This is a genomic window from Shewanella spartinae (assembly GCF_019457555.1).
Taxonomy (GTDB): Bacteria; Pseudomonadota; Gammaproteobacteria; order Enterobacterales; family Shewanellaceae; genus Shewanella; species Shewanella loihica.
In genome coordinates, this window is sequence record NZ_CP080418.1 from 3,455,051 (window position 1) to 3,916,423 (window position 461,373).

Here is a 461,373-nt window from a genome sequence, read left to right on the forward strand (position 1 = left end):
CATGCGTGCGTGCAAGAAGTACTGGTTGATGGCCGTCAATTCGAAGGTCAGTATCTTGTTTAACTGACGAATGACGTTCGGATGACCCTTCATTTGATCTCCTTAGTAAGATTTGATCTAAATCAATATTTAAGCCTAGAGCAATTTTCATCCAATTACAAATAAACATTAAGTTTCAATCAGTTATCAAAGAAAATCGTTCTCATTCGCGCTTTGATTACCAAGGCGATTAAAGATAATAAATCCAGCGTGTTAAGGCCGAGAATAAGCGCAAGGCGCTAAGGAGCAGAGGAGTCTCGGAGAAGAGTAATGAAAAACAGGGGTAACAAAAAAAGGCCCCGAATGGGACCTTTAATAATGACGCCTCACAGGCGTGGGCTAGATGATACGATCTTTGGCCAGCTTCTCGCGACGGGCCTCTTCTTCGGCCATCTTCGCTTTACGCTTATCGCATGGGTCGTCACAGTCACAGGCCTTCTCGATACCCAGAGCCCCCAGACCACCGCAGCTGCCGGCAACCGCCTTCTGCTTCACCAGGTAGCCGATAGACATAAGAACGAAAAACAGTAGTAATACCACAAAAGCCGCTAAAAAAGTGCTCATCACTGACTCCAGATACACATAAGTGGCTGTTTCGCTTATGTGTCTAACCATTCGCTAACTAGTCGACTAGCTCGTTGACAAGCTAATCAACCGACATGCAAGACTGCATTTAAGAGTGCGCCTAGCCACTATATTGAGCGGGCCGGCGCACCGATGGACGCTATTCTATCACAAACCCACGTAGGGCTTAAAGGCATCGCTATAGTAGACCTTGAAACCTTGCGCTTGCTTCTCGATCAACATGATGGCCAGATGCTCACGTTCGGCCAGCGCCAGCGAGGCCTCTGTGCCCAGCACCATCATGGCGGTGGCGTAACCGTCGGCGATCATGCTCTCCTTGGCTAGTACGGTCACCGAGGCAAGCTTATGGTCGATCGGGTAGCCGTTGCGCGGGTCGATAATATGAGTGAAGCGTTGCCCCTCCTCCTCATAGTAGTTGCGATAGTCGCCCGAAGTCGCCATGGCGATATTGCCAGGCTCCAGCAGCTGCTGCACCACGCGCTCATCCTCATCGGGCTGCTCTATGGCGATCACCCAAGGGCTGTCGTCGGCCTTGACACCGAAGAGGCTGATCTCGCCGCCTATCTCCACCAGATAACCTTTGGGCTGATACTTGCTCAGCAGCTTGGCCACCTTATCGACCCCAAAGCCTTTGGCGATGGAAGAAAGGTCGACATACAGAGCAGGATTGGTCTTGCTCAGCTTAAGGCCATCGACCTTAAGATACTCGATACCCGTCTTGGCCTTGGTCTCGGCAATCAGCTCGGCGCTTGGCACGCGAGTCGGACGCTTGTCGGGACCGAAGCCCCAGAGGTTTACCAGCGGGCCCAGGGTGATGTCCAGCGCACCATCTGTCTTGCGATAGAGGTCGATACCGGTCTGCACTACCTTGGCCGTGTCTGGCGATACCGTCAGGCTAGATTCGAGCGTCATCTGATTGAAAAGCGATAGCTCTGAGTCTTTGCGATAGGTGGACATCTGATCGTTCACCTGCTCAAGCGCGAGGTCGATCTCCGCCTGCAGCAGCTGCTCGTCGGGCATCTGCTTGTCGCCGACAAATTTGATGTGGTAGGTGGTGCCCATGGTCTGCCCAGACATGGAGATCATCTTGACAGGTTGACTACAGGCCGAAATAAAAAAGGCTAGTCCCGCCAGGACTAACCCCTTGATAAAGGTCTTATACATATTGACCATTGTCCTTAATGATAACCCGGTAACACACTCCCTAAGGGCCTTTGGGCGCCTTAGGGAGCACGATAATCACGGCAATAATATCACAAGAATGATTGCTTAGCCGCCAAAGTCATCCAGCAGGATGTTTTCATCTTCAACGCCAAGATCTTTAAGCATACCGATAACCGCCGCGTTCATCATTGGAGGTCCACACATGTAGAACTCACAATCTTCTGGCGCGTCGTGGTCACGTAGGTAGTTTTCATACAATACGTTGTGGATGAAGCCTGTGTAACCATCCCAGTTATCTTCGGGTTGTGGATCAGACAGAGCCACGTGCCATACGAAGTTATCATTCTCAGCCGCCAGGCCGTCGAAGTCTTCAACGTAGAACATCTCACGCTTAGAACGCGCACCGTACCAGAAGCTCATCTTACGCTTAGACTTAAGACGCTTGAGCTGGTCGAAGATGTGTGAACGCATAGGCGCCATACCTGCACCACCACCGATGAATACCATCTCGGCATCGGTATCCTTCGCGAAGAATTCACCGAATGGACCAGAGATAGTCACCTTGTCGCCAGCCTTCAGGCTCCAGATGTATGAAGACATCTTACCGCAAGGCAGTGACAGGTTACGTGGAGGCGGTGTCGCGATACGTACGTTCAGCATGATGATACCTTCCTCTTCAGGATAGTTCGCCATTGAATACGCACGGATTGTCTCTTCGTCAACCTTAGACTCTAGCTTGAAGAAGCCAAAGTGCTCCCAGTCACCACGGTATTCTGCAGGTACGTCGAAATCGGCGTACTTAACATGGTGCGCAGGCGCTTCGATCTGGATGTAACCACCGGCACGGAAAGGCACAGACTCGCCATCAGGGATAGCCAGCTTAAGCTCTTTAATGAAGGTTGCCTTGTTATCGTTAGAGATAACGCTGCATTCCCACTTCTTGATACCGAAGATCTCTTCTTCCAGTTCGATCTCCATATCTGATTTAACGTTGACCTGACAAGACAGACGACAACCGTTACGGGCATCGCCCTTAGAGATATGGTCGAGTTCTGTTGGCAGAATATCACCGCCGCCAGACTTAACGATCACCTTACACTGGCCACAAGAACCACCGCCACCACAGGCTGACGATACGAAGATACCGTTACTAGCCAGAGCGCCCAGTAGTTTGCCGCCCGCAGGTGTTTTAATTGCTTTATCCGCATCATGGTTGATGCCGATAGTAATATCACCACTCGGAACCAGTTTTGATTTGGCGAACAGAATCACCAACACCAAGACCAGTACGATGGCTGTAAACATACTCACACCGAGGTATACATCGATTGGAGTAGATTCAATAATACCCATTAACTTATCCTTAAAGGTTCAAAATCAGAAGCCGTTAAGGTGTCTCTATTACAGAGACACACCTGAGAACGACATGAAACCTAGCGCCATCAAACCCGCAGTCACGAAGGTAATACCTAGACCACGCAGACCATTAGGGACATCAGCATATTTTAACTTCTCACGGATACCGGCCAGCAGCACAATCGCAAGTGCCCAACCGATACCTGAACCTATGCCGAACACTAAACTTTCACCCAGGTTGTAGTCACGCTCAACCATGAAAGAAACCGCACCGAAAATCGCACAGTTTACTGTGATCAGCGGTAGGAAGATCCCCAGCGCGTTGTATAGCGGTGGGAAATACTTATCCAATGCCATCTCAAGGATTTGAACCAGCGCCGCGATCACACCGATAAAGGTGATGAACTTAAGGAAGCTCAGGTCTGCATCGGGTACGCCAGCCCAGGCCAAGGCGCCCGGAGCCAAAATACCCTGATAGATGATTTGGTTAACAGGTACTGAAATCGCCAATACCACGATTACGGCAACACCTAAGCCCATGGCCGTGGTGACTTTCTTAGACACAGCCAAGAAGGTACACATACCAAGGAAGAAGGATAACGCCATGTTTTCAATGAAAACAGAACGGATTAATAGACTAATATAATGTTCCATTACGCTTATCCTTTTGCTTCAACTTGCTCTGGCTTGATGGTACGGATAATCCAGATCAACGATGCAATCAGGAAGAACGCACTTGGTGGCAGCAGAAGCAGACCGTTTGGCTGATACCAACCACCCTCAGAGATCTTGCTTAGGATCTCGACACCAAATAGCGAACCGTTACCAAACAATTCACGCACGAAGCCAACTGACAACAAGATGGCACCATAACCCAGACCGTTACCGATACCGTCCATGAAGCTCATCATAGGCGGCGTCTTCATCGCGTAAGCTTCGGCGCGGCCCATTACGATACAGTTGGTGATGATCAGACCCACGAATACCGACAGCTGCTTAGCCACGTCATAGGCATAAGCTTGCAGTACCTGGTCAACCACGATCACCAGTGAAGCGATAATGGTCATCTGAACGATAATACGCACACTGCTTGGAATGTGGTTACGTATCATAGAGATGAACAAGTTAGACAAGGCCGTTACGGCAGTCAGAGCTATGGTCATTACCAAAGCAGTTTCCATCTTACTGGTTACCGCCAGGGCACTACATACACCCAGGATCTGCAACGCAATCGGGTTGTTACTAATGATAGGTCCAGTCAGAACCTGTTTAAGTTCTTTTGCGTCAGCCATTAGCTCAGTCCTCCGTTGCGCGCCTTCTCAAGAAAACGTGCAAAACCTTCTTTACCCAACCAGAAATCCAGTGAGTGCTGTACACCGTTACTGGTCAGTGTTGCACCCGATAGTGCGTCAACACCGTGAACGCTCTCTGCAACGGCAGGGTTCTTAGTCACTTTGATAGCCAGGTTGCCTTGGTCATCATAAAGCTTCTTACCCTTCCACTTGGCGATCCACTTAGGATTCTGTACTTCACCACCTAGGCCCGGAGTTTCACCCGAACCGGTAAAGTCGTAGTAAACCAAGCTGCGAACTGTGTTCAGGTCAGACTCAACGGCCAGGAAGGCGTACATGGTTGACCATAGGCCGTAACCTTTAACCGGAATGATCACTGTCTGTAGTGTGCCAGCGTCATCACGTACCAGGTAAACCACGCCCTTGTTCGCCACACGCTTAACTGAAGCGATGTCGTGCTCAGGCTTGAAAGAGGTCTCTAGGGTGCGAGCCGCTTTCTCTGTGTCGAATGTGTCGGCGTTGCCTTCAACCCAGTCACCAGACTTAAGGTCAACCAGCTTAGCTTCAACATACTTGTCGTAAGTCTCAAGGATCTTAGCCTTGCTGACTTCACCAGACTTAGTGTCTACCAGGCCAGCGGCTTCAAGAATGTACTTTTGCTTATCAAGCAATTTGTTTTCTTGTTGAGTTGGCTTAAGCAGTACGGCCGCAGTAGAAACGAATACCGAACAGATAAAACATAATCCAACAACAACAAACAGCGTTCTACCGAACGAATCTTTATTACTAGCCACGAGCAATCCTCCGCTTGATATTCGCTTGAACCACGAAGTGGTCGAATAGCGGCGCAAATAGGTTGGCAAACAGAATGGCCAACATCATACCTTCTGGGAAAGCAGGGTTAATGACACGGATGAATACGGCCATAGCACCAATCAAAATACCGTACGCCCACTTCGCTTGGTTGGTGAAAGACGCAGAAACTGGGTCAGTCGCCATGAACATCATACCGAAGGCAAAGCCACCCAGTACCATGTGCCAGTACCAAGGCATCGCAAACATAGGGTTGGTATCGCTACCGATAGCGTTAAGCAGCAGAGAGACGGCAATCATACCGACCATCACACCACCAACGATGCGCCATGACGCGATACGGGTATAGATGATGACCAGACCACCTAGCAGAATCGCCAGCGTAGACACTTCACCAACAGAACCTGGAATGAAACCTAGGAAGGCGTCCCACCAAGCTTGGTTAAAGCCATAGTCCAGAGTGCCCTGTGCCGCTTGGCTCAGCGCCGTCGCACCAGAGAAACCGTCAGCAACCACCCAAGTGGTGTCGCCTGACATGTTTAGCGGGTAAGCGAAGAACAGGAAGGCACGGCCAGCCAGTGCTGGGTTAAGGAAGTTACGTCCGGTACCACCGAAGATCTCTTTCGCCACGACCACACCGAAGGTGATACCCAGCGCCACCATCCATAGCGGAATGGTTGCCGGCAGTGTCAGGGCAAACAGGATAGAGGTAACGAAGAAACCTTCGTTAACTTCGTGGCCACGTACCGTAGCAAATAGGACTTCCCAGATACCACCCACGGCGAAGGTCACCGCGTAGATAGGCAGGAACCAACAGGCGCCGTACCACATCAGAGCAGCAACACCCGAGTCAGCCGTCAGCTCAGTACCGAACAGGCCAAACAATGCAGTTTGCCAGGTATCCGGCGTCGCAAAACCAGCCAGCAAGGCATCTTGTGCCTGAAGACCCACGTTATACATACCCACGAACATCGCAGGGAATGCACAGGCCCAAACCGTAATCATCATACGCTTCAGGTCTAAGTTATCACGCACATGGGTACGACCCTTGTTTACGTGACCTGGGGTATAAAATACCGTGTATGCCGCTTCGAACAGCGCATACCATTTCTCGTATTTCCCGCCCTTTTCGAACTGGGGTTCAATACTTTTGAAAAACTGTTTCAAGCCCATTAGCCTTCCCTCACAATCGTATCTAGGCAGTCGCGTAGGTACGACGCGTAGTCATACTTACCAGGACATACGAAAGTACATAGTGCCAAATCTTCTTCGTCTAACTCTAACGCGCCTAAGGCAGCTGCGCCGTCGGTATCGCCTGACACCAGGTCACGCAATAACATGGTAGGAAGAATGTCGAGAGGCATAACACGCTCATAGTTGCCGATAGGCACCATGGCACGGTCAGAGCCCCCTGTGCTGGTCGTCATGTTAAACAGACGAGACGGTGACAGGTGACCCAGGAAAGCGCGCGTGATAGAGAACTTGTTGGCACCAGGCATGGCCCAGCCGATAAATTCTTGTTCGCGGCCTTCTTCAAGCAGAGAAACCTGGTTGAAGAAACGTCCCAAGTAGGCTTGTGGGCCAGTGGCTGTCTTACCAGAAAGCACAGAACCTGCGATAACGCGTACATCGCCTTGGGCAGTTTCACCGGCAGTTAGCTCGGCAATAGAGGCGCCACTGTGTGTGCGTACGAGTCTAGGCTTAAGGGCTTTAGGACCCGCAATCGCTACCACGCGCTGAGTGTTTAGCTCACCAGTAGTAAATAGTTGACCGATTGCGATCACATCTTGATAGCCAACATGCCAAACGGTGCGTTTAGCCGATGCAGGCAGAACAAAATGGATATGAGTGCCAGCAAGACCCGCAGGGTGCGGACCGGCAAACTCTTCGACTTGTGCGTTGGCCGCAGGAATATCGGCTCCTGGCGCCTTACACAGATACACCTTACCTTCTGTCAATCGTGCAAGGACTCTTAAGCCATTGGCAAAGTCTTCCTTGTGCTCGTTAATGATAACGGCAGGATCGGCAGCAAGCGGTTGGGTGTCGATAGCGGTCACAAAAATACCGGCAGGCGTTGAGTCAACTGCTGGTGCTTTGCTGAAAGGACGCGTGCGCAATGCAGGCCACATACCTGATTCGATCAGGTTGTCGCGTACGAGTTGCGGCTCTAGGGTGTCTAACGCTGCGGCATCGTACTTAGCGAAAGAAACGCTGTCGTCTCCCTCTACTTCGATGACGACAGACTGAAGAACACGCTGGGCGCCCCGGTTAATTTCTGAGATGGTGCCACTGGCTAAAGCAGTATATTTAACGCCAGGATTCTTTTTGTCTTCAAAAATCACCTGACCTTTCTGCACTTTATCACCCACTTTGATCTTCATCGTGGGGCGCAGGCCAATATACTCTTCACCCAAAGTAGCTACGTGTTTAATGGCTGGGCCATTATGGATAACTTGCTCTGGTCCGCCTGTTATAGGCAGGTCCAATCCTTTCTTTATTGTAATCATATCCACAAGCACTACGTTTATGAAGGAAAGATAATGCGTCGCGTTCCTGCTAAATGAGATAGATTTCAAACATCAGCTATCGCATTGAGCTAGCGCAGATTTATTACAGAAATGCGATCGCAATCACGCTGGTCGGGCGCATTTTACCGTAAATAATTGCTTATCGCCATGAAAAATACGGGTGTTTTAAAAGGGATGCGGGGATTTTTAAGGTGAGGAGTAGATCACAGTTCGAGAGATTTTTATGATTTAGGTAAACGGAAATTAATTTAGCCCCCTGTCCTAGCAGGGTTATATGGATTTGCGAAGCAAAATCGCCCCCTAAAACGTGCTTTTTTTCACCTCTTTTTAACGCATAAAAAATCGGCGAAAAGCCGGACTGTTCGACTAAAGTTTAACCACCTCATAAGCCAAACTCAGGCAGAAGTCGGCGTCTATTTGAGCATCACGAGCCAGATGCACACTGCCACCGACCGCTAAAAAGAAGATACAGATAGCCAAAAAGCAGCCTAAGCTGCTTTTTATGACATTTTCCAGTCAGATTAGTACTCAGATTAGTACTCAGATTGCCACTCTGATGACGTCTAATTCCGAGGCGAAGTTACAGACCCTTTAGGATCTCATCGCTGAGTTTCAGGTCGTCGTTGCGATTCACATTCACCCCGGCGGCGATGATGTTCTTGGCGATCTCCTTGGCCTGCTCCAAAGAGTGCATCTCATAGGTGCCACACTGGTATTCGTTCAGCTCAGGGATCTCAGACTGCTGCTTGACCTTGAGCACATCTTCCATGGCGGCCAACCAACACTCGGCCACTTCGGCCTCCTTCGGCGTGCCGATGAGGCTCATGTAGAAACCGGTGCGACAACCCATGGGCGAGATATCGATGATCTCGACACGATCGCTGTTGAGATGGTCACGCATAAAGCCGGCAAAGAGATGCTCCAGGGTATGAATGCCGCGCTCGCTCAGGATCTCCTTGTTGGGCACGCAAAAACGCAGATCGAAGACGGTAATGGTATCGCCCTTGGGGGTGGTCATCGTCTTGGCGACGCGAACGGCAGGGGCGTTCATGCGGGTATGATCTACGGTGAAGCTATCGAGTAACGGCATTATTATTCTCCCAAAATGGTGATGCTCAAACTATCTACTTGCCAACATACTGAGCACCAGTATGGCGTGCGGTGGCAGGGCTTTCCCTCGCTCCGCGATAGACCTACACAATATGCGGTAGGTACCGGGGAAAGTAAAGTGAACTTAGCTCAAGGCCTTAATACCAAAAAACCACAGCGGCGGTTACCCACTGTGGTCTTTGTATGGCGCAATCGTATGGGTCATTAGGGCCGATTGCTAGGGTTGAGCCCTTACACCTTTAGCCGTTACGCTTTTAGCCCTTACATTTGGGCGAGTTAGGCACCTGCACCTCTTGGTCCCACTCTTCGGGCGTAAAGGTGTGCATAGACAGGGCATGCAGCCCGGCGTCGAACTGCGCCTTGAGCGCCTCGTTGACTGCTCGATGACGACCGATGAGACGCTGGCCCTCGAATACGGCGCTGGCGACGATCACCTTAAAATGGGTCTCTGAATTTGGCGGCACATGGTGGTTGTCGCTCTCGTTGATCACCTCAAGATGCACAGGGGCTAAGACTTGGGTGAGCGTATCGATTATCTGCTGTTTTACTGACATGGCTATCGTCTCTATCGAATAGAAAACTTAAGTGGCCGCAGAGTACTGTGAGTGGCAACAAAGATCAACTCTCCATCACCCAGACTCCGCAGGCGATCACTTAACCCACAGCCCTTGCCTCTAGCTTAGGTCAGGCTGACTCTGGCATCTTGGGAGACGTTTTCCAACAGCTCGATAATGCTGTCGCCGCTGATCTCATCGGGCACGGAAACGGCCAACTTGGCAGAGAATACCGTCTGTCCCAGGGTAGAGACATGGACCCGGTTGCACTCCATCTGCTCCACCTCGAGATCCAGGTTAGAGAGGATATCGACGATCTCCCGCGTCAGCCCCGGCCTGTCTGAGCAGTCCACATTAAATCTCAGGCTGCGGGTGTGTTCGCTCAATACCTCGGCCATGTCGCTGAAGCTAAAGACAAGTTCGGGGAACTGCTGCACAAAATCGGCCTGCAGTGAGGCGACCTTATCCCCGGCGATCGCTACCTTCATCAAGGCGGCAAACCAGGCATCCATCTTGATCACCTTGCTGCTTAACCACTCGCCACCCGCCTCGCGGGTCAGATTAGCCATCGCCTTCACCACCCCAGGGGTGACAATACCCGTTACCGTGGTCACGAACATCTTATTCATAAGCAACTCCTTCTGGTGGTGATAGGGTCACACAGACATTGTGCGACACACCTGCTCACGATGAGAATAAAACTTTCATCCCTGCAAAGGTGAGAGCTAGCTTACACTTCCCGCCTCGGCGCGATCACTTTACCCCTGATGAAAGTGTGGAATTAAATGCCGATAGGTCAAGTTTAGCCTAGGCTGGGTTACCTTGGCTCGTTTGGGCAGCGCATGTTGCCAGCTCGACTGCATGGGCCAGTGCATGATCAGCAGATCGCCGCTATTGAGCATCAGCTCGACCTTGGTGTTACTCTGAGTATGACGCAGAAAGAAAGAGCGACTGGCCCCGAGTGTCACTGAGGCGATATCCGAACCCGGGACGATCTCGGCCTCATCATCGCTGTGCCAGCCCATGGTATCGCCGCCGTCACGATAATGGTTGACCAGCACGCCATTGCTTACCAGGCCAAAGTCGCGCTGCAGTTTCTGCCGCAGGCGCAGGGCATACTTGGGCCAGGGCTCGGCGCGAATGAAGAGGCCGGAATAGAGATAATCGCAGCCATCGTCGCCAAACCATACCTGACGTCTGGGGATGGGATGGGTGCGGCCAAAGAGAGTGATCTCTGGTCGGCTGAAGGGATAATGCTCGGCCTCATCAAGCAAGGCGCCTTGCTGGGCCTGATTGAGATACCCAGGGATCAGGGTAATAGTCGGCCTAGGAGTCGGTTGATTGTCAGCCCCTACATCTTTGGCCTCGTCGCCAATATCTTCAAACCCAAACCCTTGCTGTTGCATCTGTCGCTTCCTACTCGCCTAGTCACCTAACTCACACATCGCCAGGCATATACCTCGCGGAGCAAATCTGCGATAATCGCCGCCCCAATTTTCAAAGTAGCAGCCTAGCCATGACAACTCAATTCTCCGTTGCCGATATCGAGCTGAGTCTCTCCCGTTATCCCGCCAATCAGGTCTCTAACCTGCAGGCCTGGGACGCGGCGGACGAGCACCTGATAAAACACCTAAAGGAGATTGAGCAGAAGGCTGATAACACCGCCGTCATCAACGACAGCTTCGGCGCCCTGTGCGCCGCCCTCACGGCCCAGGCGGCCGACTGGCCTATCTGGGTCGAGACAGATGCTAAGACGAGTCAGCTAGGCACACTGCAAAACTTCCACGCTAATCGGCTAAGCGATAGCAAGCTCACCTGGCTCAACAGCCGCGAGCTGCCGCCCCAAGGCATAAACTTGGTGCTGATGAAGCTGCCGAAAAATCTCAACTACTTTATCCACCAGCTGCAGCGCCTGTCTCAGTCGCTAGCGCCCAACACCCCTGTGTATATTGGCGCCAAGGCCAAGTCGATCAATAAGGCGCTGCTGGAGACCATCGCCAAGCATCTGGGGCCTGCCAGCGCCAGCCTGGCTTGGAAGAAGACCCGGGTGATCACCTGTATCGCCGACGGTAAACCAAGGCCCTTGCCGAGCGAGGTGACCTGGCCGGTGAAGGAGTTTAACCTCAGCATCAGCAACCTCAGCAATGTCTTCGCCGCCAACAAGCTGGATATCGGCGCCCGCATCATGCTGGACAATCTGCCTGAAGGCCAGTTCGACACCATAGTGGATCTCGGCTGCGGCAACGGCATCCTGGGGCTGCGGGCCAAGCAGTGTTATCCGAACGCTGAGGTTCATTTCGTGGATGACTCAGAGATGGCCATCACCTCGGCGAGACAAAACTGGCAGGCGAACAAGCTCGATAATCCTGAGCAGCCACAAACTCAAGGCCACTTTCACTGGGACGACTGCCTGACCCACCTGGGTGATGAGGTGAAACCGGATCTGGTGCTCTGTAATCCTCCCTTTCATCAGGGCGAGGCTATTACAGATCATATCGCCTGGCAGATGTTTTTAGACGCCTTCCACCAGCTCAGGCCTGGCGGCATGTTGCAGGTGGTGGGCAATCGTCATCTGGGTTACCACGTCAAGCTCAAGCGGATCTTTAAGAACTGCGAAACAGCCGCCTCTAACGGCAAGTTTGTGATCTTGCGGGCCATCAAGTCAGCGAAAGAGCCGGTAAAACCGGTTAAAGATGTGAACGAGCCAGACCACCAAAGCTGATGGTTCGGCCAGCAGGCCGAATCTGACCAACTAGTCACTTGACCAGCGCGTAACTTAACTTGCGGACACAAAAAACAGGGCCTGGGCCCTGTTTTTTTTATGAGTGAAGCTTAGCGGTTAGTCAGACACTACTTCCCTCTAGATCACCAAGCGATTCTTTTATTAACCTTGCTTTTATTAACCTTGCTTTTATGAGGCAAGCTTACGCTCGGGCTCGGCATCAGCAATCTCATCTTGCGGCTCGGGCGCCGCCGGCGGCGCAAACATCAGGGCAAGGCGCTGCTTAAAGCTTAGCCCAGGCGCGAAGGCCTCGCTAAACATCGCCTTCCACTCGCTAAAGGTAACCACCAGCGGGTTAAAGCTGTTCACCGGCTTAGTGATGCCGTACTCCACCGTCTCCTCTTCCTTTACATAGGTGCCAAACAGGCGATCCCAGATGATCAGCACGCCGGCGTAGTTCTTATCTATATATTGGGGATTGCGTCCATGATGCACCCTATGGTGGGACGGGGTGTTAAACAGCCACTCCAGGGGCCCAAGGGTCTTGATCGCCTGGGTATGGACGAAAAACTGCAGTCCTAAGTTAAGCAGCACGACAAACACCACCCAGTTAGGATCGAAGCCGACCACCACCAGTGGCAGCCAGAAGATCCACATGCCGGCAAAGGGGTACATCAGGCTCTGCCGAAAAGCGGTGCTGAAGTTCATGCGCTCCGAGCTGTGGTGCGCCACGTGGGCCGCCCACATCCAGCGCACCCTGTGGCTGGCGCGGTGGAACCAGTAGTAGCAAAAGTCCTGGGCGATGATAAGCGCGATAAAGCTGCCCAGTCCCATCTGAATATCCAGCAGACGCCAGTCGAACGCCCACAGATAAAGCTTGGCGATCAATAGCCCGGTGAGAATATCCACTCCCTGATGCAGGCCCGCCAGGGTAAAGTTACACAGCACCTCGGGCAGATAATAGCGGGCATTATCGGGCAGGCGACCGCGACGATCTCCCAGATACCACTCGGCCAGGATACAGACAAAAAACAGCGGCGCCAGCACCAGTAACAGCACCTCGGGGTGCGCGATGAGTGAATTAAAATCCATCTAATTATTCCTTTATATTCCCTAAGTTACTTCCTAAGGTATTTCCTAAGTTATTTCCTAAGCACGCCCTACCAGCGGGCAAAGTCCCTACCAGCGTGCAAAGTGATCTTCGGTTAAGCCAAGCAGATTATCTATGTGGTGAGTACGCCCAAGGCCGTCGCGGATCTCGCCGTCGAAATAGCCCAGATACTGCCTGAAGTTGCTCTTCAGCAGCCAGAGATTGAGCTTCTCCTGGCGGCGATTCAGCGGGCGGAAGTTGAGCACCACCCGGCCGTCCTGGGAGCTTATCTGCCAGCTGGCATCGTCATGTTCTTGGGGCGCGCGGCTAAAGGCAAAATGCACCGGTCCCAGCAGATGACGCTCGCCATTGACCCAAAATACATTCTCGTTGCAGCCGGTCTCATTCACCCCCGCCGCCAGGTTTAGGCCGAGCAAATCATCCCCCTGATAGCCATTGATACTGGCCCAGCGCCAGCTGGTCTCACGGCGCATATAACCGGCGGAAAAATCATAGCCCGCCAGGGCACGGTTGAGGGGCTGTGGCTCATGATGAATGGTGAGGCCGCCGCCTACCTTGAGGCCGTTGTGCTTCTGGGTATAGGTCCAGCCGCTATAGCCTGTCGGGTTGCACATGGCCATGGGCAGGCTAAGGGGCATAGGCGTGAGTACCAACTCGGCCTTGATCTGCGCCGTGTCGACATTAAGCTGCCATATTCCGTCGGCTATCTCTATGGTCACCTTCCCTTTGCCGCTGGCAAGCTGCGCCCGGCCATTCCAGGGGGAGTCTGCCAGCTGGCAGCCCATGGCCAGGGGCTTGAGCCAGGTGGTTTCCACCAGCTGATTGGCCTTGATGTCATAAAGGTAACAGAAACCTGTGCCTGCGTAGCGGATATCGGCGATGGCGACCCCAATCACGTACCTTGGTGTCACCACAGAGACAAACTGAAACTGCTTGAAATGAAAATGCCGAGCGAGATGACTGGCGGGCCTGTCCATCACATTGGTATAGCGAAAGTGCTCCAGGCCAAAGGATTTGATCGGGCCATCGAAGTGACCATATTGCACCTGGCCCGAGTTTGAGATCAGGCTATCCGGCGCCCCCAGGGTCTGCACCGCGCCGGATTGAATATCCATCTTCATTGCTTGTTATCTTTCTTATCTTTGTTATCTGGCTGACGGCCACTTGGCCGCGCCTTTTTAGTGGAATTTTTACTCTAACGCTTTCTGGTTTAAGTTAAAACCCCGGCGAGCAACAAAGCCTTAACAAACAGGTCGCCCACTGGCATCCAATGAGGATTCTGGTATGCTGATGCCACCTTTTTTACAGCATGATTTTCCGCTATGAAACGATTTATTCCCATCATCGCCTGTGCTGGCCTGCTGTTTGGCTGCGCCTCTCATACGCCGACCCATATGGCGCTCAATCCGCAGCTGCCTGCGATTGAATCTCAAGGGGTCCCGGCCAAGCCCATCGCCATCGAGATGATAGATACCCGCTCGGCAAACTTTATTGCCCGCTTTAATAATGAAGGGGATGCCGCCAGGCTGGTGAGCCCATCTGAGTCACCCCGTCGTCAGCTGGAGCAGGTGTTTCGCGACGGCTTTACCAAGGCGGGATATCGCATCGACCCAAGCTCGGTGAACCATATGCAGCTGCAACTGGAAAAGCTGCTGACCGACGTCAGCAACACTACCTTCGGCTATCAGGCGACCAACGATATCATCATCAATGTGATCGCCAGCAACGAAAGCAAGACCTTTACCAAGCGCTATACCGCCCGTAACCTGGTGTCGGGTCCCTTTAGCGCAGACTTTGCGACCCTGGAGCTGTCAGTCAACGATCTGCTCGGCGATCTGACGGCAAAGATCATCAACGACCCCGAACTCAATCAGTTCATCCAACAATAACTAAGATAAGGAAGTTCACATGAGAATCTGGCTTGGCGCCCTACTATTACTCGCTTTTTCCGGCCTGGCGCAGGCACTGGACATTCAGAGCGACACCATCTACCCCAAGGTCAAACTGGAAACCACCATGGGTAATATAGTGGTCGAGCTGGATCGTAAGCGTGCCCCGATCACGGTAGATAACTTTCTCACCTATGTGGTCAAGGGCCACTACGACAACACCCTGTTTCACCGCATCATCCCTGGCTTCGTGGTGCAGGGCGGCGGCCTCAATCCCAAGCTGGAAGAGAAGCCCTATGGCAAGCCTATCGTTAACGAGTCGGGCAATGGCCTGAGCAACGGCCTGGGCACGATCGCCATGGCCCGCGAAGACGATCCTCACTCGGCGACCGCCCAGTTCTACTTTAACGTCGGCGACAACAAGCGTCTGGATCCCTCTAAGCGTCGCTGGGGTTACGCCGTCTTCGGTGAAGTCACCGAGGGGATGGAAGTGCTGGAAGCCATGGCCGAAGTAGAGACGCAGATCAATACCAAGCTGGGCTGGCCCGACTTCCCGGTGCAGCCGATCATCCTCAAGAAGGCGACCCTGCTACCTAGGCAATAGATGGTGTCTGCTGGCTTGAAAAACCTATAAGGCTTTGCATTCATTCAAAATTAATGGCACTTTAATTCAAGATTGATGTTTCTTTCATTAAAGTGCCATAAATCAGAACATTAAATTTTTTATCTCAGACAACTGGCGTTCAATCCACTGGCTATACTTAGGCCTGTAGTAGCAAGGAGGCGGACGATGACACCCAATGAGTTCATCGATAATAAAGCGCCCCAGCTGGCTCAATATGGAAAAGCGTTTTTAAATAATCAACTCGATTTCAATGAGATCCAGCTTTACTTATGGGACACCCTTGAAGAGTGGGCACAGTTCAATCATCAGGGTGATGCGCAAACCGATATCGAGCGAGTGTTTTGGCACTTGATACACGCCTTCGACAGGTGGCCCGACTGGACCATACGGGGCAATCAGTTCTTGCGAAAGCAGATAGACGATTGCTGCGATTTTCTCAGTCTCGGTGGCACCTGCCCAAGTTGTTGTGTCGGTACCAGGCCAAGCTCAATGTCATAGCGACTATCTTTATTAAGATAAGTCGAAAAAAAGCCAAGCTCAGTCTTTCGGGACTGGGCTTTTTTCATGACGGATTTTTCACTTTTTATTTGCGGCGCCAGCGTTTAAGCTAACCCCACCTAGCCTGACAACGCCGACTGCTATTTTGATTGCATCCCGAGTTTCCCGATTGCGAGACGCCCTCACCATCTATTTTCACAAGCGGGTATTGATCCTGCTGTTTCTCGGCTTTTCCGCCGGCCTCCCCTTGATGCTGGTGTTCTCCACCCTCTCCTTCTGGCTGCGGGAAGCAGGCATAGATCGCACCGCCATCGGCTACTTCAGCTGGATAGCCCTCGCCTATGGCTTTAAGTGGGCCTGGTCGCCTTTGGTGGATCGCATGTCGCTGCCCCTCTTCACGCAAATATTAGGACGACGCCGCGGCTGGATGCTCTTCGCCCAAATGCTGTTGGTGGTCGCCATCTTAGGCATGAGCCAGAGTGACCCCCTGGCCGACCTGGAGCGCCTGGCGCTATTCGCCCTCATGGTCGCCTTTGCCTCGGCCACCCAAGATATTGTGATCGATGCCTTTCGTATCGAATCAGCGCCGCAGAAGATGCAGGCCGCCCTCGCCGCCGCCTATCAGGTGGGCTATCGTAGCGCCATGATTGTCGCCACCGCCGGCGCCCTGACCATTGCCGCCTGGGTCGACCCCAATAGCGAGAGCTATGATCTTGCCTCCTGGCAAACTGCCTACCTAGTCATGGCGGGCCTGATGTTTATCGGTATTTTCACCACACTATTGAGCCCCGAGCCCAAGGTCGAGGCCAAGGAGGCGGACCAGATAGAATCAGACCTGAAGCATAGCCTATCTGAGCGCTACCCCAGGCCCGTGGCCGCCGCAGCCTCTTGGCTCTATACCGCCAGCATACTGCCCTTCATCGATTTCTTTAAGCGTTACGGCCGCAGCGCCATACTGATCCTGCTACTGATCTCCTGCTACCGGATCTCGGACATCGTCATGGGGATCATGGCCAACGTCTTCTATGTGGACATGGGCTTCTCTAAGACGGAGATAGCCACCCTCAGTAAGGTGTATGGCTTAATCATGACCCTGGTGGGCGCTGGCGCCGGCGGCATGCTGCTGGCCCGCTACGGCACCATGAAGATCCTCTTCTTAGGCGCCTTCATGGTGGCAGTCACCAACCTGCTCTTCGCCTATCAGGCGATGATCGGCTACAACCTAGAGCTATTGACTGTGGTGATCTCCATAGACAACTTCAGCGCCGGCGTCGCCACCGCCGCCTTTATCGCCTATCTCTCCAGCCTGACCAGCAGTGGCTACAGCGCGACTCAGTATGCCCTGCTCTCCTCCATCATGCTGCTGTTTCCCAAGTTTGTGGCGGGCTTCTCGGGCCAATATATCGATGCCTACGGCTATGTGAACTTCTTCGTCGCCGCCAGCGTCATCGGCTTCCCTGTGCTGGGGCTGATTGTCTTGGTGCAGAAATACGCCCCCCATCCCAACGGCGACGAGCAGGCCGAGTCTCTGGACTCACCTAATGGCCAGCAGGCGAGAGACCAGTAGGCAAGAGGCTAGCACCCAAAGCTCACTCGTCTCGATAACAGGCAATAAAAAGCCCCGCTCATCGGCGGGGCTTTTTATTCAAATCTTAACGCTTCTTAAATTGAAGCAGGCGAGATTTAGTCTCTGAAGTTATTGAACTGGAACGGCTGGCCCAGATCCGATTCTCGGGCAATCGCCATCACCGCCTGAAGATCGTCACGCTTCTTGCCAGTCACTCGAATCGAGTCGCCCTGAATGGCGGCCTGCACCTTAAGCTTGCTGTCTTTAATCAGCTTCACCAGCTTCTTGGCCACCAGGCTGTCGATCCCCTCTTTAAAGGTCACCTTGAGCGAGAAGGTCTTGCCACTGTGAATCGCTTTCTCGGCAACATCCATAGAGGCTGGGTCCACGTTACGCTTGCTCAATTGATTGCGCAGCATGTCGACCATCTGCTGGCACTGGAAATCAGACTCAGATGACAGAGTCACCTGATGATCTTTATAGGAGACTTCGCTCTCGACACCGCGAAAATCGAAACGGCTATCCAGTTCGCGGCGCGTATTGTCTACCGCGTTACGCAGTTCAACTTCGTTTACTTCCGATACGATATCCATCGAAGGCATATTTATCATCCTCTATTTAGGGCCTGTTGATCTTTGCTGTTTGTTTTTGCAGCAGTTTGCAGGTGATTTATACAAGGTAGAGCCTGTGTCGTGTAGTATCCTACACAAACTGGCGATAACGCCGTAGAAATGGCCTACAAACGCTTCCCAACGGGTTCATCTAAACGCGTGCTGCAATTCACATAGAGTAACTATGCTTCATAGCTCTCGCCTCGCGCAAAACGCGTTTAGAATGAACAAAAATTAAACTTAGAAGTTCAACAGGCCCTAACCACTTTATCTGCCCGCTAGTTTACCCGCTCGGGCCTGTGAGCGCCAAAAATTCTTAATATTACAACAGGCGTTTCTTAATGACTTTAAGATGACATTTTCCTATGATTGGGCAAAACCACTTAACCTAAACGACCCGTGAATTCTCGAAAAACCTTTTTTAAGATAGCGCTTCTTCTTGCCATCATAGTGATCAGTTACCTGGTATTCTCCCGCCCTAACTACCCACAAGTGATCCCGCACATGGATAAGCTTGGCCATCTGGGCAGCTTCTTCTGTCTGGCGCTATTGACCCATCTCGCCTTCGAGCCTAAGTGGTACAGCCTGGCAGGCATACTGGCCGGCTATGCCCTCTTTATCGAACTGGTGCAGTCGCGCCTGCCCTATCGCAGCGCCTCCAGCGCCGATTTCATCGCCGACATGGTGGGTGTGTTGCTGTTCTACTTCGGCCTCTGGCTCTACCGCCGCTATATTAAGGCCGCCGTGATCGGTAAAACCCGGGCTAAGACCCAGTCATGACGACAAGTGATATGACTCATACGGGTAAGATAGTGATCCTGGGCGCCGGCGCCATAGGTCAGCTGATCTTCCACCAGCTATCAGCCTATGGACTCTCGCCCGCGCTGCTGGGTAGAGACGCAAGCGCGGATAGCCAGACGCTGGAATTCACCAATCTCGAAGGCGAGACAATTAAACGCCAGGCGCAGTTTATCGACAAATCAATGCTGGCCAGCTGCGAGCTGCTTATCGTCTGCGTCAAGGCCTATCAGGTCGAGGCGGCCCTGCTACCATTATTAGATGCCCTCCCGACCGATGCCCACATACTCTTGCTGCACAATGGCCTGGGCCCACACCTTAGCGTGGCGCCCCATCTAGCAGGTCGCGGCCTAAGCCTTGGAACTACCTCCCAAGGCGCCCTGAAACTGGGGAGGTGGCAGATCAAACAAACCGGTGCCGGGCTGACCCAAGTTGGTCACGCTCAGGGACCGAGACTTGCGGACAATTTGCGCCAAGCGCTGCTCGGGGCGATCCACAACAGCGAGTGGTGCGAACCGATTCTGCCCATGCTGTGGCAAAAACTCGCCATCAATATCGCCATCAACCCACTGACCGCCATCAACGACTGCCGTAACGGCAAGCTAGCCGGTGCTGAATTCGAACCATGCATAGCTGCACTTGTCCAGGAGGTGGTTGCCGTGGCAAACGCCGATGGGATAGCACTGGAGCAAGCGCAGCTGACCGAGCGCGTCTATCAGGTGATCCAGCTTACCGCTAGCAACTACTCCTCCATGCATCAGGATATCCACCATGGCCGCCAGACGGAGATAGAGGCGATCACCGGCTACCTGCTGAGCCGCGCCGCCGAGCACGGCATAGCCACACCGGCCAACCAGGCCATCTACCACCAGCTAAAATCTCTCGAGCGGGGCGACTAACTCCGAGCATTAAGCGGTGCAATAACCGACTCTCTAGCCAGCTCTCTAACCAGCTATCTAGTCAGCTCTCTAACCAACTCTCGAGTAAGCTCTCTAACCAAGCATGGGCAGGACAATTTCTGCCCCACCTCGACATAAGCGTCTAGAATTATTCTTAAAAGGCGCGAGGCTCGAGGTGATAGATGAAACGAGAGCAGTGGAACTCTAGGGTAGGTTTTATTTTGGCGGCGGTCGGCTCGGCCATCGGTCTGGGCAACATCTGGCGGTTCCCCTACATGGCCTATGACAACGGCGGCGGCGCCTTCTTCATTCCCTACCTATTCGCCATGATCACCGCCGGCATCCCCTTTATGATCATGGAATTTAGCCTGGGCCATAAGATAAAGAAGACCTCACCACGCATCTTCGCCCAGCTGGGCCACACCCTCGGCTTCAGACTCGAATGGCTCGGCTGGTTTCAGGTGTTTATCGCCGCGGTGATCGCCGTCTATTATGTGGCCATCATAGGCTGGACCCTCTCCTATCTCGGTTTCTCCTTCAGTCAGGCCTGGGGGAATAACCCCAACGACTTCTTCTTCAATCATTATCTTAAACTCGGCAACAACTCCCCCTCTCACCTGGGCGAGTTTCAAATCGGCATAGCGATCGCCATGAGCATCGCCTGGCTGATGACCTTTATGGCTGTCTTTACCGGCGTCAAAGGCGGGATCGAACGCGCCAACAAGATCATGATGCCCATGCTGTTTATCATGGTGCTGGTCCTTATCGGCCGAATAATGTTTCTGCCCGGCGCCCTGTCGGGGCTCAACTATTTGTTCGAGCCCGACTTTAGCCGCCTGCTGGATGCCCAGGTCTGGTCCGCCGCCTACGGCCAGATCTTCTTCACCCTCAGCGTCGGCTTTGCCATCATGCTCGCCTACTCCAGCTACCTGCCCACCAAGGCGGACATCAACAACAACGCCTTCATGACGGTACTGATCAACTGCGGCTTCTCGATTCTGGCGGGGATTCTGATCTTCGGCGTGCTCGGCTATATGGCAGAGGAGCAGATGAAACCGCTGACCGAGGTAGTCAGCTCGGGCATAGGCCTGGCATTTGTCACCATACCCACGGCCATCAACCTGATGCCGGCGCCCTATATTCTCGGCCCCCTCTTCTTCATCGCCCTGGTGATTGCCGGACTGAGCTCTCACATCTCCATCATAGAGGCGGTGACCAGTGCGGTGATCGACAAGTTTCATGTGCGCCGCAAGCCCGCGGCCGTGCTGGTGTGTAGCCTGGGCTATCTGGTCTCCATGGCCTTTGCCACCAATGGTGGCCTGCTGCTGCTGGATCTGGTGGACTACTTTATTAACAACATCGCCCTACTGCTCAGCTGCCTGCTGGAACTGGTAATCATCACCTGGCTGCTCAAGGTGACTGTGATCCACCAGCATGCCAATGAAAATTCGGAGTTTAGGGTCGGCGGCTGGTTCGTGATCTGCCTGCGCTTCATCAGCCCGGCCATTCTGGCCACCATATTGGCGAAGAACCTCTATAACACCTTAGTTAACGGTTATGGCGACTACCCCATTGCCGATCAGCTCTTCTTAGGCTGGGGCCTGGTGGGCACCATGCTCTTCTTTGCCGTGCTGATCAACTTCACCAGCAAGTCGCCCGGCTATCCAGATCAACATCCGGGAGGTAAACCATGAGTCACAGCGCCCTTATCATGATGCTGTTTGCATTGACGCTGACCTGGGGCGGCGCCGCCTTGTGTATCGCCATCGCCATCAAGCGCAAACAAAAAGAGGAGGCCGACGATTAGCCGGCCTCCTCTTACTCATTTCACCAGAGTCAGTTCAAGCAGATCAGCCCAGCTGACCTATCTGCTGCAGGCTGAAGGCGGTCAGAGGGTCTATCTCCTTGACCAGCTCCTCAATCTTGATGATCGCCTCCAGCGACCCGCTGTCTTTGCGGTAGGAGAGATAGATGGGACGATTCCAGGGCTCTACCCCTTCCACCCGATAGAGCTGCTTAGATTGCAGAAACGGCTCGACGATCGACAGCGGCAGATAGGCCGCCCCCGCCTTATCCAGAATAAAGTCCAGCGCGATACGCCCCGTGGAGGTACGCAGATAAGGTGGCGGCATACGATAGTGACGCTCGGCGTGCTCCGAGGCAAAACGTGTGCCCCAATCCACATAGACATACTTGTCGCTCAGGGCTTCTGACTGATCGCAGGGGCGAGTCGAGACCAACACCAGGATAAGATCGGCCACCTGCTTACACACCAGCTCCTCCGACTTAAGCGGATCGAAGGCGAAGGCCATGTCTAGGGTGCGCTCCAGCAGGTTACGGTTGAGCTGCTCGCGACTCAGCGCCTCGGCCAGGAAGCCATAGCCACCGAAGGCATCGGTCACCTTACTCAAACAGTGCTGCAGATAGGCATCCCAAATATTGGGCGTCCCCGCCATGGTCAGCTGCAACGCCTTATGGTTGGTCAGCGCCAACTCGTTCTTCGCCTGCTCAAGGGTACTCACCATCACTTCGGCGTAGGGCACCAGACGCTCACCCGAGGTAGTGAGTTGAATGCTGTTGCGGTTACGCACAAACAGGGCGGAGTCGAAGAAGGACTCCAGCTGCTTAATACGGGCGCTCACGGCCGCCTGAGTGATATAGAGATTCTCCGCCGCGCGGCCGAAATGCCGGGTTCTGGCCACCTCTAAAAAGGTCTTAAATACTTTGACGTCCATTTTATTCTCTCGGTCAATTTCACCGAGAGAATAACAACTAATCCTAATGGTGACGATAAAAAAGTTTTGTTTCTCTTTTAACGACAAAAATCATAATTTCGCGATCGAAAAACCCTGTAGTTACAGCGTTGCTATCACAGTGAGAGGTTGTTATGTCAGAAGATTCATTTCGTTTTGGTCAAAAGCGTTTTTTTGATGACAAAAACTTTCCCCGCGGCTTCAGTAAGTCCGGAGAGTTCACCTTGTCTGAAGCTGAATTGTTGAGCCTATATGGCGACACTATGCAGGCCTTTGAAGCAGGCGATCTCGAGCCTGAAACTGCAGAGGAAAAACACTTTGTTAAGGTACTAAAACACCCCAACAAGGCTAATACCAAGCTTGAGCATGTATGGTTGAAATACACTAAGCTTACCCGCGAACCAAAAAAGTTCCACACCCTAAACAGCACGACTAATAAGCGTGTTGAACAGTATGAATATGTGGAATCTCCCCCAGAAGATGAGGTTGCTTAAAGAATGCACATCTGTTTTTTGATGTACCCGTGGGAGCGTATCGATCCTGAAACCGATACCACCCTGAGATTAGTTCATGAGTGCGCGCAGCGTGGTCATACCGTTGCCATCACCACGACCAGTGGGCTGACCATTCGTGACAGTAGCGTCTACGGGTTTTGTCAAATCATCAAGAAAGGGATGAAGATATCGGACAACATTCCCCGCTTTTACCGCTCCGCCGAATTTCATAAGGCGCGCCTGCCCATGGCCGGCTTCGACTGCATTTTTATGCGCGCCAATCCGCCGCTGGATAACCTGGCGCTTAACTTCCTGGATTCGGTAAAGGGCGACACCCTGATCATCAACGATCTCGAAGGGTTAAGAGTCGCTAACAACAAACTCTACACCGCCAGCATGAGCGGTGCGGCGAGCCAGTATATTCCTGCCACCCACGTGTCGAAGAACCGCGACTACCTGCAACGTGTGCTGGAAGAGAGCGAAAGCGATAAGATGATCCTCAAGCCGCTCAATGGCTTCGGCGGTCATGGCGTTATCGTGATCGAAAAGAGCGCCCGCCAAAACTTCAGCTCGCTGCTGGACTTCTATATCGGTACCGACGAGCAGAGCAACTATGTGATCCTGCAAGATTACATCGAAGGCGCCGAGGAAGGCGACAAGCGCATCCTGATGCTCAACGGCGAGCCTATTGGCGCCATGCGCCGCGTACCCGCCTCTGGCGAGTTCAGATCTAACGTCCATGCCGGCGGCAGCGTGGTTAGACACACAATCACACGTGAAGAGCGCGAGCTGTGCGCCGCCATCGGCCCTAAGCTGGTGCGCGACGGCCTCTACTTCACAGGTCTGGATGTGATCGGCAACAAGCTGGTCGAGGTTAACGTCCTCAGCCCGGGCGGCATCACGCGTATCAACAAGCTTAACCGCGTCCGCCTGCAGAAGCAGGTGATCGATTTCGCCGAAAACATCATCAACTCCAAAGAGCTATTGGTGCAACGTAAGAGTGCATATCGTCAAGCGGTAGAAAATGCAAATCTATAGTCTCGACCAGATGCTCTCCCTGATTAAACGCGGGGAGACATTCTCAGGCCAGCTGGCCTCCTCCGGCTGTGTGATCACCATCCAAGAGTATCTGCCCGTAGTGTGCACCGCGATTCACGCGGGGCACAACCTGCGCCCTGAGCTGATCAAATTATGTCAGCTGAGCGCCGAGGAGCGTTACTTCGAGGAAGATCCCTTCACCGACGAGGTGATCGCTTCCCAGCCTATTACCCTGGCGGGCAGCGACTCGCGCTTCGAGTATGATCTCAATCGTCCTAAGAGCCTGAGTACCTACTACAAGTCCGCCTGGATGAAGCAGGTGTGGCGCAAGCCGCTAAGCGCCAAGCAGCGCGCCATCAGCCATGCCAAACACCAGGATTTCTATCGACTCTACGAGGCCTTGATCGCCAAGTTAGAGAGCATGTTCGGCATGGTGATCGTGTTCGATCTGCACTCCTACAACTACAAGCGTATCGAGAAGACCACGCCCGTGTTTAACATAGGCACCTCGCAGATCGATATGGAGCGCTGGGGCAGCGTGGTCCACAAGTTCCAGCGTGAACTCAAGACCATCACTCTGCCCAACGTAGAGGTGGACGCCGAGTTGGACGTAGCCTTCGAGGGCCGCGGCTACCTGATCGCTCATACCAACGCCCGCTTCGACCGCACCTTAGTGCTGCCGACGGAGATCAAGAAGGTGTTCATGGATGAGTTGACCGGCGAGGTCTACCCCATAGTGCTGGACGATCTCAAGCTGGGACTGAAGAACGCCTTTAGCGCCACCAGCGCCTACTTCCAGCGTAAGCTCAATCGCCAGAGTAAGACCCGTAGCGCCGACATGCTCAGCAGCGCCATCGAGCCCGAGGTGCTGGAGATAGACGCCGCGCTGTTCCGCCTGGCACAGAAGGTCGACACGCTGAAGTATGTCAACCCGACCAACCTGGCGGCCGAGCGTCGACGCTTCATGAAGGCGCCGAGTCGTTTCAAGCCAAATTTTGCCTATCGTCAGCTGCCTATCGATGCCAACGAGTTCAAGTATCGCCTCTATCGTCTACCCATAGACAATATTGCCGACCCTGCGCTCAAGCAGCTCTACAAGGATATCGTTAACAAGCTGGGCGAGCAGATAGATCTCCTGACCAGCGTCGGTCAGGAAGGCTTCGTCTATAACTCGCTGCGTTACCATGGCCGCCCGGATAAGAGCGCCATCGCCAACGCCAAGTTCCTGCTGTACGCCAAGGAGATCCCCGAAGAGAGAGGGGAAAGCCTGGATGCCCATCAGGTGTGCGAGATGATGAAGCAGAGCGCCGAGCAGTGGCAGATGCGCTGTAAGATTGGCCTCAGCGGTGCCATCGTTGCCCGCGCCATGGTCAGCTCAAACCCGGCGCAGCTGGCGATCAGCACCCATGCCCAGTTCCACGAGAGCGAGGTGCAGCGCTTGATCCAGCATGAGCTTGGGGTGCATATGGCCACCACGCTCAATGCCAAGCAGCAGTCGCTCAAGGTGTTGCGTCTGGGGCTGCCCGGCTCGACCTATACCCAGGAAGGCCTGGCGATTTTGGCCGAGCTTAAGGCGGGCTTCATGGCCCACTCACGCCTCAACACCCTGGCGGCGCGCGTGCTGGCGGTAGACTCAATGCTCAAGGAGCAGGACTTCTATCTCACCTACAGCTATCTCATCGATGAGCTGGAGATGGACAAGGATGATGCCTTCATGACCACGGCCCGTGTCTATCGCGGCGGCGGCTTCACTAAGGATCACCTCTACCTGAGCGGCTTCCTGGATATGTTACACCTGTCTAAGACCCGTAGCCTGGACAACCTGCTCGTAGGTAAGACCAGCGTGCAATACCTGGATCTACTCGACGAGCTGGTGCAGCGCGACTGGCTGGTGCCGCCTAAGTACAACGTCATCCCGACCAGTAACTTAGAGGAAAGCCCTAGCCTCAACTACCTGATCGAGAGCCTGCGCAGTTAAGCAAACTCTTTCTCGGTCGCTCGTCATGGCGGCAAGGTTAATGCCTGCCGTCATGACGCTTACCTATCCTCTTCTCTCTTCTCTCTCAATGCTCAGTTTTCACGTCTCCATCTCCCGCTCTCATCCCCTGACAAGCAGTGTGAACAAGTACTACAACAACTGCAGCAAGAACCAGCCCAAAATAAGCAGAGTGTGAAGCAGCAAACTTTGCAAGCACTCGGATTTGACTTAGGCTAGAGCTTTCTCCCAAAGATGCACAATTCCATGCTAAAACATCTATTTCCCAGTAGCGCCAATGGCGCCCTACTCCTCTATGGCCTGCTGCTTACCTTGGTGCTTATCTCGGTTCACCTTATCGATCGCCAGCTGGCGGATCTGATGCACGCCCAGCAGCTGTCACACCCCGCACTAAAGCTTCTGAGTAAGACCCCTCTGTTACTGGAGTTTCTGGCAGGGCTGACTATCTTTGCCTGCATCAGCGAGCGCTTTCGCGCCAGGTTCCAGGCACTCGCCATTGAGCTGGGGCTCACCCTGGCGCTGGCCTTCTCGATTCGCTGGATCGCTAAGTTGCTCTTTGGCCGCACCTGGCCGGAGAGCTGGATAACCTTGGCTGATGGCCATAATCCCTCCTGGGTAGCCGATCGTATCGAGGCGTTTCATCCCTTTGCCCAGGGACTCGCCTATGATTCCTTCCCCTCGGGACATGCGCTGCTGACCTTCGCCCTCGCCTTCACCTTCTGGCGCCACACGCCTAAGCTGATGCCCCTCTGGCTTGGCTGCATGTTTGCCGTCATCACCGGGCAGTTGAGCCTCAACTATCACTATTTCGGGGATCTGCTGGCCGGCGCTAGCTTTGGTCTGCTAGCCAGCCAACTGGCGCTGACGCTACACAACTCCCTCAAGGGACGAATGGCAAGCTTGACCTAGGACAGGTGCGCAGCAACCTATGTAAAAAAAACGTTAAACCATCCTGTATTTATTGGTAAAAAAGGCGTAATTTTAAGGATGTCGCCGCATTTTATTCTACTATTGTCTAAGGCCTCAGCCTTAATTCGAGACGGAAAAAAACTATGAGAGAAGTTAATTTTCGCACCATAGACAAACTCTTCATCAAGATGTCTATTAACGATAAATTTTGGGTCATTGGAGCGCTGTTTTTCATCGCCATCACCTGCATCGGCGTCAGCCGCTATCAAGGCAGCATAGATGCCATAGAGCAAGCCTCGATGACGGCGCTGGAAAGTGAGCTATCGGGCATGGTACGCGCCCTGGAAACCAGCGGCCAGACCGATAAGTTTGCCAGCCTGAATATCCAGTCGAATGGCCAGGCAAGCTCAAGCCGCAACCAAGACAGCGTCACCGCCGTGGTGCGCAGCGCCGCGGGGCAAAACCTATCACTGACGCAGAATGTCGCCAGCCGCGAGCGTGATGCCAAACAATCGGCCCTCTACAGCCTACTGCTCACCTATCTCTGGTTACTGCCATTCGCCGTCCTGCTCTACTGGAACGCCACCTTCATCGGCGGCGCCCTCTGGGTGCTATGGACCACCACCAAGAATATCGCCAAGGGTGACCTCACCTCGCGCCTGGGCTTTCATCCGGGTCGTGACGAATTTGGCACCATAGGCTGCGCCCTGGACAACGCCATGGATACACTCACCGAGCTTGTCGTCACGGTGAAAGATAATGCCGAGACGCTGCATCACACCGCCAGCTCCTTCGCCTCGGAGAATCAGGAGAGCGAGCGCCAGATCGAGCAGCAATACCAATCCCTCGACTCGGTTGCCACCGCCATGGAGGAGATGACGGCCTCCGCCGGTGAGGTATCCAACATCTCCAACAGCTCGGTGGAGAAAGTAGAGCAAAACTCACAGTCTATCCGTCAGAGCTATGAGCGCGTGCAGAAGGCGATCAAGGATATCGAGCAGCTGTCGGGCTTTATCGAGCAGACCTCAGATTCGGTCAGCACCCTCAAGGTCAACGCCACCAAGATCAACGAAGTGATCACCACGATCAACGCCATCTCTGAGCAGACCAACCTGCTGGCCCTTAACGCCGCCATCGAAGCTGCCCGCGCCGGTGAGATGGGCCGTGGCTTCGCCGTGGTTGCCGACGAGGTGAGAACCCTGGCCAGCCGCACTCAGTCGGCCACGGTGGAAATTCAGGCGATGATCGAGAACCTGCAGCAAGAAACCAATAACATAGACAACATCACCCAGCGCACGGTCAAGCAGGCCGAATCCAGCCAGTCGCTGATAACTGAGATAGGCACAGACGTCAGCGCCATCAACGAGTCGTCGCAATCGGTTATCGACATGAGCTTCCAGATCGCCGCCTCCTCGGAGGAGCAGAGCGCCGTGGCCAACGATATCGCCTCCGAGCTGAGTGAGATACGCCAGCAGGCCAACGTGATCAAGGAGCTGGCCAACCAGTCCTCGATAGGCGTCAGCCAGCTGTCACAGGCCTCTGAGAGTCTGGGCAAGATCCTCGCCCGCTACCAGACAGCCTAAAACAGGCCTAAGACAGCATCATCCCCAGATGACCAAGATGACCGCGACTGCGATCAGCAGCAAGGCGGTCATCTCTTTGGGCTTCACCTTCTGCTTGAGATAACTCCCCGCCACGATTAGGGTAAAAAACACCTCAACCTGACCCAGGGTCTTCACGTAGGGCACTGCCTGCAAGGCCATGGCGCTGAACCAGCCGATGGAGCCCAGGCAGCTGGTCACGCTAATGGCCAGAGTCAACTTAGGCCGACGCCACAGGGCCGCCAGGGTCTGACGGTCCTGCAAGTAGAGAAACAGCAGCAAGATGACAGTTTGCACGCTTATCACCCAGAATAGCACCCAGGCGGCGCTGTGGGGAAAAGGCAGAGTCAGCACCAGGCTCGCCTCTCTGACCCAGAGCGAGGTGAGCGCAAAGGCACTGCCGCAGGCGAGTCCCAGCAGCAACACCTGAGGCGAGAGCCTGGCACCCCCAGTGCCCTTGCTCATCAGGAGCACGGCCACCGCGCCTATCACCACGCCGAGCCAACCCAGCAGGCTCAGTTGGGTGCCGAAAAACAGGGCGCCAAACACGGCGGCGACGATCGCCTCACTCTTGGCAAGGCCTGCGCCTATGGCGAAGTCTCTGAGCTGAAACAGCTTCACCATCAAGCCCGTGGCCACAATCTGCATCAGGGCGGCGCCGAGCACGAAACCCCAGAAGGATGTGGGAAACAGCTGCAGGCTCTCTTGCCCCGCTTGTTGCCCCACTTGTTGCAGATCAGGCGGCAGGAAGAGGTAAAGCGCGGCGAGATAACAGGCAGCGATCGGCCCGGCCCAGAGAAAACGCGCCAGCGTCACCCCGGCCACCTTGACATCACGACTCAGCTGACTCTGCAGGGCATTACGCCAGGACTGCATGAAAGCGGCGAGAAAGGTAAAGACAATCCACATAAGCGACTCTCACAAAAAGGGGCTAATAGCCTAACGCCTAACCGCCAGCCGGGCGAGTGAAAATACCTCATGGACAGTGAGCCGTGTGATTAAGCCTTAGGACGATGGCAAGCTAAAGCGCAGATACCAGAGGCAACTTAACGAACAACAAAAAGCCCCGCACAGGCGGGGCTTAAGCATTATGTCGACCTCGATTTACAGCAGTCTGAGTGAAGGCTAGCTTACTTGCTGGTATCGATTGGGTCGAACGATTTCACCAGATCGTCGATCGCCTTCATCTGGGTCAAATAGTTTTCCAGCTGATGCAGTGGCAAGGCACATGGGCCGTCACACTTGGCGTTGTCTGGATCCGGGTGCGCCTCGATAAACAGACCCGCCAGGCCAAGCGCCATGCCGCTACGGGCCAGCTCGGTGGCCTGGGCACGACGACCGCCAGCGCTATCGGCACGTCCGCCTGGACGCTGCAGGGCGTGGGTCGCATCGAAGATCACTGGGTAACCCGACTGCTTCATCTCATCCATGCCCAGCATGTCTACCACCAGGTTGTTGTAACCGAAGCAAGAGCCGCGCTCACACAGGATGATCTCGTCGTTACCCGCCTCATTAAACTTGGTGATGATATGACGCATCTCATGGGGCGCCAGGAACTGCGGCTTCTTCACGTTGATGATGGCGCCAGTCTTAGCCATGGCGACCACTAGATCCGTCTGACGTGCCAGGAAGGCGGGCAGCTGGATGATATCCACCACCTCGGCCACCGGCTGGCACTGGTAGGGCTCATGCACGTCGGTGATCAGCGGCAGGTTAAAGGTATCTTTAATCTCCTGGAAGATTTTCAGTCCCTCTTCCATGCCTGGGCCACGGTAAGAGTTCACCGATGAGCGGTTAGCCTTGTCGAACGATGCCTTAAACACATAAGGGATCCCCAGCTTCTGAGTAACTTCCGCATAGGTCTCTGCGATCTGCATGGCCAGGTCTCGCGACTCGAGCACATTCATGCCGCCAAACAGGACAAAAGGCTTGTCGTTTGCAATTTCAATGCTACCTAACTTTATGGTTTTATTACTCATCGCTACTTCTCTCTTAAGAAGCCGGGGCAAGCCCGGCAGGAATCAAATTCTTTATTGGGCCACGATCTGAAGTATCTGACCACACACCCACGCCATATAGGTGCCTACAGCATAGCCTAATACGGCCAGGAGTACACCGACAGGTGCCAGGGCCGGATGGAAGGCCGCGGCCACCACGGGCGCCGAGGCCGCGCCGCCGACGTTGGCCTGACTGCCCACCGCCATGTAAAACAGTGGCGCGCGTATCAGCTTGGCCACCAGCAACATGAAACCGGCGTGGACTATCATCCAGATGATGCCGATGGCGAAATACCAGAGGTTGGCCGGGTCAAACAGTTTGAACACATCCATATGCAGGCCGATCGTCGCCACCAGGATATAGAGGAACGCCGAGGCGACCTTAGAAGCCCCCGCCGCCTCAAGATGGCGCACAGGAGTGAAGGACATGGCCAGGCCTATGGTGGTTACCGTCACGATCAGCCAGAAGAACTTAGAGGTCAGGCTGTAATCGCGAGTCCAGGGATAGTTGGCCTCGAAGAAGGGGCCAAGGAAATCGGCGATCACATGGGCCAAGCCCGTGATACCAAAGCCCACGGCGACGATCATCATCAGATCTCGCAGGCTGGCGATACGGGCGTTTTCGGCGTGATACTTCTCAACCTTCTTTTTGAGGGTCTCAATGGCGCGGGTATCGGCGCCCGTCTTGGCATCGATCTCCTTGGCCTTAGAGGCCATAAACAGCAGCACCGCCATCCAGATGTTGGCCACGATCACATCGACCGTCACCATGATAGAGAAGATGTTGCCACCGGCCTCATAGATCTCCTTCATCGCCGCCTGGTTGGCGCCGCCGCCAATCCAGCTGCCGGCCAGGGTAGTCATACCGCGCCAGACCGCATCTGGGCCAGTCACTCCGAGGATCTCAGGGTTGAGGGTCGACACGATAAGTAAGGCAATTGGCCCCCCTATCACTATGCCGACGGTACCGGTTAAAAACATCACAATCGCCTTGGGGCCAAGGCTTAGGATCGCCTTAAGGTCGACACTTAAGATCAGCAGCACCAGACAGGCGGGTAACAGGTAACGGGAGGCGACAAAATAGAGGTTTGAGGTATCGCCATCCAGGATATTAAAGGAGTTGAGCAGCGAAGGCAGAAAGTAGCATAGCAGCAGCGCAGGAATAAAACGATAGAACTTCACCCAAAATGGGTGCTGGCTGCTATTGGTATAAAACACGAATCCTAAGATCACCGCCAACAGGCCCAGGCCCGTGGCATCATTGGTGACTAATGCCGTGGCGTCATTGCTGACTATCGCGGTACTGCTCATCTCATCTCCCTTTTATTTTGTATGGGTTATTTATTGTTGTAGTTATAGTGGTGGCCACTAAAGCCGATTGGCAATCGCGGCAATTTTCGCCCGGCGCCAGGCCTTCCTAGCCTCGACGCTAAGGGTTAATGATAGACCTCAACCTCGTCGTTGAGCTCTTTTAACTGTAATTTGACCAGTTCGGTTACCGGGTCGTGGGGACTGTTATCGACAAAGTGTCGCAGATCCGCCGCTGCGACGCTGATACAACCTAGCTGCTGGGCGATAAAGGCCCGCTCCCGGTTAAGATTCAGATCGTCTTGGTGCCACTGCAGCAATAAGTTACAGCACTCCATGGCGCTCTCAAACTTGCTCGCCAGAATGGCGCCGGCTTTGAGTTCATGCAGCATGCGTGACAGCAGGCGCTTGAGGCTCGCGGGCTTCAAATAACGCGGCTTAAAGGGCGCGCCATTGCCTAACTCGCCGCGCACCAACACATGCAGTTGATGACGAGTCAGAGATTGCCCGGTGAGCGGGTCGATATAGCGCACCTTATCGTCGATGCGACAGCTCAGTACTGTGGTGCCCGGCAACAGCAGCGGCTGCAATACCAAGTCCAGCTGCTTACCCAGCAGCATGAGCACGCTTGCCAGCGTGGTACTGTTCCCCTGCCGCGTGGTGATGCAGCTGGCGAGATCCGCCGCCTCGATACTGAAATAGGACTCTCGCGCACAGAAGCCGAGATCCTGATAGAACCATTGCAACAGCGCCTCAAGACGGGCTTCTCTGTCGACCAGATAGTGGCTAAGTACAGCGCCTGCCAGTTCAAACCAGGCCCACTTAGCCGCTTCCTTATCGGAAAATCCCAGGTGCTCGGAAATATCAAAGGCGCTCTCTGGAAGGGAGAGCGCCTCGTTTAAAATCAGGTTTGTCATTAGCTCATTAATATTGCTTGTTTAAACATGGCAATTTTCGCAGCGTACATCACCCAGGCCAACGCGCCCAGGGCGGCGAAGGTCTTGAAGAGTTTGTTACGGTTAGCCTTAAGCGAGATAGCCGCCAGGAAGATGTAAGCGATCACTGCGCCTATCTTCTCGGTCAACCAGGCATCCTGAAACGGATACTGCTTGATGATGAAGCATAAGGTTAGGCCGGAGAGCAGCAGGAAGGTATCGATCACATGGGGCGCAATCTTAACAAACTTCTTGTCCATGATGGCTGATTGTTTAAGATGCAGCACAAATCGTACGATAAAAAACAGCACACTCACGGCAATCAGGGTGAGGTGTATATGCTTAATAGCTGGGTATAAACTGTCCATTATATCTTCTTTCGTGGCTCGCAAAGGCGCTAGTGTACCCGATCAAAGGCCGGGGCACCAATATCATACTCTTGATTCTTAGCGATAATGCCGCCAGATAATTTTCAAACAGGAAACGTCACTTGAATACAGATAACAAAATTAACTTTACCCATGATGACTCCGATGAATTCGCCGACAGGGTGAAACAAAAAATCGCCGAGTTTAATTGGCAGCGTTGGGAGGTGAGCGAGCGCTTACCCCTAGGGCTTAAGCTGGAAAACGAGACGGGCGAGATGAACGCCGGCCTGTCGGCGCGCACCTTCGGTAACTGGCTGATGATAGATAACTTCTGGGTGAGCGAGTCGCTCAGAGGACAACAGATCGGCAGTCGGATGTTAGAAGAGGCCGAACGTATCGCCAGGGAGCGTGGCTGCATCTACGCCACCTTAGATACCCTTAACTTCCAGGCACGTCCCTTCTACGAGGCCAGAGGCTATCGACTGGAGTGGACTCAGGAGCAATACCCTAAGACGGGTTGCAAATACTTCATGACCAAGACGCTCTAAGCAATTAAATCTAAGCGAGCAAATCTAAGCGAGCAAATCTAAGCTAACCAAGCTTAGAGAATCAATTTTGACCGCCAGAGGCTTCTTCAATCAGTAGCGGCCTCTCTTTTCAGCGCTACTGGCCCTCTGCTTCTTTTAACGCCTTGGCCCGCTTTTCGGCCTCCTGCTGCATCAGGGCATTCATCTCCTTATCGAAGGTGGCGATTTCATCCGGGCGGGTCGGCACCTTAGGACCAGTGCCTTGAGTGGCCTCCAGGGCCGCCTCGGTCTGCTCGCTGAGCACGGGTTGCTTGGCGAGTTGCTGATAATACAAGAGGCCTATGATTAACAAGGCCAGTAACATAGCGATCATTTTCATGGTGTTTTCCTAAGACGCCAGGTCAGCCCTAGCCTACGACCTGTTGAGTATGGACTATCCTGGGAGGCATTAAAACAGAACGACAATATTACGAAAAGAAAACGCCACAGGCTCAGGCCCATGGCGTTTTAATGTCACGCTGTGAGGTGCTAACGTAGCACTTAAGCTAGCGAGTCAAACCACCTAGGCTAACTATCTCGGCCAGCGACCTAGGGTGCACCTGTCGTTGCTACCAAAATCGCGTACTGTAGCGACCGCCTCGTAACCCAGCTCGATCATCTTATCGCGCACCGTCAGGGCCTGGCCGAAACCATGCTCAAGCAGCAGATAGCCGCCGGGCGCCAGGTAGTCGCGCGCCGCCTCGGCGATGTAGAAGAGATCCGCATAGCCGTGTTCACCTGCGGTGAGCGCGCTATGGGGTTCGAAACGCACGTCCCCTTGGGACAGGTGCTCATCTTCCTCATCGATATAGGGTGGGTTGGAGACGATTAAGTTGAAGTCATAGCGATTGATGGCATCGAACCAGTCACTCTGCAACACCTCCACCTGAGGCAACTTTAGGTTGTCACGGTTGGCCTTGGCCAGGGCGACGGCCTCGAGCACCTTATCCACCGCTGTGATCTGCCAGTTACTACGCTCGAAGGCCAGCGACAGGGCGATAGCGCCGGTGCCAGTCCCCAGGTCCAGCACCTTAGCATTCTCCGCCAACGGCAGATTAAGGGCAGTCTCTACCAAAATCTCGGTATCCGGGCGCGGGATCAGCGTGGTGGGATTGACCATGAAGGGCAGCGACCAGAACTCCCGTTCGCCGACGATGTGAGCGATGGGGGTGCCTAACTCGCGGCGACCGACCATCTGCTTATACTCGGTCACCTGCTCGCTGGTCAGACGCTCATCTGGCCAGGTATAGAGATAACTGCGCTGCTTATGAATGATATGCAGCAGCATCACCTCGGCATCGAGCTTGGCACTGTCAGACACATCCTGGAGTCGAGTCGAGGCCCATTCGAGGGCCTGTGCTAACGTCTGGAACAAAGCTTATCCTTAATCACCTTGCGGCAATGATAGCAAGATTAACCTTCGGAAAGGGCTGCTAACATGTCGGCTTGGTTTTCCTGCATCAAGGGGCCGAGGATGGCATCGAGGTCGCCTTCCATCACTTCGCTGAGGCGATAGAGGGTCAAGTTGATTCTGTGCTCGCTCACACGTCCCTGGGGGAAGTTATAGGTACGCACACGCTCAGAACGGTCACCACTGGCCACCAGGTTACGACGTGTCGATTCCTCTTCGCTGCGGCGCTTCTCATCTTCCACCGCCTGAATACGGGCGGCCAAGACACTCATCGCCTGGGCGCGGTTTTTATGCTGCGAGCGCTGATCCTGACACTCCACCACGATACCCGAAGGAATATGGGTAATACGGATGGCAGAATCTGTCTTGTTAACGTGCTGACCACCGGCGCCCGAGGCGCGGAAGGTGTCGACCTTAAGGTCGGCAGGATTGATTTCGATCGCTTCGGCTTCTGGGATCTCAGGCATCACCACCACGGTACATGCCGAGGTATGCACACGTCCTTGAGATTCGGTTTCAGGCACGCGCTGTACGCGGTGTCCGCCCGACTCGAACTTGAGCTTGCCGTATACGCCATCGCCAGAGACTTTAACGATGATCTCTTTGAAGCCACCATGTTCGCCTTCGTTGGCGTTCATGATCTCCATCTGCCAGCGGTTTGCCTCGCAATAGCGACTGTACATGCGGAACAGATCACCGGCAAAGATAGCCGCCTCGTCACCACCGGCACCGGCGCGGATCTCGAGGAAGGCGTTGTTGTCATCTTTAGGATCTTTTGGCAGCAGCAGGATCTGCAGCTCGCCTTCCAAGACATCCAGGGTCGCCTTGGCTTCTTTAATCTCTTCTTGCGCCATCTCTTTCAGATCGGCGTCATCTTCGGCGAGCATCTCCTGCGCCGAGGCAAGATCTTCTTCTGCCTGACGGTAAGCCTTGAAGCTCTTTACCACGTCTTCGAGTTGAGAATACTCTTTGGACAGAGCGCGAAAACGCTCCTGATCGGCGATGATTTCCGCATCACTCAGCAGCGCCAAAACCTCTTCATTACGCTCAAGCAAGCCTTCGAGCTTGCGAATAACACTGTCCTTCATTACAACGCTAACCTTAGTCTTTATCTAGTCCGAGCGCTGCTCTTAATTGTCCTAAGCTATTGAGGTCACCGCGGCGACTCGCCTGGGTGAGCGCCTGGGTCGGGGCGTGGATCAACTTATTGGTCAACTTGTTCGCCAGTTCCAGTATTAGCTGCTCGCTATCACCACCCTGGGCCAACTTATTGATCGCTCGCTCGACCAACTCATCTCTTATTGCCATGCTCTGGCTTCGGTATTCACGGATGCTGTCGACCGACTCTAACGATCGAATCCACTCCATGAAATGATGAGATTCCTCTTCAACAATTAATTCAGCTTTCTCGGCCGCCTCACGTCGGGAGGCCATATTCTGTTCAATGATGCTTTGCAGATCGTCAACCGTGTATAAGAAGGCATCGTCCAGATCGGCAACTTCGGCCTCGATATCTCTAGGAACTGCTATATCAACCAATAACATAGGTTGATGACGACGCTGCTTAAGCGCTTTTTCTACCATGCCTTTACCCAGTATAGGTAATGGGCTGGCGGTAGAGGATATCACGATATCGGCCTTAGGGAGAAAATCTGGTATCTGTTCAAGCGTAATTGCCGTCGCACCGAACTCTTCACACATGGCTTCGGCGCGGGAAATGGTACGGTTGGCGACTATCATGGAGTCGACACCATTGTCTTTCAGGTGGCGTGCCACCAGCTCTATGGTCTCGCCGGCACCGATCAGCAGCACCTTAGTGGCGCTCAGCGCCGAGAAAATATGTTTGGCCATGCTCACGGCCGCAAAGGCGACCGATACGGCGGCGGCGCCGATCTCTGTCTCGGTGCGCACCTTCTTGGCCACCGAGAAGGTATTTTGGAACAATCTGTCCATGGTGACGGCAACCGTGCCGGCCTCTTTGGCCTTCACGAAAGATTGCTTCACCTGACCTAAGATCTGTGGTTCGCCCAGGATGAGCGAGTCGAGTCCCGACGAGACTCGCATCAGATGCTGTACCACCTGCTGCCCCTGATACTTGTACAGGCAAGGCAATACGTCATCGTGAGATAACTGATGATAAGACTCCAGCCAGCTGATCACATCCGCCTCATCACCCGTGTTGCAATAGAGCTCGGTGCGGTTACAGGTCGAGACGATCACCGCCTCCCCTGTCTTAGTCCGACTGGCAAGACTCTTCATCGCTTCATGAATTTTATCAGGCGCAAACGCTACCTTTTCTCGTAGGTCTACAGTGGCTGTTTTATGATTAATACCGATTGCTACAAGGCTCATCTGACTCTTTCTGGTCTCTAGGGTCTGTTAATCTTGCGAGTTCATTGACTACCGGCCATAGGCCCGAATCATCTCACTTAATGCCAGTCATTCTACGCAATTGAGTCAACTAAAAACAGAATACGCTTAACAAAACCGAACAATAATCTGGCTTGTCACAACTTTTTTCTATTAAACCTGAGGCTTAAAATCAAGCCCTCAGGCCCTGGCGAAAATTAGCCATTGCTAACCCTAGCCTAGGCTGGCAGGAAATTTGGGATTAGTCGTTGGTATTTAAAGTCAGCCCTCGTATGATATGCGCTAGTGATTTTAGCCATAGATGAATAATTTGAACTACTTCACAAAAATTTCGGCAAGCTGTGCGGCCTTAGCGCTAATGACCCTCGCCGGCTGTGCCTCCCACAAACCGATCGACTACGCCCCCGCACAGGTAGAAAGTGCTAACCAGGCAGAGGCCTGGGAGCTCCAGGGCAAGCTGGCGGTGCGTACCCCGGACGATAAATTCAGCACCAACCTCTACTGGTTCCATACCCAGACCAATGACGACCTGACCCTAACCACTATGCTGGGCACCACTGTCATGACCCTCAACAAGACCCCTAGCCAGGCGAGCCTGGAGATAGAAGACAAGGTGTATCAGGACAGCGATGCCGAGGAGCTGCTCAGGCGCCTCACCGGCTGGTCGATACCGGTCGACACCCTGCCACTGTGGATCACGGGGCAGGTTTCCGCTCAAGATGAGGTGGTCGCGGTCGACGAGCAGGGTCGCCCCAAGGAAGTGCTCAACCACACGGGCAGCAGCCCCTGGCACGTCAGCTTCAACAGCTGGCAAGAGCAGAGCGGCGCCGAACTGCCGAGACTGCTGCAGCTAGAGCGCGACGAAATTCGCTTAAAGCTACAGGTCAGCCAATGGCAGGCACTGACACCCAAGCGCGCATCACAACCGGAATCGACAGATGACAAGCAATAGATCCACCGCCTGGCCGGCACCGGCTAAACTCAACCTGTTTCTCCACGTCAACGGCCGCCGCGCCGATGGCTACCATGAACTACAGACCCTGTTTCAATTTATCGACTACTGCGACTACCTGGATTTTGCCGTCAACGACAGCGGCAGCCTCACCCTGCATTCCGAGATGGAAGCTGTTGTTGCAAATAGCGATAACTTAATTCTAAAAGCTGCAAAATCTTTGCAGGAGTACACGGGTACCCATCAAGGCGCCGAGATCTGGCTGGATAAAAAACTGCCAATGGGCGGCGGCATAGGTGGCGGCTCATCCGATGCGGCCACCACACTGGTCGCCCTGAATCATCTTTGGCAGACCCAATTATCACAGGATGAACTGGCGAAGATAGGCCTGTCTCTCGGCGCTGATGTCCCTGTTTTTATTAATGGTTTAGCGGCATTTGCCGAAGGGGTCGGCGAGAAGTTGATCCCGGTCGAGGCGCCGGAAAATTGGTACCTGATCCTGACCCCGGATGTTCACGTTTCCACCGCCGAGGTGTTTAACGATCCCCTGCTACCACGGGATACGCCTAAGCTCTCCATGGATGATTTAATGAGCAGCGACTGGCACAACGATTGCCAACCCAGAGTCGCCGAGCGATACCCCCAAGTTGCCAAAGCATTGGCGTGGCTGATAGAATATGCGCCGTCCAGAATGACGGGAACCGGAGCATGTGTATTCGGTATCTTCGACACACGCCAGCAGGCAGAGCAGGTTTTTGCAAAATTGCCGGCGGGTTTGTGCGGTTTCATCGCCAAGGGGACAAATAAATCACCATTAGCGTTGCGGTTAACGCAGCGCTAAGTTCATGCGGGATAGCCTAGGTTACCCCGACAATTACAATGAAGCATACGCCTGAGGTCCATACAGTGCCTGACATTAAACTATTTGCTGGTAACGCAACCCCCAGTCTCGCCAAGAAGATAGCAGATCGCCTATTTTGTAAACTCGGAGACGCTGAGGTTGGCGTTTTCAGTGACGGTGAAATCAGTGTCCAGATTAACGAAAATGTACGTGGGGCGGATGTATTTATCATTCAATCTACGTGTGCACCTACTAACGATAACCTGATGGAACTTATCGTTATGGTAGACGCGTTACGTCGCGCATCTGCTGGCCGTATTACTGCGGTTATTCCTTACTTCGGTTACGCTCGTCAAGACCGTCGTGTACGCAGTGCTCGTGTACCTATTACCGCTAAGGTAGTCGCCGACTTCCTATCAAGCGTTGGTGTTGACCGCGTATTGACCTGTGACCTGCACGCCGAGCAGATCCAGGGCTTCTTCGATGTACCTGTAGATAACGTATTCGGTAGCCCAGTGCTGCTGGAAGACATGCTGGCCAAGCAGCTGGACAACCCTGTCGTGGTTTCACCAGACATTGGTGGTGTAGTACGTGCCCGCGCCGTTGCCAAGCTACTGGACGACTCAGACCTGGCTATCATCGACAAGCGTCGCCCACAGGCGAACGTTGCTCAGGTGATGCACATCATTGGTGACGTTCAAGGCCGCGACTGCATCATAGTCGACGACATGATCGACACTGGCGGTACCCTGTGTAAAGCAGCCGAAGCACTTAAAGAGCACGGTGCTAACCGCGTATTCGCTTACGCCACTCACCCAGTATTCTCAGGCAACGCGCCTAAGAACATCGCCGAGTCTGTGATCGACGAAGTGATCGTGACCGACACCATCCCACTAAGTGAAGAGATGGCGGCACTGGATAAAGTGACTCAGCTGACCATGTCTAGCGTGATGGCCGAAGCTATCCGCCGCGTAAGCAACGAAGAGTCTATCTCTGCGATGTTTAAGCACTAATCACCCGCTTTCAAGGGTAACGAAAAAAGCCACTCAATCGAGTGGCTTTTTTGTATCTAGCATGACTTAGTATCAGCTAGCCCCTGTGTTAGCCAGCTCTTATCTGACCGTGCGCCTCAAGGCGTCATCACGCACCGCCAGGGTAAGATCATAGGCGATGGTGCGGCGCAGTTTGACCAGCCAGCCACTGACCTTGTCCATATCGACGTCACACTTCTTGGTGCAGCCTTCGCGCTTGGTATCGATCAGCGTGATGGCGATGCCCTTGTCGCTCTCAACCAGCTCGACGTTTATCTCGTAGGTCTTGTAGCTCAGTCTGGCGAAGCGTTTGTCCCCCTCACGCTCGAAGCGCCAGTGGTTGCGAGACACGGCCTTGTCGAGCATGTCATCGTAATCTGTCACATAGCTTCCCAGTGGAATGGGATCTTGATAGAGGTGCAGCCCCTGTGCCTGCAATGGCGCCACAAGGCTTAGCCCTATGATCATTCCTAGCATAATCTTTTTCATCTTCACGCTTCCTTAACGCATTTGCAGCTGTCTGGCGATGCTGGCTCTGAGGTTCTTGATGTAGTTGAAGTAGCCTCGGCCATTCTTATAACAGATCCCATCGATGAGATTTGCACACTGATAATCGCCCAGGGCATCTTGATACTTGAGCTGCACCAGGGACTCGTCGTATTCGATGCGCATCACATTGGTGTCGCCGCGATAGTCGAAGCGCGCCAGGATATAACCCTCGCCCTCGCCGTCATACACCCAGGCGAAACCCTTGGTATTCAGCATGCCCATCAGGATGGCGTAACGGGTCTTTTCGAGCCCTATGTTGTGGGTCTCTATCTCTTGATGCACCGCGCGAATATAGCGGTCTGAAGACTTAGGCTTGGTGTTTTGCTTTATCGTTAGTGTGCTGGGCTGTGCCAGCACCAGAGGGCTAATCATAAAAGAGCTAAGCGCCAGCAGGCTCAGACCGCAGACTAATGTTTTAATGCTCAAGGTTGTCACTCCCTGTGATAATAAAAAACTCATGCTATCACAGGGGCCTAGCAGCGACCAGCCAGTTAGATCAAAGCTTGAGTCGGCTCGTGACTTGAGGGCTTCTCGCAAGGGTTGAAGCGATGCTTAAATCTCGAATCAGAGGAATCAGAATCAGGCCTGATAGGCAACTGATAGATAAACAAACGACGGATAGGTAAAAGACAGATACAAAAAAGCCTGTCACTTGGACAGGCTCTTTGCAATCTTAATAATGGTACGGGAGGAGAGACTTGAACTCTCACACCTTGCGGCACCAGAACCTAAATCTGGCGTGTCTACCAATTCCACCACTCCCGCATCGCTTTACATCTGATTCGATGGCTTAGTTTAACATCTTAAGCTAGATAAAAATGGCTGGGGTACTAGGATTCGAACCTAGGAATGCCGAGATCAAAACCCGGTGCCTTACCGCTTGGCGATACCCCAACAAGCTCGGCTTAGATTACAGGATACACCTATAACCTCAAATAATGGTACGGGAGGAGAGACTTGAACTCTCACACCTTGCGGCACCAGAACCTAAATCTGGCGTGTCTACCAATTCCACCACTCCCGCTTAGCATCTAGTTTTATATCTTGATGAAGATTCTAGTCATATGTCTGAACCGAGGCTCAACTAACTAGCAGACCTCAAGTTTTACATCTTGAGCAGATGGCGCCGATAACGGCGGATTTACCTGAAATAAGATGGTAGCTATGGCGGGACTTGAACCTGCGACCCCAGCATTATGAGTGCTGTGCTCTAACCAGCTGAGCTACATAGCCACATTTATCTTACTGATAAATGGCTGGGGTACTAGGATTCGAACCTAGGAATGCCGAGATCAAAACCCGGTGCCTTACCGCTTGGCGATACCCCAAGAATCAAGTTAAGCAAGAGGAAAATGGCTGGGGTACTAGGATTCGAACCTAGGAATGCCGAGATCAAAACCCGGTGCCTTACCGCTTGGCGATACCCCAATTTTCTTGCTTAAGACTAAAGGTAGACAACCTCTAGTCAAAAATAAATGGTACGGGAGGAGAGACTTGAACTCTCACACCTTGCGGCACCAGAACCTAAATCTGGCGTGTCTACCAATTCCACCACTCCCGCACTGCTTCTAGTTTTACATCTTGAACAGATGGTGGCGTCTGCCACTATCAATTTTACATCTTGAAAGGATGGTAGCTATGGCGGGACTTGAACCTGCGACCCCAGCATTATGAGTGCTGTGCTCTAACCAGCTGAGCTACATAGCCATCGATATTTCGCGCCCCTCTTGCTGAGGAACGGGGCGTATTATGCTTATTCAGCGTAGGCAGGTCAACAGCTTTTTTTCGCTAATTTAAACTATCTTAGCCGTTCGCCTATAAACTCACCAAAGTGAACAGGCCTTATGCAATTCACCCCTAAAAACCTGCAATTAACGCCTATTTTTCCCCGTGGGAGAAAGCAAAACGGCCCGATATGAGTATCGAGCCGCCTAAGCGTTTATTGGTTTTCGCCGCCAAGAACGGCGTCAACCGCTAAACGTTGAAGAGGAAATGCATCACATCGCCATCTTTAACCACATAGGTCTTACCTTCGACGCGCAGTTTACCCGCTTCTTTGGCACCCGCCTCCCCCTTATAGGCAATGAAATCGTCATAAGACATCACCTGGGCACGAATGAAACCACGTTCGAAGTCGGTGTGGATAACGCCAGCCGCCTGCGGCGCACAGGCGCCAACTGGTACAGTCCAGGCGCGAACCTCTTTCACACCGGCGGTAAAGTAGGTGTGCAGATCCAGCAGTTGGTAACCGGCGCGGATCACGCGATCTAGACCAGGCTCTTCCAGGCCAAGGTCGGCCATGAACTCGTCACGGTCTTCAGGATCCATCTCGGCCAACTCAGATTCGATAGCCGCACACACGGCCACGACTACCGCATTCTCTTTCGCCGCGATCTCGCGTACCGCATCCAGGTGTGGGTTGTTCTCGAAACCATCTTCGGCAACGTTAGCGATATACATGGTTGGCTTGAGGGTCAGGAAGTTAAGGTAGTTAACCGCCGCCAGCTCCTCTTTGCTCAGATCCATAGAGCGCAGCATATGACCTTCGTCCAGCACAGGGCGCATCTTCTCCAGCACGCTCACCTCGAACTTAGCGTCTTTGTCGCCGCCCTTGGCACGCTTTTGCTGACGCAAAATGGCGCGCTCGCAAGAATCTAAATCGGCCAGTGCCAGTTCGGTGTTGATCACTTCGATGTCGCTTGCAGGCGAAACCTTGTTGGCGACGTGTACGATATTCTCATCTTCGAAACAACGCACCACGTGACCGATAGCATCGGTTTCACGAATGTTTGCCAGGAACTTGTTACCCAAGCCTTCGCCTTTCGAGGCGCCCGCTACCAGGCCGGCGATATCGACGAATTCCATGGTAGTCGGCAGAACACGTTCAGGCTTAACGATTTCCGCCAGGGCCTCCAAACGTGGATCCGGCACAGGTACCACACCCGTGTTAGGCTCGATCGTACAAAACGGGAAGTTTGACGCTTCGATACCCGCCTTAGTCAAGGCGTTGAACAGAGTCGATTTACCTACGTTTGGTAGGCCGACGATGCCACATTTAAAACCCATATTATTACCTTTATTTAATTAACCTTATCGCCGAGGCGATAATAAAGCTGTTCATTGCCGACGAATCGACTTAACCGGCCTTGTAAGAGTGCAACCTGTGCATCGCCTTACTCATGTCTTCCTTAAAGAGCACCTCGGTGGCGCGCACCGCCTCGTCAATCACCTCTTCGATGAGGCGTTGCTCAGTCTGCGGCGCCTTGCCCAGCACATAGTTACTGACCATGCTCTTGTCGCCTGGATGGCCAATGCCGATCCGCAGTCGATAGAAACCTTTGTCGTTAGCGAGCTTGGCGATGATGTCTTTGAGGCCGTTATGGCCACCGTGACCGCCGCCCAACTTAAACTTAGCCACACCTGGGGGCATATCCAGCTCATCGTGAGCCACTAAGATCTCATCGGGTGCAATACGAAAGAAGTTTGCCAAGGCCCCCACCGACTTACCACTCAGGTTCATGAAGGTGGTCGGGATCAAAAGGCGCACATCTTTACCGTACAGGGTTGCCCTGGCGGTCAGGCCATAGTATTTGCTGTCGGCCACCAGGCTGACACCGCATACCCGTGCCAGCTCGTTGACATACCATGCACCTGCGTTGTGCCGAGTCTGCTCATATTTGTCGCCTGGATTAGCCAAGCCTACGATAAGCTTTATATTGCTCATTTCACCCTTGTCCATTCGCAAGTGCCAATAAAAAACGCGGCATTTTAGCACTCAATCGAGTCGGCAACAAATTTATCCCAGACAAGGGCAATATGGCCGGAGCTTATAGCCCCATGGCGTATTTGAGTACCTTCTGCTTGATAGGCCCGTCTATGTTCGCCAGCTTGAGGGCGCCGTTTCGCAGCAGTTTCAGCGGCAGGAGATCGTTGCTAAAGCCGGCGTAGAAGAGATCCATGGTGGTCATCATCAGCTGATTGTCGGTGTAACGCTTAGCCTGATAACTCTTGAGCACCTCGTTATCCCACCAGCATTTATGGTTAGCGATGGCATCAGCGAAGGTGTCTATCAGGGCGCTGACATCCTTAAAGCCCAGGTTGACACCCTGGCCGGCCAGCGGGTTGATGGTATGGGCGGCGTCGCCCAGAATCACCAGGTGATCGTCGAAGTAGCGCTGGGCGTGGCGACGGGTCAGCTTGAAGCTTCCCTTAGAGAGCACCTTAAACTCACGCGCCAGACGTTTAGGAAAATGGGCATCTATCTGCTCATACAGCGCCTGATTACTTAGGCTTTGTAGCTGAGCGATACGACTGGCATCGTCGTACCACACCAGGGAGGCGTGCTTACCCGGCAGCGGCAACAGGGAGCGCGGCCCCTTAGGGGTAAACTGCTGCCAGGTGACATCCTGCTCGTCCTGCTCGGTGGCGATATTGATCAGCATGGCCGACTGGGCGTAATCCCAACCCGTCACGCCGATCCCTGCCCACTGGCGTACCTGAGAGTTGGCGCCATCGGCCCCCACCAGCAGCCGCGTCTCTATCTCGCTACCATCCTCCAGGGTGAGGCGAATGCCGCCTTCCATGCGGGCAAACTGGCTGACCTTTGCAGGGCAGAGCAGACTGAGATTGTCATATCGGTCAAATTGTTGCCACAGGGCCAGCTGCACCAGACGGTTCTCGACGATATGACCAAGGTGAGAGGCGCCAATCTGGTCGCTATGAAACTGGGTGATGCAGCCTTCCATCTCCCAGGTCTCCAGACCTTTGTAGGCCACCTGACGCATCTCGCCGAGTGCAGTCAAGGCGTCGAGGCGCTCGAGCAACTGCTCTGAGGCCACGCTGATGGCCGATACCCTAAGATCCAGTTCCTGCTCACTGTCGTAGGCCTTGGGCACATAGGCCTCAACCATCGCCACCGACAGGCCAAGCTGCGCCAACCCGAGGGCCGTCGCCGCCCCCACCATACCGCCGCCTAACACGACAACATCTTTCACTAAGGTCTTGCGCTGGTTCTGACTCACCTTGGGTTCGACTCCCTACTTCTTATTACCAAATATGTCACATCGACGGATTGCGTGTATAAATGTTACCAGGCAGGCAACTACTCACACTCAGTTACAAAGGCGCGGCGCATAAAGCCATTTGCGACTTTACACTCTCAGTTCACAGCTAACTTGCAATACAGCTAACCATTACTGCTGAGTGTCACGGAGTGTCCTATGAAAAAGTTACTGCTAGCCAGCCTAATCACCGCCGCCAGTCTAATCTCGGCCTCGGCCCTTGCCGCGCCCACCTCTGGGATGGAGAGGATTACTGTAACCTATCGCAACTCGCTTGATTATGCCCTATATCAATATACGATTGAATTAATGAGCCATTATAGGGCGGAGATCCAAACAAGCATACAGCGTCAGGCCAAAAACAGCAGCCAGGCGATGGCCGATGCCTTCTTTACTCAGACGCCCGAGGCGCAGGTCGCCCTGGTGGATTTCCCGGTCAAAGGATCCGCGCGCACCGAGTAAATTCACCCTTATGACGTGCAAAAGCTAGCCAGCAGGCGGCGCAGAGGGTAAAATGTTGCGCTATTTTTCCCAGTAGTTGCAACAACGGCGCAAAACTGATGAGTAAGAAACTCCACATTAAAACCTGGGGCTGTCAGATGAATGAGTATGACTCATCAAAGATGGCCGACCTGCTCGACGAATATCAAGGCTACACCTTGACCGAAGAGGCCGAGGAAGCAGATGTACTGCTACTCAATACCTGCTCGATTCGCGAAAAAGCACAGGAAAAAGTATTTCACCAGCTGGGTCGCTGGAAGACGCTAAAAGACAAGAACCCTAACCTTATCATTGGTGTAGGTGGTTGCGTGGCGTCTCAAGAAGGTAAGGCAATCAAAGACAGAGCTCAGTGTGTCGACCTTATCTTCGGCCCACAGACGCTACATCGTCTGCCAGAGATGATCGAACAGATCCAGCAAGGCGGCAAGGCTGTCATCGACGTCAGCTTCCCCGAGATTGAAAAGTTCGACCGCCTACCAGAGCCGCGCGCCGAAGGCCCGAGCGCCTTCGTCTCCATCATGGAAGGCTGTAGCAAATATTGCTCTTTCTGCGTGGTGCCCTACACACGCGGTGAAGAGGTGAGCCGTCCGGTGGACGACGTGATCCTAGAGATCGCTCAGCTCGCCGAGCAAGGGGTGCGTGAGGTTAACCTGCTAGGCCAGAACGTGAACGCCTATCGCGGCGCGACTCACGATGACGATATCTGTACCTTCGCCGAGCTGCTACGTTATGTGGCCGCCATCGACGGTATCGATCGTATTCGTTTCACCACCAGCCACCCGATCGAGTTTACCCAAGACATCATAGACGTGTATGAAGACACGCCTGAGTTGGTGAGCTTCCTGCATCTGCCGGTGCAATCTGGTTCAGATCTGATCCTCACCCAGATGAAGCGTGGCCACATGGCAATCGAATATAAGTCGATCATCCGCCGCCTGCGTAAGGCAAGACCCGACATTCAGATCAGCTCTGACTTCATCGTCGGCTTCCCTGGCGAGTCTAAGCAGGACTTTGCCGATACCATGAAGCTGATTGAAGATGTGCAGTTCGACCACAGCTTCAGCTTTATCTACAGCGCACGCCCGGGTACACCGGCATCGGATCTACCCGATGATGTCTCGCTGGATGAGAAGAAGGAGCGCCTGGCGATACTGCAAGACAGGATCACCCAGCAGGCGATGCGCTACAGCCGTCAGATGCTAGGCACAGTGCAGCGTATCCTGGTAGAAGGCCCATCGGTGAAGAACCCTATGGAGCTGCGTGGCCGCACCGAAAACAACCGAGTAGTGAACTTCGAAGCCGATCCTAAGCACATAGGTAGCTTCGTCGACGTCGAGATCGTCGATGTGTTTACCAACTCGCTGCGTGGCAAATTCATTCGCGGCGAAGATGAGATGGACCTGCGCCGTGACCTGCGTCCATCAGACATCCTGGCCAAGCATAAGAAAGATGACGATCTTGGGGTGACACAGTTTATCCCTTAGGCATCTCTAAAATGCGAATTGAAAGCGACCCCAGGGTCGCTTTTTTATTGCACATTTCTATCGCGCATTTTTACTGCGCCTTGAATCGATAAACCTTTTAAGGGCGGCGAATTTTCAATCAAATGGTGCAATCAAATAGCATTAGCAATTAAACTTAATGCCTCGTAAACTGTCACTATAGTCTGTCGGGCATGACCCCCGATGGCACACGCATTCACGACAAACGCAACTGGAGCTATTTTTGTCAAACAAACTCACCACGCTCAATCTGTATCTCGAGCCGTCTGATACCCGTAGGCTAGCGTCGCTCTGCGGCCCCTTTGATGACAACATCAAACAACTCGAGCGTCGCATCGGCGTCGAGATCAACTATCGCAATAACCATTTTCAAATTGTCGGTCAGGCCCGCAACTGCCTGACGGTCAATAACCTGCTCAAAGAACTCTATATCGAGACGCAGCCAGTACGCGGCAGCACGCCAGACCTGGAGCCCGATAAGGTGCACATGGCGATACAAGAGGCGATCGCCCTGGAGGCCGACGCCCCCCGCGACGACAAAGAGCTCTATATCAAGACCAAGCGCGGTGTGGTCAAGCCCCGCAACCCCAACCAGAGCGATTATGTGGCCAACATAGTGCGCCACGACATCACCTTCGGTATTGGTCCGGCCGGTACGGGTAAGACCTACCTGGCGGTCGCCGCGGCGGTCGATGCCCTGGAGCGTCAGGAAGTGAGACGCATACTGCTGACCCGCCCAGCGGTCGAGGCCGGCGAGAAGCTCGGCTTCCTGCCCGGCGATCTCAGCCAGAAGGTCGACCCTTATCTGCGTCCCCTGTATGACGCCCTGTTTGAGATGATGGGATTCGAGAAGGTCGAGCGCCTGATCGAGCGCAGCGTCATCGAAGTCGCGCCCCTGGCCTACATGCGTGGCCGTACCCTGAATGATGCCTTCATCATCCTGGATGAGAGCCAGAACACCACCGTAGAGCAGATGAAGATGTTCCTCACCCGTATCGGCTTCAACTCCCGCGCCGTGATCACCGGTGACATCACCCAGATCGACCTGCCCAAGCATCAGAAGTCTGGTCTGCGCCATGCAATCGAGGTCCTTAGCGAAGTCGACGAGGTCAGCTTTAACTTCTTCCAGGCCAAGGATGTGGTGCGCCACCCAGTGGTAGCCCGTATCGTCGAGGCCTATGAGGCGCACGATCAAAAAGTCGCCAGCGAAAAGGCCAAGCGCGAAAGCCAGTTTAAGGCAGAGGAGCCTAAGCACCATGATGCCTGATAGCCCAATTGCACTGCACCTGGATCTACAGGTTGCGACCCAGACCGAGCAGCTGCCGACCCAGGAAGAGTTCGAGTCTTGGGTACGTCTGGCCCTTGGCAACGTTATGCCCGAGGCTGAGATGACCATACGCCTGGTGGATGAGGCGGAAAGTCAGCAGTTAAATCATACCTATAGAGGCAAAGACAAGCCGACAAATGTGCTATCATTCCCGTTCGAGTCGCCGCCGGAGGTTGAACTGCCTCTACTGGGCGACCTGGTGATCTGTGTGCCTGTGGTCGAACAGGAGGCTGAGATCCAAGGAAAAAGCCTTACAGCCCACTGGGCCCACATGGTTGTACATGGTTGTCTGCATCTGCTAGGGTATGATCATATTATCGATAGCGAAGCAGAAGAAATGGAGTCTTTAGAGACTCAACTTATTGAAAGTTTGGGATTTCCCAATCCTTACAAGGAGCAATAGCCGGCCAATTCTGGTCAGGAAATTACTATGAGTGACGATAACCCACCGAGTAGCAACGCCCATAAGAAGGGCTGGTTTGAAAAAGTAAGTCAGTTATTCCAGGGCGAACCACAGAGTCGCGACGAGTTAGTGGAGGTGATCCACGACGCTGAACAGAGAGAAGTGATCAGCGAAGACACGCGCGAAATGATTAAAGGTGTTTTAGAAGTCTCCGATCTGCGCGTGCGTGACATCATGATCCCACGGGCACAAATTGTGGCGCTAAAAATAGACAACACGGTAGAGGAGCTGCTGTCGACCGTAATCGGCTCGGCCCATTCCCGCTTCCCCGTGGTCAACGAAGATAAAGATCATATCGAAGGCATACTGCTGGCTAAAGACCTGTTGCAGTATGGCTTTAAAAATAACGACGAGCCCTTTTCCCTCGAGCAGGTGATCCGTCCGGCCGTCGTGGTGCCAGAGAGCAAACGTGTCGACGTGCTCCTGAAGGAATTCCGTTCCCAGCGTTACCATATGGCGATCGTCGTCGATGAATATGGTGGCGTTTCCGGTCTGGTCACCATCGAGGATATTCTCGAAGAGATCGTCGGCGAGATTGAAGATGAGTTCGATCACGACTCCGCCGAAGAGACAGAGATCCGCAAGGTGGGCAAACAGATCTACATGGTCAAGGCACTGACCCCTATCGACGACTTCAACGAGACCTTTGGCACTCAGTTTAGTGACGAAGAGTTCGATACCGTCGGCGGCCTGGTCTCCCACGCCTTTGGCCACCTGCCCGAGCGCAACGAGAAGATCACCATAGATGAGATTGAATTTAAGGTGATTAGCGCCGACACCCGCAGGCTGGTTCAGCTCAGGGTGAAACTTCCCGATCCCCAGACCGAAGAAGAAAACGCGTAAACCTTCGGTCCCCTGATGAGGCTATAATGCTGCTACGACTTAGGGCAATTGCCCATCATCCTGTAATACGGCTGGTACTCGCCTATCTGGCGGGTGCCAGTACCGCACTGGCTTTCGCCCCCTATGCACTTTGGCCCATCTATCCGCTGGCCATGGCGTTCGCCCTCGGGCACAGCCGCCGGCTTACCCCGAAGCAGACATTTCTCTACTGGCTGAGCTTTGGCTTTGGCTGTTTCTCTGTGGGGATCAGCTGGGTGCATGTCAGCATAGACACCTACGGTGGCCTGCCGCTTATCGCCTCACTGGGCCTGATGGCCATCCTGGCCCTCTACCTGGCGCTCTACCCGGCGCTGGCGGCCTACCTCAGCATCAAGCTGGTGCCTAAGTCGCTCACACTGCGCTTTCTCGCCGTCTTCCCCGCCGCCTGGGTGCTGACCGAGTGGGCCAGAGGTTGGGTGCTGACCGGATTCCCCTGGCTCTGGGGCGGCTATAGCCAAACCAATGGACCGCTGGCGCCCCTTGCCAGCAACATAGGCGCCCTGGGGCTCAGCCTGGTACTAGCCATGATCGCCGGCGCCTTAGCCCTTGCCTTTACCCATCGTGCTGATGGGCAAGGCTCAAATGGAGTGAGCTCAAATGGGGTGAGCTCATTTAGCTTGCGAGCAGCACCGCTGCTCCTTATCACCGCCCTTGCCGGCCTGGGGGCATTTGCCAGCGCGCAATTCTCCCCCATTACCCCGACAGGCAAATCGGTCAAGGTGGCGCTGGTGCAGGGCAACATCGCCCAGAGCATGAAATGGCAGCCCGAGGCGCTCTGGCCAACCATGATTAAGTATATGGATCTCTCAAGGCCGTCGCTGGCCGACACAGATCTGTTTATCTGGCCTGAGGCAGCGATCCCCGCCCCCGAGTATATGGTGGAAGAGTTTCTCGACAACGCCAACAAGGTCGCCAACCTGAATAACAGCGCCATCATCACGGGCATCATCAGCAAGCAGCAGAATCGCTTCTATAACTCGCTGATCGTCCTGGGTAACCACCAGCAGCTACAACAAGAGAGCGCCGATTATCGCGGCGATGGCAGCAACGAGTTTCGCAAGCATCACCTGCTGCCCATAGGCGAGTTTGTGCCGCTGGAAGATCTGCTCAGGCCCCTGGCCCCCTTCTTTAATCTGCCCATGTCCTCATTCGCCAGAGGCGACTTCCAGCAGCCTAACCTCGACGCCGTGGGGCATCAGCTGGCGCCGGCCATCTGTTATGAAATCGCCTTCCCGGAGCAGCTCAGGGCTAACGTCAATGCCGGTACAGAGCTGCTGCTTACCGTCTCCAACGATGCCTGGTTCGGCCGCTCAAATGGGCCGTTGCAGCACATGGAGATCGCCCAGATGCGCGCCATCGAGCTGGGCAGGCCGCTACTAAGAGCCACCAACAATGGTGTCACCGCCGTGGTTGACTCACAGGGCAAGATCACCCACAGCCTGCCACAGTTTGAGACTGGGGTGCTCAAGGCCGAGGTGCCGCTGGTGTCCGGCAGCACAGGCTTTGCCCGCTGGGGCCAGACGCCGCTCCTGCTGCTGTGCACCATCATCTTAATCGGTGCCGTGCCCCGTAGACTCAGGCTCTAGCTCTAGCTTCAGCTCTAGCCTGGCCCTCCAAAAAATTTCGAACAGATACAAAAATCCCCGCTATCGCGGGGATTTTTTATGAGCCGGTCATACTCACAACTCTGGTTAGATACTTTTGCGTCGGGCGCTCAAGGGATGAGCCCCTGAAAACATCAGGTAGGCACTCAAGCATCAAGCGCTCAGCAAATTAAGGTGCCAGCGCCTCACGGGTAAACTGATCGCCATCGCACTCGGGGCAGTCGGGGATCACCCCGGGGAATTCGATGCGCATCTCATGGCCGCAGCCGGTGCAGACCATTACTCCCTGACCTACAATCTCACCGCTCTGATAATAGCCGTGATGTTTGAAGTCCTGGGTCACCTCGTGCCACTCCACCTGGCTCCTGTCGGTGATCTCACTCAGCCAATGCCACAGGGTGTTCTCGGCGGCGATGACTGTGGGGCTGTGGCTGAGATCCGTGGCGTTCTTTTCGGCCAGGTAGCTGCCGATATCACGCTTTAAAAATTCTTCTACCAGGGCAAGCTCCTCCTCCTTGGCCTGCTCCTTAAGCAGCAAGAACTCCTTACTCGCCGTGACAGTCTTATATAATTCCTTTGCAGTCATTGAGTTATCTTCAGAGAAATCCGATTTCACCTGCTCGAATAGGGCCTGGTAAAGCGCTAGCAACTCGGTACTTCTTTCACTCATGTTCAATACTCCTTCATGCGAACCTTTTTAATGACTCACTTCTAGTTTATTCTATGCAGATCTAACTCGCGCGCAAGATGCGCAAGATCAAATAAATAGGCGGCATGGCCGGGAATCATCAATGCAAGAGCAATATCTACCTTCAGAGATTGAAGCTAAGGTGCAGCAGCACTGGCAAGACACTAAAACATTTGAAGTAACCGAGGACGAAAGCAAAGAGAAGTTTTACTGTCTCTCTATGTTTCCATACCCTTCTGGCCGACTGCATATGGGCCATGTCCGCAACTACACCATAGGCGATGTCGTTGCCCGTTACCAGCGTCTGCAAGGAAAAAACGTATTACAACCCATAGGTTGGGACTCTTTCGGTCTGCCTGCTGAGAACGCCGCCATCAACAACAAGACGGCGCCGGCCCCTTGGACCTATGAAAACATCGATTACATGAAAAACCAGCTGAAGATGCTGGGTTTCGGCTACGACTGGAGCCGTGAGATCGCCACCTGTACACCTGAATACTACCGCTGGGAGCAGTGGTTCTTCACCAAGCTGTACGAAAAGGGCCTGGTCTACAAGAAGACCGCCTCGGTTAACTGGTGTCCAAACGATGAAACCGTACTGGCCAACGAGCAAGTACAAGACGGCTGCTGCTGGCGCTGTGACACCCAGGTGGTGCAAAAAGAGATCCCGCAGTGGTTCATCAAGATCACCGACTACGCCGAAGAACTGCTGAACGACATCGACCAGCTGGACGAATGGCCAGAGCAGGTGAAGACGATGCAGCGCAACTGGATCGGCCGCAGCGAAGGCATCGAGATGACCTTCCAGGTCGAGGGTAGCGATCAGAGCTTCGACATCTACACCACTCGCCCAGACACAGTAATGGGCGTGACTTATGTGGCGATCGCCGCCGGTCACCCGCTGGCGCAGCAAGCAGCAGAGAACAACCCTGTGCTGGCCGAGTTTATCGAAGAGTGCAAGAACGCCGACACCACAGAAGCCGCCATGGCCGCCATGGAGAAGAAGGGTGTCGACACAGGCCTTAAGGCCATCCACCCGCTGACAGGCAAGCTGGTGCCTATCTGGGCCGCTAACTTCGTGCTGATGAACTATGGTACTGGCGCCGTGATGTCGGTACCGGGTCACGACCAGCGCGACTACGAATTTGCCACTAAGTATGGCCTGCCGATCGAAGGCGTGATCAAGCCTGCAGATGGCGAGCTGGATATCAGCGAAGAAGCCTACACAGAGAAGGGGATCCTGTTTAACTCTGGCGACTCATTCCCAGAGCTTGACGGCCTGGACTTCCAGGCGGCGTTCGATGCCATCGACGCTAAGCTGGCCAGCGAAGGCAAGGGTAAGCGTCAGGTGAACTATCGTCTGCGTGACTGGGGTGTCTCCCGTCAGCGTTACTGGGGCGCGCCAATTCCTATGGTGACTCTGGCCGATGGTACGGTAATGCCAACGCCTGAAGATCAACTGCCGGTGATCCTGCCTGAAGATGTGGTCATGGATGGTATCCAGAGCCCAATCAAGGCCGACAAAGAGTGGGCCAAGACTCAGGTTAACGGTCAGGAAGCCTTCAGAGAAACCGATACCTTCGACACCTTCATGGAGTCTTCTTGGTACTATGCCCGCTACTGTAGCCCTAAGGCCGACCAGATGCTGGATCCTGCCAAGGCCAACTACTGGCTGCCGGTGGACCAATATATCGGCGGCATCGAGCACGCCTGTATGCACCTGCTCTACTTCCGCTTCTTCCACAAGCTGCTGCGTGACATCGGCCTGGTTAACAGCGATGAGCCAGCCAAGCGTCTGCTGACCCAGGGCATGGTGCTGGCCGATGCCTTCTACTACACAGACGACAAGGGTGCCCGTGTCTGGGTATCGCCGAACGACGCCAAGGTTACCGAAACCGACGACAAGGGCCGTATCGTCAAGGCCGTCGACAGCCAAGGTCATGAACTGGTTTACACCGGCATGAGCAAGATGTCTAAGTCGAAGAACAATGGTATCGACCCGCAAGAGATGGTGGACAAGTACGGCGCCGATACCGTGCGTCTGTTCATGATGTTCGCCTCGCCACCAGAGCTGACCCTGGAATGGCAAGAGTCGAGCGTCGAAGGGGCTCACCGCTTCATCAAGCGTCTGTGGAAACTGGCCCACGACCATGTGTCACAAGGCCCAACCGTTGCCCTGGATGTTGCTTCACTAGATAGCGCTCAAAAAGAGCTGCGCCGTGAGCTGCACAAGACCATCGCCAAGGTGGGTGACGATATCGAGCGTCGTCAGATGTTCAACACCGCCATCGCCTCTGTGATGGAGCTGATGAACCGTCTGCAAAAGGCGCCGATGGAAAGCGAGCAAGACAGAGCCCTGATGCAGGAAGCCCTGTGCGCCGTGGTGCGTCTGCTCTACCCTATCATCCCGCACACCAGCTTCGAGCTGTGGCAGGCACTGGGTCACGAAGAGACGATTGAAAACGTGCTTTGGCCGGTCGTCGATGAGTCGGCGCTGGTCGAAGACAGCAAGCTGATCATAGTACAGGTGAACGGTAAGCTACGCGCCAAGGTAACAGTGGCCGCCGACGCCGACAAAGACACGGTAGAAGCCGCCGGTATGGCAGAGGAAGGCGTTATCAAGCACACCGAAGGCAAGACGGTACGTAAAGTGATTTATGTACCTGGTAAGCTACTCAATATCGTAGCCAACTAATTGCCCGCTTTACTCGGCCACCTCTGGTGGCCGAGTCTTATCAAACATGGAAATAGATGGCTTAGCCTATGCTTATTAAACGCTTATGTTTTGCAATCTTAGCCCTCTCGGTGCTGCTTAGCGCCGGATGTGGTTTTAAACTTCAGCGCAGCTACTCGATCCCAGATTCTCTTAAGACGCTCACCCTGAGCAGCCAGGACGAATACAGCGAGCTGACCCGCCTGGTGCGCGAACGCCTGCGTCTCAACAGCATTACAGTGGTGGAAGATGACGCCAGCGTGCCTACCGTGCGGATCCTCAACGACTCGCTGGACAGAAGCACCCTCTCCCTCTACCCCACGGGGAATGTAGCGGAGTATGAGCTCAACTATCATGTGCGTTTCGCGGTGCAGTATCCCGAGCGCGAGGCTAAGGCCTTCGATGTCGACATTCACCGCGACTACCTGGACGATCCCCGCACCGCACTGGCAAAGAGCCGCGAGATGGAACTCTTGGTAAAAGAGATGCGTATCCAGGCCGCCGACCAGATCATCCAGATCTTGGCCTCTATCGAGACCAACTGATGCGCGTCTACCCGGACCAGCTCGCCAAGCAGCTCTCGCCGCTCAAGCCCTGTTACCTGATCTTTGGTGACGATCCCTGGCTGTGTGAAACCAGCAAGCGGGCGATCTTCGTTCAGGCCAAGCGAGAAGGGTTCGAGGAGCGCATAGTGCTCACTCAGGAGACTGGCTTTAACTGGCGTGAATTGCAGGATGAGTGGAACACCATGAGCCTGTTCGCCAGTCGCCGCATCATAGAGCTGCACCTGCCCCAGGCCAAACCCGGCAGCGAGGGCAGTAGCCAGCTACAGAGTCTGATGCAGCAGGTGAATCCAGATATTCTGCTGGTGATCACAGGACCTAAGCTTGCCAGCGAACAGACCAAGTCGAAATGGTTTAAGCAGCTGGATGACAAAGGGGTTTATATCCCCTGCGCCACGCCTGAAGGGCCACAGTTTCAGCGCTGGTTACAGACCCGCATTCGCGAGGCAGGGCTAAACCTGACTCCTGACGCCCAGCAGCTGTTGCTGAATCTGTATGAGGGCAACCTGCTAGCGGCGGATCAGGCGATACAGCTGCTGGTGCTACTTAGCCCCAGCAGCCAGATCACCAGCGAGCAACTGCAAAACTACTTCGAAGATCAATCCCGTTTCAGCGTGTTTCAGCTGGCCGATTGCCTGCTGGCCAATCAACAGGAGAAGGCCCAGCATATCCTGGCCCAGCTCCAGGCCGAGGGCACGGCCCTGCCGATACTGCTATGGGGCCAGTTTAAGGAGCTGACCACACTGTTACAGCTCAAGCAGGCTCAGGAGGCGGGAACGCCGCTGCAGAGTCTGTGGAGTCAGTTCAGGATCTGGGACAAGCGCAAGGGGCTGTATCAGGGCGCGCTGTCGCGCCTAAGCCTAAGTCAGATAGAGACAGCCCTGGCCAGCGCCTCGAAGATCGAGCTAAAGCTCAAGCAGCAGGGGGCTGAGGATTGGACCGCCATGAGTCACCTCTGCCTGCTGTACGATCCCAAGGCTCATAGCCATCTTAGCCATATCGAACTCGGCTAGGAATAAGCTGATGAAGATAGGCATACTGGGCGGCACCTTCGACCCCATTCACTATGGTCATATCAAGCCATTGCTTGAGGTACAGGCCGCCCTGGGACTAGACGAAGTCTGGCTGATGCCCAACCATATTCCGCCCCACAAGGACGGCACCAACACCTCTACCCGGCATCGTCTGGCGATGGCCCAGCTGGTGTGTCAGCAATACCCACAGCTCAAGCTGTGTGATATAGAGGCAAACCGCGACCAGCCCTCCTATTCGGTAGAGACCCTGAAGCACCTGCGTCAGACCCACGGCCAGGATCAGCTGGTGTTCATCATGGGGATGGACTCCTTCGTCGGCCTGCCGACCTGGTATCGCTGGCGGCAGCTGTTCGATCTCTGTCATATCGCCGTCTGTCAACGCCCGGGCTGGACGTTGTGTGATGACAGCGAGATGGCTGCACAGCTTAATACTCGCCGCGCAGACAAGACAGGGCTTGATAGGGCAGCCGAGTCCGATTGCTACGCCGGTCTCATCTTCCCGGTGACCATCACACCTCAGCCCTACTCCTCTACCGAGATTCGCCGGCAGCTGGCCCAAAATCAGCTGGCGACCGATGCCATGCCGCAAGCTATCGCCGACTATATCGCCGCCCATCGGCTCTACCGCTAACAGCCAGATAACAAGGCCTCAACCTTTAGCCAAACTCACGCCCATTAGGGTGCAGACAGGCATTTCGCGCACCGCTATTAGCAATTACTTTAGGGGCATAACCTGTTATACTGCCTCGCTGTTAAAAATGAATGAGGAATTTAGCGTGCAAAGCGCCGAGCTTAAACAGTTTGTAGTCGACAAGGTCGAAGATTTAAAAGCAAAAGATGTTGTAGTACTGGAAGTCACCGACAAGTCGAATGTTACCGACTATATGGTGGTCTGTTCGGGTACTTCTAAGACCCACGTCAGAGCGATCGCCGAGAACGTGGTACTCGAGGCCAAACGTGCCAACCTACATATCCATGGCGTCGAAGGCCGTGACAGCAGCGAATGGGTGCTGGTCGACCTGGGCGACGTGATTGTTCATGTGATGCAAGACAAGACCCGCGACTTCTATCAGCTTGAAAAGCTGTGGTCTGAAAAGCCAGCTTAATGAAGTTACAACTCGTTGCCGTGGGCACTCGCATGCCCGCCTGGGTCACCACAGGTTTCGAAGAATATCAGCGCCGTTTCCCCAGGGACATGGCGTTCGAACTTATTGAGATCCCTGCCGGCAAGCGCGGTAAGAATGCCGACATCGCCCGTATCTTGCACAAAGAGGGCGAACAGATGCTGGCGGCTATCCCTAAGGGAAATCATATCGTCAGCCTGGATCTACCGGGAAAAAACTGGACCACGCCCGAGCTTGCCACCCAGCTCAATCGCTGGCAACTTGACGGTCGCGATGTTAGCCTGCTTATCGGCGGCCCCGAGGGACTGGCCCCCGCCTGTAAACAGGCGGCGAATCAGAGCTGGTGTCTATCGGCCTTGACCCTGCCCCACCCCTTGGTACGCGTCTTGGTGGCCGAGAGCCTATACCGTGCCTGGAGCATCAACAACAACCACCCGTATCATAGAGAGTAGTGCGCCGCGCGATACTCGAGTCAATCGAGGGATAGACGATGATAGTGACAACCAACATACTGCCGGAGAGAGTATAATTGGCGCCACGTAAACGGATGGCCATGCATGATCATGCCGCCGAAGCCTCGCTGTTCAAACGCCGCGCCATCTTTACTCTTGCCTGCGTGGTGGTCTTGCTAAGCGTACTGCTAGGCAACCTCTATCATCTGCAAGTCTTATCCTACAAAGACTACGAGACCCGCTCCAACGACAACCGCATCCGCGTCGTGCCTGTGGCGCCAAGCCGCGGCCTGATCTACGACAGACACGGCCAACTGCTGGCGGAGAACCAGCCCTTCTACTCGCTGGAGCTGATCCCCGAGAAGGTTAAAGACATCCCCGCGACCCTGGATGAACTCGCCAAGGTCGTCGAGCTCAGCAAGGATGACAGAGAAAGCCTGGTCGCCTCCCTCAAATACCATCGCCGCTTCAAGCCGATCACGGTCAAGAACCGCCTGTCGGAGGAGGAAGTGGCGATCTTTAGCGTTAACCAACACAGGTTCCCTGGCTTCTCCATCGACGCAGGCCTGAAACGCCACTACCCCTACGATGGGCTGCTGACCCATGTGCTGGGCTATGTGGGTCGCATCAACAACCGGGATCAGGCCGCATTGCAGCGCAACGGCCAGTGGCAGAACTATGCCGCCACCAAGGATATCGGCAAGCAAGGGATCGAAAAGTTTTATGAGAGCCTGCTGCACGGCATGCCGGGCCATCTGGAAGAAGAGGTCAACAACCGCGGCCGCACCATTCGCACCCTTAAATCTGTGGCGCCAGAGCCGGGCCAGGACATCTACCTGACCCTGGACCTTCAGCTGCAGAAGAAGGCGATGGAGCTGCTGGCAGGTCGCCGCGGCTCGATCGTGGCTATCGATCCCCGCGATGGCGGCATACTGGCCATGGTCTCCAGCCCCAGCTATGACCCAAACCAATTCGTGCACGGCATCAGCTCCAAGGCCTATAGCGATCTGCTCAACGCTCGCTCTCGCCCGCTGATCAACCGCGCCACCCAGGGCCAATACGCCCCGGCATCGACGGTTAAGCCTCACATGGCGCTGCTGGGCCTAGAAGAGAAGGTAGTGACTCCTAAGACCCGGGTGTGGGACCCAGGCTTTTGGCAGATCCCCGGCGTCGAGCGCAAGTATCGCGACTGGAAACGTTGGGGCCACGGCTGGGTCGATGTCAACGGCGCCCTGGTACACTCCTGCGACACCTACTTCTACGATATGGCCTACAAGACGGGCATAGATAAGATCAGCAACTTCATGCAGCAGTTCGGCTTTGGCGAGCGCACCGGCGTGGACATCTTCGAAGAGTCGGCCGGTAATATGCCATCCAAGGACTGGAAGCGCCTCAAATACAATCAGCCCTGGTATATCGGCGATACCATCTCGGTGGGGATCGGCCAGGGTTATTGGACCACCACGCCGCTGCAGCTGGCCAACGCCACCGCCATCATGGCCAACAAGGGCGAACGTTTCGTGCCGCACCTGTTGAAATCGATCAAGAATGACACCGTCAAGGTGGACACGCCGGTAGACAAGATGGCTCCAGTGGTGCTTAAGAGTCCACACAACTGGCAGATCATCAACGAGGCCATGCGAGATACCGCCCATAAGTCACGCTTCGTCGATGCCGGCTATACCGCGGCGATGAAGACGGGTACCGCCCAGGTTTTCAGTGTGGCCGAGGATGAAAAATATGACGCAGAAAATATCGACGAACACCTGAGGGATAACGCCTTGATCGTCGCCTACGCCCCCTATGAGGCGCCGCGCATCGTGCTGGCAGTGGTGCTGGAAAACGCCGGTTGGGGTGGCGCCAATGCAGGCCCTGTGGCCCGCGCCCTGCTGGATGAGTATATGCTACGCGACAACCTGCCCTTAGAAACCGCCGGGAGCCCACACAATGAACGCCCATAGCCATAGGCCCAACATCTGGCAGCGCATGCATATCGACCTGCCACTGCTTCTTGGGCTGCTGGCACTCATGTGCTATGGCCTGTTCGTCATCTATTCCGCCGGTGGCGAAGATATGGCGCTGATGGAGCGTCAGCTGATTCGCATGGGACTGTCGCTGGGGATCATGCTGTTTGTCGCCCAGATCAACCCCGAGGTGCTCAGGCGCTGGGCCTTCCCCATCTATATCGCCGGGGTGATTCTGCTGCTCGGTGTGCATTTCTTCGGTGAGATCAACAAGGGCGCGCAGCGCTGGCTCAACCTGGGTTTCATGGAGTTTCAACCCTCTGAGCTGATCAAGCTGGCCTTCCCCATCACCATGGCTTGGTATATAAGTAAGTTCCCGCTGCCGCCGAAGAAACGTTATCTGGCCGGTGCAGGGGTGATCCTGCTCATTCCGACGCTCTTGATTGCCAAGCAGCCGGATCTGGGTACCTCTATCCTGGTGGCGGCCTCAGGGATCTTCGTGCTGTTTCTCTCCGGCATGAGCTGGGCCATCGTCGGCAGCTTCATCGGCGGCGTGCTAGCCATGCTGCCTGTGCTCTGGTTCTTCCTGATGCACGATTATCAACGTACCCGGGTATTGACCCTGCTGGATCCGGAAAAGGACCCACTGGGCGCCGGCTACCATATTATTCAGTCCAAGATCGCCATCGGCTCCGGTGGGATCTGGGGCAAGGGCTGGCTCGACGGCACTCAGTCTCAGCTGGAGTTCCTGCCCGAGCGCCACACAGATTTCATCTTCGCGGTTATCGGCGAGGAGTTTGGCCTGATCGGCAGCCTTATTCTGCTCTGCCTCTACCTCTATGTGATCGGCCGCGGCCTGGTGATCGCCTCGCGCGCGCAAACCAGTTTTGCCCGTTTACTCGCTGGCAGTATTACTTTAACCTTCTTTGTATATGTCTTTGTGAATATTGGCATGGTATCGGGGCTACTCCCCGTGGTCGGTGTGCCCCTGCCTCTCATCAGTTACGGCGGTACCTCTATGCTGACCCTGATGACAGGCTTCGGCATTCTGATGAGCATACATACCCATAGACGATTCATTGACCGTTAAAGGAAGACGATTTGAAACCAGTTTCACAGCTATTTTTCGCCCTGATGCTGGGCAGCGCCAGCATGCTGGCCCAGGCCGATGACAAGGTGATCCCCCAAGAGGGTGACATCAGTGAGTTGAAGACAGCCTTCACCGAGCAGCAACTCGGCGCCGGCTTCACCCAGGCAGAGATAGACAGCTTTCTCAGTAGCGCCCAATACAACCAGAAGGTGATCGACGCCATCACCACCCCTTGGGAAGCCAAGCCCTGGTTTCAATATCACCCCATCTTCCTCACCGATAAGCGTCTGGAAAAGGGACTAGCCTTCTGGCGCACCCATGATGCGACCATCACCAAGGCGGCAAAGACCTATCAGGTGGACCCCGAGATCATAGTTGCCATTATCGGCATCGAGACCTTCTACGGCGGCTACATGGGCACCTATCCGGTGATCGACGCCCTCTACACCTTGGGCTTTCATTACACGCCGCGGGCCGACTTCTTTCGCAAGGAACTCGCCCAGCTACAGACTCTGGCCAAAGAGGAAAAACTGGACCTGAGCTCGCTAAAAGGCTCCTACGCTGGCGCCATGGGGTATGGCCAGTTTATTCCCTCCAGCTACCGTCATTTCGCGGTGGATTTTAGCGGCGATGGCCGCCGTGACTTAGTTGGCGATCCGGTCGATGCCATCGGCAGTGTCGCCAACTATTTCCATCAGCATGGCTGGCAGAAGGGCGGCCTGGTCACCCTACCGCTGACGACTCACCATCTGCCCGCGCATCTCAAGGCCTGGTCGGGAGAGAAGCTCTCCTACAAGGTTGCCGACATCCTGTCGCCAACCATCTCCCTGGCGCAGAATGTCGATCTCGACGTGCAACAACCTGCACTACTGGTCGAGCTTGAGCAGCAAGCCAGCAAAGATTACTGGCTGGGACTGAACAACTTTTACGTGATCACCCGCTACAATCGCAGCCCGCTGTACGCCATGGCGGTGTATCAATTTAGCCAACAACTCAAAGATGCTTATGCGAAACAGTAACGCCCTGTCACTGCTCTCCTTCATCCTGCTACTGGTTTTGGCGGGCTGCTCGTCGCAGAGCGGCCGCTATAAGATTGCCGACGACTTAGCGCCAACCGACGCGCCCGACGTCTCCAAGGTAGAAGATGCTCACCCCAAGTTTGAGCCCTACAGCCGCGGCGGCAACCGCAAGGAATATACTGTACTGGGCAAGACCTATCGGGTGCTCGACACAGGCAAAGGCTATCAGAAGACAGGCATCGCCTCCTGGTATGGCGCCAAGTTTCATGGTCACCTCACCTCCAATGGCGAGACCTACGACATGTATTCCATGTCGGCGGCCCATAAGACGCTGCCACTGCCAAGCTATGTGAAGGTCACTAACCTGGCCAACGACAAGTCGGTAGTGGTAAGGGTCAACGATCGCGGCCCCTTCCACGATAACCGTATCATAGATCTCTCCTACGCCGCGGCGCATCGCCTCGACATGCTCAAGACGGGCACGGCTAAGGTGCAGCTCGAGGTGATCTACATCGAAAACCCCGAGTCGGTGGCTTTGGCCGCACTGCAGGAAACCAAGCTTCACTATGTGCAGGTGATCGCCTCCTCAGATAAGGGGCGCATCGACCATCTGGCGCAGACCCTGGCCGACCAGTACCAGGTGAAGACTCGTATCCAGCAGAGCGGCAATCTCTATCGCCTGCAACTCGGCCCCATAGGACGCCAGCAAATCGCTGCCCAGCTGCATCAGACACTGCAGCAAAACGGCTACCCGCAGAGCTATCTGGTGACCGAATAAGGTAACGACCCGAAATCGGTGCGCTTTTCCTTAAGATTAAGGAACCTTCACTGATTTCGATGGTCGACTAATGTTATACTCGCCCGACATAGCGCCCAAATTTTTGCATTCAACCAGAAGACGTGCCTTGATAATATGAAATTACTGAATCATAGCTTGAAAACACTCCTCCTTGTCTCCTCTCTCTCTATCACGGCAGCCAACGCGGCACCCGTTGTTACGCCTGATGCACCTAAGGTAGCAGCCAAAGCCTTTATCCTTATGGATTACAACTCGGGCCAGATCATCGCCGAAGAGAATGCCTATGAGAGCCTGAACCCAGCCAGTCTCACCAAGATGATGACCAGCTACGTGATAGGCCACGAGATCAAGGTGGGCAATATCTCGCCACAAGACAAGGTGACCATCAGTAAGAACGCCTGGTCGAAGAATTTCCCTGACTCCTCTAAGATGTTTATCGAAGTGGGTAAGCAAGTCTCTGTCGAAGAGCTCAACCGCGGCATCATCATTCAGTCGGGTAACGATGCCTGTGTCGCCATGGCCGAGCACATTGCCGGTACCGAAGATGGCTTCGTAGATCTGATGAACTCCTGGGCCAAGCAGCTGGGCATGCGTGACAGCTACTTCGAGAACTCCCACGGCCTGGACTCTGAAAATCACAAGACCACAGCCTACGACATGGCGCTACTGGGCGCCGCACTGATCCGCGACGTACCCGAGGAGTACCGCGTCTACTCGGAGAAATCTTTCACCTATAACGGCATCAAGCAGTACAACCGTAACGGTCTGCTATGGGACAAGAGCCTGAACGTCGATGGCATCAAGACGGGCCACACCTCTGGCGCCGGTTACAACCTAGTGACTTCGGCGACCAAAGATGGCATGCGCCTGGTGTCTGTAGTCTTGGGCACCGCCAGCGAGTCGGCCCGTAAGGCCGAGAGCAAGAAACTGCTCAACTATGGTTTCCGCTTCTTCGAGACCATCACCCCCTACAAGGCGGGCGACAGCTTTGTAACCCAGAAGATCTGGTACGGTGACAGAGAGTCAGTGGATCTTGGCGTGTTAACAGATACCCCCATCACCATCAGCCGTGGCCAGGCGAAAAACCTCGAAGCCAACTACGAGCTGAACAAGGAGCTGACCGCCCCTATCGCCAAGGGTGAGACAGTAGGCCGCATCTACTTCCAGCTTAATGGCAAAGACATTGCCCAGTTCCCACTGGTCACCCTGCAAGAGGTGAACGAAGGCAGCTGGTTCAGCAAGCTGATGGACTACTTTAAGCAGATGTTTGCCAGCTGGTTTAACTAATTTCACAGCGACAAATGCATGAGATAGTAAAAAGTCACCTAAGGGTGACTTTTTTGTTTTTAGCCTCTCAGGCTTGAATTAGGTATAATAACCCCCATTTTATAGCCATTAAGTTAGGCAAGAGATAGACACCTATGTTAGACACCAAATTTCATGAACTCCTAGACTTCCCCGCGGCCTTCCCTTTCAAAGTCGTGGGCGACGCCAGAGACACACTCGCCGATGACGTTGTTGCCGTTGTGCAGCGTCATGTACCAGGCGACTATATGCCAACCTCCAGGGCCTCAAGCAAAGGCAGCTACCACTCGATCACCGTCAAGGTAACGGTTCACAGTAAAGAGCAGATCGAACTGCTTTACATCGAGTTAGCGGCCATCGAAGGAGTTAAGCGCGTCCTCTAAGATGCGCCCTCCTGATAGGAAATGTGATCTACCTTACATTTCCTGATTTCGCGCGTATAATAGGCGCACTTAAACGCTGAGGGGAGAGGTTGCCCTTGAAAGATACGGTTTTACATATTCGTCATCTTGGTCGTCAGGATTACGAGTCGGTATGGCACGCCATGCAGGAATATACCGATAATCGCGATGAAACGAGCCGAGATGAACTTTGGATAGTCGAACATCCGCCGGTGTTCACCCAAGGCCAGGCAGGCAAGAGTGAGCATATTCTCAACCCCGGCGATATCCCCGTCATTCAAGTCGACCGTGGTGGCCAAGTGACCTACCATGGCCCAGGGCAGTTAGTCGCCTATCCGCTACTGGACATCAAACGCCTCAAAATAGGCGTTCGCCAACTGGTGACCGACATAGAGCAGAGTATCGTCAAGATGCTCGCCCTCTATGGTATCGAGGCCTATCCCAAGGCCGATGCTCCAGGTGTCTATGTCGAGGAGCGCAAAATCGCCTCTCTGGGTCTGCGGATCCGTAAAGGCTGCTCCTTCCACGGCCTGGCACTAAACGTCGATATGGATATGTCCCCCTTTCAGCGCATCAACCCCTGCGGTTATGCCGGATTAGAGATGGCTCAATGTAAGCCGCTCAAGGGGCCACAAAGCGTCGAAGAAGCCGGCGAGAAACTGATACAAACTTTTAGCCAAGAATTAGGCTATCAACATCTAGAACATCATCAAGGGTTAACAGACTAATATGAGTAGGCCTGAAAGATTACAACCCGGAGTCAAGTTACGCGATGCCGACAAGGTCTCTCGTATTCCGGTCAAGGTCGTGCCTTCCGAGCGCGAAACCATGCTACGCAAACCCGATTGGTTGAGAGTCAAGCTCCCGGCATCGAACCAGCGTATCGTCGACATCAAACAGGCGCTGCGTAAGAACGGTCTGCACTCTGTATGTGAAGAGGCTTCCTGCCCTAACCTTGCCGAATGTTTTAACCATGGTACCGCTACCTTCATGATCTTGGGCGCCATCTGCACCCGTCGCTGCCCCTTCTGCGACGTGGCCCATGGTCGTCCACTCAAGCCTGATGCCGAAGAGCCGGTGAAACTGGCGCAAACCATCAGAGACATGAAGCTGAAATATGTGGTGATCACCTCTGTGGATCGTGACGATCTGCGTGATGGTGGTGCCCAGCACTTTGCCGACTGTATCCGCGAGATCCGTAAGCTCAACCCAGAGATCAAGATTGAGATCTTAGTGCCCGATTTCAGGGGCCGCATCGACGCCGCCTTGGAGATCCTGGCCACCGAGCCACCCGATGTCTTCAACCACAACCTGGAAACGGCGCCTAAGCACTACCGTAAGGCTCGTCCAGGGGCGAACTACCAATGGTCACTGGATCTGTTGAAGAAATTTAAGGAACAACACCCACATATTCCGACTAAGTCGGGCCTGATGATGGGTCTGGGTGAGACCAACGAAGAGATCGCCGAGGTGCTTCGCGACCTGCGTGCGCACAATGTTGAAATGCTGACACTCGGTCAATACCTGCAGCCTTCTAAATTCCACCTGCCGGTAGAGCGTTACGTGCCGCCAGCTGAGTTTGACGAGCTGAAAGACTATGCCGAAGAGATAGGCTTTACCCATGCAGCATGTGGTCCTATGGTGCGTTCTAGCTACCACGCCGACCTGCAGGCCCAAGGTAAAGAGGTTAAATAACCTAAGACCTTGGCAAGCAATTGTCTTTAGCGTTCAACGCTTAGAAACAAAAATAGCGCCCTTGCGGCGCTATTTTTTTATCCCCAAATACAAATCCAAACGGCTAGAACAAACGCTCCATCAAGATAGCGTCTTCTTTGCCCTGTTCCAGCTGATAATAGTTGGCTCGCATTCCTGTCTGCTCGAAGCCCATCTGGCGATATAAGGCGATTGCCCTTTCATTAGAGGCCCTCACCTCTAACATCATACGTTCGGCCCCCTGAGTGGCTGCCAGCTCGATTAACGCCTCGGTGAGGCGCTTACCCAAACCTTGCCCCTGAGCGTCTGGCCTGACGCAGATATCCATCAGGGTGGCATCTTCGAAGAGTTGATGCAGAATGCTGAAGCCCAACAGCGTCTCATCATCATAGAGACCGATAACATGGTAGAAACGCCCGAAACAGGTCTCAAGGTTACTCAGGGACATGGGGAAACTATGGCAGGCCGACTCCAGCTCATGCAACTTAGGAGCGTCTTCTTTGGTCAGCGTCTTAAGCGTTAGCGTCATAGGCATCGCTCTCCCAAATATGCTGCCATAGCTCGCGCTTGGCCTTAGATTCTTGCTCGAGAACGGCTATAGGTGCAGAGCTGATGGCACATGCCACCTTAGGTAACCTGAGACTTCGCATATCCCAAAACACCTCTTTGGTGCTGCTCAGCGAATCGCTGACGACGACCTGCTTATCCTGCTCGGGAAAGAGCGCCAATACCTGGCGGATAAGCGGGTGGTCACCTGAGACGCTCGCGCCTCGATCCACAAGAATATGGTACAGGGGAAGCTCGGCTCCCTTCTCTACCCAGCGGGTTATACCCATCGCATCTAAATATGCACTCGGTTCCAAATCGCCTCCAGACAAATGCTAACCCCTTAAGGATAACCTCTGCCCAGGCGAGTGTCACGACGACCAGAGACTATATGAACTTGAGTGAAATGATAAAACTCAGAAAAGCAAAAAGCCGTTCATTTCTGAACGGCTTCTCTAGAATGTGGCAGGGGTGGCAGGACTCGAACCCGCAACCATCGGTTTTGGAGACCGCTGTTCTACCAATTGGAACTACACCCCTGTTGACGTGGGGAATTATGCTAAAACCCCTCCCAAAGGTAAAGGACTTTTTATGGCTAACTCGCTCAATTGCGGCTTTTTCATGCAAGATAGCGAATATTAAGTCATATCCTCACTTTCCCACTCAAAAAATGGCCATCCACACCATCATTCAACCTGCTTTTAATGACGTTATACGTCACTGATTAATGGCATATCGAGCCTGAAATCCCCCATTACCTTCGTAGGCAAATAACAGCCCAGCCTATAGCATCCAAAATAAAGCCTACATAATTTTGCATCGAGCCTCTTCGAGACTAGCATTAGGGGACAAATACATAGAGACCTGCTACCCGCACCTTCCTCTTCCTATCCTAGACACCACAAGCAAAAAACCTTACTCCCAATCCAACTACATCTATATAGGAGTGTTTTGCGACTCAGCCCCCCATGTGAGAGCCAAATAGGGCCAAGACAGCCCTAGATAACTACAGCGCAAAAACAGATGTTCTTACGAGCCCTCCACCTCACTACAAGGCATTCGCCTTAAATCATCGAAGCGTCGATATAGAACAAAGGCATGAAGATAGAAAGGGAGATATAGGTCCATTTTAACTAGACGGCTGAAGCACAGATTACAGGGTTGAATGCTAGGAAACCGCTATCTAGTCATATCTCGAAAAATGGAATCCGCCAAAGGTTTCTCACATGGAGCAGAGAAGTCCTGCTATGAATGCGCAACATCCAAGGCCTTTTTAGCACGAAGCGCGGACTGAGGAGTCGCTACACATAAAAGAAAGGCATTTGCATTGCCAGCTCCTAGGCAGATACCAGATACCAGATACCAGATACCAGATACCAGATATTAATTCCCCAAATCTCACATGGAAACGTAAGGCACCCTTTTATCAAGCTCAGCTTGATGGGTGACTGGGACGCGAAGCAGCTAGGCTGCGAGCTGAGGGGGCTAATGAATAAAGAGAAAAGGCGCCTGTCATGGCCAAATACTAGCTCATCCAATCTCACATGGGGGCGTAAGACATCCGCTTATCAAGCGCAGCTTGATGGGTGACTGGAGCGCGAAGCAGCTAAGCTGCGAGCCGGAGACCCCGCTTAGCGGTGGGGCGACGTCGGGAGTAGGCATTCATGCCTACATAAGTGAATAAGCCACCTGACTTTAATTAAGGTGGTTTCGAGAGGGTACCCGATAATTTCATAAACCCCAAACGCAAAAAAGCCACCTTATTCAGGTGGCTTCTTCACTTAATTAGGCGCCTGTCATGGCCAGCTCCGCTAAAGCTTCGCGCTGAACTACATGGATGTAGGGAATGCTGAAAGTGTCGGGAATATCTTTCAGCCATAAGCACATCGCTATCGCGATATTCGCCCTACTTCACATGGAAATGCACCTCACTACGTTCGGGCTCTTTATATTCCCCATGTTCCAGTAGATATTTCAAAAGCTGTTAAACGAAAAAATCCCCAGCACAAGGTGCTGGGGATTTCTCGTTTATTAGGCGCCTGGAAATGACCTACTCTCACATGGGGAGACCCCACACTACCATCGGCGCGATTGCGTTTCACTTCTGAGTTCGGGATGGGATCAGGTGGGACCACAATGCTATGGTTTCCAGACAAAATTGGAAATTTAGAAAGCTGTTTGACTTCGCACTTCAATCAAGTACTTTGTATTCTTTTGATTACGTAAAACCATTACTTACTTTGCAGTAAAACCCTTTTGGGTTGTATGGTTAAGCCTCACGAGTCATTAGTACAGGTTAGCTCAACGCCTCACAACGCTTACACACCCTGCCTATCAACGTCCTAGTCTCGGACGGCTCTTTAGAGACCTTAAAGGTCTAGGGATGACTCATCTTAGGGCTCGCTTCCCGCTTAGATGCTTTCAGCGGTTATCGATTCCGAACGTAGCTACCGGGCAATGCCATTGGCATGACAACCCGAACACCAGCGGTTCGTCCACTCCGGTCCTCTCGTACTAGGAGCAGCTCCCTTCAATCATCCAACGCCCACGGCAGATAGGGACCGAACTGTCTCACGACGTTCTGAACCCAGCTCGCGTACCACTTTAAATGGCGAACAGCCATACCCTTGGGACCGACTTCAGCCCCAGGATGTGATGAGCCGACATCGAGGTGCCAAACACCGCCGTCGATATGAACTCTTGGGCGGTATCAGCCTGTTATCCCCGGAGTACCTTTTATCCGTTGAGCGATGGCCCTTCCATTCAGAACCACCGGATCACTATGACCTGCTTTCGCACCTGCTCGACGTGTATGTCTCGCAGTTAAGCTGGCTTATGCCATTGCACTAACCGTACGATGTCCGACCGTACTTAGCCAACCTTCGTGCTCCTCCGTTACTCTTTGGGAGGAGACCGCCCCAGTCAAACTACCCACCAGGCACTGTCCTCAACCCCGATTCAGGGGCCAGAGTTAGAACATCAACACTACAAGGGTGGTATTTCAAGGATGACTCCACGAGAACTGGCGTTCCCGCTTCAAAGTCTCCCACCTATCCTACACATGTAGGGTCAATGTTCAGTGCCAAGCTATAGTAAAGGTTCACGGGGTCTTTCCGTCTAGCCGCGGGTATACGGCATCTTCACCGCAATTTCAACTTCACTGAGTCTCGGCTGGAGACAGCGTGGCCATCATTACGCCATTCGTGCAGGTCGGAACTTACCCGACAAGGAATTTCGCTACCTTAGGACCGTTATAGTTACGGCCGCCGTTTACCGGGGCTTCGATCATGAGCTTCTCCGAAGATAACCCAATCAATTAACCTTCCGGCACCGGGCAGGCGTCACACCGTATACGTCATCTTGCGATTTTGCACAGTGCTGTGTTTTTGATAAACAGTTGCAGCCACCTGGTATCTGCGACTCCCGTCAGCTTAGAGAGCAAGTCTCATCACCAACAGGAGCGTACCTTCTCCCGAAGTTACGGTACCATTTTGCCTAGTTCCTTCAGCCGAGTTCTCTCAAGCGCCTTGGTATTCTCTACCCGACCACCTGTGTCGGTTTGGGGTACGATTCCTGCTAACCTGAAGCTTAGAAGATTTTCCTGGAAGCATGGCATCAACTACTTCATCACCGTAGTGACTCGTCATCAACTCTCAGTATTAGGTACCCGGATTTGCCTAAGTACCCTACCTACAGCCTTAAACGCGGACAACCAACGCCGCGCTAGCCTAGCCTTCTCCGTCTCTCCATCGCAGTTAGCAGAAGTACGGGAATATTAACCCGTTTCCCATCGACTACGCCTTTCGGCCTCGCCTTAGGGGTCGACTCACCCTGCCCCGATTAACGTTGGACAGGAACCCTTGGTCTTTCGGCGAGGAGGTTTTTCACCCCCTTTATCGTTACTCATGTCAGCATTCGCACTTCTGATACCTCCAGCGTGGGTTACCCCTTCACCTTCAACGGCTTACAGAACGCTCCTCTACCGCACTAGCGCAAGCGCTAGTACCCATAGCTTCGGTGTATTGCTTAGCCCCGTTATATCTTCCGCGCAGGCCGACTCGACTAGTGAGCTATTACGCTTTCTTTAAATGATGGCTGCTTCTAAGCCAACATCCTAGCTGTCTAAGCCTTCCCACATCGTTTCCCACTTAGCAATAACTTTGGGACCTTAGCTGATGGTCTGGGTTGTTTCCCTTTTCACGACGGACGTTAGCACCCGCCGTGTGTCTCCCGAGTAGTACTCATTGGTATTCGGAGTTTGCAAAGGGTTGGTAAGTCGGGATGACCCCCTAGCCTTAACAGTGCTCTACCCCCAATGGTATTCGCTCGAGGCGCTACCTAAATAGCTTTCGAGGAGAACCAGATATCTCCCGGTTTGATTGGCCTTTCACCCCCAGCCACAAGTCATCACCGCATTTTTCAACATACGTGTGTTCGGTCCTCCAGTTGATGTTACTCAACCTTCAACCTGCCCATGGCTAGATCACCGGGTTTCGGGTCTACACCTTGCAACTAAACGCGCAGTTAACACTCGGTTTCCCTACGGCTCCGCTATTCGCTTAACCTCGCTACAAAATGTAAGTCGCTGACCCATTATACAAAAGGTACGCAGTCACGGTCTCAAGAACCGCTCCCACTGCTTGTACGTATACGGTTTCAGGTTCTATTTCACTCCCCTCACAGGGGTTCTTTTCGCCTTTCCCTCACGGTACTGGTTCACTATCGGTCAGTCAGGAGTATTTAGCCTTGGAGGATGGTCCCCCCATATTCGAACAAGATATCACGTGTCCCGTCCTACTCGTTTTCACCTAAAGTTAGTTTTCATGTACGGGGCTATCACCCTGTATCGCTGTGCTTTCCAACACATTCCACTAACACCCTCTAGGCTTAAGGGCTAATCCCCGTTCGCTCGCCGCTACTAGGGGAATCTCGGTTGATTTCTTTTCCTAAGGGTACTTAGATGTTTCAGTTCCCCTCGTTCGCCTCACTAAGCTATGTATTCACTTAGTGATGACACCTTATGGTGCCGGGTTTCCCCATTCGGACATCGTTAGCTCAAATGCTTGTTACTAGCTCGCCAACGCTTTTCGCAAGTTACTACGTCCTTCATCGCCTCTGACTGCCAAGGCATCCACCGTATACGCTTAGTCACTTAACCATACAACCCAAATGAGTTTCATCTGAGTCGCATCGCAACTAACGGTTTCTACTTTCGCCAAAAGAATACTCAAGTCACTTGATTAAAGTGTGTTTTGAGAACTCAATTATTTTTCGCAATAATCTTTCGATTATTACTATCAGCTTTCCAAATTTTTAAAGAACAAGCATCGTCGCTCGGACGTGCCACTCGCTCTAACAAGAACAAGTTATCTGTGTGAACACTCAACAAATATCAGTCAATCGTATAGGTAAGGAGGTGATCCAGCCCCAGGTTCCCCTAGGGCTACCTTGTTACGACTTCACCCCAGTCATGAACCACACCGTGGTAAACGCCCTCCCGAAGGTTAAGCTATCTACTTCTGGTGCAGCCCACTCCCATGGTGTGACGGGCGGTGTGTACAAGGCCCGGGAACGTATTCACCGTGGCATTCTGATCCACGATTACTAGCGATTCCGACTTCATGGAGTCGAGTTGCAGACTCCAATCCGGACTACGACCGGCTTTGTGAGATTAGCTCCACCTCGCGGCTTCGCAACCCTCTGTACCGACCATTGTAGCACGTGTGTAGCCCTACTCGTAAGGGCCATGATGACTTGACGTCGTCCCCACCTTCCTCCGGTTTATCACCGGCAGTCTCCCTAAAGTTCCCGGCATTACCCGCTGGCAAGTAAGGATAAGGGTTGCGCTCGTTGCGGGACTTAACCCAACATTTCACAACACGAGCTGACGACAGCCATGCAGCACCTGTCTCAGAGTTCCCGAAGGCACCAATCCATCTCTGGAAAGTTCTCTGGATGTCAAGAGTAGGTAAGGTTCTTCGCGTTGCATCGAATTAAACCACATGCTCCACCGCTTGTGCGGGCCCCCGTCAATTCATTTGAGTTTTAACCTTGCGGCCGTACTCCCCAGGCGGTCTACTTAATGCGTTAGCTTGAGAACCCAGTGTTCAAGACACCAAATTCCGAGTAGACATCGTTTACGGCGTGGACTACCAGGGTATCTAATCCTGTTTGCTCCCCACGCTTTCGTACCTGAGCGTCAGTCTTTGTCCAGGGGGCCGCCTTCGCCACCGGTATTCCTTCAGATCTCTACGCATTTCACCGCTACACCTGAAATTCTACCCCCCTCTACAAGACTCTAGTTGACCAGTTCGAAATGCAGTTCCCAGGTTAAGCCCGGGGCTTTCACATCTCGCTTAATCAACCGCCTGCGTACGCTTTACGCCCAGTAATTCCGATTAACGCTTGCACCCCTCGTATTACCGCGGCTGCTGGCACGAAGTTAGCCGGTGCTTCTTCTGCGAGTAACGTCACAGCTAACGGGTATTAACCGTTAACCTTTCCTCCTCGCTGAAAGTGCTTTACAACCCGAAGGCCTTCTTCACACACGCGGCATGGCTGCATCAGGCTTGCGCCCATTGTGCAATATTCCCCACTGCTGCCTCCCGTAGGAGTCTGGGCCGTGTCTCAGTCCCAGTGTGGCTGATCATCCTCTCAGAACAGCTAGGGATCGTCGCCTAGGTGAGCCATTACCTCACCTACTAGCTAATCCCACCTAGGTACATCCAATCGCAGAAGGTCCGAAGATCCCCTCTTTTCCCCCGTAGGGCGTATGCGGTATTAGCAGTCGTTTCCAACTGTTATCCCCCTCGACTGGGCAGTTCCCTAGGCATTACTCACCCGTCCGCCGCTCGTCAGCAAAGTAGCAAGCTACTTTCTGTTACCGCTCGACTTGCATGTGTTAGGCCTGCCGCCAGCGTTCAATCTGAGCCATGATCAAACTCTTCAATTAAAAGTTTTTGTGTTTGGCTTGCGCCAAACGACTCAATGAATTCTGATTCATCACTTAGACTCGGAAGAATCTAAGGATGTTTGTACATATTGCTATGAACACTCATCGTTGCATTGAGATTTAAATCGTTTTCGATTAACTCAATACCTGTGAGTGTCCACACAGATTTCTTGTTTTATCTTGTTAAAGAACGTTTGCCTCATACTGGACTCCAGCGGGCTAGGGCTGCGTATTCTACGCTTATCCCTGTCGGCGTCAAGCGCTTTTTTCAAAAGATTTTTAAGTGGTTAATTACTGCGCTCTCGCGCTGTAACTACCGGCTTAAAAACTCGAACCGCTTATCGCCTTGACTCGACATTCGTTACCTACTCACTTGGTAAGTAGCGCCGTTTGCCGTGTCAGTGGGAGCGCATTATAGGGAGCCAAATCTTTTGCGCAAGGGCTTTTTTAACGAAAAACATCGATCGAACAAAAAACATGCAGAACGAGATAGATTCAGCGAAAAGCCACACACAAAGGCAACATGCGAGTAACGACAACACCACAAACTACCGATTTGGTGACTCGCTTATTTGAAACCGGAAAATAAGTTTGGCACAAAAAATTCGACTCTGCCAAAAATCTGAGCAGCCTGATTGCAAGGCTGCCCTGCTGGTTTATTTAGCCCTTATAGCATCTGTGCTTTTGCCGCCTTGTCTCAGTATCGTCTTATCTCAGTATCGTCTTATCCCAGTGTCGCCTTCTTTTGGCTCCTTATATGGGCATAGGTTTAGAATATAAGCTTAAGTGCTACTGCTTCTTATCGGCTTCTGAATCATCTTGCTCAGTTTGTTTGGATTCATCTGTCTCTTGAGCAATATCTATATCGGTTTCATTCTCATCACCCACCACATGGCTCACCTTTAACTTCTTCACCGTGCGTATGGTGTAGATGGGACCAGAGAGTGCGTAGAGACTAAAGACGATAAACAGGATAGTTGCCGGTTGAACCGAGACCACCACAAACAAGCCCACCAGCGCCAGGATCACCATAAAGTTAACCCGGCCGCGCCAGTCATAGTCTTTGAAGGAGTAGTAGCGGAAGTTACTCACCATCAAGAGACCGGCACCAGCTGTCATTAACAGCGCCAGTATGCTGACCTGGTGGCCTTCTATCTCATAATAGGTGCCTGTCCAGATGGCGCCGGCAATAATCGCCGCTGCGGCCGGACTCGCCAAGCCTTGAAAGTAGCGCTTATCGGCGACACCTACCTGGGTATTGAAGCGTGCGAGCCTGAGCGCGGCGCCGGCACAATAGATAAATGCCGCCAACCAACCGACCTTGCCCAGATCGGCCAAGGCCCAGTTATAGGCGATCAACGCTGGGGCCACCCCGAAGGAGACCATGTCGGCCATGCTGTCATATTCGGCACCGAAGGCACTCTGGGTATTGGTCATCCTGGCAACCCGCCCATCGAGGCCATCGAAGATCATTGCGACGAAGATGGCAATAGCTGCCGCCTCAAAGTGGCCATTCATGGAGGCGATCACCGCATAAAAGCCGGAAAACAATCCCGCCGTGGTGAACAGGTTGGGTAAAAGGTAGATACCGCGGTTCTTCACCGTCTCTTTGTTTAAATTTTGCATATACTAAGGAGCAAGGTTATCTTGATAAAATAAAAAGATAACACAGATTTAAGCTCACTTTTTATACGGACCTCTAATTGTTGGCAGATGAGGCACTCTTGCACTCTCTCCCGGCCTAGATATGGATACTATGATGACCGGAAAATTCTATCTCAGCGCACTGTTAAGCCTATTCCTTTGCGCCCCAGCATTTGCAACGACCATCTATAAGTGGGTCGATGAAAACGGTGTCACCCACTACAGTCAGGAAAAGCCCCCCGAGGCAAAGACAGAAAAGCTCTATAGCGAAGATATCGAACAGAAGAAGGTTGGCTTCACCGCCCCTAAGGTCGTCGAAAAACAGGGCGAGCAGAAGAGCGAGGCCGCATTAGCCGCCGAGGCAATCAATGAGAAAGATAAGGCGCAGGCCAAGGCCATCTGCGAAAATGCCAAGCATCAGTTAAATGTGCTTGAGACCCATACTCGCCTGACACGTAAGAATGAAGAAAATGGTGAAATGGTGCGTATGACAGAGGAAGACAGGCAGTCAGAGATCGCCGCGCAGAAACAGCGCATCAAACTCTTCTGCGACAAATAGCTCTGCTAATTTAAACAGGCCTTCTTTCCTACTTCGCTCCAGATACAGAGAAGTAGAGAAGAAATAGAGAAGCGACAACCCAAATGACTCTGGCTGTCGCTTCTTGTTTTTAGGTTTACCATCCAAAAAAAAAGCCTTAACCGACCGAATCTAGCCGCTCGCTTTCACCGTATACATAGAACGGCTCACCCCATCCTGACAGGCCTGAGTACCGGCGTCCCAGCCTTTATCAAACTCGCTCAAACCATCCAACACCTTATCCTTCATTCCTTCTAAGGTATCGGCGCCCGGGTTTTGCTTCAGGTAACCGGCACTACGGCAACCCGTGTTGTAGCCATAGTGATAGAGGCTGTCATAGTCAACGCTGCCGACTCCGACAAAGGCCGGGCCACTGCTTTGCATTGGTGCTGAGCTACATGCCGTCATCAACACGGCCAGAGATGCTATAACTGCTAACCTTGCTTTCATCCAGTACTCCTTCACAGTATAAAAACTTAAATTAGGAAGAGATCTCACCCTTTGCAAACTAGTGCAAATAATAGCCAAATGCAATCTGATGCCAGTGATAAAAAAAGCCCAAACCTAGGTTTGGGCTTCTTGCATAAGGCTAAGGCTTATTGATGGAAGGCGAGTTCGCCACCCGCGGCATCGACCTTGATTGGCGCACCTGGTAACAGTTCACCACTCAAGAGTTTCTGAGCCAGCGGATTTTCCACCTCTTGCTGCAGGGCGCGTTTCAGCGGCCTTGCGCCATAGACGGGATCGAATCCGGCCTGAGCGATTAAGGCTAAGGCATCATCACTCACCTCAAGCTCAAAGTCTTTCTCCGCCAGACGCGCCTTCAGATTGTCTATCTGGATCTGCGCAATATGAGCGATATGTTCAGACTCAAGCGGATGGAAGACCACGCTTTCATCGATTCGGTTGAGGAACTCGGGTCTAAAGCTGTGAGTCACCACATTCATCACCTCGCTCTTCATCTCGGCGTAACTGGCGATACCGAAACGCTCCTGAATCACCTCTGAGCCCAGGTTAGAGGTCATGATCACCACGGTATTTCGAAAATCGACCGTGCGTCCCTGACCATCGGTCAGACGACCATCGTCCAGCACCTGCAACAGTATGTTAAACACATCGGGGTGCGCCTTCTCCACCTCGTCGAGCAGGATCACCGAATAAGGCTTACGCCTCACCGCCTCGGTCAGATAACCGCCCTCTTCATAGCCCACATAACCTGGAGGTGCCCCTACCAGACGCGATACCGAATGCTTCTCCATAAACTCGGACATATCGATACGCACCATGGCCGCTTCAGTATCAAACAGGAACTTCGCCAGCGACTTACACAGCTCAGTCTTACCCACACCGGTAGGGCCAAGGAAGAGGAAGGAACCGATAGGACGATTAGGATCCGCAAGACCAGCACGGCTACGGCGGATGGCATTGGCCACCGCATCCACGGCCTCGTTCTGACCAATCACCCGGGTATGCAGCGCCTCTTCCATGTGCAGCAGCTTCTCTTTCTCCCCTTCGAGCATCTTAGACACAGGAATACCGGTCGCCTTGGACAGCACCTCGGCGATCTCCACATCGGAAACCTTGTTACGCAGCAGCGTCATATCCTGCATCTCGGCCTGAGCCGCCAGATCCAGCTGTTTCTCCAGCTCGGGAATACGGCCATATTGCAGCTCGGACATGCGGGTCAGATCCCCTGCACGTCTGGCCACCTCGAGATCCATACGGGCCTGCTCGAGATCCGCCTTGATATGCTGAGTGCCCGCCAGCGCCGCCTTCTCGGTATGCCATACCTCATTAAGCTCGGCGGCCTTGGCCTCGACCTCGGCAAGCTCACTACGCAAGGTGGAGAGTCGACGCAGACTCGCCTCGTCACTCTCCTTGCTTAGGGCCTGCTCCTCCAGCTTCAGCTGAATGGTGCGGCGCTCTAATCTATCCAGCGGCTCTGGCTTAGAGTCTATCTGCATACGAATACTGGACGCTGCCTCATCGATAAGATCGATCGCCTTATCGGGTAGCTTCCTGTCTGAGATGTAACGATGCGACATGCTGGCCGCCGCCACGATAGCGGGATCTGTGATCTCCACATGGTGATGCAGCTCATAACGCTCTTTTAGGCCACGCAGGATGGCGATGGTGTCTTCGACACTCGGCTCATCCACCAGCACCTTCTGAAAACGTCGCTCGAGGGCGGCATCTTTCTCGATATATTGACGATACTCATCCAGGGTAGTCGCACCGACGCAGTGCAGGTCACCCCTGGCCAGAGCTGGCTTAAGCATATTCCCCGCATCCATGGCGCCATCGCTCTTACCGGCGCCCACCATGGTATGCAGCTCGTCGATGAAGAGGATCACCTGGCCCTCTTCCTGAGCCAGCTCGTTGAGCACCGCCTTGAGGCGTTCCTCGAACTCACCGCGATACTTGGCCCCGGCGACCAGGGCGCCCAAGTCGAGTGACAAGACGCGCTTATTCTTGATCCCCTCAGGCACCTCGCCATTGATGATTCGTTGGGCGAGCCCTTCGACGATGGCCGTCTTACCCACACCCGGCTCACCGATGAGCACAGGGTTATTCTTACTGCGGCGTTGCAGCACCTGAATGGTGCGGCGGATCTCATCATCACGACCGATCACTGGATCTAGCTTGCCCTGCTCGGCGCGCTCGGTCAGATCCACGGTAAACTTCTTCAGTGCCTGGCGCTGATCTTCGGCGTTAGGGTCGTCGATATTCTTGCCAAGACGCACCTCTTCTATGGTCTTCTCCAGCAGCTCCTTGGTGGCGCCAGATTTCTTCAGACACTGCGCCAACGCATCGCTCCCCTCGAGTGCCGCCAAGACAAAGAGCTCGCTGGAGATATATTTGTCTTTACGCTTTTGCGCCAGCTTGTCACACAGGTTCAGCAGGCGAATCAGTGCCTGCGAGAGCTGGACATCGCCGCCCGTGCCCTCAATTTGCGGTAATCGTTCAAGCTCCTGGCTCAGGGCGGAACGCAAGGTGCTGACCGAGATCCCGGCCTGGGTCAGCAGTGGATGAATTGAGCCACCATCTTGATTAAGCAGCGCCATCATCAGATGGATCGGCTCAATAAACTGATGGTCACGCCCCAACGCTAATGACTGAGCATCGGAGATTGCTATCTGGAATTTATTCGTCATACGATCGAGTCGCATACAGCCTCCTAAAAATTAACGAATGAAGGAAACCTTCAGTGCTTTGTTACCAGTATAAATGGGGACTTTTTAGGAGGATTCAAGCAACAAGGAAAAAATTGCTGAAAATTTACGCTATTTTTCCAGCCAGATAAATGAGGCCATGCGCCCGGTTTTTGCCTCGCGGCGGTAGGAGAAATAGTCTGCGCTCATGCTATAGGTGCAGTGTGGCAGTTGAAAGACGGAAGCGATGCCGAGACGCTCTGCCCGGTAACGGGCGATCCCTTGCAGGTCGGCTAAAAACTTATCGTCTCTCGAGGTAAAAAAGGCATCTGTTTCGGCATGCTGGGCGATAAACTGCGCCCTGACTTCCGCCCCGACCTCGAAGGCCTTGGGGCCGATACAGGGACCAAGATAGATAAGTAACTCTTTGGCGGGCGCATCAAACTCAGCGATAGCGGCCTCGACAATGCCGTTACACAAGCCGCGCCAACCGGCGTGCACCGCCGCCACCTGAGTCGCCGAGCGATCGCAGATAAGCACAGGCAGGCAGTCGGCGGTCATCACCACACACGTATGCTCGCCACTACGGCTGAAGCTACCATCGGCGACACGGTTAGTGTCCAGATCCAGGTTTACCAACTCAATACCATGTACTTGCTGCAGCCAGGCTGGCTTACCAGACATGCCCAAGGCCTGAGCCGCAAGCAGACGATTTTGGCGAACATGCTCGGGATCGTCCCCGACATGGTCGCCAAGATTGAGACTATCGAAGGGAGCCTGGCTCACACCACCCTGACGCCGGCTAAAAGCCAGCTTCACGCCAGGGGGAATGAACCAGTCTTGAGGCAGCATTAATATTCCACCGGATGAGCCTTAGTGTCGTCACGCAGAGCGCGGGTCAAGGCCACCATATCTTCTGGGATTGGCGCCTGCCAGCTCATGATCTCACAGGTGAAGGGGTGTGCCAGCTCGAGGCGCACCGCATGCAGCGCCTGACGCTTAAAGCCGTTCAGTGCCTCCATCAGCTCAGGTGTCGCCTTCTTCGGTGGACGAGGACGACCACCATAGACGGGATCCCCCACCAAGATGTGACCTATGTGCGCCATGTGTACCCTGATCTGGTGGGTACGACCGGTTTCCAGACGCAGACGCAGACGGGTATGGGCGCGGAACTTCTCTGCCACACGGTAGTGGGTCACAGAGGGACGGCCACTATGATGCACCGCCATATGGGTACGCTTGGTTGGGTGACGGGCGATCGGCTCATCCACCACGCCGCCGGCCGTCATGGTGCCACTCACGATCGCCTCATATTCACGGGTGATCTCGCGGGCCTGCAGGGCTGCAACCAGATGGGTCTGGGCCTCGACCGTCTTGGCGACCACCATCAAGCCAGTGGTGTCCTTATCGAGACGATGGACGATACCCGCCCTAGGGACGAGCTCGATCTCGGGGCAATGGTGCAGCAGCGCGTTCATCAGAGTGCCGTCGCTGTTGCCCGCTCCCGGATGAACCACCAGACCCGCCTGTTTGTTGATCACGATAATATGGTCATCTTCGTAGACGATATCCAGATCGATCGCCTGGGCCTCGGCCTTGATCTCTTCCTTCAGAGTGGCTTCGATCTCAATTTCCTGGCCTTCGAGCACCTTTTCTCTCGGCTTAGTCTGCACCATACCATCGACGTAGACGGCACCAGCCTGAATCCACTCTTTAATACGTGTACGGGAGTAATCAGGGAACAACTCGGCCAAGGTTTGGTCTAATCTCTGCCCGGTTTGTGTTGCTGTGATCTCGCTTTTTAGATTAATCTCTTGTGTCATAGGAACCGTACCCGCGTTTTGGGGTCCAAAATAAAGTGCTATCTGTTACAATCGGATTGTTTCTATTTTATCGTGAAATGGAAAAATTCTTAAACAACAACTTACAAAGAATCGAATTCAAGTATGCATAATTTTGCTAAAGGCGCAGCTATCGCCTTGTTGTCATTGGCCTTAGCGGCGTGTAGTAGTAAACCCGAAGATGATATTGAACTGAGCAAATCTTCCCCCGAAGTCCTCTATTCTCAAGCCAGAACCTCTATGGAACTGGGTAACTATAGTAAAGCGGTGCGATCTTTGGAGGCACTAGACTCTCGTTATCCCTTCGGTCCACACAAGACTCAGGTGCAGTTAGACCTGATCTACGCATACTACAAACTGGACGATTCGGCGTCGGGCATTGCCAATATCGATCGCTTCATTCGCCTTAACCCCACACATAAAGATATCGACTATGTCTACTATATGCGTGGCCTGGTGAACATGCAGTCGGACAACTATATGTTTCACGACATGCTCAACATCGACAGAACCGACCGAGATCCCAAGGCCGCCCAGGACGCCTTCAAAGACTTCGATCGTTTGATCAAGCAATATCCTAACAGCAAGTATGCCGCCGATGCGCAAAAACGCATGCAGTTCCTGAAAAACCGCCTGGCCAAATACGCCGTCACGGTTGCGGAATACTACATCAAGATGAATGCCTGGAGCGCCGCCGCAGTGCGTGCCCAGACAGTGCTGGAAACCTACCCGGGTACTCCTGCTACCGAGCGCGCCCTTGAGATCATGGCAACCGCCTACGAGGAACTCGGCCAGCAGAAGCTGAAAGATCACGTACTCATGGTGATGCAGAGCAACTTCCCTAACAACGATATGCTCAAGTAAACCTGGCAATAATTGAATTAAGAAGCCCCGCAACTGCGGGGCTTTTTTTGATCTGTTTTTATCTCGGGAGCCTTTTACTCGCTATCTAGCCTCTTACCCACCACATGGCCCAACTGTCGGCACAAACTACCATTACACCTTAATGGTTGTCACACCTTGCCCGTTATTACCGAAATAACCATCCATTCCGCCTATAAGCAGTCAGATTTCACCGAGATGAACGACCAAGAACTAACTCCCCAGTCCACGTCCTTTCTCACTCCTCCCTGAGGCCTTACAGCGACATTTGATCTAAAAATCGACGTTTCGGGCAAAAGTTATCCAAACAAGCGAGATAAACAAAGTTTTTGCAAAAATGTGTTGACTCAAATGCGCAAAAGCCTTTTAATGCACCCCGTCGCCCGAATAGCTCAGTCGGTAGAGCAGAGGATTGAAAATCCTCGTGTCCCTGGTTCGATTCCGGGTTCGGGCACCATATTCTGAGGGTGCCTAGCGCACCAAACAAAAAAGCCTCGCACTGCGAGGCTTTTTTGTTTCTATTCATCTTACCCATTTCAATCTTTTGCTATACCTATAGATACGTCATAAGTTTTAGCTTTCTGCTATTTACTCCTTCATTTGGGTATCTATATGAACAATATTCAAATCAAGCACAAGATGGCTTTCGGCATCTTACTCCCCCTCTCGCTCCTCATCTGTATCTGCATCTTAGCAATCAACATGATGAATAATATCGAGAAAGGTGTCGTCACCATCTATAACGACAGAGTCGTTCCGCTAGAAGATCTCAAGGTGATCGCCGACGATTACGCCGTATTCGTCATCGACGCCATCAACAAGGCCAATGCCGGTGAGTTCAGCGCCGAGCAGGCCAATCAAGCCCTGCAGGAAGCAAGCAACAACATAGACAGCAAGTGGCGCCAATACGTGGCCACCGAACTCACCACGGATGAGAAACGCTTGGTCGACGAGGCCGAGCGCCTGTTTGTTCCGGCCAATCAGCGTATCACCCATCTGGAACAGCTGCTCGGGGGTAAGTCTGGTAACATTGCCGGCCAGCTACGGGAGGAGATTATCCCACTCTACCGGGTGATCGATCCCATCAGCGGCACCATTGCCGAGCTGATAAGCCTGCAGCTCAAGGTCGCCGGCGAGGAGAAAGACAGGGTCGCCGAGATCTACGAGTCCTCTATCTCCCTCTTCATGCTCATCACCCTGGTAGCCGCCATTGCCAGTATAGTGCTCGGCATCTGGATAAACCGCAGCGTGATGAAACCCATCAACCACATACGCACTCAGCTACATACCATACAGCAAGACTCAGATCTCACTGTCACCTTCGAGCAACTGAACAAGGACGAGCTGGGGCTGATCTCCACCGGGCTCAACGATGTCTTTCGCCACCTGCGCGGCATCCTCAAAGGGGTCGCCGAGGCGGCCAACAGCGTCAGTGACTCGGCGTTAGCCCTCAACGAGTTCACCCAGATCTCCAATGCCCGCATACAACAGCAGCAGGCGGAGACGGAGCAGACCGCGACGGCCATGAATGAGATGACGGCAACGGTCAACGAGGTAGCGCAAAGCACCACAGCCGCCGCCGACTCGGCCAGAAATGCTGACCGATTCGCCGCCAACGGTAATGATATCGTCCAACTGTCGATTAGCAGCATGCAGGCGTTGTCGATGCAGATCCAGAACACCTCAGAGGTGATCACCCACCTGTCCCACGAGAGCCAACATATCGGCAGCGTACTCAGCGTCATCAAGGGGATTGCCGAGCAGACAAACCTGCTGGCGCTCAATGCGGCCATCGAGGCGGCCCGTGCCGGCGAACAGGGACGGGGTTTTGCCGTGGTCGCCGATGAGGTTCGCTCCCTCGCCCAGCGCACCCAGGAGGCGACTCAAGAGATCGAGACCATGATAGAGACGCTGCAGAGCGGGGTGAACGAGGCGGTCACCGCCATGGATGTGGGCATTAAACAGGTGGATGATGCCAATCAACAAACCAACAAGGCGGGGGAAGCGTTGCAGGAGATAGTCGCCTCGGTCGACAACATCACAGAGATGAACACCCATATCGCCACGGCGGCGGAGGAGCAGAGCAGTGTCGCCGAGAGCATTAACCGCAGCATTATCGCCATCAGCGATATCGCCAGCCAGTCAACGGAATCTGCCTTAGAGCTGGGTCACTCCATCGCCCAGCTCACCTCGCTGGCCGACTCGATGCGGCAACAGGTTACCACCTTCAGGCTCTGACTCAGCCAACCACGAAGAGCGGGCTCACCTTGCGATGCAGTATCTGCAGGTTATTTCGCCCGCTCTCTTTTGCCTGATAGAGCTGCTCGTCGGCCAACTTGACCATATGCTGCCAGTCGTCTTCGGCAAACTCGGGATGATAGCCGTCGTAGAGCACGGCGCCCATGCTGACGGTGATGATCTCGTAGGGCGAGGCTTGATGATAGATGTTGAGATCCCGCACCCTTTGCAGCATGCGCCTGGCCAGCAACTCCATCTGCGCCAGGTTATCGCCGTGGATCACCACACAAAACTCTTCGCCGCCATAACGGGTGACTAGCTCGCCACGGCGACGACACTCCAGCATCAGGGCCTGGGCCACCTTGATCAGGGCTTGGTCGCCACTCTGATGCCCGACCGTGTCGTTATAGGGCTTGAAGAAATCGATATCCAGCATGATGAAGCCAATCGCCCCCTTGCCCTCGCGCCACTGTTTATGAGCGCGCTCGGCGAACACCTCCAGGCTGCGGCGATTGGCGATGCCAGTGAGGGGGTCGTTAAAAGAGAGAGATTCCAGATAGTTTTGATGCCGCTCCAACTTTTCCACCACCAGATTGAAAGACTCGGTCAGCTTAGCCACCTCGGTGATCGCCCAACCCGTAGGCATGGTGAGTAACACACCTCTGTGGGCCATCTTATCCAGTACGGCGTTGGCGACCCGCAGCGGCCGGACCACCAGCGCCGAGAAGGGGACGATGGCGATGTAGGACATCACCAGGACGCTTAAAAACATCAGGATTGACTCTACGGTAAAGATAGAGGGGATAAGGTTCCGGTCGTGGATCACAGTGATCTTGAGGGAAGGCACGTTAAGCGCATCATGCAGATACCAAGAATGCTGGGCAGAGATCTCATCCACATTAGGTGTCTCTCTAAAGCCCAGCGAGGTCTCACCGGAAAGCTCAGGTTTAGCCAGTACCTCGAGGTCAAACTTGATCAGGCTAAACAGCTCTATCTCCTCATGAATCGCCTGACTTACGTTACGTACTGTCAGCAAGCTACCCGCCACCTCTCCCTCGCCGTTACTGGGCAAGACGGTGACATTGCTGAAATAGACCACCCTAGATCCCATGCGCAGCAGACCGCTGCGCACCGAAGGCTTCCCTGTATCCATCTCCACCTTTGAGGGGAGAAGCTTGCCTGCCACACCAACCTTGCCTAAGGGCAACTGCTGCGAGTCAAAATCAGCGCCACTTCGATATTGCCACACTAGCTGATTTTGGCGGTTAAACACATAGAAACCATCGACATTGGCCGCCTCAAAGGCGTTATCAAACAAATTCTTGGTCACAAACTCAGGCGATACATTATCGACAAAGCTCACCATGTCATCCCAGATGGCGTAGTCGTAGCAGAGGGTGTCCAGGTTTTTTTGGGCGTAGGCGATCCCCTTTTGAACCGCCTGCAGATCTCTGTCTTGCCTTGAGATCACTTGCTCTTCAATTCTTGGCAGGTAGATGAGGTAATAGATGCCGCTTGCGGTCAGAAATGACAGCAGCAAGAGCCCTAGGGCTAAAATATTTAGGAAGTGATTTAATCGCATCGACCACTCTCTTTTGTCCTGCACTCTAGACTAGCTTAGTCGACCCGACGACAGAATTTGAGTATAAACCCAGCATTTCACAAATAAATTTCAAAAAAAAAGGGGCCTAAGCCCCCTTTCTAAATCAACCGCCTAAATCTTAAACAGACTCACCGCCTGATAGAGAACCTGGGTGCGCGCCTTCACATCGTCGGAGGCTTTGGCGTTTTCATCCGCCGCCTGGGCCGACTCGGCGGCAATGTCTCGGATCACCACCACATTCTTGTTCACCTCGGAGGCCACCATGCTCTGCTCCTCGATGGCCGCGGCGATTTGCGTGCTCATATCCATGATGTTGGTGACATCGGCATTGATCTGCTCCAGCAGGGCGCCCGCACTCGCTGCCTGATCCGCACTCTCAATGCCTTGCCTTTGGGTCGCTTCCATCAGCTGCACGATAGAGCGGGTACGAGACTGCAGCGTCTGAATGATACCGGCGATCTCCTCGGTCGACTCCTGGGTACGCATCGCCAGACTTCTCACCTCATCGGCGACCACGGCAAAGCCTCTGCCCTGCTCGCCGGCCCTGGCGGCCTCGATGGCGGCATTTAGCGCCAGTAGGTTGGTCTGCTCAGCAATGCCACGGATCACATCCAACACGCTGCCTATGGTCTCGCTGTCTTTCTCAAGCTCGGAGACCACCTGAGCCGAGTCGGTGAGCTGCGCCGCCAACGCCTGGATCTTCTCTATGGTGTGCTCAACGCCGACCTGACCTTGCTGAGCATTGTCATGGGTATTACCAGCCCGCTCTGCCGCCAACTCGGTATTGCTGGCGATCTCATCTATGGTCGCCCCCATCTCGGTGATCGCGGTCGCCACCATGTCGGTCTCATTGAGCTGACGTCCCACCCCTTCCGAGGCACGCATCGAGTTCTCCGACAGCTCCTGACAGGAGTGATTCACCACCTCGACCGAGGTCAGCACCTCTCGGATCAGCGACTGAAACGACTCCACCATGCTATTAAAATGACGGGCTATCTGGCCGATTTCATCATCCACCTTAGTATCGCATCTCAGGGTCAGATCTTTGGTTGCCTCGATGCGTGAAATCGCATCGCTGATCCGCTGCACAGGCTCCATGATGCTGCGAATGATCGCCAGAGTGAAACCGATTAAAACCAGAGTAATTAGGATAAAAACAACGATACTGATGGTAACAGTTGCGCTCTCAGCATCGCTAATCGCGTCCATGGATTGTGCCTTAAGCTGCACCAAGGACTTCTCTGCCGAGGAAATACTGTCTCGCAGGCTCGCCATGCTGCCACTGTCTTTGTCCAAACCCAGCTCCTGCTCTTTGCTGACCAAGGCCTTGAAGTTCTTCTCATAATCGTCGATCAGGGCATTAAGCTCCCCCTTGACCGAATCGCTGAGCATGGAGCCAGAAACTTGCTGTCTCAGCAGCGCCAAGTTGCCATTAAACTTATCCAGATAACTCATGGCGCGCCTGAGCATAAAATCTTTCTCGTTGCGGCGCAGCTGCAACATGGTCACCATCAGCTCGGGCTCGTTCTTTTCCTTCACCAGAGTCTCTACGTTATGCACCGCGCTGCGCAGCGCACCATAGAGGCCATCCTTAGGATGCAGGCCAATCTGCTTTTGCAGCTCGGCAATATCGGCAAAGATAGACTCGTAACGGGTCAGGTTCTGCCTAAAGGCTTGCAGATCGCTCTGGGAGATATCATGCCGATCGAAGATGGCTCCTAGGCTGACCATCTTCTCGTCTAACTCTCTCGCCTGCGTCTTGTGCTTATCTAGATAGGCCAGATCCAAACGGGCAAAAAAGTCTTTTTCATCTCGACGTAAACTCAAAACATCCTTTTCAAGTTCGATAACTTGTTGTGCAGCATGGGACAAATCATCCAGCTTTGCCGCCGAAAAGCGCTGCAAACCAAACATCGCTATCACAGAACAGATAGACACTGCTGCGCTAACGAGTAATTTGTGACGAATGAGCATAGGGGGAGATCCTTTTTGTTGAAGTTATTGCTTTACTTGTCTTCAACGACAATTAACACCTTGGAATGCCAAATTTGATTCCAATATTGAGTATAGTAACTATCGACTTACATACATTCATCTTTAATGAATTATTAATAATTCAGCCGCTTGCCGAGCTCGATTGGCTAAAAAAAAATCCACCATCAGATTTAAGTAAATGACTCAGCTTTCAATTTAATCACAAACTGCATACAATATCCCAAAATAAATAGGAGGTACTATGCAAGTTATCGATGCCGAAGCGGTGCACCAGGCACTGGACTTCCCCAGTCTCACCGCCGCCCTAAGAGACACCTTTTCCCAGCCCGCCGGAATGCCCCAGCGCCAAGTCTTTCCGTTAGACGACAGTAGCCACAGCGATGCCTTTGCCGTATTGCCGGCCTGGAACCAGAAGACCATAGCGGTGAAGGCCTTCACCTATTTTCCCGGCAATCCTAAGAAGTCTCCCGAACTTGAGAGCCTCTACTCCAAGATTTTGATCTTTAACCGCGAAACCGGTGAGCCCCAGGCCCTGGTCGATGGCACCAGCGTCACCTACTGGCGCACGGCCGCAATCTCGGCGCTGGCGAGCCAGTATCTGTCGCGGTCTGATGCCAAGCATCTGCTGCTGTTTGGTACAGGACGGCTGGCGACTTTTATGGCGTTGGCGCATGCCAGCGTGAGGCAGCTGGACACCATAACCGTATGGGGCCGCTCGCCGGATAAGGTTGATAAGACCATCAGCGCTATCCAGGCCGCCGCGCCGCAGATAGAGGTGAAGGCCTGTGAGGATCTGCCAAAGGCCGTCGCCACGGCCGACATCATCAGCTGCGCCACCGGGGCGCCAGCGCCACTCTTCGATTCCGCCTGGGTCGCGCCCGGCACCCATGTGGACTTGGTGGGCAACCACAACCATGACAGACGCGAATGCGACAGCGAGCTGGTCGTCAAGGCCGAGGTTTATGTGGATGCCAAGGTCAATGTCTTCGCCGAGGCGGGCGAGCTGCTGATCCCTGTGTCGGAAGGCCTGTTTGAGCTATCCCAGGTCAAGGGCGAACTCGCGGATCTTTGTCGCGGTGACATACCTAGTCGCCGAGACGAGCAAGGCATTACCCTGTTTAAATCGGTCGGCACCGCCCTTGCGGACCTGGTGGGTGCCCAGCTGGTATACGAAAAACAGGCCTAACGCTTATAAGATGACACCATTGGACGGCTAAGCTAGTACAGCTAATCCAGTACAGCTAAGCCGCCCTGTTTTCTTAGCCCCTTTTAACCGTTGCCTCCTTCGACATTCGCTCCTTCAATGACGGTTTCTTCATAGGCTGCTTCACCATAACCTCGAATGTTTCTACCTCTTTAAATGCGACTTTTCCCACCTGGTTGGCATTCGTTCTTCGCTGATATACCTTAAGCCAACACTTTTTTTCATTTCGCTTTAAACCATTTCAATCGCTGCCTATGTCTAATAGGTATTGTTCACTCACAGGGAAGACAGATTTGAGCGCACTCACGAGTCCAGATGATGCTCACCAGCTCCTCGATGCCGTATTGGTGCAGCGCGCCAAACAGGGAGATAAGACGGCATTTCGACAACTCTACGATCAGCATCACAGACGCGTCTACGCCCTCTGTTTTCGTCTGGCCGGCCAGACCGAGCTGGCAGAAGAAGCCACCCAGGAAACCTTTGTGCGCCTGTGGCAGAAGCTGCCCCTGTTCGATGGCAAGAGCCAATTTACAACCTGGCTCCACAGCCTGACGGTGAATCAGGCCCTGAGCTGTATCAAGAAGCATAAGAGCTTCTGGGCCAGGTTTATGTCGAGCGAAGAGACCCATGCAGCCGCCATCGACTTCGACTATCAGGGGGTGGATAAGTTGCTGCTGCGTCTACCGGAGCGCGCCCGTATCGTCTTCGTCCTCTACGCCCTGGAGGGATATCAGCATGACGAGATCGCCAAGCGCCTCAATATTGCCCCCGGCACCAGCAAGGCGCAGTACCACAGGGCCAAGAAATTACTGCAGGAGATGATCTAATGGTCGACAAGGCAGATACGCTCAAGCGTCTCCTCGAAGAGACGCCGAGGGAAATGACGCCAGAGCGGGATCTCTGGCAAGGGGTCGAACTTCGCCTCGATGCGCCCAAGGATAGCCCCCGTAGCTACTGGCGTCCCATGGCAATCGCCAGCACCCTGTTGCTGGCGCTGCTGGTCGGCAAGTTGAGCCTTGGGCCAACAATGCCTGATGCCGAGAACGAGGCCCTCATTCAGACTCTGGCCGCCATTCAGGCCCAGCATAAGGCAAGCGTCGACGCGCTAAGCCTGACCACGCGAGTCGATTGGCGCAGCAGCCCTTACAGCCAGCCGGTCGAGCAAGGGATAGAACAGCTAAGAACCGCCGCCAAGGAGATCTATGAGGCGCTAAAGCTCAACCCGACTGACAAACAGCTGTGGCAGCTTTGGCTATGGACCCAGCAACGCGAGATTGAATTAATCAAACAGGGGCAGAAACTCCCTGTCGATCGAGATACCACAGGAGAGATGATATGAAAATACAACTAAAAACTACCGCCCTGGCATTGCCTTTGCTTTTATTGAGCCAATCTGTGCTGGCGGCGCAGAGCGTGGATAAACGCATCGAAGTCGAAGGGGATCTGCGTCTGAACCTGGAGGTGCAGCGCGGCGAAGTCGAGATCCTCTCCTGGGATCAGGACGCCATCTCCATCACGGGCACCCTGGATGAGCTGAGCGAAGGCCTCACGGTAGAGCAAAAGTCCGGCACCATCTCTATCGAAGATAAACTGCCCCGCCACTACTCGGGTAGCAACAAGGAGGGCTCACGCCTGACCATCAAGGTGCCGGCAAAGCTCAAGCTCAACGGCGAAGGGGTATCGGCCAACTACAGAGTGAGTAAGCTTGCCGGTGACATCAATGTGCAGACCGTCAGCGGTAACATCAAGGCCGAAGATCTCACCGAGCAGGTGGCCATCAATACTGTCTCGGGCAACATTGTCAGCCAGGGGCTTGAAGGCAAGCTCAAGCTGGAGACAGTATCGGGCAACATCAAAGATAAACAGAGCCTGGGTAAGGTCAGCTACACCCTGGTCAGCGGTAAGCTCGAGGCCGACAGCGGCGCCGACCAGGTCTCTATCGAGCTGGTATCGGGAGATGCCAAGGTGACTTTAGATAAAGTGGACCGACTCAAGGCCCAGAGCGTCAGCGGCGACCTGAACCTATCGGCTTCCGCCCTGGCCACCAAGGCCAGCCTGGACAGTGTCAGCGGCGACATCAGCTTCAGCCTACCGGCAAACCTGGATGCGACCTTCGCCATCGACGGCGGCCCAAGCGGTGACATCGACAATCGCCTGACCCAGGATAAACCGAAACGACCTAAGTATGGTCCTGGCAGCTCGCTACAATTCCAGATGGGCAAAGGCAGCGCCGATATTTTGATCAACACCATCAGCGGCGATATCAATCTCAAGCAGCGCTAGGGCTGAGATTGACAACCCGAATCTTCGCATCAAAAAAGGGCCTGATATCAGGCCCTTTTGTTATTTCTCTTATCGAGTAGCTAAAAACCAACCGCCTTGGCGGAAGAGTGGGTCAGTAAGGAGTCGACAAACTGCTCGGCGCTGTGGCTCAAGCGACGATTCTTCATTGATACCACACTAAAGCTCGCCTTGATATTCGGTACCCCCACCACATCCAGAGCCACCAGTTCTCCCGATGCCAGCTCCTCGCGCACCGAAATATCAGGGGTAATCACCACCATGTCACACTCTTTTATGGCCGACTTGATCGGCTGAAACTGGGCATACTTCACCAAGCCCACGAAGTCATGTCTGTCTTCCTCAAACAGATCCTCAAATCTTTGCCTCAACAGCTGCGGCATGGCGCTGGGCATACCCACAGGGTAATCGCGCAGACTAGGTAGGTAGACGGTTTTCAGACGAGTCAGTGGATGATGGGGGCGGCAGCAGAAAATGGCCTGGGACTGAGGCAGGCACTGCGTGATTACATTGTCTCGCTGATCCAGTAAGGTGGCATTAGTCTCGGCGATGAACATGTCGAGTTCCCCCTTAAGCAACAGCTTGTAGAGTCGGCTCCAACTCTCGACCTTTAGCTCCAGAGAGATATCCGGGTTATCGCGGATAAACCTGCCTACCGCAGGGCCAATAATACTGTTGGACGGAATGGGGCTGGCGCCGATGACCAGCTTGGCCTTCTCCAGCCCCTGTTTGGTTTTGATCTCAGATTCCAAGTATTCGAGTTGGCTAACGATCAACTCCCCCTGAGCCAATACCAGGCGGCCATATTCGGTCAGGGCAAAATGCTTCTCATCTCTGGCCAGCAGGCTGGCCCCCAGACGCTCCTCCATCTTCTGAATACTGCGAGATAATGAAGGCTGAGCTAGGTGCAGCTCATTGGCAGCCTTGCTAAAACTCTTCAACCTTGCCAGAACAATGAAGTGCCTTAAGTGTCGTAATTCCATCTATCTCACTCTTATAGTTATTCTTATGATTGCCACAGATATGAACTTGGCCTAGTGCCGCATTGAATACAGCCTAGGCTTAATTTCTATCACTATCGCGAGACAAGAGAAATAGGGGGTGCGCCTACCAAGCGCAAGACTCGGGCCTTAGGGGATACAGAAGAGAAAAGTCAGCCTCTGGACAAAATTCAACCAAGATCATTTAAAACAAAAACTTAACATCATTAAAGGTTAAGTATTCGCTAATCAAATAGACAAATTGGTCGCATGCAACACAAAATTAACAATTTGTATCAGTTTGCTACCAAATGATACATACGGCAGCCTGTTATACGAGTCGCAAACTTTCCACAAAAGTTTCTCCTCACAAACAGTTAAAATGACAAAATCCATCCATTGCAATACAAAACACTGCTCATTGAAAAGTTAACAGCCTAAAAAACCAATCAACTCTCATCTCACCCTGACGATTTAAGCTTTCTCTTTTCCTCCCCACATACCTGTTATGCATACCCCTATACCTTTTACGCATTGGCCTGCACATCCGTAACTCAATAAAAATCGAATGGTGTACGAGTGCCTTACTTTTGCAACCAAGCCCAAGCTTTGACAATAAAAAGAAAAGGGAACAACCAATGAAATTGAAGAAAATAAGTCTCATGACGATAGCGGCCATCTATGCCGCCGGCGTTGGCGGCGCCGCCGCGTCGAGTAATGCTGATACGCATAACATGCGCAGCATAGAGATCACCGACGCCATCCTGAAATACAATGAGGACCTGCGCGCCGGTAAACAGCGCAACGGTATCCAGAGTAGTGAATCGCTGCAACAACGTGGCAGCAATGGCAAGAACGTACACCGCGCCATTGCCACTCAGCAAAATAGCAAGGTGCCGTTTAAATTTGAGGCCGGCCTAACAGGCGAGCAGACCTATATCGTCGAGCTCAGCGACAAGCCGGTTTCACTCTATCGCGGCGACCTGCCTAACCTGGCGGCCACCTCACCTAAGATGAGCACTGTCCCCGTGATGCTCAATGCACGAGGCCACAACAAGGTCGATATGAGTAGTCGTGCGGTGAAGCAATACACCAACTACCTCGCCGACAAACAGACTCAGGTACTGTCTCAGATCAGTGCCACAGTAGGTGGTAATGTCGAGGTGAAGCAACGATATAACCTGGCCTTTAACGGCATGGCAATGCGCATGACCCAAGATCAAGCCGCTCGTGTGGCTGCACTGCCAGGCATTCGCAATGTCAGCCTGGAAAAAATGTATGAGCTGCACACAGACGTTGGACCTAAACATATCGGCGCCGATGGCATGTGGATGGGCACCGCAGCAGACGATAAGTTTAAGGGCGAAGGCATAGTCGTCGGCGTACTGGATACGGGGATCAACACAGATCATCCATCGTTCGCTGCAGTCGCCGGCGATGGCTATGTGCACCAGATGCCTGCGCGTTACAGCCACTATCTCGGTGACTGTGAAAAGGCCGAATTTGCCAGCATGTGTAACGATAAGCTAATCGGGGTACGCTCATACGAGGCGATCACCGACAGCTATCTCGATCCTATCTTCCAGCCAGATATCCCAAGTTGGCAGGTCGAGGATCCTAAGCGTCCACAAAACGGTGAAGACTACAACGGCCATGGCTCACACACCTCCTCGACCGCGGCGGGTAACGAGCTTTCAGATGTCGACTATGTGGTGGCTTCACTTGGCGAAACCGGCGACGGTATTCCTACTGGACTCAAATTCAGCAAGATCTCAGGCGTCGCGCCTCGTGCCAACGTCATCATGTATCAGGTCTGTTACCCGGGTGATGGCAGCTTTGGCGACAGCTATGCTGGTTGTAAGGGCTCTGCCTTGCTTGCAGCTATCGATGATGCCATCGCCGATGGCGTGGATGTGATCAACTACTCTATCGGGACTACCTTCGGCACATTCCCGTGGGACGATCCTATGGAGCTGGGCTTCTTGGCCGCCCGTGAAGCAGGCATCTCAGTGTCGGCCTCTGCCGGTAACTCCTACATGCCAGAATATGCCTCTCAGGCACGCGGCGCCATCGATCACTTCTCGCCTTGGCTCACCTCGGTAGCGGCCACCACACATGGCCGTGTTATTGCCGTCGAGGGTAAGATGCTGACCAATGCCACGGGCGGCGATCAGCCACTTAGCAATCTGGTTGGCTCGGGGATCACCGAAGCTTACACAGGCCCAGTTGTCGAGGCCAAGGCCTATGGCAGCGAGTATGAGATGTGTAACGAGCCCTTCCCAGCCGGTTTCTTTGATGCCGACCCAGAAGGCAATCCCTATGCCACGGCGCCAATCGTCGTCTGTAAGCGCGGCGATATCGCCCGAGTCAGCAAGGCCGTAAACGTTCAGGCCGGTGGCGCTGGCGGCTTTATCCTGTGGAACCCAGGATATTCAGATCCGACCCATAACGACCCTTACGTCATCCCTGGCATCAACATCGACTATGGCAGCTACTATGGCAACAGCGATAACGGCTATTACGGCCTGCAAAGCTGGCTCGCCGCAGGTAGCGGTCACACCCTGACCATCACCGCATCTGAGGTCAGCACTAAAGAAGGTACCGCCGACTATGTTGCCGACTTCTCGTCTCGCGGCCCCAACCTGGAAGCGCCAGATGTAATGTCGCCTAACCTTGCCGCTCCAGGTGTGAATATTTACGCGGCCTGGGCCGATGAAATGCCATTCACCACCCAAGGCATGCCTGCCGACTACGCTGCGATCAGCGGTACCTCTATGGCAGCCCCACACGTTGCCGGTGCCATGGCGCTGCTGACTCAGGCGCATCCTGACTGGACACCTGCGCAGATCCAATCGGCGCTGATGACCACGGCATCACTGGAAGGCGTCACACGCGCTCGTGACGGTAATCCTTACGACCCAGTCGCGGCGGGCTTCAGCGACGCGGGTAGCGGGGTGATCAACGTATCACGCGCCAACAACGCTCCACTGCTGCTGGATGAAAGCGTCGACAACTATCGCGCCGCTAACCCTAAGAATGGTGGTAACATTCACACCCTGAACCTGCCTTACTTCTATCACGATAGCTGTGCTGGCACCTGTACCTGGATGCGTACGGTAACCGCAACCCAAGACGGTACCTGGACGGTTGAGGCAACGCCTAACGAGATGGAAGGCGCACAGATGCTGGAACTTGAGGTATCGCCTAAGACCTTTACCCTCAAGGCCGGCGAGTCTCAGGCAATCAGCCTCAAGGCTAAGATCCTCGAAGTGGAAGCCATTGGCGCCGACTCTTCGCAGAACCAGCTGACAGGTAGCGTTAAGCTGACGCCGAGCGACAGCAGCAAGCCTATGCAGCACCTGCCTGTTGGAGTCCGCTATAAGGGCGACACCCTGCCTAGCGAGGTCTCTGGCATCATACATCGCCAGCAGGGCCACAACCTGACACCAGAGATCCATACCAAAGAGGTACAGTCGCTAAACTCACGTGTCTATGGCCTCACCAAAGGTGAGCGTCACGACGCCGAGCTTAAGCGCGCCGACGTCAGACTCTACTCAGACGGCTATACACGTCAGGAGATTGAGGATGGCGGCGCCAAGGTTATCTTCTTTGATGTGCCCGAAGGTACCAAGCGCGTCGTATGGGAAGTCTTATCGGCACCAAAACACGCCTATACCTCGATAGACTTAGGTATGGATGTAAACGGCGACGAGGATATCCAATGGTTAGACGAAGCCATCTGTTTCTCACAGACAGATAACGGTGACTTCTGCGCCATCAATAACCCTATGCCGGGTCGTTACTGGGCCATCGCTGCCAACTGGAAGTGGGATTATGAGGACGAGAAGAACCTCGCCGATCCATTCGAGCTAAGCCTTGCCGTGGTAGGTGACGCTGATACTGGCAACCTGACCGTCGAAGGACCTGCTACCAATGACGGCATGACTCCATATCAACTGAAGCTCAACTACAATCTGCCAGGCGCAGAGGAAGGCGATGTCTACTACGGCATGGTCGGTTTGGGAAGCGATGAGTATAACGACACTAACCTAGGTGACTTCGCAGTCAAGCTAATGCACATGGGCAGTGACACCAATATCAGCGCCTCACAAACGGCAGCCAAAGAGGGTGACATCCTAGATTTCGTCGTCGAACTGGCGCCTAACCTGCTTGGTGGTGAGCGTGAGTTTACCTTCAACACAGAATTAAGCGATGGCCTAGTGCTTATTCCAGATTCTGTCTCTGTGGGCGGTATAGGCAACTATAGCGAAGGCATGACGGTCGAAGGCAACAATATCGCAATCGCGGCGGTGCAGCCATCTTCGAGCAAGATGAAACGCCACTATGTCTTTACCACCAACCTCACAGATGAGACCTGTCGAGTGCCCTATGGGGAAGATGGCAGCTTCTTCGATCTGCCTTCTCAAGGATCTCAGCCCATAGGTCTGTCTGGAAGATCGAATCAGACACTATTGATCCCACTCAGTGCCAACGGCTTACCCCATGTGCCACTGTATGGTAACCCTGAAGTGTTTGGACAGGACGTGTTAGCCATCTCGCCATTCGGCTATGTGCAGTTTGACCCAATGCCTGATTTCTGGAACTACAACCTGGAATTTAACGATATCTTCCAGGGCTTCCCAGACACTATGGTGGCACCACTATGGCGCGGCGATGTGAAAATGCCGCAGACCATGTTCAACTGGAATACGGGTCGCTATGAGCATGCTGTTTATGCGGTGATCACCAATAAGCACTATATCTTCCAGTGGGATGGTGGTGAGGAGTGGAACGCCTTCCTCAGCGGTAACGATACGCCTGATCCGGATGCTAAGTTCAACATTCAGACTATCGTCGCAACTGACATCAGCTTCGATGAGGCAAGCCCAGAGATCATCTTCGCCTATGAAACCTTAGACACAAAGAACGATCAGTTCGGTTCTGTCGGTCTACACGGTTACTGGGGTGAGCGCGCCACCTTCGGCCCTGCCGGTGGTTGGCTGAACGACGGCTTCGCCTATAAGGATGTCGACGAGAAGATCAGCTCAGGCACTGTTGTCTGCGCCGACTATCGCGGCCCTGAGCAGTCAAAGGTATCACTCAAGTTCTCGGCGCGTGTGTCGGCAAATGCCGTCGGCGCTAGCAACTATGTGAAAGTCGATACTCAGTATGCAGACTCAGAGTTGGTGACGGTAACCCATGAGGTCTCTAGCCCATCGAATATCAGCGTGGCAGCTATTGCCGACATGATGATGGAAGAAAACACCACGCTGGAAGGCATCACTGTTACCTACAACGATGTTAAAGGCACAGCCAACGGCATCATGGTATCGGGTGAGCACATCACGGCAACTGTGGATGGCGACAGCTTCAGTATCACACCTGATGCCGACTGGTATGGTGAGACCCTGGTGACGGTAACCGTACACGATATGGCCTACCCATCTGACGCCGCCTCCACCAGCTTCATGCTGACGGTGAACTCAGACGGTGTTGAGCCAACGCCTCCGGCGCCAGAAACCCCAGATCAGGGCGGTGACTCTGACTCGGGTGGTAGCCTTGGCTTCCTGGCACTGGGCCTACTGGGTCTAATCGCCGGACGCCGTAAGCTGCACTAAGCAGTATCTGGCACTAAAACATTTAGTTAGACCTTGTCTTTGGGCCCTCTCTGAGGGCCCTTTTTTATGCCATCTTAAATTGGCGCAGTCACTAGTTCATGCCATGGCAATCACTGCACTCTTTAATGGTTAGCTCTGGGGTATGCACCTCAGCATCGGGTGCATGGGCATCCTTCATGGCGTGACAATCATTACAGCTTGCCAGCGTGGCCTCTGACTCAGTATGCATGGTCAGGTCGATAGGCTCATGGCAATCTTTACAATCCATGGCGACGGCGGCGCCAGCAAATAGCAGGCCGACGGCTAGGGTGATCAATGTTTTCATCTCGGGCTCCTGGTTTTGGCAAGTCAAACAACTAAAAAGTTTACATTCAAAGGCTTGCCGCCTGGTATGGCCAAAGGGCGCAAGATCCAGGATGCAAGATCCAAGGAGCAAGTCGCAGCAAGCTATCCGGCGAGCATTACCAGCCAAGATTAAGCCAAACTTAAAAAAGCTATCGCGATGAAAGAAGTGCCGACAGGATCATAGGCTTAAGTAACGCTTTGTGATCCAAAGCAAAATTTCATCTTGCATAAGACACAAAAAAGCCGCCCTGAGGCGGCTTTTTTAAAGCGCAAACAGCTAAGCCAACGAGGTTAGAAAGAGGTGCGCTTATAACGGCGATATTCCGCCGTCCAGAAATTATCTTCGATCGCCTGCATCAGCAGCTCGTCGCTGGCCGGCAGTGCATGGCCCTGCTCGATGGCAACCTTGCCCACCGCGAAGGCGATATGCTTACTGACAGAGTGAATATCTTCCAGTGCCGGCAGCAAGGATCCCTCGCCGTCCTTCGCCAAGGGTGAGCACTCAGCCAGGGCGCGGCTCGAGGCCATCAGCATCTCGTTGCTGACGCGCTTGGCCCCAGAGGCCAGCACGCCCAGGCCAATACCAGGGAAGATATAGCTGTTGTTACACTGGGCGATCTCATAGGTCTGCTCCTCGATCACCACAGGCTCGAACGGGCTGCCGGTTGCCACCAGCGCCTGACCCTTGGTCCAGTGCAGAATATCTTTCGGCGTCGCCTCAACGCGGCTAGTCGGGTTAGACAGCGGGAAGATGATTGGGCGTTCACAGTGAGTGTGCATCGCCTTGATGATCTCTTCGCTGAACAGACCCGGCGCGCCAGATACACCGATCAACACGGTCGGCTTACCATTGTGCATCACATCCAATAGCGAGATGTTCTCACTCTCAGTGTTCCAGCCCTCAACCTTGGCCACCTGCTGCGCCAGATTCTGCTGGAAAGGCAGCAGGTTAGGCATGTTGTCTTGCAGCAGTCCCCAGCGGTCTACCATGAATACCTGCTGGCGTGCCTGCTCGTCGCTGATCCCTTCTGACACCATCTGGGCGATGATCGCCTCGGCAATACCACAACCAGCACTGCCGGCGCCTAAGAAGGCGATGCGCTGCTGACTCAGCTTACTGTCCGCCGCCTGACAGGCCGCCAGCAAGGAGCCGACGGTCACCGCCGCGGTGCCCTGAATGTCGTCGTTAAAGCAGCAGTATCTGTCCTTGTAACGCTCAAGCAGCGGCATGGCGTTCTTCTGGGCGAAGTCTTCAAACTGAATTAATGCATCCGGCCAACGTCTGTGTACCGCCTCCATGAAGGCCTCGACAAATTCGGCATACTCTTCGCCGCCGATGCGCTGATTACGCCAGCCCATATACATAGGATCTTCCAGCAGATGCGGGTTATCTGTGCCCACGTCTAAGGTGATCGGCAGGGTATAGGCCGGGCTGATACCGCCACAGCTGGTGTAGAGCGACAGCTTACCGATAGGGATACCCATGCCGCCGATCCCCTGATCACCCAGACCCAAGATGCGCTCACCATCGGTAACAACGATGATCTTCACCTTCTGACGGGTCGAGTTATTCAGGATGTCGTCGATGCGATCCTTGTTGGGATAGGAGATAAACAGGCCGCGGTTACGACGATAGTTTTTCGAGAAACGCTCACAAGCCAGGCCAACCGTCGGCGTGTAGATGATCGGCATCATCTCGGTAATGTGATTCTGCAGCAGACGGTAGTACAGGGTCTCGTTGGTATCCTGAATGTTACGCAGATAGATATGACGGTCGAGATCGTTGCCGAAGTTCTTGTACTGATCGTAGGCGCGCGATGCCTGTTCTTCGATGGTCTCGATCACGTGAGGCAGCAAGCCCTCTAGGTTAAAGAAGATACGCTCCTCTTCGGTGAAGGCACTTCCCTTGTTGATCAAGGGGGCTTCAAGAATGGCAGGGCCGGCAAAAGGAAGATATAGCGGGCGTTTATTATCGTCCATTGGTAACCTTTTCTCTATCTGTGGGTATGTTGGAATGGCTGTGCGTTCAATTTTGGCAAGATTACCACAAAGTGTGATCTTTGTTGCCTTTCACGCGATCATTTTTTGATTATTTTCACACTCCGGTTGTTTTAAACAGCCATGGCATTGCCCTGACGCAAGGCATAAAAAAACGCGGCCTAAGCCGCGTCTTTAGAGAATGATATTATTTACTTGCCGCGATACTTGATCGACAACCCCATCAAGAAGTTGCGCAGCACCTGGTCGCCACACTCTTTAAAGTGTTTATGGCCGGGTTTTCTAAACAGGGCACCCAGCTCGGAACTCGTCATTCTGAAGTCCGCTAGGGCTAAGGTCTCGATGATATCCTCTTCGCGCATCTCAAGGGCGATCCTCAGCTTCTTGAAGATCAGGTTGTTGTTTAACTGAGACACGGGAGTGGGGATCTCTGCCCCATCGCGCAGGCCGCGTTTTTCGATGATCAAGCCATCCAGAAACAGGCACAAGGTCTTGTCGTTACAGGGCTTATAACCCTCTTCGGCCTCTTTCTTGAGCATGTTGAGCAGGACTTCCTGGCTCATCTCATGTTTGACCTTGGCGAAGATCTTGATCATCTTGGCATTCTTGTAATCGAATACGAATCGTAGACGGCGTAAAATATCGTTATTTATCATGACTTAAATTCTTAAATTACTGGCTCGCGCGGGTGCGCCGGCCATAGCGACGACATTATAACCGACTTTGCATCGGCGCCGAGGCATTATTTTCAAGCTTTCTGCCTGCCATCAGAGTCTCTCGCAGCGCCCGGCGCAGCTTATCGTGCAGGCCAAAGGCTTGATTACTCTGATCGATCGGCCAGGAGGCGTTTTCAAGCACCACCAGATAAGTGTCTGACTCGGGATAACTCAGGCTCAACGATTGATAGCCGGGCAGATAACCTGAGTGGCTGTACTCCTTTATCCCCTGCTTGCTCACCTGCACGCCGAAGCCGTAATAGAGCTGCGACCAGCGGTGCGGCCGCAGTATCTGAGGAGCCATCATCGCCTGGTAGGCATCGTCGCTCAGCAGCTTTCCGCCATGGAGCGCCCTGAGGTAATTCAGTAGCCCCTTAGCAGAGCCCGTCATGCCGCCGCCCGGTAAGAGGTTCATCTGCACCTCATATTCCATCGGCTCTTGGGTAGCGATCTCTATCCCTTCAATCAGCCCCTGCTGCGCCCCAAGCTGGGCCTTGATGCCTTTGACACCATGCTCGCTCAGAAAGGTATTCACTAGGGTGGCAAAGTCCTGCTGATAGGCGATTTCGAGCAGCTGCGCCAGCACCTGATAGCCCAGGTTAGAATATTGAAAATCGCTGCCGGGCGCGAACCGGTTCGCCTTGCCCTGAGGCGCGATGCCTGAGCTGTGGCTAAGCAGCTGAGCGATAGTGATGCGCTCGTCATAGGTCGGCAGATTGTTGGATGCCAGATAGGGATTAATCTTATCCTCCAGAGCCAACTTGCCCTTGCTTACCGCCTGCATCACCAGGGCGGCGGTGATCATCTTGCTCTGCGAGGCCAACATGACCCGGCTATCCAGTGTCGGCGCGGCGGCCTCACCATAAGGATTAGCTTTCACGTAGCGCAGCTCGCCGCCCTGCATCAGGGCGATCACCCCATAGAAAGGCCGCTCGTTGGCGGCGATGATGCTGTCGAAAGCACTGCCTATCTCGGCAAAGTTAGTGCTACTCACCGAGTCATGCGCAGAGGGTAAATTAGCCCGCTTCTCAGCAGCTTGCTCAAGCTTATCCCCGATAACAGACTCGCTAGCAGACACGCTGCCGCTGGCCAAGGCTCCCAACAGACAGAGGCTGCTCGCCACGACACTCATCTTCATCCTTGTTCTCCTAAACGGCTTTTTAACCGACAAACTTCCAGTAGACAAATAAAGCCGCAAACCCTAGCAGATAAATCATGCCGATCCAAGAAAGCAGCCGCATGGCCACGCCGTAGCGCTCGCCGGGCGCCAGGTTGTCACTGGTCATCAGGCGATAGTTAAGCCAGGCGAAGATGATGGTGGTCATGAAGGCCAGGGTCATCACAAACTGCAACAGTGGCAGCAATGCCCCCTTGAAGAAGAGTATGATCCCCAGCCCCAGCAGACTCACGGCCAACATGGTCAGGTTGAGCCCGCGCTCGCTGACCTCATCCTTACGCAGAAGCTGCACACTCAGGATAAGGGTACGGCTGTAACCATCCACCACGGTAACCGTAGTGCTGAAGATACAGAGCAGGGCCACCAGAGCGATCAGGTAGCGGCTCCCCTCCCCCAGCACCTGGCTATAGAGCTGAATCAACTGCTCGGCAAACTTGGCCCCGGAAGGCGAGAAGTGCACGCCCGAGCCGTGCATCACCATGGCGCCGAGCGAGAGAAACACCACGGCCAGTATCGCCGTGGTGATGAAGCCCAGATTAAAATCGAACAGTGCCTGCTTAGGCGTCACCATCTGCTGTTTCTGCTTTTCCAAAAGCCAGAGGGAGTTCCAGCAGCTCACCTCGATAGGCGCCGGCATCCAGCCCATCATGGCGACCAAGAAGCCCACATGAGCCCACTGCCAGGGTGAAGGCGACACGAAGCCCGGCGCCAGAATAGGCTCGGCGTTAAAGGCCAGCGCCGCGGCGCTCAGGGTGGTCACCGTCAGGCAGAGCATGATCACCTTGGTCACCCTGTCCAGCACCCGGTAATGACCCAATACCAAGAGCAGCAGGCTGGCGACCAAGACGATCAACGCCAGCAGATCGATAGGCAGAGGAATAAACTGGGTGAGCAGCGCGGCGGTTAACATAGCGACGCCTGCGGTGCTGGCCACCGCCGCCAGGGCGTTGAGCAGCGAGAAGAGCAGCAGATAGCCGCGTCCCTGACGTTGATAGCCGTGCAGCAGGCTCTCACCTGTTGCCGCGGTATAGCGGGCCCCGGCGGCAAAGAAGGGATACTTGAGCAGGTTCACCAAAAGTATCACCCAGGCCAGCTGCCAGCCAAACTCGGCCCCGGCGCGGGTCGAGGCCACCAGGTGCGAGGCGCCGATCGCCGCGGCCGCCATTAGCAGACCAGGGCCCGTGGCGGTTAACAATCGGCGGCCCTGCAACCAGAGGCTAGTCTGGGTTGTATTTACACTAACGTCTTCCACTCTTGATTTTCCTTCAGATAAACTAAAATTGTTTGCCCAGGCAGGGCTCTGTCAGCGCTAGCCTGCTGCGGTTGATGCTAAGGCCGAGCCTGCTTGAACTAAGACTGAGCCTGCTTGAACTAAGACTGAGCCAGCTTGGCTTCGATGCGCCTCAGGGTCTCGTCGATACTCTGCAGGCAAGCCAGGGTCTGGGCGGCCACGTCCACTTTCGCCTCACCGGACTGACTCTTCTCGGCCAGCGCACTCTTTTGCGCCATCACGGCGGCGCGAAACTCGGCCACCTCCTCGACGCCGGTAAGGCTGATCAGTGCACCATTGCCCGACTGCCCCGCCGTCTCTATGGTCAACTTGTGGATGCCAAACAGGCGCATCAGCGGTCCCTGGATCATCGCCATGTCGGTGATCTTATCCAGCGGCACGGTATTTTCGGTGCGGGTAAGTATTCCCTTACGCACGATAAGCTTCTTAGTGGTCAGCTCGGCGCTCATGTTGGCGATATACCTGTGAGTCGCCCACAGGCCGATGGGATACCAGAGCAGCAAGAGCGGTATCCCCACGACGGAGACGGCAAGCACTACCGCCCCAGAGGTCAGCCAATAGTGCCCAAGCTTGTGGTGAAAGCGTGCCTCGAGCAGTGTTTTTTCTTCCATTTTATTTACATCTCCCCATAGGTCTGGCGGGAACCGAGCTATGACAATGCCAAGAGCCTAGGTATTAATCAATCAAATTCATGGGTTTATTTATTTACATTTGTTATCAATTCGCCCTATTGACTTTGTTACTTAAGGAATTAGTTTAGTAACGTTAATGTAACAAATGGTGGCGGTAGTTGAGTGGTAGTCACTGAATTAAAAATATAATGATTCAAAAGGGATGAACATGAAAAGACCTCAATATTGGCCCAGCGCCTGCGCTATCGCCATTACCATTGCGCTAACCCCACATGTTTATGCGGCCGACGAAGGCGTCGAGCGCATCGAAGTCACAGGCTCTCGCATTAAACGTACCGATATCGAAGGCCCATCGCCGATCCAGTCGATCAACAAAGACGATATCGCCAACATGGGTTTCGACAACCTACAACAACTGCTGGAGCGCATGCCAGCCAACGGGGCAGGCGCCTTCTCGACCCGAGGTAACAGCCAGGATTCCACCGCCAACGGCGCGGCCTCTATCAGTCTGCGCGGCATGGGCCCAGACGCTACTCTGGTACTGATCAACGGTCGCCGCGTGGCCATCAGCTCATTCGCCGAGGGGATCACTAACTCCTTCGTCGACATCAACAATATTCCGGTATCCGCCATCGAGCGTATCGATATCCTTAAAGATGGCGCCTCGGCCATCTATGGTTCAGACGCCATCGCCGGTGTGGTCAACATCATTCTGCGTAAAAACTTCGAAGGTATCGAAGTCAACCTGGGCTATGGCGAAGCCTCAGGCTCAGGCTATGACGAGCAGAGCGGCTCTATGCTATGGGGCATGCAATCCGATAAGGGCAGCGCCTCTATCATTCTCGATTACTTCAAAAACAGCACACTCGCCGCCAGCGAGATGGGCCGCTTCGGCACCGCCAACCAGAGCCCATACGGCGGTGAAGATTTCCGCTCATCACGCGGCTTCCCCGGCTACTTCTATGTCGATGGCGTCAAGACCATAGACCCTGACTGTCCGGCCGACTCGGCCACCGCCAGTGGCAGCTGTCTGTTCGACTACGGTCCATACAACCTCACCATCCCAGCCGCCGAGCGTGTGGGCGCAATCGCCCAGTTCGACTATCACCTGAGCGATGAGATGACCGCCTTCCTGGAAGTCGCGGCCCAGCACAACACCTCTGAGGCAGGCGGCGCGCCGACTCCGCTGGATGAAGATGCCATGCTGACGGTTCCAGGCACCCACCCAAACAACCCATGGGGCAAGGATATTGAGATAGGTCGTTACCGCACAGTGGATGCCGGCGCCCGTCGCTGGGACATAGAATCTGACACCCTACGTCTGGTTGCCGGTCTACGTGGCAACATAGATGAATGGGATTGGGAGGTCTCGGCTCAGAAAGGCCGCAGCGAATCGACCCAGAAGGGTGACAGAACTCAGGGCTGGGTGCGCACCGACTTCCTGCAAGCCGAAATCGACGCTGGTAACTACAACCCATTTGGCGGCACCATGAATTCACAGGATGTGATCGATCGCATCACCACCAGCCTGGTTCGCCAAGGTGTATCACACCTGACCGCTTATGACGCCAGCATCACGGGCCCGGCCTTTACCCTGGCGGATCGTGAAGTCATGATGGCCGCGGGCGTCGAGTACCGTGAAGAGGATGTGAGCGATGTCCCGGATGATCAATTCCAGCGTGGCCTGATCTTCGGTACCGAAGCCGTGTCAGCCCAGGCCGACCGCGACCAGTATGCGGCCTATGTAGAATTCTCTATCCCGGTTACCGACAACTTCGAGCTGCAGCTGGCCGGCCGCTACGATCACTACAGCGATTTCGGTTCAACCACCAACCCTAAGGTTGCCTTCCAGTGGGGAATCAGCGATCAGCTGACCGCTCGCGCCTCTTGGGCTACCGGTTTCCGCGCGCCATCTCTGGCACAAATTGGTCTTGGCCCATCGAGAGAGAGTAGCTTCTTCATCGATACCTACCGCTGCGCCGCCGACAACGTCGACTGTACCGCACTGGACTACAACACAGAATTTGCCGGCAACTCAGATCTGGACGCCGAAGAGTCAGAAACCTGGAATGCGGGCCTGATCTGGGCACCGAGCCAGAAGTTTGATATCGGCTTCGATGTCTTCAGTATCACCCAGGACAACAAGATCGATAAGCAGCCACTGGGCGAGATTTACTTAGCTAACTGTAACGATCAAAACAGCACTGTGTGTGAGCGTCTGGCGCCGCAGCCGGGGCAAACTCTGGGCCCAATCAGCCTGATCCACTCAAGCTTCATCAACTTAAGCTCGCAAGAGGTTCAAGGTGTGGACGTTTCCAGCCACTACGGCCTGGAGATGGACCGCTTCGGCGACCTCAAGTTTGGCCTGGAATACAGCTACCTGCACAAGTTTGAGAAGGACAAGCTGGATTACACCGGCGAGTACCGCTACCCGCAACATCGCTGGTTGCTGACCACCAACTGGACCATGGATGACTTCGCCGCCAACATCAACTTCAGCTACATAGGCGAGTTTGAAGATACGCCAGATATCGACTTCGACGGCGTACTCGACTTCGAAGACAACAAGTCGCGTATGGTCGAGTCTCAACTATTGGTGGACATGTCAGGTTCATATCGCTTCAACGACACCTTTAAGTGGACCGTGGGCATCAACAACGTATTGGATGAAGAGCCGCCATTTGCCATCGGCGACGGTGACACCGACCTCTACGGCTATGTGATTGCCACTCATAACCCTATGGGTCGCTACTTCTATACCAAGTTGAGCATGAGGTTCTAATACCAATCACAGTAAGTAAGCTATCAGAAAAAGCGTAAGAAAAACGTTTGAGAACCAGGCAGGATTTTTCGATAACTAGTTATTCTACAATCAAAAAACCTAACACAGTTATCGAACGTTTTAACGAGCTAGGATGATCAGCTATTTACTCGGATAGGTAAAACATACACTGTCACAAAAATGGCATCCAAATGGATGCCATTTTTATTTACACTCATTACTCACCTAAAGATAAGCGAGGAAAAGGATGATCACTCTATATGGAACCCCAAGAAGCCGCGCCCTGCGCGTCTCCTGGCTACTGGAAGAATTAGCTATCGACTGGCAATTTCATTTCATCAACTTTGCCAAAGGCGACAACCGCAGCGAGGCCTTTCTGGCCATGAACCCTTGCGGCAAGGTGCCCGTCATAAAGGACGATGACCTGGTGCTCACCGAATCTGCCGCCATCTGCCAATATCTGGCGGAAAAATATGGTCAGGGACAGTTTCTGCCCACACCCGGTACACCTGGGGCCGCCCATTACCACCAGTGGATGAGTTACATCATCTGCGAACTGGAGCAGCCCCTGTGGACCATGGGCAAGCATAAGTTCGCCCTACCCGAGGAGCAGCGCCTGCCAGCCATACTGCCTACAGCCGTGTGGGAATTCGACAAGGCCGCCGCCATCGCCGAACAGTGGCTGCCGGACAGCGACTACCTGTTAGGAAATGTCCCGACTGTGGCTGACATCATGCTGGCCCATACCCTGATGTGGGCGACGGTATTTGAGCAGCAGATCCCGCCTAAACTCGCCGCCTTCAGAGACAGGATGAAGACACGCCCGGCTCTAATCCGCGCGCTGGAAAAAACCGAAGCCGTCGCCGCCCAAGCGGCAGAGTAGTTAGGCGTAAAAGGTTTAGCAGCATAATGTCTAACGCTATAGAGATTATGCTGCCATCTATAGCCATGAGGCCTTACTGAATAGCCTAACGCTTTGCTATTTGAAGCAAACGATTATCAGGCAGATGGGCAATCTGGCACCTTGGAGAGATCCAAACTGATCTCGTCAAACCTAGAGCTTATCTTCAAGATATGCTCATCCAGGCTCACCTCATACTCCCCCATCCAGTCCAAGGTTTGAATCGGCGCCAATCGATACCGCCACAGGGGCAGATCGCACTGCATCCAAACCCTGTGATAGGCCTTACCCATGGCGCCGGGATCTACGGTCTGCACCCAGATGGCGTAATCTTCATAGCGCTTAAACTGACTCTGCTCATTGGCTGGCGCACTAAACACTAGGCTCATAAACAGACCCAGCACCAAGAAGATTAGCTGCACGGCCCCCAGCAGATAACTCAGCCCCATAACAATGGTTAAGGGCCAACTGCCTTTGACGACCTGTGCAAATTGACGACGAAAACGCTCCAACAGCGACAATCCAAACAGTAGGGCAATCAGCTTGATCAGCAGGGTCACAGGTTGCGCCTTAGCCATAAAGCTAGGATCAATCCAGTAGGCGCCAAACAGGCCGGGTAACAGGCTCTCAATCAGCGGGAGATAGATAAGCGCTGCGATGGCAATGAAGAGTGAAGTAGGCTGGCGAGGGCTGGCGGCTTGGTACATATCCTTGTCCAAATTGAGTTAACCTTTAAGTAACATCTGCACAAGATAGCATTGAGCTCGTTGAAGCAACACAGTTTAAAGATGAAAGATAATTAAAAAGCCCCGCTTTAACGAGCGGGGCTTTTTATCGAATCAGGGGCTAACTCACAGCTGAGTGGCAGCCCACTTGGCGCGGCTCTCGCGGCTCTCTTTCAGGCCTTCCTTCTCGCGATAAGCCTTGTAAGCCTCGACATCCAGCGGCACCAGGGTGACCTCGACTTCCAGCACCAGCTTACACTCTTTCTTGATGCGCCAGGCCGCCGTGTTGTACAGCTCGGTCAGCGGCAGCGAACTTAAGAACTCGGGGTTGTACTGGGTGTAGATGGCCTGTGTCGGGTAGACCACGAAGCTCAGGCGGCGCTTAGGCTCCTTCTTAAACAGCTCCTCGATGCCGTCACAGGTGTTGAGCACCTGCATCTCTATGGTCTCATCCAGTTCCAGCAGCTTCTTAGCCGCCAGACCCGACACCTCGGCCTCACCCGCTTCCCAGGCCAGTACGTCGGCTTCACTGCACTTGCTCAGCTCGCCCACTTGGGCGGCACTCAGGCCGAGTGAGTGACGCAGGTATTTAATTTCTATTGCATTTAATTCAGCTGTCTTTGCCATCTTGATATCCAAATTTGAGTTAATCTTGTCACGCGCCTAGGCGGGGAGCCAAACCTCTTCGACCCATTGCCAGAACGACTCCCAGCTCTCCTCGGCCAGCTCGCCCTCTTGCCACAGCATCACCTGACCTTCCTGATCGATACAGTAAAAGTCATCACCCTGCTGACAGATGGCGATATATTCCCTCGGCATGCCGATAGACCAGGCATAGGAGGTCACCTCAGGCAGATAGGTATGGGCATAGGGATCGGCTGCGGTCACGGGCTCTAAGGTGCCGTGAATCACGTCGCTGGCGTAGAGGAGATACTCTTTCAGCTCAGCGGGTAAGGGGATCAGGATCTGCTCTTCCACTTCGACCAGTTGATCGAAGCTGGGCAGCTCCAGAGGAACGGGAACTGTCTCGCTCAGTTCCCTGAGTTGCTCGATAAGATCGTGCATTGTCGTCTGCTCTAAATGGGCTAATGGCCGCAAGTATAATCGCTTTAAGCCCAGATTGTTAATCCAATTTATCGCAGACGCTGCACCTCAATGAGATTAGGCCGCGGCGGCTAACAGCTCGGCGCTGTCCAGCCTTTTATAGTAGAGCCACGCCTTGTGGTACTGCTTGTGGGAGGACTGACGCAGATGGGTTATCTGTGCCAGCTCCAGCTGGCTCAAGTCGCGAGACTGGGCCATGGCGCGGGCCTCGATGGCCTGGATCTGCTCGTAGGCCTTATGCTCCTCACCGCTCTTGATCTCGGCGATGGCCTTGAGGTGCAGCTGCACCTCGGCGATCATGCCGGTTTGCGGTAACTGCACCAGCAGATTGAGATCGCGATAACCGGAAGCCTTAGGCTCGGCGAAACGGTTTTTCACCTGCAATACCTTGACCTGCTGCTGAAGATCCTCAAACGCCGTCATCAGCCCCTGAATGTCGTTAGCCACCAGGCTGGCTCTGGCAAGATCCGTGATGCGGCTGGCATCGCCGTCAAACTTGGCGGCAATCTTGGCCTTAGCACGCTCATAGCTTTTCACTTCGGGGATCAGCAGCTGGTAACTCTCTTGGGTATTTAGCCCCTCTAGCAGGCTAGTCAGCTCCTGCTGGGCGTTCTGGGCCTGGGCATAGAGGCTATCGAGGTCGTCGCTACTCTGGCGGATCAGGGCGGCGGAGCTACTGGCGATGGCGTGCAGACCATGCTGGTCTTTACTGAAGGACTGTTTCTGGGCGTAGCAACCAGATTCCTCTTTGGTGTCGATTAAGGCGTCGTAATTGGTCGCTAGGGCGCTACGGGTGGAGACAAGTAACAGGAAAATAAAAAAGGGTCTAAACAACTTATTCATAACCGTCCTCGGTAAAAGCGCAAACCTTATACCCTTAATCTAGCCAGGGTTCACTTAACCCTTGCTGAATGGATGATGAACAATTATTTATCATGAAACAGATATAAAAAAAGAGCGCCAAGGCGCTCTTTTTTATCGAGAAAACTCGAATTACCAGATCTTCACTCGCTGAGCGGGTTCGATGTACATGGCATCGCCCTGCTTAACGTCGAAGGTGGTGTAGAATTCAGGCATGTTAGACAGCGCGCCCAGGGCACGGAACTTAGCCGGTGAGTGTGGATCGGTCGCTACGCGGTTACGCATCGCCTCTTCCTTGATCTTGGCACGCCAGATCTGGCCAAAGCCGATGAAGAAACGCTCGTCGCCGGTCAGGCCGTCGATAACCGGTGCTTCCTTACCATTGAGTGACATCTTGTAAGCCTTGTAGGCGATGGTTACGCCTGACAGATCGCCGATGTTCTCACCCAGGGTCAGCTCACCGTTAACATTCAGATCGTCAAACACCGAGTAACCATTGTACTGATCTACCAGCGCCTTACCGCGAGCAGCAAACTCTTTCAGATCTTGCTCGGTCCACCAGTCGCGCATGTTGCCTTCGCCGTCGAACTTAGCGCCCTGATCGTCGAAGCCATGGCCCATCTCGTGACCGATCACCGCGCCGATACCACCATAGTTCACCGCGTCATCTGCCTCCATGTTGAAGAAAGGAGGTTGCAGAATCGCCGCCGGGAAGACGATCTCGTTCATGGTTGGGTTGTAGTAGGCGTTCACCGTCTGTGGTGTCATATGCCATTCCCACTTACGGATTGGCGCACCTAGCTTCTCAAGATCCTTCTCGTGGCTCAGCTCGCTGGCGCGCATGCTGTTACCTACCAGGTCATCGGCCTTGATGGTTAGCTTGTCATAGTTTTCCCAGCGATCTGGGTAACCAATCTTAGGATCGAACTTAGCCAGCTTGTCTTTAGCCGCAACTTTAGTGTCTGGGCTCATCCACTCCAGGCCGTCGATGCTTTCGCCATAGGCGCGACGTAGGTTTTCAACCAGCTCCTGCATGCGGTGCTTGGCTTCTGGCTTGAAGTGGCGCTTCACGTAAACCTTACCCACAACCTCACCCAGCAGGTTGTTTACCGTGCTCACGCCGCGCTTCCAGCGTGGCTGTTGCTCAGCCTGACCGTTGAGTGTCTTAGAGAAGAACTCGAAGTTCTCACGGTCAAGATCTGTGCTCAGATCGCCGGCGAAGTGAGTCAGCGTCTGCCAGGTCATGTAAGTCTTCCACACAGACAGATCGTTAGCCTTGAGCACTTCGTTGAAACCTTCGATGAAGCTTGGCTGGTTGACGATGATGTCGGCCTGCTTGTCAGCGCCCAGGGTCTTGAGATAACCGTTCCAGTTGATGTCCGGCGCCAGCTTAGGCAGATCGGCCACCTGATACAGGTTATAGGTCTTAGTGCTGTCGCGGGTCTCGACGACGTCCCAATGACGGCTGGCGATAGCGGTTTCCAGCGCCAGGATATGCTCGGCGCTCTCTTTCGCGTTTGGCAGACCAGCCAGGGTGAACATCTTCTCGATGTGGGCCACAAACGCCTTACGGATGTTGACGAAACGCTCGGCTTCGTTGAAGTAGTAATCCTTCTCAGGCAGGCTCAGACCGTATTGCCAGATGTGAGTGGCATAACGGCTAGAATCTTTAGAGTCGATGTCGATATAGAAGGCCAGCGGCGTGCCGCCACCAATCATCTGGCTATGGGCAAAGTATTCCACCAGCTGATCTTTATTCTCCAGAGCGGCGATCTTGTCCAGCTCACCCTGAATCGGCTTGATACCCAGCTTGTCTAGCTGCTCTGTGTCCATGAAAGAGCGATACAGGTCGGCAACCTTCTGCTCGTCGCTGCCCGCCTTCAGATTAGGGGTAGCCGCCACTTCTTCGATGATGGCTTTAACATCGTCACGTGACTTTTCACGCAGGTCATAGAAGGCGCCAGTGCTGGTGCGATCGCCTGGGATCTCTGTGTTCTTGATCCAGGTGCCGTTAACGTAGGCATAGAAATCATCTTGCGGACGTACCGACTTGTCGAAGTTAGCGAAATCGATACCCGAGGTCAGGGCTTGTTGTACCGCTACCGCGGTCTCTGTCTTGGCGGTTTCAGGGGCCTTAACTTCTGCCTGGTCGCTGTTGCAAGCGCTAAGACCAAGAATCAAAGAGGCGCAAACCCCTCCAACGAACACTTTTTTCATGTGAATTCCTTTTATGCTTAATTGTTTTTTGTTAGCAATGCGACTGTCATGGCGAAGCCAAAATGGTGCAAAAACTGCTTCAAGAGACCTATGTTAAAGGGATTAGGTCAATGTAAACAAGTTTATCTGCTGCCCTTGGGCGAATTTCTGGTCACTCATATGTAAGTAAAGATTTCCTCTTCATGGCGCTAACGCCCTATTACGCCTCAAGGTGGCGTATCACCCGCGCCGGATTGCCGCCCACTACCGTCTTAGGAGGGACATCTTTAGTCACCACGGTACCCGCCGCGACAACGGCCTCGTCGCCTATGGTTACGCCCGGTAAAATGATCGCCCCGCCGCCTATCCAAACCCGCTCACCGATATGGATAGCCTCGGCCCGCTCCCAGCCCTGACAGCGACGCGCCGCATCCAGCGGATGGTTGGCGGTATAGCACTGCACGTTTGGCCCTATCATGGTCTGGCGCCCTATGGTGATGGGAGCATTATCCTGTAAGGTGACATTGACGTTGATGAACACCTGAGGCGCGACATGCAGATTCTGCCCATAGCTGATATAGAGCGGCAGCTTAACCACAGCCTTGGCGTCCAGATGAGGCAGCAGCTCATTGTCCACTTCCCCGCGGCGGTTCATCTCGGTATTAGCCTGTTGCCGCGCCTGCCAACGGCTCTGCAGCTCGTCGTCGAGGCAGTTGTACTCCTGGCCGCTGACCATCTTGTCAAATTCACTCACTTCTTCCATCGCCTACCGGCTCCTTTCGAGGATGCATACTGTGTCTGAAATTTGCCATGCTAACACTTTTCAGGGCTAGCTCTGTTTCTCACTAATGCTTTTCGTGACGAGTTCTTTTTAATTGTCACTTTCCATTAATTCTCGGCGGCCTCATAATACCGCCCCAAAGTAGCATCCTTAGGGTAATCCAGTGCGTCTAGACAAATTTATCAGCGAATCCACCCAGCTCACCCGCTCTCTGGCCAAGAAGGCCCTGCACAGGGGCGAAGTGACCGTCGATGGTCAGGTCATCAAAGATGGCAGCTTCAAGCTGAATGAGAACCAGAAGGTCTGTCTGGACGGCGAGCCTATCTCGCTGATTGGGCCGCGTTTTATCATGTTGCACAAGCCGGTGGACACCCTCTGCTCCACCGTCGACGAGGTCTACCCTTCTGTGCTCAACCTGCTCGACTTGCCCCACAAAGAGGATCTGCATATCGCCGGACGCCTGGACGCAGATACCACGGGCCTGGTGCTGATCACCAGTGACGGCCAATGGTCCCACAGGGTCACCTCGCCGAAACGCGAATGCGGTAAGACCTATCTGGTACAGCTTGCCGATCCCCTCAAGGCCGAGTGGGTCGAACAATTTGCCACCGGGCTGGCGCTACGCAGCGAAGAGGGACTCACCAAACCGGCCAGGCTTGAGCTGCTGGGCAGCCACGAGGCGAGACTCACCATTACCGAAGGTAAGTATCATCAGGTGAAGCGGATGTTTGCCGCCGTCGGCAACAAGGTGGTGGGACTACACAGGGAATCTGTTGGCGAGATAGTGCTGGACGAGAGTCTGGCACCGGGTGAATGGCGCTACCTGACAGAGGCTGAGATAGCCTCGGTCAAGTAGCGCGCCGCAATCAGTTATCGACCGGCGATGACCGCCTTGATGCTGTTGAGCAGGGCGCGGTCGGTGCGCGCCTTCTTCAGCTTCTTCACACTTTCCTTGAGCGAGGCGTCCGCCAGGCGGGTGAAGATGTTGTTGTACTCCTTCTCCTCGATCGCCTCGTCGCTGTCGGCCAACTCGGCAATATCCTGAGCGACGCGGCTAAGTTGCAACCAAGAATTGGCGATATAGAAGCCGTGGAATTCGGCTTGGCCAATTAACCCCTTGGCGCTGGCAGGCAAGGCGTCCCAGGCAGCCGCGAACTTCTCCTCTTCATCGCTGAGCAGCTCATTGAACAGATTGGCATAGGCCTCCAGCAGATTCGCCGGCACCTTATCCATGGGGATCACTGTGTTGCATACATTCAGCGCCGCCTGCTCGGCGATCGCCTGATATTCTTGACTGGGTTTACTCATAAAACACTCTCGACACAAAGCGCCGCATTCATCGCGGCAGGTTCGCCTATCAAAACTTGCCAAATAGAGCCGACAAGCAGGCGCAGAATAAAGGCTGACGTTATACCCTAGTCTGACTGAAAAGCAAAATTGACACTTTTGTTATATAAAAGTTAAAAATAAACGCATAAAAAATATACTTTTTACTGTCAATAAACTGTCATCCGTATAATATAGTTACAAAAAAAGTGTTTATGCTATGGTTAAATGGTCACATAGCAAGGTTGGCAAAGCTAAAAATGACAAGAACAACAAAAGCAAAATCCTGGATAACTTCTCTGCTGCTGATCAGTCTTAGCCTCTCACTCTTAGGCCTCAGCCCATTGAGCCAAGCGCAAGAAGATAGCGCCGAAGAGATAGACGCCATTTTTAAAAAGTTCGACCAGGGCGAGTATAAAGATCAGCAGGCGATCAAAGAGGCGCTCGGCTACCTGACAGCCAATATTACAGCCGACGACATGGAGCGTTACCTCAAGCTGCAGACGGTACTTTGCTGGAACAACTACGACATCACCAAGCAGCAGGCGCTCAAAGATGCCATCGCCTTTGCCGACCTGAAACTGCTCACCGAAGGGGTCGCCGCCTCGGCGGAGGCCACCACAGATCTCAAGCTGTGCCGCGCCTTCATGCATCAATTACTTGGCAAGGTCGATATTGCCTTGGAGGAGTACAACAAGGTTGTCGCCGAAGCCTACCTGATAGAATCGCCACGGCTCATCGCCGACTCGCGCTCACTGCGCGGCGCTATCTACTCTTTCCAGGGTAACTTTGCCCAGGCGCTGGAGGATCTGATCACCGCCCAGCACCTCTATGAGTCCCTCAACCTGCAACACTGGGCTATCTACAACCTCACCGAGTTGGCCACCAGCTACCGCCGTTTCGGCGATCCTCAGACGGCAATAAAATATTATCGCAAGCTGGAGAAGGGCTTCGAAGATACCGGCGATAAAGATGGCGCCAACGCCATCAAGACGGAGATAGGCTTCGCCTTGGAGGAACTTGGCGAATATGAGGCCGCGCTAAAGAAGCACAAGGAAGCCTACCAATACTGGCGTGATACTCTGGGCGAGGAAGCCAGTGCCCACACGGCGGTGAATGTCGCCGGCGTGCTGATTCAGCTGCATCGTCAAGGGGAGGCCAAGCCCTACCTGGATGCGGCGCAGAAAAGCATCACCCCGGACCAAGGCGCCAGCTACAGCTTCATGCGTCTGTATCAGGCGCAATCTGCCCTCACCAATGGCCAGTATCAACAGGCGCTCGACTATATCGACATGGCCGAAGAGACCTTTAAGCAGATCAAGAACGCCCGCGGCCTGGAACAGCTGCACATGGTGCACAGCCAGATCTTCGTCGCCGAGAAAGACTGGAAACAGGCCTACGAGGCGCTGCTGAGCTACATACAGACCCATAAGTCGCTGGATGCCACCCAGCAGACCAACCGCACCACAGAGATGCGCACCCGCTTCAATACCGAGCAGATAGAGCGCGAGAACCAGCAGCTGATCGAACTGCAGAAGATCAAAGAGAACGAGCTGGTGATCCTCAAGCAGAACAAGTATCTGCAGCTGGCGGTGATCGTCCTGGGCTGTATCATAATGATCATTCTCTCCATCGTCGCCTACAAGCAGTCGCAGAAGTCCAAGCTGCTCTCAATCCTAGCGTTGACGGATCACCTGACCCAGCTGCCCAATAGGCGCTACACCTACTCTAAGGGTGAGGGTTACTTCAAGTCTAAGGATGAGGGGCACCAACCCCTGTCGATCATACTGTTCGATGCCGACCACTTTAAGAAGGTCAACGATAAGTATGGCCATGACATAGGCGACAAGGTGCTCATCGCCCTGGCCAACATCAGCAACGGACTGATGCGCAAACAGGATCTGGTGGGTCGAGTTGGCGGTGAAGAGTTTTTGGTGATCTTACCCGGCACCACGGCCGAGCAGGCGCTCAATGTGGCGCAGCGCCTAGTGACCACAGTAGAGAGCAGCAACTTCGATGACGTCTACATGAACTTCAAGCTCACCATCAGTGCCGGTATCGCCTGCACTGACGGCGACAAGAGCTTCGAGCATCTGCTAAAACGCGCCGACGATGCCCTCTACCGCGCCAAGTCATCGGGTCGTAACTGCGCCATATTAGATACCTAATATTCTGAAAAGCAAAACGAAAGCGAGATCGCGATTCAGGCTAATAGCGCCCAATCGCTGTATCCTTAGTCGCCGTGTTTAAGCAGCTCGACACGGCTCGGGGGATTTAGCTTGGGAAACCAAGCATGATAGAGGCGGGCCATCTCACCCGAGGCCTGTAACTTAACCAAAGCCCCATACCAGCGACTCACCCGCTCAGGGTCGGTCCCCTTAGAGAAGGCCAGGTAGAGGTCTATCTGCGCCAGTTCCAGTACGGGATGCACCTCATCCAGCCCCATATTCACCTCGGCCAACAGACGCTCCACCGCCAGATCCGCCTGACACCAGAAACGTATCCTGTCATGCTGTAGCTGGCGCGCCGACTGCTGTGGAAAGCTGGCCACCGTCAGGTGCTCGACCCCTTGCCGCATCAGGATAGATTCTCCAAGGGAGCCGCGATAGACGCCGACGCTCCCCAAAACGTCCAGTTCAGCCACCGAGGCGGGGGTCACCCTGTCATCGGCCTTGGCATAGATAGAGATACTTGTGGTGGCTATGGGACCGACGAAATCGAAATCCCTGCTGCGCTGCTCATTAAGGGAGGTGGCAAACAGCAGCACGTTGGCCTGACCCTCCGCGATGGCAAAGGCGCGGGCCCAGGGCAGCACCTCGATATTGGCCTCCTCACCGAGCTCCTTAGCAAGACGCTGCACCAGGCTGACGCCATAGCCCATGGGAAGCCCCTGCTCCTGATAGCTCATGGGCGCCCACTCTTCGGTGAGCATGCGCAACGATGCCGCCCCGACAGGCCGGGATGACAAGACCAGCGACATGCCGATCAGTGATAAGCCCGTCAGTAATAGGCCGGCCAGTGATATGAGCCGCACGCTACGCCAGATCAAATAGTTCTCCCGGAAATGAGGCCAACGCCTGTTATTGATTATCGTCTAAGATGGACAGGCTTTCCCTAAGCCATGAATGCTAAGCGCTTTCCAAACTTGCTTTGTTCAACATAAATAGCGCCCAACCAAATTGCAATAGGCACTAGCTGAGGCAAGACCAGACACTCTCTCCTCTCTATTGCTCTCCGATCTTTACCTATCTCATTACCTGCCCCCTCTCTATGTATCAGGCAGTCCCCAAGCCGGCTTAAGTTTTCTCCTCCCACGCAAAACTGGTATCATGACGCCACTGTTTACCATAGCCTCTCACTCTTAACCCAAGTATGCCAGACCAAAGCCCCCTCTCGCCCCAAGCGTTACAGCAGCTCGCCCTCAAGATTAAAACCTGGGGCAAGGCATTAGGCTTTGCGCAAATCGGCATCTGCGACACGGATCTTCGCGCCGAAGAGCCCAAGTTTCAGGCCTGGCTCGATAAGGGCTATCACGGTGAGATGGGCTATATGGAGAGCCACGGCATGATGCGCACGCGCCCACAGGAGCTGCATCCGGGCACGGTGCGAGTCATCTCGGCGCGTATGGATTACCTGCCGCCGGAGGCGGGTTTCGCCACCCATCTCAAGAACCCCAACCTGGCCTATATCTCACGTTATGCCGGTGGTCGTGACTATCACAAGATGATCCGCAACCGCCTGAAAAAGCTGGGACAACAGATTGAAGCCGAGCTGGAAACCTTAGGGCTCGAGCGCCCCAACTATCGCCCCTTTGTGGATTCGGCCCCCATCCTGGAGCGCCCCCTGGCCGACAAGGCCGGACTCGGCTGGACCGGCAAACATAGCCTGCTGCTCAATCACGAGGCCGGTAGCTGGTTCTTCCTAGGTGAACTCCTGATCGACCTGCCACTGCCGGTAGACATTCCGGTGCAGGCCGACTGCAACACCTGCGTCGCCTGCATCAAGTCCTGCCCCACCAACGCCATCGTCGAGCCCTATGTGGTGGACGGCAGACGCTGCATCTCCTATCTCACCATAGAGCTTCAAGGGGCGATCCCCGAAGAGTTCAGGCCACTGATGGGCAACCGCATCTATGGCTGTGACGACTGTCAGCTGGTCTGCCCGGTCAATGGCGAGGCGCCGCTCACCCAGGAGAGCGACTTCCACACTAGAGATCCGCTAAAACATCCCAAGCTGCTCACCCTCTTCGCCTGGAACGAGGCAGAGTTTCTTAAGTTTACCGAGGGAAGCGCCATCCGCCGCATCGGCCACAAGCGTTGGCTGCGCAACATAGCGGTCGCGCTGGGCAATGCACCGGCATCGCAGGAGATCATCGCCGCCCTCGAAGCACGCAGGGAAAGCGATGAGGTAGATGAGATGGTGCGCGAGCATATCGACTGGGCACTGACGCGCCAGAGGCTTGGCGACTATCAGGCCAACCGTAAGACACAGCGGGTGATCCGCACCGTCGAGAAGGGACTCCCCAGAGACGCCTAGGCCATTGAGCTAAAGGTACTCGCCAAACGTCTCAGAGGAGATATTAATACCAATCACGGTGAGTAAGTGATCAGAAATAACGCTGGAAAAACCTTCGAGAACAAGGCAGCATTTTTAGATAAGTAGTTATTCTACAATCAAAAATGATAACACAGTTATCGGACGTTCTAACAAGCTAGAGTGATCAGTTATTTACTACGATTGGTAACACTAGTCTAAGGTAAAGCCCACCTTGACCGTCACCTGCCAGTGGGCGATCAGCCCAGCCTCCAGGTGTCCCCGGGTCTCGACCACCTGAAACCACCTCAGATGATGCAGCGACTGACTGGCCGATGCGATGGCATTCTTAATCGCCTCGTCCGAACTGATGGGCGAGGAACCAACGAGTTCGATGATCTTGTAGGTATGACTCATGGCGGATCTCCTGTTGCAAATCGGCTACCCACTTGAGTATAGAAGAAATAATGCCTTTCCCTATTTCCGAAAAAAGAAACCACCTCTAGGGTGGTTTCTTATTGCATAGGCTTGCCTTGAACATCACTAAGGCATGACGATGTTAAACCAGAAGTTAAAGTCGTCTAACATCCCGAGGAACGAGGTAAACAGGGCCTTATCGCCAGTTAGCTTCACCTCGCCGCTGGCAATCGCATCATCGAAGCTCAGCTCCTTCAATTGAATGCTGTTCATGGTCTTCATGCTCATAGTCAGCTTAACATCGGGTTGATCCACCTTACGTTTGCTGTGATGCAACACCGCATTCTCAACGGTGAGGGTATAGAGGCTGTCGAGATCCGAAAAGGCGATCTCTATGTCAAACTGCTTTCCTTCCGCCTTGGCGGCATCTAGCCTCACCGCCAGATAGTCAAACAACATCTCGGGGGTCATGGCTCGAATCGTGTCGGGCGTGGCCGTTTGTGTTCCACCGGCCGCCGGGACACCATTTCTCAGCTCATATGCCCCTTGCAGGTAAACTGAGCGCCACGGGCCAGATTCAGCCTGATACCCAAGCTGCTCTAACGCGTCGGCTAACAACTCTTTAGCGTCGATGCTTTTGGGGTTGGCAAACACGGCATGCTTCATCACCTCTGCTACCCAACGGTATTCCCCCTCATCAAAGGAGGCTCTTGCCTTACGGATGACCTCAGCCTCGCCCCCCATAAACTGCACATACTTCTTAGCGACGGCTTCTGGCGGCAGATTGTTAAGGTTAGCCGGATTGCCGTTATACCATCCCATATAACGCTGATAGACGGCGCGACTGTTGTGACGCAAGGTACCGTAGTAGCCACGGGTAGACCAACTCTGTTCCAGCTCTTTTGGCAGTGAGATCATCTCCGAGATCTCTTCCCCTGTGAAACCTTGGTTCATCAGGCGCACAGATTGGTCATGGGTAAACTTATAGATATCTCGTTGTTTCTTGAAGTAGGGAATAATCTTGTCATTGCCCCACATTGGCCAATGGTGACTCTGAAACTTCACCTCAGCCTGATCTCCCCAGAGGTCAATAGTCTCATCCAGAAAACTCGACCAAATGAGTGCATCCCTCACCTGCGCGCCTCGCAGGGTTAAGATGTTGTGCATGGTATTTGTGGTGTTCTCGGCCATCCACAGAGCCTTAGCTTGAGGAAACCAGGTGTTCATCTCCGCAGGCGCCTCACTGCCCGGCGTCAATTGAAATACCATATCAATGCCATCTATGGTCAACTTTTCGCCTGTCTTGGTGATCTCATGGGTGGGTAGCAAAAGTCCGGCCAATCCTGTGGATACCGTCATCCCCAGGCCGCCATTTACGCCGCCCTTGGCATTACGAGGCAAGAGTGCGCCATACATATAGACGGCGCGCCGTCCCATGGCGTTGCCCGCAATCACATTCTCCGATACCGCATGCTCGGTAAAATGCTCGGGGGCTATGATGGCCACCTTGCCCGACTCAACCCCATCCAAGCTAACCAGCCCTGTAGCACCGCCATAGTGATCGATATGGCTATGGCTATAAACAACCGCCACCACGGGACGCGTACCGACTTCCTGGTTGATAAAATCGAGAGCCGCCTTGGCGGTCTCAGGTGAAATGAGCGGATCAAAGACAATCCAGCCCTTATCCCCCTTGATGAAAGTGATATTGGTAAGATCGAAGCCACGGATCTGATAGATCCCCTCTGTCACCTGATATAGACCGTGGTGCATTCCAAGCTGGGCATTGCGCCATAGGCTGGGGTTGACCGTATCTGGTGCTGGCTTATCGTCTGCAATATAGGTTTTATACTGCTCAAGGTCCCAAACAACATTACCCTTAGCGTCTTTAATGGTGACGACATCAGGCTTTGCCATAAAGCCCCGCTTGGCATTTTCAAAGTCTTGTTTATCTTGGAATGGCAATTCTTTGAGAACCGCAGCATTGGCCTTCTGGGTATGGGGCGTCGCAGGCTTGGCCTGGGTTGCAGCCAGCGACGGCAGTGCAATAACGAGTGAAGCTACCGCAACAACGAAATTAAGATGGCGCATAGAAACTCCTTTCTAAAGCATGATGAACGATCTACTTCCCTTTCCTGACTATTGAAGTTAGCCACAGAGTTCAGTAATCGCCACTCAGATGCCCCTTAAAAGGAGGAATAAGCGAATAATTTACATTTAGGTTGAAGTCTCAGAGGCGCTCGCGAGCCGCGCCAGCAGCTTGTCAGCCACCCGAAAGGCGTTGGCATAGATGGTCAGAGTCGGGGTGACACTGCCGCCGTTCGGCATAAAGGCGCCGTCGGTCACATACAGGTTGTCACAGTCGTGGACTTGGCAGTCTGGATTCAGCACCGAGGTCTTTGGATCCTTACCGAACCGGCAGCCACCTGCCACCAAATTAGCGGTCGGGTCGCTAAACACATTACCCCACACCTCGTCGGCGCCCATCGCCTTCATCACCTCCACACCCCGGTCGACCAGATACTGAGCCACCTTAAGATCGTGGGGATGAAATCCGGCGCGCACCCTGGCGACCGGCTGGCCCCATTTGTCTCGCTCCTCATCGTCCAGAGTGACATAACAATCGTCATTGGTCAGCCAGTCACAGAAGACCTCGAACTTAAAGTCCCGTGACTGGGTAAAGTGTGCCTTAAGTTTCTGCTTGAGCGGCGTGCCCCAAAGCAGGTTGCCCTGCTGCCACTTGAGCGCGTTCGCCTCACTGGTGGGCGATGGCGGGTCAAACACGAAGTCTAAGGTGCCCCCCTTCACCGGCTTATCGAACGCCGTCTTGTCGTCGATCAGATACCAGTCCTGCAGGGCGCGGTTAAAGAAGGGACCACGCTGCTTGAGCCCCCTGGCCGTATCCGCTGGTAGCCTATCGAGCTTAAACACCCCATGGCCCGTGCCGCCGGCGCAGCAGTGCAGGTTCTTACCCAGCTGATCGAAGCGATTGCCTATCCCCTTGGGATGTTTCTCGCCGGGGCTGGCCAGCAACAGGCGGGCACTCTCTATGGCGTAGCAGGCGACCACAAAGATCTTGGCCACAATGCGCCGGCTTTGACCACTGGCATCGAAATAGTCGGCAGAGCTCACTCTTCCCTCGGCATCGGTATTGAGGCGATACACCTTGGCCCGGGTGATGATGCGGCAATTGCCGCTGGCCACCGCTTCATTGAGCAGCGCTGCCCGCGAACTGCCCTTGGCGCCGGAGTGGCAGCCATAGCTGCCGCAGTAGCCGGAATACTCGCAGCTCAGACGCTGCTTGAAGGGGCGAGACAGAATCGCCCGTGCCATGGGCAGAGGATGCAGCCTAAGCGTCTCACAGGCCTTGTCGAAGCGCGCCGCAATGGAGTGCTCGGCGGTTGGCGGAAAGGGAAAATCAGGGGTGGATCTCGGCTCTAGCTGTGGATGCTTCACCACCCGGCCGCTGACGCCGACAATCTGCTCCACCTTGGCATAATAAGGTTCGAGCTCCTCATAACTGATGGGCCAGTCCACCGTGTTGGCGCCGGGGATAGCCCCAAACGTGGAGGCGAGGCGAAAGTCGCTCGGTTTCAAACGATGAAAATAGCCACTCATGAAGTTGGAGGCGCCGCCGACGATATTGCCGCCCCAAAACTGCGCCGTGGTCTCCCTGCGCCAGCCGCCCTCGCCGTCGGGAAGCTCGAGCACATGGCGCTCCTCATCGAACTGAGAGCGAAACACCCTATGGCGCGGCAACTGCTCATCTTTAACGAAATCCTGCTCGGTATACCAGTCGCCCTTCTCGAGCACGGCGACGGCAATCCCCGCCTTGGCCAGCTCATAGGCGATGGGGCCGGCGCCCGCGCCGCTGCCGACGATACACACCTCAAACTGTTGCGGCGCCTGCGCCTCACTCTTAGCTGCTAATCCCATTAAATATTCCTGTAAAAACTGACCCATAGTCTCTATTTAAAAATCCAAATAGCTCTTACCCGGCACGGGCCGTGGAAAGCCTGGCTGATGTTCGAGCCAACGCCAGCCAATCTCATCTGGGTTACCGCCGTAGAGTGGATCTAACATCAATGCCTCAATCAGGTAATAGAGCAGCAGGGAGAGCCAGTTTTCACCTGCGCGGCTCTTGGCGATCGCTTTTAGCAGTGCCTCCTGCTCATCCCAGCTCAGCACCAGGAAGCTGCGTCCTGTCTGGGTATCGGCCCAATCTTCCAACCAGGCCGCCCCCTGCAAGATGAACTGCCTGTCCTCATCGGTGCGATTGTCTGGATCTTCCATGGCCCATAGCAGATAGCGATAGGCGTTCAGATCCTTGGCCGAAGGGCCATCACCATCGTCGGGAAACAGGTGCAGCTGCACGCTCTCTATGACGGCGCGGTTGATCACGTCGAAATCTTTGGGTCGTGTGGTGAGAGAGAAGCCTTCGTCGCCAGCAAGACTTAACTCAGGCTTCGCCGCCAGCAGCAGGCCCAGGGCGCCGCTGCGCACAAGAAAGTCGCGCCGGGTCAGGCCGCTTTCGAAGGCATATTGTTTAGTTGCTTCGCGCTTACTCCTCGCCAACTGAATCTCCCCTTTGCTCACTAGATCTGTCTGTTTGATTGCCCATGACATAAGTCAGAGCGCCTTACATAAGACCCTGATTATCGCCAAATTGATTCAATTGAGTGTGAATTTTTCGGCGCGCCGGGTCAACACTCACATAGGGTATCGAGAGACCATGACAGAAGGGGAATAACAAAAGACAGCGAGGCGGCGACCCGCCACAAAAGCACCTAGACTAAAGACAACAGCCGCGTAGCAAGCCTAAGGAGCTCCCATGGTTAACCCCGTCATCGCCGATAACAAGCCCAAAAAAATCGAGCTAACCAAAGGAAAGGAATACTATTTCTGTGTCTGCGGCCGCTCAAACAGCCAGCCCTTCTGCGATGGTTCCCACAAGGGAACGGGATTTAGCCCCAAGGCCTTTACCGCCGAGCGAAGCGGCGAGGCCTACCTGTGCGCCTGTAAACACACGGGCAACGCCCCCTACTGCGACGGCACTCACAAACAGTTTAGCGCCGAACAGGTGGGCAAGAAGGGCCCGGGCCGCGAGGCGATCGCCACAGATAGCGATCAGGCACCCAAGGCGGTCGTCACCAAAGAGGAGCCCGGCGTCGAGTTGATCCATCAGCTCGCTAGAGATGGACTCAAGACACTCGGCCATCATGGTCCCATGGTCGCCATGGGGGTGCCCAGATATCAGCTGCCCAGCTGGGATGAGATTCAGATCATGACGGCCCAGATGGCCAGCAAGCCCCTGTTCGAGGAGGAAGCGGTCGATACCGAGCTTGTCATAGGCCCTGAGGCGCGAAAGCCCCTGAGGCTGAAGATCCCCCTGCTGGTGTCGGACATGAGCTTCGGCGCCCTGTCGGAAGAGGCCAAGGTCGCCCTGGCCAAGGGGGCCGAACTCGCGGGTACCGGCATCTGCTCCGGCGAGGGCGGCATGTTACCCGAGGAACAGGCGGCTAACTCGCGCTACTTCTACGAGCTAGCCAGCGCCCAGTTTGGCTATCAGGAAGCCTTGATGGCCAAGATACAGGCGTTTCACTTCAAGGGCGGCCAGGGCGCCAAGACAGGCACAGGCGGACATCTACCGGGCAGCAAGAACCAGGGCAAGATAGCCCAGATCCGCGGCATTCCAGCGGGCCAAGATGCCATCTCGCCGCCCAGGTTTAGGGATCTCAACTCGGTGGCCGACTTTAAACGCTTCGCCGATAGGGTACGTGAACTCAGCGGCGGCGTGCCTATCGGTTTTAAGCTCAGCGCCAACCATATCGAGCGGGACATTCAGTTTGCACTCGATGCCAGCGCCGATTACATCATACTCGACGGCCGTGGCGGCGGCACAGGCGCTGCGCCGCAGATCTTTCGCGACCACATCAGCGTGCCCACCATCCCCGCCCTGGCTCGCGCCCGCCGCTACCTGGATCAGCAAGGTGCCAGCGGCCGGGTGACGCTCATCATCACAGGTGGCCTGAGGCTCCCCATGGACTTCGTCAAGGCGATGGCGCTAGGCGCCGACGGCGTTGCCCTGGCCAACAGTGCCATGCAGGCGATCGGCTGCGTCGCCGCCCGCATCTGCAACACCAACAACTGCCCCGCCGGTATCGCCACTCAGAATGCCGACTTGCGCCAACGCCTCAACATCGACAAGTCGGCGCAGCAGCTGGCCAACTTTCTGGGCGCCTCCACCGAGCTGATGCAGGTTATGGCCAGGGCCTGTGGCCATCATCGTCTGCAGGACTTTACCCTGGACGATCTCGCCACCTGGCACAGCGAAATGGCAAGGCTCTCCGGCATCTCCTACGCAGGCGTGACGCCGATTTAACGTGACAGGTTACACTCACCTGCCCGCCTCCCCCAGCAGTCCCCTTCGCGGGCGGGCGCTCAAATCTATTAAGAGCGAAACAGTAAGACAAACGCCACACCAGTAAAGACTTGTTTAACAAGATAAATGGGTGCACACTTGCCAGCGATTTAGGGCAATCCATCCCCTAAGGCCAAAAGCCACCTCAATTCAGCCATAGATAATGTGAAGGATCACAATGCAAGTCGTTATTTTCTCGATAATCTTAGCCCTACTCTTTATCAGCCTGCTGCTGGTCTACCTAAACTGGCGCGGCAAACAGCCCATCGAAGTCACCGGCGGCCCGGATGAGGTCATTTTTCTCGCCAACCAACTGCTGCACAGCGGTCGGGAAGCCCAGGCCCTCGATTATCTGGAGCGCGCTGCCGCCATGGGGATGGCCCACGCGGCGCAGTTCCTGGGTGAACTCTACAGCCTCGAAGATCATCATCTGTATAATTTAGACAAGGCCAATCATTGGTTTCAACAAGCGGGCGAGCTGGATGAGCAATTTGCCCAGATTCAACGCCAGATGCTCAAGTTAAAGGTTCATCCAAGCCAAAAAGGTGGAAGTCACGAACTGGAAGCCATGCTGAAACCTGGCGCCGATCAGGGCAACAGCCAGCATCAAGGCGAACTGGGCAGACTCTATCAGGAGAGCCCACTGCTCGACCCCGACGGCAGCAAGGCGCTGCACTATCTCGAGCTTGCGGCAGAGGCGGGTGATGCTGAGGCGCAATATCATCTGGCCAAGGTGCTGCTGGAACCGCGCCATGGCAAGCCGGATCCCATCAGGGCCAGAGCCCTGCTCACGGCCATTGCCGACAGCGACCCTCTGGCCAAGAGCCAACTGGCGCAGATGCTACTTAGGGGAGAAGGCGGCCCGGCCGAGCCACGTGAGGCCGAGCGCCTGATGCGCGAGGAAGCAGAGGACAACGAGTTTGCCCTCATCGAGCTGGCGCACCTCTATCAGGAAGGTAAACATCTGCCTAAGGATATCGATAAGGCAGAGGAGTGCCTAAGACAGGCGATGGCCATGGAAAACAATAGCGCCACCTACCTGTTGGGGGAGCTACTGCTCAAACATAAACGCGCCAACGACAGTCACCTTGAGGCGATCGCCCTGCTCACGCCATTGGCCCAGCAGTGGATGACAGACGCCCTATTTCTCCTGGGTCATGCCCACGAAGAGGGGCTTGGCACCCGTCGACATCTCCCCACGGCCCTGGCTTACTATCGTTTGGCGGCGATCGATCCCGCGCCCTATCATCTTGAGCGGGTCGAGACATTAAGTGCCAAGATGGGCAGCTATGAGAAGGAGCAGGCCGAGAGCCTGTATCAAGCATTTCTCACCGAGCACCCCATAGAGAAGTCCCAGCAGGCCTGCATAGATCTGACCCACGGCCTGCGTCTGCTCCATGAAGACGATAAAGGTAAACGCCATCCGAGAGAGGCCATTAGCTTTCTGGAGCGCGCCGCACTCGCCGGCGAGAACCTGGCATTTAAGCCGCTGCATAAAGCCTGCGCCGAGCTGAGCCAGAGGGTTGATGCCGCCGTCTGGGCACAGATCGCCCTGGAAGATCAGTTCTATTTTCTGCCCACGGGCGAGATGGAGAGCAGCTTAGCCAGCCTCAAGCAAGGCTTTAGCGAGTCAGAGCAGGCGCTGTTTGAGCAGCGCTTACAAGAAAGGCAAGAGGCACTCACAGGTCACTAGCCTTTCACTAGCACTCGTCGCTAATTGCAAACGCGCTAAGCCCAAAAACGCTAAGCCCCAAAGCGCTAAGCCCAAAAGCGCTAGCCCCAAAACATAAGCCCAAAAAAGGGTGACCAGTAAGCTGGTCACCCTTAGTCTAAAAACGGGGATTAGAAGAGACTAACCCAGGCGGCGTCTTAGCTCCTTAGTCGCCTTCACCATGTTTTGCAGCGCAGGCTCCACCTCATCCCAGGTGCGCGTCTTCAGGCCACAGTCTGGATTCACCCACAGCTGTCCCACAGGGATCTTGGTCGCCGCCTTCTCAATCAATGCCACCATCTGCTCCACAGTCGGAATGTTCGGGCTGTGGATGTCATACACACCCGGGCCTATCTCGTTGGGATACTCGAAGTCCTCGAAGGCATTGAGCAGCTCCATGTGTGAGCGCGAGGTCTCTATGGTGATCACATCCGCATCCATGGCGGCGATGGCATCTATGGTGGCATTGAACTCGCTGTAACACATATGGGTGTGGATCTGGGTCTCGTCCTCGGCGCCCGCCGCGCTCAGTTTAAAGGCAGCCACCGCCCAGTCGAGATAGTGCTGCCAGTCACTGGCCTTCAGTGGCAGGCCTTCACGAAACGCCGGCTCATCTATCTGTATGATGCCGATCCCCGCCGCCTGCAGGTCGGCTACCTCGTCGCGGATCGCCAGGGCAAGCTGATTGGCTATCTGCTCGCGGCCGATATCTTCCCGGGCGAAAGACCAGTGCAGTATGGTCACCGGGCCGGTCAACATCCCCTTCACCGGCCTGTCGGTCAGGCTCTGGGCGAAGCTTGCCCAGGCGAGCGTCATCGGCTGACGACGTGAGACATCGCCATAGATTAGCGGCGGCTTGACGCAGCGTGAGCCGTAGCTCTGCACCCAGGCAAACTGGGTAAAGCCTACCCCGTCAAGCTGCTCGCCGAAATACTCCACCATGTCGTTGCGCTCGGCCTCGCCATGGACCAGGACATCGATCCCCAACTTAAGCTGACGCGCTATGCTGTCGCGGGTCACCGCCTCGAGCTGCGCCACATAGGCCTGCTCGGTCAGCTCGCCCTTACGCCAGCGACTGCGTAGACCGCGAATGGCCGGCGTCTGCGGGAAGGATCCGATGGTGGTGGTGGGCAGCAGCGGCAGACGAAAACGGGCCTGTTGCTTTAGGCGGCGCTCGCCAAAACCGCTAGGACGATTGAAATCCTCAGGCGTTAAGGCCTTGAGCCTCGCCTGCACCTCAGGGTTGGCCGCCTGCTCACGGGCCTGACGCCTCACCTCACAACGCGCCACTATCGCCTGGGCTGCCTCGCTCTGTGGGGTAAGCAGCAAGGTGCGCAGCGCCGCCAGCTCGTCGAGTTTCTGCTTGGCAAAGCTGAGTTGATTGGCTAGCTCTGGCGCCAGCTCGGTTTCGCTCTCCAGATCCACGGGCACGTGTAAGAGCGAACAGGAAGGCGCCAGCCAGATTTGCTCGCCAAGATCCGCCACCACAGCGCGCAGACGCTCGGCCAAGATGTCGAGATCCGCCGCCCACACGTTACGGCCGTTGATCACCCCAAGGCTGAGCACCTGCGTCGGCTTCAAGCTGGCGCCAAACAGGGTGAGCTGCTCGGCATCGCTCACCAGATCCAGATGCAGGCCATCGACTACGAGATCCTTAATCAACTCATGATGATGGGCCACAGAGCCATAGTAACTGGCTAGCAGCAGCTTAACCCCCAGGCCACTGAGTTCTTTGTATGCCGGCTCGAAGGCCGCCAGCCAGTCATCATCTAGCTCCAGCGCTAAGATAGGCTCGTCGAGCTGCACCCAGGTCACGCCTTGATCGGCAAATCGCGCCAGAATCGCCTGGTAGGCCTCGAGCAAGTTGGGCAGCAGGCTCAGCTTGTCGAAGGGCTCGCCCTCGCACTTGGCAAGATAGAGGTAGCTGACCGGGCCAAGCAATACCGGCTTAGGCTGATGCCCCAGGGATTTAGCCTCGGCCACCTCGTCGAACAGCTGCTCATAGGCTATCTCGAAGCGCTGACCCGCCGTGAGCTCGGGCACTATGTAGTGATAGTTGGTGTTGAAGTATTTCTTCATCTGGGCGGCACGGCTCGCCTCCCCCGTGGGGGCGCGGCCACGGGCCACTCGAAACAGGGTATCGAGATCCACCTGCTCGCCGCTGCGATGGCGCGCCGGGATGGCATTGATGGTAGCGCTCAGGGTCAGCACCTGATCGTAGAAGGCAAAGTCCCCAACCGGCACTTGCTTCACCCCCGCCACCTGCTGCCACTGCCAATGGGTTCTGCGCAGCTCGCTGGCGAGCGATTGCAGCTGCGATTGGTCTATCTCACCACGCCAATATTTTTCCAGGGCAAATTTGAGTTCCCGTTGACGGCCGATGCGGGGAAAGCCTAATGAAGCGATATCTAGAGTTTGCATATTGTATACCTTTTGCATTAAGATGAGCGAAATTCATGGTTAGCGCCCTTCGCTGTCATCGCAATACAGGTTTGAGAACTGAAATTGCACAACAAACTAAAACAGGCGTCTGGACGTCTAGAAGTTTATTGTGCTAGTCTGTTGTCTCGCAATCGAATTGATTTCACGAGCAACATGAGCCAAATTCATGTGAGGTAAAAATGATAGAGCTTAGGCATTTACGTACATTGGTCGCCCTGAAAGAGAGCGGCAGTCTCGCGGGCGCAGCCAAGAAGCGCTTTGTCACCCAGTCGGCCTTATCCCACCAGATCAAGGAACTGGAGACCCGCATCAACTCGGCGATTTTCGTGCGTAAGAGTAAACCCCTCTCCTTTACTCAGGAGGGCGCGCGGTTGCTCAATCTGGCCGAGGAGATCTTGCCTAAGGTGATAGAAACCGAAATCGATCTCAAGAATGGCCTGGGCAGCGAGGCGAGAGATCTCTTTGTGGGTATCGAATGCCACAGCTGTTTTCGTTGGCTGATGCCGGTGATCGAGCAGTTTAATGCCAGCTTTCCTCACACCAACTTAGAGCTGTCGAGCCGCCACCTGTTCGACTCGCTGACCGCGCTCAAGCAGGGACAGCTGGATGTGGTGCTCACCTCTGACCCTATTCCCGACCATGATATCGCCTATCAGCACCTGTTCGATTTCGAGGTCAAACTCCTGGTCGCCGCGGATCATCCGTTGGCCGAGCTCCCCTATGTCACGGCGGCGCAGCTTAAGGATCAGACCCTGCTCACCTACCCAGTGCCACTAGACAGGCTGGATATCTATCGCCACTTCATGGAGCCTGCGGGCGTGCCGGTTGCCAAGCAAATCCGCTGCGATCTCACCGCCATGTTGCTGCAACGCATCGCCTGCAAAGATGGGGTCTCCGCCCTGCCGAGTTGGTCGATCAACGAGGCCCACGGCCTGTCGCTCAAGGCGGTAAAATTGGGTTCAGAAGGGCTCAGACGCCCACTCTTTGGCGCCTATCGCAGCAATGGCAGCAGCGCCCGTCTCGCCCAGCAGTGGCTCAATCTGGTGACCTCTGAGGGGCTGGAGCGTCAGGGGCACTAAAGGCGCAATTTCAGAAAAGCTAAAATTAAGGCACAAAAAAACCTGCACTCGGCAGGTTTTCTTTTGTCAGGTCGAATGCCCTAGAGCGGGTTGAGCAGTTGATTGCGCATGGATAGCACTCTGCGCAGCACCAGACCCGGAGAGTCTGGATTGCGAGTCTGACGTAGGTTATGGGCGATCATAAACTCTTCTCTGAGTTCCTCATCCAGGCCTAATGACTCGAATGCCTCAAGGGTCAGCGTCTGCTTCTGATTATCGATCAGCGACTTGATGATAGAGAGCGGGAACGACTGCTCCGACTCGGCATTCAGGTAGGCGAAGGCTGTCAGGGCGATGATCTCGCCAAACACACTAAACAGCGCCAGGGTCTGCACCTCATCGGGATTGATGTTCACCCCTTCCATATGATGCAGGCTATCCACGGCGTCTGTAGCGATGCTCTCGGTGAGCGCCCAGTAGCCGTATACCAGCTTCTTGTAGGGCTGTGGCAGCTCGTCGAGACGCTCCTTGAGGTAAAAGGTGAAGGCATAACGGTAGATATTGACCTGGCCCAGGCGCACCAGGGCATCTTTCAATGAACGGTTCTTCGATGACACGCTGGCGTTAGCCGCCGAGTTGCTGCGCCATAGCAGATGTGCCGCCAACGCGGGATCGGAAGAGACTATATCGATCACATTGCGGATATCGCCATCGGCAATAATGGCTTTCTTCAGCGGGATCAGAATCCCCCGTCGTCCGATAACCTGTTCTTCATTGGCAATAATTGCGCGTACTTGAGTGAATACCTGATGCTCAAGATCTGTCATGAGAAGTTATTAACCTGATTTATTATTGGCACGGCGCCATTTGTTATCCGAGAATTTACCCATAAAACGACTGTCTGGGTCAAGTCGATTTGGGGTAAAAACGGACATTAACCTAAATAAATTCATCTTGCCACTCACGCTTGAGCTTTCAGCCTATAATGGACGAAAGATAAGCGACAAAATTCCGCCACTTAACCAAGGGGTGACGCCCATTGACTGGCTACTGCCAGGGCCATTTTAGCTATAGGGCACCTGCCTGTTGCAGACGCTGATATAGGTGCTCGGCGAGACGACGATAGCCTTCATCGTTGAGGTGAATCGCATCAGATTTTACCTCTGATAATTTTAGCAGTTCTGTCAGAAAATCCTCAATAAATAGCGGCTGATATTGCGCGGCCAGCTGCCCATACAGGGGCGCGGTTTCTAGCCAGATACTCTTCTGGGGCACACCGATCAACACAACAGGAATATCGCGCCGGTGGGCCTGTGCCAGCATGGCAGAAAGGTTGGCCTCGACCTGCGCCGCGCTGCCATTACGCAGAAAATCATTGCCCCCCTCGAGCAAGATGATGAGATCCGGCGCCGTCTCATCCAGTACTCGGGCGAAGCGCTCGCGGCCCTGGGATGTGGTCTCCCCCGAGATGCCGGCGTTGATCACCTCGCGTCCGCTTATTGCTTGCAGCTGCGCAGGATAATCCATGCCTGGGCTGGCTCCCACGCCCTGAGTCAGGCTATCGCCAAAGGCAAGGATCCTGGCACTCCCCGGCAAGGGAGCAAGTGAGGGCCCGCCACTTGGCCAGAAGATGATGGCCAAGATCAAGATAACGGGCAAGAGCAGCCACTTAAATTTCATCCCACAGACTCCCAAATGATCTATGCCCTATGATGAACAGCAGGCAATAAAAAAGCCAGTCAGATCTGACTGGCTCTTAAGGCTAAAGCCGCGTTAGAAGCGGTAGCTGGCGGTCAGGCGCAGCGCCCGGCCTGTGCCAGGGTAATAACCGCTACCCCAGGTGCTGAAATACCCTGAGCTGACATACTCCTTGTCCAGCAGGTTATCGACCCGCAGGCTGGCCAGCCAGGCATCGCGGCTATAGTTGATGGCGATGTTCGCCAGGGTATAGGCATCGAGCTTATCGCCCTGGTTGGCATTATCACCCTCCATGTAACGCTCACCGGTGTAGACCGCCTCGGCGAAGAGCTGCAGATGCTCATATACATCGTAGCTGACATAGCCACGACCTGAGTTCTTGGCCACCCAGGAGAGCGCCTTACCCTCGTTAGCCCCTTCGGTAAACTCGGCGTCTATGTAGTTATATTCAAGCCCAAGCAGTAGATCCTGAGTCGCCTGCCAATCCCAGTCTGCGCTCACCCCATAACGGCGCGAGGCATCGGCGTTCACGTTGGCGCCGGGAAAACTACCACCGACAGGCGTCTCGGCGCTGGGGTCGAAGACGATCTCATCTTCGAGATCCAGACGATAGGCACTCAGGCGCAGGGTATTACGCTCGAGCAGCAGATCCCAGCCCGCCTCGTAGGAGCGACCCGTCTGCGGCTTGAGTCCCTGAATGCTAGCCGGGGTATAGGCCTGCTCATCCACCTTGGCGAAACGGAAGTTATCGTCGGCCCGCAGGTAGAATCTATGTTGCTGGCTCGGGCGATAGTTGATGCCAAGCTCGAAGGCATGGGCATCCTGATCCAGATCTATCCCATTAGGGTACGCACTGGCGTCCACCAGCTCATCTGTCACCTCGGCGTAACGACCGCCCACCACATAGCTAAAACTCTCGGTGAGGGGCACGGTCGCCTGCACATAGGCGCTGGCCAGCTTCTGCACATTGCTGCGATTACTAAATGTCGCCTCGCCGCGGCTAAGATCCAGACCGGTCACCAGCTTAAGCTCGCCGTTATCCGTCTTGATGTTAGCCACAGCCTTAGGCTTAAACTCGAGCAGGGAGCGGGTATCGCGGCGGCTTGTGTTCCAGGTGCTTAGCCCTGTTGTTAGGGTGTCGCTGTAGTTAAGGTCGGCGCCCAACGACCAGGCCTCATTCAGCTGGCGCTGATAGCCGGTGCGGGCCGCCGTGGTCATCTCATGCAGGTAGGCATCGATAAAGAGATCGCCCTGCTTCAGATCACCCATTTGTCTTGGGTTTTGCTTGAGCTGATCATCATTCAGCGCAGCAGCGAGTTCGCGGTGGTTGTCATAGTGACTCGCCTCGGCGAAGAACTGCTGCACCTCATCGTCATACTGCAGTCGCCCCAGCACAGAGCTGGTCTTGCTGGCATTGTGATCGCGATAGTTATCGCTCTTGAGGTGGTTGGCCGCGCCATAGAGGCGCCAGTTGTCGTTGATGGCGACCGAGCCCTCGGCCTTAGCCTCAAAGGTGTCAAAGCTACCGCCGGAGAGCTGCAGGCTGCCGCCGTTATCTTTCGGCGCCTTGGTGATAATGTTGATCACCCCGCCAACCGCCTGGTCACCATAGAGTACACCGGCGCTGCCAGAGAGGATCTCGACTCGCTCCACCTGATTGAGCCCGATGGCGCCGATGCTCGGCGCGGCGATATCGATATTGTTGAGGCGACGACCATCGAGCAGGATCAAGGTGTTGTTGACCGCCTGACTGGCACTGAAACCGCGCATAGCAAATACGGCGCCCGAGTTTGAATCTGAGACCTGAATACCGCTCTGTCCGCGCAGCAAATCGGTGAGGTTGGTGGCACCGCTGAGCTCGATGGCGGCGGCGTCGATCACATTGACGTTAGCCGCGATATTGATAGGGGTGTTTTCGCTGCGGCCGATAACCGTGATAGTTTCATCCACAGGCCCTGGGGTGCCCGAACTTTCCGCTAAGGCAGGAAAGCTTCCGGCCAGACAGGCGCCAAGCAGTAGCGCAATTTTACTAGGTTGTGTACCCATTTTCCTTTAACTCCTAAAAGGGAAACAGGGCAAGGCGTCACGACTGGGCGCAGTCCATCAAACCGCCAGGGTCGCATTTCGAGATCTGCCCGCCGAAATCTCAAAATCACCTTAAGGGCCGGTCTCCGGACTGAGGCTAAGTCTAAACAAAGGGTTTAAACGACGAGCATAGATTTTTTTAACGCCATGATATTAAAGGCACGGCGCACCCAGCTCTCACCTATCACCGTTGCGGGGGCAGTGCCAGATTCTCACTGGCTTCCCGATTATCCCTTGCGCCATTTTGGCTAGGGCACCACATAAGGTTGACTAAATTAGGTCACGCTCTGTCTCATGGCAAGCCGCGATTTACCCGCGGCGTTGAGGAGAGGCTCTCTCCCGGCTACTGTGACAGAACGCGGGCATTATAGACGTCTACACGTATAAATGTCTAATACTCCCATGATGGCCCGAATCGGCATCTTCACCCAAGAGCAGCATTACTCCCTAAAAACAACAAAGGAGGCCTAAGCCTCCTTCATCGCAGATAGGGGAAAGTTACGCCTCGGCCAAAGCCTTAGGGTTTTCACCATATTCATTGCCTTCAACGCTGTCTTGTACATAGAAGACGATCAGCACGATAGCACCGATAAGCGGGATCAGACCGATCAACTGCCACCAGCCCGAACGGCCGGTGTCGTGTAGGCGTCTTGCCGAGATAGCGAGAGTTGGGATAAGCAGTGCCAGCGAGAAGATACCGCTCAGCATATACAGACCTGTCACCACATCTATGGTTGCCGCCACGGCATAGAAGATGATGTAGAACAGGGTAAACATCCAAAATTCTTTGCGACGAGCACGACCGGTGAAATCAGCAAACTTCTTCAACGCACCAATAAAATATTCCATATAGTTCCCTTTGTTTACGTAAATTGACTGAAAAACTCCAATAAAAGAGGGGGCCATTCCTAAGCCCCCTATTGGATAAGTGTCATAATATATCAATAGTTTAAAAAATATAAATTGAATTTTAATGACAATCTTTTTTCACTCACAGGCGCGACTTCACCACCTTGCCACCTTTCATCACGAATCCCACATCCAGCAGGGCCGAGATATCCTCCAGCGGGTTGCCCTGGGTGGCGATAATATCGGCCTGCTTGCCGACACTCAGGGTGCCCAGGCTATCTGACATATTCACTAGCTCGGCGCCATTGATGGTGGCCGAGATCAGCACATCTTTATTGCTCATGCCCGCCTGATTCATCAACACGGCCTCCCGCGCATTGGTGCCGTGGGCCGAGACGCCGCTGTCGGTACCATAGGCAATCTTGACCCCGGCCTTATAGGCGCGGGTAAAGTTAGCCGTCATATCGGCGCCCACTCGCACCGCCTTCTGCTTGATGGCCGGCGACATGAAGTCAGACTCCTTGGCCATATGCACCACGGTATCGCCCGCCAACAGGGTGGGCACCAGGAAGGCGCCATTCTTCTTGAGTAGCTTGATGCTCTCCTTATCGGCGTAGCTGCCGTGCTCTATGCTATCGACCCCGGCGCGCAGGGCGGCGTTGATCCCCTCTGTCGCATGGGCATGGCTGGCCACCTTACGCCCCAGGGCATGGGCCGTCGCCACAATTTCTTTGATCTCATCGTCGTTCATCTGCTGGCCCGTGCCCGTGTCGGTATCCGACAAGACGCCACCGGTAGAGGTGATCTTGATGACATCGGCGCCAAACTTGATGGCGCGGCGGGTGGCGCGGCGACAATCATAGGGGCCGTCGCAGATGGTCTTAGTGGTGAACTTATCCAGCAGATCTGGGCTCATGCCATCCACATCGCCATGGCCGCCGGTCACCGACACCCCGCCCGAAGCGATGATGCGCGGCCCGTCTACCCACCCCTTAGCAATGGCATCGCGCAGGGCATACATCTGCTCCGGCTTGGCGCCGAGGTCCCTAACCGTGGTAAAGCCCGCCATCAGGGTCTTATTGGCGAAATAGGCGCTCTGCATCGCCACATCGGCGTCTGACATCCTAAGGCGCTGGCTATCATTCTTGGGCCCCAGCTCGCCTTGTAGATGCACATGCATATCCATCAGACCCGGCATCACAAAGCCCTGCTTGAGATCCACATACATAGCGCCGGGCGCGACTGTCTCGACGCTCAGGTAACCGGGGGCAACCTGGCTAATCTTACCGTCGGTGATCACCAGGGTCTGTTCGCTGAGCGGCTTGGCGGCCGGGTCGGCCAGCAGGGTGCCGGCATGGATCACTGTCACATCATTGGCAAACAGGGATGGCGACAAGAGCATAGCCGTCAATGCGGCGAGGGGGAGCAGAGTATTATTTTTCATTATGGCCCGTTAATCATGTCTGAAGGAGTGAGAACTCGCCGCGCCTTGCCGAGAAAGCTCCCGGTAAGGACAAGGGCGAGCGCCTAAAACTTGACTAACATGACAACAAATTGGCCTAAAAACAACCACAAATGCGGCCATTGTTAACCCTGACTAAAGCAGCGTCGCAAGCAAGTGTCAAGCAGGCGTTATCTCAGGCCCGACACATCGGCGATACGCTCGACGGGCGGCGCTATCTTAAGGGAGGAGAGGGATAACAAGGCCTCGCCCCGCGCCGATTGATGCAGCAGGAACAGATCTTCCTTGCCGGCAATAACCGTATAGTGACCTATCTCGCCGACGGGCTTATCTATGCCCTGCTCGCCTCTGTGGGTCTGCGGCATCTTATCGCAGGTCAACATGGCGCTATAGCTCGCCTTACCGCTGAGATCTCTGGCGCCCAGTTTCTGGTATTGCATCTCACCTTCGCAGGTATGGCGATACTGATCGGCAAAACCGTCGAGAAAAGCCTCGGGGTCGATACGCTGCGCCATCCCCTTAAACCCCTGCACGCAGTAGAGCGACGACCAATGGGCCAGCAGCTCCTGGGCGGGTACAAACTCGGCCGAAAACATATCGCCACGCTGCTCACTGTAGGCCAGGCGCCAGTTGGCGGGGAAATGCAGGCCAAGGTTCTGCTTGAAGATCGTCAATTGACTGGGCTGAACATGGGCCTGTGATGACATCTGTGCCAGCTCGGTGGCGGTCGCGTCCAAGGGCTGTGCGAACAGCGGCAGAGCGAGCACCAGCCTTTTGGCCAACGCCGGAGTGAATACCTGTAGTGAAAAATCCATTTTATCTACCTCATCCTCAATGCTGCGACACCCAGATAGCAAACAAAGATAGCCGACAAACCGATAACAATCTGCGGCCATTTGCAGTGTGAATCACTAAACACCAGTGATTTCCAGCAGATATTACTACAAAGTTACCCAGAGGGAGCGGATGATTTACAAAAATTAAGACTGAAAAATTCCTTGACGCTTTGGATTACAGATGTAATCTTAATTAAAAATTACAAACGTAATCGTAAAAGACGGTCCTATCATGAAAGAGATTAGCAACGCCGAACTGTCGGTACTCAACATCCTATGGCAAGACTCGCCCCTAGGCGCCAGCGAGGTGGTAGTGGCGCTGGCCAGCAGCCAGGGCATGCACGAAAAAACCGTGAAGACACTGCTCAACCGCCTGGTGAAGAAACAAGCCCTGGGCTTTGAGAAGGAAGGTAGAGCCTATCGCTACTTCCCGCTGATCGATCAGAGCGAGTATCAACTCAAGGAGAGCCAGTCTTTCGTGGAGCGGGTGTTCGCCGGTAAGGTCGCCCCCCTGGTGGCAGGCTTTGCCAAGCAGAAACAGCTGAGCCCAGAGGATATCGCCGAACTTAAGGCACTCATCGATAACTGGGAAGAGGAGCAGTCCTGATGATCTCGCTAATCATTAATCTGATGCTGCCGCTAACCCTGCTGTGCGCGGTTATCCTGTTGCTGCACAGGCCGCTGCTAGCACATCTGGGTGCCCACAACACCTACATGCTCTGGGCCTCGGTGCCCTTGTTGTTGGCGGGCACACTACTGGGTCAGCTGGTTCCCGCCAGACTTGCCAGCCCCTCGCTTGAGCAGCTACAGCACTATCGCGTGCTGGCCGGTGAGCTGTTATCCCAGGGCGAGAACCCGACACTAAACCTGATATTGGCCAGCATCTGGCTGCTGGGCAGCCTGACACTGCTCGGCGCCCTGCTCTATCAGGCGACTCAGCTTAAACGCCTGAGTAACAGAGCCGAAGCGATCGAGCTGCCGCAAACATTGAGCCAGGGGCCGCTATCTCTGACAGAGCGCGAGACCTCTCTGGTGATCAAGTGCCACCCAGAGATAGATTCCCCCATGCTGGCGGGACTGTTCAAGCCAGTGATCTTGGTGCCGACGGGTTTTACACAGCTCGCCCTATCACAGCAGGCGGCGGTACTCAGCCATGAGCTTAAGCATCTTACCCGCCACGACATAGCAGCCAACCTCTTTGGCTACCTGCTGGCAACGCTCTTCTGGTTCAACCCTGTGTGCTGGCTGGCCTATCGTCGTTTTCGTGACGACCAGGAGCTAGCCTGCGATGCCGAGGTCACCACCCACATGGATAAACTACAGCGAATTGCCTATAGCCAAACGCTATTGGCCTACTCCCAGCAGGCCCACCTGGGCATGCTACACACTCACTATGGAAACAAGACCATCCTCAAGGAGCGGATCATGCAAATGAAGAAAACACACACCAAGCGACCTCTCGCCATTTTAGGTCTGGCACTCACACTGGGCCTGTCGGGCGCCTTAATCAACCAGAGCGCCGTCGCGGGCGACAAGCATCATGACGAACACCAGGACAAGGCCAAGGCTCCAAGCCCTGTGATGCGCGTCGAGCCAGCCTATCCGGCCGAGGCGGCGAAACAAAGTGTCGAGGGCTATGTGCAGCTAGCCTTTGATATCAACAAGCAGGGCAAAGTCAGTAATGTGTCTGTTATCGAGTCATCCCCTGCCGGTGTGTTTGACGTCGAAGCCGTTAAGGCGCTGAGTCAGTGGCGCTATGAAGCCTCGCCCGAGGGCGTCAGCCAGGCTAAGGTTCAGCTGGATTTTATGATGTCGGTGCCTAAGGCTGAGATCGAAAGAGTTCGGGTCACCGCCGGCTAAGGCCAGGTTCACAATCCGAAGAGTGAAAAGGGGCCGCGTTGCTCTTTTTCTGTTACCAAAACTGCTCAGGCCATCTCCCGACTAACTAAACATTTCCTAAACTTGTCAATCAGCAAGGCTCCCGCAAACAGGCTCATCCGGATCTCTTGGTTTCTTCCTGGCCTTAGACCTACCACCGTCCTTAAATTGACCCTCTAAGGAGGATAGGGTAAAACAATCACTTATATAACAATTATATGAATTCCCTTAGCCCCAAAGGTCATCGATGAGTTCAACCACCAATGCCCCCCGCACCCTCAAAGTCCCTCTCGTCAATGTGTATGCCAAAGGTGGCTACAGTGCCCAGTTAAGAATTGGCGCCGAGAAGCACCCGCTGAACCTGATCTTAGATACCGGCAGCAGCACGCTGGTGGTATCCGGCAGCGACTATGTCGAGGAGCGCGACACTGCCCTCACCCCCACCAGCTTCGCCCAGGAGGTGCTTTACGGTATAGGCGGCTGGGACGGCCCAGTGGTCTACACCCGGGTGGGGATTCGTGAGGATGCGATAGATTTCGATCTCCATGACGACCATGTTCCCCATGCCCATCATCCGATTGTGCTTGAGCAGTGTCCTGTGGCCGTGGTGTCATCTCTTGCCCAGGAGACCAGCTTTGCCGATGCCGACGGCATCTTAGGTCTGGCCTACGACGCCCTTAACAAGGTCTATGATCTCAAGAACTATTTTCATCACTATGGCATAGCCCCAGCGCTCACCTTCCCCTGGCCCTTCGATGAGGAGATCCACCTGTGCAGCCAGCACTATCGCCCCATACTCACTGACGCGAATCATGACTTCTCCATGGGTCAGGGCGCGCTCGCCGCGCAAGACTCCCAGTGGCATCAGGCGACCGAGACGAGCTTCAATAGCGAAGATCTACGCCAGTTTAAGCGCTTTCTGCGTACCCAGCCGACAGATGATCTGCCGCCCTATTTCAGCAATTTAACCAGCCACGGCCTGACCCCTAACAAGTTTGCCTTCTTCGCCCGCCGCTCCAGCATACATGTGGCCAGCAAAGAGGTGCTCGCACCCAACAGCGCCAACGAGTTCGCCTTCCTCGGCCAGGATCCCCTCAACCAGGGCTGGTTGATCTTAGGTGGCGGCGAGGAACATACCGAACTGTACCAGGGCGAATTTAAAACCATAGCGGTGATCGAAAACCGGTATTACAACGTCAACCTGGTGGGACTAAAAATAGGCGATGGCGAGATGATCCCCAGCCTGCTGACGCAATCTGTAGAGAATGCAGAGCAGCAAGCATTAGCGGAGCACGAGTCAGCAGAGCAAGCGCCAGAAGCAGACGACGCCCAGCAAGATAACTCACCATCTGACACTAGTGCGCTCTGCCCAGACGGCCAGCACCTGCACACCCATGGAGTACATATCTGTGACACACTCAGGGGGCAGAGCAACGCCATCATAGACACGGGCGCCTCGGCAATCGTGCTCACCCGTCACCTGTTTGGCGCGCTGACTCAGGCCCTAGAAACGATAGATCCCAAGTTCACCGAGCAGATAGCCCCCTTTAGCGATATCGCTTTTCAGCAAACAGGTATCGACATGGCAGAGCTACAGCTGGAGCGCTGGCCAAATATCACCTTCTATTTTGTCGGCCCGCGAAACGAGCATGACGCGGCGCCGAGCTGCAACGATCCCGACTGTCCGCCGGGATGCGAGCCCATCGCCATTCGCGTCACGCCACAGCACTACTGGCAGATCAACACGCCGACTCAGGGCAAGGCCTGCTTCAAGCTGTTGTCGCAGCTGCCCAACTGGCCGGATCAATCCATATTGGGGCTGCCGCTGATGAGCGCCTACTATGTGGTGTTCGACCGCTCGGTAGATGACAAGGGGGTGATCCGCTTCGCCGAGCAGCGACCGCTGCAGATGTCCGAGGTGCAGCATGCCAGATAATAAATCCTTCTCATCAAAACAACTCCGCTCAAGGGAGCAGCCTTCAAGCAAGCTGCCCTCTAGGCTAACCCACTTCCTGGCAGACCATAGTTTTGCCAGCGAGCGCCTGACCATGCGCCCGATAGATGAGTCAGACAAGGCGCTGTATCGCCGCCTCTATTGCGACGAGAGAGTGATGCGCCATATCGGCGCGCCGCTCACCCAGGCCCAGGCCGACAGGGCGTTTCAAACAGCCTTGAGCCAGATGCACCGGGCACTCTCTGGCGCTGCACCTGCTTGCCAATATATGAACTGGGCGATAGTGGAGCAACGAAGCCAGCACGCTATCGGCATACAGGGGCTCACCTGGCAGGGCGAGGATCGCACCCAGGCCGAGATAGGCATAATGCTGACACCCGAAGCCAACGGTAAACTCTACCCGGAGGAAGCCATGGGGTCGCTAATGGAGTATGCCTATCTTAAGCTAGGGGTGACGCGCATCCTGGCAAACTTTGCCGCCAAGAACCTCGCCACCGAATGCTTCGTCAAGAAGCTGGGATTTGTGTTCGACGCAGATGCTTTGCCCCTGGCATCCACAGAGGCAAAAGAGGCTCGCCAGATGAAATCCTGCTTCGCCGATTCACACCACTATAAAAGGTCGAAATAAGTATTCAATTCAAGGCAATTAGCGGTTTTAAAACAGAGAAATTGCTGTTAGCTTTAACCCTTAATTAACATGCATAACATCAGGACCCAAATTCATGGCGGGAAGCCTGGCTTGTGTCGGCATAGGGATGACCTTAGGCGCCCATATCTGCCCGCTGGCACGCAGCTATATTGAACAAGCCGACGTCGTTTTCTCGGGCGTTTCAAACGGCATAGTAGAACTCTGGCTACAGGAGATGCACCCAGACGTACGCTCGCTACAGGTTTACTACGGCGAGGGCAAGTCACGCCATATCACCTACCGAGAGATGGTCGACGCTATCCTGGCTGAGGTCAGACAAGGCAAGAAAGTCGTCGGCGCCTTCTACGGTCACCCCGGCGTGTTCGCCCAGGCGCCCCATAGATCCATAGCGGCGGCACGCGCCGAAGGGTTCGAGGCAGTCATGGTGCCCGGCATCTCCGCCGAAGATTGCCTGATCGCCGACCTAGGCATAGACCCAGGCCAATTTGGCTGCCAGCAGTTTGAAGCCAGCCAGTTTATGTTTTACCAGCGGCGCTTCGACCCCTCCTGTTACCTGATCCTCTGGCAGATAGGCCTGGCAGGCGACAAGAGCATGGCCAGATTCGCCACCGGCAAGGCCCATCGTCAGGTGTTGATAGAACTACTGGCAGAGACTTACCCCTTAGATCATCAGGTGATCCTCTACGAAGCCGCCGTGCTCCCCATAGATAAGGTGCGCAAACACACTCTGCCGCTACGGGACCTGGCCGATGCCGAGATCTTCATGCATACCACCCTGGTGATCCCGCCAAGCGAAAAGATGCGGCCAAACCCTACAATCTTGGAGAAGCTGGCTAAACTTGAAACGGCATACCGAGTCGATGACACCCTAATACCCGAAAACTAATCAACAACAAACTAACTACCAACAACAATTAAGGAAGAGCAATGTCGAACATTATTCAATTACTGGAACGCATGGGTCAGGATGCGGCGCTACAAAACCAAGACGCTAAAGCACAAGAAATTTTAGCTGCCGATGTCGCGGCTGAAATTAAAAACTCGCTACTGGTCAACGACACAGAAGCGCTGCATGAACAGCTGGATATCTGTCCTGACGTCGTCGCCTTCCTACTGCCGGCAGAAGATGAGCAGAAAGAAGATGAAAATAATGAAAACGAAGAACAGGAACAGGCCAGCGCAGTTAACCAATAATCTTATTCAGACTATTTAGATGAAAGTCAGATATTTATTATTATTGTTAATATTCTTCTTCAGCCAGTCTATGGCTGAAGAAGTCGATATTGACGCAACCTTAACTCAGGCCGATCAACTTAAGAGCAGCAATCCAAAAGCCTTCTCTGAGCTGCTAAATACCCTAGAAAAGGAACCACTCAATCCACAACAGAGATATTTTTTAGACTACCTGCGCGGATATGAGCTGACCTACCAAGGCAAGCAAGCGCAGAGCATAGACGTTTTCAACAAGATCCTTAACTCGAACGCTAACGAAACACTAAAATTCCGGGCCAATCAAACCTTAATCAACATCTATGCAATCTCCCAGGATTGGTCCAAAGGCCTGACGCATCTCTCCAAAAACTTTCAATTTATCGAGCAGATAAAGGATCCCGAAACGGTTCAGAGCGGACTGGCCATCGCCGCCATTTTTTACAACCAGATTGAGCAGTATGAGTTAGGCCTAAGCTACGCCGAAAAATTAAGAAGTAGCAAGCCATCTAAAAGAAACACCTGCCTAGCCAATGGCTTAGCCATAGAGGCGCAGCTTGGCCTCAATCAACTCGAGGTCGACTCGCCCAGCCTGCCGGCCGCGGTCGCCAGCTGTGATGAAGAGGTGATAATGGAGAGCTTTATCCACTCCTTTATCGCCACTAAACACCTGCGAGACGGGAATACGGCAGAGGTCTATGCCCAACTCACTCCATCGCTGGAAACCATAGAGAAAACCCGTTACCCAAGGCTTATCGCCGAGGTCTACGCCACCCTGGCCAGCGCCTATCTGCAGGATCACAAGATAGGTGAGGCTCGCTTATTGGCAGAAAAAATTGTCAACCTGGCAAAAGGCTTAGGCAATACTCAGGCGGTCGTTACCGCCTACAAGGTGCTCTATCAGATCGCCGAGCTCAGCGGCAATTACAAGGCGGCGCTGGACTATCACGTCAAGTACGCCCAGGCCGACAAGGCATATCTGGATGATATCAAGACCAAGCATCTGGCCTTCCAGCTCGCCGAGCATCAGGCGGCGGAGCAGAAGAGTCGTATCAAACTGCTGGACAGACAGAACAACCTGCTGCTGACCGAACAGCAACTGGCGAAGACCCAGGCGGAAAACAACCGACTGTTTATCTCGCTGCTGATCGCCATCATCACCCTGCTGGGTTTCTGGGCCTATAAGTCATGGACGATTCAGAAGCGCCTCAAGCAGCTGGCGGAATACGATGCCCTGACCCATGTGTTTAACCGCGGTCACTTCACCCAGGTAGCCCAGAGCGCGCTCACCTACTGCGAGAGCAGCGAGGTAGACCTCAGTTATATCCTGTTCGATCTGGACAACTTCAAACAGATCAACGACAAGTATGGTCACGCCTGCGGCGACTGGGTGCTGAAGAAAGTTGCCAAGGCCTGTCAGGCACAGGGACGCAAGAACGATATCTTCGCCCGCATCGGCGGGGAGGAGTTCTGTATCGCCCTGCCCGGCTGCGACCTACAGACGGCGGTTAAGCTGGCCGAGGCCTGCCGTAAGGCAATTTCCGGGATTGATTGTAGCGCCACCGGCCATGAGTTTGAGGTTACCGCCAGCTTTGGGATCACAGATACTCAGATGTCGGGCTATAAGCTGGAGCGGCTGATCAACGACGCCGACAGCGCCATGTACCAGTCGAAGGAAACCGGGCGGGATCGCATCTGTATCTTCGACCCCGAGGCCAAGCGCACTATCCCTCAGGCGTCCCATTCTCTGCTCTCCCTCTAGCGAGGGAGGCTAGCAGCAAGCGTTCGGGCCAGCCTTGGCATTTGGCTGGCCACGACTATCTGCCCAGATATTAATTGTGCTGCTGCGCAACAGATTGAGATGAAAGCCTTTTGCCAAGCCGCAGCCCCTTTTATAATCAGGCAGTCGGAAACTCAAGCATACGTGAAAAGGGAATGACTCTCGTGCTAAAAAAACTGCTCGCCATGACCAGCTCGACCCAGATGCTCGTCGCCATGTTTATCGGTTTTTCTGTGGGGCTCTTTTTCGGTGAATCCGTCGGCTGGATGAGCAGCATAGGCACCAGCGTGATCCTGCTAATGCAGATGACGGTACTGCCCTATATTCTGGTCTCCTTGGTGGGGGGCATAGGTAAACTCAAGCGCGCCACCGCCAGCCTGATCTTCAGCCGCGCCGGCGTCATCATGCTGCTGCTCTGGGCTGTCGGCCTGCTACTGGTCGCCCTGATGCCGCTCTCCTTCCCCTTTGTCGAGACCGCTTCCTTCTTCAGCACCAGCTCCATCGAGCCCGCCGCGGCCATCGACTATTTCAAGCTCTATATTCCCTCTAACCCCTTCCAGTCGATGGCCGAGGGTTATGTACCGGCCATGGTGATCTTCGCCATCGCCATGGGGCTGGCACTGATTGGCATGGAGGGCGATAACAAGCAGCTGATCATCAACTTCATGCACACCTGCAGCGAGATCTTCTCCAAGATCACCCAGGCGCTGGTGAAGGTACTGCCCATAGGGATCTTCGCCATGTCGGCCTCGGCCGCTGGCACCATGGGGGTGGATGAGTTTGCCAGCATGCAGGTCTATCTCATCAGCTACTTCGTCCTCTGCCTGCTGCTCACCTTCTGGGTACTGCCCTGGATAGTCGCCTCCCTGACGCCGGTCACCTTCGCCCAGGCGCTAAGGATCAGCAAGTCCAGCCTGGTTACCGCCTTTGCCACCGGCAACATCTTCATCGTCATCCCGGTGATCGTCGAGGAGTGTAAGCAGATCATGCGCGAGCATCAGAGCCTGAGCGACGATGCCGAAACCCTCGTGGAGATCTTGGTGCCCATCGCCTTTACCTTCCCCAACATAGGCAAGCTGACGGTGATCCTCTTCGTGCTCTTCGCCGGTTGGTTTAACGGCACACCGATAGAGCTCAGCGCCCTGCCATCGCTCTCCATCAGCGGCGTCCTGTCGCTATTTGGCAGCGTCTATGTGGCGATCCCCTTCATGCTGGACCTGGTGCATCTGCCCCAAGATCTGTTCCAGCTGTTTGTGATGTCTGGCTTTATCACGGGCAAGTTTAACTCCATCACCGCCGTGATGAACCTGTTTGCCCTGACACTGTTGACGGTGGCGCTATTTGAGAAGCGTCTGAGACTCAGGCCACCGCAACTGTTCAAGATGGCCATAGGCGTGGGGGCCAGCGTGGTGCTCACCCTCATCGTCTGTCGGGTGGGCATGGGGCTGTTTATTCACAGCCCAGAGGTGACCAGCGGCGTTATCGCCAACATGCAGGTGGCCGATAAAGTGCCGACCAAGGTGAGCAAGCAATATCCGGTATTGGGCCAGAGCGCCAGTCGCCCCATCGCCGATGTCAACGCCATCCGCGCACGCGGCCTGCTGAGGGTCGGTTATATCCCCAGCAATGTGCCCTTTAGCTACTACAACAACGCCGGGCAACTGGTGGGCTTCGACAGCGCCATGGCCAATCGTCTGGCGGACGATTTGGGGGTAAAAGTCGAGTTCATCCCCTTCGAGAAGGATAAGCTGGCCGCCTCCCTCGACGCGGGTTTCTTCGATATCGCCATGTCGGGTCTGGCGATGGATATCGAGCAGATGGACAAGCTGAGCTATGTGGAGCCCGTGCTGCTGCTTAACCTTGCCATCGCTACCAAAGACCATAAGGTCAACAGCTTCAAGCGCAACCAGTCGATCAAGGCAATGCAAGATACCACCATCGCCTACGTGGAGCACAGCGACATCATAGAAGATGCCAAGGCCTTCTACCCTAACCTTAAGTTCGTCAAGATTAAGGGCTACAAGGACTTCTTCCGTCAGAAGGGCGACAAGTATGATGCCGTGGTGATCAGCGCCGAAGCGGGCTCCGCTTGGACCCTCTTCTTCCCCGGCTATGGCATAGCGCCGCTGGAGTACAAGGCGAAGTACCCTATCGCCTATGCGGTCGCCCAGGACAACCAGTCGCTGCTCAACTATGTCAACAACTGGCAAAAGCTGCGCAAGGTGGATGGCCACCAAGAGCGGCTCTACAACTACTGGATGCTAGGCCAAGGCGCCAGCGAGCCTAAACCCAGGTGGTCCATCATACGGGACGTGCTGCACTGGGTAGATTAAGGCTATCCCTCGCGCCCCAAGGCCTCACCCAAGGGGCCGAAATAGGCCAGTAGCTGGCGATAGATGCGCTCTCTGTGGTCTAGGCTAGGATATCCGCCCGCCTTAGCCAGCGGCGAGTCCAGGGTCTCGTTGACCAGGTAGGGATTGCGGATCTCGGGATGGGACTCGATACAGGCCTCGAAGGCCCTGGCCATCATCTCTGTGGGTTTGGAAAAGTATTGCCTCCCCTGCTGCCTGTCGAGCGCTACGGCGCGGCGCACATACTCGTGGCTGTCCTGACCATCGCCGCTCAGCAAGACGCAGGCAAACAGCTGCATCAGGCGATCGTTAAGGGGATGAACAACTGGCGTGTGTTCGGCCAGCCAGCAGTGGCTAGCGAAGGCGATGCCCGTCGATGGGATCTCGAAGGCCTTGGTCGCAATATAGTGGTCGAAGGCGTGCCAGAACTCGTGTGCCAGGGCGCCGGCACCGGCATTTTTTGCCAGGGCTAATTCTCTCTGAGCAGGCATATAGTGGGCCTGCACGCCCATCTGCCCACCTGTCCCGAAGGCCAGGTTCAGCGTCTGTCTCAGCCCCATGGCCTTGGGCGGCAGCTTTAACATGAAGGCGAGATCGGCAAAGGCGTCGAAGATAAGGTTGGCCGCCTTATGCTTCTCTTCCTCCTCCACCCAGCTACCCAGGCGAATATGATTGAGGCCAAACACCTCCTTGATGTCGTGAAAGCTCACCTGCTCACCGCAGCGATAGTCTGGTCCCTCACGTCGATACTGGTTTCGTTTTAGCACTCGCCTGCCCATAAAATTGCCCGCAGCCATCATACCCTATTTTCTGTCTATGCATGACCTCGGCAATAAAGGAGGTGTGGCACACTTTCAAGTGCTGGTTATGGCCCTCGATAATCGCGCCAGCAGCGACCAAGATAATCGCAACATCGACACACAAAAAAGCCGCCCTAGGGCGGCTCTTGGCATTGCTGCTGATACGAAGCAGATCAGACTCAAACCATTAGGCTAGGCTATCTTCAGCGCCGCCTTGTCGCTGATCAGCTGCATGTCGAAGTCGAACTCATCGACACGAATGGCGCGCTCACGCTTGAGGTTATAGTCCTGCAGCTGCTTGTGCTCGCCCTCTGTGATGATCTTGGCTTCGCGGGCGCGGTCCAGCGTCTGCGCGAATCTCACCCCAGACTTGAAGTAACCCTGCTTCAGTCCCTTCTTCACCTTGGCCAGCAGCGGCAGACAGGCGATCTTCGCCAGATAAGCCTGCTGGTTGATGTCGTTGCCATCCCCCGGTACCGGCTTCACCAGATGAGTCAACTGACGCTTGATCTGGGTGTTGAGCTGCGCCTCATGGGCCAGTTCGCGGATCAGATCGTCGTTGATCTTCTTCATCTTAGGCGAGTAGGTCACAGTGATCAGCTTCATCAGCTGACGTGTCGCAGCCGACGGGAAATTATCCAGGAAGCTCAGCAGGGCATTTTCGGCGTTCACCAGCGCCCAGCGGGTCGCGTACTCGAAGTAAGGCTTAGCCTGGGCACGATGCTCGCTGCTCACCTTCTGCTCGTAGTAGCGAATCGAGGCCATGGCCGCATACAGGTAGCTCATCACATCCCCCAGACGCGCCGACAGCATCTCGGCCTGCTTGAGCTTGCCGCCAAGCACCAAGAGAGAGAAGTCGGCATACACGGCCAGTTTAGACGCCAGCTTGTGCACCGCCTTCTCATATTCCACTACCTCGCTCAGCTCAGACTTGGCTCCCGCAGTGAAAGGCAGTAGGCCTAGGCGGAAGGCACGCAGACTGTTACCGACACTGTAGCCCACTGTCTGCTTGAAGATGCGGTTAAAGGTCTTGTCGGCATCCTTATCGTCGCTGTGAATCGCCTCCACCATGCTTTGCAGATGAGGGTGACAGCGCATCACGCCCTGACCGAAGATCATCAGGTTGCGGGTCAGAATGTTCGCCCCTTCCACCGTAATGGCGATAGGCTGCGCCACATAGCCAGAGGCCAGGGTGTTCTGCGGACCACGCTGAATCGCCTTACCGGCCTGAATATCCATGGCCGAGTTCAGCACGTCGCGGCCAATCTCCGTCATATGGTACTTGGCCATCGCCGTTACGACTGAGGGCTTGAGCCCCAGGCCCAGACCTTCTGTGGTCAGCACGCGCATCGCCTCTTGCAGATAGGTCTTACCGGCGATATCCGCCAGCTTCTCCTGAATCCCCTCGAACTTGCCGATGGCCAGGCCAAACTGCTCACGCACCGCGGCATATTCCGCCGACGACTTGAAAGACGCCTGGCTTACCGAGACCCCAAGAGCCGGCAGAGAGATGCCACGACCGGCGCCGAGACAGGCCACCAGCATCTGCCAGCCGCGGCCGATATTTTGCTGACCGCCTATGATGAAATCCATCGGGATAAATACATTCTCACCGCGTGTGGTGCCGTTATAGAAGCGACAACCCATAGGATCGTGACGGTTACCCAGTTCGACACCCGGATGCGACTTAGGGATAAGCGCACAGGTGATCCCCAGCTGCTCCTTGCCGCCCAGCAGGCCTTGTGGATCTTCCACCTTAAATGCCAAACCTAATACCGTAGCGATAGGCGCTAACGTGATGTAACGCTTGTCCCAGGTCACCGACAGGCCGAGCACCTGCTCGCCCTGGTATTCGCCCATGGTCACGGTGCCGATATCGGGAATACCGCCGGCGTCCGAGCCCGCCTCTGGGCTGGTTAGTGCGAAACAGGGGATCTCCTGGCCATTGGCCAGACGCGGCAGCCAGAAATCTTGCTGGGCCTGAGTACCGTAATGCATCAGCAGCTCACCCGGGCCTAACGAGTTAGGCACCATGACGGTCACCGCCACCGCCGAACTCTTGGCGGCAATGGTGGCCACAATTGTCGAGTTGGCATAAGGGCTGAATTCCAGGCCGCCGAAGGCCTTAGGAATGATCAGCGAGAAGAACTTATGTTCTTTTAGGAAATTCAGTATGTTGTCTGGCAGATGCAGGCTGTTTTGAATGGCAAAATCATCCACCATCTCGATAAGTGTCTGCACTGGGCCGTCGAGGAAGGCCTGCTCCTCATCGGACAGGGTCGCCCCCGGTACCTGACGCAAGGCATCGAAATCTGGGATCCCCTGATAGATAGATCCCTCTAGCCATACATCACCGGCGTCGAGCGCCTCTTGTTCAGTGGTAGAAATACTCGGCAGTACTTTTTTAAATTTTGTTCTAATACTCATTTTTCAGACTCATCCGACCAGAAAACCTAGTGTGCATTACGTCACAAAAAATGAATTAGATCAAATATTCTAACCTCAAAAAAATGCTTTATTTTACAGTTACAAACGCAACTAAAAATTAAGCTCATTCTTTTCAAAAGGTTACAAGTGTACGCTCAAATAAAAAATTTAAACACTTGTTTCATATAATTGTTTGAATCAGGCCTTTTTTGACCTAGATCAGAGACATTTTTCATTAATGAGTGAGCGAAATCACCCTGTTTCAAAAATGAAAAAATAAGCATATATATTTACTAAATTAGCACTACTTATTATGTGGATATAAGCTTAAATTATCATCACAAATAACCCTGCGATATGGGCCAAATACCCAGCTTATGCCACCTGTAGCGGCACGATAAGCCAGCGCATTCGCCCACATGCAGCCATCAAAATAAGAGAGTGCTTCATGAAGATAGCCCTATTTATTCCCTGTCTGGTGAACCAGATGATGCCCCATGTCGGCATCGCCACCGTCGAACTCCTCGAAAAACTCGGCCATCAGGTCATACTGCCCAAGGGCCAGACCTGCTGTGGCCAGCCCATGACTAACTCGGGCTGTTTTGATGAAGCCAAGAAAACCACCCTTAAGCTGTTGAACGCCTTCAAGGGCGTCGAGTGTGACGCCATCGTCTGCCCGGCCGCCTCTTGCCTGGTAGCCGCCAAGGAGAACTTCCATGAGTTCGACGACAGCCCGGAAGCCCAGGCAGTGATCGACAAGCTCTATGAGCTAACCGAGTTCCTCCACGATGTGGCGCCGATCCCCGCCTTCAACAAGGCGTTTAACTTCAAGATCAGCCTGCAGCTGAGCTGTCACGGCATTCGCATGTTGGATCTGGCGACGCCGAGCGAGCAGATGGGCCCACGCACCAATAAGGTCGAGGCCGTGCTGAGCCGTATCCCAGGTATCGAAATCGTATACCCCGATCGCCGCGATGAATGCTGCGGCTTCGGTGGTACCTTCGCCGTCGACGAAGGAGCCGTTTCGGCCAAGATGGGTAAAGACAAGGCCCAGGCCCACGCCGCCACGGGTGCCACCTATGCAGTAGGTTTCGACCCCTCATGCCTACTGCACCTAGATGGCATGATCCGCCGTCAGCTATTGCCGATCGCGACCCGCCACATTGCCGAAGTCATCAATGCAGCCCTGTAAGGAGTAGCTCATGTCTAGTCAAACCACCGCACTCAACTCAGGCGTGCATGCGAAGAAGGCCGACATCTTCTGTCAAGATGAGGCTCGCGTCGATTGGCACTCTAAGGCCTTATGGGTGCTACGTGAGAAGCGCGATCGCGCCGCCGCCAGCCTGCCGGAATGGGAGCAGTTGCGTCAGCTCGGCTCCGAAATGAAGCTCCACACCCTAACCCATCTGGGCGAATACCTAGAGACTTTCGAGAAGAACTGCCTGGCCAACGGTATCGTCGTGCACTGGGCCAAAGATGGCGCCGAGCACAACCAGATAGTCCATAACATTCTGGCCAAGCATCAGGTGAAAAAGCTGGTAAAGTCCAAGTCTATGCTCACCGAAGAGTGTCACCTCAACCCTTACCTCGAGAGCAAGGGCATAGAGGTGATCGACACCGACCTGGGTGAGCGCATCATTCAGCTGGCCAAGCAGCCGCCATCACATATCGTGGTACCGGCGATCCACCTAAAGAAAGAGGAAGTGGGCGACCTCTTCCACGACAAGTTAGGCACAGAGGCGGGCGCCTCGGATCCTCTCTATCTCACCCGCGCCGCCCGCGCTCACCTACGTGAGCAGTTCCTGTCGGCCGATGCGGCCATGACAGGGGTTAACATGGCCATCGCAGACAAAGGCGCCGTTGTGGTCTGCACCAACGAAGGTAACGCCGACATGGGCGCCAACCTGCCTAAGCTACAGCTGCACTCCATGGGCATAGACAAGATAGTGCCAGATCTCGACAGCGCCGCCATCTTGCTGCGCACCCTGGCCCGCAACGCCACCGGTCAGCCGATCACCACCTACTCCAGCTTCTATCGCGGTCCACAGGACGGCGGCGAGATGCACGTGATCATCGTCGACAACGGTCGCACCGACATGCTGCAAGACAAGATCCTGGCGGAATCGCTCAAGTGTATCCGCTGTGGTGGCTGTCTGAACACTTGTCCTGTGTATCGTCGCTCAGGCGGTTACAGCTACAACTACACCATCCCAGGCCCTATCGGCATCGCCGTGGGTGCTCAGGCGGATGATACCCACTCTATCCCTTGGGCCTGTACCCTGTGTGGCAGCTGTAGCTATGTCTGCCCAACCAAGGTGCCGCTGGATAAGATCATCCACCATCACCGTCGCCTCAAGGCCAAGGCGGGCAAACTGCCTTACGGTAAGCGCAACTATATGCCATTGGTCGGTAACTTCATGGCCAGCGAAACCATGCTCAACTGCTCCATGAGTGTGGCCCGCACCGCGCTGCGCATCCTGCCGGGCTCGCTGCTCAAGCCATTCTCTGGCGCCTGGGGCAAATACAGAGAGTTGCCAGTCGCACCTAAGTCCAGCTTCGAAGCTTGGTTTAACAAAAACAGAGGTCAATAAAATGTCGAGCAAGCAATCTATTCTCAATGCATTAAAAAGCGTCGCGGTTGCACCTCAGGCCATGCCGCCAATCAATGTCAGCCCACGTCTAGACGATGTAATTGGCCAGTTTGAAACCAACCTAGGCACAGTTGCCGGTACCCTGCATCGCGAGGGTGGCCTGGCCGCCCTGCAAGCCAAGGTCGACGAGCTGATCAAAGAAGGCAAGCAGGTGATCTCTCAGGTCGAAGGTGTCACGGGCAACCGTAACGCCCCCGACACGGCCCATGAGCTAAGAGACATCGACTTTGCGGTGATCCCCGGCGATGTTGCCGTGGCTGAAAATGGCGCCATCTGGGTCAACAACCAGCATCTGGGCCACAGGGTGACTCCCTTCATCTGTGAAAACCTGTTCCTGGTAGTGAGCGCCGATAAGGTGGTTGCCAACATGCATCAGGCGATTAAACAGATTGGTTTAGACAGCGGTGAGTTCGGCGTCTTTATCGCTGGCCCATCCAAGACGGCGGACATCGAGCAGGCCTTGGTCGTGGGTGCCCACGGCGCCTGCAGCCTGAATGTCTACCTAGTTTAAGCGCCTAGCTTAAAACATTAGTTTAGGTTCTAAGCTTCAACCCTATTTAGCAGCCTCAAACTGCCTGGCCACCACGATCACTGTGGTGGCTTTTTTTTGCCTGAATTTCTTAAATATTAGTTGTCTTAATTTGTCGCCAAACGTCAGAGACGATGCAGACGAAATCTTGGTAGGCGGTTAGCAGTGAGTTTGCTTGGACAGGTGCCAACGACAAGGGGCTGCGAAACTGCCGCTGAGTAAAGGTGTTAGCAGCGCGGCGTTAATGGAACAAACAGCTGGCTCTGTCCTGCATAAATTCGATAAACAGCTTCACCTTGAGCGGCTGATGGGTGCGCTGATGGTACAGCAAGGAGATGCGTCGCTGCTCGCCGTGCCAGTCGGGCAACACCCGGCGAAGCTCACCCGAGGCAAGCTCCCCCTTCACGAACAGCTCTGGGCCATAGAGAATACCGCCATCGTCTACCGTGGCGCGCACCGCACCGTTGAGATCCCCAAGGGTCAACTTAGCCGGGCCTTCGTAATAGAAATCTTCGCCGCTGACATGCTTCATCGACCAGTTAAACAAAGGCCACACCTTGATCAAGGAGTGCTCCACCAACTGATCCGGATGTTGCGGCGTACCGGCGCAGGCAAGGTAGCCCGGCGAGGCAAATAGGCCATAATCCAAGACCCCCAGCGACTTAGAGACCCAGGAAGAGTCGGGCTGGGCGCCGCCGACGATGGCCACGTCCACCCCTTCATCGATCAGATCGATACTGGAGTTATTCTGGGTGATATGCAGCTGAATATCCGGATAGGCCTTGGAGAAGTCGTTCAGCACCCCGATGAAGATCATCGAGATGATAGACACGGGCGCCGCGATGCGCAGTGTACCTTCGGCCTTCTCGACTCTGGGCTCGCTACAGCGGTCAAACTGGGCCACCACATTCTGATAGCGGCCAAAGAGCTCGCTGCCCTCCTCGGTTAACCTCAGCTTACGGGTGCTGCGCATGATCAGCTGAGTATCAAGCAGGCTTTCCAGCTTAGTCACCTTGCGGCTAACGGTCGCCACAGGCATACCCAGCTCTTTGGCCACCTGGGAAAAACCGCCGGTATTCACCAGATGCACAAACAGATGGATAAGCTCAAGTTCTGTGCCTACGCTACGCGCCATCAAAAGCCTCGAAAAAACCGATTAGAAATGGATAGGAATTATAACAAAACCGCGCACATAGCGCAGTAGAAAAGCCTTAGGCAACACTGAGCCGTATCAAGAAAAGTGCAAGTAATTCTCCTCTTTTACGGTAAGTGCCCCGTGAATCTCGCCCGCAAGCTGAGTTATAATCATCGGCAATGATTAATTCCCACCAATCCAGAGAGCATTAAGATGGCTAGAACCGCCGCCGCATTACACATTTTGGTCAAACATAAAGAACTCGCCGAAGAGATCATCGAGAAGCTCAACAAGGGCGCTAAGTTCGACCAGCTCGCCAAGAAACACTCCACCTGCCCATCGGGTAAGAAAGGCGGCAGCCTGGGGGAATTTAAGAAAGGTCAGATGGTGCCCGCCTTCGACAAGGTCTGCTTCAGCGGCGAGTTGATCACGCCGCATCTGGTCAAGACCAAGTTCGGCTGGCACGTGGTGAAGGTGTTGTATCGGACCTGATGCTAAGATTTATTCTAAGTGTTCAATGGGGTGATGGTTAACCATCATCCGCCCCTCTATTTATCTTAGTAAATTACACTCAACCATTCTTTCGAACTGAATTCGCTTTTTTAATACCCTACCTTCGCTGTAACCTATCGCCTGCGGCGAGCCCATGTGCAAACACTATTTTGGCTCGCCGCGAGCACTTCCGTGTGGGCTCTACGAAATCATCCCTGATTTCGAAGGCCAAAATCGTGTTTACACTGACTTCTATCGTCTCTTCGATTTAACTTCATTTATCACAGACACACTAAACAAAAAACATAAAATGCCACTTCTCATAAGCCTCACGTCCCTGAATCTAGATTCATAATAATAAACAACAAATCAGTTAGATATCGCAAGTATTGATTCCCCCATTTCTCGCTATCATTGATCTACATCGAGTTAAAATCCCATAATACAGTTTGGCTGTTGACGTTAAGGCCCTTTTACATAGTAAGGAACAAAATTGAGTATCGTAAAATCTTTATCGCTTGCTGTAGCGGGTGTGATCGTAGTGGCTTCGTCGGCCAGTGCTGAGGTTGGTGTGCGTCTCGAGTATGGTAATCCTGGCGACGCGGCAGATAAGGCGGTGAGAGAGGAGCTTATCGCATCTGATGTCATAGACACGGGCGTTAGCTTTATCAATGACCACTTCAAACTCGCAGAGCCTCTTGTGGTTGCCTTCGGCGGCGATGATGGCCCGCTGTTTGATGGCGAGAGCGGCAGGATAATGATCCCCTATGCTTTCGTTGACGAGGTCAGGCGCAGATTCAAGCAGGCAAAATATGATAAGACTGGCGTGACGCCTGAGCAGGCGACAGATGATGCCTTGCTGCACACCCTGTTTCACGAGTTTGCCCACGCCCTCATCGACATGTATCAGCTGCCAGTTCTCGGAAAAGAGGAAGATGCTGCCGATGCCCTCGCCACAACGCTACTCGTCGAGTTTTTCGATGATGGTCAAGAGATTGCGTTAAGCGCCGCCGATCTCTTCGATATCGAGAGTGACGACAGAGAGGTCCTTGAAGATGAAGACTTTTGGGACGAGCACAGCCTAGACGATCAACGCTACTTTACGACCCTATGTCACGTCTACGGCAGCGCCCCCGACAAGTATGCAACCATAGTTAAAGAGGGGCTACTAGGGAAAGAGAGGGCCGAGCTATGCATCGAAGAATATGCCGCCATCTCTCGCAGCTGGCTGTCGATACTGACCCCCTACATCAAGCCCTGAATCAGACCTTACAAGGCCAATAAGCTCAGACAAAAAGCACACTGAACTCTAAGCCCTAAGGCCACGCCCTAAACCCATGCCTTAAACCCACGCCTTAAGCAAGGCGCGCCCTTATGTCGCCATCGGACTTTTCTGTTGTCCTATCTCTCACTCGGCATGGCGAGCCCCCCAGATTAAACTCCTGGGGATTAATTTGTGAGGTGTCCCATGTCGAGATTTCTACTCTCTAGCTTCTGTCTTGTTTTACTCTATCCGACGGCAATTGACCTGTATTTAGTGGGTCTGCCACAGATCGCGGCGGAGTTAAACGCCACCGAATCCCAGCTGCATATCGCCTTCTCTATCTATCTCGCCGGCATGGCGACGACCATGTTGCTTGCGGGCAAGCTGGCCGATTCCCTAGGCCGAAAACCGGTCGCGATCACTGGGGCGGTTATCTTTATCGCCGCCTCGCTATTGGGGGGCGCCGCCGAGCAGGTAGGGCCCTTCCTGATGGCCAGATTTGCACAGGGAATAGGCGCAGGGTCGTGCTATGTGGTTGCATTCGCTATCTTGCGAGATACCCTGGATGACACCCGCCGCGCCAAGGTGCTGTCGATGATCAATGGCATCACCTGCATCATCCCGGTAATCGCCCCCGTGGTGGGCTACCTGATCATGCTGAGCCACCCATGGCAGAGCCTGTTTGCCACCATGGCCGGCATGGGCTCCCTGGTGCTTTTACTCTCAGCCACCTTGCTGCGCGAAACCAAACCCAACAAGGCCCCAGCCGATACAGCAGTCCCCATCACGACAGAGCGTTTCAGCAATCGCTATTTCATCAGCCGCCTGGTGATCACCTCCCTCGGCTGCACCGTTATCCTCACCTATGTGAACGTTTCACCCATGCTGATCATGGGCAATCTCGGCTTTGACCGTGGAGGCTACTCCTCTGTGATGGCATTTACCGCAGCGGTGAGCATGCTCGCCGCCTTCTCAACTCCCTTTGCCCTATCTATTTTCAAGGATCGCACCCTGATGCTAACCGCCCAGGGCCTGTTTGGGCTGGCGGCAATCAGCGTTAGTTTCGCCAGCGCCCTCAACCTGAGTGTTCAGTGGTATCTCTTCAGCTTTGCCCTGATCTGCGCCGGCTTCTCTATTGGCTATGGCGTAACCATGAATCAGGCGCTGAGCCCCTTCTCGCTTCGGGCCGGCGTGGCCAGCTCGCTGCTGGGGGTTAGCCAGGTCTGTCTGTCGGCCTTCTACATCTGGGTTATGGGACTCTTTGGGGTCACGGCTGAGAATATGCTGATTTTTATATTGGCATTCAGTAGCATAGTTTGCCTGGCGTTAATATTATTAATACCCAACCCCATCCAAGCGGCGCACTATGAAGAAATCCATCACACGTCTTGACCTCAACTTGCTGGTCACGCTCAAGCTCTTGCTGCAGGAGCAGAGTGTTTCCAAGACGGCGAAAATTCTGCATGTGACGCCGTCGAGCGTGAGCAAATCGCTGAGTAAGCTGCGGGATTGGTTCGACGATCCTCTGTTTCTGAGGACGCCCAACGGCTTAACCCCGACGCCCGTCGTGCTGAGCATGGAGCAGGAGCTGAACGATTGGCTACAGATGGGGCCGCACATTCTAGAGAAGCGCAGCGACGAGTCGACCAAGGGATTAAGCTTTCACCTCATGGCCGAGTCACCGCTGCTGCTCACCATGTTAAATGCCCTACTGCCTAAGATTCAGCAGCGTTTCCCCGATGCCAAGGTCAAAACCAGCAACTGGGACTACGACTCCCTCGAAGCTATCATCCGCGGCGATGCAGACATAGGCTTTACCGGCCGTGAGAGCCACCCGAGATCGAAAGAGTCGCTGGATCTGCTGCCCTATTTTATCGACTTCGAGGTGCTATTTTATGATGTACCCAGGGTCTATCTTCGTCGCGATCACCCGGCGCTACAGCAGGAGTGGGATCTCGACGCATTCCTCTCCTATTCGCACATCAATATCATCTGGGAAAAAAGCGAAACCTGGGCCCTGGACGAGGTACTCGCCGAGCAGGGCAGAACCCGGGAAGCAGGCCTGGTCATGGCAAGCTTCGAACAGTCACTCTTCATGGCGGCGCAGCCCGGCCATACCATGGTCACCACCGCGCCGCAGTACTGCGAGGCTTATACCGCCTTGCAGCACCCGGATTTAGTCAGCCTCCCTCTACCGCTAGCGCAGCCTTACCTAGACAAGCTAATCATCCCATTCACCCTGATGTGGCATAAGCGCAATACTCACAATGCTAAGATTGCCTGGCTAAGAGAGACGATGAGAGCAATCTATGGCGACAAGGCCGACACCTGACAAAAGTCGACCCTAGCGCCTTAACCTCAACCCCTTGGCCGCTTGATAAAACAGCTAGCTGTGCCACAGGCGAGCAACATGCCTTTGGCATCACGAATCGTGCCTTCGGCCCCCCCCTAATGAACGGGAGACGTGGGTAACCTTCGCCTGGGCGATAAGGGTTTCGTTGAGGGGAATGGGCCGCATCATCTTAATCGCCAAGTCCGCTGTGCCATAACCCACACCGGCCTCCAACATGGTATGAACGGCGCAGCCGATCACTGAGTCCAGCACTGTCGCCGCAAACCCGCGCCCTCAACATCATAGTCGCCATCGTCCTCTGCCGCGCCCACCAAAGCATTTCCCCCTTAGATGCGGTGCTCGCCACACTGCCGCAGATGACTAAGCTTGAAGTTTGAAGCTTGAAGCTAAGGGCTAAAGGTTAGTTGCTAGCTATCACTAAGGCTCTAAATTCGTTAGCGTATACTAAGCTTGGCTTATTCCTTCCGTCACTTGAAAGATAAGAGTCCAGCTCACAACGGACAGGCCGAGTCGCGCAACCCAGGCAGTAAAGGATATCGAATGACCGACAAATTTCAGCAGCTTGCAGATAAGATAGATGCCGCCTTGCTCGCAGGCGATAACACCGCCATTGCGACCATCTTAGCCGAGATAGCCAGCGCCGAAATAGCCAGGCTGCTGGAGTCCCTGCCACCAAAGGAGAGGCTAAGCGTCTGGGCGCAGGTTGCCCCCAAGCGCTGCGCCAAGGTGCTCCTGGCCCTGCCACAGCCCCAGCGCCGGGCGCTCATTCAACATACGGATGAAGCCAAACTGATTGCCGGCCTTAGCCAGATGCAGATGGATGAACTGGCGGATATCGACGCCGACCTGCCCATGCCGGTGGTCTCGGCCATGGTGCAGGCGATGGACTCCCAGCGCAGGCAGAGATACGAGCTGGTCAGAGACTACCCCGACCAGAGCGCCGGCGGCCTGATGGATGTGGATATCAGCGCCCTGCGCGCCGATGTCTCGATAAAAGCCGCGCTGCGCTATCTGCGCCGCCTGCGTCAGCGCGAAGGCCAGCTACCGGAACATCTGGACAGCCTGATGGTAGTCGACAGAAACAACACCCTGGTCGGCATCATCCCCCTGAGCCTGCTGGTTTCCAGCGAGATGGACACCAGCATAAGCGAGCTGATGTCCACAGAGTTCACCAGCTTTACCCCAGAGATGTCCGCCAGCAAGGTGGCGCAAGTCTTTAAAGACAAAGATCTGCTGTCGGCCCCCGTGGTGGATGGTGAGCATAAGCTGATTGGTCGTATCACAGTGGATGATGTGATCGACGTGATCCAGGATGAAGCCGACAAGGCCCTCTATTCCCAGGCCGGCCTGAACAATCACCCAGACCTGTTTGCTCCCATAGTACGCAGCGCCAGCCGCCGGGCACTCTGGCTCGGCATAAACCTGCTCACCGCCTTTCTGGCGGCCTGGGTGATCGGCCTGTTCGAGGCAGCTATCGAGAAGGTGGTTGCCCTCGCCGTGCTCATGCCCGTGGTGGCCAGCATGGGCGGCGTCGCGGGCAGCCAGACCCTCACCATGGTGACCCGAGGCCTGGCACTGGATCAGATCAATCGTAATAACATCATCAAGTTGATTGGCCACGAGTTTGGTATCGGCGCGCTCAATGCCCTGCTGTGGGCATCCTTGGTCGCCTTCATCGCCCGCAAGTGGTTTGGCGACTGGCAGCTGGGGCTGGTGTTTGGTCTCGCCATGGTGATAGTGCTGATCACCGGCGTGTTGGCCGGCGCCAGCATCCCTGTGCTGCTGAAGAAGATAGGCATAGATCCGGCCCTGGCGGGCGGCGTGGTGCTGACCACAGTCACAGATGTGGTGGGCTTCTTCGCCTTCTTAGGATTGGCGACCCTGTTCATTCTTTAAAGCCGATTATTCAGCGGCTTTATCCTCAGAGTTTCCTCGCTGCGCCTTGACTATCTTAAGCTCGCCATCCAGATGCAGATCCCGCTGAGGAAAAGCGATCACTATGTCGGCCTGGGTAAATAGCTTGTAGATGCGAAAACGGATATCGCTACGGATCCGGCGAATGTCCGCCTCTGTGTTGGCACACACCCAGAAGATGCCATCGAAGATGAGCGCGTTATCGCCAAAGTCTTCGAAGATGGCGACCGGGGACGGCGTAGTCAAGATCTCCTCATGCTCATCCAGGGTCTGCTTGATGATATCCGCCACCCGCTCCACATCCGACCCATAGGCAACCCCCACCCTCACGGTCGAGCGGGCGATGTTGTCTATCAGGGTCCAGTTGGTGACGGTATTTTCCAGCAGCTGGCTATTGGGCACCAGCATATGCACCCCGTCGTTGCGGCGGATCAGGGTCGAACGGGTATTGATGCTCTCCACCACCCCCTTGGTCTCGCCTATCTCCAGAAAATCGCCGATGCGGATCGGCCGCTCCCACATCAAGATCCAGCCGCTGATGAAGTTGTTGATGATGTTCTGCGCGCCGAAACCGACACCGATTGCCACGGCGCCCGAGACGAAGGCGAAGGCCTTAATGGGAATATTGAGGATCTCCAGGCTGGTCACCAAAATGATGGCGATCGCCAATATGAGATAGATGCGGGAGAAGAGATGCACCGCATCCGGGGCGACCTTACGGGCCAACAGGGCGCGGCGGATCAGCTTGCCGATGCGAGTCACGATAAACCAAGCCAGCAGCAGGAGCAGCGGCACCTGTAACACCTGGGAGACGGTGATCGCCGAGTCCCCGTAGGTGAAGAGAACGAAAGATAAGATCTCTTTAATGTCCTGCCAGCTCATGCCCCGCCCCTCACTTTGCGCCGTTCATTGAGTATAACAGCCGGGGCGAAAAGCGTGATTTAGCCATCGAGGTCAATCACTTGGGCAGTGCAGCTCTCTAAGTTAAATACTGAGCCAAAGCACGGCTACCAGAAAGAGCATGGAACCCGAGAGACGGTTGAGCCACTGGCCCCTGCCGCGCTGCCGGAGGAAGCTCGAGAGCCGTCGACCACCATAGGCATAGAGCAGCAAACAGGCAAACTCTATGACCACCACCAGCGTCAGCAAGACTAGCGCCTGGGTCATCAAAGGCTGCTCGGGACGAATGAAGGGCGGCAGCAGCGTCATCAGAAAGGCCCAAGCCTTAGGATTAGAGATCGCGGCGGAGAAGCCACTCAATGCCAGTGCCCCCGGCGATGATTGCGACGCACTCTCCACCTTACTGGCACAATAAGGCGATCGCCAGCTCTTCACCCCGAGATAGATGAGATAGGCAGCCCCTAGGTATTTCACCATCAGCAACAACCATTCATGACGGCTAAGCAAGTTGCTGATACCGACAAGCGCCAAGGTGGCGATCGAGGCGATGCCCACCAACACGCCGAGCATCATCCACAGGGTTCGACGCACGCCGATGTTAGCTCCGAGCGTCATTGCCAGCATCATGCAGATCCCAGGTGAGAGCGACATGAGAAAGAAGGTCAACATAAAGACCAGTAACCATGAGAAATCCACAGAGCCTCTCCCTATCCTGAGTTAAGCCTAAATGTCGTCTGGCGTCGCAACCAGCCCGGGCACGGAGAGCAGATATTCAAGTCCCTTAGCGTTGAAGCCATTGAGACTCAGCCGCTTTCGACTAAAGGGCGGGTTAATCAACTTAGTGCGAGTCGACACCCGGTTGAACCAGTCGGGATTACCCAAGGCCGCACTGCCCACGGCCACCATGTCGGCACCCAGATGCAACGCCTGTTGGGCACTGAGGCCATCGGCAATCTTACCCGCTACCATCAAAGGAATATCACCGATAAAGCCTTGACGAATATTCGCCAGCAGGGAACTCCCCTCGCCTTCATTCGGCGCCTTAAAGCTGTCCCCCATGGAGAAGTGCAGATAGTCGATATCTTGCTCGGCGAGGATATTAGCAACCTCCATCTGATGGCTCAGTGCTATGCCACGCACATTGGCATAGCTTTCCGGTGACAGACGAACGCCGACGATAAAGTTACGGGGCAGACGACGGCGGATCTCTGCGATGATGTCGCGCAGCAACTTAGTACGCTTATAGACACTGCCGCCCCATTCGTCGCTACGCTGGTTGAGGGTCGGATTGAGAAAATTACACAGCAGAAAATTGTGGGCGCCGTGGAGCTCTATGCCATCCAATCCCGCCTCAAAGGCCCGCAGCGCCGAATGAACGAAGGCTTCCTTAAGCTCGGCAATCTGTTCGCCGCTCATCTCCTGTACCCCGAGCGGATAGCGTCCACCCGGTGGGATGGCTGAGGGCCCCATTGGCGCACGGCTATTTAACTCCACCGAGGCGCGTACGCCACCGTGATGCAACTGCACTAGGGTCAGCACCTCTTGCCCCCTGGCCATCGCGGCCACCTTGGCAAACTGTCCCTGCTGATGATCGCTCATCAGACCGGGCTGCCCCTGCCAGCAGCGCCCGCCGGTCTGAACCTGGGTGGCGGCCAAGATCAGGGTGCCGAACCCGCCCCGGGCACACAGGCTAAGCCAGGCCATCTCATCGCTGCTGAGATCACCATTGTCTTCGCTCATGTTATGGGTCAGTGGGGCCAGAACCGTCTTGTTTTTCGCGCTCTTACCTGCGCGGCAAAACAGCTGGGGATGAGTAAAGCTTGTCGTCACCATAGTAGATATTCCACACCATTAAACTCATGGCGCCTACTGTACACGACTCCTTGTGGCGATATAATCAGGTAAATTAGCAAGAGTAAATTTCCCAATAGGAAATAATAACTGTGAAGAGTAAGCTAGATACCATCTACCTGATGAAGCTATTTGCCGCCATTGTCCACCGCGGCTCCTTTGCTGCCGCGGCCGCACAGCTGTCGATCACCCCAAGCAAGGCCTCTAAGGATATTCAATACCTGGAAAGCCTGCTCGATACCCGACTGTTGCAGCGCAGTACCCGCCATGTAACCACCACGGACGCCGGCGAACTCTTCTATCACAAGTCCCAGGAGATCCTCGAGCTCAACGACGAACTGCTCGACTACCTGAGTCACCAAAAGACCCAGCTTAGCGGCGAGCTGCGCCTGACCGCCCCCAAGCTATGGGGCGAACGCATACTGACCCCCATCATCTTGGCCTTCAAGCGTCATCATCCCGATGTGCGCATCAAGGCCAGCTTCTCCAACGAACACAGCGACCTTCACAGAGACAAGCTACACATCGCCTTTCGCAGCACACAGATCACCACAGAGCCTTACCTGGCGCGGCTGATCGCAAAAGATGAGTCTATACTTTGCGCCAGCCAAGACTACCTGAGTCGACATGCCGCCCCGCCGACCCCAGAGGCGCTGGCTGAACACAAGATGATCCTCCTCAGCAGCAGGGACAAGGTATTCGATCGCATCAAGCTGCTGCGCACTAACCATAGTGCCATGCAGAGTATTGAACAGCGACTGGACGGCGAACTCACTTTTAACAATAAGAGCGCCATCTACCAGGCGGTCAAGGCTGGATTAGGCATCGCCGTGCTGCCAAAATATCTGATCGATGCCGACCTGCGGAGGGGCGATTTGGTGACCATACTGCCCGACTACCAACTTGCGTCAGCCAACTTCTACGCCCTCTACAGCCATAGGCGAAAAGACTCGGCGCTGATCAACCTGTTTATCGACTTCGTGATCGCCGAGCTTACCCACGCACAGCCTAAAGTCGACTAGAGAGAATCCCTAGAAATCAAGATGACAAAATAGTTACAGAGCTAATTAAACTACTCCCCATATTTAAACTCTGCCAGCCTAAACTTCCCTTAGCTATATAAGGGTCGGCAGCGCGCAAGAAGCATACACAATCGGCCTCAGTCATGGACAACAACCCAGGCCACCACAGGGTAAGTGCTAACCATTCGCTCAGCCGTCATTGAGTCATCAACATGACCAACGACTATGGACATGATTTGTCCCAAACCGCAGCTCCAGCCAAGCTGCTGATAATTGTTCGCTGGTTGTTTTTCGCACAAAGGTAAGACTAATCCCACAACAGCACTAGGTGTATTGCCGCTTCATATTTTTATTTCGGTGTCCACTTATCACGCCTCAACCTCAGTAACCGCAAGGGCTACAGAGGATTAGATGAAGGTACGACTAAGCATTATCTCTGGATTCAGGGTGGAAAAATAGATCGATCGAGTGTTAATATAGTTCGAGCACTAACTATTAGTTGTGTAATTAATTTTTCATAAGAAACACTCACTTCGCTCGGGAGGGCACTATGTCGTCAGACAATGCAACGGAAGAAAATCTCATCTCACAGGTGTGGCAAACCGCCCGCCGCAAGGCCACTTACGCCATGCAACTCACCTGTCTTTTCGCCATCTTAAGTACCTATCTTTTTGTCATGTTGAAACCCGGTGGGATTCAAAATAACAAAGCGTTAGGAGGCCACTAACTCAATGCATTATTTAACCTACATCTCCCTCGCTATCTATTTTCTTGCCATGTTGGCCATAGGCCTGTTTGCCTACCGCCGCTCGACCGACGATGTGTCGGGCTACATCCTGGGCGGCAGACAGGTGAGCCCTCAGGTCACCGCCCTCTCTGCTGGTGCGTCCGACATGAGTGGCTGGATGCTGATGGGGCTGCCCGGTGCCATGTTCCTGGTGGGCTTCGAGACCATCTATATCGCCTTAGGCCTGTTACTTGGCGCCCTGGTGAACTACCTGATCGTCGCGCCTAAACTGAGGGTCTATACTGAGGTGGCCAACAACGCGCTGACGATTCCAGAATTTTTCGCCAAGCGCTTTCATGACCCCAGCTGCAATGTACGCATCATCTCTGCGGTCATCATAGTGATCTTCTTTACCCTCTACACCTCGGCAGGCCTGGTGGCTGGCGGTAAACTGTTCGAGTCGGCCTTCGAGGTCAACTACGAGCTTGGACTGGTGATCACCCTAGGGGTCGTCGTCTCCTACACCCTGCTGGGCGGCTTCCTGGCCGTCAGCCTGACCGACTTCGTCCAGGGCTGTATCATGTTTGTCGCGCTGATCTTGGTGCCCGTGGTGGCCTATCAGGAGTTCAGCAACGCCGACAAGATGATGAATTTCGCCTACGAGTCTATCCCTCATTTCGGCGAGGCGATGCAAAACGTCACCCTGCTGGGACTGATCTCGGCGCTCTCCTGGGGCCTGGGTTACTTTGGTCAGCCTCATATCATAGTGCGCTTCATGGCGATCCGTAGTGTGTCTGACATCAAGACGGCCAAGAACATCGGCATGAGCTGGATGACGGTCACCATCATAGGCGCCCTGGCCACCGGCCTAGTGGGTATCGCCTATGCCAACAAGTTCGACATGAAACTCAGCGACCCTGAGACCATCTTCATCGTCTTCTCTGAGTTGTTGTTCCACCCCTTGATCAGCGGCTTCCTGCTGGCGGCGATCTTGGCGGCCATCATGAGCACCATCTCGTCTCAGCTACTGGTGTCATCCAGCTCGCTGACCGAAGATATCTATCGCGTGGTGTCTAAGAAGGAGGCCAGCGAAGAGGAGATGGTGAAATTGGGACGCTTCGGCGTAGCCGGGGTGGCCATAGTCGCCAGCCTGCTGGCACTGGATCGCTCCAACAGCATTCTGTCACTGGTGAGTAATGCCTGGGCCGGCTTCGGCGCCGCCTTCGGTCCACTGGTGCTGTTTAGCCTCTACAAGAAGAACCTGACCCATAAGGCCGCCGTGGCCGGTATCGTCGCCGGTGCCGCCACCGTACTCTTCTGGATCTATGCCCCTGTGCTCCCCGAAGGTAAGGCACTGAGTTCCATGCTCTATGAGATGATCCCTGGCTTTATGGCCAGCAGCCTGGTGATCTGGGGCGTGAGCGCCTTAGATGGCGATCCTTGTGAAAACACCATAGAGACCTTCGATGAGGCCGGGCGTCAACTAGCCGAGCAGAGATAAGGCGGGGGAAACATGGCAAACATACACTGGAAACGCATCGTCGTTAAGGTGGGTAGTGCCCTGATCGCGCCCCATAAGCAAGGATGCAGCAGCCACTATCTGCTGGGTATCGCCCAATTTATCGCTAACTGCCGCGCCCAAGGCGTCCAGGTCGTCCTGGTTTCCTCCGGCTCGGTGGCCGCCGGCTGGCACCGACTGGGTGATGTCAAACAGCCAAGCGTCTCGCAGAAGAAGGCGATGGCCGCCGCGGGCCAGGCCGATATGATGGCCACCTGGGACAAGTTATTCGACTTTCCCTCGGCCCAGCTGCTGGTTACCCATGGGGATCTCAGGGATCGCGAGCGTTACATCAGCATCAAGAACACCCTGTTTAGCCTGCTGGACCACGGCCTGCTGCCCATAGTCAACGAGAACGATGCGGTCACCACAGACACACTGCGTGTCGGTGACAACGACAACCTGTCGGCCATGGTCGCGGCGGCGGCCGATGCCGACGCCCTGATCATCTGCTCCGACGTTAACGGGCTCTACACCAAGAATCCCCAGCTGCACGATGATGCCAAGCTGATCAAACAGGTGAACGAGATCAACGAGTCTGTCTACGCCATGGCCGGCGGCGCCACCAGCGAGGTCGGCACAGGCGGCATGCGCACCAAGATAGAGGCGGCAGAGAAGGCGATCGCCCACGGCATAGAGACGGTGATCATCAACGGCTTCGACCCCGATGCCTTCAACCGTCTGCTCAAAGGCCAGAATCCGGGCACCCTGTTTACCCCGTTCGACCAGCCCATGCAGGAGCATGTGCACTGGATGACCCACACCTCACAGGCCCAGGGTGAAGTGATTGTCGAAGATAACTTCGACGCCCCCCTGGACGACCAGGAGACGCAACTGACCAGCGACGATGTAGTGGCCGTAAAAGGCAACTTTTCCGTCGGTGACACCATCTTAGTGCGCAAAGGCGATGGCACTAAGCTGGCGAAGGCCCAGGCCAATTACAGCAGTTGCTTACTGAGTTTTATCGCCAAGCAACCGGACCGTGCCTTTGCCCATGATGTCGAGCAGCAAACCGGTCCCATCTTAAGCGATGAGAACATCGCCATATTGGAGTAAATATGAGCATAATCGAAACCCTATCTAGGGATGCCGCCCAGGCCGCCAAGACGCTAGCTCAGGTCGACACCCAAACCAAGAACACCATCTTACTGGACATGGCACGCAGCCTGCGCGACAACAGCTTCGAGATCCGCAGCGCTAACCTAATCGACCTCGCCAGCGCCGAGCAGGCGGGGCTGAGCCACGCCATGATAGACAGACTCACCCTGGACGGAGATCGCATCGAGGCGATGGCCCAGGGAATAGAAAATATCGCCACTCTGCCCGACCCTATCGGTGCCCAGCGCGACCTGAGCACCCGTCCTAACGGCCTCGCCATCAGCAAGATGCGGGTGCCGCTCGGCGTGGTGTGCATGATCTACGAGGCGCGCCCCAACGTTACCGCCGATGCCGGCGCCCTCTGCTTCAAGTCGGGCAATGCGGTGATCTTAAGAGGCGGCAAGGAGGCGCTGCACACCAGCAAGGTGATCGCCGCCGTGCTGCAGAAGGTCCTCAAACAATATGGCCTGCCGGCCTCGCTAATTGCCGTGGTGCCAGACCCAGACCGCGCCCTGCTGATGGAGCTGATGCAGCAGCGTGACACCATAGACGTCATCATCCCCCGCGGCGGTGAAGGCCTGATCAACTTCGTCACCGAACACAGTAAGGTGCCCGTTATTCAGCACTTTAAGGGTGTCTGCCACCTGTATGTGGATAAGGATGCGGACCTGGACAAGGCACTGGCCCTGCTGCTGAACGGCAAGACCCAACGCACCGGCGTGTGTAACGCCCTCGAGGGCCTGCTGGTACACAGCAAGGTAGCCCCCAAGTTTCTCGCCATGGCGGCCACCGCGCTGGCCAAGCACCGGGTAAAGATCAACTGCTGCGCCAATACCCAGCAATACTTCAATGGGGCCCAGGTGCTCAGCGATGAGGCGTTTGGCCAGGAGTATCTTACTCTCGAACTCGCCGTGCGTCAGGTGAAGGACTTTGACCAGGCCGTCGCCCATATTCATCGCTTCGGCAGCCGCCATACCGAGGTGATCTGCACCGAAAATGAGCTGACCGCCAAACGCTTTCAGCGCACGGTCGATGCCTCTGTGGTCATGGTCAACGCCTCGTCGCGCTTCTCCGACGGCGGCGAGCTGGGCCTGGGCGCCGAGATCGGCATAGCCACCACTAAGCTGCATGCTTACGGCCCCATGGGGCTGGAGTCCCTCACCACGGAGAAATACCTGGTCAATGGCGACGGTCAGATCCGCGCCTAGCAAACATTCATAGGAGGCCCAACATCTCTTATCAAGACCCGGGGTTAAATCCTCAATTACGCATCGCCTTCATCGGCGGCGGCAACATGGCCAGCGCCATCATTCGCGGCCTGATCAAACACGGCCACAGGAGCGCACATATCCTGGTCTGTGCCCCCAGCCAGCGCACACGCAGCCGCCTGGTGCAGGATTTTAATGTCAGGGTGCACTCGGACAACAGCGCCGCGGTGGCCTTTGCCGACATCATCATACTGGCGGTGAAACCCTTCATCGTCCCCTTGGTGTGTGACGAGCTACGCCCCCTGCTTGGGCAAGTTAATAACGGCAGGAGTGAGCAAAAATTGCTGATCTCCATCGCGGCAGGGCTAACCCATGCCAGCATCTCAGACAAGCTGCCCCAAAATGTTCAGCTGGTCTGCGCCATGCCCAACCTGCCAACGGCCATCGGCAAGGGACTCACCGGCCTCTATGTGCCGGGCCACCTGGACAGGCAGGCCGTCGATGATGCCGAGCAGTTGATGCGCGCCGTCGGCGATACCGTCTGGCTCGAAGATGAGCAGCAGATGGCCAGCATAGTGGCTACCGCCGGCAGTTCGCCCGCCTACTTCTTCCTGTTTTTAGAGGCGATGGAGAAGGCCGCCATCGCCCAGGGGCTGCCAGCCAAGACCGCTAGCAAGGCGGTGCTGCAGAGCGCCATGGGCGCCGTCTCTATGGCGATGGCCAGCAAGGAGGGACTCGCTAATCTACGCCATCAGGTCACCTCCCCTAAGGGCACCACTGAGCAGGCGGTGCTGGCCTTTCAGCATGGGGATCTCGATGCCTTAGTCGCCAGGGCGATGGACAGCGCCGCCCGCCGGGCCAAGGAGCTGGCGCTCGGCTAAGCCGCGCCTTTTGCTTTGCCGCTAAAGCGAAGAGGCGCGCTCATTTGAGCGCGCCTCTTGTTTAATCAGCTTGTAGAGCCTATTTCGCCATGCAGTTGGCGTAGTAGGTCACGGTCGCCGGCCAGTCGCTAAACACGCCGATCACCCCAACATCCTTCGCCAGTACATCCAGCAACTCGAAGGCCTTACCTTCATCCTTGATCGCCTCGGTGATGCTCTGATAGTACCAGCCGCCGCCCTGGGTCAGCAGGCCCGAACGCTCCAGGGTCCAGGTGATGATCTTAAGGCCCGCCGCATTAGCCGCCTTGGCATATTCCGATGGCACTATCTTGCCCTCGTCGTCCAGCGTAACCAATACCCAGAGCGGCGGCGCGATGATCTGCACGCCATCGGTTGCCAGGCTATCCATGCCGGGTGACCAGGTGCTGCTGTCCTGGGGGTCGAAGTCGCTCAGATCGTATCTGTCATCCAGGTAGACCGCCTGCTGACCAAACTCGGGCGCATTAGCAATCCAGTATTTCACATCATCGAGGTTGAACGACTGGGGATAGACGCTAGATGGCGAGACACCGGCCGCCTGATACTCATCCAGCATCATCTGGGCATAGTCTGCTTGCGTCATGCCATCAAATGGCATGGTCACGCTCGGCGCCTTCAGCTCTGGGGTCATCTTGACGCCCGCCGCCTTAAACATGGCGATACTCTCGGCGTGGGTCATCAGAGTGCCCTCGCCGGCGTAGAGATCCGTGCGCCAGCTTTCGGTGCCCGCCATATACTCTTGCACATTGGTGGCCTTAGGGTTGGCGCCATCCATCTTGCCCTTGAGGCGCTTGAAATCTGCCAGAGTGATGTCGCTGGTACAACAGCTGGCACTGGCGCTCACGCCGTTAACGGCATCGGCCGGGGTGAAGGGCACGCTACACTTGGCGGCGATATCATCGATGGCCAAAATGTTGGTGGTGGTAGCCAGGTCGCACTGGGAATGACGGCACACCAGCGCCTTGTCGGCGGTAAAGGTCACGTCACACTCCACCACGCCGGCGCCCGAGTCGATGGCCGCCTGGTAAGACTCTTTCGTATGCTCGGGAAACTGCATCGCCGCGCCGCGATGGCCGATGGCAAAGTCGCTGCGATAGAAAGGCCCCTGACGGCATTGCTCCAGCTGACTCTTGAGCTCGCCATCGACCATCTGATCCACCAGAAACAGGGGACGAACACCTACCTGGGCAGGAACCTGCTTATCGATACCCATCACTTTGATGAGGGGATTGCTCGGTTCCTGCTTGTCATCATCATTGCTATTACAAGCCGCCAGGCCGAGGCTTCCCAGTAGGATGCCCGCTAAGGCAGTTAGATTAGCTGATTGAATTCGCACTTTATTATTCCCTTAATTAACCATAGTCGGCCAGGGATACTAGCCAGTGCAGATGACAGTTAGACAACATTAATGTGACGATTGGCCACCATCATCCTTGATGGTCGCCTGCAGACTGGCCAGCAGCGCCTCGGGGGCGTCCAGACTGATATCGTGGCCGCAACTCGGCAACACCAGCGCCTGAGTATGGTAGAAGCTTGCCAGCGCGCGGCTGCAGCGGGGATCGGCCAGACGATCCTCGGCGGCGCTGATAACCGTCACGGGAATACTCGACAGCGGCGGCGCCTGAAAGCGGGCGCAGGCGATAAGCTGACGAACGCCGTTGCAAAGACTGGTATGGCGCTCATCGCGCCAGCGGCTCCAGTTAGCGATCAGCGCCAGGTTGTCGCCATGATACAGACTGGTGTATTGCAGCACGCAGGCCTCCACCAGGCTGAGACCCGTGCCCAGCTGGGTCAGCTTGAGGCGCACTCCGCCTAACATCGCCCTCAGCAAGGGGAGTAGACGAAAGCGGCGATACCAGGGGGAGAGATTGGCGGCGCTGCTGTTAAGCAGCACCACCTGACGGATGCGATCCGGATAGCGACTGGCCAGGGCCAGCGCCGTCATGCCCCCCATTGAGAGGCCAATCAGCACTACAGACTTGCCCCTAAAGGGATTGATATGGGGCAATACCTGGCCCCAGACGCTGTCGCAATAGGCCTCTATACTCGTGGGGCTCTGCTCAGATGCCAGGCGACCATTACCGGGCAGATCGACTGTGATCACCCGCTCACCGGCAGCAATCAGGCGCTCGACAAAGCCCTGCCAGTGGCGCTCGTCGCGCATCAAGCCTCTAAGCATTACCCAGGTGGTCATCTTGCTCCTCGATTAAACCAAAGCCGCTGCCCCTCGGCGGTGAGCATTGACAGCTCGGACGGCGAGAGGCGCTCCAGCACCCTGCCGTAGGCGGCGTCGAGCAGAAACTGCATCAACACCACATGACGACGCAAGATCCTGTGGTGTCTGTGGGGCGCCTGAGGATTGAAGTAGCCGGGAAAGTTAAACAGCTGACGCGGATTCTTGCGCACCCAGGCCCATGACCCCATCTCTAAGGTTAGCGGTACGAAGGGGGTCTTGCCGTCAACCTGAGTCACCAGATAATCCCAGATGTCGCCGTGGGTGCGATAGAAATGACTCTGGGGCGCCAGCTGATAGTGGCCGTGGTGGGGATAACCCTTCTCAAACAACTTATGCAGTTGATAGACATAGCCTATGCCGGCAAAAGGTTCGCGGGTGTGGGCATGGGGAAACCAGAGGTGATCCTTGAGCCCGAAGCCCGAGTGGGCATCGAGCGCCAGCAGGCTACTGCTGCGCGCCTGTAGCGAGGTGACATAGTCTATCAAGGCCTTGGTTTCCGCCGCGATCGCCTCGCCGCGATACCAGGGCAGATGACGGGAGAAGCGCTGCCCGCCGACCAGGAAGGTGACTCCCTCCTGCGCCTCTATGGGAGCGTTGCGCATCAGGTCCACATCCTGACCATTGCCACGGCTGCCGCGCAAGAACCCCGCCGGATTCACTATGGGGACGAAGGCCAGCCTTACTCTTCTCAATAGCGCCTGCAGGTGCGTGTCCCAGTCGAGACGGTTAAGCAGGCTGCCGAGAAACGCCAGCACCACCTGGGCGCCGATACGCTCGACCCCATGCACCCCGCCGACAAAGAGCACGCAGGGCGCGTCGCTTTCTTGTGCCCCCAGCTCGATGGCGGTCACCGACAGCGCCTCGCCGCGGAAATAAAAGTCCAGCAGTGAGCGATGCCGAAAATGCGCCTGATGCTGGGCGATCAGCCGCTTTAGGGTATCTATCTCGAAGGCATGCTCGAAGGAGAACCGACTCATTGCCCCAGCTTAACACTGCTTATCCATGGGCTTAACTTAGCCTGACAATGCGACAGGGAGATGACACTCGCCAGACCTGGATTTGGGCACTTTAACGAGAGGACCAGTGATTTAGACTAACCTTAATAAAAGCGCTTTTATTTAAGAGCTTTTGTTTAAGAGCTTTTATTTAAGAGCTTTTATTTAAGAGCTTTTATTTAACAGCTTTGCTCTAAAGACTTTAATTTAGCGGCCTTACCTTATCGACTTTACATTAGCGACTTTACATTAGCGGCTTTCAGCCTGCATCAGGGCGTTAGCTAATCTCCTGACAAGGGCACATCTTCTAAGGATAACCCAATGAAAAATTTGTTTATTATCTTGGGCCTCTCACTCTTGCCGCTATCGGCATTCGCCGACTGGGGCCTGAGCTACAGCCTGGGGCAAACCAACCCCAAATGGCATGGCTCGGATAACGCGAGGGCCCACCGACTCGCTCTGGTCTATCCTATCCCCATGCAAGACACCCTGCTGACCCGCCACAACCTCGGCATCAATCTGGAGCTGGCCTACCACTACTGGCAAGACTACACCCCGAGGGACAATCACGGCGTGTCACTCATCCCAGTGCTCAGCTATCAATATCCCCTGGAGAGCCTCAGCCTCTACTTCGAGGGCGGCATAGGCATCACCTATATCGACAGCGAGCACTACCTTGACCGCAGCCTGGGCTCCCACTGGCAATTCGAAGACAAGTTAGGCGCCGGCGTGATACTGCAAAAGCACCACAAGCTCGGGATCTCCTTCAACCATTACTCTAACGCCAATCTCGCCAGCGAGAACGATGGCTTCAACGTGGTTGGTCTCAGCTATGGCTATTTCTGGTAGTCCTTTTTGGGCATAAAAAAGCGCAGCCCTGAGGCTGCGCTTTTCATCAAACGGATAGGCTAACTAAGCCTAGGGACAAGATGCGCCGTAGATCTCGCTCACCCAACTGCTGTTGTCGATGAAAGGATTACGGTTCTTCTGCCACTCGAACACACGGTTGTTGCGGCGGCGCTCCCAGTCGCTGACCGGATCTTGCTGGTGCCAGCGATACAGGGTACAGAGATCCCCAAGCAGAGCCTCACCATTACCGGTAACCCCGCTCACCACGCTAAGATCCGGCGTGCCGCTGGCATCGTTGCCCTCATACCTGACATCCATATAGAACACCATACGCGCCACATCGCCCTTCACTTCATCGCGCGGCTCGAAGCTGTCGGCATCGGTAAAGTTGCCCGGCGCCTCAGAGATCTCATCGCCGCCGGCGGCAAAGTCTTTGTTGCTGCGGCTGCTGTTCACCGTAACATCTGCCGGACGCAGGTGATGCAGATCGGTATAGGCGTACTGACTGCTGCTGGGGAAGCCATGGCTCTTAGCCCAGACGTGTTCTCTGTTCCAGGCATCGAGTGAGGTACTCAATCCTGCCCGATTCGTCTTAGGCTCAGAGCGGCCCGAGTACAGCAGGATCACGTTATTGCTGTTGTCCGGATCTTCATCGGCATAGTTGAGTCCATCCCACACCTGGCTATAGCTGAAACGGGTATGGCCCTTGATGATCCCATTTAGGCTGGCTTTTAGCGCCGCGCCGGTTTTGCCTATCGCATCGCCATAGTAGCTGGTGTAGACATAATCCCCATTGTCACCGGCCGAGCCGTCACCGCCAGTGCCCGAGCCAGTGCCTGAACCATCGCCAGAGCCAGAACCATCACCGCCACTCGCCACGCTGTAGCTTAGGCTGAGCGACACGCCAGTGAAGGCTTCATAGGCGTTGATATGCACATAGTAGCGCCCGACCACAGGCGTGGTGACGCTGCACTGCTCGTTGTTGCCGGTAAGATAAGGGGCGCAGTCATACTCTGACAGCGTCGGCTCGCTGCCCTGACGCAGATAGAGATCGGCATCCCCTGTGCCGCTACTCATGGTGACCACCACATCGCTCGCCCCTTGGGGCAGATCGAACAGGTAGCTGAGGGTCTGCCCCTTGGCCGCGCTAAGGTCAGACTTTGGCTGACCATTACCCAGCTGATTGTCGCCGCTACCTGCGGAGGTGTCGCAGCTATCCAGGCTACCCGAGCCCGGCGTGCCGGCGTTATCCATGGCGCTCCAGTCGGCCTGTGACTTAGTGTTGATCACTGTGGTGCGCGCCAGGGAGACGTCGCGCACATTCAGCGACCAGCCACTCAGGCCGCCTTCCCAGGCGACCAGATCCACCTCTTCGCTGCCCTTCGACAGGCGCACGAAATCACCTGAGTTACCCAAAGTTAACGACATGGGAGATTGATCTGGATTGGTGTTGAATAGGCTGTAGAAGCCCGCTTGGTTGGCCGCCACCGTAAAGTAGGCGCCTGGGGCGAGCGTGCCCTGCAAGGCCTGGCTGCTGCCGTTGTCGCTGAGCTGGTACTGACTCAAGTCGATACTGCTGCACCCTGCGTTATACAGCTCGACATACTCTTCGACGCTGTCGTTGTTGGGCGCATCGTATAACACTTCGCTGATCAGCAGATTGGCGTTGGCATTGAAAGCCAGGCCAGCAACTAACGCAGCCGTTGATAACTTATACATATCCATCGTAAATTTTCACTCTAGTATTTTTATTATTGAGCCCGGCCTAAGGCCTGGGCTGACCCCGTACGCCACGAAGGCAAATCCCTTCGGGGCGTACAAGGAGGCATACTAACGCCCTAAGGTTACAAATTGAAACATTTAAGCCATCATCTTGATAACCTTTGATTAAAATCAAGCTAACAGGCAGTTCTCACATGATTTTTACAGTAGGTACTTTTACGGCCAGTGCTTTTACAGCCAGTTCTTTTACAGCAAGTGCTTAGAAATAAGTTCTGTCCGAGTAGTCATAGAGCCATTCGGGGCGATAGACCACCATCAGGGTCACCGCCATGCCATTCAGCAGCGCCTCGGGAAAGGCCAGCAGCGGGATCAGCAGCAGGTAGTTATCCGTCAAATAGGCCCAGTCATAGTCGGTCGTCAGGTAGAGCCAGGTCGACCAGCTGAGTATGTGAAACACTATGCAGAGGAAGGCGTTCATGAAGGCGCCGCAGAAGATGTAGACGAACAGATGGTGCGGCAGATACTTAAACACCTTACTGTAGACCACATAGCTGAGAAACAGCGGCAAGGCGATAGCAACCAAACCATAGATGGCGAAATCCAGCGGCAACTTAAGCATGAAGGTGGCGAAGAAGGCGACCGGCAACAGCAGCGCCAGGGTAGCCAGGCGCCAACCAAACATCAGCATCAGTGTCACCAGGCCGAGAAAGTGGGCATGAATCCCCGGGGTGATGCTGGCGTCGATAAGCCAGAGGGCATTGACGAAGAAGATGGCCAGCAGCAAGCGGGTCTGCAGCGCCTTGTCTTTAATCAGCGCCTTCACATCCTCGACCGGCCAGATGGCCCAAAGCCAGAGTGCCAGCACGGCCATGGTCAGCAGCTGGGCGCCGCCAAGTTGCCAATCAATCTCACTCCATCTTTGTAGCAAGAATGCCGTCATCGCCTTTCTAACCCCATCAAAACCCTAGCGGCCCGCTTAGCGCAAATGTCCGCTAATATCTTTCGCTAAACCGCTTTCCCTTGGCGCTCACCCTAGCATAGACACAGACTCGGCGTCATTAATCCTGAGACTAGCAGGAGTAAAAGCTGGCGAAAACGAACCGAAAAATCACCTCGATATAAGCCACTGTTAATCTACTTAATTTTGGGTAATAATCCTTTGACGCAGTGAGGAAAGGGACATCATGCTAAAGTACTGGTACAAAGACTTTGCCCAATATCCGCCGGGGCACAGAGACTATTGGCGCACCCGATTGATCGGCCATACCCTGCTGCTCAGCAGCAGCTTCTTCCTGGTGCTTACCCTGCTCAATATCTTCTATTTCGAGAGCTATGAGTACGCCACCCTGGACGCCAGCGGCTTCGTGCTCTCCCTATCGATTCTGGCCTTCTTCAACCGCACCGCCAACGTCAACCTCGCCTCCTGGGCGGTGACCCTGATGGTCACCGGATTGATCCTGCTGTTCGTTGCCTCTGTGGGCGGCTATGCCCACTCCCTCTATTGGGCAACCCTGATCCCGCCGTTCGCCTTCTTCCTCCTCGGCCGGCAACGAGGCAGCCTGGTCTCTCTAATCGCCTTCGGCGTGTGCGCCTATATAGTCTATAACCAGATCCAGGAGGCCAGGCCCGTCACCTTCGGCATGGGGGCCCTGTTCAATGTCATCGAAGTATCGATTGCCCATATCTTGCTGTTTCGCTTCTACGAGGGCACCCGCTCCTCGGCTTATCGTCAGCTGGGCGAGCGCAACGCCAAGATCCAGAAACTGGCGGAGACAGACAAGCTAACCGGTCTCTACAACAGAGAGAAGCTCGACATCACGCTGGAGGAGTATGTGCTGCAGAGCCGTCACCGGCAGACCCCCTTTAGCCTGCTGATTCTGGATGTGGATTACTTCAAACAGATTAACGATGCCCACGGTCACCTGACCGGCGATTGCGTGCTGGTCCAGCTGGCAGACAGCCTCAGGAGCCTCTGCCGTGAGGGGGATTTTCTGGCCCGCTGGGGCGGTGAAGAGTTCGTGATCCTGCTGCCCGAGACCTCACTCTCAATCTGTGTTGCCGTGGCCGAACAGCTACGCCAGGATATCGCCGCACAGAAGTTTGATGGCCAGTCTCTCACCATCAGCCTGGGAGCCGCCCAGCTTAGGGAAGATGACACAACCAAGACCCTGGTCAACCGCGCCGATAACGCCCTCTATCAGGCCAAGCACACGGGGCGCAATCGGGTCGTGGCCGAAGCCGAAAGCCCCCACATCCGCGCCGTTAACGACTAAACATCAGCAATTAAGGCCGCTACTGCGGCTTTAGCTCAGGCTATCCTGGCGCGTACCAGTCACTACCTATGGCTAGTTTGCCAGCGGCGCTTAAGCTGCTAGTATGAAACCAATAACAACCTAAAAAAACCAATAATATGAATACCCTAACTAAAGTAAGCCTCGCCGTTGGCCTGCTGCTTTCCGGCAGTGCCCTGGCACAAACCACCCTAATCCATAACCTCAAGGGCTACACCCTAGAGCAGGGCAAGCTGACCCAATTTAGCGCCATCGCCTTTAATGGCGACAAGATAGAGAAGATCTACCAGCAGCGGCCGAGTGAACTGCAAACGCAATCCACTAACGTCAAGGTGATCGATGCCAAGGGGCAGACCATGCTGCCCGGACTCATCGATGCCCATGGCCATGTGCTCGGCTGGGGGCTAAACCTTATACGGGTCGATCTCAAGGGCAGCGAGTCAGAACAGGCGGCCGTAGAGAGAGTTCAGGCCTTTAGAAAGCAAAACAGGGATCTTAACTGGGTGCTGGGCCGGGGATGGAACCAGGTGCTCTGGCCAGAGAAAAGCTTCCCCACCGCCAAAGCCTTGGATAAGGCCTTTCCCGACACTCCTGTGTGGCTAAGACGGGTCGATGGCCACGCCGGCTGGGCCAACAGCGCCGCCATGAAGCTAGCGGGCATCAATGCCGACACCCAGGCCCCCAGCGGCGGCGAGATCGTCCGAGACGATAAGGGACAACCCAGCGGCGTGTTTATCGACAATGCCATGGCGCTTATCGAGCAGCAGATCCCAGCGCTAACCCAGCCCGAGCAGGCCCGCGTGCTACGTGCAGCCATGACAGATCTCGCCCGTCTCGGCCTCACCAGTGTACACGACGCTGGTGTCGGTCACGATACTCTCGCCGCCTACCGCCAACTGGCAGACGATAAGCAGATGCCGATCCGCATCTACGCCATGGTCGCCGCCGACGATAGTCAGTTCGACCAGACGCTGGCCAAGGGCCCCTATCGCCATCCTGGCAGCATGCTGGATATCAGCAGCGTGAAGATCTCCGCCGATGGCGCCCTGGGCAGCCGCGGCGCCGCACTGCTACAGGACTACTCGGATCTGCACGGCCATAAGGGACTGCTACTCTACAAGGAAGATGAGCTGAAGGCCTTGATGCTGAAGTCGATGCAAGCGGGATTTCAGGTGAACACCCATGCTATTGGCGATCGCGCCAACAAGCTGGTACTGGATGATTACCAGAGTCTGATCGCCAAGACCCACACCAAGGCGCTGAGACACAGGATCGAGCACGCGCAGATACTGCAGCTGAGCGACATTCCCAGGTTTGCCGAGCTTGGGGTGATCGCCTCCATGCAGGCAACCCACGCCACCAGCGACATGAACATGGCCGAAGACAGGGTCGGCCCGCAGCGGATCAAGGGCGCCTACGCCTGGCGTAAGCTATTGGATAGCGGCGCGGTGATTGCCGCAGGTTCAGACTTTCCCATCGAGTCGGCCAATCCCTTCTTTGGTCTGCACGCCTCTATCACCCGCCAGGATCATGCTAACCGCCCAGAGCTAGGCTGGTATCCCGGCGAGAAGATGAGCCTCACCGAAGCGCTAAACAGCTTTACCCATGACGCCGCCTACGCCGCCCATCAGGAAACCCAGATAGGCGAACTGCTGCCCGGCATGAAGGCCGACTTCATCCTTTTAGAAAGCGATCCCTTCACCATGGACCCGCAGCAGCTATGGCAAACTCAGGTGAACCAGACCTGGGTCAATGGCCACAAGGTATTCGATATCAAGAATGCCCAGTAACGAAATACTTAAAAGCGCCCGGTTCGATTACCGGGCTTTTTTATACCGTCTAAATACAAAACGTTTAATAGACAATAGGTTATAATTCAATCGACAGGCTATTGCTAGTCGAGTCATAGTCCCGGCGCACACCAAGGAGTCGCAACATGCTAGTCACCTTTAAAACCAAGCACTATGCCAACATCACCCTGTTTGGCGATGTGGCCCAGACCTTCTTAAAGATACTCGGCCACAGCACCTCGGTGCCGGGGGCGATTCGCGCCGAAGATGTGCCCGCGGCGCTGGCCCGACTGCAACAGGCGGTCGCCAATGCACCGATTCAGCTCACACAGACAGAAGATGACGAGGACGATAAGGGCCCCTATGTGAGCCTGAGACAAAGGGCGCTGCCCCTCATCGAGTTATTCGAGTCGGCGGCCAAGAATAATGACAACGTGATGTGGGAATAATCTGTAATACGAAAATAGGCACACATAAAATCGGCTCGTGAATGTCTCTTACCGAACCGATTTTATACTTTTTACTATATTCACAGAATCTTCAATATCGCCTCTTTTATCTGAGTTATTTTTATTCAAAAACTCTCCAGCAAATCAGTCTAATATATCCTACCTGTTTTCAGCACAAATCAATTAACACTTAATTAACAAGCAAGACAAGTTCAAATAATTTGGCCAAATTAAAATCTAAAACAAATAATATTAACCAGTTATAAGCTATTCCCCTAAACCTTCTCAAACTCTCTGTCGCAGCTTAGCCACCGGCAAGAGTTATTCTGCTTATTTCGCTGTTTTTAAAGCAAAACAATCGCGACAGAATGATTAGTCATTTTAGACGCCTAATCGGGCAAATTTTATTCAACACACTGCATAACTAACAGATAACGCGCATAATTTTAAAATGTACAAAAACTGAGACATTTGTATGACTTTTGTTAAATCACACCTACTAATTGTCATAATAGGCTGTTAGTATGCTGTCGAGTTTTTAAACTAAGGATGGTTAAACGTAGCTAAAACCTACAATGAAAATTGGATTCAGATTACTCATTTTCGATTTACACTTTTATTATAAAAATAAGGTAAAACATGAAAATTAATAAACTGAGTATGGGGTTGTTGTTATCGCTAGCTTCGTCAATGAGCTATGCCGATGATGTTGAAGTTTACTTTAATCACGTGGTCAATCCACCGGCCGTTCAAGCCGACCTTGAACAGAAAATTATCCAGCTTATCGATTCCGCCAATAGCACCTTGTATATGGCGATCTATGATCTCGATCTGCCCGGTATTGCCAATGCCATGGTGGCCGCTAAACAGCGCGGCGTCGATGTAAAGTTTGTCACCGACGAAGACAACATCGCCGGCGAGAATGACCAGGCCATCGCCATCTTAAATCAAGGCGGCGTCCCCTGGATCGACGATACCGAAAACGGTAGCTCAGGCTCCAAGATCCAGCACAACAAATTCATCGTCGTCGACGGCAAGAAGGTACTCACCGGCAGCACCAACTTTAGTCAGTCTGGCGTGCATGGCGATCTGGATGCCCAGGGCAACCTGATCAGCGAAGGCAATGATAACCATATCGTTATCATCGACTCTAACCAGCTAGCCAGCGTCTACACCCACCAGTTCAATCTGATGTGGGGCGACGGTCAGGGCGGCGCCAAAGACTCACTCTTTGGCCTGGGTAAGCCTGATCATCAGCTGGAGACCGTCTACACCAACAACGACAATATCCGCATCGATGTACAGTTCACCCCGCAGTCGCCAAGCGTCTACGTGGGCTCGACCCTATACAACATGCAGCAATACATTCGTAACGCCCAATATCGTATTCACCTGGCGCAATTTGTTATTAGCGCCCAGGATGTAGCCGATGAAATGGAGCTGAGACACGATGCCGGCGTCGAGGTGCAAGGCCTGGGCGATGCGTCTTTCTTCTCTCGCTACTACTCTGAATTTCAGGATATGTTAGGCATAGAAAAGCCTAACACCTCAGGTGAGATCGAGGTGGACAGCTACACTGGCGCCGCCAACAACATCTGGGAAAACCCTGCCGATGTGCGCGTAGCCAAGCTAAACAGCAACGATAAATTCCATCATAAGTACATGATTATAGACGATATGGTACTGACGGGGTCCCACAATATCAGTGGCGCCGCGGCCTTTGGTAACGACGAAAACATAGTGGTTATCCACGACGCCGAGACCGCCGCCGAGTTTGAGGGACACTTCAGCTACACCTATTGCGTAGCAGGCAACGGAACTGAGTGCGCCAAGCCCGCCTATGAGGAAGGCACCTGGGAAGGGGTCTTCTTTAGCGCCAGCGAAGTGGGTGTAGTACTGGATATCGTCAACAACGCGACTCTGACCGAGCTGGATATCGACGCGGCCATGAACAAGACAGCCGCCAACAATATCATCGCCGCCAGACCGATTGCCGACATGGATGCCCTGGCCGCCGTGCCTTACGTGGGTAACGCCGCCATGATAGATCTGAAAGACTATATCGCTCAGTGGCAGAGCAAGTAGTCACTCGCTAAAGCATTAAGGGGCGGCCTATTTGGGCCGCCCTTTTTCATGGGAGGCTGTGTAACTTTACCGTTTGTTTTTGCAGTCGTTCCTAAGCGGTGACGCCGTAAAAATCGTCTGCAAACGCCGTCCAAAGGGTTAACGGGTCAGACGCTCTATGATCGTCTTATGCTGTGGATAGGCCTCCAGCAGCGGCTGGCGCTCAAACAGCTCGAAATCCTCGAAGGTAAAGCCTGGCGACACCATGCAGCCCACCAGAGAAAAGCCCGGGTTATTCATGGCCGAGCCGAAGATACAGCCCTTAGGCACCCAAAATTGCGGCCGTTGACCTGCGGCCACGTCCAGCCCCAGCTCAGCCGTAGTCAGCTCACCCGCCCCGTCGATCATATAGATGGTCAGTGGCTCGCCGCCATGGAAATACCACATCTCATCGGCGGTCAGGCGATGAAAATGGGACACCTCGCCGGTGCGCAGCAGGAAATAGATGCTGGTCCACAGCTGGCGCCTGTCATCGAAGGCCTCCTGTGCCCGGTAGGAGGAGCGATAATAGCCCCCTTCCACATGTTGCTCTAACTGCAATGCATTGATGAAATCTTCCGCGCGCTGCATAACCTCTCCTTCTTCATGTTCTAACCGACTCAGCTTTAGGATTCTTGCCCTTGAGTTAATGGCCCTAAATCAAACCTAAGTCAATGGCCTAGCACTCTAACCTATGTTGATACTTAATGCTGTGACTCGAGCTGAGCAACGAGGCAAGCGTGTCGCATAATAACCTAAATAAAAAAGCCCAGAGCATTATGCCTTGGGCTTTTATTATCTTTACTAATTCGCTAGATCTCAGTGCTTAGAGACGCCGTGACGCACCATCTCTTTGCCCTGCTCGAACACTTCATCTGTGATCCAACGGGCATGCAGGAGCTTGTGGTTCTTATCGAACACGGCCACAAAATGGCGGCCATCGGCGTTATTGGTCGCCATCCCAACCCCTTCGACCCCTTCCAGTCCCAGGCCGCCGTTTTCTACCGCCAGCAGGAAGCTGGCAAGATCATCCAGGTTGTCGATAACCGTTTTATCATCACTCATGACTTTGCTTCTCATCTTCATCCGCCCGCTAACGGGCCTAACACTATGTCGCGTACTCTACCCTGAGTGAGCCAAGATGTGAACCTTGTTGGGGCTAATACCAATCGTGGTAAATAACTGACCATGCTAACTTGTTAAAACGTTCGATAACGGCGTTACTATTTTTGATTGTAGAATAACTACTTATCGAAAATAATGCCTTGTTCTCAAACGTTTTCCTGCGCTATTTCTGATCACTTACTTACCGTGATTGGTATAAAGCGTCCCCTGTTTACGGTATTGGGCCGCCGACAGCAGTACCATCACGGCGAAGAAGATGGGATCGCTCCAGCCAAAACCGGTAAATATTCCCTTCACGCCGGCATAGGTGGTGATCGCCACTCCCAACAGATTGGTCAGGAGTAACGCCAGTATCAGCTTCTTCGCCACCTTGCCCAGGGCTAACTCCCTAAGTAGCCAAGCCACAAGTGCAATGCCCCCTAAGAAGATGCTCGTATGCTGCGACAGGAAATAAGCATATTGATCCTGTATCTGCACCCCATAGAGAGGCCATACCTGCAACGGCAGGCAAAAGAGCACTATGGCGAACAAGCCGTAAATGGCGCCGTGTAGACTCAAGAAAACCTTGTTGGTCATCTCAGCATTCCTTAGGCCAGTAGGGCCCGATTGATAGCCGACAGCGGCAGGTTAATATCGAAGATCTGACCGCGTACCTCGTCGACGCCCATCGCCTTGAGGCGGGCACTGTGCATGGCCAAATAGGCACGCGCCGAAGCTTCATCTTCGAACAGATAGATGCCGCCACCTAACTTATCCTTCTCACTCTCAGTCCAGATCTTCCAGATCATTCCAGGCTCCTGATTGATAGACTCGGCCAGCCCCACCAACTGCTCGGCCATCTCCTGACCAAAAGGGCCTTCAAATGCAAAATCTACCTGTAATAACTTGCTCATCGTCTCTCTCCAGATGCGGTTTAACTGATTCATTAATGGGATCCCTCCTAAGACGAAGGATCTTGTAAGGCTTCTTAGCAAACGTGCTAGGCGTTTGCCGTCGATGAGTGTCATACTACTCGCAAAATATAGACATTAAAGTTCATAATATTGCGCATTAATGTAGAGAAATTAGACCGATGAAACTCAAGACGACCCTAGATCAATGGCAGACGCTACTGGAGATAGATAAGGCGGGTAGCATTCAGGCGGCGGCGCTGTCCCTCAACAAGAGCCACACCACCTTAATCTACGCCGTGAAGAAACTGGAAGCTCAGCTAGACCTGCCGCTGCTGCGCATCGCAGGGCGTAAGGCGGTGCTCACCGATCAGGGCAAGTCGTTACTTAGGCGGGCGAATGCCATGCTGGAGCAGGCCAGGACCCTCGAGGAGCTCAGCACCCAGATCGCCAGCGGCTTAGAGTCACAGCTCGTAGTCGCCATAGATCACCTCTGCGACCGCAGCTGGCTGTTTCAGCCAATGAGTGAGTTCCTCACCCACAACAGTGCCACCTCGGTCAAAGTGGTCGAGACCTCGCTATCGAAAACCACCCAGATGGTGGTTGAGGAGCAGGCTGATATCTCCATCATCAATCTGCCTATCAAAGACTATCCCTCTGAGACCTTCGCCCTAGTTAAACTTTACCCCGTTGTCGCCAGGCAACATCCCCTCGCCGCTATTCCCTCGCCGACTACGGCCGATCTGGCCATAAACCGCCAGATAGTGATCCGCGATCTGGGCGACACGAGTCAACAGGATGTCGGCTGGCTAAAGTCCAATCAACGCATCACGGTAGATAATTTCGACCACGCCTGGCAGGCGGTTACTCTTGGGCTCGGTTACTGCCGCGTGCCCCACCACGTCATTGAGAGATATCGAGACCCAAACGTTAGCGTGCTCAACCTGGAGCATGCCCACAGCTATCAGGTGCCCCTGCATCTGACGCTCCCCAAGGGGGCCAAGACGGGGCCTGCGGCTAAACACCTCTATCAGCTGCTGCTGGCTTCGGCGGCCCAGCGAGTGGCGCCTTAGTAGCAAGAAGACCACTCAGCGAAAGCCCAGTCTTTAGGGGCAATAAGTGATTACGCTGCTGGAGTTGCAGGTCTAAACAGACAATGTTAGGGTCAGCGCGAATTTTAAACCTTCAAGGAAAGAATATGTTAAAGAAGATCTTAGCCAGTGTCGGCATAGGTAAGGCCAATGTCGATACCATACTACTCGATGAGCAACTGCGCGCCGGAGAGCCCTTTCGTATCGAGGTAGTGATCACAGGCGGAGAGGTGGAGCAGGAACTCAACGGTCTGGAGTTCGCCATCATGGCAGAGGCCAAGGCGGAAAAAAGCGTCGGCGAGGACGAGATAAAATATAACAAGAGCCTGGTACTGCAAAGCTGGAAGCCCATGCTGAAGCAGACCATAGCCCCAGGAGAGGCCATTACGCGCCAGTTTACCCTCAACCTGCATCCCGAGACCCCGGCCACCCGCCTCTTCGGTCAGCGCATCGGTAAGATCTGGCTACAGACCGGCCTAGATATCAAGAACGGCATCGACGGCAGCGATAAAGATCCGCTGACCATCTTACCCTCACCCACCCAGCTGGCGGTGTTAGAGCTTATCGAGCAGGCTGGTTATCGCCTCTACAAGACAGATATCGAGGCGGGTTATATCCACGCCCACGAGTTCTCCTCGCACCTGCCCTGCTACCAGGAATATGAGTTTAAACCCGAGTCTCACTCCTTCTTTGGCGCCAGAGAGCTGGAAGTCAGCTTCGTCGACAACGGCGAGGAGACAGGCGTGCTGCTCGAAGTGGATCGCGCCTTCCTCGGCGACGGCTACCGAAGCATCGCTATTCCCAACGAGCTAGACACTATAGAGGCGGTGCGCCCATACGTGGAAGAGTTACTCGGTTAATATCGCCACATTAGGGCACCAAAAGCCTGCCGCCATCTGCAGATTGCAAGCAGGTGGCCAGGCTAAAATCTGTTCTCTACCGTGAGGACGATAGAGTCCGTCTGATACTCCATGTTAAGCGCATCCCATTTGGCCTCTGAGTAGGCATACTTGAGCCCCATCACCCACTCCTCTCCCAAGGCGTAGCTTAGGCCAGCTTCCGCTGCGACCAGTTGATTACCGGACCAAGTCTGAAAACGTGCCATGGCATCGGCCGACAATCCGCCACCGATATGATAACGGGTTCGCCCTTCGATAGAGGGCATGACCTCCAGGCTACCCTCACCGGCATACTGACCGCCGGTCAGATAGTCCACCTCTAGCTCTACCAAATAGGCATATAGACCGCCACCTAACTTGAAGTGCCAATCCCCCTGGGGCGCGAAACGATAAAAATATTGCGAACCCAGGCTCCACTGCTTGAAAGCCAGATAGAGGGAGTCACCGTCCTGATACTGCTTACCATCCAGCTCGAACTCCCCCGAGAGGGTGCCAAACAGGCGTGTCTCGTTAGGCGAAAGTTCGAGTTGTAGCGAGGTCTTACTTGAGTCTAAGTACTCGTACAAGAGATAGGAAAACGGCTGATGATCGTCCACCAGCTGGCTGTCTGGCAGCAGATCTTTCGCCCCTGCCATACCCAGAGAATCTGTCATGTTAAAGCCGAGATTAACGGCAAAGCGGTGACGCTTGGGGCCACGAACCGCAGGCTGAGCACGCTTCTCGGCGCGCGGGCCAGCTCGGCCATTCAGGGGCCCATCCAGGGGCATAGAGAGATTAAATTGCAGCCCACCTTCATCATTGGGAAAGAGGGATACCGCCAGACCTTGGTTATCGTAGCGCTCGACGAAATACTGGTTCACCAGTATGGCGATGCCCGCACCACCGAGCACGTCATCGGCGTAGTGCCGTCTGCCATGCACCCGACTGGCGGCCACCACACCGGCTCCCAGATAGGCGGGGATCCCCCAAGCATTGCCGTATCGCGACTGCAGAAAGGCGGCACCAGAGAAGGCCCCGGCGGAGTGGCCAGAGGGAAAAGACTTATAACTTCCACCCGCCACATTTGAGTTGGGTCGATAGCGCCCCACAGTGCTCTTGGTCGCCTCGACGATAAGCTGGGTCGTCAGCACAGAGAAGGTCAGCTGCTTGGCGCCCTCAAAGTCATCATAGAGCCAGGACGCCAGGTATCCGGTCGCCGGAATGGCAATCACCAATATATCTCCGGCCTCGACAAAACCATCGTCTATCGACTCATTGATGGCGTTATAGGGCGCCGCCATAGCGAAGAAGCTCAGGCTCGCCCCCAACAGAGCACTGGTTTGTAGTCGCTTGGCTTTTAGTGGCATGGCTTTTAATGGCGTGGCTTTTAATGGCGTAGCTTTTAATTGCATAGCTTTTAATCGCAAAGCTTTGATTGGCATAACTGACTCCCGGCAAAGCAGATACTTGCCCAAAGTGTAGATGCAAATGCTTCATGCTGTGGCTAATCACTAGCCCTGAGGCACTAAATCGCGTAAAATATCGCCGCCTAATGCATAGGCCAAGTATCTGATCACAAAAGCCCTTAGCAAGGAAATGGCTAAGGTTAACCACTTAAGGACGAGTCATGGACCCTATCTCCCAGCTGTTTGCCGCCTATCTAGAAATGGTCAGCAGCAACATTGTCGCCAGCTATGAAGATGCCGCCAATACCCGCCTTGTCAGCCAGCGTCTGGTGTATGAAGACACGGCCATCGGCTTTCAACATCAGCTGTGGCGTATCCGGGATCAGAGCGTCTGCGCCGACATCAAACAAGACGTCACTCAATATGCCTACTGCACCCGCAAGGCCAAGCGCATGTTCAGCAGTCTGTGTCAGCAGCTTTCCAGGCGTGACGATCTCAATCAGCACGGCAGACGCCTGTCGACCATGTACTGTAACGCCTCCCTCAGCTATAAGCCGATGATCGCCCACATAGGCGAGCCAAGTTTGCGCAGCGAGCAGCAACGGGCGCAGAAACGCTGTAATGAGTTGATCCTCAAGGCGATGCAAGACAAAAGCCCAGAGGTGCAGCAGCAAAAGGCAGCCGCCTGCGCCAAGGCTAACGGCTAACCACTCGGCTAACAGCCACGAAAAATCGAGCACAAAAAAGCGAGCGCCAAGGCTCGCTTTTTTAACTCGCTATCTGTAACTCACTATCTGTTACTAACAGTACTAAAGATTAAAGGCCGGCTTTAATTTTACGGGCCTGATGCAACTTCTTGTAGCTCTCGATAAGACGCAGGTGCGGCTCTATCCCTTCCAGCGCCATGCTGGTCTCGGTAAGGCCTGAGAAGCGCACCTCGCCGTTCACCGAACCTACCACCTGAGCCATCACCTCTTCACCAAACATGCGGGTAAAGTTACCGATGAAGTGTTCAAGCTCGAGCTCTTCATCCAGAGTTACCTCGAGTACCGCGCTCATCGCCTGGTAGAAGAGGCCACGCTGCACCGTGTTGTCGTTGAACTGCAGGAAGTCTTCCACCAGCTCCAGCGCCTCTTCGTGTGCGCCCAACGCCAGATAGATGAGGATCTTCAGCTCGATAATGGTCAGCTGTCCCCAGACGGTGTTTTCGTCGAAGACGATGCCGATCAGGGTACGGATATCCGTGTAGTTATCCAGCTGACTCTCTTCCAGACGATTGACCAGATCGGCAAGCTCATCATCGCTCAGTCTGTGCAGGTTAAGGATATCTTCACGATAGTCCAGCGCCTTGTTGGTGTTGTCCCAGATGAGGTCGTCCACCGGATAAACCTCAGAGTAATCAGGCACCAGGATGCGGCAGGCAGACGCGCCAAGTTCTTCAAACTCGGCGACATAGACCTCTTTGCCTAGGCTTTCCAGGATGCCGAACAGCCCCTTGGCCTCCTCCTCGTTGGTGCCGGAGAAGTCCCACTCGCAGAACTCATAGTCCGCCTTGTTACTGAAGAAGCGCCAGGAGATCACCCCGGTCGAGTCGATAAAGTGCTCGACGAAGTTCTCCGGCTCGCTCACCGCCATGCTGTTAAAGGTCGGCTTAGGCACATCGTTAAGACCCTCGAAGCTACGGCCCTGCAAAAGCTCGGTCAGGCTGCGCTCCAGCGCCACCTCGAAGCTTGGGTGCGCACCGAAGGAAGCGAACACGCCGCCAGTCTTAGGATTCATCAGGGTCACACACATCACGGGGAACTGACCGCCCAGGGAAGCGTCTCTCACCACCACGGGGAAGCCTTGCTCCTCGAGTCCCTTGATACCGGCAAGAATACTAGGGTACTTCTCCAGCACGGCCATAGGCACGTCCGGCAGCACTATCTCCTGCTCGATGATCTGACGCTTCACCGCGCGCTCGAAGATCTCCGACAGGCACTGCACCTCAGCCTCCTGCAGGTTGTTGCCCGCACTCATGCCGTTACTTAAGAACAGGTTCTCAATCAGGTTCGATGGGAAATAGACTGTCTCACCGTCCGAGCGGCGCTTGTAAGGAATAGTGCAGATGCCGCGATCTATGTTGCCCGAGTTGGTATCGATCAGATGCGAGCCGCACAGCTCGCCATCCGGGTTATAGATCTCCAGGCTGTAGTCATCCAGCATGCCTTCAGGCAGCGAGTCGTCATCGGTGAGGGCGAACCACTTCTCGTTGGGGTAGTGCACAAACTCGCTGTTTGCGATATCCAGGCCGAAGAACTGATCGTTGTAGAAGAAGTTACAGTTCAGACGCTCGATAAACTCGCCCAGGGCCGAACAGAGGGCACTCTCCTTGCTCGCGCCCTTACCATTGGTGAAGCACATGGGCGAGGCCGCGTCACGAATATGCAGCGACCAGACGTTGGGCACTATGTTGCGCCAGGAGGAGATCTCTATCTTCATCCCGAGTCCAGCCAGGATCTCCGTCATGTTGGCGATAGTCTGCTCAAGCGGCAGATCTTTACCCAGAATATAGGTGCTGCTGTCGCCTTCAGGCTGGCCCATCAACATGGCGTTGGCATCGGCGTCCAGGTTTTCTACCGTCTCAATCTTAAATTCTGGGCCAGTCTGGACCACCTTTTTCACGGTACAACGGTCGATGGAGCGCAGGATCCCCTCGCGATCTTTGTCCGAGATATCGTCTGGCAGCTCGACCTGGATCTGGAAGATCTGGTTATAGCGATCTTCCGGGTCGACGATATTGTTCTGTGACAGACGAATGTTGTCGGTCGAGATATCGCGCGCCTTACAGTAGACCTTTACGAAATAGGCCGCGCACAAGGCCGACGACGCCAGGAAATAATCAAAGGGGCTAGGCGCCGAGCCGTCACCCTTGTAGCGGATGGGCTGATCGGCGGTGACGGTAAAATCGTCGAATTTGGCTTCGAGTCTGAGGTTATCGAGAAAATTAACTTTGATTTCCATGGGGTGGTTTCCACTGCGCGCCTGTACCCGTGGGCCAGCATGCTTTATTTGAAAATGAGACAATTGAGGGGAATTATCGGTGTTTTTGCCCCATTAGTCTTGGGTTAATTACCGAAAAAGGCCAAATGGGCCGAATTAACCACCGGGGCGACAAAGAAGCTGCGCCGCGCCGGTGGTTAATTTAGAAAATAGATCAAATAAGAGAAACAGATGAGTAGAGCGGATTAAGGCAGCAGCTGGTTCTTCTGCCCCGTCTTGTGTTCATACATCAGGCTGTCGGCCCGCTCTATGATGCTGTCCACATCGTCGGTCTCGTGCAGCAGCTGGGTGCAGCCGAAGCTCAGGCTCCACTCCTTGCCAGTCTTGCCAAGCCCCATGACGCCATAGGCGGCCTGGATCCGCTCCATGATCTCGCTGGCGCAGCTGCCGTCGCAGTCCACAAAGACGATGAGAAACTCATCGCCGCCGATGCGGGCGGCAAAGTCACCGTCGCGGATCGACATGTTGATCACGCTGGCCACGCCCTTGAGCAGATCGTCCCCCGCCTCATGACCGTGCAGATCATTGGTCTTCTTCAGATCGTTCACGTCGATGAAGCTCACCGCCAGCTGCGCCTTTTGACGTCGGCTGCGGCTGATGCTCTTGCCCAGATACTCTATGATGGCGCTGCGGTTATACAGGCCGGTCAGGGCATCGTGGCGGGCGTCGAAGGTAAGCTTACTAAACAGGCGCTGCTGCTCTATCTGAGAACCGGCCAGCTTGTAGGCCAGGAAGATAAACATGGGCGACACCAACAAGAAGGCGAACAGGGCACTGTTGTTGAGGTTCTGCTGCGCGGCCTGAATGGTGCTTTCGGGCACAAACATCACCAGGTAGGCGCTTTCCCTATTCACTATGTTAAACAGCGAATGGGGCGCCAGCTTGAAGCGGCTGAAATAGTACTCGCCATCGTCCGTCACCACCTTGCCCAGCTCCGCCTTTTGCATCTGGCGCCAGGCAGTTGGATACTCGCTGTCAAAGCCCAGCTGCTCACGTTCGGGGAACATGAAACGCCACTCCTTGTCGGCCTGCTCTCCCTTGAGATAGAAACCTTTGTGATTCAGCAGATAGACCCTGTCACCCTCATGCACATTCAAATCGTCGATGATCTGCAAAAGGTCTTTACCCTTGTAGTTGATCACCCCGGCGCCGATAAAATCCCCCGCCTTACTGTAGATGGGCGTGGCGAAACGTATGGTGGGCTTAAGGGGCTGCTCCACCTCACCGTGCTCCACGTTGAGATCGAACGGCGAGGCATAGATCTCCTCGGGCTTGAGTCCGGCAAGCTCGCGAAAATAGTAGCGGTCGGCCTTATTCTGCAGCGCCTCGTCCGGCACCAGTTGGAGGCTATTATCCCGCTGCTGATCGATACGGATCACCTCGTCGCCCCTGTCATTGAGCAGGCGGAGCTGATCGTAATGTTTATAGAGATTGCCTATCTGGAACATCAACGAGGTGAGGTACCCCTTAGCCTTAGGATCTTTCTCCTCCAGGGTCGACACCGCCAACTCGCTGTGAGCGTAATAGGCAAGGTCGGTGCCGACGATATTGAGCTCGGCCAGCAGACTCGCCTGCATGTTGCCAAGCTCGGCATATTGGCGCATCTCTCGCTCGCGGGAGATATTGCCGCTGGACATCAGATAGACAATTGCCAGTACGGCAGACAGGAACAGCAGGAGCAGCAGTGAATACACCATGCTCTTCTTGTATTTAGCGTAGGTCAGGTTAACTTCCTGAGGGGCATCTCTATCCATAATGGCGATATGTTTTACTCATCCAGATTCATTAAGACGGCCAGCCGAGCAGGCCTAATTCCGACACAGTATAAATTACCTTGTCATTCAAAACCTTAACCTTGTTCTAAAAACTGACCTTTTAATTCAGCATCTGCTAATTATACATGAGCATAGGGCTACTGAGCGGACCGCCCTAAAGGCCCAAAATACAAGGCGCCTAAATACAAGGCCCCCAGGGGCAACGACTCCCCAGGCAACGACTCCACAGGCAAATATAGTAGAGGCGGTCAGGCTCTGACAGACAAGCTATGACTTTCGAGCTATGACTTTGGAGCTATAACAATCGAGCGAGGACAGGCCGACTAATCTTGCTGTTTCTCTGCTTCGGGCTTAACCATAGCTTCGCTGTTAACCTGAGCTTCGCGCTTAACCAGGATAAAGGTGAGATACATCTTGGTCGGCAAGGAGAGCACCATGCCGAAGGCCACACAAACGGCGCTGATGATAATGCCGGTCACTCCCATGGCCTCCATGGTTTCACTAAAGTTATGCAGATAGATCCCCAGCAAAATCAGGCAGAGCCCAATGACGATACAGGTCTTGAGCAGCCGAATCAGCTTAGCATCCGCCTCCTTTTCCTCTGTCACCCCAGCCTCCTGTAACTACATATCTAAACTGCCTAATATACTGACCACTTATTAACCGCCAAGCCATGACGGAGATCAAAGCCTAGGTGAGTGCTGCGCATAATCGAAGGGACCAAAGCAGAGACTGACGCTCACATGCAGGGAGTAATGGCGAGCGAGATCTCCGGCGCAGTCAGCAGCGCGTCCAGCTCATGGGGCTGTGAGTGAAACCAGAAATCCAGCGCCTGGGGCTCAATAAGCAGCGGCATGCGATGATGATAGGGCGCGCAGCTGGCTATCGGCTTGGTGGTAAGGGTTACCAGAGCATGGCTGCCATCAATCTGAGGATAGAGGATCCCCGCCATCAAGAGCGGCTGTCCGTCACGGCCTTGAAACAGATACTTCTGCTTGGCGCCGCCCGCCTGCTGCCACTCATACCAACCGCTACAGGGCACCACAGCCCTATGCAGGGCAAAGGCCTGGGCGAAGGTGCGCTTCTGCCTCACCGTCTCGGCCTGGGCATTGATCAGCAGCCGCTTGGCCCAATCAGGCTTAATCCCCCAGCTGGCATCCACCTGCCGCAGGGCGCCGCCGTCCAGCGCTATGGTCCCAAGCTGCTGGGTGGGCCGGAGGTCGTTATTGCTCTCGCTATGAAACTTGATCCCCAGCTGACCCGACACCCAGTCGCACAGGGGATCGCTTATCACATTGAGTCGACCACACATAGTCTGTTCCCTCTTCACTGGATGCTTGCAACTGGCTTCTCCCCAATTGAGCCGAGCCAAATGATTGGCTTGCCCTAAGGAGCATAAAAGATAGCCTTCAAGCTAAAACACTCGGCCTGCGCTGTCCACTTTCGCTTTAGGCTAGGCTCTTTATACTGATCTTAGCAGCGCTCTTAACAAAGCTATTAACGCCGCTCTTAACATCAAGAGAAAATCTGCTTTGCCATTGCCGTTTCAGCGAAAGGTTCTGACTCAGGATGTGGCGGGCAGATAATCTTCTAAACCGCCCTACTCCTATCTCTAAAACCATCCTCACAACCTTCATCATTGCCTCTTTGCATCACCCCTTCATTCGTTCGGCAATACAGGCCACCAAGCCGAGACCTTAATGACAGCAATGTTAATCTTCTGTGATTAATCACACACTTAGGCTAATGCTTAGGTTTCTTTTCGCCGCGGCTATAGGTATAGTTTTTAACAAAAGTAACCCCAGTTCGTGGCGCATCTAATCTATCACTCAGTCCAACTCGCGCCATGACACCTCAGCTCGGACACGGAAGAGATAATGATAAAACTGATCATTCTTGGCTGTTTTGTGGCATGGATGTTTATTCGCAAGCTCAGCAAGTCTAAACCCGACTCGATTTGGCGACTCAAGCTAAGACGACTCGCCCGTTACCTGATGATAGGCGCCGCCGCCTGGTTTGTGGTGATCGCCTTCGGTTCGGTGAAATATCAGATCTACACAGACAAGACATTTACCTACAAGAGCAAGGTACAGACAGTGTTCGCTTGGGAAGAGAACCGCCTGCTGCCCATCAAGGCACTGGCCAAGCCTGTGCTGCTGTCGCTGGATTATCAAACCAGCTTCCCCATGAGCAAGGCCACAGAGAAATCCCTCAGCCAGCAGTTCCCCTACGCGCCGCGCTTTCAGGGAGTGAGCAAATTCTTAGGCACCTTGCTGCTGCTCGTCTGGCTCACCGCCTACCTGTCTCGCCACCGCCATACCGATAAGCGCTGGCAGGAGGCCGTCAGCACAGACACCAAGGCCGGCTACCGCGACTTCTTAACCTGGGCACGCAGCAATCCCCTCAGACGTGCCCACTGCACCCGCTTTATCAAGAAGGCGGATGTCGCCATGCAGTCGATCGATCAGCGTGGGCGCCTGAAACTCGAGATGTACCGCAAGGGCTGGGCCGAGCGAGGACTCAATGCCGAGTTCCTCGACATGCTGCATAAGGTGATCAAGACGGGTCATTCACAGATCAGCGTTAAAGCTACACACATGAGCTGCACCAAACCGGTTAGCGACATAGACATTAATTTGCTCGTCGGCGGCTGGAGTGGCTTAGACCCGCAATATTTCATGCAACGTTACTACGCCAATCGCAAGGCGCGCGCCGAGCAGAAGGCCGAACCCGATGCCTTTGAGGCTCAGCTGCTCAAGACGCCGGAACACCTGCGCTTCACCTACCCCGAGCCCCAGGTTGCCGGCAGAATCATCGAGAAACAGCTCGCCAGCGTGCTGAACCAGGGCAAAAAACGCTTCCTTGGCGACGAGCTGGTGCAGTTCACTCCACATAGCGACATAGGGTTTAAACAACCTGAAGTCAGCCTGGAGTTCAGTTACATGCAGTCCCTCAACGAACAAAACGGTAAACGCTCATCCGGCGTATGGACTGGCGAACTCAGGCACGAGACGATCACCATGGGAGATACCCAATATCCCGGCGGTAATATTCTCTGGCTGGTCTTTGGCTTGGTCTTCGAATGGCGTCTTGTGATAGACGGCGTCGAGGCGGCCAAGGGAGAATATAAATGCTTCCCAGATGCCAACATCTGTAACGTTAGCCGACCCAGCAAACAGAAGATGCCGGAAAAAGCGGAGATCGAAAAAAACATCTTCGACGTGGTCGCCCTCTCCAACATCAGCTCCCTGTTTGCCCAGATGATGGGCATCAAGGAGGCGCAGATTAACGATCATACGATCGAGTTTAATAATCAGACCGCATTTGAAGTCAAACGCCAGACGGAGACTTCGAACCAGCTAGCCCAGAAGCTCGAAGATGCCCTCAGAGGCGAGGCGCTCGACGAGTTGATCAAGAGCAGCGGTGAGGAGCTTTACAAGCAAAACAAAGAGATGGTCGATGCCATGATCCGCGACTATATCGTCAATCACGGTGATACCGATACAGTATTGATGATCATCGACCTACTGGGCGATGCCGCCCCAGAGCTGGCCGCAGGACTGCTGCAGATCATCGGAGGTTCGGATGAATAAATGGATTTTACCTTGCTGTGCGGCGCTGCTACTGATCCTTGCCCCCGAGGTCGCCCACGCCGATCTGAAGCAGAAGATCAAAGATAAGATTGAAGATGGCATCTTCGAGGCCTTCGCCGGTGAACTGGCTCAGCTGCCGGGGCTGTCACACCTAATCGCACAGGTGGAGAGTAACCAATATCAACTGGTGAGCACCAACCAGAATGCCGGCCTGCTGGACCTGGGCCGCAACCCAGATCTCGACAAGGCAACCCTGTCACGTCAGGCCAATGGCACCGGGATAGCGATCAGCCGCCGCGCCTATCTGGCACCCGGCACCTATTGGCTCAAGGCCAGCCCTAAGGACAAGAAGAAGCAGGCCATCACCCGCAAAGTCTATGTTCAGGCCAAGCGTCGCAACATTGCAACCCTCACCTTCTGGGAGAAGGGCCGTAAGAGCTTCCCGCTGGAGATAGTGACCCAGCCGACCACGGCAAAGGTCAGGGTGATGAACATAGGGCCCAAATATGAGTTCGGCATGCCACTGGCCGCCGGAGACTACCAGCTAGAGGTCAGCGAGAAGGGCTATAAGACCCGTAATCTCAAGGTCAGGCTGGACCACAACCAGAACCAATTCGGCGTCATCCTGCAATCGATCGATGGCAAGCCGGTCACAGCCGACACCAGCAGTGCAGATGACGGCAAGGCAAGCACTAAGGTCGCGGAGCCTGAGCAAAGCAGTCAAACCGCCGCCAACGAACAGGCAGATGAGAAAACAGAAAAAGCGACAGACAAGGCTAAGAAGAAGCCTTCGACCACGGTAGAGGTGATTGTCTGGGTGTTGATGATCGGTGGCTTTATCTTTTTCTGCTGGCTCACCTACAAACTGTTCACCTTCATCTTCACCCTGATGGGCAGTGCCTGGCGCAGACTGAACGCCTAGCGCCTTTTATTCTGACCCATAACCACAAGGGGGATAGCCAAATCGGCTATCCCCCTTGTTTTTAAATTAAAAACTTGGTTTAACTATCGGCATCGAACCTGGCCTGGCGCGCCTCGATAATGGTGCACTTGGTCTGCTCCATCAGCTCCCCTAGGGTGATGCCTGGGGTCTCGCGGATCAGGCGCACCAACTTGACGGGCAAGGGTTCTAGCTTGTCGGCATGTAACAGAAGACCCGCCTCGATCTTGGCGATCAGATAGGGCGCCATCGCTGGCTGACACTGCTTAAGCGCCAGGGTAAAGGATTGCACATCCACCGCGCCGCCAGTCAGTTGCCAGTTGCGCGAACGCCGCACCCGCTTAAGGCTGCAGCCAAATTTCACCGCCAGGATTTGCGCCTGAGTCACCTGCTCCCGGCCGATACGATGGATCAGCGAAGGTAAGGCGATGACGATCGCTTCATTCATGGCGACAAAATCCTCAAAATGTGGGCGGCGATAGTAAACAGGCAGGCCATTTTTCCAGCCCAGACACAAAAACTCAAGGCGAACGCTCAACCCTGCTTCTCGCGGTTTCGCCTGCCACCTGTTATTTCTTGAGCCCACCAACACTATTGCCTACAATAGCGCACAACTTTTTTGATGAAGATAACCACTATGACTGACACGAAATCACTACCTGCATTGCCCGATCGCCTATCTGTCAATCCACGTAGCCCACACCATGTGGCCGACTACTTCGAGCACGACATCGGCATTCTCGTTAACGGCAAAGAGCGCTTCAATGTCGAAGAGTATTGCATCAGTGAAGGCTGGGTGAAGATCCCTAGCCCTAAAGCCCTAGACCGTCACGGCCAACCGCTGATGATGACAGTCAAAGGCACCATCGAAGCTTTCTATAAGTAAAGCGACAAGCTGAGATTAAGACACGACACTAAAGGGGAGCCCAGGCTTCCCTTTTTCATGCCTGCATTTCTTCTCTTATCCTATAGGTCTAGCCATATTTGCTAATCTAGCCAATCAGTTAGATTCAGCTTAAATGCCACCTGGCTCACCTCTTGGCCATATCTGTTAATCAACTCTCATTTGCGCCAAACAAGTTGCATCCACATCACGCTTCTGTAAACGCCAGATTGCCTTTGGGTTAATTTTGCCACTTAATATCCATTAGATTTTTCTTATATCTAGTCAAAATTGTCTTAGGCTGGTTCTTATGAAAATAACAATAAAAGCTAAACTAATCATATTAGTAGGTGCTTTACTTGTCGCGGTATCAGGCTTGTTTATCATCAACACCTATATCATCGCGCAAGAGGTCCTAAAGCAGGAACAGAGCAACATCAACCAACAGGTTGAAGCCCTCATCAAACAGAACCTCATCGGCCAAGTCGACACCCTCAGCCGCTCCGTCAACGACTTCTACCAACAGTCCCGAGAAGCCAATATCAAGCAGGCGCTGGGGGATGAGATAAAGATGTTCCACGATGTCATTAATCGCATGTACGAGAACAACCTCACCGACGATGCCGCCATGATGGTTTACACCTTCCTCAATGAGTATCAATGGGGTAACGGCCGCTACCTGTTTGCCTACAATGCTGACACCCTGGAGAATGAGGCATCCGGCATGGGCGGCGTCTCCATGGGTAACAGCCGCGATGCCCTGGACGAGAAAGGTAACTACTATGCCCGGGACATAGTCGCCGCCGCTAGGGCCAATCCTATTGGATTTACCAGCTACTTCTTCTCCAACCCATCGACCGGTCAGGTGGAAGAGAAACTCTCGGCCTCCTTCTACTTCGAGCCGCTCAATCTGGTGATCGCCACCGGGGAATATGTTAGCACATTGAAACAAGACAAACTTAACAGCGCGCTGCAGACCGTGCTGGCCGCCAAGTTTGGCGAAGACGGCCACTTCTGGATACAGGACAGTAGCGGCAAGATATTAGCCCACTCGCAGTCATCTCAAATAGGCCAAGTCACACCAAACGCCGCCAAGGCGAAACAGGCACTCGGTAACCAAGCGGATGCCTTCGTCGCCTTACCTGTCACCGACCCTAAGACCCACAGCCAAGAGACGCAGATCGCCTATGTCAGAAAGATCCTCCCCGAGTGGGGCTGGGTGATAGGCACGGGCACCTATGAGTCCAACATCAGCGCCATCGAACAGGGGCTCACCGCTGGCACTGAGGCGATATTCAAACAGAAAATTTACCGCAGCATCGCCATTGCCAGCCTGCTTATCATCATCGCCCTGACGTTTTGCGTATTCCTGCTCAACAAGATCATCGCCGACATGGTGATGCTGAAAAACCGCATCGACACCCTCTCCACCGGCGACGCCGACCTCACCTCCAGGCTGGCCATATCCAGCAAGGATGAACTGGCGGCCATCGGCCACTCGGTTAACAGCTTCATCGGCTACCTGCAGGCGATGATGCTGGAGATCTCCCACGCCTCACAGAAGATCACCCAGGGGATAGGCCAACTCGACAGCCACTCGGAAAACAATCGTCAGGCGCTGAGTAAACACAGCAGCGAGACTGAGCTTGTAGTCACCGCCATCAGCCAGATGAATGCCTCGGCAGACGCCGTGGCCCAGAGCGCGGGCAAGATGGCCACCAGCACGCATCAGGCCAACGAAGAGGCCAAGACCTCGACACTCACCGTCTCGGATGCCGCCGGCAGTGTCCAGGCACTGGCAAGCGAGATGAACTCGGCCAGCCAGAGCATTCACACTATGAGCGAGAACACCAATCAGATCATCTCGGTATTGGGGGTGATCAAAGAGATCGCCGATCAGACCAACCTGCTGGCACTTAATGCCGCCATCGAGGCGGCCCGGGCGGGCGAGCAGGGACGCGGCTTTGCCGTGGTGGCCGATGAGGTGCGCTCACTCGCCTCACGCACCCAGTCCTGCACCACACAGATAGAGCAGATCCTCTCCACCCTGAGACGCGACGCCGACACCGCAGAGCAGCTGATGCTGGAAACCCAAAACAGCTGCCAGCAAGTCACCCAAAATACCGCCCGCGTCACCTCAAATCTGGGCGCCGTCACCAACTCCATCGCCGAGATCAACGACCTGGGCGGCCAGATCGCCAGCGCCTCAGAGCAGCAGAGCGTGGTAACGGCCGAGATCAGCCAAAACATGCACACCATAGAGGCGATGGCCCAGACCCTGCTGCAAAATGGCCAACAGACACTGGAAAGCACTCAGAGCCTGTCGGCCGCCAATCAACAGCTCAGCGCCATGGTGAGTAAATTCAAGCTAGCCTAGGCTAGTTTCGGCGCCTCTGCTCTGATAGAGGCGCCGACACCTTTAGCCCGCTTAGTTTTACGCGCATTTATCACCGAAAATTCTTGATCCAACACATATCTTTAGCCGTATCACTTTGCTACATTTGGTTATCAAAATGTAAAATCTTGACCTGGCTTGATATGACTATGCTTATCAAGACGTTAGTTGCTAATACCTTAGCTACGACTAACCTAGTTATTAGGAAATGGATTCGAGAGGTTATCGTGACTCGGTTACTCATCACACTCATCTCGCTGACCTTATTGGCCACCACTACGCTCAGCGCGGATGTCAGTGCCAAGACACTGAGATTCGCCGTAGTGCCAAAATTTTACGGCGCTTTCTTCGATCAGAGTAAGCTCGGCTGCGAAGCCGCCGCAAGGCAGCTCAAGGATGTCGAGTGTATCTATCTGGGGCCAGAGATCTCCAGCGTGCGCCTGCAAGATAAGGTGATCGAGCAGCTTATCGACCAAGGCATAGACGGCATTGCCGTAGCCATCACCCAGTCTAAGTTTCTCGCTGAAAACAGTCTCACCAAGGCCAAGGCCGCCGGCATCCCGGTGATCACCTATGACTCAGATTTCGACGCCCCAACCCTGGCCGAACATCAAGATCTACGCCGCGCCTACATAGGTACCGACAACTTTGCCTTTGGCCTGGCACTGGGCGAGCAACTCAAAAAACTCAGGCCCAATGGCGGTACCCTGATCATCCAAACTGGCCGCCCCGATTCTCCCAACCTCAACCTGAGGATCATGGGCATTCGCAGTGCACTATCTGGCAAAACCTATGAAAGCCCTCCAGGCAAGCGGCTACAAAACGATAACGGCTGGACAGAGATCAGGGAGCCCTTCTCTAACTTCGATCAGCTCAGTCAGGCGGTGAAGCAGATGGAGTCTGTCATGAAAGGTAAACCCATCAAGGCCGACTCCTTTATCGCAGTGGGCGGCTGGCCGCAAAACGATGAGGCCCTGTATCGCAAGATGATAGCGCCCTATAAAATCAAGCTAAATAACAAAGAGATAATCGTGATTATCTCAGATGCGGCGCCGCCTCAGCTGGCCATGTTGCAAGACCGCCTCGCCCATACCAACATAGGCCAGAGCCCCTACGAGATGGGCCGCCAGGCGATCTTCACACTGCACAAAATTGTCAGCGACCAGGCCTTCGAGCAGATAGTCTTTACCCCCATCAAACTCTGCACACCCGAAAACGCCGAGACCTGCACCAAGAGCGTCAGCGACTGAATCAGTGACATTTTTGTCCCCTAGTTAGATGAGTTAACCGGCCGGTAGACTTGGTTGATGAGCGCCGCCGCGATCGTAGTGGCCGGGTCGCGCCCATCCACGCTAGGGGCCAAGTTGGTCCAAACCACCAGGGTCACCTTGTTATCTGGGTCATGGCCCATGAAAGAGTTATAACCCGGCAGCTCGCCTGTATGACCATAGAGCTGGCCAAACTTGGCGATGCCCAGGCCATAGTAGGCGGTGTTGGGATTGTCGGGATCGATAGGCTTTACGCTCGCCAGACGCAGTTTCTGCATCTCCTCATTTAACAGTTTGCCGCCAACCAAGGCCTCGACCCAGACCAGCAGCTCCCTGGCGGTCGATATCCCCGCGCCAGCCGCCCAGCCCCAGGAGGGATTAGCCTCGGTCTGATCCCCCGGCATTATCACCCCATCACGCGCCTCCTGCTGCATCGCCTCAGGCAGCGCCCCGTCCATGGTCAACACATTGGTGCCATACATATAGCCGTGGGCGTAGGGCTCGGGCAGCACGTTATCTGTGATCTTAGGAAACAGGGTTTGTGTCATGCCTAGGGGAGCAAACAGGCGGCGCTGCATGATCTCAGGCAAGGTGCTGTCATCAAGCTTCTGGGCGATCAGGCCAAGCAATACCGTATTAGTGTTGGAATAGCCAAAGTCTGTGCCCGGCATAAAATCCAGCGGAGAGTCAAAACTCAGCTTAAGCAGCTCAGCTTGGGGCCAAGCATAAGCGGGATCCTGATCTAAGATCTGATTCAGCGCCAATGTGGTGGTGTAGTTATGTAGGCCGCTCTCCATCGACAGCAGCTGAGCTATGGTGATCTGCTCGCCGCTCGGCACGCCAGTCCAGTGCATGGCCACAGGATCTTCTAGCTGGAGCTTGCCCTCCTGCACCATCTGCAAGATGATAGTGCCGACCCAGGTCTTGGTATTGGAACCAATCCGCAGGTGCTGATCGAAACGGGTCGGCTCGCTGCCGCCATACCGGCTCACCCCATAGTTGTACTCAAAGTTCCCCTTGGGGGTATGCAGTATCACCACGGCGCCCGGCACCAGCATATCCTCGGCCAGCTCTGCCACCGTCTGCTGCATCTTGGCCGAGTCGATGGCGTTTAGCGCCTCCTCATCGTCACTGTTGCAGCCACTGACCAGGACACCGGCCAGGATACTGGCAAAGGCGACTAACAAGGCACTCACTAGGTTGCTCGCCCAGGCTCTCAGCCCTGCTTTATCCTTTCTAGACTTGCGCTGTCCCCACATATTTTTCAACATCATTTGGCACTCCCTTTGTCATCCTGCATCCAGGAACCGCACTCAGCCAGCTTAAAAACCGACCATCCATTGCAATACCCCAAGCTAGTCTGGTTTCGATTGGGATTCAAGCTATGTTGGCAAAGCTGCTACTGAAAAGACTGCGAGTTGAAAAAGCGAGGGACAAGGCTTATTGTGCAAACAAATCAACCGGCAATGACGCCAACCTCAAGAGATGGATGTTCGATGAACCTCAACCTTTTATTTGCAATGGCCTTTGGCTTTATCATCATTTTGACTCTGCTGTCGCGACTAGGCAGTAGCACCAGCAGTCGCCACTACCAATATCGTAAACATAAAGCCCTGTTTACCCCCGCCGAGCGATCGTTTCTGGGGGTGTTAGATAACGCCGTTGGCGAGCAATACCGTATCCTTGGCAAGGTACGCATTGCCGATGTGATCACTCCAGAAAAGGGGATGACGCGCCAACACTGGCAAAATGCTTTCAACAAGATCTCCGCCAAACACTTTGACTTTGTGTTGTGCGACAAGCAGACCCTGGACGTTATCGCCGCCATCGAGCTCGACGACAAGAGCCACAAACAAGCCAAGACCATAGCGCGCGACCAACTGGTGGAGGATGCCTGTCGCACCGCGGGGCTTCCTCTGATTCGGTTCGACGCCAAACGCAGTTATCATGTCGAAAGCGTAAGAACCACTATCGCGTCGACACTCGAGCCAGAATTTGAACCCGAGATTGAAACCATTCCTCAGATAATCGCGAGTAGAGATTGATCGGCCAGGGCCTTGGAAAATAACCAAGGCCCCCATGATGAGTTCATATCAATGTGTTAGTGATGATGAATTAACGCAAGAACACTCAATCTGCCAGACTTTGCTTTGTGTTGGGCGCGGCTTGATTTATCATTGTTCTCGACAGAGAATTGTTTCTGGTTAAGTCAATATATTCAGCCATATAGAATAGGAACCCTAAGTAGATGATGAGCAAATGGGCGATACGTTTTTTACAAATGGCCGAACTGGTAGCCTCTTGGAGTAAAGACCCCTCCACCCAAGTGGGCGCCGTGATCACTGAAAACAACCGCATTGTCTCACTGGGATTCAACGGCTACCCGCGCGGGATCTCCGATAGCGCCGAGACAGACAACCGCGAGATGAAACTGCTAAAGACATTGCACGCCGAAGAGAACGCCATTCTCTACGCCAAGCGGGATCTCAGCAGCTGCGAGATCTGGGTGACCCACTTCCCTTGCCCCAACTGCGCCGCCAAGATCATCCAGACTGGGCTAAAGGTGGTCCACAGCCCACAACCCAGCAACGACTTCCTCTCCCGCTGGGGCGATAAGATTAAGGTCAGCCAGGATATGTTTGACCAGGCAGGTGTAGAAGTCGATTGGATGCAGGTTGAGTCAGCACCAACAGAGTAAGTCATCTAACCACCTTGTAGAAACGAATTACATTAACGAGCAGGGCTTATGGATTTATCCGGTTTTCTTTTCTGAAAAAAGTATTAAAGGTGCACTTCACCAGTAGACCTAAGCAAATAACACACAACACAGGTAATATATTGAATTTTAATGATTTACATTGGAAGTACTATCAATCTTTCGAGTATGATTTAAATCGGTTATCCCGATATATTGAAATAAACCAAGATAACTTTTCGACATACTCAGTAGAACTAACACGGTTATATCTCTCTTCATGTGCAGAGATTGACACTGTCATGAAAGAAATTTGTTACCTGTTATCCCCAAATGCAAAATCAGATAACATCATGGATTACATGAAGGTAATCGAAAGTAACCTGCATGCTTTCATTACAGAAACTGCAGTCATTGAAAGGTTTAGTATTAGCTGTACACCTTGGAAAGCATGGCAAGAACAAATTAGCCCGAGCTGGTGGAAAAGCCATACCGACGTGAAACACAATAGAAATAAGCATTTCACTAAAGCCAATCTTAAAAATGTGATCGATTCTATATGTGCACTTTACATAGCTAATGTATATCTTCGATATGCACACTTAAAAAGCAATGAAAGTGGTATGGTTTCTAGCCTTTCCGATGCCATCACTTCACTTCCGCGAGATTTAGACCTAATACGAATAGATTGCCGCTTCTCATATTTCTCAGATTGATAAACAATAGATACACAAGGAAGTAACCAATGACATCAAGGCCCAATGCCTCAAAAGCCCGCCACGCCGAATCACTGATCAAGATTGGTGAAAATATCCATAACGCCATTATCCTTACTATATTTGTCGCACCACTGATCTTTCTCGCAAAGGAAGTTTTTGAAGGGAGAATAAAAGGTATTAGTGGTATGGCCTCGCTGTTAATCGAGCATCAAGCACCATTACTTTTCTTATTTAGCTTACTTATTTTATCAGCATTCATCGGCATGCGATTTAAACACTGGGGATTCGACATTCTCGATGAACTCGAAATTGCTAGTGGAAAAAAAGAGGATAACCATAAAATGCCGGAGCTAAGCTAACACAAACCACCACTGTTGCCGGCTAACTTCCCCTCTACTCCCAATGAGACTGCCCCCTAAACACTTAATGTAACAATTGGAAATGTGTAAGTGTTGGAATACATAGCTAATCCCCTTTATTGTCGATAAAGCAAACGGCATACAAGTGACTTCTCAGGGACAGGAAACAAGAAAATTAGGAGCGACAAAATGAAGCTTAGCCATTTCACACTCACAATAATGTTTCTTGCGTTGGCAGGATGCTCGGTCAGCAACCAAGAATCGACAGCCGCAAATCAACAACTCGCCCGACAACAAGCATTCGAAAGCAGTATTCGTTCAATCGACGATGATGGAAACAGCAGCGCATCAACCAATACGTTGGAAGCGCGAATGAAGGCTTATGGCGTCCCAGCGGTGAGCATTGCCGTATTTGATAGCAACCAAGTTATCTGGTCGAAGGGATACGGCAAGCCAGACATAGAATCGAACCAAGGAGTAACCAGGGATACATTATTTCAGGCCGCTTCCATTTCAAAAGCCGTCACCAGTGTCGCAGCATTTAAAATGATTCAGAACGGCAACTTTGAGCTTAATGAAGATGTGAACTTAAAACTAAAACGCTGGCAGGTACCCGAGAACCAATTTACCCAACAACAAAAAGTCACGCCAAGCCGAATCATGAGCCACACATCTGGGCTGAATGTCTCTGGATTTGAAGGTTATGCCCAAAACCAGACTATTCCATCATTAGTTCAAATATTACAAGGCAGTAGCCTGAGTAACTCTCCTGCCGTTAAGGTCTTTCAAACACCAGGTGAATCTGAATATTACTCTGGCGGAGGCATGACAGTCTTGCAACTCTTGATGGAAGACACTAGTGAGCAGCCTTTCTCACAACTGATGCAACAGTTGATACTTAAGCCTTTAAATATGAGCCAAAGCTCATTCGAACTGGCATTGCCAAATGAACTTCAGAGCCAAATTGCAAAAGGATACAATAGCCAGCAATCCATGATTGAAGGGGGCTACCATCTCTACCCAGAGAAGGCGGCAGCAGGTCTATGGAGCACGCCCACCGATTTGGCAAAGTTTATGATAGCACTGGGTAAAGCTTATCGCGGCGAGGATAAAACTTTGCTATCACAACAATCAGCCAAAACCATGTTAACCAGAGTGCCCGGCGCGGGTGGAACAGGCATAGGAATAGATGGTGAAGCAGACGCTTTTCGATTTAGGCATAGCGGCGGAAACGCCGGATACACCTGCTATGCAGTTTCCTTTGCAAATTCGGGACGAGGCTTCGTTGTGATGACCAACTCGGATAACGGCTTCCAATTAATCCACGAAATATCCAGAGCCGTATCGGAGGCTTATGGTTGGTCTCCAATGTGGATGCGTGAATAGTGCCCTTACCGTCTCGCTCCTATTAACCAAGACCACTAAAGCCAGCTACTCCATAATTGCGTCGCTGGCGATGATAAGACAATGAAGTTTGGGGTTTTCGCCGCGGAGTTGACTCAAGTCAATGAGCAGCGAAAATCTCGAACTGAGGCAGTATTATCAAGCCTAAGCAGCAATTAGCGCGATGAGGCCGTGCTGCTGCCCCACCGCATTAGCAACCGCGACCAAGCGGCTTTTTATCTCTTGTTCTATGCCTGTACCGCGCTCAAGCAAGTCATCAACGGCGATGAAGGCGATGGTATTCAGGCGACTGCTCCCATAGTGGTAGGCATAACCCGGTTCGACTATCCAGTTCTCTGAGGTTAACAGCTCAGCCTTGTCATCCAGGCTTCTGATCAGGGTGAAATCGAAAGTTAAGATATGGTCTTCCTTGCCATACCAATCCGCCTTTAACGCCTGGAAATTAATCCACATCTCAAGCTTGGCCAGTAAAGGCTTAAGTAAACTCGAAAATCTATCATCGGCTGTGAAGGTGATGGGGAATCCTTGCTGCATGGCTCTCTTTACCTCTTGCGTAAGCTTTTCGCTTACTTAGCTATCTGCTTACCTATCCACTTTCTTTATCCGCCAGCTTGCCCTTAACCTTGGCTGCGGGGAATAAACTCTTTCTTTAGATAAGGTTTGATTGTGCTGATGAACCGCCTCAGATGCAATGGTCAAGGCTAAAACTCAGGGCGCAATCTCCCACCACACCTTGTTGAAATTTAATGGTTAAGTTACTCTTGCAACGCTAATAAACCATGGGGATGGATAGGGTTTGCAAGGGATTCTGAGCTACTACAAACAGTGCTTTGCGCACGACAGCGCCGAGATCAACCTCTGGTCGTGCCATAAGCTGGCCGAGCAAGATCAGCTGCTGCTACAGGGCGAAGATGAGCTGGCCAGTGGCTTTCTCCCCCGCCTCCCCTTGCCACACACCTTAGCCTCGGCGTTAATGAACCGCAGCGCCCTCTATCTGCGTGAGCGGGTATTACTGCATTGCAGCCTCTTCTTTAGCGGCACCATAGAGCTCAATGGCGAGCGGCGTAAGGTGGTTACACCGCTGCTCTATCGCGAGTGCCAGATACAGGCTGATGGTGATGAGATCTTTCTGCAAGCCAGCGAGTCATTAACCGGCCAGAACCCATTTACCATCAACGAGGCACTGCTCGAAAAACTCGTGGTGGAAGGCCACAGCCTGACCCAGGACCTACGCGATAACCCCACCGACGTCAGCGGCTGGATAGCCTGGCTGCGCGCCGGACAGGCCGATGTGGATGCCACCCAGCTACTGCATTTTCCCAAGCTGATTGATGAAGCGATATTTGAAGGCTTAAGGCGCAAACGCAAAGGCTTTCTGGTGAGTCGCAGCCAGCTGGTGCTGGCCGAGCGGTCCCTTGCCAGTCGCGGCATATTGCACGAACTCGACCTATTGATGGCGACAACTGAGCTTTCGCCGCCGCTACAGGCCCTGTTTGCCGAGCAGCAACCATCGCTCCAGAGCAAACGACAGATCACAACCCAGCTAGATTGCCTGCCGGGATTGCTGAGTAATGCCCAGATGCAGGCGCTGAATATCGCCGCCAACCACACCCTAGGGCAGATCTCAGGCCCTCCCGGCACGGGCAAGAGCTACACCATAGCCACCATAGCCACCGAGCAAATATTGCGCGGCAAGTCGGTGCTGATCGCCGCCCACACAGATGTTGCCGTGGACGTGATAGCCGACAAGTTGCAGCAACAGTTTCAGCTGGGCAGCAGCCTGATCCGCGCCGGTTCGCCGCAGTTTATCAAGCAGCTCAAGTCCCAGGTGGACGACATGCTCAACGGCATTCATCCCGTCGCCAACAAGAAGGTAACTGACATCACGCTGCAGAAGGCCTATAAGCAGCTCGAGATCGTGACCAAGCAGCAGGCCAAGCTGGAACAGAGCTTTACGCGCCATTGCAAGCGCGCCATCGGCCGCGGCCAGAAGCTGGCGAGGCTCGAGCAGCAAAAATCCCGCTGGCGCCTGCCCTACTTTAACTGGTTCTATCGCGGCGGCATTAGGCGCTTCTCCCGCCAGTGGGAGGTGCTGGACAGCTTAAATGGCCTGATCGCGCAGAAAGAGAAGCTTAGCCTTAAGTATCTGCAACTGGCCACCAGTCACAGGCAAAGCCGGCTGCTGCAAAACAAACGCAGCTCCCTGGTTAACTTTGCCAAGGCGATACGGGCCCGCCAGTCGGCGAAACAGCTGGAGGCGTTCTACAACACTGACTTCTCGGCGCTGCAGCAGACCTTTCCCATCTGGTTATCCAGCCTCGCCAACCTGCATAGGGTGTTGCCCCTGCAGCAGGAGATGTTCGATCTGGTGATCATCGACGAGGCCACCCAGGCCAACATTGCCGAGTGTCTACCCGCCCTGCAGCGCGCCAAGGCGGCGCTTGTGGTGGGTGACAGCAAACAGCTGAGACACTTCTCGTTTCTCTCTCGCGAGAAACAAGCCAGCATTCAAACCCAGCTCGGTATAGCGCCCGACAGACGCGGACTGCTGAGCTATCGCGATGCCAGCATGCTCGACCTGGTATCTGGCTCACTCAGCGCTCAGGCGCAAGTTGCCTTCCTGGACGAGCACTTTCGCAGCAAGCCGGAGCTTATCCAGTTCAGTAATCAGGCCTTCTATCAAAATGCCCTCAAGGTGATGCAGCACAGGCCCTGCACCAGCTCGGGGCACCTGCACAGAGTTCAGGTTAATGGTGAGCGCGATGCCAAGGGAGTAAACCTTCTCGAGGCCGAGGCCTTGATAGACAAACTAGCCAAGCTTATTGAGGAACAGGCCGATGCCTTGGTGCCCTCTAGCATTGGGGTACTCTCCTGTTTTCGACATCAGACAGAGTATCTGTCGAAACAGATCATGGCCCGTTTCAGCCTGGCACAGATAGAACGTCATCAGCTGCGGATCGCCACGCCTTTTGGCTTTCAAGGCGAGGAGCGCGACATCATGCTGCTCTCTTTCAGCGTGACCGCACAGGAAAGTCGCGCCGCGGCCTACCTTAACCGCGCCGATATGTTTAACGTGGCCATCACCCGCGCCAAACAGGCCCAGTGGCTATTTTTGTCATTGGATGAAACGGCGCTGCCTAACAATAATCTGCTAGCAAAATACCTCACCTCGGCGACCCAATTTGAGGCCAAACACAACTATGTCGATGCTTTGGATGAGTTCGGTCAGGCGGTGACCCAGGCGCTGGAGGCGAAGGGCATTACGGTATGGCGCGCCTACCATATGGCGGGGCTTGAGCTGGATATCCTCTGCCGTCACGGTGACCAGTATCTGGCGATAGACTTAATCGGCTACCCTGGCCCCTGGGAGGACTTCTTCGAGATTAACCTCTACAAGCTACTGCAGCGCGCCGGCGTCAGCCTGATGCCGCTAAGCTACGGCCTGTGGAGCCAGCAGCAAGCCCTGTGTATCGACTACATCTGCAAGCAGTTGGGTATAACGCCGACCCAAGAGGTCGCTTGAAGAAAATTCAATTGCCCACAGGCAGTTAATACAGCAAGGTTAGGTTTTTAGATCAAATGGATAGCAAGTATGTCAAAGGGAATGACACAGCTTAACCGGATACCTCTTCCGTTTTTATTACCGGCTTTATTATTGGCTTTATTATTGGCTTTATTACTGGTATTAACACTTGTTTTAAGGCTGTCGGTGGGCGCGGCAAACGCCGCCATCCCCTGCTTGGAAAATGCCTACTTACAGGCTCCCCAAATGGAGGCTCCCTGCATAAAGGACGCAATCGATAACACGGCAAACCTCACCTATCGAAATGATGCCATGTTGGAGAGCGGGCAAGAGATCCATATGGTGAGCGAAATCGAGCTCACATTAGATAGCAACGGGGTTGATAGACAAGCCACACCGCAAATCAGCGCCGCCAAACTCCTCTCCGCCACCATGACACTAAGTTGTGATAGCGACTGCGACACCATGGACGGCCTGAACCGTCACGCCGGGCGGCTATTTATCGCCTTTAACCGTTACCTCGCCAACCTGCCTCAGCTTAACTTGGTGAGTGCCAAGGACTTTAAACTAGAAGACTCTAAGCTAAAAGGCTTTAAGCTAGAAGGCGATAGCGAGTCGCTGCTTATCCGTATCGCGCAAAGCAAGACAGAGATATCCAGCCTGCTAGCAACGGACATTCAGAGCGGAATCAGCGAGGGAAAACAGCCAATCGTTTACGTCAAACTCCTTGGCAAACATGGTTTAGTGCTGCACCTCAAACTCATGCTTACAGGCAAAACCTGGTTAATCGCAGAGACCATTGAAGAAGGCTTAAGAAGCACAGAAACCACTGAAGACGGCTTGGGCGTAGCAGAGCAACTGCCCTTAATTAACTTCAGTCAGAGCGAGTATGAGGTCTTTCATCAAAACAGGCCTTGGGCGGAGCATTTTGTAATGAATCAAATCCGCCTAAACCAATGCTGGCACAGGACAATCGCCGCGACACGACTCGCCCCCGACGGCACCACTACACCCCAAGACAGAGACGTCGTCACCTGCAACTATCAATACCGATAACGGCTCAGTCGCGCACAGCTATAACGAAGCCGCACAGCGCTAACGAATATAAAAAAAGCGAAACACGTGGGTTCGCTTTTTTATTTTGGTCAGTGTTAAGACACATCCCAAATGACGTTACTGCCGAAGATAAGACAAGGAAGCCTGCTGTTTTCGCCGCGCAGTTGACTCTAGTCAATGAGCAGCGAAAACAACGGGATGACGCCGTGCTATATAAACTGATTAGCCAACAAAAAGCGAACCACAAGGGTTCGCTTTTTTATCAGTTAGTCGATCACATAATTGCGTCGCTGACGAAGCTAATGCAAGGCGGATTGAGAGCTTTCGCGCGGAGTTGACTTGTGTCAATGAGCACGAAAGCTGAGATTCAACGCCGCAGTAGCGAGTCCAAGCAGCAATTATTTGTAATCGTCAATCGGTGCACACGAGCACATTAGATTACGGTCACCATACACATCATCGATACGATTCACAGTCGGCCAGAACTTGTTAGCCTTAACCGCAGCCGTTGGGAACACGGCCGTTTCACGGCTGTATGGACGTGAGTCGAACTCGCTGTCCATGATGTCGGCCATGGTGTGCGGTGCGTTGTGCAGCGGGTTGTTGTCCGCTGGCCACTCGCCGGCTTCAACCTTGGCGATCTCGCCGCGAATCGCAACCATAGCTTCGATGAAGCGATCCAGCTCAGCCTTAGACTCAGACTCTGTCGGCTCGATCATCAGGGTACCGGCAACCGGGAAGCTCATGGTCGGCGCGTGGAAACCGTAGTCGTTCAGACGCTTAGCGATATCCATCTCGGTAACGCCAGAGGCTTCTTTCAGTGGACGCAGGTCGATAATACATTCGTGCGCTACGCGGTCATTACGGCCTGTGTAGAGCACAGGGTAATGGGCAGACAGCTTCTTCATCACATAGTTAGCGTTTAGCAGTGCCATCTGAGTAGACTGTCTCAGGCCCTGGTAACCCAGTAGCTTGATGTACATCCAGGTGATAGGCAGGATGCTGGCGCTGCCGTATGGCGCTGCCGATACCGCACCGTTGTTGTCTGACTCACGACCATGCTTAACCACGGCGTGACCGGCAACGAATGGCGCAAGGTGTGCTTTAACGCCGATAGGGCCCATACCTGGTCCGCCGCCGCCGTGTGGAATAGCGAAGGTCTTGTGCAGGTTAAGGTGCGACACGTCTGCGCCGATTGAACCAGGTGAAGTCAGACCTACCTGAGCGTTCATGTTGGCACCGTCCAAGTATACCTGGCCGCCGTGCTGATGGATCACTTCGCAGATCTCGCTGATGGTCTCTTCGTACACACCGTGAGTCGATGGGTAGGTCACCATGATGCAAGAGAGGTTTTCGGCCACTTCGGCAGCCTTGGCCTTAAGATCTTCCATGTCCACGTTACCCTGCTTGTCACAGGCGGTTACCACAATCTTCATACCAGCAAGCTGAGCTGAAGCCGGGTTAGTACCGTGGGCAGACTGAGGGATCAGACAGACGTTTCTGTGGCCTTCGCCGCGAGACTCGTGGTACTTCTTGATAGCCAGCAGGCCGGCGTATTCACCCGATGCACCCGAGTTAGGCTGCATGCACATGGCATCATAACCTGTGATGTCGACCAACCAATTTGACAGCTCTTCGATAAGCTCGGCATAACCCTGGGCCTGATCTTGCGGGCAGAAAGGATGCATGTTGCCAAATTCTGGCCAGCTCACCGGCATCATCTCGGTTGCCGCGTTCAGCTTCATGGTGCAAGAACCCAGTGAGATCATCGAGTGGTTCAGTGCTAAATCTTTGTTTTCAAGACGCTTGATGTAACGCATCATCTCAGTTTCGCTGTGATAGCGATTGAACGTTGGATGCTCAAGGATAGCGTCTTGACGTACCAGCTCGGCTGGAATTGAGTTGCAGCCATTAGCGATGATGTCGGCATCGATTGCTGCAACATCTAGGCCATGACCTTCGCCCAGAACGATATCAAACAGCTGCGCCACATCTTCACGAGTTGTAGTTTCAGCCATGGCGACACCTAGGATGCCGTCGCTGTCGATACGCAGGTTAACTTCACCGGCGATGGCGCGAGCCTGCACGGCGGCGCTGTCGGCAACCTTGAAGGAAACGGTATCGAACCAAGTATTGTTTACCAGCTCAACGCCTTTCACTTTCAAGCCAGCGGCAAAGATATCGGCCAGACGGTGGATACGGTCGGCGATGATCTTCAGGCCTTGTGGGCCATGGAATACGGCGTAGAAAGAGGCCATGTTGGCTAGCAGCACCTGTGCGGTACAGATGTTTGAGTTAGCCTTTTCGCGGCGGATATGCTGCTCACGGGTCTGCATCGCCATACGCAGGGCACGGTTGCCACGGGTATCTTGAGACACACCGATAATACGGCCTGGCAGTGAACGCTTGTGTTGGTCGCGAGTCACGAAGAAGGCGGCGTGTGGACCACCAAAGCCCATTGGTACGCCGAAACGCTGGGCGCTACCGAAGACAACGTCGGCACCCATAGCACCAGGCGACTTGAGCGATACCAGCGACATGATGTCGGCGGCAACGGTCACGACGGCTTTCTTCTCTTGCAGCGCGGCAAACAGCTCGGTGAAGTCGGTGATTTGACCATAGTGGTTGGTGTATTGGAACAAGGCACCAAACAGCTCATAGTTAACCGCTTCGCTGGCTGGGCCAACCACGATTTCGAAACCGAAACATTCGGCGCGGGTCTTCACCACGTCGATAGTCTGCGGGAACACATCGTCGGCGATGAAGAAGATGTTAGCTTTCTTCGCCTTAGAAACACGCTTGGCCAGCGCCATGGCTTCGGCGGCTGCGGTGGCTTCGTCCAGCAAAGAGGCTGAAGCCAGGTCAAGACCGGTAAGATCCATCGACAGCTGTTGGAAGTTAAGGATGGCTTCCAGACGGCCCTGGGCGATCTCAGGCTGGTATGGGGTGTACGCCGTGTACCAACCTGGATTTTCGAATACGTTACGCTGAATCACGCTTGGCACTATAGTGCCGTAGTAACCCATGCCGATATAGCTCTTGAACACCTTGTTCTTATCCGCGTACTTGCGAATTGAGGCAAGGCCTTCGGCTTCGCCACAGGCGCTGCCAACGGCAAGATCGCGTCCAAGACGAATCGACTCAGGGACTATCTGTTGTGTTAAATCTTCTAAAGATTCTGCACCAACGAAGTTCAGCATCTCTTGCTGATCTGCGCTGTCCGGGCCGATATGACGACGGATAAATAGTTCGTGCTGCTCTAACTGAGTGAGGGTTTCAGTGGTCATGATTAACCTAGTTCCATATTTGCCAGTATCCTAGCTGTAGGGGGCTGGTGTTACCGGTCTCGTTGTTTGATGTGGTTCTACTTCTCGTTATCGGCCTGCATATTGCGTGGGCTTTATAACGAACGAAGCCCCATCTCTTTGCGATATGGGGCTTCGTAGGCATCGACAATTACTCTTCGTCGATAACCGCTTGATAGCCTTCGGCATCAAGCAAATTGTCTAGTTCGCTCAGGTCGCTTGGCATAATGCGGAAGAACCAGCCATCGCCGTATGCGTCGCTGTTAACCAGCTCAGGAGAATCTTCTAGCGCTTCGTTAACCGCTACCACTTCACCTGAAACGGGTGCGTAGATGTCTGAAGCGGCTTTTACCGACTCGGCTACCGCGCAGTCATCGCCAGCGCTAACACTGTCGCCAACTTCTGGCAGCTCAACGAATACCATGTCGCCTAGCAATTCTTGGGCGTGTTCACTGATACCAACAGTGTATGAACCGTCTTCTTCTCTGCGGATCCATTCGTGTGAAGAAGCGTATTTCAATTCAGTCGGAATATTGCTCATTATTTTTGTTCCTTGTTCCGTAGTGCTAAATTTTAAAAACTAAGACTGTATAACCACTCAAGCGCCTGTCATTCGACTGGGTCAGCCGATATTTTAGCAGCTTTGGCCCGAGTTGCTTAGGTAGAGCAACCCGGCCCCGCTATTGCCCTTTTGGCAGCCTGACGGCTAAACAGGGATAACCCTTATCAAACAGTTAGAAAGCCTGCTTACCGTTGCGCACGAAGCTAGGTGCGATCACTTTAACAGGGACGCGCTTCTTACGCATCTCTACTTCTGCGACATCGCCAACAGAATTTGGCACGCGGGCCATGGCGATTGAGTAGCCTAAGGTCGGAGAGAAGGTGCCGCTGGTGATAGCGCCCTGCTGCTCAACGCCTTCTGCGTCGGTGAAGAAGACTGGCATGCCGGTGCGCAGTACGCCCTTAGCTTCCATCACTAGGCCAACTAGCTTATCTGTGCCGGCGGCCTTGATAGCGGCTAGCGCTTCGCGGCCGATGAAGTCACGGTCTTCAGGTTCCCAGGCGATGGTCCAGCCCATGTTGGCCGCTAGCGGGTTAACGCTCTCGTCCATATCTTGGCCGTACAGGTTCATGCCTGCTTCTAAACGTAGGGTGTCGCGGGCGCCCAGGCCACATGGCTTAACGCCATTATCTAGCAGGGCTTGCCACAGGGCTTCGGCTTCTGCCTCGGGTACGATGATCTCGTAACCGGCTTCGCCTGTGTAACCTGTGGTCGCGATAAAGAGAGAACCAGACTGCACACCGAAGAAAGGCTTCATACCTTCAACCGCTGCGTTTTGCTCGTCGGTAAATACCGCCGCCGCTTTCGCCTTAGCGTTAGGACCTTGAACGGCGATCATCGCCAGCTCAGGACGCTCAGTGACAGTCACGTCATAGCCTTTAACTTGCTCGGTGATCCAGGCGAGGTCTTTCTCGCGAGTGGCCGAGTTCACTACGATACGGTAATGGGTGTCGCTGAGATAATAGGTGATCAGGTCGTCGATAACGCCTGCGTTGTGGTCTAACATGCCACCGTAGAGTGCCTTACCCGGCACCTTGAGTTTGGCGACGTCGTTGGCCAGTAGCTTACGAAGAAAATCACAGGCCTCAGCACCCGTAACATCAACTACTGTCATGTGAGACACGTCAAACATACCTGCGTCTTGACGCACAACATGGTGTTCTTCGATTTGAGAGCCGTAGTTTAGCGGCATGTCCCAACCGTGAAAGTCGACCATTTTGGCGTTAGCTTCTAGGTGCTTGTTAAAGAGTACAGTTTTATTAGCCATTATTATCTCTTCTTTTTTTGCCCTTTTCGGGTCTTACCTGGCGGTGCCTCAGCGCTAGGGCATGATTGATGAAATGGGGCAAAGGCCGAAAGGGTCGGTCAAGCACTATCTTGTCATCAATAGGCGGTAGCGAAGCAGACGGTCATGGTGAACCGCCTCGAACTGACACACCTGAACCTAGGGTACGTAGGGCCAGGATGTGATTGCAAAGATGAGTTTTTGCATCAATTGCGTCGAATAAGATGCATCAACAAATTCTGTTTTAAGATACGCGCTTGGTATCAAAATGCGGCGAAATTATACCTTGCGTCACAGTTTTGTATACAAGAGAATTTTCTAATCCGAACCATTTTCCCATTACTTTTTCTCATGTTTAAAATGTAGTTTTTTTACATGAGAATCCGTATATCAAATCAAATGATGTCAACCACTTGTATTTAAAAACAAAATGATAAGGTGCCGCATTTTTCCCGAGCTTATTTACACAACTCAGGCAAGCGGGTTTTGTTACCCATAGCCTGTTGCATAAACAGTGTTTTCACAGGAGAAAGGTTATCCACCAGGTTGAGACCCAGATCCCGCAGGGCTTTTTTCACCGGATTGCTACCTTCGAACAGCCGCTTGAAGCCCTCCATCGCCGCGATCATCTCCAGCGCGTCCGCCTTACGCCAACGCTCTAACGGACGTAGATTGGCATAATCGCCGAGATCCTTGCCCTTGGCCTTGAGTTCACTCAGGGTCTCGATAATGGCGGCGGCGTCCAAGAAGCCCAGGTTCACCCCCTGACCTGCCAACGGATGAATGGTGTGGGCCGCATCCCCCGCAAGCACCAGACGGTGACGGGCAAAGTGACGGGCATAACGCATCCGCAGCGGGAAGGCCTGGGGCTCGCTCTCGAGCGTGCACATGCCCAGCTTACCGTCGAAGGCGGCGGTCAGGCTGCGTTCGAACTGCACCTTGTCGCCCTCCAGCAGCGACTGCGCCTTAGCCGGTGGTACCGACCAGACGATAGAGCAGAGATTTGGCTCAAACAGCGGCAGAAACGCCAATGGGCCGTCGCTTAAGAACACCTGTCTGGCGGTGGCATTATGGGGTAGCTCGGTGCGGATCGAGGCGACGATGGCATGATGGCCATAGTCCCAGAAGGTCATAGGGATCTTGCACTGCTCGCGCACCCAGGAGTTGGCACCGTCGGCGCCAATCACCAGCGCCGCCGACAGGTTGTCGCCATTATCCAGGGTCAGCCAGGCCTCACGCTCGCCAAAAGCTATCTTCTCCAGGCGATGATTTTCCAGGTGGGTGATCTCACTCAGCTCACCGGCACGGGTCGCCAAGGCATGGCTGATGTTGTCATTTTCTATGATGCTGCCCAAGGTCTGCTCGCTGATCGAATGGGCATCGAAACCTATCTTGCCCAAGCTATCCTTATCCCACACCGCCATCTTCTGATAGGGCCCGACGCGAGACTCGTCGATATAGGCCCAGGCCCCCAGATGGGTAAGTAATCGCTGACTCGCCTTGTTGATGGCGCTGACTCTTAATCTGGCCTCGCCGAATACCGCCTGGGTTTCACCGGCATCGATCACCACGACTCTCAGCCCTTCCTGCCCCAAGCCGACGGCGGTTGCCAGCCCGACCATGCCTCCGCCGATGATGGCAACGTCATAGGTTTGTGTACTGAACATATAGCGATCCTTTATCCAAGTTGGCTGGCTGATTGAGGCGATTTCCACCCCATGGCTTTGCGGGCAATGGGCGTCTTGAGCGGCGGACACCAGGAGAGCAGACGCAGCCCCAGGTTACGACCAGCCACCAAGGGCCAGTGCTGATTCGAGAAGCCGCGCACTAAGAATTCGACATTGGTGATGGTGGTGTCACGGTCTTGCTGGCGACGGCTAAGGTATTCATGGGTCAGCTTGGCGCCGCCGATATCCTCGCCGCGCTCTAGCGCCTCGTCGACCACCTCGAGCAGACAGACGAGATCCCTCAGCCCCAGGTTAAAGCCCTGGCCTGCGATGGGGTGCAGTGTCTGCGCCGCGTTACCGATAAATACGGTACGCTGATAGATGGGGCGCGCCATGTAAGAGAGCTTAAGGGGATAGGCGTAACGCTCGCCCACATCGATAAAGCGCCCGGCGCGGTGGCCAAAGGCATCTTGCAGCGCATCTAAGAATGCGGGTTTCTCGGCGTCCAGCATCAGCTCGGCATGCTCTGGCGCCAGCGCCCATACCAGAGAGACTCTGGACTGCCCATCCACGTTGGCCATGGGCAGAATCGCCAGCGGGCCGCTGTCGGTGAAGCGCTCATAGGCCCACTCTTGATGGGGCTTGTCAGTGATCACGTTGGCCACCACGGCCACCTGCTCGAAACCTACCTGCTCCAGTGGCAGCTTAAAGTCTTGTCTGACCTTAGAACTTAGACCGTCGGCGGCCACCACCAACTTGGCGCTGAGGGCCGTGCCATCGTCTAACATCAACTGCTGGGCATCGACGCCGGCGACAATACTGGCCACCTTGGCGGGACAGAACAGGCTGACATCCTGTTGCTCCAGCAGGCTAAATAGCTTGGCACCGACACGCTCAAGCTCCACCACCTGGCCCAGATAGGGCAGATGAAAATCTTTGGCGTTGAGTGTGGTCATGCCGAAATGGCCGCGATCCGAGACATGGATATTCTCGATGGCCGTGCCCAGGTGGGCCAGCTTAGGCCAGATGCCGAGACGGGTAAGCTCGAAGATGGAGCCCTGGGCGATAGCGATGGAGCGGGCGTCGAATCCCGGATGGCCGTCGCCGGGACGGTTGGCCTCGATTAGGGCGATGCGCAGCAGCTGCTGGCGTTTCTGTGCCAGGTTGGCCAGGCCCAGGGCCAGAGTGGCACCGGCCATGGCGCCGCCAACGATGGCGATATCAAACTGCTTAGGGTCAGACGAAGTGGTCATTCACTTTCTCTTTCTGTGGCAAGCAGTTAAATCTGCTCGCCCCGATAAATGCAGACAATATTAATGAATCATGGGGTCTTGATCTTTGATCTCACTCGGCTCGGGGCCGAATTCGGCGTAACAGAGTAGCGCCGCCATGCGAGCAAACTCCATCAGCTCTATGTAGGCCGCCTCGGACTCTTCATCTTCGGCCACATCGAACTCCACCTGAGCGATCTCGGCGAGATCTTTAATCACCTCTTTTACGTCGCTCGAGGCGCGATTGAGCTTAGGCTGCGCCATGGCGATGCCCGTCAGGAAGCTCTGCACCCAGAGAGAGAGCGCCTCGACGCGCTTGCTCAGGGTCTCCTCCTCTTCCGGCGCCATAGGTGTGAAGCCGAAATCGGCGTCTGTGATGCGCGCCAGAGTGTCTTGATAAAGCTCTTCGAGCAGCTGCACCAGAGAAGGCGGCGGCAACTGACCATCGTTGATCAGCTCGAGCAGGGGCTTGATCCACTCGCTCTTGGCCTGACCCACGCCGCCGCAGATAAGGCCCACCAGGGAGCCATGGACTTCAACGGGATGTTGGGCGATATCGGCGGCATTGAGCTCGGCGAACAGAATTTCGATGCGTAAAGAGGGAGGGGTTGCCATAAGGTGTTCCAATCATAATTTCACTGTGGACATGCTAGCAGATCTGGCCTGCGCGACCAAGCCAAAAGCATTGTGTTACCACCAAGTTAGGCCATGGATGACTATGGCCAGGCCCAGTAACTGCGCACAATTCATCCAGGGCAAAGCGGTCAGCGCTAAGCTATTGGTTATCTAAACAACATTTAATCTAACAAAGCGTTATTAAGGCCCCAGTGTTATTGCACTTTCCAGGGCAGCCCGATATAGTCCGCTCAACGACAGGATAAAAGGATCTACATCGCAAATGAGTAGCCATGCTATCGAAATTAGCTTATTGGGCCGCACCTACTCCATCGCTTGTCCGATAGGACAGGAAGATGCCTTGCGCCATGTGGCCAACAAGCTGGAAAAGCAGCTGAGCTCCCTGCGTGCTCGAACCAATAACCTTAGCCGGGAAGAAATTGCCATCATGGCGGCACTAAATATTGGCTACGAATTGTTGGAAGAACAGAAGAAGAATCAAGATTATATTAAGCAGATGGATGACAAGATCGGTCTGCTGCAGTCGACCTTAGAGAGTGCGCTGGTTGAGCGCGCCACAAAAGGCGATTAAACTGTAATTACGCGTGAGGCGAAGCGATTTATCGCGAATATCGCCGCCCGACCGCTAAGGTCGATACGCAACAATTTTGCTCCCTGTGGTGTGCGTGAGTCGGTTATGTCCCTGTGCCGATATTTACAAACTCAGGGTGAATGTTTTGATGACATTGCGCAAGCTCGGCGCGAACCGAGAAGCCTTAGGATTTGATCATTTACCCGCCTTGAACCTACGGTTCAAGGGCTACACCGGTAACGGCATCTTGGGGAGCAATTCAAATTAAAGAGGCTGAAAGGTATAACACTTTTCGGCCTTTTTTATATCCCACGCAAACTGCCCGCCTCGAAGCCATTATGGGTTCAAGGGCTACACAGATAACGGCATCTTGGGGAGCAATTCAAATTGAGAAGCCAGAAGGTCCACCATCTTCTGGCTTTTTTATATCCCAAGCAAACTGCCCGCCTCGAAGCCATTATGGGTTCAAGGGCTACACAGATAACGGCATCTTGGGGTGCAACTCAAACAACAACGCTAAAAACCGATAAGGTTGGAAGGCATTGATCTGAAAAGATAACCTTTCGGCCTTTTTTATCTCCTGATCAAACTCGTGCCATCTCGTTAGCTAAATTGCCGAGCAGTTGAAAGTGTAATGACAACAGAGATAGACTGCCCACATCAAAGCAAACTCGATAATACCAATCACGGTAAGTAAGTGATCAGAAGTAGCGCAGGAAAAACGGTCGAGAACAAGGCAAAATTTTTCGATAAGTAGTTATTCTACAATCAAAAATAATAACGCCGTTATCGGGCGTTTTAACAAGCTAGCATGATCAGTTATTTACTACGATTGGTATAACTGCCTTCACTGGAGTAAGGACATTGAAACCAGCCTTAACGCCGAGCGCCGCCAATCAGGAAAATCGTCAGGCGATTAGAAATCAGATCCGCAGCGCGAGACGGGCGCTCCCCGAGCAGACCCAGAAGCAATTTGCCCAGGAGGCGGCCAGCAGGCTGATGGCGGTGATTAATCAGCGTCAGGCCAAGCATGTGGCGCTTTATCTGACCAGTGATGGCGAGCTGGATACCCAGCCGCTGATTGAAACCCTGTGGCAGGCGGGCGTGAATGTCTATTTGCCTCGTCTGCACCCCTTCTCACGGGGCAACCTGCTGTTTTTTAAATACCATCCCACCAGCCACCTGATCCAGAACCGCCTCAAGATCTGGGAACCCAAGCTCAATATCACAGAGATGATCTTGCCCCAGCATCTGGATGTGATCATCACCCCCCTGGTGGCCTTCGATGAGCTGGGAAATCGTATGGGAATGGGCGGCGGCTATTACGACCGTTGCCTGAGCGACTGGCAGCTAAGGGGGAAACCCTACCCCATTGGCTATGCCCATGATTGCCAGCGAGTCGAATCACTGCCCACCGAGCATTGGGATGTGCCCCTGCCCATGATAGTGACCCCATCGGCCACCCACACAAATTAAGGTCAAATTGGCAAGCGACTATTGGCTGCTCTGCGACTTTTGCTGCCAATAGGCGTTATGCTCGAAACCATGGCTGGTCAGTATCTTGGTCAGCTCGCCGCTGCGATGCAGCTCAGCCAGGCTCCGATTGAAGTCGGCTAAAATCTGCCGGGCGTTAGGAAGATGCTTGGCCACCCCGATATGAAACAGCTCCACGCTCAAAGGGTCTCCTACCGGCTCAAGCTTGCCACGATATTCGCTGCCGGGACGCTCGATAAGGTAGCGGGCGACATCCTCACAGATCAGCACCAGATCCACCCGACCGGCCAGCAGCTTCCTTAGGTTCACCGCATCTGAACTGGCGGCTTCAGTTTTTAATGCTGCATTTTGAAATGCCTCTGGATTAGCATAGCCGCGGCCGATGCCTATGAGGTAAGGTTTGAGATCCTCGATATCGCGAAAGACAATCTTGCTGTCGCTGCGCTTATACAGGCGGATTGAGACAGATAATAAGGGGTCGGAAAAGTCGATCCACTGCTCGCGTTCGGGCCTGTACCAGACACCTATGATGAGATCCGCCAACTCCCGCTTAATAAGCGTTTGGGCACGAATAAAGGGGTAAAACTCATGGGACAGGGGATATTCCGCATGTTGAAATACCGCCTCCACCAGGTGGTACACCACGCCCCATTCGGGCATCTGCGGCGAGTAGAAGGGCGGATAATCGTTGGATACGCTAATCAATGGCGTTTTCGCCATCGCCGGCAGTTGATGCAGCTCGCTGTGTCGCTCTCCGTCGCTGGCCATGGCCTGGGCGCCAAGCAACACCTGGCACAGGACTATCCTTAACACTAAGCCCACGACTGGGCCCAAGGCTAGGCTCAAGACTCGCCACAACTGTTTAAACCTTCCCAGACGAGACATAAGTAGCCTAAGTGCACTGATGCCCGACGCCAATCGACGCGAAGCTAGGCCAGTGCTCGGGCGAACTTGAGCAGAATGACAAGCTGTAACCATCTAAGCTTTTCCAGCGAATTAACAAAAGGATAGTTCACATTTTAGTCTAGTTTTTACCGGCTCGTGATGCTGCAGGCCCTAAGTGACGGCATACTCGCACCTGTTCTACCAATTAATCAGGCTATCCACTCGGTTCACTTTGAAAGCCTTAGGTTTACGGGCTAAAGTGTGCAGAGACTTTTTGCACTGGCGGCCAAAGGTTTTCTAAGCCACAAGGCTCTTCGCCATTTGCCGCCAGGCGCTTCACCATTAAAGGATGAAACAATGAAGATTAGCGCGCGACTCCTCCCCCTTGTTCTGCTCACCCTAGGCGCCTGCGCCCAACAAACCGGTCAGGCTCCCGAACCTCAGACAGAAGCGCCGGCCTCACAAGCGTCAGAACCTCAAGCCGCTCAGACTATGCCCCTTGGCGATACCAGCCGTAACGCGCTGGATTGGCCAGGCCTCTATAAAGGCACCCTGCCCTGCGCCGACTGTCAGGGGATCGCCATGAGCCTCAAGCTTAATGGTGACAACAGCTATCAACTCTCTCAACAATATCTTGGCAAGCAAAACCTTGGTGAGCAAAACCTTGGTGAGCAAAATCAAGCAACCGATGTCGTCCTCGAGGGGCAGTTTAGCTGGAATGAGATGGGCAGCAAGATCACCCTAGATAGCAAGGCCAGAGGCATGAAGCTTCAGGTGGGCGAGAATATTCTCTTTATGCTGGACGATAAGGGGGATCGAATTAAGGGAGCGCTGGCCCAGCAATATCAACTGTTGAAAGCCAATTGATATTGCCTGACAGACTTAATTTGATTTACACCAGAGATTGACGCAGGGAGTGTCGCCCACATTGACCTCAAATCCGGGGCAATGGTTGGCGAAGTATTTGGCCTCCTGACAGGAGGTCATCTGCAGGCACTGCTGGCGGGCATCGCAGCTAAACACCACATTCTGCAGCTCCTGCTTACCCACGTAATACTCAGACCCTGGGGGGAACAGCCCCTCCGGCGGTTTGATATCCACATCGGCCGAGTAGTCATAGTTGACCATAAACAGATAGAGCAGATTACCAAAGGCGATCGCCAGGGCCACCAGACCAACCTTGACGCGCCAGCTGATGGCATCTTCACTGTCAAACTTATCATGGGACTCGAAAGGCGAGGTCAAGGTAATGGGATTACCCAGATCTATCTCACCCTTGGTGACCTTAGTGCCGCGCAGCGCGTCTTTCCACTGGCGATACACCACAGATTCACCCTCTTTGGGCATGTGTTCATAGGGGAGTAAATTGATGCCAAAAATTCTGAGTTCGTCCGATCCGTCGTCCGGGGCGATGAAACCTACCCTCTGTTCCTGATTCCAACGAACAAGCGTTCCTCGCTTAGCTCTAATATCCATATTCCTGTCCGCCTTGAAAGCCTTTCCTGGGAGGCGGCTACCTACCCAAGCCGCTGTAACCTGTTTAAACCATTCAGGGTATCCCACCCAAAACCGTTAACAGTTACGTTACACTTCTCTATCAATATAATTAGCTTTTCATGGTACGGCAAGTATGATTTTGTAGCATCTTTGTCTGGTTTTTATACCTGCCAGTCGATAGGCGTCTCGCCAGAGGCCTTTAACAACTCGTTGATTTTTGAGAAGTGTTTACAGCCAAAGAAACCTCGGTAGGCAGAGAGCGGCGAAGGGTGAGGCCCGCTCACCAGATGGTGCTGCTCCGCCTCGATAAGCTTGCTCTTCTTCATGGCGTGGCCGCCCCACAACACGAAAATAATCGGGCGCTCCTGCTCATTAAGCAGCCTCAAGGCGTTGTCGGTAAAGGTCTCCCAGCCCGCCTTGGCATGAGAGTGCGCCTTGCCCTGCTCTACCGTGAGTACAGTATTGAGCATCAAGACGCCCTGCTCTGCCCACTTGGCCAGGTAGCCATGGTCTGGGATCGCAAAGCCATCGATATCACTGGCCAGCTCCTTATACATGTTCACCAAAGATGGCGGCACCTTCACCCCAGGCTGCACCGAGAAACAGAGGCCGTGCGCCTGGCCCTCGCCGTGATAAGGATCTTGACCAATCAATACCACCCTCACCTTATCCAGCGGCGTTAGCTCGAAGGCGCTAAACACCTGCTCCTCTTGCGGGTAGATCGCCTTACCGGCATCGCGCTCACCTTGCACGAAAGACTGCAACTGGCCAAAGTAGGCCTGCTGGGCCTCCTGGTCGATAAAATCTTGCCATTGGCTGATCTCTGTCATAGCTATCTCTTTATATTTTTTCGAAAAAAACTTAGAATCGAGTGATATTTACGGCGTAATCCAACTCATACAGAGTAAAACGCCACATTCAAGCTTACCGAGAGTAGTCTCTGCATAACCAAGAGGTTTTACGATGTCCTTGGCGCATAAACGCGGTTTTACCCTTATCGAACTCGTGGTCGTTATCATAGTGCTGGGGATCCTGGCGGTGACCGCCCTGCCAAAATTTATCAATCTCTCCCAGGACGCTCAAGTCGCCAGCGTTAAGGCGACCGGCGGCGCCTTCAAGTCCGGCATCGACATGGCCCGCGCCGTCTGGGCGATCCGAGTAGGCTCAGGCCCGGCGGAAAACCTCAAGACCTTCGGCGACGACGAAGCCGGCGAGATGGATTTTAACGCCAATGGCTGGCCAGCGCAGCACTACTTTACCGATAACGAGGCCTCGCCGCAGCTGGACAACGTAGAAGATTGCATCTCGGTGTGGGAGACGGTGTTTCAGGGCGACGAGCCCAGCGTCTCGCGCAGCGATGCCCAGACGAGCACAGATTATAAGGCCAACTATATCAGCGTGAACCAGTGTCGCTACAACCTAAGCGACAACCAAAACTTCAGCATCTACTATGACTCACGAGATGGCCGGGTGCTGGTCGACAGCGATCCCGCCAGTTAACCCTGCGGCGCGCATTGGGATTGGCGATACAGATCCCATTACCTCTAAATCTATGCTTCATTAACGGCTAATTTACGTTACTATGCCAGCATACTATTGACCTACCTGTGAGCATGCGCATGTCAGAACAGCAAAAAGAAACCACTATTTTTCAGTTAGCCGACAAGTTTATCGCCTTAGCCAACGAGCTTAGCGCCGAGGAGCAGGATATCGCCAAGGTGGGTACCGCCCTGCGTTTCGCCGCCGCCCGCTTTAACGCCTTCGAGGCCGCGCTGAAATCTGCCGATCTTAAGGCCGAGAAAGCCAACGCACTGGAGTGGTTTACCAAAGAATACAAGGACATGTTGAATGATAACCTAGACGATCATATCGACAATCCGCCAGCGGCTCAGCAGGAGCCAGCCAAAGATGATGCCGTACAGGTCTTTAACGGCTAGTCTGCTAACCGACACAGCCAGATAAAACAATGCGGCTAAGGAATATTCCTTAGCCGCATTGTTATGACTGCTTCAAAAGCTTAGGTGGATTAAGCAAAGCCTATTGCCCCTAGAGGGTCACCAGCACCCGCACCGCCAGCAGAATCAGCACCACGCCCGAGAGTTTATCAATAAGCGCCGCCTTCTCCCTTAGCTTAGGCAATACCGATTTGTGCGACAGCAAGAACGCAATCAGGGTGTACCAGAGGCCATCGACCACCAGCGGCGTCAACACGATAAGCGACTTGCCCCATAGCTCGTCGGCCACCATCACAAACTGGCTGAAGAGCGCCAGGAAAAACAGCATGATCTTGGGGTTAAACAACGAGATGGCGATACCGTCGCGGGCAGCGGTCAACCAGTCTGTCGACTTACCCGCCGCCAGCTTATCCGACATGCCGCCCTTAGAGCGCAGCGCCTGCACACCGATATAGGCAAGATAGAGGGCGCCGAGGATCGCGATACCGTTAAACACCAGCGGGGCCTGCTTAAGCAGCACCGCCAGCCCCAGCAGGGTCACCAGGGCGTAGATACCTATGCCAATGGAGTGCGCCCAGGCGCAGACGATACCGTTAGCCCGGCCACCGCCCAGGGTATGACGCACCACCATGGCCAGACTCGGCCCAGGCGACATGGCGCCCAAACAACAGATGGCCAACAGCCCCAGCCACGCACTAAAACTCATCTTATCTCCTCGCTGTCCTGATTAGTCCGCCTGATAGAACTGGCGAATATCCTTAGCCAGCGCCTTTAGCGACGAGGGCTCAATATACATCATATGGCCCGCCTCGTAGTAGTGCATCTCCACGCGGCTATTGTCTATGCCGTTATCGGCCAGGGTGTTCTCGGTGGCAAAGAAGGGAGTGGCAAAATCATAGTAACCATTGGCCACCAGGATTCTGAAATCCTTGTTCTCACGCTGGGCGCGACCGAGATAGGGGGCGACATTCACATAGTGCATCTGCTTGCCGCTGATGCTCCAGTTCCAGCCACGGTTAACGTCGACCGAGAGCACGTTAAAGGGACGGGTGATCTTCACCCCCAGATCCTGATACAAATATTGGTGAATCGCCGCCGTGTAGGCGCCATCTATGCCATAGCCAGATGGGTCGGCATCGGTGCGCTCGCCGCCGCTGTCATAGTCGACGCCCAGATAACGGCTATCCAAGCGGCCGACGGTGCGATCTTCATCCCTGAGCAGCTGCTTGGTATAACGACTGGCGCTGACTCTCAAGTTCACCCTGTCCAGATAGTCCTCAGTCAGTCCAGTAAAGCGTGCCAGTTGCTGGCGCACCGCCTGGTATTGAGCTAGAGGTAGACGACTGCCCTTAAGCAGCGCCAGAGCATAATCGTTCATTGCAAACTGGCGCGCCGCCTCGACGAAGGCGCTCAGCCCCATCGCCTTATCGGTCGCAGCAAGCCTGTCATGGTAGAAGGCGGTGGCCGCCATGGTGGGCAGGAAGCCGATATAGGGTTGATTGTTGCCGGGCTGATAGCGGGCATGGCTAAAATCGAGAATGGATGAGATCAACATGACGCCATTGACCGAGATATCAGTCCAGCCAGATTGCAGCTCGTCCACCAATGCGGCGGCGCGGGTGGTGCCATAACTCTCACCGGCGATATACTTGGGCGAGTTCCAGCGGCCATGTTCAATCAGCCAGCGGCGAATAAACTCGGCAATCGACTGGGCGTCCTCTTTCACGCCCCAGAAGTCCTGACCCTTGTGTTCACCCAGGGCGCGGCTAAAGCCAGTGCCCACGGGATCGATAAACACCAGATCCGACTTGTCCAGCATGGAAAATTCGTTATCCACTAAGTGATAAGGCGCGGCGCCATCGTCCTTGGCATCACCCGGCACCACCACACGCTTAGGCCCAAACAGCCCCATGTGCAGCCAGAGCGAGGCCGAGCCAGGGCCGCCGTTAAACACGAAGGTCACGGGGCGTGGCTGACCTGATTCAATCTTGGTGCGCAGATAGGTGACCGAGAAGATGCTTGCCAGCGGCTTGTCCTTGTCATCTTCTAAGATGGTTTCCGAGGCGATGGTCTCATAGTGCACCCGCTCGCCGTTGATCTTCACCTGACCCGTGGTTTGATACACCTTGGCCTCTGGCGCCTGTGCCTCTGTCTTGGCAGGCTTGCCGTTAGATTTTTCCTGAGCCGCCTGACCAGGAAGGCTCAGAAGCAGCAGCGACAGGCCAGCCGCCCCCAGCAATTGCTTGGAGAGCTTGAGTCGCGATAGGAAATGAGTCTGATGATTGAATGGATTTTGACTCAAGTGGTCTTGACTAGAATAGTTTTGACCTGAGTGTCGCCGCGTAAAAATATCAGCCATGGAGCGCGTCCTATTATTGTTATTGTCGATTTGGGCCGGTCAGCTTACAAAGAATCCCAAAGCGTCGCAAAGCATCAATTGCAAACAAATTTTTCACGCACGACGACGGGCCGCTAGCGAATCGGCAGCCCTTGTCGTGCCCCGCTTAGCTCTCCAGCCGCAGGCTAAGGCCCAGCTCGCGCATATGCTTCTTCTCCCGCTTGAGATCCTTAAGCAGCAGGTCCACCCGCGCGCTCTGCTCGGGCAGCAGCGCCAGCTCGTTGGTGTCCAGCGGCGCGCAGCTTAGGCGCAGGCTCTGAGCGACCCGGCCGAGATTGACCAGGATGGCGAGGCGCAGCAGACACAACAAGCGCACCATCAGCTGGCGCCGTCCATCCGGCAGGGCGTTGAGCTGCTCGAACTGTGGCTTCTTGCGCTGATTGCCGATAAGCAGCGCAAGATCCTGCTGCAGATCCTGACTAAAGCCCGGCAGATCGCTGTTGGCTATGATATAGCCGCCATGCTTATGGTGGGAGCGGGAGTTGATGTGTATGCCTATCTCATGCAGGGTCGCGGCATAGGCCAGCAGCCTCGCCTGAGGGCGGATCTCCCAGGCATCGGCCACCGACTCGAACAGCGCCATGGCGCTTTTACACACCCTGGCGCCTTGAGCCATATCCACATGATAGAGCTGAGCAATACTGTCTACGGTGCGATGGCGCACATCATGATACTGACCTATCTGCGCCAGCTCGTAGAGCACGCCTTCGCGCAGGGCCGCCGGGGTAAAGCTAAGCTGCTGGATCTCCAGGCGGCGAAAGAAGCTGAGCAGAATGGCCAGCCCCGCCGGCACCAGTATGATGCGCTTGCGGTCGATATTGGCAAAATCTAGCCTGTCCACATGACCCGCCTCTATCAGCAAGCGCTTGAGGCGCTTGAGCTGACTCAGGGTCACTGGGGCATAGTGACCGGGCTCGATATCGCTCTCTTGTGTCTCTTCACTGGCACCTTCACCGGCCAGCCTCTCTCGCCGTAACAATTCCGCCAATGCCTCGCAGATCGCCTTGACCGAGCCAGAGCTGCCCAGCACCAGCTCCCAGTCGGCCTCGAAATATTCCTTGGAAAGCGAGGAGAACTGCCTGTCGGCAGCCGCCTGGGCGGCGCGAAAGGCAGCCGTGGTCAATGTGCCATCTTCGAAGAAGCGCTCGTTAAAGCTGACGCAGCCGCAGCGCAGGCTGGAGAGTTTCACCGGCAGGTGTTTCTCGCCGATCACCACCTCGGTGGAGCCGCCGCCGATATCGATCACCAGATTATTGCGTGCCAGCACCTGACTCTGGGCGATACCCGAGTAGATAAGCCTGGCCTCTTCGTGGCCGGAGATTACTTCAATCGGAAAGGGGATGATCTTCAGCGCCGCCTTAAGAAACTTGTCGCGGTTCTTGGCGACTCTCAGGGTGTGGGTCGCCACCAGACGGATCTGAGTCTCAAGGAGGTCGGAAAAACGCTGACCGAAGTTTCTCAGGCATTCTAGGCCGCGGGCCATCGCCTCGTCAGACAGGTAGCCCTCGGCGTTGAGGCCCTGAGCCAGACGGACCTGCTCCTTCTCCCTGTGGAGGATCTGCAGACTGCCGTCCTGCTCCCTGGCAATCATGAGATGAAAACTGTTTGAGCCCATGTCGATAGCGACAAAATGGCGTTGTGTGACTAGGGCCAAAGTTCCTCCAATAGGGGCTAGCTGGCGGCCAGCAGTGGATAGTTGGGCTTAGGCTCGCTCGATGTCTCTTCGGCTTTGATGCGAGCCTTGGCCTGTTTCTCATACTGGCTAAGATATTGATGTATGGCGATTTGAGATCTTACCTTACGCTTATTGCCGCGGCCGCGATAGGGGTTACTCTGATCTTGGTTGATGATCCTCGCCTTGGTGTTGTCACCCAGCTGCAGCTGCAGTATGTCGATGATCATCTGCTTCAGATCAGGATCATAGATGGGAGTACTCACCTCGATGCGACTGTCTATGTTACGGCTCATCCAGTCGGCGGAGCAGAGGAACACCAGATTCTCGCCGCCGGCATGGAACACCATGACGCGGGAGTGCTCCAGGAAGCGATCCACTATGCTGATCACCTGAATGTTATCGCTGATCCCTGGGATCTGCGGCACCAGTGAACACATGCCGCGAATGATCAGCTTAACGCCGACCCCGGCCATGGAGGCCTCATACAGCTTGTTGATCAGCTGCTCGTCCACCAGGTTGTTGAGCTTGAGGGTGATGGCCGCCTTGCCGCCACAGCGGGCGTTAAGGATCTCGCGATCGATAAGCGCCGTCAGCTTCTGCCTGGCATCGAAGGGGCTGACCAGCAGGTGCTGGAAGTTGTCGCGCCGGTAGGGGTGCTCAATTAAGTCGAACACCTGCTCCACCTCCCGCGCTATCTCCTGATTGGCGGTAAACAGCGACAGATCCGTGTAAACCTTGGCGGTGCCCTCGTTAAAGTTGCCCGAGCCGATATGACAGTAGAGGCGGGTCTCGCCCTGCTCTTCCCGGCCAATTAAACACAGCTTGGAATGCACCTTGAGGCTGGGGATACCGTGATGCACCTTGACCCCCGCCTCGGCCAGGATCCGGGTCCATTCTATGTTGTGCTCCTCGTCGAAGCGCGCCCTGAGCTCGATCACCGCGGTCACCTGCTTGCCGTTCTTCACCGCATCCATCAGTGAGTGCATCACCCGCGACTTCTTGGCCACCCGGTAGAGGTTGATCTTGATAAACTTCACCGCCGGGTCGTAGGCCGCCTGACGCACCATCTCGGTAAAATGAGAAAACTTATGGTAGGGATAGTTGAGCATGATATCGCCGCGGGCAATGGCATCGAAACTATTGCTGCAACGCTGGAAACCCGCGCTGTCCAGGGCCGGCAACTTGGCATTCTCCAGATACTTGCGCCCTGGGTTGGGGAAGGCGATGAAGTCCTTGAAGCTGTGATAACGCCCGCCGGGCACCAGACACTCTGTGGAACTGATCCCCAGCTGCTCCTTAATCATCGCCAGCATATGCTCAGGCATCTGTCTGTCATACACCAGGCGCACCGGCTCGGCGGTGAGGCGCTGCTTGAGGCCGCGGGTCATCTTCTCCAACTGGCTCTGATCCAACTCGTCGGCAATATCGAACTCGGCATCGCGGGTCAGCTTCATCGAGTAGGCGTCGATAGACTCATACTCGAAGAAGGGCGAGAGCAGGTCATCCAGGCAGTGACGTATGATGTTATCTAATAAGATCAGATACTTCTTACTCTTAGGCTTACCGGTCGGCAGCTCGACGAAACGGGGCACGTTCTTGGTCGGCACCTCCACCAGGGCATATTGGCGCCTGTCCTTGCTGTGCAGGCAGACCGCCAGATAGGTGGCGTTGTCGGTGAGGTGTTTCACCATAGATCTGTGATTGCCTATGATCAGCGGCGCGATATGACGCTTGAGATGGTCTCTAAAATAGACCCTCAGCCACTGGCTGTGAAAGTCGCTCAGCTGCCCCTCATTGATCAGCAGTATGTTGCGGCGGATCAGCTCGCGCATCAACTCGGTATAGATGCTGTCGAAACGCTCCTGCAATGCCAGCACCCGGGTCTGGATCTTGGCCATCAGGTGACGGCTGTTACTGCGGCCATCTTGCAGGCTCGACAGCATGATGCTGCGGCGCACCTGGGCGACCCTGACCCTGAAGAACTCATCCATGTTGCTGGAAAATATCCCCAGAAAACGCACCCGCTCTACCAGCGGTACCTCGCTGTCGCAGGCTTCTTGCAACACGCGTTCATTAAACGACAACCAGGACAGTTCCTTGTCGATAAACATCTTGTCGGAATTGGGAGACACTCGACTACTCCTTTGAGCGCAGGGAAACGGCGGCTTCATTGCATCTTTGCCACGCCACAGGCCAGCGCGAGGCGATTAGCGTCGGCGGCAAGCTATTGGCAAGGCTTAAAAAGAATTTCCATTAGCAGCAGATTACTTCAGTAGGATGTCATATTTATGACAAGCTCCCTTTAGCCTATGTGCTATCGCGATCGGGATAAGCTTTTGAACTTAAGAGGGTTGCATAGAGTCAGAAGGGGTATCATGATGGCGCGGCAAATCCTCTGCTACACCCGGATAGCAAGCTGCTCCCAAAGACCTAGCGGGCCCAAATACCTAGCAAACCTAGGCAAAACCCATCATCAACCACTAGTCATCAACTAAAGGACACCAGGCATCACAATGAACAACATCTTGCTGGTCAGCGCCCTCACCCTAAGCCTGCTACTCGGGCTATTTGTCTGGCTCAGCTACAAGAAGCTCAAGGGCAGCCAGATCCCAACGGGTGTCTTGGCTGTGCTGCTGGTGTTTGCGCTAATCAACGGCGCCGTGAGTTATTTTATTGCCCCCAAGGCCGGCGATGATGCCTATAAGCAGCTGGTGTGGCAGTCGCTAAGGCCGAATGCTATTCCAGACCAACTGGCCCAGGGCAAGACGGTGTTTGTGGATGTTAGCGCCGACTGGTGCAACATCTGTAAGGCCAACAAAGACAGGGTACTGCATCAGGCGGTAGTGGTTGAGCGGCTAAAGGATAAGGATATGGTGTTGATGCGCGGCGACCTCACCCAGAGCGATGCCAGGATAGAGGCCTATCTGGCTCAGTATCAGGCCTATGGCGTGCCCTTTAATATCGTCTACAGTCAGGCTCACCCCGATGGCTTAGTCCTGCCAAGAGTGCTGTCAATCGACGACCTGCTCAGCGCCCTGCCTCCGCGCGGTTAGTCGCCAGCCAGACTCAAACAAAAGCAAAAAAAGAAGGCTGCAAGGCAGCCTTCTTATCATTTCAATTGCTAGCGCCTGGTGATTTTAATCACTAACGCCTGGTGATTTTAATCACTAACGCCTAAGACGCCGAGATTAGAAGCGGTAGTTCACGCGACCATAGTAGTAGCCACCGTTGTAATCGAACGGGCCACTCTCATAGTAGATCGCACCTAGCTCACCACGGGTACCGTCTTTCAGCTTCTGCGCCTCCTGATCGAACAGGTTGTTGGCACCGATAGAGACGGTCAGGCTATCGAGGAACTGATAGCTTAGTTCCAGATCCACTGTCACCGCAGAATCGGCCATCTCTGAGCCCCAATCCGAGGTATCGTCGGCGTGAGTCGCATAGTACTCACCGAAGTAGTTACCACGCAGCGACATGCTGAATCTGTCCCAAGACTGTGCCCAGGTCAGAGTCGCACGGTGAGCCGGAATACCATCTTCTAGACGACGCACCTTACCCTCATCTGTGGTATTTGGGTTGTACTTGTCGACGCTGGTATCCGTCCAGCCATAGGCCAAGCTGAACTTGGTATCGCCCGACAACAGCTGAGTGTCGTATGACGCCACCAGATCGATACCCTGAGTCGTGGTATCGAAGTCGTTGGTGTAATAAGTCACCGCAGAAATAAGCTCAGGGAACTCGACACCGGCGGCGCGCAGCGCGTCATAGTCTTTCGCCTCAACCTCAATCTGGCTCGACTGCGCGATGCGGCCTGTCACCTCGATATTGTAGTAATCCAGAGTCACGAAGAGGTTTTCATGCTCGAACACGGCGCCGAGGGCATAGCTGACAGATTCCTCAGGCTTAAGCACCTTACCGCCATAGAAGGCCGACAGCGGATCGGTTGGCGGCGCGATAAAGGTCTGGATCAGGTCACCGTTAACGATAGAGGTCTGAGTGTTAACCACGTTCTCCTGACCCACGGTCGGCGCACGGAAACCTGTGCTGTGTGACGCGCGGAAAGAGAGATCGTCGGTAGCCGTGAACTGAGCGGTCAGCTTGTAGTTCAGGGTGTCACCGAAGGTAGAGAAGTCCTCGTAACGCAGCGCGGCGCCAAGCAACCAGCGCTCGCCCAGATAGGCTTCCATGTCGGCATAGACGCCTATGTTGTTACGTGAGTTCTTGCCAGCAGACTCTGGGCCGAAACCCTTGAAGCCGTGAGAGCCAATGTTGAAGCCCTGGTCGGCGTATGGGCCAGCAATCCAAGAGGCTTCTTCGCCCTGAGTGATCTCGAAAGACTCTTCACGCCACTCGAAACCTGTGGCGAAGCTGATATCTTCGACGCTGCCCAGGGTGAGCATGCGCGAGAAGTCCAGGTTAACTGTGGTCTCGGCCTGCTCATAGGCACCGGTTTCAAAGTCGGTCGGTGTGTCTAAGCCCAGTGACGGGTTAAGCGAGTTCTTCAGGCTGAAGGTCGACTTATTGTTACCCATACCGGCGCTGAAATCATAGTTCCAGGCACCTAGCTCGCCTTTAACACCGGCGAAGAAAGAGGTGTCTTCCACAGTACCGGCAAACTGCGGCGTATAACCGCCCGGACGCAGCTGGTTCATGGCGAAACAGTTAGGATCGGCCAGCATTGCCTTGTAGGCATCTGTCTCTAGCACATTACCGTCGCTACCATCAGCATTCTTAGGAATTGGCACCACGGCACAGGTAGAAGGATCGCCATTGACCGCACCCACCAACAGGGTTTCACCGCCATCTAACGAGTAGACGTTGCCGCGATTGTGAGGGTTACGATAGTAGAAACCACCGACCACATCGCGCGAAGAGAGGTTACCAAAGGCATATAGGCGCGCATTGTCGTTGATGTCATAACCAGAGTTAAGGAAGAAGCTGTAGTCATCCTTGATCTCTGGATTACCCCATACCTGGGCAGGGTCTTGGACGAAGGTGTTGCCCTGCTCAATCAGGTTGGCCGCATCCGGACGCTGCATGCTGCGGCTGGTCGCATCGGCATTCTTGTATTGCAGGCTGAGGTTCACAAACCCAGCGTCTGACAGAGGGAGTCCCACGTTGGCATCGATAGTGGTAGTGGCACCGTCGCCCTCATAGTATTCGCCTTGGCCGACCGTGATAGAGCCACCTTCGGCATCATCTTTGAGCACAAAGTTCATCACACCTGCGATGGCGTCTGAACCATATTGCGCCGCCGCACCGTCACGCAGCACCTCTACTTGTTTCAGCGCCGCACTCGGAATGACCGAGATATCCGGGCCCTGAGCACCATCGTTGATGCCACCGCCCTGGAAGGCGATCACCGAGGCGCGGTGACGACGTTTGCCGTTGACCAATACCAGGGTGCTGTCTGACGGCAGACCACGTAGGTTGACCGGACGGATCAGGGTTGCCGCATCACTGATGGGCTGGGCACGAGAGTTGAAAGAAGGCACAGTGGTGACCAGCATGTCGATCATGTCGGTAGAACCATTCTTCTTCAGATCATCGCTGCTAATGATATCGATAGGTACCGGCGAATCGCCGATAGAGCGTGGCGCAGAACGTGTTCCCACCACGGCAATTTTTTCAATATTCTGAGACGCTTCTGCCTGCTGATCATCGGCAAATGCCTGTGTACTCGCTAACGACCCTGTCAATGCCAAAGAGATGGCAAAACTCAGCGCACTCACGCCGAAACCTTTATTTTTATGTGTTGTCATCATTTTTCCCGCATAGTTTTTTTTATATTTCGCCATCATTCGCGTCTTTCTCACACGAACCACCACAGGCATACCCCAGAGTGAAATGAATACATTTCATTTACACTTTTATAACAAACAAAAAATAATTGCTAATACTAATTGGTCTAATTTAGACGAGAGCAGAAGACACTAGCAGACTAAAAATCGAACAAATACGTGGCATTCACGATAAAACCCCAAAAAGATTAATCATTAAAGCTCAAACAGTTTCGATTAAAGCAAATATTCAAAAGATGCGAAAAACGTTAACCGATGATTAACATCCACCTCTAAGGAGATAGCAAAGTGGTCTGCTAAACAGGCGATCTAGCATTAGTGCCAGAGCAGCTAAGATAGATTAGCGAAATATCGTGGAAAGGCTTGATGACGCCATTCAAGAAAACGGGCTAATATAGGGGCTAAGTGAGAGGTTAGTTTAAATGTTCATTTAAAGGCTGAGCGACATTTAGTGAGTGACTTTTCTAAAGACTTATTAAGAGTCACTGTTCGAGAATGGCTCTCCACGCCTAGCATACGGACCTCATGTTCAGAGTGAGATAGCACGACAATCATTGCCAGCAAGGAGCGGCGAACATGGCTTGTAAACATCCAAGGGTCGATGATGCCCATGTGGACTTTCTACCCGAGAACAAACTGCTGCTCAACGCGGTAGGCGAAGGGATCTACGGCTTCGACCTCGAGGGCAACGCCGTCTTTATCAACCCTGCCGCCGAGCGGATGACGGGCTGGAAGGCCGAGGAGCTGCTGGGTAAGAACATCCACGACTGTCACCACCACAGCCACGCCGATGGCAGCCCCTATCCCCAGGAAGAGTGCCCCATCTACAACACGCTGCACGACGGCATTGCCCGGGAGATCAGCCATGATCTCTTCTGGCGCAAGGACGGCAGCAGCTTCCCGGTGCACTACACCTCGACCCCCGTCTACAAGAACGAGCGCCTCATAGGTGTGGTCGCGATATTTCGTGACATTAGCATTCAAAAGCAGACAGAGGCCTCCCTCAGGGAGGCACTGAAACAGGTGCAGGCCCTGTCGGAGAAGCTGGCCAACGAGAATGACTACCTGCTCACCGAGCTGGCCAGCCACCGTCAGGAGGTCAATATTTCGGGCGAGAGCGAGACGATACAGTCGCTTATCCAGCAGATAAAACTGGTGGCCAACACCAGCAGTACCGTGCTGATCAACGGCGAGAACGGCACAGGTAAGGAGTTAGTGGCCCGCAACATACATGCCCTCAGCGATCGCAGCGATCAGCCCCTGGTGAGCGTCAACTGCGCCGCCTTCTCCCCCACCCTGCTAGAGAGTGAGCTCTTCGGCCACGAGAAGGGCGCCTTCACCGGCGCCACCAGCCGCCGCAAGGGGCGATTCGAGCTGGCCCATCAGGGCACGCTATTTCTCGATGAGGTGGCCGAGCTTTCCCTCGAGGCCCAGTCTAAGCTGCTCAGGGTGATCCAGGAGCAGGAGTTCGAGCGAGTGGGCAGCAGCACTCCTATCAAGGTGGATATCCGCCTGGTGACCGCCACCCATCACGATCTGCTTAAGCGGGTAGAACAAGGGCTGTTTCGCATGGATCTCTACTATCGCCTCAATGTCTTCCCCCTGAATGTGCCACCACTCAGGGAGCGGCAGCAAGATATTCCACTATTGGTCAGCGATATCCTTCTTAACCTAAACCATAAGCTGGGCAAGAAGATCAAAGGGGTCAGCAAGCAAGGCATGCAGCACCTGATGGCCTATCACTGGCCCGGCAACGTGCGTGAGCTGCAGAACGTTATCGAGCGTCAGACCATTCTCTGTCACGGTCAGATCCTGCAGATCCCGGCGCTACAGGCCGAGCCGCAGCCTCAGGACAAGGGGGAGTTTCAGACCCTGCAGCAGGTCGAGGCCGCCCATATCCGCCGCACCCTCAAACGGCTCAACTGGCGTATCTCGGGCCCCAACGGCGCCGCCAACCTGCTCGGGCTGCCCGCCAGCACCCTGAGATCCCGCATGCTCAAGCTGGGGATCAAGCGTCCGGCCTAAAGTATCTTGAGTGATCTCTTGCAAATTAGCGATATTTCGCCAAAGCACGATATATCGCTAATTACAAATAGAGCAGATGAATTAAACCCTATTAGTTTCAAACACTTATTAAGCAACAAAACTTGGTTCCCAACTTGCATTGGCTGTCGGCAATTCCCCTAGCAAGAGTTTGGAAAGCCAATGAGTCAAGATCTCAGCAATACAGAGAACCCAATCGCCACCAAGGCCGCCCTGGGCCAGGCCATCCCCGTGACCAATCTGCCGGTGCAGCGCGGTAAGATACACATAAAAGAACAGAAGGGGCGCTTTCAGCGCCTGCGCACCGGCCTCAACAGCCTGCTTATCCTCTTCTTCTTCCTGTTGCCCTTCATCCCCTATCAGGGACGCCAGGCGATCCTCTTGGATGTGGAGCGCCAGGAGTTTCACTTCTTCAACCTGACCCTGTGGCCGCAGGATTTCACCCTGCTGGCCTGGCTATTTATCATCGCCGCCTTCGCCCTCTTCTTCGTCACCGTCTTCTGGGGGCGTGTCTGGTGTGGCTACCTCTGCCCTCAGACCAGCTGGAGCTTCGCCTTCGTCTGGATAGAGCGGCAGATAGAGGGCAACAGCAACAAGCGTCACGCCCTGGATAAGGCTCCCTGGAGTCTTGAGAAGGTGCTTAAACGCGGCGCCAAGCATCTGGCCTGGGCACTTGCGGGGCTGATCACCGGCTGTGGTTTCATCGCCTACTTCATCCCGGCCAGCGAGCTCTATCCACAGATCTTTACCCTAAGCGCCAGTTTCTGGGTTACCGCCTGGGTCTGGTTCTTCGCCCTGTGCACCTACCTCAACGCGGGCTGGATGCGCGAACAGATGTGCCTGCACTGCTGCCCCTATGCCCGCTTCCAGTCGGCCATGTTCGATGCCAATACCCTGACCGTCTCCTATGACGCCGCCCGCGGCGAGTCTCGCGGGCCGCGAAAACGCAAACAGGCAACCGATCTCGGCGACTGCGTCGACTGTAATCTGTGTGTCGATGTCTGCCCCACTGGGATAGATATTCGTAACGGCCTGCAATATGAGTGCATCAACTGCGGCGCCTGTGTCGATGCCTGCGACCAGACCATGGATAAGTTTGGCTATGACAAGGGCTTGATCCGTTACGCCAGCGAAAACGAGCTGCAGAAGAAGGAAGTGAAACGCTTTACCTCCTTCAAGTTTGTCGGCTATGGCATCGCGGTGATCATCATGCTCAGCGTGTTCGCCCTGGATCTCTATCGCCACCAGAGCATAGATCTCAACGTTATCCGTGACCGCCAGAGCCTCTACCGCGAGGTGGGTGACGGCCGCATCGAAAACAGCTACACCCTGAAGATCCGCAACAAGACCCAGGAAGATCACCAGTACCTAATCAGCCTAAAGGACACAGGCAACCACGGCTTCGCCAAGGAGACCTCACAGCAGGTGCTGATCAAGGCCGGTGAGCAGCTGAGCTATCCGGTAACGGTTTTCGAGCAGAAACAGGCGGACTTTGTCGGCGCTAAGCTGCAGAAACAGACCATCGCCTTTACGGTCACCAACCTGAGTAACCCCAAGGAGAAGGTCTCCCAGGCCAGTCCCTTCTTTAGCCTGAGCGCCTTCTAAGGACTCGAGTGTGCCTCGGTGGTGTTACTGGCCACCGGGGCCGACACTTATATGCACGTTTACCCAATCGCTTTCACGCCTCACTCTTAATCCCTCTCCCAATACCCGATAATGACGGCTCCATCAGGTCAGACCAGAACGGTTTTGTCACGCTATAAAAATAGCGATATTAAACATACAGATAAGGGTTAAACGATTGTTTTGTTTTAGGCGGGCAGAGGTTGACCTTAGGCGCGTTTTAGCACAGTCTAAACACCTGTTTGATTTTTAGCTGCGCCCAAGAATACCGACAATAATAAGCAAAGGAGACGCGTCCATGGCCTATGACTCACATGCCCATGTAGATCTGCAAAAATATGCATCACTGATCGATCTGATCGAAACGGCCGCCGAGCGCTATGGCGACAAGACAGCCTATGTGTGTCTGGGCAAGGCCAACAGTTTTGCCGATATTGAACGCGACTCCCGCTACTTTGCCGCCTACCTACAGCAACATACCCGGCTTGAGGTGGGCGATAAGGTCGCCATCCAGCTGCCCAACATCACCCAGTTTGTTATCGCCGCCTATGGCGCGCTCAGGGCCGGCATGATACTGGTCAACACTAACCCCTTGTATACCCAGCGAGAACTGATCCACCAATACAGAGACTCGGATGCCAAGGCCTTGGTGGTACTAAGCGATCTGCTGACAACCCTGGAAGCTGTGATCCCCGAGACCCAGATAGAGACGGTAATTTCTACCCACCCGCTGGATCTGATAGCCCCCCAAGCAGAGGCCGATAGCCAGCTCGCCCACATAGGCTTTAACCAGGTATTGGCTCTGGGCAGCCTGGTCGAGTATCGCCCGGTAGAGGTCGCGCAGCAGAGCCTGGCGGCGCTGCAATACACGGGCGGCACTACGGGCCTATCCAAGGGCGCCATGCTGAGTCACAGCAACCTGCTGGCCAATATGCTGCAGGTGCAGTCGCGCCTGGCCAGTAAATTTGTCGAGGGCGAGGAGATCTTTATCGCGCCTCTGCCCATCTACCATATCTATGCCTTCATGGTGAACTTCGTCTACTTCGAGCAGGGCGGATGCAGCGTACTCATTCCCAACCCGAGAGATATCAGCGCGCTGATTCAGACCATGTCCCAGCATCCCTTCACCGGCTTTGCTGGCCTCAACACCCTGTTTGTCGGTCTGTGCCATCAGCAGTCCTTTCAGGCGCTGGACTTTAGTCACCTCAAAATCACCATCTCTGGTGGCACGGCGCTCACTCAGGCGGCAGCCAGCATCTGGCAATCCACCACGGGCTGCACCATCTCAGAAGGTTATGGCCTGTCGGAAACCTCGCCCGTGGTCTCCCTTAACGCGCCGGGACTCGAGTGTCTTGGCACCATAGGTCGCCCGGTGATCGATACTCAGGTGAAGATCCTCGACGCCAACGAGCAGGAGGTGCCCCAGGGTGAGATAGGCGAGCTGGCGGTCAAGGGCCCCCAGGTGATGAGCGGCTACTGGCAGAAGCCAGAGGAGACCGCCAAGGTGATGACCAACGATGGTTTCTTCAAGACCGGGGATATCGCCCTGGCCACAGAAGATGGCATGCACAAGATAGTGGATCGCAAGAAGGATATGATCATCGTCTCCGGCTTCAACGTCTATCCTAACGAGGTGGAAGATGTGCTGGCCGCCCATGAGAGCGTGCTGGAATGCGCCGTAATTGGCGTCGACGACAGCCGTAGCGGCGAGGCCGTCAAGGCCGCCATAGTGCTGCGAGCACCTGAGCTGGCAAACGATGCCACTAAGCAGGCCCTGCTCGAACATTGCCGCGCTCAGTTAGCCGCCTACAAGCTCCCCAAGATAATCGAGTTCATGGCCGCACTGCCCAAGTCGACCGTGGGTAAAATCCTGCGTCGAGAGTTGAGGAAGTAATCAGCTAAATCAACTAATTTGAGCCTCAAAAGCCATAAACAGGGCGCCTACTCGGACGCCCTTTTTTATTCTCACATTTATTCGCTCTGAGTTGGATAAATAGCTCTATTTCGCCCAGCTATCTATCGCTCTCAGCTAACTATTGGCCCAGCTATCTATTACTGCCATATGAGCGCCTGGGTATCGAACCCCAGCTTCTCGGCCTGGGTGATAAAGGCTTGCCTTACCGACTCATCGACCTCGGGCGAGCGCGCCAGCAGCCAGAGATAATCGCGGTTATAGCTGGTTACGAAGGCGTACTGATAATCCGCATCCAGACGGTAGATCACATAGGCGCCATAGAAGGGACCGAAGAAGGAGACCTTGAGGTGGCCAATATCGGGCGTCTGGACAAAGTAGGCCTTGCCCTCGGCGCTCTTCCAGCTTTGTGATTGCGCATCGAAGCCACGATTGACTACGCTCACGCCGCCATCGCCCCGCAGTTGATACTCGGCGGTCACCTGGCTCAGGCCGCGCTCGAAGCCATGATCCAAACGGGCGATCTCATGCCAGGTGCCCAGGTATTTAGAGAGTTCGAATCCCTCTATCGGCGCTATTCCCTTGGGCGCGCTGGTGCAGGCCGTTAGCAGGGTTAACAGACAAACAAGACAAAAGGTGACAGGCCATCTCATCGCGATACTCCACTCATTGAGGTGTATTGGAAAATCAATTCGTTAAACCAATTCTTTAAATCAATTCGTTAAATCAGTACGCAGGGATCTCGCCTGAGGTTCACAAGCACTAACGCTCTCATGCAATAAAGCTCTCCTGTGATAATGCTCTCCTGTGATAATGCTCTCCTGTGATAAAGCCCGCCTCCCTATCTCACTTTATTTAGGCCATCAAGGCCTGAACGCCCTAAGCGTTAGCTCACTCACAAAGTACAAATTTTAACCAGCTAGTCACCATTTTTTGTGCCAGTGCCCCTTAGAATCAATAAAACCATTAGAAAAAACTCATTAAAAGGTTTACTCAAGATGCGACCCTTAACTCACCCCTTAACTTTTTTACCCTTCCCCCTCCTTGGCCTTATGCTCAGCGGCTGCGGCGGCTCCGATGACACCAGTCCACCAGAGCCTCTCGCCACAGGTACAGTAAGTATCGCCCTGTCCGATTCTCCAATGAGTCAGGTCAGCCGGGTCGAGCTGGTGCTCGATAAACTGGTGATGACAGATGCTCATGGTCAGCTGCACACTCAGGATATGGCTCAGCACAGATTTAACCTACTGGAGTACCAAGGCATGGACAGCCACAGGGTGATCGATGGTCTGGAACTCCCCGCAGGTCAGTATCACGACGTACATTTCACCCTGGTCAATGGCGATCAGGCCCAGGGCTGCCTCATCGAAAACGGCCAGGGCCAGCACCCGCTGATGATACAAGATGGCCGCCTCCCCATGACAAACTTCACCCTGGGCGAACATCAGCACCTTAACCTGACCATGGAGATCGATCTCTATCAGGCCATGCACCTCTTAGACGGTCATTATCAGCTGTCTCATCACGGCATCTACTCCATCGACGACGACACCATGGGCCACATCTTCGGCGAGATGGACCCTCAATGGATCGCCGATTGTGAGACTCAATACGCAGCGAGCGCCCCCGAGGGCGGCCAGTTCTATCACATGGCCTATCTCTACCCGAGTGAGGTGACCAGCCTGGCGCAGATGGGCGATATAGCGCAGAGCCGCGACGACGGCCTCTTCTCGCCGGTGGCCATCTCCCCCATACGCCAAGACATCAATGGCAACTGGTTCTTTGCCATGGGCCATCTGCCTGCCGGCAACTACCGGGTGGGCTACACCTGCCTCGGCCACCTTGATGACCCAGCCCAAAACGATATGACTCAGGGCGCATTTAAGCTGTTTGAAGATGGCGGTGAGATCGGTGTCGAAGATGGCGGCAGAGAAACCCGCCATCAGTGCGGTGCTGGCCACGGCGGCCACAGAGGCTAGCTCATTTTAGGTATTAAAAAGGGCAGATAAATCCTGTCTGCCCTTATCTCACTCTCCTATCCTTTAGGCCTCTTCCGTGAGTAGCTGCAGGCTGGCGAACTCGCGGTAGAGGCTGTTGCTCTGCATCAGCTCGCCATGGGTACCGCTGGCGATCAGCTCCCCCTTATCCATCACCAGTATACGGTCGGCATTGAGCACGGTTGCCAGGCGATGGGCGATGATCAGTGTGGTGCGCCCCTGCATCAGTACATCCAGCGCCTGCTTCACCTTCTGCTCGCTGACCGCATCCAGGGCACTGGTGGCCTCATCCAGCAGCAATACCGGCCTATCGGCCAATATCGCCCGCGCGATGGCGATACGCTGCTTCTGCCCGCCAGATAGACGCACACCGCGTTCACCCAAATAGGTCTGATAGCCCTCGCTAAAATCAGCAATAAATTCATCGGCGCGAGCGGCGACGCAGGCGGCCTGCACCTCCTCCAGACTGGCACCTGGGCGACCGTAACGCACATTTTCCAGCACGCTAGTGGCGAAGATCACCGACTCCTGGGGCACTAGGGCATATTGCTGGCGCAGATCCTGTGGTCGCAGGCTGGCGATGTCAATACCGTCCAGGGCGATCACCCCGCTGTCCAGCACATAGAAGCGCTGCAACAGCTCAAACAGGGTACTCTTACCGGCGCCGCTCGCCCCCACCAGGGCCACCCGCTCGCCGGGAGAGATATGCAGGCTCAGGCCGCGGATCACCTCGACGCCAACCTGCGCTTCCATCTCCTCAGCACTATCGGCACTGGCCTGAACAGGATAGCTGAAACGCACCTGCTCTAGGCTCAACTCGCCGCGCACCTTTGCTGGCAAGCTGACTGGTTTTGGCGCCAGAGGAATATCGATAGGCGTCTCCACCAGCTCGATAAGCCGCTCCGTCGCACCGGCGGCGCGCTGGATCTCGCCGATCACCTCGCTGATGGTCGCCACGGCGCCCGCCACCATCACGGCATAGAACATGAAGGCGGAGAGCTCGCCCGGAGTGATCGCCTCGCTCATCACATCCTTGGCACCCACCCAGGTAATTAACGCGATGGCGAGTATGCTGAGAAACATCACCAGGGAGATGAGTATCGCGCGATACTTGATGCGCCCCCTAGCCGCCTCCATCACGGCCTCGACCCGCTCGGAAAACAGCTGTCTGTCGCGGTCTTCATGGCAATAGGCCTGCACAGTGTGGATCTCGTGCAGCGACTCATCCACATAGGCCCCCAGGTCACCCACCCTGTCTTGGCTTTTACGCGACAGCTCGCGCACCTTGCGACCGAAGAAGAAGATAGGCCCCAGCACCAGAGGCACGGCGAGCAGCACCAGAGCGGTGAGTTTAAGGCTGGTGATCGCCATCATCACCAGGCCGCCCACTACCGTGACGCTGGCGCGCAGCGCCATGGAGAGGCTGGAGCCCACCACAGATTGCAACAGGGTGGCGTCGGCGGTGAAGCGGGAGATCACCTCGCCGGTGCGCAGCCTGGCGTAGAAACCGGGCGACAGCTTAAGCAGATGGTCATAGACCTTGAGGCGGATATCGGCGCTTACCCGCTCCCCAAGCCAAGTCATCAGGTAGAAGCGACAGAAGATGGCGGAGCTGCTCAGCGCGGTGATGCCAATCACCAGCAGGATGATCTCGTTGAGCCGCTCGCCATTTTCCCGTAGGAAGCCCTCATCCACCATGAGGCGCACCCCCTGCCCCAAAGATAACCAGGCCAGCGAGCCGATAAACAGAAACACTATGGCGGCGATCACCTTGCCGCGATAGGGACGCAGGAAACCGCCTATCCAGGGCAATACGGCTTGCTTAGCTCCTGGTCGCTTAGGTTGCGGTGCGGACTGCTTAGGGCTGGAAGCTGCGTCATGAGAGGCAGTCGGTGAGAGAGGTTGAGACAAGCTAGCATTCCTTTTCGGCAGCGGTATTAGGCTTGGCTAACAGAATAACAAAACCCGCCGGGAAAAGCGGGTTTTGTTTGTTTGCAGAGATTAATCGGTGGGGATCTGACTAGAACCAGGTCAAACCGATACTGATCACTATGCCAGTGATGATCAGCTGCATCAGGCAGAAGCCCATGATATCCCGCGCCTTAAGCCCAGCAATAGCCAGCACGGGCAGTGCCCAGAAGGGCTGGATCAGATTGGTCCAGGCATCGCCCCAGGCAACCGCCATGGCGACCCTTGCTACATCGGCGCCCAGCGCCTCGGCGGCGGGCAACATGATAGGTGCCTGCACAGCCCATTGGCCACCACCGGACGGCACGAAGATGTTGACGATACCGGCACTGATAAAGCTCCAGAACGGCAGGCTGTCGGCACTGGCGATGGCCACGAACCCCGACGAGATACTCTGAGCCAGACCCGACTGCACCATGAGCGCCATGATCCCCGCATAGAAGGGGAACTGGATCACTATGCCGGCGCCGCCCTTGATCGCCTCATTCAGGCTGGTCAGCAGGCTGCGAGGCGTCTGATGCAGGATGATGGCGAGAAACAGAAACAGGTAGTTAACGATATTCAGGTTGAGCTTACCGCCGGCAGCGAAGAAGTATTGTCCCAGGTAAACCAGGCCAGCCCCACCCACGGCCCAGGCCAGCAGGCGGCTATTTTCCAGATAATCAGCCGGACGGGTGATCGCCTCGGTCTCGACCTCGGGCTCTGCGAGCTTGTCCCTGTCGACATAGATGCTCTCATCAGCGCTTGGCAACATGAAGCGGTTAACCAGGGGAATCAGCACGAACAGAACAGCCACCAGCGCCAGGTTAAAGCCGGCGAATATGGTATTGTCTGTGGCTATGATGCCTATCTTGTCCTCGGCGAAATGCCCCTTGGTGGCTATGGTCAGGGGGATGGAACCGGCGAGGCCGCCATGCCAGACCACGAACCCCGAATAGGCACTGGCCACCAGCAGGCGATAATCCACCTTCACCTGACGCGCCAGCGCCTTGGCGAACAGGGCGCCGACCACCAGGCCGAAGCCCCAGTTGATCCAGCTGGCAAGCAGTGACACCAGAGTCACTAGTATGATCGCCTGGGGCGCACTCTTGGCCAGGGCGGCGATACTATCTAGCAGGCGTTTAATGGGCGGCGAGCTGGCCAGCATGTAACCGGCCACCAGCACCAGCAACATCTGCATCGAGAAACTGAGCAGTGCCCAGAAGCCTTGGCCCCAGTAGGTCACCAGTTGCAGCGGGCTCTGTTGCTCCACCATCATGGCGGCGACAAACACCAGCAGAGTGAGGAGTAAGACGAAAATATAGGGGTCGGGCAGATAGCGGTCGACCAACTTGACCAGAGGTTTTGCGGCCTTATTAAGCATGATCTTGTCCTTGATAGCAGGGTATTATTATTGATTGAATTTGCCACAGACAGGTTAAGCGATATCTTAACAAAATCATACTCATACTATGGTATAGGGGCAGAGGCCGTACCAGAGGCCAAGCCTGTGTCACCCTATGGCGCGACTCATGTTATAGTGAGGCCAACACTCACCAGCTTAAGACCTTATGGCGCAGCAAATCTCCAACGAAACCAAAGATGAGGCGATGAAAATTGCCAAGGCCACCCAGAAACCGGGGCAAACCAAGGAGCAGACCAAGCTTATCGCTCAGGGGATAGAAAAGGGGATTGCCGAATACAAGAAGCGCCAGAAGAGCAAGGCCAGAGACAGGGACAAGCAGCGCAAGCAGGTCCTCAAGGAGAAGCAGCGTCAATCCATAGAGCCAATGGATGACGGATTCCAGGCCGCGCCAAAAGCCAGCAAGCTGCCCTGGCTACTGCTGGCCCTGAGTTGGCTTGGCTTCATCGGCCTCTACCTACTGAATCACTAGTTTCATCAATCCAGTAGGTCTCAGCGCTCAATCATGCTTCAACGATTGGCCTATTGTCTCGATATTTTTGGCCACCCAGACCTTGTCGATAGGCCCCCAGTCGCTGAGGCGATAATACCCGGCATTGTGGCGCTCGCCATCTTGCACAAAAGTACAGCTGATACCGATATCGCCCATGGCGGCGATGGCATCTTGCAGGGTGCGCCTCGGCATGGTGGTGGCCTTGTTCAGCGACAACAGATTGTGCTGCTCACTATCGATCAGATGGGCCAGATAGAGCTTTCTCAGGAAGGCGATTTTTTGCTTAGATAACTCGGCGCTCAAGGCATCCTCTCTCAACATGGTTTTTATTATCTTGTAACATAAAACAAGCATCACAAACAGGTGCAAATGGCTGACAACCAAAGGAAAGATGTTATAGTCAGCCAATAGCCAACTTTCGCAGGATAACAAATGGAAGATGTGACTCCTCAAACTTCGGCATCAATGCAGGCCAGGCGTCGGCTGGAGCAGCCAGACTGGATCGCCATAGATGAAGTGCCACTGACACCACTGGAACAGGCCTATCTGCATCAGGTGCAGATAGAAAATCTGCTGATCTTCACGCCGCTGCTGATCATTGCGCCCCTGGCCGCGATACTGCTCAACCTGCCGGGCAGCCTGATCATCGCCCTGGTGACGGGCCTGCTTATCCTGGCTGGCATCGTCAGCTATTGCCGCTATCGCTATGCCCTCTCTATCGCCTACGGCGCATTCGATCACGAGTTCATCATGCAGAAGGGATTGATTTGGCATAAGAAGATCGCCCTGCCCTATACCCGCCTGCAGCATGTCAGCCTGTCTCAGGGACCACTGGAGCGCTATTTTCATCAGCACACCCTAAAGTGCTTCAGCGCGGGTAGCGGCAGCGCCGAGATCAGCCTTCCAGGCTTGGGGGACGACACGGCCGAGCCACTGCGTAAGCATCTGCTGGCCAAAGCCTCCCAGAAACAGGCCTCCCAAAAACAGGCATCGCAGAAGCAAGCCCCCGACGGGCGCGAGGATTAAGCCATGAGTACACGCTTCGCCCAGTGGGCGAGCCTGTCTCCCTGGTCGATCGTCAGCTTCAGTGTCGGCAGCCTACGTCAGCTACTCACCAATGGTTACGCGCTAATCCCCCTGGTCTACACCGGCTGGCAGCGGGGATTCAACTCCCCCTGGCTGCTGCTGGTCGCCGCGGGTCTGGTCCTGGTCATCCTGACCTACGCCAGCCTGCAATGGGCCAAGTATCGCTATCGACTCAGCGACGCCAAGCTGGGGATCCGCCAGGGACTGGTGTTTAAACGCGCCCAGGAGATCCCGCTGAACAAGATCCAAAATGTGCGGCTGGAGCAGCCCCTCTACTTCCGACCGCTCGGCCTCTACAGCCTGGTGGTGGAAACGGCCGGCTCCAAGCAAGATGAGGCGGTGCTGGCCGCGGTCAACTATCGCCAGGCCATGCAACTCAAGAAACACCTGTTTGGCTCCCAGCCCAAACAGGCAAGTTCTGAAGCTATGCCTGCCGATGGCGAGACCATGGCGCCTGCCAGTGAGCCACAGCAGGCGGGCATGACGGCCACTCCGGCAAGCGCGCAATCCCGGCGTCAGGGCGAAGGCCTAGTGGTGGCCAAAGATCTTAAAGATCTGCTGATCTTCGGCTTCTATCAGAACAACCTCATCTGGCTCTCGATAATCTCTGGCTCCATCATAGGCCAGGTCGACTGGGAATCCCTGGGACAAACCAGCATGGTGCAGGGAGCTTGGCACTGGTATCAGACCAATATCGCCACAGGACTTGTCTATCAGATCCTGGCGGTAGCAGCCGCGCTAATACTCCTCTACCTGCTGCTCGCGCTTATCTCCATCGTCTCGGCCGTGCTCAAGTATTACCCCTATCGCCTCAGCCTGCGCCAGGGCACACTGCATCGAACCGGCGGCATACTGGCAAAGCAGCAAGACGCGCTGCGCCTGCACAGGGTGCAGCTGGTTAGATTCGAGCAGCCCGTCATCGGCCGGCTTATCGGGCGCTGGACGGTACATTTCGAGCAAGTAAAAGGTAATGAGGTGGAGCAGCTCGCCAAGCGCCACCTGCTGATCCCCAGCATGAGTCGTAAAGATATCCCTCAGGCCTTCGGCCGATTCGATACCCTGGCGGCCAAGGCCAATAGCCTGCCCACCAGTTATCAGGGAATAAACAGCGGCTGGCTTTGGCGCCGCGCCATCCCGCTGGCACTGCTTCCCGTGGTGATGACCCTTATCCTTGGCCTCAACCCCTTTACCGAACTGGTCGCCGGCTTCACCCTGGTGGCGCTTGTTGGCCTCTATCTCAACTATCGTCAATGGGGCTATCGCCTGGAGGGGGATGACTGCTGGATCCATACGGGTGTGCTGGGGCAGACCTGGCGACTGGTTCCCCTGAGTAAGACCCAGGATGTCTGTATCTCACAGACGCCGGGGCAGCGGCGTAACGCCTTAGCCACCTTGCACTTAGGCCTGGCATCAGGCCCCCTGGTGATCCCCTATATTCCCCTCGAAGAGGCTAGATTGATTGCCGAAACCGCGTTAAGTTTGACCAGAGAAGATCCGAAAAACTGGATATAGCTAAAACTGGATATAACATAACTGGCTATAAGGCAGGAAAGAAGGAGCAGAGATGAACAGGATAGCCCACACGCCAGACGACATCATTCGCTTCTGGTTCGAGGAGATTGAACCTAAAGCTTGGTTTGTCAAAGACCTCGCCTTCGACAAGGTGCTCCAGACCCGCTTCGGCGAGCTGCTCACCCAGGCCAAACAGGGCGAACTCTACCACTGGCGCACCACGCCACAGGGGCGCCTAGCCGAGATTATCGTGCTGGACCAGTTTAGCCGTAACATCTACCGGGATACGCCAGAGGCCTTCGCCGCCGATCCCATGGCGCTAACCCTGGCCCAGGAAGCTGTGGCCGCCGGCATCGACAAGGCGCTGCAACCTAAACAGGTGCCCTTTCTCTACATGCCCTATATGCACAGCGAGTCGCAGGCGATCCACGAGGTCGCCCTTATCCTGTTTAATCGAGAGGGTGCCGAAAACAACCTGGCGTTTGAGCAGCGCCACAAGGCGATTATCGACCGATTCGGCCGCTATCCCCATCGCAACGCCATCTTGGGGCGCGAGTCCACCCAAGAGGAGCTGGCGTTTCTCGCCGAGCCTGGCTCAAATTTCTAACTTATCCAACGAGTCATTCCCCATTCGGGCGTAAGGAGTACCCATGGAGATCACCCTCACCCACGGCCTGTTACTGGTCGTCACCGGCTTTCTGGCTGGCATCATCAATACTCTGGCCGGCGGCGGCTCCAACCTCACCCTGCCCGCACTCATGGTGATGGGCATGCCCGCCGAGGTCGCCAACGCTACCAACCGGGTCGGGGTCACGGTGCAATCGATCACCGCCCTGTTAGGCTTTCACAAGCATGGCAAGCTAGATACCCAGGACAAGGGGCCGATACTGCTGCCCACCATACTCGGCGGCTTCATAGGTGCAGGCCTGGCCGCCTACGCCCCCAGCGCATTGATTAAACCCCTGCTGCTGGGCACCATGCTGCTGATGGCGCTCATCATCTTGGTGCGCCCCGCCATCATAGCGCCCGAGCTGGGCACGCCGGTCAACCGGGTCAAAGACACGCCCAGCTCCTGGTTCTGGCTGACCCTAGCCGGGATCTATGGCGGCTTCGTGCAGGCGGGGGTAGGCTTTGTCTTACTGGCGGCCCTAGCGGGTAGCCTGAGATATGATCTGGTGAGGGCCAACGCCCTCAAGGTGTTCTGTACCCTGTTCTTCACCCTGGCTTCCCTGCTGGTCTTCATCAAGGAAGATCTGATCCTCTGGCTGCCTGGGCTCATCCTGGCAGCAGGCACCATGGTGGGCGCCCATCTGGCGGTCAAGCTGGCGATCAAGGTTAGCCCCAAGGTACTCAAGTGGTTTCTGTTTTTGATGACACTCTGCGGCAGCGTCGCCGCTATGCTTAGCGATTAAATCGGGGCGGGAAAGCTAGGATCACTCTAGCCAGTCAATCATGAAGCTGATGGCGCCGGCGTTATCGCAGCGCCATACCCTCACCCGCACCGAGGGTTTGAGCACGCTGGGAGAGACCTCCAGCCGTTTCCAGTCCGGCAGGGTAAACAGCCCGCCATTGAGCCGCATCTGCTCAAGCGCGTAGGCGATATCCAGGCGCTCCAAGGTACCGTCTACGGTGCGAATACCAAAGGCTATCTGGGTCTCGCTCCTGTGATAGTTAAAGACTTCTCCCTGCCATGAGGTCAGTTGGTCACGGCCACAGGGCACGAAGTCGGGGGCACGCAGTCGCTCCGCCAAACAAGGGCTCCCCCACAAACAAAGGCCTATGGCGAGACACCATAGGCCCTGTTTCAACAGTGAATTTTCCATGAGACTAGTTGGACGGCCAGCGATAGGCACCGCTTAAGGTATCGGCGCGCTCGGACTGGCCCTGAGTGAACTCGACCATACAGCTATCGTCTGTGTAGTCCATGAAGTTGTAGATGGGGTCGTCCCCAGTGTCACGTCTACAGGTGTCACGTCCCGAGGGACAACCATAGGCCGCCGAACGCTCGGCCGGGGTATCGGAAACCTGGTCACCGCCATTACAGCCACCTTGGAAGGTATGATACAGACCCAGCCAGTGGCCGACCTCATGGGTCGCGGTATCGCCTTCGTTATAGGGCGAAGCCGCGCCGCCCGGCAGCGATTGATTGAGGATCACCACGCCATCGTCGCTAGGATTGCTGGCATAGTCTGTGGGGAAGGTCGCCCAGCCCAGTAGGCCACCACCTGGATTAGAGACATAGATGTTGAGGATATCGGCGCCGCCTTGGCGAAGGGATTGTTTCATCGCACGCTCGGCGCTGGTGCCCGGCCCCGCGGTGTACCAGGCATCGTTTTCTGTTTTTGTTGTCCCCATCAAGGTGAAGCTGAACTTGGTATCGAAGCCGCTGCCGCCACCTGCACCGGCGAAGGCATCATTAAGTACATTCATCTGCTCCGCAACCAGACCTGACACATCGCCGTCGCCGCTACTGCTCAGGATCAGGTGGACATAGACGGGAATATTATAACCCACGGCCGTGTAGTTACCGCCTGTGCCGCCATCACCACCGCCGCCACCGCCGCCGTTGCCATTACCCACACCGCTCGGCTTCTTGAGGGCCTTGAGGTGTTCATTCAACATCTTTACCTCGAGATCCGAGGGGGTACGGGTGCCGCAACGCAGGAAGGCGGCGTTACTGTTGGCATGGTCGAAGGCCGGGGTCGAACTCGTCTTAGCCTGCTCTTGACCAGCAACAGCTTGACCCGCGAAGGCCAGTGCGCTTGCCGTCAGCAGCAAGCCAGATACTCCAATTACGCTTTTTCTCATGGGTGCCTCACCTTAAAAATCTGATCCAGTTCACACCACTGAGTATAGAAAAAGCCGACGAACTTGCTAATGCAAAGGCCGAAGCGGCCGCCAGGCATGAAAAATCAGTCTTTTTCTTTACATTCGACACAAAAGTAAATGATAACCATTCCCATTTAAAATCCCGCTTTTTTTGTATATCCTTTGTTGCGTAAATTTGGTTGGCGTGCCAAGTCCCCAGCGGTCTTGCACCGCTCCTCACTATTCCTCTTTTGCTAAGATGACGACAGATCATGAAACTTAAGCCTATTTCGCTCGCTATCTTCTGCGCCCTGAGCATGGCGACTATGCCAGGCCACGCAGAGAATCAAACTGCTCAACTAGACAATGACAGCCAACAGGACGACCAGAATATCGAGAAGATCGAGGTTCGTGGCCGCTATGTGCAGGGCTACAATGCCCACTCGGTGGGCGGCGCCTCGCGCCTGGACTTGGCCATCATAGATATTCCACAGTCGGTGTCTGTGATCACAGATGCTCAGCTGGACGACTTCCAGCTCAACGACATCAACAGCGCCCTGGACAGCGCCACCGGCATCAATGTCGAGCGCATCGAGACGGACCGCACCTACTACACGGCCCGCGGCTTCGACATCACCAACTTCCAGATCGACGGGGTCGGCCTGCCATTAACCTCGGGCAACAACCATGCCGACGAAGACACCGCCATCTATGATCGTATCGAGGTGATCCGCGGCGCCAACGGCCTGATGACAGGTGTGGGTAATCCCTCGGCCACGGTCAACTTTATTCGTAAGCGTCCGACCTCAGACAATCAACTCAAGCTGCAGGCCAGCTACGGTAGCTTCAACAACGCCAGAGTCGAGGCCGATGCCAGTGGCCGCCTCAACGACACCTTTGCCGCCCGCGTGGTGGCGGTGAAACAGCAGAAAGACTCCTACCTCGACCGCTACGAGACTGACAAGAGCGTGCTCTACGCCTTCATTGAGGCCAACCTGAGTGACGACACCAGCCTGTCGGTCAGCCACAGCTACATCAACAACGATGCCACCGGCAACAACTGGGGCGCCCTGCCGCTCTACTACACAGACGGCAGCCCAACCAACTACGACAGATCCACCAACACCTCGGCCAACTGGTCGAACTGGCAGGTGATCAAGAACAACACAGTGGTGGAGCTGAGCCACTACTTCGCCGATGACTGGCGCCTGCGTGCCACCTACTCCCACAAGAGCACGGATGAAGATACCGAGCTCTTCTACGTCTACGGCACACCCGACAGAGAGACGGGCCTTGGCCTTACAGGCTATGGCAGCGAATACGATCTGGATGAGAGCCATGATCTGGTGGATCTCTATGTCGACGGCGAGTTCAGCCTGTTTGGCCGCGACCATCAACTGGTGGCCGGGGTGAACTATGCCAAGGTGGACTATATCGACACCTCGCTATACGACTACACCACAGGCAACGGCTTCCCGGCCATGCCGGATCTCAACGACTGGGATGGCAACACGCCAAAGCCAGTGTTTGCCGACAGCCCACGAGGCAGCGACGTCAGCGCCAAGCAGCAGGCCGCCTACTTCACGGGTCGTTTTAACCTGTTCGACGGTTTCCACTTCATCGCCGGCGGCCGCTTCAACAAGTGGCAGGCCGAAGGGGTCTCCTACGACAAGGTGCAAGACGTGGAAGACAGCCAGTTTATTCCATATCTGGGCGCCGTCTATCGCATCACCCCTGAGCTTGTGGCCTACGCCAGCTATACCGAGACCTTCAAGTCGCAAACCGAGATGGATATCGACGACAACCTGCTGGCCCCCGTGACGGGTGAGAGCAAGGAGATAGGCTTCAAGAGCGAGCTGTTCGACGGCCGCCTGATCGCCAGCCTGGCCTACTTCGACATTCAGCAAGTCAACCTGGCGGTGCCCGATCCTCGCACCGCCGATCTGCCGCCGACCGACCAGCGCTACATAGGCGCCGATGGCATCAACAGCAAGGGGTATGAGTTTGAGGTAGCCGGTGAGGTGTTCGACGGCCTCAATCTGAGCCTGGGCTTCACCGACTTCGACATCGATGGCAATGACGACAATGCCAAGATAGTCGCCGCCTACACCCCGAGTCGCCTGCTGAAGTTTGCCGCCACTTATGACGTGGCCGCCATCGAAGGCCTCTCTGTGGGGATGAACATGCGCTGGCAGGATGATATCTATCGCGATCAGGGCGTGGTCGGCGACGGCTTTGCCAATGCGGGCGAGGCGATCATCACCCGCCAGGACGCCTATGCCATCGTCGATCTCATGGCCCGCTATCAGTTTAATGACAACCTGCAGCTGAGCCTCAATGCCAACAATGTGACCGACGAGAAATACCTCAACAGTCTCTATTGGGCCCAGGCCTTCTACGGCGCCCCGGCGAACTACAGCGCCACCATTACCTGGAAGCTCTAGGCTTGCACTGAATGCTAACAGACATTAAAAAGGGCATATCGCCGACGCGATATGCCCTTTCTTTTTTGTCTCAATTATTTGTCTCATCCTAAGCAAAGGCTTGAAAGGCTAGGCTTGAAGGCCAACGCTAAAAGCGAGCATCGCGATTAAACCAGCTCGGCCAACATCTCGTCTGAGTAAGTCACCAGCGGCTGTCTGTCGCGCACCCTGACCACATAGTCTGGGTTAGCGATGAAGGGGCGACCAATCGCCAGCAGGTCGAAGCGGCCATCTGCGATGGCCTGGGCCCCCGTCTCGGCGCTGTAACTGCCTACCCCCACTAAGGTCTGGCTGTAATGGCCACGCACATAGTCAGACACTCGCCCGCCGAGATACTCGAAGGTCAGGGCATCATCGAAGATCCCCACATGCAGGTAGGCCAGCTTGCGAGACTCCAGCTGATTTAAGAAATAATCGAACACGGCGCGATCCCGGCTGTCGCCCTGCATGTTGACATAGGCGCCCGGCGACACTCGCAGTGCGGTGCGCTCATTACCGATACGATTAACGATGGCGTCCACCACGGCCAGCGGAAAGCGCGCCATGTTCTCCGGCGTGCCGCCAAACTCATCATCGCGGCGGTTGCTGTCATGGTGCAGGAACTGATCGATGAGGTAGGCATTGGCACCATGGATCTCGACGCCATCGAAACCCGCATCGATGGCATTGGCCGCCGCCTGGGAATAATCGGCCACCAGCTGCGCAATCTCATCTGTGGTCAACGCCTTAGGGGTCTCATAGGCCAACTCACGCTGACGCGGCACTGTGCCTTCAATCTTCACCGCCGACGGCGCTACCGTCTGGCCACCGAAGAAGTGCGAGTGTGCCACCCGGCCTGTGTGCCATAACTGGGCGAAGATCTTGCCACCCTTGGCATGCACGGCGCTGGTCACGCGCTGCCAACCCTGGATCTGCTCTGGGGTAAACAGGCCCGGGGTATTCGGGTAACCCTGACCATCGGGACGAATGATCACCGCCTCAGAGATGATAAGCCCGGCATCGGCGCGGCGAGCATAGTAGTCCGCCATCGCCTGGGTTGGCACCAGGTCATCGTCTGCCTGACAGCGGGTAAGTGGCGCCATCAGGATCTTGTTGTTGAGGGTAATACTGGCATTAAGCGCGTAAGGCTGAAACAGATCGGCTGTCATAATCGGCTCTCTTTCTTGAATAAGCGTTCAAGATACTCTCAGTCAAAAAAGGATTCAAGATCTTTTTTGAACGTTCATTCAAAATTGAGTACAATCCCATTTATCACCCCGACAAGCAGCCAAAGAGTAAGATGCGCAACGCCGAATTTGATCGCCAGCAGGTACTGAGACAGGCCATGAATGCCTTTATCGACAAGGGCTACGCCAAGACCAGCATGCAAGATCTCACCAAGGCCACTGGGTTACACCCTGGCTCCATCTACTGCGCCTTCGACAACAAGCGCGGCCTCCTGCTGGCGGTGATAGAACAATATGGGCAAGACAGAAAAGCCGAGCTAACGGCCTGTTTCGGCTCGGCGCTCCCCTTTCCCGAGCAGCTTAAGCAGTATCTAACCGGCATAGTCGATGAGTGTCAGTGCAAGGATACGCCCAAGGCCTGCCTGTTGACCAAGGCGCTCAACGAGGTGGCCGAGCAAGATGAGATGATAAGAGACGCTGTGCAATCGCATCTTGAGAGTTGGCATCAGGCGCTGACGACCCAGTTTGAACAAGCCGTCGACAGGGGAGAACTTAAGGGCGATGCCGCTCATCTGGCGCGCTATTTCGTTATGGGGATCTTTGGGCTCAGAACCTTTGCCCATACCAAGCCGGCGCCAGAGGTATTACACGCCCTGGCGGACCAGCTCTATCACGACACCTGCCGCAGCTAGGCTATTTCACCACCATCACGGGGCACTTGGCCTTATTGGCCAGCTCCTCGGCCACGCTCGGATTCAACAGGTGGGCGAGTCCGGTATGACCATGGCTGGCGACCACTATCATGCCCACATCATTCTCTTCGGCATCGAGCAATATCTGACCTAACACACCGCCGGTACGCACCTCGCTGTGCACCTTGAGATGAGGCGGCATTCTAATCTGTGCGTCCCTGACTATCTCACCTAGCTTGCCGTTGGCATATGCATGCAGGTGCTGCTCCAGCTCCTCGTTACTCTCCACCACTATCCCATAGTTATGGGCGCCGTAGGGTTCACTCACCACATGAACGATACGCAGATCCACGCCATACAGGGTCGCCATCTCGATGGCATAGCCCAGGGCGTGAGAGGCCGTCTCGGAAAAATCCGTTGGGCACAATATTTGACGGGTACGCATATTCACCTCCTCAGTTCAGGCGCTCGTATCCCTCTGTTACAAATGCAAAAACTAAGCTGCGTCGTCAGCTGTTTTCAATAGCCGTTCGCGACAATCAATTTCGACAGGCATTCTCGAAAGCCATTCTCAAAAGTCATTCTCGACAAACTATTGACCGACGACGGGCTTATAAAACAGGGCCTTCTCCCCGGACTACTTGACCACCAGCACCGGGCACTTGGCGCGGTTCGCCACCGCCTCTGCCACATTAGTATGCAGAAAATGAGACAAGCCTTTACGGCCATGGCTGGCGATCACTATCATGCCGACATGGCTCTCTTCGGCCTCGGCTAAGATCTCGGTCACCGCGTCGCCGCGACGTATCATGGTCTCGATGGGCAGATTGCTATCGAGCTTGGCCAGCAGGGATTTCATCTTCTCGGCGGCGGCATCTTCCATGGACTGGGCGAGCTCCTCCGGCGTGATGGCGAGGATCTGAAAATTCTCATCCCCCATGGGCTGCTCGACCACATGAAGTAAGCGAAATCCCACCTGATACAGGTTGGCCATCTCGATGGCATAAGAGAGGGCATGGGAAGCCGTTTCAGAAAAATCTGTCGGGCATAAAATTTGACCATTTCTCATCTGTTACTCCTTACCATTCGCTTTCTTTAAGCATAGCGGATAAAAGTGACACAGGCTTGACAGAAATCGCTTAGCTGGCAGGGCTTTCTCCGCTTTTCTCTGCGCTGATGCAGGCCCTTAGTTGCGCCGGTGAAAGCGGCTAAAAATCGCCACTTATATTAAAAACCACGGCTAATCCTCAAAAGCTCGCCAAACACCCAAAACCGCGCCTAATACTCATAACCAGTGCTCAAAATCAGTACTCAAAACCTTTACTGACGATAAACGATGAGCTAGCCATTAACACAGCCAATCGAGTGCATCGCGTTTATCCTCGAAAAACTTAAACTCTCCCGGGGTGAACCAGTCCGCCACCCGGGTCGCCCACTCCTGTAGCTCCCCCTGACCTATGATGGCCACCCGCTTAAACTCCTTGCCATGTTTCAAGCCCAGCTTAAAGTCATCCCAGGCCGCATGCAGCGACAGGCCATCGAGCTCTGTGATGTCGATAAGCGCGACGATTTCGGGCGTTTTTATGCCCGCCAGGGCTGACTCCAACAGCGGCGTCATCTGCTCATAGTCTTCGTGGGTCAACTTGCCGACGGCCTTGAAGGCGAGGTAGAAATCATCCTGACTGCGCTCTATGCCTATGGCGATACCATGTAGATTGCTGCTCATATCAAGCTCCTGTAATCCCAACTAAAAGGGCCTATTTCATTTTAGGTTTCCAGCCCCTCCACCCGCTTGATCCAGATCACACTTTTCACCGCTATCGGACAATATTTGACCTAGGCCGTTTTACCTCCTAAGATTAGACCGACTAATCAGTCGGTTTTTAAGATTGGCCCACTGACCTCGCCTCATAGGCCAACTAACAAAGGTGAATATGGGGCGTTGAACTGAGATAGACAGGCGCCCCAAACGAGTAAGGATAAGCACAATGAACATGCCCGCAAACCTAGTTGTCGACCAAGGCCTCAACCAACTGCTTGCGAGACAGAAGGCCAGCTTCCGTGAGCAAGGCGCCCCCTCTAGGCAGCAACGCGAAGCCCAGCTTATCGCCCTCAAGCAGGCGCTTCTGAGTCATCAGCAGGCGATCGTCGAGGCCCTCAATGCCGACTATGGTCACAGATCCCCTGATGACAGCCGCATCTCCGACATCATGCCCTGCGTCAACAACATCAACTACACCCTGAAGAAGCTCAAGGGCTGGATGAAGCCCAGCCGTCGCCACGCGGGCATACTGCTGGCGCCCGCCAAGGTGCAGGTGCAGTATCAGCCTCTGGGTGTTGTCGGCATCATAGTGCCGTGGAACTTCCCCGTGATGCTCTCCATCGGTCCCTTGATCACCGCCCTGGCCGCCGGCAACCGCGCCATGATCAAGTTGTCTGAATTTACCCCAGAGACCAACAGGGTGCTGAGGCAGATGCTGGCCGGCCTGTTCGATGAGACCCAGGTGGCTGTCGTCGAAGGCGAGGCCGAGGTCGCCGCCGCTTTCTCGGCGCTCCCCTTCGACCATCTGCTGTTTACCGGCTCAACCACGGTTGGCCGCCATGTGATGCGCGCCGCCGCCGACAACCTCACCCCAGTCACCCTGGAGTTGGGCGGCAAGTCGCCGGTGATCATCGCCCCTGACATGCCCCTGGATACCGCCGTGGAGCGAATGATCTACGGCAAGTGCCTCAATGCCGGGCAGATCTGTGTCGCCCCCGACTATGTGCTGCTGCCCAAGGGCCAGAGCCAGGCCTTCGTGCAGGCCTTCATTAACAGATTCAAGCAGATGTACGGCGAAATTGGCCAGAACCCAGACTACGGCGCCATCATCAATCAGCGTCAGTTCGATCGCCTGCAGGCGGTGCTGCAAGACGCCATCGACCTGGGCGCCAAGGTGACCCCCACCAGCAATGAAACTATGACGCCAGGCAGCCGCAAGCTGCCGGTGCAGTTGATAACCGGGGTTAACGAGCAGATGAAGGTGATGCAGGAGGAGATCTTCGGCCCACTGCTGCCCATCGTCGAATATGACAGCCTGGAGCAGGCGATCGACTATGTGAACGACCGCCCTCGCCCGCTGGCCCTCTATATCATGAGCTTCGATGGGGGGACTCAACAGCGACTGCTGGAACAGACCCACTCGGGTGGTGTGTGCATCAACGAAACCGTGTTCCATGTGGCAGCGGACGATGCCCCCTTCGGCGGCATTGGCCCCTCCGGCATGGGCCACTACCATGGCAAGGAAGGCTTCCTCACCATGAGCCACGCCAAGACCATATTGAGCCGTGGCAAGCTCAACACGGGCAAGCTGGTGCATCCTCCCTATGGCTATGGGATTCAGCAGCTGCTGATGAAGCTGTTTTTGCGCTAACGGGCAGATTCAGATGACAGTAAGCAGCAAACGCACCAAGAAACAGGCCATCTTAGAGACCGCCCTGCAGCTGTTCGTCAGCCAGGGCTTTCATGGCACCAGCACGGCCACCATCGCCCGCGAGGCAGGGGTCGCGACAGGCACCCTGTTTCATCATTTCCCCTCGAAGGAGCAGCTGCTCGAGCAGCTGTTTCTCGGCGTTAAGCGGGAATTTGCCGACGCCATACAAGCGAGCGTCAGCAGCCGTGGCAACCTCAAGCAAGATGCCGAGCAGCTCTGGTTTGCGGCGCTGACCTGGGCCATGGCCAATCCGCTCAAGCAGGCGTTTTTTCAGCTCTACTCCATGTCACCCAACGTCGAGCAGTCGGTGCGGGATCAGGCAATGCACGGCATCCTAGGCTTTATCGCCGAATTGATCCGCCAGGGCCAAGCCAGCGGCGAGCTGGCCGAGTACCCCATCGAGCTGATGCAAGACAACTGCCACGGCCAATACCTGGCCGCCACCCGCTACTTTGTCGACCACCCGGAGCGCTGGCAGCAAGCCCATGAGCGCAGCGCCAGCTTCGCCCTGTTTTGGAATGCGATGGCCAAAGTCTAGATATAGGTCTAGCGCCAAGGTCTAAATCCAGGTCTAGGTCTAATGCTTCAGTCCTTAAGGCGCTGCATTCGCCGCGCCTCGCTGGTCGCCCCCTCGGCTTTGGTGATACACTCGATGGCTATTAAGCCGTCCAGCAAAGATAAAAATAACAAAAACAAGGAGTCCCATGGCCATTCAAGTCACCCGGCGCCAACTTATCAAGGCATTAACCGCCGCAGGCATGCTCAGCCAACTGCCCGCCGCTAACGTGTTTGCCAACACCAATGCCTTGGGTAAGGGGAACACTAAGCCCCTCTATATCGACGGCCTCTCCTTCCTGCCGGAGGACTTAGCCGATCTCAAGGCCTCAAAACTCGACGCCTACCTATGTGATATCTCAGCCATCGAAGCCATAGAACAGGCCGATGGCACCACCAACTACAAACGCACCTACAACGCCTGCGTCAAGAGTATCGGCGAGGCCCTGGCCAGGGTAAATGCCAACCCAGACAAGCTACTGCTGGGGCGCAGCGCCAAGGATATTGAGACGGCCCATGCCAGCGGCCGCACCGCCGTCTTATTCCAGATCCAGGGGGCAGACTGCGTCGAGCAGAGCATAAATCAAGACCTCAATCAGGTGGATGAGTTTTATGAGCGCGGCCTAAGAGTGCTACAGCTCACCCACCACTACGGCAACCAGTTTAGCGGCGGCGCCCTGGACAACGACGGCAAGCAGGGGCTCAACCTGCCGCTTACCAAGGCCGGCCATCAGCTGATCCACAAGCTCAACAGCAAGAAGATGCTGATCGATGTCAGCCATTCCAGCCCCCAATCGGCGCTGGACAGCGCCAAGGCCAGCAGCGCCCCGATAGTGCAGAGCCATGGCGCCGTGCGCGCCATCGTCAACCACGCCCGCTGCTCACCCGATGAGGAGATCAAGGCGATCGCCGACACCGGCGGCTTGTTCGGCGTCTTCATGATGACCTTCTGGCTGACCACTGAGCACACGCCCACCACAGACCACTACCTGGCCCAGCTCAAGCATGTGGCCAATGTCGGCGGCATAGATGCCGTGGCGATTGCCAACGACTACCCGCTGCGGGGCCACGAGAAGCTCTTGGAACTCAACAACGATAACGCCGAAGGGGTGAAACAATATGTCGAGTGGTGGCACAGCCTGCGAGCCCGCGGCGTACTCGGCTTCGACCACGAACCTCAGCACGTGGTGATCCCAGCGCTTAACCATATCGAGCGCATGGAGCGCATCGACAGTGCCCTGTCCCGCGCCGGATTCAGCAGCGGCGATCGCGCTAAGATCATGGGCGGGAATTGGCAGCGGGTGTTGACCGAGGTACTAGGCTAGTCCCTCTGACCCAGGCTAGTTCCTCTAACCTAGGCTGGTTACTCTGACCTAGGCTGGTTAGCGGCCAGCCTGCTTCACGCTTAGGTGAGTACTGACCTTTAGTGCTCTGAATGGTGTAGCGAAACACTTACGAAATTTATTATTGAGATGAGCAGCTTACTTTGCTTGAACTTAGCTTAAGTGAGCGTTAACCATCAATGTTTTGAATTGCCTGCGGCAGGCTAATGTGCAAACACGCTTTTGGCACGCAGCAAGTCCATCCTTGGATGCTCTGCGAAATCATCCCTGATTTCGAAGGCCAAAAGCGTGTTTACACCGAGATATTCCATCTCTTCGATTTGACCCCTCGGGAACCTTTCCGATATATTTACTTTATATTTCAATAATTTAAAGCAAGTGCGTCGACATTATAACAATCAAATTAGTTCCCCCGTTACATACTAGCTCTACAAAGTCACACTATCAGTTGAGACATTTCAATTAAATTTATTCTATTGTGGTCTTCAACGATTTCTTCTAGTCGTTCTAATATTTCATTCTTCTCTGAGTTTGAATAATAGGTAGCCCACCATTGACTATTTGGTCTAGCAATCTTGTTTACACAATCAAAGTAACATTGGTCTATTTCGCTTAAGGAATGACCGAGAATAATCACACTCTCAATATCAGATAAGGACTGGAAAAACTGGCTGGAAGCTTTGATACAAGCAGCTGTATCCTTATAGCTCCTTTTAAAATACCCATGAGCCTCACTAATAGCATAATCATAATCAGGTGAATATGATTCAGAATATACTTCCACCTGTTCTTCTGATAATGCGGATATATCTATTTCTGGCGGCGGGGTATATTCAGAACCCTCCATACCATGCCCAATAACAATAGGATTTTCCGTACTATTCAGTTTGCCATGAATGTAACAAATGCGATCTGGAGATATGTTATAAATCCTTTCAAGGGTATTGGTGTAGTTAAAACATAGAAAACGAGCACTAGTATCTAGATTTAATATTTTATCTTGCATTACAGCGTGAATTTCAGCCAATGATAAATACTCGTTCAAATCTGCTGTAAGTCCTTTGGTAAGAGCGTCAATGATATTTTCAACCTCATAAATAAACTGATTTTCATGAGGATCGTCGTCATAGTATTCACTAGCTTGTTCAATGACTTCATCAACGTCAAAATTAGCTAGATTTTCCTCAAGGTGTTTCCAGTGTTCGTCTAATGACTGATTCGAAGACATCATAAAAACACCATTTTCATACAAGCGGCTAAATGCACTGTATTTATAATGGCTACGAAAGCCTACTAATGATGTAGGCAAATCATGGTGCAAATCAAATCCATTTCCAATGATGTATAGTTTACTCATGCAGATACCTTTTAACTTTACGAAGTTTAAATAAAATGTCCCACAAGTTAGAAAGTAAGAAGTTATTTAATTTCTCGCATTACTAAAAATTGGTCAATGATTAGTTGCCAAAGGCTGCAGTGTATAAGGCGTTGGCAGGTTGTGGGGCAAAGATACACTAAGTTTTCATATCTATCGGCAACAAATACAGTCAAATCGAAGAAATTGGAAATTCTGGTGTAGATGCATCTGCGGACGTCGATGGCAGGGATGCCATCGTCGAGCCTCCAGGGAAGGATTCACGGCGTGTAGCAGATGTATCTGCACGAAAGCGAGCCGCAGGCTATTAACGTCAATGAAGGTACGACCTTCAATCCCCCAGATAAACTCAGATTACAGCAATCACAAACTCCTCCATGAGAAGATGACAATACCTTCATGGCAAACAACCAATCCCACGATACACTGAAACTAATATCACTAAGAGATTCAACGCAGAAGACTAACCATGCCCCAACAACCCTGGATACGCCTGCTGTTACTCACCTCGGTCACCATGCTGGCCTTCGCAGCCAACTCGCTGTTTTGCCGGGAGGCTTTGGCATCGGGCAGTATCGGCGCGGCCAGTTTCACCCTGATACGTATCGCCTCCGGCGCCCTGGTGCTTGGGCTACTCGCATCGCGTCATATTCGCGCCAGCGGCCTTGGCGGTAACTGGCTGTCGGCAACGGCCCTATTTGGTTACGCGGTCGCATTCTCTTTTGCCTACAACAGCCTAAGCGCCGGCACGGGAGCCTTGTTGCTGTTCGGTGCGGTGCAGATCACCATGATCCTCTACGGTTTGTGGTCTGGCGAGCGGATAAATCGAAAACAAGTGATAGGCGCCCTGCTAGCTGGAGCGGGATTGGTATGGTTACTGCTGCCGGGGGTGAGTGCTCCACCCTTAATTGGCGCTGTGCTGATGATAATCGCCGGGGTTTCCTGGGGCGTCTACTCCCTGCTCGGCCGAGGCACTAAGCGCCCAACCCTAGCCACGGCGGGGAATTTTATTCGCGCCGTGCCCATGGCCCTGGTGCCTTTTGCCCTGCTCGCTAATTCAGAGACGATCAGCGCCACCGGGATTGGCTACGCCGTGGCCTCAGGCGCCCTCGCCTCGGGGCTGGGCTACGCCCTATGGTATTTAGTCCTGCCATCTCTTTCTGCCGTCACCGCCGCGACCGTGCAGCTCAGCGTACCTATCATAGCCGCCTTCGGCGGCTTCATCTGGCTCGGCGAGGCATTAACAAGCAGACTCCTGCTTGCCTCCATCGCCGTCCTCGGCGGCATCGCTCTGTTTGTCATGAGCAAACAAGGCCATGGTTCGACAAATGAAGTCAACTCGAAGAAGCGGTAAATAAATAGTGTTTGCATTATCCCCTAGTCGATTCCCAAAAGAGCAAAGTAAGAAACCTTCATAACAAGAATTGAAGTCAAATCGAAGATATGTTGGACACCCAGTGTAAACACAATTTTGGCCTTCGAAATCAGGGATGATTTCGTAGAGCCCACAGGGATGTGCTCGTGGCGTGCCAAAATAGTGTTTGCACGATCCCCGCCGGACAGGCGCTAGGTAGCAGCAAAGGTTCTACTGACAAAGAACTGGCAAATACAAAAACCCTCCATCTCAGACCCATGAGATAAGTGTTCCAGACACAAATACCCTCTTTGGCCTTCCCTGACCGCCGGGGATAACTTCCCCATAAACGTAAGTCCCTATACAAACACCAAAGCCTTCCATCCCTGGGCTTTGGCATAAGTGTTCCTGACACAAATCCCCTCTTTGGCCTTCCCTGGCCGCCGGGGATAAGCATATCCCTATACAAAAAAGCCACGGCAATTGCCGTGGCTTTCAGCGGTGGCTTCCTAGCCACCTTTTGGAGTGTTAACTATGTTAGTAACCGGTTGATATTGATTAAGAAATATTAGTGTTTCTTAGCGTAATCAGCGGCTTGTTCACCGGCTAGGCGACCAAAGGTGATGATGTCAGAGATAGCGTTACCACCAAGACGGTTTGCACCGTGAACACCACCTGTCACTTCACCCGCACCGTATAGGCCTGGAATCACCTGTTTCTTGGCATCCATTACCTCGGCCTTAGTATCGATCATCACGCCGCCCATGGTGTGGTGAACACCAGGAGTCACTTCGATGGCATAGTAGTTACCTTCGTTCAGTGCGCGTGGCAGGTTAGGACGCTCGAAATCGGCATCTTTACCGCTGGTCACGAAGCTGTTGTAACGAGCTACAGTCTCGGTCAACGCCTTGCCATCGATACCTTCCAGCTTACCTAGTTTCTCCAGGCTATCTGCGCTAGGTGCTACACCCAGGCCGATATACTTGTCGATCTTCTTCAGTGACTTACGTACTGAATCATCGAAGATCAGGTAAGCAGACTTACCGGTTTGCTGAAGGATTGCCGCAGCCGCCTTGTCACGAGTAGTGATCTCGTTGACGAAACGCTTACCTTCACGGTTAACCAGGATAGCGCCGTTACCACGAACCGCTTCGGTCACCATCACACCACCTTTAACAGATAGGGTTGGGTGAGCCTGGATGTATTCAAGATCTTTCATCGCCGCGCCAGCGTTTGCTGCTACGTCGATACCGTCGCCGACAGCACCTGGTTGGTTAGTCGATACGAAGCCTTTCAGCTTAGGATCCAGCTTAGACACGCGTTCGTTGTTCTTCGCGAAACCACCGGTAGCCAGAATCACTGCATCGGCTTTCACCCAGTAGTAACCCTTGTACATCCCCTTAACCAGGATACCTTTCACCTTACCGCTGTCGTCTTTAAGGATCTCAACACCGCGAGTATTCATGCGGATGTCGATGTTACGCTTAACCGCGTTATCGTAAAGTACTTGTACCACGTGTGCGCCAACACCAGCACCACCTGTAGGACGGTGTGAACGGTTAACAGAAGCACCACCCATACGGCCTACGTCGCTTAGATCGGCGCCCATGCCAGTCATCCAGTCGACAGAGCCTTTTGAGTGAGAAGAAAGGATCTTAACCAACTCAGGATCGTTGATGTTACGGCCACCTTTCATGGTGTCTTTAAACATGATCTCTGGGTCATCTTTGATGTTTTTCGCTTTTTGCTGATCGGTCCAAGCGGCGTTCATACCACCGGCCGCCAACTTGGCGTTACCGCCGATAACCGGCTCTTTCTCGATCAGAATCACTTTAGCGCCATTATCGTGGGCCGATACTGCGGCAGAGAAACCTGCGCCGCCTGAACCTACAACCACTACGTCAACGGTATCGCGAGGTGCGCTAGCAAGAGCCGCTTGACGTTCCGCCTTGTCTTTCGCCAGTTCGGCGATAGTTGGCTCGTGACGTTCCCACTTCTTGGCATAAGGCATGTTGAAATCGAAGCTATGGCAAGAGTCACAGTAGACCATAGATTTTTCGTGTGCGCTGTGGCAAGAAGTACAAGAAACATCACCAGGGAAGTGAGAATCGTGGGCGTTGTAGTGTTCATGCTTAGTGCTTTCAGCCACTTCCGCTAGGGTACCGTGACAAGAAACACACTGAGCATTTTCATAGGTCAGGCTGTCGTTTGATAGCTCACCGTCTGCTTGGTGACAGCTATCACACTCTTGGTTTTGGGCGTGGAAATCAGCCAGGTTGTCGGCTGCCATGGCGTTGCCCATGAATCCGGCTGTGCCCATCAAGGTGGCTAGACAAACCGCAAGTTTCATCTTTTTCATCTTTGCTCCCCCTTCTAAACTTACAGGTTTAACCCGCTGAATTTAGAAGCACTTACATTATATTTAGATTAAAGTGGTTCACACTTCACTTTAGAAGAAAGCCTCAACCGGTATTGATGAGTACCTCGGGCTTTCACTATCGCTCAACTAAATGATTAACCAGGAAAGAGAAGCCAGCAATCTCGCCACCGCTTTAGGCTTCAGAAATGACACCTCAATCACAGCCCTCAAGATCGCCTATGCAAGTATGCATAATCACAAAGAGGTATATGCAAAAATACATAGCCCTGTGAGATCCCGGTCACGCAGCATTTCTACTGGGATTGGGTTAGATAAGAAATCGCTAATTCGCGTAATACAGCACAGTTTATTGCTGCGGAAAATTGTAGTATTTCAGCATGAAACGCTTACTGCTCTGCCTAATCTTCTTCAGCTTTCCCGCACTATCGCAGGAGAGTATCGTCTTTGGCGTCCACTCGAAAACTGCGCCGCTGGAGTGGCGCAACAACGGTGTGGATCAGGGCTTCAACATAGAGTTGATGCACAGGATCGGCCAGCTGACCGATAAGCGGATCATCATCCGCCGTAAGAGCTTTCAACAGCTGGTGAAAGATGTGCACAATCCGGGCAGCGACATAGACGTGATCGCCGTGGTCAGCCCGGTAAATCTGGATCGCAAGCTCAGCCAGTCCGATCCCATCTACGCCACCCACGCCAAGGCCTATACCTTGCAAGGCAAGGCGCTGATCAACAGCTGGACAGATCTGGTGGGCAAGCGAGTTGCCATCAAGAAGGGCGCCTTCGTCGACGTCTACCTGTCGGGCTACCCGCAGAAATTTAACCGTGTGGATGTCGACCTGTATGAGACCGGCTTTAAGCAGCTGATCGAGGGCGAGGTCGACGTGGTGATCGCCGAGAGCTTCGTGGCCCGCCGCCTGCTGCCCCTCTACCCCTCGGTGCGCAGCTCGAGTGATGCCCTCATCTATGGCGCCTTCAACTTCGTCTGCAACGGCAAGAAGGCCGCCTTGATGCAGGAGATCAACGACGCCCTGCGTCAGCTCAAGCTATCCGGAGAGTATGATCGCCTGGTCAACAAGTGGTTTGGTACCGGCCGCGAGAAGGTGGACCTGACCTCCACCGAGAAGCGCATGTTCTCCCTGGCTATCCTGGTGGCCATCGTCTCGGCCAGCGGCATGATCTATACCGGCTTTATCAGTGCCAGCCTGCGCAGACGTAAGAAGGCCCTGGACGCCGAGCTCATTCAGCGCCGCCGGGTCGAGGCGGAGATCTCCAACATCTCCAAACAGTTTCAGTCGGTATTAGACGGTATTCCCCACGGCGTGACCATAGTCAACCGCGAGCTGCAACGCCTGTGGAGTAACGACAACAATGTGCATCTGCTGATCTCTGAGGAGTTCCATTACATAGACGACCAAGCCTTTGACCTCAGACCGGCCGTGCTGCAGGTGCTCAACGAGCAGAAGTCGCTGATTGCCGACATGATGTATCAGGAGCAATATTGGCAGCTGCAGATCCACCCCATCGCCAATGATCAGGTGGTGGTGCTGCTGGAAGAATCCACCGAGCAGCACAAGCTGCGTCAGGCCAACGAAGAGGCCAGCCGTTTAGCATCGCTTGGGGAGCTGTCTGCCGGCATCGCCCACGAGATCAACAACCCCACGGGCCTCATCCTGCACGCCATCTCGCTATTTTCGGCGGCCATCAAGGACCTAAATCCGGCGGCCAACTATTATCAGCAGCAGAACCCCTTCTGGCAGATCGCCGGGCTCGCGCCAAGCCAAGCCATGGAGGAGATGGCGGTGAGCAGCGACACCATAGAGGAGGCCGCCAAGCGCATCAGCCGTATCGTCAACGATCTCAAGCGCTATGCCCTGCCTAACCTCACCCAAGATCATACGCTGGTCTGCCTCAACGAGGTGGTCGAGGTGGCACTGCGTCTCACCGCTAACCAAACTAAGACCCGGCAGGTGACTAAGCTGCTGCACCTCCCCAGTCCGAGGATCATGGGGGATGCCCAGCAACTGCATCAGGTGTTGATCAACCTTATCCAAAACGCCTGCCATGCCTGTGCGGCCCACGAAGGCAGCATTCAGATCAGCACCCAGGTGAATCAGGGGCGGGCCCTGATCAAGGTCAACGACAATGGCTGCGGCATGGACAGCGCCACCCTCAAGCGTATCACAGAGCCTTTCTTCACCACCCGGCGCACCGAGGGGGGCAGCGGCCTGGGCCTGTCGGTCTGTAGCCGTATCATCAAAGAGCATCAGGGTCAGATGCAGATACACTCGGCGCCCGGTAAGGGCACCCGTATCCAACTTAGTTTTGCCTTGGTTCAGGAGTAGCAACAACAGATGAAACTTGCACGCAATATCCTTTTGGTCGACGACGAGGCCTCCTGGCTGCGCACCCTAGCGGTGACCCTCAACCGTCTGGTGCCCGAGGCAGAGATAGACACCTGCGTCGACAGTCGCCAGGTACTCAATCGCCTGCAGGTGGGCGACTATGCCTTGGTGCTGCTGGACCTCACCATGCCCTTCCACTCAGGTGAAGAACTGCTGGGGATGATCCGCGCCGAACACCCCAACACCCGGGTGATCATAGTCACGGGCGTCAACGAGGTGGATACCGCGGTGCGCTGCATCAAGCATGGCGCCTACGACTACTTCATCAAGACAGACAATGTCAGCGACCTGGCCCATACGGTGCGCCGCGCGCTGGAGGTGGTGGGGCTGGAGCGCAACTATCTGCATATCAAGGAGCGCTTTCTCAGCCGCACCTTAGACAACCCCAAGGCCTTTAACAACATACTCACCTGTGAACCGGCGCTACTGGATCAGTTTCGCTATCTCGAGGCCGTCGCCTTCAGCCCTGAGCCCCTGCTGATCCACGGCGAGAGTGGTACCGGCAAGAGCGAGTTTGCTCGCTCCTGCCATCAGCTGTTCAGCCCAGAGCAGCCCTTTGTCAGCCTCAACCTGGCGGGGATCAACAGCGACACCTTCGAGCTTAAGCTGTGTGGCCGCCTGAGTCATAAGCCAAACGGTGAGGTCGATGCGGTCACCGGGTTGCTCCATCAGGCAGGCAGTGGTGTGCTCTACCTGAGTGAGATAGGCGCCCTGCCCCTGAGCGCCCAGATCACCTTGCTGGAGCTTATCGAGAGCCGAAGCTACTCGCCCCAGGGCAGCGACAGCCGCTTCCCCATCAAGTGTAAGTTTGTGGTCTCTACCCAGGACGATCTGCTGACCCTCAACAAGGCGGGCGTGTTTCGCAGCGATCTCCTCTATCGCCTGCGCGCCCACAAGATAAGACTGCCGCGCCTGGCCGAGCGTCCACTGGACATCGCCATGCTGATCAACCACTTCATCGCCGAGGCCGCCGAGGAGATGTCGCTAAGCGCGCCGCAACAGCCTAGGGATCTGGCGCCTAAGCTGCTGGATTACGACTTTCCCGGTAACCTCAACGAGCTTAAGGGGATGGTGTTTGATGCCGTCAGTCGCAGCGACGGCGTTACCCTCAACATCTCCCCCTTCATGGAGGCAATCAAGGAGCATAAGTCGCTGGACGCCGCCCCCGGAGATCACATCATCTTTCCTAAGTCGCTGCCCACCCTGGCGCAGATGAATCAGGCCTTGATCGACGAGGCCATGAGCCGCACCGCCAACAACCAGACCGCCGCCGCGCAGATGCTGGGGATCAGCCAGAGCGCCCTCAGCCGGCGCTTGACCAAGGGGCAGGAAAACTAGCCCCGCCAAATGGGCATAAAAAAAGCCTCTCATTGTGAGAGGCTTTTTTCATTTAAAGGTCTTAGGCCGTCTGCTGCTGACGCGCTTCTTCTTGCGCCTCGTCATGGGCATTCTCTGTGGCGTCGACTATGGTGAGCACGGCGGCATCACCCACTACGTTACAAGAGGTCAGTACCATGTCGATCAATCGATCAAGTGCCGCGACAATCACGAAGGCCTCGACTGGCAGACCCATCTGGTGGATCAGCACGCCGATCATCACCATGCCGCCGCCTGGCACGCCGCCTGCGCCAACAGACAGCAGGAAGATGCTGAACAGCAGGGCGGGCAGCTGATCCATGGCGATAGGAGCGCCGAATGAGTTAGCCACGAAGAAGATGGCGATGGTGATATAGATAGAGACGCCGCCCATGTTCATGGTCGCCCCCAGCGGCACGCCGAAACCGGCCACGGCGCGCTTCACGCCCAGCTTCTCGGTCAGGGTACGCATGGTAACAGGGATGGTGGCATTCGAGCTGGCGGTCGACAGAGAGAATAGGATCTGCTCCTGGGTCTTGGCGCGGAAGGTCTTAGCAGACACTGGGGTAAACAGGCTCACCGCCCAAGGGTAGACCACGAAGATCCACAGGAGTAGCAGGCTTAAGATCACCACTAGGTATTCGACCACGCTGAGAAACAGGCTCGCCTCCAGGGTCGCACCCAGCTTAAACATCAGCGCAAACACCCCGATAGGCGCCAGCTGCATTACCACGCCGATAAGCTTCATCATCAGCTTGTTGCCTTCGGTGAAGCCCTGTTGCAGTAGCGGCACGGCGCCGTTCATCGCCTTGATGACACCACCGACCAGCAGCGCCATGAAGATCACCTGCAGCATGTTGCCCGAGGTGAAGGCCGCTACCGGGTTACTCGGCACTATGTTGACGATCAGCTGCATCAGGTTAGGCAGCTCGGTTGCTGTGATCTCGGCGCCCGTGCCCCCCGTCATGTCGACCCCGAGTCCCGGCTTAAGCAGCAGGGCTACTGTTAGCGCGGCGAAGATGGCCACCAGGGTGTTGATGATGTAGAAACCGAAGGTCTTGCCGCCGAGGCGACCAAAGCTCTTGAGGTCATCGAGTTCCAGCACGCCGCAGACGATGCTGACGAAGACCAGGGGCACCACCATCATCATGATCATGTTGACGAACATGGTACCTAAGCCTGAAGCGACCTCGACCAGGGTGCCGGAGAAGAACCCGACATCGGCCAAGAAGTATTGAATGATGCTACCCAGAATCAGGCCAGAAAAGAGGCCGATAAAGATGCGCGTAGAAAGTGATTTAGTCATATGCTTGCCTTGTTTTGCTGCGCATCTATCGTGCGCTTTTTTTCTTCTCCATCTGACGTGGAGATAGTGATGAGAGCCGTGGCTCTCCCGTTACTGGTCAGTGATAGTGGATCATGCTAGTGATAATTTCAATCACAATCTGGGCCAGTTAACAGACGCAAAACGGCAACCGCAAAGCCACACAAAGATCAAGGCAATGATTTTTATGATTAAAAATTCAGAAAGGTAAATTTAGGCTAATCGGCAAGTTTTACTTGTTAGAACAAAAAGCCAACAATTGGCTCACAAAGACGGTACACAAGCCAGTGAAACACGCCAACAAGAACAGATTAACCAACATTAAATTCTAAAACAACCAAAACATTCAGTGATAGTCATTACTCACAGACAGGGACTAGTGAGATCCACTAGGCACAGGCGAAAACACAGCAGATAGCCAAGAGGGAAGATAAACAAAAGCCGCTAAACCAGTATTTTGATAAATTACTGATTTAACGGCGTTAAGTGATTTTTAGCATCAGATAGCAACCGGATAAGCAGTCACTACATTAGTTAACACCTGATCACGGCTAATGCTTAAGCTTGAGCTTAAGCCAACCACAACTCCACGTCACGTATGATGAAGTTGCCGCTATAGACAGGATGGCGCTCGCCTATGGGCTCAAGCTCGAAATAGCGTCTATACTCCTCGGGCAAGCCCTCGTAGCCGCAGATCACCTGATACAGCCAGCTCTCGGTATCCCAGCTGAGCGACTTGGCCTGATGATAGTCCAGCGCCGATTGTCTCAGCCCAGAGTCGATCACGGCGCAGAAATACTCATCCACCGCCAGCTTGAGCGGATTGTCGGGAATATCGAAGTCTTCCGCCTCCACCAGGGCGAAGGGCACGTCATGATCGCGCATCACAAGATCGCGACCGGCGCGGCTGATGCTCTTGATCTGTGACACCATGGCCAGCAAGTCGACTTCCTGCGCCGTGTTGGTCACATCCACCGCCGCCGGTGCCAGAATCGCCTCGGCGCGGTTAAACAGGGTTGGCAGCTGCTTGTGACTCACATGATCCGCCACCTCATAATCTGGATGCATATCCGTGTAGAGCAGCCAGCCCTTGAGCAGACGAGTACGCCCCTGGATCTGACGGAATCGTCCCAGCAGCTCCAGCAGACGTCCCTGCACCACGCTGAGCTCCTGAGTACAGTCGCTCAGGGTCTCCTGCAAGCGGGTCACCAGCAGCTTACGCAGCTCGCGAATGTCGCCGGCGATCTCACCCAGCTCGCTAAACTGGAACATCTCCAGTCCGTTGAGCAGCTCGGTCACCTGACTCTGGGCCAGCTCGTTTTCACGTATCTTGGCGTTGATGGTGCCCACATAGCCGAACTCGTTGTTGATACGGCTCCAGAGCACACGAATCGAGTATTTCAGCCCCTCGGTGAAGCTGTAGACCTGCTCGCTGAGATCCGCAAGATAGGCCTCGCTGGCGCTGTAGTCGGTGGCCTGACGGGCCTCCTTGTAGTGGTCGGCAAGGGTCTTGATGGTGGCCAGGGATGAGCCGACATTGGCGTCGATCTGACGATTGCGCTCGTCGCTCAGCACCTCTTCCAGCAGGGCGCGCACCGAGCGTTTCAGCCTCAGCCCCTGTTCGCCCTCGGGCTGCCACAGGATATCCGCCTTACGCAGCTTGTCGATGGCACCGGCGCGCTCGCCCTCTTCGGTCACAGAACCGGAGAGGTAGACATCCATGATGAGATCCGCATGGCGCCCCAGCTGCTTAAGTAGCGTGACCCCCGCCTGATGTAAGTTGCTACTCATATCAGATCAAGTCCCTCTGGGTTGCGGTTTCCGCCTGTGCCTCCAGGCTGAGTCCTTCGGTTTCATCGATGAAGCGGATCACCTCGTAGAGGTAATCCAGCTTGCCGGTGGCGATATAGATCTGCTTCTCCTGGTTGGGACGCAGCAGATATCCCAGCTCCACCAGACGCTTAAACACCAGCTTGATCTGCGCATCCACTTGGGTAGAGCTGGAGCCAAACAGGCGATAGTGGCTGACCTTGGCCAGCTGCTCGCGAAACGCAGGAGTGTCTTCGATGCGTGTCTGCAGCTCGTTGAGGCGTACCGCGGCTCCTTCGGACAGGGGCGCATCCTGGCCGCTGGCCTCTTGCACCAGCACCAACCACTCCACCAGAGGGATCAGTGCATGGCAGATGTCGCGAAACTGACTGGAGATCACCTTACGCTCATCGTCCCCCAGTTGCAGGTAACCGCAGAAAAACACCTCGCCCTCCCCGGCCGAGGCCAGGGTGCGATTGATCTGATTCAGGTATTGCTCAACATTATCACGAGTCGCCTGCGACTTGAGCGCGCGCCAGGCGTCTTCGTTACTGGTACGGCAGATAAACTCGCCACGCAGCAAGGCTTCGATCAGGGCGCCCTGGCCCACGAGTACGGTTTGTGTGCTACTGCTCATTTACACAGCCTCCTTGGCAAAACGCTGGCTAAGCTTATCGGCAATGGGGTTAACTTGTGGCTTAACCACTTGTAGTTTCTTGGTTTGCTTGTTGATGATGTATCTGTTGGCAAACAGGTTAAGCACCTCAGACTCAGGGTTCGGGAAGGCGCCCAATACCGAGATGTTGTTGTTCTCACAGGCATCGAAGATCTTCTTCACGTTGCCGTGGTGCAAGGTGCCCAGCTCGTCGATCGGCCAGTGGATGGTGACATCGGCGCGGCCACGCAGCAGACGGGTGAAGGCCAACAGGAACTTACACAAGATCAGATAGGCCATACCATGGCTCGAGGATTCGTTGAGCTGACGGTCTGTGCGGATCACCAGGTCACTGTTGCCCTCCTTGAGGCGCAGTTCGATCTCCAATAGCTTGGCGATGCCACCGGTCAGGGCGGCGCGGCCGATAATATCCAGGGCGCGGCGCATGCTGCTGGTGTAGTGCTCATCCGGCAAATCGGCGAAGCCCTCGGCCTTCCACTGTTTAAACGCCTTGACGAACTCCTCCAGCTCGGGCCAGAACTCCAGCTCGCTGATGCGCGAACGGATGCGCACCGCCGACTCGCTCACCCCGTCGAGGAACAGCTCTTCGCCCACCTCACGGGTGATGCGGGCACTCTGGGAGGCAATGCGGCGATCGATATCCGCCAGCACGTCGTAAAAGGCCGTCAGGTCGATACCGAAGTTACGTCCCTGCTCTCTCAGGCCCATGATCGCCTGAGGCACCATGACGTTGAGCAGCTGCTCCAGTTGCGGTACCAGCTTGCGATAGTCCAGCAGGCGAATGCCCTTGTCGTTGACGAAGCTCGACTCCTCGCGGGCCCGCTCCCAAGTCTCAGACAGACTTGAGCCCGACTTGCTGGCGATCACCGAATCGAAGTGCTCGATATACTGCTTCACCGAGCCCAACAGCTGATCCCTACGCAGTAACAGTTCTTCGCCCTGACGCAGACGCTCGGTGAGGCCACCTTGCATCTCATCCTGGCTCGATGGCAGCTTAAGCTCCGCCAGCTTGCGCATCACGGCGCGCAACTTGGTCAGGTTCTCCGAGGCCTCCACCTGGATGGCGTCAGACTGTTTGCGCTCGCTATCATATTGCTGGCGCTGATGTTTAATCTCGTTGGCCTTGGTGGTGAGCTGTTGACTCAGCTCGGTCACCGCCATCTTGACCTGGCTCAGCTCGGTCTGCAGCTTAGGCTTGCGCGCCAGCCAGGTGTGTTGATACCAGTCGTCGAAACGCAGTACCTCGCTGCGGCGCTGCTCCGCCTTGCTGATGTTGCTCTCTAGATCGCGGATCTCTTGCTTGAGCTTGACGATCTTGGCTTCGTCGACGCCGCGGGATTTCAGCTCATCCTTATACCACTGCTCGCAGGCCTTCTGCTCCGTCTTGGCCGCCTGACGACGATCGTTGATATTCTGCTTCACCTGAGAAAGCTGAGCATCCAAGGCACCGACCACTTCCTGCCAGTAGGCCTTCTTCTCCATGCGCGCCTCGAGCGCCTGCTCGTTTTGCTCATCGATCCACTCTTGGTGCTGGGCCTTAAGCTGTTTCATCTCGCTGTCGAGACGGGCGAGACGCTTCTGCGAATCGGCCTTGCGAGCGCTGAGCGCCTGATTGATCTTCTCCTGCTCAGCGCGTTTCTCGTCGAACAGGCGGCGCAGATCGTCGCGGCTATTCTTATAGGCCGTCTTGGCGAAGGTGAGTTCGCGGTTAAGCTTATCCAGCTCGGCGTTGATGGCCACCAGGGCCTCTTCCGCCTCGGCCTGTAGCTGCTTGGCATTGGCCAGCGCCTCCTCGGCCTCGCTGTAACGGCCCCTGAGCTCCTGCTCCGAGGCGGCATATTCTGGGGTTGCAAGCGCCTTGAGATCCAGCTCGACGCCGCAGAAGCTGTCGCCGCCAGCCGACTTGGCCGGGTGCAGATCGCTGCGATGTAAAAGCTCTGGGTTGATCAGCTTGCCTATGCTCTCCTCCCAGCCGTCGACCTCCTTGCGCAGATATTCCAGCAAGGTGTGGGATTGAGGGAATAGCACCTGGTGCAGCTCATCCAGTGCGCCCTGACGCTCGATGACCCTTAGCCCTGCCTGTCTCAGGCTCTCGTTAGCCTGATCCCGCTTGGCTCTTAGCTTGCGCTCCTCGCCTGCCAGGCGATCCACCATGGCGTTGCACGCCTCCTGCTCCTCGTCGGCGCGGGTGATGCGCTCGTCAAACACCGCCAGGGTCAGCTTCTCTTCTTCGCTGTAGGTGACGCCGTTGACCTGCATCTGCAACTCGGCCGCCGTCAGCTTGAGCTGGTATTCCCGCTCGTTGTGCTTGGCGCGGCCCGCCTCCATCTGCTCACGCCAGCTTTGCTCGAGGGCGGCCAGCTCCTCGCGGCCCGCCTCCTGCTGCTTGTCTCTGGCTTCGCGATGTTTATCTTGTTCCTTATCTAGCTGTTCCAGCTCGCGGTTGAGGTTCTCACCTATCTTGCTGCGACGGGCGTTGTAGGCCGCCTCGATATCCTGGTGCTTCTCGGTCTGCAGCTTATGACGCTCGGTCAGGTTCTCCAGGCTGGCGCGCCAGCTGGGCAGCTGCTCGAGATCCAGCTTGGCTTGCTCAATATCGGCATCGAGAAAACCTGCGTGCTGATCTTCGATGATATCCAGCTCATGTTCTATCTTGGCCACGTCGCCCTTGGCGGCGGAGAGATCCAGGTTAAGCTCGTCGCGCAGCTCCTTCCACTCGTCGTCGAGCTGACGCAGCTTGTTGCCGAGATCTTTCGAGCGCTGCTGATTTAGCTCCTGACGCTCTATCTCCTGGGCTTCATCCTTGCCGTAGCCGCGCTTCAGCCCAGCCAGACGCTGCTCCGCGCTGAGCAGTTGGTTAAACTCCTGCTCCAGCTTGTCAAATTCGGGGCGGATCTGCTCGAAGCCCTGGATCAGCTGGCTCTCGCGGATCCAAGACTCGACCCGCTGCGGGTTGAGACGTGAGCTCGGTGGGTTAACCCCATCCTCCTCCAAGATGGCGGCGATCATCGACTTGATAGTCTCCATCTTGCCTTCTTTGGAGTGCACCGCCTTGGCCAGCTTCTCTATGTGGCGCAGCGTATGTTCGTGCTGACACAGGGAGAACTGGCGGGCGTAGGCCCTTAGCTCACTGCGGTTGCTGCCGGTGCTTAGCAGGGTGCGATCGTTTTGGATGATGGCGCGATATTCGCGGGTGTTCAGCAGGTTGGTCACCGCCACACCGGCGCGTTTCATCTCACGGCCCAGCTCGGCCATGTTGTGGCAGAGAATCGACTCCCCCTGCTGGGACTTCACATAGTCTTCCAGCTCGAAGCCCTTGCCGATGAAACGATAGTTGACGCCCTTGCCATCACCGGCAGAGGCCAGAACAGCCTGGGTCAGCAGGCCGTCGTCGCGGCGATACTCGTAGATGATGTAGCTGGAATCGTGGGGCAGATACCAACGCTCGAAGCTGTCACGGGTCGAGGGCACCACGCGGCTGGGGTATTCGCCGTAAAACACCGGCACCAGACGCTGCAAGGTGGTCTTGCCCGAGGCGTTGGTACCACAAATGTTGGTGTGTCCATCGAGGGCGAGTTCCACAACGCCGGGGAGGTGCGTATTGATCAGCACGATACGATTTAAGCTTGGCATCTCTTTCCTTATCCAAACGAGCTTGTCGGCCGCCCAGCGGGGCGAGCAGCAAAGGGGAATAGCAAAACAATCCCACTAAAGTAAAACAAAGCTATCGGCTTGGCAATCTGGCCCGGGACTTGGGCGGGATAGTCGTTTAAAAAGCGTGCGTAACACCCGATTTCAGGCGGTTTTCACGGCAGGAATGAAGAAGACGGCAAGCATAAAGGTAGCGAGCGATGTTCAGGATCGGCTCGTGGCGAATGCCAATGGCTAAATGCTTAGAACAGAAAATTAAGAGCAGGGAGCTGGGAACAGGAAATGGAGAGCTGGGGCCGCAATTTAGGCGTCGGGAGCAGAAATAGAAAGGGCCGACTAATGTCGACCCTAACTTAGATTTTCAATTCAGTATTTCAATTCAGCATTTCTACTCTGCATTTAGCACAGATTAGTCGGCTTGCTGATAGCCGATGCGGCGCGCCTCGTAGCGGGCCACCATCTCATCCATGCTCTGGGCTTCCAGTGGACGCAGGCCGCTAAGCACCAGCGTCTTCTCGCCGGTACCCACTAGCTTATCGCCGCAGTGCAGCTCAAACTTGAGGGTCACATCGCCGCGCTTACCGTCGATGGCCAGATTCTGCTCCACCAGGCTGAGGGCGATGCTGTCAAAATCTAAGGTATGGAGATCGAACGACATGCTCTCGTAGATCACCAGGGGGCGGGCCGGATTGATCATCATGCCGTGCTGCTTCATCAGCGGCACCAACACATGGGTAAAGTTGAGCCCGGAGAAGGCCACATAGCTACGCACAAAGGATTCAGTCTGCACCTCGCACAGGGTCGACTCGCCGCTGCGGCTCACGCTCAGGTACTGCTTATCCTTATCATCCAGGATGGCGAAGCTGTCGCCTACCGCATCCGGAAACACCAGGTTGACGCCGCTACCGACCATGCCCTCGAATCGAAATGTCATCTTCTGGCTCAGCCCATATTGTCCCAGCACCAGGGCGAACAGCAGATCTCCGGGAACGCAGAACTTCTTAGCATCGACATCGTGGATGGGGTTAAAGTCCTGTGCGACACCCTTGGCGAATTCACTCGCCTGTTGGGCTGACACAGAGACTAGTTGCTGTGCTTTATTAAAATAAGGACTTAGAAACATATCGGCTCGTCAATCAGGGTTATGTTAAAGATGAGATAAAACATTCGTTATAAATTTAAGGAGGCACAGTCTATAGCAAAACCCGCGAAACACTTCTCCGATGACTTGAAGACCCCCAGGTTTTGCTACAAAGCTAGGCCGAAATATCCGCTATTGCACTGTAGCAGCGCTCCTATCCCTCTGACTCACACTGGCTTTTGCCCATCCAGTCACTCCCCCAAACTGTGCCCAAACCATGCCTCAAGCTGTGCCTCAAACCAGAGGCAAGACTGCTTGTCTATCCAAAAAATCCACTAAAGCTGCAAAAAAGATAAATTTTTTAAAATTAACAATGTCAGTCAATGTCAAGGTAATAACCCCAGAGGGAAACACCTCAAACTATTGTTATGAAACATCTTTAAGTTAAAACCGCTCTGCACAACTTGGGTGCAAATCCCTTTACCTTGACTTTACATTTGTTGATCTTAATCAAAAAACTTAATGATAATAGTTTGCATTACGATACCTAATTGATAGAATCGCCAGCAATTAAATAACCCTGACAAAACAACTGGGAAGAGAAATGATGAAGAAAACGCTAATTGCCGCAGCACTGGTCAGCGCATTCGCTAGCCAAGCCGCTATCGCCTCTGATGAGACTCAAGAACTGCGTAAAGTGATCGAACAGCAACAGAAAGTGCTGAAAGATCTTGAGAAGCGTCTAGAGCAAACTGAGCAGCGTGTAGAGAAGACAGCCGACGCCGTTGAAGAAAGCAGCTCAGCCAAGAGCGCGACAACTATCGGCGGTTACGGTGAACTTCACTACAACAACATCACTGACAACAAATCAGGTAAAGACAAGAAAGAGTTCGACTTCCACCGCTTCGTGCTGTTCTTCGGCCACGAGTTCACCGAAAAGACACGTTTCTTCTCTGAGCTGGAAGTTGAGCACTCTATCTCTGGCGAAGGCCAAAACGGTGAAGTCGAGCTAGAGCAGGCTTACATCGAACACGATTTCAACGACATGCTGACTGCTAAGGCGGGTCTGTTCCTGATGCCAGTAGGTATCATCAACGAAACTCATGAGCCACCAGCATTCTACGGCGTTGAGCGTAACCCAGTTGAGAAAAACATCCTGCCTGCCACTTGGTGGGAAGCGGGTGCCAACCTGAATATCAAGGCAGCCCCAGGCCTGGCCTTCGACGCAGCGGTCACCTCTGGCCTAAACGTTGGCGACGACTATAAGATCCGTGGCGGTCGTCAGAAGGTTTCTGAAGCGAAAGCCGAAGATCTGGCTTACACTGCGCGCGTTAAATACACCGCCGTTCCAGGTTTAGAGCTGGCTGCAACTGTGCAGTACCAATCTGATCTGACTCAAGGCCGTGGCGATGTTGATACCGCTTCTGCGACCCTGATGACAGCACACGCTATCTACACCATCGAAAACTTCACCATCAAGGCACTATACGCTCAGTGGGATATCGACGGTAAAGAAGCCGAAGCACTTGGCCGTGACAAGCAGAAAGGTTACTACATCGAGCCTTCATACCGCTTCAACGAAAGCTTCGGTGTGTTCGCACGTTACAATGCCTACGACAACGAAGCCGGTAACGGTGTTGACTCAGAGATCACCCAGACTAACGTGGGTGTGAACTACTGGTTGCATGAAAACGTTGTCTTCAAAGCCGACTACGAAAAAGTTGGCGGCGCGAAAGATGCCGACGGTTTCAACCTAGGCGTTGGCTACCAGTTCTAAGCCATTAGCCCCTATCGCAGTGCTCAACGCTCCCTTTGAGCACTGCCTATGGCTAAGGTACTTCCCGAGGTACCTTAGCCATAGTAAAAGGAATCAGTGAAAACAACGGATTATCCCACAGGCCTCATCCACTCTTGCTACCGGGTCAATCGATGAAAGCTCTCTCTGTTAAGCTCCTACTTGCCTCACTCTTCACCGCCTTCTGCGTGCAGGCCGCCAGCGTCTATCAAAGCAACGAAGACTTTATCAGCCAGGCCTTTGCTGCCCCTATGCCCAAGGCCAAGGTCTACTGGCTAGAGGATAGCGATAAGCAGGCGATCGAGGAGATCCTGGCCCACAAATTCAATAAGATGCGCCTGCGCTACTGGCAACAGCAAGGCGAGACCGTCTGGATCCTCGAAGAGATAGGCAAGGAATCCCCCATCACGGTCGGCATCCATGTCAAAGACAAGGCCATAGTACAGACCAAGGTACTGGTCTATCGTGAGAGCCGCGGCGACGAGGTGCGTCACGAATTCTTCACCGACCAGTTTAAGCAGGCCAGGCTCACCGAAGATCACCAGCTGGATCGCAAGATAGACGGCATCACAGGCGCCACCCTGTCGGTACGTGCCCTCACCAAGCTGTCACGCATCGCCCTCTACCTGGACGACAAGGTCAACCACTAAGCTCTCATCGAGCTGCTTAGTTGGTGTTATCCCTATGGCTGTTATATGATGGCCAGCGAGCAGGCGAGCCCTGCTCTTTTCGTATCCAACAGGCTGTCAGCGCCGGGCATCCATGAGTCTGCTTGCGGCCGCGCGCCAGATAAATAGTCAGAATAAAGAACGCCATAGATGACCAATAAGCCCCGCCATCCCCATCGTAAACCCCTGTGGCAGAAACTCGCCAAGATCTTCCGTCCCTGGCACAGACGCCTAGGGATCGCCAGCGCCCTCCTGGTGGTCATGGTTGCCGTCAGCGGCGTCTTGATCAACCACAGCAACGACTTCAAGCTAGATACCACTCACGTGCATCAGGGCTGGCTGCTGGATCACTATGGCATCAAGGCCCCAGGCCAGATCGCCATCTATGCCAGCGAGCCGCTACTGGCCACCAGCGATAACCTGCTCTGGCTAAAGGACAAGCCGGTCCTGGAAGCCCAAGGGCCACTGCTTGGCGCCCTCGCCTATGGCGAGCACTATGTCGCCATCGACGCCCAGCACCTCTACCTGCTGGATCAACAAGGCGCCCTGCTCGAGCAGCAGAGCCGCGCCACCGGCCTGCCCCAAGACCTGCGCGCCCTGGCGCTGCTCCCCACGGGTGACGCTGGGCAGCTCTGGCTGAATACGGCGTCGGGCAGTTATCTTAGCGATAGCGATCTCATCGAGTGGCAGGAAGCAAAACCTCTGGTGGCTCTCGACTGGCAGACCCCGCTTACAGATGCCGAGAGTGAGGCGCTAGGTAAGAATTTGTCACTCAAGGCCCGTGCCATGCACCTCAGTTGGGAGCGTGTGCTGCTAGACCTGCACAGCGGCCGTATCGTCGGCCTGCCCGGCTCGCTGATGATGGACCTGGTGGCGCTCTGTCTCATCTTCATGGCGATCTCTGGCCTCTATCTGTGGCAGCAGGCTAAGCCACGCAAGCGCAAGGCATAAAGCAACAAAAGGTATAAGGCAGTAGATAGGATAAGGCGGCTAACGCCAGTCCTTAAAAAAACAACCGCCTCTTGCAAATAAAAAAGCTCACCTAAGGTGAGCTTTTTTATTGAGGAGCTAAAGCGTAATCGACCTTAACCGCCCATTAGCTTCTGCCACCAGGAGAGTGGCTCGCCGCAGTTCTTCGCCGGGTGATAGCTCTCAGCCAGGGCAGGAACCGCCACCACATTGCCGCAGTTGCCCTGCTTGGCGACACCCGTCTTGGCATCGAAATAGCCAGACACCACGCCATTGACCGGCGTGCGTCTCAGGCTGATAGGCGCGCGCTGCTTGAGGAAGGCCTGGTAGACGGCCATGGCGCCGCTGCTGCCATAGAGACTAGTCTTGCCGTTATCGTCCAGCCCCACCCAGACGGCGGCAACGTTTCGCTCATCGAACCCGGCAAACCAGGAGTCGCGGGAATCGTTACTGGTACCCGTCTTACCCGCCAGGGTCACGCCCGGGAAGGCCTGGCCCAGCTTAGTCGCCGTGCCCGACTGCACCACCTGAGTCATGGCGTGTTGCACCAGGAAGTCGCTGGCCACAGATATAGCCTGATCCGCGCCGCGCTGACTGGCCGACAGCGGCTGATTGTCGGCGTCCAGCACATGGGTCACAGCACTCAGCTGACGGTAGCGGCCATTATCTGCCAGGGTCTGATACACCTGCGCCACCATCAGCGGTGAGCCATTGACGGCCCCCAGCAACATGGATGGATACTCTGGGATGGTCTCGTCCCAGCCCGACTTGGCCAGGGTGGTCGCCACCGCGTCTGTGCCTATCGCCATGCCGAGGTTCACCGTCGGCACGTTCATCGACTTCTTAAAGGCGGTCATCAGCGGCACCTCGCCGGAAAACTGTTTGTTGACGTTCTGTGGCGACCAGGTCTTGCCCTGGGAGTTGGTCAGGGTGATCGGCTCATCCTTCAGCGGCGTCGCCAGGGTGTACTTGTCGCCGTGGGTCAGCGCCGTAGCGTAGACGAATGGCTTGATAAGCGAGCCGATAGGACGACGGATCTCCACCGCGCGGTTAAAGCCCTGATAGCTTGGCACCTTGTCGCCCACCATGGCGGCGATACCCGCCGAGTACTTGTCGGTGACCACCATGCCCACCTGCAGCGCCTTGTCACGCTGTTCCAGGTTTTTCATGGTCGAGCGCACCGCCTGCTCCGCCGCCTCCTGGGCTAGGGGATCTAAGGTGGTGTAGACCTTGATGCCCGACTGCTGAAGCAGGCTGTCGCCGAAGCGACGCGACAGCTCACCGCGCACCACGGCGAAGAAGGCCGGCAGTTTCTGATGCACAGGCTTGCTCGCCTTGCGCACCCCAAGGGGGGATTCGACCGCCGCCTTGTACTGTGCCACCGGCAGCTGGCCCGACTCCATCAAGAGGCGCAGCACCAGATCCCGACGCTCCTGAGCCCGCTCGGGGAAACGCCAGGGGTTGTAGTAGGAAGGCCCCTTGATCGCCGCCACCAGAAAGGCCTGCTGCGGCAGGGTCAGCTCGGCGATCGGTCTGCCGAAATAGAACTGAGACGCCAGCCCCATGCCGTGCACGGCGCGGGACTTGTCCTGACCCATATAGACCTCGTTAAGGTAGGCCTCGAGTATCTCATCCTTGTCGTAGCGAAAATCGATAATGATCGCCATCAGGGCTTCCCTGAGCTTACGTATGATAGAGCGCTCACTAGAGAGGAAGAAGTTTTTCGCCAGCTGCTGGGTCAGGGTCGAGCCACCTTGCACGGTGCGCCCGGCGCTGATGTTGACCATGGCGGCGCGTATGATGGCAAAGGGATTAACGCCGTGATGCTCATAGAAGCTCCTGTCTTCCACCAAAATCAGCGCATCGACGATCGCCTTAGGGATCTTGTCTGTGGCCACGAACAGCCTGTCTTCACCATCGCCGGTGATCATGCGATCCAGCAGCACTGGCTCGAGGTGGAACACCGCCAGCTCGCGATGGTCGCTGCTTCGCGCCACCGAGGCAACCCCCTGGCTGTCGAAGGTGATCATCACCCGCTGGGCTTCCTGGGATCCCTGCGGATGGAGGAAGGGACGGCGCCAGAGATCCACCTTGGTCCTGGAGGCGGAAAACTCACCCACCTGACGGGGATTGGCCACCTTGCGATAACCCAGCAGCTTAAGCTCGGCGATCAGCTGATCGTGGCTCACGGCCGCGCCGGGATAGAGGGCCATGGAGCGGCTAAATACCTGCGCCGGCAGGTGCCACTTCTGCCCCTCAAACTTGCGGGCGATAATCTGATCCAGGTAGATGCTATAGATGGTCATGGCAGCAAACAGGATAAGGCCGAGCTTCCAGCTCAAAGACCAGATCCTGCGGCCCCAACCCGGCCTCGCTGTCGCGGCACTCTTGCTTGCCGACTTACGCTTAGGCGTTTGGCTATTGCCCGCCTTACTATTAGTCGACTTGCGCGGTCTGCGTGGTGTTGGCGTCTCTTTATTCGTCATCGTGTTTCCAGTCAAACAGCAAAGGGGCTAAAGCCCCTTAGCTGACATCTTTTTCTTGGTTAATTTGGTCGGCAAGGTGTTGGCGGGATCGTCCGGCCACAGATGCTTAGGGTAGCGTCCCTTCATCTCTTTCTTCACCTCGACATAGGGCCCGGCCCAGAAGTTGGCCAGATCGGCGGTCAGCGCCAGCGGTCGCATCGCCGGCGACAGCAGCTCCATGGTCACCACAAGTTGCCCCTGGGCCAGCCTGGGGCTCTCGGCCATGCCCAGCGCCTCCTGCAAACGCACGCTCAGCAGCGCCCGCCCCGACATCTCATATCGTATCGCCGCCCGAGTGCCCGTCTTCATGGGCCAATGGCTCGGCAGCGCCTCGTTTAATATCTGTTGTTGTCCCCACTCCATCTGGTTGTGGAGCAAGGTATAGAAATCCAGTCCCTTGAGCAGGGTCAGGCGGCGCACCCCGTCAAGATAGGGGCCGAGCCACTCAGGCAGCGTCGCGAGCAAGGCCTGATCACTCAGATCCGGCCAATCGCCTGCAAGAGCGAGCTTACTCGCCAGGGCAACGCGCAGGCGAAGCTGTTCCACCTTATCATCAAATCCCAGCAGGGAGAGCCCCTTGGTGCGGATAAGCTGATAGATGGCCTGCTTGATCGTCTCTTCATCCAAGGTCGCCAGCGGGCGTTCACCCAATATGATAGCGCCGATGCGCCGCTGAGTTAACCCGTAAAAACGCGCCTTCTCCTCATCCCAACCGGTCTCAACAACCGACTTCACCTGACTGGCCAGCGGGCCCTCGAACAGCGCGGCATCCAGCTTGGCCGCCAGCAGAATACGGCCGCTGCTCTGGCCTTCACTCTCCTGAAAATCGGCGACCACCAGCCAGGGCTCGCCCTGCAAGGCATCGTCATCATTGAGGGCAACACCTGCGCCGCAGGCAAGCTGATACCCCTTGGCGCCACGGGCCTTGGCGATGCGATCGGGAAAGGCCAGCGCCAGCAGGGTGGCGATATCCTGGTCGCGACTCTCGCCGATGACCTTGGCTATCTGATTGCCTCGACCGGCATTCATCCTGGCCAGATATTGCTGCGCCAGCTTGGCGACTTCGCCGCCCCTGGCATCGCTCAGATAACGGCTGATATCGGCGCCGCGTCTTGCCAGGGCGCGCGATTCCAGCAGCGCCGCCAGCACGGCGGCAAGGGGCAGATAATAAGGAGCATCAATGCCATCCATATCTTTGGCGGCCAGCAGCATGTGGGCCAGACGCGGATGACAACCAAGCCGATAGGCGGCGCGGCCATGGGGCGTGATGCGCCTGTCGCCCTCCACCAGCGCCAAGGCTTGCAGCAGCTCCCAGGCTACCGTCTCGTTAGCCTCGGAGGGGGGCGAGATCAGTGGCAGCGCATCGAGGGCATTCACGCCCCAAAAAGCGGCATCTAGGGCTGCATTGGTTAAGTCCCCATGGAGGATCTCAGGCTCATCAGCCTTGAGCAGGCGCTCATGCTCCTGCTGCGGCCAGAGGCGGATACAGTGGCCCTCACTTAGACGACCGGCGCGGCCACTGCGCTGGGCGGCCGACGACTGGCTGATCCGTTTGAGCGACAAGCGACTCACCGCCGTCTTAGGATTGAAGCTGGCCTGACGCTTATAGCCGGCATCCACCACCAGGCGGATATCTTGGATGGTCAGACTCGACTCGGCCACATTAGTGGCGAGCACCAGCTTACGCATCCCAGGCGGTGGCGGCGCGATGGCGCTGTCTTGCTGCGCCGGCGGCAGGGCGCCATAGAGGGGGGTAATCAAAAACAGTTTAGAGTCGAGCCGCTCGCTTAATAGCGTCTGTAACCTTCCGATTTCTCGCTGGCCGGGCAAGAAGGCCAGCAATGAGCCCTCTTGATGCTCGGTCACAGCTTCGACGATCACCTTGGCCATATGCAGCAGCCAATCCTGATGGGCTGCGCTGGGACGGTAACTCAGGCTCACCGGGAAGCTGCGCCCCTCGCTCACCAGGCTGGCCGCTTCAGGCATCAGGGTCTGTAACGGCAGCCCGTCCAGGGTCGCCGACATGGCGAGTATCTTAAGATCCTCACGAAACGAGGCCTGTACCTCCAGCGCCAGAGCTAGGCCGAGATCTGTGGTGAGGTGGCGCTCATGGATCTCATCGAAGATGATCAAGCCGTAGCCAGATAATTCAGGGTCTTGCTGGATCATCCGGGTTAATACCCCTTCGGTCACCACCTCGAGGCGAGTCTTGGCGCTCACGCTCGACTCGCCGCGCACCCTAAAGCCCACCGACTGGCCCACGGGCTCGCCACGCCTGGCCGCAATAAAGTGCGCCACGCTGCGCGCCGCGATGCGTCTGGGCTCCAGCATCAAGATCTTACCCTCAATCTCAGGCCAGTCGAGCATGGCCAGGGGCAGCGCGGTCGACTTGCCCGCGCCGGTTGGCGCCTGCAAGATTAGCTGGGTATTTTCCGCCAGCGTCCGTTGGATCTCGGGCAGGAGTGTCTGGATCGGGACTTGATTAAATTCTTGAGTAGCTACTTGGTTCAAAGGGCGTGTTCAATCGACAAAAACTGGCGACAGTTTACTAAAGATGAGGGCAAAGCTAAACAGACGAGTCCCCGCTGGGGGCTCGTCCCAGGTTAATATCTCTTAACCTTCCAGTACCCGATACCAGTGCAGGCCTTCGCCCGAGGTCAATGAAGTGAGCGGCTCGGGACGCGCGATGCCATAACCCTGACCGAATTCGACGCCCAATTTCTGCAGGTGTTTTGCCACCTCGACCGACTCGACAAACTCGGCCACTATCTCGAACGCCAGTTCGCGGCCCAGCTGGCAGATGGCGGCGACGATCGCCTGATCGGCGCGATCCTCGCACAGGTGTTGAATAAACTGGCCATCGATCTTCACATAATCGACGTCCAGCAGCTTAAGGTAGGCAAAGCTTGAGAAGCCAGAGCCGAAATCATCCAGCGCCAGCTTACAGCCCAGGGGCTTCACAGTGTTGATCAGCCCGGTGGCATGATCCAGCTGGCTCACCGCCGCCGTCTCGGTGATCTCGAAGCAGAGCTTACTCACCAGCTCGGGTTCGCCAAGCAGGCGCATCTCCAGCCAGTTGATAAACTCACTATCGCTGATAGAGAGGGCCGACAGGTTTACCGACACCATAGAAAGCGACTGCCACAGCGCCAGGTTTTCACTGCCCCAGCGCAGCAGCTTGTCGATCACCCAGCGATCCAGCTTGGCCGCCAGGTTAAAGCGCTCGGCGGCGGGCAGGAAGATTCCGGGGGGAATCAGCTCGCCCTCGGTGGAGCGCATGCGCAGCAAGATCTCCAGATGCAAGCCGTCGTCACTGGCGCACAGCGGCTCTATGGGCTGGTAGAAGAGCTCGAACCTGTCGTTGGCCAGGGCGCCGACGATATCCACCGAGGCGCTCATCTCGGTATTGAGCTTCTCCACCACAGGATCCTGGGTGCTATAGAAGTACCAGGCGTTACCGCCCTTCTCCTTGGCGAGACGACAGGCGGCGCTGGCGCGGCGCAAGAGATCCGAGACAGAGTCGACCTCGCTCTCGCAGCGGGCCAGCCCCATGGAGACGCTCACGCTATGGCTGCGCCCCTCCCAGCTAAATTCATGGTTGGCCATGGCCTGACAGATACGCTCGGCCACCTGCTCGGCGATCTGCACATCGATATTGGGCATTAGTATGCCAAACTCGTCACCACTGAGGCGGGCGATCACATCTTCCTTGCGCACCAGCTGACTCAGGCGGGCGGCGAGCTGACACAAGAGTTGATCGCCGGCCCTGTGGCCGCTGACATTATTGACCACCTGGAATCTGTCCAGGTTGATGAACCCCACGAAGGTAGAGCGCTCGCACTCGCAGGGGTTGGCCAGATCATATAGGGCCTCAAAGTAGGCGCGATTGGGCAGTCCGGTGAGCGGGTCGAAATTGAGCGAAACGCTGTGCGCCTCGCCCTCCTGAACCTGCTCGCCCACTGGCTCCACCAGCATGAGGATGGGGCCGTCTTCGCCGGACAGGCAGAGGAAAGTTACCTTGGCCAGGGCATCATCGGGGGCGTATTTCAGTGGCAACTCACAACTGGATTGCTCCAGCACCTGATCTCGCACCAGCGCCATGGTGTCCAGCAGGCGTTTCTGCTCCCGCTTGGGTACCAGGGTCTCCACCTTCTGTAGCGTCTCCACATGCAGACTCTCGGCGGCGCTCTGGTTGTAACGTATCACCCTGTCATCGACGCCGATATGCACGCAGGGGATGGGCAGGCGATAGAGATGCTCGATACAGACCAGCTCGTTACTCTTGGCATTTAAGCGCTGGCGCGCCACCTCCTGAGCCAGGCCCAGCAGGCTGCCGGCCAGCAGCAGATTATGACGAATCGCCTCTGGCCATATGCCGTCACAGTCGTAGCGATAGGCGCCGAAGATATAGTGCCTCTCTCCGCCCACGGGCAGCAGCAGGACACTGCGGATCTTGGCCTGATTCAGACGCAGACGGCTGTCCTCGTCGTCGATAACGGAAGCTACATCTTCGACGATGGCAGGTTCGCGCAGTGAGGTATAGGAGTGTAGATGACGGTTGTTGGCCACCCGGCTGAGCAGCATCTCGGCGTCGCGCTTGCTGAAGATAGAGGCATCGGACTGGTACATGGCTTCGATCTGCACCGGCAGACGGCCCTTGCCGATACGTAACAGAAACAGGCCGTCACACTGATTGCTGGCGGCAAGTTGCTGCAGGATAAGTTGCAGCTCCTCTTCCAGATCGTGTTCGCATAAAAAAGCGAGCGTCTGCTCGAGCGATTGGGATCCCTGTTGCGTATCGGATGACATATACTATCTAGTCCTTAGATTGGCTAATCTGATACAAACACTGATTATAGTCAGAAATCATAGGATTACCCTATGGATTAAGTTGTAAAAGCTAGCTGAGAGTGACTATAGGTTATATTTCACTTTTTCGACGACATTAGCGAAATAAGTCGCTTTAAAATCAAGCCTGTAGAAAGCTCAACTCGTTGCATTTTTGTAACACACTTTAACCTTTTTCGGCAACCAGGGGATAGCCAATGAAACGACTCTTTCTCGCCATCGCCCCCGATGCGGCGCAGCTGGAGCAACTGACCCAGTTACAGGCGAGCTTAGACGGTGAGGGACGCCTAGTCCCCAGAGACAATCTGCACATGACGCTGGCCTTTCTCGGTCAGTGCAGCGAGGCCCAGCAGGAGGCCCTGAGCGAGTCCCTCGCCCGGCTCGCCCACCAACGTCGTCTGCCGGCATTTGAAGTGACACTCAACACCCTGGAGCATTGGGTTGAGCCAAAAATTATCTGCCTCAAGGGCGCGGCGCGGGATCCCCGGCTCATCAGCCTGTTCGATTTATGCCAAGGGCTGGCCCAGCAGCTCGGGTTACACACCAGCGAGCACAGCTTCACGCCCCATATCACCCTGATGCGTAAGGCCAAGGTGCTACCCGAACTCAAGGCGCCTTCCCTCACCCTCAGCGGCCATGCCCTGCATCTATATCACTCTCAGAGTAGCGAGCAGGGGGTGCAATATAAGGTATTGGCCTCCTGGCCGCTCACGGCCCCAAAAGCATAAAAAAAACGCGCCAATTGGCGCGTTTTTCTCATTCACTACAGCTTAGTCCTGCAGCAGCTCGGCGATGGTCAACACGCCGTGGGCGGTTGCCCCGGCGGCCCACAGGCCGTTAGCCGTATCGGCGAAGGCCGAGGCGAGATCCATATGCAGCCACTGGGTGTCGTCAGACACGAAACGCCAGAGGAAACCGGCGGCATTTGAAGCGCCGCCCGCGCCGCCGCCTTTAACCGGACGGCTGTTGGCGGTATCGGCATAGGCAGATGGGCACATCTCTTTGTGCCAAGGCTCAAGTGGCAGCGGCCATACCTGCTCGGCCACGGCCGATGCCTTCTCCTGAGTGCGGCTGATCAGCTCACGGCTCGGCGAGAAGATGGCGTTGTAAGAGGTGCCCACAGCCATCACGGCGGCGCCGGTCAGGGTCGCGGCGTCGATCACCAGAGGCGCGCCGGTTTCACAGGCGGCCTGCAGACCATCGGCCAGCACCAAACGTCCCTCGGCATCGGTATTGACCACCTCGACCGAGACACCATTCTTATAGGTGAGGATATCCCCCAGCTTATAGGCGCGGCCGCTGATCAGGTTCTCGGCGCAGCAGAGGAACAGCTTGATGCGCTTGTTCAGGCCAGACTTGATCGCCAGACCCAGGGCTGCGGTCACGGTCGCCGCGCCGCCCATATCGCACTTCATCCCCAGCATGCCTTCGGAAGCCTTGATGCTGTAACCGCCGGAGTCGAAGGTGATCCCTTTACCCACCAGGGCCGCCGACACAGGGGCGTCTTCGCCCAGCGGGTTATAGTCCAGCTCCAGCAGCGCAGGTGGACGCTCGCTGCCACGACCGACAGAGTGAATGCCGATCCACTTCTCTTCCAGCAGGGCTTCACCTTCTACGATGCGGTAGCTCACCTTGTCGCCGCCTACTTTCGTCAACCACTGGGCCGCCTGGTTAGCCAGGGTCACTGGGGCGAGGTTTTCAGGGGTTTCGTTGATCAACTGTCTGGCGAAGGCCGCGCTGTCGCGTCTGTCGTCCAGCACCTTCTTGACGGCATCGTCGCCAGTCCAGGCGATCTTGCCAATCTGCTTGGCGGTGGCGAACCCCTGGGCGAAGGCCCACTGAGTGTGAAGATCCCAGAGAGCGCCCTCGAGCGCCACCTCGTTGATCCCCTGACCGCGTAGCTTACGCGCCGCCTGCTGTACCTGGCGTAGCTGATCGCCCGCCTGCAGATGGATATTGGCCTGGCCCGCCGTAAAGGTCACATCTGCGCTGCCCCAATGGGCCGCAGGGGCGTCCTCGGTCAGATAAATCTTCATCACGTCGCTCATAATTGTTCCTTGTCAGTACAGAGAGTGGCGAGGCCTTAGGGCCTGCCTAATAATGCAGCCAAGTATAACGCCAATCACCCTGCTTTATCTAACCCCCTCACGCTTATCCCTAACTATCCCTAAGGAAGGAGCATGGTAGGAGAAGACTACAGTCGCTGCTTCAGGTCGCCGCGACAGCGCACCGCCCAATAAGGTAGAATCTTTTCGCTCTAGATGGGCGCTCAACAAGCAGGTGACTCAAGAAAGCCGTTCAGGGTGTGATCGCAGGCTCAGCCGCACAAACCTAAGGCGCTAAAACCCTGAGGCGCAAAACCCTCGCATGAATATAAGTAGAACAACAAGGCCGACAAGATGATTTTTACCCCCCCATTCGAACAGGGAAAGTTACTCAGACGCTACAAGCGCTTCCTCGCCGACGTACTGCTAGATGACGGCTCGGAAATCACCATCCACTGTCCCAACACGGGCTCGATGCGCAACTGCCTGTTTCCCGGCGAGCGGGTCTGGTTCTCTACCTCAGATAATCCCAAGCGCAAGTATGCCCATACCTGGGAGCAGGCGGCCTCGGATGAGGGCCACATCATAGGGATCAACACGGGAAGGGCCAACGCCCTGGCGGCCGAAGCGATAGAGGCTGGGGTGATAAGCGAGCTGACCGGTTACGACAGCCTGCGCCGGGAAGTTAAATATGGCAGCGAGAACAGCCGTATCGATCTGCTGCTCGAGAGCGAGGATAAACCCGCCTGCTATATAGAAGTCAAAAGTTGTACCTTATTAGAGCAGGGCCAAGGATACTTCCCCGATGCGGTGACTACACGAGGCCAGAAACATCTGCGCGAACTGATGGAGATGGTCAAACAGGGTCACAGGGCGGTGCTTTTATTTGTGGTGCAACATACTGGGATAACCACTGTGGCAGCGGCCCGCCATATCGACCCTGAGTACGCCGAATTGCTGACTCAGGCACACCAGGCCGGGGTGGAAATTCTTGCCTACAGCTGCGAACTCTCCCCAAGCGCCGCCAAGCTGATTAAATCCTGCCCTGTCAAGTTGTAAATAGACGGTAAAAGTTGAATTAATGCGTAATAGAGGACATAGTCAAAAGATAAACTCATGGCAGCTTAAAAAATTTGCGTGGTATATCAGATTCTGATATAGATATCGGCCTTTAATAAAAGACGCCCTACAACGCAAATGATTAACAGGAGATGCGTTATGCCTGAAGGCACTAAAAAACTTGGCGTGCTCGCTATCGCAGGTGTAGATCCTTACCAGGAAAAACCGGGTGAGGAATATATGAATACCGCTCAACTGGGTCACTTCAAAAAGATTCTCGATGCTTGGCGTAGTCAGCTCCGTGAAGAAGTGGATCGCACCCTGAATCATATGCAAGATGAAGCGGCTAACTTCCCAGACCCTGTCGACCGTGCGGCTCAGGAAGAGGAGTTCAGTCTTGAACTACGCGCCCGTGACAGAGAGCGTAAGCTAATCAAGAAGATTGAAAAGACATTGCAGAAGATCGAAGACGACGATTTCGGTTTCTGTGATTCATGCGGTATCGAAATCGGTATCCGCCGTCTCGAAGCCCGTCCAACGGCCGATCTCTGTATCGACTGTAAGACGCTCGCCGAGATCAAAGAGAAACAGATGGCCGGTTAAGCTGGCGAGAAGCGGGGCTTAGCCCCGCTTTTTTGTATCCAGTCGCCCCGATGAGCGACATAGAAAGTGTGAACAAAGGTTTTGCCGTGATCCCCCAAGCAGACCCCTCCCTCTCCCCCAATAACCCAATGCAAATCGACAAGCCCTATGTCGGCCGTTTCGCGCCATCGCCCTCCGGGCCGCTGCACTTTGGCTCGCTCATCGCCGCGCTGGGCAGCTATCTGCGCGCCCGCGCCGAGCAGGGAAAATGGCTGGTGCGCATCGAAGATATCGATCCCCCCAGAGAGGTAAAAGGTGCCAGCACACTCATCCTCAAGACCCTGGAGGCCTACGGCCTGCATTGGGACGGCGCCGTGCTCTACCAGAGCAGCCGTCTGGATGAGTATCAGGCGCGGCTCGACAGCCTGCTTGCACAGGACAAGGCCTATTACTGCCAATGTACCCGCAAGCAGATCCAGGCGATGGGCGGCACCTACGATGGCCGCTGCGCGACCCGCACAGCTAAACATACAGCAGGCGCTATTCGCATCCGTAACACGCTTGCGATAGATCATTTCGATGACGAGCTGCTGGGCCCTATCCAGGTCGAGCCAGAGTTTGCCGCCGAGGACTTTATCATCAAGCGCCGCGACGGCCTCTACGCCTATCAATTGGCGGTGGTGATGGACGATGCCTTTCAGGGGATAACTGAGGTAGTGCGCGGCGCCGACCTGCTCACCTCCAGTGCCCGCCAGGCGACCCTGTTTAATTTATTCGGTGACAACGCGCCTAAGTGGCTTCATCTGCCGCTGGCCTGCGCCGAGCCTGGCATGAAACTCTCGAAGCAGAATCACGCCCCGGCCATAGATCTTAATGCGCCCCAGGCCAGCATCAACGCCGCGCTCGCCTTCCTGGGCCAAGCCCCCTGCGAACCAGATAGTGTCGAGATCATGCTAGCCCAGGCCGTGAGCCAGTTTGAATTGAGCCATATCCCGCGCCAGCAGGAGATCATACTTACGCCGGGCGCTTAAGCACCGTATAAGCATAAACCTAGCCGCCGTCACGAAACCCGGCCAGGCAAGCAGAGTCCGGGTATACTCTTTGACCCATAATTGAGTTATGATAGCGGCCTAATTTTAACCCTGACTCAAGATCCAAGTTCGAGGTGTCCTATTTTTCGCCGTATTAGTCAATTCTGTAAGCAGCTTTTTGAAGACAATCAAAACACCACAGAAACCACACCAGCGGGACTAAGCCTAGAGATAGTTGCACGTAAACATCATGCAATCTCTCGCCAGCACATTAGCGAAAACGCTATTAAGGTACTCTATCGTCTGCACAAATCTGGCTTTAAAGCCTATTTGGTGGGCGGCGGCGTGCGCGACATCCTCCTAGGACTCGAGCCCAAGGATTTCGACGTGGTCACCAATGCCACGCCGGAAGAGATCAAGAAGCTATTTCGTAACTGCCGCCTGGTAGGGCGCAGATTCCGTCTGGCCCATATCGTCTTCGGCCGCGATGTCATCGAAGTCGCCACCCTGAGGGGCCATCATGTAGACAGCGGCGAGAAGATCTCTAAGGTCAACGCCGAGGGTCGCCTGCTGCGCGACAACGTCTACGGCACTATAGATGAAGACGCCGAGCGCCGCGACTTCACGGTCAACGCCCTCTACTATGATATCAGCGACTTCTCCATCCACAGCTATGGTGGCGGCCTGCAGGATCTCGAGTCTCGCACCCTGCGTCTGATCGGCGACCCGCAGAAACGCTACCGCGAAGATCCCGTGCGCATGCTGCGCGCCGTACGCTTCGCCACTAAGCTGGGAATGAACATAGACAAAGCCGCGGCGCAGCCGATCCCCGAGCTGGCGCCCCTGCTAAAAGATATTCCAGCCGCCCGTATGTATGAAGAGGTACTCAAGCTCTTCTTCGCCGGTCAGGCCCAGAACAACTACGTCATGATGCGTGACTTTGGCCTGTTCGCCCCTCTCTTTCCCCTGGTGGATAACCTGCTGGAGGAAGACCCTAAGGGACCGAGCCACAAGATGGTCAAGGCGATCATGCGCAACACAGACGAGCGAGTTGAACAAGACAAGTCGGTCACCCCGGCCTTCTTCTACGCCGCCATGCTCTGGTACCCCCTCAGCCAGCGCGCCGATGATATCGCCCTGGAGAGTGGCCTGAGCCAATATGACGCCTTCTACGCCGCCATGGGCGATGTGATGGAACAGCAATGCCGCACCATCAGCATTCCCCGTCGCTTTAGCACTCCGGCCAAGGATATCTGGCAGCTGCAACTAAGGTTCGAACGCAACCAGGGCACACGTGCCTTCAAGTTCATCGAGCATCCTAAGTTCCGCGCCGCCTATGACCTGCTACTGCTAAGGGCCGAAGCCGAAGGTGGTAACCTGGCCAAGACGGCCGCCTGGTGGAAGAGCTTCGTCGAAGGTAGCGAAGAGCAGCGCAGCGTCATCGCCCGCAGCACCAACAAGGGTAGCCGCAGCCGCAACAATCGCCGTCGTCGCAGCCCGAAGAAGACACCTAAAGCCGAATAATGAACACCGTCTATGTCGCACTGGGGGCTAATCTCGCGTCCCCAAAAGCCCAACTAGATCAGGCCTGTCAGGCACTGAAGGCCTTGGCAAGCGACGGACAACTAAGCGTCTCCCCCTATTACCAGAGCGCCCCCATGGGTGATGTGCCGCAGCCCGACTACCTCAATGCCGTGGCGCGCTTTACCACCACCCTAGCCCCACTGGCGCTACTCGATGCCCTGCAGGCGATCGAGAACGAACAGGGTCGGGTGCGCGAGGTACGCTGGGGCGCCAGAACCTTAGATCTGGACCTGCTCCTCTATGGCGACTGGCAACTGGATATCCCGCGTCTTCAGGTGCCGCACTACGGCATGAAGACCCGCAGCTTCGTGTTGCTGCCCCTATTGGATCTGGCCCCAGATCTCATTCTCCCCTGCGGCACCAAGCTGACTTCACTGATCACCGAGGAACTTAAGAGACAAGTTCAACAACTCGGCCCGGATCATTGAACTTAAGCCCCAGTTAGCTTATAAAGCACACTACTGCTAAAGCACACTACAGCCCAAGCAGAACTCTTTTTTAAATCAAAGTTAAGACCAGCATTATGTCTAAGATAACCAGCTCTACCCTGCTGAAATTCAAGCAGGAAGGTAAGAAGTTCACTGCACTCACCGCCTATGATGCCAGCTTTGCGGGCGCCTTCGACAGCGAAGGGATCGACGTCCTATTGGTGGGCGACTCGTTAGGCATGGTATTGCAAGGACACGACGACACCCTGCCGGTCACAGTCGAAGATATCGCCTACCATACGCGCTGCGTTCGCCGTGGCATCAAGCGTTCACTGCTGATCGCCGACATGCCTTTCATGAGCTACGCCACTCCAGAACAGGCGATGACCAATGCCACCGCCCTGATGCAGGCCGGTGCCAACATGGTGAAACTCGAAGGCGGTCACTGGCTGCTGGAAACCGTCACTAAGCTGACCGAGCGCGGCATTCCCGTGTGTGCTCACCTGGGGCTCACCCCGCAATCTGTGCATGTCTTCGGCGGCTTCAAGGTACAAGGCCGTGACGCCGACAACGCTCAGCGCATCATAGATGAGGCCAAGGCGATCGAGGCCGCAGGTGCCCAGCTGTTAGTGGTCGAGTGTATCCCGGCCGCGCTGGCGAAGAGCATCACGGAGGCCCTGACCATTCCTGTTATCGGTATCGGCGCAGGCGCAGACACCGACGGTCAGATCCTGGTGATGCACGACGTGCTGGGGATCTCCAGCGGCTATATTCCGCGCTTCTCGAAGAACTACCTAGCCCAGACCGGCGAGATCCGCAGCGCCATCCGCGCTTATATCGAAGAGGTCGACACTGGCGTCTTCCCCGCCGCCGAGCATACATTTAGCTAAAGTAAGGTTGCTGTAACATGTACACCACCCAAGATATCGCCGCCATCCGCGCCCAGGTGCGCCAGTGGAAACAGGCCGGCGAGACAGTGGCATTCGTGCCCACCATGGGCAATCTGCACCAGGGTCATATCACCCTGGTCACCGAGGCGCTGAAACGTGCCGATCACGTGGTGGTCTCCATCTTCGTTAACCCAATGCAATTTGGGCAGAACGAAGATCTAGACGCCTACCCACGCACCCTGGCCGCCGATCAGGCCGCCTTGGAGGCCGCCGGTGCCGAACTGCTATTCACCCCGACACCAGCCATCATCTATCCCAAGGGGATGGATAAGCAGACCTTTGTCGAGGTGCCAGGCCTGTCGGAAGAGCTCTGCGGCGCCAGCCGTCCTGGACACTTTCGCGGCGTCACTACCATAGTCTGCAAGCTGTTCAATATCGTACAGCCGGATGTGGCTCTGTTCGGCAAGAAAGATTTTCAGCAGCTGATGGTGATCAAGGCCATGGTGGAAGATCTGTCTCTGCCAATCGAAATCGTCGGCGTCGACACCATACGTGAGAGCTCTGGCCTGGCCATGAGTTCACGCAACGGCTACCTGAGCGAAGCGCAGAAGCAGCAAGCGGCTCAGCTCAAGCGTACCCTAGATGAGATGGCCGAGGCGATCGCCCAGGGTCAAGCGATCCCTAATGTAGTGCAGCGCGCTCAGGAACAGTTGCACCAGGCTGGATTTAAGCCAGATTATCTGTCGGTGCGCAACGCCGCCGATCTGCGTGAAGCCCAGGATAGCGATAAACAGCTGGTGATCCTGGCCGCCGCCTTTATGGGCAGCACCCGCCTGATCGACAACCTGAGTTTCGAACGCGCATAAGCCCTGCACGTCCGAATTTAGGGCGTCCTTAAGCCTAGAAGGCTCTTAAACTTAGCGCGTCCTTAGCCTCTAATTTCGCTTCTCAGGCCCAATGCCTGGGAAGCGATTTTTCATTTTAGGCTCACTTTTTACTCAATTCTTTCTCCCAAAACTGCCCCAAAACAACTCAAGATGAGGTCAGCTTGAGCATCTAAGTCCTTGGTCATGCACCAATTCTGATCGGCCAATCGGTCGAAAATGCCGCGAGTTTCAGAAATAAAATTACTTATTTGAGCGAAAGCCAATAAAGTGACCTGGATCCAGATCACCTGCATTTCATTTACATGCATTTCAAACGAATTGGCATGCATTCTGGCTAACCTACTGAAATTAATTGGTAATACCTATTTACCAAAAATAGCGAGCTCCTACAGGCGCTCAACAAGGTGATCTGGATCACCAAGGGCAATTTTCCATCGCTAACTGATTAGATTCTAAACTGAAATTATCCGATCAGATATTTCCACTTTTGAGACCTAATTAGAGTAATTACTCTTAGTAAAATCCCATTTCTAGCTAAAAATCGTCATATTTCTTTCAAATAGTTATAACGGCCCGCTCCGACCAGTGATAGAGATCACACTTTAGGTTTAACTGGTCAGACAAAGTTCACACCCATCTAACCCCATCTCACATAATCAGCACATAATGATCTAGATCATATTTGCATTTGGTGAATTAGCGTTTATTACGCATCAAGGATGAAACGATTCCATTTGGGAATAGCTTCCGACAACACAGGATGCTGCATCGGACGAGTCAGCATCGACAACAACTAAAAATAACCAAGTAACGACAGTAAGAGGCAATCATGACCCTACTTCAACTACTCGCCAGTTTGACGCCTGTAATCAGCGTTATGCTATTTTTGGTGCTACTCAAGATGCCCGCATCTCGCGCCATGCCCATCTCTATGGTAATGACAGGTCTTGCCGCCGTCTTTATCTGGCAGATGGATACCACTATCTTAGGTGCCTCCGTGGTCGAAGGCCTACTCTCGGCCCTGACCCCACTGAGCATCATCTTCGGTGCCGTGTTCCTATTAAACACCCTGAAGTACTCGGGTGCCATGGACACCATCCGCGCCGGCTTTACCAACATCAGTGGTGATGCCCGCGTGCAGGTGATTATCATCTGTTGGTTATTTGGTTCATTTATCGAAGGCTCTGCCGGTTTCGGTACCCCAGCCGCCATCGGCGCGCCGCTGCTGGTGCTGCTAGGTGTGCCGCCTGTTGCCGCCGCCGTGGTTGCCCTAATCGCCGACTCTACCAGCGTCTCCTTCGGCGCCATCGGTCTGCCAGTTCTGTTCGGTATGGAGCAAGGTCTGATGCAAGGCGGTGTGAGCATGGCCGCCGACCAGATCGCCCAGCACGGCACCAGCTTCGCCGACTATGCCCAATTTATCGCCCTGCACATGATCACTATCGATCTGGTGACAGGTACCCTGATCCCGCTGGTTCTCGTCTCTGTACTCACAGGCTTCTTCGGCCGCAACAAGTCGTTCAAAGAGGGTCTGGCGATCTGGAAATTTGCCCTGTTCGCCGGCTTGGCCTTTACCGTACCGGCCTGGCTTATCAACTACTTCGCAGGTCCAGAGTTCCCATCGGTTATCGGTTCGCTGGTTGGTATGGCACTGGTGATTCCAGTGGCACGCAAAGGCTTGCTACTGCCTAAGACTCCTTGGAACGATTTCTCAGAAAACGACAACCAGACTCAGGCTAAGGTAGAAACCAAGGCGCAGTTCTCTCAGGTTGCCGCCTGGACCCCTTACATCATCATGGCAGGCCTGCTGGTACTGTCTCGCACCGTGGCGCCACTCAAGGCCTGGCTCACCAGCTTCAACATCAGCTGGACTAACCTGCTGGGCACTGAGCTGAAAGCCGGGTTTGCGACCCTGTACGCGCCTGGCGCCTTCTTCGTGCTGGTTTGTATCCTGGGCTTCGTGCTGTTTAAGATGAAATCGCCAGCGATCAAGGAGTCGATCACCGTCTCTTGCAAGTCTATGCTGCCGACCATCATCTCCCTGGGCGCCTCTGTGCCTATGGTGAAGATCTTCCTTAACTCTGGCACCAACGAGGCGGGCCTGCAGTCTATGCCGGTTGCCTTGGCCGACATGCTCGCCGGCTCTATGGGCGCCATCTGGGCCTGGATGTCACCGATTGTGGGTATCTTCGGTGCCTTCCTATCGGGCTCAGCCACCTTCTCTAACATGATGTTCTCTGGCCTGCAGTACAGCGTGGCCGACAACATCGGCATGAACCACGCGTTAGTCCTGGCCCTACAAGGCATTGGTGCCAACGCAGGTAACATGATGTGTGTCATGAACGTGGTCGCCGCCGCTACCGTGGTGGGTATGGCTGGCCGTGAATCAGAAATTATCCGTAAAACCATGCCCGTCGCTCTGGGTTATGCCTTGATTGCAGGTACTATCGCTACCCTGTGGGGCGGTCTATAACAGATAACTCGAGAAAGGCGGACGTGATGAACCCGCCTTTCTGTGGGTCGAATTAAAGAGTAATGTTATGTCGATTAATTATTCAGCAGTAGTCGCAGATTTACGCGCCAAACTCGGTGATGAAGCCGTCTCAGACGATGCAGTGCGTCGTTTCGCCTGGTCCACCGACGCCAGTTATTTCCGTATCGTACCAGAGGTGGTGGTACACGCCGAGACCCTGGAAGATGCCCGTGACACACTCGAAGTCGCGCGCCAGCACAATGCTCCAGTGACCTTCCGCGCCGCCGGCACCAGCCTCTCAGGCCAGGCCATCGGCGAAGGTATCTTGTTGATCCTAGGTCACGACGGCTTCAGAAAGATCGCCGTCAGCGAGGATCACAACCAGATCTCACTTGGCGCGGCCGTTATCGGTGGCGACGCCAACCTGGCGCTTAAGCCATTCAACAAGAAGATTGGCCCGGATCCGGCCACCCTGGCCTCGGCCATGGTAGGCGGTATCGTCTCTAACAACGCCTCGGGAATGTGCTGCGGCACGGCCCAGAACAGCTACCAGACCATCGCCTCGGCCAAGCTACTCTTCGCCGACGGTACCCGTCTGAACACAGGCTGTGAGCGCTCAAAAGAAGCGTTTCGCGAGTCTCACCAGCAGCTGCTTAGCGAGCTGACCGATCTCGCCAAGCTCACCGCCAGCAACCCGGTACTGGCCGATCGCATTCGCAAAAAATACTCCATCAAGAACACCACAGGCTACAGCATTAACGCCCTGGTGGACTTCGAGGATCCGTTCGAGCTGATCAACCACCTGATCGTCGGCGCCGAGGGCACCCTGGCCTTCGTCGAAGAGGTCACCTACAACACGGTCGATGAGGCCAAGTTCAAGGCCTCGGCCATGGCGGTATTCTTCAACATGGAAGATGCGGCCCGCGCCATTCCGCCAATTAAATGCGACAGCGTCGCAGCCGCCGAGCTGCTAGACTGGGCGTCGATCAAGGCGGTCACCGGCAAGAAGGGGATGCCAGATTGGCTGAGCGAGCTGCCAGAAGGCGCCGCCATCCTGCTTATCGAATCCCGTGCGAACGACGAGGCAACCCTGGATGCATACACCCAGGATGTGATCGCCAAGCTGGCCCATATCGAAACCGAACGTCCTATCAGCTTCAGCCGTGACCCTGAGGTCTACAGCAAGTACTGGGCGATGCGCTCTGGCCTCTTCCCTATCATTGGCGGCGAGCGTCCGAAGGGCACATCGGTGATCATCGAAGACGTGGCCTTCGAACTGGAACACCTGGCCAATGCGGCCACAGATCTGACCGCCCTGTTCCACAAGCATGGCTACCCTGAAGGGGTGATCTACGGCCACGCGCTGGCGGGTAACTTCCACTTCATCATCACGCCGACCTTCGCCTCACAAGAAGATATCGACCGCTTCCACGGCTTCATGCAAGACGTGGCCGAGATGGTAATTAACAAGTATGACGGCTCCATGAAGGCCGAGCACGGCACAGGCCGCGCGGTAGCACCATTCGTCGAGATGGAATGGGGCGCCGATGCCTACACCCTGATGAAGCGCATCAAGCAGATCTTCGATCCCCAAGGCCTGCTCAACCCTGGCGTTATCCTCAACGACGACGCCAAGGTGCACGTCAAGAACATCAAGCCATGCCCTGTGGTCGACGACTTTGTGGACAGATGTATCGAGTGTGGCTTCTGTGAGAAGACCTGTCCGACCTCGGCGCTTAACTTCACTCCGCGTCAGCGTATCGCGACTCTGCGTGAAATCGCCCGCCTGGAAGCCTCTGGCGACAAGCAAGCCGCCGAAGAGATGCGCGCCGCCGCCAAGTATGACGTGGTCGACACCTGCGCCGCCTGTCAGCTGTGTACCATCGCCTGTCCGGTAGACAACAGCATGGGTCAGCTGGTGCGTAAGCTGAGAACCCCATACATCACCACGACCGAGCAGAAGGTACTGGACTTCCAGGCCAAACACTTCGGCGCCGTCAACCAGGTGATCAGCACAGGTTTCGACGTGCTCAACATCATCCACAAGGTCACGGGCGACAGCGTCACCAACGGCCTGATGAAGGTGGGCCGCATGGTGTCCAAAGAGGTGCCTTACTGGAACCCAGATTTCGCCAAGGGCGGCAAGCTGCCTAAGCCAAGCCCAGCCTCGCCAGACAAGGAGACTGTGGTCTACTTCCCGGCCTGTGGTGGTCGCACCTTCGGCCCGACGCCGAAAGATCCCGACAACCGCACCCTGCCAGAGGTAGTAGTCACCCTACTGGAGCGCGCCGGTTACAACGTGGTCACCCCAGACAACACCCGTCACCTGTGCTGCGGCCAGATGTGGGAATCTAAGGGTGACTTCAAGAACGCCGATGCCAAACGCGACGAGTTGATCGACGCCCTGAGCGCCCTCAGCGAGAACGGCAAGGTGCCTGTGGTGGTGGATGCACTCTCCTGTACCTACCGTACCCTGACAGGCAACCCTAAGGTGGAAATTACCGATCTGGTCGAGTTCATGCACGACAAGATCTTGCCTAAGCTGACCTTTACCAAGAAGGTCAACGTGGCACTGCACCTCGGCTGTAGCGCCCGCAAGATGAAGCTTGAGCCTAAGATGCAGGCGCTGGCCGATGCTTGTAGTAACGGCGTTAAGCTGCCAGAGGGGATCGAGTGTTGTGGTTACGCCGGCGAGAAGGGCTTGTATAAGCCTGAGATCAACGCCAGCGCCCTGCGCAACATCAAGAAGCTGATCCCAGTGGACATCAAGGAGGGCTACTACGCCAACCGCATGTGTGAAGTGGGTCTGACCCAGCACAGCGGCATCTCCTATCGCCACCTGGCCTATCTGCTGGAAGAATGCAGCCGCTAGGCAACCGATTTAAGGTTTAGATAACCCCACCCAAGCAAACTCCGCGGTGTGACATCAGCTCACATCGCGGTTTTTTATCTCTACCCTTGCCACACCCGAGCAAAAATCCCCTAAGTCATACTACCTAAGTCATGCAAAATACTGGTGTTATTCCAAGAGTTGCGCCATAGTATTAGCTGACCATACTGAGCTTAATCCCCAATAAGTTAGTGACCTAAGCTTGCCGTATGGACGCCAAAATGAAGTAAAACGACATAAAGTTAGCTAAAGATTCGTTACACAAGAGAAAGGGACATGAGTCGTCGCGGCGACCGCTCAGCTTACAATGCCGCCTAGACTCGACGCAGATAGAGGAATTATCGCTCCATGGGAAAACTGCTCTTAGCCATCGCACTCCTGCTGCTTCCAGGCCTTAGCCACGCCAGCAGCATTTACAAGTGCATCAAGGGCGACAAGGTGGTGTTCAGCCAGACCTCCTGCCCGAAAGAGTTTAAGCAGCACCATATCCAATACCAACTCGGCATCACCACGGAAACCGACAGCGACAAGCCCAAGGAGAAAGTCGACCCTTTGCAGGCGCTGCTCAACAAGCGCACCCTCTCCCAGGAGAAGCTGTTACAGCTGATTGACGCCGAAATCTACCGCCTCAAGCAGGAAAACAGCTATTATGAGATCTTAAGGGCCAGCGAGAAACAGAAGCTGGATCGCAAGCGTTACTGGCAGAAACAGGCCAAGGACGACCCTGAGTTTCTCGCCAAGCTCGACGAGATGAACCGCTACTTCGACGGCCTGATTAAGCTCAACGACGACGCCATGCTCATGCTGCAGCAACATAAGCTGCGCATCACGCAGGCGCCCGAGCAGGAAGAACTGAGAGGGCAGGAAGAGCAGCCCGACAGAGGGGCCCCCCAAGTCGTACAGCATTAGCCGTACAACACAAAAACATCAATAGCGAGGTCGCCATGAACAAGACCCAGTTGAGCCTGCTCGTTATCGGCCTGCTTCTGCTGGGATTTTTTATGCGCCAGAGCCTCTTCACGCCCGCCGATGAGCCCCGCGATCTCAATGTCGACAGCTTCGTCGACCATGCCCAATACCTGACGACCCAGAGCGAGGTGATCGCCCCTCTGCTGTGCGCCAAGCTCGCCATCGACATGGGCTTTTCCGTGGACCAAGAGCAGGTCAACAGCGAGCTGCGCCAGACCCTCAAGGCCTATGACGACGACAAAGACGCGGCGCTGTATCTGTTTATCTATGTCAAAGGCTACGCCTTCGGCTTGGCCCACGGCATAGAGGACAAGCCCGGCGCCTACTTCCACCTGGGCTGTGACCAAAACCATCCCGAGGTCGAGATGCCACCCGAGCAGACTCAGATATGACTCCCCACTGGCCATTACTGCTCAAGGTCGCCAGCGACAAGCAGCTGATGCTGTTAGAGAGCCAGGAAGAGTGGCTCGCCGAGCGCGATCACCTAGCGCCCGAGTCCCTAACCCTTATCGACAGCCAAGGCATCTGCTTTCAATGCCAAGATGGCGATCTACGCCCCTCAAGCCAGCAGATAGTCCTTTCACAGATAGTGCTATGGGTCAGCGATTATGCCTGCCAGAATGGTCACTTCTGCAGCGCCAAGATAGACGCCGACAACCTAGCGCAGCTGTTTGAGATGGTGCGCTATTTGGAAGATAGCTAGTCGAAGCACGCCATGCATTAAAGAATACAGCCATAAAAAAGCCCCACCAATGTGGGGCTTTTTAATTGGATTTGTCTGTCATGAACCGACTAGGTTCTCAAGCCTATGCCACGGCTGATCAGGTAGTAGGCCACCAGCCAGAGTCCGGCGCAGAAGCCGACCATGATAGCCACCGACAGGCCGATACTGATGTCGGCATACCCCAGGAAGCCGTAGCGGAACACGTTTATCATATAGACCACAGGGTTCAGCTGCGACACCCCCTGCCAGAAGCTTGGCAGCAGGGTGAGCGAGTAGAAGACGCCGCCCAGATAGGTCAGCGGCGTCAACACGAAGGTGGGCACTATGCTGATGTCATCATAGCTCTTGGCAAATACGGCGTTGATAAGCCCTCCAAGGGCGAACAGGATAGAGGTCAACAGCACCGTCAGGGCCACCAGCCCGGCGTGATGCAGGCTGATATCCACGAAGAACATGGCCACCAGGGTCACTATGGTGCCGACACACAGGCCACGGGCGACGCCGCCGCCCACGTAACCGGCGATCATCACATAGTGAGGCACGGGCGCGACGATCAGCTCCTCCAGGTTACGCTGGAACTTGGCGCTGAAGAAGGATGATGCCACGTTGGAGTAGGAGGCGGTGATCACCGACATCATGATGAGGCCGGGGGCGATAAACTCCATATAGCTCACGCCGCCCATCTCGCCGATGCGCTTACCCACCAGGTTACCGAAGATCAGAAAATAGAGGGTCATGGAGATCGCCGGCGGCACCAGGGTCTGCACCCAGATACGGGTGAAGCGGGTCACCTCCTTGATCAATATGCTCTTAAAGGCGGTAAAATAGACGTGCTTCATGTTCATGCTCATGCTCATGCCTTTTTGCCTCGCTTGCCTTGTTCCACCAGCTCCACAAACAGCTCCTCCAATCGGTTAGCCTTGTTACGCATAGACAACACCTCTATCCCCTGCTCGGTGAGCTGGGCGAACACGCTATTGATGCTATGGGCCTTCTCCACATCCACCTCTAATGTGTGTGGATCGGTCAGGCGGCAGTTGATCCCCTCGAGGGTCGGCGCCTCGCTGATGTCGGCCTTGAGGTCGAACACGAAGGTCTCCATGTTGAGGCGGCTGAGCAGGGACTTCATGCTGGTGCACTCCACCAGCTCGCCCTTGTCGATGATGCCTATGTTGCGGCACAGCATCTCGGCCTCTTCCAGGTAGTGGGTGGTCAAGATGATGGTCACCCCCTGGCGGTTAAGATCCGTCAGGAAGGTCCACATGGAGCGTCTGAGCTCGATATCCACCCCGGCGGTGGGCTCATCCAGAATAAGCAGCTTGGGCTCGTGCATCAGGGCGCGGGCGATCATCAAACGGCGCTTCATGCCACCCGAGAGGGCTCGTGACGGGCTGTTGCGCTTGTCCCACAGATCCAGCTGGCTCAAGTATTTCTTGGCGCGCTCGAAGGCCACTTCGCGAGAGACGCCGAAATAGCCGGCCTGATTGACCACTATCTGCTGCACTGTCTCAAACTGGTTGAAGTTAAACTCCTGGGGCACCAGGCCGATGGACATCTTGGCCAGCTCCAGCTGAGTGTCGATATCGTGTTCGAACACCTTCACCTTGCCGGAGCTCTTCTGCACCAGGGAGCAGATCACCCCGATCGTGGTGGACTTGCCGGCGCCGTTGGGGCCCAGCAGGGCAAAGAAATCCCCCGCCTCGACCTTAAGGCTGATCCCTTTTACCGCTTCGACGCCGCCCTTGTAGGTTTTTCTGAGCGAGTCGATAACTAAAGCATATGGCTCTTTGGTCATTAGTGACTTCCGTTATCCTGATCTTGAAATTGGTATTGCTATTGATATGAAAAAACAAAAACTCCCGCACAAAGCAGGAGTTTAAAATCTTAACGACGGCGCGATTAATCTAGGGGTACGACTTTAGCGATGTAAGGCAGGTTGCGATACTGCTCGGCATAGTCGATACCATAGCCGACGATAAACTCATCGGGGATGGTGAAGCCGATAAAGTCTACCGGTACATCAACCTCGCGGCGCTCTGGCTTGTCCAGCAAGGTACAGAGGGCCAGGCTCTTAGGTTCGCGCAGCAGTAGCATTTCGCGCACCTTGTTCAGGGTATTACCCGAATCGATCAGGTCTTCGACGATCAACACGTCACGGCCTTCGATATCCGACTGCACATCCTTTAGGATCTTCACGTCGCGCGAACTGGTCATCGCGTTGCCGTAGCTGGATACCGACATGAAATCGATCTCAACGTGGCCCTTGATGCGGCGGCAGAGGTCGGCCATAAAGACCACTGACCCCTTCAGCAGGCCAACCATTAGCAGGCGTTCGCTATTGGCGTAATGGGCATTGATCTGCGCTGCCAGGATATCCAGTTGTTGTTCAATCTCATCTGCCGAGATCATCACTTCGGTAGTGTGTTTCATACTCTTCTCAAATTTGTGTTAATTGTCGCGGTTGTCGGCACTGTGCTTATCATAGCCCCAACGCTTGGTTAACCCGTGGTCGACACCCAGATGGTCTAAGATCCGAGCGACCATGAAGTCTACCAGATCTTCAATCGATTTGGGATCATGATAAAAGCCAGGAGCCGCCGGCATTATGGTGGCGCCGAGGCGCGACAGGGACAGCATATGCTCTAAGTGTATGCTGCTAAAGGGGGTTTCTCTGGGTACCAGGATCAGCTGGCCACGCTCTTTTATCACCACATCGGCGGCCCGCTCCAGCAGGCTATTGCTCATGCCGGTGGCCACCGCCGCCAGGGTGCCTGTACTGCAGGGGCAGATAACCATCTGCTTAGGCGCCGCCGAGCCAGAGGCCGGTGGCGAGAACCACTCCTCCTTACCCAGCACATGCAGCTCACCAGCCACCTCATTGCCGCGCTCGGCAAACAGCGCCAGCAGCTGGGCCTTGGCCTTGTCGCCGTTAGCGCTGAGCTGCAGCCCATGTTCGGTGGCCAGCACCACCCGCGCCGCGCTGGAGATCATCAAAAACACCTGATAATCGGCCATCAACAGGCATTCCAGCAGCTTGAGTCCGTATGGCGCCCCGCTGGCGCCGGTCCAGGCCAGGCTGATCGCCTTGGCCCGCTTGGGATAATTCATATCTCTCTCTTTGTTGAAGACCCGAGTCTAACCCTTACGGACTAGACTCAAGCCTTGGTCTCTTCCAGCTTAGCCAGCAGCTTGCCATGCAGGCCGCCAAATCCACCGTTGCTCATCACTATGATGGTATCGCCGGGCCTTGCCGCCGCGGCCACGGTCTCGACCAGCTCATCTATCTGGTATAGCACAGTCACAGGCAACTCGGCCTTGGCCATCGCCGCTTCCACGTCCCAGTCGATATTGTCCGCCTGATACAGGTAGGCGGCATCGGCCAGTGCCATAGAGCCCGCCAGGGTATCCTTATGCACGCCGCGCTTCATGGTGTTAGAGCGCGGCTCCAGCACCACTATGATGCGACCTTCACCCACCTTGGCGCGGCAGCCCTGTAGCGTGGTGGCAATCGCCGTCGGGTGGTGAGCAAAGTCGTCATACACGGCGATATCATTGACAGTGCCGATGAGCTCCATGCGACGCTTTGGCGGCGCGAAGCGGGTCAACGCCTCGATAGCCGCCGCAGGCTTGACGCCCACGTGACGGGCCGCGGCGATCGCCATGGTGGCGTTTTCCACGTTGTGCTGACCGATGAGTGACCAGTCGAGCACACCCTGAGACTCGCCATCGAAGAAGAGCTCGAAGCTGTGGCCATCCTCGCTCAGCAGCTCGCTGTACCAGCCTGGGCTACCCGCCATCAGGTTATAGGTCTCCTGCTCACTCCAGCAGCCCATGTCGATCACCTCGCGCACCGCTTCACTGGCGGATGGCCAGATCACCTTGCCCTGACCCGGTACGGTTCTTATTACGTGATTAAACTGACGCTGGATCGCTTTTAAATCATCGAAGATATCGGCGTGGTCGAACTCCAGGTTATTGATAACCAGAGTGCGCGGCTGATAGTGGACAAACTTAGAGCGCTTGTCGAAGAAGGCGCTGTCATACTCGTCCGCCTCCACCACGAAGAAGGGGGAATCCCCCAGCCGCGCCGACACGCCGAAGTTTTGCGGCACGCCGCCGATCAAGAAGCCTGGCGCATAGCCACAATCTTCTAAGATCCACGCCAGCATGCTGGAGGTCGATGTCTTGCCATGGGTACCAGATACCGCCAGCACCCAACGATTGGTCAGAATATGCTCGGCCAGAAACTGTGGCCCAGAGGTATATCTCAGGCCACGGTTGAGCACAGCCTCGACACAGGGATTGCCACGACTCATGGCATTGCCTATCACCACCAGATCCGGCGCATCGTCCTCGTTTTGCCCCAGCTGGCTAGGGTCGAAGCCCTGGATCAGTTCTATCCCCTGCTCCTCGAGCTGAGTGCTCATGGGTGGATAGACGTTGGCATCGCTGCCCGTGACCTTGTGACCGTTAGCGCGAGCAAGGAGTGCGAGACCACCCATAAAGGTGCCGCAGATCCCTAAGATATGTACATGCATGGGGTTGGCTCTGGATAGGAATAATCTGGGGGTTATTCTAACGATTCGTGGAACCATTGTCAGTTAACAATGGTTTAAGATGCGGTCTGACGACCGGGAGGGGGGTCAAACTGCGTTTGAAGGGCTGATGCCAAGAGTGCGGCCTTACGGCCGATGTAGGTCGTGGAACTCCGTTCCACACCAGGGCAAGAGGGGGGATCTCCAGCAATCCCCCTCTTGCATCTCCCCGTGCCGCCCCAGACGAAGTTGTTGCTCCTCGTGCTTATGGATAAATCGCTACCGCTTCCGAAGGATGCATCCATGCACCTGCGGAAGCTAGTCGGGCATCCATGCCCGTCTCTCGCAATTTATTCCAACACCCTTCGGCAATTTCGATGGGGACTTGTCGTAGCCTCTACCTGCAACCTCACTAACTAGAACAAACTTAACTCTGACCCAATTTTCATTTATAAGTATCATTAGTGATCGGGCGCAACGCCTCGCTTAACCGGCGCAAAATAGCAGGCTAAAATTAGCGACGAAGGAGCGCAAGCCTGCTGTTTTGTGTCCCTTGTTGAAGCGTTTGTTATAAGTTTATTTGATATCCTGTCGACTTATCTTTTTTACAATGGATTCAAATAATGGACTGTCAGCATAAGGTAAATACTCAGTATGTCTTGAATACGTCAAACCCGAAGCTGCTGCTTGTCCAGATAAATAGTGCATCATTGCACTTTCACACATTACCCCTAAACATTTATTATTCATACCAGCGGCGAAATTTACAATTCGTTGTTTAACAAAGTTATTAGAAGCTCCTCTATGTATTGCAGTAGAAGCTTGCACTGTATCAGGAAAAAACATATTAGTTTTAGGTAAAAGATCAGTAATATTAACAGCTATCAAGCCTCTAGCTTTGGACGAGGGGACTGTTTTTATCCGCTTCGTTATCTGTTTATTGGCTTTTTTAACATTTGCTTCTATTTTGTTTTCTGACTTTATACGCTTACATTCAATAAACAGTGTTCCACCATCACTTAAGTCTACAACTACATCGCAAATTCCTGTTAAAGATACATTAAATCCAGCTTTGATAAACCTGCATGCAACTGATAGCTCAAAAAGAAAATCTCTCGCCTGATCATTGTCACTATTAGCCCTAAACTCTTGTCCAGATACAGTTTTTTTAATTTGTTCTATAAACTGTGTTGATTCAATCTCCTTAAGATTGTTATAAACACGGATGATTTCATTTGCTTCAATATAGGCATTATCAAACCCTCTCTTGAAATCTAATATTTCGTCCTTATTTTCTAGATTTGACTTGGTTTTACCCATTTCAACAAAAGAATCAAAGTGTTTTTTATACTTTCCATAGCGATTTCTTGAGAACTCAAAGCCTAACTCATTGAACCACTCACACACTTCGAAGTACATATCAAATACATCATCGAGCTGATGAATAAAATGCTCAGGTTTATTGTTCACCAAACTCTCCTAAACTTATAACGCCCGGCTTTGCGGCGAGCCGGAGCGTAGCGTAGGCGAGTCCGACAACAGCCGCTTGTTATGTTCAATTTATCCATATCTTAAGATCGATGTTGCCGAAAATACGGCCCAAATTTGTAAGCGCAATAACTTGACCAAAGCTATTTAGGTTGGCTGATGAGAATTTTTCCTTCTCATATAGTTCTAATAGTTTGTTTAAGCTAGGCGCTTGAACCTTAACCTTTTCTTTAAATTCCTGAGTATTTTCTGCGAGTGAAGGATACTCTTTAAACTGGACATCATATGCATCATGGCCAAATATTGGATTGAAATCTAAAACCCCAACTCCCGCTAGATACTGAATGTTGGGCACAGACAGTACACAGTTGTTACTAAAGGCCGCTAGGACGGGAGCCGCAAATTGTTCTAGATGGATAAAAGCAACATTCGGAATCTGAATTGTCATGCTCGAAACAAAATGCTTAACACTAAGAAAGTTGATATGGTCTCTAGTAAGCTTCGGCGTGAGTCTGATTGCCTCTTCAATAGTGATATCTAATAAATCACTATTACCCCTATCAATTCTTGATGCGACCAGATTAGCCAATAAATTCAAGTCAGTCTTTTTGCCTTTCTTGGCAGCTCCCTGAACCGCTTCATTTAAGGCAGCTTGAACATCGGGTTGCGCTAGCTTCTCAGGGTTAATAAAGGCTTGCTTCTTGGCAATTTCACTCTTCAGTTCACCAGCTAAAGCCATAACATTTTCGTTTACTTGCTTCATAGCTTCTTCTTGAAGCTTAGGGAAGTTGTCATGTATCAAATCAAGACAAAGTTGTTTGACGTTGTTATAGTCCATTCCTTGATGGGTGATATTGATATCCCGCTTAGCTTGGTAGGCTTCTGAGTTTTCACCTGTTTCTTGCTTCATATCCCCAATCACTCTCTATTCCTTAATATTGATATCTCTGCCTGACTGATAGGCTTTAGAATTGTCGCCTACCTGTTGGGTCATCTTGGAACTATTCCCAAAGAAGAAAGTTGCCGAAAAGGCTGCAAGAAAAGAAATAAATGCGACTATTCCTTCAAAACTATAGTCATTCAGGTATGAGTAAAAACCTGATATTAAAATACCTGCAATTGTTACCAGTTGGCTAAATAATTTCATTTATCCTCCGTAGCTTGCGGGAACATAACGCTTTGCCAAGGGGCAAATGCGAACGTTGTTGGGCAAAGCCCAGTGAGTATTTGTCCCAGCCGCGCCTTTTGCGGCGAACTTAGGCAACTTGTTATATGCGAACATCTCGCCCCATTCCTTCGTGATAATAATAAACCTCAACGTTTACAAGCACAGATTTGAGTTCTTGAGCCAACTTGAGGCCTTTCTCAATAAAATCGGCTTCTGCCAAAGATGACAAGAAACCTGAGCTAGCGGGATCATCTTCATTTAAAGTTGCATCATATTCTGCCGCCCACTCCATCAGCGACGAAGATAGCTCTTTTGAAATTGGCAATGATGTTGGGTCAATCTCACCTACTTCATCAGCTCCATAGTGCCACAAAGGAAAACAAAGGTAATCGGTCATCACTTTAATCGAAGTCATACTCACGGCATATAACAGCTTATTAGTGCGCATGCGCGTTTATCTCGTTGGACCAGTGAAAACGCGCACAGTTAACTATCTGTATGTAATGAACTTATCAGCATATTGCCAAATATACCATCTGCAAAAACGCGCATGCGCGTTTTCCAAACCTATTATCTCAAGTAGTCAACACATAACTGATTGATAAAAATGAATTATACGGATTAGTACGTGTATAAACGCGCAAAATTATTTCACTATTTTCCTTGATATTCGGAAATACCAAATAACACTGTGTAAACAAACAGTGCATTAGGGATGAGGTAATCATGAGTCTAAAAAGCCCATTTCTAATCGGTGTTCAAGAAACAATGCGTATGCGTGGTTACAGTATTAGGAATAGTCGGGTCAGAGTAAACTTTTACTTACTTGCTGCAAATGCCGGTTGTGGCTACAACAGATCCCCATCGAAGTTGCCGACGACGGCATGGATGCAGGAGTTAGAGCGAAGCAGGATGCCAGAGCCGGGATGCGTAGATGAAAATGCCGTATAGCCATCATGGACGATGGCTAAGACTCGGGAGGACAGGAGTCCCATCCGAGTCGTTAGGCGATTTTTATTGAAGCATGAGGATCAACAACTTCGTCGGGGGCGTCAGGGTGGATGCAAGGGCGAAGGTCATGTCAATGACCGTTTTGAGCGAGAGGCACGGATGCCGAGCTGGCTTTTTACAAGGAAGTACTTGGCGAGGACGAGCAGTCCTCCTTGCCCGGGTGTGGGATGGAATCCCACGACTTTCTCGGCCGTAAGGCCGTATCCGTCCCGACGAGGGAAGCTTCCCACGACGTTAATCCAAACGAAGTTTGGAAAAAGAGCAAACAACCAGTTTTAAGGCTATTGCAGATTAAAAAGATTATCTGAATTGTTGGCAGGCGGAGGAATGATCATCTCTCCTGTGGCATAGAGTCTATCGAACTCTTTCTTTGCATCTATCTTATGATTAACGCAACGAACCATATGTGCATCATTTTTGAAGCTTCTGCACTCATCTGGTGTCACGTAATAACTCTTCCATGCCCGTTCGCGTTTTTGCCGCTCAGCCTGATTAATCGTCATGCGAGCTTTCTTTTCTTGCTCGGCAAGATAGCTTGCTTTAAAAGCCTCTATTCGGCGCTGTTTCTCCGCCGCCTTCTGCGTTGCAACCTTTTCACGCAGCAACTTGGCTTGTTGTTCTAAGAAGCGATCAGCCTCATAAGCAACATAATTAACGTAGGCAATATTAATAATGGCAGTGACTATTCCCGCCAGTAAGATTCCTAGAGTGATCTGGAGTACAAGTTTCATCGAATAACCTAAATTCCTTTTAAGCTAAGCAAGATGCTACCACCTCAGTACAAAATTTGGCACCTCAACCTTCACAATCTCACCAAAAGCACTAAAGCAACCCAATACAAATTGCGACTACTATGACCCCTCATCGAAGTTGCCGATTAAACAAATATCGCAAGCAAAAACAATCCGCAACCTGAACCCAAATGCTGGTTGTGGCTACAACGAATCCCCATCGAAGTTGCCGACTAAATGGATACAGCAGGCAAAACAATCCCCAGCCTGAACCTAAATGACGGTTGTGGCTACAACAGATCCCCATCGAAGTTGCCGGAGTGGATAGCAGAAAATGACGTGAGACTCACATGGATGTGAGGCTAGCTTCCGGGGGGCTTGGATGCCCCATCGGAAGCGTTAGTCATTTTCAAATAGCCACGCAGGGATCACAACTTCGTCGGGGCGGCACGGGGAGATGCAAGAGGGGGATTGCTGGAGATCCCCCTCTTGCCCTGGTGTGGAACGGAGTTCCACGACTTACCTCGACCGTCAGGTCGCACATCCCCGGGTGTGGGATGGAATCCCACGACTTTCTCGGCCGTAAGGCCGTATCCATCCCGACGAGGGAAGCTCCCCGCGACGCTAATCCAAACAGAGTTTGGAAAACAAGTTAACGTCCGCATTCATAAAAATATCAACCACTTCCCTAAGTGCCTATACTGCAAGTACAATGATAAGTCTTAGGATAAGTTGGCAAGACCAAAGGAAAGGCGATGACACTGAAGGAAGATGTCAACAAGCTCACTCAGGCACTGGAGGCGATGCAGTCACAACAGGCATCGGACCGCGCGGCGCTCACGAGTCAGTTAGCGGAATTTAGCCAGCAGCTGGCCGAGCTCAACGCGCGGGTAAATGCCCTTGAGGGCTACGAGCAGGACGAGTATCCACAGCAGACGCATTCGACGACTGCACACACACATTCTATAGATTCAACCTCGGCATCGGCACCAAGCCTCTCAAGCCAATACTTGCCATGGCAGACCCCGCCAGAGCTGTTAAAACCAGAGCCGCCACAAGCAGCGCACACGCAGTCAGAGCCGTTACAGTCAGCGCAGCTAGAGTTAGAGAAGACACCGTCATCCCAGCGAGGCGAACTCAATCAACAGACCGATACCAGCTATCGCCACGACGCCTGGCAGCCCCAGACTCCTCAACCACAGGAACACCCTAAAACTCAACCTTCGGCTCGCTCAACGAAAACCACAAAACAGAAGGCCGCCACTCCAGGTATTGGGCAACAGCTGGCCAACTCGGTGGGGCAGCTGCGGGGCTCTTTGGGCCAGCTGGTCAACCTGCTGCTCGGCCCCTTCGGCGGTCTCGGCGAGCAGGCCAAGGCCTTCTATCAACACTATCAGGCCAAGGGACAGGGCGCGGTATTTCTGATGACACTGGCTGGCATCGTCACCCTGACCCTGGGCTTTGGCTACCTGCTGCAATACTCCATCAACCACTGGTTCTCTGAGCTTGGCAAGGCCATGCTAGGGCTTATCACGGCCAATGGCGTGATCGCCGGCGGCCTGTTTATCCGGCGGGCCAGGCCCGGCATGGAGGACTATGCCTCGGGCATAGTGGGCCTTGGCATCATATTGAATTACCTCTGTATCTATTTCCTCGGCCCCTATTTTGAGCTGATCCCTGAGAGCGCCGCCTTCTCGCTGATGCTGGTCAACACCCTCTTGGGTTACGGCCTGGCGATGAAGCTGGAGACCAAGGTGGTGGCCATCATCGCCCTGTGCGGCGGCTCGCTGGCGCCGCTTATGCTGCTCGATGCCAGCCAGGCGCCGCTGCTCTATCTGCCCTACTTGCTGATCATAGGCGTCTGTTCACTGGTGCAGAGTCACAGGCTGAACTGGCCCGTGCTGATAGAGATCACGGCACTGCTGCATATCGCCTGTGTGCAGCTACTGAGCTTCTTCCTGTTTCTGCCGCTGGCGCCAATCGACACCATGGCCATGCTGGCGCTGGGGTGCATCAACGCCCTCTTCTATCTCTATGGCCTGGGTAGCCTCTGGTTGCAGACCAAGCGGGAGCCCAGTGCACGCCTGCTCATGGTGCCCGTGGCCATGCTCTGCTTTACCCTCTATACCCTGGGGGAGTTTACCTCTTACGCCGGCGAGCTTTTCGCGATCAACGGCGTTATCTGCGCCCTGCTCTATTGGAAGATTAGGCGTGATAGCCTGATAGCACCGCTGATGCTGGCCGCAGCCGGGGTGTTCGCCGGGGTGGCGGCGCTCTACCTCATCAGCGCCGACCTGCTTGGTTTAGTGCTGTTGATCGAGGCACTGCTGCTACTCTGGCTCGGCGCTAAACATGATTTTATCGCCATTCGCACCGAAGCCTATATCCTGTTGGCGATGGGCCTTGGCAGCAACCTGCTGACCCTGTTCGACAGCCTGGCAGTGAGTCATCACCAGCTGGATGGCGCCGCGGGAATGAGCGATAACCTCATCCTCATCCTCATTCTCACCCTTACATTAAGCTGCGCCGCCTGTTATCAGGCGATACGCCTGATTGACGCCCTGGGGGATAGACTTGCCGGGACTGAGCGACTGCTGCGCCGCGCCCTGCAGGGCGTTTTTGGTCAGCTGCTGGCGATCACCGCGCTATTTATCGGCTACTGCTTGAGCCCAGACTTCTATCTCAATGGCCTGCCACTGATCGCCCTGATGCTGCTCTATCTCGGCAGACGAGACGAGCTGCGCTTTACCGAGATCATGGCCTGGTTCTGGCTACTGCCGCTAGGCGGCCTCATCATGCTGGGCATGCTAGAGGCGGGCAGCGTCAACTTTGCCCAGCAGCCTCTCAACGCCAAGCTGGCGCGTATCGAGCTGTTCGGCAGCCTGCTGCTGGCCTACAACTGGTATAAGCGATACACACCTCAGTCGCCGTTGTTAGGGCTGGCCTATTATGTTCAGCTCATCTGTTATCTGGCGCTGCCGCTCCTGCTGCTACCTAAGGTGCTGCGAAGCTACCTGGAGCTGCTCCCCATCTACCTCTGGCTGGCCAGCGCCATGGCCCTTGGCCTCGCGAGGTTCGTGCGCCACAGGAGTCTGGTGATCGAAACGCAAGTGCTCTGTGCCACGGCCATGCTGTTCACCGCCATTAGCTGTCTGGACAATCAGTGGCAGGGATTAGTCGCCCTCGCCATTGGCGCGCTGGCCCTAGGCACAGTGCACGGCCGTTATGAGCAAATGAACCGGCACTGGCGCATATTACTGCGCTTCCCCTGGCAGTTGAGCCCCTTCTATTTTGCCTTGGTCCTAGCCGTTGCCGTACAGACCCTGTCTGGGCTTATCGCCCCGGGTTGGTCCCTGGTATTCCTGGCGTTGACCAGCTACTTTGCCCTGCTGGTCGAGCGCGATAACGCCTTGGGCAGACGTTTCGCCAAGGCGCTGAAACCCGGTTACGATCTCGCCTACGGCCTGCTTCTCCTGCTGCCGCTGGCGCCCATCATATTGCATGGCGATCGCCCCCTGAGGTTGGACATGAGCAGCCTGCTGTTTAGCCTCAGCGAGCTGGGCATATTGGTGGTGCTCGCCTGGTATCTCAGGGGCAAGCGACTCGGCATCGAGTCCCACAAGAAGTTGCTGCCGAAACCTGCCCTGCTGTGGGGCTGGCACAGCCTGCTGGCGGTGAGCTATTTCCTCTGGAGTTATCAGCTGGGGGATCAGGTAGCCGCGCCTATCAGTAGCATCTTGCTGGTGAGCCATGGCAGTGCGCTCATGTTCCTCAGCCTGCGACCGCAACAGACCAGCCTGATACGCATGGCGGGGATCCTCTTCGGCCTCGCCTGTCTCAAGATATTGTTTATCGACATGGCCTCCTTCGTGCTGGTGCAGAAGGTGGTCGCCTTCATCGTCATCGGCATCATACTGCTGACGGTGGCCTACTTCTATCAGAAGCAGAAGAACCGGCTGCTGGCCCTAGGCTAGGAGCTTTAAGCTAAGGGCTCAGGGTTAAAGGTTAAAGAGTTAGGTCGATGCCAAGATTACTGGCATAAAAAAAGAGGAGCCTAGACTCCTCTTTTTCACTTTAGCTTCAAGCATCTTGGGTCATACCCGAAATGCTTGTTTGGCCATACTTTTGACCTTTTTAATTAGCCATCTTATGCAGCCATATTAGCTCACACGCGCCTTAGCCTTGCGGCGACGCAGCAGTGCCAGCGGCAGCAGGCCAAGCAGACCCAAGCCTAAGGCACCACCCGAGCTCGACTCAGGCTGCACAACCTCAGGCTGAGGCGGCGGTGTCGGCTCGACGCCATCGGATTCCACCGTCAGCATGAAGCTGGTGCTGGCGGCATCGCCACTGTGCTCGTTATCGCGCACGGTCACAGTGACCAGGGTGTCACCGTGGAAGTTGGCCTCAGGGATCAGGGTAAAGCTGTTGCCCTGTACCTCGGCCGTGATGTGCTCGCCTGTCACCTCTACCGTGTTAGGCACCTTGTTGGCATCGATATAGCTTACCGTCAGCCCTTCCAGCGGCGTGTTTTCGGCCACAACCTGATCGGCAATCTCGGCGATCTGTATGTTGCCTTGGACGCTGATGGCGTGGATCAGCTGAATCGACGGCGCGCCTTCGAGGTCGTAATCCAGCACTATGTCTTGCACCGTACCGGTCGCCTCAGGCTTGATCACCGCCTTGAAGTTCACCTCCATACGGCTCTGCTCTGGTCCCACATAGTCGAAACAGACAACGAGATCGTCGGCCAGCACCTCATCTAAGTTATCGAAGCCCAGTACCTCATAGAGGCCGCCGCCCTTGGCGCCCGCCTTGGTCGACCACTGAGTATCGAAACCTTCGAGGAACACTGCACCCTTGGCCAGATCGGCACCCAGGTTATCGTAGGCATAGATGATCTCGAACTGACCCGGACGGTCGTCGATGCCGCTACGCAGAATCGTTTCGAAATCATACTCTTCGCCTGTGTTCTTATCGGTCACGTTATCGAACTCGAGGAAGAGGAGATCCCCAAGGTCTGGACGCTCCTCGGCATACTGAGAGGCAATGGTCAGTCCCCATGGATCTTCCCAGTGACGACGATACTTACCTTCGAAGCTACCACGCCAGAAGGGCGCCAAGGCCTCGACCAGGAAGCCAGGACCACGATGCAGCATCATGTACCAGTAACCCGTGTTGAGCTGCATGGCACCTACGGTATGCATGCGCAGATAACCGGCGTTCGGCTGGTTGTACAGCTCAAACTTGGCGCCTTCCTTGTAGAACAACCAATCGATAGGCACGTCGAAGGCGCTGCGATAGTCGCCCACAAACCAGTCGGCCAGCGGCTGCATCTTAAACTCACCGAACAGGTCGATATAGCCACCGGTCGAGTACTCGTCGATCATCGGCGTGCGACACATCTTGTCGGTCAGGTTGGTGGTCATCTTGTACTCGCGCTGTACGTCGCGGGTGGATGCCTGCATCCCCGTCAGGGTAAAGCCGCGCTCATCGGCGGTCACCGCCTGAGTCACCTGATCGTTGTTGGTGGTCAGGGTCGCCGGTGCCAGACGCATTCCCTCAGGCAGTTGCAGGGCAAACTGGTACTGACGGTCCTGAGTCTCCATGTTAGCGGCGATCTTCAGGCTGATATCCACCACATCCATGCTACGTGCCTTGTCCTGGCTCACTTCCCAGGTCACCGCATCGTCGGCGCGGCGGATATCCAGGGCGGTGAAGCCCAGGGTGCCCTCGGCGCCCGGCATGTTGCCGAGGTCGAAACCACCATAGTAGATATCACCGGCCTGGGTCTGTGGCAGGTTCCAGTTGATGCCGATCTCATAGTTACCGTTACCATCGTGCGAGGCTGGGCCCGTGATGCTCAGGTTACCGCGATCGTCATCTTCCATGATGATGGCGTAGCCTGTATCCACGTCCACTTCACCCTGGCCATAGGCCATGGCGGTAGCAACCCAGTAAGTGCCGGGCGCCGGGTTTTCCAGGCTACAGTAGTTATGCTCCGCCTGACTGGTTGAGAGACAGACGGTTTCCGCCGAGTATTCCGCCTTGATGGCGCTGCTGTCGGCTTCGCTGTCTGGCACGAAGGTGCCGTTGTCGTTCTCATCCAGACCCACAATCACAAACGGATGGGGCGTAGTGTAGCGAGGGTTGAGATCCTCGAGGGTGCTCACCACTCCGGCCTTCTGCACCTCGACCACCAGACGCTTGGCGCCCTCGGGTACCGTGATGGTGCGGATATCCCAGCCCTTCTCGATATAGTCCTGACGCAGGAAAGGCCCCACGGCGGTCAGACGATTGCTATACACCTCAGGCTTCACCGGGCCGTAGAAGCGCGGCGTCAGCTGGCTGTAGGCATCGGTATTCACCGTCAGGGTTTCTGTGCCTTGATCCCTGGTGATCTCGAAATGATGTGACACGGGCAGCTGCTCGCCACTGGTGGCCACCACCACAGGCATGTGCACCTCTGGCGATCTGTCGCCCTGCTCCTTCAACACCACCTGGCCGTTGAAGAAGGTGTCCTTGTTGAGCACAGCATCCCACGGGCCGTCGGCCTCTTCGGGATCGACCTTGATCTCTATCTTGCTCGGCGGTGTCGCCGTCACGATAATGCTCTGGGTCTCGCCCGCCTTGAGGGAGAACTGCGCCGGCGATACCGTCAGCTCGAAGCCCTCCTCCTTGCCGATACCCTCAACCGTCCAGGTACCGTCGCGGGTCGCCTTGACCGTACGCATCCAGCTACAGGTGTCGGTACACTCCATCTCCACCATAGAGGGGATGTTGAGCCAGTTCACCAGGCCGCCGTTGGTCGGGTCGGCATTGCGGTAATTTTCGACAGTCTCATCCATCAACAGGCCGGTATCTGCGGCGCGCGCCACGTTGATCGCCCCTGCTCCGGCCATGAAGTTGTAGTAAGGCTCGATCAGCTGATAGCCGGTGTTGAGCATCACTGGGCCCGCCGTTAGCATCAGCGCCGATTGGATCTCCGCCGGTGTCCAGTCTGGATGGATCTGACTCAGCAGCGTCATGGCGCCAGTCACATGAGGCGTCGCCATCGAGGTGCCGCTCATGAAGGTCCAGTCGGAGGCCGTCGGTGAGTAGGTGAAGGGTTGATCGTCGGCGTTGGCCGCATAGATGTCGACACCCGGCGCCGTCAGATCCGGTACCAGAGTGTTATTGGTGCGGCTCGGCCCCATGGAGCTGAAGGTCGCCAGGTTGTTACCCAGCTCGGCGTCCAAGTAATAGTCGTTGCTATAGTCTGAGATGGTCGCGCGGGCGGCTTCGCCGTTACGGTTGACCCAGTTACGCAGCTTGTAGCGCTCGGCGGCCTTGATCTGAATGCCGGGCAGCACGAAGTTGTCCGCCACCAGGTTGTCCGCCGAATAGCTGATGTTTTGCAGGATGAAACCACCCGCGCCACCGGCCGCCACGTTCTTGGCCTTGTCGACACGAGCAATGTCACCGCGCTCACACACCACGATCTGGTCGCTGGTAAAGGTACCGGCCGGGAAAGGCGCATTACAGCTGGCGGCGTTATAGCCATCGTTAAGATCCGGGTCGGCATATTTCTCGGCCATCACCACCTGGCCCGTAATACCACCGGAGAAGCTCTTGCCCTGCATTGGCGCCGTTGGCGCGCTTACCCCTTCGAACTCGCCTAAGGTCTTCACCCCAGCCTCGAGCTGACGATCATGGGTGCTGGCACCTACGGTTGTTACCCAAGGCGAGCTATGATCCGACGACCAGTAGGCGCCATTGTTGCCCGCCGCCACGGCGACAGAGATCCCCGCCTCACGTGCCGCCAGGAAGGCAAGCTCCATGGGATCGGCCCAAGGCAGAGACTCGGCGCCGCCGATAGAGAAGTTGATGGCATCGACGCCATCGGCTATCGCATCTTCAAATGCCGACAGGATCGCCGACTCGGGACAGCCCGCATAGGGGTCGCCGCTGCCACCTGGCCAACAGACCTGATAGGCGATGATATGGGCACGGGGTGCCACACCACTGGTTTGTGGGAAGTTAAAGGGCACATTGATTCCGTCGCTGGTCGCCTCGCCGCTGAAGGTTTGCAGCGGGGTGTCGGTCAGGGTGTTACCCGCGACTGTGCTGGCGGTGTGAGAGCCGTGGCCGTTATAGTCTTCGCCATTGGCCGGGCGGATCATCACTGGGCGGCCGCCGGTTTGAAACTCGGGCGCCGCATAGATGTCGGTGATCTCAGGATAAGAGTGCAGACCGATCAGCTTGTTGTTACACAGCTCTGGCGAGTCGACACAATCGCCCACGCCGTTGTCGGCGCCGAAGGGGTTAGTCGTGGCGTAGGCCTCATCGTCGGCAAACGCCGGGTGATCTGTGTTGATCCCCGTGTCTATGATTCCCACGACCATGCCTTCACCCTTGGCGGCCAGGCTGCCCGAGGTTGCCGTGCCCTGCCACACCTTGTCGGCGCCGATAAACTCTGGGCCACGGTCGGTGCGCAGCTGGAACACGCGGTTAGGCGAGATGCGGGTGACGCCACGCTGATGAGACATCTTGATGGCATCTTCCTGGGTCATCTCCACCACCATGGCATTGCTCGCCAGGGTGAACTGCTTGGTTACCCTCACCGAGGCGCCGGCCTGACGGGCGCTGGCGATAAACTTATCCTGCTTGGACACCAGGTATTGCTTGTAGGATTGAGCCGATGCGGTATTGACCGCGACTCGGCCCTTGGCGATCACTGAGCGGTTTTTCGGCGCCGTGGTGGCGGCATAACCTGGCACGTCACCGGCATAGGTCGCGAGCGGCTCGGCATCGAGCTGAACGATATAGGTCTGCACGCCGCTGGCTTTTTCCGATGGCGTGAAGATCTCCTCAGGCGTGCGCGCCTTCTTGACGCGGTTGATCTGCCCAGGTGTGCCCAGGTAGACCTCGCCACTCAATTCGAGTTGACGCTCTTCGTTGACCCGCTGAATATCTTCGGCGGTAAAGGTCGGGGTGTAGAAGCTGGTGCCAGGCACCTTCTCCATCCCCGGCTGGGCGATGGCAATCGAGCCCGCCCCGGCGAGATAGAGCGCGGTCAGGCTGGCGACGGCGCTTCGCTTAAACATTTGTTGGGTACGCATTGATATTCCTTTGAAATCATAAGCTTATTATTTTTCATGCATTTACATGCGCATTAGGTATATCAAACGACGTCAAAGAAAAACGTACCTTTATGTAACATTGCGGCTACATCTGTGCCGGTATCCGAGTTGAAATTCCCCCGCAACATTTAGCCTTGGAAACCCCTAACCTTCTCCCGGAAATAGTGACTCAAGCTAGGCGAGGCTCACCGCGCAACAGCTCCTACCAACAAGCCTGCTGCCGGCTAAACAGATCCTCTAGCCTTAGGGAATTCAGCTCACGGCGATCTGTCCCCTGCGCCCGTGGCCCACAGTCACTCGTTGCCCTAGGTGTATCTTTTTGTTACAGAAACCCTGGCAAGGTGGCTAAAATTCGGTGTTGTCAGGCTTAGCTGGCGATTTAGCGAAAGGTTAACCACAAGTTAACTGTGATGTAATCCGCAGAATTTTTAACCAACTTGTGCTACAAGGATCGTTCAGCAAATGGTTAATTTTTAAATATAAGATCTATTACTTTTGCCTGTTAACGCCATCGAAAACTGCCGATAGAGGGATATTGTCATGCTGAAGAAAGTGAGCCGACTCGATTACTATACCCTGCAGGTATTTATCGGACTGGTTGAGCTGAAGAGCGGCAGTGCGGTGGCCGAGCGATTGCGTACCACTCAGTCTAAGGTAAGCCGCAGCCTGACTTGCCTGCGGGAGGTGCTGGAGGACGAGCTCTTTATCCGCCAGCAATATGGCTTCGAGCCCAATCAGGTCGCCCTCACCATCTATCCCATGGTCAAGACCATAGTGGAACAGTACGACAAGATAGTGGCCGCCACCATAGACAAGGGCGCCGAGCCCTATCAGCTCAGCGTCGCCACCTATGAGCAGTGGTCGCTGATGGCGATGAACTGTGTGCACAACACCTGCCACTGTATCGAGGGCGGCGTCAGCATCAATATTCAGCCCTGGACCGACAAGATCAATCAGCGTCTGTGTCAGGGCAAGGTCGACTGCAGCATCTCCACCGAGCCGATTAATCACCCCATGGTGAACAACTTTAAGCTGGGGGATATCACCCATTTCTTCATCGTCGCCCGCCGTGGCCACCCTATCTTAACCAGTGACGATCCCTTAGCGCAGATGTTTAACTACCATATCGCCCTGGTGAACACCCACCTGCAGGAGCAGGAGCCTCACCCCATAGAGCTGTATGCCAAGGCCAGGCAGATAGAGATCCGCGTGGCCCTCAAGAGCCCGAGTCTGAGAATGTTGGTGGATCATGTGAGTCACAGCGAGGATATCGCCCTGCTCTCCTCGGCCATGTCGATGAGCTATTTCGAGAATCGCGACGATGTGGACTATCTGGATATCTCCAGGGTCTGGCTGCAGACCCGAGATCTCGAGACCGAGAGCTACTATCTGCATTGCCACAAGGGAATCAAGCCGGAGCTGGCGAACTGCCTGCGCCGGGTATTGACGGAGAAGCTGATCGAGATGCAGGCCCACTGCGATCGGGTGGCCCAGGAGCGTACGCCCCTCGCCCAGCCGGGCATAGCGCCAGAGCCTTCAGCATAAGCCTTTAGCCAAGCCTTTAGCCAGGCCTTTTAGTTAGACCCTTTAATTAGCGCCACAATAAGGATCCGAATGAACCAGTAGGCTAGTTGCTGCCAGTGCTGGTACTTGTTGTAGTGCCAGTTATTAGTGCCTCGTATTAATGACAGTGTTAGTGCACGTTCTGACTGATCAGCTGACCTATCTCCTGCTTCAACCAATCCAGATGGGCGGCGCTGCGACCGCTACGACTCAACATGTAGAGCCTAGGATAGGGCTGATCTTGATAGAGGCGCGCGGTATCCATGCCCGACAGGCAGCACACATGCAGGCCGGGTAGCAGCTCGCTATGCTCATACACCCTGCTGTAAGGCAGCAGGCTCACCGTCTTGTCATCGGACAGATAGCGATACAGTTGATTAAACTCCAGCCCCTCCCGTCCCAGATCCACAGGGGCTAGATGACAGCTAAGGCGCTGCTGAGTGCAGTAACGCTGGAAAGGATCCGGCGCCTGCCTGTCCAGCTGACCAAAGGCGCTCAGATAGGGATAGTTGGCGATATTGGCCAGGCTGATCTCCTGCTGCAACAGGGGATGCTTGAGGGAGCAGAGCAGATACAGGTGGGTCAACTGCTTGAGGGGCGTGATGGTGAGTCTGTCGTCCTGCAGCGCCTTGTCCGAGGACTCGCTGACGATCGCCAGATCGATCAGTCCCTGGGCCAGATCTTCCAGCAGATCCACAGAGCCGGTGCGCAGCTCATAGCTGATAGGCAGCTGCGCCTCGCTGATGGCGCCGCTCAGGCGTTGGGGCAGTTCGGCGATCAAGAGATCGCTCACATAGAGCACCATCATCTGGCTCGCGGCCAGATCGTGGCAACTCTCCAGCTGATGCAGCTGCTCGCCACACTGCACCAGGGCCTTGACCAGGGGATAGAGTTGACGGGTAAATTCGTTGGGTTCTAGGCCATGCTTCTTACGGATGAACAGGGGATCGTTAAAGATCATCCGCGCGTGTTGTAGACAGCGGCTCACCTTGGGCGCGGGTATATTCATCTCCATCGCCACCGACGAAGCGGAATGCTTTTCATACAAATTAACTAATATATTGGCGCTCAGCATATCTAAACTATCTAGAGTCATATTTTTCATTTCAAAATACCTCTCCCGACATCGAATATACCCATTCAGAGTATAGTAAATATATTTAAGCTGACAATATCTTTATTCGATATTAATAAAACAAATAAAATAGATCTTGATCATATTTCTAAATTTCAAGCATTTACAAAAACACCGCAATGGCTTAATTTTCATGCAAAATATCTTATAAATCCCGCCAACATTCAGATATCCAACAATTAAAAAACACATATCTAATTATTGATTATCTACAAAATGAAATAGCTGAATATAAGTATCTGACCAAGGGCTAAATTTTAATAATCCGATTTCAATAATTATTGTAAATAAATCCCATAGCGTAATAATTAAATCGAGAGTTAAAAATGAAAATAACCTTGGAGGTTTACTATGAACACCACCGCGACCGTTATTTTAAGCTATGCATTTATGTACTTTGTTTTGTTCATCATTTGTCCTCTCGTCATCGTGACCTTCGTCATGACGTGCATCAAGTTCTTTAGATCAAGCGAGAATCAGCTGGTCGATGCCGCCGTAAGCATCAAGCCTCACTTGCTCGACAAGGATTCAATGCACTTTTTGAAAGGCTTAAAGGCCATCGCCGCCAACCGCTACGATGTCCTTTACGGAGCGTCGCTGGTGAATGTAGTCGACTTAGATGACTCCCTCAGGAACCACGAAGAGGTACAGGACTTCATGGAGCACTGTCACCTGGATTACGTGGTCGTCGACAACGAATCTTCTGCGGTCAAACTCGTGGTGAGCGACCCTGCGGCCAGCTCTCCAGAGCAGATGAAGTTTGTCGAAAAATGTTTGGATTACATAGGGGTGCAGCTGATTAAGCTGGACAAAGACAAGCATTGCGACGAAGCCTTGCTGCGCACCGCACTCGCCGCCTGATGAGTGTCTCTCACCGCAACGCCCAATGAGCGTCAAACCGACCACTTGACGCTCCTCTTCCCCACAACGTCATGCTCACTGAGGTGTAAGGATGCATTATGTGTCAAATTACCCCTTGTACTACTCTGCTGCTGGCCAGCGTCCTAACACTTGGCCTGGTGGGCCTAACGCCCAATGCCTTAGCCGCCGACGAGCAAGCCAGCCGCAGCTGTATCAAGTGTCATAAACGCAATGGCCAACTCGAGGGCATACACGCCAGCCCTGGCCTCGCCATTCTCTGTCAGGACTGTCACGGCCCCAAAGGTAGCCATCCCAAGAAGGGATCGACCATCATGACCTTTGGGCCCGATAGCCCCTTCTCGGCTCAGCAACGCGGCGCCGTCTGCCTGACCTGTCACGACCATCAGGCCCTGGGTGAAGTTGAATGGACTCACAATGTGCACGCCAATCGCCTTGGCTGCGATCAGTGCCATAAGCTTCATCCCGAGACGGACCCTATGTTGTCGCTCGATACGCAGCAGCATAGCCAGCTGTGTGTCGGCTGCCACAAAGTCGAACAATAGGAGGCCTGTGATGCAAGTTTCTAAACGCCAATTTCTCAAGGGGGTTGGGGCCCTACTGGCCGGTGTCTCTGTGTATGGTGCCACCCGCACGCCCCAGGCCGATTCCCTGCTCCAGCCCGAGCAGGAAAGTGAGATCAAATACGCCATGGTGCATGATGAGAATGCCTGTATCGGCTGTAACGCCTGCGTCCAGGCCTGCCGCGAGGTCAATCATATTCCCGAGGGCGTCACCCGGGTGAAGATAGAACGCAAGGGCCCCTTCGGTGAGTACCCAGATCAGAGCTACCGCTTCAGCCGCGTCTCCTGTCAGCACTGCGAAGCCGCGCCCTGTGTAAGGGTCTGCCCCACAGGCGCCGCCTATATCGACAAAGAGACGGGCATAGTCGCGGTCAATAGCGACCGCTGCGTAGGCTGCCAGTATTGCATCGCCGCCTGCCCCTATCAGGTCAGGTATATCCACCCCGAGACCCGCACCGCCGACAAGTGCGATTTCTGTCAGAAGAGTCGCCTGGCCCAGGGGCTTCAGCCTGCCTGTGTCGAGGCCTGCCCTACCAAGGCACTGACCTTCGGCAACCTCAAGGATCCCGAGTCGGATCTGGTCAAGCTGCTTAAGCGCAAGCCCAGCTACCGCGCCAAGGTGGACCTGGGCACCCGGCCTAAGCTGTTCCATATTCAAACCATAGATGGGGAGATAATGCTATGAGTGCTTTTCATTTCGAAGGCCTGGTATGGCATTGGCCTATCGCCATATACCTCTTCCTCGCCGGACTGTCAGCTGGGGCGGTATTTTTCGCCATCATGCTGAAACATTTCAAGTTATCCCATGAGGCCTGGCATTCGCCCTTCGTGCAGGCGGCGGCCATCATAGCCCCGGTCGCCGTGTTTGGTGGCCTGGGGATCCTGGTATTCGACCTCACTAGGCCACTGGATTTCTGGAAGATCTTGGTGTTCTACAACACCAGCTCTGTGATGTCCATGGGGGTACTGGTGCTGATGGCCTATCAGCTGGTGCTGTTTGCCTGGATAGCCTGCGTCTTCCAGCGCCGCATTACTCAGCTGCTGGGCAAGCGTCTGCCTATCGCCAACCGGCTGCTGAACTGGCTGGTGAAACAGGAAGCGGCAATCACCGGCGTCTTGGTGATCCTCGCCATCTCGCTTGGGGCCTACACCGGCTTCCTGCTGTCGGCGTTGATCGGCTTCCCGCTGCTGAATAACCCGGTATTGCCGCTGCTGTTCTTGATCTCCGGGCTCTCCTCCGGCGCCGCCGCGACCCTGCTGGGTGGTGTGCTGCTTCGGGGTAATCCCAATGGGGTCGAGGTGCGTTTCATCCACGGTATAGAGATCCCGTTGATTTTAGTGGAGATTGGCCTGCTGTTTACCTTCTTCGCCGGATTGATCCTCTCTGGCGGCCAGAGCCAGGTCGCGGCGCTCAACGCCTTGGGCTTCGGCTTCTGGGGTTGGATCTTCTGGGCCGGCGTGATCGGCATAGGCCTCACCCTGCCACTGGCCTTCAACCTATGGATGAAGGTGTCGGCAGATCGTAAGTTCGCCTATGTGGCGGTCACCGCCAGCTTCAGCCTGATAGGGGTGTTCTTGCTGCGCAACTTTATCCTCTATACCGGCCAGATGACGGGGATCTAATCCCCGCTGGTCACTCACTCGCGGGCGTCGTCTGCACTGATCAGGTGCAGCGGCGCCCCGTCACTCAGGTAAGCCTCATCCACCTGATCCAGACCGTTGTAGCGGATCATATGGCGTAAGCCATCGATGTAGGCCAGACCTCGCTCGGAATATCGCTCCAGGGTGCCCGCCAGCACTAGGCCTGTGATCGGTTTGTTCTCGGCCCGCAGCTGCGCCCTTAGGCTTCTCAGCGACTGATAGGCGGCGTTGGTGTTGAGGTTAAGCAGATAGCCCTCCACCGAGGCCAGCGGCGTGTCGAAACGCGCCAGCCCATAGTTGCCCAGCTCCTTGCGCTGCGCCTTGGGGATCATCCCCTTGCCGCTAAAATCCCACTGGCCGAAGAAGGCGTTACCCTCGACGGTAAAGCGCGACGTCGCCCAGCCACTTTCCTCCGCCGCCTGGGCCAGCACCAGAGAGGGCGGCATGATGTCGACCCGCGCCAAAAGCTGTCCGCGCTGCTCCTCGGTCAGGCTGACACTCTCATCGGTTAACAGACGGTACTTGCGGGCCAGGGCCAGCAGCTCGGGGGCATCAGGCGCCGCCTGGGCGATAGTCTGCCGCTCCAGCAATATCTTCTCATTGGCTACCAGGATCAGCGGCGCCATCAGACGGAAGAACACCATCTTCTTCAGCTGCACCGGGATCTGCGACGAGGTCTTCTGCCAGCGCTCACTCACCGCCTCGAAGGTGAGCCTGGGCACCTCACGATTGCCCGCCTGCCAACCGGCTTGGTTATACCCCAGACTATCGAACAGGGCGATCAGCTCATCGAGGGAGTTAAGCACCACATCCTTGGGCGCCTTGGTCGGCCTCGCCTTGGAGACAGTCTTGAAGCTGGTCTGGGTCTGCTGACTGTCAGCCGGGGTCGCCAGCTCGCCAGCGTTTGCCACCGGCGGCTCCATCCCGGCAGCGGCCAAGGCAGGCGACAGGGCACCCGACTCATCGCTTGGGCGATACCAGAGCGCCCACAGCATCAGCAGCGAGGCAAGCAGGAGTAGCAGAGGCAATGCAATCTTGAGACGGCTATCACTGGGCATATAGGCTCCTTTGGCAGATAAGACGAGAGACATTAATCATTAATGTTAATGCCTACTCTAATCCATCTTTCGATGCGCGTCTTTAGCCAAGCTGTCGAGCAAGGCGCCGATCCTTCACCTAAACCCATACTCAAAACTACACTCACACCCACATTCCTAGACCTCAGTATCGATACAGAATTTATTCATACTAATCATTAAAAGATCATCTGCTTAATTAAATAAATCTTTAATTAATTAGAGCCAGAAAAATTAAATCCTGCACAATTAAGTTCTTCCATCAAATATTTAAAGTTCAAAAACCCCAAAGCCACATTTTTAGAGCCATCTATAAAAGATTCACAAACTGATATCACAAATTATTTCTAATTTAGAATAACCCGAAAGCTAACACCTAGCGGTAAACAGCTGGATAATAAAAGGTTAATTAATTTCACATTAAAGACCACAATCGAAAGATGAATGTGACAAAGACCGCAATATTGAGGTTAATGTTATTTTCATATTGAATAAAAATTATCGGTTTCATACATTGAATATTCGTCTCGAATTTAAATGTATCACTTTGTATCAAATTGGTGGTATATCAATTCTCACTTAGCTGGTTATATGTTGAAACAAGGATCTGTCACACTATCGAGCTTAAGCCTGTTACTTGGGCTACTGGTACTCACTCAGCTGAGCGGCGGCCTAATGGCACAGCAACAAGCCAGCAGTACCAGCCAAAGCCTGAGCTGCAGCGCCATCCAGGGAGATCGCCTGGCCACCAAGGAGGTGGCTCCAGCGGGACAAGACGCAGGTTTATCTTCCTGCTGGCACTGCACATATCAGCTGCTATTTCCCAGCATGCCACCGCTAAGTGGCGAGACCCACGAGAGTCAGGGCAACGGCATAACACTGACTGTTGTGATCTTCTGCCTGTTATTTCTCTCTGCCGGGCTGCCTGGTTACGGGCGAACGAAATACCGCACCCCAAAATCTATTATCGAGTGCATCTCTTTATTAATGAGCTGGATTAAACCTATTAAGGGCACTCCATCTTAGCCAACCAAAATACCATTTTGACTCGCGTAGATAGATAGCGCTGAGCCACTATTTATAACGCGATCAATTTTGACGGACAAACCTAGCCGCCAACCAAGCTATTTCTTTTAATTTATTTTAAATGAGGTTTATTTCATGCCTTATGCACACTCACGCCTGTCGAGTGCGAACCCGTGCGCGCCTATTTTCTTGCCCAAACCAACCATAGGGAAAATAGCCATGTGGAAAAAGACAATTTGGAAAAAAACCATGCGAGAAAAAACGGCGCAGCAAATAACAACATCTCTGTGCTTCATATTGGCTCTGCTGCTTTCGAATCAGGCATTAGCCGATAATGAAAACGTCGCCGCCGCCATAGACACCAAGCGCTCCCATTGGTCCGGTTATCTCAGTGCCAGCGCCGCCAGCAACACCTTCGAGCAGTCGGCCCCCAGCTCCTACCAGGCCCTCAGTGCCAGCGGCAGGATAGCCTACCGCGACACCTGGGGCAGCATACGTCTCTCCAGCGGCGGCGAGGTGGAGACGCGGCATATCCAGAGCTATTTCTACGACACCTTCTTAGAGTATCGCACCCCGTCCAAGGCTCTGGGCAATGACTGGAGCTATGTGGGCAGTGCCGGGGTCTATCTGCCTACCGGCCATACCAGCAAAGAAAACAAGTTGAGGGCCGCCCCTAGGCTGGCGGGCTATCTCTTCTACCGCCCGAACCAAGACTGGAACTTCTATCTCTCACCCCGGCTTAAATATAACGCCTATGAACATGAGATGGGCCGTCACGGCGAGCACTTCATCGAGCACAGCATCAGCCTGCTGGCCGATGCCACCTGGCAGTTCATCGACAATTGGTATCTGGATGTCAACGCCTCCTACACCATGAACAAGCCCTTTAACACCAGTCGTTACGACAACCGTTTCACCATCAGCGAAGAGATCGGCTGGTCCTTTGCCCCCACTTGGGTGGCGGCCATAGGCCACAACAACAGCGGCTATTTCTTCGACCCGGATCGCGGCCCGTCCCATAGCTTTACGCTCTACGACGAACGCAACTCCGTGTTTTATCTATCGATCACTAAATATTTATAAAAAGCACTTATAAATTAAACAACTAGGAGAGGTTTCAATGTACAAGAGCACTGTCGCCATCGCCATATTGAGCGCGATAGGATTAAGCGCCTGCGGCACAGACGAGCCGTATCAGGAGGTCAAGAAAGATGAGCGGATGATCGCCGTCAAAGACTTCAAAGATGCCACCACCAGCGGCGCCGCGGGGGATCAACTTACCTCCTCGACCACCACCGGCGAGCTGGCCAGCAAACAATCCGAGCGGCTCTTTCTCTACACCCGCAGCCTGGGTGAGGCACCGCGCTACTCGGCCCCCATCCATGGTTTCTCTCAGGGAGAAGCCAAGCTGGTAACCCTGCGGATGACGGAAAACGGCATCCAGCTGCGTCAGATCGACAGAGACAACATAGGTCTGGACCACGACTCGCGCTTCGATAACGAGTACAACAAGGCCCCAGTGCTGACCATTCCCGGCGACTACATCGACTTCCAGTGCCAGGAGGATAACTGGGGCGACTGTACCAACCGCGAAGAGGAAGTCACAGATCGCAACATCACCTGGGATCAGAAGAAGTTCTTCATTCCTAAGTTTGAAGGGGCGCAGATCGCCGAGGAGAACTACACGGATCTGGTCACCTTTAAGCAGTGCACCACGGAGACAGAGTCGGCCCACCTGGTAAAAGATGGCAACTGGGAAGGCTATGAGATGGACTTGGCCAAGGGGGTAATCAACTTCGAGATCGAGCACACCTATCAGGCCAATCCCGCCTGTTTCGGCAAGTTCTTCAAGGGCAGCTTCGACAACCTCTCCTTCACCACCACGGAATATATCTCTGTCGTGGCCCTGGATCAGTTGGCCAGCAAGGACTTTGTCACCATCCCTTATAGTGAGGATGAGAACGGCACCTTCGGCTTCTTCCGCACCCAGCATGAATACCGCGACGGCAACAATGCCGATGGCAAGGATGGCTATGTGCGCCAGTACCTCAACCATTTCAACCCCAAGAAGGAGGCGATCACCTACTTCTTGAGTAACAACTTCTTCGAGCCGAAGAATCAGCCCTTCCTGGACGCGGCCAAACAGAGCATTACCGCCATCAACATCCAGAACAAGCTGTTTGAAACCGACCTGCCGGAGCTCAAGCTGGCCCAGGCCAACGAACGCAGACACGGAGACTTGCGCTACAGCAACATTACCCTTTTCGACGAGCCGTTAGATAACGGCCTGGCCGGTTATGGCCCCTCTGCCGCCAACCCGCTCACCGGCGAGATCGTCAGCGGCCGGGTAGACCAATACAGCGCCAACCTACAACAGGGCTCGACCCGCTACTACCGCAGGGTGCAGCTGGACTACAATCGCGGCATGCTAGACCCTAACTCGGTCAAAGATCTTACCGGGGTCGACTACACCCCATCACAGGAAGCGGTAGATCGTGCCAATCAGGTGGCAGCCAACAAGCTCATTGCAGAGCAGAACAGTCAGAGCCAAGATCCTATGGTGCAGCAACCGCGCACCGAGGCCCAGCCCCAGACCATCATCCCGGATCTCTCCACAGATGATGCCAGCAACGCCCCCTTCGAGGAGCTGGTCAATCAGCAGAACAAGACCGAAGCCTTCTGGGCCGAGCATAATCTGATGAGTGTGGATCAGGCCTTCGGCCTCACAGGCGGCGCCCTGCGCGAACTGCCTCGCGGCATTCAGGGCTATGAGATCGACTGGAAAGACACTCAATTCTGGGTCGATGGCATCATAGGCGGCAAGCTGAAGGATATCGAAGCCATGCCCACCAGTTTCCAGGCGGATCTGGTAACTAAGCTGGCGGCTCAGGCCTTTGCCGGTACCCTCACCCATGAGCTGGGCCACACCCTTGGCCTGAGACACAACTTCGCCGGTAGCCGGGATCAAGCCAACTTCTTCAACGAAGAGGAGATCGCCAAGTTCAGCCAGGCCTTCAGCGAGGCGGGTTACCCGCATCTGACGGTCAAGGCCGATTTCTCCAGCCAGATGGACTATAACGCCGACCGTTTCGCCACCACCTTCCAGAAATACGATCTGGCGGCGCTGCGCTTCGGCTATGGTCGTCAGGTAGAGACCCAAGATGGCAGCCTGGTATCACTCGAAGCGGCCGATGCCAAGCGCCGCGAGGAGCTACGCCAGGGTAATATCACGGGCGAGATCCAATATGGTGCCCTGCATCAGATAGGCAAAGAGCACGACCTGCGTTACTTCGCCTTCTGTACCGACGGCCATGTGACCCTCAACAGCAACTGTAACCGCTTCGACGCCGGCACCAACAACGACGACATAGTGCAGTACTATATCGACAGCTACCACGACAGCTATGACACCATGAACGTGCGTCACTACCGTCAGACCCTGTTCGAAGATCATATCCTGCCTTACACCATCAATCGTCTGCGAGGCTTCAGCGACATACGCCAGTTCGTCGAAGACACGGCCACGGTTGAGGAGCTATTTGCCTTCGATCAGAACGAGCTGGCCGAGTTCTGCCCAGGCCATGAGAACTACTGGTTCTGCGCCTCGCAAAGGGCGGTGGAAAAGGCGGCCGATACCTTCCTTACCGCGGCCGGTCTGAGCGACATCTACCTGCATGTCACCTATCGCATGAACAGCGATGACAGCCGCGCCCTGACCAAGGTGCACTCGCTGGAAGATATTCTGACTCGCCTCTATCGTCTCAATGCCGGCAAGCTGGATGAAGGCTTCGAGCTGGGTCAGATCATCACCGCCTACGAGCAAGCCCCTGAAAAACTGAAAGAGCTGCTGCTCAAGGCCGATATCGTCGAGGCCTACCAGGACCTGCTCTACGCCGATGTCAGCGCCAACAAGGGACGCCTGCTCAACGGCGTCAAGGCCCCGGCATCGAGCCCGAACCATCCCTATGTCAACGAGCGTGACGTACTGGGCATGTGGCCCGATAAACTGCTGGCGATGCGTCAGCTGCTGACCCGCAAGTCGCCTCGCAGCACCACGGGCCGCACCTACTACGCCCTGGCTGATTATCCTAAGGTGAAGGATCAGCTCGAAGGCATGCTGTGTCAGATGACGCTGGGCAACACGGTTCAGGAGATCAACCAGTACCTGACCAAGCCTGTGCTGAGCGACAGCTGTAAGGCAGTAGATGCCAAATACTATGTCAACGACGTCGATTATGCCGACCAGCATATCGAGGCACTTCCTAGCTACGCTACCTCTCTGGGACGCTACTTCGGCTTCCCCCAGAGCAGCTATGAGATGAAGGGTAAGAGCAACCTGCTGCAGATGATACTCAAGCAGGTAGTGCTGGCATCGCGCGACAGCGATTATCGTGGCGAAGAGAAGGCCAGAGTGTGGCGCGAGTATGTGGGCATTCATCTTGCCAGCGATGCCGTTGCCGCCAGCAAGCAGATCAGCCTACAGGGCAAAAACTATGTGGCGACCGAGGAGAACCAGCTGGCTCTCATGCTGATCGACCAGATAGACACGCTCAAGGCACTCATCGCCAGCTCACCCGAGCTGATGAAGCATCAGATGAACAGCAAGGGGGAGACCTTCCAGCAATTGGTGGTTGACCCCATCATCGCCCGCGATGAGCGAGTGATCACTTACCTGCCAGTGCTTTAAGCCAGTAGATATCGTTCAGCAATAGAAAAAGAAGCCGCTCATCGGCTTCTTTTTTGCTTTAGGGCTAATGAGTTAGCCATGAACCTTAGCAAGTGAATTCTCGTTAAGTTTCGCCCTCCATCTCCCAAATCTTTACCTAGCTAGCGCCATGCCTGGGATGCAACATCTGTAGCAAAATGTATCATCTTGTTTAGACAGTTGTTTCACTACCCAATAATGGTTAACTTATGCCTGACAAACGTAAAGGAGAGCCCCTTCGATGGAGCCCGATGAGCAGCCATCTAATCAGTTAGCCAACACAGAGCCATCGGCAGAGACAAGTGCCAAGCAAACGGCGGACCTGATCGCCGAGTTAAAAGCCGAAAATGCGGCGCTCAAACGCGAGAACGCCAAGTTAACGTTGCTCAACGATCGCGCCGAAGAGAAACTCTTTGCCGCACTCGATGGCAACCGTCTCTGCCTGTGGGAGCAACATCTTCCCAGTGGCAACCTGACCATCTTCAACATGCGGTGGGGCGAACTGCTGGGCTTTAGTCGCGAAGAGCTGGCGGCCCATGTGGACAGCTGGAAACAAAATCTGCATCCGGAGGATAAGGAGTGGGTGATCAAGGCCTTCGAAGATCATGTAGAGGGCAAGTCTGACTACTATCAGGCGGTGCACCGCATGATCCATAAGGATGGCTCGGTCACCTGGGTGTCCGATCGTGGCCGTATCGTCGAGCGCAAGCCGGATGGTACGCCGCTACGCATGATGGGCACTCACATGGATATCACCCAGGAGAAGCGCTACGAGCAGGAGCTGTCTGAGCTGGCCCACTGCGACCCCCTCACCAATCTGAGCAATCGTAAGGCGATCACCCTGGCATTTGAGGAGCTGTATCAGCGAGGCAGGGGCAGCATCTTCTTTATCGATCTCGATGGCTTTAAGGAGCTCAACGACAAGCTGGGCCACAAGTTTGGCGACCACCTCTTGGTCCATGTGGCCCACACCCTCAGGGGCGTCATAGGCACTCAGGCCCAGATCGCCCGTCTCGGCGGCGATGAGTTTTTGATTTTGCACCCCAGCCAGGACCAGACCCTGCTGAGTGAGCGGGCCCAGTCGCTGTTGGATGTCTATCGTCAGGCGATCATCTTAGAAGGCACTGAGGTCAAACTCGGCCTGAGTATCGGCATCTACTGCTTCACCCCGAGTGATGACTTTGCCAGCGCCTGCGAGTTTGCCGACGCCGCCATGTACCGGGTCAAGGCCCAGGGCAAACACGACTACCAGTTCTGGCAGGCCGAGCAGGCGGCCGAGGGCTAGCCGCTATACTCATCTGAAGATTGAACTTACCCGAAGATTTAACTTATCTGAAGATTTTACTTACCCTAAGATTTAACTTATCTGAGCACCTTGCTCAAGAACGCCTGGGTGCGCGGTTCCTGGGGCTGACCGAACAGCAGCGCCGGCACATTACTCTCCACCACATAGCCGCCATCCATGAAGATCACCCTATCGGAGACATCCTTGGCAAAGCCCATCTCGTGGGTGACGATCACCATGGTCATTCCCGCCTGGGCCAGCTGCTTCATCACATCCAGCACGTCGCCCACCATCTCGGGGTCCAGCGCCGAGGTAGGCTCGTCAAATAGCATAAGCTCAGGCTTCATCGCCAGGGCGCGGGCGATGGCGACCCTCTGTTTCTGACCGCCGGACAGGCTGGCGGGATAGGCGCTCGCCTTATCACTCAGTCCCACCTGCTCCAGCAGGCGCATCGCCTCGCTATCGGCCTCGGCCTGGGTCATCAAGCCCAATTTCACCGGTGCCAGGGTGATGTTTTGCTGCACCGTCTTATGGGGAAAGAGGTTAAAGTTTTGGAACACCATACCCACCTTCTGCCGCAGCTTGTCGATGCAGGCATCTGGCGCGGTGATCGACTGACCATCGATCACTATCTCCCCCTGGGTGGGTTGTTCCAGCAGATTGATGCAGCGCAGAAAGGTACTCTTACCGCTGCCGCTGGGGCCGATGACGCTGACCACCTCACCCCGGGCGATCGACTCGTCAATCCCCTTGAGCACCTGGTTGTCGCCGAAATATTTATGCAGATTACTAATCTTAATCACTTTGCTTAAGCCTCTTCTCAAACTTCGACAACATAAAGGTGAAGCTATAGGTCAACGCCAGGTAGATGAGTGCACAGGTAAACAGAGGCACGCTGTCTTCGAAGGTGCGGCTACGTATGATCTCGCCCGAGCGCATCAGATCCACGCCGCCGATGAAGCCTATCACCGCGGTCTCTTTTAGCAGCACGATAAACTCGTTACCCAGGGCGGGCAGGATATTCTTGATCGCCTGGGGCAGGATCACCTCCTTCATGGTCACCGCCTGCGACAGGCCGAGGGAGCGCGCCGCCTCCGTCTGCCCCTTATCCACCGCCTGTATGCCGGCGCGGATGATCTCAGAGATGTAGGCGCCGCTGTTGAGGCCGAAGGCGATGATGGCCGCGCTCACCTTGTCCACGTCCCAGGTGGCCAGCACGATAAAGTAGAGGATCACCAACTGCACCACCACTGGGGTGCCGCGTATCACTCCCACATAGAGGTTGGCGGGCCAGCGCAGATACCAGCGGCTGGACATCTTCATCAATGTGGTGGCTACGCCCAGTATGGCACCCAAGATCATGGCGAACAGGGTCACGATCAGCGTCACCTTTAAACCATTGAGGATCAGGTAGATACCTATGAGTCCATCTTCACCTATAGGCGTAAACAGCGAGGAATTAATTGCATCTAACATGGCGACCTACTTCATGTGTTTGGCGAGCAGGGCGTCGTATTCACCATTCTGCTTCATGGTCGCCAGCGTCTTGTTGATGCTGGCCAGTAGCTCGGGCTGGCTCTTGGCCACGGCGAATCCATAAAACTCTGGGGGGAAATCCAGGCTGATAAGCTTAAGCTCAGGATTCTTGGCCAGGTAGTTGGCGGCCGGCTCGCTGTCGAACAGCACGAGATCCACCTTGCCGTTCTTCAGCTCCATGATCGCCTCGAAGCCGGTATTGAAGGCGGTCACCGACTGGGTGTACTTCTTGGCCATCATGTCGGCGGTTGAGCCCAGCTGCACCGCGAAGTGTTTACCGGCGAGGTCTGCCAGGCTATGGATGCTATCATTCTGTTTATTGACCAAGACCACCTGGGTCGCCTCGTAGTAGGGGTCGGAGAAGTCGACGCTGGCCTGACGCTCTGGAGTGATGGTCATGCCCGAGGCAATCATATCTATCTTGCCGGCGTTGAGGGCCACGATCAGCGAGTCGAACTTCATGTTCTCCACCTTGAGCGTCTTGCCCGCATCCTCGGCCACCTTGCGAGCCAGATCGATATCGAACCCCATCACCTGATCGCCGCTGACACCGCCCACATACTCAAAGGGCGGAAAGGCCGCATTGGTACCTACCACCAGATAATCTTTCTCTTTGCCACAGCCACTCAGCAGCAACAGGGCCGTAAAACCGGCTAACAGGATAGATTTGTTCATTATTTACTCTCTTACCAGGAATATTCGCTCAATTGGCCACGACTATAGGCAGCCCGACTCACACAGTCAATACTTATGCGATAAAAATGACTATTTAGTCATTTTATTTGCTTTTTATTAACATAAACTTGCCTATTAGTCAGTGTAGCTCGGCCAGCCCAATGCGGCGCCAAGCCAAACTTACAGACTTGCACCAATGCAAGCCATGGCGGCACCAAGTTGGTGAGCCCTGTGCGCAATGTCACACTTGTCAGACGCAATCAAAAACCATTAATAACCATAAAAATCAATTAATTAATAACATTTGAAAAAGTTGGCACAAAACTTACATATTACTTTGTGGGTAGTCGTTGGGGCGGGCAGAATTGCCAAAGGTAAATGAAGCACCATCCCATAAGGAGTTGTAGATGAAACCTTGGTTAATGGCGGTCAGCCGCTTCGAAGATTGGCAGTTTATCTTTCACCTCGGCATCAGCCAGTGGGATGTCGAATAGGCTAACACGCGGATTCATCCATAAGGAGTCACAGATGAGTACAGTATCTAAGAGTATCACGCCTAAGATGGCAGAGCGGATCGTCGCCGAAGTCAAAGGGAACAACTGCCTGTTATCGGATGTCGCCAAACAGTTTGGCGTCTCCACCAAGACGGTCTACCAACTGGTTCGCCAGAGTGAGCAGCAAGGCGGGCGCGTGGGCGTGCTGCGCGCCGAGATCGACCGGCTCACCATGCAACTCAATCAGCTCATGCGTGAACTCAAGCTTATCCAAGGATAAACCTCTATTCACCAAGAGCTAAGTCGATTCGCTAAGAGCTAAATAGAATCGCCAAGGGCTTAATCGATTCGCCAAGGGCTAGGGAAGGCAAGATAACAAGATGGAAACAGAATAAGTGGTCTGCAGGAAGCATGTGATTTCAGGTTAGAGGGCAGCAAACATAATAGCCTAAGTCGAGGGCCAGAGACCTACGACGGGCCTGAATCGCAAAACCATTTAAAAAGAGGTGTTTTACAGGTGGCACCTCTAGCGCTCCCCCAAAGGCGCTTTCGCCTGGTGATAGGCAGGATGCTCTATCACCAGGTTTTTTCTTTTAAGTGAAGCCTCTCCGACAGCCCCAAAAAAATTTTCAGTTTATTTAACCCCTTTTCAGAAATCCTGCGTCTATATGCTCAAACAACCGATTCTTATCTACTGATTTGTCACTATTACGTGCGTTTGGAGTATTCGATGAAAAAGACCCTGATTGCCACCCTATTTGGTTCATTGGTTTTCACCGGCAGCCTGCTTGCTTTACCTAACGCGGCCGCCGCAGAGCTAAACTTCCCCCATATCGAAACCGTCGGTACCAGCGAGCTGGTCGTCAAAGCCGACATGGCCGAGCTAACCGTCGAGGTGGTGACTAAGTCCGACAACCCGGCCAAGGCCAAGGCGGGATCAGACAAGGCGGTCAGCGACTTCCTGGCCAGATTAGCCAAGGCGGGGATCGCACGCGAGGATGTTCAGAGCGCCAACCTGAATCTGCGTCCCGACTATCTGTACGACCCTGAGACGCGCACCAACAAGGAGATTGGCTACCTCGCCAGCCGCCAGGTGGTGGTCACACTAAGGGCACTGGACAAGCTCAACGACCTGCTCGACAGCGCGTTGCAGCAAGGGATCAACCGCATCCATCAGATCAACTTCAAATCCAGCAAGGAGGCCGAGATGATTGAACAGGCCAGGCTGATGGCAATTAAAGACGCCAAGCAGAAGGCCGCCGCCCTGGCCGAAGGCTTCGGCGAGCGTCTGGATGGCGTATGGGAGATCCGCTATCAGGCTCAGGGAGCTGTGCGCCCCATGGTGTATAAGATGAGCGCCGCAGCCCGTGGTGATGTGGCCGAGAGTTATCAGGAGGCCCAGACCAGCATCAGCGATCGCGTCGAGGTGATCTACCGCCTCAAGTAATGGCTCATAGAAGGCTTAGTCTATACAAGGCTTAGACCTTCAGGCCCGCTGGCTGACACCGGCGGGCTTTTACATGTGTTATGCTCAGCTAACTCCCAGTACCTGAGCCTTATCCGCTATCCCCATGTCTACACTCAAACGCCTGTGCCATCTCTTAAGCCTAGCCCTGTTACTCGTCGTCCTCTCCGGCTGCTCAGATAAGCAGACAAGCCAGCCACCGCAGAGCCTCAAGCGTCTGGTGGAGGACAATCTGGTGGCGGGGCTACTGGCAGAGGATGCCAGCCTGGCCGTCACATTGAGTCGAAGTCGGGATCTCAGCGTCTGGAGCCTCCCCGAGGGCAAGCAGCGCTTTCACTGGCCGGCTACCGCCTTCGAGCATCCGGGTTATCAGCTGGCCTTATCGGGCAACAAGCGCTATCTGGCCTATGGCGGCAAACGCCAAATTACTCTGATAGATATTCAGCAGGGCAATATCCAGCTGACCTGGCAGGTCAATGGCTTTGACGACTACGCCAGCATCTCGACCCTAGCACTCAATCAGTCGGGCAGTCGCATCGCCATCGGCATGAACGAAGGCAGCGTGATCTTGGTGGATTTCACGGCGCAGCAGTTTTCCCTGTTTAAACAACACGACGCCGAGGTGGCTTTCCTCGCCTTTGGCGCCTCGGATGAGCGTCTGTTATCGGCAGGCCATGATGGCAAGGTGCTCTGGTGGGTCAGTGGCAGCGGCGAGTTAATAAAGCAGTTCTCCCTGCCCCAGCGCATCACCAGCCTAGCGTTTGATGAGGCCGATAGACGCCTCTTCTTCGCCGACAACCTGGACAATCATCAACTGCTGGCATTCGACACTGGCGAGGCATTGAGTCAGCTGAACTACTTCGAGCGCTACCGCTATTTTCGCCGCGCCAGCTTCATTCACAGGGGCGATGAGTTGATCACCGCCACCTCGAAACAGACTATCTTTCGCTGGCAGGTCGCCACAGGTAAGGAGCTAGAACGCTGGCAGCTCACTCCCTTCTCCATGGGCACAACCGTCATGGATATGGTGAGCCATGGTGGGCAGCTCATCACCCTCAGCTCAGACGGCGCCCTAGAGCAGTGGAAGTTGGGCGCTGGGAATTGAGCACTGGGAATAGAGTTAAGCACTAGCCCTTAGCTGTCGCTATTGAGCCCAAGTCGCTTGGCCAGGGGCTCTATGGCCGCCCCCTGCAGCAGGATGGAGAAGAGCACGATGAAAAACACCAGGTGCACCATCTCCACCGCCCCCTCGACACCGGCCGCCGCCGGGATCAGCGAGAAGACGATAGGGGTCGCCCCCTTGAGACCTATGGAGGAGATAAACAGCCGCTTCTTCCAGCTCGCCTGACGAAACGGCAGGTAACAGATCTGCACCGCCAAGGGCCTGGCCACCAGCATCAGCAACGCCGCCGGGATAAGCGACAGGAAGAACACACTAAACAGGGTCTGGGGGAAGATCTGCAGCCCGAGTATGATGAACATCAGCGACTGCGCCAGCCAGGAGAGGCTGTTAAAGAAATGCCGCGTCACCTCCACGCCCCGACGTATGCCGTTGCCCATCACCACGCCACACACATAGGAGGCGATCAGGATATTGCCGCCGGCCAGCTCGCTGCCATAGGCCGCCAGCACAAAACTGGCGAGCACAAATACGGGGATCAGGCCATATTCCTCCAGATGTATGCTGTTCAGCGCCCACACCGCCAGCCTGGCCACCACGAAGGCGACGCCTATCCCTAAGGCGATCTGCAAGCCTAGCATCTGGCCTATTGCCCAGGCCGATACCGGCGCATCCGGCGCCAGAGCGATACCTGTGAGTATCATCACCATCACCAGGGCGACCGGGTCGTTGGTGGCCGACTCGAACTCCAGCACGGTATCCGTGCGCTCCTTGAGCTTGAGCTTCTTCGACTCCAGAATCGAGAACACGGCCGCCGCATCGGTCGAGGAGACCACGGCGGCAAACAGCAGGCAGATCACTAGGCTCCAGTCGGTCAATGGATAGAGGAGCGCGCCCAGAATAAGCGTGGTCAGCAGCACCCCGAAGGTTGCCAGCACCCCGCCCTCCTTGTAGGCCAGCTTGATGCTCTCCGTCTTGGTATTAATGCCGCCGACGAAGACGATCATGTTTAGGGCGACCGCCCCGACCGTGGAGGTCAGGGTGAGGTTATCGTAGACAAAATTAAACTCGCCATTGCCCAGGCTCAGGCCCACGCCCATGAAGATCAACAGACTGGGCAACCCCAGGGTCTTTGAGGGGTGATGCAACAGGATCCCCACGGCAATCAGCGCGGCGATCCCTAACAAGATAACCTGGTAGGACATAGGTCTCCTTCTGGCAGATGAATAGGCTGGGACAATCAGATTTGCCCCCCTATTTTAGCAGAGGATCTATTAATTGGAGATGAGTTAAATGATTGATTAACTGTTTTTAATTGAAAAAAAAGCCCGAACTGAGTCGGGCTTACTTATCGCTATTTGGCCTTGGATGCCAGATAGGGTTTCACCAGCAGGAAGACCCCCACCAGCAGGAAAGGAATACTCAGCATCTGACCGGCGCTCATGGTCCAGTCCTGGGCATACGCCGCCTGCTTCACCTTGACGAACTCTATGGCAAAACGGGCACTGAACACCCACACCAGGAAGAGGCCGAACAGGGCGCCCTGCTTCTGCTTCATCTCTGTGGTCTTGTAGATAGCCCAAAGGGCGATGAAGATGCTCAGGTAGGCCAGCGCCTCATACAGCTGGGCCGGATGGCGCGGCAACATGTCCACCCGCTCGAAGACGATGGCCCAGGGCTTGTCGCTCGGCACGCCCAGGATCTCAGAATTGACGAAGTTGGCCATGCGCACGAAGAAGCCGAAGATGGCCGTGGCGATCGCCAGCCGATCCAGCAGGAAGAGGAAAGGTAGCTTCATCTTGCGATGATAATAGTAGAGCGCCAGGATCGCCCCCAGGCCGCCGCCATGGCTGGCCAGGCCGCCTTCCCAGATCGCCAGAATCTTAGCCGGGTGCGCGAAGTAGTAGCTGGGATCGTAAAACAACACATGGGCCAGACGCGCGCCCACCACTATGCCGATAACGCAGTAGATCAAGAGGTTATCCAGTGACTCCACATCCAGGCCTTCGCGCACATAGATGCGTTTCATCACCTGAAAGCCCGCGAAGATCGCGCTAGCAAACAGGACTCCGTACCAATGTATTGTCAGCCCCATGAAAGAGACCAACACAGGGTCCATATTCCAAATAAAGTGATCCAAAAACCTAAACTCCCTCGCCTGAGGCCGACTGACCTGGTGAATAACGCTGCTGACAGGCAGTTTTACGCGCTTCGACTTGCATATTCAAGGTCTTGTGGCGATTTTCAACATACAGATACAAAAAAGCCCGGAAGAAATCTCCCAGGCTTTTGGTGATGGTTCGCAAACCCGGGGGATTTAGTCCCCAGCTCGCAAACAGGAGCGATTTAGTCCACCAGGCTCTCGAACAGCGTCTTAAACTTGGCCAGCCCCTCGGCCATGATCTCATCGCTGATGGTCAACGCCGGCAGGAAGCGGATCACGTTGCCGTAGAAGCCACAGGCCAGCAGCACCAGGCCATGGGCCGCGGCGTTGGCAATGATCGCCTGGGTCAATGCCGTGTTCGGCTGCTCACTGTCACCATCGATCACCAACTCCATGGCGATCATGGCGCCTTGATTGCGCACCTCGCCAATCAGCTGTGGATACTGCTCCTTGAGGGCAGAGAGCGCCTGATTGAAGGTGTCGCCTATCTTAACGGCACGCTCCACCAACTGCTCCTCTTGCATCACCTCGAGTACCGCCAGCGCCGCCACGCAGCCCACGGGTGAGCCGCCATAGGTGCCGCCAAGGCCACCCGGCAATGGTGCGTCCATGATCTCGCTCTTACCCACCACGGCGGCAAGTGGGAAGCCACCGGCGATCCCCTTGGCCATGGTCATCAGATCCGGCTCGACGCCCGCGTGCTCGCAGCTAAACATCTTGCCGGTACGACCGAAACCAGTCTGGATCTCATCCATCACCAACACGATACCGTGCTGGTCACACAATGCCCTGAGCGCCTGTAAGAACTCAGGCGGCGCGGCGTAGAAACCGCCCTCACCCTGCACAGGCTCGACCACGATCGCCGCCACATCACAAGGGGCGATATCCACCTTAAACAGATGCTCAATCGCCTTGAGGGAGTCTTTCACGCTCACGCCATGGAAGGCCACAGGATAAGGCGCGTGGAAGATATCCCCGGCGAAGGGGCCAAACTGATGCTTATAGGGAGTGATCTTACCCGTCAGCGCCATGGTCAGGTTGGTGCGGCCATGGAAGCCACCGTTGAAGGCGATCACGCCGCGACGCCCTGTGTGGGCCCTGGCGATCTTGACGCAGTTTTCCACCGCCTCGGCGCCCGTGGTCACGAAGATAGCCTTCTTGTCGCTGTCGCCAGGGGCGATGCGATTAAGCTGCTCCGCCAGGGCTACCGCCGACTCATAAGGATTCACCATCACGCAGGTGTGGCTGAAGTTATCCAGCTGCGCCTTGACCGCCGCCACCACCTTGGGATGGCTATGGCCAGTGTTACACACGGCGATCCCGGTGCCGAAGTCGATGTAGCGCTTGCCCTCGACATCCCACAGCTCGGCATTTAACGCCCGCTCCACATAGACGGAATAGGCGTTACCCTGTCCCCTGGCGATTGCCTGTACCTTACGTGCCTGTAATTCTGCGTTGCTCATCGTCTCTATCCTTACTTCTATTTATCCAGGCCACCGAGGCACAGGTATTTAATTTCCAGATAATCGTCCAGGCCATACTTGGAGCCTTCACGGCCATTGCCCGACTGCTTCACCCCGCCAAAAGGTGCGGCGGCGTTGGAGATGATCCCCTCGTTGACGCCCACCATGCCATACTCCAGCCCCTCGGCGACGCGGAAGATGCGGCCGATATCCCGGGCGTAGAAATAGGCGGCCAGGCCATATTCGGTATCGTTGGCCATGGCCAGCGCTTCGGCCTCGCTATCGAAGCTGATGATAGGGGTGACGGGACCGAAGATCTCGTTGCGAGCCAATGGCATCTCGTTGGTCACATCGGTGACGATCACGGGTGCCAGGAAGCTCTCGCCCAGTTCACTCGGCTGACCGCCGGTCACCAGCTTGGCGCCGCTTGCCACAGTATCATCCACCAGCTTAAGCACGTTTTTCACTGCATCTTTGGAGATCATAGGGCCGACGGTCACGCCATCGCCCAGGCCATCGCCCAACTTGAGATTGGCCACGGCGGCGGTAAATTTTTCGGTAAAGGCCGCGGCAACTCCCTTCTGCACGAAAATACGATTGGTGCAGACACAGGTTTGCCCAGCGTTGCGATACTTGGAGATCAGGGCGCCCTGCACTGCGGCATCGATATCGGCGTCGTCGAACACGATAAAGGGCGCGTTGCCCCCCAGCTCCATGGAGACCTTCTTCACGCTGGTCGCGCACTGGGCCAGCAAGATCTTACCCACGGCGGTAGAACCGGTGAAGGTAAACTTGGCCACGTCCTGATGCTGGGTCAGCACCTTGCCCATGCCCACGGCATCTTCGCCCACCACTATGTTGAACACCCCGGCAGGGATACCGGCGCGCTCGGCCAGCTCGGCCATCGCCAAGGCAGACAGCGGCGTCAGCGGTGAAGGGCGTGCCACGAAGGTACAACCGGCCGCCAGCGCAGCCGCCGCCTTCCGGGCGATCATGGCGTTAGGGAAGTTCCAAGGGGTGATTGAGGCCACCACACCCACAGGCTGCTTGATCACCAAAATACGCTTGTCGTTAGCAGGCGCCGGAATAGTGTCACCATAGACACGCTTGCCCTCCTCGGCGAACCAGTCGATAAAGGCTGCGCCGTAGGCGATCTCCCCCTTGGCCTCGGCCAGGGGCTTACCCTGCTCCAGGGTCAGCAAGCGGCCCAGATCTTCCTGGTGCTCCATCATCAGGTTGAACCATTTACGCATCAGGGCGGCGCGCTCGTTAGCCGAACGCTTAGACCACTCCGGCAGTGCCCGCTTGGCGGCCAATATCGCCTCCTGGGTATCATCGAGACTGGCGTCAACCACCTGGGCGATCACCTCCTGGCTGGCCGGATTCACCACGTCGAAGCGCTGCTCGCCCGCCGTCCATCTGCCATCGATATAGGAGGAAAGTTTGATTAACTGAGTGTCTTTAATTCCCTGCATAACAGTTCCCTGCATAAATAGTTCGAATCTAAAGGGCTACGCCAGAGCTTGAATCAAGACGGGCGCGCTAATTTCTCTATTGAATAGCAAAACTAACTCGGGTTAAATACCAAATATTCAACAAAAAGTTTGAAGCTGATAAAACTAATGAGCAAACAGTCCATCATCCCTAAGGCGATCACCGAATACGATCTCAGATTACTGCGCATCTTTCGTACCGTGGTCGAGAATGGTGGCTTCGCCGCCGCAGAGAATGAACTCGGGGTCACCCGCTCCACCATCAGCGTACACATGTCTAACCTTGAGAGTCGCATGAAGCTCAAGCTGTGTAGCCGGGGACGGGGCGGATTTGCCCTCACGGAGGCTGGCCAGGCCGTGTATCACGCCTGTATCGAACTATTCGATTCCCTCAACGATTTCTCGATGTTTGTTAACAACTTGGGGGAAGAGTTGATCGGCGAACTGGTGATCCTCTGCGCCGATCAGCTGGACTACGGCATGCAGCAGAAGCTGGCCCAGGTGATCGCCTACATACACCAACGCCAGCCCCAGCTACACCTTATTCTAGACGGCGAGGCGCTGCACCAGATTGAGAAGTCGCTGCTACAGGACAAGGCCCACGTCGGCCTCTTGCCCAGCTATCAACAGATCCAGGGCCTCAACTATCAGACCATCTTCAGCGAGCCCATCTACCTGTGTTGCAGCGCCAAGCATCCCTACTTTCATCTGAGCGACGAGGAGATCAGCGCCGAGATGCTGGCCAAGACCCCCTCTATCCACCCAGGCGTCGATATCGACCCCGAGGGCAGAGAGCAGCTCAAACGCCTCAACCTGTCGGCCAAGGCGTATCAGTTTGATACTCGTAAAACCTTAATTCTATCGGGTTGCTACATAGGTTACCTGCCCCTGAGCTACATTCAGGAGGAGCTGAAACAGCAGGAGATCAAGATCATTCACGGGGATGAGGCCTGTTACCAGTTCAACCTCTCCATGGTAGTCAAGCAGTCGGCGCGGGAGAGCGCCAAGGTAGAGCTGCTGACCCAGGCCTTCAACGAAGTGTTTGGCCTGGATAAGCCACGAGGCGAGCAGAGATAAAGGGGCTAAAACTTCTCCAGCAGCGACTTGTCGAAATCCTCTGGGCCGATATTAAGCCCAAGCTCGGCGATACGCGCCTTAACTGCCTCTAATTCCTTATCGACCTGGCTCAGGGTCAATGTGTTGTCGTCCAGCAGATAAACCAGTTTCTGGCTGCTGAAATAGAACACCTGTATGGTGAGGGCGTCGATGTCGTTACGCTCGCCCGCCTGTTTGATCTGCTTAAACTTGCGGTAGATGCGGTTCTGCAGCGCCTTGAGCCTAGACACATAATAGATCTCGCGAAAGTACGCTTTGTGTCGCTGTTGGTAGAGCCCCAAGGCGCAGATGCCAAAGCCTATCAACACGCCGAAGAAATTCAGGTGCAGGTTGCCGGTAGACTCGCCGCTAACCACCTCCTGATTGCCAAACAAGGCGATCAACAGCTGCCCAGATACCAGAGACAGCAGAGCCAAACTGGCGATAAACACCGCTATCACCCGATTTAAGTGCTGGCGATAACGCGCCTTATCCACCTCGACTAACATCATTTTTTCGATTTCCACTAAGCCACATGAGGCGCAAGCCTAGCATGAGTAATAAGTTAAGTGACAGTTTTAACAAGATAAAAAATTTGATCTCTCGGCTTAAGCTAGGCAAGTTAATAACTTGTTACCGCAAGATGTTAACAGGCTTGTCAGAGGATTTAACAGCAACCAAACATTTAGCAGTAAAAACATCTAGACGTCTAAATTGACAGACGTCTTTCGATCTCATATCCTCTCACCTATTGAGATGTCCCATTTCGCAAAAAAGCGAGATGTTCCAGCTAGGAGGGCAAGGGAACGAGCATCCAGTTTTAATGACACGTCTCCGCGGAGACGTTTAGCGAGAAGAGAGAGCGTTTTGACAACACCAACACAAACCACGGCCCCCAAGGCATCGTTTATCGCCCTACTGCCACTATTCCTGTTTCTGGCCCTGTTTATCGGTGCCGGCGTCTATTTCCAGAGCCAGGGCGTCGACTTTGCCTTCTATCAGCTGCCGAGCGTGGTCGCCATCCTGCCCGCCATCATACTGGCGCTGCTGATCTCGAAAGAGAAGCTGAACCAGAGCATAGAGACCTTCATCGGTGGCATAGGCCACTCCAACATCATCGCCATGTGTCTTATCTACCTGCTGGCAGGTGCCTTTGCCTCTGTGGCCAAGGCCACTGGCGGCGTGGATGCTACCGTAGCGCTGGGCCTGTCGCTTGTGCCCTCTAACCTGCTGCTACCCGGTTTCTTCGTGATCGCCGCCTTCATTGCCACCGCCATGGGTACCTCTATGGGCACCATAGCCGCGGTTGCCCCCATCGCACTGGGCGTGGCCGAAGAGGCGCAGATCGATCTGGCGCTGATGGCCGGGGCCGTGATCTCAGGTGCCCTGTTTGGTGACAACCTGTCGATCATCTCTGACACCACCATTGCCGCGACCCGTACCCAGGGCTGTGAGATGAAAGACAAGTTCAGAGAAAACCTGATCTTCGCCATTCCCGCCTCGCTGATCACCCTGGTAATGTTCACCCTCGCCGGACAAGGCCAGGCCGATGTGGCGCCGCAGCAGATAGATTTTCTTAAGGTTGTCCCCTACCTCACCATCTTGGTACTGGCGGTCGCCGGGCTAAACGTGTTCGTGGTGCTGACCGTGGGCATCTTGCTGGCTGGCATCACCGGCTTTGCCACCCTGGACTACGGCCTGATCCAATTTGGTAAGGATATCTACGCCGGCTTTAGCAACATGCAGGAGATCTTCATCCTCTCAATGCTGGTCGGTGGCCTGGCGGCCCTGATGCAGCAACAGGGTGGCCTGGCATTTGTGAGCAAGCAGATTGAGAAGCTGATCGTTCGCTTCTCCAGCGCCAAGGGCGAGGCCTCGACCCGCGCCTCTGAGCTGGGCATGGCAGGCATAGTTGCCCTGACCAACACCTGTGTGGCCAACAATACCGTCTCTATCGTGGTGACCGGCGATATCGCCAAAGATCTGGCCGAGAAGCATGAGGTTACCCCTAAGCGCGCCGCCAGTATCTTGGATATCTTCTCCTGCATCATTCAGGGGTTGATCCCTTACGGTGCCCAGGCGCTACTGATCGCCTCCACCTTCAGCATCAGCCCGCTACAGGCGGTTGCCCACGCCTGGTACTGCATGATCCTCGCCATTGTCGCCATCGCCATAGTGGTACTGCGCAAGCGTCACTAAGCTGGATTTGTGCGCCCTGATCATGGGCGCACGGATCAATTTGTGACAATCCTCACCTTAACAGTTCCACTCTATGGGGGTTTTCACTTAAACTAATGCCATAGGGATATAATTGCGACGCAGTGAATTAGGTTAAGCATTTACTGAAATTAGCCATGCGTCGAAACGAAAGGAGTACCAAAAATGTACTCCTTTTTTATATTCAAAAAATAACAATAAATGGCATCGCTATGGCCCTACACCAACCCATAAACTATGACCTGCAGCGCATGGTGGTCTTCACCATTCTGACCGGTGCGCTCATCTCTGCCCTGGGCATCTCTATCTCCCTGTTCGCCAAATTTCAGGTGATGGGACTGGAGGCCTTTAACCAAAGGCCGGATCTGCTGGGCAACTATGTGGACTCCCCCCTGGCCTATATCTTCAACATGGGACTTATCCTGGCAGGCTCTTGCATACTGCTGGCCATGTACGGCCTGTTGCAGCTCAAGCTGGGACACTTTGGCAACTATATCGCCTTCGCTGGCTTTGTGGTGGGGGTGACTATCATCCTCATCGGCATCTACCCGATCAACTACCTCAAAGAGCACAGGCTGTTTTCCACCATCTTCCTGATCGCCACCATCATCCTCTATTTCCTGACCCTCTCGGCCAGGGTCAACCATAAGGCAATCTGTTCGACGCCGCTGTTTATCGTTAGCGGCCTGGGCCTGACGGCCGCCAGCAGCCTGGCCCTCATGGTGGATTGGGGAATACTCGACTTCGCCCCCTGCAGCCACCACGACGGCTCAATTTGCGGCGTCGCCTTTGCTATGTGGGCCCAGACCAATCTGGTGATGATCTGGTGTGTCACCCTGGCGCTCACCATCAAGAAGCTCGCCAGACACAGCTATCAGGACAACCTGATCAGCCAAGTCTCGGCCCACGGCTAGGCGCGTCGATGCGCCTCGCCCAGTACCTGGCCTTAACTGGACGCTGCTCGCGCCGCGCCGCATCGAGACTGATCCGCGACGGGCGAGTCAGCCTGGGCGATCGGCTCGCCAAACACACAGACAGCATAGAGCTGATAGAGACGCCCGCAGGCACACAGGCATCGCTCAGCGTCTGTGTCGATGGCGAGCCTCTGCCCCCTATCGCCGACAAGGCCTACTGGATATTCAACAAGGCTGTGGGGACTGACTGCCGCCTGCTGGCAGAGGATACAACCAGCCTGATCCATCTGCTGCCACAGCAGCCGCGACTCTACCCCGTGGGACGGCTGGATAAAGACTCCAGGGGGCTGCTGCTACTCACCAACGATGGTGAGCTGACCCAGCGCCTGATGCACCCCAGTTTTGCCCACCACAAACGCTACCATGTCAGGCTAGACAGGCCCTTCGATGATGATTTTGTGGTTCAGATGGCTGCGGGGGTCAGCTATAAGGATGTCACCACACTCCCCTGTCAGGTGACTCGCCTAAGCCCGGACAGCTTCGAGATAGTCCTCACCCAGGGGCTCAACCGCCAGATCCGCCGCATGAGTCAGTCCCTCGGCCACAAGGTAATAGACCTTGAGCGCGTCGCCATCGAATCCTTAACCCTGGACGAACTGCCAGAAGGCGAGATGCGACCGCTGACCGCGCAGGAAGTCGCTGCACTCAAGGAGAGTATCACCTAAAGTGGACCGCTACTGTTGGCAGGCTCTTCTTAGCAGCCTGTTAGTCTGTTTATCCCAACTTCCTCTTATCATCGCTTTACTCTTTTTCTCGTATTCCTTCACTCTTGGATCTTGCATCTAGGGCTCGCTCCATTTCCCCATGATTCAAATCTGAATTAATCTCTTGATTAAGGGCGACATCACATTCCCTGTCATAAGCGAGCGCTATAGTGATTATTGCGCGAGAAAACGATATAAAAATAAAACTCACTAGGGGGTTACATGACATCGACAGAAACGAGCGAGCAGATCACAGAGAAGCAGCGCGGATTTTGGCTAAGCGCCTTCTTAGTGCTGATGTTTATCGCCAATCCGCTGACCGCCATCACCTACTTCGCCAACCCACAAGCCATCACAGAGATCTACCCCAGCGCCAGCACCGGCATACTCTATTTTCTCGGAGTGATGAGCCTGGTGAATGTCGTCCTGGCCACCATGATCTGGCGATGGAAGAAGCTAGGCGTATATGGTTTCTACTGCGTCATCGCCATCGGATTTGTCATCAACCTCTATATCGGCATTGGTGTTATGGGCTCATTGACTGGGCTGCTCGGCGGCGCGCTCGTCTTCGTGACCACCAAGAAACGATGGGAACATTTTTCTTAAGCACTAGCCTGCTTAAAGGGGCTTTGTTGGGGGGCTTAGTTGGGTGAATAGTTGCTAGAGTAACTTCCGGCTTAATTCGTATTGGGTTGGTGATTGAAGGTCGAACCTTCATGGCTAACTAACGCCAGCCCGGCGGGGGATGTACATGGAAGTACCCATGTCGTGATCACAGGGTCAGTGATGCTCCCTGCATCAGGCCGACATTCTCCATATCCCTATGGGTCAGATATGAAAGAACGACGTATATGCAGATACGCCTGTGGCACGCTACGCGCAATCTGACCTGAATGGATGTTGGGGAGGTAAATGAAGGCCTTATCTTCATGACTATCTATCACCTGCGGTGGGCTTATGTGCAAACACGTTTTTGGCACGCTATGAATATATCCCTATACGCTTCACGGCGGCGTCCATGCCGCCGAGAGCCAAAAACGTGTTTACACTGGATATCAAACGCCTCTTCGATTTGGCGGTATTTCATGTGGAAACGGATCAAAAATCTAACTTAGTTTTGCCCCATAACGAATTTCACACTAAGCCGTCCTTCGAATTCCCTCGATCCTTGTTAAGCAAATTTTAGTAATAATACTGAGTGCCCATTGAACAAAGTCCATTCCATCTCTTATATGTATGGCAATCGTATTTTTCCAAAGTTATAAAATATGAATACCTTTTCTTTGGAAGAGTAATATCATTTTGTCCCGATAATATCTATAAGTGTCCATATAGCCACTTTTGTGGCTATATCCCCTTGCATAAAATGGCTCCACAAAAACAATTCTGGAGCAATAATATGAAAATCACTCAAATTCGTAACGCAACTCAAATTATCAACTATGCAGGGAAACGATTCCTTGTTGATCCAATGCTGGCACCAAAAAACACTTATCCGGGGTTTGGCGGGACAGTGAACTCTGATTTGCGCAACCCAACGGTTGAGCTGCCACTCTCAATTGAAGAAATTATTAATGTTGATGCTGTGCTACTGACCCACACTCACCCAGATCACTGGGATGCAACCGCTGTCAATGTGATCCCTAAAGACAAGCTGATTTTTGTACAACACGAAGGTGATGAGCAAATTCTGCGTTCTCAAGGTTTTACTAATCTCCAGATTTTCTCTGAAGAGACCGACTACAACGGCATTTCTTTCACTCGTACTGCATGTCAGCATGGCTCTGACGCTGCTTACGAAAATAAGGAACTGGGAGAAATGCTGGCTGAAGTAACCGGCGTCATACTATCTCATTCAGATGAAGAAAAGCTCTATCTGGCCGGAGATACCATCTGGACACAGACGGTAGAAGAAACAATGAAACGTGAACAGCCAGACGTGATCATTCTGAATACCGGCTGGGCTCACGTGATTGGCTATGGCCCGATCATCATGGGTAAAGAAGATGTATTAAAAACGCACGTTGTTCTTCCTCAGGCAAAAATTGTTGCTACTCATATGGGCGCAGTAAACCACGCACTCGTGACGAGACAGGAGCTTCGCGACTATGCAGAAATCAATTTACTGACTGATTTCGTGTATATCCCGGAAGATGGTGAGACTGTCATTCTGTAGTTTCCAATTGCAATATGTGGGGCTACCATCAGTGGTAGCTCTGCAATCAGGTTTAAGCAAATGTCTTCCAGAATTCTATCTCCTAAAACTCAATCTACCGAAGCAATGCAGCACGTACCTAATGTTTCGGTCATCGTTTTTAATGGATTCAGCCCGTTTCATATTTCTGTCCCAAGTATCGTGTTCGGGCGTGATACTCTGAATGAAGCCTTCTTCAACCTACAGTTTATTGCGGGAGAGGAAGGTTCAATTATGTCTGATATAGGGATGGAGATTCACGCACGAGCCAAGCTCGATACACTGGAGAAGGCTGACATAATCATTGTTCCTTATTGGCGGACGGTTGATGAACGACCAAATGATCAGCTAATTGAGGCGTTACGTCTTGCTCATGAGAGAGGAACATTAATAGTCGGTTTATGTCTTGGTGGCTATGTTCTGGCTTTCGCTGGGTTATTAGATGGAAAGCGTGCCGCAACTCACTGGGAACTAGAGCAAGATTTCACTCAACGTTTTCCGGAAACGTTACTCGATACCAATGCGTTATATGTAGAAGATGGTGGAGTGATTACATCCGCTGGCACCGCAGCAGGTATTGATTGTTGTTTGTTCGTTTTCCGTAAATATTACAGCAGTGCAATCGCGAACCGTATTGCCCGAAGAATGGTGGTTCCACCATATCGAGACGGAGGGCAAGCACAATTTATTGAACAACCCATACCGATAACAACATCCGATTTACGCATCAATGAGTTGATGGAGCGAATTAGAAACGATATTGGTCACAAGTATACTCTCGATGAACTCGCGGAGTCAGTGATGATGACTCGCCGTACCTTTACCCGTAAATTTCATAAGGCAACAGGGATGGCCTTTGGAGAATGGCTGGCTTCTGAGCGACTCAACCTAGCTCAGGAGCTGCTTGAGTCTACTGATCTAACCATTGAGCAAATAGTGACTAAAACCGGATTCAGTTCGGTGTTTATCTTCCGTGATAAATTCAAAGGACGTTATGCGGTCACTCCAAACCGTTGGAGAAAAACGTTTCATGAGCAGAAATAAGTATTGGCCTTAGTCGATATCATACGATTCGTACTGGATTGGTACTAATCTTGGGGAAAGATCACTAGCAATGTGTATTTTGCAATACCAAAAATAATTCATCTAAAGCTAATTTAGACCCCTCCCCCATACGGAAATGTCCAAAAGTGATTTTTTTCTCACCTGATGATCCAATACGGCTAAATCGAAGAGATGGATAACTCAGTGTAAACATGCTTTTGGCCTTCGAAATCAGGGCCTAAAATGTTCCCTACATTTTTTGGCATTTCCTCCATCCTTGTAGGTCAGATGAATTCGCAGAGCATCCGTAGATGGACTTGAACAACATCCCTGTATAACGGCCAGTTCGGCATCCATGTCTCTCGTTCATGAGCACGAAGCTTCGCTTCATTCACCGTGCCAAAAGAATGTTTGCACATAAGGCCTGCCGCAGGCAATTAACCACAGTAACGGTTAACGCTAAAGCATGGCTAATTGAATTCAAACCACATTAAGCCACGTCGAGCCAATAGGCACATTTCAATACATCACGCAGAAACCATTAACACCAGAAAACAAAAAGGGCCTAGATTCTCATCTAAGCCCTTTTGATCTTAACGCTGACTAGATACTAAAAGCATCCCACCAGCGCCTCCACTAATCGCTAGAATTAGTGAACAATCTCCATTTCCGCCAGCAGGTTGTCGGCGTGATCCAGATACTTCATCACCCATAGCATGTAGCGGCTGTCTACCTGGATAGAACGGTTGGTGTCGGTATCGTAACCCCAGTCGCCGATGATTGACTCATAGACGCCGTCAAACAGCAGACCGACAAGCTCGGCGCGGCCGTTTAGGGTTGGTGAACCTGAGTTACCACCTGTGGTATCCAGGGTCGACAGGAAGTTTACCGGCACAGAGTCGATAGACTTCACATAGTAGTCGCCATATTGCTTCTGCTTGATCAGCTCAAGCTGCTTCTTAGGCGCGTCGAACGGATCTTCACCCGTGTCTTTAGCCACTATGCCTTCCAGGCGAGTAAAAGGTACGGCAACCAGACCATCTTGTGGCGAGTAGCCCTTCACATGACCCACGGTCACACGCAGGCTTGAGTTGGCGTCGGCGTAAACTGGCTTACCCAGCTCCTTGTTGTAGGCGATGATGGCGTCCATATACTGAGGACGTACCTTCATCAGCTTGCCATACAGCTCCTTCTCTTTCTTCTCCTGGGCCATATCAGTGTCATACATGGCGACGGCAAACTGAATGAAAGGATCTTTAGAGGCCTTGAAGTCGGCGACTGACTTATCCATCCAGGCAAGGCGAGTCGCCTTGTCGCCCAGCTCGGTCTTGGCATACATCTTGTCTAGTACCTTGCTCAACTTGGCGGCGTCGAACTTCTTACCGATGCCGAATGCCTTGTCCAGCTCAGGGATACGCTCTTCGCTAGGCAGCTTGGCGTAACGGCTGAGCAGATCCAGTACCACGGCCTTATCCACACTCGGTGCATAACGACGGTCAATACGCTCAAGGCCCGACTTGAAGCGGGTCATGTCGCGATCCTGATAACCTGGCTCACGCGCCATGTCGTCCAGCTGCTTCTCGTTAGCCAGACGGTAGAGGCTACGGGCAGTCGGCAGCATGGTGGTGTAACCGATATAACCTAAGATGATGTCGCGGGCCTGATGCTCCTGACTCTCTTTGATCAGCTTGTCCAGCTCGGCCATGGTTTGACCATACTGGGCCTGACGTTTGCTGTCTTTGTTGATCCAAGCAGTCAGCGCCGCCTCACGCGCCTTGCGATCGTCGAGCATGGTCGACTTGCCATAGAACTCGATCATCGAGGTGAAGTTTTTGGCGTAGTTGGCCAGACCGGCGATCAGGCTCTCATACTTGATGCGCTCGTCGCTGCCCTCAGGCGCGGTTTCCTTGATGATCTCGATGAAGCGTTCACGCAGCATCTTGCCTTCTGGATAGGCCCACTCGAACTGGTTTTCCACCTCATTGGCGGTGCGGTAACGATTGGTGCGACCCGGATAGCCGGCAACCATGACGAAGTCGCCATCGCTCACGCCCTTGGCAGACACCTTAAGGAAGCTCTTAGGCTCGTAGGGCACGTTGTCTTTGCTGAAATCAGCAGGCTTGCCATCTTTCGACACATAGCCGCGATAGAAAGAGAAGTCGCCGGTATGACGTGGCCACATCCAGTTGTCGATGTCGCCGCCGTACTTACCTACGCTGGCCGCCGGGTTATACACCAGACGCACGTCGCGGATCTCAAGCTGCTTAACCAGATAGTACTCCAGGCCGCCGTGGAAGCTGTAAACCTGACAGCGATAGCCGTCATCGGCCTCACACTGGGCAACCAGTTGCTTCTCTTTGGCTTCGATGCCCTGATAGAAGTCGTTACCCACCTTGTTTTCCAGGCCGGCTTTCACCTCATCGGTCACATTGGTCACGGCTTCGGTGACATAGATGCGTGAACCTGGGGTAGCGGGTAGCTCTTCGCCGTAGTTCTTCGCCAGGAAGCCATCTTTTAGCAGGTTCTTCTCTGGGGTGGAGTTGTATTGAATCGAGCCGTAGGCACAGTGATGGTTAGTCACTACCAGGCCCTTTGGCGACACGAAAGACGCGGTACAGCCACCTAGGCTGATCACGGCGTTCATCGGGAATTCGGTGAGTTTAGAGATAGATTTGGCATCGATTTCCAGCCCTTTGGCCTTCAGCTCATCTGCCATGGCAGGCAGTTGATAGGGCTGCCACATCCCCTCATCGGCTTGAGCGCCGAAGGCAGCGGCGAGAGCCACTGACACGAGTAACTTTTTCATTTGCTAAGTCCGTTTTATCGTTATAAAAATTTTTATAATACCCAATGGTCTTTTAAGTCCTCAGCGCATGAAGCCTTAAAAGCCCTACAAAAAAGTCGGGCAATGGCCCGACTTTATCATAAATTCTTGAGTAACAAACAGCTTAGCAAATTAGCGAAAAGGTAAGCAGGTATTTCCAGCAATCCCCTGCCCCTTCGCTTAGGCGCAAATTGTCAGTCTCTTTTTACAGTGCAACCCAGAGCTGGGCGGCGATAATCACCAGACCCACCAGCGCTGACGCGGCTAATGCAAACTGACCACCACTCACCTGGTAACCGCCCAGATTTTGCTTACGCTGTCCCAGCGCCATGGCGATAGGCAGGAAGATGATCATCACCACCAGCGGCAGGGCAGCAAAACCTAATACCTTAATGAAACCATCAGGATAGTAGAGGGCACACAGCAGCGGCGGCACGAAGGTTATCAACCAGGTCTGCAGGCGACCCAGCAGGTTGTCTCTGGCGCGAGTCAGCTCGGCAATATAGTCGAACAGGCTCATGGTCACCCCGAGGAAAGAGGTGATCAGCGCCAGGTTTGCAAACAAATCGATACATTGACGTAAAATGTCTGAGTGAGCGATGCCTTGCAGCGCCGACACCAGCTTAGGCAGAGAACCCTCGAAACCGTACACGGTCGCGCCGCCCACAGTGCCCAGGGTCACCATCAACCAGAGGATGTAGCACACCAAGGGGATGGTCGAGCCAATCATGAGTACCTTACGCAGCGACATGGCATCGCCATCCAGGTAGCGCACAATCGTTGCGATACAGACGTGGAAACCGAAAGAGGTAAACACCACAGGAATAGCCGCCAGCCAGAGGTTACCCAGCTCGCCCTTAGACACCAATTCGGTGGCCGATTCACGCAGGATATAGCTTGGGCTGACTTCGGGTAGCAGGAAGAGCACCACGATGACAAACAGGGCTACCATGGCGCTAAAGAGCACACGTGAGACCTTGTCGATCCAGGAGACGCCGATGGCGATGAAGCCACCGAACACCAAGGTAAACAGCAGTACCGCCGCCTCGTGGTTCACCTTGATCCCCAACGGTTCGAAGCGAGACTCCAGCAGGGAGGAACCGCCCATCAGATAGACCATGGTCAGGGCAAACAGCAGGCTCAAGAAGGAGCCGCCCTGGATCAGCTGACCGACCTTGCCTAAGGTCTTGCCCGTGATGGCGTGGACGTTCAGCCCCACACCGGCACGTAAGTTAATCTCTAACATCAACAGAGAGGTATAGATAGATACCCCCCAGATCGCCACTAATAGTAGTAAGGCTGGAATCGTCCCCAATGAAGCAGTTGCCAGAGGCAAGGCCAACATGCCTCCCCCAATTGCGGTCCCCGCAACGATGGCAATAGAGCCAAGCATTTTTAAGTTCACAAAATTGTCCTGTCTTTATTTATTATCTCTTTTTGGAAGGTCAGATTTAGAACGACTGCGAAGGCGGGAATTAGTCATGAAACACACTAAGCGATAGCCTCCTAACCGAACTATGGATCTCTGCCCTAGTACGTGTCGGGTTGGCCTCAACAGCTTAGCTCTTACTATCTTACGATCTAGCTAAGCCCCTGAGGCTGCCTAAATCGGTAACAATATCGATAGGTATGTTTCATCACTACCTTTACTCTATAAATTTGACTGTTTGGCACATTAACAGAGCCACAGGCGGCGCACAAGGTATGCCGCCTGATCGGATGCAAGTTTGTACAAAGGCGTAAAAACCGCGAAACAAGCTGTCTACAGAGTGATCACTACAGGCGAGCAGGCACCTCCTTGCACCTCAAAAGGATTTGGGTATAATGGCCGCCACTGCTTCAGGGGAGTAGCTAACAAGGCAAAGCCATTTGCCTTGAGTGAGTGTCAACATACTTGGCCACATGCCATGGTACTCACGGTAGGGGGAACACCTCTTACTCTGCAAGACCTGAGCACGGTTACCGTTCATTCATTAGGGGGCGGCGGATCGTGCTTGGAATTTTTGCCCCCTTAGGAACTATGATGGAAGCATTACTCGCCTCAACCTTCACCGTCGCCATCGCCGAGATAGGTGACAAGACCCAGCTGCTGGCACTGATCCTCGCCGCAAGATTCAAAAATAAGACCGCGATCATCCTGGGGATACTGCTATCTACCCTGGCAAACCATTTTGCCGCCGCCTGGGTTGGCCAGTGGGCTATCAACTGGATAAGCCCAGAGATGGCCACCTATATCGTCGCCTTTTCCTTCTTTGCCATCGCCCTCTGGGTACTGGTGCCCGACAAGGTCGACGCCGAAGAGAGCCGCTTCTATCAGATGGGCCCCTTTATCGCTACTTTCATTCTCTTCTTCCTCGCCGAGATGGGCGACAAGACTCAGGTTGCCACAGTCGTGCTGGCCGCCAAGTATGACGCCCTGCCGCTAGTGGTACTGGGCACCACACTGGGGATGATGATCGCCAACGTGCCTGTGGTGATCGCCGGTCATTTCAGCGCCGAGAAGCTGCCGATGAAATGGATCCACCGAGGCTGCGCCGCCCTGTTCGCCCTGCTGGGCGTGGCTACCCTGATCTATTAAGTTAAGACTACTCGGCGCTTGGCTTAAGCTAAGCGCATAAACAAAGAGCGGATAGCAAAAAGCCAGTGACTCAGATCACTGGCTTTCTATTTTTCGGCTGTTATAAATCGAGTTGCATAGCAGCCTAGTTGGCTATGTACCTAGTGACCTAAAGACCCAGGCCCTGCTTGATGCGTTGGCCATAGTCTTCATCAGCCTTGAAGAAGTGGGCCAACATGCGCTCCTGAACATCCATGCTCGCCAGACTGAGAGAGCCTGAGATGGTCGCCGCCAATCTGGCCTTCTCATCTTCTGAGAAGATGCGATACAGGTTACCCGCCTGGGTGTAGTCATCCTGGTCGTAACGGCTGTAACGGTCGGCTTCACCATCGAGTCTCAGCGGTGGCTCAGCAAACTGTGTCGGCTCCACCAGGGCAGACTGAGTGCTGTTCGGCCCATAGTTGGCGCTGGCATCGCCGCCCGTCTGACTGCCGCTGAAGGGGCACTGAGTTCCCGCCATGGCACCGCCACGCTGATGGTGGTTAGCCTGAGTCGCATGAGGGCAGTTTACCGGCAACTGGTTATAGTTGGCGCCGATACGGTAGCGCTGGGCATCGGCATAGGCAAACAGACGCGCCTGCAACATCTTGTCTGGTGAGGCGCCTACGCCTGGCACCAGGTTACTCGGGGCTAAGGCCACCTGCTCCACCTCGGCGAAGTAGTTCTGCGGCAGACGGTTAAGCTCCAGCACACCTATCTCGATCAGCGGGTAATCGCCATGTGGCCACACCTTGGTCAGATCGAACGGGTTGATGTGATAGCTGTTGGCATCGGCCTCAGGCATGATCTGCACATTCACCGTCCAGCGCGGGAAGTTAGCATCCTGGATAGCCGCCACCATATCACGCTGTGACGAGTCAGGATCGATCCCCTTAAGCTTGTCCGCCTGCTCGTTGGTCAGGTTAACCACACCTTGCTGTGACTTGAAGTGGAACTTGACCCAGAAACGTTCGCCCTTGGCATTCCAGAAGGAGAAGGTGTGCGAGCCGTAGCCGTGCATCTGGCGATAGTTAGCCGGAATACCACGGTCTGACATCAAGATAGTCACCTGATGCATCGCCTCTGGATTAAGCGACCAGAAGTCCCACATCGCCTGTGGATCTTTCAGGTTAGTCATAGGGTTACGCTTCTGAGTGTGGATGAAGTCCGGGAACTTGATGCCATCACGCAGGAAGAAGGTCGGGGTGTTGTTACCGACGATATCGTGGTTACCGCGCTTGGTATAGAAACGCAGGCCAAAACCACGGGGATCGCGCTCGGCGTCGGCCGACCCCATCTCGCCACCCACGGTAGAGAAGCGCACGAAGGTCTCAGTCTGCTTGCCTTCGCCGTTGAAGTGGTCGGCGATGGTGTAGTCGCTCAAATCTTTGGTCAGGGTGAAGGTGCCATACACTCCCGTGCCCTTGGCGTGAACGATACGCTCGGGGATACGCTCACGGTTAAAGTGCGCCAGCTTCTCGATCAGGTGCCAGTCCTGTAGCAGTAGCGGGCCGCGCTCGCCGGCAGAGAGAGAGTTTTGATCGTCCGCAATAGGTGCGCCGTTTTGGCTGGTTAAGTAGTTGGTTGTCATAATTCGCTCCATCCTGTTTAGCTTGTTGGGCCCTCGGCTCGGGTCTTAGCCTGGGTAAAAATATAGGTATTAGTTTAGGTATAAATTTAGCTTTTCGTTTACGCAGCCTGGTCAGCTCAACCAGTCTTCGATAACATCAAATATTGTGACCATAGCTCTTCTCCAAATTAGCTCTGCTCCAAATTAGCTCTGTGCCTCTAAACGCTCATTTCAAGCACTCACTCCAAGCGCTCAGGTTAAGCGCTAGGCCATTGAGTTAAGTGACTCGCTTAGCGATTAACTTGTCGATGTAGCAAGAGTAGTCGAGCCTCAGAGAAAGATAAAACGATTAAAACTGATAACTTTAAACTGATTTTTAGATTAGGATTTGGTTTCTAATCAGATTCCTAGTCAGAGGCCTAATCTGTCTTCGCTTTAAGAGCCGAGCTAACTAATGAGTCAACCTAAGAGGGATTGGTAGAAACGAGGAAGAAACGAGATAGACACGAGATAGAAACGATGCAGATACCAAGGAAAGGCGAAGGAGAAATAGAATCGCAAAGCAGGAAAACAGAAAAGAAGAGCGGAGAGCCGACAGCAGCAAGTGGAAAGAGTAGAGAGAATTAGATAGAAAATCAGATGACAGGGGCTTCGCCACGATCTTAGCCGCGGGGAGTAAGCGTCAACACTCGCACTTATCGCCCCGCTTAGCCTGAGTTGGCTCAGATCAGCTGTCTTTGTCCAACTTGACCTTGGCCACCTGATACAGCTTCACCAGATAGAAGGCATCGATCAACACGATGAAGAAGTTCACCAAGGCCACAGGCAGGGCGCCGATGGCCAGGCCATAGGCGACAAACAGGGCGGCGCCGATCAGGTTCCACCAACGCAGCTTCTTAATATTTGACATCATGAGGGAGATGGCGACCACCACAGAGGCCAGATAGCCGACCCATTCCCAAATTGTTGCCGTTTCCATAGGCACTCCTTAACCCTTAAGCATATCTTCCCTAATTATGGCACCGGGCAGCACAAGTGGCAGCCAATCTGGCTAAATTATCTTACTAATTCAGGTGCATGTCAGATGCACGCGAGCTTTCCGCCAGAGCCCTGCCGCTCCTGGCGTCCAGCCATCAGACCATCGCCTGACGCTTAACCACTGCCGCCGTCATACGTGAGATACAGCAGAGCTCACCGGCGCTGTTATGGATCAACACCTCCCACACCGAGCTGCGTTTGCCCAAGTGAACCGGCTTGGCGGTTGCCGTCAGAGTGCCGTTGCGCGACGCCTTAAGATGGTTGGCGTTGATCTCCTGACCGACACAATAGTAGTTCTCAAAATCCACCACGAAATTGGCCGCATAGCTGGCCACAGTCTCGGCCAGAGCCACATTGGCGCCGCCATGAACTATTCCCAAGGGATTGTGCACCGCTGGCGAGGCCGGCATGGTCGCCTTCATGTAATCCTCGCCAATCTCGCTGATGGTGATCCCCAGGGTCTGCATCAAGGTGCCTTTGCCATGCATGCCTGCGTCCATCTTGGCGCAATCTTCCAGGGTAACGGGTCTAAACCAAATGCTCATGTCTTATTCCACAACGATCAAAAGTGAGCATTTAGTCTACTTCTTCGCTAATCAATAAGAAATAGGGCATTAGGATATTGAAGCATAAGGGGCTGAAATCGCCTTGCAAGGCATGCTGCGTTGAACAGACGAGGGTGTTAAGGCGTCACCAGGAACACACTCTGGGGTTGGCCTTCATCCGCACTGAATTGTTAGTCTCGTTTGCCGCCAAATTGGCCGCATCAAGTGGGTTTGTGTGACGAATGAAGGCCTAGGGTGACTGGTAACGTTTACGCCGAATCAAAGGCTCTTAATCAAAGGCGCTGTATCACGTTGCCGGCACAGTGCTTAGGCACTTGGGCCTGGCCGATAACGCGCGACAGTTTATCCTGAAAATACAAATTAACAAGCCCGATGAGTGAGGGGAAAAACAGAAAAATATCACAGCGTTATCTGAGCCGCAGAAATGGTGAAGCGGCGCTACACAAAGCAAAACAGCCGCTAACAAGGCGCTAAACTTGCGGCTAAACAGATGAAACAGAACCGAGTGACATCAGCAACAGGCTAAAAGACTAAATGACACTATGGCGAAACAGACTAGACGGTTAAATGCAGGCATAAAAAAAGCCAGCTGGGGAGAACAGCTGGCTTGCGAGAGACTTGGCAGACTAGTTGCGGCGACGCAATCCGGCCAGTCCAAGTAACATCAGTCCTAGATAACCCAGTGAACCGCCGTCATCCTTTTCTTCCGGCTCTGGCTTAGGTTCTGGCTTAGGCGCTGGGTAGCTTAGCGCCACGATCACAGGGTCGTGATCCGATGCAGAGAAGGCATTCTCAGACTTGGCAAGCTCACCTGTGTATTTGCTGCCGTATTCGAACAGGTTAGATTCGACCGCGTTGATGTGCCAGTCTTGAATATCCAGTACGCGCTCGGCCAGGCTAGTGTTAGCCAATGCGTGGTCCAGGTTACCCAACTCGCCGTTGTAGCTGTAAGAGTATGTATCTGGGCCATGTACCTTGGTATTTAGGTTGATCAGGCCATAGCCCTTCTCAATCTTGCTACCTTCACGTTCATAGACCTTGCCATCTAGCGTTGTCCAAGAGGCGGTCATGATGTCACGATCGCTGTTTGCGGCATCGAAGTCGGTCAATACGCGGATAGGATCCTCTTTGCCGTAGGCGTTCATGTCACCGATCACCAGCAGATCACCCTTCACGTCTTGCAGCGCATCACCAATGACCTTAGCGGCCGATACACGGAACTCGTTACACTTGCCCTGAAGATCCGCTGGATCGCTGTTGTCTTCATAGTTAGCCCAATCTTCGACACAACCTGAGCCCTTAGACTTGAGGTGGTTCACAACGACAGTTAACTGCTCGTCATGGATCTTGAAGGATTGACCTAGGCTGTGACGTTGATACTTATCGAACGCTGGGCTGAGTTCCGCCTTGTCGCCTTCGCCGCGAGTCACTACGCCTGCGGTAGCGTGTTGCTCAGGTGTGGCGATCAGGAAGGCATCACCACTCGGTGTCACCTTAGCGGCGCGGTACAGCATGCCCACAGTGATAGCATCGCTACCGACAAACTTGCCTTGGTACTTATCGGCATCGTTGATCTCGACGAAGCTATAGGCGTCGGCATCGCTGAGTTCGGCATTTAGTGCATCGAGTAGGTTTTGAATCGCACTCTTCTCGCCAAAGCCGTTGTTACCTATCTCCATCAGGCCTACGATGTCGGCGTTCATGGCGGTGATGGCATTCACTATCTTAGTGCGTTGCAGCAGCATCTCTTCTTCGGTGTTAGCACCACGGTTATCGGCAGGCGTATCGTCACCACCAACCGCATTGTTGAAGAAGTTCAGTACGTTGAAGCTGGCTACACGGATATCACCCTTAGTGGCAATGGCTGGTGCATCGCTACGATCATCGCCGCGAATGAAATCACCCGCCACGATCTCGTTGGTCGCCACCAAGCGGTATTCGTTGTAGCTGTAGCTCACCACACCTTGAAGGTTAGTCAGTTGATCACCAACACGGATATAACCGTTCTCGGCATTGAAGGTTGGGAAGTAAGGGACTTCGCCATCTTTCGCCTTATAGTCTGACTCGATAAATAGCTGGTTAGCGCGGTTTTGTGCTTCCAACGCAATCGCTTCATCGCTCATCGCTGGATAGAGCTGGGTCGCCTTCATCAGCGGCGCCTTGTGGGACAACATCATGTTGTTACGACGGGCGGCGTAGTCATAGCTGAAGGTACGGCTGACTTTCATGTCGCTACCGGCATCGAGTACCACATGCATGCCTTCGAAACGCTCTAGCGCATCACCCAGGCTCTCGCCGTCGGCCACATAGAAAGGTTGAGCAGCAGGCGCGCCTACGTTCTCACCCACTTCCATCTTCTTGTCGGCCTTGATATCGACTTGAGTCAGGCCATAGTATTCTTTCACCAGACCTTGAACACAGACTTCAACGCCAGGCTGGATCTCTTCGCCGGCCGCTTCGCCTAAGAAGACAAAGATACCGTCAGAAGTGTAAGGCGAGTTGTCACCCTCAACTTCTTGCAGGTAGAAGCCCTTGAACAGGCTGTCGCCACGAGCGGTTACCACACCGCGAATCGTCACTTCCTCTTTAGAGGCATACTCGCCGTCGGCGATCAGTGGGCTAGACTTGCCTGCACCCTGAACGCTGTAAATTGGTGTGATTTTAGCGCCGGTACAGGTGAAGGCAGGAGCTTCAGGTTCGGTTGGTGCGCTGGCGCCATCTAGGTTACCCAGGCCGGTAAAGGTATCGACAGGCAATACTTTCCACTGGCTTTCGACGAAGACGTTTGATGCAACAAGGGCATCTGTGTTGCGCTGCATGGTGACGTTCATGCCCCAGCCACTAGGCGTAGGCACGGCACCTATGATGTCTACCACGGCACCATCTTTGACCAGTGCTACGGCATCACCGCCGTTGAAATAGAGATTACCCGTGCTGCTGTCGACATCGCTACCTAGGGCGATTTCGGCACTTGGGTGTAAGATCACTTTGAGCTTTTTGGCATCTATGGTGAGACCGTCTAGGGCGACCATATCTAAGGCATTGGTATCGCCATCTTTGTAGCGCACCAGCTTGTAGCCGGTAAGATCTAAGGCGGCGTCGCCTGAGTTATACAGCTCGATCGCCTTATTGTTGCTGTTGCCTTCAACATACTCGCTGATCAGCAGGTCGGCTTTCGCAGAAACGGGCAAAGCCGCGGCTATTGACAGTGCAAGCACTGACAACTTTTTAACATTATCCATTGTTCAACCCCATTTTTATAATAATGCCGCTAATTTTTATTAACGTGCGGCGAGATTGTTACAGAAGTGCCCAAGCCAATTTGTGACGAAGATCACATTCCAAAATAGCGAACATTATGTTTATAAAATACGGTTAATATCTGTACAGCAAATGACATACATATTAGTAAATTGTGATTAAGCGATTGGTTTCGCGGCACAAAACATGAGGCCGTCAGGATTCATTCGTGATGGGATTAGATAATTTCAAGCAAAACAATAGATAAGTTTGAGCATTCAAACACCCAGCACCAAGCCTGATTAGTGCAAATGCTCAACGATTTTACAAACCGTGGTTTTATTTTAAGGTCAATTTAACCTTTCTACTGATAAGAAGGTGAAATGTCGAAAGTGTGACAAGCCGCAACTTGGACTGACGGGGAATCCGATGCAATTCAAACCAGATTCAGCCGCCTGACAAAGTTTGTAAGCTAAATCCAGGATTTAAAGCCAAGGCGTCAGGCAAATGCCAGCAGCTAATGCTACTAGCCGGTGCAACGAGCTAATGCCAAAGCTGATGCCAAAGCGAACCTCAAAGCCCAGCTACAAAGCCCAGCTCAGCAGACACTGAGCTTGCTTAGGTATGAAAGATTATTGGATTAACAAAACTCGAAGTGGCAGGCGTTTGCCTGGGACCAGCGCAGCAGCTCGACCCGATTACGAGACTGAGTCTTACGGAAGATTGAGGAGATATGGGCCTTCACCGTGTGCTCGCTGATGCAGAGGCGATCGGCGATCTCCTTGTTGCGGGCACCGCTGGAGACCAGTTGTATGATGGTGCGCTCACGAGTGGTGAGCTTTTGCAGCATGGCGACCATATCCTGAGTCAGCTCTACGCCACTGTCCTGGCGGCTCACCAGCTGACGAAACACCTTAGAGATCAAAGGTCTGTCATACCACAGCTCATCGTTGACCATCTTACGCAATCCGGTCAGCGAGAGATCCATACGCTGATCGGAAAACAGCAGACCGCGCACCCCGAGCAGCAGGGCAGATTCCGGCTCTAGGCTACCGCGTTCGACCTGATAGAGGGCGATGGGCACATGGGGTAATAGACGCGCGACAATCAAGGGCACGCCCTTGCTGTCCAGCGCCGCGCCCTTCTGGGCAATGAGGTAGAAACTGTTGCGATCCCGCTCCGGATCCAGGTCGCTGACCTGACGGGCGATACGTGTCTTTAGACCGATCGATTCGGCCAGAACGGCCAGATGGCACGGTGTTGAATCTTGGTGTAGAAAAACCAGTTCATCAATTTTACTCATACGCTTCTCTCCCTGAAAAGCATCTCAATGCAGTTAACCATATGTGAGTAAGCTATCCCTGTTATTGATCTTTATGAACTTCATTCCTCCTAGTCATAGATACCACTTAATTTATCCATTTATGACTAGTAAAAAAGTATGTCAGCTATATTAACTAACTCTAGTGAGAATAGTTATCACTATTAGTTATATAAAGCTAACTCATCACATCATTAGCATATAATAATGCTTCTGATGTGATAGGCAAGCTACAGATTATTATTGCTTTTTCAGTTTAAGCAGCAGTCTGTCATGCCAGCGAGAAAGCAGCATCACGCTCACCACAGCGCCGATTAGTGCCATCCCCATGTCAGACTGGGTGTCCCACACATAGCCCTGGGTCCCCAGGAATGCCTCGGCATCTTCACCCGTCGCCAACGCGACCCACCACTCGATCAACTCATAAAATGCCGACAGCGCCAGGGCGAAACAGCAGACCAGGAAATTGCACCAGGCCCCCTTCTTCACCACTTCGAGGCGCAGAAACACCTCACGCGCCAGCAACGCGGGAATAAAGCCCTGAGCGAAATGGCCCACCTTGTCATAGTTATTGCGCTCGCTGCCCATCCAGTCGGCTATGGTGTCGAACAGTGGCACCTCTGCATAGGTGTAGTGCCCACCCACCATGAGAATGATGGCGTGGATCAGAATCAGGCCGTAGGCCAGAGAGGTGAGTGGAAACTTCTTGCGGGTCACAAAGAGGATAGGCAGGGCGATCAGCGCGGGGACAACCTCTAAAAACCAGGTAAAGCTATCTTTTGGTTCTATCCCTGACCAGATCAGCACGGCGAAGAAAATTGTGAGCCACACGGTGCTTTTATTCAAAATAAGAACTCCTTAGATGATATTGTTTTAATATCAGAATAATAACTTTAGCCATCTAGCCCTCCACACTGACCAAAAAAGGTGCTATTTTGTGGAGGCATTGACAGGCAACAGATAAAAATCACCACAAGAACAGGGCTTGTAGACCTTTCTGGGCGCATTTTTACCAAGGTTTAAAGGACTTTGCGCTAAAACGCTTGCTCTGTGTAGCCATTCTACACAAGTCAGCCGGAAACCGTATAGCTTCCAAATAACCTTGCCCGACTGGGCTCAGCGTCCTGCCATCCGTAGAAGCTCATCGTCTCTGGCCCCAGGCCAATAGCGAGACGACGAAGATTCATTGGTATCAGGCCACAGAGCGAAAGCCGAGTAGAAATTGTCCCCGAGAGCGATACTCACCTAGCAACAATTGAGCAAGAGGGTACCTAAATCATGGCGAAACATTCGCTGGACAAGGATAAGATCAAGATCCTGCTGTTGGAAGGCGTCCACCAATCTGCGGTAGATGTATTCAAGCGTGCAGGTTACAACAACATCGAATATCACAAGGCATCACTGGGGGAAGAGGAGCTGTTAGCCTCGATTAAAGATGCTCACTTCGTTGGCATCCGATCCCGTACCCAACTCACCAAGGCCGTGCTCGACAAGGCTGAAAAGCTGGTTAGCATAGGTTGCTTCTGTATCGGCACCAACCAGGTCGATCTCGCCGCCGCAGAAAAGCTGGGTATTCCGGTCTTCAACGCGCCGTTTTCCAACACTCGCTCCGTCGCCGAGTTGGTACTGGGTGAGATCATCATGCTGCTGCGTGGTATTCCACAGCGCAACGCCCTGGCCCACCGTGGTGGCTGGCTCAAGAGTGCCAATGGCAGCTTCGAGGCCCGCGGCAAGACCCTTGGGGTGATTGGCTATGGCCACATTGGTACTCAGCTGGGGATCCTGGCCGAAACCTTAGGCATGCGCGTCATCTTCTTCGATATCGAAGACAAGCTGCCGCTAGGTAATGCCCAGCAGATCCACTCGCTGGAGCAGTTGCTGTCCCTCGCCGACGTGGTGAGCCTGCACGTGCCAGAGACGCCGCAGACCAAGAACATGATTGGCAGCAAAGAGCTGGCGGCCATGCGTCAGGGCAGCATTCTGATCAACGCCTCACGCGGCACTGTGGTAGATATCGATGCCCTGGCCGAGGCGATCCGCGGCGATCATATCGTCGGCGCCGCCATCGACGTCTTCCCGGTCGAGCCTAAGTCGAACGACGACGAGTTTGTCAGCCCACTGCGCGGCCTGGATAACGTCCTGCTCACCCCACACGTGGGCGGCAGTACCCAGGAAGCTCAGGAAAATATCGGTATCGAGGTGGCAGGCAAGCTGGCGAAATACTCAGACAACGGCTCGACCATGACGGCCGTCAACTTCCCTGAGGTATCGCTGGCGCAGCATAAAGACACCTCGCGTCTGCTGCATATTCACCACAACCGTCCGGGTATTCTGATCAAGATTAACCAGGCCTTCGCCGAGAAAGGGATCAACATCGCCGCCCAATACCTGCAAACCACAGCAGAGATTGGTTACGTGGTAATGGAGGTCAACTCAGATCAGGCCGATGAGGCACTGGAAGAGATGAAGGCGATCGACGGTACCATCAGGACTCGTCTGCTGCACTAAGACGGCCCCGTGTTTGCGATAATAACCATCGCGATCAAAAATAGAAAAGGCATCACTCTGTGATGCCTTTTTGTCTATTAATTACCTTATCCCTATTGGACACGATAGGTCACATCGATATATTGAATCCCACCATAGATATCGAAACTGGTCACCGGATTACCCTGGCTGTAATCAACCTTATCTATATCCACTTTGTGAAGCACCTGACTATCGACGGTACGATAGTAATAGTCGTTATTCTCCATATCTATGATGGTGATAAAGGAGGTCTCCTGAGCACCGCCAGACAAGCCGCGACTAGGAAACGAACTGGCACCTTTCACATAATCGGTATTATTGAGCGTATGAATCACCTGATTGATCGCTTCAACCTTGGTCTTTGGCTTAGGTGTCAGATCTTTAAGTACCGCCGTTTTAACGCTCCGCTCCACAGCCGTATATCCTCCGGGTAGCCCTGCCAGCATTCCCTTAACGCTTGGTTTAGATACATCCAGATGGGGATTGGCATCCAGTAGCTCGCGGTACGCAACCATATGATCGCCAATTTTTGGAGAATTGGTCATCACACCAAATTCACTGTTATCCGTTACTGTCATCTCGCCATCGATATACTCGATCACAACCGCCTTACCCTGCTTATCGACCAGTTGCAGGTGCATAGGCAGCTCGATACCTAAATGGTTGTCGGCAGATTGATAGACGCTCGTCTCTGATAAGCCTTTCACCGCCTCATCTACACTGGCGTAGTGACTTAATATCCAATTACCTAAGGAACCCGATGCAATACTCGGCTTGCTCTCGTTACGAGGCGCATACTTTCCATCTGCAAACCAAAGCATTGCGACATACAGCCCCTTCTCGTTGATACCATCGGATACTAAACCTTCATGGGCCATTCCTGAGAACCCATATTTGTTGGTCCAACTTAAGGGCTTGTCTGCACCATAAGTTGTAAAATGACTCTCACGAGGGAAGTTGATGAAGTCGGTAGCAAATGAGGTTTGTGTTTGCTCATCGAAGCCAAACTCTACCGTTCTACCGATAAGAGGATGCTCATTGTTCGATGCCCCAAGGTAGACCAGACACGCCTGAGCGCTTGATATCGCCCCCAGAGAAGCCGTGGCAACCAGACCTAAAACAAAGGCTGTTTTCTTAAATGACTTTTTCATAATAAATCTCCGTTGAAATGGATTGTTTCGACGGAGCTATTGAACCGCGATTCGAATCGAGCCGCGAATAAGCACACTTAAGTTAAGCTTAACAGTTACAGCACGGAGCGCCCGGCACAGAAGCGTTCGGCCTCGGTCTGCAGGCACTCCACCAGGTAGTCACCCGCCGGACCGATAGAATCAGACCAGGCCAGTTCCATCGGCCAGCCTGACTTGTCGACCGCCACATCAACCTCAAGTGGTACTAACTTACCCTCACTAATCAGAGGTGTCGCCAGCACGCCGGGAAAGATACCAAAGCCCAAGCCATCGATAAGACCTGTGAGGTAATAAAAATGCCGCTCACATTGCATCACTGACCCCGAAAACAACAAAGAATGTAAGAGCTGCTGATCAAACAACTTGCTTGGAAATGGCATCAACTGGGTATAGTCAGCCAGATCGGCCTGGGTCAACTCCCCCTTGATCCTTGCCAGCGGATGCTGCGGAGAGGCCACCAACTGCCACATAAACGAAAATAGGTTCACAGAGCGCATGTTACGTTGTCGCTCCACAGGTGCCAGAGAGATACGAATATCCGCCTTAAATAGACTATCAGGATTGTCTATATCTAAAAGATTCACGGTAACCGAAGGGAAGCTTTGCCTAAATAGCTTGATAGCCTCGCTGATAAACCCAAAGTAACTTAACCCGTGTAAAACGATATTCAGCTCATCCTCTATGCCAGCCTGTAAGGCCTGCGCCTTTTTCTCTAAGGTTTCCAGCTGGGGAATAAGCTCCATCGCCTGCAGATAGAAGCTCTTGCCCGAGCTGGTAAGGCTGACCGCTTTACCCTGATGGCGCTCAAATAGCGTCACCCCAAGATCATCTTCGAAGGCGTCCATCGCCTGAGTCACGCCCGAGGTACTCTTACCTAGCTGTCTGGCGGCGGCCGAGAATGAGCCCAACTCGACGATCATCTTAAGATATTTCAACCGCTCTACACTCACTAACATGCTGCCTCCCGGGACACTGACGCTTTTTTATCCAGCTCATAGAAGCATCATAGAGATCTCAATAAACTTCAAGCAACTAGCACCGACTCCCACTAGCAGAATATCCCTCCTCACCGGCCTTAACGCCAAACCCAGGCAACCTGGGCGGCGCATAGGATATGATGCCGCGCAGGCAGCGGCTCTGCTACTTGGGCCCATCTTGGAGTCAGCGTGCCATACCAAAAGCGTTTAGGGATCATAATTTTAAAGATTAGCCTTAATCATTTGAAAGATTCCTCCTCTGGCCCCTTTAAATTTTTCCCCGCGCCCCTATATTGATGATAATGAGCCCTTAACCGGGCAACCCCAAATCTGCCCATTCGCCCAGGAACATGATATGACGCTTACCGTTTCTCAACCTCAGTGGCCCCTCAATGAGGCGCAACCCGCCATCGTTTTCAGCCAACTCTCCCATCTCGGCCTTATCTCTGTAACTGGCGAGCAGGCACGGACTTTCATCCATGGTCAGGTGACCACAGATATCACCTCCCTGGAAGCAGATCAGTGGCGCTGGGGCGCCCACTGCGATCCTAAGGGCAAGATGCTGGCAAGCTTCAGAACCTTCGCCCATCAAGACGCCCTGCTGATGATGATGCCAAGAGAGACGCTGGCGCTGGATCTGCCGCAGCTGCAGAAATATGCCGTGTTCAGCAAGGCAGAACTGGTCGATGCCAGCGACGACTGGTGCCTGTTGGGCGTCAGCGGCGAGCAGGCCCCAGCCTGGATAGCCCAGGCCTTTGGCGAGACCACAGCCGAGCTCACCGAGATCCCAGGCGGCGTCATCCTAAGAGACGGCGAACGCTTTATCTTAGCGGTCAAGCGCGATACCCAAGCTGATCTGCTAGCTAAGATAGACCAGCCGATCTATGACTTCAGCGCCTGGCAGGCGGTCGAGATCGCCGCCGGTCTGCCTAATATCTATGCCCGTCATCAGAGCCAGTTTGTGCCGCAGATGTGTAACGTGCAGGCGGTCGATGGCATCAGCTTCACCAAGGGCTGCTACATGGGTCAGGAAACCGTGGCCCGCATGAAGTATCGCGGCGGCAACAAGCGCGCCCTCTATATCGTCCAGGGCTCGGCCAGTGTGGCGATAGATGACGACAGCCAGCTCGAGATGAAACTGGAAGATGATGAAGGTTATCGCCGCGCCGGCACCATTGTAGAAGCCGTGCAGCGTGACGGTCAGCTGCTGCTGAGTGCCGTGCTGCCCAACGATACGCCGTTGACGGCTCAGCTGAGAGTGGCGGGCGATGAGGCATCAGTTCTCACCCTAGCACCACTGCCCTACTCTCTTGATGAAGAGTAAGCTCAGATTTAACGAAGAAAGGCGCCATTGGCGCCTTTTTTAATGTACGGCTCTATATTCAAGGCACTGTACCTAATGCTCAGTTCCTAATTATCAGAGCCTAATGCTCAGAGCCTAGTGCTCAGAGCCAACTGACTACTCCTTGTCCTGATGGCTGTCGCGGATCTTCACCGCCTCATCGACGATCGCCTTGAAATGGGTCACCAGCTCGGGGTCGAAATGTTTACCCGCCTCGCGGTCGATCAGTGCCAGGGTATCCTCCACGCTCCAGGCCTGTTTGTAGGGACGAATCGAGGTCAGGGCATCGAACACATCGGCAATGGCCACTATGCGCCCCTCGATGGGGATCTCTTCGCCGCTCAGCCCCTTAGGATAGCCCGAGCCATCCCATTTCTCATGGTGGGTCAGGGCGATGCGCCGCGCCATCTCCAGCATGGGATCCGGATGCTCGCCGATGATCTCGGCACCTATCTCTGCGTGACGCTGCATCTCTCGCCACTCTTCATCGTCTAACTTGGCGGGCTTCTTCAAAATGGCGTCCGGCGTGCCTATCTTGCCGATATCATGCATGGGCGAGGCGTTATAGATAAGCTCACAGAAATGTTCCGACATCCCGGCCTGGCGGGCCAGCAGACGGGCGTAGTGGCTCATGCGGATAACATGCATCCCGGTCTCGTTGTCCTTATACTCGGCAGCGCGGCCCAGGCGGCGGATGATCTCGAGCCGGGTCACCTCCAGCTCGCGCGTCCTGGCCTTCACCTCCTGCTCCAGCAGGCGTTTCTGATCGTACAGCGACAGATGAGTCTTCACCCTCGCCTTGACCACGGGGGCACTGACCGGCTTGGTGATATAGTCCACCGCCCCCAGCTCGAACCCTTGGGTCTCGTCGGCCACGTCGGTCAGGGCGGTGACGAAGATCACCGGAATGTGCGCCGTCAAAGGCTCTTGCTTGAGCCGCTTACACACCTCATAGCCATTCATGCCCGGCATCATCACGTCGAGCAAGATGATGTCAGGCGCGCTCTTGCCTGCGATCGCCAGCGCCTTAGGCCCGTCGATCGCCACCTTCACCTTATACTCATCCCCAAGAATACCCACTAAGATATCGATATTCTCCGGGGTATCGTCCACAACCAATACCGTGGCTTTCTCCATCAATCCCTTCTCCCGTTGCACCCTGTGATACTCAGCTGTTTGAGTATAGTTCCTACACGCCTAAGGCCCCGCAGCCCTTCGAAGCGGCGCGCAGCCTAATCTTGCCATCCCTCTTTGTCATACGCCCCAAGCGACTATCACGATCAGCAAGCTCACTCACACTTAGTCACTGCGTAAAGCCTAGCCATGCGTAAAGCCTAGCTAAAGATCTCCTCCACCAGCTCGATCGCCTCGTCAAACTGATAGGCGTTCACCATGTTGAGCACCGGCGCTATCTTGTTAGCGAGCGAGGTTGGCAGACGATCGCGGATCGCCTGTAGCTTCTCCACCGCCTCAGCGTCTGCCTCCTCCAGCATCTTGAGCAGCTCCTTGATGGCGGCGTCCAGCTCCTGGGCCGACATGGCTGGCGCATAGGCAGCCGACCCGGGCTCGGCGCCATCTTCTTGTGGCAGCGTCTCGGCCCCAGTCTGACTGAGCCAGTCACCTATGGTGGTACACAGGCTTTCTAACAACTCGCCCATCTGAGTCAGCGCCTCAGTCACATCGGCCTCGATCGAATCGCTGAGAGTCTGCTCCACCTGCTTGGCCAGGGTCACCAGCTCTGGGCAGCAGAGGTTACCGGCCACCCCCTTGAGGGTGTGGGCGTAACGCACCGCCTCCTCCTGCTTGCCCTCACGCTGTGCGGTGGCGATAAGCTCCGCGCAGCGGGACTGACCCGTATAGAAACGCTCGAATATCCGTCGGTAGAGACGCGCCGAGTTCTGCACCAGCTGCAGCCCCTTGTCGATATCCAGCGCCGGGTGTTGGGGCCAATAGGCATCCTGGCTGTGCTGATGAGTCTGCTCAGCGCTGGTCTCCTCAATCACTAGGCTGTCATCCCCCAGATATTCCAGCAGCGTCTTGTAGAGCAGCGACACCTCGATAGGCTTGGCGATATGGTCGTTCATGCCAGCGCGCAGGCACATCTCCTTATCCCCGGCCATGGCGTTGGCCGTCATGGCGATCACAGGCAAATCTGCCAACTCGGGACGCTTACGCAGCTCGGCCGTGGCCTGATAGCCATCCATTACCGGCATCTGACAATCCATCAGCACCAAGTCGAAGCTCTGCATGGCGAGCTTCTCCAGCGCCACCTGACCATTCTCGGCAATCGAGAGGATCACCCCCACCTGCTCGAGGAACTCACTGGCCACCTCCTGGTTCATCTCGTTGTCTTCCACCAGCAAGATGCGCTTGCCCTTAAGCTGCGCCAGCAAGGCGGGGCTTACCTCGCTGCCCTTGCGCCGCACTGGCATGGCGCCTTGCTTGCCCAGGGCCGACATGATGCCGTCCAGCAGGCGTGAGGCGCTGATCGGCTTAGTGATATAGCCCGAGATCCCCGCCTGCTCCGCCTTGTCGATAAAATCACCGTCGGCATGGGCCGAGACGATCAGCGTCTTGGGCGGGTTAGCGCGCTCGCTGAGCAGTCGCCGCGCCGTCTCCAGGCCGTCCATCTCAGGCATGCGCCAATCGATCAGCGCCACCCCATAGTCGGTCTCCTGACAGCGACTCAGCGCCTCGGCGCCGCTGCGCACCGTATCGACGGTAAAGCCCATGCTTTCGAGAGTGCTGCGCAGAATATCCCGGGCGGTGGCGTTGTCGTCGGCCACCAGAATCCGCATTCCTTCCAGTTCGTGGGCCACCTTGATCAGCTGATTGTCGGCGACCTTGAAGCGCACGCTGAAGAAGAAGGTGCTGCCGTTGCCGAACTGACTCTCGACGCCTATCTCGCCGCCCATGAGTTCCACCAGCTGCTTGCAGATCGCCAGCCCAAGGCCAGTGCCGCCATACTTGCGGGTGGTGGAACTGTCGGCCTGACTGAAAGATTGGAACAGCTTGCCGCGCTGCTCCTCGGTGAGGCCTATGCCGTTGTCGCGCACGCTGAACTTGAGTAGTATCTCCTCATCCTCGCGCACCAGTTGGCTGATCGACAGCATCACCTCGCCCTGCTCGGTAAACTTGATGGCGTTGTTCATCAAATTGATCAACACCTGACTGAGTCGCAGCGGATCCCCCACCAGATGGCGGGGAATATTGGGCGCCACGGCAAACAGCAACTCGAGCTGCTTGTCGGCGGCCTTGACCGAAAACATGTCGCTGAGATCTTCCAGCATGGTATCGAGCTGGAAAGGCACCGCCTCGATATCCAGCTTGCCCGCCTCTATCTTGGAGAAGTCCAGGATGTCGTTGATGATCCCCAGCAGCGACTTGGAGGCGCGGTCGATCTTCTCCACATAGTTCTGCTGCTTCTTATCCAAACTGGTCTGTAGACACAGCTGCGACATGCCGATAATGGCGTTCATCGGCGTACGGATCTCGTGGGACATGTTCGCCAGGAAGTCGCTCTTGGCCTTGCTGGCGGCGTCGGCCACATCCTTGGCCTGGGTCAGCTCCTCGGAGAGCAGCTTGAGGGAGCTGATATCCGCCATGGAGAGCACGGCGGAGCGATATTCCCCCTGCTTGTCGGACAGGCCCGTCATGTTGACGTCCATCCACCTGGCCTCGCCAGCCTGGTTGAGCAGGCGGATCTCCAACTTGACGCTGTCGGCGCCGTCGCTCATCAGGTGTTTAAAGCTGTTCTTGGCCTCGAGCCCCTGCTCAGGGTCCTGATAATCGAAGAAGAGACTGCCCTTGAGACGCTCGATCGGCAGCTGCAGATATTGGCTGAACTGCTCGTTGCAATCTAAGATGACGCCGCGATCGTCGACATTGACTATGCCGATACCCGCGTTATCGAACAGGGCCCTGAAGTGCGCCTCGCGCTTGGCCAGCTCCCTGTCCATCTGCTTGCGCTCGCTGATATCCATCAGGTAACCGTTCCAGACTATGCTGCCATCGTCCTGACGATCGCCCCTAGCCCCCGCCTGTAGCCAGCGCTGCTCGCCGGTGGGGTGTTGGTAGCGAAACTCTTCGATCCACTTGAGCCCCGACGCGCTCTCGCCGGAGAGGGCGCGAATGATGCGGGCCCGCTCCGACTCTATGATGCAATCGGCCACCAGGTCGAAGTTCGCCAGCAGCTGATCCCGGTGAAAGCCCAGGGTGGTGATGCAGGCGCGGGAGAGGAAGGTGAAGTAGCGCTGATCGTTGGCTATCCAGCGCAGCTGATAAACGGTATTGGGGATCGACTCAGTGATCGTCTCCAGCTGCTGCTGGGACTGGGCAATCTTCTCCTGGGCCAGCTTGCTCTGGGTAACATCCTGTATGCTGCCATCGAACCAGAGGGCGTTGCCCTCATCGTCATAGCTGGCCTTACCCTTCTCGTGTACCCAGCGCAGGCAGCCATCCCTATGCTGAATACGATATTGCACCTCGAAGCTCTGCTGCTCGGCGATCCCCTTGTTGATCGCCGTGTCGGTGGCTACCCTGTCCGCCTCCAGGATCAGGCTGGCAAAGACCCGTTTCTTGTTCTCGATAAAGTCGGCGGCGGGATAGCCGGTGATCTCGGCGATGTTGTCGCTGACATACTCCATCACCCACTGCTCGCCTAATCGGGTGCGGTAGACGGCGCCGGGAATGTTGCCCACCAGGCCTCGGAAACGACTCTCGCTGTCCTTGATCCGCTTGGCGGTGGCCAGCTCTTCTGTCATATCCCGTATCGAGGCCGCCACCTGGCGCAGGCCGTCACTGTCGGCGGGCAGCAGCCCCAGGCTGATCTCCACCGGAAACAGGCTGCCGTCGGCCTTCTTGGCCTTGAGGGTCTTACCCAGCCCCAGGCCCATGCGACGATCCACCCCTTCGCCGATAAACTTGGCTCTTAAGGCCTCATGATGCTTAACGCTGTCGGGCACCAGCTGATCGACATTCAGCGCCAGCATCTGCTGGGCATCAAAGCCAAACAGCTGTTGGCAACGACTGTTGCTGAAGACGACTTGGCCCTGCTCGTCGACGATCAACATAGCCTCGGGCGCCGATTCCAGCACGGCGTTGGACCAAGCCGCCGCCGAGAACTGTTCGGTCACATCGTTAAACAGCATCTCGATGGAGAGCAGCTCGCCGTTGTCCGCCAGCAGCGGCTGCATGAAGAGATCCAGGCGGCGCACGCTGCCGTTGGCGGCGATCATCTCCACCTGATGGGGCGGCACACTATTGCCCTGCAGGGCGCTGTCCATGTACTCCCAGTTCGCCTCGTTGATGGGGTTGTCGGAGAACATCCGCTGATATTTACGCTTGAGCAGATCCGGGCTGACCCCCAACACCTTCTCGACTCCGGCAGAGACCTGGGCTATCTGACCATCGGGCTCCAGCGAGCAGTAGAAGGACTTGTCGCTCATGCCATCGATCAGCTTGGCGAAACGATTGCCGCGTGAATCCAGCAGCGCCTGCTCGCGCTGGGCCAGCACCTCAGCCAGCTCGTTAAACTTATCCGTTAGGGTCTCCACCTCGGTCACCGCGCCCCGGGTACCTTCGATATGTTTGGTCTTACCGGCGCCGAAGGCCACTATGCCGGCGGCCAGGCGCTCGATGGGCAGTGACAGGCGTCTGGCGGTGAGATAACCCGTCAGGTAAAGCACGGCGGAGATCAGCAGCAGGGTCAGCACCAGAGAGGAGAGCCCCATATAGAGCTGGTGGGAGAGCTTGTCCTCTTGGGTCATGATCACTACCCGCCAGTTGAGCTTAGGCACCACGCCCACGCTGGCAAGATAGGCCTGACCATCGGCTGCCAGCATGCGGCTGTTACCAGATTTAGCCGATTGGAGCAGGGTGATGAAGTCGCCGTTGTCATTTGATGCGGCGAGCCACTTATCCGTGCCCTGGGACATCAGCAGCTGCGCATCCTTGTGGTAGATCAGCCGCCCCTTGTCGTCCAACACCAACATGCGATCGGCATCGATCCCCGCCATGGCTGGCAGGGCGTCCAGGGCCAGATCAACCGTCACCACGCCCCAATAGGGACTCGAAGGGCCGAAGGGCTGAGAGAAGGTGATCATCAAGATGTTGCCGGCGCCCTCGTCGAAATAGGGCAGCGACCAGTAGCCCTGAGGCTTGTCTATCGCCTCGCTCCACCAGGCCCATTGGCCGTCGGTATAGTCGTAGCTATCCGCGCCGATATCCAGGAACTTCACGCCGTCCTGATCCCGGAAGACATAGGGGGCATAGGGCTGCTGATTAGGTGTCAGGCTGGGGCGAAAGGCGATGGCGCTGGCATAGAAGTCGCTTTGGCGCTCCAGGCGCCGGGTCAGCAATGCCTTGAGCTCGCCATCTTGCCTTAGCAGCTGATCGCGACTCATCTGGCCTAAGAGGTCGGCAAAGGTGCGGGTATCCTTCTCGGCGAAGGAGAGAAAATGATGCACCCGGCTGGCCACCATCTCGGCCTGCTTTTCGAGATCGCCATAGAGGTAGCTCTCTTCGGCCCGGTAGTTAAACCAGGCGATCAGGCTCAACACCATGGCCATGATGGCGATAAGGGGTAAGGCAATCTGTACGATTATCCGGCTACGAAAGGTACGAAGTCTGCTCATGTCCATATTCCACAGTGCAATCGGCTTAGCGGCGCGCAGGCCTGCCACGGTTCACCCACTCAGCGCCAGTTTCATGACTTGACTAAGTAACGGGTAAACTCACCCACTCCCGTGTCTGCCTGGGGCCGTTTTCCGACACGAAAGACTCTGCTCTTCAAATAGTGAAAACTTGCTAACTTCATGATGAACCAGAAAAATACTTGCTCATTAAATCACCTTGCCGATCGACAATCAACCAGTTAGCGAGATCTTTACCTTTGGTCGAACACTCGGTTAAACAGGTGAAAAATAAGCCGCTTTTCACCAGCCCCTGAGCCGCCATCTGAAAGTGAAAATCCAACATCAAGTGCACGAGGTTTCACGACGATAGATCCTTTGCTCGAGGCGCTACGTAAGTAATACCAATCACGGTAAATAAGTGATCAGAAATAGCGCGGGAAAAACGTTCGAGAACAATGCAAATTTTTTGATAAGTAGTTATTCTACAATCAAAAATACTAACGCCGTTATCGGGCATTTTAACAAGCTAAAATGATCAGTTACTTACTACGATTGGTATTTAATTATAACCCTGTCTATTGGCTCTGGTTGGCAGTTGCAATCTGCTATCGATAGGGTTATCTATGGGTTTAATGGGCTATGGCTTTAATGGAAAGCCTGCCGCAAGCCAACTTCAGCGCTTGGGCGATCAAAGGATAAGGACTGGCAATGACGAGTGTCGCGACCCTCAGCGAGATCTCAAAGGGCTTTAACGACGGCGATAAGTTTCACCTGGTGCTGGACAGGCTCGACCTAGAGCTCGCCCTCGGCGAAACGGTTGCCCTCACAGGCCCGAGCGGAAGCGGCAAGAGCACCCTGCTCAATATCATCGCCGGTTTCGAGCGCCCTAGCAGTGGCGCCCTCACCCTATTAACCCAAGATACCCGAACCTGGGACGACAGCCGCTGGAGCCAGTTCAGACACCACCAGCTGGGCGTCGTCTTTCAGCAATTTAACCTGCTCACCCCGCTCAATGTCGAAGACAACATCGCCTTTCCCCTGCACCTTCAGGGAGACGGCTGGAACGCCTGGTGCGATCACCTGGTCGACGCACTCGGGCTAAGGCCCCTGCTCAAGCGTCACGTGGAGGCCCTGTCTGGCGGTCAACAGCAAAGGGTGGCCATCGCCCGGGCCCTGGCCCACAAGCCAGCATTATTGCTGGCGGACGAACCCACGGGCAACCTGGATCAGACCACCAGCCTGGAGGTGATGGCGCTTATCTGCACCCTGGCGGCCGAGCACGACACCAGCATCTTAATGGTGACCCACTCCATGGAGTGCGCCGCCTTCATGCAGCGCCGCTGGCACCTGGATCTTGGTCGGGTGCATGAGTAGCCTAGTTGTTAACCGTCAGGCGGGCGGCGTAAAGCCGCTGCTGCGCGCCACCCGCCTCACCCTCAGGGTATTCGCCGCCCACTATAAGAAGGCACCGCTGCAGGCGGGGGCGATACTGATCGGCATAGTGCTCGCGGTCACCCTGCTGACCGGCGTCAGGGCCACCAACGAGAGCGCCATCGACAGCTATGCCCAGGCCAGCGAGCTACTGAGCGGCCAGGCCAGCAATCTTGTCACCCCGCTGCCGGGCAAGCCTCTCTCTGAGAACCTCTATTTTGATCTCAGGGCCCAGGGGTTCCACCACAGCTTGGCGGTGCTTCAAGGCTCGGCCCTGGATAGCGCCCAGCACCGCTGGCAAGTCACAGGCAGCGATCTTATCGCCGCCCTCTCCGCCTTAGCGCCAAACAGTAAAAACAAGCCGCAAACAGACAAGCCATCAAAGAACAAGGTGCCCATGAGCGGCCCCCTGCCTCTGGCGGCCATGCTGGCGGGCGAGCCAATTGTGGTGATGAGTGAGGCCAACGCCAAGCGACAGCCAGAGCCCTGGCTCAGCCTCAATGGCATGCGTCTGAAGGTGGTGGCGGTCGATGAGAGTTACCAGCTAGGCGATCGCCTGCTGATGGATATCTCCCTAGCCCAGCAGCTACTAGGCAAGCCGGGCGAGCTAAGCTATATCGCCCTGTTTGACCCGCCCGGCGAACGTCAACAGCAGCTTCTTACATCCTTACTCAGCGGCCGGGGCGAATTGGTGGAGAGCGATAACGGCGAGGCGATGAAGGCCCTCACCAACAGCTTTCACCTCAACCTCACCGCCATGAGCCTGCTGGCCTTTATCGTCGGCCTGTTTATCGCCTATAACGGCGTGCGCTACAGCCTGCTCAAACGTAAACGGCTGATCATCCAGCTGCAGCAACAGGGCGTGCGCCGCGCCGCCATCATGCTCGCCCTGGGGCAGGAGCTCACCCTACTGGTGCTGCTGGGCTCACTCATCGGCTTCATCCTCGGGCTACAGCTGAGCTTCTGGTTGCAGCCTATGGTGTCTGTCACCCTGGAGCAGCTCTATGGCGCTAACATACTGCCGGGAAGCTGGCGCTGGCAGTGGCTGGCCCAGGCTAGCCTGCTGACCCTGATCGCCGCCCTGCTGGCCTGCGGCTCCCTGTTGGGAGAGCTGCTCAATCAACCCCTCGCCCAGAGCAGCGGCCAGCTCAGTCAGCAGCGCAGCAGCCAACTGGCGCAGAATCGCCTCATGCTATTGGCCTGCATGCTGGGCATCATGACCCTTATCCTGATGCCGCTCAGCCAAGACTACCGATTCACCATGGCGCTGCTGGGTCTGGTGGTGATCGCCATCCCCCTGGCCCTGCCCTATCTGCTCAGGCAGCTCATCGGCCTGCTACAGAGAATCAGCCCCAAGGGGCTTATCGGCTATCAGATCAGCGAGACTCGGGAGCTGCTGGCGCCGCTGTCGCTGGCCATGATGGCTATGCTACTGGCGCTAACCGCCAATATCGCCATGAACAGCCTAGTGGGGAGCTTCGAGATCACCCTCAAGCAGTGGCTGGACGCCAGGCTCCATGCCCAGCTCTACCTGCGCCCGCCCGCCAGCCAGATGGACGAGGTGGAGAAGATGCTGAGCCAGGCCCCCGAGGTGACCGGCCTCTACAAGCAATGGCTGCTCAAGAGTCACTACCAACAGACGCCCATCTTCCTGCTGACCCGGGATCCCTACTCCATCGAGCACACCACCATCATCAAGCAGGCGAAGCAGAATCTCTGGCGAGATTTTTTCTCGGCGGATCCCGAGCCTAAGCCACTCGCCCTGGTTAGCGAGCCCTTCGCCATCAAGCAGGGCAAGCAGTTGGGGGATAAGATACGTATTGCGGCCCTGGGCGAGACCGAACTCACCATAGGCGCCATCTATTATGATTACGGTAATCCCTACGGCGAGGTGATCATCCCGCCATCTCTGTGGCGCAGGGCTAACCTTGGTGAGACGCCCTTGAGTCTGGCCCTCACCCTGAGCACTGACGTGACTAGGTTTAGCCAGCAGATACAGACGCGCTTCCAACTGCCAGACGCGCTGGTCTACAGCCAGGAGAAGATCAAGGCCCAGGCGATCACCATGTTCAAGCGCACCTTTTCCATCACCCAGGTGCTTAACAGCCTGACCCTGATGGTGGCCGCCATCGGCCTGTTCAGCGCCTGCTACATGTTGACCCAGGCGCGCCTGGCACCTATCGCGCGCCTCTACGCCCTGGGGGTCAATCGTCGTCAGCTGGTGTGGCTGGTGGTTGGCCAGATGCTGCTCATGGTGCTGCTCACCTGTCTGGTGGCCCTGCCGACGGGCGCCCTGCTGGGGTACCTGCTGATCCATAAGGTGACCCTGCAGGCCTTCGGCTGGACCATCGCCATGGTGTGGGACTGGCTCGCCTACCTCGAGCTGGTGGGGCTGGCGCTGCTGGCCAGCACGCTGGCACTCGCCTTCCCCCTCTATCAACAAACCAGACGCCCCCTGGTGTCGAGCCTGCAACGGGAGGTCATATGACGAGCCGGCAACACCTTGGAATGATCGCACTAATGCTAACGGCCCTCTTGCTACCTAGCCTTATGCTGCTGGGCTGCGATTCGCCCAAACAGGAGTCTAAAGGCATGGGGGACCTCATGGGCTCAGCTTCTGGTTCTGATTCAACGTCTGGCGGCTACGCCAAGGTGATCCCGGGAAAACCACTTAGCTTCCCTAAAGATCATCTGGCCCACGACGACTTCAGACAGGAGTGGTGGTATCTCACCGCCAACCTCACCACAGAGTCAGGCGAATCGCTGGGGCTGCAATGGACCCAGTTTCGCATCGCTCTCTCACCTAGTTCACTCGAGTCATCACAGTCTCCTGGCACAAAAGAGTCACCGACTTCAGAAACGCCAAAACCAGAGAAACTAAAGCCAGAGAAACCAAAGCCAGAAACATCTTGGGCAACCAAGCAGCTCTACATGGCCCACAGCGCGGTCACCACCAGCGAGACTCATAAGGCGAGTGAGCGCTGGTCTCGGGCCCACCCCAAGCTGGCGGGGACAAAAGCCTCACCGCTCACCATAGCCCTGGATGACTGGCGCTGGCAGAGCGAAGGAGACGATCTGTTTCCGGCGACACTAACGGTTAACAGCGACGACTTTAGCTATCAGTTAACGCTGAGTAGCGGCGCGCCGTTGCAGCGCCAGGGGGATGAGGGCTACAGCATCAAGAGCGCGGATGGCGAGGTGGCCTCCTACTACTACAGTCAGCCCTTCATCGAGATCACCGGCAGTGTCACCCTGGATGGCAAAGTTCGCCGCGTCAGCGGGCAGGGCTGGCTGGACAGGGAGTGGAGCTCGCAGTTTCTCACCCGTCAGCAGCAGGGCTGGGACTGGTTCGCCCTGCGCCTCGACGATGCCTCTACCCTGATGCTGTTTCAGCTCAGATCACAAGATAGGAACTTTTACAGTGCGCGGTGCATGTTCGCCGACGGCAGCGGCCGCAACATAAAAAGCAGTGGCATCACGATGAAAGCAACCGACTGGCAGAAGATAGATGGGGCCAACTACCCCATCGCCTGGCAGATAGCCATCCCCAGCGAGCAGTTGAACCTCAACATCTCGCCCCTCAATCCAGACAGCCTGATGCCGCTGAGCGTGCGTTACTGGGAGGGCCCAATACAGGTGAGCGGCTCCCATCGAGGCCAAGGCTATATGGAGCTGACCGGCTACTAGCTCTAAGTGCGCCCTAGCGAAAAGGGGAAATTCTGACTAAGGCAGCGGCCTGCGTTTCTTGCCGGTCCACATGGCCCGCACCAGATTCTCCCGGTGGGCCAGGCTGCCGACAATCACCCCGGCGATATGCACCACAATCAGCGTCAGGCTAACGTTGGCGAAAAACTCATGCACCTCCTCCAGCGCGCCATCGGGCCAGGAGGCCACAAAGGTGGCGGCCAGCGGGCCATGGCCTGTGGTGGCGTAGAGCGCCATGCCGGTCAGCGCCGTCAGCGAGACGCAGGCGATCAGCGCAACTATCATCAGGCCGCCGGCGGGATTATGACCCAGATAGTCTTTCGCCCTGCCGGCAAAGAGCTGCTTGAGGTACTCCATCGCCTGGGCCGGAGGCCTGACAAAACTGCTGAATCTGGCATATCGAGTGCCCACCAGCCCCCAGATAATGCGCAGCGCCAATATACCTAAGATGATATAGCCGCCATAGCTGTGCACCAGCATCCATTCATCCTCCCCCTCGGTGAGATAGGTCAGGGTAAACAGCAGCACCAATGACCAATGAAACAGACGAATAAACAGATCCCATACGGGGATCTCCCGCGTATTTTCCTGTGTCATAGCTAGCTCCCTCCCGGGCAAAACCCAAATCACTAAATTAGCGCCAGCCCAACTAAGCTTGGGCTTTCACCGCAGGAGCAGATATCACCTTTGCCCCTCTTTTGGTTATACGCCCCGATGCCAAATTGAGCAAATTAACGACTGTTAAGGTGTTTAAAAACCTAAGTTGTCCAGCCCTAAAAACTGTTTAAATTTCGAACTGAGAGGCAGGTCACACGAAAAACTTTGATCTCGATCTACAAAAGCTCCAGTTACCTCTCAAGAGGTATACCCCTATCAAAAGCAAGGATTAGACTGAATCCTATCCTAATGCGGCCAAGCCCCTAAATATCGCCAATATCCCGGGAAGCAAGGCCGCCACAGAAGGGTTAACCCATGACACAGGAATATCATGTGACCAGCCTGGTGGTACACGCCGCCCCCGGCCAGGTCGCAAAAGTTACAGAGGATATCAACGCCCTTGCGGGCGCCGATATTCACGCCGTCACCGACGAGGGTAAGTTCATCATTACCCTGGAGGGGGCCACCCAAGGTGCGATCCTCGATAACGTCGAAGCCATCAACGCCCTTAGCGGGGTGTTATCAAGCAGTCTTGTCTATCACCAAGTTGAACCAATAGAAGAAAAGAGTGAGGAAACACCATGAGCATTAGCCGTCGCGAGTTTCTAAAAGCCAACGCCGCAGTTGCCGCTGCGACCACGGTTGGCGTCACTCTGCCAGTGAAGATCGTTGAAGCCGCTGAGCAGAATGACAACATCAAGTGGGATAAGGCCCCCTGCCGTTTCTGCGGCGTGGGCTGTAGCGTTTTGGTCGGCACCAATAACGGCAAAGTCGTTGCCACCAAGGGCGATCCAGAAAGTCCGGTCAACAAGGGCCTTAACTGTATTAAGGGCTACTTCCTATCCAAAATCATGTACGGTAAAGACCGCCTTACCACGCCGCTGCTGCGCATGAAGGACGGCCAGTATGACAAAGAGGGTGAGTTTACCCCGGTTAGCTGGGACAAGGCCTTCGACACCATGGCCGAGAAGTGGAAAAACACCCTCAAGACCAAGGGCCCTACCGCCGTCGGCATGTTCGGCTCTGGCCAGTGGACGGTATGGGAAGGCTACGCCGCCTCTAAGCTGCACAAGGCTGGTTTCCTCACCAACAACATAGATCCAAACGCCCGTCACTGTATGGCCTCTGCCGTAGGTGGCTTTATGCGTACCTTCGGTATCGACGAGCCCATGGGCTGCTACGACGACCTAGAAGCCGCCGATCAGTTTGTGCTCTGGGGCGCCAACATGGCCGAGATGCACCCAATCCTGTGGGCACGCCTGTCAGACAGCCGCCTGAGCAAGCCAAACAGCCGCGTGCATGTGCTGTCGACCTTCGAGAACCGCAGTTTCGATCTCGCCGACAATCCTATGGTGTTCCGTCCTCAGTCTGATTTGGTGATCCTCAACTTCATCGCCAACTACATCATTCAGAACGGCGCGGTGAACAAGGAGTTCGTCAGCAAGCATACTAAGTTTGCCCTGGGCACCACAGACATCGGCTATGGTCTGCGTCCAGATCATCCGCTGGAGAAGAAGGCCAAGAACCCAGGCAACGGCAAGTCTACCGCCATCAGCTTCGACGAGTACGCCAAGTTCGTCAGCACCTACACCCTGGAATATGCCGCCAAGAAGAGTGGCGTCGAGCCCGAAAAACTCGAGACCCTGGCCAAGGCCTACGCCGATCCAAGCGTGAAGATCATGAGCCTGTGGACCATGGGTATCAACCAGCACGTACGTGGTGTGTGGGCCAACAACATGCTCTACAACATCCACCTGCTGACCGGTAAGATAGCCACCCCAGGTAACAGCCCCTTCTCGCTGACGGGTCAACCCTCTGCCTGTGGTACCGCCCGTGAAGTGGGTACCTTCGCCCACCGTCTGCCGGCCGACATGGTTGTGGCCAATCCTAAGCACAGAGCCGTCACCGAGAAGCTGTGGCAGCTGCCGGAGGGCACGATTCCGCCTAAGCCAGGCTTCCACGCCGTGCTGCAGAGCCGCATGCTCAAAGATGGCAAGCTCAACTGTTACTGGACCATGTGTACCAACAACATGCAGGCCGGTCCTAACATCAACGATGAGATCTACCCAGGCTTCCGTAACCCAGAAAACTTCATCGTGGTCTCGGATCCTTATCCAACGGTTACCGCCATGGCCGCCGACCTGATCCTGCCGACCGCCATGTGGGTCGAGAAGGAAGGTGCCTATGGTAACGCCGAGCGCCGCACCCATATGTGGCACCAGCAGGTGAAGGCACCCGAAGGCGCCAAGTCTGACCTATGGCAGCTGGTTGAGTTCTCTAAGCGCTTCAAGGTATCAGAAGTCTGGCCCGCCGAGCTGGTGGCCAAGAAGCCTGAATACGCCGACAAGACACTCTTTGAGGTGCTGTTTGCCAACGGGGTGATCAACAAGTTCCCAACCTCAGACTGCAAGGGCGACCTGAACGACGAGTCGGAAGCCTTCGGCTTCTACCTGCAGAAGGGTATCTTCGAGGAGTACGCCCAGTTCGGTCGCGGCCATGCCCACGACCTAGCCGACTTCGACACCTACCACGAGACCCGCGGCCTGCGCTGGCCTGTGGTCGAAGGCAAGGAGACGCTGCGCCGCTTCGTCGAAGGTAGCGACCCCTATGTCAAAGCCGGCGAAGGCTATAATTTCTATGGTAAGCCAGACGGTAAGGCGGTGATCTTCGCCCTGCCTTACGAGCCTGCCGCGGAAGAGCCTAACGCAGAATACGATCTCTGGATGTCGACGGGCCGCGTGCTCGAGCACTGGCATACAGGGTCTATGACCGCCCGCGTACCCGAGCTGTACCGCGCCTACCCAGATGCACAGATCTTCATGCATCCGGACGACGCCAAGGCCCGTGGTCTTAAGCGTGGTGATGAAGTGGTCGTGGCCTCGCCTCGCGGTGAAGTCAAGACACGTGTTGAAACCAAAGGCCGGAACAAACCGCCACGAGGCGTGGTATTTATGCCATTCTTCGACGCGCGCCAACTGGTCAACAAGTTGTTACTGGACGCCACGGATCCCCTCTCTAAAGAGACGGATTTCAAGAAGTGTCCGGTAAAAGTGATGAAAGCCTAAAGCGGTTCATCGAACCCTTTAATCGCTTGAGTCAAACATCAGATATGAAGAGCTAGATATGAGCCAGGTCAATCGCAATAGCAAAGCCAAGGGGGTCAATCGCCGCCAGTTCTTAGCCACTACGGCTAAGGCAGGCTGCGCCATGGGCCTCTTGGGATTGGGCGTCAGTGGGGTTGCCAAGCAATCCTCGCACCTTGATCCTATGGCGATTCGACCGCCTGGCGCGTTAGATGAGCAAGATTTCTTGTCGGCCTGTGTACGCTGCGGACTCTGCGTACAGGCCTGCCCCTACGACACCCTGAAACTGGCACGCTGGTTTGAGGGGGCGCCGACGGGCACGCCCTATTTCACGGCGCGCAGCGTGCCCTGTGAGATGTGCGAGGATATCCCCTGTGTGAAGGCCTGTCCCTCTGGGTCGCTGGATCACGCCTTGACCAATATTGACGAGGCCAAGATGGGGATAGCGGTACTGATCGACGAGAAAAACTGCCTCAACTTCAAGGGGCTGCGCTGTGACGTCTGTTACCGCGTCTGCCCCTTGATCGACAACGCCATCACGCTCGAGCGGCAGCACAACCAACGCAGCGACCACCACGCCATGTTCCTGCCCACGGTCAACAGCGACACCTGTACCGGCTGTGGCAAGTGTGAACATGCCTGCGTGTTGGAAGAGGCGGCCATCAAGGTATTGCCTGCCCATATCGCGCTCGGAAAGACGGCAACCCACGATACCTATATCAACACCGAAGAGACCACGCTTGAGATGTTAAACAAGGGGCTCACACTATGACAAACGGCATGAGTAATACGAAGATGAAGACGCCAGGTGCGGATCAGACACGTTTCGCTCAGGCGGCAATAGATGAACTCGGCTGGTGGCGCGCCCACAAGTTCCTGTTCCTGCGCCGTGCCAGTCAGCTGTGTGTGCTGCTCACCTTTGCCATCGGCCCCTGGATGGGGCTCTGGGTACTCAAAGGCAATCTCTCTTCCAGCGAACTACTGGGCACAGTGCCCCTGTCGGATCCCCTTGTGACCCTGCAAGTGCTGATGACGGGACACCTACCCGAGACCGCGCTGCTTGTCGGCGCGCTGCTTATCGCCCTCTTCTACCTGCTTGCGGGTGGACGGGTGTTCTGCAGCTGGGTCTGCCCGGTCAACCTGGTCACCGATGCTGCGAGCTGGCTAAGGCGCAAGCTGCGTCTGCCCCGCACCGCCGAGATGCCTAGAAACCTGCGCTACTACCTGCTGGCCCTGGTGCTGTTACTGCCCCTGGTCACAGGGATCACAGTGTGGGAGTGGGTCAACCCAGTGCCTATCCTCTATCGCGCCCTGCTGTTTGGTGCCGGTAGCGGCCTGTGGATACTGGCGATGATCTTCTTGCTGGATCTCTTCATCAGTGAACGGGCCTGGTGTGGTCACCTGTGTCCCACAGGCGCGCTGTTTGCCCTGCTGGGCAAGGCGAGCCCGGTCAAGGTATCTGCGGTCAATGCCAGTGCATGCGACAACTGCATGGATTGCTTCGAGGTCTGCCCAGAGCGGCAGGTGTTGAAGCCCGCCCTCAAGGGCGACAACCCCATGATAGTCGACAGCGATTGCACCCAGTGCGGCCGATGTATCGATGTTTGCGCCCAACGCGTTTTCCAGTATCAAAATCGAATTGCCCTAAAGGCGGAGAACAACCAATGAAAAAAGTACTCACTTTAGTCGCGCTGATGGCGCTAGGTGCCTGTTCCGGTCAGCAAAGCAAACCTGCGGCGGAACCCGTGAACATCAGTTCACTCGGAAAAGGCGAGATCACCGCGGTTCGCGCGGCCGACGAGATGCCGACCTATCCTAAGAAGGGTCAGGCCATCGAGCGTGGCTTCGTCCACCAGCCACCGCTGATCCCCCACAAGGCGGACTATCAGATCAGCATCAAGAAGAATGGCTGCATGACCTGTCACAGCCCAGAAAAAGCCAAGCGCATGAAAGCGACCGAGATCCACGCATCGCACATCCTGGCCGACAACAAGCTCAACTATGAGTATTTCAACTGTACTCAGTGCCACGTGCCACAGGCGGAAAACAAGCAGAAGTTGGTTGAGAATAATTTCTCGAATCAATAGGAGTTGAAGTTCGAGTCTTGCAGACTTGAACATTTGACGCTGCAAACAAAAAACCACCCGATAATGGGTGGTTTTTTATTGCCTGGCGGCAATGGTGTTACGGTTTTTAGTGTAGGCGGCATTGTGACTTATCTTGGTCAGTTTCAGTTCATACCTTCATGGCAATCTAACGCCTGCCCGGCGGGGGATGTGTGACAACACCTCAAGGACTAATGTTCGCTATTTAGATTGGTATCACTGAGAGTCGCTATCATTGGCTTAGTAGATTTGAAGGTCGCACCTTCGCTGTTACCTAACGCCTGCCCGGCTGGGGTTGTGCAAGCACTCTTTTGGCACGCCGAGGTTCCGTCCCTGGAGGCTTCACGGCGGCGTCCATGCCGCCGAGAGCCAAAAGTGTGCTTACACCTGTATCTAACGTCTCTTCGATTTAACTTCATCTGTTGCTGTCTTTGCTTGGGTATTTAACCCGGTTGATTTTTCCTGCTTCACACCCATTTAAATTAAGACGATGAATTGATAGGTTAGGCAAATGGAATTTGTTGGGCGATTAGGTGGCTGGGAGCCGCTGTTATGCTATTTCGTGGCAGGCTTTTTCTTTATCCTGCTTCTGTGGGGATTGGCTAGGCTAGTAGGCTGGGCCAAGGGGATGCCCGCCGGGGCCTATCTCGCCTTGGCGTTGTTCCCTTTAATTTCGCTGTTTCCCATACCGCCAAGTGAGATCAAGAAACTACAGCATATCAAACAGGAAGAGGTTAAACGGGAGCAGGAGTCTGGTGACCCGGCTGGCGATGATCCGCCCTCGGGTGCTTTGTAATTAGCGAGTTCAAAACAGCGTCTGTTTAGCAGGCGCGAATGACATAAGGAGTATGTGTGAAAATCTACGGAGATCTGCAGTCTGGTAACTGCTACAAGGTGAAGTTGTTGTGCGCCCTGCTGGGTATTGAACATGAATGGATTCATGTGGATATTCTCGCGGGCGATACCGGCAATAGCGAGTTTCTGGCCAAGAACCCCAACGGCAAGATCCCCCTGCTCGAACTGGACGATGGCCGATGCCTATCAGAATCCAACGCCATCTTAAACTACCTCGCCGCCGGCAGCGAACTCCTTCCCCAAGACAGCTTTGCCCTTGCCAAGGTGCAGCAGTGGCAGTTCTTCGAGCAATACAGCCATGAACCCTATATCGCCGTGGCACGCTTTATCGCCAAATATCTCGGGCTGCCAGACGATCGCCGCGCCGACTATGAGTCGAAACAGCAAGGCGGCCACAAGGCGCTGGCGGTAATGGAAGCCCAGCTGCAAGAGACACCCTATTTAACCGGCGAGCAGCTGACCACGGCCGACGTCGCTCTGTATGGCTACACCCATGTGGCCCACGAAGGCGGTTTCGACCTTACCCACTACCCGGCGATTCAAGCCTGGCTTAAGCGCATCGCCGCGCATCCCAAGTATGTGGCGATGGCCTAATGTGACTGTACCTAGTGTGGCTGTCGTTTAAAGTGGCTGTGACCGAAACGGATAAGAGACAATAGATGACACATAAGGGAAAACTCTTCTTTTTCTGCGGCAAAATGGGGGCGGGTAAGTCGACCAAGGCAAGGCAAATCGCAAATGAAAACGGGGCGCTGTTATTGTCGGAAGATGAATGGCTGGCAGCCCACTTCCCCAATCAGATTGAGTCGTTTGATGACTATATTCACTACTCAAGCCTCATCAAGCCCTTCATCAGAAACCATGTGGCCCGCCTGATAAACGTCGGCACTAACGTGGTGATGGATTTTCCCGCCAACACCAGAAAGCAGCGGCAATGGTTTCTCTCGCTCTGCAACGAGCTAGCTTGCGAGCATCAGCTCATCTATCTGGATCTCAGCGATCAGCAGTGCTTGGCTCAAATAGACAAGCGGCGCAAGGAGCAACCCGAGCGTGCCCGCTTCGATAACGAAGCCGTGTTCCGTCAGGTGACGCAATATTTTGAGCCTCCGACTGACTATGAAGGTCTGAATATTTTGCTGGTCGCAGGAGATGACTAAGTTAGATTAGACCTTTCCCTTCATTTTAATTACTTAACTAAATTGCTTAACTAAACGACTTAAGCCCATGGCGCAAGGAGAACACTTTGATTCCAGACTACAGCATCACCACAGACAAGGATGCGTTCGATTTCGATGTCATCTACGGCTTTATCTCCCAGAGCTATTGGGCCATGGGGATCCCCAAGGAGACCATGAGACGAGCCATTGCCAACTCCCTCTGTTTCGGGGTTTTCGACAAGGATAACAAGCAGGTCGGCTTCGCGCGCCTCATCACGGATAGCGCCACCTTCGCCTACCTCGCGGACGTGTTCATCCTGCCCAGCCACAGAGGCAAGGGGCTAAGCAAGTATCTGATGGAGACCATAGTCGCGCATCCCGATCTGCAGGGGCTAAGACGTATCGTACTCGCGACGCGGGATGCCCACGGGCTCTATGCCCAATACGGATTTCAGCCAATCGAGAATCCCGAGATTCTCATGCAGATCTGGCATCCGAATGTTTATCAGAGGGAGCAGATTGCAGAAGGGGTGTAATGGCTAGGCCGAATGGGGATTGTGTTTGGTATTTGGAAAGGTGATTGAAAGTCGCACCTTCACTGCTACCTAACGCCTGCCTGGCGAGGGGATATGGAGACACGTTGTAATTAGTGTCTGAGAAACTGAATATTAGCGCAAAGCGTCATGGTCATAGGCGAAGTGTATTTAAAGGTCGCACCTTCATGGCAATCTATCACCTGCGGTGGGCTTATGTGCAGATACGCCTGTGACACGCTGTGCGCCATCCCTGGCCGCTCTGCGGTTTCATCCCTGAAACCGAAGGTCACCGGCGTATCTACACTCGGTATCCAACGTATCTTCGATTTAGCCTCATTGAGTGCCATTGAGACAAGTTATTCTTTTTAAGAAAAAAACGTACAAAAATGTGACAGAACTTGTTGATTGCTACCTGACCAATAGCTTAATGTGTAACCAATCAAGGACAGAGCTAGGCCAAATCGAGTCAAACATCGACCACGCCATTCAGGGAATGAAAGCCAACTACAATGCTCCAATCACGTCCCTTAAAAAGTTAACTCTGCCCCCATTTATTTCATGCTTGGTGTCCTACTTTACAAGGTAGCGTACCTTGCAAGGTCTCACGAATAAATTGTTATATGCTTTTGGTGTTTATAAAGAAATGGAAAATTCTAATATCTCAGAACATTGGTTTATTAATGCAATTTCGCTTTCAGTTGCATTGGGTATTACTCAGAGCATTTTCTGGTCGCTAGGCATAGATATTGTAGTCGGTTTTACTTTTGATTATTTGATTTCTTTTGTTGGTAAAGTTGCTTTAATTTCGGTGTTTTATTACCTTTTTCTAAAGTTGTTTAGTTGGCTTTATTCGTAGTCTTAAGTCACGCATCTAACAAGCGCTTCAACAGGACAAAACACTGGTTGGCTCCTACGCTGCGCTCCGGATTATAGCCAACCAGTATTTGCCCATTAAGGCAGGCGTTATCCCACAGAAATTTTGATTCGAAAGCCAAATTTGAGAGCGGTTAACCTAACGGGCCTGTGTTCATAAACAAGTTAGCTTTGACAGGATGATAACTGCCAAATGCAGCTCAATCGAAGAGATTGATAACTTGGTGTAGGTACGGCTGTGACCTTCCGTGACAGGGATGTCACGGTAGAGCCTACAGGGAGTGTACTTGCGGCGTGTCACAGCAGTACCTGCACGAAAAGCCTGCTGCCAAGCAATTGATAAACCATGAGGCTATGGTTCAAAGCTCCCACCCAAGTACCTAAGTCAGGTAGATGCAAAAACATCAAAATGAAGCAAGGGTTAACGCTACAACGCGGTGATAGACACCAAACCAAAGGTGAGGAACAGTTCCATAGAGAGCGACTAAGGCTCCCCTTTAGCCAACTTCAACTCCACCACATTCCCCTCGGGGTCATGGATATAGAGGGAGCGCCCAAACCCTTGGGCCCCGTATCTTTTGGCAAAACCTTGGGTGGCGATGCCCTGCTCGCTGAGATAATCCAGTAGGGTCTGCTCCTCCATGGCCTCGATGAGCAGGCAGATATGGTCGACGTTGCGGCCATCTTGCTGCGGCGGCCCACCACCGAGTCGCCCCAGGGGGCTGTCGCAGGTGACGATATCGATGAGCGCATTGCCCGCCCGCAGCTGGGTCAGCCCCTCCTCGGGAAGTTCTCGCTCGATGGCGCAACCGAGCACGCCCCGATAGAAGGCCAGCATGGCGGGCAGATCTGTGGTGCGAAACACCAGATGATCTATCCCCAAAATCGCTAACATAGTCGCCACTCCTCTGCTTATCTCCTGTGTTTATCTCCCATGAGTATAGCCCGCCGCTAATTGTCACTGACAGCAGTGGCTAGCTAGTCTCGGCTAACAGTTGCAGCCGATAGTTGTAGCTAATATTTTTGGCCAAGCGCCCACTCCGGATAATTGGCGGTAGGCTTAAGCGCAAAATTGGCGTAGCTTGTCATTATCAGGTTCCATGGAGATAGGTGATGAAACACGGTAAGCACGACGCACAGCTGTTAAAACTGGCCCTGGAGATTGGCGTTGGCTACGCCAAGAAACGTGGCTTCGCCGATTTCGATAAGGGGATCTCCCCCAAAGACAAGGTAGAGTGTATCTACCGCCTGCTGGTGCAGGATAAGCTGATCCAGCCCCTGGCGACCGACAAGGAGGATGGCCCCAACATGAAGCACAAGCTGATTTTGTGGATCCACCGCCAGCTACCCGAAGAGCATCCCCTCAAGGAGTAAAATATCTCGCTAAGCTCGAAGCCATTGATCTCTATCAAGCCTTAGGCCGATTCCCGGCAGCGAGGGCCGAGATGAGCTATAGATCTAGCATCACCTCAGCCTAAGTGCACAAGGAGTTTTCGTGGCCGGGCCAGGACTATCGAGTCAAGCGGCGGCCGAGCGGCTGGAACAATATGGGCCCAATTGCCTGCCCAAGCCGGCAAGACTCAGCTTCATCCGCCTGTTTATTCTGCAGTTTAAGAGCGCCTTCATCTATGTGCTGCTCGCAGCCTTCATCGCCTGTCTGCTGCTCGGCCAGATCCTCAACGCCATCTTCATCTTCGCCGTGCTCATGCTCAACGCCATCATAGGCACGGTGCAGGAATACTCGGCCCAGCAGGCCGCCGATGCCCTGAGCAAGATGGTGCCCTCCCAGACCAAGGTGATCCGCGATGGCCACCCCAAGATGGTGGACAGCCTGAGCCTGGTACCCGGCGACTATATTCTGCTGTCCAATGGCGATCGCATCGGCGCCGATATCAAGATCGAAAAGCATAACCAGTTTAAGGTGGACGAGTCGGCGCTCACCGGCGAGTCGCTGGCGGTGAACAAGACAGATCTGGCCTTCGCTGGCACCCTGGTCACCCATGGACGGGCCGAGGGCGAAGTTGTCGCCACCGGCGCCCGCACTCAAATAGGCCAGATAGCCGCACTGGTGCGTCAGGGCGGTAGCGCCAAGCCGCCGCTGATGCAGCGTATCGAGCGCTTCACCCTGATCATCGCCATAGCCACCTTAATCATCATCGCCCTCATCTTCGGCCTGACGTTGCTGCGGGGCGCGGATCTCTCCCAGGTGTTCCTGCTGGGGGTCGCCCTGGCGGTCTCCGCCATTCCCGAGGGGCTACCCGCAGCCATCACGGTCGCCCTGGCCATAGGCATGAAACGCATGTCCCAGGCCAATGTGATCGTGCGCAAGCTGGTGGCGGTGGAATCTCTCGGCTCCTGCACTTATATCGCCTCAGATAAGACGGGCACCCTGACGGTCAACGAGATGACCATCAGCCAGATCAGCCTGCTGTCGGGTGAGCGCTATCATGTGGCGGGCACAGGGCTGACGCCCACTGGCCTGGTGCACAAGCATGGCCATGGGGTGCCAGTATCAACCGCGCGGGATCCCGAGCTGTACCGTCTGGCTCTCACCGGCGTGCTGGCCAACGAGGCTCACCTCAGCTTCGAGGCCGAACAGAGCCATGCGGATCAGATGCATGCAGACGGCGACGGGGTAGATCTCGCCTTCCTGGCTTTGGGCTATAAGCTCAATCTTGAGATGGACAAAGCCAAGCAGCCACCGCAGGAGCAGCTGTTTGCCTATGAGTCGGAGAACCAGTTCAGCGCCAGCATCAACCGGATAGAGGGGCGCTCCGTCATCTCGGTCAAGGGCGCGGTGGAGAAGCTGCTCACCATGTGCCAGCTGGATGCGCAGCAGACTCAGGCTGTGTTGGATGAGACCCACTGGCTGGCGCGCCACGGCTACCGGGTGTTGGCGCTCGCCAGTGGCGAGGTCAACGACCCACACCATCCATTGGCAGATCTGGATTTTCTAGGATTAGTGGCCATGAGCGATCCCCTGCGGGAAGATGCCATAGAGGCGGTTGCCCTGTGTCAGCAGGCACAGATCAAGGTGGCGATGATCACCGGCGACCACCCTGTGACCGCCCTGGCGCTGGCGCGTCAGCTCAAGCTGGCCAACGACCAGGATGGGGTGATCACCGGTGAGCAGCTCACCCAGGCCCAGCAGCAGAGTCTGGCCGAGTTCGACCATCTCATCGCCAGCCACAGGGTATTTGCCCGGGTACAGCCCAGGCAGAAGATGGAGATCACCGAGTCCTTGATCCGCCAGGGCGAATTTGTCGCCATGACGGGTGACGGGGTCAACGACGCCCCGGCGCTGAAGCATGCCCATGTGGGCATTGCCATGGGCCTCAAGGGCACGGATGTGGCCCGCGAGAGCGCCGATCTTGTACTGACCGACGACCGCTTTAGCTCTATCGTTAAGGGGATCATCGAGGGGCGCATCGTCTACAACAATATCCGTAAGGTGATCTACCTGCTGATCAGCACTGGGGCCGCCGAGCTGCTGCTGTTTATCTTAAGCGTGCTGTTTGCTCAGCCTATCCCGCTGTTTCCGCTGCAGATCCTCTGGCTTAACCTGGTCACCAACGGCGTTCAGGATGTGGCGCTGGCCTTCGAGCCCGGCGAAGGCCACGAGATAGATCAGCCGCCGCGCCGCCCCAGCGAGCCCATCTTCGATCGCCTCATGCTGGAGCGGCTGATCGTCAGTGCCCTGTGGATGGGCATAGTGGCCTTCGCTCTCTTCTCCCTGGTGCTGGCCATGGGCAGCAGCGAGAACGACGCCCGTAACCTCACCCTGATGCTGATGGTGTTGTTTGAAAACGTGCATGCCCTCAACAGCCGCTCGGAGCGTAACTCGCTGCTGCGCATGCCCGTGCTGAGCAATCCGCTGCTGCTGTTTGGCATCATACTGGCTCAGGGCATTCACATAGGCGCCAGCTATACCCCTGGATTGAGTCAGGCGCTAGGCATTAGTCCTATCGGGCTGGGACAGTGGCTGATGCTGCTGAGCGCCGCCTCGACCTTGTTGTTCATCGATGAATATCACAAGCGTCTGTGGCGTCAGCAGCACAGGCCCAAGGTTAGGCAGGCAACAGCTGATCGTCAGCTGGAATAATCAACACATTGCTGCGGATGCGGGTCAACATGGCCTCGGCGGTATTGCCTATGACCATGCCCATCAGCCCCTTGCGTTGGCGAGCGCCCATCACCAGATAGGCGGCCTTGAGGCGACAAGAAAGCTCGTAGAGGCATAGATCGGGATCGCCCGCCAGGAAGTGGACATGCTCCTGATGCAGGCCTATCTCGTCCAGCTGAGGCTGATACCTGTGATAGGCATCCTTCACCAGGGTGCGGGTGTCGATAAGATCCATGTCTCGCAAGATCTTAGGCACACGTATAATGTAGGCCAGATGCAGCTGGCAATCGAGGGCCTCAGCCAGCTGGCGACCCTGTTGAATGACGCACTGGTTGAGTTTCTGCTTGATGGGGTTGTCGCTGCCCAGATCCACCGCCATCAACACGCTGCGGGCGCGCTGCAAGGGGTTGTCGCACAGCATCATCAGCGGGATGCGCACATGGCGGATCAGCTGCCAGTCCATCGGCAGATAGTGGGTCTTGTGATGCACCGCCTTAACCATGAGGTCGAACCCATGACGAATGGAGTGATGACAGGCATGTTCGAACAGATCTTTGGTCCACACGCTATGCACGGCCACGTCTTCCGCCTTGAGTGCCTTGAGCTTAGCGGCGATCTCCTCGCTGCGCTGATTCATCAGGGCCACCTTGGCCGCCGCACCCAGCCTGGGATTGTAGTACTCCTTACCCGCAAAGGACTCGTAGCTGTAGGCAAACACCTCAGCCTCCTTCTCCAGTACCCTGGCCAAGGCGATCCCCGTTTCAATCGCATCAGCTTGTTCCTCGGCTTTCTGGGAAATAATAAACACCTTGTCCATGGTTACCTCCTGTCGGCAAGTTTCCATTTGAGCTTAGTCACACTCCATGGGTTACGCCTTGATCTCGGTCATCAAAATGATCAAGATCACATTATCACCACTCTCGGGGAGTCGCGCCTGCTATGGCCATAGATAACTTCGTCTTGTCCCTGTGTTTGATCCTGCTCTTCGGCCGGGTGCTGGGCGAGGCCTTTAAGCGGCTGCAGCTCCCGGCCGTGGTCGGCGAGATCCTGGCGGGGATCCTCATCGGCCCCAGCCTGCTGGGCTGGATAGCCCCCCACGAGACCCTGGCGGTGATGGCCGAGCTGGGGGTGATCCTGTTGCTCTTCTCCATTGGCTGCGAAACCTCCATCAAGCACCTGTTTCAGGCTGGCAACAGCGCCGCCGGAGTGGCCCTACTGGGCATCGCCCTACCTGCCGTGGTTATCGGCCTGGTGTGCCTGCTCTATCTGGATCTGCCCGGCTTTACCGCCCTCTACCTGGGCTGCGCCCTGACCGCCACCAGCATAGGCATATCGGTGCGGGTGATGGCCCAGGCCAAACAGTCCCAGAGCCAGGAGGGCCACATCATCCTGGGCGCGGCGGTGATCGACGATATCGCCGGGGTAATTCTGCTGAGCCTACTGTTTAACTTTGCCAGCTCGGGTGAGGTGGGGCTGATCCCCAGCGGCCTGTTGATCCTCAAGATAGTCGGCTTCCTGCTGCTGGCACCGCCTATGGCACGCCTGCTGCTATACCTGTTTCGCGCCGTCAAACCCAAAGAGGAGGAGACGGGTTATGAGGCGATCGTTACCATGATCCTCATCTGCCTGTTTGCCTGGCTGGCCCACGCCCTGCACGCCCCGGCCCTGCTGGGCGGCTTCGCCGTCGGCCTGGCGCTCAGTCGCCAATTTATCTCGCCGCTGAATCGCTATCTGCAAAACCCCTTCGCCTTCACCCACGAGATGGAGGTGGAATCTAAGCCCCTGGTGGATATCTTCGCCCCCATCTTCTTCGTCTACGTGGGGATAAGCTTAGATCTGAGCCAGATAGATCTCGGCTGGAGCGGCCTGCTCACCCTGCTGATGCTCTCCTTGCTGGCGATTATCACTAAGATGATGGCAGGCCTGAGGGTGCCTGGTCACCTGCGCACCAAGGCGATTGTCGGCAGCGCCATGGTACCCAGGGGCGAGGTAGGACTGGTGTTTGCCGAGATGGGGCTGCAGATGGAGATCATCTCGCCTAAGCTGTTTACCGAGCTGGTGCTGATCATCGCCATCACCACAATTGCCGGCCCCCTGTTACTCAAGTGGACGCTGGCGACAGACGATAAATAGCCAGTAAGTAGCGACTAAGCAGAAGCTAAGCCTCAGGCAAAAAAATACCCGCCATAAGGCGGGTATTTAGCAGCTAGCGTCTTAGGTTAGACTGGAGAGACCACGAAGAGTAGCTCGCCCTGTGAAACCTGCTGACCATTGCTGTTCAGGATACGCTCGATACGGTACTGCTTATCCTCTGGATAGAGCACGGCACCCTGGCGGTTGAAGCCAGCCAGTGTCACCTGAGAGAACATCTTCATCGCTTCGGTCAGCGCCAGTGTCTGATCCACAGTCACTATGTCGCCTTCCTTAACGAAGTCGGCTTCACCCGGCGCCGGAGAGGTATAGAAGATACCTGCACCCTGAGCCAGAACCTTAAGCTCGTTACTCTCACCCACTCGTAGCGACTCGGTATCCACACCTACAGTCTCTGCAGCGGCTTCCATCTCGGCGATCAGCGCTGGAATATCCAGCTCGGCCATGAAGCGTGGCAGGTAGTTGGTGTCGTATACGCCTTCGTTGAAGGTGCCATCTTTCAGGATGCGCGTTAACAATGGAATGTTAGTCGCGATGCCTTTTATCACTACTTGGTTCGCCAGGTAGTCATGCAGCTTGTTGATCACATCTTCACGGCTCTCACCACGGCAGATGATCTGGGCGATCAGGCTGTCGTAGTATGGTGAAACCTCTTTGCCTTCACCGGCGATAGAGATGATCTCGATATCGTCACGCTCTGGGATCACACACTCGGTGATCATGCCAGGATGTGGCAGTAGCTGTAGCACGCCGTTGCTGTCCAGTGCGGCCTTCTCGGCAGTCACACGAACCTCGATGGCGTAGCCGATCTCTTGTGGCTCAAGATCTTCGATTGAACGACCGGCGGCGATGTCGAAGCCTGCGCTCACGATATCGATACCTGAAGTCGCCTCGGTCACAGGGTGTTCAACCTGCAGACGCGTGTTCATCTCCATGAAGTAGACTTCATTGGCATCCAAGTTGTAGATGAACTCTACGGTACCTGCGCCCATGTAGTCTGTAGCATCGCCGAGGGCGCGGGTATATTCCATCACCTTCTGCTTCAGCTCTTCTGGCAGCATGGTAGAACCAGACTCTTCGATCACCTTCTGGTTGTTACGCTGTACCGAACAGTCACGCAGACCCAGTACTTTGGTATTACCAAACTTGTCACGCAGCAACTGCACTTCGATGTGACGCAGTGAGGTCACATACTTCTCTAGGTAGAGGTCGCCGTTGCCGAAGGCCGCAGCCGCTTCGGTAGAGGTCTTCTGGAACAGAGAGATCATATCTTCTGGACGTTGAACGACCTGGATACCCTTACCGCCACCGCCTTGTACCGCCTTAAGCAGCACTGGGTAGCCGATTTCGTTGGCCACGTTCACCGCCTGCTCGGCGTTGGTCAGAATACCGTGGCTACCAGGCACTACAGGTACATTTTGCGACTGCGAAGTCTTAATCGCATTCGACTTGTTACCCATAGTCGTCATAGAGTGCACACTTGGGCCGACGAAGTTAACGCCGTTGTTCACACACAGGGCCGCAAACTGTGGGCTTTCCGACAGGAAGCCGATACCAGGGTGCAGCGCGTCGACTTGCTCATACTCTGCAACCTTCAATACCGAGTAGGCGTTGAGGTAACTCTCGTCTGAGGTGTTACCACCGATACAGACCAGCTTGTCGTTTTCGTTCAGCATGTCGGCCGGTACTGAGGTCATGTCAGGATCTGACGCCACCAGTACGACCTTGATGTTGTTGTCGTGTGCCTTGCGGATCAGTTTCACCGCAGTACAGCCACGGGCGTGTACCAGCACCTTGTCGATCGGCTTCATCAGCTGACGCGGATCGTCCTGTACCAGCTCTTCCTCGGTGATCAACATCTCAGGCACCAGGGTCGAAATGGCGTTGCCAATCACATCCACAACCTTGGCCGTTGGCTTAGGCATCAGCGGATCGATGCTGCTTAGCTGATCGTCGATAGTGTCGCTAAATGGGTTGGTAACCAGGGCGTTCATGGCGCCAGGTACCTTAGACAGATAGTTCGACAGGGTCGAGGTAGACGGCAGATACGCAGGGACCACCATCTGACCAGCGAACGGCATGTTGGTGCCCGAGAAGTAGTAAGTCTGTACTAACGGGTGAGTCACGAAGCTCGCCTGTGCACCACCGGTACAGTCACCGAAACCAAACATCAATACCGGCAATTCGTTATCACGAACGAAACGGGTAATACGGTCGTTCACGACCGCCATAGAGAAGAGCGCCGCAGCACCTTCTTTGGTCTGCATACCGCCAGAGCTGATAAAGCAGATCACCGGCAGCTTACGCTTGGCACACTCGATCAAGAGCGCTGAGAACTTCTCGGCAGAAGCCATATCGAAGGCACCGGCCTGGAAGGCGGTGTTAGACACGGCCACACCGACGCGCATGGTTTGTCCATGGTGCTCGAAGTCCGCGGTACCTGTGATCAGGCCGCAAGGACGGATACCCTTGTCTAGCGCGTCTTCGATAGAGAGACGGAAGCCTGGGAAGTTCAGCAGGTTAGCCGACATCTTGTCGCCGTTTAGCTCTTCAAACTCGGTGAAGAACTTAGCAATCACATTTTCCCAGCTCATCTTACCGGCGCGCTTCTCGTCACGCAGTACCTTCTGGATCAGCAGATCCTGATAACCCATGGTCAGACGGTTCCAGAAGTCTTTACGACGACCGATACGCACTGGGTTAATGGCACCCGTGTACTCGCTGCTCTCCTCTTCGCTGGCGAAGTATTCAGGCAGCAGACGCTCGAAGAAGTAGGTCAGGATAACGAACAGAGAGTCGTTAAGCTGAGGGAAACCGACACTCTTCCACTGCTCAGTCTTGGTCAGCAGATCGGCGCGGTTAGACTGAGACATGAAGTACTTCAGCCACTTGTAGAACTTGTTCTTATCGTTAGCGGTATCTTGCTTAGAGATAGCGCGGTCGATAGAGTCATGTAGCAGGCCGTCAACCGAGGCGCGCGACAGGCTCTTAGACATCATGGCTTCTTTCGCGATAGAGGCAAGGTTGCCCACGACGTTGTCGTACAGCGCGTTGAAGATCAGGATGTTATAACATTGCCAGATGAAGTCTTCGCGCAGCTCTTCGTGCACGATCACATCCAGAACCGTCAGCTGGTTCAGCTCAGGCCAATCTGCCTGGGTCACCTCGTCTGGAAGGCTCTCTAGATAGTGGATTAGCCCCTTGAAGTTGTTCTCGGCGTTGCTCTTCCATCTGTGGTACAGCGACCAACCGATGTTGAACAACAGCGCCTTACGGGCCTTCTTATAGTTTTGCTTCGGCTCACCCAGGATGAGACGAGTCAGCATGTTACGCTCGGTAGATACTTCGTCACGCTTGGCGGTGAAGTTGCTCCACAGCTTATTCAGCTCTTCGTCGTATACCAGTTTATCTGGGCTAGACAGCCAAGATTGGAACACCTTGTCCTGCTCTTGCTGAATACGCGCCAGCAGATCACCCTCAGGCACACTCACCTTAGACAGGCGACCATATTGCTCCTGTGAGATCGAATGGATACGGCTACGCAGCGTCAGGTAACGCAGGTAACGGTATGAGCTACCAAACAGGTTGAGGTGCATGGTGGGGTTATTAGCCACCGACAGTTCGGCGTGGTGCTCAAGCGCTTCCAGATTCTTTGAAGGCTCAAGGAAACGATGGAGACTGCGGTCGTAGTGCTCGCGCAGATCCTTAGATTCGCGTACAAACTGTACCGCCGCATGCTCAACGGCCTCGATGCTGCTGATGATGGCGCGGCGTAGGTTGTGCTGACGCTCATCCTTGTCAGATGGCGAGAAGTCGATGATGCCATCGATACAACCTGAGGTGTACAGCTCTTCTGGTGACACACCTACCGACTTAGCACACTCCTGCCAAGAGAGGTTGTACTTACGCGCAATGCTCTGTAGACCCTGTGGCTGGATGGTGTTGAAGATACCGTCACGTAGCGACAATAGAATGTTAGCCGCAGCCAGTGGAATAGCACCACCAGAGTAACCGGCACCGATAACGATACCTACGGTAGGTACGTCGACGTTAGCACTCTCGGCAATCGCCTTAGAGATGGTGTGCGCCTGGTTTTGGCTGTTGGCTATCTCACCCGCATCGGCACCCGGAGTGTCGATGAGGTAAACGATAGGCATTGAAAGCTCGGCAAAATGACGAATGGCCGTGCAGGCCGCCAGGTGATGCTCAGGCATCCAGGCACCATTGCTTGTGGTACGTTCCTGGGCGATAAAACCTATGCGACGAGTGCGAGATCCAAAATTCAGTTCGATCTCGGCACTATAAAAAGGCCCCATATGTTTTTCGACAATTAACTTGCCTTTCAAATCCGCAATCACGCGCTTGGCGCCTGGGCGGCTCTTATCTAAGGTAGGTTGAATGACTTTGGCCACGTAGCCGTCAACATCCAACTGTTCTAACTCTTTTAAGTTAGCTTGAATTTCATCGTCGCTGAGCAGACCCTTGATCTGCTGTGAAAGGCTCTGCTTACTATGCTTAGGAAACAGAGAAAAATCCTGTGCCAAATGTTCAGCTTGAAGAAAAAGCGGATCGGCTGTTTGAACCTGAGTCGTGTTTGTGGGCTGATTGTTGCTGGTCATCAATAGATCCTCTGCTTTAGCCTCTAAAATTTTTAGCCCATAAATATAGCTTTGTTATAGGGTCAAATGCTATTAAACTGGCTTAGACGCTTTGTTCCATATTTGAGACAGTGATAAATAATGCCAGATTTAAACGGTATGATGCTCTTTGCGGCCGTCGTTCGCGCCAAGGGTTTCTCCCAGGCTGCTCGCAATACGGGCATGCCAAAATCAACCATTAGTCGTAAGGTGGCTCAGCTCGAAGAGCAGCTAGGCGTGCGCCTGTTGCAACGCGATACCCGCAATCTCAGCCTGACTCAGGTTGGAGCGCTTTTTTACCAGCATTGCAGTAGTATTAGCGATGAAATAGAGGCTGCCAAGGCAACCATAGAAAATACGCATAATGATGTATTTGGTTCACTGCGCATCGCCATTCCGGTTTCCTTCAGTCAGGAGTTGATCGCCAGCCTCTGTAGCAGCTTCATGCGCCTCTACCCCAACGTGGATCTCGACGTCCAATTTACCGACAGTGATGTGGGCCTGGTGGGCGAAGGCTATGATATCGCTATCAAGTATGGGCCGCTTCAATCTTCCGACTTAGTCGCCCGCCTGCTGTTTGAGCGTCAACCCATACTGGTGGCCAGCCCTGGCTATCTCAAGGCCAACGGCACCCCAGCGACACCTCAGGATCTCAAAGAGCACAGCGGCATACTGCTGGGGACCTCGCGCTCGGCCCCCATCTGGCCCCTGGGTAAGGGCGAACGCAAAACCATGGTCAACTTCAAGCGTAAGGTGAGGGTAAACAGCGCCATCATGGTTAAGCAGCTGGTGCTGGACGATTTCGGCATCGCCATGCTCTCTAATTCAGTATGTAAGAACGAGCTGGCCGGTGGCAGCCTGGTGCCGCTACTGCAGGAGTGGCCGATGGAGCCTTTCAAGGTCTATGGCGTCTATTCCAGTCGCCGACAGCTGGCCACCAACATCAGCGTGTTCCTGGATTTCTTCACCAAGCGCTTCAACAGCCACGAGTCGCTACAATCTCTACTCATGTAGCTAGCCTCTGCTGATGTAGGTCATCTTTGTTGTATGTAGGCCATCTCCGCTGATATAGGTTCTCACATCCAGCCCTTGGCTTTTAAAAGATGCTTCACCACCCGCTTACGCAGCGCCAGGTCGTTATCTGAGTTAATATCCATATTCATGGCGAAGAAGTAGGTGTTCTCCTCTCGCTCGAGCCAGCCGACCCACCATCCCAGTTTCTGCCCCTTGCGTACGCCATAGCCCGTCTTGGCCCTTAGTACCCAATCGCCGTTGGCCTCGTTAAGCATCATGGTCTTGACGATGCGCTGGCTGCGCTCGGACACACGCAGTTGATTGTGATACAGACGCCTAAGGAAGTTCACCTGCTCGATGGCCGAAATCGCTAAGTCACCATCGAGCCAGAAGCTGTCCAGCCCGCCGCCGATATTGGCGTTACCATAATCGAGATTGTCCAGCCCACTGGCCATACGCTCGGCCCCCAGCTGCAACGCCAGTTTCTGATAGATGGGCACCACGGAATACTTCATCGCACCAATAAAGTTATGGTCGCGATTCCAGCTGCTGTAGGCGCGCTCAACCCCGTCCCAGATAAACCGACTATGCTCATCTTCTACTATCCCCGCCTCGAGCAGTAAAAGGCTGTGGGGGATCTTAAAGGTCGAGGCGGGAATATAAGGATGCCGGCTGCGGGCGGCGTCGTTAGTCAGCAGCTTCCCCTCTTTATCATCCAGCAACACCATGACGCCTTTCGCGCCCACGGCATCGAATGCCGTCTGTAGCTCGCCATCCAGCCTGAGCGGCCCGACCGACTCTTGCTCTGCCGCCGGTTTATCAGGCCCAGTTTGAGGTGCTGCCGCCGCGCCGCCAGCCCAACTTAACAGAGCCAGGCAGAGCAGGCCAAGATACCCCAACGAACAAAGCAGCCGGTAACCCAAGCCAGAACTAAAACCGGAACGAAAGCCACAACTAAGACCAGACTCCGAGCTAACGCGCATTTTCATCTTCACACCCCACTAAGCCGTATAAAATCCCTGCCTCGAGTCTAGCAACTTGCCCCTGCGCCGTGGGGGCAAACTCATGATGATTTGTGTCAAGAATCTGGCATTTTATCAAGCCATCTCAAGTCTTTATTTGCAGACTGTTGTCGTGCATACTCAGTTGTTGACTATAATAAATTCAAATTGATAACCGCCCTGAGCCATCATTGCCCAACATCAGCCTTAGGCTGAGTGTAAGGGTAAGAGGTTTTTGCAAAGGAACCATGTCATGCGTAAAACAGCCATAGCCCTGGCGATGACCAGCTTGCTGAGTAGCAGCGCCTTCGCCGCTCTGGATCTCGAAGAACTGCGCCTCCCTAAGGCAACCCAGGCCATGCCCGACGTCGTCAACCGCTATCAAGCCCTGGTCGATAGCCTGGACGACAAGTATCGCCAGCAGAAAGATGAACTCATCATGACACAGATGGTGGCCCACCAAGGCGAGCGCCTCTGGCAACAGGCCGTGAGAGACGTACAATCCGGTGGTCAGGACGACAGATCCCTCTACTGGAGTCGCCTGGCGATGAAGAAGACCCTTAAAGAGTCTAAGCCCGCCTTTAACATGGCCGACTGGCAACGCAGCATATTACTCAAGGCGGTAGAGAAATCTTCCCGCGGCTTCAGCGACATCCACTTCGATGACGACAGCCAGATCCGTATTCTGCTCACCGGCTTCGATCCCTTCTTCCTGGATCGCAACATAGATCAGAGCAACCCATCTGGCTTAACCGCGCTGGCCCTGGACGGCTACAAGTTTAGTGTCGACGGCAAGAAGGCCCAGATAGAGACGGTAATGATCCCGGTGCGCTTCGCCGACTTCGATCAGGGGATCATCGAATCCCTGCTCACCCCTGTGTATCGTGAAAACAGCGTCAACGCCATCTTCACCGTCAGCATGGGCCGTGACGACTTCGATCTGGAGCGCTTCCCTGGCCGTAACCGCAGCGCGGCAGCGCCCGATAACCTCAACGTGCTGACCGGCGCCACGGCCCAGTCACCACAGGCGCCTATGTTCGATGGCAAGCCACTCTATGGCCCAGAGTTTGTCGAGTTCTCGCTACCTGTCGGCGCCATGCAGTCGGTCAAGGGCAAGTGGAAGATCAATGACAACCACACAGTGACCACGCTATCGAGAGGCGAGTTCGACGCCAGCTCACTGAGCGAGCTGCAAAACACGACTCAGGTCAATGGCTCGGTCAACGGCTCTGGCGGCGGTTACCTGTCCAACGAGATATCCTACCGCGCGGTGCTCCTGGGACAGCGTTTCAACAGCGGCATCAAGGTCGGTCATATCCACACCCCAAGGGTGAAGGCCTATGAGGCAGAGACGGAGATGGCCATAGTGGATCAGGTCAAGGAGATGGTCAAAGCCGCAGCAACCCGGCTATAATCACTCCTCCTAGATACGCCCGCCAAACCGGCGGGCGTCTATCACCTAACGCCTAGGGCCTGTTGACCTTTCATGTTTCGACGATTGCAATCCCTGTTTCACTCGCCTACGCCAGAATCATCTAGGCTTACCTCCAAAGCGTCTGAATCAAAAACGTCTAAGCCTCCAGCAAATAGTACCGAGCTTAACGCGCATCAGCAGCTTATTCTCGAGGCTGTTGAATCTTGCTATCAAAAGGCAGAGCGGCAACTTAAGCGCAACTTTCCCCGCCCCGAGGTGAACTTCAAACTCAGGGGCAAGAGCGCCGGCACCGCCCATCTGCAGCTCAACAAGCTGAGGTTCAACCCTGTGTTGTTAGAGGAAAACCTGGATGAGTTTGTCCATCAGGTGGTGCCCCACGAGATCTGTCACCTGCTCGCCTATCAGCTCTATGGCCGGGTCAAACCCCATGGCAAGGAGTGGCAGGCCTTGATGGTGAAACTCTATGGCCTGACGCCGAGCACCACCCACAGCCTGAATACTGACTCTGTCGCCGGCCGGACCTTCGACTATCGCTGCCGCTGTGGCGTCGTGCCACTGAGCATTCGCAGACACAACAAGGTGCAGCGCCAAGAGACCCAGTATCGCTGTCGCCGCTGCCAGGAGACCCTCACCCCCTTGGATGGCACGGGCGGCGAGGCATGATGAATCCGGCTTAACTTGCCTGATCTAAGCCGATTCCCGTAGAATCGGCTTGAATTATGGCGCCGTATTCAGCGATACAAGATGAGTGGGCGCCAACACACGAGTCGCCACCAAGCCGGCCAAATAGAGAGCACGGCAGAGATAGGCGACGAATTTTTATTTTTAGGGAATAGATGTGCTAACTACCTCATTGAGTTTGAGGCCGCAGCTTTGTGGCGCCTTGGCGTTGCTGGCGCTCGGCTTTACCACGGGCGCCCTCGCCTCCCATCCCACCAGTTTTAATCAGGCCAAGCAGGTTGCGCGCAGCATCTACAGCGAGACACTGCCAGCCAAGAGCTTCTACTGTGGCTGCGACATCAGCATCTCGGGTAAGCTGTGGCAGCCCGACTTCGAGCGCTGCGGCTATCAGGTACGTAAACAGGAGAAGCGCGCCAAGCGCATCGAGTGGGAACACATAGTCCCCGCCTGGGAATTTGGCCACCAGCGTCAATGCTGGCAAGAGGGCGGCCGCAAAAACTGCGGCAAGACAGACAAACAATTTAAGAAGATGGAAAGCGACCTGCATAACCTGGTGCCTGCCATCGGCGAGGTCAATGGCGATCGCAGTAACTTCCGTTTCAGCCAATGGAACGCCAAGGCTGAGCAATATGGTCAGTGTGCCATGGTGGTCGACTTCAAGGGCAGAAAGGTAGAGCCTCCCAGCCAGACCCGCGGTCAGATAGCCCGCACCTATCTCTATATGCAACAGGCCTATGGCCTCAAGATCGCTAAAAGTCAGCTAAAACTGTTTCAGGCATGGGATAAAAGCTATCCAGTTGATACTATTGAGTGTCAGAGAGACGCCGCCATCGCGGCCAAACAGGGCAACCACAACCCCTTTGTCCAGGCCCAGTGCCAAAAACGGACAGATACCCAGAGTATCGCGGAGTAATGCATGAGAATTCCAAGGATCTATCAGCCCGGCAACTATGACCTTAACCAGCAGTTGATGCTGGACGAGGAAGCCGCAGGCCATGTTGGGCGCGTATTGCGCATGGGCGCCGGCGAGCAGCTCGAGCTGTTCAACGGCGATGGCCACAACTACCTGACCGAGATCGTCGCCGCCAGCAAGAAAAATGTCGAAGTGCGGGTCTTATCCAAGGAGGAGAACGACAACGAGTCGCCCCTCAACCTGCATCTGGGTCAGGTGATCTCCCGCGGCGATCGCATGGACTTCACCCTGCAGAAATCGGTCGAGCTGGGGGTCAATACGATTACCCCGCTGTTTTCCGAGCGCTGCGGCGTCAAGCTGACCGGCGAGCGTCTGGAGAAGAAGATCCAGCAGTGGCAGAAGATAGTGATCAGCGCCTGTGAACAGTCTGGCCGCAGCACGGTACCAGAGGTGAGACCGGCGATGCAGCTCGACGACTGGTGCGGCGAAGCCACCCAGGCGCTTAAACTCAACCTACACCCCAGGGCCGACCATGGTATCAATGGCCTGGTAATGGAGACTCCCAGGGTACGTCTGCTGATCGGCCCCGAAGGCGGACTGTCGCCCCAGGAGATCGCCATGACAGAGACCCATGCCTTCACCGACGTGCTACTCGGCCCCCGCGTACTGCGCACCGAGACCGCCGCCCTGACGGCCATCAGCGCACTGCAACTTAAGTTTGGTGACCTGAGCTAAAAGGCTCGGCCCCTTAGTATTAACAAAAGGAAAGATGAGATGATTAAGCTTGGCATAGTGATGGATCCCATCAGCGACATTAACATCAAGAAAGACTCCAGCTTCGCCATGTTGATGGCGGCGCAGTCGCGCGGCTATCAGCTCTATTATATGGAGATGCAAGATCTGGCCATGGTGAACGGCGTGGCCATGGGTAACATGCGTCGCCTCACGGTGAAACAAGATCCTCAATCCTGGTACCAACTGGAAGAGGCCGTCGATACGCCGCTGGCGGATCTCGACGTGATCCTGATGCGAAAGGACCCGCCATTCGATACCGAGTTCGTCTACGCCACCTATATGCTGGAGCGCGCCGAGGAACAAGGCACGCTTATAGTCAACAAGCCCCAGAGCCTGCGCGACGCCAACGAGAAGCTGTTTACCGCCTGGTTCAGCGAATTTACCCCAGACACATTAGTGACCCGCGATGCCCAGCGCATCCGCGCCTTCTATCAGGAGAAGGGCGATATCATCCTCAAGCCGCTGGATGGCATGGGCGGCAGCTCTATCTTCCGCGTTAAGGCGCAGGATCCTAACCTAGGGGTGATCATCGAGACCCTCACCAACCATGGTCAGCAATATGCCATGGCCCAGGCCTTCATTCCGGATATCACCGCCGGCGACAAGCGCATCCTGGTGGTGGATGGCGTCCCTGTGCCATACAGCCTGGCGCGTATTCCCCAGAAGGGCGAGACCCGGGGTAACCTGGCCGCCGGTGGTCGCGGCGTCGCTCAGCCCCTGTCTGAGAGCGACTGGGCCATCGCCAACGCCATCGGCCCAGAGCTGAAGAAGCGTGGCCTGATCTTCGTCGGCCTGGATGTGATCGGTGACAAGCTCACCGAGATCAACGTCACCAGCCCGACCTGTATCAGAGAAATCGAGGCAGCCTTCGACGTGGATATCACAGGCATGCTGATGGACGCCATCGAGGCCCGTGTCGGTCGTTAATCTGGAGCCAAGATGAAACTAACCCGCTTATGTTCCCTCCTCTGCCTGGGTGCCGCGCTGGTATCGGGCAGCCTCTGGGCCGACAACCTGCTCGGCCCGCAGACGGCGCCGAGTCGTCCCAAGAATATCGTTATCATGGTGGGCGATGGCATGGGCCCTGCCTACACCAGCGCCTATCGCTACTATCAAGACAATCCCAACACTCAGGAGATAGAGCAGACGGTATTTGACCGCCTCTTGGTGGGCAACGCCAGCACCTATCCTGCGCCCGTCAGCGGCTATGTCACCGACTCGGCGGCGGCCGCCACCGCCCTGGCCACAGGGGTGAAGACCTATAACGGCGCCGTGTCGGTAGATATCGATAAGCGCCCTGTCCCCACCCTGCTGGAGCTGGCCAAGAAACGCGGCATGAGCACAGGCGTGGCAGTGACCAGCCAGATCAACCACGCCACCCCGGCCGCCTTCTTAAGCCACAACGAGAGCCGCCGTAACTATGAGGCTCTGGCCCAGAACTACCTGAGCACTGATGCCGACGTCATGCTCGGCGGCGGTCAGAAATATTTTTCTGACAAGCTGATCAAGCAGTTCGAGGCCAAGGGGTATCGGGTAATCAAGGATTCAGCCCTGCTGGAGGGTGTAACCCAACCTAAGGTGATGGGTCTGTTCGCCGACGTGCAACTTCCCTGGGCGATCGATGAGCCGGAGGCCAGACGCCTAAGTACCATGACCGCCAAGGCGCTGGAACTACTCTCCCAGAACGACCAAGGCTTCGTGCTATTGGTGGAAGGTAGCCTGATCGATTGGGCCGGTCACAACAATGATATCGCCACCGCCATGGCCGAGATGCATGAGTTTGCCAGCGCCATCGAGGTGGTCGAGCAGTATGTGCGTCAACATCAAGACACTCTCTTAGTCGTCACCGCCGACCATAACACCGGCGGCCTCTCTATCGGCAAACAAGGCGAGTACCGCTGGGACAGCCAGATGCTGCGCCAGATAAGCGCCAGCCCGACACAAATCGCTAAGCAGGCATTGGCCCAGGACGAGTGGCGAAGCGGCGTGAGCGGCGCCCTAGGTTTTACCCCGAGCGATGACGAGTTTAGCGCACTGGATAACGCCAGAATGCAGGGCGAGCAGGTGCTGACCACTGGGCTTAAGAAGCTTATCGACCTGCGCTCCAACACAGGCTGGACCACGGGTGGTCACACGGGTGTGGACGTGCAGGTGTTTGCCGCCGGCCCGGCCTCATCTCTGTTTGCCGGCCATCAGGACAACACGGATATCGCCCACAAGCTGATCAGCCTGCTGCCTAAAGCGGCTAAGACTAAGCCAGAAGCTAAACAGGCTCCAGCTAAGGCTCTAGAACCTAAGGCTGCCAAGCCTGTAGACACTCTGCCACTAGATGCCGAGCCTGAAGCGGCGCCGCAGGAAACTGAGGTGAAGGTTAAAGCTGAGATTGAAGCTGAGGTTGAAAGCAAGGCAAAGGATCTCATCGACTCACAGGTATTGCCTAAGGAAGATGTGAAGTCGGCCGTTGAGGCCAAACCGGCCACCGAGGGTCAATCTGACGCCAAGGAGATGGACGCCAAGCAGGCGCTGCAGCAAGCAGAAGATCTGCTTAGCGAGGGCGCCGAGAGTCAATCTGCCGCCCCCGTGTCTCAGGTAGACAATCAAGACTAAGCGCTACTTTTTACTAGCTTATCTCGTTAGCTCCCTGCCTCGCCAACTTAGGCTGGGGAGCCTGGCTGATGGGCCACAGGCGAGTCTCCTCTATCTCCTGCAATACCTTAAATACCGACGCCACATCCAGTGGCCGCGAGAAGTAATAGCCCTGACCTAGCTCGCAGCGCTGACAGCTGAGGCACTCCGCCTGCTGCTGAGTCTCTATCCCCTCTGCCACCACCTGACGCCCCAGATTATGGGCCAGCTCGATCACTGTGGTGATGATATGGGCATCGGCCTCACCATCGAGCACATTGGCGGTGAAACATCGATCTATCTTCAAGAGATCGAAGGGCAGCTGCTTGAGATAACTCAGCGAAGAGTAACCGGTGCCGAAGTCATCGATGGCAATCCTCACCCCCAGCGCCTTGAGCGCCGCCATGGCCGCCATGGCCTGCTCTACCTGCTCGATCACGCTCTCCTCGGTCACCTCAAGCAGCAGGGACTGAGCCGAGATCTGCTGCGCCTCCACCTCCTGGCGCACCACATTGAGCAGATCGGCCGCCAGGAAGTGTTTGGCCGACAGGTTGACCGCAATATAGAGCTCGGACCAGCCCGCCGACTTGAGCTGGGCGACTAACTCCGAGGCCTTACGGATCACATAGTTACCCACCTCGATGATCGCCTCGCTATGCTCGATATCGGGAATAAAATCCCCCGGCATGATGAGGCCGCGCTCGGGATGGAACCAGCGGATCAGCGCCTCGAAGCCGCGCAACCGACCCGAGGGCAGTTCGACTATGGGCTGCAGGAAGAGCACCAGCTGCTCCTCGTTGATGGCCGCCCCTATGCTCTGCTCTATCATGAGGCGGTTATTGGCCTGGTGCAGCATCTCTTCGCTGAACACCCGGTAGTTGCTGCGACCGGCACTCTTGGCCTGATACATGGCCAGATCCGCATGCTGAATAAGCTCCTCCGCCCTGAGTTGTGAACTGTTGCAGTAGGCCAGGCCGATACTGGTAGTGACGATCAGCTTGTGACTGCCCAGCACCACGGGATGTTGCAGGGCCGAGAAGATCCTGTGGATCACATTGCTCACCTCCTGCTCGTCACGCACCTGCCTGAGCAAGATAAGAAACTCATCGCCCCCCTGACGAAACACTGTATCCATCTCGCGCACACTGTTGGTCAGCCTGGCGGCCACTATCTTGAGCAGTTCGTCCCCCTGAATGTGCCCAAGGGTGTCGTTGATCCGCTTAAACTCGTCGAGATCCAGGAACATGAGCACCACACAATCTTCCTCGCTGGCGATACAAGCGATGGCGGTCTGCAGCTCGTGGTGCAGCATCGCCTTGTTGGGCAGCCCCGTCAGAGTATCCAGCATGGCGAGCCTTTCCAGCTCATGGGTGTATTCATCCACCTCATTTTCCATCCCCTGCATGTTGTCGGCCAGCTGTCGGGTCGCCAGATGGATCAGGTCGACCTCGTCGGGAAACCAGGATGGCTTTCTCGGCAGGCTGGTGCGCACGCTGCCAAAGTCGTGGTCCGCCAACAGGGGCAAGAGGCTGGCATGGCGCGCCAGGCTGACGACTGGCGACCAAGCCACCAATAGCACCAGACCGGCAGCCAAGATCAGTCCTACCAAGAGGGTGCCCACCATCCCCAGCTGAAAGGTGGATAGCATCTGCTGCCACTGCTCCAGACTCATCAACACCACGATCGCCGGGGCGTTTTCCACCTTATCCAAGGGGAAGGACCAAACCGCCCAGTGGCTTCCCTGATAGCTATAGATGCCTTCCCCTAGGGAGATCTGCTGCCAGGAGTAGCTGTCGGCCATGTGACTCAGCAGGGCGAAGCTGCTGGGGCGGTTGCTGATGCTGTAGAGGTGGCGCCCCCAAAGAGGGCCTGGCTCGGCGCCACGAGACTGAGCGCCTAATACCGCCAGCTCGATCGACTTGTCGGTACGAAAGTGGCTGATCACCTCCGTGAGTGCCGACTCGAAGAAGAACAGATGAGGCTTGCTGTTGACCAAGGTCGGTACCAGCACCTGGATCACGCAGTCCTCGACACACACCACCCTGGAGGTGAGTTCATAGGAGGCCTCGCTCTGCATCAGCCACTGGAGATCGTCCTGAGAGTGTGGCTCGCCCGCATGGGCCAGTCGTTCACCGTTTAGCTGATACAGGCCGAAGCCCTTGAGATCCCAATAGAGCTGTACGTCGGGCCAGTTCTCGCTCAGCAGTAGCTGATAACCCTCGGCGCCATCATCGCCCTTGGCATTGGCCACAAACCCAAGCTGCATCGCCGCCTGCAGCGAATGTTCCACCGCCGTGCTCATGGAGAAGGAGAGGCTCTGGGCCAGCTTGTCCCGCTGGGCCTCCAGTAACATCTTCTGCTGGTTCAGTAGCTGCTGGTAGGCCAAGGTACAGATCACCCCACCCACCAGGGTCAAGATCAGAATCACCGCGATAAGGAGTTTCCATTTGATACTCAAGAAGCGATTGGGGTGATTCACTATCATGGGATCACCACTGGAACTTGTAGGATATTTCGATGGCAAACAGCGACCAGTCCTTGTCCTGCACCGCCGGATTCGGCAGCAGGATAGGCGTCACCCAAGCGGCGCCGCGTACCTTGTGGTATTCCGCCGCCACCATCCAATCTTTCGCAGGCAGCCAGCGGGTCCCAATGGTCCAGTCGTGGGCGTAGCCGAAGTAGCCGGGCAGTCCTCGTTCGGCCAGCTTGTCTCCATCTGGGTCCTTCTCATCCTGTACCTGATGATCGTAACGAACAAACACCTCGACATCCCCCGGCAGATAGCCGCGTACATCCAGATAGTAGCCGTAGCCCCTCACCTCATAGATGCCCAGCTCTGGCGGCACAAACACCCCGCCTACGTAGCGATCCCAATGCAGGTATTCGCCGGTAAATTCGAGGAAGTTAATCCGGTACTGGGCCGACACTATCCAGTGTTTGGATCGCAGGCTGCCATCGGCAAAAGGCCCCCCCAGATGGGACTGATAACGACTCTTGGCGTCGAAATAGGTGAGTCCTAGCCTCAGGCTGTCGTCCTGATACTCGAGATCCGCGCCCCAATAGCCATCGGCATCGAAGCGGCCAAACTCCTTTGAGCCCACCACGTTACGGGTCAGGTCGTCAGAGGTTTGTGCATCCCCCAGGGTCAGGTGCCATTCCAGTGAGCCGTCCAGCACAGGATGGCCACCAAACAGCTCGCCGCCTGTGATATGCAGCAGGGCATCGCGAAGATAGTCGCTATAGACAGACTGGGGCAGCAAGATCCCCGGCCGGGTAAAGGAGACATCCCGGGTACTGGTGTAGAAGCCAGCCTCACTCTTAAACAAGCCGCCCCTGGCCCCCACATACCCCTGATCTAAGATGAACTTATACTCGGCAAACAGATAGTCGGCGGAGAGCCCAGACTCATCCAGGTTCCCCCACTGACGATAACGGGCGGCGCCCGCCACACGGAAGTGCTCATCCGGCATCCAGGAGAGGTGCAGCGCCGCCTCGGTGACATCGAAAGTATCTCCCGACTCGCCAACGATAAATTCGCTGCCATCGGCTGAAATATAGCCCTGACCGATAAAGCCATTGACCTGCCATTGGTTGCTCTGGGCCTGTGCGGCAAGGGGTAGGCAGAAGGCCAGCGGCAAACCTAAGATGCCTGCCAAAAGGATTAAGCGACTAGTGCTCGGCTTCATCTTGTCCTCCTTGACGCTCGATACCAACCTCGACGGCCAGCTCGCCGCCACCGCCAGACACATAGCCTATCGCCCCGGGCGTGCTGGCCACCTTCTCGCGCATCTGCGCCTCAGAATCCAGGGTGACCGGCCGCTCGCCGACGCCGGAAAACACCAGACGGTCCCAGCGATGACGCAGCACATAGGGCATCATATTCAGCTGCTGATAGCAAAATTCTTCATGTATGGGGGAGTTGCTGGGGAGGACGAATACCTGGATCTTCTGGCCGTCGGGCCAATAGAGCTTCTGCATGGCGAAGATCAGCTTGAGATCTTTCGGGGTGATGTCGGCGATCTCCACAGAGGAGTTGACGATCACCTGAGCGGCGAAAACGTTAGCGCAACAAAGGCCCAGTAGGCACATCCATGTCGACAATCGCCGCATCCTCGCTCCTCTATCTCCTATAGACCTCAGTTATGCGCCAAATCTCACATAACAAAGGATATTTATCCTCTAATGAGATATAGCTTAGGCAAGAATCGGCAAACTGGCATAATAAATGTTACTGATAATATATGGGCTTGGGCTATAATTGCCGCAAATTCCCCTTTGGCCTGTGGTTGCGCGTGTTATCTAATCCTTCTCAAGTCGTCCTAAGAAATATCGAACTGTTTGAATCAAAGAATGTTTTGCTCATCAATCATGAGTGCGATCTTCTGGCGACGGCCCTGTTGGAAGATGCCGCAAAAGTCACGACTCTGGCCCTGGATTTCAACCATTTTCAGCGCATCAAAAGCCATGAAAATGCCCGTCTGCAGTGCCATTTCGGCCATCAGCTGCCATCGACGCAAACATTCGATGCCGTGGTGCTCTTCTACCCCAAATCTAAGAGCCTGGCACCCTACCTGATCAACCTGGCCGGACGCCATCTGATCCCGGGTGGAGAGCTGGTGATCGTCGGTGAGAAGAAGGGCGGCATCCGCTCTATCACCAAACAGCTGCCTGACTACTTCGATGGCGGCATCAAGCTAGACAACGCCCGTCACTGCATGCTCTACAGCAGCACTCTGCAGAGCGAGGCGCCAGAGATCAAACTCAGCGACTGGGTCAAAGACTACGTGCTGAGCACGCCGCAGGGGGAGCTGACCATCTGCAATCTGGTGGGCGTCTTTAGCGAGAAGCGACTCGACGAGGGCACAGAGCTACTGCTTGAGCACCTGCCCACACTTAAGGGGCGCGTGCTCGACTTTGGCTGCGGCGCCGGGGTGATCACCGCCGCCCTGCTCAAGGCCAACCCAGATCTCGAACTCGAGTGCGTCGACATCAACGCCATGGCGCTGGCCTCCTGCGAGCTGACCCTGGCGGCTAACGGCATGCAGGCCAAGGTCTATGCCTCGGACGGCCTGACACAGACCCAGGGCATGTTCGACGCCATCATCTCCAACCCACCGTTTCACGATGGCCTGGATAGCACCACAGAGATAGCGACCCGCTTCGTGCAGGAGAGTGAGGCCCAGCTTAAGTCTGGCGGTATTTTTCAGATAGTGGCCAACCGCCACCTGCCCTACAGTGACACCATAGCCATATTCTTCAAAACCGTGAATGTGGCTGCCGAGAACAACAAATACAAGATCTACGCCAACCGCAAGGCGTAACTCGCTAAAAAAACACTGTTTAATCTGTTGTTTAACGCCGGGTTCACCCGGCTTTTTTCGCACGAGATCTCATTTCAATCATGCGCTTCATCTGCATCATAAAATAGGGCTTCATAGGTCAAACTTTATGCTGTTATACTCGAGAGAATACTAACTAAAATAATAATTAACCTGCGGAAATCTCTATGCTGGATCCTGGACTGATAGAACTGAGTAGTGACGGAAACTTAGCCGAATTAAAAGTCATTCCCAATACCCATGGCCCACTGACGGTGGATGCCATTCTCGAACTGCTCACCCTCCCCGAATTTTGCCAGCTTTTCCCCCGTAAGAATGTTATCGAAAATGCCGTCGCCCAGGTCAACAAGGTGATTGGCCAAGACGATGGTCAGTATGAACTCTTCTTCGAGATCGCCGAGCGCCGCGACGCCGAGATAGCCATCACCCTCAGCGACGACAAGATGAGCGCCGAGATGACGCTCACCGCCCCCTGGGGGGGCAAGTCACTGACACTGCAAGATATCTTAAGGGCCCTCAAGGCCGAGCAGATAAGCATGGGGCTGAGCAAGGTCAAGATCGAGGCTCTGCTGGCCAAGCTGCCGACCCTGGCCCCAGGCGAGAGTTGCAGCGAGGTTTTCGCCCACGGCAAGCCCGCCATCAATGGCACCAACGCCATCGTCGAGCGTAAGGTGCCGCTGGCGAGGGAGCGTCTGCTGCAGCCCCAGGAGCGCGCCGACGGCACGGTGGACATGCGCAACCTGGGCGAGATCATCATGGTCAAACCCAACGACAAATTGATGGTTAAGATCCCCGCCACCGAAGGCACTAAGGGCTACAACGTTCAGGGTGAGCCGCTACTGCCGATCGCAGGCAAAGATCTTAAACTCACCGCGGGCACGGGCGCCGAGCTACTGGAGTCCGACCCTAATGTGCTGGTCGCCACGGTCGCCGGCCAGCCGGTAGAGACCAAGACGGGCATGCAGGTCGATGACGTGCTGCAGATTAAGGATGTGGATATCGGCTACGGCAACGTCGACTTCAAGGGCAGTGTCCTGGTTACGGGCGACGTGCATGAAGGCATGGTGGTCAAGTCCACTGGTGATATTACCGTAATGGGCTTCGTCGACTCGGCCCAGCTGATCGCCGACGGTGACATCACGGTCAGCAAGGGGGTGATCGGCCGCCAGCTCAAGGAAGATCAACTCTCTACCAAGCTGTCTGCCAAGGGGCAGATCTCCGCCCAGTTCGTACAATACTCTGAGCTGCAGGCCGAGGGCGACATCCTGGTCACCAAGCAGCTGCTACACAGCCACACCCAGACGGCGGGGAAACTGATCGTCAGTGACGCCAACGGCCGCCGCGGCGACCTAGTGGGCGGCGTGGCCCAGGCCGATAAGGGAGTAAAGGCGGTGATCATAGGTGCCACGGCCGGTACCCGCACCGAGGTGTTCTGCGCCATGAAGTGCGGCGAGCTGAAAGAGGAGCTCAAGCAGCTGGATCACGGGATCAAACACATGGTGGTGGCCAAGCTCAATATCGAGGCCAGCCTCAACAAGCTGCCCCCCAAGGCGGAATGGCAGGACGACGCCCTCATGGTCGAGCAGGTCAAAGGGATGCTGGAGGAGAAGCGCCGCATCACCGAGGAGTGGTCCCGGGAGGAGCAGGAGTTCAACGCCATCAAGCAGGAAGTGGAAAACTATTATCAGGAGTACCGCATCGAGGCCTGCAAGCATATCTTCGCCAACGTCGAGCTGCATATCGGCCCGGCCTTTAACCGCACCCAGCGCGAACACGGCCCCTGCATAGTGGTCAACGAAGGCCAGGAGATCAGCTTCGACTATAGCAATCGTAAGTGATCTCAATTGATTAGACGACTAACGAGGCCCGGCAAAATTGTCGGGCCTCTTTTCTTTGCCATGGCTTTACAGGCATAATCCCCGCCAGATAGCGGTAACGGATAACGGAAAAAATGTGGAACTACTGAGAATAGACTGTTTAGGCAAAGAGTTGCGCCTCGAAGGCTCGCTGGCCGGCTGGCAACAACTCTTCTGGGACAATCAGCTGGTGTCGGTCAAGGAGGCCAGTGCCGAGAACCAAGGGCTGAGAAACCACGAGTTTGAGTTAAGCCGCCACGACCCGCAGCAAGAGACAGTGCAGAAGATCCCCCTCACCCTGGAGGTAGATCTCATCTGGCAACCCTTCACGCTCAACTATCGCCTGCTGAGCGAAGACGCCGTACTGAGCGAAGGCAGCCGCAACGCCAAGGATATCGAGCGCCAGACACCGGTCACCCCAGTTAAGGCACCACAGAAGCTGAGCCTGGTGGGCCTGGCCTCCTTAGGCTTTAAGCTGCTCAAGAGCGCCAAGGTGATCAAGGTGGTGCTGGCCGGTGCCAGCGTGGCCGCCTACTCCTGGCTCTTCTCCTTCCAGTTTGCCCTGGCGCTGATCGCCTGCCTCATGTTCCACGAGTACGGCCATATTCGCGCCATGAAATATTTCGGCATGAAGACCAAGGGGATCTACCTCATCCCCTTCATGGGAGGTCTTGCGCTCAGCGATGAGAAGATCAACACCCGCTGGCAGGATGTAGTGATCTCCATCATGGGGCCCACCTTCGGCCTCTTGATGTCGATAGCGGCCCTGGTCGCCTACTGGATCACGGACAACCCGCTGTTTGCCGGGCTTGCCGCCTTCAACGCCCTGCTGAACCTTTTCAACCTGCTGCCCATATTGCCGCTGGACGGCGGTCACATCCTAAAGAGCATCAGCTTCTCCATGAACAGCCTGATGGGGCTTGTCGCCTGTGTGGCCGGCGCCGCCATCGGCGTCTTCATCAGCTATAGCCTGGGGCTGGCGCTGCTGGGTTTCCTGCTGCTGATCGGTAGCCTGGAGATCGTCTTCGAGTGGAAGAGCCGTCACCAGAGCCATCTGCTGCCGCTGGACAGATACGGGCAGATCTTCTCTACCATCTGGTATCTGCTGACCGTCGGCGCCCTGGTCGCCATCATCTGGTACCTGGCCGATAGCGGCGATGACATGCTTGGGCTGCCGCTCAAGATACTTCAGAGCTAGGTCATCTAAGAAACTCCCCCTCTATCGCCTCGCCCTCTCTGAGGGCGGGGCTCCTCGAAGCAGCCCTCCTAAAAAAGCAGCCTTCCTCAAAAAACCGGCCCTTCTCCCTCAACAGACCCAGCCCAAACAAGGTGAACAAAAGGTAAATTTTTTCGCCAACTCATCGCCAAGCCGACAACAAAAATATTTATTCAAATAAAACAGATAAATAAACAACCAAAAACTAGCCGTTAATTGACCATTTTCAGTCAAAAAAACAGCAAATATAGGTATTTTCCGATCCCTGTCTAGGGACATTTGCGGATATTTTTAAAAGTTACAATAACGTTACAATCGATACATCATCAGAGGATGACCAAGAGCAAACAGATAAAATTTTATTTAAAAACAGATGGTTTTTTGAGGTGCAACATGATTAAGTCCATATCGACAGGTAGAACACAGCAGGGTAATTTCAGCCCGGTTGAAAAACAGATGTTCGGCGCTGCGTTACTGGCTGAACCCGGCACCTCAAGCCCATTCTCCGATGTACTCAGCATTGCCGAAAGTGGATGTTCAAGCAGTTTGCTGCAGCAACTCACCAGCGTCACCAAGCGTTTTCGCCACCTCAAGGCGGAGCAATATCTGCTGCGCCAACAGGACCAGTTTGACTCGCTGTTTGTGGTCAAGAAGGGCGCCCTCAAGAGCTATCGCCTGACCCCGGAAGGCGAGGAGATAGTGACTGGCTTCTATATGGAGGGCGACGTCATAGGCGCCGGCGGCCTGGGTAACCACAAACACTTCTACTCTGTGGTGGCGCTGGAATCTTCGAGCCTGTATGAGATCCCCTTCGCCAAGTTGCTGCAACAATCCGCCATGGAGCCGATAGTGCAGCAGCTGATGCTCAAGTTACTCAGCCAGGAGATGCAGGCGGATCAGAGCCTGAGACTGATCCAGCTCAAGCAGGTCAAGGCGGCGATCGCCTCGCTGATCCTCAACATCGCCAACCGCCTAACGGCGACCCAGATCACCCTGCCCATGAGCCGGGTGGATATCGCCAACCTGTTGGGGGTTGCCTCGGAGACCGTCTGCCGCGAGTTTACCCGCCTGCAGAAGCAGGGGCTGCTGTCGGTCAACCGTAAGCATATCGTGATCAACGATCTTCCCCAGCTGCAGCTGGCGGCGGGCGGAGATTGCTACTAGCAATCATTCATCAAAAACGAAGGCACCCATCTGGGTGCCATTTGGTGCTTCATTTTAGTTAATTTAAATTGCCTTTCGGGGCTAATTTAAAACGCCTTTCGGCGCTAATTTAAAGTTCCTTTCGCGGCTAATTAAAAGCACCTTTCGGCGCTAATTTAAAGCGTCTTTCGGGGCTAATTTAAAGTGCCTTTCGAGGCTAATTTAAAACGCCTTTCGGCGCTAATTTAAAGTGCCTTTCGGCACTAGGCCATAGATAGCTCTGACATCCTTGGCGGAGAAGATCCGCTCAGACATCACAAACTCATCGATGATCCCGGGGAAACGCGCCTGACCGAAGTTGGGATAGCCCCTGGGGATCCCGCCGATAAAGAAGTCATTCATGATAGAGCCTACCTTGCGATCCAGGGTATCGCTGGCATCCAGCTCACCGTCGATATAGAGGTTGGCCTGATGACCGTCGTGTACCAGGGCGATGTGGTACCAGCGATCGTTGCTGAGCACAGTGCGGGAGCGCACCGCTACCTCGGGGGAGAAGCCTGATGCGTCATAGATCAAAAGCTCAAGATGCCCCTGATTGATCCTTAACTTGTTGCTCTGCACATCGCCATACCAGCCACCGAGCAGAGGGTAGATATCCTGCTCGTTGATCGCTAAAGGTTTAATCCACATCCCCATGCTGATGCCGCCAAAATCGAAGGTGATCTCCCGCCCCCTGGCCCGTTTCATCTCATCGCTCTTGCAACAGATGTCGAACGCCACATAAGCCTGCTCATTGGCCTGCTCATTGGCAGAGAAGTCTATCCCCTGCCCCTTGATGCCGCGGACCCGCTTGCCGCCCACCAGAGTGCCTGTCCACACGGATCTGAAGGTATCGATAACTTCTTGATTTTGCTCCTCGAAAGACATCAAGGATGAGTGGCCATAGATATTGACCTCTACCACCTTGAGCAGAGGCTCCCCCTTACCGACCCCCGAATCCAGCGGCTCATGCTGCCACAGGGTGATGCCAATGAAGCCGATAAGGATCAGAGACAGGGCGCCGGCGAGTTTGATCAGAGGCGCATGCTTCATGATACCGGCCCCTGTTCGCTCTGCGGCTTATTTTCCGATTGTGATTCAGACTCAGCAGTGAGCTTCTCCCCCTGGGGCAGCAGCATGGTAAAGTCGCAGCCGCCAAACTCGTTGATACTAAAGAGCAATTCGCCGTTGTGGGCATCGATGATGGTCTTACAGATGGCCAGACCCATGCCCATCCCCTCCTGCTTAGTGGTAAAGAAGGGGGTAAAGATCTCCTTGGCCGCCTCGGCGTCTATACCGCAACCGCGATCGCGAATGCGTATGCTTACCTTATCGCCACACACCTCGACCCAGATCTCGATAATGCTCTCGGGTGGGCTGGCCTCCATGGCGTTACGCAGCAGGTTAAACAGCACCTGCTGTAGCTGCACCAGATCGCCGATAACCGTGAGCCGCTCGTCGGCGAGCCCTTGCACCAGGCTGACCTTATATTGCGACTCAAGTGTCTCCAGCAGATGGCTGGTGCTGGTCAGCAGCGCCTTGACCCCAATCTCGCTGCGACTGCTGGCCTGCTTGCTGATGAACTGACGTATAGTGCGGATCACCTCGCCGGCCCGCAGCGCCTGTTCGGTGATCTTCTCCAGCGCCTTGATCAGCGCCTCAGGCACACGCTCATCCCCCTTGTTACTGCGCAGTGCGGCCTGGGCATAGGTGGCGATGGCCGTCAGCGGCTGGTTGATCTCGTGGGCGATACTGCTGGCGATCTCCTCCATGCTGGTGACCCTGTCCATGTGGGCCAGCTGCTCACGGCTGCTGCGGCTGTCAAACTCCGCCTCCTCCCTAAGCCTTAGCTCCTGCGCCAGCCTGGTCTGCATCTCGTTGAGCGCCGTCACCACAGTATCTAACTCATCCACCTCACCTAGGCGCGCGGGCATTCTGTCCAGGGTCAGGGCCGGCGCGTGGCCGTTAAGGGTTAAGGTGTGGGCGTACTGGCTGATCTTATTCAGATGGCGGGTCACCAGGTACTGGAACAGCAGCAGGATAAAGGCGGCGATCAGAAAGGTCTTCACCGCGGTGGCGATCAGGATAAACCAGATCTTCTGTTTGAGGCGCTCATAGAGGGGATCTAGCCCTGCCACCAGATGCAGTGTGCCCAGCGGCTCCTTGGCGTCTACACTTTTTGTGGGATAGAGCAGGAACTTGGTATCTATCACCCTATCGGACATCACCTCGCCGGTGCGCTGTAACACACGGTCCCGGGCGATGATGCTGATGCGCTCGATATCCGGCAACTTGACCAGGCCGTCGATCAGCAGCTGTAGCTGAGCGGGATTATTCTGCTCCAGGTAGTGGGCGATGCCGTCGAGGTGGGAATTTTGCACCTGCTCGATCTGCTGCTCAATCTGGACCACCTCGTCTTGATATTCCACATAGAGCTGCAGCGCCGACGACAGGATAGTGATCAGCACACTGAATAAAATAATGTATAAGATTAACCGCTTAGCGGTTCTACCGGTAAATGCGCCCAAATTGAATTTGCTTATCATAATCTGTGATCACTTCCCATAGTGTCATATTGGGGCACACTTCTCCAGCATCGCCGCCAGCGCCCATTGGCCATAGGCACAGGGCCTCGCTCTTGCCACAAGGCTTAATCAAACTGCCCTAACTATCTCTTATCAGGCATCCTCTTTTTGCATGAGCTTATTCTTGTCGCGGGTTATCGCACTCGGGCTTAGATTCACCCGGTTTTAGCTTTTCATTCTTTGCCTGAGGTGTACTCTGATTTGTCTGCTCTGTGGGTTCCGCCTGGCAGGGAACGCTTTCTTGTCCTGGCTGGGCTTGTGCTTCTTTTCCGCTCTTGCTCTTATCGGCCTGCTCGTCAAGCTGTTGCTCGAACGGCAGCCTGTGGTTAGGCACGGTGCGATCCCCTTTTGACTTGTCGGCGGGCTTGTTGTCATTATTGGCGGGCACCATGTCGCTGACCGCTTGCGAGCTGCTCTGGGCCGCACTCTGCTGCACCTTAGGCTTGTTCTTGGCCTTCTCGGCATCGCTATTGGGTTCGCAGGCCATCGCGCCTCCTAGCAGGGGGAGTGTCAGTAAGATGATTGCCAGATTGTGATTACTCATTGTCTGTTACCTCTCTACAGGTAAAAAAGGTGCCCGAAGGCACCTTTTATCGTTTAACGATTCACTCTTCTGCGCCATCCGAAGGCGAGCAAGGCACCCAGCAGTAGCTGTAGACCCGCGCCCCCTTTCGACGAGCTGGTGTTATCGACAATGTTGACGTTGGCAATGCTGTTGTCTGAGACGGCAACTTGCTCATCATCGCTCGACAGGACCAGGCTGAAGGACTCAGTCGCCTCCTCCTTGTCGTCCGCGCTGATGGCAACCACTATCTCCTTGGCCGCAGCGTCTTGGTCGGCCCAGGTCAGCGTGCCTTCCGCCAGGGTGAAGTCTTCACCGGCAGTGGCAGTGCCATCGACGGCGCGGTAGTTAACGCTCACCTCACCATCAACACCACCGAAACGCTCAACCATCAGGGTCACGCTGCCATCGGCCTCGTTCACCTCATAGCTTGTGGCCTTAAAGCCCACGGCGCCCGGCACCTTGGCTTCTACCGTCAGTGACAACGGAATCGCCTGAGTACCATATGGAGTATCGCTTTGCAGCAACAGCTGTACCTGATGCACGCCTGGCTCCAGGTCGCTGGTATCGACATCGAAGGTCACCTCTTGCTCACCGGCCACATTCAGCTGACCGCTGGTGTGAGACACGTCAAGCCAGGTCACATCTTTATGGTCGCACACGCCGGTCTCGCCAGAGGAGACGGTGAACATCTTGCTGCCTTCGATATCGACCAGACGCAGGTTGCCGTCACAGTCGATATCCAGACCCGTCTGACCATAGTTGCTCATGCCAGGGACATCGAGCGCGCCGATCATGCGGAAGTCGTCATGGCTATCCACAGTGTAGATATCCAGCGCCTGATCCACCTTCTCAGAACCAGGATCTGCAGGACCATTGGTACTGATAAACAGGTGACCCGTAGCCGAGTTGTAGGCCAGACCCGCAGGTGCAATGCCGACGTCCTTGGTCAGATGTACTTCGCCATCTTCGTTGAAGTAACTAATGCTCATCTTGTTAGAGACACCAGCGATGAAGTCACCCGACACAGGATCATAGGCCAGACCAGAGATGCCACCCACGCCAGGACAGATTCGCTTACCTGTCACCATCAGCTTATTAGGATCGATCTCATGGATACAGTTGTCGGCAAACAGCGCCGCCTGCCACAACATGCCGGTGCGGCTGTTGAAGGCCAGATCGGTCACCAGAGCGTTTTCTGGTAGCATGGCGCTGAAGTCGATCACTTCACCTATCAGCTTACCCTCGGCGCTGTAGCGATACAGCTTGTTGTCGCCACCAAACAACTTAACGTTGTTAACCCAGAGGTCACCGGTGTTACGGTCGATAGTCGCGCTGTAAGGTACCGCCAGTCCCAGGCTGGACTTCTCGATAGACTCGCCAAAGCCAAGCTCAGCTTCCAGCACAGGGTTTTCCAGCTCGCCCTCAACGGTCGCGGCCAATTCACCCAGTCGGTAATTCACTCCTCGACTACCCACGTTCTTCACCGTCAGGCTCAGCTCGCTCTGCTTACCGCTACGCACGGTTGCCGCAAGCTCTGGCTTATCCACTTCCAGCATACCCGCCTTGAGGCTCAGGTGCTGTACGGCAATCTTGTTGTCGGTAACCGTCAGCTGGCTGTTGCTCACGCCATAGCCACTCTGAGTTGCCGAGATCACCTGATTACCAGCGCTTTCAAACAGTCGATATTGCCCTTCGGTGTTGGTTGCTACCTGAGTATCGCCTAGCCATACCTTGGCCTGTGCGATCGCCTCTTGGGTGTTGGCATCTGTGATGTTACCCACAGCCAGACCACCCTGCTCCATGGAGCAGCCCAGTCCAAACTCGACGTCGTCGATCTGCGCCCACCAGTCCCAGGCGAATTCGTTGGCATTATGGTAGCGCCAACGCAGACGGAAGTTGCTGCCGCCCACCAAGGCTTCGCCGATATCGACGTTAACCACAGTGCCTTGTTCGCTGGCATTGGCCGAGTGCAGGGTCTGCCACTCGCCGCCATCGACGCTGATGTCCATGTCCAGGGCCGAGTCGCCGGATGGGCGGAAGCCCTCCTTGAAACGCACCGTGGTGAAGCCGCCCAGCTCGGCGACCGACATGATAGGCGTTAACAGTGATGAGTCGTATGCCTTACGGCCGCCCTTATCACTGTCGATCGAGGCCGCAAGCCCCTGACCCGTGGTGTTGTTAGGACGTTCCCACTGCTCGTTGGTCTTCCAGACAATACCAGTACCCGCGGCATCGACCACTGTCCAGCCCTGAGGCGGGAAGTCTGGCGATTCGAAGTTCACCAGCGATGCGGTATTGGTATCTATTTTGCGATAACCCAGGGCGCTACAGACCTGCTTGTCTACCGCCAGGTTAAAGGCGAGACCACTCACGCCATCGCTGCCTGGCACCAGATCCATGGTCTCTGGCTGATAGCCAGGTGCACGGGCGGTGATCGCCACTGGCCAGCCTTCGTAGCCTACGACGCTGAAGCTGCCATCGATCGCATCGGTAGCAATAGGCGTAGTCGGGATCAGCTCACCGTTTTGGCTGATCGCACCGGGTACGCCCCAGCCATGACCGGAACCATCGCTGATCTTGCCCGAAATCGTTACCTGAGGCATCTCGGTCAAGACCACGTTGCGCTCAAGATCGGCATCCTTGGCCACAGAGACACTGCCCTGACTCGCCTTGGTATGGCCGTAGGCACGGGCCGACACCTGATAATCACCCACAGGTAGTTGCAGCTGATACTTACCTTCCTCATCGGCCACGGTGCTGTAAGGGCCGGCAACCACTTCGGCGTTCGCCAGTGGCAGGCCGGTGACACTGTCGGTCACCACACCGTGAAGCATTCCGGTAGGATCGGCCACACAGTTAGGGAAACTGAACTTGCCGATACGGGTAGCCCACATAGACTCGAAGTCATGGTCGGCGCCATATTCCTGGGTATACCAGAAGCTACAATCGTCCGTCGGATCGATTGTCATCATGCTGCGCTTACCATAGTGACCATCGAATGAGTTCACCTGGGCCGCCTCGGCGTCCACCAGCACCTGCTCAGCCAATGAGATCTGACCCAATGGATCGCCATTCAGGCGACCGGTATAGCGTACAGAAGGCAGCATCTCTTCACCCGAGATGGCAAAACCCATACCTATGTTGCCCGAGGCATCCATCGCCATACTCGCCAGCCAGCGGTGGTTAACATCAGGGGCATAGCTGCCCTGCTGGAAGATCTCGGCACCTGCACCCAGGTTGCGGATCTCATACCAACGTACGCCGAAGTGTTGCTCGCCCACGTCAACCGTATGGTTAACCACCAGGCTCTGGTGATCGCCAAACTGTCTGAAGGCGGCGCGGTACATCAGCTTATCCTGGTAGGCTTTCAGGGCGTTGTAAGAATCGCCGCCCCAGGAATCCTGCTCGATACAGGTATTGCCACAGGCCTCATTGATATCAAATGGCTCGGTCGCCAGCGCGGCAACCTGGCTGAACTGACTGTTCTGCGGGTTGTTCCAGTCGGCCTTGAAGGCCCATACCTGGATCTCATCCTGGGCGCTGCCATGGACCTTGTCGTCCTGCAGGCTGAGGAAGTAGTTAGGGGTACCGGCGGCAGGGGCGCGCTTACCGTCGAGATCCACCGGCAGCAGGTTAGCTGTCAGCGGCGCATCGAAATAGATAGAACGTGCGGGTACGCCGTAGAGCATCTTGTCACGCTCAAACACCACGGCGGCGGTGCCGGCTTTGCTGTTGTCGCTCTTGTTGTGTTGATTGGCCGACAGATAGTAACCGTCGCTCCATACGCCGAGCTGGGCACCGTTGTGCCACTTGTCGCCGTTTAATTCAAATTCATACAGATGCCAGTCGCCGGTAGGATCGCTGGTCTTAGAGACGGCGAAACACTGACGGCTCTCTTTACCAGAGACATAGGCATTTTGGGTCACGACCCAGCGGTCGGCGAGCTGATCGTAAAGCACGATAGGCTCACGCTCAGTGGTCGGGCTCTCCCAAGGTTTAGCGGGAGCCGGGTTGGCATTAGGGTCGCCACAGACACCGCCAAGACGCTTCCAGAACTCTGTCATCGGGGTGCGGTCAACCAGCAGGTTACCCTCTTTGTCCCACACGGCAAACGCCATGTTAACCACCTGAACATAGTGGTCGCGGCCGACATCGCCCGCCGCATCAGGCATTGGCGCCTCATCGAAACCGCTACGGGTCAGGCCATCGAAGTTCAGCTCGGGGGCCGGCATGGCGCCCGTGCCAGGCTCGGCTTGCACCGCGGTGTCACTGTACTGTTCCAGTGCCACGGCCGAGGCCAACTGCTCCTGGTATTGGGCTTCCATCAGCGCCTGGTTCGACGCCGAGATGCTAGGTTTGGCCAGCTTGGTCTGAGCTGTCGGTTGGAATTTTAGTTTATTACTCACCAGCATCTTGTTGGCGAGTTTCACCAAAGGTGTCGACGACGCTTGGTTCAATGACTCCCCGACGACCGGAGAGCTGGCTGCACAAGAAAAGGCGCTGACCGTCGCCAATAATCCCGCTAGCCCCACAGAGCTGCAGCCTTGCCATGTTGACTTTTTGATACCCATCAAAAGTCTCCTTATTATAGGTTTACCTTGGCTCACGTCGTCATTGGGCGCCCTAAGACACACTCTTATCTAAAGTCGCCGCTAAAGTTGACGTGATTTGCCGTTATTCGATGCTTGTGTGTATACCAGTGATACAAACTACCCGTTATTGCGCGCGGCCAACTGACAAAGATCAGTTGGGCTCAAAGATTGTGCGCTAACTGCGCCTTAAGCTGCTTGGCCTTGGCCAGTAACGCCTGCTGCTGAGCCTGATAGGCAGGCACGGCATCAACCAACGTGCTGCCCACGGTGAAGGCGGCGGCATACTTGGGCTGCTTGATACGCTCTTTCTTGTCCAGATACTTGTCGCTGCCATGCTTGAACTGCTCGAGACGCGGTGACAGCGCCGCCATGGCGTCCAGAGACTTATTGGTCGCCTGAATCACCTGGGCCAGTTTGGCCGGGTCTTGCTCGGCTTCGATGGCGACGTCCAGCTTGGCGTTGACCTCGCTCGCCTGCGCCAGATAGGCGTTCAGCTGCTCGGCGTAGGGATAGCTGCCCTGACTGAAATCCACCTCATTTAGCGGCGATAGGGGGTTAAGCACCGGCAGGTAGTTGTCGCGCTGCGCCTTGGTGAAATGGGCCGAGATGGCCATGAAATCCAGCATCAGCTGTGATTGATCTTGATTGAGTTGATGATAGGGATCGCTCGCCACCTCACGGGCATGAGCCAGATCGCGCCAGCCTACCGTTTGAGTTTCGGCCTGGGCGCCGCTCACCAGCAGGGCGACAGAGATGGTAAAAGCAGAGAGGAAACGTGACATATCGAATTCTCCAATGTGGATGCTAAAGGTAAAAAGCCAGCGCGAGGCTTCGCGCTGGCTTAATCACACTTATGAACGACGCGCTTGGCGACGGCTAAATAGTGAACCGACACCCAGTAGCAGAAGCAGGACTGGGCCTAAGCTACCGCCGCTGGACTTCTTGTCTTCCAGCTCAACCGTGGCAATGGTAGCCGAGTTCAGGGTCGCACCACCCGTAGGCTGTGACAGGGCGACGCTGAAGGACTCCATAGACTCCTCGACATCATCGCTTAGCAGCTTGATGCTGATGGTCTTGTCGGCCATATCCATGTCGTCCCACTTGATGACGCCCCAGGCGGCTTCGAAGTCTTCGCCCGCCTTGGCCGTTGCATCCAGAGTGCGGTACTCCAGAGTCAAGGCGTTGTCGCTGCCACCTTGACGTGAAACCGTCAGGGTCACGGTGCCATCGGCCTCGTTAGCCTCATAGTGAGTCACGGCAAAGCCAAGTACACCAGGGACACGTTCATTCACGGTCAGTTTCACCGGAATAGACTGCATCTTGTATGGGCTGTTGCTGTTGAGCAGCACCTGAACCTCATACTCGCCCGGCGCCATGTTGGCGGCGTCCACATCCAGGGTCACCTGCTGGTTACCCGCGACGCTCAGGTCACCGACGTTAGGGGTAAGCGACAACCAGTTCACATCCTGGAAGTCACACACGCCGGTCTCGCCAGAGTCAACCTCAAACAGCTGCTGCGCCTCGATATCCAGTGCCCACAGGTGGCCCTGACAGTCGATAGTCAGACCCGAGCCACCACCGTCGGCGCGGCCGTCGATAGCGTAACCGCCGATCACCTGGTAATCGTTAGCCACATCCAGGATGTAGATATCGATATCCATAGGCTTGAAGCTGTTGGTCGCCACAAACAGGTGCTGTGATGTTGGATTGAAGGCTAAGCCTGCGATAGGCAGACCCACATCGGTCGACTCAAGCAGAGTACCGTCGCTGCTAAAGCGATGGATCAGGCCGTCGATGAATGAACCCGAGAAGAACTGGTCGTTCACCGCGTCATAGGCCAAGCCACGCTGCGAGGTAGTCACATCAGGACAGAGACGCTTGCCAGTGGCCTGCTTCTCAACCGGATCCAGCTCGTAGATACAACGCTCACCGCCCACCATGATCTGCCACAACTTGCCGGTGCGGCTGTTGTAGGTCATACCGGCGTGGGCACCACGGGTAGTCATCAGCGGATGCAGATCGATCTTGTCTTCTGTCTTGGTACCATCTTGCTTGAAGCGATAGACCTTATCGTCACCACCAAACACACCCAGGTTGTTGATCCAGAGATCGCCCGTTGACTGGTCGAAGACCACGCCGTTAGAGGCCACCAGATCGACCGCCCAGCTCTGTACCACCTGGCTCTCTTCGAGATCCGCTTGTGGCAGAATGTAAGGCACGCGGATCTTACGTGTCGTCAGATCCCACAGGTTCTTAGGTCCAAACTTACGACCACCGATAGCCAGCTTAGGCCCTTCGACAGGCGCGGCCAGCGGCGCGTTGATCTCGCCTAGCTTGAAGGTCAGATCGTTGCTGCCCGAGTTTTGGATCTCAAAGGTTTCGCTCAGGTTGCGACCACTGGTCACCGCCAGCTCGATGGTTTCAGTTTCAGAGCTGAGACGACCCGCCTTGACGCTAAAGTCCTTGGCAGTCACGTCATCGGCAGTCACGCTGACATTTTCATTGATGTCAGCGTAGCCGGCCTGATGCAGGTTAATCTGCTGTTCACCCTCGGCCGAGAAGATCACATACTGACCCTGATGATCGCTCACCGCCTTGTTGCCCAGACCGTCGACGATCTCGACGTTAGCCACAGGCAGCTGAGTGTTGAAGTCGGTAATGGTACCGGCCACCAGGCCACCCTCTACCGAGCTACAACCGCGGGCGATAGAGATATCGTCCACCTGAGCCCAGTTATCCCACTGCTTGGTATCGCCATAGATGTGGTGATAGTGCCAACGCAGGCGGAACTCGGTCGCACCGGCCACTTCACCGGCCAGGTCGTAGTCCACCAGACGCTCACGAGTCGTATCTGGATAGCTCAGTAGCGTCTTCCAGGCACCACCATCGACACTGATATCCAGGTCAACCATAGAGCCGCCGAAGATGCCGCCGACGAAGTCCAACTTGAACTGCAGCGCGGTGCTATCTTCCAGGGCACTGACCTGAATGCTTGGCGAAACCAGGCTAGTGTCATACTTACCCCAGCCGTAACGGTCGTTATCTACTGCCGCCGACTTGCCGCTACCACCGGTAAAGTTAGGGCGATCCCAAGCGGTATTAGTACGCCACTCGATATCATCACCAGTTGCATCATTAACCACTGTCCAGCCCGCAGGTGGAAAGGTTTCGCCGTCGAAGTCTTCGACAATACCGTAGGCCTTGTAACCCGGAGCGCTACAGACGCTGTTGTTTACATCCAGCGCTAAGGTGACGCCGTTGGCGATCTGAGTATCGCTCGCCACGAAGTCTAATGACTTCTCGTTGTAGCCGTTCAGAGCCGTAGATGCGGTGATCTTATAGCCCCAGCCCTGATACACCTCGACGCTGAACTCGCCGGTTGCAGGGTCGTTCATCAACTCAAGGTTTGGTGCCAGTTCGCCAGCAAGGGCCAACTTGGCCGCCAATGGCCAGCCGTGACCACTGTTATCCACTACCTTACCGGTTAGGGTGACCAGAGGTAGCGGCGACAGTGAATCGCTCAGCGTCTGCTCGCTATCTTCGGCGATCGCGAGATCCGCGTGCTTGGCTTCTTGGTAGCCGTAGGCGCGAACGCTCACGTCATAGCTGCCGACAGGCATGGTCACTTCATAGTGGCCATTCTCGTCGGTAAAGGCAGTTACAGCGCCGGCTTTCACCATGGCGTTGGCCAGTGGCTTGCCTTCGACGCCGGTCACTGTGCCGACCAGGGTCCCCTGAGGACCCGTAGTACAGTTAGGGAACTTGAAGGAGCCGATGCGAGTCATCCAGTCGATGTCGCCGGCGTTCAAGTCGCCATAGTATTCCTGGGTATACCAGAAGGTACAATCGTCCACAGGATCCACGCTCATGGTGCTGTAGTCACCCCAGCGACCGTTGGCGCCGCGTTGTGAACTGCCACCGGCTACCAGCTCGTTTTCACCCTGTGGCATGGTATTTAGGGGATCCGATGCCAGACGGCCGGTATAACGTACCGACGGATAGGTGTTAGGGCCAGAGACTGTGTAACCCAGGGCGATGTTGCCCACGGCGTCCATGGCGACACTGCCCATCCAGCGGGTATCGCCGTCAGGCGCGTAGCTGCTCTGCTGGTGAACCGTCGGCGTGGTGCTTGGGTTGCGGATCTCGTACCAGCGTGGGCTCCAGCGATTGGTATCGGCGTCACCGGTAAACACTGTGTGGTTGAGCACCATGGCTTCGTGATCGCCAAAGTTACGATAGGCGAGACGGAACATGAGACGATAAGGAATACGGTCCAGATAGTCTTCGCTGCTCACGTCAGGCTGAGGAATACAGCCGCCCTTACAGCCACTGAACTCCATGCCGGTCACCGGCAACATGGCGATCTGCTCGAAGGTAGACTGCTCTGGGTTTTGCCAATCTGTCTTGAAGGCCCAGATATGCAGCTCATCGGTGGCAGGCCCCTGGCTGTCATCGATAGGTTGCACGAAGTAGTTTGGCGCGCCTTCGGGTGGCGGCGTCAGACCATCGAGGTCGGCCGGTAGCATACCGCCCAGCTCTGGTGCAGGATCGTCGAAGTAGACCATGCGGGCTGGTTCGCCGCGCAGCATCTTCTCACGCTCAAACACCACGGCGCCGGCGCCGCCCCACTGGTCTTCACGACCATCGAGGTAGAATTGGTTCACCGACATATAGTAACCGTCTGGCCACACACCGAAGTGCGGGTAGTCGTTCATCTTGATGTCGCTGATCTTAAAGTCATACAGGTGCCATTCACCAGTAGGATCCGGCGTCTTAGACACGGCGACACACTCGTGGTAGTCAGACTGGTTGATGGCGAACTGGCTCATCATCCAGCGATCCGCCAGGGGATCGTAGAGCACGATAGGGTCACCGTCGTTGTTTTGGGCACAGATGCCCCCCAGGCTCTTCCAAATCGCATTGGTCGGCGTTGGCGGGATCAGCTGATTGCCCTGCTTGTCCCAGATGGCGAAAGAGACGTTAACCATCTGCACATAGTGATTCGGGCCGACATCGCCTGTGGTATCGGGCGGGGCAACACGGTTGATATTGTCGATACCGTCGAAGCTCATCAGCGGCGATGGCATGCTGTCGCCGAGGAAGTCACGCTGCACGGGATCGGCTGCGTCCAGGGCCAAGACGCCCATCGTCTTACTGGATTTACTCAGGCCAGAGGCGCTCTTACCCATGCCACCAACGAAGGGAAGTTCGAAGTTTTGGATGATTTCGCTGGTCTTACGGGTGGTTTCACCGGACGCCGAATCCATCTTACCGCGCACAAGACGTGCCTTGGTATCTTTGCTCAAGTTGAGCGCAATATCGCGCAACGCAGGGATAGTGACGTTATTAACAGACTTACTAACCACAGGTGCTGACGCAGCAGCCTGGGCGTGATTCACCGCCATCAGGCTGACAAAGCCGAGACACAGGCTGTTGTATAATGTTGACTTTTTGAACATAGTCAAAAGCCTCCTAGTTATTTTATTACTACCAAAATTGCACCTTAAGTCCGTGTTACCCACTTAGCATCGATGCGAATTTTTGTCGTTTGAGTGTGGTTGGTTCGTATACACAAGCTGTTTCACACTACAGGCAGAAATAAATAACCAACTGACAAAGATCAGTTTGGCGAAAAAAAGCGCCGGCTCACTCGGCTCGGCATGCAGAAACGCCGTAGCCAGAGCCGATTGGCTCGAACTCGCGGCTGACCGAGCAGGCAAAAAATTGAGCTAGAAGATCGAGATAGAAGATTGAAACAGAAGAATGAAATGGAGATTGGGATTAAGAATTCGATGTAACGAAGACTGTCTTAGCTAGAAAGCCAAGACAGTTAGCGAATGAATGTGTGGTGAAACGGACGCCCTAGGTCAGGCGTCTGCAGACTTTATCAACGTGATGTCGTGCACCAGCTCGGCCAGGGAGTCACAGGCCATCTTCTCCATCACCCGGGCGCGGTGGATCTCCACGGTGCGCTGACTCAGCTCAAGCTCGATGGCGATAAGCTTATTGGATTTACCCATGACGATATTGTCGAGGATCTCCCGCTCACGCCCGGTAAGAGTCGCCAGGCGCTCTTTGATCTGACTCAGCTGCTGATGCACCAGACGCAGCTGCGCCTCCTGCTCCAGCGCCAGATTGATGCGATCCAGCAGCTCCTGATCGCGAAACGGTTTAGGGATGAAGTCGAAGGCGCCCTGACGCATCGCCTTGACCGCCATGGGCACATCGCCGTGGCCGCTGATGAAGATGATAGGTAGGGATACTTGACGCTCGTTTAACTTCTGCTGCAGCTCCATGCCGCTCATCTTGGGCATGCGCACGTCCAGCACCAGACAGCCGCTCATCTGCGGCGAATAGTCGTCGAGAAACTCCTGCGCCGAGCAGTACAGCTTGCAGGGCAGGCCGACGGACTCCATCAGGAAGGCCATCGCCTCGCGGATCGCCTCGTCGTTATCGACAATGTATACGGTTTGCTCTATTTGTTGCGCCATCGGCTCATAGGGTCTCGTTTTGTTATCTATCTAGGGTATTGCATCGAACTGGGTGAATTCAATCTAATTTTCCCGCTCATCCATCGCCCCGTTCCTCAGGCCCTTTTACTTACCTAGGAAAAATAGTTTTGGCCAACTGATCTTTGTCAGTTTGCCGGGCCAGCGCCTTGCTAAGGTATGCCCCTAAGCACACTGGAGTAAGCCGCATGTCTTTATCTTTGAACAGAATCACTTCATCGATACTCACATCGCTCCTCGTGTTGACCTCTTCATCGGGGTTGGCCGCGCAGTCGATTGAACGTATCACCATCAATGGCAACAGGAATGCCACTCAGAGTCCTGTTGTCACGACGGCGAACGTCAATACCCTTAATCCGGACGACAGCGATTCGACCCCGACTAACCTAGCACGTTTGTTGCATTCCGTTCCCGGAATTAGTTTTGTCGGCCAGGGAGGGCTTTTTCAAACCGTCGGACTCAGGGGGATGTCCCGTTGGCGAGTGCCAACCTTTATCGGTGACATTCCGCTCTACACAGAACGCCGGGCCGGAACGACAGCTTCATTTATACCGCCGCAATTTCTCGAGTCGGTCAATGTGATCAAGGGGCCCTCCTCCACATACTATGGCTCTGGCGCCCTAGGTGGTCTGGTGCAGCTCAACCCCAAGCACTCCCACAATGTGGCGGCCAGCCTGACCCTGACCGATGCCAAGTATGATCAGCAGACCCTGGAAGCCGGTAACGAGCAGTGGTCGGTGGCGCTGTCGAGACAACACGCCGGCAATAGCGAAGATGTGCAGGGCAACACCCTTTATGAGCATTTCGATCAGCAATCTGCGCTGATCGATCACCACTGGGCATTCGACAATGGCCTGGAGAGCGACACCTTCTACCTCTACAGCAATGGCGACGACATAGGTAAGTCCAGCAAGGACTATCCCAACAAGAAGATCGTCTCCTACCCAGACGAGCAGCACCACCTGCTGCAATGGCGCCTGACACGCCCCCACGACTGGAGCCTGAGCCTGTTCGCCCACGATCAAAGCCTGGAGACTGAGACCATACGCCCGGCAAAGCGGGTCAACACCGTCAGTAACGCGTCGCTGGATCTTGGTGGTCACTGGGTCAAGGAGTGGCAAGGCGGTGACTTCAATGGCCGCTGGGGCGCCGACTATATCGCCCGTCGCGGCGTTAAGGCCTCGGAGTTCGAGCGCTCGCTGAAAAATGACAGCACCAGCCTGCAGCAGAATATCGATGCCAGCCAGGATGAATACGCCCTGTTTGCCGACGCCAGCACTCAACTGGATAACTGGCAACTGGTGGCGGGCATGCGCGCGGCGCGTTATCAACAGTCCGGCGAGGGGGCAGAGGATCACTCAGATACCGCCGTCACCGGATTTATCGGCGCCGTCTATACCCGCGGCGAGCAGCAGGAGTGGAAGATTAACCTGGGCAACGCCTACCGCTTCCCTTCACTGACCGAACACTACTACAGCGGCAGCACGGGGCGCGGCACCATAGTGGCCAACAGCGACCTGGTGCCAGAAAAATCCACCACGGCCGAGCTGACCCTGACCGATGTCTATGGCGACTTCGCCTGGCAGCTGGCGGCCTACTACTCCCGCGTCAGCGACTATATCGAGCGCGTCAGCATCGCCGAGGAGACGCTCAGCTATCGCAACGTCGACAGCGGCAGCATCAAGGGGCTGGAATATCGCATCGACTGGCGCCCTAGCGAGCAGTTTACCCTAGGCAGCACGGGCCAGTGGATAGACGCCGTCAGCGACGAGGGTGATCGCCTGGCCGATGCCGGTCGCAACGAACTTGGCGTCAACATGGAATACAGATGGTCTGACTTTAGTTTCAGCACAGGCTATCGCTACCTGGCGCCGGTGAAGGAGCCCGCCTCCGGCGAGCTGACCCGCGATGCCGCCAACCTGGTCGAGGCTGCCATGCGCTATCAGATCACGCCGAACCTGTCGGCCAAGGTGTGGAGCGAAAACCTCACCAACGAGAGCTACTTCTATAGCAGCGACGAGTTGGCGACCCTGGCTCGGGGCAGACAATTTGGCATTACCCTGAGCTATCAATTTCAGTAAGCAGAGTTAACCCCTGAGGTCGGCGTCAAGAGACGGGCACCCACCTCTTTTAACCTTAGCTATACTCCCACAAAGCATGGATGCTTCTTTTTTTAGTCCTGGTTACTTCCCCCTCAGGACCCATCAGTTCCCCTCAGCACTAGAACATTGTCTAATCAGGCCTACGCCCCCTATTCCTTACGGTAAAGGCTGATTCACGCAAGGCGCAAAATAGTAAGATGGGGTGCCTACGGTGCGAGCATAGATTGTGGCGAGTGCAGAGGCTGCAAGCGGGGTAAAAAAAACTACAGAGCAATGGCGGCTGCCGAGATTTCAAAAAAGGACAAATTTCAGACATAAAAAAACCTGCTATTAAGCAGGTTCTTATCTCTTCTAGAGAGGATTTGCATCAACAAGTTGGTACAGATGGCGAGACTTGAACTCGCACGGCCGTTAAGCCACTAGCACCTGAAGCTAGCGTGTCTACCAATTCCACCACATCTGCATCTTGTCTGTCTGATCTTACCGCTATTCTCTCTAGGAGAGCAACTGATAATGGTACCGAAGGACGGACTTGAACCGTCACTCCCGAAGGAAACGGATTTTGAATCCGTCGTGTCTACCAATTCCACCACTCCGGCTCATCAATCAGACCTTACTCTCTGTCTCGAGTAAGTGAACGGAATTATACCTTTGCTTTTACTAATGGCAAGCCTTTTGCGACACCTTTATTACCGACTGCCGATTTTTCATCCTAAGCGGTTAAAACTCATCACAATCGCCCTGTTCGCAGGGGATAAATTTGCCACCAGGCTCACAAAATTCAGCAAAACGATGATGGGGCGCTATCAAATTGACAGCATTCATTGATCGAGATCAGCATTTCTCATATCCATTCGCGCTAATTTAGCTTCAGACAACGATATAAACAGCTGCGAAAGAGGATTTCTCACATGGCATTTTGGTTAGATTTAATGTTTGGTAACCCCATTGGCCTGCTATCTATGATAGTGATCTTCACCACCATTGGCATAATGTCATACATCATGTGGTTGTTTATCTCGAAGTCGAAACCAGAATAGATAGGACTTAGAAGTCCAGAAAATCATATTTCTAATGCAAATGGGGGCTTATGCCCCCACTTTTTTATCTAGCGCTCGGTGTTTTCACACCAAACTTCCTACACAGTTCTTACCAAATCCCCAAAACGAGATTAGGCGGCGTGCTTGCGGCTCGGCACCACACTGTGAATAAAGTGGGGTCTGGCCTTGATCAGCAGCTGTAGCTGCTCTTGATTAGGCTCGCCCTGTGGCAGACGCAACACCTGGCGGTTTAGATGGGATCTCGCCTCCATGGCGATCTTAAAGTCTGCCGTCGGCCCGTGTATGGCGTACTGCTGCTTGTTGCCCAGATACTGCAAGATGTTGGCCTGCAGCAGGCTCTGCACCGCGGCCTCATTTTCCGGCAGGGTCAGTACCGTCTCCCCTTGCAGGAAGAATTCCCGCAGCAGGGCGCGCTCAGTGGGATCCAGCAGCCTCACCTTCTTCTCAATCGTCTCCTTGGTGCGCTTGCCCTTGAGGTGCTTGATCGCCTCGTCGAGAAAATAGTTGGTCACCTGGGTCAGCAGATAGGCGGCACCGACAATCAGCCCTAGGCCGATGAAGTGGGCATATTGGTTGACCAGCAGCTCTAACCTCAGGGCCTGCATCAAGGAGGTGGGTGCAAAGAGTAAGGCGGCGCTGATCAGGGTCAGCCACAACATCAAATTAAAGATCACTTGCTTGGGACTCGTCTGTTTAAACAGCATCAGATTTACTTTTTCCATCTTGATACCTAGTGTCAAAAAACCTGCAGTAAGCAGAGTAACTGCAAGTAAAATGCCAACACGCAGCGCCACATAAAGACTTTACAAACATCATCTTGGCGACATTTTTATCCCTTTGCACGAGCAGAAGATAATAATCAGGCTATGCTTAAAGCTATGTGATCTGGACACTGCACCAAGCGTCAATCGTCGGCCGTTCTTATGGTGCTTAGGATAAGCGAACCCATAAATGGCAAACCACACAGCGCAGCTACTCAAGAGTCCCATCGGCAGAAAGCTCACCCTGTCGATCATCCTCTTTAGTTCCTTGATCACCCTGCTCACCACTGGCTTTCAGCTGATCAACGACTATCGTAGCGACGTCAACCGTATCACCCGCCAATTCGACAGCATAGAGAAGGTCAATCTCGACGTGCTAGCGGCCAGCATCTGGGTGATCGACGAGCGGCTGATCAACACCCAGATAGATGGCCTGATCCAGCTGCCGGACATCACCTATATAGAGATAGACGACGACAGCGGTCAACACTGGCAGGCGGGCACGGCCACGCCGGAGAACACCATAGAGCGCAGCTTTAAGTTGGTCTACAGCTCGGGCAACGAGAATATCGACGTGGGTACCCTGCTGGTGCAGGCAGACCTTAGGGTGGTGTATGAGAAACTGCTGGACCGCGCCATCGTCATACTGCTCTCCAACGCCATCAAGACCTTCATCGTCGCCGGCTTCATCCTCTTCCTGGTCTGGTATCTGGTAACCCGCCACCTGCATAAGCTCAGCGACTACAGCCAAAACATCAACCTGGAAGGCGAGTTCGAGCCCCTGGTGTTCGTCAAGGACAGTCATAAGAATGACGAGTTCTGGCTGGTTGCCGAGGCGATAAATAAGATGCAGCAGCAACTCAGGCGCTCCTTCGACGACATCAAGGCCTCCAAGCTTGAGCTACAGGAAGCCCTGGCGGATCGCGAGCGTCTGCTGGAACTGGAACGTAGCTACAAGGATGAGCTGGCCCGCCAGGTGAAGGAACGCACCCAGGAGCTGGAGCAGTCCCTCTTGGTGCTCAAGCGGGCACAGCAGGTATTGGTCGAGCAGGAGAAGATGGCGGCCCTCGGCGGCCTGGTCTCTGGCGTGGCCCACGAGATCAACACCCCCATAGGCATCTGTCTCACCGCCGCCAGCACTCAGCTGATCCATATCGAAGAGCTGATCAAGCTGATCCACAGCGAGAACGCGACCCTGGAGGAGATCAACGCCATCCTGGAAGAGTACCAGCAGAGCTGTGAGCTGATCATCAGCAACATCACCCGTGCCAGCAGCCTGATCCAAAAGTTCAAGACCATAGCGGCCGAGCAGAGCCTGGAGGATAAGCGCAGCATCAATCTCAAACAGGGGCTCGAAGAGCACCACGAGTCGATGCGCTTCATCTACGGCGACAAGCTGGCCGAGGTGGAATATCGGGTCGATCCCGACCTCAACATACTCACCAACCTGAGCCTGTTTAAGCAGATAGTCACTAACCTCTTCTCCAACGCCTATGCCCACGGCTTCAAGGGCCGCAGCCAAGGAAAGATCAGGATAGATGCCGAGGTGGATGCGGGAATGCTCAAGATCTGTATTCAGGACGATGGACCGGGGATCGACAGCGAGGCCATCGGCCATATCTTCGAGCCCTTCTATACCACCACGCGCTCAGAGGGCGGCACCGGCCTGGGCCTCTCCGCCGCCTTCAACGCCGTCACCCTGCTCCAGGGCAATATTCGCTATCGCGACGACGGCGAGCTGGGCGGGGCCTGTTTCGAGGTGAGCTTCCCGGTGGAGGTACTGGACAATCAGGCCGTCGAGCTCAACCTCTCCAACCCATCAGGCTTTTAAGCGCTAATCAAGCTTTCAGCTGCTTGGCCGTCAGGTGGCAGATCTCCATGATCACCTCGGTCGCCTTCACCATAGATTCCAGACAGATAAATTCATGCTTGCCATGGAAGTTATGGCCACCGGTAAACAGATTAGGACAAGGCAGCCCCATATAGGAGAGACGACTGCCATCGGTGCCGCCGCGGATAGGTTTGATCTTGGGAGTGATGCCAAGGTCAGTCATCGCCTGCTTGGCGATCTCGACGATATGGGGATGGGGGATCAGCTGATCGCGCATGTTGTAGTAGCTGTCTGTGATGCTGACGCTTAATGAGCCCTGCTGCAGCTGGGCATCGCAGGCCTCTACCCGCTCGGTGAGCCAACGCTTGCGCTGCTCAAACTGGTCCAGATCAAAGTCGCGGATCAGATAGGTGAGCTGCGCCTCTTCGGTCACCCCCTTCATCTCAATCAGATGGAAGAAGCCGGCGTAGTCCAGACTGTTCTCCGGGGTATCGCCGAGAGGCATCTTGGCATGAAAGCGCGCCGCCATGGTCTGGGCGTTGACCATGACGCCATAGGCCGAGCCCGGATGGCAGTTGTTGCCCTTGGCGGTCACCACGGCCGTGGCGCCGTTGAAGTTTTCGAACTCCAGCCCGCCTAGCTCGCCGCCATCTACCGTGTAGGCCCACTCGGCCTTGAAGGCGTCGAAATCAAACTTATCGGCGCCGCGCCCTATCTCTTCATCCGGCGTGAAACAGAGATAGATATCGCCATGGCGACTGTCGGGATCTTGAAGAAGAGTCGATAGCGCTGTGATGATCTCGGCGATCCCCGCTTTGTCGTCGGCGCCCAGCAGGCTGCTGCCATCTGTGGTGATCAGCGTCTGCCCCAGGTAGTGATCTAACTCGGGAAACTCCTCGGGAGAGAGTCTATACTGCGCGCCGAGGGGGATATCGCCGCCATCATAGTTCTCGATCAGCTGAGGACGAACATTGGCGCCGCTAAAGTCGGGCGCCGTGTCCAGGTGGGCGATAAAGCCGATGGGCGGAACCCCTTCAACTGTCGCTGGCACCAGGGCCGTCAGATAGCCAGCAGAGGAAAGCGCCACCTGGCTGAAGCCTAACTTGATCAGCTCCTCTCTGAGTTGATCCGCCAGCGCCATCTGTCCCTGGGTACTGGGACAGCAGCTTTGACGTCCGTCAGACTGAGTATCAAATTGCACATAGCGTAAGAATCGATTTAACAGGGCCTGTTTCATAATCAATCACCAGCAAAAAATGTCGACTGAGTCTAACAAGTGACCAAAGGGTGACTTTAGACTTAAATCAAGTTTTTGGTGATTTACGCCTCAGGCCAGCAGGCGATATCGGCTATGCCTTGGCGGCAAGCTTGGTCAGCACCCGGCTCACGGCGGTAAAGCCGAAGCTACCTGTCACCACTGTGACAGCGCCGAAGCCCGAAGCACAGTCCATGCGCATGCTGCCCTCGGCCGTGGCCTTGACGTTGCAGACGCTGCCATCGGCCTGGGGATAGACCAGCTGCTCGGTGGAGAACACCGCCTCTATGCTGAAGCGGCGCTGCACATTCTTAGAGAAGTTGTATTCGCGGCGCAGCAGGTTACGCACCTTGGCCAGCAGAGGATCTTGGTAAGTCTTGGCGAGATCCGCCACCTGGATCTGAGTGGGATCTGTCTGGCCGCCGGCGCCGCCTACCGTCACTATCGGCAGCTTCTGGCGCTTACAGTGGGCGATCAGCGCCGCCTTAGGTTTGACCGCATCGATACAGTCGACCACATAGTCCAAGCTACCGCCCTGCTTGCGACCGGTAAAATAGTCATTCAGGTTATCTGTGGTGATGAAATCTTCCACCTGATTGACCCGGCACTCGGGGTTGATCTGCATGATACGCTCGGCCATCACGGCCACCTTAGACTCGCCTATCGTCTCCTTGAGGGCGTGCAGCTGGCGATTGGTGTTGGTGACACAGATATCGTCGAGATCGATTAGGGTGATCTCGCCTATGCCGCTACGGGCCAGTGCCTCGGCTACCCAGGTACCTACCCCGCCTATGCCGACCACAGCCACATGGGACTGCGCAAATCGGGTCAGTGCCTTGGCGCCATATAGGCGACCAATGCCGGCAAAGCGATTGAGATAGGCGTCAGAGAGTTCAGGTTGGCTCAAGGTGGGCTCCGGTAAGATAACTAAAAACCCGCCGATTTTACCGCAATCCTAGGTAAAATCCCAAAAAGAAAAACGGTGACAAGTGTTAAGCCTATGGGGCGATTGCAGCAGCTTGGCAAGCAGAGGGTGACACAGGGTAAATAGCAAATTAACCCACTGTTTTTAAATGTAAAATAACATGATAAAACTCACGTAAAACCAATGATTTGCGACACGGATCACATCTCAACATTGCACTTCTGGGCACACTGACGCCGCGACACAGCATAAGCGGCCAAGAAAGCTCCCTCTGGGCCCATGACTCTCGTTAGCTAAAAAAATCAAAGGCCCTCTTTGAGATGGCCATAATCGCTACAGGAAGATGACAATGAAAAAATCTGTTCTATCGGCAAGCATTTTCGCCACCCTCGCAGCCACCTCATTCACCGCGCTCGCCGACGGTCCTCAGTTCTATGGCCGTGCCGATCTTGCCTTCACTCACTCGGATAATGGTATCGCCACCCAAAACCAGAAAGATGGCACCATCATAGAGAACAACTTCTCTTGGTTAGGGGTGAAGGGCAGCGAAAAAGTCGCCGACGGCCTGGAAGTGATCTACCAGATGGAGTTTGGTGTCAGCAACTATGACAACTCAGGCAACACCTTTGCCGCACGTAACACCTACCTGGGCCTAAGAAGCGTTATAGGTACCGCCCTGGTGGGTCGTAACGACACCGTATTTAAGGCATCCGAAGGTGGCTTCGACCTCTTCGGTAACACCAACTCAGATATCGACCTGCTGGCCGCCGGTCAGTCGCGTACCGCTGACGGTATCACCTACTACTCGCCTAAGATCGCCGATCTCATCACATTAAATGCCACCTACCTGATGGAAGATAACTATGTGACCTATGACGGCAACGAGCGTGTGGCGCCAGATAACATGTATGCCCTCAGCGCCACCTTAGGTGATAAGGCGCTCAAGGCCCAAAACTACTATGTTGCCGCGGCCTACAACGACAACATCGACGACGTAAAAGCCTATCGCGGTGTGGCACAGGTTAAATTTGGCCAGGTGATTCTGGGCGCCCTGTATCAGAACAGTGAACATGTGGACAGCAAGTACGCCAACCTAGAAGGCGATACCTACTTTATCAATGCCGCCTATGTGATGGGCAACCTGAAGCTTAAGGCGATGTACGGTAAGGACGATTCGGGTCTGGGCAAGTATGTGAAGCGTTATGTGGGTGGTAGCGATGGCGCGGGCATGGAAACCGTGTCTGACGTAGATCTACAACAGTTCAGCATAGGTGCCGACTACCGTATCAGTAAGAGCACACTGTTTTATGGTCACTACACTAAATATGATGGCGACCTGAAACTGGCTGGCATGAAACAAGATCTGGGTGATGACATAGTCACCATAGGTATGCGCTTCGACTTCTAAATTGTTCCCAGCTTAAATAAAGGCGGCCAAGAGCCGTCTTTTTGCTTTTCTTCTAGCCGCTTTACTCGCAGCGTGGCTTTATCTGCGCAGCCACAGCTTGCTTCCCTTTTCGTCCCTTTCAGCTAAATAACAGGCAATAACTGTGCGTAAGCGCACACTTTTTAAACATATTTATGCTTTCTCAAGCAAAACGCCTACAATTTTAGCAACTTCTTAATAAGTTACAGTTTGTTTACATCAACAGCAGAGCACATACCCCTTTGGGAGTAGGCGTAATACGTTAAATTTACAAGGATTGGCTGTTTTTTAAACGGATGAGACAGATCTGTCACAAATTCCTCGTAAAGCTAACCTTGATAAGCAGAAATTTGATCTGCGCCACACTCTTGCTGCCATAAAACTGTAAACTTCTGGCCAACTTTGTTACGAGAACGGACCCTCGGAGCAAATTATGGAAACTATGTTAATAACCATTAAAAAATGGAAAAGAACTCAGTTCTTGGGAGCACAATACATGAAAAAATCTCTAATCTCTGCATCAGTAGCATCTGTTATTGCACTGACCTCATTCGGCGCGCTAGCCGATGGCCCTAACTTCTACGGTCGTTTAGACCTAACCCTAACTAACTCTGACAAGGGTTCAACTACTCAAGAAGGTAAAGATGGTACTATTCTTGAGAACAACTTCTCACACCTAGGTGTGAAAGGTTCTGAAAAGATTTCTGACGGTATCGATGTTATCTACCAAATGGAATTCCAAGTTGAGAATACTTCTTCTAAAGGTGACGTATTCAAGGCTCGTAACACATTCCTAGGTCTTAAGAGCGCAGCCGGTACCCTGCTTGTTGGTCGTAACGACACAGTATTCAAGCAATCTGAAGGTGGCATCGACCTATTCGGTAACTCAAACGCCGATATCGACCGTCTGGTAGGCGCGCAAACTCGTAGCGCTGACGGTATCTGGTACTACTCTCCAAAGATCGCTGACCTGATCACTCTGAACGCGACTTACCTGATGACTGACAACAACCAGGCTGGCGTTGAAAATGCTGATGACCAGTACGCTCTAAGCGCGACTCTGGGTGACAAGAAGTTCAAGGCACAAAACTACTATGTTGCAGTAGCTTACAACAAAGGCATCTCTGGTATCGACGCATACCGTGGTGTTGCTCAAGTTAAGCTAGGCGACTTCAAAGTTGGCGGTCTATTCCAAAACTCTGAAAGCGTTAAAGACGGTTCTACAGACAACAACACTTACTTCGTGAACGTTGCCTACAACCTGAACGGCGTTAACCTGAAAGCCGAGTACGGTAAAGACGAAGCTGGTTTCGGTAAGTACTACAAAAACATCTCTGGTGTAGCTGGTACTGACATCAACGTGACTAACATCACTGTGGGTGCTGACTACCGCGTAGCTAAATCAACTCTGATCTACGGTCACTATGCAATGTACGAAGGCGACCACAAAGTTGCTGGCATGAAAGTTGACCTAGAAGACGATAACATCTTCACCGTTGGTGTTCGTTACGACTTCTAATTCGATGAGCCTCAGGCTCTGATGAAAAAGGCGACCCTAGGTCGCCTTTTTACTTTCTAACGCTTAATTTTTTTAGCTTAGGTTTCTGTAGCTTAAGTTTCTGTAGCTTAAAGCCTCACCAGACGATAGACAGACTCGGTCAGCCAGGGCACCTGCTTCTTCACGAACCTTGGATTCTCGGCCAGCACATCCTGGGTGCTAAGGCACTCGATCTCGAAATAGGGGCTCATATGCTCCTGAATCCAGGCATCGGATACCGCAAATGGCGGGCCGTTTAGCGCTTCCTGGGGATAGTCTAAGGTGATCAGCAAGCCTATGCTCTTAGGCGGCAATAAACCGGCCAGGCACTCCACATACTGCTGGCGCATCTCAGGCGGCCAGGCGATCAGCGCCGCCCTGTCATAGAAGCCGCTCACCGCCTCGAGAGGTTCCTTCGGCAATCGGAACAGATCCCCCTGGTAGATGCTCACCTGCTCGGTGCGGTAACACTCATGCTCGCCGCTCGATTGTCGCTCGACCGGCAGCTCGTTGTCGCTGAAGAACTGCTCCACCGCGCTCTGATTCAGCTCACAGCCGATCACCTCCAGCCCCTGCTCGGCCAGATAACAGAGATCTAAGGTTTTACCACACAAGGGAACGAAGACCTGGCTGCCGGCAGCTAACTCGAGCTGCGGCCAATAGTCGATAAGAAGGGCGTTGACCTCGTCGAGATGAAAACCTATCTGCTGTGAGGCCCATTTGTCGTGCCAAAAACTGGGTTGCATCGTTAGCTCCGCATAAGCAAGTGTCTCATTATGCAGGCTACTCTAATCTCTCGTCGGCCAAGATGCCAGCTTACCGATTATTTCGGCAAGCTTTTCTCTTGGTCGTTATTGAATATCCAGGACTTTTTGTACCCGTCTGAGCCAGACACAGTTTTCACATTCGCAGTTACGGCGCGACAGGTGATGGGGGGTGAGGCTAGAATCGATAAAATCAACCGCGATCAGCAGCTGCTGTTTCAGCTCGGCAACCGACTTGCGTTCGACGGCCACCAGCTCATCGTTATGGTTCATCCAGACGCACTCCATCCCTTGATAGCAATGGATGCACTGGGGGTCTGTGCTATTGAAAAAACCCGCGTGAGGACAAAACTTTAGCTCCATCGACTGCACGATGCGCTTCCTCGGATATTCTAATAATTCAATCAATAGGGCTTTGTTTAGTTCCGTCATTTCGCCCTCCTCACTCATCAAAGTCGCTCAAAAATGAAGCTTAGTTTTATATTAGCTTCAGGTTACCTGTATGTGTATGTAACAGAATTGATATAGGTCAACATCTCATACGAAAATATCGGTTAGGCATCGCACTGCTGAAAAATCTAGCTATTGTGCCTGGCCGCCGCTTCTTGCTATAAAAACATATCGATATTCAGTGAAATGACCCATGCCCAACAGCCAAGCCCCCAGCCCTGAGCTACAACACTTTTATATCTCCGAAGAGCAGTCTATCTATCTGCTCAAGGCCGATGACGCCCGTAAACACAGGGCGTGGATTAGGCTCTGTAAACAGCAGCTGAGCAAGCTGGGCTACTCAGATATCGAACTAGTGGGCAAGGGCGCCTACGGTTTCGTGTTCGCCGGCATCAATGGCCACGGCCAGGCGCACGTATTCAAGTTCTCCCGTATCACCCTGCCCCAGCAGATCCAGGACAGGCTGGAGGAGGAGGCCTATATGCTCTCCCAGGTGATCCACCCTAATGTGCCGCCGGTGATCAAGTTTGAGCATGTGGGCAAGCAGGGGATCCTGGTGATGGCCAGGGCGCCGGGGGAAGATCTCGACAAGCTCTGCCTCAGGCATGGCGCCCTGCCGGCGCGCATCATAGTCAGTATCGCCCGCCAGCTGGCGCAGATCCTCAACTATCTGCACAACGGCCGCCCTCTGGTACACGGCGACATCAAGCCCTCTAACCTGGTGTACGACATGGAGCGGGATCATCTCTCGCTGATCGACTGGGGCTCGGCGGTATTTGCCCAGCGCGATGGCGAGGGCAATCCGGTCAACGGCAACGTAATGGATCTGCTCTCCAGCGATCAGCAACACACCAACGCCCGCATGGGGGATGTCTATTTCATCGGCGAGGAGCAGCTTAGCGGCGCCCTCTCCAGCCCCAGGTTCGACGAGCAAGGGGTGGCGGCGACTCTCTACGCCCTGGCCTCGGGTCAGGCCAGCCGATTCGGCAGCAAGGTGATCCCCGCCAGCAGCATAGGCCTGCCCATAGAGCTGGCCCGTACATTAGACGGCATGCTCAGCGAGGATCCCGCCACCCGTAACCGAGCCGGGGATTACTTTCTCAAGAGCATGGCCCATAGCCATCGTCTGCATCTGCCGGATCTACCCATGGCGCCACTGCAGCCTGAGATCCCGGTATGGACGCTCAAGCAGGCCAAAGATGTTGAGACTGTCACCTACAGCTCACGTAAATCCTTCCTGCGGGAGCACAACGAAGATGAGCCGATAGAGAAGATGGACGATCTCCAGCTGGAAAAATACTACCGCAACTTCATGGCGGGCATGGGAGACACAGAGAAGGGCTTTATCGCCGCGGTCAGCCGGGTGGGCCAATATTCGCTGGTTGGCGGCCTGGCGATCCACTGGCAGGAGTCCGGGGTGTTTATCGACTCTAACCTGGCCACCTATAACGCCGAGGAGAAGGCGGCGCTCATCCTGGCGGTGAACAACATGGTGACCCTGGCGCGGGGCATCCGCCGTATCGGGGTGTTTAAGGCCTGCTTCTTCAACGCCCGCGACACACTGCATCTGGAACGCGACGACACCAGCCAGCCCTTCAAACCAAGCCCAGATCAGCAGCTGCCCTTCGAGGTGGGCGATGTACCTTCGCTGGAGGATAAATCCAGGCTGCACTCCTACTTCGAGGATGGCCGCGACCCGGATGAAAACCTGGAGCTGCCCAAGGAGATCATGACTGAGCTTGGCTGGATCAACCAGATCCATCACACCGGCTGCATCATCTTCGAGGTGTTACCTAACCATATGAAGATCCACAGTTATCTGCGTCTGTTGAATCCCCGTAAACAGGCGGCCTTCAGGGCGAGCCTGGACAGGATCCTCAGCCATGTGGATAAGATTCAGGGGAAAGGGGTATCGGGCTTCATGAAACTGCCCTACAAGAACACCCGCCGTTTTCAACATATCGACAGGAAGGCGGACCACTTCTATCCCAGAAATCCCAAGGAAGTAATGGCCCAACTGGAAGAGTAATCGCTAAGCCGATTTACTTCGGCTCGCGCTTGTCCTCGTCGCTCGCCTTATCGCCCTCAGGCTTGTCGCCTAACTGACGCTCTTCATCCAGCTTATCGGAAGGATCTGGCTTGCGCTCATAGTCGCCATCGAAGGTGTTGCCCTGCTCATCGAAGGGAGAGCGATCAAAAGGCGAACGGTTTGCATCGAAGGGGCCCTGCCTAGACTGGCCGTGACCAAATTGGCCGTTCCCAAACTGGCCATGAAAGCCCCCCTGTTGACTCACCTTGACCTGCATCCGCTTGTAGAGGAAGGCGGCGATGGGCGCGCGGGTGAGCGGAGTCAACAGCAAGAGACCGATAAAGTCGGTCACAAAACCTGGGATCAGCAGCAGTAGACCGGCCATGGCCAGCATCATCCCTTCGACGATCTCCTGACCCGGCGCCTCGCCCCGAGCCAGCTTCTGCTGCACCTGCATCAGGGTGTGTATCCCCTGGCTGCGCACCAGAGAGACCCCCACCACGGCGGTGAAGATCACCAGGCCCACGGTAGTCCAGCTACCTAAGGTTTCGCCAACGCGGATCAGCACATTGAGCTCAATAACGGGAATGAGAACAAAGATAATCAATAGGATGAAAAACACGCTGACCTCACAAACTGACGAAATTTCTAATTGATTGAAAACTAAATGGGGGCGAACGGGTCTACTTTCAAGTCGGACGGCTTTTTAGCGAATTTATCCCAGTGACAAACTTGGGATAAGCTCACTATTTTAGCAATAGCTTAATGCAAGTCGCCGACAAAACACGTAAAGTAGCTAACGCTCACGATACCCTTGTGAGCCAGTATAACCCGGTTACCTTAACACCCAATTAATGACCATACAGGGTAATAGCAACAGATGCAGGAAAAATGTCTACTCGTCACCACCAGCTGCCCGAACAATGAAACGGCCAGCACCCTGGCCCGCGCACTAGTGGAAGCCAAGCTGGCGGCCTGTATTCAGATCTCCGCCCCCGTCACCTCACTCTACACCTGGGAGGGTGAAGTGTGTCAGGAGACAGAGGTATGCCTGCAGATAAAATGTCTCGCCCGTCATTACGACAAGTTGGAGCAACGCCTCTTGTCGCTGCACCCCTACCAAGTTCCCGAGCTGATCGCCACAGAGATCCACACAGGTTCGGCGGCTTACTTAGCATGGATAAAAGAAACCTCACTATCATGAAGAAAATACTGTTCCTCTTCCTCTCGACCCTGCTGTTGATCGCCCCCGGGGCGCAAAGTGAAAGCCTGTTCAGCAACAGTAAGTTTGATTTTCTTAAAGATGAACCTCAGCTGATGCCTGTGGATCAGGCCTTCGTCTTCGATGCCCAACAAGAGGGCAACCTGGTCAAGATCAGCTGGGTGATCGCCGACGGTTACTACCTGTATCGCGACAAGCTCAAGTTCGCCGCCGACGGCGCGACCCTGGGTGAGATCCAGCTACCTAAGGGCAAGGCTCACAACGATGAGTATTTCGGCGAGCAGGAGGTCTACTACTCTTACGTCGAGGTGCCTGTGGCTCTCAAGGAAGCCACGGCCGAGGCCAACATCAGCGTGACCTTCATGGGCTGCGCCGAGGGTAAGCTCTGCTTCCCGCCCACCACACGTAGCGCGTCCCTGACTCAGGTCGCCGCCAATGCAGGTCTGCTGCCAGAGGCGATGAAAGCGACACCAGTTGCGACTGAAACTGCAGGAAGCCAGACGCCTATCACCCAACAGGATTCTCTCAGCCAGATGCTATCTGGCGACAACCTGCTGTGGACCCTGGTTATCTTCTTCGGCCTGGGCATAGGCCTGGCGCTGACTCCCTGCGTCTTCCCCATGTACCCGATCCTGTCTGGCATTATCGTCGGCCAGGGCGAGAAGCTCTCTACCGGCAAGGCCTTCAGCCTCTCCATGGTCTATGTACAGGGAATGGCGATCACCTATTCGCTGCTGGGGCTTATCGTCGCCTCCGCGGGCATGAAATATCAGGCCGCATTGCAACACCCTGCCGTGTTGGTGGGGCTGGCGATCCTCTTCTTACTGCTCAGCCTCTCAATGTTCGGCCTGTACGAGCTACGCCTGCCATCGAGCTGGCAGGAGAAGATGAATCGCTTCTCTAACAACCAAAAAGGCGGCAACGTCTTGGGCGTGTTTGTCATGGGGATCATCTCGGGTCTGGTGGCATCCCCTTGCACCACGGCGCCGCTATCGGGCGCCCTGGTCTATGTGGCGCAAACGGGCGACCTGATGCAAGGCTTCCTGGCCCTCTATGTGCTCAGCATGGGCATGGGTCTGCCGCTGCTGATCATCGGCTCATCGGGCGGTAAGCTGCTGCCACGTGCCGGCGCCTGGATGGATGTGATCAAGACGGTGTTCGGCTTCCTGCTAATTGCCGTCTCTATCCTGATGATAGGCCGTATCTGGACCGGACTGGTGTCGGATCTGCTGTGGGCCCTGTGGGGCGTCAGTCTGACTGCTTACCTGATGCATCAGAACAAACTCACCGAGTTTAACTGGAAACAGACGGTGCGCTCCGTACTGCTGTTGATGACCCTGCTGGGCAGCTTCTCCTACGGCTTCCAGGCCGTCATGACCAGCCTGGGCTATGAGACCCAAACCGGTGCGGTAAGCCATAAGGTGAGCCACAAGACCATCAAGAGCCTTGAAGATCTGCAGGCCGAGGTGGCCGCCGCCAGTGCCCAGGGTAAGCCTGTGATGCTGGATCTCTACGCCGACTGGTGTGTAGCCTGTAAGGAATTTGAGAAGATCACCTTCGTCGACCCAGAGGTGCAGGCTCGTCTGTCGCAGATGGTGTTCCTCCAGGCCGACGTGACCAAAAACGATGCCATCGATATCGAGCTACTTGAGCACTACGAGGTGTTGGGCCTACCTACCCTCTTGATGTTCGACGCCAAGGGCGAGATCCGCGACGAACTGCGCGTCACCGGCTTCATGAAGCCTGCGGAGTTTGCCGCCCACCTGGATCACCTGCTAGCCAAGTAAGCTCAGTCGGCCTTAAGCTACCTAAAAACCTCCTACGGGAGGTTTTTTATTAGGGGCTAAAAGATAGCTCGCTCATCAAAGTTTTCATTTATAGTTAACCCAATTCCTATACAATCAGGGGTATACCTCACGGACCTCTAGGAGCAACATGGAACCCGCCATCCTCATCATCACCTTAGCCTGTGGCATGCTTGTCAGTCGTATCGGTTTACCGCCACTCATAGGTTATCTGATCGCGGGCTTCGTGTTATTCCTCTTCGGCATCGACGAGAGCAGCCTGCCCCTATTGGAACAGCTGGCGGAGCTGGGTGTAACCCTGCTGCTGTTTGCCATCGGCCTCAAGCTGGATATTCGTAGCCTGTTTAAGGCCGAGGTGTGGGCAGGATCCAGCCTGCACCTGATGGGATCTATCATCTTCCTGGTGCCCCTGCTTAAGCTGCTCGGCCTGCTGGGGCTGGAACAATTGAGTGGACTGGCGTTCAATCAGCTGACCCTGCTGGCCTTCGCGCTAAGCTTCTCCAGCACCATCTTCGCCGTCAAGGTGCTCGAAGATAAGGGTGACATGCAGTCACTCTATGGCCGTGTCGCCATCGGTATTCTGATCATGCAGGATATCTTCGCCGTCGCCTTCCTCACCATCTCCAAGGGGGATATTCCCTCCATCTGGGCCCTGGGACTCCTGCTGCTGCCTTTCGCCAAGCCGCTCATATACAAGGCGTTCGACAAGGTCGGTCACGGCGAGCTCCTGGTGCTCTTCGGCCTGGTGATGGCTCTGGTGGTGGGTGCCGGTCTATTCGAACTGGTCGGCCTCAAGCCGGATCTGGGCGCGCTTATCATAGGCATACTACTGGCGGGTCACGCCAAGTCATCTGAGCTGGCCAAGTCGCTCTTCTACTTCAAAGAACTGTTTCTGGTGGCCTTCTTCCTCACGGTCGGTCTCAACGGCCTGCCGAGCTTCGCCGACATCGGTCTGGCGGCCCTCTTGGTGCTTATCGTCCCAGTGAAGATAGTGCTCTTCCTCTATCTGCTGACCCACTTCAGGCTGCGTTCGCGCACCTCCTTGATGACCTCCTTCAACCTGGGCAACTACAGCGAGTTTGGCCTGATCGTCGCCGCCGTGGCCACCAGCAAGGGCTGGCTACCCGGGCAATGGTTGGTGATCCTAGCAGTAGCCCTCAGCCTCAGCTTTTTGTTTGCCGCGCCGCTTAACGCCGCCTCGGCCCGCCTGTATCAGAAGTTTCAGAGCCGGTTGCAGAAGCTGGAAAGACACCCGCTACACCCCGAAGACAGACAGATCCCCGTGGGCAACCCCCGCTTCCTCATCCTGGGGATGGGGCGTATCGGTAGCGGTGCCTATGACGAACTGG

The 461,373-nt window shown here is 54.8% G+C and carries 374 protein-coding genes, 12 tRNA genes, 3 rRNA genes, 1 other RNA gene, 1 pseudogene and 1 riboswitch (2 of these 392 only partly in view); of the genes and pseudogenes, 194 read left to right on the forward strand and 197 right to left on the reverse strand.

Going from position 1 to position 461,373, the window contains the following annotated elements; translation table 11 throughout:
• From bfr to K0I31_RS15010, 13 genes are all read right to left on the reverse strand, one after another.
• Window positions 1–93, reverse strand: the beginning of a protein-coding gene (gene bfr, locus K0I31_RS14950) for a bacterioferritin (RefSeq protein WP_011866670.1). The gene continues 381 nt to the left of window position 1, outside the view; 93 of the gene's 474 nt are visible here — the first part of the coding sequence; it begins with the start codon at window positions 91–93; its stop codon lies off the left edge, out of view.
• A 285-nt stretch (window positions 94–378) separates the two neighbouring features.
• Window positions 379–603 carry a (Na+)-NQR maturation NqrM gene (gene nqrM / locus K0I31_RS14955; protein ID WP_011866671.1) on the reverse strand — a complete coding sequence of 75 codons (225 nt, stop codon included), beginning with the start codon at window positions 601–603 and terminating at the stop codon, window positions 379–381.
• Between the two features lie 168 nt (window positions 604–771).
• Window positions 772–1,788, reverse strand: a complete 1,017-nt coding sequence (locus tag K0I31_RS14960) for an FAD:protein FMN transferase (protein ID WP_220078891.1) — start codon at window positions 1,786–1,788, stop codon at window positions 772–774.
• A 105-nt stretch (window positions 1,789–1,893) separates the two neighbouring features.
• Window positions 1,894–3,141, reverse strand: a complete 1,248-nt coding sequence (gene nqrF / locus K0I31_RS14965; protein ID WP_011866673.1) for an NADH:ubiquinone reductase (Na(+)-transporting) subunit F — start codon at window positions 3,139–3,141, stop codon at window positions 1,894–1,896.
• A 48-nt stretch (window positions 3,142–3,189) separates the two neighbouring features.
• The gene (gene nqrE, locus K0I31_RS14970) at window positions 3,190–3,798 is read right to left on the reverse strand and encodes an NADH:ubiquinone reductase (Na(+)-transporting) subunit E (protein ID WP_011866674.1); all 609 of its coding nucleotides are present in this window, start codon (window positions 3,796–3,798) and stop codon (window positions 3,190–3,192) included.
• 5 nt (window positions 3,799–3,803) lie between these two features.
• The gene (locus K0I31_RS14975) at window positions 3,804–4,436 is read right to left on the reverse strand and encodes an NADH:ubiquinone reductase (Na(+)-transporting) subunit D (RefSeq protein ID WP_011866675.1); all 633 of its coding nucleotides are present in this window, start codon (window positions 4,434–4,436) and stop codon (window positions 3,804–3,806) included.
• Entirely contained in the window at window positions 4,436–5,230 is a 795-nt protein-coding gene (locus K0I31_RS14980; RefSeq protein WP_011866676.1) for a Na(+)-translocating NADH-quinone reductase subunit C, read from the reverse strand. The genes K0I31_RS14975 and K0I31_RS14980 overlap by 1 nt, the downstream gene beginning before the upstream one ends.
• Entirely contained in the window at window positions 5,223–6,422 is a 1,200-nt protein-coding gene (locus K0I31_RS14985) for an NADH:ubiquinone reductase (Na(+)-transporting) subunit B (RefSeq protein WP_144203705.1), read from the reverse strand. The genes K0I31_RS14980 and K0I31_RS14985 overlap by 8 nt, the downstream gene beginning before the upstream one ends.
• A complete protein-coding gene (locus K0I31_RS14990) occupies window positions 6,422–7,756 on the reverse strand; it encodes a Na(+)-translocating NADH-quinone reductase subunit A (RefSeq protein WP_220080873.1) in 1,335 nt (444 codons plus the stop codon). Before K0I31_RS14990 ends, K0I31_RS14985 begins: the two co-directional genes overlap by 1 nt.
• A gap of 601 nt (window positions 7,757–8,357) precedes the next feature.
• Entirely contained in the window at window positions 8,358–8,867 is a 510-nt protein-coding gene (luxS, locus tag K0I31_RS14995; RefSeq protein ID WP_011866679.1) for an S-ribosylhomocysteine lyase, read from the reverse strand.
• Between the two features lie 274 nt (window positions 8,868–9,141).
• Window positions 9,142–9,441, reverse strand: a complete 300-nt coding sequence (locus K0I31_RS15000; RefSeq protein WP_144203703.1) for a BolA family protein — start codon at window positions 9,439–9,441, stop codon at window positions 9,142–9,144.
• A 125-nt stretch (window positions 9,442–9,566) separates the two neighbouring features.
• Window positions 9,567–10,070 (reverse strand): ACT domain-containing protein, encoded by a 504-nt coding sequence (locus K0I31_RS15005; RefSeq protein WP_011866681.1) that lies wholly within the window; start codon window positions 10,068–10,070, stop codon window positions 9,567–9,569.
• A 129-nt stretch (window positions 10,071–10,199) separates the two neighbouring features.
• Window positions 10,200–10,847: an alpha-ketoglutarate-dependent dioxygenase AlkB family protein gene (locus K0I31_RS15010; RefSeq protein WP_220078892.1), complete on the reverse strand. Its 648-nt coding sequence runs from the start codon at window positions 10,845–10,847 to the stop codon at window positions 10,200–10,202.
• 110 nt (window positions 10,848–10,957) lie between these two features.
• Here K0I31_RS15010 and K0I31_RS15015 point away from each other — a divergent pair, with 110 nt between their 5' ends.
• Window positions 10,958–12,163: a methyltransferase gene (locus tag K0I31_RS15015; protein ID WP_220078893.1), complete on the forward strand. Its 1,206-nt coding sequence runs from the start codon at window positions 10,958–10,960 to the stop codon at window positions 12,161–12,163.
• Between the two features lie 189 nt (window positions 12,164–12,352).
• On the opposite strand, the gene K0I31_RS15020 is transcribed toward K0I31_RS15015, so the two are convergent.
• The gene (locus K0I31_RS15020; RefSeq protein ID WP_220078894.1) at window positions 12,353–13,255 is read right to left on the reverse strand and encodes a sterol desaturase family protein; all 903 of its coding nucleotides are present in this window, start codon (window positions 13,253–13,255) and stop codon (window positions 12,353–12,355) included.
• Window positions 13,256–13,342: 87 nt separating this feature from the next.
• Window positions 13,343–14,395 (reverse strand): DUF2804 domain-containing protein, encoded by a 1,053-nt coding sequence (locus K0I31_RS15025; protein WP_220078895.1) that lies wholly within the window; start codon window positions 14,393–14,395, stop codon window positions 13,343–13,345.
• Window positions 14,396–14,596: 201 nt separating this feature from the next.
• Between K0I31_RS15025 and K0I31_RS15030 the strand changes: the two genes are divergently transcribed.
• The 4 genes from K0I31_RS15030 to K0I31_RS15045 all read left to right on the forward strand — a co-directional run bounded on the left by K0I31_RS15030 (window position 14,597) and on the right by K0I31_RS15045 (window position 17,853).
• A complete protein-coding gene (locus K0I31_RS15030; RefSeq protein WP_220078896.1) occupies window positions 14,597–15,163 on the forward strand; it encodes a YajG family lipoprotein in 567 nt (188 codons plus the stop codon).
• 19 nt (window positions 15,164–15,182) lie between these two features.
• Entirely contained in the window at window positions 15,183–15,767 is a 585-nt protein-coding gene (locus K0I31_RS15035; protein WP_011866687.1) for a peptidylprolyl isomerase, read from the forward strand.
• Between the two features lie 186 nt (window positions 15,768–15,953).
• Window positions 15,954–16,286 carry a hypothetical protein gene (locus tag K0I31_RS15040; protein WP_011866688.1) on the forward strand — a complete coding sequence of 111 codons (333 nt, stop codon included), beginning with the start codon at window positions 15,954–15,956 and terminating at the stop codon, window positions 16,284–16,286.
• 145 nt (window positions 16,287–16,431) lie between these two features.
• Window positions 16,432–17,853, forward strand: a complete 1,422-nt coding sequence (locus K0I31_RS15045) for an AmpG family muropeptide MFS transporter (RefSeq protein WP_220078897.1) — start codon at window positions 16,432–16,434, stop codon at window positions 17,851–17,853.
• A gap of 116 nt (window positions 17,854–17,969) precedes the next feature.
• Here the strand turns inward: K0I31_RS15045 and K0I31_RS15050 are convergent, their stop codons facing one another.
• Window positions 17,970–18,455, reverse strand: coding sequence for a YajQ family cyclic di-GMP-binding protein (locus K0I31_RS15050; protein WP_011866690.1), 486 nt, complete (start codon window positions 18,453–18,455; stop codon window positions 17,970–17,972).
• Window positions 18,456–18,863: 408 nt separating this feature from the next.
• On the opposite strand from K0I31_RS15050, the gene K0I31_RS15055 reads away from it, so the two are divergent.
• From K0I31_RS15055 to K0I31_RS15070, 4 genes are all read left to right on the forward strand, one after another.
• On the forward strand, window positions 18,864–19,244 hold the full coding sequence (locus K0I31_RS15055) for a VanZ family protein (RefSeq protein WP_011866691.1): 381 nt from the start codon (window positions 18,864–18,866) through the stop codon (window positions 19,242–19,244).
• Window positions 19,241–20,161: a ketopantoate reductase family protein gene (locus tag K0I31_RS15060; RefSeq protein ID WP_220078898.1), complete on the forward strand. Its 921-nt coding sequence runs from the start codon at window positions 19,241–19,243 to the stop codon at window positions 20,159–20,161. The genes K0I31_RS15055 and K0I31_RS15060 overlap by 4 nt, the downstream gene beginning before the upstream one ends.
• 182 nt (window positions 20,162–20,343) lie before the next feature.
• Entirely contained in the window at window positions 20,344–21,855 is a 1,512-nt protein-coding gene (locus tag K0I31_RS15065; protein ID WP_220078899.1) for a sodium-dependent transporter, read from the forward strand.
• The gene (locus K0I31_RS15070; RefSeq protein WP_144203688.1) at window positions 21,852–21,968 is read left to right on the forward strand and encodes a MetS family NSS transporter small subunit; all 117 of its coding nucleotides are present in this window, start codon (window positions 21,852–21,854) and stop codon (window positions 21,966–21,968) included. The genes K0I31_RS15065 and K0I31_RS15070 overlap by 4 nt, the downstream gene beginning before the upstream one ends.
• Window positions 21,969–22,011: 43 nt before the next feature.
• Here the strand turns inward: K0I31_RS15070 and K0I31_RS15075 are convergent, their stop codons facing one another.
• The gene (locus K0I31_RS15075; RefSeq protein WP_144203686.1) at window positions 22,012–22,896 is read right to left on the reverse strand and encodes a LysR family transcriptional regulator; all 885 of its coding nucleotides are present in this window, start codon (window positions 22,894–22,896) and stop codon (window positions 22,012–22,014) included.
• 152 nt (window positions 22,897–23,048) lie between these two features.
• Between K0I31_RS15075 and K0I31_RS15080 the strand changes: the two genes are divergently transcribed.
• The 5 genes from K0I31_RS15080 (at window position 23,049) to K0I31_RS15100 (ending at window position 28,934) form a co-directional block, all read left to right on the forward strand.
• Complete coding sequence (locus K0I31_RS15080; RefSeq protein WP_011866695.1) at window positions 23,049–23,408, forward strand: MaoP family protein; 360 nt, start codon at window positions 23,049–23,051, stop codon at window positions 23,406–23,408.
• A gap of 3 nt (window positions 23,409–23,411) precedes the next feature.
• The gene (gene gshB, locus K0I31_RS15085; RefSeq protein WP_011866696.1) at window positions 23,412–24,446 is read left to right on the forward strand and encodes a glutathione synthase; all 1,035 of its coding nucleotides are present in this window, start codon (window positions 23,412–23,414) and stop codon (window positions 24,444–24,446) included.
• A complete protein-coding gene (locus tag K0I31_RS15090; RefSeq protein ID WP_220078900.1) occupies window positions 24,433–26,424 on the forward strand; it encodes a flavohemoglobin expression-modulating QEGLA motif protein in 1,992 nt (663 codons plus the stop codon). The genes gshB (K0I31_RS15085) and K0I31_RS15090 overlap by 14 nt, the downstream gene beginning before the upstream one ends.
• A gap of 264 nt (window positions 26,425–26,688) precedes the next feature.
• Window positions 26,689–27,351: a phosphatase PAP2 family protein gene (locus tag K0I31_RS15095; RefSeq protein ID WP_258406515.1), complete on the forward strand. Its 663-nt coding sequence runs from the start codon at window positions 26,689–26,691 to the stop codon at window positions 27,349–27,351.
• 143 nt (window positions 27,352–27,494) lie between these two features.
• On the forward strand, window positions 27,495–28,934 hold the full coding sequence (locus tag K0I31_RS15100) for a methyl-accepting chemotaxis protein (protein ID WP_220078902.1): 1,440 nt from the start codon (window positions 27,495–27,497) through the stop codon (window positions 28,932–28,934).
• An 18-nt stretch (window positions 28,935–28,952) separates the two neighbouring features.
• Here K0I31_RS15100 and K0I31_RS15105 read toward each other — a convergent pair whose 3' ends face one another.
• The 5 genes from K0I31_RS15105 to K0I31_RS15125 all read right to left on the reverse strand — a co-directional run bounded on the left by K0I31_RS15105 (window position 28,953) and on the right by K0I31_RS15125 (window position 33,560).
• Entirely contained in the window at window positions 28,953–29,861 is a 909-nt protein-coding gene (locus tag K0I31_RS15105; RefSeq protein ID WP_220078903.1) for a DMT family transporter, read from the reverse strand.
• A gap of 221 nt (window positions 29,862–30,082) precedes the next feature.
• A complete protein-coding gene (gene kdsA / locus K0I31_RS15110) occupies window positions 30,083–30,931 on the reverse strand; it encodes a 3-deoxy-8-phosphooctulonate synthase (RefSeq protein ID WP_220078904.1) in 849 nt (282 codons plus the stop codon).
• A gap of 51 nt (window positions 30,932–30,982) precedes the next feature.
• A complete protein-coding gene (locus K0I31_RS15115; protein WP_220078905.1) occupies window positions 30,983–32,260 on the reverse strand; it encodes a DUF819 family protein in 1,278 nt (425 codons plus the stop codon).
• 125 nt (window positions 32,261–32,385) lie between these two features.
• Entirely contained in the window at window positions 32,386–33,174 is a 789-nt protein-coding gene (locus K0I31_RS15120; RefSeq protein WP_220078906.1) for a transglutaminase family protein, read from the reverse strand.
• Window positions 33,174–33,560 (reverse strand): SirB2 family protein, encoded by a 387-nt coding sequence (locus tag K0I31_RS15125; RefSeq protein WP_011866704.1) that lies wholly within the window; start codon window positions 33,558–33,560, stop codon window positions 33,174–33,176. The genes K0I31_RS15120 and K0I31_RS15125 overlap by 1 nt, the downstream gene beginning before the upstream one ends.
• Before the next feature lie 122 nt (window positions 33,561–33,682).
• On the opposite strand from K0I31_RS15125, the gene K0I31_RS15130 reads away from it, so the two are divergent.
• Window positions 33,683–34,108, forward strand: coding sequence for a GNAT family N-acetyltransferase (locus tag K0I31_RS15130; RefSeq protein ID WP_258406516.1), 426 nt, complete (start codon window positions 33,683–33,685; stop codon window positions 34,106–34,108).
• Between the two features lie 115 nt (window positions 34,109–34,223).
• Here K0I31_RS15130 and K0I31_RS15135 read toward each other — a convergent pair whose 3' ends face one another.
• From K0I31_RS15135 to hemA, 4 genes are all read right to left on the reverse strand, one after another.
• Window positions 34,224–34,466 carry a hypothetical protein gene (locus K0I31_RS15135; RefSeq protein WP_220078907.1) on the reverse strand — a complete coding sequence of 81 codons (243 nt, stop codon included), beginning with the start codon at window positions 34,464–34,466 and terminating at the stop codon, window positions 34,224–34,226.
• Window positions 34,467–34,658: 192 nt separating this feature from the next.
• A complete protein-coding gene (prmC, locus tag K0I31_RS15140) occupies window positions 34,659–35,501 on the reverse strand; it encodes a peptide chain release factor N(5)-glutamine methyltransferase (RefSeq protein ID WP_011866708.1) in 843 nt (280 codons plus the stop codon).
• Between the two features lie 38 nt (window positions 35,502–35,539).
• Complete coding sequence (prfA, locus tag K0I31_RS15145; protein WP_144203669.1) at window positions 35,540–36,625, reverse strand: peptide chain release factor 1; 1,086 nt, start codon at window positions 36,623–36,625, stop codon at window positions 35,540–35,542.
• Between the two features lie 13 nt (window positions 36,626–36,638).
• Window positions 36,639–37,889, reverse strand: a complete 1,251-nt coding sequence (gene hemA, locus K0I31_RS15150) for a glutamyl-tRNA reductase (RefSeq protein ID WP_011866710.1) — start codon at window positions 37,887–37,889, stop codon at window positions 36,639–36,641.
• A 319-nt stretch (window positions 37,890–38,208) separates the two neighbouring features.
• On the opposite strand from hemA, the gene lolB reads away from it, so the two are divergent.
• The 3 genes from lolB to K0I31_RS15165 all read left to right on the forward strand — a co-directional run bounded on the left by lolB (window position 38,209) and on the right by K0I31_RS15165 (window position 40,713).
• Window positions 38,209–38,859 carry a lipoprotein insertase outer membrane protein LolB gene (gene lolB / locus K0I31_RS15155; protein ID WP_220078908.1) on the forward strand — a complete coding sequence of 217 codons (651 nt, stop codon included), beginning with the start codon at window positions 38,209–38,211 and terminating at the stop codon, window positions 38,857–38,859.
• The gene (gene ispE, locus K0I31_RS15160; RefSeq protein ID WP_220078909.1) at window positions 38,846–39,700 is read left to right on the forward strand and encodes a 4-(cytidine 5'-diphospho)-2-C-methyl-D-erythritol kinase; all 855 of its coding nucleotides are present in this window, start codon (window positions 38,846–38,848) and stop codon (window positions 39,698–39,700) included. The genes lolB and ispE overlap by 14 nt, the downstream gene beginning before the upstream one ends.
• A gap of 65 nt (window positions 39,701–39,765) precedes the next feature.
• Window positions 39,766–40,713, forward strand: coding sequence for a ribose-phosphate pyrophosphokinase (locus K0I31_RS15165; protein WP_041407381.1), 948 nt, complete (start codon window positions 39,766–39,768; stop codon window positions 40,711–40,713).
• A 99-nt stretch (window positions 40,714–40,812) separates the two neighbouring features.
• On the opposite strand, the gene K0I31_RS15170 is transcribed toward K0I31_RS15165, so the two are convergent.
• From K0I31_RS15170 to K0I31_RS15230, 13 genes are all read right to left on the reverse strand, one after another.
• Complete coding sequence (locus tag K0I31_RS15170; protein WP_220078910.1) at window positions 40,813–41,220, reverse strand: hypothetical protein; 408 nt, start codon at window positions 41,218–41,220, stop codon at window positions 40,813–40,815.
• A 12-nt stretch (window positions 41,221–41,232) separates the two neighbouring features.
• Complete coding sequence (locus K0I31_RS15175) at window positions 41,233–41,715, reverse strand: hypothetical protein (protein WP_398351648.1); 483 nt, start codon at window positions 41,713–41,715, stop codon at window positions 41,233–41,235.
• Between the two features lie 245 nt (window positions 41,716–41,960).
• Window positions 41,961–42,045: transfer RNA gene (locus K0I31_RS15180), tRNA-Leu, on the reverse strand.
• 54 nt (window positions 42,046–42,099) lie between these two features.
• A tRNA-Gln gene (locus K0I31_RS15185) sits at window positions 42,100–42,174 on the reverse strand.
• A gap of 45 nt (window positions 42,175–42,219) precedes the next feature.
• Window positions 42,220–42,304, reverse strand: a tRNA-Leu gene (locus K0I31_RS15190).
• A 132-nt stretch (window positions 42,305–42,436) separates the two neighbouring features.
• Window positions 42,437–42,513 (reverse strand) — tRNA-Met (locus tag K0I31_RS15195).
• A 20-nt stretch (window positions 42,514–42,533) separates the two neighbouring features.
• A tRNA-Gln gene (locus tag K0I31_RS15200) sits at window positions 42,534–42,608 on the reverse strand.
• A gap of 25 nt (window positions 42,609–42,633) precedes the next feature.
• Window positions 42,634–42,708, reverse strand: a tRNA-Gln gene (locus tag K0I31_RS15205).
• Between the two features lie 48 nt (window positions 42,709–42,756).
• A tRNA-Leu gene (locus K0I31_RS15210) sits at window positions 42,757–42,841 on the reverse strand.
• A gap of 69 nt (window positions 42,842–42,910) precedes the next feature.
• A tRNA-Met gene (locus K0I31_RS15215) sits at window positions 42,911–42,987 on the reverse strand.
• Window positions 42,988–43,254: 267 nt separating this feature from the next.
• A complete protein-coding gene (gene ychF, locus K0I31_RS15220) occupies window positions 43,255–44,346 on the reverse strand; it encodes a redox-regulated ATPase YchF (RefSeq protein WP_011866716.1) in 1,092 nt (363 codons plus the stop codon).
• Between the two features lie 70 nt (window positions 44,347–44,416).
• Window positions 44,417–45,004 carry an aminoacyl-tRNA hydrolase gene (gene pth, locus K0I31_RS15225; protein WP_011866717.1) on the reverse strand — a complete coding sequence of 196 codons (588 nt, stop codon included), beginning with the start codon at window positions 45,002–45,004 and terminating at the stop codon, window positions 44,417–44,419.
• Window positions 45,005–45,107: 103 nt separating this feature from the next.
• Complete coding sequence (locus K0I31_RS15230) at window positions 45,108–46,244, reverse strand: FAD-dependent monooxygenase (protein WP_434086927.1); 1,137 nt, start codon at window positions 46,242–46,244, stop codon at window positions 45,108–45,110.
• Window positions 46,245–46,499: 255 nt separating this feature from the next.
• On the opposite strand from K0I31_RS15230, the gene K0I31_RS15235 reads away from it, so the two are divergent.
• The 6 genes from K0I31_RS15235 to lnt all read left to right on the forward strand — a co-directional run bounded on the left by K0I31_RS15235 (window position 46,500) and on the right by lnt (window position 52,601).
• Window positions 46,500–46,802 (forward strand): hypothetical protein, encoded by a 303-nt coding sequence (locus tag K0I31_RS15235; protein ID WP_220078912.1) that lies wholly within the window; start codon window positions 46,500–46,502, stop codon window positions 46,800–46,802.
• A gap of 98 nt (window positions 46,803–46,900) precedes the next feature.
• Window positions 46,901–48,325, forward strand: a complete 1,425-nt coding sequence (miaB, locus tag K0I31_RS15240) for a tRNA (N6-isopentenyl adenosine(37)-C2)-methylthiotransferase MiaB (protein WP_011866720.1) — start codon at window positions 46,901–46,903, stop codon at window positions 48,323–48,325.
• A 241-nt stretch (window positions 48,326–48,566) separates the two neighbouring features.
• On the forward strand, window positions 48,567–49,610 hold the full coding sequence (locus K0I31_RS15245) for a PhoH family protein (RefSeq protein WP_144203653.1): 1,044 nt from the start codon (window positions 48,567–48,569) through the stop codon (window positions 49,608–49,610).
• On the forward strand, window positions 49,600–50,073 hold the full coding sequence (gene ybeY / locus K0I31_RS15250; RefSeq protein ID WP_434086900.1) for an rRNA maturation RNase YbeY: 474 nt from the start codon (window positions 49,600–49,602) through the stop codon (window positions 50,071–50,073). The genes K0I31_RS15245 and ybeY overlap by 11 nt, the downstream gene beginning before the upstream one ends.
• A 27-nt stretch (window positions 50,074–50,100) precedes the next feature.
• On the forward strand, window positions 50,101–50,976 hold the full coding sequence (gene corC, locus K0I31_RS15255; RefSeq protein WP_011866723.1) for a CNNM family magnesium/cobalt transport protein CorC: 876 nt from the start codon (window positions 50,101–50,103) through the stop codon (window positions 50,974–50,976).
• Between the two features lie 26 nt (window positions 50,977–51,002).
• Window positions 51,003–52,601: an apolipoprotein N-acyltransferase gene (gene lnt / locus K0I31_RS15260; RefSeq protein WP_220078913.1), complete on the forward strand. Its 1,599-nt coding sequence runs from the start codon at window positions 51,003–51,005 to the stop codon at window positions 52,599–52,601.
• A 187-nt stretch (window positions 52,602–52,788) separates the two neighbouring features.
• On the opposite strand, the gene K0I31_RS15265 is transcribed toward lnt, so the two are convergent.
• Window positions 52,789–53,289 carry a zinc ribbon-containing protein gene (locus K0I31_RS15265; protein ID WP_011866725.1) on the reverse strand — a complete coding sequence of 167 codons (501 nt, stop codon included), beginning with the start codon at window positions 53,287–53,289 and terminating at the stop codon, window positions 52,789–52,791.
• 121 nt (window positions 53,290–53,410) lie between these two features.
• Here K0I31_RS15265 and leuS point away from each other — a divergent pair, with 121 nt between their 5' ends.
• The 14 genes from leuS to lipA all read left to right on the forward strand — a co-directional run bounded on the left by leuS (window position 53,411) and on the right by lipA (window position 67,466).
• A complete protein-coding gene (gene leuS, locus K0I31_RS15270; protein ID WP_220078914.1) occupies window positions 53,411–56,002 on the forward strand; it encodes a leucine--tRNA ligase in 2,592 nt (863 codons plus the stop codon).
• A 68-nt stretch (window positions 56,003–56,070) separates the two neighbouring features.
• Entirely contained in the window at window positions 56,071–56,565 is a 495-nt protein-coding gene (locus tag K0I31_RS15275) for an LPS-assembly lipoprotein LptE (protein WP_220078915.1), read from the forward strand.
• Entirely contained in the window at window positions 56,565–57,596 is a 1,032-nt protein-coding gene (gene holA / locus K0I31_RS15280; protein WP_220078916.1) for a DNA polymerase III subunit delta, read from the forward strand. The genes K0I31_RS15275 and holA overlap by 1 nt, the downstream gene beginning before the upstream one ends.
• A 10-nt stretch (window positions 57,597–57,606) precedes the next feature.
• Window positions 57,607–58,248: a nicotinate-nucleotide adenylyltransferase gene (gene nadD, locus K0I31_RS15285; protein ID WP_220078917.1), complete on the forward strand. Its 642-nt coding sequence runs from the start codon at window positions 57,607–57,609 to the stop codon at window positions 58,246–58,248.
• A gap of 145 nt (window positions 58,249–58,393) precedes the next feature.
• A complete protein-coding gene (rsfS, locus tag K0I31_RS15290) occupies window positions 58,394–58,723 on the forward strand; it encodes a ribosome silencing factor (protein WP_041407387.1) in 330 nt (109 codons plus the stop codon).
• Window positions 58,723–59,193 (forward strand): 23S rRNA (pseudouridine(1915)-N(3))-methyltransferase RlmH, encoded by a 471-nt coding sequence (gene rlmH / locus K0I31_RS15295; protein ID WP_041509028.1) that lies wholly within the window; start codon window positions 58,723–58,725, stop codon window positions 59,191–59,193. Before rsfS ends, rlmH begins: the two co-directional genes overlap by 1 nt.
• Before the next feature lie 77 nt (window positions 59,194–59,270).
• Window positions 59,271–61,154 (forward strand): penicillin-binding protein 2, encoded by a 1,884-nt coding sequence (gene mrdA / locus K0I31_RS15300; protein WP_220078918.1) that lies wholly within the window; start codon window positions 59,271–59,273, stop codon window positions 61,152–61,154.
• Window positions 61,141–62,247: a rod shape-determining protein RodA gene (gene rodA, locus K0I31_RS15305; protein ID WP_011866733.1), complete on the forward strand. Its 1,107-nt coding sequence runs from the start codon at window positions 61,141–61,143 to the stop codon at window positions 62,245–62,247. Before mrdA ends, rodA begins: the two co-directional genes overlap by 14 nt.
• Before the next feature lie 62 nt (window positions 62,248–62,309).
• The gene (gene mltB, locus K0I31_RS15310) at window positions 62,310–63,266 is read left to right on the forward strand and encodes a lytic murein transglycosylase B (RefSeq protein WP_258406653.1); all 957 of its coding nucleotides are present in this window, start codon (window positions 62,310–62,312) and stop codon (window positions 63,264–63,266) included.
• Window positions 63,247–64,044, forward strand: coding sequence for a septal ring lytic transglycosylase RlpA family protein (locus K0I31_RS15315; RefSeq protein WP_220078920.1), 798 nt, complete (start codon window positions 63,247–63,249; stop codon window positions 64,042–64,044). The genes mltB and K0I31_RS15315 overlap by 20 nt, the downstream gene beginning before the upstream one ends.
• A 135-nt stretch (window positions 64,045–64,179) precedes the next feature.
• Window positions 64,180–65,352 (forward strand): serine hydrolase, encoded by a 1,173-nt coding sequence (locus tag K0I31_RS15320; RefSeq protein ID WP_220072092.1) that lies wholly within the window; start codon window positions 64,180–64,182, stop codon window positions 65,350–65,352.
• Window positions 65,353–65,486: 134 nt separating this feature from the next.
• On the forward strand, window positions 65,487–65,753 hold the full coding sequence (gene ybeD, locus K0I31_RS15325) for a DUF493 family protein YbeD (RefSeq protein WP_011866737.1): 267 nt from the start codon (window positions 65,487–65,489) through the stop codon (window positions 65,751–65,753).
• Between the two features lie 95 nt (window positions 65,754–65,848).
• On the forward strand, window positions 65,849–66,499 hold the full coding sequence (gene lipB, locus K0I31_RS15330) for a lipoyl(octanoyl) transferase LipB (RefSeq protein ID WP_041406693.1): 651 nt from the start codon (window positions 65,849–65,851) through the stop codon (window positions 66,497–66,499).
• 1 nt (window position 66,500) lies between these two features.
• Window positions 66,501–67,466 carry a lipoyl synthase gene (gene lipA / locus K0I31_RS15335; RefSeq protein WP_011866739.1) on the forward strand — a complete coding sequence of 322 codons (966 nt, stop codon included), beginning with the start codon at window positions 66,501–66,503 and terminating at the stop codon, window positions 67,464–67,466.
• Between the two features lie 103 nt (window positions 67,467–67,569).
• Here lipA and rimI read toward each other — a convergent pair whose 3' ends face one another.
• The 7 genes from rimI to pssA form a co-directional block, all read right to left on the reverse strand.
• Window positions 67,570–68,013 carry a ribosomal protein S18-alanine N-acetyltransferase gene (gene rimI / locus K0I31_RS15340; RefSeq protein WP_258406517.1) on the reverse strand — a complete coding sequence of 148 codons (444 nt, stop codon included), beginning with the start codon at window positions 68,011–68,013 and terminating at the stop codon, window positions 67,570–67,572.
• Window positions 67,997–68,347, reverse strand: coding sequence for a DNA polymerase III subunit psi (locus tag K0I31_RS15345; RefSeq protein ID WP_220078922.1), 351 nt, complete (start codon window positions 68,345–68,347; stop codon window positions 67,997–67,999). Before K0I31_RS15345 ends, rimI begins: the two co-directional genes overlap by 17 nt.
• A gap of 146 nt (window positions 68,348–68,493) precedes the next feature.
• Window positions 68,494–68,570, reverse strand: a tRNA-Trp gene (locus tag K0I31_RS15350).
• Window positions 68,571–70,067: 1,497 nt separating this feature from the next.
• A 5S ribosomal RNA gene (gene rrf, locus K0I31_RS15355) occupies window positions 70,068–70,183 on the reverse strand.
• 112 nt (window positions 70,184–70,295) lie between these two features.
• Window positions 70,296–73,188: ribosomal RNA gene (locus tag K0I31_RS15360) — 23S ribosomal RNA — on the reverse strand.
• 251 nt (window positions 73,189–73,439) lie between these two features.
• Window positions 73,440–74,982: ribosomal RNA gene (locus tag K0I31_RS15365) — 16S ribosomal RNA — on the reverse strand.
• The 16S, 23S and 5S rRNA genes sit together here, the layout of an rRNA operon.
• A gap of 789 nt (window positions 74,983–75,771) precedes the next feature.
• A complete protein-coding gene (pssA, locus tag K0I31_RS15370; protein ID WP_220078923.1) occupies window positions 75,772–76,608 on the reverse strand; it encodes a CDP-diacylglycerol--serine O-phosphatidyltransferase in 837 nt (278 codons plus the stop codon).
• 121 nt (window positions 76,609–76,729) lie between these two features.
• On the opposite strand from pssA, the gene K0I31_RS15375 reads away from it, so the two are divergent.
• Window positions 76,730–77,185, forward strand: a complete 456-nt coding sequence (locus K0I31_RS15375; RefSeq protein ID WP_220043143.1) for a DUF4124 domain-containing protein — start codon at window positions 76,730–76,732, stop codon at window positions 77,183–77,185.
• Window positions 77,186–77,335: 150 nt separating this feature from the next.
• Here the strand turns inward: K0I31_RS15375 and K0I31_RS15380 are convergent, their stop codons facing one another.
• From K0I31_RS15380 to rluD, 4 genes are all read right to left on the reverse strand, one after another.
• Window positions 77,336–77,653, reverse strand: coding sequence for a hypothetical protein (locus K0I31_RS15380; protein WP_220072096.1), 318 nt, complete (start codon window positions 77,651–77,653; stop codon window positions 77,336–77,338).
• Between the two features lie 146 nt (window positions 77,654–77,799).
• Window positions 77,800–80,373, reverse strand: a complete 2,574-nt coding sequence (gene clpB, locus K0I31_RS15385; protein ID WP_220078924.1) for an ATP-dependent chaperone ClpB — start codon at window positions 80,371–80,373, stop codon at window positions 77,800–77,802.
• Window positions 80,374–80,487: 114 nt separating this feature from the next.
• On the reverse strand, window positions 80,488–81,207 hold the full coding sequence (pgeF, locus tag K0I31_RS15390; protein WP_220078925.1) for a peptidoglycan editing factor PgeF: 720 nt from the start codon (window positions 81,205–81,207) through the stop codon (window positions 80,488–80,490).
• Window positions 81,207–82,178 (reverse strand): 23S rRNA pseudouridine(1911/1915/1917) synthase RluD, encoded by a 972-nt coding sequence (rluD, locus tag K0I31_RS15395; protein ID WP_011866747.1) that lies wholly within the window; start codon window positions 82,176–82,178, stop codon window positions 81,207–81,209. Before rluD ends, pgeF begins: the two co-directional genes overlap by 1 nt.
• A gap of 123 nt (window positions 82,179–82,301) precedes the next feature.
• On the opposite strand from rluD, the gene K0I31_RS15400 reads away from it, so the two are divergent.
• The 3 genes from K0I31_RS15400 to K0I31_RS15410 all read left to right on the forward strand — a co-directional run bounded on the left by K0I31_RS15400 (window position 82,302) and on the right by K0I31_RS15410 (window position 85,316).
• On the forward strand, window positions 82,302–83,060 hold the full coding sequence (locus K0I31_RS15400) for an outer membrane protein assembly factor BamD (protein ID WP_220043147.1): 759 nt from the start codon (window positions 82,302–82,304) through the stop codon (window positions 83,058–83,060).
• A 399-nt stretch (window positions 83,061–83,459) separates the two neighbouring features.
• Window positions 83,460–83,535, forward strand: a tRNA-Phe gene (locus tag K0I31_RS15405).
• 155 nt (window positions 83,536–83,690) lie between these two features.
• A complete protein-coding gene (locus K0I31_RS15410; RefSeq protein WP_220078926.1) occupies window positions 83,691–85,316 on the forward strand; it encodes a methyl-accepting chemotaxis protein in 1,626 nt (541 codons plus the stop codon).
• 1 nt (window position 85,317) lies between these two features.
• Here the strand turns inward: K0I31_RS15410 and K0I31_RS15415 are convergent, their stop codons facing one another.
• A complete protein-coding gene (locus K0I31_RS15415) occupies window positions 85,318–86,898 on the reverse strand; it encodes a sensor domain-containing diguanylate cyclase (RefSeq protein ID WP_220078927.1) in 1,581 nt (526 codons plus the stop codon).
• Between the two features lie 132 nt (window positions 86,899–87,030).
• On the reverse strand, window positions 87,031–88,893 hold the full coding sequence (locus K0I31_RS15420) for a methyl-accepting chemotaxis protein (RefSeq protein ID WP_220078928.1): 1,863 nt from the start codon (window positions 88,891–88,893) through the stop codon (window positions 87,031–87,033).
• A 262-nt stretch (window positions 88,894–89,155) separates the two neighbouring features.
• On the opposite strand from K0I31_RS15420, the gene lhpI reads away from it, so the two are divergent.
• From lhpI to K0I31_RS15440, 4 genes are all read left to right on the forward strand, one after another.
• Window positions 89,156–90,100 (forward strand): bifunctional Delta(1)-pyrroline-2-carboxylate/Delta(1)-piperideine-2-carboxylate reductase, encoded by a 945-nt coding sequence (gene lhpI, locus K0I31_RS15425; protein WP_220078929.1) that lies wholly within the window; start codon window positions 89,156–89,158, stop codon window positions 90,098–90,100.
• 272 nt (window positions 90,101–90,372) lie between these two features.
• Window positions 90,373–90,945, forward strand: a complete 573-nt coding sequence (locus K0I31_RS15430) for an RNA polymerase sigma factor (protein WP_434086901.1) — start codon at window positions 90,373–90,375, stop codon at window positions 90,943–90,945.
• A complete protein-coding gene (locus K0I31_RS15435) occupies window positions 90,945–91,457 on the forward strand; it encodes a hypothetical protein (RefSeq protein WP_220078930.1) in 513 nt (170 codons plus the stop codon). Before K0I31_RS15430 ends, K0I31_RS15435 begins: the two co-directional genes overlap by 1 nt.
• The gene (locus tag K0I31_RS15440) at window positions 91,454–92,401 is read left to right on the forward strand and encodes a DUF4097 family beta strand repeat-containing protein (protein WP_220078931.1); all 948 of its coding nucleotides are present in this window, start codon (window positions 91,454–91,456) and stop codon (window positions 92,399–92,401) included. The genes K0I31_RS15435 and K0I31_RS15440 overlap by 4 nt, the downstream gene beginning before the upstream one ends.
• Window positions 92,402–92,481: 80 nt before the next feature.
• Here the strand turns inward: K0I31_RS15440 and K0I31_RS15445 are convergent, their stop codons facing one another.
• Window positions 92,482–93,402, reverse strand: a complete 921-nt coding sequence (locus tag K0I31_RS15445) for a LysR family transcriptional regulator (protein ID WP_011866756.1) — start codon at window positions 93,400–93,402, stop codon at window positions 92,482–92,484.
• A gap of 635 nt (window positions 93,403–94,037) precedes the next feature.
• On the opposite strand from K0I31_RS15445, the gene K0I31_RS15450 reads away from it, so the two are divergent.
• Window positions 94,038–99,017 carry a S8 family serine peptidase gene (locus K0I31_RS15450; protein ID WP_220078932.1) on the forward strand — a complete coding sequence of 1,660 codons (4,980 nt, stop codon included), beginning with the start codon at window positions 94,038–94,040 and terminating at the stop codon, window positions 99,015–99,017.
• Between the two features lie 91 nt (window positions 99,018–99,108).
• Here the strand turns inward: K0I31_RS15450 and K0I31_RS15455 are convergent, their stop codons facing one another.
• From K0I31_RS15455 to K0I31_RS15480, 6 genes are all read right to left on the reverse strand, one after another.
• A complete protein-coding gene (locus tag K0I31_RS15455) occupies window positions 99,109–99,342 on the reverse strand; it encodes a cytochrome c3 family protein (RefSeq protein ID WP_220078933.1) in 234 nt (77 codons plus the stop codon).
• Between the two features lie 311 nt (window positions 99,343–99,653).
• Window positions 99,654–101,342, reverse strand: a complete 1,689-nt coding sequence (locus tag K0I31_RS15460; RefSeq protein WP_011866759.1) for an NAD-dependent malic enzyme — start codon at window positions 101,340–101,342, stop codon at window positions 99,654–99,656.
• A gap of 209 nt (window positions 101,343–101,551) precedes the next feature.
• Entirely contained in the window at window positions 101,552–102,016 is a 465-nt protein-coding gene (locus K0I31_RS15465) for a YehS family protein (RefSeq protein WP_160798478.1), read from the reverse strand.
• Window positions 102,017–102,071: 55 nt separating this feature from the next.
• A complete protein-coding gene (locus K0I31_RS15470) occupies window positions 102,072–103,214 on the reverse strand; it encodes a serine hydrolase domain-containing protein (protein WP_220078934.1) in 1,143 nt (380 codons plus the stop codon).
• Window positions 103,215–103,236: 22 nt separating this feature from the next.
• Entirely contained in the window at window positions 103,237–104,463 is a 1,227-nt protein-coding gene (locus K0I31_RS15475; RefSeq protein ID WP_258406654.1) for an Nramp family divalent metal transporter, read from the reverse strand.
• A gap of 161 nt (window positions 104,464–104,624) precedes the next feature.
• Entirely contained in the window at window positions 104,625–105,155 is a 531-nt protein-coding gene (locus tag K0I31_RS15480; RefSeq protein WP_220078936.1) for a PH domain-containing protein, read from the reverse strand.
• A 229-nt stretch (window positions 105,156–105,384) separates the two neighbouring features.
• On the opposite strand from K0I31_RS15480, the gene K0I31_RS15485 reads away from it, so the two are divergent.
• On the forward strand, window positions 105,385–107,958 hold the full coding sequence (locus tag K0I31_RS15485; RefSeq protein ID WP_220078937.1) for a TonB-dependent receptor: 2,574 nt from the start codon (window positions 105,385–105,387) through the stop codon (window positions 107,956–107,958).
• 247 nt (window positions 107,959–108,205) lie between these two features.
• Window positions 108,206–108,841: a glutathione S-transferase family protein gene (locus K0I31_RS15490; RefSeq protein ID WP_220078938.1), complete on the forward strand. Its 636-nt coding sequence runs from the start codon at window positions 108,206–108,208 to the stop codon at window positions 108,839–108,841.
• A gap of 116 nt (window positions 108,842–108,957) precedes the next feature.
• On the opposite strand, the gene K0I31_RS15495 is transcribed toward K0I31_RS15490, so the two are convergent.
• The 6 genes from K0I31_RS15495 to K0I31_RS15520 form a co-directional block, all read right to left on the reverse strand.
• The gene (locus K0I31_RS15495) at window positions 108,958–109,578 is read right to left on the reverse strand and encodes a hypothetical protein (protein WP_220078939.1); all 621 of its coding nucleotides are present in this window, start codon (window positions 109,576–109,578) and stop codon (window positions 108,958–108,960) included.
• Between the two features lie 132 nt (window positions 109,579–109,710).
• The gene (locus K0I31_RS15500) at window positions 109,711–110,211 is read right to left on the reverse strand and encodes a DUF4447 family protein (protein ID WP_220072112.1); all 501 of its coding nucleotides are present in this window, start codon (window positions 110,209–110,211) and stop codon (window positions 109,711–109,713) included.
• 36 nt (window positions 110,212–110,247) lie between these two features.
• Window positions 110,248–110,649, reverse strand: coding sequence for an SMI1/KNR4 family protein (locus K0I31_RS15505; RefSeq protein WP_220078940.1), 402 nt, complete (start codon window positions 110,647–110,649; stop codon window positions 110,248–110,250).
• 96 nt (window positions 110,650–110,745) lie between these two features.
• Window positions 110,746–111,531 carry a RelA/SpoT domain-containing protein gene (locus tag K0I31_RS15510; protein ID WP_220078941.1) on the reverse strand — a complete coding sequence of 262 codons (786 nt, stop codon included), beginning with the start codon at window positions 111,529–111,531 and terminating at the stop codon, window positions 110,746–110,748.
• Window positions 111,532–111,681: 150 nt separating this feature from the next.
• Window positions 111,682–113,766, reverse strand: a complete 2,085-nt coding sequence (locus tag K0I31_RS15515; protein WP_220078942.1) for a M13 family metallopeptidase — start codon at window positions 113,764–113,766, stop codon at window positions 111,682–111,684.
• A gap of 199 nt (window positions 113,767–113,965) precedes the next feature.
• Entirely contained in the window at window positions 113,966–114,508 is a 543-nt protein-coding gene (locus tag K0I31_RS15520) for a sugar O-acetyltransferase (protein ID WP_434086902.1), read from the reverse strand.
• 181 nt (window positions 114,509–114,689) lie between these two features.
• On the opposite strand from K0I31_RS15520, the gene rsuA reads away from it, so the two are divergent.
• Window positions 114,690–115,382 (forward strand): 16S rRNA pseudouridine(516) synthase RsuA, encoded by a 693-nt coding sequence (gene rsuA / locus K0I31_RS15525; RefSeq protein WP_220078943.1) that lies wholly within the window; start codon window positions 114,690–114,692, stop codon window positions 115,380–115,382.
• 14 nt (window positions 115,383–115,396) lie between these two features.
• On the opposite strand, the gene K0I31_RS15530 is transcribed toward rsuA, so the two are convergent.
• Complete coding sequence (locus K0I31_RS15530; RefSeq protein WP_220078944.1) at window positions 115,397–115,834, reverse strand: DUF3069 domain-containing protein; 438 nt, start codon at window positions 115,832–115,834, stop codon at window positions 115,397–115,399.
• 362 nt (window positions 115,835–116,196) lie between these two features.
• Between K0I31_RS15530 and K0I31_RS15535 the strand changes: the two genes are divergently transcribed.
• On the forward strand, window positions 116,197–118,020 hold the full coding sequence (locus K0I31_RS15535) for a diguanylate cyclase (RefSeq protein ID WP_258406116.1): 1,824 nt from the start codon (window positions 116,197–116,199) through the stop codon (window positions 118,018–118,020).
• A gap of 65 nt (window positions 118,021–118,085) precedes the next feature.
• Here the strand turns inward: K0I31_RS15535 and K0I31_RS15540 are convergent, their stop codons facing one another.
• Entirely contained in the window at window positions 118,086–118,886 is an 801-nt protein-coding gene (locus K0I31_RS15540) for a substrate-binding periplasmic protein (protein ID WP_258406519.1), read from the reverse strand.
• 338 nt (window positions 118,887–119,224) lie between these two features.
• Here K0I31_RS15540 and queG point away from each other — a divergent pair, with 338 nt between their 5' ends.
• Window positions 119,225–120,388: a tRNA epoxyqueuosine(34) reductase QueG gene (gene queG / locus K0I31_RS15545; RefSeq protein WP_220078945.1), complete on the forward strand. Its 1,164-nt coding sequence runs from the start codon at window positions 119,225–119,227 to the stop codon at window positions 120,386–120,388.
• A 210-nt stretch (window positions 120,389–120,598) separates the two neighbouring features.
• Here queG and K0I31_RS15550 read toward each other — a convergent pair whose 3' ends face one another.
• The 4 genes from K0I31_RS15550 to K0I31_RS15565 all read right to left on the reverse strand — a co-directional run bounded on the left by K0I31_RS15550 (window position 120,599) and on the right by K0I31_RS15565 (window position 125,428).
• Entirely contained in the window at window positions 120,599–120,802 is a 204-nt protein-coding gene (locus tag K0I31_RS15550; RefSeq protein WP_011866777.1) for a dodecin, read from the reverse strand.
• 126 nt (window positions 120,803–120,928) lie between these two features.
• Entirely contained in the window at window positions 120,929–122,893 is a 1,965-nt protein-coding gene (locus K0I31_RS15555) for an alkyl/aryl-sulfatase (RefSeq protein WP_220078946.1), read from the reverse strand.
• Between the two features lie 126 nt (window positions 122,894–123,019).
• Window positions 123,020–124,738, reverse strand: a complete 1,719-nt coding sequence (locus tag K0I31_RS15560; RefSeq protein ID WP_220078947.1) for a GMC family oxidoreductase — start codon at window positions 124,736–124,738, stop codon at window positions 123,020–123,022.
• Between the two features lie 36 nt (window positions 124,739–124,774).
• Entirely contained in the window at window positions 124,775–125,428 is a 654-nt protein-coding gene (locus K0I31_RS15565; RefSeq protein WP_220078948.1) for a gluconate 2-dehydrogenase subunit 3 family protein, read from the reverse strand.
• Window positions 125,429–125,633: 205 nt separating this feature from the next.
• On the opposite strand from K0I31_RS15565, the gene K0I31_RS15570 reads away from it, so the two are divergent.
• Both K0I31_RS15570 and K0I31_RS15575 read left to right on the forward strand, forming a co-directional pair.
• Window positions 125,634–127,184: a glutamate synthase-related protein gene (locus K0I31_RS15570; RefSeq protein WP_220078949.1), complete on the forward strand. Its 1,551-nt coding sequence runs from the start codon at window positions 125,634–125,636 to the stop codon at window positions 127,182–127,184.
• 217 nt (window positions 127,185–127,401) lie between these two features.
• Window positions 127,402–128,916 (forward strand): tetratricopeptide repeat protein, encoded by a 1,515-nt coding sequence (locus K0I31_RS15575; protein ID WP_220078950.1) that lies wholly within the window; start codon window positions 127,402–127,404, stop codon window positions 128,914–128,916.
• 159 nt (window positions 128,917–129,075) lie between these two features.
• On the opposite strand, the gene metE is transcribed toward K0I31_RS15575, so the two are convergent.
• The gene (gene metE, locus K0I31_RS15580; protein WP_220078951.1) at window positions 129,076–131,355 is read right to left on the reverse strand and encodes a 5-methyltetrahydropteroyltriglutamate--homocysteine S-methyltransferase; all 2,280 of its coding nucleotides are present in this window, start codon (window positions 131,353–131,355) and stop codon (window positions 129,076–129,078) included.
• Window positions 131,356–131,555: 200 nt separating this feature from the next.
• Between metE and K0I31_RS15585 the strand changes: the two genes are divergently transcribed.
• Entirely contained in the window at window positions 131,556–132,455 is a 900-nt protein-coding gene (locus K0I31_RS15585; protein WP_220078952.1) for a LysR family transcriptional regulator, read from the forward strand.
• An 80-nt stretch (window positions 132,456–132,535) separates the two neighbouring features.
• Here K0I31_RS15585 and K0I31_RS15590 read toward each other — a convergent pair whose 3' ends face one another.
• From K0I31_RS15590 to K0I31_RS15615, 6 genes are all read right to left on the reverse strand, one after another.
• Window positions 132,536–133,261: an HDOD domain-containing protein gene (locus K0I31_RS15590; RefSeq protein ID WP_011866785.1), complete on the reverse strand. Its 726-nt coding sequence runs from the start codon at window positions 133,259–133,261 to the stop codon at window positions 132,536–132,538.
• Between the two features lie 241 nt (window positions 133,262–133,502).
• Window positions 133,503–134,114: an arylesterase gene (locus K0I31_RS15595; RefSeq protein ID WP_220078953.1), complete on the reverse strand. Its 612-nt coding sequence runs from the start codon at window positions 134,112–134,114 to the stop codon at window positions 133,503–133,505.
• A 93-nt stretch (window positions 134,115–134,207) separates the two neighbouring features.
• Window positions 134,208–136,178, reverse strand: coding sequence for a TonB-dependent receptor (locus tag K0I31_RS15600; RefSeq protein ID WP_220078954.1), 1,971 nt, complete (start codon window positions 136,176–136,178; stop codon window positions 134,208–134,210).
• Between the two features lie 99 nt (window positions 136,179–136,277).
• Window positions 136,278–136,494, reverse strand: a riboswitch (cobalamin riboswitch).
• A gap of 221 nt (window positions 136,495–136,715) precedes the next feature.
• The gene (locus tag K0I31_RS15605; RefSeq protein WP_011866788.1) at window positions 136,716–137,066 is read right to left on the reverse strand and encodes a DUF805 domain-containing protein; all 351 of its coding nucleotides are present in this window, start codon (window positions 137,064–137,066) and stop codon (window positions 136,716–136,718) included.
• A 142-nt stretch (window positions 137,067–137,208) separates the two neighbouring features.
• Window positions 137,209–138,510, reverse strand: a complete 1,302-nt coding sequence (locus K0I31_RS15610) for a metal-dependent hydrolase family protein (protein WP_220078955.1) — start codon at window positions 138,508–138,510, stop codon at window positions 137,209–137,211.
• Window positions 138,511–138,698: 188 nt separating this feature from the next.
• Entirely contained in the window at window positions 138,699–139,343 is a 645-nt protein-coding gene (locus K0I31_RS15615) for a hypothetical protein (protein ID WP_220078956.1), read from the reverse strand.
• A gap of 253 nt (window positions 139,344–139,596) precedes the next feature.
• On the opposite strand from K0I31_RS15615, the gene K0I31_RS15620 reads away from it, so the two are divergent.
• The 8 genes from K0I31_RS15620 to K0I31_RS15655 all read left to right on the forward strand — a co-directional run bounded on the left by K0I31_RS15620 (window position 139,597) and on the right by K0I31_RS15655 (window position 149,167).
• Window positions 139,597–139,971, forward strand: a complete 375-nt coding sequence (locus tag K0I31_RS15620) for a BlaI/MecI/CopY family transcriptional regulator (protein WP_220078957.1) — start codon at window positions 139,597–139,599, stop codon at window positions 139,969–139,971.
• Window positions 139,971–141,224, forward strand: a complete 1,254-nt coding sequence (locus K0I31_RS15625) for a M56 family metallopeptidase (protein WP_220078958.1) — start codon at window positions 139,971–139,973, stop codon at window positions 141,222–141,224. The genes K0I31_RS15620 and K0I31_RS15625 overlap by 1 nt, the downstream gene beginning before the upstream one ends.
• A gap of 265 nt (window positions 141,225–141,489) precedes the next feature.
• Window positions 141,490–143,178, forward strand: coding sequence for a pepsin-like aspartyl protease (locus K0I31_RS15630; protein ID WP_220078959.1), 1,689 nt, complete (start codon window positions 141,490–141,492; stop codon window positions 143,176–143,178).
• Window positions 143,168–143,824, forward strand: coding sequence for a GNAT family N-acetyltransferase (locus K0I31_RS15635; protein ID WP_220078960.1), 657 nt, complete (start codon window positions 143,168–143,170; stop codon window positions 143,822–143,824). The genes K0I31_RS15630 and K0I31_RS15635 overlap by 11 nt, the downstream gene beginning before the upstream one ends.
• 94 nt (window positions 143,825–143,918) lie before the next feature.
• Window positions 143,919–144,731: an SAM-dependent methyltransferase gene (locus K0I31_RS15640; protein WP_220078961.1), complete on the forward strand. Its 813-nt coding sequence runs from the start codon at window positions 143,919–143,921 to the stop codon at window positions 144,729–144,731.
• Between the two features lie 41 nt (window positions 144,732–144,772).
• Complete coding sequence (locus tag K0I31_RS15645; protein ID WP_220060067.1) at window positions 144,773–145,039, forward strand: hypothetical protein; 267 nt, start codon at window positions 144,773–144,775, stop codon at window positions 145,037–145,039.
• A gap of 70 nt (window positions 145,040–145,109) precedes the next feature.
• A complete protein-coding gene (locus K0I31_RS15650; protein WP_258406520.1) occupies window positions 145,110–146,816 on the forward strand; it encodes a GGDEF domain-containing protein in 1,707 nt (568 codons plus the stop codon).
• Between the two features lie 173 nt (window positions 146,817–146,989).
• Window positions 146,990–149,167, forward strand: coding sequence for a cation:dicarboxylate symporter family transporter (locus tag K0I31_RS15655; RefSeq protein ID WP_220078963.1), 2,178 nt, complete (start codon window positions 146,990–146,992; stop codon window positions 149,165–149,167).
• A 2-nt stretch (window positions 149,168–149,169) separates the two neighbouring features.
• On the opposite strand, the gene K0I31_RS15660 is transcribed toward K0I31_RS15655, so the two are convergent.
• Complete coding sequence (locus K0I31_RS15660) at window positions 149,170–149,952, reverse strand: CLCA_X family protein (protein WP_220078964.1); 783 nt, start codon at window positions 149,950–149,952, stop codon at window positions 149,170–149,172.
• A 225-nt stretch (window positions 149,953–150,177) separates the two neighbouring features.
• Window positions 150,178–152,412, reverse strand: a complete 2,235-nt coding sequence (locus K0I31_RS15665; protein WP_220078965.1) for an acyl-CoA dehydrogenase — start codon at window positions 152,410–152,412, stop codon at window positions 150,178–150,180.
• 448 nt (window positions 152,413–152,860) lie between these two features.
• Here K0I31_RS15665 and K0I31_RS15670 point away from each other — a divergent pair, with 448 nt between their 5' ends.
• Genes K0I31_RS15670 through K0I31_RS15680 form a run of 3 tightly spaced genes read left to right on the forward strand, consistent with a single transcriptional unit; the run spans window position 152,861 to window position 155,574 of the window.
• Window positions 152,861–153,604, forward strand: coding sequence for a (Fe-S)-binding protein (locus K0I31_RS15670; RefSeq protein WP_011866801.1), 744 nt, complete (start codon window positions 152,861–152,863; stop codon window positions 153,602–153,604).
• A gap of 10 nt (window positions 153,605–153,614) precedes the next feature.
• On the forward strand, window positions 153,615–155,003 hold the full coding sequence (locus K0I31_RS15675; protein WP_144201865.1) for a lactate utilization protein B: 1,389 nt from the start codon (window positions 153,615–153,617) through the stop codon (window positions 155,001–155,003).
• A gap of 1 nt (window position 155,004) precedes the next feature.
• Window positions 155,005–155,574, forward strand: coding sequence for a LutC/YkgG family protein (locus K0I31_RS15680; protein WP_220072140.1), 570 nt, complete (start codon window positions 155,005–155,007; stop codon window positions 155,572–155,574).
• 259 nt (window positions 155,575–155,833) lie between these two features.
• On the opposite strand, the gene K0I31_RS15685 is transcribed toward K0I31_RS15680, so the two are convergent.
• Window positions 155,834–156,727, reverse strand: coding sequence for a LysR family transcriptional regulator (locus K0I31_RS15685; protein ID WP_011866804.1), 894 nt, complete (start codon window positions 156,725–156,727; stop codon window positions 155,834–155,836).
• 213 nt (window positions 156,728–156,940) lie between these two features.
• Here K0I31_RS15685 and ppiC point away from each other — a divergent pair, with 213 nt between their 5' ends.
• The 4 genes from ppiC (at window position 156,941) to yidZ (ending at window position 160,815) form a co-directional block, all read left to right on the forward strand.
• Window positions 156,941–157,219, forward strand: a complete 279-nt coding sequence (gene ppiC / locus K0I31_RS15690) for a peptidylprolyl isomerase PpiC (protein ID WP_011866805.1) — start codon at window positions 156,941–156,943, stop codon at window positions 157,217–157,219.
• A gap of 493 nt (window positions 157,220–157,712) precedes the next feature.
• Window positions 157,713–158,480: a DUF4344 domain-containing metallopeptidase gene (locus tag K0I31_RS15695; protein ID WP_258406521.1), complete on the forward strand. Its 768-nt coding sequence runs from the start codon at window positions 157,713–157,715 to the stop codon at window positions 158,478–158,480.
• Between the two features lie 207 nt (window positions 158,481–158,687).
• The gene (locus K0I31_RS15700; RefSeq protein ID WP_220078966.1) at window positions 158,688–159,875 is read left to right on the forward strand and encodes an MFS transporter; all 1,188 of its coding nucleotides are present in this window, start codon (window positions 158,688–158,690) and stop codon (window positions 159,873–159,875) included.
• Window positions 159,850–160,815, forward strand: a complete 966-nt coding sequence (gene yidZ / locus K0I31_RS15705) for an HTH-type transcriptional regulator YidZ (protein WP_220078967.1) — start codon at window positions 159,850–159,852, stop codon at window positions 160,813–160,815. Before K0I31_RS15700 ends, yidZ begins: the two co-directional genes overlap by 26 nt.
• Before the next feature lie 90 nt (window positions 160,816–160,905).
• On the opposite strand, the gene K0I31_RS20145 is transcribed toward yidZ, so the two are convergent.
• Entirely contained in the window at window positions 160,906–161,052 is a 147-nt protein-coding gene (locus tag K0I31_RS20145; protein ID WP_258406655.1) for a hotdog family protein, read from the reverse strand.
• 324 nt (window positions 161,053–161,376) lie between these two features.
• Here K0I31_RS20145 and mgtE point away from each other — a divergent pair, with 324 nt between their 5' ends.
• The gene (mgtE, locus tag K0I31_RS15715) at window positions 161,377–162,732 is read left to right on the forward strand and encodes a magnesium transporter (protein ID WP_220078968.1); all 1,356 of its coding nucleotides are present in this window, start codon (window positions 161,377–161,379) and stop codon (window positions 162,730–162,732) included.
• 6 nt (window positions 162,733–162,738) lie between these two features.
• Here the strand turns inward: mgtE and K0I31_RS15720 are convergent, their stop codons facing one another.
• From K0I31_RS15720 to K0I31_RS15730, 3 genes are all read right to left on the reverse strand, one after another.
• Window positions 162,739–163,632, reverse strand: a complete 894-nt coding sequence (locus tag K0I31_RS15720) for a mechanosensitive ion channel family protein (RefSeq protein ID WP_220078969.1) — start codon at window positions 163,630–163,632, stop codon at window positions 162,739–162,741.
• A 102-nt stretch (window positions 163,633–163,734) separates the two neighbouring features.
• Window positions 163,735–164,346 (reverse strand): LysE family translocator, encoded by a 612-nt coding sequence (locus K0I31_RS15725; protein WP_220078970.1) that lies wholly within the window; start codon window positions 164,344–164,346, stop codon window positions 163,735–163,737.
• 27 nt (window positions 164,347–164,373) lie between these two features.
• Window positions 164,374–165,483, reverse strand: a complete 1,110-nt coding sequence (locus K0I31_RS15730; RefSeq protein ID WP_220078971.1) for an NADH:flavin oxidoreductase — start codon at window positions 165,481–165,483, stop codon at window positions 164,374–164,376.
• 110 nt (window positions 165,484–165,593) lie between these two features.
• On the opposite strand from K0I31_RS15730, the gene K0I31_RS15735 reads away from it, so the two are divergent.
• The 6 genes from K0I31_RS15735 to proC all read left to right on the forward strand — a co-directional run bounded on the left by K0I31_RS15735 (window position 165,594) and on the right by proC (window position 171,995).
• Window positions 165,594–166,523 carry a LysR family transcriptional regulator gene (locus K0I31_RS15735; protein ID WP_220072147.1) on the forward strand — a complete coding sequence of 310 codons (930 nt, stop codon included), beginning with the start codon at window positions 165,594–165,596 and terminating at the stop codon, window positions 166,521–166,523.
• Window positions 166,524–167,073: 550 nt separating this feature from the next.
• The gene (locus K0I31_RS15740; protein ID WP_186300604.1) at window positions 167,074–167,250 is read left to right on the forward strand and encodes a hypothetical protein; all 177 of its coding nucleotides are present in this window, start codon (window positions 167,074–167,076) and stop codon (window positions 167,248–167,250) included.
• 4 nt (window positions 167,251–167,254) lie between these two features.
• Window positions 167,255–168,751, forward strand: a complete 1,497-nt coding sequence (gene putP / locus K0I31_RS15745) for a sodium/proline symporter PutP (protein WP_220078972.1) — start codon at window positions 167,255–167,257, stop codon at window positions 168,749–168,751.
• A gap of 12 nt (window positions 168,752–168,763) precedes the next feature.
• Window positions 168,764–169,864: a glutamate 5-kinase gene (gene proB / locus K0I31_RS15750; protein ID WP_220072149.1), complete on the forward strand. Its 1,101-nt coding sequence runs from the start codon at window positions 168,764–168,766 to the stop codon at window positions 169,862–169,864.
• A gap of 2 nt (window positions 169,865–169,866) precedes the next feature.
• The gene (locus K0I31_RS15755) at window positions 169,867–171,114 is read left to right on the forward strand and encodes a glutamate-5-semialdehyde dehydrogenase (RefSeq protein ID WP_220078973.1); all 1,248 of its coding nucleotides are present in this window, start codon (window positions 169,867–169,869) and stop codon (window positions 171,112–171,114) included.
• Between the two features lie 23 nt (window positions 171,115–171,137).
• A complete protein-coding gene (gene proC / locus K0I31_RS15760; protein ID WP_258406656.1) occupies window positions 171,138–171,995 on the forward strand; it encodes a pyrroline-5-carboxylate reductase in 858 nt (285 codons plus the stop codon).
• Window positions 171,996–172,074: 79 nt separating this feature from the next.
• Here the strand turns inward: proC and K0I31_RS15765 are convergent, their stop codons facing one another.
• The 3 genes from K0I31_RS15765 to K0I31_RS15775 form a co-directional block, all read right to left on the reverse strand.
• Window positions 172,075–173,370 carry a glycerophosphodiester phosphodiesterase family protein gene (locus K0I31_RS15765; RefSeq protein ID WP_220078974.1) on the reverse strand — a complete coding sequence of 432 codons (1,296 nt, stop codon included), beginning with the start codon at window positions 173,368–173,370 and terminating at the stop codon, window positions 172,075–172,077.
• A gap of 69 nt (window positions 173,371–173,439) precedes the next feature.
• Complete coding sequence (locus K0I31_RS15770) at window positions 173,440–174,228, reverse strand: alpha/beta fold hydrolase (protein ID WP_220078975.1); 789 nt, start codon at window positions 174,226–174,228, stop codon at window positions 173,440–173,442.
• Window positions 174,225–175,247 (reverse strand): M14 family zinc carboxypeptidase, encoded by a 1,023-nt coding sequence (locus K0I31_RS15775; RefSeq protein ID WP_220078976.1) that lies wholly within the window; start codon window positions 175,245–175,247, stop codon window positions 174,225–174,227. The genes K0I31_RS15770 and K0I31_RS15775 overlap by 4 nt, the downstream gene beginning before the upstream one ends.
• A gap of 339 nt (window positions 175,248–175,586) precedes the next feature.
• On the opposite strand from K0I31_RS15775, the gene K0I31_RS15780 reads away from it, so the two are divergent.
• Complete coding sequence (locus tag K0I31_RS15780) at window positions 175,587–176,114, forward strand: acyloxyacyl hydrolase (protein ID WP_220078977.1); 528 nt, start codon at window positions 175,587–175,589, stop codon at window positions 176,112–176,114.
• A gap of 69 nt (window positions 176,115–176,183) precedes the next feature.
• Here the strand turns inward: K0I31_RS15780 and K0I31_RS15785 are convergent, their stop codons facing one another.
• Window positions 176,184–177,839, reverse strand: coding sequence for an endonuclease (locus K0I31_RS15785; protein WP_220078978.1), 1,656 nt, complete (start codon window positions 177,837–177,839; stop codon window positions 176,184–176,186).
• A gap of 256 nt (window positions 177,840–178,095) precedes the next feature.
• Entirely contained in the window at window positions 178,096–178,776 is a 681-nt protein-coding gene (locus K0I31_RS15790; RefSeq protein WP_220078979.1) for an energy-coupling factor ABC transporter permease, read from the reverse strand.
• A 244-nt stretch (window positions 178,777–179,020) separates the two neighbouring features.
• Here K0I31_RS15790 and K0I31_RS15795 point away from each other — a divergent pair, with 244 nt between their 5' ends.
• From K0I31_RS15795 to K0I31_RS15810, 4 genes are all read left to right on the forward strand, one after another.
• Window positions 179,021–180,109, forward strand: coding sequence for a GGDEF domain-containing protein (locus tag K0I31_RS15795; protein WP_220078980.1), 1,089 nt, complete (start codon window positions 179,021–179,023; stop codon window positions 180,107–180,109).
• 137 nt (window positions 180,110–180,246) lie between these two features.
• On the forward strand, window positions 180,247–181,917 hold the full coding sequence (locus K0I31_RS15800; RefSeq protein ID WP_220078981.1) for an amidohydrolase: 1,671 nt from the start codon (window positions 180,247–180,249) through the stop codon (window positions 181,915–181,917).
• Between the two features lie 146 nt (window positions 181,918–182,063).
• Window positions 182,064–182,366 carry a DUF1840 domain-containing protein gene (locus tag K0I31_RS15805; protein ID WP_220078982.1) on the forward strand — a complete coding sequence of 101 codons (303 nt, stop codon included), beginning with the start codon at window positions 182,064–182,066 and terminating at the stop codon, window positions 182,364–182,366.
• A gap of 639 nt (window positions 182,367–183,005) precedes the next feature.
• The gene (locus K0I31_RS15810) at window positions 183,006–184,451 is read left to right on the forward strand and encodes a phospholipase D-like domain-containing protein (RefSeq protein ID WP_011866824.1); all 1,446 of its coding nucleotides are present in this window, start codon (window positions 183,006–183,008) and stop codon (window positions 184,449–184,451) included.
• Between the two features lie 138 nt (window positions 184,452–184,589).
• Here the strand turns inward: K0I31_RS15810 and K0I31_RS15815 are convergent, their stop codons facing one another.
• The 4 genes from K0I31_RS15815 to K0I31_RS15830 all read right to left on the reverse strand — a co-directional run bounded on the left by K0I31_RS15815 (window position 184,590) and on the right by K0I31_RS15830 (window position 186,487).
• Complete coding sequence (locus tag K0I31_RS15815; protein ID WP_220078983.1) at window positions 184,590–185,060, reverse strand: cupin domain-containing protein; 471 nt, start codon at window positions 185,058–185,060, stop codon at window positions 184,590–184,592.
• A 228-nt stretch (window positions 185,061–185,288) separates the two neighbouring features.
• Complete coding sequence (locus K0I31_RS15820; protein WP_144201911.1) at window positions 185,289–185,534, reverse strand: hypothetical protein; 246 nt, start codon at window positions 185,532–185,534, stop codon at window positions 185,289–185,291.
• A gap of 237 nt (window positions 185,535–185,771) precedes the next feature.
• Complete coding sequence (locus K0I31_RS15825) at window positions 185,772–186,170, reverse strand: hypothetical protein (protein WP_220078984.1); 399 nt, start codon at window positions 186,168–186,170, stop codon at window positions 185,772–185,774.
• A gap of 11 nt (window positions 186,171–186,181) precedes the next feature.
• Window positions 186,182–186,487: a monooxygenase gene (locus K0I31_RS15830; RefSeq protein WP_220078985.1), complete on the reverse strand. Its 306-nt coding sequence runs from the start codon at window positions 186,485–186,487 to the stop codon at window positions 186,182–186,184.
• Window positions 186,488–186,666: 179 nt separating this feature from the next.
• On the opposite strand from K0I31_RS15830, the gene K0I31_RS15835 reads away from it, so the two are divergent.
• Together K0I31_RS15835 and K0I31_RS15840 are read left to right on the forward strand one after the other, a co-directional pair.
• A complete protein-coding gene (locus tag K0I31_RS15835; RefSeq protein WP_220078986.1) occupies window positions 186,667–187,557 on the forward strand; it encodes a LysR family transcriptional regulator in 891 nt (296 codons plus the stop codon).
• Between the two features lie 125 nt (window positions 187,558–187,682).
• Window positions 187,683–188,435 carry a sporulation protein gene (locus tag K0I31_RS15840; RefSeq protein WP_220078987.1) on the forward strand — a complete coding sequence of 251 codons (753 nt, stop codon included), beginning with the start codon at window positions 187,683–187,685 and terminating at the stop codon, window positions 188,433–188,435.
• Window positions 188,436–188,497: 62 nt separating this feature from the next.
• Here K0I31_RS15840 and K0I31_RS15845 read toward each other — a convergent pair whose 3' ends face one another.
• Window positions 188,498–189,865: a phosphatase PAP2 family protein gene (locus K0I31_RS15845; protein ID WP_258406522.1), complete on the reverse strand. Its 1,368-nt coding sequence runs from the start codon at window positions 189,863–189,865 to the stop codon at window positions 188,498–188,500.
• A gap of 215 nt (window positions 189,866–190,080) precedes the next feature.
• Here K0I31_RS15845 and K0I31_RS15850 point away from each other — a divergent pair, with 215 nt between their 5' ends.
• Complete coding sequence (locus K0I31_RS15850; RefSeq protein WP_220072166.1) at window positions 190,081–190,566, forward strand: hypothetical protein; 486 nt, start codon at window positions 190,081–190,083, stop codon at window positions 190,564–190,566.
• A gap of 109 nt (window positions 190,567–190,675) precedes the next feature.
• On the opposite strand, the gene K0I31_RS15855 is transcribed toward K0I31_RS15850, so the two are convergent.
• The 4 genes from K0I31_RS15855 to K0I31_RS15870 form a co-directional block, all read right to left on the reverse strand.
• Complete coding sequence (locus K0I31_RS15855; protein ID WP_220078989.1) at window positions 190,676–192,862, reverse strand: OsmC domain/YcaO domain-containing protein; 2,187 nt, start codon at window positions 192,860–192,862, stop codon at window positions 190,676–190,678.
• Between the two features lie 224 nt (window positions 192,863–193,086).
• Complete coding sequence (locus tag K0I31_RS15860; protein WP_220072168.1) at window positions 193,087–194,655, reverse strand: sensor domain-containing diguanylate cyclase; 1,569 nt, start codon at window positions 194,653–194,655, stop codon at window positions 193,087–193,089.
• A gap of 344 nt (window positions 194,656–194,999) precedes the next feature.
• Window positions 195,000–195,284, reverse strand: coding sequence for a hypothetical protein (locus tag K0I31_RS15865; RefSeq protein ID WP_220072169.1), 285 nt, complete (start codon window positions 195,282–195,284; stop codon window positions 195,000–195,002).
• Between the two features lie 131 nt (window positions 195,285–195,415).
• On the reverse strand, window positions 195,416–195,988 hold the full coding sequence (locus K0I31_RS15870) for an SOS response-associated peptidase (RefSeq protein ID WP_220078990.1): 573 nt from the start codon (window positions 195,986–195,988) through the stop codon (window positions 195,416–195,418).
• A gap of 565 nt (window positions 195,989–196,553) precedes the next feature.
• Between K0I31_RS15870 and K0I31_RS15875 the strand changes: the two genes are divergently transcribed.
• Together K0I31_RS15875 and K0I31_RS15880 are read left to right on the forward strand one after the other, a co-directional pair.
• Window positions 196,554–198,269 (forward strand): hypothetical protein, encoded by a 1,716-nt coding sequence (locus K0I31_RS15875; RefSeq protein ID WP_220078991.1) that lies wholly within the window; start codon window positions 196,554–196,556, stop codon window positions 198,267–198,269.
• Complete coding sequence (locus K0I31_RS15880) at window positions 198,262–199,191, forward strand: hypothetical protein (protein WP_220078992.1); 930 nt, start codon at window positions 198,262–198,264, stop codon at window positions 199,189–199,191. The genes K0I31_RS15875 and K0I31_RS15880 overlap by 8 nt, the downstream gene beginning before the upstream one ends.
• 79 nt (window positions 199,192–199,270) lie before the next feature.
• Here the strand turns inward: K0I31_RS15880 and K0I31_RS15885 are convergent, their stop codons facing one another.
• On the reverse strand, window positions 199,271–199,657 hold the full coding sequence (locus tag K0I31_RS15885) for a ribosome recycling factor family protein (protein ID WP_220078993.1): 387 nt from the start codon (window positions 199,655–199,657) through the stop codon (window positions 199,271–199,273).
• Between the two features lie 189 nt (window positions 199,658–199,846).
• Between K0I31_RS15885 and K0I31_RS15890 the strand changes: the two genes are divergently transcribed.
• From K0I31_RS15890 to K0I31_RS15900, 3 genes are all read left to right on the forward strand, one after another.
• Window positions 199,847–200,095 carry a DUF3297 family protein gene (locus K0I31_RS15890; protein ID WP_011866839.1) on the forward strand — a complete coding sequence of 83 codons (249 nt, stop codon included), beginning with the start codon at window positions 199,847–199,849 and terminating at the stop codon, window positions 200,093–200,095.
• A 307-nt stretch (window positions 200,096–200,402) separates the two neighbouring features.
• Window positions 200,403–202,469: a methyl-accepting chemotaxis protein gene (locus K0I31_RS15895; protein ID WP_220078994.1), complete on the forward strand. Its 2,067-nt coding sequence runs from the start codon at window positions 200,403–200,405 to the stop codon at window positions 202,467–202,469.
• A gap of 245 nt (window positions 202,470–202,714) precedes the next feature.
• Window positions 202,715–203,737 carry a substrate-binding domain-containing protein gene (locus K0I31_RS15900; protein WP_258406523.1) on the forward strand — a complete coding sequence of 341 codons (1,023 nt, stop codon included), beginning with the start codon at window positions 202,715–202,717 and terminating at the stop codon, window positions 203,735–203,737.
• A gap of 20 nt (window positions 203,738–203,757) precedes the next feature.
• Here K0I31_RS15900 and K0I31_RS15905 read toward each other — a convergent pair whose 3' ends face one another.
• On the reverse strand, window positions 203,758–205,029 hold the full coding sequence (locus tag K0I31_RS15905; protein ID WP_220078996.1) for a serine hydrolase domain-containing protein: 1,272 nt from the start codon (window positions 205,027–205,029) through the stop codon (window positions 203,758–203,760).
• A 222-nt stretch (window positions 205,030–205,251) separates the two neighbouring features.
• Between K0I31_RS15905 and K0I31_RS15910 the strand changes: the two genes are divergently transcribed.
• The 4 genes from K0I31_RS15910 (at window position 205,252) to K0I31_RS15925 (ending at window position 208,914) form a co-directional block, all read left to right on the forward strand.
• The gene (locus K0I31_RS15910; protein ID WP_220078997.1) at window positions 205,252–205,800 is read left to right on the forward strand and encodes a DUF2726 domain-containing protein; all 549 of its coding nucleotides are present in this window, start codon (window positions 205,252–205,254) and stop codon (window positions 205,798–205,800) included.
• A gap of 203 nt (window positions 205,801–206,003) precedes the next feature.
• Window positions 206,004–206,453 (forward strand): dCMP deaminase family protein, encoded by a 450-nt coding sequence (locus K0I31_RS15915; protein WP_220078998.1) that lies wholly within the window; start codon window positions 206,004–206,006, stop codon window positions 206,451–206,453.
• 742 nt (window positions 206,454–207,195) lie between these two features.
• Complete coding sequence (locus tag K0I31_RS15920; RefSeq protein WP_220078999.1) at window positions 207,196–207,528, forward strand: hypothetical protein; 333 nt, start codon at window positions 207,196–207,198, stop codon at window positions 207,526–207,528.
• A 189-nt stretch (window positions 207,529–207,717) separates the two neighbouring features.
• Window positions 207,718–208,914, forward strand: coding sequence for a serine hydrolase domain-containing protein (locus K0I31_RS15925; protein WP_220079000.1), 1,197 nt, complete (start codon window positions 207,718–207,720; stop codon window positions 208,912–208,914).
• Window positions 208,915–209,076: 162 nt separating this feature from the next.
• Here the strand turns inward: K0I31_RS15925 and K0I31_RS15930 are convergent, their stop codons facing one another.
• Complete coding sequence (locus K0I31_RS15930) at window positions 209,077–209,466, reverse strand: hypothetical protein (RefSeq protein WP_220079001.1); 390 nt, start codon at window positions 209,464–209,466, stop codon at window positions 209,077–209,079.
• A 262-nt stretch (window positions 209,467–209,728) separates the two neighbouring features.
• Here K0I31_RS15930 and K0I31_RS15935 point away from each other — a divergent pair, with 262 nt between their 5' ends.
• The gene (locus K0I31_RS15935; protein ID WP_220079002.1) at window positions 209,729–212,455 is read left to right on the forward strand and encodes a DEAD/DEAH box helicase; all 2,727 of its coding nucleotides are present in this window, start codon (window positions 209,729–209,731) and stop codon (window positions 212,453–212,455) included.
• 246 nt (window positions 212,456–212,701) lie between these two features.
• Window positions 212,702–213,511, forward strand: coding sequence for a hypothetical protein (locus K0I31_RS15940; RefSeq protein ID WP_220079003.1), 810 nt, complete (start codon window positions 212,702–212,704; stop codon window positions 213,509–213,511).
• Between the two features lie 398 nt (window positions 213,512–213,909).
• On the opposite strand, the gene gcvP is transcribed toward K0I31_RS15940, so the two are convergent.
• From gcvP to K0I31_RS15970, 6 genes are all read right to left on the reverse strand, one after another.
• Complete coding sequence (gcvP, locus tag K0I31_RS15945; RefSeq protein ID WP_220079004.1) at window positions 213,910–216,798, reverse strand: aminomethyl-transferring glycine dehydrogenase; 2,889 nt, start codon at window positions 216,796–216,798, stop codon at window positions 213,910–213,912.
• A gap of 169 nt (window positions 216,799–216,967) precedes the next feature.
• Window positions 216,968–217,357 carry a glycine cleavage system protein GcvH gene (gene gcvH, locus K0I31_RS15950; protein WP_011866859.1) on the reverse strand — a complete coding sequence of 130 codons (390 nt, stop codon included), beginning with the start codon at window positions 217,355–217,357 and terminating at the stop codon, window positions 216,968–216,970.
• A gap of 193 nt (window positions 217,358–217,550) precedes the next feature.
• Window positions 217,551–218,645, reverse strand: a complete 1,095-nt coding sequence (gene gcvT / locus K0I31_RS15955; protein ID WP_144201962.1) for a glycine cleavage system aminomethyltransferase GcvT — start codon at window positions 218,643–218,645, stop codon at window positions 217,551–217,553.
• Between the two features lie 476 nt (window positions 218,646–219,121).
• The gene (locus K0I31_RS15960) at window positions 219,122–220,330 is read right to left on the reverse strand and encodes an FAD-dependent oxidoreductase (protein ID WP_220079005.1); all 1,209 of its coding nucleotides are present in this window, start codon (window positions 220,328–220,330) and stop codon (window positions 219,122–219,124) included.
• 11 nt (window positions 220,331–220,341) lie between these two features.
• The gene (gene ubiH, locus K0I31_RS15965; protein WP_220079006.1) at window positions 220,342–221,583 is read right to left on the reverse strand and encodes a 2-octaprenyl-6-methoxyphenyl hydroxylase; all 1,242 of its coding nucleotides are present in this window, start codon (window positions 221,581–221,583) and stop codon (window positions 220,342–220,344) included.
• A gap of 60 nt (window positions 221,584–221,643) precedes the next feature.
• The gene (locus tag K0I31_RS15970; protein WP_144201968.1) at window positions 221,644–222,216 is read right to left on the reverse strand and encodes a UPF0149 family protein; all 573 of its coding nucleotides are present in this window, start codon (window positions 222,214–222,216) and stop codon (window positions 221,644–221,646) included.
• A 283-nt stretch (window positions 222,217–222,499) separates the two neighbouring features.
• On the opposite strand from K0I31_RS15970, the gene K0I31_RS15975 reads away from it, so the two are divergent.
• The 3 genes from K0I31_RS15975 to K0I31_RS15985 all read left to right on the forward strand — a co-directional run bounded on the left by K0I31_RS15975 (window position 222,500) and on the right by K0I31_RS15985 (window position 224,284).
• Window positions 222,500–222,808: a cell division protein ZapA gene (locus K0I31_RS15975; protein ID WP_220079007.1), complete on the forward strand. Its 309-nt coding sequence runs from the start codon at window positions 222,500–222,502 to the stop codon at window positions 222,806–222,808.
• A gap of 77 nt (window positions 222,809–222,885) precedes the next feature.
• A non-coding RNA gene (gene ssrS / locus K0I31_RS15980) (6S RNA) lies at window positions 222,886–223,066 on the forward strand.
• 606 nt (window positions 223,067–223,672) lie between these two features.
• Complete coding sequence (locus K0I31_RS15985; RefSeq protein WP_220079008.1) at window positions 223,673–224,284, forward strand: 5-formyltetrahydrofolate cyclo-ligase; 612 nt, start codon at window positions 223,673–223,675, stop codon at window positions 224,282–224,284.
• An 18-nt stretch (window positions 224,285–224,302) separates the two neighbouring features.
• Here K0I31_RS15985 and K0I31_RS15990 read toward each other — a convergent pair whose 3' ends face one another.
• On the reverse strand, window positions 224,303–225,160 hold the full coding sequence (locus K0I31_RS15990; RefSeq protein WP_220079009.1) for a substrate-binding periplasmic protein: 858 nt from the start codon (window positions 225,158–225,160) through the stop codon (window positions 224,303–224,305).
• Window positions 225,161–225,544: 384 nt separating this feature from the next.
• On the opposite strand from K0I31_RS15990, the gene K0I31_RS15995 reads away from it, so the two are divergent.
• On the forward strand, window positions 225,545–226,054 hold the full coding sequence (locus K0I31_RS15995) for a copper resistance protein NlpE (RefSeq protein ID WP_220079010.1): 510 nt from the start codon (window positions 225,545–225,547) through the stop codon (window positions 226,052–226,054).
• 15 nt (window positions 226,055–226,069) lie between these two features.
• Here the strand turns inward: K0I31_RS15995 and K0I31_RS16000 are convergent, their stop codons facing one another.
• Together K0I31_RS16000 and ung are read right to left on the reverse strand one after the other, a co-directional pair.
• Window positions 226,070–226,663: a hypothetical protein gene (locus K0I31_RS16000; RefSeq protein WP_220043238.1), complete on the reverse strand. Its 594-nt coding sequence runs from the start codon at window positions 226,661–226,663 to the stop codon at window positions 226,070–226,072.
• A 182-nt stretch (window positions 226,664–226,845) separates the two neighbouring features.
• Window positions 226,846–227,514, reverse strand: coding sequence for a uracil-DNA glycosylase (gene ung / locus K0I31_RS16005; protein ID WP_220079011.1), 669 nt, complete (start codon window positions 227,512–227,514; stop codon window positions 226,846–226,848).
• A gap of 133 nt (window positions 227,515–227,647) precedes the next feature.
• Between ung and K0I31_RS16010 the strand changes: the two genes are divergently transcribed.
• Window positions 227,648–228,184 carry a type II secretion system protein gene (locus tag K0I31_RS16010; protein ID WP_220079012.1) on the forward strand — a complete coding sequence of 179 codons (537 nt, stop codon included), beginning with the start codon at window positions 227,648–227,650 and terminating at the stop codon, window positions 228,182–228,184.
• Between the two features lie 119 nt (window positions 228,185–228,303).
• A complete protein-coding gene (locus tag K0I31_RS16015; RefSeq protein WP_220043241.1) occupies window positions 228,304–228,621 on the forward strand; it encodes a DUF3144 domain-containing protein in 318 nt (105 codons plus the stop codon).
• 109 nt (window positions 228,622–228,730) lie between these two features.
• On the opposite strand, the gene K0I31_RS16020 is transcribed toward K0I31_RS16015, so the two are convergent.
• The 4 genes from K0I31_RS16020 to ppk1 form a co-directional block, all read right to left on the reverse strand.
• Window positions 228,731–229,345: a LysE family translocator gene (locus tag K0I31_RS16020; RefSeq protein ID WP_144201984.1), complete on the reverse strand. Its 615-nt coding sequence runs from the start codon at window positions 229,343–229,345 to the stop codon at window positions 228,731–228,733.
• Window positions 229,346–229,366: 21 nt separating this feature from the next.
• On the reverse strand, window positions 229,367–230,998 hold the full coding sequence (locus tag K0I31_RS16025) for a S10 family peptidase (RefSeq protein ID WP_258406524.1): 1,632 nt from the start codon (window positions 230,996–230,998) through the stop codon (window positions 229,367–229,369).
• 145 nt (window positions 230,999–231,143) lie between these two features.
• A complete protein-coding gene (locus K0I31_RS16030; RefSeq protein ID WP_258406657.1) occupies window positions 231,144–232,652 on the reverse strand; it encodes a Ppx/GppA phosphatase family protein in 1,509 nt (502 codons plus the stop codon).
• Between the two features lie 56 nt (window positions 232,653–232,708).
• A complete protein-coding gene (gene ppk1 / locus K0I31_RS16035) occupies window positions 232,709–234,844 on the reverse strand; it encodes a polyphosphate kinase 1 (protein WP_220079015.1) in 2,136 nt (711 codons plus the stop codon).
• Between the two features lie 381 nt (window positions 234,845–235,225).
• Between ppk1 and K0I31_RS16040 the strand changes: the two genes are divergently transcribed.
• Window positions 235,226–235,765, forward strand: coding sequence for a thioredoxin family protein (locus K0I31_RS16040; RefSeq protein ID WP_220079016.1), 540 nt, complete (start codon window positions 235,226–235,228; stop codon window positions 235,763–235,765).
• Window positions 235,766–235,900: 135 nt separating this feature from the next.
• Here the strand turns inward: K0I31_RS16040 and K0I31_RS16045 are convergent, their stop codons facing one another.
• Window positions 235,901–238,477, reverse strand: coding sequence for a TonB-dependent receptor plug domain-containing protein (locus K0I31_RS16045; RefSeq protein ID WP_220072204.1), 2,577 nt, complete (start codon window positions 238,475–238,477; stop codon window positions 235,901–235,903).
• 612 nt (window positions 238,478–239,089) lie between these two features.
• On the opposite strand from K0I31_RS16045, the gene K0I31_RS16050 reads away from it, so the two are divergent.
• The 3 genes from K0I31_RS16050 (at window position 239,090) to K0I31_RS16060 (ending at window position 244,073) form a co-directional block, all read left to right on the forward strand.
• Entirely contained in the window at window positions 239,090–240,538 is a 1,449-nt protein-coding gene (locus K0I31_RS16050; protein WP_220079017.1) for a sigma-54 interaction domain-containing protein, read from the forward strand.
• 180 nt (window positions 240,539–240,718) lie between these two features.
• The gene (gene ccoG / locus K0I31_RS16055) at window positions 240,719–242,161 is read left to right on the forward strand and encodes a cytochrome c oxidase accessory protein CcoG (RefSeq protein WP_220079018.1); all 1,443 of its coding nucleotides are present in this window, start codon (window positions 240,719–240,721) and stop codon (window positions 242,159–242,161) included.
• A gap of 316 nt (window positions 242,162–242,477) precedes the next feature.
• The gene (locus tag K0I31_RS16060; protein ID WP_220079019.1) at window positions 242,478–244,073 is read left to right on the forward strand and encodes an AMP-binding protein; all 1,596 of its coding nucleotides are present in this window, start codon (window positions 242,478–242,480) and stop codon (window positions 244,071–244,073) included.
• Between the two features lie 158 nt (window positions 244,074–244,231).
• On the opposite strand, the gene K0I31_RS16065 is transcribed toward K0I31_RS16060, so the two are convergent.
• The gene (locus K0I31_RS16065) at window positions 244,232–244,744 is read right to left on the reverse strand and encodes a lipocalin family protein (protein WP_220079020.1); all 513 of its coding nucleotides are present in this window, start codon (window positions 244,742–244,744) and stop codon (window positions 244,232–244,234) included.
• A 345-nt stretch (window positions 244,745–245,089) separates the two neighbouring features.
• On the opposite strand from K0I31_RS16065, the gene K0I31_RS16070 reads away from it, so the two are divergent.
• Window positions 245,090–246,070, forward strand: coding sequence for a DUF4382 domain-containing protein (locus K0I31_RS16070; RefSeq protein WP_220079021.1), 981 nt, complete (start codon window positions 245,090–245,092; stop codon window positions 246,068–246,070).
• A 63-nt stretch (window positions 246,071–246,133) separates the two neighbouring features.
• Here K0I31_RS16070 and K0I31_RS16075 read toward each other — a convergent pair whose 3' ends face one another.
• Together K0I31_RS16075 and K0I31_RS16080 are read right to left on the reverse strand one after the other, a co-directional pair.
• Complete coding sequence (locus tag K0I31_RS16075) at window positions 246,134–247,999, reverse strand: ABC transporter transmembrane domain-containing protein (protein WP_220079022.1); 1,866 nt, start codon at window positions 247,997–247,999, stop codon at window positions 246,134–246,136.
• A gap of 109 nt (window positions 248,000–248,108) precedes the next feature.
• The gene (locus tag K0I31_RS16080) at window positions 248,109–249,419 is read right to left on the reverse strand and encodes a short-chain fatty acid transporter (RefSeq protein WP_220079023.1); all 1,311 of its coding nucleotides are present in this window, start codon (window positions 249,417–249,419) and stop codon (window positions 248,109–248,111) included.
• Window positions 249,420–249,606: 187 nt separating this feature from the next.
• On the opposite strand from K0I31_RS16080, the gene K0I31_RS16085 reads away from it, so the two are divergent.
• Window positions 249,607–249,930 carry a DUF2956 domain-containing protein gene (locus tag K0I31_RS16085; protein WP_220079024.1) on the forward strand — a complete coding sequence of 108 codons (324 nt, stop codon included), beginning with the start codon at window positions 249,607–249,609 and terminating at the stop codon, window positions 249,928–249,930.
• Window positions 249,931–249,957: 27 nt separating this feature from the next.
• Here the strand turns inward: K0I31_RS16085 and K0I31_RS16090 are convergent, their stop codons facing one another.
• The gene (locus K0I31_RS16090; protein WP_220079025.1) at window positions 249,958–250,272 is read right to left on the reverse strand and encodes a winged helix-turn-helix domain-containing protein; all 315 of its coding nucleotides are present in this window, start codon (window positions 250,270–250,272) and stop codon (window positions 249,958–249,960) included.
• A 111-nt stretch (window positions 250,273–250,383) separates the two neighbouring features.
• Here K0I31_RS16090 and K0I31_RS16095 point away from each other — a divergent pair, with 111 nt between their 5' ends.
• From K0I31_RS16095 to K0I31_RS16110, 4 genes are read left to right on the forward strand one after another with little or no spacing between them, the layout of a single operon-like run.
• The gene (locus K0I31_RS16095; protein ID WP_220079026.1) at window positions 250,384–250,977 is read left to right on the forward strand and encodes a PH domain-containing protein; all 594 of its coding nucleotides are present in this window, start codon (window positions 250,384–250,386) and stop codon (window positions 250,975–250,977) included.
• Between the two features lie 3 nt (window positions 250,978–250,980).
• The gene (locus tag K0I31_RS16100) at window positions 250,981–252,549 is read left to right on the forward strand and encodes a PH domain-containing protein (protein ID WP_220079027.1); all 1,569 of its coding nucleotides are present in this window, start codon (window positions 250,981–250,983) and stop codon (window positions 252,547–252,549) included.
• A gap of 52 nt (window positions 252,550–252,601) precedes the next feature.
• Complete coding sequence (locus K0I31_RS16105; protein WP_220079028.1) at window positions 252,602–253,156, forward strand: DUF924 family protein; 555 nt, start codon at window positions 252,602–252,604, stop codon at window positions 253,154–253,156.
• A gap of 43 nt (window positions 253,157–253,199) precedes the next feature.
• Window positions 253,200–253,961 (forward strand): sulfite exporter TauE/SafE family protein, encoded by a 762-nt coding sequence (locus K0I31_RS16110; protein ID WP_220079029.1) that lies wholly within the window; start codon window positions 253,200–253,202, stop codon window positions 253,959–253,961.
• Window positions 253,962–253,982: 21 nt separating this feature from the next.
• On the opposite strand, the gene K0I31_RS16115 is transcribed toward K0I31_RS16110, so the two are convergent.
• Window positions 253,983–254,300 carry a hypothetical protein gene (locus K0I31_RS16115; RefSeq protein ID WP_220079030.1) on the reverse strand — a complete coding sequence of 106 codons (318 nt, stop codon included), beginning with the start codon at window positions 254,298–254,300 and terminating at the stop codon, window positions 253,983–253,985.
• Window positions 254,301–254,376: 76 nt separating this feature from the next.
• Window positions 254,377–255,357: a zinc metalloprotease gene (locus K0I31_RS16120; protein WP_220079031.1), complete on the reverse strand. Its 981-nt coding sequence runs from the start codon at window positions 255,355–255,357 to the stop codon at window positions 254,377–254,379.
• 326 nt (window positions 255,358–255,683) lie between these two features.
• Here K0I31_RS16120 and K0I31_RS16125 point away from each other — a divergent pair, with 326 nt between their 5' ends.
• On the forward strand, window positions 255,684–257,801 hold the full coding sequence (locus K0I31_RS16125) for a TonB-dependent siderophore receptor (RefSeq protein WP_434086928.1): 2,118 nt from the start codon (window positions 255,684–255,686) through the stop codon (window positions 257,799–257,801).
• A gap of 146 nt (window positions 257,802–257,947) precedes the next feature.
• Here K0I31_RS16125 and K0I31_RS16130 read toward each other — a convergent pair whose 3' ends face one another.
• Window positions 257,948–258,988 carry an alkene reductase gene (locus tag K0I31_RS16130; protein WP_220079033.1) on the reverse strand — a complete coding sequence of 347 codons (1,041 nt, stop codon included), beginning with the start codon at window positions 258,986–258,988 and terminating at the stop codon, window positions 257,948–257,950.
• 131 nt (window positions 258,989–259,119) lie between these two features.
• Between K0I31_RS16130 and K0I31_RS16135 the strand changes: the two genes are divergently transcribed.
• Window positions 259,120–259,698, forward strand: coding sequence for a TetR/AcrR family transcriptional regulator (locus K0I31_RS16135; RefSeq protein ID WP_220079034.1), 579 nt, complete (start codon window positions 259,120–259,122; stop codon window positions 259,696–259,698).
• A 1-nt stretch (window position 259,699) separates the two neighbouring features.
• Here K0I31_RS16135 and K0I31_RS16140 read toward each other — a convergent pair whose 3' ends face one another.
• From K0I31_RS16140 to K0I31_RS16150, 3 genes are all read right to left on the reverse strand, one after another.
• Window positions 259,700–260,143, reverse strand: a complete 444-nt coding sequence (locus tag K0I31_RS16140) for a universal stress protein (protein WP_144202026.1) — start codon at window positions 260,141–260,143, stop codon at window positions 259,700–259,702.
• Between the two features lie 192 nt (window positions 260,144–260,335).
• Window positions 260,336–260,767 (reverse strand): universal stress protein, encoded by a 432-nt coding sequence (locus K0I31_RS16145; protein ID WP_011866897.1) that lies wholly within the window; start codon window positions 260,765–260,767, stop codon window positions 260,336–260,338.
• Window positions 260,768–261,046: 279 nt separating this feature from the next.
• Window positions 261,047–261,424 carry a SpoIIAA family protein gene (locus K0I31_RS16150; protein WP_220079035.1) on the reverse strand — a complete coding sequence of 126 codons (378 nt, stop codon included), beginning with the start codon at window positions 261,422–261,424 and terminating at the stop codon, window positions 261,047–261,049.
• A gap of 262 nt (window positions 261,425–261,686) precedes the next feature.
• Between K0I31_RS16150 and K0I31_RS16155 the strand changes: the two genes are divergently transcribed.
• The 3 genes from K0I31_RS16155 to K0I31_RS16165 all read left to right on the forward strand — a co-directional run bounded on the left by K0I31_RS16155 (window position 261,687) and on the right by K0I31_RS16165 (window position 265,051).
• Window positions 261,687–263,111 carry a coniferyl aldehyde dehydrogenase gene (locus K0I31_RS16155; protein ID WP_220079036.1) on the forward strand — a complete coding sequence of 475 codons (1,425 nt, stop codon included), beginning with the start codon at window positions 261,687–261,689 and terminating at the stop codon, window positions 263,109–263,111.
• A gap of 13 nt (window positions 263,112–263,124) precedes the next feature.
• Window positions 263,125–263,709: a TetR/AcrR family transcriptional regulator gene (locus K0I31_RS16160; protein ID WP_220079037.1), complete on the forward strand. Its 585-nt coding sequence runs from the start codon at window positions 263,125–263,127 to the stop codon at window positions 263,707–263,709.
• A 166-nt stretch (window positions 263,710–263,875) separates the two neighbouring features.
• Window positions 263,876–265,051: a membrane dipeptidase gene (locus K0I31_RS16165; protein WP_220079038.1), complete on the forward strand. Its 1,176-nt coding sequence runs from the start codon at window positions 263,876–263,878 to the stop codon at window positions 265,049–265,051.
• A 454-nt stretch (window positions 265,052–265,505) separates the two neighbouring features.
• Here the strand turns inward: K0I31_RS16165 and K0I31_RS16170 are convergent, their stop codons facing one another.
• Window positions 265,506–266,426 carry a bacteriophage abortive infection AbiH family protein gene (locus tag K0I31_RS16170; protein ID WP_220079039.1) on the reverse strand — a complete coding sequence of 307 codons (921 nt, stop codon included), beginning with the start codon at window positions 266,424–266,426 and terminating at the stop codon, window positions 265,506–265,508.
• A 487-nt stretch (window positions 266,427–266,913) separates the two neighbouring features.
• Between K0I31_RS16170 and K0I31_RS16175 the strand changes: the two genes are divergently transcribed.
• Window positions 266,914–267,798: a DMT family transporter gene (locus K0I31_RS16175; RefSeq protein WP_220079040.1), complete on the forward strand. Its 885-nt coding sequence runs from the start codon at window positions 266,914–266,916 to the stop codon at window positions 267,796–267,798.
• 568 nt (window positions 267,799–268,366) lie between these two features.
• Here the strand turns inward: K0I31_RS16175 and K0I31_RS16180 are convergent.
• Window positions 268,367–270,157, reverse strand: a complete 1,791-nt coding sequence (locus K0I31_RS16180) for a flavocytochrome c (RefSeq protein WP_011866908.1) — start codon at window positions 270,155–270,157, stop codon at window positions 268,367–268,369.
• A gap of 398 nt (window positions 270,158–270,555) precedes the next feature.
• On the opposite strand from K0I31_RS16180, the gene K0I31_RS16185 reads away from it, so the two are divergent.
• Both K0I31_RS16185 and K0I31_RS16190 read left to right on the forward strand, forming a co-directional pair.
• Window positions 270,556–272,520 carry an ATP-binding protein gene (locus K0I31_RS16185; RefSeq protein ID WP_220079041.1) on the forward strand — a complete coding sequence of 655 codons (1,965 nt, stop codon included), beginning with the start codon at window positions 270,556–270,558 and terminating at the stop codon, window positions 272,518–272,520.
• Window positions 272,521–272,529: 9 nt separating this feature from the next.
• Complete coding sequence (locus K0I31_RS16190) at window positions 272,530–273,918, forward strand: sigma-54-dependent transcriptional regulator (protein ID WP_220079042.1); 1,389 nt, start codon at window positions 272,530–272,532, stop codon at window positions 273,916–273,918.
• A gap of 61 nt (window positions 273,919–273,979) precedes the next feature.
• Here the strand turns inward: K0I31_RS16190 and K0I31_RS16195 are convergent, their stop codons facing one another.
• From K0I31_RS16195 to K0I31_RS16215, 5 genes are all read right to left on the reverse strand, one after another.
• Window positions 273,980–275,242 (reverse strand): dicarboxylate/amino acid:cation symporter, encoded by a 1,263-nt coding sequence (locus K0I31_RS16195; RefSeq protein ID WP_220079043.1) that lies wholly within the window; start codon window positions 275,240–275,242, stop codon window positions 273,980–273,982.
• Between the two features lie 588 nt (window positions 275,243–275,830).
• Window positions 275,831–277,051: a phosphoenolpyruvate carboxylase gene (locus K0I31_RS16200; protein ID WP_220079044.1), complete on the reverse strand. Its 1,221-nt coding sequence runs from the start codon at window positions 277,049–277,051 to the stop codon at window positions 275,831–275,833.
• Between the two features lies 1 nt (window position 277,052).
• Window positions 277,053–277,706 carry a condensin complex protein MksE gene (locus K0I31_RS16205; protein ID WP_220079045.1) on the reverse strand — a complete coding sequence of 218 codons (654 nt, stop codon included), beginning with the start codon at window positions 277,704–277,706 and terminating at the stop codon, window positions 277,053–277,055.
• Window positions 277,707–281,378: an ATP-binding protein gene (locus tag K0I31_RS16210; protein ID WP_220079046.1), complete on the reverse strand. Its 3,672-nt coding sequence runs from the start codon at window positions 281,376–281,378 to the stop codon at window positions 277,707–277,709. It lies immediately after the preceding gene.
• 427 nt (window positions 281,379–281,805) lie between these two features.
• Window positions 281,806–282,519, reverse strand: coding sequence for a DUF3581 domain-containing protein (locus tag K0I31_RS16215; RefSeq protein ID WP_220079047.1), 714 nt, complete (start codon window positions 282,517–282,519; stop codon window positions 281,806–281,808).
• Between the two features lie 565 nt (window positions 282,520–283,084).
• On the opposite strand from K0I31_RS16215, the gene K0I31_RS16220 reads away from it, so the two are divergent.
• The 3 genes from K0I31_RS16220 to K0I31_RS16230 all read left to right on the forward strand — a co-directional run bounded on the left by K0I31_RS16220 (window position 283,085) and on the right by K0I31_RS16230 (window position 285,891).
• The gene (locus K0I31_RS16220) at window positions 283,085–284,254 is read left to right on the forward strand and encodes a porin (protein WP_041406713.1); all 1,170 of its coding nucleotides are present in this window, start codon (window positions 283,085–283,087) and stop codon (window positions 284,252–284,254) included.
• Window positions 284,255–284,406: 152 nt separating this feature from the next.
• Window positions 284,407–284,922, forward strand: a complete 516-nt coding sequence (locus K0I31_RS16225; RefSeq protein WP_220079048.1) for an FMN-binding protein — start codon at window positions 284,407–284,409, stop codon at window positions 284,920–284,922.
• A gap of 168 nt (window positions 284,923–285,090) precedes the next feature.
• Entirely contained in the window at window positions 285,091–285,891 is an 801-nt protein-coding gene (locus tag K0I31_RS16230; protein ID WP_220079049.1) for a PepSY-associated TM helix domain-containing protein, read from the forward strand.
• 134 nt (window positions 285,892–286,025) lie between these two features.
• On the opposite strand, the gene mrcB is transcribed toward K0I31_RS16230, so the two are convergent.
• The 3 genes from mrcB to K0I31_RS16245 form a co-directional block, all read right to left on the reverse strand.
• Window positions 286,026–288,395, reverse strand: a complete 2,370-nt coding sequence (mrcB, locus tag K0I31_RS16235) for a penicillin-binding protein 1B (protein ID WP_220079050.1) — start codon at window positions 288,393–288,395, stop codon at window positions 286,026–286,028.
• 27 nt (window positions 288,396–288,422) lie between these two features.
• Window positions 288,423–290,945, reverse strand: a complete 2,523-nt coding sequence (gene hrpB / locus K0I31_RS16240) for an ATP-dependent helicase HrpB (RefSeq protein ID WP_220079051.1) — start codon at window positions 290,943–290,945, stop codon at window positions 288,423–288,425.
• A gap of 102 nt (window positions 290,946–291,047) precedes the next feature.
• The gene (locus K0I31_RS16245) at window positions 291,048–293,243 is read right to left on the reverse strand and encodes a putative bifunctional diguanylate cyclase/phosphodiesterase (RefSeq protein ID WP_220079052.1); all 2,196 of its coding nucleotides are present in this window, start codon (window positions 293,241–293,243) and stop codon (window positions 291,048–291,050) included.
• A gap of 236 nt (window positions 293,244–293,479) precedes the next feature.
• Here K0I31_RS16245 and thpR point away from each other — a divergent pair, with 236 nt between their 5' ends.
• Window positions 293,480–294,010: an RNA 2',3'-cyclic phosphodiesterase gene (thpR, locus tag K0I31_RS16250; protein ID WP_220079053.1), complete on the forward strand. Its 531-nt coding sequence runs from the start codon at window positions 293,480–293,482 to the stop codon at window positions 294,008–294,010.
• Between the two features lie 42 nt (window positions 294,011–294,052).
• Here the strand turns inward: thpR and pepB are convergent, their stop codons facing one another.
• A complete protein-coding gene (gene pepB, locus K0I31_RS16255; protein WP_220079054.1) occupies window positions 294,053–295,330 on the reverse strand; it encodes an aminopeptidase PepB in 1,278 nt (425 codons plus the stop codon).
• 351 nt (window positions 295,331–295,681) lie between these two features.
• Between pepB and sfsA the strand changes: the two genes are divergently transcribed.
• The 7 genes from sfsA to panC all read left to right on the forward strand — a co-directional run bounded on the left by sfsA (window position 295,682) and on the right by panC (window position 301,767).
• The gene (sfsA, locus tag K0I31_RS16260; protein ID WP_220079055.1) at window positions 295,682–296,386 is read left to right on the forward strand and encodes a DNA/RNA nuclease SfsA; all 705 of its coding nucleotides are present in this window, start codon (window positions 295,682–295,684) and stop codon (window positions 296,384–296,386) included.
• Window positions 296,387–296,545: 159 nt separating this feature from the next.
• Complete coding sequence (dksA, locus tag K0I31_RS16265) at window positions 296,546–296,989, forward strand: RNA polymerase-binding protein DksA (protein ID WP_011866925.1); 444 nt, start codon at window positions 296,546–296,548, stop codon at window positions 296,987–296,989.
• A 128-nt stretch (window positions 296,990–297,117) separates the two neighbouring features.
• Window positions 297,118–297,999 carry a tRNA glutamyl-Q(34) synthetase GluQRS gene (gene gluQRS, locus K0I31_RS16270; RefSeq protein WP_220080879.1) on the forward strand — a complete coding sequence of 294 codons (882 nt, stop codon included), beginning with the start codon at window positions 297,118–297,120 and terminating at the stop codon, window positions 297,997–297,999.
• Between the two features lie 81 nt (window positions 298,000–298,080).
• Window positions 298,081–299,523 (forward strand): polynucleotide adenylyltransferase PcnB, encoded by a 1,443-nt coding sequence (gene pcnB, locus K0I31_RS16275; protein ID WP_186300608.1) that lies wholly within the window; start codon window positions 298,081–298,083, stop codon window positions 299,521–299,523.
• The gene (gene folK / locus K0I31_RS16280; protein ID WP_144202083.1) at window positions 299,523–300,011 is read left to right on the forward strand and encodes a 2-amino-4-hydroxy-6-hydroxymethyldihydropteridine diphosphokinase; all 489 of its coding nucleotides are present in this window, start codon (window positions 299,523–299,525) and stop codon (window positions 300,009–300,011) included. Before pcnB ends, folK begins: the two co-directional genes overlap by 1 nt.
• Before the next feature lie 95 nt (window positions 300,012–300,106).
• Window positions 300,107–300,901, forward strand: coding sequence for a 3-methyl-2-oxobutanoate hydroxymethyltransferase (gene panB, locus K0I31_RS16285; RefSeq protein WP_041510094.1), 795 nt, complete (start codon window positions 300,107–300,109; stop codon window positions 300,899–300,901).
• Between the two features lie 17 nt (window positions 300,902–300,918).
• A complete protein-coding gene (panC, locus tag K0I31_RS16290; protein WP_220079056.1) occupies window positions 300,919–301,767 on the forward strand; it encodes a pantoate--beta-alanine ligase in 849 nt (282 codons plus the stop codon).
• A gap of 128 nt (window positions 301,768–301,895) precedes the next feature.
• Here the strand turns inward: panC and K0I31_RS16295 are convergent, their stop codons facing one another.
• On the reverse strand, window positions 301,896–302,117 hold the full coding sequence (locus K0I31_RS16295; protein WP_220079057.1) for a hypothetical protein: 222 nt from the start codon (window positions 302,115–302,117) through the stop codon (window positions 301,896–301,898).
• 500 nt (window positions 302,118–302,617) lie between these two features.
• Here K0I31_RS16295 and K0I31_RS16300 point away from each other — a divergent pair, with 500 nt between their 5' ends.
• From K0I31_RS16300 to K0I31_RS16320, 5 genes are all read left to right on the forward strand, one after another.
• Complete coding sequence (locus K0I31_RS16300) at window positions 302,618–304,261, forward strand: L-lactate permease (RefSeq protein ID WP_220079058.1); 1,644 nt, start codon at window positions 302,618–302,620, stop codon at window positions 304,259–304,261.
• 67 nt (window positions 304,262–304,328) lie between these two features.
• Window positions 304,329–307,133 (forward strand): FAD-binding and (Fe-S)-binding domain-containing protein, encoded by a 2,805-nt coding sequence (locus K0I31_RS16305; RefSeq protein ID WP_220079059.1) that lies wholly within the window; start codon window positions 304,329–304,331, stop codon window positions 307,131–307,133.
• Between the two features lie 366 nt (window positions 307,134–307,499).
• Window positions 307,500–308,060: a DUF4124 domain-containing protein gene (locus tag K0I31_RS16310; RefSeq protein WP_220079060.1), complete on the forward strand. Its 561-nt coding sequence runs from the start codon at window positions 307,500–307,502 to the stop codon at window positions 308,058–308,060.
• Between the two features lie 35 nt (window positions 308,061–308,095).
• Complete coding sequence (locus K0I31_RS16315) at window positions 308,096–308,512, forward strand: hypothetical protein (protein ID WP_220079061.1); 417 nt, start codon at window positions 308,096–308,098, stop codon at window positions 308,510–308,512.
• Window positions 308,509–308,823, forward strand: coding sequence for a DUF4144 domain-containing protein (locus K0I31_RS16320; protein ID WP_220079062.1), 315 nt, complete (start codon window positions 308,509–308,511; stop codon window positions 308,821–308,823). The genes K0I31_RS16315 and K0I31_RS16320 overlap by 4 nt, the downstream gene beginning before the upstream one ends.
• Window positions 308,824–308,912: 89 nt before the next feature.
• Here the strand turns inward: K0I31_RS16320 and K0I31_RS16325 are convergent, their stop codons facing one another.
• The 10 genes from K0I31_RS16325 to K0I31_RS16370 all read right to left on the reverse strand — a co-directional run bounded on the left by K0I31_RS16325 (window position 308,913) and on the right by K0I31_RS16370 (window position 317,777).
• A complete protein-coding gene (locus tag K0I31_RS16325; RefSeq protein WP_041406717.1) occupies window positions 308,913–309,689 on the reverse strand; it encodes an ABC transporter permease in 777 nt (258 codons plus the stop codon).
• Window positions 309,690–309,697: 8 nt separating this feature from the next.
• A complete protein-coding gene (locus K0I31_RS16330; protein WP_220079063.1) occupies window positions 309,698–310,639 on the reverse strand; it encodes an ABC transporter ATP-binding protein in 942 nt (313 codons plus the stop codon).
• A gap of 104 nt (window positions 310,640–310,743) precedes the next feature.
• Window positions 310,744–311,274 (reverse strand): hypoxanthine phosphoribosyltransferase, encoded by a 531-nt coding sequence (hpt, locus tag K0I31_RS16335; RefSeq protein ID WP_011866938.1) that lies wholly within the window; start codon window positions 311,272–311,274, stop codon window positions 310,744–310,746.
• 18 nt (window positions 311,275–311,292) lie between these two features.
• Window positions 311,293–311,952, reverse strand: a complete 660-nt coding sequence (locus K0I31_RS16340; protein WP_220079064.1) for a flavin prenyltransferase UbiX — start codon at window positions 311,950–311,952, stop codon at window positions 311,293–311,295.
• Between the two features lie 47 nt (window positions 311,953–311,999).
• On the reverse strand, window positions 312,000–313,382 hold the full coding sequence (gene mpl / locus K0I31_RS16345; RefSeq protein ID WP_220079065.1) for a UDP-N-acetylmuramate:L-alanyl-gamma-D-glutamyl-meso-diaminopimelate ligase: 1,383 nt from the start codon (window positions 313,380–313,382) through the stop codon (window positions 312,000–312,002).
• A gap of 573 nt (window positions 313,383–313,955) precedes the next feature.
• A complete protein-coding gene (locus tag K0I31_RS16350; RefSeq protein ID WP_220079066.1) occupies window positions 313,956–314,849 on the reverse strand; it encodes a hypothetical protein in 894 nt (297 codons plus the stop codon).
• A gap of 85 nt (window positions 314,850–314,934) precedes the next feature.
• A complete protein-coding gene (locus K0I31_RS16355) occupies window positions 314,935–315,777 on the reverse strand; it encodes an LPO_1073/Vpar_1526 family protein (RefSeq protein WP_220079067.1) in 843 nt (280 codons plus the stop codon).
• 15 nt (window positions 315,778–315,792) lie between these two features.
• Complete coding sequence (locus K0I31_RS16360) at window positions 315,793–316,014, reverse strand: hypothetical protein (RefSeq protein ID WP_220079068.1); 222 nt, start codon at window positions 316,012–316,014, stop codon at window positions 315,793–315,795.
• A 121-nt stretch (window positions 316,015–316,135) separates the two neighbouring features.
• Window positions 316,136–316,483 carry an immunity protein CdiI family protein gene (locus tag K0I31_RS16365; protein ID WP_220079069.1) on the reverse strand — a complete coding sequence of 116 codons (348 nt, stop codon included), beginning with the start codon at window positions 316,481–316,483 and terminating at the stop codon, window positions 316,136–316,138.
• A gap of 844 nt (window positions 316,484–317,327) precedes the next feature.
• Window positions 317,328–317,777: a hypothetical protein gene (locus K0I31_RS16370; RefSeq protein ID WP_220079070.1), complete on the reverse strand. Its 450-nt coding sequence runs from the start codon at window positions 317,775–317,777 to the stop codon at window positions 317,328–317,330.
• A gap of 755 nt (window positions 317,778–318,532) precedes the next feature.
• Here K0I31_RS16370 and K0I31_RS16375 point away from each other — a divergent pair.
• Window positions 318,533–321,751: a DUF2339 domain-containing protein gene (locus K0I31_RS16375; protein ID WP_220079071.1), complete on the forward strand. Its 3,219-nt coding sequence runs from the start codon at window positions 318,533–318,535 to the stop codon at window positions 321,749–321,751.
• Window positions 321,752–321,937: 186 nt separating this feature from the next.
• Here K0I31_RS16375 and K0I31_RS16380 read toward each other — a convergent pair whose 3' ends face one another.
• A complete protein-coding gene (locus tag K0I31_RS16380) occupies window positions 321,938–326,875 on the reverse strand; it encodes a S8 family serine peptidase (protein WP_220079072.1) in 4,938 nt (1,645 codons plus the stop codon).
• A 561-nt stretch (window positions 326,876–327,436) separates the two neighbouring features.
• Here K0I31_RS16380 and K0I31_RS16385 point away from each other — a divergent pair.
• The gene (locus K0I31_RS16385; RefSeq protein WP_220079073.1) at window positions 327,437–328,441 is read left to right on the forward strand and encodes a LysR family transcriptional regulator; all 1,005 of its coding nucleotides are present in this window, start codon (window positions 327,437–327,439) and stop codon (window positions 328,439–328,441) included.
• A gap of 148 nt (window positions 328,442–328,589) precedes the next feature.
• Here the strand turns inward: K0I31_RS16385 and K0I31_RS16390 are convergent, their stop codons facing one another.
• Window positions 328,590–329,468, reverse strand: coding sequence for a LysR substrate-binding domain-containing protein (locus K0I31_RS16390; protein ID WP_491572511.1), 879 nt, complete (start codon window positions 329,466–329,468; stop codon window positions 328,590–328,592).
• Window positions 329,469–330,125: 657 nt separating this feature from the next.
• On the opposite strand from K0I31_RS16390, the gene K0I31_RS16395 reads away from it, so the two are divergent.
• The 4 genes from K0I31_RS16395 (at window position 330,126) to nrfD (ending at window position 332,659) form a co-directional block, all read left to right on the forward strand.
• Window positions 330,126–330,455, forward strand: a complete 330-nt coding sequence (locus K0I31_RS16395) for a PDDEXK family nuclease (RefSeq protein ID WP_398350090.1) — start codon at window positions 330,126–330,128, stop codon at window positions 330,453–330,455.
• Between the two features lie 98 nt (window positions 330,456–330,553).
• Complete coding sequence (locus K0I31_RS16400; RefSeq protein WP_011866952.1) at window positions 330,554–331,018, forward strand: cytochrome c3 family protein; 465 nt, start codon at window positions 330,554–330,556, stop codon at window positions 331,016–331,018.
• A 10-nt stretch (window positions 331,019–331,028) separates the two neighbouring features.
• Window positions 331,029–331,721, forward strand: coding sequence for a 4Fe-4S dicluster domain-containing protein (locus K0I31_RS16405; protein ID WP_011866953.1), 693 nt, complete (start codon window positions 331,029–331,031; stop codon window positions 331,719–331,721).
• The gene (gene nrfD, locus K0I31_RS16410) at window positions 331,718–332,659 is read left to right on the forward strand and encodes a cytochrome c nitrite reductase subunit NrfD (RefSeq protein ID WP_011866954.1); all 942 of its coding nucleotides are present in this window, start codon (window positions 331,718–331,720) and stop codon (window positions 332,657–332,659) included. The genes K0I31_RS16405 and nrfD overlap by 4 nt, the downstream gene beginning before the upstream one ends.
• Before the next feature lie 14 nt (window positions 332,660–332,673).
• Here the strand turns inward: nrfD and K0I31_RS16415 are convergent, their stop codons facing one another.
• Complete coding sequence (locus K0I31_RS16415; protein WP_220079074.1) at window positions 332,674–333,735, reverse strand: glucosaminidase domain-containing protein; 1,062 nt, start codon at window positions 333,733–333,735, stop codon at window positions 332,674–332,676.
• 609 nt (window positions 333,736–334,344) lie between these two features.
• Here K0I31_RS16415 and K0I31_RS16420 point away from each other — a divergent pair.
• The 4 genes from K0I31_RS16420 (at window position 334,345) to K0I31_RS16435 (ending at window position 340,769) form a co-directional block, all read left to right on the forward strand.
• Window positions 334,345–334,779: a hypothetical protein gene (locus K0I31_RS16420; RefSeq protein WP_220079075.1), complete on the forward strand. Its 435-nt coding sequence runs from the start codon at window positions 334,345–334,347 to the stop codon at window positions 334,777–334,779.
• A 249-nt stretch (window positions 334,780–335,028) separates the two neighbouring features.
• Window positions 335,029–335,862 carry a hypothetical protein gene (locus tag K0I31_RS16425; protein WP_220079076.1) on the forward strand — a complete coding sequence of 278 codons (834 nt, stop codon included), beginning with the start codon at window positions 335,029–335,031 and terminating at the stop codon, window positions 335,860–335,862.
• Between the two features lie 37 nt (window positions 335,863–335,899).
• A complete protein-coding gene (locus K0I31_RS16430) occupies window positions 335,900–339,466 on the forward strand; it encodes a zinc-dependent metalloprotease (protein ID WP_220079077.1) in 3,567 nt (1,188 codons plus the stop codon).
• Window positions 339,467–339,725: 259 nt separating this feature from the next.
• On the forward strand, window positions 339,726–340,769 hold the full coding sequence (locus K0I31_RS16435; RefSeq protein ID WP_258406525.1) for a diguanylate cyclase domain-containing protein: 1,044 nt from the start codon (window positions 339,726–339,728) through the stop codon (window positions 340,767–340,769).
• Between the two features lie 77 nt (window positions 340,770–340,846).
• Here the strand turns inward: K0I31_RS16435 and K0I31_RS16440 are convergent, their stop codons facing one another.
• The 3 genes from K0I31_RS16440 to K0I31_RS16450 are packed head-to-tail and all read right to left on the reverse strand — an operon-like array spanning window position 340,847 to window position 342,980.
• Entirely contained in the window at window positions 340,847–341,572 is a 726-nt protein-coding gene (locus K0I31_RS16440) for an amino acid ABC transporter ATP-binding protein (protein ID WP_220079078.1), read from the reverse strand.
• Window positions 341,565–342,245, reverse strand: a complete 681-nt coding sequence (locus K0I31_RS16445; protein WP_011866961.1) for an amino acid ABC transporter permease — start codon at window positions 342,243–342,245, stop codon at window positions 341,565–341,567. The genes K0I31_RS16440 and K0I31_RS16445 overlap by 8 nt, the downstream gene beginning before the upstream one ends.
• 6 nt (window positions 342,246–342,251) lie before the next feature.
• Window positions 342,252–342,980 carry a basic amino acid ABC transporter substrate-binding protein gene (locus tag K0I31_RS16450; RefSeq protein ID WP_220079079.1) on the reverse strand — a complete coding sequence of 243 codons (729 nt, stop codon included), beginning with the start codon at window positions 342,978–342,980 and terminating at the stop codon, window positions 342,252–342,254.
• A 528-nt stretch (window positions 342,981–343,508) separates the two neighbouring features.
• Here K0I31_RS16450 and K0I31_RS16455 point away from each other — a divergent pair.
• The 3 genes from K0I31_RS16455 to K0I31_RS16465 all read left to right on the forward strand — a co-directional run bounded on the left by K0I31_RS16455 (window position 343,509) and on the right by K0I31_RS16465 (window position 346,044).
• Window positions 343,509–343,754, forward strand: coding sequence for a hypothetical protein (locus tag K0I31_RS16455; protein ID WP_011866963.1), 246 nt, complete (start codon window positions 343,509–343,511; stop codon window positions 343,752–343,754).
• A gap of 450 nt (window positions 343,755–344,204) precedes the next feature.
• Entirely contained in the window at window positions 344,205–344,921 is a 717-nt protein-coding gene (locus tag K0I31_RS16460; protein WP_220079080.1) for an oxidative stress defense protein, read from the forward strand.
• A gap of 124 nt (window positions 344,922–345,045) precedes the next feature.
• Entirely contained in the window at window positions 345,046–346,044 is a 999-nt protein-coding gene (locus K0I31_RS16465) for a WD40 repeat domain-containing protein (RefSeq protein ID WP_220079081.1), read from the forward strand.
• A gap of 29 nt (window positions 346,045–346,073) precedes the next feature.
• On the opposite strand, the gene K0I31_RS16470 is transcribed toward K0I31_RS16465, so the two are convergent.
• The 4 genes from K0I31_RS16470 to K0I31_RS16485 all read right to left on the reverse strand — a co-directional run bounded on the left by K0I31_RS16470 (window position 346,074) and on the right by K0I31_RS16485 (window position 351,161).
• Window positions 346,074–347,264 carry a potassium/proton antiporter gene (locus K0I31_RS16470; RefSeq protein ID WP_144202141.1) on the reverse strand — a complete coding sequence of 397 codons (1,191 nt, stop codon included), beginning with the start codon at window positions 347,262–347,264 and terminating at the stop codon, window positions 346,074–346,076.
• Window positions 347,265–347,413: 149 nt separating this feature from the next.
• Window positions 347,414–348,178 (reverse strand): prolipoprotein diacylglyceryl transferase, encoded by a 765-nt coding sequence (gene lgt / locus K0I31_RS16475; protein WP_011866967.1) that lies wholly within the window; start codon window positions 348,176–348,178, stop codon window positions 347,414–347,416.
• A gap of 227 nt (window positions 348,179–348,405) precedes the next feature.
• On the reverse strand, window positions 348,406–349,686 hold the full coding sequence (gene gabT, locus K0I31_RS16480) for a 4-aminobutyrate--2-oxoglutarate transaminase (RefSeq protein ID WP_220079082.1): 1,281 nt from the start codon (window positions 349,684–349,686) through the stop codon (window positions 348,406–348,408).
• A gap of 17 nt (window positions 349,687–349,703) precedes the next feature.
• The gene (locus K0I31_RS16485; RefSeq protein WP_220079083.1) at window positions 349,704–351,161 is read right to left on the reverse strand and encodes an NAD-dependent succinate-semialdehyde dehydrogenase; all 1,458 of its coding nucleotides are present in this window, start codon (window positions 351,159–351,161) and stop codon (window positions 349,704–349,706) included.
• Between the two features lie 147 nt (window positions 351,162–351,308).
• Between K0I31_RS16485 and K0I31_RS16490 the strand changes: the two genes are divergently transcribed.
• Entirely contained in the window at window positions 351,309–352,256 is a 948-nt protein-coding gene (locus K0I31_RS16490; protein ID WP_220072269.1) for a LysR family transcriptional regulator, read from the forward strand.
• 5 nt (window positions 352,257–352,261) lie between these two features.
• Here the strand turns inward: K0I31_RS16490 and K0I31_RS16495 are convergent, their stop codons facing one another.
• Window positions 352,262–352,801 carry a DUF3087 domain-containing protein gene (locus tag K0I31_RS16495; RefSeq protein ID WP_258406526.1) on the reverse strand — a complete coding sequence of 180 codons (540 nt, stop codon included), beginning with the start codon at window positions 352,799–352,801 and terminating at the stop codon, window positions 352,262–352,264.
• 340 nt (window positions 352,802–353,141) lie between these two features.
• On the opposite strand from K0I31_RS16495, the gene K0I31_RS16500 reads away from it, so the two are divergent.
• From K0I31_RS16500 to K0I31_RS16525, 6 genes are all read left to right on the forward strand, one after another.
• Complete coding sequence (locus tag K0I31_RS16500; RefSeq protein WP_220079084.1) at window positions 353,142–354,473, forward strand: Na+/H+ antiporter NhaC family protein; 1,332 nt, start codon at window positions 353,142–353,144, stop codon at window positions 354,471–354,473.
• Window positions 354,474–354,703: 230 nt separating this feature from the next.
• On the forward strand, window positions 354,704–355,405 hold the full coding sequence (locus K0I31_RS16505) for a DUF998 domain-containing protein (RefSeq protein ID WP_258406321.1): 702 nt from the start codon (window positions 354,704–354,706) through the stop codon (window positions 355,403–355,405).
• Window positions 355,406–355,413: 8 nt separating this feature from the next.
• The gene (locus K0I31_RS16510; protein ID WP_220079085.1) at window positions 355,414–356,130 is read left to right on the forward strand and encodes a 23S rRNA pseudouridine(2604) synthase RluF; all 717 of its coding nucleotides are present in this window, start codon (window positions 355,414–355,416) and stop codon (window positions 356,128–356,130) included.
• 261 nt (window positions 356,131–356,391) lie between these two features.
• Window positions 356,392–356,775 carry a hypothetical protein gene (locus tag K0I31_RS16515; protein WP_220079086.1) on the forward strand — a complete coding sequence of 128 codons (384 nt, stop codon included), beginning with the start codon at window positions 356,392–356,394 and terminating at the stop codon, window positions 356,773–356,775.
• Between the two features lie 793 nt (window positions 356,776–357,568).
• Window positions 357,569–358,345, forward strand: a complete 777-nt coding sequence (locus K0I31_RS16520; RefSeq protein WP_220079087.1) for an MBL fold metallo-hydrolase — start codon at window positions 357,569–357,571, stop codon at window positions 358,343–358,345.
• Window positions 358,346–358,405: 60 nt separating this feature from the next.
• On the forward strand, window positions 358,406–359,407 hold the full coding sequence (locus tag K0I31_RS16525; protein ID WP_011866982.1) for a GlxA family transcriptional regulator: 1,002 nt from the start codon (window positions 358,406–358,408) through the stop codon (window positions 359,405–359,407).
• A gap of 649 nt (window positions 359,408–360,056) precedes the next feature.
• Here K0I31_RS16525 and K0I31_RS16530 read toward each other — a convergent pair.
• Complete coding sequence (locus K0I31_RS16530; RefSeq protein ID WP_220079088.1) at window positions 360,057–362,213, reverse strand: S46 family peptidase; 2,157 nt, start codon at window positions 362,211–362,213, stop codon at window positions 360,057–360,059.
• 223 nt (window positions 362,214–362,436) lie between these two features.
• A complete protein-coding gene (locus K0I31_RS16535; RefSeq protein ID WP_220043330.1) occupies window positions 362,437–363,636 on the reverse strand; it encodes an aromatic amino acid transport family protein in 1,200 nt (399 codons plus the stop codon).
• 618 nt (window positions 363,637–364,254) lie between these two features.
• On the opposite strand from K0I31_RS16535, the gene K0I31_RS16540 reads away from it, so the two are divergent.
• Complete coding sequence (locus K0I31_RS16540) at window positions 364,255–364,809, forward strand: TMEM165/GDT1 family protein (RefSeq protein ID WP_220080882.1); 555 nt, start codon at window positions 364,255–364,257, stop codon at window positions 364,807–364,809.
• 148 nt (window positions 364,810–364,957) lie between these two features.
• Here K0I31_RS16540 and katB read toward each other — a convergent pair whose 3' ends face one another.
• From katB to K0I31_RS16570, 6 genes are all read right to left on the reverse strand, one after another.
• Window positions 364,958–366,418 (reverse strand): catalase KatB, encoded by a 1,461-nt coding sequence (gene katB, locus K0I31_RS16545; protein WP_220079089.1) that lies wholly within the window; start codon window positions 366,416–366,418, stop codon window positions 364,958–364,960.
• Window positions 366,419–367,124: 706 nt separating this feature from the next.
• Window positions 367,125–367,376: a YgjV family protein gene (locus tag K0I31_RS16550; RefSeq protein ID WP_011866987.1), complete on the reverse strand. Its 252-nt coding sequence runs from the start codon at window positions 367,374–367,376 to the stop codon at window positions 367,125–367,127.
• A gap of 154 nt (window positions 367,377–367,530) precedes the next feature.
• Window positions 367,531–367,980: a PaaI family thioesterase gene (locus K0I31_RS16555; RefSeq protein WP_144204402.1), complete on the reverse strand. Its 450-nt coding sequence runs from the start codon at window positions 367,978–367,980 to the stop codon at window positions 367,531–367,533.
• 647 nt (window positions 367,981–368,627) lie between these two features.
• Complete coding sequence (gene exeM, locus K0I31_RS16560) at window positions 368,628–371,243, reverse strand: extracellular exonuclease ExeM (protein WP_220079090.1); 2,616 nt, start codon at window positions 371,241–371,243, stop codon at window positions 368,628–368,630.
• A 638-nt stretch (window positions 371,244–371,881) separates the two neighbouring features.
• The gene (locus K0I31_RS16565) at window positions 371,882–372,544 is read right to left on the reverse strand and encodes a helix-turn-helix transcriptional regulator (RefSeq protein ID WP_011866990.1); all 663 of its coding nucleotides are present in this window, start codon (window positions 372,542–372,544) and stop codon (window positions 371,882–371,884) included.
• 258 nt (window positions 372,545–372,802) lie between these two features.
• Window positions 372,803–373,408 (reverse strand): DUF2238 domain-containing protein, encoded by a 606-nt coding sequence (locus K0I31_RS16570; protein ID WP_220079091.1) that lies wholly within the window; start codon window positions 373,406–373,408, stop codon window positions 372,803–372,805.
• A gap of 432 nt (window positions 373,409–373,840) precedes the next feature.
• Here K0I31_RS16570 and serA point away from each other — a divergent pair, with 432 nt between their 5' ends.
• The gene (serA, locus tag K0I31_RS16575) at window positions 373,841–375,070 is read left to right on the forward strand and encodes a phosphoglycerate dehydrogenase (protein ID WP_011866992.1); all 1,230 of its coding nucleotides are present in this window, start codon (window positions 373,841–373,843) and stop codon (window positions 375,068–375,070) included.
• A 92-nt stretch (window positions 375,071–375,162) separates the two neighbouring features.
• Here the strand turns inward: serA and K0I31_RS16580 are convergent, their stop codons facing one another.
• Both K0I31_RS16580 and K0I31_RS16585 read right to left on the reverse strand, forming a co-directional pair.
• Entirely contained in the window at window positions 375,163–376,242 is a 1,080-nt protein-coding gene (locus tag K0I31_RS16580) for a linear amide C-N hydrolase (RefSeq protein ID WP_220079092.1), read from the reverse strand.
• A gap of 95 nt (window positions 376,243–376,337) precedes the next feature.
• Window positions 376,338–377,237 (reverse strand): LysR family transcriptional regulator, encoded by a 900-nt coding sequence (locus K0I31_RS16585; RefSeq protein ID WP_220079093.1) that lies wholly within the window; start codon window positions 377,235–377,237, stop codon window positions 376,338–376,340.
• Between the two features lie 376 nt (window positions 377,238–377,613).
• Here K0I31_RS16585 and ygfZ point away from each other — a divergent pair, with 376 nt between their 5' ends.
• Window positions 377,614–378,582, forward strand: coding sequence for a tRNA-modifying protein YgfZ (gene ygfZ / locus K0I31_RS16590; RefSeq protein WP_220079094.1), 969 nt, complete (start codon window positions 377,614–377,616; stop codon window positions 378,580–378,582).
• Window positions 378,583–378,717: 135 nt separating this feature from the next.
• On the opposite strand, the gene K0I31_RS16595 is transcribed toward ygfZ, so the two are convergent.
• Both K0I31_RS16595 and K0I31_RS16600 read right to left on the reverse strand, forming a co-directional pair.
• Window positions 378,718–379,737, reverse strand: a complete 1,020-nt coding sequence (locus tag K0I31_RS16595) for a response regulator (protein WP_220080883.1) — start codon at window positions 379,735–379,737, stop codon at window positions 378,718–378,720.
• A gap of 197 nt (window positions 379,738–379,934) precedes the next feature.
• Window positions 379,935–385,241 (reverse strand): PAS domain S-box protein, encoded by a 5,307-nt coding sequence (locus K0I31_RS16600; RefSeq protein ID WP_220080884.1) that lies wholly within the window; start codon window positions 385,239–385,241, stop codon window positions 379,935–379,937.
• 702 nt (window positions 385,242–385,943) lie between these two features.
• Between K0I31_RS16600 and K0I31_RS16605 the strand changes: the two genes are divergently transcribed.
• Genes K0I31_RS16605 through K0I31_RS16615 form a run of 3 tightly spaced genes read left to right on the forward strand, consistent with a single transcriptional unit; the run spans window position 385,944 to window position 390,353 of the window.
• Window positions 385,944–386,609, forward strand: coding sequence for an ABC transporter ATP-binding protein (locus K0I31_RS16605; protein ID WP_220072281.1), 666 nt, complete (start codon window positions 385,944–385,946; stop codon window positions 386,607–386,609).
• Window positions 386,602–389,154: an ABC transporter permease gene (locus tag K0I31_RS16610; protein WP_220079095.1), complete on the forward strand. Its 2,553-nt coding sequence runs from the start codon at window positions 386,602–386,604 to the stop codon at window positions 389,152–389,154. The genes K0I31_RS16605 and K0I31_RS16610 overlap by 8 nt, the downstream gene beginning before the upstream one ends.
• Before the next feature lie 20 nt (window positions 389,155–389,174).
• Window positions 389,175–390,353 (forward strand): lipocalin-like domain-containing protein, encoded by a 1,179-nt coding sequence (locus tag K0I31_RS16615; protein WP_220080885.1) that lies wholly within the window; start codon window positions 389,175–389,177, stop codon window positions 390,351–390,353.
• A 36-nt stretch (window positions 390,354–390,389) separates the two neighbouring features.
• Here the strand turns inward: K0I31_RS16615 and K0I31_RS16620 are convergent, their stop codons facing one another.
• A complete protein-coding gene (locus K0I31_RS16620; protein ID WP_220079096.1) occupies window positions 390,390–390,968 on the reverse strand; it encodes a cytochrome b/b6 domain-containing protein in 579 nt (192 codons plus the stop codon).
• 375 nt (window positions 390,969–391,343) lie between these two features.
• Here K0I31_RS16620 and K0I31_RS16625 point away from each other — a divergent pair, with 375 nt between their 5' ends.
• The 9 genes from K0I31_RS16625 (at window position 391,344) to K0I31_RS16665 (ending at window position 398,764) form a co-directional block, all read left to right on the forward strand.
• Window positions 391,344–391,613: a chaperone NapD gene (locus K0I31_RS16625; protein ID WP_011867001.1), complete on the forward strand. Its 270-nt coding sequence runs from the start codon at window positions 391,344–391,346 to the stop codon at window positions 391,611–391,613.
• On the forward strand, window positions 391,610–394,093 hold the full coding sequence (napA, locus tag K0I31_RS16630; protein WP_220079097.1) for a nitrate reductase catalytic subunit NapA: 2,484 nt from the start codon (window positions 391,610–391,612) through the stop codon (window positions 394,091–394,093). The genes K0I31_RS16625 and napA overlap by 4 nt, the downstream gene beginning before the upstream one ends.
• A gap of 58 nt (window positions 394,094–394,151) precedes the next feature.
• Window positions 394,152–394,883 (forward strand): ferredoxin-type protein NapG, encoded by a 732-nt coding sequence (gene napG / locus K0I31_RS16635; protein ID WP_220079098.1) that lies wholly within the window; start codon window positions 394,152–394,154, stop codon window positions 394,881–394,883.
• A gap of 8 nt (window positions 394,884–394,891) precedes the next feature.
• Window positions 394,892–395,779 (forward strand): quinol dehydrogenase ferredoxin subunit NapH, encoded by an 888-nt coding sequence (napH, locus tag K0I31_RS16640; protein WP_434086903.1) that lies wholly within the window; start codon window positions 394,892–394,894, stop codon window positions 395,777–395,779.
• Window positions 395,776–396,198, forward strand: coding sequence for a nitrate reductase cytochrome c-type subunit (locus tag K0I31_RS16645; RefSeq protein ID WP_220079100.1), 423 nt, complete (start codon window positions 395,776–395,778; stop codon window positions 396,196–396,198). The genes napH and K0I31_RS16645 overlap by 4 nt, the downstream gene beginning before the upstream one ends.
• Before the next feature lie 529 nt (window positions 396,199–396,727).
• The gene (locus K0I31_RS16650) at window positions 396,728–397,012 is read left to right on the forward strand and encodes a hypothetical protein (RefSeq protein WP_220080915.1); all 285 of its coding nucleotides are present in this window, start codon (window positions 396,728–396,730) and stop codon (window positions 397,010–397,012) included.
• Window positions 397,013–397,068: 56 nt separating this feature from the next.
• Entirely contained in the window at window positions 397,069–397,665 is a 597-nt protein-coding gene (locus K0I31_RS16655) for a glutathione S-transferase family protein (RefSeq protein WP_220059066.1), read from the forward strand.
• Between the two features lie 65 nt (window positions 397,666–397,730).
• Window positions 397,731–398,228: a P-loop nucleotide/nucleoside kinase family protein gene (locus K0I31_RS16660; protein ID WP_220079101.1), complete on the forward strand. Its 498-nt coding sequence runs from the start codon at window positions 397,731–397,733 to the stop codon at window positions 398,226–398,228.
• Window positions 398,229–398,317: 89 nt separating this feature from the next.
• A complete protein-coding gene (locus K0I31_RS16665; protein WP_258406659.1) occupies window positions 398,318–398,764 on the forward strand; it encodes a GNAT family N-acetyltransferase in 447 nt (148 codons plus the stop codon).
• 110 nt (window positions 398,765–398,874) lie between these two features.
• On the opposite strand, the gene K0I31_RS16670 is transcribed toward K0I31_RS16665, so the two are convergent.
• Both K0I31_RS16670 and K0I31_RS16675 read right to left on the reverse strand, forming a co-directional pair.
• Complete coding sequence (locus K0I31_RS16670) at window positions 398,875–399,111, reverse strand: hypothetical protein (RefSeq protein WP_220079102.1); 237 nt, start codon at window positions 399,109–399,111, stop codon at window positions 398,875–398,877.
• Window positions 399,112–400,121: 1,010 nt separating this feature from the next.
• Window positions 400,122–400,532: a VOC family protein gene (locus K0I31_RS16675; protein ID WP_220079103.1), complete on the reverse strand. Its 411-nt coding sequence runs from the start codon at window positions 400,530–400,532 to the stop codon at window positions 400,122–400,124.
• 218 nt (window positions 400,533–400,750) lie between these two features.
• Between K0I31_RS16675 and K0I31_RS16680 the strand changes: the two genes are divergently transcribed.
• Complete coding sequence (locus tag K0I31_RS16680; protein ID WP_011867010.1) at window positions 400,751–401,011, forward strand: DUF5062 family protein; 261 nt, start codon at window positions 400,751–400,753, stop codon at window positions 401,009–401,011.
• A 121-nt stretch (window positions 401,012–401,132) separates the two neighbouring features.
• A complete protein-coding gene (locus tag K0I31_RS16685; protein WP_220079104.1) occupies window positions 401,133–403,739 on the forward strand; it encodes a cation-translocating P-type ATPase in 2,607 nt (868 codons plus the stop codon).
• Here the strand turns inward: K0I31_RS16685 and K0I31_RS16690 are convergent.
• Window positions 403,705–404,577 (reverse strand): universal stress protein, encoded by an 873-nt coding sequence (locus K0I31_RS16690; protein ID WP_220079105.1) that lies wholly within the window; start codon window positions 404,575–404,577, stop codon window positions 403,705–403,707. The two genes, K0I31_RS16685 and K0I31_RS16690, sit on opposite strands and share 35 nt — an antisense overlap.
• Window positions 404,578–404,699: 122 nt before the next feature.
• On the opposite strand from K0I31_RS16690, the gene K0I31_RS16695 reads away from it, so the two are divergent.
• Window positions 404,700–405,893 carry a cation:proton antiporter gene (locus tag K0I31_RS16695; protein WP_220079106.1) on the forward strand — a complete coding sequence of 398 codons (1,194 nt, stop codon included), beginning with the start codon at window positions 404,700–404,702 and terminating at the stop codon, window positions 405,891–405,893.
• 86 nt (window positions 405,894–405,979) lie between these two features.
• On the opposite strand, the gene K0I31_RS16700 is transcribed toward K0I31_RS16695, so the two are convergent.
• Window positions 405,980–410,530 (reverse strand): ATP-binding protein, encoded by a 4,551-nt coding sequence (locus K0I31_RS16700; protein ID WP_144204340.1) that lies wholly within the window; start codon window positions 410,528–410,530, stop codon window positions 405,980–405,982.
• Between the two features lie 120 nt (window positions 410,531–410,650).
• On the opposite strand from K0I31_RS16700, the gene K0I31_RS16705 reads away from it, so the two are divergent.
• On the forward strand, window positions 410,651–411,562 hold the full coding sequence (locus K0I31_RS16705) for a LysR family transcriptional regulator (RefSeq protein ID WP_011867015.1): 912 nt from the start codon (window positions 410,651–410,653) through the stop codon (window positions 411,560–411,562).
• Window positions 411,563–411,624: 62 nt separating this feature from the next.
• Here the strand turns inward: K0I31_RS16705 and blaOXA are convergent, their stop codons facing one another.
• Complete coding sequence (gene blaOXA / locus K0I31_RS16710; RefSeq protein WP_220080887.1) at window positions 411,625–412,431, reverse strand: class D beta-lactamase; 807 nt, start codon at window positions 412,429–412,431, stop codon at window positions 411,625–411,627.
• A gap of 385 nt (window positions 412,432–412,816) precedes the next feature.
• Here blaOXA and K0I31_RS16715 point away from each other — a divergent pair, with 385 nt between their 5' ends.
• The 6 genes and pseudogenes from K0I31_RS16715 to K0I31_RS16740 form a co-directional block, all read left to right on the forward strand.
• Entirely contained in the window at window positions 412,817–413,977 is a 1,161-nt protein-coding gene (locus K0I31_RS16715) for a PA0049 C-terminal domain-containing protein (protein ID WP_011867017.1), read from the forward strand.
• A 72-nt stretch (window positions 413,978–414,049) separates the two neighbouring features.
• Complete coding sequence (locus K0I31_RS16720) at window positions 414,050–414,661, forward strand: SprT family zinc-dependent metalloprotease (protein ID WP_220079107.1); 612 nt, start codon at window positions 414,050–414,052, stop codon at window positions 414,659–414,661.
• 196 nt (window positions 414,662–414,857) lie between these two features.
• Entirely contained in the window at window positions 414,858–415,592 is a 735-nt protein-coding gene (locus K0I31_RS16725) for an endonuclease (RefSeq protein ID WP_434086929.1), read from the forward strand.
• 3 nt (window positions 415,593–415,595) lie between these two features.
• Window positions 415,596–416,327 (forward strand): 16S rRNA (uracil(1498)-N(3))-methyltransferase, encoded by a 732-nt coding sequence (gene rsmE / locus K0I31_RS16730; RefSeq protein WP_220079109.1) that lies wholly within the window; start codon window positions 415,596–415,598, stop codon window positions 416,325–416,327.
• A 39-nt stretch (window positions 416,328–416,366) separates the two neighbouring features.
• Window positions 416,367–417,314 (forward strand): glutathione synthase, encoded by a 948-nt coding sequence (gshB, locus tag K0I31_RS16735; protein WP_144204334.1) that lies wholly within the window; start codon window positions 416,367–416,369, stop codon window positions 417,312–417,314.
• A 12-nt stretch (window positions 417,315–417,326) separates the two neighbouring features.
• Window positions 417,327–418,643: pseudogene (locus K0I31_RS16740) on the forward strand (alkaline phosphatase); the annotation flags it as partial.
• Window positions 418,644–419,007: 364 nt separating this feature from the next.
• Here the strand turns inward: K0I31_RS16740 and K0I31_RS16745 are convergent.
• Genes K0I31_RS16745 through K0I31_RS16755 form a run of 3 tightly spaced genes read right to left on the reverse strand, consistent with a single transcriptional unit; the run spans window position 419,008 to window position 423,122 of the window.
• Complete coding sequence (locus tag K0I31_RS16745; protein ID WP_220079111.1) at window positions 419,008–421,497, reverse strand: putative bifunctional diguanylate cyclase/phosphodiesterase; 2,490 nt, start codon at window positions 421,495–421,497, stop codon at window positions 419,008–419,010.
• A gap of 4 nt (window positions 421,498–421,501) precedes the next feature.
• Window positions 421,502–422,698, reverse strand: a complete 1,197-nt coding sequence (locus tag K0I31_RS16750) for a hypothetical protein (protein ID WP_220079112.1) — start codon at window positions 422,696–422,698, stop codon at window positions 421,502–421,504.
• Window positions 422,682–423,122 (reverse strand): type 2 periplasmic-binding domain-containing protein, encoded by a 441-nt coding sequence (locus tag K0I31_RS16755; RefSeq protein ID WP_220079113.1) that lies wholly within the window; start codon window positions 423,120–423,122, stop codon window positions 422,682–422,684. The genes K0I31_RS16750 and K0I31_RS16755 overlap by 17 nt, the downstream gene beginning before the upstream one ends.
• Before the next feature lie 182 nt (window positions 423,123–423,304).
• On the opposite strand from K0I31_RS16755, the gene K0I31_RS16760 reads away from it, so the two are divergent.
• The 4 genes from K0I31_RS16760 (at window position 423,305) to K0I31_RS16775 (ending at window position 428,587) form a co-directional block, all read left to right on the forward strand.
• Window positions 423,305–424,333, forward strand: a complete 1,029-nt coding sequence (locus tag K0I31_RS16760) for a methyltransferase (RefSeq protein WP_220079114.1) — start codon at window positions 423,305–423,307, stop codon at window positions 424,331–424,333.
• A gap of 185 nt (window positions 424,334–424,518) precedes the next feature.
• Window positions 424,519–426,189, forward strand: coding sequence for a flagellar assembly protein A (locus tag K0I31_RS16765; protein WP_220079115.1), 1,671 nt, complete (start codon window positions 424,519–424,521; stop codon window positions 426,187–426,189).
• A gap of 115 nt (window positions 426,190–426,304) precedes the next feature.
• Complete coding sequence (locus tag K0I31_RS16770) at window positions 426,305–427,405, forward strand: site-2 protease family protein (RefSeq protein WP_220079116.1); 1,101 nt, start codon at window positions 426,305–426,307, stop codon at window positions 427,403–427,405.
• A gap of 411 nt (window positions 427,406–427,816) precedes the next feature.
• Complete coding sequence (locus K0I31_RS16775; protein ID WP_220079117.1) at window positions 427,817–428,587, forward strand: Crp/Fnr family transcriptional regulator; 771 nt, start codon at window positions 427,817–427,819, stop codon at window positions 428,585–428,587.
• Window positions 428,588–428,806: 219 nt separating this feature from the next.
• Here K0I31_RS16775 and K0I31_RS16780 read toward each other — a convergent pair whose 3' ends face one another.
• The 8 genes from K0I31_RS16780 to K0I31_RS20150 all read right to left on the reverse strand — a co-directional run bounded on the left by K0I31_RS16780 (window position 428,807) and on the right by K0I31_RS20150 (window position 443,169).
• Window positions 428,807–429,658, reverse strand: coding sequence for a LamG domain-containing protein (locus K0I31_RS16780; protein WP_220079118.1), 852 nt, complete (start codon window positions 429,656–429,658; stop codon window positions 428,807–428,809).
• Complete coding sequence (locus tag K0I31_RS16785; protein ID WP_220079119.1) at window positions 429,655–431,073, reverse strand: sensor histidine kinase; 1,419 nt, start codon at window positions 431,071–431,073, stop codon at window positions 429,655–429,657. The genes K0I31_RS16780 and K0I31_RS16785 overlap by 4 nt, the downstream gene beginning before the upstream one ends.
• Before the next feature lie 235 nt (window positions 431,074–431,308).
• Entirely contained in the window at window positions 431,309–431,734 is a 426-nt protein-coding gene (locus K0I31_RS16790) for a hypothetical protein (RefSeq protein ID WP_220079120.1), read from the reverse strand.
• Between the two features lie 53 nt (window positions 431,735–431,787).
• The gene (locus K0I31_RS16795) at window positions 431,788–436,326 is read right to left on the reverse strand and encodes a Calx-beta domain-containing protein (RefSeq protein ID WP_220079121.1); all 4,539 of its coding nucleotides are present in this window, start codon (window positions 436,324–436,326) and stop codon (window positions 431,788–431,790) included.
• Window positions 436,327–436,508: 182 nt separating this feature from the next.
• A complete protein-coding gene (locus K0I31_RS16800; protein ID WP_220079122.1) occupies window positions 436,509–437,129 on the reverse strand; it encodes a hypothetical protein in 621 nt (206 codons plus the stop codon).
• Window positions 437,130–437,198: 69 nt separating this feature from the next.
• Window positions 437,199–441,806: a Calx-beta domain-containing protein gene (locus K0I31_RS16805; RefSeq protein ID WP_220079123.1), complete on the reverse strand. Its 4,608-nt coding sequence runs from the start codon at window positions 441,804–441,806 to the stop codon at window positions 437,199–437,201.
• 408 nt (window positions 441,807–442,214) lie between these two features.
• Window positions 442,215–442,838 carry a response regulator transcription factor gene (locus tag K0I31_RS16810; RefSeq protein WP_220043370.1) on the reverse strand — a complete coding sequence of 208 codons (624 nt, stop codon included), beginning with the start codon at window positions 442,836–442,838 and terminating at the stop codon, window positions 442,215–442,217.
• Window positions 442,839–442,947: 109 nt separating this feature from the next.
• Complete coding sequence (locus tag K0I31_RS20150) at window positions 442,948–443,169, reverse strand: hypothetical protein (protein ID WP_258406666.1); 222 nt, start codon at window positions 443,167–443,169, stop codon at window positions 442,948–442,950.
• Here K0I31_RS20150 and K0I31_RS16815 point away from each other — a divergent pair.
• Window positions 443,096–444,937 carry a TonB-dependent receptor plug domain-containing protein gene (locus tag K0I31_RS16815; protein ID WP_258406661.1) on the forward strand — a complete coding sequence of 614 codons (1,842 nt, stop codon included), beginning with the start codon at window positions 443,096–443,098 and terminating at the stop codon, window positions 444,935–444,937. The genes K0I31_RS20150 and K0I31_RS16815 overlap by 74 nt on opposite strands.
• Before the next feature lie 397 nt (window positions 444,938–445,334).
• Here the strand turns inward: K0I31_RS16815 and K0I31_RS16820 are convergent.
• Both K0I31_RS16820 and K0I31_RS16825 read right to left on the reverse strand, forming a co-directional pair.
• Window positions 445,335–445,421 (reverse strand) — tRNA-Leu (locus K0I31_RS16820).
• Window positions 445,422–445,472: 51 nt separating this feature from the next.
• Window positions 445,473–445,557 (reverse strand) — tRNA-Leu (locus K0I31_RS16825).
• Window positions 445,558–445,869: 312 nt separating this feature from the next.
• Between K0I31_RS16825 and K0I31_RS16830 the strand changes: the two genes are divergently transcribed.
• The gene (locus K0I31_RS16830; RefSeq protein ID WP_011867043.1) at window positions 445,870–445,998 is read left to right on the forward strand and encodes a DUF3149 domain-containing protein; all 129 of its coding nucleotides are present in this window, start codon (window positions 445,870–445,872) and stop codon (window positions 445,996–445,998) included.
• Between the two features lie 131 nt (window positions 445,999–446,129).
• Here the strand turns inward: K0I31_RS16830 and K0I31_RS16835 are convergent, their stop codons facing one another.
• Window positions 446,130–446,741 carry a superinfection exclusion B family protein gene (locus K0I31_RS16835; protein WP_220043376.1) on the reverse strand — a complete coding sequence of 204 codons (612 nt, stop codon included), beginning with the start codon at window positions 446,739–446,741 and terminating at the stop codon, window positions 446,130–446,132.
• A gap of 229 nt (window positions 446,742–446,970) precedes the next feature.
• On the opposite strand from K0I31_RS16835, the gene K0I31_RS16840 reads away from it, so the two are divergent.
• The gene (locus K0I31_RS16840; protein WP_220079125.1) at window positions 446,971–448,611 is read left to right on the forward strand and encodes a sensor histidine kinase; all 1,641 of its coding nucleotides are present in this window, start codon (window positions 446,971–446,973) and stop codon (window positions 448,609–448,611) included.
• Window positions 448,612–448,618: 7 nt separating this feature from the next.
• Here K0I31_RS16840 and pepT read toward each other — a convergent pair whose 3' ends face one another.
• Together pepT and tcdA are read right to left on the reverse strand one after the other, a co-directional pair.
• A complete protein-coding gene (gene pepT, locus K0I31_RS16845) occupies window positions 448,619–449,848 on the reverse strand; it encodes a peptidase T (protein WP_220079126.1) in 1,230 nt (409 codons plus the stop codon).
• Window positions 449,849–449,960: 112 nt separating this feature from the next.
• Window positions 449,961–450,773: a tRNA cyclic N6-threonylcarbamoyladenosine(37) synthase TcdA gene (gene tcdA / locus K0I31_RS16850; RefSeq protein ID WP_144202770.1), complete on the reverse strand. Its 813-nt coding sequence runs from the start codon at window positions 450,771–450,773 to the stop codon at window positions 449,961–449,963.
• A gap of 367 nt (window positions 450,774–451,140) precedes the next feature.
• Between tcdA and K0I31_RS16855 the strand changes: the two genes are divergently transcribed.
• Both K0I31_RS16855 and K0I31_RS16860 read left to right on the forward strand, forming a co-directional pair.
• Entirely contained in the window at window positions 451,141–452,199 is a 1,059-nt protein-coding gene (locus K0I31_RS16855) for a porin (protein WP_220079127.1), read from the forward strand.
• Between the two features lie 514 nt (window positions 452,200–452,713).
• Window positions 452,714–453,736, forward strand: coding sequence for a porin (locus K0I31_RS16860; RefSeq protein WP_220080888.1), 1,023 nt, complete (start codon window positions 452,714–452,716; stop codon window positions 453,734–453,736).
• Window positions 453,737–453,843: 107 nt separating this feature from the next.
• Here the strand turns inward: K0I31_RS16860 and K0I31_RS16865 are convergent, their stop codons facing one another.
• Together K0I31_RS16865 and K0I31_RS16870 are read right to left on the reverse strand one after the other, a co-directional pair.
• Window positions 453,844–454,500, reverse strand: coding sequence for a thiopurine S-methyltransferase (locus K0I31_RS16865; protein WP_220079128.1), 657 nt, complete (start codon window positions 454,498–454,500; stop codon window positions 453,844–453,846).
• 105 nt (window positions 454,501–454,605) lie between these two features.
• Window positions 454,606–454,950, reverse strand: a complete 345-nt coding sequence (locus K0I31_RS16870) for a hypothetical protein (protein ID WP_011867058.1) — start codon at window positions 454,948–454,950, stop codon at window positions 454,606–454,608.
• Window positions 454,951–455,161: 211 nt separating this feature from the next.
• On the opposite strand from K0I31_RS16870, the gene K0I31_RS16875 reads away from it, so the two are divergent.
• Window positions 455,162–456,997 (forward strand): protein kinase domain-containing protein, encoded by a 1,836-nt coding sequence (locus K0I31_RS16875; protein WP_220079129.1) that lies wholly within the window; start codon window positions 455,162–455,164, stop codon window positions 456,995–456,997.
• Window positions 456,998–457,010: 13 nt separating this feature from the next.
• Here K0I31_RS16875 and K0I31_RS16880 read toward each other — a convergent pair whose 3' ends face one another.
• Entirely contained in the window at window positions 457,011–457,619 is a 609-nt protein-coding gene (locus K0I31_RS16880) for an FxsA family protein (protein WP_220079130.1), read from the reverse strand.
• Window positions 457,620–457,877: 258 nt separating this feature from the next.
• Here K0I31_RS16880 and cutA point away from each other — a divergent pair, with 258 nt between their 5' ends.
• The 3 genes from cutA to K0I31_RS16895 all read left to right on the forward strand — a co-directional run.
• Window positions 457,878–458,201 (forward strand): divalent-cation tolerance protein CutA, encoded by a 324-nt coding sequence (gene cutA, locus K0I31_RS16885; RefSeq protein ID WP_220079131.1) that lies wholly within the window; start codon window positions 457,878–457,880, stop codon window positions 458,199–458,201.
• On the forward strand, window positions 458,198–460,006 hold the full coding sequence (locus K0I31_RS16890; protein ID WP_220079132.1) for a protein-disulfide reductase DsbD: 1,809 nt from the start codon (window positions 458,198–458,200) through the stop codon (window positions 460,004–460,006). The genes cutA and K0I31_RS16890 overlap by 4 nt, the downstream gene beginning before the upstream one ends.
• A 148-nt stretch (window positions 460,007–460,154) precedes the next feature.
• On the forward strand, window positions 460,155–461,373 hold the 5' portion of the coding sequence (locus K0I31_RS16895) for a cation:proton antiporter family protein (RefSeq protein ID WP_220079133.1). Its footprint extends 410 nt past the window's final position; 1,219 of the gene's 1,629 nt are visible here — the first part of the coding sequence; the start codon lies at window positions 460,155–460,157; the stop codon falls past the right edge of the window.

Bases quoted from the DNA above. Each gene is read 5' to 3' on its own strand.
- K0I31_RS16620 (WP_220079096.1), bottom strand. From the start codon at position 390,968: ATGACACAGGAAAATACGCGGGAGATCCCCGTATGGGATCTGTTTATT.
- K0I31_RS15790 (WP_220078979.1), bottom strand. From the start codon at position 178,776: ATGACGGCATTCTTGCTACAAAGATGGAGTGAGATTGATTGGCAACTT.
- hpt (WP_011866938.1), bottom strand. From the start codon at position 311,274: ATGAAACACACTACCGAAGTGATGATCTCGGCAGATGAGATTGAACAA.
- K0I31_RS16405 (WP_011866953.1), top strand. From the start codon at position 331,029: ATGCAAGTTTCTAAACGCCAATTTCTCAAGGGGGTTGGGGCCCTACTG.
- K0I31_RS16660 (WP_220079101.1), top strand. From the start codon at position 397,731: ATGACACATAAGGGAAAACTCTTCTTTTTCTGCGGCAAAATGGGGGCG.
- K0I31_RS15565 (WP_220078948.1), bottom strand. From the start codon at position 125,428: ATGTCATGGGCAATCAAACAGACAGATCTAGTGAGCAAAGGGGAGATT.
- K0I31_RS15515 (WP_220078942.1), bottom strand. From the start codon at position 113,766: ATGAAAAAAGTGTTCGTTGGAGGGGTTTGCGCCTCTTTGATTCTTGGT.
- sfsA (WP_220079055.1), top strand. From the start codon at position 295,682: ATGATTTTTACCCCCCCATTCGAACAGGGAAAGTTACTCAGACGCTAC.
- K0I31_RS16550 (WP_011866987.1), bottom strand. From the start codon at position 367,376: ATGGAAACGGCAACAATTTGGGAATGGGTCGGCTATCTGGCCTCTGTG.
- K0I31_RS16355 (WP_220079067.1), bottom strand. From the start codon at position 315,777: ATGAAGCAAGAAACAGGTGAAAACTCAGAAGCCTACCAAGCTAAGCGG.
- K0I31_RS16715 (WP_011867017.1), top strand. From the start codon at position 412,817: ATGCGTAAAACAGCCATAGCCCTGGCGATGACCAGCTTGCTGAGTAGC.
- clpB (WP_220078924.1), bottom strand. From the start codon at position 80,373: ATGCGACTCGATCGTATGACGAATAAATTCCAGATAGCAATCTCCGAT.
- K0I31_RS15940 (WP_220079003.1), top strand. From the start codon at position 212,702: ATGGAGGCTCCCTGCATAAAGGACGCAATCGATAACACGGCAAACCTC.
- K0I31_RS16230 (WP_220079049.1), top strand. From the start codon at position 285,091: ATGACCAATAAGCCCCGCCATCCCCATCGTAAACCCCTGTGGCAGAAA.
- K0I31_RS16185 (WP_220079041.1), top strand. From the start codon at position 270,556: ATGAAACGCTTACTGCTCTGCCTAATCTTCTTCAGCTTTCCCGCACTA.
- pepT (WP_220079126.1), bottom strand. From the start codon at position 449,848: ATGAAACAGGCCCTGTTAAATCGATTCTTACGCTATGTGCAATTTGAT.
- katB (WP_220079089.1), bottom strand. From the start codon at position 366,418: ATGACAACCAACTACTTAACCAGCCAAAACGGCGCACCTATTGCGGAC.
- K0I31_RS16330 (WP_220079063.1), bottom strand. From the start codon at position 310,639: ATGACCAAAGAGCCATATGCTTTAGTTATCGACTCGCTCAGAAAAACC.
- K0I31_RS16865 (WP_220079128.1), bottom strand. From the start codon at position 454,500: ATGCAACCCAGTTTTTGGCACGACAAATGGGCCTCACAGCAGATAGGT.
- K0I31_RS15005 (WP_011866681.1), bottom strand. From the start codon at position 10,070: ATGAATAAGATGTTCGTGACCACGGTAACGGGTATTGTCACCCCTGGG.
- exeM (WP_220079090.1), bottom strand. From the start codon at position 371,243: ATGGATAATGTTAAAAAGTTGTCAGTGCTTGCACTGTCAATAGCCGCG.
- K0I31_RS15835 (WP_220078986.1), top strand. From the start codon at position 186,667: ATGAAACTCAAGACGACCCTAGATCAATGGCAGACGCTACTGGAGATA.
- K0I31_RS16135 (WP_220079034.1), top strand. From the start codon at position 259,120: ATGCGCAACGCCGAATTTGATCGCCAGCAGGTACTGAGACAGGCCATG.
- K0I31_RS15630 (WP_220078959.1), top strand. From the start codon at position 141,490: ATGAGTTCAACCACCAATGCCCCCCGCACCCTCAAAGTCCCTCTCGTC.
- rlmH (WP_041509028.1), top strand. From the start codon at position 58,723: ATGAAGTTACAACTCGTTGCCGTGGGCACTCGCATGCCCGCCTGGGTC.
- K0I31_RS15840 (WP_220078987.1), top strand. From the start codon at position 187,683: ATGTTAAAGAAGATCTTAGCCAGTGTCGGCATAGGTAAGGCCAATGTC.
- K0I31_RS15560 (WP_220078947.1), bottom strand. From the start codon at position 124,738: ATGGGATTAGCAGCTAAGAGTGAGGCGCAGGCGCCGCAACAGTTTGAG.
- nqrE (WP_011866674.1), bottom strand. From the start codon at position 3,798: ATGGAACATTATATTAGTCTATTAATCCGTTCTGTTTTCATTGAAAAC.
- K0I31_RS16210 (WP_220079046.1), bottom strand. From the start codon at position 281,378: ATGCCAAGCTTAAATCGTATCGTGCTGATCAATACGCACCTCCCCGGC.
- K0I31_RS16870 (WP_011867058.1), bottom strand. From the start codon at position 454,950: ATGACGGAACTAAACAAAGCCCTATTGATTGAATTATTAGAATATCCG.
- K0I31_RS15905 (WP_220078996.1), bottom strand. From the start codon at position 205,029: ATGATGTTGAAAAATATGTGGGGACAGCGCAAGTCTAGAAAGGATAAA.
- rsmE (WP_220079109.1), top strand. From the start codon at position 415,596: ATGAGAATTCCAAGGATCTATCAGCCCGGCAACTATGACCTTAACCAG.
- K0I31_RS15670 (WP_011866801.1), top strand. From the start codon at position 152,861: ATGAAGATAGCCCTATTTATTCCCTGTCTGGTGAACCAGATGATGCCC.
- K0I31_RS16455 (WP_011866963.1), top strand. From the start codon at position 343,509: ATGAGTACAGTATCTAAGAGTATCACGCCTAAGATGGCAGAGCGGATC.
- K0I31_RS16375 (WP_220079071.1), top strand. From the start codon at position 318,533: ATGACACTGAAGGAAGATGTCAACAAGCTCACTCAGGCACTGGAGGCG.
- K0I31_RS16840 (WP_220079125.1), top strand. From the start codon at position 446,971: ATGGCAAACCACACAGCGCAGCTACTCAAGAGTCCCATCGGCAGAAAG.
- K0I31_RS16695 (WP_220079106.1), top strand. From the start codon at position 404,700: ATGGCCATAGATAACTTCGTCTTGTCCCTGTGTTTGATCCTGCTCTTC.
- K0I31_RS15320 (WP_220072092.1), top strand. From the start codon at position 64,180: ATGAAATTACTGAATCATAGCTTGAAAACACTCCTCCTTGTCTCCTCT.
- K0I31_RS16435 (WP_258406525.1), top strand. From the start codon at position 339,726: ATGGAGCCCGATGAGCAGCCATCTAATCAGTTAGCCAACACAGAGCCA.
- K0I31_RS16225 (WP_220079048.1), top strand. From the start codon at position 284,407: ATGAAAGCTCTCTCTGTTAAGCTCCTACTTGCCTCACTCTTCACCGCC.
- K0I31_RS16365 (WP_220079069.1), bottom strand. From the start codon at position 316,483: ATGCGCACTAATAAGCTGTTATATGCCGTGAGTATGACTTCGATTAAA.
- K0I31_RS16510 (WP_220079085.1), top strand. From the start codon at position 355,414: ATGCGCCTCGCCCAGTACCTGGCCTTAACTGGACGCTGCTCGCGCCGC.
- cutA (WP_220079131.1), top strand. From the start codon at position 457,878: ATGCAGGAAAAATGTCTACTCGTCACCACCAGCTGCCCGAACAATGAA.
- gshB (WP_144204334.1), top strand. From the start codon at position 416,367: ATGATTAAGCTTGGCATAGTGATGGATCCCATCAGCGACATTAACATC.
- K0I31_RS16400 (WP_011866952.1), top strand. From the start codon at position 330,554: ATGTGTCAAATTACCCCTTGTACTACTCTGCTGCTGGCCAGCGTCCTA.
- K0I31_RS16780 (WP_220079118.1), bottom strand. From the start codon at position 429,658: ATGAAGCATGCGCCTCTGATCAAACTCGCCGGCGCCCTGTCTCTGATC.
- K0I31_RS16705 (WP_011867015.1), top strand. From the start codon at position 410,651: ATGCCAGATTTAAACGGTATGATGCTCTTTGCGGCCGTCGTTCGCGCC.
- K0I31_RS15460 (WP_011866759.1), bottom strand. From the start codon at position 101,342: ATGGACGATAATAAACGCCCGCTATATCTTCCTTTTGCCGGCCCTGCC.
- K0I31_RS15315 (WP_220078920.1), top strand. From the start codon at position 63,247: ATGCTTATGCGAAACAGTAACGCCCTGTCACTGCTCTCCTTCATCCTG.
- K0I31_RS15120 (WP_220078906.1), bottom strand. From the start codon at position 33,174: ATGACAAACCTGATTTTAAACGAGGCGCTCTCCCTTCCAGAGAGCGCC.
- K0I31_RS15435 (WP_220078930.1), top strand. From the start codon at position 90,945: ATGGTCGACAAGGCAGATACGCTCAAGCGTCTCCTCGAAGAGACGCCG.
- K0I31_RS15455 (WP_220078933.1), bottom strand. From the start codon at position 99,342: ATGAAAACATTGATCACCCTAGCCGTCGGCCTGCTATTTGCTGGCGCC.
- mpl (WP_220079065.1), bottom strand. From the start codon at position 313,382: ATGCATGTACATATCTTAGGGATCTGCGGCACCTTTATGGGTGGTCTC.
- K0I31_RS16175 (WP_220079040.1), top strand. From the start codon at position 266,914: ATGCCCCAACAACCCTGGATACGCCTGCTGTTACTCACCTCGGTCACC.
- K0I31_RS15170 (WP_220078910.1), bottom strand. From the start codon at position 41,220: ATGAAAAAGATTATGCTAGGAATGATCATAGGGCTAAGCCTTGTGGCG.
- K0I31_RS15825 (WP_220078984.1), bottom strand. From the start codon at position 186,170: ATGACCAACAAGGTTTTCTTGAGTCTACACGGCGCCATTTACGGCTTG.
- K0I31_RS16540 (WP_220080882.1), top strand. From the start codon at position 364,255: ATGGAAGCATTACTCGCCTCAACCTTCACCGTCGCCATCGCCGAGATA.
- lnt (WP_220078913.1), top strand. From the start codon at position 51,003: ATGCTGCTACGACTTAGGGCAATTGCCCATCATCCTGTAATACGGCTG.
- K0I31_RS16195 (WP_220079043.1), bottom strand. From the start codon at position 275,242: ATGACTAAATCACTTTCTACGCGCATCTTTATCGGCCTCTTTTCTGGC.
- pepB (WP_220079054.1), bottom strand. From the start codon at position 295,330: ATGAGCGACGTGATGAAGATTTATCTGACCGAGGACGCCCCTGCGGCC.
- K0I31_RS16755 (WP_220079113.1), bottom strand. From the start codon at position 423,122: ATGCGGCGATTGTCGACATGGATGTGCCTACTGGGCCTTTGTTGCGCT.
- gluQRS (WP_220080879.1), top strand. From the start codon at position 297,118: ATGCAAATCGACAAGCCCTATGTCGGCCGTTTCGCGCCATCGCCCTCC.
- nqrF (WP_011866673.1), bottom strand. From the start codon at position 3,141: ATGGGTATTATTGAATCTACTCCAATCGATGTATACCTCGGTGTGAGT.
- K0I31_RS15890 (WP_011866839.1), top strand. From the start codon at position 199,847: ATGACTGACACGAAATCACTACCTGCATTGCCCGATCGCCTATCTGTC.
- K0I31_RS15645 (WP_220060067.1), top strand. From the start codon at position 144,773: ATGTCGAACATTATTCAATTACTGGAACGCATGGGTCAGGATGCGGCG.
- K0I31_RS16645 (WP_220079100.1), top strand. From the start codon at position 395,776: ATGAAAAAAGTACTCACTTTAGTCGCGCTGATGGCGCTAGGTGCCTGT.
- K0I31_RS16095 (WP_220079026.1), top strand. From the start codon at position 250,384: ATGGAAGATGTGACTCCTCAAACTTCGGCATCAATGCAGGCCAGGCGT.
- K0I31_RS15075 (WP_144203686.1), bottom strand. From the start codon at position 22,896: ATGGACGTCAAAGTATTTAAGACCTTTTTAGAGGTGGCCAGAACCCGG.
- K0I31_RS16245 (WP_220079052.1), bottom strand. From the start codon at position 293,243: ATGTCATCCGATACGCAACAGGGATCCCAATCGCTCGAGCAGACGCTC.
- K0I31_RS16170 (WP_220079039.1), bottom strand. From the start codon at position 266,426: ATGAGTAAACTATACATCATTGGAAATGGATTTGATTTGCACCATGAT.
- K0I31_RS16700 (WP_144204340.1), bottom strand. From the start codon at position 410,530: ATGACCAGCAACAATCAGCCCACAAACACGACTCAGGTTCAAACAGCC.
- K0I31_RS15720 (WP_220078969.1), bottom strand. From the start codon at position 163,632: ATGAGCTGGCAGGACATTAAAGAGATCTTATCTTTCGTTCTCTTCACC.
- K0I31_RS15700 (WP_220078966.1), top strand. From the start codon at position 158,688: ATGTCGAGATTTCTACTCTCTAGCTTCTGTCTTGTTTTACTCTATCCG.
- K0I31_RS15380 (WP_220072096.1), bottom strand. From the start codon at position 77,653: ATGAAAGCAAGGTTAGCAGTTATAGCATCTCTGGCCGTGTTGATGACG.
- K0I31_RS15855 (WP_220078989.1), bottom strand. From the start codon at position 192,862: ATGGAAATCAAAGTTAATTTTCTCGATAACCTCAGACTCGAAGCCAAA.
- putP (WP_220078972.1), top strand. From the start codon at position 167,255: ATGCATTATTTAACCTACATCTCCCTCGCTATCTATTTTCTTGCCATG.
- K0I31_RS15615 (WP_220078956.1), bottom strand. From the start codon at position 139,343: ATGGATTTTTCACTACAGGTATTCACTCCGGCGTTGGCCAAAAGGCTG.
- mgtE (WP_220078968.1), top strand. From the start codon at position 161,377: ATGACCGACAAATTTCAGCAGCTTGCAGATAAGATAGATGCCGCCTTG.
- K0I31_RS15780 (WP_220078977.1), top strand. From the start codon at position 175,587: ATGAAAAATTTGTTTATTATCTTGGGCCTCTCACTCTTGCCGCTATCG.
- K0I31_RS14975 (WP_011866675.1), bottom strand. From the start codon at position 4,436: ATGGCTGACGCAAAAGAACTTAAACAGGTTCTGACTGGACCTATCATT.
- K0I31_RS15805 (WP_220078982.1), top strand. From the start codon at position 182,064: ATGCTAGTCACCTTTAAAACCAAGCACTATGCCAACATCACCCTGTTT.
- rluD (WP_011866747.1), bottom strand. From the start codon at position 82,178: ATGACACAAGAGATTAATCTAAAAAGCGAGATCACAGCAACACAAACC.
- K0I31_RS16370 (WP_220079070.1), bottom strand. From the start codon at position 317,777: ATGAAACTTGTACTCCAGATCACTCTAGGAATCTTACTGGCGGGAATA.
- K0I31_RS16105 (WP_220079028.1), top strand. From the start codon at position 252,602: ATGAACAGGATAGCCCACACGCCAGACGACATCATTCGCTTCTGGTTC.
- napH (WP_434086903.1), top strand. From the start codon at position 394,892: ATGAGTAATACGAAGATGAAGACGCCAGGTGCGGATCAGACACGTTTC.
- K0I31_RS16295 (WP_220079057.1), bottom strand. From the start codon at position 302,117: ATGCATGCCAATTCGTTTGAAATGCATGTAAATGAAATGCAGGTGATC.
- K0I31_RS16140 (WP_144202026.1), bottom strand. From the start codon at position 260,143: ATGCGTACCCGTCAAATATTGTGCCCAACGGATTTTTCCGAGACGGCC.
- K0I31_RS16080 (WP_220079023.1), bottom strand. From the start codon at position 249,419: ATGCTTAATAAGGCCGCAAAACCTCTGGTCAAGTTGGTCGACCGCTAT.
- K0I31_RS16460 (WP_220079080.1), top strand. From the start codon at position 344,205: ATGAAAAAGACCCTGATTGCCACCCTATTTGGTTCATTGGTTTTCACC.
- K0I31_RS16565 (WP_011866990.1), bottom strand. From the start codon at position 372,544: ATGAGTAAAATTGATGAACTGGTTTTTCTACACCAAGATTCAACACCG.
- K0I31_RS15375 (WP_220043143.1), top strand. From the start codon at position 76,730: ATGGATACTATGATGACCGGAAAATTCTATCTCAGCGCACTGTTAAGC.
- K0I31_RS15675 (WP_144201865.1), top strand. From the start codon at position 153,615: ATGTCTAGTCAAACCACCGCACTCAACTCAGGCGTGCATGCGAAGAAG.
- K0I31_RS15050 (WP_011866690.1), bottom strand. From the start codon at position 18,455: ATGCCTTCGATGGATATCGTATCGGAAGTAAACGAAGTTGAACTGCGT.
- K0I31_RS15020 (WP_220078894.1), bottom strand. From the start codon at position 13,255: ATGGATTTTAATTCACTCATCGCGCACCCCGAGGTGCTGTTACTGGTG.
- K0I31_RS16000 (WP_220043238.1), bottom strand. From the start codon at position 226,663: ATGGATATTAGAGCTAAGCGAGGAACGCTTGTTCGTTGGAATCAGGAA.
- K0I31_RS15620 (WP_220078957.1), top strand. From the start codon at position 139,597: ATGAAAGAGATTAGCAACGCCGAACTGTCGGTACTCAACATCCTATGG.
- K0I31_RS15550 (WP_011866777.1), bottom strand. From the start codon at position 120,802: ATGAGTCATACCTACAAGATCATCGAACTCGTTGGTTCCTCGCCCATC.
- K0I31_RS15625 (WP_220078958.1), top strand. From the start codon at position 139,971: ATGATCTCGCTAATCATTAATCTGATGCTGCCGCTAACCCTGCTGTGC.
- ung (WP_220079011.1), bottom strand. From the start codon at position 227,514: ATGACAGAGATCAGCCAATGGCAAGATTTTATCGACCAGGAGGCCCAG.
- K0I31_RS16750 (WP_220079112.1), bottom strand. From the start codon at position 422,698: ATGAAGCCGAGCACTAGTCGCTTAATCCTTTTGGCAGGCATCTTAGGT.
- K0I31_RS15775 (WP_220078976.1), bottom strand. From the start codon at position 175,247: ATGAGTCGGTTCTCCTTCGAGCATGCCTTCGAGATAGATACCCTAAAG.
- K0I31_RS16810 (WP_220043370.1), bottom strand. From the start codon at position 442,838: ATGGCGCAACAAATAGAGCAAACCGTATACATTGTCGATAACGACGAG.
- K0I31_RS15895 (WP_220078994.1), top strand. From the start codon at position 200,403: ATGAAAATAACAATAAAAGCTAAACTAATCATATTAGTAGGTGCTTTA.
- K0I31_RS15510 (WP_220078941.1), bottom strand. From the start codon at position 111,531: ATGAATAAGTTGTTTAGACCCTTTTTTATTTTCCTGTTACTTGTCTCC.
- thpR (WP_220079053.1), top strand. From the start codon at position 293,480: ATGAAACGACTCTTTCTCGCCATCGCCCCCGATGCGGCGCAGCTGGAG.
- K0I31_RS16445 (WP_011866961.1), bottom strand. From the start codon at position 342,245: ATGTTAGATGCAATTAATTCCTCGCTGTTTACGCCTATAGGTGAAGAT.
- K0I31_RS15060 (WP_220078898.1), top strand. From the start codon at position 19,241: ATGACGACAAGTGATATGACTCATACGGGTAAGATAGTGATCCTGGGC.
- K0I31_RS15655 (WP_220078963.1), top strand. From the start codon at position 146,990: ATGACTCTCGTGCTAAAAAAACTGCTCGCCATGACCAGCTCGACCCAG.
- K0I31_RS15465 (WP_160798478.1), bottom strand. From the start codon at position 102,016: ATGATAAATAACGATATTTTACGCCGTCTACGATTCGTATTCGATTAC.
- mrcB (WP_220079050.1), bottom strand. From the start codon at position 288,395: ATGACGAATAAAGAGACGCCAACACCACGCAGACCGCGCAAGTCGACT.
- K0I31_RS15080 (WP_011866695.1), top strand. From the start codon at position 23,049: ATGTCAGAAGATTCATTTCGTTTTGGTCAAAAGCGTTTTTTTGATGAC.
- K0I31_RS16020 (WP_144201984.1), bottom strand. From the start codon at position 229,345: ATGAGTTTTAGTGCGTGGCTGGGGCTGTTGGCCATCTGTTGTTTGGGC.
- K0I31_RS16505 (WP_258406321.1), top strand. From the start codon at position 354,704: ATGGCCCTACACCAACCCATAAACTATGACCTGCAGCGCATGGTGGTC.
- K0I31_RS16520 (WP_220079087.1), top strand. From the start codon at position 357,569: ATGAAAATCACTCAAATTCGTAACGCAACTCAAATTATCAACTATGCA.
- K0I31_RS16030 (WP_258406657.1), bottom strand. From the start codon at position 232,652: ATGGGCTCAAACAGTTTTCATCTCATGATTGCCAGGGAGCAGGACGGC.
- K0I31_RS14990 (WP_220080873.1), bottom strand. From the start codon at position 7,756: ATGATTACAATAAAGAAAGGATTGGACCTGCCTATAACAGGCGGACCA.
- K0I31_RS16595 (WP_220080883.1), bottom strand. From the start codon at position 379,737: ATGGAGAAAGCCACGGTATTGGTTGTGGACGATACCCCGGAGAATATC.
- K0I31_RS15800 (WP_220078981.1), top strand. From the start codon at position 180,247: ATGAATACCCTAACTAAAGTAAGCCTCGCCGTTGGCCTGCTGCTTTCC.
- K0I31_RS15910 (WP_220078997.1), top strand. From the start codon at position 205,252: ATGAACCTCAACCTTTTATTTGCAATGGCCTTTGGCTTTATCATCATT.
- K0I31_RS15070 (WP_144203688.1), top strand. From the start codon at position 21,852: ATGAGTCACAGCGCCCTTATCATGATGCTGTTTGCATTGACGCTGACC.
- K0I31_RS16765 (WP_220079115.1), top strand. From the start codon at position 424,519: ATGCTGGATCCTGGACTGATAGAACTGAGTAGTGACGGAAACTTAGCC.
- K0I31_RS15635 (WP_220078960.1), top strand. From the start codon at position 143,168: ATGCCAGATAATAAATCCTTCTCATCAAAACAACTCCGCTCAAGGGAG.
- gcvT (WP_144201962.1), bottom strand. From the start codon at position 218,645: ATGGCTAATAAAACTGTACTCTTTAACAAGCACCTAGAAGCTAACGCC.
- K0I31_RS16470 (WP_144202141.1), bottom strand. From the start codon at position 347,264: ATGTCCTACCAGGTTATCTTGTTAGGGATCGCCGCGCTGATTGCCGTG.
- ychF (WP_011866716.1), bottom strand. From the start codon at position 44,346: ATGGGTTTTAAATGTGGCATCGTCGGCCTACCAAACGTAGGTAAATCG.
- corC (WP_011866723.1), top strand. From the start codon at position 50,101: ATGAGTGACGATAACCCACCGAGTAGCAACGCCCATAAGAAGGGCTGG.
- K0I31_RS16805 (WP_220079123.1), bottom strand. From the start codon at position 441,806: ATGTTCAAAAAGTCAACATTATACAACAGCCTGTGTCTCGGCTTTGTC.
- K0I31_RS16450 (WP_220079079.1), bottom strand. From the start codon at position 342,980: ATGAACAAATCTATCCTGTTAGCCGGTTTTACGGCCCTGTTGCTGCTG.
- K0I31_RS15975 (WP_220079007.1), top strand. From the start codon at position 222,500: ATGAGTAGCCATGCTATCGAAATTAGCTTATTGGGCCGCACCTACTCC.
- K0I31_RS15570 (WP_220078949.1), top strand. From the start codon at position 125,634: ATGGTTAACCCCGTCATCGCCGATAACAAGCCCAAAAAAATCGAGCTA.
- K0I31_RS16305 (WP_220079059.1), top strand. From the start codon at position 304,329: ATGTCGATTAATTATTCAGCAGTAGTCGCAGATTTACGCGCCAAACTC.
- K0I31_RS16220 (WP_041406713.1), top strand. From the start codon at position 283,085: ATGAAGAAAACGCTAATTGCCGCAGCACTGGTCAGCGCATTCGCTAGC.
- K0I31_RS15125 (WP_011866704.1), bottom strand. From the start codon at position 33,560: ATGGACAGTTTATACCCAGCTATTAAGCATATACACCTCACCCTGATT.
- K0I31_RS16090 (WP_220079025.1), bottom strand. From the start codon at position 250,272: ATGTTGAGAGAGGATGCCTTGAGCGCCGAGTTATCTAAGCAAAAAATC.
- K0I31_RS15065 (WP_220078899.1), top strand. From the start codon at position 20,344: ATGAAACGAGAGCAGTGGAACTCTAGGGTAGGTTTTATTTTGGCGGCG.
- K0I31_RS16490 (WP_220072269.1), top strand. From the start codon at position 351,309: ATGAGCAAACAGTCCATCATCCCTAAGGCGATCACCGAATACGATCTC.
- pth (WP_011866717.1), bottom strand. From the start codon at position 45,004: ATGAGCAATATAAAGCTTATCGTAGGCTTGGCTAATCCAGGCGACAAA.
- K0I31_RS16100 (WP_220079027.1), top strand. From the start codon at position 250,981: ATGAGTACACGCTTCGCCCAGTGGGCGAGCCTGTCTCCCTGGTCGATC.
- K0I31_RS16860 (WP_220080888.1), top strand. From the start codon at position 452,714: ATGAAAAAATCTCTAATCTCTGCATCAGTAGCATCTGTTATTGCACTG.
- K0I31_RS15600 (WP_220078954.1), bottom strand. From the start codon at position 136,178: ATGGGTACACAACCTAGTAAAATTGCGCTACTGCTTGGCGCCTGTCTG.
- K0I31_RS16215 (WP_220079047.1), bottom strand. From the start codon at position 282,519: ATGTTTCTAAGTCCTTATTTTAATAAAGCACAGCAACTAGTCTCTGTG.
- K0I31_RS15505 (WP_220078940.1), bottom strand. From the start codon at position 110,649: ATGCACGATCTTATCGAGCAACTCAGGGAACTGAGCGAGACAGTTCCC.
- K0I31_RS15810 (WP_011866824.1), top strand. From the start codon at position 183,006: ATGAAAATTAATAAACTGAGTATGGGGTTGTTGTTATCGCTAGCTTCG.
- K0I31_RS16190 (WP_220079042.1), top strand. From the start codon at position 272,530: ATGAAACTTGCACGCAATATCCTTTTGGTCGACGACGAGGCCTCCTGG.
- kdsA (WP_220078904.1), bottom strand. From the start codon at position 30,931: ATGAGTAATAAAACCATAAAGTTAGGTAGCATTGAAATTGCAAACGAC.
- K0I31_RS15845 (WP_258406522.1), bottom strand. From the start codon at position 189,865: ATGCAATTAAAAGCTACGCCATTAAAAGCCACGCCATTAAAAGCCATG.
- K0I31_RS16125 (WP_434086928.1), top strand. From the start codon at position 255,684: ATGCCAGGCCACGCAGAGAATCAAACTGCTCAACTAGACAATGACAGC.
- K0I31_RS16380 (WP_220079072.1), bottom strand. From the start codon at position 326,875: ATGCGTACCCAACAAATGTTTAAGCGAAGCGCCGTCGCCAGCCTGACC.
- K0I31_RS16555 (WP_144204402.1), bottom strand. From the start codon at position 367,980: ATGAGCATTTGGTTTAGACCCGTTACCCTGGAAGATTGCGCCAAGATG.
- K0I31_RS16155 (WP_220079036.1), top strand. From the start codon at position 261,687: ATGAACATGCCCGCAAACCTAGTTGTCGACCAAGGCCTCAACCAACTG.
- K0I31_RS14985 (WP_144203705.1), bottom strand. From the start codon at position 6,422: ATGGGCTTGAAACAGTTTTTCAAAAGTATTGAACCCCAGTTCGAAAAG.
- pssA (WP_220078923.1), bottom strand. From the start codon at position 76,608: ATGCAAAATTTAAACAAAGAGACGGTGAAGAACCGCGGTATCTACCTT.
- K0I31_RS16425 (WP_220079076.1), top strand. From the start codon at position 335,029: ATGCGAGAAAAAACGGCGCAGCAAATAACAACATCTCTGTGCTTCATA.
- K0I31_RS16205 (WP_220079045.1), bottom strand. From the start codon at position 277,706: ATGAGCAGTAGCACACAAACCGTACTCGTGGGCCAGGGCGCCCTGATC.
- K0I31_RS15850 (WP_220072166.1), top strand. From the start codon at position 190,081: ATGGACCCTATCTCCCAGCTGTTTGCCGCCTATCTAGAAATGGTCAGC.
- lhpI (WP_220078929.1), top strand. From the start codon at position 89,156: ATGCAAGTTATCGATGCCGAAGCGGTGCACCAGGCACTGGACTTCCCC.
- K0I31_RS15875 (WP_220078991.1), top strand. From the start codon at position 196,554: ATGATAAAACTGATCATTCTTGGCTGTTTTGTGGCATGGATGTTTATT.
- K0I31_RS15025 (WP_220078895.1), bottom strand. From the start codon at position 14,395: ATGAAGATGGATATTCAATCCGGCGCGGTGCAGACCCTGGGGGCGCCG.
- K0I31_RS16110 (WP_220079029.1), top strand. From the start codon at position 253,200: ATGGAGATCACCCTCACCCACGGCCTGTTACTGGTCGTCACCGGCTTT.
- K0I31_RS16680 (WP_011867010.1), top strand. From the start codon at position 400,751: ATGAAACACGGTAAGCACGACGCACAGCTGTTAAAACTGGCCCTGGAG.
- K0I31_RS16340 (WP_220079064.1), bottom strand. From the start codon at position 311,952: ATGAATTATCCCAAGCGGGCCAAGGCGATCAGCCTGGCCTGGACCGGC.
- K0I31_RS15265 (WP_011866725.1), bottom strand. From the start codon at position 53,289: ATGAGTGAAAGAAGTACCGAGTTGCTAGCGCTTTACCAGGCCCTATTC.
- K0I31_RS15585 (WP_220078952.1), top strand. From the start codon at position 131,556: ATGATAGAGCTTAGGCATTTACGTACATTGGTCGCCCTGAAAGAGAGC.
- K0I31_RS15520 (WP_434086902.1), bottom strand. From the start codon at position 114,508: ATGGAAGAAGTGAGTGAATTTGACAAGATGGTCAGCGGCCAGGAGTAC.
- K0I31_RS15115 (WP_220078905.1), bottom strand. From the start codon at position 32,260: ATGAGCAGTACCGCGATAGTCAGCAATGACGCCACGGCATTAGTCACC.
- K0I31_RS16855 (WP_220079127.1), top strand. From the start codon at position 451,141: ATGAAAAAATCTGTTCTATCGGCAAGCATTTTCGCCACCCTCGCAGCC.
- K0I31_RS16395 (WP_398350090.1), top strand. From the start codon at position 330,126: ATGCACTTTTTGAAAGGCTTAAAGGCCATCGCCGCCAACCGCTACGAT.
- K0I31_RS15415 (WP_220078927.1), bottom strand. From the start codon at position 86,898: ATGCGATTAAATCACTTCCTAAATATTTTAGCCCTAGGGCTCTTGCTG.
- K0I31_RS16690 (WP_220079105.1), bottom strand. From the start codon at position 404,577: ATGGACAAGGTGTTTATTATTTCCCAGAAAGCCGAGGAACAAGCTGAT.
- K0I31_RS16415 (WP_220079074.1), bottom strand. From the start codon at position 333,735: ATGCCCAGTGATAGCCGTCTCAAGATTGCATTGCCTCTGCTACTCCTG.
- K0I31_RS16420 (WP_220079075.1), top strand. From the start codon at position 334,345: ATGTTGAAACAAGGATCTGTCACACTATCGAGCTTAAGCCTGTTACTT.
- K0I31_RS16045 (WP_220072204.1), bottom strand. From the start codon at position 238,477: ATGATGACAACACATAAAAATAAAGGTTTCGGCGTGAGTGCGCTGAGT.
- K0I31_RS15815 (WP_220078983.1), bottom strand. From the start codon at position 185,060: ATGCAGCGCGCGGAAGATTTCATCAATGCATTGCAGTTAGAGCAACAT.
- K0I31_RS16165 (WP_220079038.1), top strand. From the start codon at position 263,876: ATGGCCATTCAAGTCACCCGGCGCCAACTTATCAAGGCATTAACCGCC.
- K0I31_RS16060 (WP_220079019.1), top strand. From the start codon at position 242,478: ATGGCCTATGACTCACATGCCCATGTAGATCTGCAAAAATATGCATCA.
- K0I31_RS15920 (WP_220078999.1), top strand. From the start codon at position 207,196: ATGACATCAAGGCCCAATGCCTCAAAAGCCCGCCACGCCGAATCACTG.
- K0I31_RS16320 (WP_220079062.1), top strand. From the start codon at position 308,509: ATGACTCCCCACTGGCCATTACTGCTCAAGGTCGCCAGCGACAAGCAG.
- K0I31_RS16160 (WP_220079037.1), top strand. From the start codon at position 263,125: ATGACAGTAAGCAGCAAACGCACCAAGAAACAGGCCATCTTAGAGACC.
- K0I31_RS15485 (WP_220078937.1), top strand. From the start codon at position 105,385: ATGAAAAGACCTCAATATTGGCCCAGCGCCTGCGCTATCGCCATTACC.
- K0I31_RS15040 (WP_011866688.1), top strand. From the start codon at position 15,954: ATGACACCCAATGAGTTCATCGATAATAAAGCGCCCCAGCTGGCTCAA.
- K0I31_RS16050 (WP_220079017.1), top strand. From the start codon at position 239,090: ATGGCTTGTAAACATCCAAGGGTCGATGATGCCCATGTGGACTTTCTA.
- K0I31_RS16310 (WP_220079060.1), top strand. From the start codon at position 307,500: ATGGGAAAACTGCTCTTAGCCATCGCACTCCTGCTGCTTCCAGGCCTT.
- K0I31_RS15820 (WP_144201911.1), bottom strand. From the start codon at position 185,534: ATGAGTGATGATAAAACGGTTATCGACAACCTGGATGATCTTGCCAGC.
- K0I31_RS15500 (WP_220072112.1), bottom strand. From the start codon at position 110,211: ATGGCAAAGACAGCTGAATTAAATGCAATAGAAATTAAATACCTGCGT.
- K0I31_RS16130 (WP_220079033.1), bottom strand. From the start codon at position 258,988: ATGACAGCCGATCTGTTTCAGCCTTACGCGCTTAATGCCAGTATTACC.
- K0I31_RS15035 (WP_011866687.1), top strand. From the start codon at position 15,183: ATGAGAATCTGGCTTGGCGCCCTACTATTACTCGCTTTTTCCGGCCTG.
- K0I31_RS15410 (WP_220078926.1), top strand. From the start codon at position 83,691: ATGAACAATATTCAAATCAAGCACAAGATGGCTTTCGGCATCTTACTC.
- napG (WP_220079098.1), top strand. From the start codon at position 394,152: ATGAGCCAGGTCAATCGCAATAGCAAAGCCAAGGGGGTCAATCGCCGC.
- K0I31_RS15095 (WP_258406515.1), top strand. From the start codon at position 26,689: ATGCTAAAACATCTATTTCCCAGTAGCGCCAATGGCGCCCTACTCCTC.
- K0I31_RS15785 (WP_220078978.1), bottom strand. From the start codon at position 177,839: ATGGATATGTATAAGTTATCAACGGCTGCGTTAGTTGCTGGCCTGGCT.
- leuS (WP_220078914.1), top strand. From the start codon at position 53,411: ATGCAAGAGCAATATCTACCTTCAGAGATTGAAGCTAAGGTGCAGCAG.
- K0I31_RS16385 (WP_220079073.1), top strand. From the start codon at position 327,437: ATGCTGAAGAAAGTGAGCCGACTCGATTACTATACCCTGCAGGTATTT.
- K0I31_RS16180 (WP_011866908.1), bottom strand. From the start codon at position 270,157: ATGAAAAAGATGAAACTTGCGGTTTGTCTAGCCACCTTGATGGGCACA.
- K0I31_RS15445 (WP_011866756.1), bottom strand. From the start codon at position 93,402: ATGGAATTACGACACTTAAGGCACTTCATTGTTCTGGCAAGGTTGAAG.
- holA (WP_220078916.1), top strand. From the start codon at position 56,565: ATGCGCGTCTACCCGGACCAGCTCGCCAAGCAGCTCTCGCCGCTCAAG.
- K0I31_RS15665 (WP_220078965.1), bottom strand. From the start codon at position 152,412: ATGAGTATTAGAACAAAATTTAAAAAAGTACTGCCGAGTATTTCTACC.
- K0I31_RS16465 (WP_220079081.1), top strand. From the start codon at position 345,046: ATGTCTACACTCAAACGCCTGTGCCATCTCTTAAGCCTAGCCCTGTTA.
- K0I31_RS15770 (WP_220078975.1), bottom strand. From the start codon at position 174,228: ATGACCACCTGGGTAATGCTTAGAGGCTTGATGCGCGACGAGCGCCAC.
- K0I31_RS15230 (WP_434086927.1), bottom strand. From the start codon at position 46,244: ATGGTGGGGGCGGCGACGGCCCTCGGGTTGGCGCAGCTTGGCCTGTCG.
- K0I31_RS15490 (WP_220078938.1), top strand. From the start codon at position 108,206: ATGATCACTCTATATGGAACCCCAAGAAGCCGCGCCCTGCGCGTCTCC.
- K0I31_RS15640 (WP_220078961.1), top strand. From the start codon at position 143,919: ATGGCGGGAAGCCTGGCTTGTGTCGGCATAGGGATGACCTTAGGCGCC.
- K0I31_RS16745 (WP_220079111.1), bottom strand. From the start codon at position 421,497: ATGATAGTGAATCACCCCAATCGCTTCTTGAGTATCAAATGGAAACTC.
- K0I31_RS15530 (WP_220078944.1), bottom strand. From the start codon at position 115,834: ATGAGTAAACCCAGTCAAGAATATCAGGCGATCGCCGAGCAGGCGGCG.
- K0I31_RS15685 (WP_011866804.1), bottom strand. From the start codon at position 156,727: ATGGCGCGTAGCGTAGGCACAGAACTTGAGCTTATCCATCTGTTTGTG.
- K0I31_RS15925 (WP_220079000.1), top strand. From the start codon at position 207,718: ATGAAGCTTAGCCATTTCACACTCACAATAATGTTTCTTGCGTTGGCA.
- dksA (WP_011866925.1), top strand. From the start codon at position 296,546: ATGCCTGAAGGCACTAAAAAACTTGGCGTGCTCGCTATCGCAGGTGTA.
- K0I31_RS16430 (WP_220079077.1), top strand. From the start codon at position 335,900: ATGTACAAGAGCACTGTCGCCATCGCCATATTGAGCGCGATAGGATTA.
- queG (WP_220078945.1), top strand. From the start codon at position 119,225: ATGCCAGACCAAAGCCCCCTCTCGCCCCAAGCGTTACAGCAGCTCGCC.
- K0I31_RS15605 (WP_011866788.1), bottom strand. From the start codon at position 137,066: ATGGAATATTTTATTGGTGCGTTGAAGAAGTTTGCTGATTTCACCGGT.
- K0I31_RS14960 (WP_220078891.1), bottom strand. From the start codon at position 1,788: ATGTATAAGACCTTTATCAAGGGGTTAGTCCTGGCGGGACTAGCCTTT.
- K0I31_RS15740 (WP_186300604.1), top strand. From the start codon at position 167,074: ATGTCGTCAGACAATGCAACGGAAGAAAATCTCATCTCACAGGTGTGG.
- pgeF (WP_220078925.1), bottom strand. From the start codon at position 81,207: ATGCTGCCTCAAGACTGGTTCATTCCCCCTGGCGTGAAGCTGGCTTTT.
- K0I31_RS15830 (WP_220078985.1), bottom strand. From the start codon at position 186,487: ATGAGCAAGTTATTACAGGTAGATTTTGCATTTGAAGGCCCTTTTGGT.
- rodA (WP_011866733.1), top strand. From the start codon at position 61,141: ATGAACGCCCATAGCCATAGGCCCAACATCTGGCAGCGCATGCATATC.
- lolB (WP_220078908.1), top strand. From the start codon at position 38,209: ATGAATAATTTGAACTACTTCACAAAAATTTCGGCAAGCTGTGCGGCC.
- K0I31_RS16890 (WP_220079132.1), top strand. From the start codon at position 458,198: ATGAAGAAAATACTGTTCCTCTTCCTCTCGACCCTGCTGTTGATCGCC.
- K0I31_RS15650 (WP_258406520.1), top strand. From the start codon at position 145,110: ATGGCTGAAGAAGTCGATATTGACGCAACCTTAACTCAGGCCGATCAA.
- gcvP (WP_220079004.1), bottom strand. From the start codon at position 216,798: ATGACCACTGAAACCCTCACTCAGTTAGAGCAGCACGAACTATTTATC.
- K0I31_RS16390 (WP_491572511.1), bottom strand. From the start codon at position 329,468: ATGAATATACCCGCGCCCAAGGTGAGCCGCTGTCTACAACACGCGCGG.
- K0I31_RS16720 (WP_220079107.1), top strand. From the start codon at position 414,050: ATGTTTCGACGATTGCAATCCCTGTTTCACTCGCCTACGCCAGAATCA.
- yidZ (WP_220078967.1), top strand. From the start codon at position 159,850: ATGAAGAAATCCATCACACGTCTTGACCTCAACTTGCTGGTCACGCTC.
- K0I31_RS16300 (WP_220079058.1), top strand. From the start codon at position 302,618: ATGACCCTACTTCAACTACTCGCCAGTTTGACGCCTGTAATCAGCGTT.
- K0I31_RS15420 (WP_220078928.1), bottom strand. From the start codon at position 88,893: ATGCTCATTCGTCACAAATTACTCGTTAGCGCAGCAGTGTCTATCTGT.
- K0I31_RS15440 (WP_220078931.1), top strand. From the start codon at position 91,454: ATGAAAATACAACTAAAAACTACCGCCCTGGCATTGCCTTTGCTTTTA.
- K0I31_RS15880 (WP_220078992.1), top strand. From the start codon at position 198,262: ATGAATAAATGGATTTTACCTTGCTGTGCGGCGCTGCTACTGATCCTT.
- K0I31_RS16085 (WP_220079024.1), top strand. From the start codon at position 249,607: ATGGCGCAGCAAATCTCCAACGAAACCAAAGATGAGGCGATGAAAATT.
- K0I31_RS16790 (WP_220079120.1), bottom strand. From the start codon at position 431,734: ATGAGTAATCACAATCTGGCAATCATCTTACTGACACTCCCCCTGCTA.
- K0I31_RS15235 (WP_220078912.1), top strand. From the start codon at position 46,500: ATGAAAAAGTTACTGCTAGCCAGCCTAATCACCGCCGCCAGTCTAATC.
- K0I31_RS16360 (WP_220079068.1), bottom strand. From the start codon at position 316,014: ATGAAATTATTTAGCCAACTGGTAACAATTGCAGGTATTTTAATATCA.
- K0I31_RS16835 (WP_220043376.1), bottom strand. From the start codon at position 446,741: ATGGAAAAAGTAAATCTGATGCTGTTTAAACAGACGAGTCCCAAGCAA.
- rimI (WP_258406517.1), bottom strand. From the start codon at position 68,013: ATGACGCTAACGCTTAAGACGCTGACCAAAGAAGACGCTCCTAAGTTG.
- K0I31_RS15915 (WP_220078998.1), top strand. From the start codon at position 206,004: ATGATGAGCAAATGGGCGATACGTTTTTTACAAATGGCCGAACTGGTA.
- ccoG (WP_220079018.1), top strand. From the start codon at position 240,719: ATGAGTCAAGATCTCAGCAATACAGAGAACCCAATCGCCACCAAGGCC.
- K0I31_RS16625 (WP_011867001.1), top strand. From the start codon at position 391,344: ATGACACAGGAATATCATGTGACCAGCCTGGTGGTACACGCCGCCCCC.
- K0I31_RS16670 (WP_220079102.1), bottom strand. From the start codon at position 399,111: ATGGCACTCAATGAGGCTAAATCGAAGATACGTTGGATACCGAGTGTA.
- K0I31_RS15030 (WP_220078896.1), top strand. From the start codon at position 14,597: ATGAAACGATTTATTCCCATCATCGCCTGTGCTGGCCTGCTGTTTGGC.
- K0I31_RS16530 (WP_220079088.1), bottom strand. From the start codon at position 362,213: ATGAAAAAGTTACTCGTGTCAGTGGCTCTCGCCGCTGCCTTCGGCGCT.
- ygfZ (WP_220079094.1), top strand. From the start codon at position 377,614: ATGACGCTTACCGTTTCTCAACCTCAGTGGCCCCTCAATGAGGCGCAA.
- K0I31_RS15470 (WP_220078934.1), bottom strand. From the start codon at position 103,214: ATGAAGATGAGTGTCGTGGCGAGCAGCCTCTGTCTGTTGGGAGCCTTG.
- gcvH (WP_011866859.1), bottom strand. From the start codon at position 217,357: ATGAGCAATATTCCGACTGAATTGAAATACGCTTCTTCACACGAATGG.
- K0I31_RS15100 (WP_220078902.1), top strand. From the start codon at position 27,495: ATGAGAGAAGTTAATTTTCGCACCATAGACAAACTCTTCATCAAGATG.
- ppiC (WP_011866805.1), top strand. From the start codon at position 156,941: ATGGCTAGAACCGCCGCCGCATTACACATTTTGGTCAAACATAAAGAA.
- K0I31_RS16040 (WP_220079016.1), top strand. From the start codon at position 235,226: ATGAACAACATCTTGCTGGTCAGCGCCCTCACCCTAAGCCTGCTACTC.
- prfA (WP_144203669.1), bottom strand. From the start codon at position 36,625: ATGAAGGACAGTGTTATTCGCAAGCTCGAAGGCTTGCTTGAGCGTAAT.
- hemA (WP_011866710.1), bottom strand. From the start codon at position 37,889: ATGAGCCTTGTAGCAATCGGTATTAATCATAAAACAGCCACTGTAGAC.
- K0I31_RS16515 (WP_220079086.1), top strand. From the start codon at position 356,392: ATGACATCGACAGAAACGAGCGAGCAGATCACAGAGAAGCAGCGCGGA.
- K0I31_RS15590 (WP_011866785.1), bottom strand. From the start codon at position 133,261: ATGACAGATCTTGAGCATCAGGTATTCACTCAAGTACGCGCAATTATT.
- K0I31_RS16325 (WP_041406717.1), bottom strand. From the start codon at position 309,689: ATGAACATGAAGCACGTCTATTTTACCGCCTTTAAGAGCATATTGATC.
- proB (WP_220072149.1), top strand. From the start codon at position 168,764: ATGGCAAACATACACTGGAAACGCATCGTCGTTAAGGTGGGTAGTGCC.
- K0I31_RS16800 (WP_220079122.1), bottom strand. From the start codon at position 437,129: ATGTCACGTTTCCTCTCTGCTTTTACCATCTCTGTCGCCCTGCTGGTG.
- K0I31_RS16150 (WP_220079035.1), bottom strand. From the start codon at position 261,424: ATGAGCAGCAATCTACATGGTATCGCCATAGGCATAGAGCGCAGTCAG.
- K0I31_RS15010 (WP_220078892.1), bottom strand. From the start codon at position 10,847: ATGCAACAGCAAGGGTTTGGGTTTGAAGATATTGGCGACGAGGCCAAA.
- K0I31_RS16600 (WP_220080884.1), bottom strand. From the start codon at position 385,241: ATGGACATGAGCAGACTTCGTACCTTTCGTAGCCGGATAATCGTACAG.
- K0I31_RS16145 (WP_011866897.1), bottom strand. From the start codon at position 260,767: ATGAGAAATGGTCAAATTTTATGCCCGACAGATTTTTCTGAAACGGCT.
- K0I31_RS15995 (WP_220079010.1), top strand. From the start codon at position 225,545: ATGAAGATTAGCGCGCGACTCCTCCCCCTTGTTCTGCTCACCCTAGGC.
- K0I31_RS15430 (WP_434086901.1), top strand. From the start codon at position 90,373: ATGTCTAATAGGTATTGTTCACTCACAGGGAAGACAGATTTGAGCGCA.
- K0I31_RS16615 (WP_220080885.1), top strand. From the start codon at position 389,175: ATGATCGCACTAATGCTAACGGCCCTCTTGCTACCTAGCCTTATGCTG.
- serA (WP_011866992.1), top strand. From the start codon at position 373,841: ATGGCGAAACATTCGCTGGACAAGGATAAGATCAAGATCCTGCTGTTG.
- nrfD (WP_011866954.1), top strand. From the start codon at position 331,718: ATGAGTGCTTTTCATTTCGAAGGCCTGGTATGGCATTGGCCTATCGCC.
- ybeD (WP_011866737.1), top strand. From the start codon at position 65,487: ATGTTAGACACCAAATTTCATGAACTCCTAGACTTCCCCGCGGCCTTC.
- K0I31_RS15015 (WP_220078893.1), top strand. From the start codon at position 10,958: ATGACAACTCAATTCTCCGTTGCCGATATCGAGCTGAGTCTCTCCCGT.
- K0I31_RS15135 (WP_220078907.1), bottom strand. From the start codon at position 34,466: ATGAAAATGATCGCTATGTTACTGGCCTTGTTAATCATAGGCCTCTTG.
- lipA (WP_011866739.1), top strand. From the start codon at position 66,501: ATGAGTAGGCCTGAAAGATTACAACCCGGAGTCAAGTTACGCGATGCC.
- K0I31_RS15275 (WP_220078915.1), top strand. From the start codon at position 56,071: ATGCTTATTAAACGCTTATGTTTTGCAATCTTAGCCCTCTCGGTGCTG.
- K0I31_RS16795 (WP_220079121.1), bottom strand. From the start codon at position 436,326: ATGGGTATCAAAAAGTCAACATGGCAAGGCTGCAGCTCTGTGGGGCTA.
- K0I31_RS15555 (WP_220078946.1), bottom strand. From the start codon at position 122,893: ATGCGCCATCTTAATTTCGTTGTTGCGGTAGCTTCACTCGTTATTGCA.
- K0I31_RS16610 (WP_220079095.1), top strand. From the start codon at position 386,602: ATGAGTAGCCTAGTTGTTAACCGTCAGGCGGGCGGCGTAAAGCCGCTG.
- K0I31_RS16675 (WP_220079103.1), bottom strand. From the start codon at position 400,532: ATGTTAGCGATTTTGGGGATAGATCATCTGGTGTTTCGCACCACAGAT.
- K0I31_RS15930 (WP_220079001.1), bottom strand. From the start codon at position 209,466: ATGCAGCAAGGATTCCCCATCACCTTCACAGCCGATGATAGATTTTCG.
- K0I31_RS16775 (WP_220079117.1), top strand. From the start codon at position 427,817: ATGATTAAGTCCATATCGACAGGTAGAACACAGCAGGGTAATTTCAGC.
- ispE (WP_220078909.1), top strand. From the start codon at position 38,846: ATGACAAGCAATAGATCCACCGCCTGGCCGGCACCGGCTAAACTCAAC.
- K0I31_RS15090 (WP_220078900.1), top strand. From the start codon at position 24,433: ATGCAAATCTATAGTCTCGACCAGATGCTCTCCCTGATTAAACGCGGG.
- K0I31_RS15860 (WP_220072168.1), bottom strand. From the start codon at position 194,655: ATGGATAGAGATGCCCCTCAGGAAGTTAACCTGACCTACGCTAAATAC.
- K0I31_RS15870 (WP_220078990.1), bottom strand. From the start codon at position 195,988: ATGTGTGGTCGACTCAATGTGATAAGCGATCCCCTGTGCGACTGGGTG.
- ybeY (WP_434086900.1), top strand. From the start codon at position 49,600: ATGATGCCTGATAGCCCAATTGCACTGCACCTGGATCTACAGGTTGCG.
- metE (WP_220078951.1), bottom strand. From the start codon at position 131,355: ATGCAAACTCTAGATATCGCTTCATTAGGCTTTCCCCGCATCGGCCGT.
- K0I31_RS15795 (WP_220078980.1), top strand. From the start codon at position 179,021: ATGCTAAAGTACTGGTACAAAGACTTTGCCCAATATCCGCCGGGGCAC.
- nadD (WP_220078917.1), top strand. From the start codon at position 57,607: ATGAAGATAGGCATACTGGGCGGCACCTTCGACCCCATTCACTATGGT.
- panB (WP_041510094.1), top strand. From the start codon at position 300,107: ATGTCTAAGATAACCAGCTCTACCCTGCTGAAATTCAAGCAGGAAGGT.
- K0I31_RS16025 (WP_258406524.1), bottom strand. From the start codon at position 230,998: ATGGCTGATATTTTTACGCGGCGACACTCAGGTCAAAACTATTCTAGT.
- K0I31_RS15105 (WP_220078903.1), bottom strand. From the start codon at position 29,861: ATGTGGATTGTCTTTACCTTTCTCGCCGCTTTCATGCAGTCCTGGCGT.
- K0I31_RS15680 (WP_220072140.1), top strand. From the start codon at position 155,005: ATGTCGAGCAAGCAATCTATTCTCAATGCATTAAAAAGCGTCGCGGTT.
- lgt (WP_011866967.1), bottom strand. From the start codon at position 348,178: ATGGACCCTGTGTTGGTCTCTTTCATGGGGCTGACAATACATTGGTAC.
- gshB (WP_011866696.1), top strand. From the start codon at position 23,412: ATGCACATCTGTTTTTTGATGTACCCGTGGGAGCGTATCGATCCTGAA.
- K0I31_RS15575 (WP_220078950.1), top strand. From the start codon at position 127,402: ATGCAAGTCGTTATTTTCTCGATAATCTTAGCCCTACTCTTTATCAGC.
- K0I31_RS15970 (WP_144201968.1), bottom strand. From the start codon at position 222,216: ATGGCAACCCCTCCCTCTTTACGCATCGAAATTCTGTTCGCCGAGCTC.
- K0I31_RS16580 (WP_220079092.1), bottom strand. From the start codon at position 376,242: ATGAAAAAGTCATTTAAGAAAACAGCCTTTGTTTTAGGTCTGGTTGCC.
- K0I31_RS20145 (WP_258406655.1), bottom strand. From the start codon at position 161,052: ATGTTGGAGGCCGGTGTGGGTTATGGCACAGCGGACTTGGCGATTAAG.
- K0I31_RS16200 (WP_220079044.1), bottom strand. From the start codon at position 277,051: ATGAGTAGCAACTTACATCAGGCGGGGGTCACGCTACTTAAGCAGCTG.
- K0I31_RS16875 (WP_220079129.1), top strand. From the start codon at position 455,162: ATGCCCAACAGCCAAGCCCCCAGCCCTGAGCTACAACACTTTTATATC.
- K0I31_RS16070 (WP_220079021.1), top strand. From the start codon at position 245,090: ATGCGACCCTTAACTCACCCCTTAACTTTTTTACCCTTCCCCCTCCTT.
- K0I31_RS15400 (WP_220043147.1), top strand. From the start codon at position 82,302: ATGCATAATTTTGCTAAAGGCGCAGCTATCGCCTTGTTGTCATTGGCC.
- K0I31_RS15885 (WP_220078993.1), bottom strand. From the start codon at position 199,657: ATGAATGAAGCGATCGTCATCGCCTTACCTTCGCTGATCCATCGTATC.
- K0I31_RS16120 (WP_220079031.1), bottom strand. From the start codon at position 255,357: ATGAGAAAAAGCGTAATTGGAGTATCTGGCTTGCTGCTGACGGCAAGC.
- miaB (WP_011866720.1), top strand. From the start codon at position 46,901: ATGAGTAAGAAACTCCACATTAAAACCTGGGGCTGTCAGATGAATGAG.
- K0I31_RS15610 (WP_220078955.1), bottom strand. From the start codon at position 138,510: ATGAAAAATAATACTCTGCTCCCCCTCGCCGCATTGACGGCTATGCTC.
- K0I31_RS15000 (WP_144203703.1), bottom strand. From the start codon at position 9,441: ATGTCAGTAAAACAGCAGATAATCGATACGCTCACCCAAGTCTTAGCC.
- napA (WP_220079097.1), top strand. From the start codon at position 391,610: ATGAGCATTAGCCGTCGCGAGTTTCTAAAAGCCAACGCCGCAGTTGCC.
- luxS (WP_011866679.1), bottom strand. From the start codon at position 8,867: ATGCCGTTACTCGATAGCTTCACCGTAGATCATACCCGCATGAACGCC.
- K0I31_RS16830 (WP_011867043.1), top strand. From the start codon at position 445,870: ATGGCATTTTGGTTAGATTTAATGTTTGGTAACCCCATTGGCCTGCTA.
- K0I31_RS15960 (WP_220079005.1), bottom strand. From the start codon at position 220,330: ATGTTCAGTACACAAACCTATGACGTTGCCATCATCGGCGGAGGCATG.
- K0I31_RS15755 (WP_220078973.1), top strand. From the start codon at position 169,867: ATGAGCATAATCGAAACCCTATCTAGGGATGCCGCCCAGGCCGCCAAG.
- K0I31_RS16315 (WP_220079061.1), top strand. From the start codon at position 308,096: ATGAACAAGACCCAGTTGAGCCTGCTCGTTATCGGCCTGCTTCTGCTG.
- K0I31_RS16065 (WP_220079020.1), bottom strand. From the start codon at position 244,744: ATGAGATGGCCTGTCACCTTTTGTCTTGTTTGTCTGTTAACCCTGCTA.
- K0I31_RS15450 (WP_220078932.1), top strand. From the start codon at position 94,038: ATGAAATTGAAGAAAATAAGTCTCATGACGATAGCGGCCATCTATGCC.
- ubiH (WP_220079006.1), bottom strand. From the start codon at position 221,583: ATGACCACTTCGTCTGACCCTAAGCAGTTTGATATCGCCATCGTTGGC.
- K0I31_RS16605 (WP_220072281.1), top strand. From the start codon at position 385,944: ATGACGAGTGTCGCGACCCTCAGCGAGATCTCAAAGGGCTTTAACGAC.
- K0I31_RS15595 (WP_220078953.1), bottom strand. From the start codon at position 134,114: ATGAAATTTAAGTGGCTGCTCTTGCCCGTTATCTTGATCTTGGCCATC.
- K0I31_RS16485 (WP_220079083.1), bottom strand. From the start codon at position 351,161: ATGCAGGGAATTAAAGACACTCAGTTAATCAAACTTTCCTCCTATATC.
- panC (WP_220079056.1), top strand. From the start codon at position 300,919: ATGTACACCACCCAAGATATCGCCGCCATCCGCGCCCAGGTGCGCCAG.
- K0I31_RS16525 (WP_011866982.1), top strand. From the start codon at position 358,406: ATGTCTTCCAGAATTCTATCTCCTAAAACTCAATCTACCGAAGCAATG.
- folK (WP_144202083.1), top strand. From the start codon at position 299,523: ATGAACACCGTCTATGTCGCACTGGGGGCTAATCTCGCGTCCCCAAAA.
- K0I31_RS16015 (WP_220043241.1), top strand. From the start codon at position 228,304: ATGTCAGAACAGCAAAAAGAAACCACTATTTTTCAGTTAGCCGACAAG.
- K0I31_RS16585 (WP_220079093.1), bottom strand. From the start codon at position 377,237: ATGTTAGTGAGTGTAGAGCGGTTGAAATATCTTAAGATGATCGTCGAG.
- gabT (WP_220079082.1), bottom strand. From the start codon at position 349,686: ATGAGCAACGCAGAATTACAGGCACGTAAGGTACAGGCAATCGCCAGG.
- mltB (WP_258406653.1), top strand. From the start codon at position 62,310: ATGCTGGCCCAGGCCGATGACAAGGTGATCCCCCAAGAGGGTGACATC.
- K0I31_RS16650 (WP_220080915.1), top strand. From the start codon at position 396,728: ATGGAATTTGTTGGGCGATTAGGTGGCTGGGAGCCGCTGTTATGCTAT.
- nqrM (WP_011866671.1), bottom strand. From the start codon at position 603: ATGAGCACTTTTTTAGCGGCTTTTGTGGTATTACTACTGTTTTTCGTT.
- K0I31_RS16010 (WP_220079012.1), top strand. From the start codon at position 227,648: ATGTCCTTGGCGCATAAACGCGGTTTTACCCTTATCGAACTCGTGGTC.
- K0I31_RS15480 (WP_220078936.1), bottom strand. From the start codon at position 105,155: ATGGAAGAAAAAACACTGCTCGAGGCACGCTTTCACCACAAGCTTGGG.
- K0I31_RS15730 (WP_220078971.1), bottom strand. From the start codon at position 165,483: ATGGTGACGACAAGCTTTACTCATCCCCAGCTGTTTTGCCGCGCAGGT.